Genomic DNA, 461,373 nt, shown 5'->3' on the forward strand with positions numbered 1-461,373 from the left:
GCAAAAATTAGTTATAACAATTAATGATTTCTGTTAGTACTTATATTTATCAGCTAATGATAGAAGTTAAACAAATACTAGAGTAATACTTGTCAAATTGATAATAACTCCTCAGCTGTGGGTACCATCAAAATCAAAAATATACTCTTGCACACAAATCACTCCTATGTTAGTTAGTAAAAAAATAAGCTTAATACTATTTTTTATAATATAAATATAACATTATTCTTATTGACTAAATATGAAAATATTTTTTAACTAAGAAGATGCAAATTTTATTTGATATACAAAAAGCTAGATCAAAATTTAAGTTTTGTTTTCTTTCTTTGTACTTTTCACATGTTAAAATAAAATAGTATAGCAAGTTATGTATAAATAGAAATGGTGGGATTAGAGTGAACCTTAATTCTTTAAAATACTTTGTTGATGTCATCAAACTTGGAAATTTTACAGCTGCAGGTAAGGAAAACTTAGTAGCACAGGCAAGTATTTCACAGCAAATACAACAGTTAGAGAATCACTTTGATTGTTTGCTAATTGATCGTTCTAAAAATCCCGTGGTCCCTACAGAGAAAGGAAGGGTGCTATTTGAGGAATCAGAGAAAGTATTGAAACAATTTACATTGCTAGAAAAAGCGATGCAAGAAAATGTTTCAAAAAAAATAAGAATTCAATATTCATCAATTATGGATATTCAGATATTGGCTGAAATATTGGATGAGATAACCCCGATAGATGATTTTAATATTGAAATTGAAAAAGTAAGTTTAAGTAATATTGCAAGGTGTTTGAATCAAAAAAAATATGATTTTGCAGTGACTTTTGATTCCGAATTTTATGAAGAAATTGATATTGAGACACTAGTTCTTTATCAAGGAGAGTATTTAGCTGGTGTTGGAACACATCATCCATTATATAAAAGTAAATCACTAACTATGAAACAAGTCTATGAATCAGAGTTGATAATGTTAAGTCCAGAAAAAATTGGTAAATCATATCAATTAATGCTCAATAGGTCACTAAATAAACAATTAGAACCCCAAATCTCAAGTTTTGCTGATGATGTAGAGAGTGAGTTACTACTAATTCAGCAAAAAAAATTATTAGGTTTTTTCCCTGAACATTACCCACTAAATCTCAATAATAATTTGATAAATCTCATACCAATTATCGATAATCCTCATAAATATAAGATAGTTTTAGCATATAAAGAAAAAAATTTGGATAAAAGAAGTCGCATTTTTTTAAATACAGTAAAGAAATTCAAACAAGATAGGAAAAACCAATGATAGCATTTAATTTTCATATTAGACTTTGTGATTATTTTCACCTATTATTAAGATAATATCAAAGGAGGATTTAAATATGGCGAAAATTATACTTACAGGTGTTGATGGTAATCTTGGTTCGGTTGCTGCTGCAGAATTAATGAAACTTACTGAAAAAGAGAATTTGCTTTTTTGTGGATATAATACTGACGTATTGGCATCTTATGCAAGAGAGGGAGTTGAGACTCAACAAACTGATTTTAACAATCTAGAAGGATTAGCAGATAAATTCATTGGCGCTGATGTACTCGCTTTAATATCTATGCCATTTGTTGGCGAAAAAAGGCAAAGGGCTCACAAAAATGTAGTTGATGCAGCAAAAGAAGCTGGGGTAAAGAAAATTATCTATACTTCCTTGGTTAATGCTGCTGATGTAACAAATCCAAGCATTGAAAAGATTGATCATGCCTTCACTGAGAATTATATCAAAAAGAGTAACTTAGATTATATCTTTTTACGTAATTCACAATATGCAGAAGCGATGATTACGAATTACTTTACCTTTGTAAACCAAGGATCGAATTTACAGAATAATCAAGGTGAAGGTAAAATGGCTTATATTTCAAGAAAAGATTGTGCTAAAGCAGTTGCTTATGCCTTATTAGCTGATAATCTGCATCATAAAATTCTGAATATTAATGGCAAACAATTGCTGACTATTTCTGAGTTCATTGAAATTGGTAATGAAAAAACCGGAAATCATGTTAAATATCAATTTGTTTCTGATGAAGAAAACTACGCTATTTTTGATTCGATGGGTGTTCCCCGCACAACAGAAGGACAATTCAAAAAGGATTCTGAAGCTCCGTTTTCTTCAGATGGCATGGTAACATTCGGGCAAGCAATTCGAGAAAATAAAATGTCTAATTTTACTAAAGATTTTGAATATCTAACTGGTGATGAACCAATAAGTGTCCAATTTATGTTTGAACATTCAGAAAAATTTCAAATAGGGCAACGTCATTCGCTGGATAAGTAAATATCTACTATACCTATCAATGAAGGGAAGTATGTGACTTATGTATAAAACAGATGTGGTTGTTGTAGGAGCTGGCGCTGCAGGAATTGGAGCTGCACTCACTCTGGTAGATGCAGGCCAAAAAGTTATCTTATTAGAAAAAGGTAACAAATTTGGTGGTGCTGGAATGTTTGGGGCACAAGGATTATTTGCAGTTGAAAGTAGGTTACAAAAAGAAGCAGGTGTTAGTTATTCAGTAAAAGACGCATATCATGACTTGGTAGATTATGCTCATTACCGTGTTGATTTAAAAACTGTAAAAAAAATTGTGGAATATTCTGCAAGCACTATTGATTGGTTGCAAAAGCATGGATTGAAAACAGAGTTGGTAAATAATACACAGGAAGTGCATCAAAAAAATCTGCAGACTTATCATCAATATATTGATAAATTTACAGGCTTTTCACATTTAATTGAGCATTTAGAAAAAGAGCATGGCATCTTACTAACTGAGACTTCAGGAGAAAAAATTTTGCTGGATACTGATGGACAGGTTAGTGGTGTGCAAGTTCTCCATCAAGGAAAAACAGAAGAAATTTTGTGTAAAGCAGTTATTATTGCTGATGGCGGTTTTATTGGTGATCAACAACTAGTAAAAGAGTATTTAGAGATTAATTACGAAAATCTGTATAGCATGGGAGAACGTAAGGCAACTGGTGATGGACTAAAAATGTTAGAGAACATTGGCGCGGACACTAAGCAACCTCATCTGTTTGAAAATCATGCTGCTTCAGTTATATCTAAAGATAATTTAAAGTGGCATAATAACTCAATTTTTTCACTGACAAATATTCCATTATTATGGATTAATTCAAGAGGTCAAAGATTTGTTAATGAAGATATTTGTTATGATTTTGCATTATGGGGTAATGTCACTTATAAGGCGGGCGGTTTCTATTATTATTTATTGGATGAGAAACTTGTATCGTTTCTTACCAAGAATAGCTTGGATTGGACAGATTCTTTTGAGAGAACCTTTAAAACCTTAGCACATGAGCCAATGACTTATAAAATTGGTCCCTTTAATAACTTGAAAGCTGATCTCAATGAAGCAATTGAACAAAAAACGGGTTGGATTGGTAATTCAATTGCAGATTTGGCAGAGAAAATTAATGTTTCTAGTACAGTGCTAGAAAATACAATTAAATCTTATAATAATTTAGTAAAAGCAGGTAAAGATTCAGAGTTTTATAAAGCTGATCAGTTTATGAAGTTTTCTTTAAAAAAAGAACCTTTTTATGCAATTAAGGCTTGTTCGACCACTTTGGGAACACTAGGCGGAGTACAGGTAGATGATAATTTTAATGTATTGGATAAAAATGGTGAGGTTATGCAGAGTGTTTTTGCTGTTGGAAATACTGCAGCCACAAATATGTTTGCAGACTCCTATCCCACAATTGAAGGTTTAAGTTGTGCTTTTGCATGGAATTCTGGGAGGATCGCTGGTGAAACAGCAGTTAATCTTGTTCATAAAAATTAATCTTTGAACTATAAGGTGTTTTATTTAATAAAATTTATTACGCCGTGTAACGTAACATCGTTTATGAAGGCTACTATATCAGATTTTTCATAGGTATTATAGTTACCAATCCAAAACTTAATTACTCCTAGAACAGCTGAGATAGTATAGTTTGTTAATATATCAGTTTGTTTTGTTAATTTCTTGTTATTTGTTAGCTGTTTAAATGTCATAATGTTTTGTTCAATTAAAAACTCTCTTAATTTTTCTTGAAAAGAAATATTTCCAGTTTTATTTAAAAGTGCATTTACCATATGAATGTTTTCCTCAATAGTTGTTAGAATTTGTTCAATAAAGCTTATCAACATGTTTTTGAAGTTTCTTCAAAAAAGGTGTCAGCATTACTTTGAATAATGCCAAAATTGCTTTAGCCGGAATACGTGAACACATTGGTAAAATAAAAATACTTGCGATCAATAATGGGTTGCACATTGCAGTTCAGCAACATCCAAATGTACTTCAAAAAATTATACTAAATATGGCAATCAAATATTTGGAGAAAAAGCAGCATAGAGTATAAAAAAATCGTTCTAACTGTTCAAGGTAATAATAAATATGCAAAAAAAAAAGCGTTTCGATAAAAAGAAACGCTTTTTTGTATTAAAACGGGGCACTTCAAAGTTAAATTTTGATTCAGTTCCTCTATTTATTCCGTATAAACGTGTTTCATAAGTCAAAATTCTCCGTCTAACTTCGAATTACTCATAGCAAAGTACTTGCTATGTTCGTAATTTCAAGTTAGTACTCAAATTTTCCCGACTTTGTACTGCCTTAAAAAAGTTGGACATGTTTGTTTTAATTATTAGTTAGATACTGTTTACGATATTCGACTGGAGTTAATCCGTGACGCTTAAGTGAAATTCGCTGGTTATTATACCAAGCAACATAATGTTCCACTAATGTACTTAGTTCACTGAGCGAAGTAACCTTAATGCGCCTTAAACATTCACGTTTAAGCATACTGAAAAAGCTCTCAACTGGGGCATTGTCTAAACAATTTCCCTTACGAGACATGCTTTGAATGAAATGATGATGTCTTAGTTTAGCTTGATAATTGGTCATTTGATATTGCCACCCTTGATCAGAGTGTAGAATTGGTTTAGTGGTTGCGGGAATTTTTTTAATGACTGTTTCAAGGGTTTGATCGATCAAAACACGATTGGGTGTTGAACTAACTTTAGCGGCTAAAACTTCATTACTAGCCTCATCAATAACTGTCGAAATATAACCCCATTTTCCACACGTAAGTTTAAAGGGGCTGTGCCATAAGTCCTTCAAAATAGAAGAGATTAGTGAAAATCGTTCTTTGATTTTCACTAATCTCTTCTTTTTGTTTATAAAACAGTTATAATTGGTGCCTTTCGCCACCAATTTTCTAATATTCATTGCCATCAAGGCAATTCCAGCTTCCCTTTTTACCTTCTCAAGACCTCTAACCGAAAATTTTTTAAAACCCAAACAAGCCTTCAATCCACCAAAAACTGATTCAACATCTATTTTACGTTGTCCGTAAATTGAACCAGTTTGGTGATTTGAAAGCAACTTGCGTTCCTTAGCTTTGAAATACTCCCATGCGCTATTAATACTTATTTTACGAGGATTTCCGTTTTTAGTGAATGCTCGGTGATCAATTTTAAAATCGTTATCGTATTTGTTTGCCTGATACTCTTTAAATTCACGTACAAATCCGTACTTATCTTTGCGCTTACGGTAAGCATAAAAACTAAATCTAACTCCCTGCAGATCAATAAAATAATCGTCTTTAGGATGATACGCCCAATTCATGACCTTACGGTCATCACTTTTCCATTTGCGACTATTTTCTTTTAACATTGTCCCATATGGAATTAACGCTGTATGTTCAGGTAATTCATCTTCGAGATATCGATAATTTGATTCTGAACCGTATCCTGCATCAGCCACAATATACTTACCTAAAGTTCCAGCTGCTTTTTGTTGCTGTAAAAAAGGAATTAATGTTTTGGTATCTCCTGGATTTTGAAAAATGCCGAAGGCAGTTACAAATTGTTTACTTGTGGCGATTTGTAGATTATAAGCCGGTTTTAGCTGTCCGTTGAGCATTGGATCTTCCTTAACACGCATGAAAGTTGCATCATGATCTGTTTTTGAATAACTATTTCTTTTACCATAAATTCTGGTTTGTATTTTATGAGCTAATAATTTAGTTTGCCGTAACTTAAGTTTTCGTTTTAAAGATTTTAGTTTTCGACGCCTTGACTTGTCTGGGTTTGGAGAGATATGTTCTTTTTCAATCTTTTTATTCAAATCTTTCAAGTCATTTTCTAACCGCAAGGTAATTTCATCAAGCATTTCTAAAGTAAGATCTGTCTCTGCTGGGAGCTGACACTTAAACTTAGCGTCATTTAATTCTTCCAGAAGGGTTATAATCGCAGAGCGATTAAGCTTGTCAAAACGAATCGTATTCTTACGCCAAACAAAACTATATTTATTGGCATCAGCTAAAATTTTAGTCCCGTCAATAAAAGTAACTTCATCAATAAAATTGTTTTGTTTCAGATATTTGGTTAGTTTTAGAATACATTGATTAATCAAGCTCTCAACTTCATCTGAAATTCTAAAACGACAAATTGTTCGGTAGGCTGGAACCTGTTCTTGTGTCAGCCAACGGGCTGCCAAATTCTCTTCTGCCAACGTATTAATACGGCGACTACTAAAGATACCTTTTGTGTACGCAAACAAAATTAATTTTAAAAGTACACGCAGATCATACTTACGCGGTCGTCCAAAGATGTAAGGATCATTAATTTTAAGGTCTTCAACTATTTGATTAATCATCCGTGCAGGATGATTTTCTTTTGGCTCCCAGTCAGTTTTAATACTAAGTACAGTCTGATTTATGTTATAATTATTGTACATTTTGATTATCCTTTCTATAGGGGTATTGTTTTTGAAAGTACTGGCTCCAACCAGTGCTTTTTTATTTTTAATTATACCAAAAGAGCTTCACCAGAAAAATCATTACTTTCTCTGGTGAAGCTCTTTCACTTAGGGACTTATGGCACAGCCCCTATGCAAAACAGTATATGGTTTATGGGCCTTGAATTGTTGCTTGAGCAAGTTAGGTACCACCTGTCCAACATGACCATGATATGAGTTGTACCGACCAGAATGTTTTGAAAAAAGAGTAACTTTCAGACCCATAGAAAACATAATTTTACGAACAGTTTCTAGACAAAGTTTAACATGATGCTGTTTTAAAACAAATCTCATGCGACGATAACCATAAGTTTGATGAGAGCGGGCAAATTCTTGCCGAATAATTTGTTTAACCTGACGATATTTATCAGGCCGGTTTAGACAAGCTAAATGATAGTAATACGTCGAACGCGCAAGTCCCGCAACTTTTAAGAGCGTAATAAAGGGATAATCACGCCGTAATTCGTTAATTGTTTTAACTTTTAGTGCTATTTTTTGTTTCGAATTACGGCATCCAATTTTTTTAGATAAACATTCTCAATTTTAGTATAGGAAAGTTCCTGTTCTAAATGTCTGATTTGTTTTTGTTGTCTCTCTATTAACTGTTGTTCGGTCTTTTTCTTGGATGTTTCTTTCTTTTTCTTAACCATCTTGGGTCGTCCTATCTTAGATGAAATTACGGCTTTAATTCCAAATTGCCGCATTAATTTAAGCCAATTATAAACGACTGTGTGGCTGATATCAAAGTGGATGGCTGTTTTTTGAATACTGGTAGAATGGTTCAAGTAATAGGTAATAACCGCTACCTTGAAATCATTAGAATAGTGTCGGCGTTTAAGCTGTTTAAGTCCGGTAGGACCAAAAGCTTTATAACGCGACACCCAAATTACTAATGGAGTATCACTCGGCATCTTATATTTCAGACACAGTGTGTGGAGTGAATTTTCACCATTTAAATATTCTTTAACTACTTTCAACTTAAAGCTGTAGGTATAATTACGTGTCAAAAAAGCACCTCCAAAACTTGATTTACATGTCCAAGTTTTGTAAGGCACTTCACTTATGGCACACTCCCGTGAATCTTAGAACTATTCTTCATGACCAAAGCGTTTAAGATATTCGCGAAATGATTCGTTATCGTTTATACTCCCATGTAATTTTTTTTCATACCAATTAATTTTATCTGTAAGAATTTCTAGATGTTTTTGTGTTTGTACTATCGAAGATTCTAGCTTAATTTGAGTTGATTTTAAAAGCGCAAGTCGTTTCTTTATTGTTGTGTCACCCTCTGCACGCCATGTAACATATTGTTTTAAGTCATCAATAGACATACCAGTGCCTTTTAGATGCTGAATGAACTTAAGCCATTCAATATCTTCTTTGAGAAAGTATCTTTGGCCATTTAAATTTCTAGGTATCTGTAATATACCTTCTTTTTCATAGTACCTAATTGTTGAATCAGGAATATGAAGTAGTTTTGCAGTTGTACCGATAGAATATTTAAATATTTGCTCTTTCATAAATATTTGATTCCTTCCACTTGACTTAAAGCTAACTTTAAGTAATAGAATAACACAAAAGTGTTCTTAAAGTATTAACTGAAGAAAGGAAGATATAGATGAATGAGAATAAAAATATAAAAAAAGGAATTGTTTTCCCTCTTGGCTTAAAAAACGATGCTTATGCAAAATATTTTATGGGACAGAGTTATTTAAATGAGCTAGTCAATGATTCAGATTTGAATGTAAGTGTTGGAGTGGTAACATTTGAGCCTCAATGCCGTAATAATTGGCACATCCATCATAATGGATATCAAATTTTATTAGTCACAGGCGGTGAAGGCTGGTATCAAGAAGAGGGGGAAATAGCTAAAAAATTAGTAGCAGGTGATGTAGTTGTTACACACGATGATATCAAGCATTGGCACGGGGCTACTAAGAATAGCTGGTTTTCGCATATTGCCATCACAGCAGGAAGGCCCGAATGGCTCGAAGCAGTTTCTGATAAAGAATATAATAAGTTGGAGGAGTAATTTTTTATGAAGAAAAAACAAACAGCTGGACATGATATTTTAGGAAGCTTTGCTCCAAAATTTGCAGAGTTAAATGATGATGTTTTATTTGATCAGATTTGGTCACGTGAAGAGCAGCTAGCGCTACATCAAAGAAGTTTAATTACTATTGCTGCATTGATTTCAACGGGGAATTTTGAACAACTTGATGCCCATCTTAAAATCGGAAAAGAAAATGGAATAACCAAAGCTGAAATTTCAGAAGTAATTACTCACTTAGCTTTTTATGTAGGCTGGCCGAAAGCGTGGTCGGCGTTTAATAGAGCTAAGTCTATATTTTAATTATTAATCTGAATCGGTTTTGAACACCTAGTTTTAAATTTAAAAAGACAAAATAATTATCTTGCATTGAAGTGGACTTTAAGGCTTAAAATATATTCAACAAAGGAAAAAAGAGGTTACTAATTATAGTCGATTTGTAAAGTAGGAAAGTGGGTTAATCAGTGATAGGGAGGATAATGAATGAATGTTAAAGAAACGAGTGAAATAACGGGTGTTTCAACTGCGGCAATTAGATATTATGAAAAAGAAAAATTGCTGCCAGAAATTGATAGAGATATTAATGGGAATCGCGAAATTGATGAGTGAATCATTAAACGAATTACATTTATTCTTAAGATGAGAGCAGCTGGAATGAGTGTAGATAATCTTAGAAAGTATATGCAGTTAGTTGATGCTCCAGGAGATAATGCACAGAAACAGATTGCTTTATTGAAAGAGCAATTAATACAGATGGAAGAAAAAAGAAATAATATTCAGGCTGCCGTTGAACTTTTACATTATAAATTAGACCATTATTATGATCACGTTAATTTAGCGGAAAAAGAATTAAAGCGGTTGGATCAGCAACATGATATAAGCAAGAAAATAAGAAATAACTAGTTAAGTTAATAGGAGGAATTTTAATGAAAGCAACAGTATTTATTAGACCTGGGGAGGTCAGCATAAAGGATGTACCTAAACCAAAGATTCAAAAATCATCAGATGCGATTATCCATGTAGTCAGAGCGAGCGTATGTGGTTCGGATTTATGGTGGTTTCGTGGAATTAGCAAAAGAGAAAGTAATACGTTTGTTGGTCACGAAGCAATTGGAATTGTCACTGAAACTGGTTCTGATGTTCAAAACGTTAAAATAGGAGATTTTGTGATTGCTCCATTCACTCACGGATGCGGGTATTGTGTCGCTTGTATGGCTGGTTTTGATGGTAATTGTCTAAATCAGGGAGAAAAAGATGGTTCAGGCTATCAAGCGGAGTATCTTCGCTTTCAAAACGCTGACTGGGCATTAATTAAGATTCCTGGAAAACCCGCTGATTACAGTGAGGAACAATTAAATTCGTTCGTGACTCTTTCGGATGTTATGGCAACCGGTTATCATGCAGCTGTAACTGCAGAAGTTGCTAAAGATGATACTGTTGTCGTAATTGGTGATGGTGCTGTTGGTTTGTGTGGAATAATTTCTGCCAAATTACGTGGAGCGAAAAGAATTATTGCCATGAGTAGACATGAGGATCGACAAAAACTAGCAATTGAATTTGGTGCAACGGATATAATCGCAAAACGCGGTGCAGAAGCTGTCGCAGAAGTGCTTGATTTAACAAATGGTGGGGCAGATGCCATTCTTGAATGTGTGGGGACCGAACTATCAACTGAAACTGCCGTAAAAGTAGGACACCCTGGAGCAATTGTTGGACGTGTTGGTGTTCCCCAAAACTCTCAAATGAATACCGACAGTCTCTTTTGGAGAAATATTGGTCTGCGAGGTGGAATAGCATCAGTAACCACATATGATAAGAAGTTATTATTACAAGCTGTTTTAAATGGAGAAATTAATCCCGGTAAGGTATTCACAAAAAAATTTGAGCTTGATGATGTGAAAAGTGCATATGAAGCAATGGATCAGCGTAAGGCAATTAAGTCTCTACTAATAATTGATAAATAATATTCTTTTAAATAGTTGCAATTGCAACTATTTTTTTGTTATTATTTTCCTATCCATTAATGAAACGAGATGTGTCTTTTATGAACGAAGATATTTTACGTAATATTGGGACAATTGCGAGAGCTCTTGATTCTATTAGCAATATCGAATTTAAAAAAATTCAACTTGAAAAAGGACAATATCTTTATTTAAGTAGAATTTTTGAAAATCCTGGAATTACCCAAAGAGAAATCTCAGAATTATTATGTGTTGATAAAACGACTACAAATCGTGCTATTACCCGTTTAATCGAAAAAAAATTGGTAATAAAGAAGGATGATCCTAGTAATCAAAAAAATAAACTCTTGTTTGCTACTTTGACTGGGGAAAAATTATATACAACTCTTAGAAAAGAGAGTGACTATTCAACCAAAATAGCTTTAACAGGACTTAGTGTTACAGAGGCGGAAGAATTAAATTATTTACTTCTAAAAATGACAAAAAATGTTGTTAACAATTGGAATGAAGTAAAAAAAGGATATAAGAGAGTATATTAAGGAGGTCATTTTAATGGTAACTAATTTAATAACAGTAACCAACAATGACATTGATACATTAAGACAAATTAGTATTGAAACTTTTTCAGACACTTTCGGAGCTGAGAATTCAAAAGAAGACTTAGAAAAATATTTAGAGTCTGCTTATGATTCACAGAAGCTAGAAAAAGAAGTTGAGAACCATGAAAGTAATTTTCAGTTCATTTACTATCAAAATCAGCTAGCGGGTTATCTCAAATTAAATATTGGTAGTGCACAATCGGAATTACAAAGCGATGACGCGTTAGAGGTCGAGCGAATTTATATTAAAAAAGAATTCAAGCGCTTAGGATTAGGAAAACAATTAATCTCATATGCCATTGATGAAGCTAAAAAAGCGCATAAGAAATACATCTGGTTAGGCGTTTGGGAACACAATGAGGGTGCGATTGTATTCTATCAGAAACAAGGTTTTGTTGAGTTTAGTGAACATATTTTTGATTTAGGCGGCGATGAACAACGTGATATTTTAATGAAAAAATCACTAATATAATAATTAAATCTGATGAAGAATAGAGGGGCTAGATCAAAAGCTGATTTTTGATTTAGTCTTTTTATTCTTTTATTATGTAAACGTATTTTATAAGGTAAAACTTTTCGTCTAACCTCAAATTATTCGTTTCAAAGTACTTAAATTTTATCATTTTGAGTTATACCTCAATAAAAATACTATTTAGAATTCTTCCCATTTCAGCCGGTGTTTCTTTCATTCCTTCACTTAGCCACTGAATCTGAATGGAAATTACTGCACCAGCTATAAATGAAGCAAAATACTGATTTCGTTGCCTCTTAGTTGAAGGGTTGATGATTTTTTGTTCTAGCAAAAAGAGTTACACGGTTCGAAAGGTCTTGATTAAAGTATTTGTTAAACCAGCATTAATGAGTAACGTGGTTTCAGTTGATTGTCGCTGCATTAATTGGAAGTATGCAGTCATAAATTGTGCAAAATCCATATGTGCAGCATGTGGCAAAATCCGCAAGTAGGATTTAATAGCCATTTCCTGATGGCGCGCTATGATTTCTTGCATAGACTTATAGTTTCGATAATAATAAGTACGCGAGACTCCTGCATTACGACACAAAGTTGAAACTGTAATGTCGCTGAGAGGGTAATCAGCTAGAAGAGATAAGAGTGCTTTGTGTATTCGATTGAGTTTTAGTTTTTTTGTTTCCTGAGGTGACATAGTTTACAAGTTTCCGCCTTTCTGTAACCTAATTATTTACTTCTAATATATCATTAATTACACTTACTGCATAACTTTAGTAAGGGGTAATTATTTTGAAGAAAAAACAAATTATTATTTTAGTAACGATGGCTTTAGGGATTTTCCTTTGCATGCTTGACACAACAGTAATGAATATTGCATTACCAGCAATTCAGACCGGACTTCACACAGATCTTAGGACACTTCAGTGGGCACTAAATGTCTATACAATCACTTTTGCAGCACTTACTATCCCATTAGGTAGAATTGCCGATCAGATAGGTCGTCATAAAGTCTATGTTGTAGGCCTAATTTTATTTTTTATTGGATCATTGTTATCTGCCACGAGTTCAACGGTCGCCTTGCTAATTGCTGGGCGCGAGGTTCAAAGTATTGGTGCTGCTATTGTTTTTCCAGCCAGTATGACAATTGGTATTAATACAGTTGAGTTGGATAAAAGAAATCAGGCAGTTGTGGTTTTAGGAATTACGCAGGGACTCGCTGCAGCTTTTGGGCCAACAATAGGAGGTCTGATTACCCAGTTATGGGGATGGAGAGGTATTTTTTACGTTAATATTCCCTTGGTATTATCAGCGATTGTTATGTGTGTGTATCTGCTGCCAATGCGCAAGGAAAAAGTTGTGCGAGCTAAAATCGATGTTATAGGAATGTTGTTGGCAATCGCTACATTGTTTTCGTTGACGCTTGCACTTGTCCAAGGAAGTGACTGGGGATGGACAAATAGTAAAATAATCTTTTTGTTTATCAGCTTTGCAGTGTCATTAGGATTATTCATCTGGCGTGAATCTAGTACTTCGGACCCTATGATTCGATTGGACTTATTTAAATACCGTCATTTTACAGGTGCTATAGTTGTAACAGTTCTTTCTGGAATATTTTTTGTTGGAATGATGGTATTGATGCCAAGTTTCTTCACCAAAGTTCAGGGCTATACCGAATTGGAAGCTGCTTTAATGATTACTCCAGCTTCAGTAATGGTTTTCTTGCTATCTCCAATTAGTGGATTACTTTTAAAAAAAGTAGGAAGCCGTTTATTAATTGCAATAGGCCTTTTTTTCCTAGCAGTTGGTTATGTAGTAATTTCGGTCATGAACCCGAATCTTTATTGGCAATTTGCTGTCGCATGTATTTTGATTGGTGCTGGCTATGGTATAATCATCGGCCCAATTACAGTTTTAAGTGCAGGTGATTTTACGGGTGAACTACTTACGGCATCACAAAGTGTAACAGGTGTTTTTAGACAGATTGGGACTGTGCTTGCCGTCGCAATTTTTGTTTCGGCACTCTCAACTAATCTAGGAATTGCAAAAGCTCAAGTATGGTCAACAGCACAAAATGAAATTAAAAAAGTATCCGTTAGTCATGTGAAAAAACAACAAATCTTGCAGACAACGCATAAAAATCTGTATGGTGAAAAAACCACAGCTGCGGTAAATCATCCTGCTGTTAGTTCCCGTGCAGAATCCAAAATAATTGAATCTGAAACAAAACATTATCTAGTAAATCACAATGGAACTCAGTGGCCAGATGCTATTAAGAAAAAGATCCGAAAAGAAATTACTGCAATTGTAAAAATAAAGGTTAAAAATGTTAACCGACAAGTTGCTAATTATCATGAAAACATCACAAAAATTGTTAAACAGAAGATGACACAGGCATTTATCAAACCATACCAAGTGGCAATGCCATTTGCATGGCTAATGCTAGTCACAGTTTTTATATTTGAAAAAACTAAGCGAAAGTCTAAGAATATTTAGGCAGCAATACTGAAATTAAATATTGTGATATACTTCGTTAAAAAAGCTTTGGTTGTATAAAGTAAAAGGAGCATAAAATGAGTAATATTCTACTTTCTTCACGGGCATTTATAAATAAAAAAATTACACGAAGTTTTATTAATTTACTAGGAAATGTAGATTTTGAGGCTGATCAGATAGTAATTATTGTTAACTCAGTCAAGGAAGGAAAGAATCATCCTAAAATGATTGAATTACAGAAAACTGTCCAAGCATTAGGGTTCAAAAATGTTATTTTATTTGATGTTTTAGCAGATAATCCCATTATTCTAGAAAATGCTAAGGCAGTTATTTTAAATGGTGGCTATGAATTTTTATTATTGGATAATTTAAAAAAAGCTGGCATCATTGATTTCTTGCAAAGTTTGGTTATAAAAGGAAAACCAATCTATGGAATAAGTGCTGGTGCAATTGTTTTGGGACCAGATCTTGATTTATATGATGAGCTTTACCCAGAAGATAATATTAATAATGATATAGATATGACTTCCATTAATGCAACTAGTTTTAGAATTTATCCGCATTATGATGTGCATTTGAAGTTAGACAGTCATTTACAAGAAGCTATAAAAAATTTTGAAAAAAAGACTGGAAAGTTAATTACTAGATTAACCAATGAACAGGGAATTTTAATCAAAAATGATGAAGGCGTCTTAATAGGTCCAGATAAATAATGTAACAACTTAACGCTCATATATTAAAAAGTTGTTATAAATAGAAATCGGAGGTTGATGATACATTATATATTATCAAATGATAAGTTCTTTTAGTTATGTTATAAGATAAAGTTTAAGCTGCCGAACCTTTATATAATTTTTAGTGAGAAATTCAGATGGGGGCTTAATTATTTTGAAGACAAAAATTATATACGGTTCTGCGCCATATTATTTGGCAAGCTTGGGACTACACTTAATAGGAATTACATTATTATTCATGGCAGCAGCAAAGCACCCCAGCTTTTGGGGATTAGGATTATTAGCATATTCATTGGGATTAAGGCATGCTTTCGATGCAGATCATATTGCCGCGATTGATAATACAGTGCGCAAGTTGATTCAACAAGACAAAAAATCTTACGGAGTAGGTTTTTATTTTTCTTTGGGACATTCGACAGTTGTTTTCCTAATGGCAATCTTGGTAAGTATCTCAGTTAAATGGGCTAAATTAAAATTACCCTTTTTAGAAATTGTAGGTGGAAGAATTGGTTCACTCGTTTCAGGCAGTTTCTTAATTGCAATAGCAGCCTTTAACTTTTTAGTACTTATCAGTCTCTATCGTTCATTGAAATCTATGAAGGACGGCTCAGTTGACGAAGATATTTTGAATAACATTCTGATGTCACGTGGCTTTTTGGCTAGAATTCTTAAACCATTTTTTAAATGCATAAATCGTTCATGGCAAATGTACCCAGTTGGATTTTTATTTGGACTAGGATTTGATACAGCAACCGAAATTGCATTGATTGCTCTTTCTGCAAGTACGGCTCAGTCAGGAATACCTACACTTGGCATCATTGCATTACCAGTTTTATTTGCGGCCGGAATGAATTTAATGGATACAACAGATTCTGTAATGATGTCAGGAGCCTATACATGGGCCTTTGACACACCAGTCAGAAAAGCATACTATAATTTAACTGTAACCACAATCTCTGTAATCGCAGCATTTCTAATTGGAGCAATTGAGTTGATCCAAGTCGCTACAAGTATGGCACATGCTCAAGGTGGAATTTGGACATGGATACAAAATATAGATTTTGGCTGGTTAGGATATGGACTAGTTCTTATGTTCTTAGCGATGTGGTTAATTGCTTATGGCATCTGGAGGCTTTTCATCAAGAAAAGAGAGACAACACTTTAAGTGAACCTATTAAGTAATCAGAAATGGTTGCTTTTTTTTCGTTCATTTTAATTACTGTATAAAATCAAAGATATAGTGAAAAGCTAAATTAATATTGAAAACACGTATCTATCTAGCAATAAAATTTATTATATAAGGCCTTGTTATTTCTCACACATCTATTTTCAAAAATCTTTGATAACAAGTTTAGTGGCCTTCTTCTAGGTGAAGCAACTATCTAGTGGGAAAAGTAAAAATGAATTAGTACCTTTTACTTCTATATTCAACGGTAAAACAGATAGCGATAATTTTAAAATATTAGATATGTGAAACATTAAGTCTTGTATATTTGAATAAAGTTTTTAAATTGAATAGATTATTCTTCTTTCTCAAGTTGGTTGATGGACTTACCATATATATCCTTCCATTCTTTTCTTCCATTTACTGACGATCCTGTAACAAACGAGGCAGCTGCCGATGGGCTAGTGAAGAGTATATCTTCTAAAAGAATAAAATTTTCATCATATTTGTGTTTAGCAAGTTCTCTATTTTTTAGTGTTGCTTTGCTAGCTGACTTTTCAACTTGGGTTTTTAACTTACTTCCTTTGAATACTACAAAGCCTTCACTTGTTTGTTTTCCCTTGGCAATAATTTTCTGACCTTTATGTGGTGTAATAGTTAAAGTGAGGATTGGTTCATCATCAACTAGCAGTCGAATGTTAACAGGTGTTACTTTGGTAATTACGGGTTCGAAGATGTTGTATCCTAATGCACCAATTACCAATTTTGTATAACTTATAAATTCTTCTAGCTCGGATTCTTTTTCTTCCGTTACATTACCAAGATTTGGTTCGTTTGAGTTTTTTACGATATATCTCTTGCCTTCAATTGCCATTTTTGTATACTTATTTTCAAGATAACTAATTTCAGTTGAACCAAAAGTGTTATTTGACGTAGTGAAAGCAACAGCTTCAGTCCAATAATCTTTGTTTGGATTTCTTTTGTGCTCCTGAAGTCTATATAAAATTCCTTCACCATTTTTTCTTACACCCGCCTGACCTATGTACACAATATTTTCTTGTGTTTCATCAGAAGTACTAAATAAGAAATACACGCCGGTTTGCTTTAGTGCTTTAATTTTTTTTGCTTGTTCTAATCCAGTTCTTGGAATTTTATATGCCACACCTGTCCAGTTTGCTAAGGTACATTTAATTCTTCCCTTTGGTGTCCCGTCCATTAAATACAACTGAATTGTTTTACCTCTTGTCATTTGTCGACGACCTTCCCCAACTATACCTGATATTTTCAATATTAATTATATCAGTTTGTGTACATTCATGTGTATTTTTCATTCACAATAAATTTTGTAGTTATTCGATATCAGCAGTAGAAATGAATATAATAAATGCGAAGATTGTAAAATTATTTGAAGTACAGGAAAATTGGTTGAGTACAAAAACTTTTTTTGATTTATTTTATCCAGTGATATAATAAAATAAATGTGTGGACAGTTTACTTGATAAAAAAGATAGAATAATATCTCAAATAAAAAATTGAGCATGACTTTAAATGCTCCTAAGTCAATATTTGGCACATGTTTTTCTAGACACTTGTTCTGATTCTTTCAGTGTTGAACCAATTAATATAATTTGAGATTCTGAGAATTAAGTCCTCAAAGCTTGAGAAGTGCGTTTGAAAAACGAATTCTCGTTTTAATAATGAATGAAAACCTTCTATTTGGCTATTATCGTAAGGATATCCTTGCTTAGAATACGAATGGAAGATTTGATGTCGTCTAAGCAAGTTTTCAACATCACAGCTCGTATATTGTGAACCCATATCTGAATGAAAATATGCTGGCCTTTTATGATGTTCAAGTGCTTGGTTAACTGTATCTACTACTAGTTTGGCATTCATCTGTCGTCCTATCTTATATGCGAGTATCTTATGAACTTTTGGCTCATATACTGAACTAAGATATACCCAAGTTCCAGGTCGTAGCTCAAGATAAGTAATATCAGCTCGCCAAGTACTAGCTTTTGGCTTGTTTTTGATCAGATTGGGACGTTGTAAATAATCAACATGAGTATTAGGCTTTTTAAAACGCCGATGCATGAGAGAGTGAATCTTCATTTCTTGCATTAGCCGAAAAATCCGTTTGACACCAACTATAATTCCCAGTCTATTTAATGCTAGTTTGATTCTTGGATAACCATAAGCGCGATAGTTTTCTTCCCAAATTTTTCGAATGCTTGCTTTTAAATGACGGTCAACACAATCGTGTTGACTAGGTTGATAGTTCAACCAATGGTAATAGGTGCTACGAGCTAATCTTAAAGTTGAGAGTATTAAGGATAGGCGGTGATAGGGTAACTGAATCTTAATGAAAGCAAGAGTTTTAACTCGCCCTAACGCTTTCCCAGTAACACCGCCGCAGCTTTTAAAATCTCCAATTCCTCCTTGAGACGTTGGTTCTCTTTTTGTAATTTTTTAAATTCTTTAGAAGTAACTTCAGTTCCATCATCAAGTTCAACTGATTTTGCATCTTTAATCCAGTTATGAATTGATGCAGGAGACACTGCATATTCTTCTGAGAGAGAACGAACTGATCTCTTTTCCTCGGTGTGCATTTTAATAATGCTTGCTTTAAAATCATCAGTATATCGTTTCATACAAAAACTCCTATCCTAGTTATTTTATTATGGCACAACTGTCTAAAGATTTGTGTACCAAATACTAGGATAAGAGCAAAACAACGTTTATTTAAATTATAAACAATTTGTTTAACTGGAGAAGTTGTGTTAATGGGTTAGTAATAAATTAAATAAGATTAAAAACAACCATAACCAAATACTGGAGGAGAATAATCAGCATGAGGGAAAAAAAATACAGTGCAGGATTAGTTTCACAAAGATTCTGGTTTTATGAAACTAAGCAATACATTGAGATGCTTAATGACAATAAAATTGATAAAGAGATTAAACAGCTTAGTGATGAAGTAAATATTTTTGGGGCTGTTAGTACCAGTCGTGCAAAAGAAATCTGCAATGCAGCAAGACGTCGCGCTAATATTTTAGGAAAAGATATGCAAGAATTTTTTCCAAGTTTAAATATTGATAATCAGAAAATTGTCATATTGATTTCAGTGCTTTTGTTGAATGATTTAATGTTAGAGTTCATGATGGAAGTTTACCAGTTTCAACTTCAAAGGGGTGTTTTGCAACTGACACCAACTGATTACAAGGCTTTTTTTTCTGAAAAGCAAAGAACCAATAAGGTGGTAGCTAGTTGGAAACCTTACACTTACAATCGTTTAGCAAGCAGTTATAAAAACTATTTACTTGAATCAGGTTTGATTCGCGAGACTAAGGGTGTTGATACTATAACACCCAAGATTTTAGATTCACGTGTTTTAAAATGGTTGAAATCTATTAATCGCTTGGACATTATAGAAGCAATAACTGGGGGAATATAGTAAATGAAAAAAACTATAGAAGATCGTTTTAGTGTTCTTGACAATACAATTAAATCAGATGATTTTCTAGCAAATCGAGGATTGGGAAATGAAGTTGGTTACTATATTTTTGATTACGATCCCAAAGATGAATTGTTAGTTCGTGAACACATCCATTATTTAGAAAACCAAAACTCATTAATAGTCGATGGCTTCAAACTTCAAGTATTTAATCTTTACGAAATTATGATGGAACTTCTTGAGTCAAAAAACTATCTGAATATTATCTCTCAATGGGAGAAAAAACACGATATTATGTTTGTAGCTACCCGCATTAATCGTCTGTTGAAGATGGAAGAGTTTAATGATAGTGAGATGTACTTTACAGATTACATCAGACACCGTGTGGGAAATAACTCCGTTGTAATTTTAACTGGTATTGGTGAAATTTATCCGTTAGTTCGTGCACATTCAATATTGAACAAAATGCATTTAGTTTACACAAAACGACCTGTTATTATGATGTATCCAGGAGAATATGATCGTTTGAGATTAACCATATTAAACACGAATCGTGATGCTAACTACTATAGGGCATTCAGAATTGATTAGGAGGGTAAGAAAATGAAAATTAACGATATGTTTTTAAAAGATATTCATCGAAATATTGAGGGCGTTATTACTGCTTCGAAAGCAACTGATGAACAAGTTTATCAGGAATTAGACGAATATGTTGTTACGAAGGAGCTTCAAGGGCATTTTAGGACATTTTTTGATGCCTATAAAAAGGGGATCACTGGAAATACAAACAAAATGGGTGTTTGGATTCAGGGATTCTTTGGTTCCGGTAAGTCTCACTTTTTAAAAATTCTTTCCTATATTCTTGAGAATAAAGAAATCAGTGGGAGAACGGCTTTTGATTTTCTTACTGAAGGTAATGAACAAACACGAAGAATTAAAGATCCGATGACTATCGCTAATATGGATTTGGCCGTTAAGACTCCAACAAATGTCATTCTCTTTAATGTAGAATCAAAGCATCAGACCGGGATTGAAGAAAAGAATAGCTTGGTAAATGTATTCCTGAAGGTTTTCAATGATAGCTTAGGATATTCGACTAATCCTAAAGTTGCTGATTTAGAACGACGTCTAGATAAAGCAGGAAAATATGGTGAATTTAAGGAAGTTTTCCAAAATAACAATGGAGTTGAATGGACTAAAGAACGGCATGAGGTTGATTTTATTCAGGACCCAGTAGTGGACACTTTGGTTAGTATCGGATATATGTCTGAAGATGCCGCAAAAACTTGGTTTAACAAATTGGAAGCTGACTATATTATCAGTATTGAAGAATTTGCTATGATGGTTGAGGAGTACCTTCAGTCAAAAGGTAATAATGAACATATTGTGTTTTTGGTGGATGAAATTGGACAATACATTGGTGGAAATAGTGATTTAACACTGCAGTTACAAACTATTGTTGAAGAACTTGGTGACAAATCTCATGGCAAGGCATGGGTAATTGTAACTAGTCAACAAGCTATTGATAAGATTACTGATATAGCTGGTGCTGCGGCCTTAGATTTTTCAAAAATTAAAGGGCGTTTCGAAACTACATTATCACTTTCATCTGCCAATGCAGACGAAGTTATTCAGAAACGTATACTTGCTAAAAATATAGCTGGTCAAGATTATTTAGAAGCCGTCTACCCAATTTATGAAAGTGATATTAAGCAAACCTTAATTTTTGAAGACAGTCCAGAGTTGAAGCTTTATAGTGGCTCTGAGAATTATGCGGATGTCTATCCGTTTATTCCTTACCAATTTAACCTATTAGCGAACATCCTAACACAAATCTCAAAACATTCCATTCAAGGAGCAAATCTCTCTCGGGGAGAACGTTCGTTACTCGCTTTTTTCAAAGAAACTGCTGAGCGAAATGCTGATAACGATAGTTCTGTTTTGGTCTCTTTAGATCAATTCTATCCGTCGCTTGAAAAATGGTTAAACGAAACTGACAATGCAAAGGTAATTAAACAAGCAGAAGAAAATACAAGAGTTGTACCGGATAAAAACGATCATTTCAACGTAGCAGTTTTGAAGGTTTTGTTTATGATTAAGTATGTGGATCAAAGTATCAAACCTACACTTAATAATATTACAAATCTGATGATTCGGCACGTAAATGAAGATAAATTAGTTCTTCGTAAAAAAGTTGAAGCCGCTTTGAAGATCCTAATCAGTGAGAATTTGATTCGCCAAAACTTGAAAAATTATGTATTTCAAACAGATGAAGAACAAGAAGTGACGCGTTTGATTAATAATATCGAATTGAATGAGACTGATGTTGAAGATAGGCTTGCTCGAGATATTTTGGATGATAAAATTGGGCGAAATCAATTTTCATATAAGAACTCTCATGTAGTGGGGCGCATGTTTGAAAATCGTTACAACTTTACGTATAACTTTTATGTAGATGATTACGCATATCGCAAAAATAGTAATCCTAATCTGGAAGTTAAGATTATTACACCTGACTGTCCCTTATGGAATAATGAAACACAACTTATCTTAGCAAGTACAAAAAATCAAATGTTGATTAAGTTGCCTGTAGATCAAGATTTTATGGCTCACATTAGAACATACTTAAAAGTTGAAAAGTACATTACCACTGCTAATACATCAAGTGCTATTAGGAACTTTGTAGCTGTTAAGGCTGAAAAAACATCTGAAAATCAAGAACTGAGTGATTCAATTAATGTTCAATTAAATGATTTTCTAAAGCAAGCGACATTCTACTTTAATAACAATAAGTTAGAAGTTTCGGGTTCTGATTTTAAATCACTTCTCAATGATGCTTTGCAACAAATGGCTAACCTTGTTTATTACAAGAATGATTTGATAGATTCAGCTGTTTCTGAATCAGATATTAATAGGCTATTAAAATGTAGTGAGGATGAGTTACTTGCACATTCAGAAAATCAAAATGTAGTTAATGATGTTAAACAATATATTTTATTACAGGAAAATAAGAACCTTACTGTGACGATGAAAACATTACGAGACAACTATCTTGATAAAGCACCATACGGATTTGTTAATGAAGATTTGGAGTGGGCAATTGCTCGCCTGTTTATGGAAGGAAGTATTAGTCTCTTTAAAAATGCAATACCACTAAATACTAACTCAGATATAAATGAAATTTCAAAGGCTATATCTGATCGCAAATCTCCAGAAAAAATTCGTGTGAAAATGCGTCAAAAGGCAAATGATGTCCAGAAAAAAATGGTTCATAATTTAGGTGAGGAATTATTTAAAAGTCGTAATATTGTAGACGAAAATAATGATGACACAACGCGCGTGCGATTCAATGAAAAAGCTCAAAGAATGATTTCTGAGCTGAATAGTTTCAAAGACACACCAGGTCATTATTATCCTCAATCAAGTGAAATTGGTAAAGCACTTGATGTCTTGCAACAAATCGTAAATGCTCGTGATACGAAATCATTCTTTGAGGTTTTAAAAAATAATGAAGAAGAGTTACTTGACTGGGCTGAAGACTACGAAGATATTCATAACTTCCATGCTAGTAATCAAAAATCAATCTGGGATAAGGCAAGAGATTATATTAGCCGCATAGAAGATAGTACTATTCAAGAACCCACCGATGAAATTAATTCAATCCTTGCAAGTATGAGAAATATCATGAAACAAACAATCCCATATCGTGATATTCCAAAACTAAGCGAATTGAATGGTCAGTATGAGACAGAATACATGAATTTCATGGAATCCAAGTCTAATGTTGCTGCTGATAAAATAAATACAATTAAGCAGGGTGTTCTAGAGGACTTGGACAGCCGCAATATTGGTGATAATTTTAAGACTGAAGTAGTTCAAAAATTTGATAATTTAATTCATACTTTAGCAAACGCGCAAACTCTTGACCAAATTGTGCTGCTCAAAGCTCAAGCTGATACATTGCGACATACTTTTACAAAAAAGTTCACTATAGAGGAAAATCGCAGACGTGAGGAAGCAGCTGAAAAAGCTGTACAAGGTGGTCAAGCTTATCTGACACCCACTAAATCAAGAGTTGTCCCAATTTCAGTTAAATCAGTTAAAAAGGTGAAAAATGTATATATGAAAGACCTGATTAAACCTCGCCAACGGATTAATTCTGAAGCAGATGTTGATATTTTCGTAAATAACTTGAAACAAGAGTTACTTTCAAAATTAAATGATGATAATGAATTAGATATTCTACTGTAATGGATAGGAGTGTTTTAAATGGATAAAAAAGCAATTAAAACTTTTGCTATGGAGTCTCGGATGAAACTCCGTGACAGTGTTATCAATAAATTGGCTAAGTTGGGTATTACAGATAGTGGTATTGAAGAAGTTACCAAGATTGGGAACGACATTATCGAAATTCCCTCAAATGGTGAACGTTTTACAGGTAAAGATGTTATTAATCGTACTAAGTTAGTTGAAGTGTTAAATTCACGTGAAAAGCAGATTGATCCAAAAGAAAAGACACGTGTAACAATCGCTTTTGACAACTTAGTTGAAGAAGTATCATACACTTGGTTTAATCGGTTAATCGCTATTCGCTTTATGGAAATAAATGGCTATTTACCAGGTCATCAACGTGTTCTTTCAAGTGAAGTTGTTGGGAAAAAAGAACCTGATATCATCACAAGTCTATTAGATTCGGAGTTGTATCAGGAAATGGATGCAGCAACTCAAGGCAAAGCAATGAAATTAATATCAGTTAACTCCGCTGATGCAGTAGATGAACTTTATCAACTTGTTTTTATCAAACAATGTAATAGTTTGAACCAACTGTTACCCGATTTATTTGAACATATTGATGACTACACGGAACTATTATTTACAATCTCGTACATAGATGATAATGGAGTGCTTGCAAACTTGTTGACGATCCCAGAAGAAGATTTCAACGTGGAAAAGGGCGGTCAAGTAGAAATTATTGGATGGATGTACCAATATTACAATACTGAGCCCAAAGATAAGGTATTTGCTCGTGGTCATCGTAAGATTCGTGCGGATGAAATCCCCGCTGCAACACAATTATTTACACCAGACTGGATTGTACGTTATATGGTACAAAATTCACTTGGTCGTTACTATATTGACCAAAAGATGGCTAATCCTGCGGAAACACGTACTGAGAAAGAAATTGCAGCTGAATTTGGGTGGAAATATTATTTACCAACTGCTGAACAACCTGAAGATGTACAGTTAAAAATTGCAGATGAACGTAAGAACAGAAGTGTTATTGCTTTACAAGAACTAAAACTGATTGATCTTTCAATGGGAAGTGGTCACATCCTTGTGTATGCTTTTGATGTTCTAATTCAGTTATACATCGCCGAAGGATATAGAAAACGGGATGCTGCAGAGTTAATTCTGATGAATAACCTTTACGGACTAGATATTGATAAGCGTGCCTTTCAATTGTCCTACTTTGCCTTAATGATGAAAGGACGTCAATATTCAAGACGGATTTTATTTAAGGATATCAAGCTAAATGTTTATGCTGTACCAGATAATTTAGGAATTGGTGAAACTGAACTTCAATTATTGAACATGGAATTTCCTAATCAACAAACTGCTCATCAAGATTTGTTGCGGTTAGTTGATGGATTCAAGGATGGCGCAGATTTAGGATCGTTGATTGAGTTTAAGGGAATCAATTTTGATAATCTAAAAGCTGGATTCGATAAAGGTACTGTGTCATTTTTGAATCATGCAATCAGTAAGATGGTACATGTTGGGGAGCTGTTACAACAAAAGTATGATATTGGAATTACGAATCCACCTTACATGAGTAGCTCAAGTATGAATAAAGAATTATCAAATTTTGTGAAGAAAAACTATCCAGATAGCAAAAGTGATTTATTTGGTGTATTTATTGAGCGGATTGAAAAGATGGTTAAATCATCAGGTTATTATGCAATGATTACGCAACATGCCTGGATGTTTTTATCTAGTTTTGAGAAACTACGTGGCAAAATTAATAGACAAACTATAATCAATATGACTCATTTAGGTACTCATGCTTTTGAAGAAATTGGTGGTGAAGTTGTTCAAACTACAGCTTTCGTAATGTCACCACTAAAATATAAAAACTATGTTGGTAGTTACTTAAGGCTTGTTGATTTCACAAATCACAAACTTAAAGAAACAAAAGTACTTGAAGCTATTGAAGCTGGAAATGCAGATTATTTTTATTCTACTATTCAGAATAATTTTACTAAAATTCCAGGACAGCCAATTTCGTATTGGGTAAGTGAAAACCTAATTCATGATTTTATTGTAGGAAAACAATTGGGTAATATGGCAGATGTAAAAAAAGGAATGTTTACTGGTCAAAATGATTTGTTCTTCAGGCAATGGACCGAACCTTCATTTAATAAAATCCAATTTGATGTCTGTAATAATGCAGAGATACAAAAAGAAGGTTACATTCCAATAAACAAAGGTGGAGATTTTAGACGATGGTATGGAAATGATGAGTTTGTAATGAAATTTGATTCCATTCATTATAGAATGATTGAAAGTAACAAAGGACACCGTTCTCCGTATTTTTATTTTAAACCTTGTGTCGAATGGACCAAAATTACTAGCGGAAAATTGGCACTTCGTTATTCTGAAAGTGGATTTGTAAATAACGATGCAAGTATGGCAATATATTCGGATGATGATAGCCTATTGAAGAAAATTCTTGGGATTACAAATACAAAAGTTAGTCAGTTATGTGTATCTGCACTTAATGAAAGTATGAATTATACGGCTGGTGACATAGCTAGGATTCCTATAATATTTACTAACCAAGATAATGCGATATCCGCAATAGCTAACAAGTGCATTGAACTGTCCCAACTTGATTGGAATTCATATGAAATTTCTTGGAATTTTAACAGGCACCCGCTAATATAGTAACCATCCACCAGCATAGCTGGTGGCTTTTTTAGGGGCTGTGCCATAAGTCCCTAAGTGAAAGAGCTTCACCAGAGAAAGTAATGATTTTTCTGGTGAAGCTCTTTTGGTATAATTAAAAATAAAAAAGCACTGGTTGGAGCCAGTACTTTCAAAAACAATACCCCTATAGAAAGGATAATCAAAATGTACAATAATTATAACATAAATCAGACTGTACTTAGTATTAAAACTGACTGGGAGCCAAAAGAAAATCATCCTGCACGGATGATTAATCAAATAGTTGAAGACCTTAAAATTAATGATCCTTACATCTTTGGACGACCGCGTAAGTATGATCTGCGTGTACTTTTAAAATTAATTTTGTTTGCGTACACAAAAGGTATCTTTAGTAGTCGCCGTATTAATACCTTGGCAGAGGAGAATTTGGCAGCCCGTTGGCTGACACAAGAACAGGTTCCAGCCTACCGAACAATTTGTCGTTTTAGAATTTCAGATGAAGTTGAGAGCTTGATTAATCAATGTATTCTAAAACTAACCAAATATCTGAAACAAAACAATTTTATTGATGAAGTTACTTTTATTGACGGGACTAAAATTTTAGCTGATGCCAATAAATATAGTTTTGTTTGGCGTAAGAATACGATTCGTTTTGACAAGCTTAATCGCTCTGCGATTATAACCCTTCTGGAAGAATTAAATGACGCTAAGTTTAAGTGTCAGCTCCCAGCAGAGACAGATCTTACTTTAGAAATGCTTGATGAAATTACCTTGCGGTTAGAAAATGACTTGAAAGATTTGAATAAAAAGATTGAAAAAGAACATATCTCTCCAAACCCAGACAAGTCAAGGCGTCGAAAACTAAAATCTTTAAAACGAAAACTTAAGTTACGGCAAACTAAATTATTAGCTCATAAAATACAAACCAGAATTTATGGTAAAAGAAATAGTTATTCAAAAACAGATCATGATGCAACTTTCATGCGTGTTAAGGAAGATCCAATGCTCAACGGACAGCTAAAACCGGCTTATAATCTACAAATCGCCACAAGTAAACAATTTGTAACTGCCTTCGGCATTTTTCAAAATCCAGGAGATACCAAAACATTAATTCCTTTTTTACAGCAACAAAAAGCAGCTGGAACTTTAGGTAAGTATATTGTGGCTGATGCAGGATACGGTTCAGAATCAAATTATCGATATCTCGAAGATGAATTACCTGAACATACAGCGTTAATTCCATATGGGACAATGTTAAAAGAAAATAGTCGCAAATGGAAAAGTGATGACCGTAAGGTCATGAATTGGGCGTATCATCCTAAAGACGATTATTTTATTGATCTGCAGGGAGTTAGATTTAGTTTTTATGCTTACCGTAAGCGCAAAGATAAGTACGGATTTGTACGTGAATTTAAAGAGTATCAGGCAAACAAATACGATAACGATTTTAAAATTGATCACCGAGCATTCACTAAAAACGGAAATCCTCGTAAAATAAGTATTAATAGCGCATGGGAGTATTTCAAAGCTAAGGAACGCAAGTTGCTTTCAAATCACCAAACTGGTTCAATTTACGGACAACGTAAAATAGATGTTGAATCAGTTTTTGGTGGATTGAAGGCTTGTTTGGGTTTTAAAAAATTTTCGGTTAGAGGTCTTGAGAAGGTAAAAAGGGAAGCTGGAATTGCCTTGATGGCAATGAATATTAGAAAATTGGTGGCGAAAGGCACCAATTATAACTGTTTTATAAACCAAAAGAAGAGATTAGTGAAAATCAAAGAACGATTTTCACTAATCTCTTCTATTTTGAAGGACTTATGGCACAGCCCCTTGCCTCAACGCAAAAAGTCCCCTTAATGCGCCCAACAAAACACTACCAACCGCTACCGCATTATTTTAATCTCATTTTGACTTTTTAAATGGATCAATATATTCCCGTTTACTAATTCTATCATTGACCTGATCCTCTGCTTCTTGTTCTTGAATGTATTTCTGGATAATTCTTTGATTTAACCCAACCATGCTAACATAATATCCGCGTGCCCAAAAACTTCTATTGCCGTAATTATATTTTAAATTGGCATGTCTTTCATGAATTATAACGGCGCTCCTCCCTTTCAAATATCCCATAAATCTAGAAATATTCATCTAAAGTAAAAACTCCCTTTCGATTTTAGTCTTGGTTGGTAGCCAAAAACTATTATATCGAAAGGGAGTTTTTCACCCCCACAAGTAAAACTTGTGGTTTATTCGCAAATATAAATAAAAAAGAAGCAAATATTTTATTTAAGTGCTTGCTTCTTTTTATTCAAATTAAAGGGTGTCGAGAAAAGTCCCATGATTGTTCAAAGGAATCCCACTCTGCTTTAGAAATGTTTATATTGGTTTTCGCAAATTCTTCAATTATACAATTTGTAGTTTTTACCAAAGGTAATGCGTTTATATTTCCCTTTTGGAAGTTCAATGTTGGATTTAATAAATTTAAATAGTATTTTACTACCTTGCTGTTAAGATAAGATAATACATATTTTTTTTTGCACTCTGGGACAATTGCAAAAGATCCACTAGCATCAAATAAAAATCCCTCAACACAATATCGAGCAGCAAAATTTCTACTCGAAAGTGATGACCAAGTGATTTGGGAATGAAATATATAATCTAGATTAAACGCATGTGCTGGAATTTTCCCATTTTTATTTTTCAGATTTCTTATACAGCTCCCATCATTTTCCCAGTTAATAACAAATTCATTATTTCCATACCATCTTTTGAATTCACCGCCTTTACTATAAGGAAACCACTTTTTCTCTGATGCTGATGCTGTTTGTCTGTTTGGTACTAACAAGCCTATTTTATCTCTTCCAATTTCATGCCACATTCTTATGAAATGTTTATTATTACCAGTAATCATACCTGCCCTAGTGTGGTAAATATCTTCAAAACTGGCATTACTTGCAAAAATATTAAAGGTATTTTCGCTTACCCAAAACGATATCGGACTACCCGGAATTTTTGTAAAACTCTCCTGGTTTGTTTGGTAAACATAACTCACAGTTGGATTCTTAACTCCCTCAAGAACCTTCGCTTTTTGAACTTCCATACCACCACGAAAATCAGACAGTTTGAAATAATTTCCAACAGGTTCATTTTTGGTATTTTTAATTGTAAAACAACAAACTGGAACAGTGGCCTCTTCAAATGCCGAGTATTCCATTTGAACTAGGTTTGAGAGACTTTTATCGGTAATTAAAAAAGTGCGTAGTTCTTCGTAAGACTTAATGAACATCCATACAAATGGTGTCATAAATCCTGCATATCCATCCTTAACAAGCATTTGGCTGTTCATTTTGATAAATACAGAGAACAAGTCTGTTTTAACTTCTGGATAATTATTTTTGACGTATTTATCAAGTATATTACTCATTTTATTTAAGTACGGAGGATTAGTTACCACGGTTGTATATTTTGAGACAATGACTTCAACAATGTCGAGAAGTTTTGCTATTTTTTCATGAGCTTCAGGTAATTGATAAAGAATATCCATATCAGAAAAATTATCAAATACATTTACAAACTCACGCAATTCAGCAATTTTTTTCTTTTTTACACTGTTAAAGTGCAAGACTGATCCAATTTCTGTTGCATGAGCAAACTGTTCAAGAATAGATTTAAGTTGATTGAGTTTTTTTGTGAATTCAGTCCGTGGAAGAGTTGAGAGTTCATCTAAACGCTCAAAATATTCAGTTGGAATATCTTCAGAGTCGATAAATTGATATAAATTCAACTTTACATTTTTATTTAGAATTTTCCGATTGTATTCCCGACCTTTCATCATGATAGCAAAATAAGCCAATTGATAGGCACGTTTATCAATTTCTAAACCGTATAAATTATTAGTCATAATGAATTCAGCTGCATCACGCTCACGATAGCCTTCAGCAACGTAAAGCTGCATGAATACGTCAAAAGCATAAACTAAAATATGCCCAGATCCCATAGCATTATCCAAAAGTTTTAGTTCTTGTAAAGCAAAATCATTCTGATAGTGCTTTCATCATAATTCTCATGATCAGTTTTGTTTCTCGTTCCTCCATTTCTTTAATGATATGAAGATACACACTCTGAGTTGTGGTTACATCTTTATGTCCAAGTCTTCGACTAACACTTAAAATATTGACATCTTTAAACAAAAGAATAGAAGCATGAGTGTGTCGTAAACCATGAAACGAAATAGGGGAGATATTGAGTTTAGTACAAAGCTTTTCGAGATGACGGTTAATGGTAGCACTAACAGGCAATCTACCATCTTCATTTTCACAAATTTTTTGCTGTGGTTTTTTAAATTTTCTGATACGCATCATATTTTTGATTACGTGGAGTGTTTTTGTATCTACGTCAATGGTTCGAACAGAACTTGAGTTTTTTGTCGGTTTGAAACCAGTATGATATTTGTAATCCCAAGTCTTATTTACAATGATAAGTTTATTTTTAAAACTAATATCTTCAACAGTCAATCCGAGGACTTCTGCGAACCTAAGTCCAGTCATCGCCGAGAGATAAATAATAAAATCATAAGAGTTAGTCGAAATTTTAGTTGCTCGAATTAAGGCTTGCCATTCTGAATAAGAGTGGAACATTACTTTTTCTTTAACTTTTTCACGACCAGTTATAATCGCTTTACGCGTAAAATCCGTGTCAATAATTCCTTCTTCAAGTGCGTCAATGACTGCTGCCCGAATTTGTTTATGAAATCCTGAAGTGGTGCGTTTAGCATGAGTTTTTGCAAATCTATTCAAAACAGTTTGGTAGTTTTGTCGAGTTACCTTGTTGAATTTGATATCACCAAAGTATTTTTTAATATGTTGATGTGTGTTTTGGTACTTTACGTAAGTAACTGAAGAAATTGCTGGTTTTTTGAATGTTTCCATCCATTCAAAAAAATAGTTATCGAGTGTCAAGTTTGTAGTCATTTGAATGTTTCTCCTCCTAATTATTCATACATAATAAGAATATGACTTTACAGCAAAAAAATTAACAACTAATAATACAAATGTTATAAAAACACAGTATAATGTAAAATAGAGATAAATGGGGGGGTTGTAAAGTGGCTATATTAATCAAAGATAAATTCGAGGCATGGAAGAAGGAATCGCAAGATCGCTTTAACCAGTTGAAATCAAATGAAGAGGAATTAAACAAAATTTTTATTAAACTTTATGGGTTACAAGATGAGCTTGATTATCATGTAGATGATAGAGAAATATCTGTTTCTTTAGCGGATCGTAAACGTGATATTAAATCGTTGATTAGTTATGCAGTTGGATGCATGTTCGGGAGATACTCATTAGATGAAGAAGGACTTATCTTTGCTGGTGGAGACTTCGATATATCCCGTTACCATAAATTTAAGCCAGATGTAGATAACATTTTATTAATTACGGATGATGAATATTTCCAAGATGATCAAAGTGATATTGTAATAAAATTCATAGAATTCATCTCTACTGTCTATGGAAAAGAAACATTAGAAGAGAATTTAGACTATATTTCAGATGTTCTACCCGGTAATGGAACAAGTCGTGCAAAGATTCGAAAGTATTTTGTATCTAAATTCTATACTGACCATATGACAACTTATAAAAAACGTCCAATCTATTGGCAATTTGATTCTGGAAAAGCAAATGGTGTGAAAGCATTAATGTATTTACATCGATATGATGAGAACTTGCTTGGACATTTACGCATTGATTATGTTACAAAATTGAGTCAAGCTTACAATTCTCGAATTGAATTACGTGAAAGTCAAAAATTAGCAACATCAAATGCTGGGCAATCAGCTCAATACGATAAAGAAATTAGCAAAATTAAAAAACAATTAAAAGAGCTGTATGAGTTTGATGAGAAGCTTGGACACCTTGCTTTAAAGAAAATTTCTCTTGATTTGGATGATGGAGTAATTGTGAACTATGATAAACTACAACGTGATCCAGATAGCGGAGAGAGATTTTTGATTTTGACTAAAGGTGTAAAAGAACCTTAAGGAGAAAAAAGATGGCAGATTTAAATTTAAGTCAAATTCAAACTCGTTTGAATGAGCTTTTCGTAACTTATGGAGAACGTAAACTCATTTTTTGGTTTGATCCAGAAAAAGAATTTGAGGAAGATATTGATAAAGCACGTATTCAACTAAGGGATGCCAAAATCTACAAACTTGAGCCACATACTCAGCTTATGACTAAACGATTCTTTGAAATCGAAGATACAAAAAATAACTATCTAGTCTATGCTCCGTTTAAAAAAATGGATGATGATGATGAAAATAATCATCTATTGAGCATATTAAAATATTCAAGTCAATTTAGTGCAGATCGGATTTCGCTTATAATGACACAACTTAATATTCCATCGGATTTACACGATATAATGAAAAGTCATGCCAAGTTCTTCAAAGCAAAATCCCGTATATCTGCTTTTGAAAAACTCATGACTACTGAAATCAAATCTAAACAGGAACTTGAAATAACATTAATAGCTGTTGTGGCAAAAGCAAACATGGCTCAAATTTATAGTATTATTCAAGCTTTGTTGGTTGATTATGCCAATGATTCAAGCAACTTGTATGATCAACTAGCGAGTTTTGATTTACAAGAGGTGCTCTGGAAATATATCTCTAAATACTATGGGTATACTTCTGAGAAACCAACAATTCAAAAATTAGCCATCTCATTTTTTGCAAATGCTTTCTATGGCCAGCTAGGACATCAAGAATTACCACCTAGCTTAAAAGAATATGAAGTTCTTAATCAAACAACTGCAATTGTTTCGTTTATGGATGGTGTGATGAACGATTCCCGTTACATGGTAATATTTGATAAGTTAAGCAGAGATATCTACTGCCTGATTGGAGGAGACAAACTTCTTTCTAAAGTGCCTATCGAAGAATTATTGGCAGCGGATATATTTGAGCCGATTCACGATCTGGTAATTCAATATTATATTCGTCAATTAATGAGCGGAGACTTAACACCAACAATTAGTGGAATAACATTGTCAGATGCATTGATACTTAAAGAACGGTCACATTTTGGTCTTAAATATGTGCATCAATATGAAGCAATTTTGAATGCTCAGAAGATACTAAAATATGTCTTAAATACTAATTATAACCAGTTTACATCTGTTGTTAAGGATTATGAAACATCATCTTATTTGGTAGATCGATATTATCGTAAGTTTATTTGGCATCTAGATAAATTTGCTAGACAAGATCAGTTTACTAAACTACAAATGCTGGTTGAAAAACAATATAGGTCATTTTTGGATGAGATTGGTCGCTTGTGGAATGACTTATTACAATTAGATGAAAGAACATCAATGCTTGACTTCTACGATAAATTTGCAAAAAATAAAATAAAAACTGTTGTAATCATTTCAGACGCGTTACGTTATGAAATAGCGAAGGAAATTCAACAATTTCTTGAACAAGAAAAAAAATACTCGGCAAAGATGAATACAATTTTCACAGTATTGCCTTCAGTAACGGAATTCGGTAAGGCTGCTTCATTACGTGGAAGTCATGGATCTTATGAATATATTAAAGATACGGATATTCGAGTAAATGGTCTGAAAACACAAGGTACAGCTGCAAGAGACAAAATTCTTAAAGAAAAAAATTCAAATTCATTAGCAACTACTTATGAAAAAGTTATGGAGAAGTCAAGTGCAAAAGAACTCCGTGACGTGTTTAACGGTCAGGATGTGATTTATCTTTATCATGATAAAATAGATGCCACTGGGGATAAAATTGGAACAGAGCCTCAAGTATTTGATGCAGTAGAAAAGACGATTAATGAACTGATAACACTTATTCAATTTATTTCAAATGGTGCAAATGTTTATCGCTTTATTATCACAAGCGATCATGGATTTATTTACACAAGATCTAGGGTGGAGGAACATGAAAAAATTGAGAATCCATCTAGTTCTGATTTAGATCATATTGAGCGACGGTTCATTATTAGTAAAAACCATTATGATGAAATTGGTATTGGTTCTGTAAAACTAGGAGATGTATTGCATAATGAAGATGAACGTTATGTTCATTTTCCAGAAACTTCAGCTATTTTCAAAAAGGCTGGTGGTGGTCAGAACTATGTTCATGGTGGTTCATCCCCTCAGGAGATGATAGTTCCTGTATTGGAAATAGGTGTAGCTCGTGGCTCAGCACAAAAAGAAACAGTTACAATTCAATTAATGACTGCTAAACGAAAGATTATTGGCTTATCTGTTGCTTTGGAGTTTTATCAAACAGAAGCGATTAGTGATTCCGTGACAAAAGCTCAATATTCGCTTTATTTTGAAAATAAGAATGGAAATCTAATTACCAACCAAAACACTTATTATGCTGACTCAACTTCTAGTCAATCGAGTGAACGATTCACGAATTTTACCTTTGATTTCGTAAATCGTAATTACGATACAAACGAAAAAGTTTATTTAGTAGTAAAAAATGAAGAAACAAAAGTTGAAACTGAGAGAGTTGAATTTACCATTGATAATCCATTTGCTGGTGGATTTGGATTCGATATTTAGGAGGAAGTTAGTGGATCAAGTCATTTTAGATAAACTGGTAGCAAATTTTCCCGGAAAGATTGTTCGGAAAGATTTAACCAAAAAAATTAAAGAAGGCGCGAATGTTCCTGTTTATGTGTTGGAATATTTATTGGGAATGTACGCTTCATCTTTGGATGAACAACTCGTTGAAAAGGGAGTAGAAAATGTTAAAAATATTTTAGCCCGCAATTATGTTCGCCCAGATGAAGCTGAGAAAGTGAAAGCAAAGATTCGTGAAAATGGTGGTTACACGGTTATTGATAAAGTCAGTGTTTCCTTGAATGAGAGAAAAGATCAATATGAAGCCGAATTTTCAAACCTAGGTCTGTCGGCTGTTCGTATTAGTGAGGAATACCCTAAAAAATATGATCGACTACTGGGTGGCGGTATTTGGTGTATCGTTCAAATGGAATACTGGTTTGATGAAAATGATCAGCAAAATTCACCATTTATTGCAAGAAAAGTAGATCCAATTCAAATGCCGGGTCTTGACATTGAAGAGTTTAAAAGAGGAAGAGCTGCCTTTACTGAAAAAGAGTGGATTGATGTTGTTCTCAGATCTGTTGGAATGGAACCAACTCAATTTGATGAACGAGTTAAATGGTTGCACTTAGCACGTTTAGTTCCTTTAATTGAAAATAATTTCAATTTGTGTGAACTTGGTCCACGTGGTACTGGAAAGTCGCATATTTATAAAGAAATTTCACCAAATTCAATATTAGTATCTGGTGGTCAAACTACGGTAGCTAATTTATTTTATAACATGGCTCGCCGTACGATGGGGTTAGTCGGTATGTGGGATACGGTTGCATTTGACGAAGTAGCAGGAATTAATGTAAAAAATGGTGATTTGATTCAGATTATGAAAGATTACATGGCATCTGGATCATTTGCTCGTGGTAAAGAAGAGAAGAATGCCTCAGCTTCAATGGTGTTTGTCGGAAATATTAATCAAAGTGTAGATGTAATATTAAAGACATCGAACCTATTTGAACCATTCCCTGAAAAAATGGGCACAGATTCTGCTTTTCTCGACCGAATACATTGTTATCTTCCAGGGTGGGAAATTCCAAAATACCGGCCTGATTTTTTTACGAATGACTATGGCTTCATTACAGATTACTATGCGGAAGTAATGCGAGAATTACGCAAAACAACTTACAGTGATGCTATTGATAAGTATTTTAAACTTGGTTCTCAGTTGAACCAACGCGATACGGTTGCAGTAAAGAAAATGGTGTCAGGGTTGATTAAGTTAGTTTATCCGCACGGTAAATTTGGTAAAAAAGAAGTTGAAAAAGTTCTTAAATTTGCAATTGAAATGCGGCGACGTGTTAAGGAGCAACTTAAGAAAATTGGTGGTATGGAATTCTTCGATGTTAATTTATCATATATTGATTTAGAAGAAAATCATGAAGAGTATGTGTCAGTTCCTGAGCAAGGTAGTGGGAAACTAATTCCTGAAGGTAGTGGGAAACCAGGTCATATCTACTCAGCATCAATTGGTACAAGTGGACGTATTGGAGCATTTAAGTTTGAAACACAGATGGTGGCTGGAAATGGTAAATTTAAGGCCACAGGACTGGGGAGTGATTCAGGAGCTAAAGAAAAGGCCGATTCAGCTTACAAATACTTAAATGCCAATGCAGTGACAATCAATTCATCTATTTCGATGATTACCCATGATTTTGTATTTAACACGCAGGATCTGAATGGTGTTGGGAATCCTATATTTTTGTCATTGCCAACAATGATTGCTTTATGTTCTGTCTCCTTGAATAAGCCTGTTGTTGCAAGTATGGCTGTCTTAGGTGACATAACAATTGGTGGTACTTTAATTCGCGTGACAAACCTTGCCGATATGATGCAAGTGGCACGCGATTCAGGGGCCAAGAAAATCTTAGTACCAATGGCGAATGCAGCAGATTTAGCAACGGTACCACCCGAATTGATGTCAACGTTCAATATCATCTTTTACAGTACACCTGAAGATGCAGTATTTAAAGCTTTAGGTGTTGAATAATTAATATACCATCTTTAAATCTAGTCGATTCATTCGTACAAGAAAACATTCACTACATGAGTAGAAAGTAGAAAAGCTGAAATAACATTAAATTTAAGATATGATTGCTCAACAGGAAACATGATTATCTTAAAATAATGTATAGTATTAGTAACTCATTATATTTAGTAAATTCGGATGCTATATTTTTGCAAAACTACTTGCTAAATATCCAGAAGCTTTGCACTGACTTTGATTATCACAAAAAGAAGTTGAACCGCAATAATAATTACGGCACAACTTCTTTTTTATACTTAAATAAAATTATTTTTTCCCAAACCTATTTGTAAGCAACATTGCTGGTAGCGCAGTTAATAGTGCAGCGATAGAAATAATCAGAAATCCATACTGAAATGAGTGAACTTTGATTAGTTCTAAATGATGCTGCAAAAATATTTTCACATAAGCTGGATTGCCATGAAACTTATTGACTGCAAGATTGTGTTTAAAAGATACAATATTTGAGTTTACATAAGCAGTAACTAAAGTTGAAATCAATGCGGATCCGAATGCACTACCGATGTTTTGAACAATTCGAGAACCAATAGAAGCAGCAGGAATTTCAGCTTTTTCCATCCCAGTATACGTGTCAGTCATTAATGGCATTAGGATTCCTCCAGCGCCAATTCCACGAATGAATAAAATGGCAGCGATAATCCAATAAGATGTTGTAGCATCAATCCAATAAAATGGAAGGGTTCCTATAAATGTAATCAAAAGGCTGCCAAAGACAACATATTTTGCACCAATACGGTCAGTTAATTTACCTGTAAGAGGGCGCGATATCAACATACCGATACCTTGAGGAATTAGTGCAAGTCCGGCTGCCATGACACTCATATTGTGAACATCTTGAAAAAATAGTGGCAACAATAGCATTGCACCATTTAGAACTGTACCGGCAATAAAAAGACCAATGATAGAGCCATTAAAGGAATTATGGCTAAATAATTTCAATGGTAAGACAACTGTTTCTTTCATTTTCAAAGCCCAAATAATATATAAGAATATTAATGCTAAACCTATACCAACAAACAACAATGTTTTCTGGTTCAAAAAATTAGCTGCACTAGAGGCCTTAACAATTCCGTAGATAATTGCGGTGGTTGCAGTTGCAAGCAATATTATTCCTGTAAGATCCATCTTAGCTGTTTTATTTTGTGCAGGGTAATGCGGCATTTTCCAAATAATTAATATAATTGAGATAATACCTACCGGAATATTTACCCAAAAAATCCAATGCCAGGAGAGATATTTTATGATGACTCCGCCAAAAATTGGACCAAGCAGAGGCCCAAGAATCATGGGTAAACCAACTGTTGCCATCATTTGTCCCGTCACCTTTTGGCCAGCTGTTTGTACCAATAAGGTTGTCAAGATTGGGATAATCAGTCCACCAGCAAACCCTTGTATCAATCTCGCACCTATAAGAAAATTAATATTGGGTGAAATTGCAGATAAAACTGATCCAATTGCGAAGAGGATTTCCCCCATTAAAAAAACGTGCTTACCATCAAATTTATTTAATAGCCAACTAGAGAATGGAACTGCAATACCCGTTGCTAATACATATCCTGTAATAGTCCATTGAACAATTTCAACAGAACTGTTTAAATCTTTAACTAATGTATGAATAGCGATGTTTACCATTGTTGAATCAAGTAATGGAGCCATTGCACCAAGCACCAGAATCCAAGCAGTAACCATCACTGATTTTGGAATATCAGAATTTTTTCCAGACATAAATTTATCCTCCTAATAAGAAACTTATAGTATCCTAAAGCTACACATGTTATATTACTCTATGAAGCATAAAAGTCAATAAGAAACTGAAAGTATCTTAAAGAGGTGTTATTTATGGGGAATATTAGACGCAGGGGAGCCGAACTAGAAAGTGCTATTTATGAGGTTGTACGTAAAATTGTGGATAAAGAAGGGGTAGAAGGACTTACATTTCAGAAAGTTGCAGAGTTAGCAGGAACCAGTAAATCTGTAATTTATCGTCGGTGGGAAACACCACTTGAACTTGCTATTTCAGCATTTCAAGCAAGGATTAAACTTGAAAATAACGGTAGTGTTGATAAGCTTGTTTTAACTGGTAAGAATTTACAGGATGATCTTTTTCAATTAATGGACCGTTTTCTTATCAGTATTGACGCATTAGGAGAACCTTTTTTAAGAAGTGTCTTAGTTGAGATTGGTACACAACCAAATGCAACTGTACTCCAACTAATGGAAAGAAATTCAGAAATTGATTTACGGGCTATAAATCGAATACTGGATCGAGCAAGAGCTCGTGGAGAGCAGGTAAAAGCGGATATCTCGAATGATGTGAAATTACTACCCTTTGAGTGGCTTCGCTATAAAATGTTTTTACGAAAAAACATCAGTACTGATATGATAGAGACTTTGATTAATGAAATTTTGTTACCAGTTTATTTAGAAAGTCAATAACTGAATAGATACAAATTGCTGGGAAAAAGTAAGATTAGTCGATTAAATATGAATTGGGGTATTTTTATGCGTAAATTAAATATTTTTATAATTATTTTATTAATGGTGGTTGTTTCAGGGTGTAGTCTTCAAAAAAAGGAAAAAGCAGTTGATGATAACGTTAAAGCAACGACAAATAAAACACTGCAGGCTGAATCAAAGACTTGGACTTTCAATCAAGGTATCAGTTCAAAGCAGACTAAGGACCAAGGTGTTTCAAAACAGATAACTAGTTCAGTGGTTTCGAAAACTGATGCACTTTCTAGCTGGACTACCTCTAAAGGACAATTTATTTCTAGTTCAGTTAATTATAAAAGAGTTTCGTTAAAAAAGTGGAAACAAAATATGCTTAAAAACTATATAAAAAGTGCACAAAAAAGTATCCATTTAATGAGTGTTGCACAAGTAAATGATTCATTAAAAAAGCTAGGTTCAGACATTAGAGTCCGTAAATTATCTGATTTAGTTTTCCTAGAAACAAAAACAAATGGTATGACACTTCCTGAAGCTTTTGTTGCCAAAGGACATCATCTATATTCGATTAATATCCAATATGTTGATACTAAGCAAACGATAACAATTGCACGAGGTCAATCATTTACTGATACAAGTACAAAAAAGGCAACTAGCCAAATTTCATTAAATAAATTAAATGGTACATGGATTGCACCAGAAACTACGACCAGTTCAAGTGATACTGGTAAAATTATGATTGAAGATGGTTATATGTATCAACATCGATACAATAGTTATGAGCGTTCCGCAATTCAGAAATTGAGTTCATATTCATTAATATCACTAAACCAGAATATAACTTATGCTGCGCAAAAAGTTAATGCAGCTAATGCTGGCTATCAATTAACGCAAAAAGCTGTTGCTAGTGGGGATAGTTTAGGTTATTTGTATCTCTTTGTTAATGAAAATCAGTTAGTACGGATAGGGCAAGGGACAACTACTACGTACAAAAAAACAAGTACACTTGTAGCTGCAAGTGATTTGCCACAAGACGATATTACTACTTTTGAGGAAATGGATCAGAAACATCCTGGTGAAACAGCTTCAACTATTACGGTTGATGCTAGTGCACCTGTTGTAGGTATGAGTAATAGCATTAAATATTTAACCGCTACAGATGCTGGTCAAATTATTGACAACATAGTGATTAACTAATGATCAGATTTCGGTTATAACATGGATATTTATTTTTATGCTACTAGTTGGTATTATCGGTATAAAAGTAACTTCTGGTCATTAAAAAGAGAGTGGTTGGATTGAAAAAAAGGTAATTGATCAGTTTACCCAGTAATGATTCTTCCTTTTCAAAAATAATGGAGGTTGGCAATGCTACAATATAACAATCAAGCTGAATTAGTTGAAAAAATTAAATTTTCGTACTCTAGATTTATTAATGAATTTAATGATATTTCGGAGGATCAAAGAAATGTATTACTTGTTTCAGTTGATAGAACTCCGTCACAGATGTTGTCTTATCAATTAGGCTGGGGAACGCTTTTATTATCTTGGGAGCAACAAGAAAAAACAGGTAAAACTGTGATCACACCAACTCCTGACTTCAAGTGGAATAATCTTGGTGGACTGTATCAACAGTTTTATAATGATTTTGGCGAGCAATCACTAATTGCACAACGTGAACAATTGAATTATTTGGTTCAACAAGTGTGCGATTGGATACTCACTTTATCAACTGATGAGTTGTTTGGACTTCATCAACGAAATTGGGCTAACAACAAAGCTCAATGGCCATTATGGAAATGGATTCATATCAATACAGTTGCTCCATTTACTAATTTTCGTCCTAAAATAAGAAAATGGAAAAAATTATATAATAATACACAATATTGATTGATATCAAAGAATAATTTTTATTTACTAAAAAGATGGGATGGCTTGATGGTTCTCAATTTAACGATGACTATCAAAAGGTCACTAAATTAAATTTGACAGTATTCTCCACTAAATGAGCGGGGGAGCTGTGTTAAAGTTAAAAGCTGCTAAGAATTGAGTAGCTTTTTTTTGCAGTTCAAAAAAATTTTTCTTTATAGTCAAAAAGCAAAGCTCCCTCACTGAGTAGGGAACTTTGCTTTCATTTTGAAATAAAAACCAATTATTCAACATTTAGATATTTATTTTCACAATAATATCCTCTGCCACCAACATAAACTTTTTCAACTTCATCATTATTATTAGTTACTAATTTAACTAATATTTCAGACGGTAGTTTTAGAGAATGTCCCTGTTCAAATATATATGTGTCTTTATGCAGATGAAGATTTTCATAAAGGTGGCAAGCTAGTGCACCATTTGAAGTTCCAGTCGCCGATTCTTCATCAATATCATACAGAGGTGCAAAATTTCTACATATAATTCGATCATCTTTAAAAGTATATAAATGCATTCCGACTACATCATAGTACTCACTGATTTCCTTAATTTTTTCAAAATTAGGTTGTAATGTATTTAGATTTCTTTCTTTTTTTATGGGAATTAAAATATCTTTTAAACCAGTTGAAGCAATTTGAATTGGATATTTATTATCCAAATGCTCAATATTAAAGCATTTAACAAATTTTTCTGGTGTAACGACATCATAATATATCGGTTTAGCTTGCTCCATAAAGGTAAGATCATCTTCGATATTAATAGCGAGAATGCCACTTTTAGTTTCAATTGTGTACTGAGTCTTGGAAAGTTTCTTTAAATAACCTAATGCAGTAAACGCACCAATTGTAGCGTGACCACATAGAGCAACTTCATCTTTTGGTGTAAAATACTCAAATTTATAATCAGCTCTTTCTGATTTGATATAAACACAGTCTCTGCATAACCTAATTGTTTAGCAATTGATTTTTTCTGAGTAGTAGTCAATGATTGTTCAAATAGTACTATTCCTGCTTTATTTCCACCCTTATTATCTTTGCTAAATGCACTTGCAACATGGACTTTTACTTTCATAAGACACCTGCTTTCTACACATAAAATTGGATTATAGCATAGAAAATATTATCTTTCTAGTTCCTCATTGACTTAAGAAACATGTTTATAGCAAATCTTTATTTCAATCATCAAACGCTTATAAATAATTAAGAACAATTATTTCTTTGAACGAAAATAGTTTTTATACTTGCTAAAAATGATAAAATTCTCTCGAGGTGAAAATAATATGAATCAAGCAAGTAGGCTTTTAATAATAAAACAGATGCTAAATGAAAAAGATGAATTGACCACAAAAGATTTAGCGGAATATTTTAAAGTTTCATTTGACACTGTGCGCAGATATGTTTTGAGATTGGCCTCAACTGGTCAAGCAGTTCGTTTTCATGGTGGAATAATGAATAATAATCTGAATGATGTTCCTGGATATCGTATACGATCACATGTCCGTTCCTCAGTCAAAGCAAGTATGGCAGCTGCTGCAGAGAAGATGGTAATATCTAAACGACTATATTTTATTGGAACGTCAACAACGCTTGTGTTATTATGCCAACTTCTAAATAAGAAGAACATAACAGTAATTACAAATTCTATAGATAATGCACTGAATTTATCTCAAAACACACTTCCTCGAGTTGAGTTACTTGGTGGCCAATTAGATAAAGGCAATCGTTATACTTATTCACTAGAAACTCTGACACAATTAGATTCTTTCACATTTGATACCATGTTTGTTGGCACATCAAGGGTATGTGAAGAAGGAATTTATGTAGTTGATAAAGATGACGCAGTTATTTTAAAAAAAGCTATTGTGCGTTCCAAAAGAATTGTCGTCATTGCCGAACAGTATAAATTTAACTCAGAACAATCATCACCTTACAAATTAGCTGACTGTTCTGAAATTGATGTACTTATTACAGATAATAAATTGTCCGAAGCATATAAAAAATGGTTTAAAAAAACTATTGAAGTAAAATATATCAAAGTTAAGGAGGGAGAATAATGATTAAGCATATTTTTCTTGATATGGATAATACTTTGTTAAATTCTCAAGGAAGAATCAGTTATCAAACTACTAAGTTTCTGAGAGAAATAAAAATCCCAATTACATTGGTTTCTGCCAGAGCTCCAATGGAAATGGACTTCGCTATTAGAAACTTAGCTTTAAGAAATGCCCAAGTATCATTTAACGGAGGTCTAATTTTTGAAAAAAAACAAAGTGAAAAGGCGAAAATTTTTTCATTACCGCTTGAGTATGCAGATACTTATAAACTACTAAATTTAATTACTGATCATCCAGATGTATCAATTAGCTGGTATACAAAGAATATGTGGTATACTCGCAAAATTGATAACGGAATTCTTTATGAATCTAACCTAACAGGACTTCAACCAGAACTCTTAAACAATATTAACCAGGAAAGTTTAAAAAACAATCCGGTTTATAAGATAATGATTATTTGCTTTGATAATGGTAAATTAAAACAGATTGCGCAGAAAATCAATGGACTTTCTTTGAATATAGCAGCTAAATTTTCTGGCCAAAATTATTTAGAGATAACCAGTTCTAACGCAACTAAAAATAATGCAATTGCTTATATCCAATCAAGCGAGGATTTAAAAAAATCAGAATTAGCTGCTTTTGGCGATGGTCAAAATGATATCGAAATGTTCAAGTCGGTTGGAACTCCGATTGCAATGAAAAATGCATCGTCAGAGGTTAAAGAATATGCAAGGTTTATTACATTGTCCAATGATGAAGATGGAATTATACACGGAATTAAAAATTACATTCTATAAATTTATAAAAAAAGGTGGCACATGCAAAGCTCATTAGTTCTAATAATGACTATGTATGTGTTTTTTATGATAAGAAAAGTTATAAGTTTTTCTTTTCTATAACTTAAAAACATATAAAACTTAATTATACAAATTACCAATTTTTTTATCCTTGTTATAGGCAATACCTATATATAATAATTAAAAAAGCCAATTATTATTTTAACTTTTTCTATGTTAGAGTTAACCACAATAAATAGTATATGAAGGAGTTATTTAATATGACAACAACAATTGTGGGTTTTCCACGCATTGGAGCACAACGTGAATTGAAATTTGCGACTGAAAAATATTTCCGTAACCAAATAACTGCAAAAGACTTAAGAAAAGTCGGCAAAGAATTACGAAAAAGACATTGGCTGGAATTACAACATGCTGGAATAGAGCAAATTCCTAGTAACGATTTTTCCTTTTATGACAATCTCTTGGACACCACTTTTTTATTCAATGCAATTCCAGTAGAGATTAAAAACTCATCTTTATCCAATCTTGATAAATACTTCGCATTAGCTCGAGGCTATCAAGGAGAAGAAGGGGACTTCAAAGCATGGCCCATGAAGAAATGGTTTAACACCAATTATCATTACCTTGTACCGCAATTAACTAATGACAATAGTTTTCAATATCATGGTGGGAAAATTATTAATGAATTTCTTGAGGCAAAAGAACTTGGAATAATCACTCGCCCAACTATTATTGGACCATTTACACTACTAAAACTCTCCGAATTTGGTATAGGTGTAACAGCTGAAGATTTTACTCAGAACTTGCTTACTGCATATGGTGACTTAATTGCGGATTTATCTGCAAACGGTGCAAAATGGATTCAGATTGATGAACCATCTCTTGTCTATGACCTAACTAGTTCTGAAATTCAATGGGTTTATGATTTCTACCAGCGACTACTTACTAAGAAGGACAAAACCAAAATATTGTTGCAAACTTACTTCGGTGATATTCGGGATATCTATCATCAATTACTAACTCTTGATTTCGATGGTATTGGACTTGACTTTATTGAAGGAAAAGAAACCAAAAAGCTTGTTGAATCAGGATTTCCTGAAGATAAAGTTTTGTTTGCAGGAATTGTCAACGGTAAAAATATTTGGCGCAATAATTATCAAACAACTTTGAACTTATTAGATAGTTTACCTATTAAAAAAGTAATTTTGTCAACTTCCTGTTCACTATTACACGTTCCGTATACTGTTTCTGCAGAACCATTTGCGCCAAATATTAAAAAGCACTTTGCATTTGCAAGTGAAAAATTAACTGAATTAAAAGAGTTAGATCTACTGCAACAAAATCAACAATTAGGTTTACTCCAGACAAATCAAAAATTATTTGCGGCTTCAAGAGTTGAAGAAAACTTAGAACTTCACCAACAGATTGAAAAATTAACTGAAACAGATTTTATACGCAAACCCGACTTTGAAGAGCGTCGTTTAAAACAAGAAGACGCATTGCATTTGCCACTCTTGCCAACAACGACAATTGGTTCTTTCCCACAGACCAGAGAAGTTAAACATGCCCGTGTTGCATTACGCAAAGACGAACTTAGCCAAGCCGAGTATGATAAATTTATTAAACAACATATTCAAGAATGTATTAAATGGCAAGAAGATGTCGGTTTTGATGTTTTGGTCCATGGAGAATTTGAACGCAATGATATGGTCGAATATTTTGGGCAACGTTTATCCGGTTATCTTTTCACTAAAAATGGTTGGGTACAGTCTTATGGAACAAGAGCAGTCAAGCCACCAATTATTTGGGGAGATGTTAGTCGTAAAGAGCCAATTACAGTTAAGTGGTCAGCTTACGCACAAAGTCTTACTAACAAACCTGTTAAAGGTATGTTGACTGGACCCGTAACTATTTTAAATTGGTCGTTTCCTCGTGAAGATATCTCTTTAGAGGAGTCAACTCTACAGATCGCACTGGCAATCCAGGCTGAAGTTCTTGATTTGGAAAAAAATGGAATTAATATTATTCAAATTGATGAAGCTGCATTACGTGAAAAACTTCCGTTACGTAAGAGTGACTGGAATAGTGAATATCTTGACTGGGCTATTCCTGCTTTTCGACTAGTACACAGCAAAGTTAAGGCAACAACTCAGATTCATACACATATGTGCTACAGTGAATTCGGTGATATTATTCAAGCAATTGATCAAATGGATGCAGATGTTATTTCATTCGAAGCATCCCGTTCTAACTTAGAAATTTTGCAGCAATTGCAAGATAAACACTTCAAAACCCTTGTTGGTCCAGGAGTATATGATATTCATTCTCCAAGAATACCTACGAAAACAGAAATTATTAATGAATTACACCAAATATTGGCAAAAGTTCCACAGCAAAATATTTGGGTAAATCCTGATTGTGGTTTAAAGACGCGAGGTGAGCGTGAAGCCAAAGCTAGCCTAGTTAATTTAACTGAGGCAACAAGAATAATTCGAAGGGAGTTAACAGATGGACAAGATACTAACTAAACCACATCTATCCTTCGAGGTTTTTCCTCCGTCAGCTAGTATTAAAAACCCTAAGATCTATCAAACAGTTCAAGCACTTGGTGACCTGCATCCTGAATTTATTAGTGTTACCTGCAATAATAAGCAACTTGATTTCGAAGACTCGACTTTGAAAGTAGCTTCATATATTGAAAATGAATTGCAAGTACCAGGGGTTGTTCACTTAACTGCACGGTATTTTGACAAAAAACAAATTGATTATATTCTAGCGGAACTTAAAAAACGTGGAATTAGCAATATTTTGGTACTACGTGGTGATTTAGTACCTGGAAAAGTACCTAAAAGTGATTTCAAGTATGCAAGTGATCTAATTGACTATATTAAGCAAAGGGACAGTACTTTCAAGATTTTTGGAGCTTGTTACCCCGAGGGTCATCCAGAATCACCTAACAAAGTGACTGATATTAGGCAGTTACAAACTAAGGTAGCTGCTGGGTATGATTGCTTAATAACACAGATGTTTTTTTCTAATGAAACTTTTTACCAATTTGAAGAAGATTGTGCTTTAGCCAATATTGATGTTCCTATTCTTGCGGGAATTATGCCAATTGTTAATCGCTCTCAAGCACTTCATGTAGTTCAAAATAGTGCTAGTTTTTTACCTAAGAAGTTCGTAGCGATGCTTGATAGATACCAAACTAATCCAGCTGCACTTAAAGCTGCCGGGCTTGCTTATGCAATTAACCAGATTGTTGATTTGGTAACACAGAATGTAGATGGTATACATTTATATACAATGAACCATCCTGATGTTGCACGTCATATTTATCAGGAAACGCAAACATTATTTGCAATGTAATGCAATACAGAACCTCACAAATTAAAATGGATTGTATATTTTGATGTCGTTTATTAAAAACGCAACATAATAATAAAATTTATTTTCAAATAAAAAACCGTCATACTATATGTACTAAATGATGTGAACTCTTAAAGTTGGATTTAGTGTCCAATTTTAGGAGGAAACACATCACAACGTGGCATACTATGATGGTTTTTTAATTCACTTAAAAATTGAGAAGGGTAATATTACTCAAACTTTTAATGATTATTATCTTTAACATTTTTTTTAAAGCTTTTTTCTCCAAATAATGAAATTCCCCAACCACTCAAAAGACCAACCAGCATAAATGGTAAGAAATCCAATCCAATGCTGTAAAGTGGAATATTAGCTGTTGCCCACGAATTAATATTTGCAATAAATGATAGCTTTGCAAAAATAGGTGGCAGGTTATGAATGAGATCAAGAATTGCAGGAATCATTGTTAAAATAATAGTTGAGCGATAAATAAACGAATTTCGTCCAATAAATGGTTTTAATATTCCCAGAATAATTAATGCAATCGCTAATGGATATAAGAAACTAAGGATTGGTGATGAATAAAGAATAATCTGTTCCAAGCCGAAGTTTGCAATACAAAAAGAAACAAGCGTTGACATGAGTAAAAAGCGATGATAACCAATTTTAGGGAAGCGGTGTCCCCAATCTTCTGAAAGAGAAGTAATTAATCCGATTGCTGTTGTCAGACATGCTAACAGTGTCAAAGCTGCCAAAATAGCTGCACCGGCTAAACCTGTATAATGTTCCATAATAGTTGTAAAAGCACTACCACCATCGGCACTCATTTTAGTATAAGCCAAACTGGAGGCACCTAAAGCGATCAGAAAAATATATATTAAAGCTTCGAATCCCATGGTTAAAATACCGATTTTTGCAACTGAACGTGAACGTGCTTTTTCTTTATGTTGACCAAAAAGCTTTAAAGCTGCGACAATTGTTACCCCAAAACCAAGACCAGCAAGTGCATCCATTGTATTGTATCCTTGGAGGAAACCATTAATAAATGAACCTGTTCCTTTTCCAGTAGCTGGTAGTAATGCGACACTTCGTAAATCAGTTCCTTTCAGAAAGAAGGCAATAAAGAAAAGAATTGCTAGAAGTAAGACAAAAAGCGGATTAAGAATTTTTCCAACATTACGGGTGATTTTACCTTCATTAAAAGAAAGAATACAAACAGTGCCGAAAAAAAGGAAGGAAAAAATCAGCAATCCTATGTGAGTCCATGCTTTCGGGATGAACGGTTGAACTCCAATTGAGAATGTAACTGTGGCGGTTCTTGGAGTTGCAATTAGCAATCCTAATGAAGCATGAGTCAGAATCAAGAAGGCAAGTGAGAATTTTTTCCCAGCTGGAAGTGCTAAATCATACATACTGTTACTCTCAGTCATACTGATTGCCAAAATAGATAGAAGCGGTAAGCAGATTGCAGAGAGCAAAAAGCCGATTGCAGCAGGTTCCCAATTTTGACCTGACATCTGACCTAGATGAATTGGAAATATTAAATTGCCGGCACCAAAGAACATCCCGAATAATAATGATGCTAAAATAATATATTGCTTGTTTGATAATTTTTCTGAATTATCCATGTGTATTCCTCCTTAGAAACTATGTACTATGTGATTTTCTGATAGAAAAAAAGGGGCTGTGCCATAAGTCCCTAAGTGAAAGAGCTTCACCAGAGAAAGTAATGATTTTTCTGGTGAAGCTCTTTTGGTATAATTAAAAATAAAAAAGCACTGATTGCAGCCAGTGCCTTTAAAAACAATCCCCTCATAGAAAGGATAATCAAAATGTACAATAATTATAACATAAATCAGACTGTACTTAGTATTAAAACTGACTGGGAGCCAAAAGAAAATCATCCTGCACGGATGATTAATCAAATAGTTGAAGACCTTAAAATTAATGATCCTTACATCTTTGGACGACCACGTAAGTATGATCTGCGTGTACTTTTAAAATTAATTTTGTTTGCGTACACAAAAGGTATCTTTAGTAGTCGCCGTATTAATACGTTGGCAGAGGAGAATTTGGCAGCCCGTTGGCTGACACAAGAACAGGTTCCAGCCTACCGAACAATTTGTCGTTTTAGAATTTCAGATGAAGTTGAGAGCTTGATTAATCAATGTATTCTAAAACTAACCAAATATCTGAAACAAAACAATTTTATTGATGAAGTTACTTTTATTGACGGGACTAAAATTTTAGCTGATGCCAATAAATATAGTTTTGTTTGGCGTAAGAATACGATTCGTTTTGACAAGCTTAATCGCTCTGCGATTATAACCCTTCTGGAAGAATTAAATGATGCTAAGTTTAAGTGTCAACTCCCAGCAGAGACAGATCTTACTTTAGAAATGCTTGATGAAATTACCTTGCGGTTAGAAAATGACTTGAAAGATTTGAATAAAAAGATTGAAAAAGAACATATCTCTCCAAACCCAGACAAGTCAAGGCGTCGAAAACTAAAATCTTTAAAACGAAAACTTAAGTTACGGCAAACTAAATTATTAGCTCATAAAATACAAACCAGAATTTATGGTAAAAGAAATAGTTATTCAAAAACAGATCATGATGCAACTTTCATGCGTGTTAAGGAAGATCCAATGCTCAACGGACAGCTAAAACCGGCTTATAATCTACAAATCGCCACAAGTAAACAATTTGTAACTGCCTTCGGCATTTTTCAAAATCCAGGAGATACCAAAACATTAATTCCTTTTTTACAGCAACAAAAAGCAGCTGGAACTTTAGGTAAGTATATTGTGGCTGATGCAGGATACGGTTCAGAATCAAATTATCGATATCTCGAAGATGAATTACCTGAACATACAGCGTTAATTCCATATGGGACAATGTTAAAAGAAAATAGTCGCAAATGGAAAAGTGATGACCGTAAGGTCATGAATTGGGCGTATCATCCTAAAGACGATTATTTTATTGATCTGCAGGGAGTTAGATTTAGTTTTTATGCTTACCGTAAGCGCAAAGATAAGTACGGATTTGTACGTGAATTTAAAGAGTATCAGGCAAACAAATACGATAACGATTTTAAAATTGATCACCGAGCATTCACTAAAAACGGAAATCCTCGTAAAATAAGTATTAATAGCGCATGGGAGTATTTCAAAGCTAAGGAACGCAAGTTGCTTTCAAATCACCAAACTGGTTCAATTTACGGACAACGTAAAATAGATGTTGAATCAGTTTTTGGTGGATTGAAGGCTTGTTTGGGTTTTAAAAAATTTTCGGTTAGAGGTCTTGAGAAGGTAAAAAGGGAAGCTGGAATTGCCTTGATGGCAATGAATATTAGAAAATTGGTGGCGAAAGGCACCAATTATAACTGTTTTATAAACCAAAAGAAGAGATTAGTGAAAATCAAAGAACGATTTTCACTAATCTCTTCTATTTTGAAGGACTTATGGCACAGCCCCGTCTTCACGTGTTACCACCTTTATTTTCACTCATTTCGCAATGATTGACTCAAAAAGTACGGCTCGATTTTATTCAAGCGATACTCCATTGCTGTAATGGGCGCAATCCCAGTAACTACTACAATTAAAAATCATAGTTACAACTTGTAGCTTACTTTCATTTTCGTTCCAACTGCCTCGTTGCACCAGTAGGAGGCTCTCTTAAAATTATCCCGAAAATTACTCTTCTACGCATCGTCTTTCGTGTATTCCGTTATCATTAGCTAGAAGTTTATAAAAATAATGCGAAGTTGTCAAGTCTAGTTTTGTATTTTTTTAATTGTTAGCGCCTTTATTAAAAATGATATTGCTTCCAATTTATTTAAAAGAAAACAAGTATTTATCAAGTTGATAAATGCCATAAATAATACTGTGCTATAATTTTAACTGTATTTTATAACTAAATTGTTAAAAAAGGATAGGTTGAAATGAGAAAGATATTTTTATTTTTAGTATCAATTTTTATTTTTGGGGGTATAAACTTTTCTACTGTAGTTTATGCAAAAAACGTTCACAGAATCAATAATCAACAACTAAAAGAAGTTATTAGTAAAATGACGCTCTCACAAAAAATTGCACAAATGTATATTATAACTACAAAAGGCACTCAATCAGAATCAGCTATAGCTATTAAACAATATCAACCGGGAGGCATAATTTTATTTGGAAATGATTTTAAAAATCAAACAAAGCAAAACTTCATTGCTAACATGCAAAACTATAAAAATCAGGCAAATTTATCCTTAATAATTGGTACAGATCAAGAAGGAGGGACAGTTTCACGGTTATCATCAAATCCTTCTTTGACTAATAACAAAACTTTTGCTTCACCACAACAACTTTATCAAGCAGGCGGTAGAAAAGGTGTAGTCAAAGCTGCTGGAGATACGGCAAAAATTTTGAATTCTTTACAAATTAATCTTAACTTTGCACCCGTAGCTGATGTTTCAACTGACCCAAATAGTTTTATTTATGAAAGATCTTTGGGGCTAGATTATAAACAAACAGCGCACATTATTAAAGAGGAAGTTGCACAAATTCAAAAAAATAAAGTTGCAGCTAGTTTAAAACATTTTCCTGGATATGGTACAGCTGGGGATACTCATACAGGATTTGCAACAACAACTCGCACACTTACCAATTTTGAGAATAGTGATTTTTTACCGTTTAAAGCTGGTATTAAGGCAGGAGCACAAACTGTTTTAGTTTCACATATTTTTGTTACTTCGATTGATTCTGAATATCCAGCTTCATTGTCACCGAAAATCCATCAACTTTTACGAAAGAAATTAAAATTTAAAAAAGTAATTATAACTGATGATTTGAGTATGGGAGCAATTACTAAATTTGCGGCTGACAAACATATTTCACCTGACTTACTCGCAGTAGAAGCTGGAAACGATATGTTACTCAGCAATAATATTGTTGATGGTACTTCAAGTATTGTACAAGCTGTCAAAAATAAGCAAATTAAAGAGAGCCAAATTAATAAATCTGTTTATCGTATTTTAAAATTAAAGAGGGACTTAGGAATTTTAAACCAAAAAAGTATTAAGAATCAGCAAAGAAATTAAAGAATTTCTTTAATTTTCGTTGATGTTAGTTTTTTTACGTTGTATCATATATGTATAAATATTTATTTTGGGGGAATACATAATGAAACTTTGTTCAAATTGTCATTCAGAAATGGAAGACAGTACTAAATTTTGTACCAATTGTGGTGCAAAAATGATTATCGAAGGGGACCAAAAAGAAGCAACTACAGCTTCTCAATCTCCAGAAACTAGTGATAGTTCAAAAAACAGGGGAAACTCCTCAATAGACACACAGGCTTTACAAAATGCGCTTCAAGGTTATTGGGGTTGGTTACTTGCATCATGGAAAAAACCTTTTGAGGCACAAAAAACTACTAAATATGCAGGTTTGTTAACTCTATTTTTAGAAAGTTTATTTTTTACTTTAGGTATTGGACATTGGGTTCAAAAGGCAACTTCAGCGGCAACAAATACAGCTAACAACATATTAGGAGCATTTTCAAATACTTCATCTAGTTATAATAATTCATATTCAATTGGTATTGGGTTTTATCTTACTATTATCCTAACAATTTGGCTTGCAGCTGTAGCTATGATTGGGGTTGCATTTTTAATTCATCATGCAGTCGGTAAAAATTTAGGTGAAGAAAAATTCATTGATTATCTAAATAAATTGTCCCATTATAGTAGTTCAATTCTTTTGTTAACAATACTTTTTTTCTTAATCTCTTTATCTGGAATAAGTACTGTTTCAATGTTAGTCATCATTCTAATAATAACTTTGATTTCTACTATTTGGGAAATAGCTATTATTTGTGGGGTTGTTGAACTTAAAGAAGCAAATCAACTGGATCGGATTTATGGAGCAACAATTACAGTTGCAATCTGTATTGTGATTGAATTAATTGCTCTTTCAATAGTTATGTCTCAATTAGGAGATACACTTGGTTCGTTCTTTACTTCATTACTTAACGGGGGAGGTTTGTAAAAATGGCCTCAGAAATATTTTGTCCGGAATGTGGTAGTAAAATTAAGGCGGGTCTTGCTTTTTGCCCAAATTGTGGTCATAAATTGAGTCAAATAAATGCTTCTACAAAAAAAGATGACTCTACCACCACAGAATCTTCTTTGCAACGTAGTGGGAATGCTACTGCGGTGCAACAGCCTAAAAAACCGCTTGATAAGCGCTTAATTGGTGCTTTTTTCGTTATTATTGTAATAATAGTTGGGGGTTATTTTGGATTAAAAGATTATTACCAACCACAAAAACAGTTCAATCGAATAATTACAGCAATGGGAAATCCTGATAAGAGCTTGGCTAAATATATAAAAACCAATGATCCAACTTTACAGAATAAGATTTCTGATAAGAATCTAAAACCAATTCAAAAATATTTTGAAAAAAACAAACAAGCATTGGCCGAGTTAAAAACAACTCTTCAGCAAGGCTCAACATATAACAATACCTACTCAATTGAACAAAGTGGAAAGGCTTGGCTCTTCTTTCCTCGCTATAAGGTCAATGTTGCCGCAGCTTATGTAACGCTTTCGACTAATCATTCTGGAGTCACTTTTTATCAAGATGGTAAGAAATTGACAACAACTACAAATGCAAATTATAGCAAAAAAGTTGGACCAGTATTCCCTGGGTTGTACACTTTTAAATCTGGAGGAACAATATCTGGAAAAAAACTTGTTAATACTTCGAGTAGCACACTGGTTTCAGGATCACAGAATTTGTCTTTGAATTTAAGAATTGCAACTTTCACAATTAGTGGTAGCAAAGGTTCAACTGTCTACCTGAACAATAAAAAAGTTGGTGTATTAAATAATAGCGGAAAGCTCAAGTTTAAAGATTACCCAATTAGTAACAATTTAAGTGCATATCTTACACTTAAAGTTTCTGGTAAGACTGTTAAATCCAAAACAGTCAACGTCAGCAATAAATTAGCCTATGGCTATCAAACTATTTCACCGTCATTTGAAGGTGTTGTTTCTAAAAGTGATGCGGAAGAACTGTTGGGAAATGCTTTTTCTGGTACAGAATACGGAACAGAGGATTCAGCAACAGCGGAACTTTTTGTTGGTCAAGAGAGTAATTCAAGTTACAACGATTTATTGAAATTCTTTGATTCTTTCAAAACGAATGATAATATTGAAACCTATAACTCAGAAATTTCAAAAATTAATTCAGTGACTCCATCAGGGAAGAACAAGGCTATTGTTTCTTATTCAGTAAAATATACCTTTACTACTAGTGGAGATTCAGGGGATTCAACCAAAGTTCAGCAATTCACCTATCCTAATGCAGAAATTGTTAAACAAAATGGTGAATATAAAATTCAAACAATTGGTGTCACTCAATCAGCTGATTGGGAAAAGGATTACTCTGACTAGGGTTGTTAAGTAACTGGATTAGAAGCAAAAAATAGTTCCTGTACAACTATTTTAAAACTTTATATCTATGAGAAATGAGTGTACATATACATGTAGCTCATTTTTTTAATTTGGAAATTTTCATTCCGCGACTTTATATATAAAGTAAATAGCCTTATTTCATTGAGAATTCTTTGATTAGTAAAATAAAAAATGATAACATAGCAATGGTTCTGTTAGACTAAGAGAAAGAGGGTAATAAAGTGGACAACGAATGGATTGAAATTTCAAATGCATATCAAAATAATTTAAAAAATATTTCTGTTAAGGTGCCAAAACATCAATTAACAGTGTTTACAGGTGTTTCGGGTTCTGGTAAATCGACTTTGGTTTTTGACACGTTAGTCGCACAATCAAGACGCGAATTAAATGACACATTTTCAAGTTACATCCAGCATATGTTGCCTAAATATGGGAGACCAGAAGTTAACGATATTATCAATCTTCCGATAGCCATTCCAATTGAACAAAGAAAAATGTCTGGCAATATTAGATCAACTGTTGGTACATATACTGAAATATATACTTTTTTAAGACTACTTTTTTCAAGGATAGGTAAACCCTTTGTTGGTTATTCTGACGTTTTTTCTTTCAATCATCCCCAAGGAAAGTGTGAGGTTTGTGATGGCTTGGGGTTTACAAAAGAAATTAATTTGCATTATCTAGTCGACTTCAACCAATCTTTGAATGAGGATCCAATTAATTTCCCAACTTTTGGTAATGGTGCATGGCGCTGGAAACGCTATGCTTATAGCGGTTTGTTTGATTTAAATAAAAAAATCAAGGACTATTCACCAGAAGAACTCAACTTATTTCTTTATGTCCCTCAACAAAAGTTAACATCACCTCCTGAAAAATGGCCTAAAACTGCATTATACGAAGGGTTATTACCTAGAATCAAAAGAAGTATCATAAATACCTCTGAAGGGAAACGTCACAAAAAGCAACTTGAGAATTTTGTCGTAACTGAAGTATGTTCCGCTTGCAATGGTTCAAGGCTTAATGAAAAGTCACTTAGTTGCAAGATTGAAAAGCAAAGTATTAGTGACTTAGTTTCCATGCCGATTGACGAATTAATACTTTTCATAAAAAGTATTAATAGTACATTGGTTGAAGATGTGATTGCACAAATTATTAAGCGTTTAGAAGCATTAATTACAATTGGTTTAGGTTATCTGAACTTGGCAAGAAGTACTGACACATTGTCAGGTGGTGAAGCACAAAGAATTAGAATTGCTAAACATATTACAAGTTCCTTGAACGATGTCATGTATGTTTTAGATGAACCAAGTTCGGGACTACACCCTAAAGACATTGAACGAATCTATAATTGTTTAAATATTTTAAAAAAACAAGGTAATACGATTATTTTAGTTGAACATAATCCCTTACTAATTGAAAAAGCTGATTATATTATTGATGTTGGCCCCGGACCCGGTGAGGCTGGCGGCCAAATTCAATTTGCCGGAACATATGATGATTTTAAACATGCAGATACCATTACAAGTTCTGCGTTGCGTGAAAAGCAAAATGAACAAATTGAACCCCAGACATTTAACAACTGGTTTTCGGTACAAAACCAAAACATGAATACATTAACAAACATCTCTGTGAAGTTCCCTTTAAATTCATTAACTGTACTTTGCGGTGTAGCTGGTTCTGGAAAGACCTCACTTGCAAAGATTATTAGGTTAGAGCTTGAAAAAGAAAACGTTGACGTTATTAATATTTCACAAAAAAATATTGGTATCAGTCTTAGGTCAACACCCATGACATATTTAGATATTTTTAATGATATTAGAAAATTATTTGCTAAAGCAAACAAAGTCAGCGCAGCGCTATTCAGCTATAATTCAAAAGGGGCCTGCCCAAACTGCAATGGTAAAGGTGTTATAGTAAATGATATGTACTTTATGGATGACGTTGTATCAGAATGTGAATTATGTCACGGTACTCGCTATGCCAGTGAGATTCTACAGTATAAATACAATAAAAAAACAATAGTTGATGTGTTATCGATGACAGTTAGCCAAGCACTGAGCTTTTTTGATGGAGAGCCTAAAATCTCCGTTGGTTTACAGGCTATTTATGATGTTGGTCTTGGATATTTGAAATTGAATCAATCTCTGAAAACATTATCTGGCGGAGAATTACAGCGGATCAAACTCTCAAGCTTTTTACAAAAAAAGGGCAGTGTCTATATGATTGATGAACCTACGAATGGATTGCATTTAAGAGATATTGATCGGCTATTACAGCTTTTTGCTAAATTAATTGAAAACGGAAATACTGTTGTTATTATTGAACACAGTCTTAAAGTCATTCGCAGGGCTGACTGGTTAATTGAGATGGGACCTGAGGGAGGAAAGAACGGAGGTAAGGTCATGTTCTCTGGTACTTATAAGGAATTAAAAAATTCAAAAGATTCAATTACAAGACCTTATTTATAAAAAAGCTTATATTAAAGTGAGAAAGAATTTGCTGATTAGTTAAAAATATGGGGCTGAGTCAAAGAGTTAAAAATTTGATTCAGTCCCTTTATTTATTAAGATATTCGTAGACTAGAAGATAAAATGTAACTAGAAGTAATTTGGTTATATTAAAATAAAATTACTTATCTGTCCCTCTCTTTAAATATTCCTTTTGTTTATTTTCCCAATAAATTTTATCCTCATTAGTAATCCTGCGAATTGTTCTTGCAGGATTTCCCGCAGCAACAGTATTATCAGGAATGTCTTTTGTCACAATTGAACCCGCACCAATGACAACATTATTACCAATTTTAACACCTGGACAAACTACTGTATTTCCACCAATCCAGACATTATTACCAATCGTAATTTGATGTCCATATTCAAGTTGTTTGTTTCGTACATCTGCATCTATTGGATGACCAGCAGTATAGAGTGAAACCCTCGGGCTTAGCATAACCTGATTACCAATCCTAATTGGTGCAACATCCAAAAATATGCAATCATAGTTTGCATAAAAGTGGCTTCCAATATGCAAATTTGAAGCATAGTCCATTCTTACCGGTACCTCAATGTAAGCATCTTGTGTTGGACAATCAATCATTGAATTAAGTAACTTGCTACGCTCTGGACCTTGATCGACTGGTATAACTTCATTATATAGATAAGTCCATTGTTTTGCTTTCATCCTCATCTGCACCAATTCCGCGTCGCTTGAATTATATAATTCTCCTGCGATCATTAACTCTCGTTCGTTCAATATAAAAACCTCCTTATAAAAAATAAATTACAAGATATAAATTAACATATTTAGAATAGTCTTAAAGGACAACTTTAAAAGTACCTAGTATCATTTTTATGGTATTGAGCATATTTTCTACGATAAGCACTAGGTGTTACTCCTTTCCATGCTTTAAAATTTCGATAAAATGTTTTATCACTTGCAAAGCCACATTCGCCAGCAATATAACCAACTGCTTTATTTGTTTCCAGAAGTAAACGTCTGGCATTTAACAACCTAACTAAGCGAATATATTTATTTACAGACATTTGTACAGTATAGCCAAATTGTTGATTAAGTGTTGTCAATGAAACATGAAATTGTGAAGCAATCATAGTTCCCGTTATTTGTCGTGAATAGTCCTCATTAATTACATTCATAACTGTATCAACCAACAAAGAATTTGGATTAATATCTTGTTCAATCATAGGAGTTGTAAAAGATTCAGCTAATATTGCCAATACCATGAAAAAATGACTTAAAATTTTCATTCTTATAACGTCATTTGTCTGGCAATGGATAAGATCATGAATTGCTATAAAATGCTTTTTCAAGGCTTCATATGCAGCAGTAGTTGATTTTGACAAATTTTCATTTTGCAAATTAATCTGCCAATTGGGACTACTTAATAATGATGATTGCAGGACACTATCATCCACGATTAAGCCAAATTCTAACCAATCTACCTTTGAAGGACCACTTATACTATGAATAACACGATGATTGATCGCCTATATATCACCTGGATGATATTCTTTTGTAACCCCATCTGTTACAAACTTTAATGCAGTGCCAGTCACCAAATAGTTTATTTCAATTCCATGATGCCAGTGAGGAGGAACATTAACACCTTTTGTTGCATCATGTTCATAGTATTTAAATGGCAGTCTAGGTGTAAATTGAACGTTCTCATATTGAATAGTCAAGTTTAATCATCTCGCTTAAAAAGTCCAGATTTTTGAAATGTCAAAATAATATATGATGTCGAAATTATAGCATACTCAATCTTCGCGAACAAAGATGCGTACGTTTTTCAGTAGCTAAGTCAATAAAATGACACTAACTGGTTTCAATAATGTCCCTTTAAGAACCAGGTATTATGATAGGGTATTGATAAGATAATCTTGAAACACATTTCTAATTAATTAATAATCATTTTCAAGCTGTCAGATTACTATAAGTGAAAGGAATGAGGAACATGTCTATCAAATTAGTCGCCATTGATATAGATGATACATTACTAAATTCAAAGGGAGAATTGCTATCTAGTACAATCAATGCTGTTAAGAGTGTAATGGAACATAACATCAAAGTGGTTCTGTGTACAGGAAGACCATTAGCAGGAGTTAAGAATTATCTTAACGATTTGGGGATTGAAGGTAATGAGCAATATGTTATCACATATAATGGGGCGGTAATCGAGTCAGTAGCCGGTCATATCATTAATACTAGACTTGTTGACAATGCCCATTACCGTTCATTAACTGATTTTGGTCAAAAACACGATATTCCTTTTAATGTTCTTGATAATATGAGTACAATCTATACAGCCAATCAAAATGTAAATAGGATGACAGTTATACAAGCGTGGGAAAATAATGCAGGAATCCTTATACGAACTCCCACAGAAATGCCAGCGGATTTTGAAATTGCTAAAGGGCTTTTTGTCGGCGAAAAAGATTTATTAGATAAAGTTGAACCATTAATTGTACAAACTTTCGCTAAAGAACTTTATATCGTGCGTTCAAGCATAAATTTTCTTGAAGTAATGAATCTCTCTGTCAACAAAGGGCAAGCTTTAAAAGATATTTCGTCAATTCTAAATATAAATGCAGATGAAGTAATGGCTATTGGGGATGAAAAAAATGATATTCCCATGTTTAACTTTGCTGGATTAGCTGTTGCAATGAAAAATGGTTCTGAGTTAGCTAAAAAACATGCAGACTATATTACTGATACAAATGACTCTGATGGTTTAGCAAAGGCTCTTCAAAAGTCTATCTTAAATAAGATCAAATAACCAAATTATTCTTATATATAATTCCTATAGATACCTTTTCTTTGTCTCTGCAAAACTGTATCATTACTCCTATGAGGGAGGAGATTCTTTGAAAAAAATTTTGTTATTGTTAGCCGATGGTTTTGAATCTTATGAAGCAAGTGTTTTTACTGATGTTTTTGGATGGAACTTATATGAAGGAAATCGTCAGACCGAATTATTCTCTGTTGGGTTACATGACACCTTAAAGTGTACTTGGGGTTATTCTTGCGTACCAAATTATCAATTATCTGAAATTAACTTAGATGATTACGATGCACTTGCAATTCCAGGGGGCTTTGAAGAAGCTGACTTTTATGCTGATGCCTTTGATGAACAATTTTTAAATGTAATTCGCTACTTTGACTCTAGGAATAAGCCGATTGCAGCAATTTGTGTTGCAGCTCTTTCGCTTGGAAAAAGTGGTGTTTTGAAGGGAAGAAGTGCTACAACATATTATTATCCAAATAATCCTAGACAAAAACAGCTTGAGGACTTTGGAGCAATAGTACTTAAGAAAAAAAGTATTGTAGTTGATAGAAATATTATAACTTCTTCTTCTCCTGCAACTGCTTTAGATGTAGCTTTCTGGCTATTAGAGCAACTTACCACCACACAGAACTTAATTAATATAAAAACAAGAATGGGGTTTCTAGCCCCAGACTCTGATGAGTAGTCACCACAGAGAAATATAAATATTAAAATAATAAATACTTGCTCTAGCTTACTCTTTTCGAATTAAGTGAGTAAGCTTTTTTTGTTTTCAAAAATTTGATGGTCATAATTATCTTCAGTAACTTAGCAAAATGATGGATAAGCATTATAAATTTCTCCACAATATAATTTTTTAGCGTTTCCTCATTAAAAATATGTTAGACTTATCATCATGAAACTATAATAATAATTAGAAATGAGGAATTTAAATGGCAACTAAAACTTTCTTTAACTTTAATCTATTTGATGGCTTACACAATCTAACCCAAAAATCTGCCTGGTTTAAAGTAGATACTCTCACTGGAAAAATTATATCTTTAGGAACTTCTAATCCTGAAAAAAGCAATATCATGGTTGATCTGAAACAAAAATATGTTATGCCAGGCTTAATTAATGTACATACACATATTAGTGGTGATCCAGACAGTTTCGATGGAAATTTTAACCGATCTGAGGCAGAAATTGCAGTTGAAGCCTACCAAAATCTACAAATATTATTGAAGTCAGGGGTTACTTATATCAGAGAATGTGGCTGCGCTTATGATATTGATATAAAGTTGAAAAAATCGCAAAAAGAGGGGCGAATAAGCAAAATTCCAAGCATGATTACATCTGGACGTGCGCTAAGTATGACAGGTGGTCATGGAGATGGTCCAAACGTGTCTTATTTAACAGATTCGCCAGATGAAGTTAGAAAAGCAACCAGAACAGCTTTTCGTAATGGAGCAGATTGTATAAAAGTTATGGCTACCGGTGGTGTTATGTCACCAGGTGACTTTATGAACGATCCTCAATTGTCAATTGAAGAAATGCGTGCTGCGGTTGTTGAAGCCCATCATAAAAGAAAGACTGTCGCCGCTCATGCTGAAGGAAATCCTGGAATTAAGTATGCTATTTTGGCAGGAGTTGACTCAATCGAACATGGTTTTTATGTTAATGATGAAGATATAAAGTTAATGTTAGAGAGAGGAACGTACTTAACACCAACTCTTTTGGCAGAGACATTAATTCCAAAATTTGGTAAGAATGTATTACCTGATTGGGAATTAAAGAAGGCAGCGGATGCACTAGATGACACTTTTGTGAATCTTAGTGCGGCATTTGAAAAAGGAATTAAATTCACTTGTGGTACAGATGCAGGTAGCCCATTCAATGGTTATGATAAAACTCCATTTGAATTCGAACTATTAACCAAATTAGGTATGACTCCATTTGAAGCCTATCAATGTTCAACAATTAACTCTGCTAAGTTATGCCAGATAGATGATGAATATGGTACGTTGGAAGCGGGAAAGATTGCAGATTTTATTGTCTTAGATTCAAATCCATTAGAAGACGTTAAAGCTGTACAGCAACTAGATAAGCAAGTATTTCAAAAAGCAATTAGACAGTATTAAAAAATAAAGTGAGGTGGGGCCGGAAGTTAAATTTTGACCCAGCCTCACTATTTATTTCGTATAAACTTGTTATCAGTACTTAACTTTAGGATTTCTTTTTAGATTTCTGAAAAGGTAAAGCCTCACATGTCACAGTTGTAAGATGATAAAGAAATTCTTTGTCATCAAGTTCTGAAATTAAAAACCAGGGCTTGGCACCCTCATATGGAGGTGCTTTTTTTAGACTCGCCGATACTGTTTGCCCCTCTTTAGTAACTTTGATAAAAAGTTGGTTGTCACAGACAAGCGCAAAAAATTTTCCATTGCAGTAAAGTCCATACTCCCCAAACATTTTTCTATAAGTGATTGTGCCCGCACTATTAAGCTGATCCACAACATACTGCATAAATTCTTCACTTGAAGCCATATTATTTTCTCCTTTCAAGCAAAACATGATTAGATTCGTAATTGAATAACCTGTTGCAGTAGCAAACTTATTTCGTTTTTGAACTATTCGGATATAAGATACTGTCCTTAAAAATTCCATTACCCCATATTTCGCGCTCAGTTAAGGTAGTTTCAATCAACTCAATTGGTTGGTTATTCACCAATATTATTGCGCAGGTATAGTCCTTAAAAGGAGTATACTTGGGCATGATAATTTCATTTTCTTTTAAAGCATGGTTAAGGTCATTGACCGTAAAAGCAACATGTGGCATAGTTTGGATTCTTTTATCCAAACTAGATTTAGGTCCAAAAGCATGAAGTTCTATTGGTAAACTCAGATTGTTTTCCATATCCAGAGAATACATGTCATAAAGTTCACTATATTTTGTATCAATGTTATCTTTGATTGTTTCCAGAGCTACAGGTTTTCCAATGTGATGAAATTTCATTTTAATTTCCAAGATATCTGCCTCGTATATAATAATAATAGTTAATATTATTATATCAAATATGCAGAATATAAAATAGAATGGAAAGACTCGGGGCAACTTATTAAGGTACTATTTATTCCAGTGATGAACTCTATTCATATTAATATGACAAAAATGAATTTTACTAATCATTTCTTTTGGGATATCATTAATTTGGTTGCAATTAAATTAATAGAAAATCTTTCTATTAATAAATCTAGAGGGGGTTACCCATGAATTATCATTTTTCAAGTCGTGTACCAAAAACAGATATTGACCCAGTTGGAAACATTTTAAAAGTCGTTGAAAGTCCAGACATTATTTCATTTGCCGGTGGACTGCCTGCCCCAGAATTATTTCCAGTGAAACAGATTGCTCAAGCAACAGCTAAGGTTTTAAATGAATGTGGGCAAGTTGCACTTCAATATGGTTCTTCACAGGGAATCCCAGAACTCAGAAAAATTATTGCAGAGCGAGTGAAATTAGAGGGTATTGATACAAGCCCTGACCATATCATGGTAGCCACTGGTTCACAACAAACACTTGATTTAACCGGAAAGATATTTATAGATCCTGGTGATACAGTTATTGTTGAAAGTCCAACATATTTGTGTGCCGTAGATGTTTTTAAATCTTATGGTGCTAATTTTGTCGGTATTGACATGGATGATGATGGCATGCGAATGGATCATCTGGAACAGGCATTAAGTGAACATCCTGAAACTAAATTAATTTATACAATTCCAAATTTTCAAAATCCAACTGGACGTACAATGTCTCTAGATCGTCGAAAAAAATTATCAGTATTAGCTGATAAATACGATGTTATGGTACTTGAAGATAATCCATACGGAGCAGTTCGCTTTGCGGGTGAAAACGTCCCATCAGTTAAATCACTAGATTCAACTGGTCATGTAATTTACATGGGAACCTTTTCTAAAATTTTGGCCCCGGGTATGCGCTTAGGCTGGATTGTTGCTGATGAATCACTGATAAATAAATACAAGATGATGAAGCAATCAGCGGATTTACATACAGATAGTTTATCACAGTACATTATTGCTAAATATTGTGAGTTATTTGATATCGACGAGCACATTAAATTAATTTCTAGTCTTTATCAAAAACGAGAACAATTGATGATGGCAGCCATTCAAAAATACTTTCCTAAGAATGCAAAATGCAGCTATCCAGAAGGAGGGATGTTTATCTGGGTAGAAATTCCAGAAATTAAAGACACTCAAGCTCTATTTGATTTAGCAATTAAACAACGAGTGGCCTTTGTTCCAGGAGAGCCTTTCTACAGTGAACATCCAAAACCAGGAACTTTTCGTTTAAATTATTCCAATATGTCGGAAGATAAAATTGAAGAGGGTATCAAGCGATTGGGCAAGGTAATCCAAACGGCCTTGTTAGCTCAAGAAGTTTATTAATTAATAAATAAAGTTAAATTAAACCTACTGTTAGAATTATTGAACAGTGGGTTTTTGTTTAGCGGAATATAATTTAAGGGGTTGGGGGTAAAACAAATATTTATTTCTTCTTTACTTCACTACTTAGGTAATATATATATTACCTAAGAAGGTGCTAGCATCTATGTTTAAAAATAAGGTAAAAGTATTCAGAGTTGAAGCAGGTTTGTCTCAAAAAGAGCTTTCTTCTTCTGTAGGCGTTACGCGTCAGACAATGAGTCTGATTGAAAAAGGTGAGTACAATCCATCAATCAGTCTTTGTCTAAGAATTTGTTACAAACTTGATAAAAAACTGAATGAAGTTTTTTGGGTAAATAAGGAGGAATTTGAACGTGAAGAAGGTTAAAGATGAAAGGCTCAAAGGACAGTTAATAAAGAATTGCAAAATAGCATTCATAATTGAAATTTCCTTTATTCTTATAGTTTTAGTGTACGAATCTTTTAAGAATTACGGAGAAATAATCAATTTTCAGAATCCTTTGTGGGTTAGTTTCATGATTGGTGTAATTTCTCTTTCAATCCTGTCCCAAAAGGTGACCGCTGCAGTTGAAGACAAACCAAAGATCTCGAAAAAAAGATTGTTAATTTATTTTCTCCTAGAGTTTCTAGCATTCAGTCTGCTATTTATATTAATAATTCCTAAATATATTTGGCTTTCTGTCATTTGTGGTGGGATAGTCGCATTAATTACTTCAAGGATTTTTATTTATAATAACCACTATAGATATTAAGTCGAATAATTTTTAGTTATGGAGTATATGGAATAACAATACAAAAAATTAATTTATTTGACTATATAACTTGTAAATCAATTAATATTCAAATACAATAGTTGTATGATTATTGAACTGAACCAAAAACAAATGGATGAAATGCGAATTAAAATTTTTAAAGCTTTAGCTGATCCAACTAGAATTGAAATACTTAGGTATTTAAAAAAAGTAAATCGTGAAATTACTTGTGGCGAAATAGGAAAGGTTGTAAAAATGAGCAAATCTGCGGGATCTTATCATTTTAAATTATTAAGAGAAGCAGGTTTGATAAACTCTCGCAAGGAATCAAGAGAGAAATATGTTTCGTTAAACGAGAATACCTTTGTCAAATATATCAATAACTTTTTAGAATCTTTATAATACAATCATTTTACCAAATACCAACTGTTATCAATAAAATATTATTGATAACAGTTTTTTTGTCTAATTAAAAAAGCGACTTGACATTAATTAAATAATATATTAAGTTGTATTAATAGTTCAAAAGTATTTGTACTATTAAACTTTACTGCTAAGAAAATTGTATTAAAGATTACTCTATTCTTAGGCGTAAATCGATTATTTAAATTAATAAAATAGCTAAAATTAAGGAGATGTATCAAAATGAACAAAACAAATTCAACTTGGGTACTAGTATTAACATCTTTAGGATTTTTTATGTCAATGATGGACTCAATGATTGTTACAACGGCTTCAACTGCTATTAGAAACGACTTTAATATTACGGTTAATCAATTACAGTGGGCACTGAATGCATATAATGTCACAATAGCAGCAGTATTACTTCTAGGTGTTTCTTTTGGTGATTACTTTGGACACCGAAGAGTATATAATTTTGGTATTTTAGTATTTGTGATTGGCTCTATACTATGTGCATTATCTACTAATATTAATTTTCTGATTTTTTCAAGAATTATCGAAGGAATAGGAGCTTCAGTTATAACACCAATGTCTATGGCGATTCTAACATCAGCTTTAGCACCTGAAGAAAGAGGTAAGGCATTAGGAATTTGGAGTGGTATTGGTGGTCTTGCATTGATTATCGGTCCTGCACTAGGTGGGTTTATTGTTGCTAAGCTAGTATGGCAATGGATTTTTTGGATAAATGTCCCAATCGGATTAGTTGCTATCTATTTGTCACAAAAGAAATTGCCTGAATCTAAGAAAGATACAGTATTTGTCAGTATTGCTGATGCAATCTTAATTATTCTCTCATCAGCTGGCATTATCTGGACTCTGTCTGAAAGTAAAACCTTACATGTGCAGATACAGGTATTATTCATAGGCATTATAAGCATCATCATGGGTATTATCTTTATCTTACATCAAAAAAATGAAGCGGAACCAATGGTCCCATTGAAATTTTTTAAATCAAATTCCTTCAATGGCGGAAACATTTCGACATTTTTGTTATATGCTTCAATGTATGGTTTTGTTTTTTTCTTACCGCAATATTTTCAATTTGTTAATCATTCAAGTGCACTTGTATCAGGTCTAAAACTACTACCATGGACTGGGACATTGGTCTTGGTCGCACCATTTGCAGGAAATGCAGTTGATAAATTTGGAGAACGTATCATTTCAATTATTGGTCTATTATTACAGGGCATTGGTTATATTTGGATTGCAATCTATTTCAGGGTAGGTACTTCTTATTTATTAATTATTATTCCGTTAGTCTTAGCAGGTACTGGACTTTCAATGGCAGGGCCAGCCTTGCAAAAATCTGTTGTTGGGTCCGTTAAAAGGGACGAGATTGGTAAAGCATCTGGAATTTATAATATGTTTAGATTATTTGGTGGAGCAGTGGGAGTGATGGTGGCCGTAATGATTTTTAATGCTGTGGGCAATTCATTATCTGTTGTTGGCTTCTCAAAGGGATTTGAGGCAGCAATGCTAGGTTCCGGACTTCTTTCCCTATTAGGAATTATCTTCTCATTGTTGATACCAAATAAAGTTGGATAAGTATATTCTCTAATTAAAATAAGCTTTTAATTATGTAGATTAATTTTTAGAAGATAAATAAGTTGCCTGTAATGTAGTTAAGTTTAAATAAAAAGATCACTTCCATGTATATTTAAGAAGTGATTTTTTCAGTTTATGAATTAGCTAATTCTCATATTTTATTAATTAGTTGTTCGAACGTATTATTAAACTTTGTTGGTTGAAATTCAATAACATCATAATTAGCTATTCCATTTTTATAAAAGGGGTCATTATAATAAATATTTTTAGCTTCCTCTAAATTATCCGCATTACAGAGAATAACACCTCCTGTGCGCGGATTTTTTCTTCCAGAAAAAATAAACTTTCCTTCCTTGTAAAACTTGTCAAGGTACTCATTATGATTATCCAAAAATTTTTCAACTTCTGTCAAAGGTTTTTTATAAGTTAGAATAAAGAAAAACAAAGCACTCACTCCTAGGATTATTATATTTTAGATGAACTTGTTCACTGAACTCGTTCAGTGTATAATATAAATAAAATAATGTCAAAAGAGGATTCGTATGAAACGAGCTCAGCAAAAAATTCAAACCCGAAAAAATTTATTTCAAGCCGCAATTGAATTATTTAATTGCACTGGTGTCGAAAAAACAAAAATTTCAGATATTGCTAAGAAAGCAGATGTATCCACTGGAACTTTTTATGTTCATTTCAAATCAAAAGAAGAAATTATTAGTGCTATTTATTATGAAGATTTCAATAATTATATGTGTAATAAAATTCAGGAAGTTATACAACTTAATTTGGATTGGAAAAAAACACTTTTAAAAATTGGAATTTTTGAATTGGATTTTACAAAAAAAGTTGGCCTTGAAGTAACCACAATTGCTTTTGTAGCAAATCTTCAAGCAAACATGAGTACGCCTGGGAATCATTCAAAAAAAAGAATATTTTCAAATGAAATTAAAAAAATCACGGATAGGTTTAGTAATAATAATCTTGCTTATCAAGAATTTGAATCTATCATTCGTGGAGTTATGCTTACTTGGTGTTTTAGCAATGGGAAAATTGACATTATTAAATTGGGGAATAGTTTATTGGAAAAATATATGAACAATCTATAAAAAAGTAGATAAAAGGCGTGGTAACTCCCTGTAATCTAATCTTATTTCTCGAAATACAGAAACTTGAGGAAATACCCATATTTATTAACAAATTTTGATGTACAATAAAATTATATTTTATAAAATTCATTGCCGTATTGAGGGTTTGTTAGATGACAAGACTTATCGCAGTAAAAAGAGGTTTACTTGTTGGGTTGTTTGTTGGCATTATAATAAGTTTCTTTCGTTTTACAATTAACAATCTTTTAGTTATATGGAAACAACTATATCATTTTGCTGGAACTAGCATTTCAGGACTGATTTTAATCATTATATTTTTTATAATATTAACTTTTATAATCGGTCAGTTTATTAAGTTCAATCCACATATAATGGGTTCTGGTATTCCTGAGGTTGAACTGCAATTAATTGATAGATTGAAGTTGAATCCTATTTCAATTCTGGTATCAAAATTCATTGCAGGTTCTTTATCTATAGGTACCGGCGGTTTTCTGGGGCGTGAAGGTCCATCTGTTCAATTAGGTGCAGCTGTCGGACAAATTTATGCTGAAAAATTTAGACTAACTGACAATGATTGGCGCTTACTTGTTGCAACTGGAGCTGCTTCTGGTTTGTCAGCCGCTTTTGGGGCTCCTTTAGCTGGCACAATGTTTGTTCTTGAAGAAATATCACATAGCTTTTCTTCCATACTCTGGATAGAAGCCCTAAGCGGAAGCCTAATTTCAGATATGGTCGCTGATCAATTCTTTGGATTAAAACCTGTACTGTATATTCATTATGAGAATAGTTTCCCATTAAGGTATTACTGGCTTCTTTTAATTTTAGGATTAATTCTAGGTATCTTAGGGTATTTCTATCAAAAAGCAACTCTAAATATAAATTTTCTTTATAATTTTCTTGGACGAATTCCGAGAGAGAATCAAATTATCGTTATGTTAATGTCAATTCTTCCTATAGGAATTTTTTACCCTCAATTATTGGGAGGCGGGGAAAACTTAATTAAAGTTTTGTCTACAACTAAAATCAGTTTATCAGTTGGGATAGCTTTTCTTTTAATTCGCTTCATTTTTTCTGCAATTTCCTTTGGTTCTGGGGCACCTGGTGGAATATTTATGCCAATATTGACTTTAGGTGCATTAATTGGTTTAATTGCCGGAAAATTAATGATTATGTGTAATCTAATTTCAGCATTATATTTGCCAAATATTATAATTTTTTCATTAGCTGGATATTTTGCTTGTATCAGTAAGGCACCCTTTACAGCAGTGATTTTAATAACAGAAATGGTTGGTTCACTATCTCATCTTTTACCATTAGCCTTCGTTTCATTAGTTGCCTATTTAATGGTCGATATTTTGGGAGGGGCACCAATTTATGAATCACTTTCCAAGAGAATTGATTTAAAACATGAATTAAAACATATCGATTCAAGACTTGTAAGTTTTGAATTTCTTGTATCTCCACTTGGTGAGTTAAATAATAAAGAAGTCAGAGAAATTATATGGCCACAAAACGTGATTTTGATTAAAGTATTACGCAATAATTCTGAACTTCTTGCGAAGGGTGATTTAATACTAAAGCCAAAAGATAGGTTAATTTTGTTAGCTCCTGTGGAAGATATAGCAGAAATAAAACATGAGCTTTCAGTTTTAAACTAGTAAGACTATCTGTATAATAATTTGTTAGAGAGGCTATTAGATTGGAGTGCATTGTATGTCATTTATTGGTTCCCTAGTTATTATTTTATTATTTACTACTCTTGCTGGACATTTAACCGCAAGAGTCGGAATTCCTGCGGTTTTAGGCCAACTGTTGATTGGTATAATAATTGGTCCTGGTGTTTTAAACATTATTCATCCAACAGATCTCATTGAACAATTTGCTGAAATAGGTGTAATCTTACTTATGTTTATGGCTGGTATAGAAAGCGACATGCAGCAACTTAAAAAATATTTTAAACCTGCTCTAGCGGTCGCGTTGTCGGGTGTTTTACTGCCTGTAATTGTAATGGGTACAGCTAGTTTTTGCTTTGGGTATCATTTTCAAGAAGCATTATTCATTGGCGTTGTTTTCTCCGCTACTTCTGTCAGCATTTCTGTAGTTGTACTACGAGAGTTTAAAGCATTAAACAGTAAAGAAGGGGCAACTGTTCTAGGAGCAGCAGTTGCTGATGATATTCTAGGTGTTTTATTATTAAGTTTAATGATAGCTATTGTGGGCAGTAATAGTGGAACTGGTGGCCAAGAAAGTCCCAATAATATTTTATTACAGTTAGTTTTGCAAGGTCTATTTTTTGCAGGCGTTTTCCTTCTTGTTCGTTGGATTGCCCCAAGTATCATGTATTTAAGTACTAAATTACTAATTCCAACCAGTCGAACTATTTCAGCAATGATTATCTGCTTGTCAATGGCTTACATAGCTGAAGTAGTTGGTCTATCTGGTGCAATTGGAGCTTTTTTTGCAGGGATTGCTGTCGGGCAAACACCTACTAAAAAAATTGTTAATACTAATATCGAACCAATTAGTAATGCAATTTTTGTACCTGTATTCTTTGTTAGCATTGGGTTAAGTGTTTCATTTAATAATTTTCTTGTTTCACTGCCTTTCATTGTTATTATGACTATTCTTGCTATCCTAACTAAGTGGTTAGGTGGTGAAATGGGTTCGCTAATAGCAGGTTTTGATAGAGATAGTGGTCGGGTGATTGGAACAGGCATGATTGCCCGTGGTGAAATGGCCTTAATCACGGCTCAAATTGGCTTCAATGCACATTTACTTGATAAGAATCTGTATATTGATATTATTTTTGTAATAGTGATTGCAACATTATTAGCACCTTTACTGTTACGCTGGTCATTGAGAAAGTTAGCTAAGATATAGTGTGTAGATTATGAAAAGTTTTTAAAAGTTCCCACAAAGTGAACGAGAATACTTTGATTTTGGGAGCTATTTTAATTTAAGAAGGGAACTATGAAATTGAAAAAATGGCAAGCTAATTTAATTTTACTTTTAACTGCAATTATTTGGGGAAGTAGCTATATTTTGATTAAAATGGCTCTTAAGGGGAATATGCCTTCAGGTGTAATCAACACCTTGCGAGGAGCAATATTTGCGAGGTTAATTTATATATTTTTTAGAAAAAGATTACATAAATTAACAAAGAAGGATCTAAGAATAGGTGTTTTAGCTTCTTTCGAGGGACAAACATTACAAGTAATTGGTCAAAAGTATACTGATGCTACTTCATCAGGGATTATTTTAATGACTGAATCATTATTTGGCAAGTTTATTTTCAGTTACCCTTGGTTTCGAAGAATTAAGCTACAATTTGTTAATTGGAGGAACCTTAATAATTGTCTCTATATTGGTCATGGAAATTAATATCAGGCAACTCGTCTTTCAAAAAAATGGCGTAACTTTAGGAAAGACTAATGCTCACTTTAGTCTCATCGTCTAAAAGATGGTTGCGGGTAATAATAATGTAAAATTATTCTGAAAAGTTGTCAAAATTAATTCATTATTAGACGGTCAGATACTCATAAAATATTAGCCCAACCGTAAGAACTTTTTTCGATTGTTACTTTTCACGTAACTCATTAATTTCCTTTAACATTTCTGCAAATCTTGCAAGTTCTTTATTACTAAATCTTGTGCCTATTTTATTTAGTTTCTGATTCTCTGTTTTATGATACTGCACATGTAAAATAGTCAAAGTTTGACCAGATTCAGTTAATTTTAAATACACATCTTTTTTATTATCGGTGTGGTGATATTTTTTTACCAATCTCTTTTTTACTAACCGATTAACTATTTTTGAAACTGTTCCTTGAGGGAAGTAGACAGTTTCAACTAGCTCTTTTATTCTAATTTCTGAATGAGCTGCTATCAGATTTAAAATGTCTAAATCAGTCACAGAAACATCAGAGATTACTTCACTTAAGGCTATTTCAGTAGCATGTTTTAATAAATGTTCATGAACTTTCTTTGTATTATCAAATGCTAAATATCGATGTAATTCATTATCAATCTGCTTTAATAGTGGGTTTAATTCCGACATATATATTCCTCCGAATATAAATTGATAGTTTTTTCTTTTACTGTTATTATCATTATATTCCAAGGAATATAAAAATGTAAAGAAGGAATTAATATGCATGTAGTAATTGTACTTGACCATCCGTATACTTTGAAATCAAGTGAAAATATCCCACATAAAAGATCATACTCAGCAGCGCTTACCAAAAATTCCGTTGATATCTTAAAAGCACATAATCATACTGTTGATCTTATAGATTTACAAGCAGACCATTTTAATCCTGTTATAGATAAGCAGGGGTTAACAAATTGGCGTACTAAAGAATATGTAGATGAACAAAGTCAAAATTATCTATTACGATTGAAAAAAGTGGATGAAATAATTTTTACCTTTCCTGTTTGGTGGGAAGTAATGCCTGCCATGTTAAAAGGCTTTATTGATAAAGTCTTTTGTAAGGGTCAGATAATAAAAATTGATGGACAACGCCAAATTTTAAGTTTAGATACAAAAATTAGAATTTTAACAGTTATGGGTACGCCTCGTTTTATTTATAAACTACATTATCGAAATCCACTTGAAAACATGCTTAAAAGGGGAGTATTCGGAAAAATGGGTCTAAAAAATTTTAAAATAGCTTACTTCAACGCTGAAGATCAATCTGAAGTAAAAAGAGCTAACAACCTAAAAAATATTGGCAAATATATTCTTTAGGTTGTTAGCTTACTATTTTAAGGCCAGTCATTGTAGTGGTTAAGTGTTAGAATTGGTGAACAACGGTACTTTAAAAATTGTACTAAAGTCACGTAAAAAAGAATTTTTGGTCTTGGTCAAACATTCGCATGTTTTGATGTGTTAGACTGATTATTGGGAGATACTATTCAATGACTTATGCATACAATTTATCGGTTTGGTAATCAGCAAAATTGAAGTTCGTTACCTTCAGCAGGTAATGTAGAAAATTATACAGGATATATTGATGATGGGATAAAATTATTAGAAAAGTTAGGTTATACACTAAATATTTTTGATATATCCACTGAGAGTCAAAAGAAATGTTATCAGGAAATAGCAAATGCAAAAATTATATGTATTTCAGGTGGAAATACTTTTTATTTACTTCAAGAAATTAAAAAGAAAAATCTTGTTCCATTACTAAAAGAAAAACTTAATAATGATTGCCTATATATTGGTGAATCTGCTGGAGGAATAATTCTAGCGGAAGACATTGAATATAATAAAATCATGGATAGCACTTCTTTAGCACCTGAATTAAAAGACTACAGTGGTTAATGATATTGTTCGTGGTACTTATTTCCTATGTATTTTTCAAGGTAACTAGTAAAATTGAGAATTAACCCAGCTATAATTTCAAAAAAATGGTGAGTATTTATAAAAGTCAAAGATGGTTAAAAGTTGCTTAAAATGATAAAAATAGAGAAAAAAGTAATTTTTCTTTTTTAAAAGAAAACGCTTGCATTTTTTCAGATATATGGTATATTATTGGTGTAGGGGATTATGGCGGATGCTGTAATCAAAGTTTCATCAAAAGAAACAAGTACTCTGATGAAGCAAAAATAGCTGCCGCAAGGTGGTTAGAAAAGAGGCCAGAGTTTGAAAATCCCTTATAATAGGCAGTCCAGTAGTTAATTGATAAAGTTGCTGATGATTTTAAAGTGATTTAAAGTTGTTGCTACGGAATTGGTTAAATTAAAAGAAAAAGTGATGTGTCAGAAGCAGAAACTTTATCTTACTGGGCTGTTTTAATTTGCTTATTAATAATTTACATGGAGCCAAGTCAAAAGTTGAGTTTTGACTTGGCTTTTTTTGGCTCTTTGTCAACCGCTGTTGATGAGAAATTTTTATTGCGGATCATCAAGGATTAGATAATGTTACTTTAAAAAATATCACGAGTGAACTACATGTTAAATCTCCATCGTTGTATAATCATATTAAAAACTTTGATGATATACTCTTACGAGCAGCGGATAAATCGTTAAATAACCTATATGATATGAGTCTCTTATAAAATCTATTATTGGATTGGAAAAAGACCAAGCATTATTGGCCTTGTGAAATGAATATAGGAAATTTTTTAAATCATATTCTGGACAATATTCATTAATACAGAGAGTAAATTTTTGGAATAAAAATAAGTTTTCTACATCTAAATCAGACAAAATTCTTAAATTATTAGAAAAAATTTTATCTAGATATGATATTAAAAACACAGAGGTTATAGACTTCATTAGGGTTTGGAGAAGCTATATGCATGGATTTCTACTTTTAGAAACTAACAATGGTTTTGGTCTAGAATTAGACGTTGATGAGTCTTTTATATATGGATTAGAAATTCTTATTACATTACAAAATTAAGATATTAAAAATTCAGTCAATGTCTGCGACTTAGTTTTCATCTATATGGGTATGTCGCTTTTTTTCGCCTGATAAAAAAAGCCAAGAAAAAAGTGGAAAATTTATCCTGCCTGATCATTTTTTCTAGGAGATGTCTCAACTTTAAAGTTTGTCACTGATCCGAAAAAATTATCCTTTGAAAGAACTAAAACTCCTTTGAAAGAACTAAAACGTAGTTACAAAATCAGGTTATGCCAACTTTAAAAGCTTTCAAGATAATTGATGGCACCTTAGAAACAAGAGGAGAGCGAAACAATGATGGTACAAGCAAGTTTAGGTGAACGACATAAAAAATGATTTCAAATGTACTTCAACTAGAAACTATAGATTAATCAGTAAAAAGATTTAAAATATGAATTAATAACACTAAATGATGAGGTAAAATTAATATGAAGGTTTTTGGAAGCAAAAATATTGGTGTAAATTATTTTGTTCGCAAGGGGGCCTACGCGGTAATTTTTAAAAACCAAAATGAAATAGGTTTAATTAGAACACATGAACAGCAATATTTTCTTCCTGGAGGTGGTATTGAAAAAGGTGAAACTGCTGAAGATGCTTTAATTAGAGAAATGTTAGAAGAAACTGGTTACTCTATAAAAAATAATTATCCTTTTTGTCATGCTCAAAGATACTTTATGTCTACATTGCCCGTTAAACGACCAATGTTAAGTGATGGCTATTTCTTTATCTCACAACTTGATCAAAAAATTCAAAAACCAACGGAAAAGGACAACTATTTTGAATGGATCAATATCAAAGAGTGTGAGAAACTTCTATTTCATGTTCATCAATTTAATTCTGTAACAGATGCAATAGCCCATTTTGTTGAAACTCCAACATGTATCGATGTTTTTTTAGATGATGGAGATAAATTACAACTTATTGAACCTTTTGGAACAGAGGACTTGGTAAAATTGAATGTTCGGCCGATACCTCTTTTTAAACAAGATGGTGAACATTTGAATGTTTACAAAAAACGAATAAAAAGTAAAAACTGGAAAGCAAAATGGTCAAAACTGAGCATATTCCTTGAATAAACAGAAAGGTAGTATTTTCAGTTTCACAATAAACTAACAAACATATCCATCATTTAGCATGATTTACTTGCCTTTTTATTTGGGCGCTAGAAAAGCGGAAATCTCATTGAGTTGATAAAATTCTAAGCATATCATCGAATGCGATTCCTGGTATTTCTGAATCTAATACATAAATATCAGTGGGGGAGTGTTAAATAAAAAAGGGCTGATGAATTAAAAACTGAGAAGAAAAAGGGGAAAAAAGACAACTTTTCCGTCCTCTCATCATTTCATTCGCTTAAGTACTCAATTTGAGGGACGAACGGAAAGCAATACGGACTGTGTTCTTACCAAAAAAGGTTTATAAGCAAGTCTTTGTGATGCTTCGTAAACGGATAATTCATCATTATATTGTTTTAAAAGTCGAATCACAAACTGAAAAAAATATTTGCAGGTCTTATATCAATTTAAATAATGACATTAACATGCTGAGAGATGTATTAAGAATAAAAATTGCACGAAATTGATCGAGCATTTGGCTATAAACGAAATTTAAGATAGTTTAAAAAGACTAACAAATACTGATTTAAAGCTCATTTAAACAGAAATAATTAATCAAATCGCAGCAAGTTTTATACACGTAAACCAGTTAAATTCATTGAATAAATCGCTAAATTAATGGTTTTAGGTATGAAAATCAAAAATAAGTCGTCAAAATTCACTCAATAAAACTGGTTATTTTTGCTGATTATAATTTTCAACAACTATTTTTTTCAAATCTTTGCACCCTTTTTTGATTTTTATTTTCTTTTTCAAATTTATTTTTACTTCTTTTTATACTCTAAAACATTGTTTTAACAGCCTTTTAAGACATGTATAAAAAGAAGAGGGGGTCTAGACTAAAATTTGCTCTTAACAATTTCAAATTTTAGTCTAGTTTACATAATATATATTATCGAAAGTAGTTTGCGTAAGTTTTGTTACCGTCTCTGTTAAATTCTATAATTTGTAGTGAAAATGAAATTATTAAAAAACAATATTATTTAGAAACCATATACTTTACAAATCATTTCATTTCGTATGTTGTTATTATGGCATACAAAAAACTTTCAACTAGTCAAACGTTGCTTAATCTATATCATCAATATCAACCTTGACATCTTTATTCGCATCAATCTCTATTAGGCTAACATCTTTTAAAGCATTGCTTTTTTCGACTAACTTTTGCTCCATACTTTTTGATTTTCTACTTGCTGTAACTTCCTTATTAAGTTTTATTGTTTATCATTGTTAAACAAATTTAATGCGTTGAGAGTTTGCTTTAACTTGATGATATCCCAAGGTAAAAATTCAGCGACTGTAACACCAACAATTTCACTCACTTTCTGGATACTTGCAAAATAGTCTGTTACTTGAGCCAATGTCAATTTACCATGACTTGATGGAAAGACTGTTTGGTGTGGTTCAGCAAAATATTGTAAACGAAAATCATCTGGACTCAAAGAATCTAAATCAAAATGAATTGCTATTTTTGAAAAATTATTATCAATTATCCATTTTTCAACTTATACTAATTATTTTATTTCAATTTCTCCAAAAATCCTTTCAAAACTTCAATATAGTTATTTTGTTGATTGAACTTTGAAAGTACCTCTAAATCATGCGTATGAGTAATTCCTGTCTCAAGTAATTCTTGATATAATTCATAATATGGCAAATTATTATTCTTAGCGAATGTTAATTCTTTTTCTGTATCATACGCAACATGTCTGAATTCTAAATTTACAAAACCTATTTCATCTATCTCTAAAATAGCATATTGTGCTCTTCTATCTTGTAAAAACTTATTATGTGTTGAAAAGGGTTGTCCAATTGTTCCTGGATTAATTATTAATTGGCTTTTTTCGCTATACCGTAATAATTGTGAATGAATATGACCGTAGACTGCAATATCAACATCTTCCGAAGAAAATAACTCGTTAAAGTTTTCTTGCTTAGCATTCATCATAAGTGCAGCACCATAGTTTTTGGTAGGTAAATTATGCGAAATACTAATTAAAAGATTAGCTACTTTTTTCTGACTATGTAATTTGAACTCCTTAATTCTTTTTATATAGTCGTGATTGATATTATCATAAATATACTTACTTAAAATTCCAACATACACATCTGATGGATCATTTAAATCAACATTTGTTTCTGGATCAAGAACTTCTAACAAACAATCGTCCCAATTGCCACGAATATAAAGCGTTGTATTATTTTCATCAAGCATTTCAAATAATTTTTCACATCCTGAGCCTGGCATGATCAAGTCACCTAAAAACCAACATTCATCTACATTATTCTTTTTTGCATCCGCTAAAACAGCCGCTAACGCCGTTTGATTTCCATGAACATCTGAAAGAAGAGCTATTTTATGTGTCATTTTTCCTCCATAATAATAATCTTAGTTTTAATAACTTACATACAGATAAAAAAGGCTGAACCAAAAAATAAGATTCAGCCTTTTTATCTGTATAACACTGGATTTCAAAAAATTAATTATTTGAGTATGAATTCACCAAGGCTTTTTTCGAATTCCAGAAAGGCACTTTTACAACACCATCAATTTTACCCTTAGGAACGAATCCATAATAACGACTATCATTAGAATCTTTACGATTATCTCCCAAAACGAAGTATTTACCTTTAGGTACTGTGAAAGAATTCCCCGTCCCTAGCTTAACCCCTGTTGCCTCTTTCAAAATAAGCGTCAATGTACCAGCAGTTCTTTGTGACTTTGTAATATAACTTTGTGACATTTTCTTACCATTCACATATAGTTGGCCATTGTTTCTATACTCGATGGTATCCCCAGGTATACCAATTACGCGCTTAACATACTTAGTTGATTTTGTTATAGCTTGATTGTTTTTATCAACTCCATATGCATTGAAAACAATAACTGTATTATGCTTGATTTTAGATTGTTTGAGCAACATTACACGTTCATCATTTTGCAATGTTGGATACATCGAAGTCCCATCAACCTTCACAATTCCAAACCAAAACTGTTTCACAATAAGTGCAATCAACAAACCGATAGCAATTGGTAATATCCAACTAAATATTTCCTTGACAATCTTCAACTTTTTAATCTCCTTAAAGTTATTAGTTTAAAAATATTCAATTAATTATTTGATGCCATGATTTTGTGACAACAAATGCCTACCATTAGTCAGCGTATTTCTTTTTAAAGACCAAATATAATAGACAAAAATACCACAGAAAAATAACTCATAGAGACTAAACCAGATATTTCTTACATAAAGAAATGGCATGAACATCGCAACACAATTCAAAAATAACTTGAAAATAAAGTTGCCTTTCATAAAATAAACCATATTACTGATCGCAGCTAGTACCCCAAATATTACTAGCAAGATTGTCAAAATAATTATAATTGAAAAAATGTTAGTACTGTTAGCTACCTTTTCTGCATTTACAGAAGAGTATCCTTTGTGAAGATAGAATTTAACTAGTAGTCTAAAGTAAGCATCATTTAGAACATACAAAAAGCCAAGTCCCCCAACAGTTACATTCAAAAACTTATTCAAATACTCATCCTCCCTCAAACGAATAAATTAAATATTAGCCAGTATATTGCTTACCATCTAAAATTATATACGTTGAGTAAGTAAATGAAAGAAAAGTATTCTTTTTTAAATCAATTTTAAGCTCTTTTATTAAGTTCATTGTAAATGTCTACTAAATAGCGGTAACTTTCAATTTGTTCCTTCGCATCATTCTCATCAGATAATTTAATTTCAAATATATTTGAAGCTTTCTCATTCAAGAGTGGCACAACAGTTTTCCAATCAATTTTACCTTTACCAAGTTGTAAACTATCATGTGTCACCCCCATTGAATCCACTAAATGGTAGTGTACTACATTGTGTTTAAGTCGCTTTAAACTAGCACACAACTCATTGTTATTCGCTTTAACCTTGATAAAACAATGACTAATGTCAAAAGCCAGACGATAATTTCGATCTAAAATGAACTGATCTTCATCTTCAAAACCATAATAAAACAAGCGCGATATTGAGTTTTCAAACATGATATGTGCTTGCCCCAATTTCGAGAATTTATCAAGTTTTTGATAAACGATATTTCTTGCTTCTGAAAATGAAGGATATAAACTAATCATCTGTTCAGTGTGTCTTGAATATGAACCGTGTAAAAGAGTCTGAAGATCATAATCAAAGGATAGCTGCAACAACTGACTTGTACTGAATTCAATAAAATAATTCAGTTCCTTAAAATGGCTTTTTGGTGCAACTAACTCTGTAAATTCGCCCTTATATCTCATAGGGTGATGCAAGATTATATGTGCAACACCTTGGTCTTTTACCTGTAATATAGCATCTGTCAGCCTTTTCATACCTTCTGTTGTAAAATCATTTTCATCAGTAAAGAATTCAAAAACATTTGGTTGATAACTTAATCGATTTTCAAATTGTTCGCGTTGAGAACTAGCCTTAAGACCTAAATCAATTTTTTTCATAAACAACACCTCCTTGATGAAAAATTTTTCAGAAAAAAAAGCTGATAAACTAAAAGTTTCAGCTAATTTCTCAATTATAATAGCATTATCCAATTATTTATCAATATCTTTCATCCATGCTAAGGCAATTGCTTTTTCTCCGAGATGAGTTCCAATTACAGGACCGAAATAACTTAAATCAATCTGACAATCGGGATACTTTTGCACGAGTTCTTGTTTCCAAGCCTCTGCAGCCTCTAGATCATTTGCATGAATAACAATTAACCTGAGAGGATAAGCAACTTTTTCTTTATCCTCTTCAAAAATATTCTCGGCTCGTTTGAGTGCTTTTTTCATGGAACGAACTTTGTCAAAAGCGACAATTTTATGTGAGTCGTCATCAAAGGTCAGTAACGGTTTGATCTTCAGTACACTTCCAATAAATGCAGAAGCATTTGACAGACGCCCTCCACGTACTAAGTTCTGTAAATCATCAACAATAAAACATTCGTTCATTGTTCCTCTAAGATTCTCTAATTCAGCAAAGATATTTTCAACATTAGCACCAGCTTCTGCCATTCTAGCCGCCTTCAGAACCAGATTTCCCATCAGCATGACAGTAATTTGTGAATCGAAAGGATAGACCTTGACTCCCTTAATCTCATTTGCTAAGTTTTTCAGAGTCTGATAAAAACCAGAAATTGTTGAGGCTAAGTGTATGCTGATAACAGTGTCATAACCTTGCGTTCCTAAATTCTCATAGAATGTAATCAATTCACCAATAGCAGGTTGAGAGGTACTAGGAAATGTTTCAGATTTCTTAAGTTTTTCATAGAATTCTTCTGTGGAAATATCTACCCCTTCCTTATACACTTCATTATCAATAATGACCGGAAGTGGAATTATATGAATGTTATTATCCGCAATTTGTTTATCTGTTAAATATGCGGTACTGTCAGTTACAACAGCGATTTTCATAGATGTACACCTACTTCTTTGCTTTTTGTTATACCATGCTATCATAACACATAAAAAAAAACGCGACTACTAATTACCTGAAACAAGAAAATCAGTTCAGCTACATTCGCTCCATACTCTTACTTAGTCTGTTAAGAAGAATTTGTAATAGATTTTGTTCCTCCTCAGACCAATGCGAGAAAAGTTGGTACCTGTACTGAGCAATATCTTTTTTCATATCAGTTACAGCAGTCAACCCATTCTTTGTACTTGTATACGCGAAGAAACGCCGTCCTTGCTGATTTTCTTTTGATTCTTTGGTAATAAACTCCTTTGAAAGCAACTTAGCCAATTGCCTACTTAATGTGGAAACATTAAGTTGCGTTAATTTTGCTAATCTTTCCTGTGTTGAGATTCCATCGACAATTTTTAGAAGTAATTGCCACTCTGCAAGTGTAAGTCCATTTTTTTGTGATAAGGCAACAAGCTTCTCTCTATATTGACGTTGAAGATCAATGAGACTGTCCAAACAGCTTTTCAAAAGAATCCCTCCCAGTAAAAATTTAATATGCATTATGCAAATTACAATAATCATTATGAATTAGTCGGCTAATAATAGCAAGCACAAACCACTAATCCTCCCAGTTGATAATAAAAAAACAATTTTTGCGCTTTATGTAGTTAAACGGTACAATTAAGTACAATAAAAACTAGTTATGAAAGCGAGTTGTCAGCATGCCTTTTGATGGATTATTCACCCATGCGATGATTGCCGAATTAAAAAATAAAATTTTAGGTGGACGTGTAACAAAAATATCGCAGCCTTTCCCTAATGAAGTTATCTTAACTGTTAGGTCGCAACGCCAAAACCAACCACTTTTATTATCGGCACATCCTAATTACGCACGTATTCAAATTACGCAAATTCCCTATAACAATCCCCCTGTCCCAACTAACTTTACAATGACACTTAGAAAGTATCTTGAGAATGCAAAGTTAACTAACATCAGCCAACTAGACAATGATCGTGTTGCTTACTTTAGTTTTGCTACGCGCAATGAGTTAGGTGATGAACTACCTTTGTTATTAAGCATTGAGATTATGGGTCGTTATAGTAATGTGCTTTTGATTAATCAAAATGAAAATAAAATTATCGACACTATCAAACATATTGGACCAAGCCAAAATCGATTTAGAACCTTACTTCCAGGTGCAACGTATATTCAACCACCAAAACAAGATTTATTAAATCCTTTTGGAAGTGATTCCCAAAAATATTTAGAGCTTGTACAGCAATTCCCCAATCGTGAAATTCTTGCTAATCAATTGCAAAAAAACTATCAGGGAATCGCAACTGAGCATGCCTTATATATAGCTGATCGATTACATGATACTGGTGAAATATCTGATAATTGGAAGAATGTTTTGAAACAAGCCGATCGGCCCACCCCATCGATTGTTACGGGAAGTAAACCTTTCTTTACTTTCTTTAAGTATGATGACTTAAAGTCAGAAAATACTGAATCTTTAAGTATTTTGTTAGATACATTCTATCAAAAAAAAGCAACTAGTGATCGTGTCCAGCAACAAGGGTCGCAGTTATTTCATGTTATCAAAGTCAATCTGCAGAAAAATCGTAAAAAATTAAAGAAACTACAACAAACAATGAATTCAACGCAAAAAGCTGATACTTTTAGAGTCAAAGGTGAATTACTAACCACCTATCTTTATCAAGTAAAGCGTGGAATGAAAGAAATCGAATTACCCAACTACTATGATAACGAAAAAATTGTTAAAATAAGTCTTTCAAATCAACTTTCTCCTTCTCAAAATGCACAAAAGTATTTTAAGAAATATCAAAAATTGAAAAATGCGGTTGATTATGTAACAAATCAGATAAAAATAACAAAAGCTGAAATAAATTATCTGGAAGAAATTGAAACTCAACTTGAGTTAGCTGATCCGCAAGATTTACCTGACATTAAAGTAGAACTGCAACAAGAAGGATACTTACACGCACAGAAACAAAATAAAAGTGGTAAGGTTAGGAAAAATAAACTTGGTCAACCAGATACCTTTTATTCTAGTGAAAATGTAAAAATATCAGTCGGTAAAAATAATTTGCAAAATGATCGTTTAACTTTGAAGATGGCCCAGAAAAAAGATATTTGGCTTCACGCGAAGAATATTCATGGATCCCACGTGATAATTCATGATAGTCAACCAAGTGAACAAACGCTCCTTGAAGCAGCTGAATTAGCAGCCTACTATTCCAAAGCACGTTCATCTGGAAATGTTCCCGTTGATTTTGTTACAGTCAAGAATATTCGCAAACCTAATGGTGCAAAACCGGGATTTGTAATTTACGAAGGTCAACAAACGCTTTATGTCACTCCTGATGAAGAGAAAATTAAAAAAATGAAAAAAGGATAATTAGCTAAACTTCAAAGAGAGAATGTAATTATGTAATACTGATGCGCGTTTATACGAAATAAATAGAGAGTCTAGATCAAAAGTTAAAATTTTGATTTAGACTCTCTATTATTTTTTATCGCAATTAAATGTATGCACTCAGTCAAAACACTTAATCTAATATTTCAGTCAGAATTTCTTCTGAGATCTCAACTTCTTTTTCCTTATCATCAATACTTTCTTTACCGCGATATGGATTTTCAACAATTCGCCAAATAGTTCCATTTTTAATTACAGCAATTCGATCTGCCATTCTTACAGCTTCATTAATGTCATGAGTCACTAGAAAAGTTGTAATCGCTTTTTCCTGACAAACCTTTCTAATTAAATCTTGCATTTTAGTTCTAGTTAATGCATCCAGTGCTCCTAATGGTTCATCCAAAAGAAGAAGACGTGGGTGCGACATCAAGGCACGTGCTAAAGCCACACGCTGTCTTTGTCCTCCAGATAATTGGGTAGGAAACTGTTTAGCATATTGGCCTAATTCTACTTGTTCCAATAATTGGTTAGCTTCACCAATTGCCTGCTTACCCTTCTTATCCAACAAAACATTGTCCATAACATTCATCCATGGAAGTAAACGGTCTTCTTGAAACATTACTCGCGCTTCTTTATTTAAACCGTGAATCTCATTACCATCTTGAATAATAGAACCAGCAGAAGTTTCTTCTAAACCTGCTAGCATCCGCAGTAGCGTACTTTTACCGCCACCACTCATCCCGACTAATGCAATAAATTCACCTTCATTAATGATTAAGTTAGCATTACTCAAAATAGTACTATCACCATATATTTTACCAACTTTATTTATCTCTAGAAGTTTCTGAGGCATCTGCACTCCTCCTTTCAATTGTGCGCCATTCTAAGAAGATGTCTTCCAAGTTTTTAGCAATAAAATCCGATAATTTGCCTAATAAAGCGTAGATTAAAATACATAGGACAATTGTTTTCATATCCATAAACTGCTCTGCGTTTGTCGACATATACCCAATTCCTGAGCTTGCCGAAATTGTCTCAGAAACAATCAGTGTCGTCCACATTACACCAAGCGCATATCTCACACCCATTAAAATAGTTGGAAGTGCTCCAGGAAAGATCACTTTGATGAATAAATCCTTTTTACTTAATTCATAAGACTTACCCATCTGAATCAACTTCGGATCAACGGATGTAATTCCATGATAAGTATTGATATACATTGGAAAAAGACAACCTAGTGCAACCAACGATATTTTGGCAGACTCGCCAATTCCTAACCATAAAATGATTAATGGAATTAATGCCAAATGAGGAATATTACGTAACATTTGAATAGTACTATCAAAAAGCAACCGTGCTGTATGTGAAACCCCGTTGATAAAGCCTAATACAAATCCTAATCCGCCACCAATCAGTAAACCAGCTGTTGCACGATAAAGACTGATACTCATATTTTCTTGGAGTTCGCCCTTTTTAAAAAGCTTAATACCATTCGTTACAACATCAATTGGAGATGGTAACAAAGTTTCATTAACCCATGAAAGATTACAAGCAATTTGCCAAAAAACGACTAAAAATACTGGAATTAACCACGGTAACGATTTTTTGAACTTTATTGAAAAATGATAATTTACATTTGTTTCAATATTTTCCATAATTATTCTCCTTATTAGTTACTTAAGATACTGCACATACTTAGAAATATTAACTTTCTTCGTAATAATATTGTTATCATAAAATACATTAGCAATTTCTTGTTCTTCTTTTACAACGCTCTTTGTCATTACATGCATTGAGAAAGTTCTGCGGTTAACCGTTCTGCTGACAACCTTCTTTGAAAGTTTCAAATCTGCACTCATTTTCTTAATCAACTTAGAATGATTTTTGTTAGCCCACTTCATATCCTGTTCAGTATATTTAATAATTAACTTGCTTAGTGTTTTGTTCTTGCTTGCATACGTTGTTGGTGAAACAATAAAACTTCGGTTAAGAGCCTTTGTGGTCGTACCATCAACAAGCAATTTCGAATTTTCAGTTATTTCAACTTGTGCTACGCTTGGATCCCAGTTGGCCCAAGCATCAACCTTACCTTTAGAATATGCGACACTGGCAGCATCCGAATCTAAGTTGACCCACGTGATGTCATCATTGCTTAAACCAGCCACCTTAAGTGCCCTTAAAAGCATATACTGTGAACTCGTTCCTTTAGTGTACGCAACTTTTTTACCTTTTAAATCTGCCAAAGATTTTATTGTAGAGTTTTTATGAACCAAAATCCCACTACCCTTGGCCTTTGTACCACCAGCTGCTACATAAGTTAACTTAGTACCGGATGCCAGCGCTGATACTGGGGGGGTATCCCCTACACGGGCATAATCAACATTACCTGAAGCGAGTGCCTGCATCATTGCAGCGCCGTTTTGGAATTCCTTAAATTTAACATTATATCCCTTGGCCTTCATTTTTTTAACAAATTTGCCTCTGATTTTAGAGATATAAAATTCATCTCCTGCTTGATAACCAACTACAACATTTTTTAAACTAGAACTTCCTGCATCTTCTCTTGTCAGATGCCACCCATAAACGGCAACGCCACACCAAAATAATAAAAGCACTACTATAAAACTTTTTTTAAGATTTTTCATACTATTTCACGGACCTCTTTTCTTGTAATATCTCTGCCAATTTTGGTCTTAGTATCTTGCGTGTTGCATTCAATGGAAATTCATTTAAAAAGAAAATCTCAGTTGGTCTACGATACTTAGCAAGATGGGTTGCCGCATAATCAATAATTCGTTGCCGATGTTCTGCTTGATTTTCAGAATCCTTTGTATCATCAATTACTGCTGCTGCAACAACTTCACCATATAAATCATCGGGTAATCCTACAACTGCTACTTGTTTAATAAAATCAAGATTTCCTAAAACATCTTCAACAACTGAGGGACTTACCTTTTCACCACCATGATTAATAACATCCTTGCTGCGCCCCTCTAACCATAAGTAACCTTCTTCATCAAAATAACCTAAGTCACCTGTTAAGAACCAACCGTCTTTAAAAGAATCCGGATGTGGATCAAGATAAGTTGTAATTACATGATCACCACGAATTGCAATTTCACCATGAACTCCTGGTGCATCAGTAAAGTCATCTCCACTTATAATTGCCACGTCTGTATGATAAGGCATACCAACAGACCCAATCTTGATATTATCTAGTGGATTTAAAGTACACTGACTGCAAGATTCCGTCATCCCATAACCTTCAAGTAATGGTACACCAAATTTTTTTACAAACTTTTTATGCCGACTAACTGGGAGCATTGCAGAAGCACATCTAACAAAACGTAATTTGTGATTTGGAACAAATTGAGCTAATGCTTTCTCATTTTTCAACAAAATAGAAACAATTGTTGGAACAACTGATGACCACGTAACGTCATTTTCCATAACTTGTTGCCAGAAATGACTGGCACTGAACTTTGGTGCAATTACAAGCCTGCCGTCTGATAAAAGTGTTGAGACAACAATTAGTTCTTGTGCATTAATATGAAACATTGGCATTATGATTAAGACAGTGTCATCCTCATTTAAGCGATGACTTTCTAAATCATAGTGTGCTGCTTTTAACATAATTTCGTGAGTCAAACCCACTTTTTTTGGTTTTCCAGTAGTTCCAGATGTATTTAGTATCCAACCATAAGATTGTTCATTAGGTACCATTTCTTTATCACAGATACTCAAATCATTTCTTGTTAAAATAACTAAGTTATCAAAAGTATGCAATTGAACTGTATTTTTATCTAACTCGGTAAAATTACTGAAAACTTCTGCACGGCTGGCATTGAAAATAATGGCTGCATAGTGATTCTCACGAAAGTCTTTAACAAGTTCTACATCAGAAGTGCTTTCTGAAACAGGATGAGCTGTAACACCAAGGCGCCATAATGCTTGATTGATTGGAATATAAGCGGCTGAATTTTCAAGACACATGAATGCAATATCTCCACTTCCCATATTTGCAGCTGAAAAAATTTTTTGAAGCTTGGTTATATCTTCTTCAATCTGCTTTCCAGTAAACCACTTATTCATTCGTTCATCTTTTAAAAATTCACGATTACTATTCTTTTTTAAATGTTGCGCAAGTTCTGCCGTTAATTTTGTCATTATTTATTCCTCCTAAACTTTTGTGGGCGTCCAATCAATATTCCAAATGGTGGTACTTTATAAAGAATGAATGACACCAGCCAAGAAGTTGCTAAAACAATCAGGTAACCTACTGGTAAAAGCAAGAACAATACCCATTCATTTAAGTACCCCTTGATATTTAGCAAAATATATGCCAGCAGTGTTAATCCAATTGTTTGAGTTAGATAGACTCCAAAAGATAATTTTGAAGATAAAGAAACAAATTTTGCGAATTTATCCCATTTTGGTTCTGTTCTGTGACTTGCATATGAGAGGCTTAGGCACCAAACCGTGCAAATCATAAGTGAAGCATAAATCATCAAGTAAGGTTGATGTACTAATTCTGTATAGTGTTGATCGAGCTTGAGAATATACCAGTTAACATAAAAGAGTACAAGTGTTCCTAATGCCAGTAAGGCAGTTAGGCTATATACTATCTTGCGATACTTTAAAATAAACGTCTTAGCTTCCTCGTAATGAATCGAAACAACACCACCTGCGATGAAATAGAACTGATAAGATAAAACAAAATTCCCATAATATTTCAGTAAGTATGGCCAATTATCATGATTCATCTCCGGATAGATATATTTTGTCCAGATTAAGAAGAATAATTGAATTAATGCACTGATTGAGAAGATCAAAAGATGATAGCAACTTAATTTTTTAAATAACTTAATTAATAACGGAAAAATCAGATAAAGCTGAAATGTAACTAGAATATAGTACATGTAAAATTGATTACCATGAATCAAGGCAGAGTACCAATCAGTTAACCAACTATGAAAATTCAAAACATCTCCTGCCTCAACAGCAACAAATATCAAGAAAAAACCATTCCAAAACAGATATGGAACTCCGCCACCCTTGTACCGTTTGTACCAAAATGTCAGATAATTCACTTGATCTTTTTTATAATACTGTAGGAATAATACTAAACCAGTGACAAACATGAATCCCATTCTTGTGAAATGCAGCATCAGATGCGTCATTAATAACACTAACTGAGGGACTGAGTTGGTCGATAAACTAGCAATAAATGATGATGTTACATGATTTGCCAGTACCCCAAAAATGAAAATACATCTCATTAAATCAACCTCATATAAATACTTCTTCTTCATCCAAAAACCCCTATACTATATTTTTACAACAAATTTATTACCTTTCTTATTTTTAAAATAAGTAAAAAATAAATTCTCTATTGCCCATGTAATTAATTTAAAATATTATTTTGACAGCCCTATGCCTAATATATGAATAATTTGTGAAAAAAGAATAATAAAATAACTTAACCTCTATTATTTGTGAATTATAAAAAAAATCCTGCTAAAAGTTGGAGTACCTCAACTTTTAACAGGATCAATAATTATTTTTCTTTATTCTCTTTAATTGCTACAAATCTGGTAGGGTTACCTTGAGTAGCTGTATCAATTACAAACGAACCATTGGAATAGCGATCGCCTGTAGGATGTTCAAATGGATTGAGCATTATTGTTTCTTGTTGATCTGTGGTTATAAGCAGATTTTGCGGATCCTCATCCAGCAATAATGAAACAAATTCTACCCGATGTGGATTTCTTTTCAACTCGCGCAGAATTTGGACACCGCGTCTTGCCCTTGTCGTCGGCGATACCTCGGCTACAAGCATTCGTTTAAATGCACCTCTTTGCGTCAGAATTCCAATCTGTTCAGAACCTGTCACCAATAGAACTGCGGTAATGAAATCATCTCGTAAATCCATTGCTTTAACTCCTGCAGCTTTGGCACCTGATACTGGAACTTCTGAGAGTAAGTATCTCAACCCATATCCACCATGAGTAATTGCAAAAACATACTTCTTATTAATTTGACTAGTTTCTACAAAATTAACCATAATTAATCTATCGGTTTCAGATTTCAACTTCATACCTTGACTTGCTCTAGACTTATAAGTTCTGCCGGGCTTTAAATCTACAAAAGCAGTTTGTTTGATGTTTCCTTCCTTTGTGGCAAATACAAAATTACCAGCTTGCTCTAAATCCTTAAAAGCATAGGCTGCTATGACCTTTTCTTCAGACTTAAGACCGATTGATTGAGAAAGATGCAATCCCGTATCCTTCCATTTATAATCAGGAATCTCATGTACAGGTCGATAGATTACATTTCCGCTATCAGTAAAGATAAAGAAATGATCTAAGGTGTTTATAGTTTCTTGATATATAACCGAGTCTTCCGGTTTTAATCCATTTTCCGTCACATCCGATGCGTTGAATGAGCGTAGTGAACTCCGCTTCAGATAACCATCTTTGCTAACCATAACAACAACATCTTCAGGAGCGATAAGAACTTCGGTTTCAATTTTTAGTTGCTCAACTTTATCTTGAATAACAGTTTTGCGCTCAGATGTATATTTTTTATCAATTGCAGTAATTTCTTTTTTGATAACCCGATCAAGTTCTTTTGAATCTGAAAGAATCAACTCAAATTGTTTAATTTTAGCAGCTAACTCTTTTGCCTCTGCCTGGAGAGCAGTCACATCAGTATTAGTTAAACGATAGAGTTGCAATGACACAATAGCTTCTGCCTGTGCTTCAGTAAAGCTATATTCATCAACCAAGTTATCCTTGGCATCCTTCTTGTTCTTACTTGCACGAATTGTTTTAATTACATCGTCCAAAATTGATAAAGCTTTGATTAAACCAGCAACAATATGCTCACGTTCACGAGCTTTCTTAAGTTCAAATTGAGTTCTTCTTGTTGTTACTGTTCTTTGATGTTCCAAGTAAGCAGTCAATATTTGTTTTAAGCCAACATTTTCGGGGCGCATATTATTAATTGCAACCATATTGAAATTGTACGATATCTGTAAGTCAGTATTCTTAAATAAATAATTTAGGATACCTTCTTGATTGGCATTTCGCTTTAACTCAATCACAACACGTAATCCTTCGCGATCACTCTCGTCTCGAACCTCAGCAATTCCCTCGATTTTCTTCAGTAAACGGATTTCATCGATTTTCTTCACAAGAATTGCTTTATTCACTTCATAAGGAATCTCGGTTACAACTATTTGCTCTTTATTGCCCTTTAAAGATTCAACTGCTGTCTTTGCCCGCAACATAACTCGGCCACGTCCAGTTGTATAAGCTTTGATGATACCATCTACACCTTGTAAAATTCCTCCCGTTGGAAAATCAGGGCCTTTTACAAATTCCATAAGATCAGCAAGTGTAGCTTTAGGATTTTTCATTAAATAAAGTAACGCTTGAACTGTCTCATGAAGATTGTGTGGTGGAATTTCAGTAGCATATCCAGCAGATATTCCTGTGGCACCATTGACTAATAAATTTGGAAAGCGTGCTGGTAAAACAGTAGGCTCCATATCAGTGTCATCAAAATTAGGAACAAAATCAACTGTATTTTTTTCAATATCGCGGAGCATTTCACTTGATATTTGACTTAAACGAGCTTCCGTATAACGCATCGCTGCTGGTGGGTCACCATCCATTGAGCCGTTGTTTCCATGCATTTCAATAAGTGGATCACGTAGTTTCCATGACTGGCTCAAACGAACCATCGCCTCATAGATTGAACTATCTCCATGAGGATGAAAGTTACCCATCACATTACCTACAGATTTAGCGGATTTTCTGAATGCTTTTTCATAAGTGTTACCATCTTGATTCATCGCATATAAAATACGACGCTGAACCGGTTTTAAACCATCTCTAATATCAGGTAAGGCACGTTCTTGGATAATATACTTCGAATAACGGCCAAACCTTTCACCCATAACAGCTTCGAGTGAGAGTTCTTGAATGTTACTACCTTGGCTTTCAACCATTATTCAACACTCCCTTCCTGCTTCTCGTTAATATGGTGTGCTCCTGCAGCAACTGTATTATCCAATAAGCTGCCATCTTCCTCCAATGTGAACTGAACATTATTTTCAATCCATTTGCGCCTTGGCTCTACTTTATCACCCATTAGTGTTGTAACGCGCTTTTCCGCTAATGTATCATCTTCAATCTTAACGCGAACGAGTGTCCTTGTTTCTGGGTTCATTGTTGTTTCCCACAGTTGATCGGCATTCATTTCACCCAAGCCTTTAAATCTTTGCAGTGTGTAACCTTGTTTCATTTCTTTAGTTGCATAATGCAATTCATCATCGGTCCAAGCATATCTAATTATATCTTTATTTTTAATCTTTTTTTGAATTTTATATAAGGGAGGTAAAGCTATATATATTTTACCCGCATCTATCATCGGTCTCATATATTTATAGAAGAACGTTAAGAGTAAAGTTTGGATGTGTGCTCCATCCGTATCAGCATCAGTCATGATGATAATCTTATCATAATTAGCATCATCTATAACAAAATCAGTGCCCACTCCTGCACCAATAGTATAGATCATTGTATTAATCTCTTCATTTTTGAGAATCTCCGACAACTTAGCCTTTTCAGTGTTCAAAACTTTCCCACGTAATGGTAATATTGCTTGAAATTTACGATCCCGTCCTTGTTTCGCAGAACCTCCAGCAGAATCTCCTTCGACTAAGAATAATTCATTTTTCTTAGCATTCTTGGATTGAGCGGGTGTCAACTTACCAGATAACAGGCGTTCTTTTTTCTTCTTCTTGCCTGTTCGACTTTCATCTCTCGCCTTTCGGGCAGCTTCTCTAGCTTCTCTAGCTTTCAATGATTTTCTGACAAGATCTTGCGCAAACTCGCCGTTCTCCATTAGATAAAAACCAAGTTGTTCTGAAACAACACTATCAACTATTGAACGTGCTTCAGGTGTTCCAAGTTTTCCTTTTGTCTGTCCCTCGAATTGTAATAACTCTTCTGGCACACGAATTGAAATAACAGCAGCAAGGCCCTCGCGAACATCACTACCTTCAAGATTTTTGTCTTTTTCTTTTAACAAAGATACCTGACGAGCGTAATCATTGAAGGCTTTTGTCCAAGCGGCCTTCATTCCTGCCTCATGTGTTCCACCGTCCTTAGTTCGAACGTTATTTACAAATGATAGAATACTCTCAGAATAACCGTCATTGTATTGTGCAGCAACCTCAACTTCAATGCCTTCTTTGATACCATCAAAGTACATTACGTTTCCAAGCGTGTCTTTATCTTCATTTAGATAGGTAACAAATTCTTTGATTCCTTCTTCAAAATGAAAAATATCTTCTTGTTCAGTTCGTTCGTCATTAATTGTAATTCTAACCCCTTTTAATAAAAAGGCAGATTCACGAAGGCGTTCAGCAAGGGTATCATAATTATACTTGGTAGTTGTAAAAATCGTCTCATCTGGTTTAAAAGTAACTGTGGTCCCGTTTGATTTCTTTGTTTTTCCAAGTTTGCGCAGTGTTCCAATCGGTTTTCCACCATCTTCAAAATCTTCTTCATATTCAACACCATCTCTAATAGTATTAACAGTTAATTTTGAAGAAAGAGCATTTACAACACTGGCACCAACGCCATGCAAACCACCAGAAGTCTTATAGCCACCTTGACCAAACTTTCCACCCGCGTGAAGAACCGTAAAAATAACCTCAACGGTTGGAATCCCTAATGAATGCATCCCAACAGGTAGCCCACGACCATGGTCTACAACTGAGACACTATTGTCCTTATGTAAAACTACATTTATTTCCTTACCATACCCAGACAAAGCTTCATCAACGGCGTTATCAACTATTTCGTATACCAAATGATGTAAACCACGACTATCAGTTGAGCCAATATACATTCCTGGCCTTTTTCTGACAGCCTCCAGTCCTTTTAACACTTGAATCGAATCGTCATTATAATTTGTTTTTTCCATATATTAAACCCCTTCTACTTCCTGGAGTATTGAATTAATGCTCGTTCATACGTTCCAACTTGAATATCATACCCTATGAAATTACAAATTGTAAAGTAATCACTTGTTTTTTAACAATCATTAAACTTGTGTACCAAATAAAATTAAATTTGTAGATAGTATTAAAAAAATGATAGAATAGGGCGTATCAAGCTAAAGGAGGTCAATCTGTAATGGATTCGACTATTGTATTAATGTTAGTAATTGGATACCTTCTTGGATCAATTCCATCAGGTATTTGGATTGGTAAAATATTCTATAATAAGGATATTCGACAATTTGGTAGTGGTAATATGGGAACAACAAATACTTTCAGAGTACTTGGCAAAAAAGCTGGAGCAATTGTTTTAATAGTTGATATGTTAAAGGGAACACTTGCTGCATGTCAGCCTTACCTCTTCGGAGTACATATTAATGTTTTAATAATTGGATGTGCCGCCGTTATTGGTCATGTTTTTCCAATTTTCGCTAAGTTCAAGGGAGGTAAAGCAGTTGCAACGAGTGCAGGTATTTTGCTTGCATACAGCCCCGGGTTCTTTATCGTTGCCTGGGTTATCTTTTTAACCACACTCTACCTTTCAAGCATGGTTAGTATTGCAAGTATGGTGGGGATGACTCTGATTACAATTTTATCCTTATTCTTTCACGATCCAATCTTGACGATTATTGCAATTATTTTAACGATTTTTGTTTTCTATCGACATAAGGGAAATTTATCAAGAATCAAAAATGGTAACGAGAATCTAGTGCCTTTTGGTTTGGTTTACAAAAGAAAAAATAATAAGTAAATATGCCCTTTATTTAAGGTAAGATAAAAAGGGGGCTGTGCCATAAGTCCTAAGTAAAAGAGCTACATTAGAAAAAATAATAATTTTTCTAGTGTAGCTCTTTTGGTATAATTAAAAATAAAAAAGCACTGGTTGCAGCCAGCACCTTCAAAAACAATACCCTTACATAGAAAGGATATCCAATATGTATAATAATTATAACATAAATCAGACTGTACTTAGTATCAAAACTGACTGGGAACCAAAAGAAAATCATCCTGCACGGATGATTAATCAAATAGTTGAAGACCTTAAAATTAAAGATCCCTACATCTTTGGACGTCCGCGTAAGTATGATCTGCGTGTACTTTTAAAATTAATTTTGTTTGCGTACACAAAAGGTATCTTCAGTAGTCGTCGTATTAATACCTTGGCAGAAGAGAACTTGGCAGCCCGCTGGCTGACGCAAGAACAAGTTCCAGCCTACCGAACAATTTGTCGTTTTAGAATTTCAGATGAAGTTGAGAACTTGATCAATCAATGCATTCAAAAACTAACCAAATATCTAAAGCAAAATAACTTTATTGATGAGGTTACTTTTATTGATGGAACTAAAATTTTGGCTGATGCCAATAAGTATAGTTTTGTTTGGCGTAAGAATACTGTTCGTTTTGACAAGCTTAATCGCTCTGCGATTATATCCCTTCTGAAAGAATTAAATGAAGCTAAGTTTAAATGCCAGCTCCCAGTAGAGACAGATCTTACTTTAGAAATGCTTGATGAAATTATCTTGCGGTTAGAGAATAACTTGAAAGATCTGAATAAAAAGATTGAAAAGGAGCACACCTCTCCAAACCCAGACAAGTCCAGACGTCGAAAACTGAAATCGTTAAAACGAAAACTTAAGTTACGCCAAACTAAGTTATTGGAATATAAAATACAAACTGGAATTTATGGTAAACGAAATAGTTATTCGAAAACAGACCATGATGCGACTTTTATGCGTGTTAAAGAAGATTCAATGCTCAACGGACAGCTAAAACCGGCTTATAATCTACAAATCGCCACGAGTAAACAATTTGTAACTGCCTTTGGCATTTTTCAAAATCCAGGAGATACCAAAACATTAATTCCCTTTTTACAGCAGCAACAAGCAGCTGGAACTTTAGGTAAGTATATTGTGGCCGATGCAGGATACGGTTCAGAATCAAATTATCGATACTTTGAAGATGAATTACCCGAACATACAGCGTTGATTCCGTATGGGGCAATGTTGAAAGAAAATAGTCGCAAATGGCAAAGCGATGACCGTAAGGTCATGAATTGGACATATCACCCTAAAGATGATTATTTTATTGATCCGCAAGGAGTTAGATTTAGTTTTTATACTTACCGTAAGCGCAAAGACAAGTACGGGTTTGTACGTGAATTTAAAGAGTATAAGGCAAACAAATATGATAATGATTTTCAAATTGACCACCGAGCGTTCACTAAAAGCGGAAAACCTCGTAAAATAAGTATTAATGGCGCGTGGGAATATTTCAAAGCTAAGGAACGCAAGTTACTTTCAAATCACCAAACTGGTTCAATTTACGGACGACGTAAAATAGATGTCGAATCAGTTTTTGGTGGATTGAAGGCTTGTTTGGGTTTTAAAAGATTTTCTGTTAGAGGTCTTGAGAAGGTAAAAAGAGAAGCTGGAATTGCCTTGATGGCAATGAATATTAGAAAATTGGTAGCGAAGAACACCAATTTTAACTGTTTTATAAACCCAAAGAAGAGATTAGTGAAAATCAAGGAACGATTTTCACTAATCTCTTCTATTTTGAAGGACTTATGGCACAGCCCCCTTTTATTAATTATACGTAAAATTTAAATTACTCAAGACCAAAACGGCAAGCTAAAGTTTTTTAGAAAACCTGAATCTTATAAAAACCACTAAAGCTTTTATTAGCCTCTAATACATGTACGCCAACCTTTTCAGTTAATTTACCACTTGTATTGATGTCATCAGCTAATCCCCACCAAGGTTCTATGCAAACGAATGGTGCGTCATCTGGATACTTCGACCAAACTCCAACATACTGTGCATTACCTGTACTAAATCGAATGCCATTCTTTTCTTGCTGGGTCGTTAATGTTAATACTGTACCTTCTTCATTCAGTTTTAAAATGACCGCATCATCTTTAAAGGTTTCTCGATTTACATCAATTGAATTAGCAGTAAATGGTTGTGGATGCCTAGAATCACTGTAATTACCTTGTAGATGAATTTGTTGATACGTCTTATCAGGCGAAACTACAACTTGATAATCAGAAAACTCTTCTGTAGTAGACAAAGGGACATTGAAGGCTGGATGTCCACCAACAGAAAATAATAGTTGACTTGTACTGGGATTATCAACTAAGTACTCAACATTCAAAGTATCCAAATCCAATTCATACTTGATACGTAACACGAATTCAAATGGGTATTTTTCTAAAGTTATTTTATTCGATTTCAAACGAAAAATTAACTGTTTATCAGTTCTAGCTTCAATTTCAAAATCCATATCACGCGCAAATCCATGTTGTTTCATTAGATATTTATGTTGTTCATACAGATATTCATCATCTTTTAACCGGCCAACAATCGGAAATAAAACTGGAGCATGCCGCCCCCAATATTTAGAATCAGCTTGCCAAAGATACTCAAGTTTATTTTTCTTGTTAAATAAACTTACCAGTTCACCACCATGTTCACTAAAAAAAACCCTTAAGAATTCATTTTCTAAGCTAACCGTCATCTTTTTTTCCTTTCGTTTATTCCGATTTATAAAATATATTGACTTAAATCTTTATCAGCCGCAATATTACCAATCTTATCTTGAACATAGGCTTCAGTAATTGTAATATCGCCCATTTGCATATCTGGCCCCTCGAACAATAGATCTTCTAATAGTTTCTCCAGAATCGTATGCAGTCTACGAGCTCCAATATTTTCATTCTCATGATTAACATGATAGGCTATCTCTGAGATTTTTCGAATTGCCTCAATTGTAAATGTAACTTTCACATTGTCCGTTCCAATCAAAGCGATATACTGCTTAACTAAAGCATTGTTTGGCTCTGTTAATATTTTAACAAAGTCTTCTGCCTTAAGTTCATCTAGTTCTACTCTGATAGGGAAACGGCCCTGTAATTCGGCAATTAAATCACTAGGCTTACTCTCATGAAAAGCACCTGATGCAATAAATAGAATATGATCTGTGTTAACTAAACCATACTTAGTTTCAATTTGTGAACCTTCGACGATTGGTAAGATATCTCTTTGAACACCTTCACGTGAAATTTCACCGTTATTTCTCTGTGACTTAGATGTAATTTTATCAATCTCATCAATGAAAATAATCCCAGTGTTTTCCGCACGTTTAATCGCTGAACTCGCGATATCTGCCTTATTTGTAAGTTTTTCTGCTTCCTCTTGAATAAGATGTTCACGCGCTTGCGACACAGTCATCGTACGTTTAACCCTTTTCGTTGGAGTTAATGAGTTTAATGTATCTCCTAAGTCAATTCCCAGCTTGTTAAATATTGCTGATGGTCCCTTTGCATTCTGTGAAGAATCATTAACTTCCAAAGTAACTTCCTGATTTTCAAGTAACCCTTTATTTAATTTTTCTTTTACAGATAGACGTTCCTTCTTAATTTCCTCTGTAACTACTTCTTTTTGAACAGTTTCAAGGCTAGGAGTTTGACCCCTTTGAATTTCTTGGAACATTTGTCCAATATTTATTTCCTCCACGCCTTCTTTTTTGTTCTTCTTAATAGCTGGAACAAGTAATTTTACTAAACGTTTATTAGCATTTCTTCCAGCCTTTGAGCGTACTTGTTCAAATTGAAACTCGACTTCCATCTTATATGCAACTTCGACTAAATCACGGACCATTGACTCAACATCCCGACCAACATAACCGACTTCAGTAAACTTAGTTGCTTCAACCTTCATAAAAGGAGCTTGGACGATTTTCGCTAATCTCCTTGCGATTTCAGTTTTACCAACACCAGTCGGCCCAATCATCAAGACATTTTTAGGTGTAATTTCTTCTTGCATATCTTCTGCAAGTTGCATTCTACGATAGCGGTTACGTAAAGCAATTGCAATTGCTCTTTTAGCTTTATCTTGCCCAATTATATAAGCATTGAGTTCTTTAACAATTTGTTTTGGTGTTTTGTCAATAGGGTTCATTTAGATGATCCTTTCTCTTATTAGAATTCTTCTACTATTACGTTATGGTTGGTGAAAATATCAATATCACCTGCTATATTAATTGCTGCTCTAGCAATGTCTCCTGCAGTCATTGTTGAAGCATGGTCTTTCATTGCCTTAGCGGCTGCCAGTGCAAAGTTACCACCAGAACCAATTGCTAAAATATCATCATCTGGTGCGATTACTTCACCACTGCCAGATACCATTAATAATTCATTTTTATTCATAACAATTAAGAGAGCTTCTAATTTTTGCAATGCCTGATCACTACGCCATTCTTGTGCTAGTTCAACAGCAGCACGCTGTAAATTGCCACTATATTCATTTAACTTTTTCTCAAACCGTTCTTCCAAATTAAAAGCATCTGCGACACTTCCAGCAAATCCAACAACAACCTGATTGTTGTAGATTCTTCTAACTTTTCGCGCAGTACCTTTCATGATAACTTTTTCACCCATTGTGACCTGTCCATCACCAGCCATTGCAGTATGACCATCATGACGAACTGCACAGATTGTTGTTGCATGAAATGAAACTCCAGCCATGTTATATTCCTCCTAAATTTTAAATCAAGCTCGCGGAAAAAACTTACGATAGTCTCTTTGTAAGTGTTCCTTTGTAACATGTGTGTATATTTGTGTAGTAGATAAACTACTATGTCCCAAAAGTTCTTGAACTGCTCGCAAATCAGCTCCGTTATTCATCATATGTGTTGCAAAAGTGTGTCGCAGTTCATGTGGATGGATCTGTGTCGTCAAACTACTCCGACTAACGATTTTTTTTAAGATATACGTAATTCCAGCAGCTGTCACTGGGTCCCCATAATGATTTACAAACACAAAATTATGTTCTTTTTTATATTTTGTCATCAAAGGTGTTCTAACTTTAACATAGTAGTTTTCTAGGGCTTTTTGACAATATCTGCCAAAAGGAACATAACGATCTTTGTTTCCCTTACCATGTAACAACATAGCACGCATTTCCATGTCTATCGCTTGTAAAGTTAAACCTGTGCACTCACTGACACGCATTCCTGTCGCGTAAAGAGTTTCTAACAATGCCTTGTCTCTAATTAAAATAGGTTCATCCCCGTCAGTTGCTTCAAAAAGAGCAGTCATTTCCTTTTCATAGAAAAAACGTGGTAAAGAACGCGGATGCCTCTTCAATTGAACATAGGCAAAAGGATTACTTTCAATATACGTATTTTTTTCCATAAATCGATAAAAAGAACGTAAACTCGAAATAATTCTCGCAATTGATGATGATTGATAGTGTTTATCATATAAGAAACTCATAAAAACATGTACATCAAAACGATTAACTTGTGTAAAGGATGAGGATCCTCCATTCTCAAAGAGAAAATCACTAAAAAGTCTTAAATCATCTGTATACGCTTTGACTGTATCTTCTGAATATCTTCTCTCAATTGCCAAATACTGTTTAAATTCTTTTATCCATTTCTGTTCCATAAAAAAACCTCCACCTCATGCTATAACTTTAGCATAAAAGACGGAGATGCGCCCTACGAATTATTCAAAAATTATAAATTATTAGTACTTTTTTATTTTTGAATTTCTTCCGTATAATCGCAATTGCTGCATTTAACCTGCATTCCCTTTTTAGTTTTCTTTTCAATCAGGTAATGTTGGCATTTAGGACAATCACGACCAACTGGCTTATCCCAAGAAACAAATTCACAATCAGGATAACGATCACATCCATAAAAAATACGATTCTTCTTGGATTTTCGTTCAATAATCTGTCCCTTATGACACTCTGGACAAACCACCCCGATTTCTTTTGTGATGGGTTTTGTATTGCGACAATCTGGAAAACGACTGCATGCATAAAACTTACCGTAACGTCCGAGTTTGATTACTAAAGGTGCCCCACAAATATCACAATTTATTCCCGCTGGTTCATCTTTAATTTTAACTTTAGCCATTTTTTCTTCAGCAGCATCAACTTCTTTTGCGAAAGGTTGGTAGAAACTATCAATGACTTTAATCCACTCTTGTTTTCCCTCTTCAATCTCATCTAGTTGGTCCTCCAAATGAGCTGTGAAATCGACATTTAAGATGTCTGGGAAACACTTAACAATCATATTATTTACGATCTCACCTAGCTCTGTAGGCTCAAATTTGCGTGCAACAAGTTTTACATAATATCGTTTTTGGATTGTATTAAGTGTTGGTGCATAGGTCGAAGGACGGCCGACACCATTTTCTTCAAGTGTTTTAATCAATGTAGCTTCAGTATATCTTGCAGGTGGTAAAGTAAAATGCTGATTAGGTTGATTAGTTACCAACTTGACTTCTTGTCCAACTTCTAAATCAGGTAAAATATTATCCTTGCGTTTGCTTTCAGCGTAAACTTTTGTAAATCCAGGGAACTTCATCTTTGAACCCTTTGCTCGATACATCACTGTATTTTGCTCAAGATCAACACTCATTGTATCAACAACTGCTGGAGTCATCTGACTTGCCACAAAACGTGACCAAATTAATGAATATAGTTTCATCTGATCTTTATTCAAATATGCTGTGAGTGACTCTGGAGTTCGTAAAACCGATGAAGGTCGGATAGCTTCATGTGCATCCTGTGCTCCCTCAGCTAACTTCCCTTTACGCGGTTTAACTGCCGCATATTCTTCACCATAAGTCTCATGGATGAAAGTTGATGCCTCATGCTTAGCAATATTGGAAATTCTAGTTGAGTCTGTACGCATATAGGTGATTAATCCCACTGAACCACCTTTTCCAATATTAATACCTTCGTATAACTGTTGTGCAACCATCATCGTTTTTTGGGTTCTAAAATTAAGTGCATTATTGGCTGTTTGTTGCATTGTACTTGTTGTAAAAGGAAGTGAAGGAAATCTTTTACGTTCTTTTGGAGTAACCCTTGTTACACTAAATGGTTTATTCTTATCAATTTTTTGCATAATTTCTTGAACTTCATCATTATTATGCAATTCTTGCTTCTTCCCGTTTACTCCATAGTAATCAGCATTAAATTTGGTTCTGTTAGCTTGAAATTGAGCATCAATTGTCCAATACTCCTCGGGAATAAATTCACGAATTTCTTGTTCACGCTTAATAATCAGATTCAAAGCAATTGACTGTACACGTCCTGCACTCAATCCTTTTTTTATTTTTGCCCAAAGTATTGGGCTGATTGAATAACCTACTAAGCGATCTAGTACACGCCTTGCTTGCTGAGCATCAACCAGATTCATGTCAATTGTACGTGGACTCTTAAATGAATTCTTAACAGCATCTTTTGTAATCTCGTTAAAAACAACCCGATTCTTATCTTCTGGATTCAAACCCAATAGATAAGAGAGATGCCATGCAATTGCTTCTCCTTCTCTATCCGGATCGGCTGCGAGATAGACATGTGCGGCTTTTTTAGCTTCTCTACGTAATTCTTTAATAACATCGCCCTTACCACGTATTGAAATATAATGAGGTTCATAATTATGCTCCACATCAACACCCATCGTACTTTTCGGTAAGTCTCTAATATGACCTAGGCTGGCCATAACCTTATAACGAGATCCTAAATATTTTTCAATTGTCTTGGCCTTCGACGGAGACTCGACAATCACAAGATTTTTCTTTATTTTTCGTTTTGTTGTTGTTTTTTTCTGGGTCTTAGGCATCGACCAGACTCCTTTTTAAATATCTTTTTTTTAACGTATAAAAATCGCTAATAATTTTAGGCCCTAACCGTAGCCTTTGTCAAGCATTTCGAAATTCTTCAATAATGTCTTGTGCAATTAAAGTAGGTTTAGCACCTGCTTTTATCAATTCATTTGTCCCAATAGATAAGGGCGAATTAATCGGACCTGGAACAGCAAGAACATTACGATTCTCTTGTAGCGCTAAGTTTGCAGTAATCAAACTACCACTATGGTGACGAGCTTCAATAACTAACAATGTTTGGACCAGCCCTGCAATAATTCTGTTTCTTGCAGGAAAATGAAATTTCCTCGGTCCAACACCAAGGCCGTATTCACTAAGAACCAAACCTTCATGTACAATTTTTTGTTGAAGTGCACGATTTTGGCTAGGATAAAAAATGTCCAAGCCAGTTCCGATAACAGCAATTGTTTTACCATAGTCCGCAAATGTCTGTGAATGTACTAAACTATCCACACCTTGTGCTAAACCACTCACAGTTATAATACCGGCCGCAATAGTGTCGGGCAATAGTTGTCTAAGGACAGCTGAGGAATAAGCACTATTTTGGCGAGCACCAACTACCCCTAACAATTTTTGTCTATCTGCAATCAAACTTATGTCTCCGCGATAAAAAAGTACATTCGGTGGATTATAGCTTTCCAGCAAACATTGTGGATACATGGAATCAAGTATCGTAATAGCTTTACTATGATACAAATTACGATCAACTGCAAGTTCTAATTCAATTGAATTAAATTTTTTCCAGAAAGAAATGCATTCAAATGTTTTAAGTCCAGCCAACTCTTCTAATTTTTTAACATCCGGAATAGCTTGATGTTTCCCAATCCAATCACAAATTGTTCTAACTTTAGATACACTAATAAGATTACTCAAATGTAATTTTATTATAAATTCTCTTATCTTCATAGAATCACCCTTTAAAGTATTTTCTATAAAAATACGCAATTAGCTAAAAGTTAGACTTAATTGGTTCAAAGCTTCTACGATGAAGTGGTGTTACCCCATATATATTCAAAGCATCAAGATGTTTCCTTGTTCCATACCCATCATTTGATTTAAAATCATATTGTGGATACAAGCGATCATAAAAATTCATCAAGTGGTCTCGCCAAACTTTGGCAACAATACTTGCTGCAGCGACACTCACACTTTTTGAATCAGCCTTTATCAACTTTAATTGTTCAATCGGTGAATCAATTTCCATTGCATCAATGATTAATTGCTGCGGTTTTAACGAGAGACCCATAACTGCTCTTAACATTGCAATTCGTGCAGCTTGATAAATATTGACAGTATCTATCTCATAATTATCAGAAATGCCAATAGAAAAGCTAAGTGACTGGTTAATAATCTGACTATAAAGTCTCTCTCTAGTCTTACCTGTCAATTGCTTTGAATCATTAACTTCGATAAGACCAAAGTCATGTGGTAAAATAACTGCTGCAGCCACCACAGGGCCAGCTAACGGTCCGCGGCCCACCTCGTCAACTCCACAAACCAACTGCTTTCCTTCTTGCCAAAAAGCTTGTTCATAATTAAAACGTTGCTTGAATTTCTTGAGTTCAACTTGTTTTTTATCTTCGCGTTTTTGATATTGAATTAATAAATTTTGGACACCCTTGCGAGTATCATTGACTAATTCTTGCAACAATTCTTGACTAGGAGAGTTAGCTATTAATGTTTTTATTTCACTAATTGACTTGCGCTTATCCATTATGACTTTGAACACTTTCTGGTACTATGTCAAGCGTATATCTCCCCAACTTACCTTTACGGCATTCGAGTATCATTCTTTCACTTGCCTTATCATAATCATCTCTAAATCCACTTTTTTGGGTAATTAAAAGTAATAGATCTACCTGCGAGAGAGATAATTCATTATCTGTCAACTTATAACGTTCTTTCAGGCTCTTGGCAGCATATTGACAAAAATGTTCGAGTAAATACAACGCAATATCGTCCTTAGCGTACAATGTTTCTTTAATTGCACCAGTCAACGCTAACTTTTTCCCAATCATTGGGTCTTCAAATTTTGGCCATAAAATTCCGGGTGTGTCTAATAAAAGCATATCTTTCCCGGCTTTAAGCCACTGCTGTGATTTCGTAACACCTGGTCGATTACCAACTTGTGCCACATTTTTTTTAACTAAATGATTAAGTAAAGTGGACTTTCCAACATTTGGAATACCGATACACATTACCTTAATGCGTTTATGCATGATTCCTTTCTGTGCCTGTAATGCTAGCTTGTTAGCAAGAACTTGTTTAATTTTTTCTTCAATAATTTTTAAACTCCCCGCTGTACTATTAACTGCAATCGCTGGTTGTTCCAATGCTTCGTAATAATTAACCCACTTTGCTGTAGCTTGGGGATCTGCTAAATCCTTTTTTGTTAACACTAAAATACTTGGCTTGTTTTGAAGAATCTCAGCCAATTGTGGATTACGCGACGACTCTGGTAATCGTGCATCAACAAGTTCAAGTACAATATCAACTTGTTTTATATTTTCTTTGACTTGACGCAAGGCTTTGGCCATGTGTCCTGGAAACCATTGAATAACTGCCATAATTTTAATCCTTTCAAGATAAACTATTAAATCTAGTTATATCCAATCCATTTAATCTTATTTAACGGCCAATAAACAATGATTGCTCGTCCTTTAATCCAACTATCCTTAACTGAACCAAAGGTACGAGAGTCCTTACTTATTCGTCGATTATCTCCAAGTACAAAATATTCATTTTGTGGTATTTTAGATTTTCCAGTTAATTCCTCTAATGTAAAATCTGATGTGTATGGCTGATGTCTAGTCGCAAGAATTTTCTTTAGAAAGTTTTCTTTGACTTGCTTACCATTTATGCGAAGAATATCATTTTTGTATGATAAATGTTCTCCTGGCATTCCGATAACCCTTTTGATATATGTCTCTCCATTGGGCATTTTGATAATAACTACGTCAAATCGACGTATTTTTCCAAAATTCATTACAAGTGCTTCTTCTTTTGACTTAATCGTTGGCTCCATTGAATTGCCGTCAATCTGAAGCGGAGTAATCAAGAAAGATCTGATAAAAAGTGCAATAAGAACTGCAATTGATACAAGTAAAATCCAATAGCTCCAATGAAATCTTTTTATAAAGCGTTGCAAAATTTTCCCTCCAACAACTCAACTATTTTTTACTTGAACTCTATTAAAATTATTCCTATCAGGACTCTTCTCTTCTTAACTTTAACAAAAAAATTGAAATTGTGCGAGTATTCTTTAAAGGCAAATAAGAAAATATAATCAAAATTAAAAGTTCCTGAGCAATAAATAAAAAATACTATTAAACATCATTATTAATTTATTCATACTAAAAAATGACCTACTCTAAAAGAAGAGAGGTCACTTTTCTTGTATCTAAAAGACACAAAATGTTCATTCAACATATACTAATGTTATTCTTGAAATCAATTACAATTAGTTACCACTAAGTTCGGAAGTTGCTGCCTTAAGTGCATTATCACTGTCAGCTACTTTTTTTGCAGCTAATTCTTCAAGTTTATTAACTGTTTCTTTATTCAATTTACCATCGACAGTCAGCTTATTATCAGTCTGGAATTTCTTCACAGCAGTCACTGTTGAATCACCATAATAACCATTTGCCGAGCCTACGCTATAATTCAAAGCATTCAAGATGACTTGAGCTTTCTTGATCTGACCAGAAACTTCACCTTGAGTGTATGTTTTCTTTGTATTAATTGCTGTTTGGTAAGCATAACTTGGATAATCGGCCTTAATAGTAGGTTGTATTCCCTTATGATTAATCCAAGAGCCATTTGGCGTCAACCACTTAGCAATTGTCATCTTAAGTTCAGTTTTGTCAGTAAACGGCAACGTTGTTTGTACTGTCCCTTTACCATATGACTTAGTACCGATTAATTTAATATTAGCCGATTGGTTTAATGCTGCAGAGAAGATTTCTGCGGCACTAGCACTCCCACTATTGATTAATACAACCGCTTTTTCAGTAACTTTGAACCCTTTATCATATTTTTTACCAGCCTTATAGACTTGGGCTGCCTGACCACGTTGTTGAACCTGTAAGATTGTCTTACCATTTTTCACAAACATTGAAGACATAGCGAGAGCTTGGTCCATCAATCCACCAGGATTATCCCGCATATCAATCATAAAGGACTTAGCTCCTTGCTTGCGCAAACTCTTAATCTCTGCCTTAAATTCAGACGCAGTCTTTTCAGAGAAAGTTGAAACCTGCATGTATCCAATCGCCTTATTGTTCTTAAGCAAGTGGCCTGTTACTGTTTCGACCGGAATCGTTGCCCTTGTTAATTTCTTTGTAAAGGTTGAATCTCCACGCTTAATTGTTAATGTAACGCTTGTTCCTTTTTTACCTCTAATTAATGAAATTGCTTTACTTAATGAATATCCCTTAATTGACTTGCCATCAATCTTCAAAATAATATCATCTGCTTGCAAACCAGCTTTTTTAGCAGGTGTTCCTTTAATTGGAGCAATTATTTGAACATAGTCACCCTTCTTTTGAACCTCGGCACCAATCCCAGTAAAACTACTTGAAATAGTATTGTTCAGTGATTCAGTTTCATCTTTTGACATATAATCTGTAAATGGATCACCGAGGGCATTTACCATTCCAGATAGTGCTCCATTCTCTAGTTTTTGCTTGCTAACAGTTTTATAGTAGCCACTATAAAGTGACGAAAAAACTGTTTCAATCTTACTCATTGCCTGACTAGTTTCAGTTGCCGCCACTAGCTTTTGATTCATGTAATAAAAAACAGTTCCACCACCAATTAACAGGGTGACTAAACTAGTTATAATCAAGGTTAGCAGACTATATTTACGCCTATTCTTCTTTTGTTTTTGCTGCTTTGTTGAATTCTCTTTCTTTTCCACTTCTATTACCTCAACTTTACATATATTTAATTCATCTTATCAAGATACGATTCCCATGCCTCATCAAAAATAGTCATTGACGGTAGATAACTGCCATTTAATTCAAGATACTGTGATAATTCATCATAAATCTGTGACTGCTTCGGAAAAGATTGATCATAAAAGGCATTATTAGCAAATTGTGCAACTTCTTTATGACTATCTGGATCTCTTTCAGTCATCAAATATTGATAAAAGCTCAAACGATGCATAAAAGGCCTCCTTATTTTAAAGGTATTGAGAGGGTGAAACGAAAACTATTGTTCTTTAAATCTAGTTTCTTAGCTTTGATACTAATTCCTTTGGCCGTTGCAAACTTATTAAGATTAAGACCAATTCTATCATTTTTAGTATCAATTGTAATTCCTTTATTAAGCTTATAATTTTTTTTCACATAGTTAAGTATAAATGAAGGTGGAGCATTTAAAGAGCCTATCCCAACACCCTTCGCAAGCAATACAATATTGCCATCTTCAGTAACTTTAGGAGTTGTATATAGTGAAAATGAAACACTTTGGCCCAATATTTGAGTTGTTCCCATCATAATGGCAGCCGATTTGCTAACAAAAAAACGGTATTTAATATTATTTTGTTGTTGTTTTTTCAAATAATAATTAATTGTTCCATTTAGTTGTTTTCTATTCATCTGTACATTAATTGTTGTATATTTTCCTGTCTTCGCTGTTTTTTTAACAACCTCTTTTTGCTGTACAGATTGTGTAGTTACCTGCTTGTAAACAAACAGTGATGTCCCCAAAATAATAGCAGCCAAAACAACGAATGCCCATTTCCAGTAATTTATCTTAACTTTATTTTTTATTTTTTTGGGCCTTTCCAACCTACTCACTAATTACTCACCTCATTCAGCCATACTCTCTTGTGTTTCATCATTGAAGCATATAGTTGTTCTGTCATATAATTATACCCTTTTAAATTCGGATGAAAATGGTCATCAGCTGATAAATAATTATTTTTTTCTTTTTTATTAGATACAACCTGCGTAAGTTCATTCTCGTTTAGTGTATCCAAATTTGTTACAGTCGTAGTTTTCAACTGTGTCGTTTTACCTAAATATTGCCCCTCTGACAGCTGTTTGTTAATTTGAACCATATACATCATATTTTTCTTTGCAATTACCTGTAAAATTTTTGTGTTCCACTCATCAGTATATTTTTGCAACTGTGTCAGTCTTGGGAAATATACGTAAAAAGGATTATAGACACTGTAAATAAATACTGGTGCTTTCGAATTATAATTTCTAACTGATTTCAATAACATATTCAATTTATTAGTATAAACTTTTTCGGCACTTGCCATAACCTTAATGAATTCCTTAGAAGATAATGACGTAAAGTTTTTCTGTAATGTTTGCATTAAATCATTCCCACCAACAGTTAATACAATCACATCAGCTCTCTTCAATTGTTGTTGCATGTTTTTGCTCTCTTTTAAACGCGCCAATATCTGATCACTACGGTCACCGGCTTTACCGAAATTCTCAGTTGAAACACTTACATTCTTATTCTTTTTTAGTTTTTCTTTTATTAGATGAACATAGCCACCTTTACTAGTAGGGTCACCTACTCCTTGTGTTAACGAGTCTCCTAATGCAACTAATTTTATATTTTTCTTCTGCTTAACTCGCTGACTTATAGCTTGCTTCGCATCAGAATCCCCTGATTTATTAACTTTTGTATCATTTGCGCCAAAAGCAATGGAGAGTAATAAATAAAAAATAAGCCCTAGGATACAACACACAATAACAGGAATAAGACTTTTTATTAATTTATTCAAAAAACCATCCTTTCTAATCAATTAGCGAAACTCAAACGAATTAATTGTACCAAAACTCTTTCAAATTTTCATAAGATTATTTATTACTTAATATACTTTTACTATTTTTTTGTTAGAATTTGCCACTTTTAGTTTAACAAAAAAGAGCTTTCAATAATTAAATGTATAAAGGGATCAAGTCAAAAGTTAACTTTTGCCCTAATCCCTTCGCTGATCACATATAAATGCGTCTTATAAGTAAAGAATGTATAAATTTACATTAGTTTCAAAGCTTTAAATCCTCACTGTGAAATTCTTTTTCCTATGATTTCTTTTGATAAACTTCAAAAACATGTGGAAACTTATTTTTCTCATCAACAATTCCATCTACTTTTTTAATTAGTTTGAATGTGTCCATGGGAAGCTCAGGCATAATTGTATCACCAGAAAATTCGCCCTTAATGCGGGTCACATACAAAAGATCTACCTTGTTTGCAAATTCTGCAAATAAGGATGCTCCTCCAATTATGAAAATATCTTCATCCTCTTGTGCAATAATTTTCACTAAAGCTTCAACATTATTTACAACCGTTATTCGACTGTCATCTTTATATTCATCACTGAAATCGGTTGATCTAGTTAAAACATAATGGTGTCTTTTTGGTAAAAAACCTGGGAAACTATCGAATGTTTTACGTCCCATAATAATTGGATGGTTTTTTGTTACAGACTTAAAATATGCTAAATCAGCAGGTAGTGTCCACGGTAAGTGACCATCTATTCCAATGTGATGTTGCTCATCTTCTGCCCAAATATATGCTAACATTTTATTCTCCTCATCAATAGCTACACTGCAACTGGTGCTTTAATTGCAGGTGCGGGATCGTAATCTTTTACTTTGATATCCGACATTTCAAAATCAAAGACACTATTTTTGTCAGGATTCAGCCAGAGTGTTGGTGAGTCCTTAGGCGTTCGTGCTAACTGCTCTTTTATTTGCTCAATATGATTATTGTAAATATGTGCATCCCCCAAAGTATGCACAAATTCTCCAACTTCAAGCCCAGTCTCGCGTGCAATCAAATGTGTTAACAATGCATAACTTGCGATATTAAAAGGAACTCCTAAAAAAACATCTGCGCTACGTTGATAGAGCTGACAACTTAGTTTTCCATCAACAACATAAAATTGAAACAAAGTATGACATGGTGGAAGCGCGCTCGTTGGTACATCTTCTGGGTTCCATGCAGACACAATCAATCTGCGTGAATCCGGTGTATTTCTAATACCATCAATCACATCTTGAATCTGATCAATAATTTTTCCATCTCTGGTTTTCCAATGACGCCACTGAGCTCCATAAACATCTCCCAAATTACCATATTTTATAGAAAATTCGTCATCAACTAAAATTCGATCACAAAAAAGTTTTTTTTGTTCCTCATACTTGGATGCGAACTCTGTATCAATAAGAGATTTTCTCCCAAAATCAGTCATGTCTGGTCCAGTATATTCATCACTTTCAATCCACTTCTTAAATGCCCATTCATCCCAAATATGGTTCTTATGCTGTAATAAGAATCGAATATTAGTATCTCCACGAAGAAACCATAATAATTCACTCTTTATAAGGCCAAATGCAATTTTCTTGGTTGTCAGGAGAGGGAAACCCTGACTTAAATCAAAACGCATTTGATACCCAAAAAGACTTTTTGTTCCTGTACCGGTCCGATCCATTTTTTGATGTCCTTTTTCTAGGATATCATTTATAAGTTGTAAATATGGAGCTTCAAGAATTGCCATAAATAATCCCTCCGTTATTCAAATTGACTTAGGTATTCCCAACGCGTCATTTTTTCATCAATCAACTGATCATGCTCATCAATTTTTCTCTGTAAGTCAGCCAACTCACCATAATTAGTTCCATCTGTATTGTTCATTGTTTCTAATAATTCTTCTTTTTCAGTTTCTAAATTATCAATTAGACTTTCAATTTTTCCAAATTCAATTTTTTCAGCATATGTTAATTTTTGTTTCTCTTTTTTTGTGGTATTTTCTTCTATCTCATCAGCTTGAGCTTTTGCCTTACGATTGGTATTTTGCTGTTTTTCAAAATCACTATGTTGACTTAAATAATCTGTAAATTCACCCGTAAAACGTTCAATTACACCATTACCCTTGAAAATTAATAGATTTTCAGCAACTTTATCAAGAAAATAACGATCATGCGAGACAGTGATCACTGTCCCATTAAAGTTACTTATATAGTCTTCCAAAACTGTCAAAGTAGCAATGTCTAAATCATTAGTCGGTTCATCTAATATCAAAACATTTGGCTCGCTCATCAAAAGTTTCAATAAGTACAGTCTACGTTTTTCACCACCTGAAAGTTTTCTAATCAATGTTCCATGCATAAATCTAGGAAATAAGAACTGTTCTAACAATTGGGTCGTACTCAACTGTAATCCATGTTTATCGGTTACACTCTGAGCAACCTCATTTAAATAACTAATCAAGCGTTTATCTTCTGGAATTGTCTCAGTCTGTTGCCGATAATATGCAATCTTAACTGTCTCTCCAACTTCTAGAACACCTTCATCAAGCGGTAAATCTCCTGCCAAAGTATTTAAAAAACTCGACTTCCCTGCACCATTGGCTCCTGTAATTCCAATTCGATCTCCTGCCTGTACCAACAAACTAAAGTCATTGATAATCATGTGATCAGCAAGCGATAATGTTGCATTCTTCAACTCAATAACCTTCTTACCAAGTCGTTGCTGACCTAAAGAGATATCAACAGCACCCTCGTCTTGAGTTACTTTCAGATTTTCTTCAAGTTCATTAAAACTATTAATTCGGGCTTGCTGTTTAGTTGTTCGAGCTTTTGCACCCGTTCTCATCCATGCTAGTTCTTTTTTATACAATTGCTGTTGTTTATGTTCGAAATCTGCTTCCTTTTGAACACGCTGGGCCTTTTGTGCAACATAGTCTTGGTAATTACCCTGATATGGATAAAGACTCCCAAAAGATAATTCTAAAATCTGTGTAGCAATTTGATCTAAAAAATACCGATCATGAGTAACTACAAGTAATGCCCCTTTATATCCCACCAGGTAATCTTGTAACCAATTAATTGAATCAAAATCAAGATGGTTAGTTGGTTCATCTAGTATAAGCAAGTCAGGAGCTTGTATTAGAACTTGGGCCAATCCAACACGTTTTTTTTGTCCACCGGAAAGAGTCTTAATTGCAACATCCAATTGATTCAAATGAAGTTGGTTGAGAATTGTCTTTACATCACTCTCTGCACTCCATGCATCTTCACGATTCATCGCTGCTTCAGCATTATCATACCGTCGTTGCGTTTGAGAATCATTCGGATTTTGACCATAAGAAGTAACTGCATTTTCATATTCGCGAATGGTTTTAAAAATTGGGGCGGCTCCTTCAAAGATAGCATCCATAACTGTTGCGTTTTCATCAAGTTCTGGTACTTGTTTCAAATAACTAATTCGATAATTATTAGGTGCAATCAATTCTCCACTGTCTGCCCCATCTTCTCCGGTCAAAACATTCAAAAGAGATGTTTTGCCAGAACCATTAGTCCCAATCAAACCAATTCTGTCATGTTCATTGATTAGAAAATTAAGGTTTTCAAATAGTGTTTTCTCGCCATAAGTTTTACTCAAGTTTTCAATACGTAATGTCTGCATTTTTTCACTCTTTCACTATCAATCATTCTGAATTTTTCTCGCCGCTATTTCTAATAAGCTCAATTCATTCCTTAGCTCACCAGACACAACTTTTTTTTCAATTGTATTTAAAGTTTTTCCTAATAGCGGACCTGGGGTAAACTGAAGATCTTTAATTAAATTACCACCATTAATAGCCAACTCTTTTTTATTTTTAATTGGTAACGCTTTGTAACTGTCCTGAATAGTTGTCATATCTCTAGGAAAACCTAACATATCTGCAACATAATTGGCCATTTCAAAGGATGGTAAACCAATTGTATATAAATTCCATGCATCAATTTGACCAATCTTAAGCAATGCAAGTGCTGAAAAACAATTTTGAACGTTTGCTATCAACTCATTGGAACACTTCCATGCTTTCAATAATTTACTTACCTGCTTATGGTTATCCAGTGATAAATAACAGACAAGTGTCCAAGCAGTAACCTCGTTATTGAAATGCAATTGTTCAAGAGAAGGTATCTTTTTAAAAACTTGGTCCATCGTCTTAAACATTGGACAATATGCAAAAAGTTGAGTCTCAATAAATCCGGTAATACCCTTTTTAGGGTTCTTTCCCAAAAGTAGTTTTGTCCACTCAACATTAATTCTCTCGACGGCAATTTTTTCAAGTAGATATGCATTTTCAGCAACTGCCTTCAAAGTAGTTGCTTCAATTTCGAAATCCAGTTGACTTGCGAAACGAACAGTTCGCATCATTCGCAAAGCATCTTCATGGTATCTCTCATTAGGATTTCCAACAGCTTTTATCAATCCTTTTTTCAGATCCTCAAGTCCACCAAATAAATCAATAACCTCACCATCAAGGCTCAGAGCCAAGGCATTGATAGTTAAGTCTCTACGTTTGAGATCATCTTCAAGTGAACGAACAAATTCAACACTATCAGGTCTTCTGTAATCCTGATAAGTTGATTCTGTTCTGAAAGTAGTTACTTCATACCCGTCACCATGATCAAGGACCGTAACAGTTCCATGTTCTATTCCGGTATCAACTGTTTTTTTAAATATTTGCTTAACTTCTGCTGGATAAGCACTTGTGGCAATATCAACATCATGCAAGGGTAACCCTAGCAAAGTGTCACGAACACTGCCCCCAACAAAATAAGCTTCAAAGCCTGCATTGCGAATCTTTTCAAGAATAATTCTGGCTTTTTGGAATTCAAGAGGTAACTTAATTAATTTCATAGGAGATTCTCAAGTCCTATCAATAACTCATCGTAATCTCTAATCTTCTTGACAGCCACTTCAACGCCAGACATAAATGAAATTCGATCAAATGAATCTTGTCTGATTGTTAAAGCTTCACCTTGTCCACCAAATAAAACTTGTTCATGAGCAACGTAACCTGGTAAACGAACACTATGAATCCGCATTCCTTCATAATCGGCACCTCGTGCGCCGATCAAACTTTCTTTTTCTTCTGGATTTCCTTGAATTTTTTGTTTACGAACTTCAGAAATTAATTTTGCAGTATTTAGTGCTGTTCCACTTGGTGCATCCAATTTTTTATCATGATGCATCTCAATAATTTCTACATCTGGTAAATATTTAGCAGCTTGTTGCGCAAATTGCATCAAGAGTACTGCGGAAATCCCAAAATTAGGTGCAATTAACCCTCCAACCTTGTTTTTCTTCGCAATTTTTTTTAATTCATCAACCTGATCATTTGTTAATCCGGTTGTTCCAATGACTGGTGAGATACTATGTGAAAGGGCAAACTTAACATTTTCATACACTGAAACAGGTGAGGTGAAATCAATCCAAACATCAATTGTGCTTCCATCAATGTCTACTGCTTTAGTATATACTGGTACATCTTCGTTCTCAAAATCAGGTAATTCACTGAGATTACTTTCAGATGCACTTGGATCGTATACTCCAGCTAATTCAAAATCCGTATTCTCTAAGACCATCTTTGTCGTTGTATTTCCCATACGACCTTTAAACCCAGCTACCAAAACCTTAATCATAACCATCATCCTCTTCACTTTTGTTTATTACTATATATTCTAACAGATTGTTGCTTTGCCTGCATCTGCAAGAATGATGAAATTCTGCTTAGCAAGCACTCAAAGAAGAGCTATTTTAATAAAACTTGTGGTATGCTCTTAAAAGACACTAAGTTCTTGGAGGTAAGAAAGATGTATTCAACTGATTCAAAGGTTCGTCTAATTGACTTTATTATGATTGCTTTTGGCTGTGGGATGTATACTTTTGGTTTTGTAATGATTAATATCAGTAATAATCTAGCTGAGGGTGGCGTGACAGGTATCTCACTCATTACGCGCTACTGGCTGCATATTGATCCAGCTTTTACAACACTTGCAATTAATATTCCTTTAATAGTCATTGGTTATAAATATCTAGGGAAAAAAGCTCTTATTTATACTGTCTATGGCACAGTCTCACTTTCAATCTTTATTTGGTTATGGCAAAGATTGCCATTTGCAATCGATATTCATCACGATTTATTTATTGCCGGAATATTGGCAGGTGTGCTCGGCGGGATTGGCTCTGGAATCGTTTACCGGTTCGGCGGTACAACAGGTGGTGCTGATATTGTTGCCCGAATTTTAGAAAAAAAACAAGGCATTGCCATGGGGCGAACCTTGTTAGTCCTCGACTGTATCGTTTTAACTGCTTCATTGAGTTACGTTGATATTAGGCGAATGATGTATACCCTGCTAGCATCTTATGTATTCTCAAAAATTGTCAACTTCACTCTCGAAGGTGCATATACTGCACGTGGTGTCATTATAATGAGTAATGAATATGAGAAAATTACAAAAGATATTATGGACATTTTGGAACGTGGTGTGAGTCACTTACAGGCAACAGGTGCATATTCAAATGAACCAAGGCAAGCAATTTATTGCGTTGTCAGCCCAAGTGAATTGATGGCTTTGAAACATATTGTTGCTAAATATGATGAAAAAGCCTTTGTTTCTGTTTTAACAGTAAACGAAGTCTTCGGTGAAGGTTTTAGTTATTCAATCCCTAGAAAAGGAATTTTCAAATTAAAAAAATAATCATCTTAGTACTATTATCATTTGGTTTTCAATCAAAAAATGACTTTAAAGAAGCTAGGTCAAAAGGTATTTTTTTTTGACCTAGCTTCTTTTTACTTCGTATGAACGTATGTCATAAAGTCAAAATTTTGCGCTTAACTTTAAATTACGCGTAACAATAATAGCCAATCTGCCATTACAACAAAAAAGAAATAACTTAATGAGATAATCATAGCTTTACCTTCAATAATCAGTTAATCCTTCTAATCCTAAAAATCTTCAAGTAATTCGTCTTCGAAATCCTGCATTTCCAAATCATCAGGTATAAGTTCAAGATAAAGAGCAACATTTTCACGAGCCTCTTCAAGATTACCAACACGTCTATTCAAAATAGCAAATTCTCTAATAAATATTGGATTGTCATCATATACACGGCTAGCTGCTTGATAGTACTTAAGAGCTTGTTCATCATTATCAAGAGCACTGTATGACTTACCCAAGTTCCAATAGATTTGTGGATCAATCTCATCATTTTGAACAAAGGAACTCAAGAAATCAATTGTTTCCTGATATTTTTGCCGACTAACTAATAAATTACTGAGTTCAATTACTAATGTCAAACTATCTGGTTCTAACTCAAGAGCTTTTTCTAAGTACATTTGTGCTTCTTGTGGCTGTTGCAACTTTAAAGAAACTGAACTAGCTTTTTCGTATAATTTGATATTATATTGATCTACTCTCAGTCCTTCCTGCAGCGCCTGAAGGGCATCTTGCAAAAGTCCCATTTGTTCGTAGGCAGTTGCTAGAAATGGATAAAGTGTTGTGTAGTCTTTGTTATCTTTTTTTAGTTTCTTAAAATTGTCAATCGCATCTTCATAGTTCTTAACTTGAAGTTGTGTAAAAGCAATCTGAAAACGTGTATCGGGACTCATTTGCTCATCATCAAGCTGCTCGAAATAGCCTAGTGCTTGCTCAAATTTCCCTACTTCTGCATATGATTGCCCAAGGCGTTGTACCATTGAAACACCCGCTAATTGAGTAAAACCCATCTTTACTAACGTCAAATATAATTCAATTGCTTTTCCATACTTCTTAGTATTAAAGTAAAATTCAGCCAAACCAAAAATAACCGCTTCTTCATCTGGTGCAATTTTCAGTGCCTCAAGTAGCTTATGCTCACTTACTTCTAAAAGCCCTTGCGTCTGATATAAGTCAGCAGCAACTAAAAGTGAATTCACATACGCATCAGAATCAGGCCTAATTGTAGATAGATACTCAAGTGCCTCATCGTCATGTCCATCACTAACGGCCAAATCCGCTAATTGCGCACGTAAAATATCCTCATCAGGAAATTTTGCTAGTAATGACTTATATGCCTTTGCCGCAAAATCGGAAAAACCAAGCATATATAAATTTTCTGCTAAACTATAAATATCATCTGGATCTGAATTCTTCAAAACTAGTTCAAAAACCTGTGAAGCCTTTTCGATGTTTCCCTTTTCAATCAAATCAATTACATCTTTAGAACGATTCATAAATTCACCCTTTCTAATCTATGTGCTTTATGAGAATAATATTCAAAACTATAAAATAAACCTGTGAAACCATGACAATCAATAGGCATTATAATAACACAGCACAACATCGATTACTGCATTTCAACAAAAAAAGAACTGCAACAAAACGTTAAGTTTTGATACAGCTCCTGACAAATAAGTATTAATACTCAATGCTTATTTAACAGCATCTTTTAAAGCTTTACCTGGCTTAAATGCAGGTACTTTGCTTGCAGGAATTTGAATTTCTTTACCAGTTTGTGGATTGCGACCTTTACGAGCTGCACGTTCACGCACTTCGAAGTTACCAAATCCGATTAATTGAACCTTTTCGCCTTCTGCTAAAGTAGCTTGAATTGTTTCAAAAACTGCATCAACAGCAGTAGTTGCATCTTTTTTTGTTAAACCTGTTTTTGTTGCAACTGTTTCGATTAATTGTGCTTTGTTTGCCATGTGTTTCACCTCCTCATACGAAGAAATAGGCACAGATAATAAATATCTGTTGGCGTAATTTCGCCCTTATCATAATGACGAAACAATGACTAACAAATCATTATCTCTTTAAATAAGATAGCATATAAAGCCTAACATAACAAGGTTTTTCACCTTTTTTTTAGAAGTTTCACCTTTTCGATAACCAGAAAAAGCAAATGAAAAATTAAGTCTAACATATTGAGCAGTTAATTAAAACTATTTACGCTTGCGTTCAATTAAATGAACAGGTGTTCCGGTAAAATCAAATGAATCACGAATTTGATTCTCTAGGAATCTCTGATATGAAAAATGCATTAATTCAGGATCATTCACAAAAACAACAAAAGTAGGCGGCTTAATTGCAACTTGAGTCGTATAGTAGACTCTCAGACGTTTTCCATGGTCGGTTGGGGTAGGATTTCGTGCAATTGCATCCATTATTACATCATTTAACACTGCAGATGGAATTCTGCGTTGATGATTATCATTAATCTGCTTAATCAAATCAGGTAGCTTATCCAATCTTTGCTTTGTCACAGCTGAAACAAAAATAATCGGTGCATAACTAAGATATTGAAATTCCTGACGAATTTTCTCTTCAAATTCGGTCATGGTTCGATTATTCTTTTTTAGTGTGTCCCACTTATTAACAAGAATTATAATTCCTCGTCCAGCTTCGTGAGCATAACCTGCAACTTTTTTATCTTGTTCTCGAATTCCTTCTTCGGCATTTAATACAACTAATACTACGTCTGAACGATCAATTGCTCTCATCGCACGCAAAACTGAGTATTTTTCCGTATTCTCATAAACTTTCCCGCGTTTTCTGATACCTGCCGTATCAATAACCGTGAATTCATCACCTTGATTTGAAATAAAAGGTGTATCAATCGCATCTCTAGTTGTCCCTTCGATATTTGAAACAATCACTCGATTTTCACCTAAAATAGCATTTACAAGTGATGACTTTCCGACATTAGGACGGCCAATTAAACTAAATTTAATTGTCTTGTCTTCTTCTTCAGACTGTTTTTCTGGAAAAGAATTACAAATTTTATCAAGTAAATCTCCTATACCTATTCCATGGGTACTAGAAATCGCTAATGGTTCACCAAAACCAAGTGAATAAAAGTCAAAGATATCTCCGCGTAACTCTGGATTATCAACTTTATTAACTGCTAAAATAACTGGTTTCTCCGATTTATAAAGGATTCGGGCAACTTTTTCATCTGCATCAGTTATTCCTTCACGAACACTCACAACAAAAACAATTACATCAGCTTCATCAATTGCAATTTCAGCTTGCTCTGTAATTTGGGTCAAAAAAGGTTCATCACCAATATCAATTCCCCCAGTATCAATTAAATTGAATTTTTGACCAAGCCACTCACTATGTGCATAAATTCGATCTCTTGTTACGCCAGGAACATCTTCGACAATAGAAATTCTTTCTCCTGCAATTCTATTAAAAACAGTAGATTTGCCAACATTAGGCCGGCCAACAATTGCTACAACTGGATTTGCCATTTTTGCATCCCTCTTTTCTTTATTTAAAATTAAAATATACTTATATCAGCAAAAAAACGATAGATTTAATCAACAATCTACCGTTTTCATGCTAAAGAATAACTACTAGATTTAACATACCAAAAGATATGCAACCAAGTGCTTAATCTTGGTCTTTGTCTTTCAAGTCTCCGACAAGATCTCCAAGCGTAAATCCTGTACTCTCGTCTGGAAGTTCAACCTTTTCCTCTGAAGCTGCTTGTTTCTTCTCTTCACCAGCAACACTTGGCTTTTCCTCAAGTGCTTTAATTGAAAGTGCTAATCTGTGCTCATCAGCATGAACATTTAAAACTTTCACTTTAATTGTCTCACCTGAAGTTAAAACTTCATTTGGTGTAGCAATATGTTTGTGTGAAATTTGAGAAATGTGTACAAGACCTTCAACACCTGGAAATACTTCTACAAAGGCACCAAAACTTGTAAGACGTTTAACTGTACCTTCAAGTACATCACCTTCAGCAACCTTTTCTGTAATATTATCCCATGGCTGTGGTAATGTTTGCTTGATTGAAAGCGAAATACGATCTTTCTCAGTATCTACTGAAAGAACTTTAACCTTCACCGTCTCTCCAACTTTGAGTACGTCAGAAGGTTTATTAACACGTTCAAATGAGATTTCTGAAACGTGAACTAATCCATCTACACCACCTAAATCAACAAAGGCACCGAAACTTGTTAAACGGGCAACTTTGCCTTCAATAACGTCACCTACAACTAATTTTGCTAATGTTTCAGCTTTCTTAGCTTCACGAGCTACCTTAACAATTTCCTTATGTGAAAGAATTAAGCGGTTTTCACTTGGTTCGATTTCAATAATCTTAAGTTCCAGTTCTTGATTCTTATACTGGTTTAAGTCCTCAACAAAACGGTCATCCACCATTGATGCTGGAATAAAGCCACGAACACCTGCATCAACTACCAATCCACCTTTAACAACTTGTGTTACAGGTGCAGTAATCGTCTCACCAGCTTCAAACTTCTTTTCAATATCATCCCAAACCTTACGTGCTTCAAGGCGACGTTGTGATAATAAGTAGCTACCGCCCTCTTTGTCAGAACCAATACGTGAAATAACTACCAAATCAATTACATCACCAATAGCCACATCATCTGATACTTCTTGATCAGGTTTCAAGCTTAGTTCTTTAAATGGAACTACGCCTTCAACGCCTGCTCCTTCAATTCCAACAATAACCTGCTTAGCATCATCAACAGCTAAAACTTCACCTTTAACGACGTCACCAATTTTTACTTCATTTACGCTATCTAAAGCTTCTAATAAATCCTTGTTTGCATCTGTTTCACTCATGCACTATGTCCTCCTTAACGACTCGACTCTAATCTCTATTTTAGCCGAACTCAATCAAAAATTCCAGTTAAAATACGCTTTTAGTGAGATTTCAAGCTTTTTTTTCAATTATTTTCATTATTTTGTCTACAACTTGCTCAATTGTTAGACTAGTTGTATCTAATTGAACAGCATCAACGGCCTTTACGAGGGGTGAAATTGTTCTAGTAGAATCTTTACGGTCCCGCTCTTCTATTTCTCGTTCAAGAATTTCAAGCGGTGTCTGGATTCCTTTTTCAATATTTTCTTTATACCTTCTTAGCGCTCTTTCTTTCACACTTGCTACCATAAAAATTTTAACATCAGCACTCGGTAAGACAGTCGTACCAATATCTCTTCCATCCATTACAATTCCACCAGTGCGTGCAATTTTTTGCTGCAAATCTGTAAGATACTTCCTAACTGAAACTTGTGCGGCAACCGTTGATACATTATTACTGATTTCAGGCATTCTAATCTCTGTTGTTACTTCTGTCTCATTTACAAAAACCCTCTGTCCCTCTGTCGATGGCACGAACTTAATGTTAATATTGCTTAAAATCATTTCTATTGATTCATCATCATCAAGTTGGATTCCATCATGAATTGCTGCCCAAGTAACTGCACGATACATTGCACCTGTATCACAATATATGTAATTTAATTTGTGTGCAACAAGTTTTGCAACTGTACTTTTTCCAGCTGAAGCCGGGCCGTCAATTGCAACTTGTAATAACTTTCCCATCTTACCTAAACCTTCCCATCAAAATACTATTTTTTCTATTATAAGTGTTATAAAAACCACTATTTGACGCGAACTGACTCACCTGGAGTAAGTGTTGAACTTGAACTCAATGTTGGATTTAGTTCAAGTAATTCTTGAACCGTCAAGCCATTATTAACTGCAACACGATAGATTCCTTGACCAGCAACAACTGTTACATACTGTGAACTGCTTGACGAAGAACTCGATGTTGAACTATATGTACTCGAAGATGCAGCGGTTTCGCTCGAACTCGAAGCAGTCACCGTTGATGCCTTACTTGAACTGCTTGAAGACTCGGCCTCCGTAGATTCATTAGTAGAGCTAGCCGAAGAAGATACAGCGACTGAGCTTGATGAACTTTTCTTGGTTGACGATGCTTTTTTTGAGCTGCTCTTTTTACTAGAAGTTGATTCAACAACCCCTACATTACCACTACCTCCAGAAGAAGATTGCGAAGTCTTCTGCGAAATAAAATAAAGTGCAACAGTTCCCAAAATAATTGCAATGAATACAACTAACAAAGATGTAGTTAGTACACTATTAGCTCGATTACTCTTTCGACTTGCCGTTCTTGAATAATTACCACTATTATCTCGAGCATTATCAAAAGATTTATCCCAAGGTTGTTGTTCTTTTTGGTCTTTGCGACTCATAAAAATTCCCCCTCAAATAATCATCTATTATTTTACCATACGTTACCACATCAAGTCATAATTCTTTACTTAAGAATTACGTTTAATCATGAAGTTTTAAAGAAAGATTCAAGAATTGTTTTATAATTAAGTAGTGAATCATTTTGAGATACTTTTTTTTCAAATTTAAATTCGTTAAAATTCAAAGGATCTGTTTTTAACTGACAACAGCTGTTATTATGCTCAGGTATGCTTTTTTCCCCAAAATATTTTAGAAGGTATTCTCTTTTGCAGCCGTCATTTATAATATACCCCAAAAGTATCTTTAATTTCTCAAATTTTACTTTACGTCTTTTGAGAAACAGTTCCTTAATTCTACTAATTTCCATATTCTGGTTAAAATAATATTGCAATATTCTTTCTTTGTTAGACAAATTGTCCTGTTCACCTGTATCCTTAAAATGTTCTATATCAAATTCATCAGGTAAACTATCCACGCTGAGCTGTTGTTGCAATCCTATATCTGATTTTGAATACAATAAAACTGCGAGGCTCTTCTTCCCATCCCTACCTGCTCGTCCAATCTCTTGAACATAACTTTCTATGTCACTTGGAAGATGATAATGGATAACATACCGCACATCTTGTTTATTTATCCCCATTCCAAAAGCACTGGTGGCACAGACAATATCTAGTTGATTTTCCATAAACTGATGCTGGATTGTATAACGGTTCATTACACTTAAATCGGCATGATATGGAGCTGCCCGTAAATTCGTTTTTAATCCTATCATTTCACTAATTTTATTTGCTTGTTTTTTGCTTGAAAAATAAATTATTCCTGGTCCAGCGAGCTGCGCAATTAACTCTGTCAAATACATATTTTTTTCCGCGGTGGAAGGTGATTCGTGGACAGCCAAAAAAATATTTGGTCGATCAACTGAATAACGGATTACCCGTATGTCTTCATTATTGTCGAACAAATTATCTTGGATATCATGGGAAACTTCACTTGTTGCTGTTGCAGTTAAAGCAAGCGTTAGTGGATTATGTAATAACTTTCTAAAATTCTTTATTCGTAAATAATCTGGACGAAAGTCTGGACCCCATTGAGAAATACAATGTGCTTCATCCACAACTACAAGGCCAATTTCAATTTTTAGTAACTCCTCCATGACCTTATCATTTCTTAACATTTCTGGAGATACATAAATAAATGCGTACCACGCAATATTGGCTAAAATAAAATTTTTTTCACTATATGATAACTCAGATGTCAATGCAACAACCCTTTTTTCACCAGCATATTTTAACTGCTCTACCTGATCATTCATCAAAGATAGTAACGGTGATATTATTAGTACGGTCTTCTTAATAATCTTACCGGTTAGCTGGTAGCATAAAGACTTGCCTGTACCCGTTGGTAGAATACCCAAGGTTGAATTATTTGAAAGTAAGTTTTTGATAATTTCGGCTTGACCAGTCTTAAATTCAGTATATCCAAAGTATTGCTTCAGCAATTGTTTTAACTCTAGATCATCCAATTTTCTTACTCCTTTCAATCTGAAATAACCTATATTTAAAGAACTCAATTCGATTGCTCAATTGATTATAGTCCCAATTAGTTACATCACCAGTAAAAGTCTTCGTCATAATTTCGTATTCTTCAACTGTTATAAGGCTGTCGTAGGGGAATTTATCGCACAAAATTGCACTCTCTAGTAGATGTTCTTTAATTGTACTTATTCTTAATCTACGCCTTTTGGCTATTCGTTCAATATTTTGCCTTTCATTAAATAATTGATAAGTAATTGAAGCACTTTTAGATAATCGCTCCTCTGTATTTATGGGAACGACCAACTTTTTAAAAACAGAATCTCCTCTTAAAAGAAATAATGCAAATTGCATACCTAAATCTCGCCACAATGTGGTAACATCTTCGTACGAAAAATCTGGAAGTACCATCGCAACCTGTTGAAACGTTTTTCCAATCGTTTTATGCCCGCTAAAGAGGGACATAAAAATATCTGCCTGTTCCTTAGGAAAACGCTCCAAAAAGGCTTCAAGCAAGTGCTTTAGACTCGTAACGAGTTTCTCTTTATTATTTACTGTTTGATACCATGCCCTAAAAAATAACTGTGTTCTAATTGAAGAACCAATCACATAGTAATGACGATTATGATATGACAACTCTGACACTACCTGTATCAATAGTGGCAGAAGGTCAAGCCACTGTTTCTCATTTATATGTTGAAAAAGTTTTGGTTCAGTTATTATATAATTGCTTTTTTGATAATTATTTTTCTGAATAATTCCATTAGGAGACAAGACTAAACCGGTTGGGGTTACTTCAAGATAATTTTCGTTGCGCAGTTTAGTTATTTGTAGATCAAATTCCTGCTCGTTCAAATTAGGTTCAACATTTAACCAATCTAAAATATGATACTGCATTCCCCAGAACAAACTTGACACAGTCCGCTTATTACATAAGACTTGCCTAATTACTGTATGCCTTCTTGGCTGAACGTCAGAGAAAAAAAGTAGCCATTTTTTTTCATTCAAATATATCACCCCTATTTGTCTCTATAATTATTCTACATTATTAATACGTATTTAGTCAGAAATATTAATATTACCTACAAAAAAATTACAAAAAAGGCAGTCAAAAATCAGAAAAAATTGCGTACTATCTTATAGTATTAACCTTATCACAAATAATTCGAAGTTTGACTTAACTTTGAATCTAGTATTATATTTGGTCATAGAAAATGCCCTATGATAATTAGCATTTCTACTAACTATCATAGGACACTTCATCTTAACCCAGTCTTTTAAAAAATTATTTTACAAATTACTTCAGTACTACTGATTGTTTAACAATCCAATCCTTCATTTTGACAAACAGAATCCAAAATGCTGTTCCTACTAAAAGCCCCTTAATGAGATTAAATGGAACAACGCCAATTAAGATAAATTTAGCGAGTGGCATAGACAGATTCATTCCTAACACCTTCATGTAAAGTGGCATGATTACTAAATAATTAGCTAATGATAAGATAACTGTCAAACTAATTGTTCCAAATAAAATAGAACGAAGAATATTCCAAATATTTACATCATATTTCTTACGCAAAGTGTAAAATATCGGTAAAGTCAGTGTCATTGATGCAAAAAAATTAGTTGTCACACCAATTAAACTATCAATCGATGGACCAGAAATTATAAAGTATAAGATTGAACGAATCAAAGCAATCTCGATTCCTCCCAGTGGCCCAAGAATAAACATTCCAAAAAGAATTGGTAAGTCCGAAAAATCAACTTTCATGTAAGGAACTAAGGGGACTACCACAAAGGATAAAAACATTAACAAGTACGACACCCCTGCCAGACTAGCAGAAATAACGTAGCGACGTGTAGCTGTATAGACCATCAAAAAAACCTCCTGATGTTCATCTTCATGGATCTTATTTGGAATACAAAAAATCCCTGCTGATCAGAGACCAACAGGGTTCGATTGACTTTCATAATCAAATAAGCCCTATCTTCTTTATCCAGACTTTACTGTCGGTATTGGATTTACACCAAATCAACTGCACGCATGCAGGTCGCGGACTATCACCGCCGGTCGGGAGTTTCACCCTGCCCCTGAAGATAAACTATATTATTTTTTAGTACTCTTTGAGTCTATCATTATTCTAGTAATAATGCAACTAGTTATTTACTTACTTTTTAGACGCATAATTTCATCATGTGTTAGTTCTCTAAAATTTCCTGAAGTCAAACCATCTAGTGTCAAAAAACCATATGTTTCACGTTTTAATTTTTCTACTGGATGACCTATTGCATCAAACATTTTTTTTACTTGGTGATAACGACCTTCATGGATTGTCAATGAAACAAGTGACTTATTCTTTTTCTGATCCATTGATAATAATTTTGCTTTTGCGGGTGCAGTCTTTTTCCCTTCTATCGTCACCCCTAGACGTAACTTTTTAAAATCTTCATTTTCAGGAACACCTGCGACTTTAGCAACATAAGTTTTATCAACTTTATTGCTGGGATGCATCATTTTATTGGCTAATTCACCATCATTAGTCATTAAAAGCAAACCAGAAGTATCATAATCAAGTCTTCCTACAGGATAAATTCGCTGCTCAATATTCTTAAAATAATCAGTTACAACTTTGCGCCCTTTATCATCACTTGCCGCAGTGATAACACCACGTGGTTTATAGAAGATGAAGTACACTTTTTTTTCTGTATCCAGCGTTTTACCAGCAACAACAACTACATCATTACTTGATACTTTTGTACCAAGCTCTCTAACAACCTTGCCGTTTACAGATACTTTTCCCTCCAAAATCATTTTTTCAGATGCTCTTCTGGAAGCTACGCCCGCATTTGCCATAACTTTTTGTAAACGTTCATTTGATTCCATATTTACTTCTCCTATTTTTTCATTCACCGTCTTCAAGTGTTTCATTGAATAAGTCTAGTAGATTCTGTTCTCCATCATTCAGAACACCTTCCTCAGATATTTCTGGTAAAGATGGTAATTCATCCAATGAATGCAATCCAAAGTAATTTAAAAAGTTCTCCGTTGTTTTATATAAAATGGGCCGCCCTGGTGCTTCAAGCCTCCCGGCTTCTTCAATTAATTCAAATGCTAATAATTTTTGGATTGATCCGTGGGATTTAACTCCCCGAATCTCATCAATTCGAACACGCGTAACAGGTTGCTGATATGCAATAATTGCAAGTGTCTCTAATGCTGCACGAGAAAGAGCAGACATATTAGGAGCCTCAAAATAATTTTTTAAGAGTTCTGCAAATTTGCTCTTGGTCGCCAACCGATAAAATTCATTAGTTACAATTATTTCCAGACAACAATCTTCATCAGCTACATATTTTTTATTTAATACCCCGATTTGCTCTATTACAGCTGGTTTCATTAATCCAGTTAATTGTGAAAGTTGTGCTAAAGAAATTCCCTCATTTCCCGCAACAAAAAGAAGAGCTTCAATCTCTGCTTGAATTGTCGATTGCATTAACTACACTCCTCAAAATAATGGTATCTAAACTCTGTTTTTGAATTATCTCGATTGTTCCTCTTTTTACCAGCTCTAACATAGCTAAAAAAGAAGTTACAATCTTTTCAACTTGGATCTCCTGACCTAAAAGCAAAGAGTCGAAAGAAACAGAAACCTTCTTCGACAAGCAATACAAAATATTTGTCATCTCACCTGCTATCGTAAAGTGTTCTTTTCTAATACTTCCCTTCTTTGCTATAACAGTTCTTTTACTAGTCAAAAGGCGCACAAAAGCCTGTTGTAAAAGCATTGCAGACTGTCCTTCACTCAACAAAATTTTGCGTGTATTGTCTGGTTCATCTGCCTGCTCCCTAGTATAATGCAACGCTCTTGATTCGAAAAGTTCATCCAGATTTTCAGCAGCCATTTGGTAACATTGATGCTCCAAAAGCTGTTGTACGAGTTCGAGTCTTGGATCCTCAACGATCTCATTATCTTCAAATTCATCATGATTGGGTAGGAGCATTTTGCTTTTTATATTTAGTAATGTAGAAGCCATAACCAAATACTCCCCAGCTATATCAAGTTCCATCGTCTGCATTTGATGCAACTGTTCGATATACTGCGCAGTAATCTCTGCCATTGGGATATCATAAATATCCATTTGATTTTGTTTTATAAGATGCAATAACAAATCCAAAGGTCCCTCAAAGCTCTTTAGTTTGAAAGTCAATTTTTGGTTCTCAAAACTAGTTACCATCGTTACGGTGCTCCCATTTCGTAATTAACCTTGCTGTTTCAAGACTCCCCATCATTTTTCTGCCTGGATATAGTTCACATAATCCACTAAGCATGCTAAAACTAACACCTTCATTTCTCTCGGCAGGTGTTATTGCAATATGTCGTACCATTAAAATTTCATCTGAAATTTCAACGCCAATCACACCAATAAAATCACCATTATCATTTTTCCAAAGATAAAGACATCTTTCATCTGCACCACTATACCAATTTAACTCTGTTTTCAGATGTGAGTACTCCTTTAAATCTGGAATAAATGAAAGCAATCCCATTGTAATTTTTTCATAATCATTTTTATACTTATAAAGCATGATGACCTCCTGTGGTCGCAAAAAAAGTATTAATAAGTAAAGTTGCATCAACTTTATCATAATTTTATTCTATAAACAATTCATTCTAAGCTCGCGGATGATATTTCCCATAGATTTCTGCTAATCTTCTCTTAGATAAATGAGTATAAATCTGAGTTGTTGAAATATCTGCATGTCCTAAAAGTTCCTGAACAATTCTTAAATCTGCTCCATTTTCTAAGATATGTGTTGCAAATGAATGTCTAAGCGTATGTGGGGTAACATTTTTTTCAATTCCGGCATGCAAAACATCCACTTTCAAGTTTTTCCAAATTCCCTGCCTTGTTAGCTTTTTGCCATGATGATTTAGAAACAAAAAATTACTTTGTTGTTTTCCCAATAGCTTAGGACGAACATCATTCAAATATTGCTCAACCCATGAAATAGCTTTATCTCCAATTGGAACAATCCTCTCCTTTTGCCCTTTACCAATTGTTTGAATTAATCCTAAACTCAAATGTAAGTCTGCAAGCCGTATATTTATTACCTCACTAACACGTAATCCTGTAGCATACATCAATTCCAAGATTGCTCGATTTCTAACGCCAAGAGGTTTCGCGGTATCAGGTGAATTCAAAAGTTTCTCAACTTCTGTTGTCGAAAGTACTTCTGGAAGATGTTCACTTTTTTTGGGAGCATCAATCAACTCCATCGGATCGTTTTGAATACGACCTTCTTCGACCAAATATTGAAAAAATTTTCTTAAACTGGTCACAGAGCGTACAATCGAACTCGTTGCTTTTTTCTGATTAGCTTCTAACTCTAAAAAATCAACAATGACCTGTCTTGTAATAATCGCGAAATCATCAATTTTCTTTGTTTCAAGAAATGCAATGAACTGTACTAGATCATTTTGATAGCTATTAACCGTGTTTTCAGAAAGTCCGCGTTCTACTTTTAAATAATGTATATAATCTAAAATAGTATTTTTGATATGCTCACCCTCATTAATACAACTTAGCCAATTTCTACTCTTTTTTTGCCAAACAATCCGCACAGATACCTTGAAAAATCAGTCGATGATCTGTTACTTCGAAACCAAACTGATTTTTGATTTTCTCTTCAACACCTAGAAGCAAATCTTCATGGACCTCTTGGACTTTACCACAATTCTTGCAAAGTAAATGATGATGAAAATGACCTTGATCCGATAATCTTAGATCATAGCGTGACATACCATCCTCAAAATTAATTTTATTCACTATTCCTAATTCAAATAAAATTTCAAGAGTTCTATAAACAGTTGCCAAACCAATATCTGTTTCTTCTTCTCTGACTAGCGTGAATAACTCCTCAGCAGAAAGGTGTTTTTCATAGTTATGTAAAAGTGTACTGACCGTAGCACGTCTTTGTGGTGTTAACTTTAAACCAGCTTGATGTAGTTGGGATTCAATGTCAGTTATTTGTGTTTCCAAAAATTCCATTACATTAACTCCTTCTTTCTTACATCAAATGATTATTTTTCGTTAAGATACATCTTTCCATCAGTTTGCTTTACTAAACCAGCCTTCATCAGATGGCCAACAGCCCTTTTAAACTGTCCCTTACTAATTCCAAAATAATCTTTGATGTCCTCGGGGGTAGACTTATCAGTATAATTCAGAACACCCTCAGAATGTTGCAATGCCGCTAAAATCATTTGTGCATCATCACTGATTGCTTCATATGCTCTTCTACGCAACGAGAGATTGAGTGTGCCATCTGGCCTAACTCCAATTACACGTGCATTGAGATGCTCTCCTAAGCGAGGTTCACGATCTCTCTCACTTGGATGAATAAATCCTAATTCAAAATCTGAAGTTATTACATGTGTCCCTGCCATTTTTAAGCGGTATGCAATTGCTTCAACGTTTTTATTCTTCATACTAGTATCTGCTTTACCAGAAATCCCCTTAAAGATTTCTTCACTCGCAATGGTTCCCCAAAGACGTCCTTTAGCATCAACTCTCAAAGCAATCATTAAACTATCACCTTTTTTCGGCCAAAGATTTGTCAACTCAGGAAGTTCATCAAGTGAAACTGCAACATCTTTGTTTGGCAAACCAATGTCCACGAAAACACCCAAATCACGTCTACTAGCAACAACCTCTCCAAACGCATAACGGCCAATTTGAGTAGTTGGTATTTTCTTAGTTATCTGCATCTCATGATCTTCATTTTCATATGCAAATCCAGAAACCAAAGCCCCTTTAACTAATTCTGCTTCGACTTCTTTTTTGTCTAACCTAAAAGTCGTCCCTTCATATTGCAAAAAATACAAATCATCATTTTGATCAGTTACACGTGCTTCTATAATGTGGCCAATCACTTTATCTTTTTCCATTATTTTCCTCCATTAGTTAAGACTCACATGTAATAAACTCATTATACAATAGGCAATTCCGGAAGCAATTACAGGGCCAGCAGCAACTCCTCGCAAAAAAACAACACCAATTATTGTTCCAATCACCAAGGCAACTGTTACTTGTGGGGAACTTGCCAATAAAGAAACTCCTTGACGAGATAAAACTGCAACTAAAATCCCACAAGCAATCGAAATAATTCCTACAGGTGTTTTAAAAATCTGAATTAAGTCACTAAAAGTTATTTGTCCAGTAGCAATTGGGATAAGTATAGCAACCGAAATCACTGTTACACCCCAATTGATACCCTTTGTCTGTATTGTCGGCATCCATTCATTCGTAAACGGAACTGCTTTTAATAACAAAACAACCACTGCAGCAATTGTAAGTGACGTGTTCTTCGCAAAAAGAGCAACTAAAAAAATAATTCCCAAAAAAAGCCAACTTTCCATTTTTCCACCCCAATGTATATATTCGTTACCTATTTTAACCGAAACCGGTATAAATTGCTAATTAATATCTAAATTATCCAATAAAGCCTTCAGTAAACATTAATTATTCTCATAAAGAAGCCCTACATTTAACTCTGACAAAAAATGAGTGTGTTAAAAATCAATAAACTCAAAATTAAATCGAAAAATTTTGCTTATGAAACCTTGTTATTATCGGATACTGACAGCAAATAAAATTTAGCCTTCGCTTCATTACTTTCCTATTCAGGATAAAAAACTCCTTGTGTCAACATCTTCATATGCCTACAAAATAAAAAAGCTATACCAACAAAATATCTTGGTACAACTTTCCTATTAAATATTTAAGGCACAACAGAACTAGAAAATATCTATTTACTATAGAAACCTTAATTCAAATGATTTTTAATTTCTTATTAAAGTGCGCTTGAAGCACCACGATAAACAATTCCACGGCGTGAATCAACAGTTACAACTTCGCCATCTGAAATCAATGATGTTGCACCCTCAGCACCAACAATTACAGGAATTCCCATAGAAATACCCACAACAGCAGCATGTGATGTTAAACCACCATTTTCAACAATTAAAGCACTAGATTTTTCAATAGCAGGAAGGTATTCTTTGTCAGTTGTCTTTGTAACTAAGATTCCACCTTCAACAGCATTCTTGTTTGCTTCTGCAGCTGAGCTAGCAACAACAGCCTTACCAATAACTGTTTCATCACCAACACCTTGGCCTGCAACAAGTTTTGATCCGATTAATTGGATCTTCATAACATTTGTTGTTCCCTTTTCACCAACTGGAACACCAGCAGTAATCAAAATCAAATCGCCTTCTTTAGCAAATCCAGCTTCTTTAGCCTTTTCTGTTGCTAAAGCAAACATATCATCAGTTGAAGCAGGTGTTTCTGCAAGAACAGGATGAACACCCCAGTTGATTGATAAGCCACGACGTGTACGTTCGTCAAATGTCACGGCTAAAATATCAGCATCAGGACGGTATTTTGAAATCATACGTGCCGTATGACCAGATTTTGTAGCAGCAACAATTGTCTTGATTCCAAGATTATTAGCAGCTTCAGCAACAGCGCGACCAACAGCTTCTGTTACATCTGTCTTATCAAAATCATTGATTGAGAATGTATGATGTTCACGTAATGTATCTTCAGCCTTAACATCGATACGTGCCATTGTTGCAACAGCTTCAACAGGATAATCACCATTAGCACTTTCACCTGAAAGCATTGTTGCATCTGTGCCATCAAAAACAGCATTAGCAACATCTGAAGCTTCGGCACGTGTAGGACGAGGATTCTCTTGCATCGAATCAAGCATTTGAGTTGCAGTAATAACTGGCTTGCCAATAGCGTTACATTTCTTAATTAATGTTTTTTGTACCAATGGAACATTTTCTACAGGAATCTCAACACCCATATCACCACGAGCAACCATCAAGCCGTCTGAAACTTTAAGAATTTCATCAAAGTTATCAATACCTTCTTGTGATTCGATCTTAGGGAAGATTTGTACATGTTCCATATGTTTTTCTTCAAGTAATTCGCGAATATCCAAAACATCTGCTGGTTTACGAACAAAACTAGCTGCAATAAAGTTAATTTCATTGTCTAAACCAAAGCGAATATCGTCTGAATCTTTTTCAGTGATACCTGGTAAATTGATAGAAACACCAGGAGCATTAACACCCTTACGTGAACCCAACACACCAGCATTCAAAACTTTACATACTAATTCTTTTTTGTCTTGATCGATTTCTTCAATTTGCATATCAATCAAACCATCATCAAATAATACATGGCCACCTACATGGACATCATCAATCAGTCCAGGATAAGTAACTGCGATCTTCTCACGAGTTCCTTCGATAGAGCTATCCATTGAAATACGAACTTCATCACCGATTTCGTATTGGATCTTGCCTTCTTTTTGAACAGTTGTCCGAATCTCAGCACCCTTGGTATCAAGCATGATACCAACCATTTTTCCTGTAATTTTCTCTGCTTCATGAACAAGCTTCATACGTCCTAAATGTTCTTCATGATCACCGTGAGAAAAGTTAAAGCGGAATACGTTGGCACCTGCTTCGATTAACTTAACAATTGTTTCCAAGCTATTACTAGCTGGACCAAGTGTACTTACGATCTTGGTTTTCTTCATGAGTAAAATCTCCCCTTTGAATAATTTTTAAAGACGACTTTTATGTCGATTCTTTACAAGGTTATTAGTGCAACTAGAAACGAAGACGATCATTTAAGTCTAATAATGAAACGTCAGTAATATGTTTGTGATTTTCTAAAGTATCGATAATATCCGTTGCAACTAATTTATTATCCCTGATACCAATTGCTAAGCCACCTTTTCCTTCTAGTAAAAGGCGAACTGCATAATCACCGAACATACTTGCAAGAACACGGTCTTTTGCTGTTGGACGACCGCCACGCTGAACATGACCCAAAGTAATTGCACGACTATCAAAATCACCGTATTGATCAAGTTGCTCTTTAAAATCAGCTGCAGACATTACACCCTCAGCTAAAACAATTAGACCATGATCTTTACCATTCTCATAGTTGCGTTTTAGGTGTTCAGCGATTTCTTTGATATCATATTCACGTTCAGGAATAACAATTGCATCTGCATCTGCAGCATTTCCTGCCCACAAAGCAATATCACCAGCACCTCGTCCCATGACCTCAACAACGAAAGTTCTCTGATGGGAAGTTGCTGTATCATTAATACGATCAAGTGCATCAAGTGCAACATTGACTGCTGTATCAAAACCAACGGTAAAGTCAGTACCGGGAATATCGTTATCAATTGTCCCTGGTACCCCGATTGAATTGAAACCATGTTGTGTAAGGCGTTCAGCACCATGGTAAGAACCATCTCCACCGATTACAACTAAAGCATCAATTCCAAATTTCTTGAGTTGCTCAATCCCTTTAAGCTGCGTCTTTTCTTCAGCAAATTCAGGAAAACGAGCAGAATATAAAATTGTACCACCACGGTCAATAATGCCATCCATATCCTTCGATTCCAATTGACGAATATTTCCAGCAACTAAGCCCGCAAAACCATAATTAATACCATAAGCTTCCAAGCCTGCTGAAATTGCTGAACGTGCAATCGAACGAATTGCAGCGTTCATTCCAGAAGCATCTCCACCACTTGTTAAAATACCTATGCGTTTCATTTTTTTCACCTCAAGTAAATATAATGGAACAACACATTCTCCAAGGGTTATAGTATCACTTTTAGGAGTGAATGTCTTGTAAAATTACAAATTAAATTCAATTTATCACATGATATTTTCATTTGCTTTCATTTTGAAAGACGACATTATTTCTACCAAGCAATTTTATCAACTGCTCCTCTAGTTCTGAAGAGCTATTTATCCAATATTTTTCATCTAGAACCCATTTCAAAGCTTTCTTTTCTTCATACAAAACAACAGGTACTCTGCCAGTATGTACTTTTAATATTTTTAAGAGTTGCTTTTTTATGTTACTTGAATCATCCTCTGTTAACCTTAAAAATAATCTCCTTTTCATTTCAGTTTTCAAGCTTTCGGCTGAAACAATCTCTGAAACAATTATTTGGATTTTTTGATTACGTTTTTCACTTTTTCCAGTAATAAGATAAACTTGATTTATTTTCAAATTATTACCAATTTTTTCAAAAACTTTCGGAAAAAGTGTTAATTCAATTTCACCGGTTTGATCTTCAACTGTTAAAAAAGACATTTGTTGTCCATTCTTTGTTCGAATTATTTTTATCTTTTTAATCAGGCATAAAATTTGTTGGTTCATATTTTCTTGAACGTTGGTTATCACTTGTGTCTTAAGCATTTGTGCAATTTCAGCAAACTGTTCTACTGGATGAGCGGAGAGAAAGATCCCAAGATATTTCTGTTCTCCAGCCAAAATTTGTTCTAACGAAAGTTCATCATATTTCTCTTGTTTTGGTGCTAATAATGACAATAATTCACTACTACCACCACTAAGTTCAACATTGCTCAACTTTTTACTAAGATTACCTAGCAATGTTGCCCGGTTTTCAGAAAAAGAGTCAAAAGCACCAGAATATATTAAAGCCTTGAGAGGTTCTTCTTTTGAATATTTATGATTAATCCTTCCTATAAAATCATCAAATGACTTATAGCGGCCTGCATTCTTACGTTCTTCAATTATTTCCTTAATAAAATCTCTCCGCAAAGTTTTGATATTGCCCAAACCGATAATTAAATTTTTCTTACCAGATAAAGTATAGTAACTACTTCTATTTATATCTGGAGTTTCAATCTGCAATTGATGCTGCTTAGCTTCAATAATAAAATCTCTTGTTTTTACCCTATCTCCAATAACAGAATTTAAGATAGCTGCAAAAAAGGGAGCTGCATAATGAACTTTTAAAAAAGCAAGTTGAAATGCTATTTTTGAATATGCAATAGCATGGGAACGGTTAAAACCGTAATTAGCAAAACGTTCAATATAATCATAGACTCTTTCTGCATTTTCTTGTGAATAACCTAGCTTTGTGGCACCATTAACAAACTTAGATTTCAGCTTTTCAATTACATCTGCCTTCTTTTTACTCATTGCCCTTCGCAATATATCGGCTTGGCCTAATGTAAAACCACCCATTATAGAAGCAACTTGCATAACTTGTTCTTGGTAAACTAAAATACCATATGTGTTTTTCAAGATTGGTATTAAAGAATTATCTGGATAGACGATCTTTTCTTTACCATGTTTACGTGCTATAAAATGTACGATGTTCTCCATGGGACCAGGTCTAAACAAAGCATTTACAGCCGCAATATCTTCAAAAGAAGTTGGATAAAGATTACGCAAAACATTGCGAATTCCAGGTGATTCGAATTGAAATACACCACTAGTATCAGCTTTTTGAAAAAGTTTGAGCGTTGCTTCATCATTCAATGAGATTTTATTAATATCAATAGACCGATTAAAATTTCTCTTTATGGCAGTCAAAGTATTGTTTAAAATTGTTAGATTCCTTAGACCTAAAAAATCGATTTTAAGTAACCCCATACGCTCAACATCGTCTTTAGTGTATTGCGTTAATAAGACGTCATCATTACCCATTTGTAGTGGTACAACTTCTTTTAAATCTATATCACTTAAAATCACCCCCGCGGCATGAATCGAATAGTGTCTGGGTAGACCCTCCAAACGTATTGCAGTCTCAAACAAAAGGTGATTCCGTTCGCTCTTACTAATTAAGTCTCGTAGTTGAACAGACTTCTTTTTTGCATCTGCCAAAGTAATTCCGAGTTGACTTGGAATTACACGACTCCAGTTATTACTCTCTACTTGTGAAACTCCCATCACTCTAGCAACATCGCGCAGGGCTTGTTTTGCTCCAAAGGTTCCGAATGTGATGATTTGTGCTACATGATTCTCACCATATTTTCTATTAACATACTCAATTATTTCCTGCCGTCGATTATCAGGAATATCCAAATCAATATCTGGCATTTGTGCACGTTCTTCATTCAAAAAACGTTCAAAAAGCAAATTATATTTGATTGGATCAACATCTGTAATTCCTAAAAGATATGAAACAAGTGAACCAGCAGCAGAGCCTCGACCTGGACCAACTAAAATACCATGCCTATGAGCATAATTCGTAACATCCCAAACTATCAAAAAATAGTCTGCAAACCCCATTTTTTTAATAACACTTAGTTCATTATTCATTCTTTCCAAATATTTATTTTTCTTTTCATCTTTTTGAAGATGCACTTTTTCTTGCATTCCTCGTTCACATAAATTTTCCAAATAACTATCGGTACTTATTTCCTGTGGTTTATTATATCTGGGAAGGGTCACTCTTCTAGGTTTAAAATCAAAATTAATCAATTCAATCAAATCCAGCATATTTTCAAAAGGCTTCAACCGATTCTTTTCAACCGATTTTTGCTTAATCTCATTCAAAGGCTTTAACCATGATGTTCCTATTTTTTCATTTGCATAACGCAATTCACTGTTATCTAAAGACTTACCATATTTAATTGCATTCATAACCTCGCAAACAAATAAATCCTTTTTTTCTAAATATCTAACAGTTTCAGCATTAATAAGGTCGACATTTAATTGATTTGCATATTGCAATAGCTTATCGTATAAAGCATCTTTTGTTAGTACACTTACTCCAATGTACAAACTGCTTTGTAATACCTCTGCAACTTTTTTCAGATAGTTGCCTGCAATCTCACTTTGTCCATTTAATAATTTATTAATGAAAAAGCTGTTCTCAGATGGAATTATCGTTATTATGTCTTCAAAAAGATCCAGATTTTCCTTAATTTTAAACTCTGAATTTCCTTGTGCAAGTAATAACTGTTTTTGCGTAGAGATTTGAATTAAATTGCGATATCCATTTTCATTCTTAGCAATTAAAATCAATGTCTCATTTTCTGTTGTGGATGTCTCTAACGTCATTCCTATAAGTGGTTTTATTCCTTCAGTTCGACATGTATCATAGAATGAAAGCGCTCCATACATAACGTTAATGTCAGTTAAGGCTAGTGCTGTATATCCTTTTGACTTTGCATTTATAACGACATCTTTTATTCGAATTGAACTTTGCAATAAACTATAACTGCTAATCACTTGAAGTGCTGCACCACTCATATTATCCACCCCTTATCACCTCGTCTAATATTATAGCAATACTTGTTCAAAAAAACAGCTTGGACTTTTTTTAGAGTGTCAAATTACAAAAATTGTGCTAAACTACAGTTATATTGTGAGGTGTTGATTAGATGGCTAAACAGTTAACAATTTTATTTTGGGGCTTCATTTATGGTGAGGTTATTGGATATATTAGTTCTGCCCTTTCAGGTACTAAATTTTCTTCACCACTATTTTGTGGGCTTTTTGCGATGATTGTCGGAATAGTTTTAGTAAACAGCTTAAACTATTTTGTAAAATCTCCAACGAAGTAGTAACTAAAATAAATAAAAGGACTATTCCAAGAAGTAATATACATTTTGGAATAGTCCTTTTATTTTTGTAAACTATGCTGTTATTTCTGTGGCCTCAAAAATCAAATTTTGTTCCGCTCCCAACGTGATTGTAACTGCCGAGTGTGGCATAATTTTTCCTGCAATTATTTCCTTAGCAAGTGGTGTCTCTACATTGTTTGTAATAAATCTTTGGAGTGGTCTTGCTCCATACGCAGGATCATATCCTTCTTTTGCAATCCATTGCTTTGCCTCTTCACTAATCTTAAGCTCAATTTCTTGTTCACTAAGACGATTTGATAATAAAGCGATGAACTTAGCCACAATCTCTTCAATTGCCGCAAAACTCAATGGAGTGAACATAATAATATCGTCAATTCTATTCAGAAATTCTGGTTTAAAATGCTGTTGTGCCAATTTCATTACCAACTGTTTAGTTTCATCAGTAATTTTGCCGTCACTTGCATTATCTAGTAAAACATCTGATCCCAGATTCGAAGTCATAATGATAATAGTATTCTTGAAATCAACAGTTCTTCCCTGTCCATCTGTTAAACGCCCATCATCAAATACCTGTAATAAGATGTTAAACACATCAGGGTGTGCCTTCTCAACTTCATCTAGTAAAACAATTGTATATGGGTTTCTTCTAACAGCTTCTGTGAGCTGCCCGCCTTCTTCGTATCCAATATATCCTGGAGCCGCTCCGACCAAACGTGAAACTGATTGTTTCTCCATATACTCACTCATATCAATTCTAACCATGTGTTTCTCAGAGTCAAATAAATTTTCAGCCAATGCTTTTGCTAACTCCGTTTTACCAACACCCGTTGGCCCTAAAAACATAAAGGTTCCAAGTGGTTGATTAGGGTCTTGCAATCCAGCACGCGCGCGAATAACTGCATTGGCTACTGCATCGACAGCCTCATCTTGACCAATTACCCGTTTATGCAAAACAGTTGGTAAATTTAAGAGTTTTTCTCTTTCTCCTTGCACTAGTTTTGCAACTGGAATACCCGTTGTTCTGCTAACAACTTGTGCAATTTCATTTTCAGTCACCGATTCTTCAACTAACCAATTATCAGGACGTTCAACTTGTTCCAAATCCTTTAACTCTTTTTCAATTTGTGGGATTGTTGCATGCTGCAATTTAGCCGCTAATTCCAAATCATAATTATTTTCAGCTTCTTCCAGATCATGTTTTGCCTTGTCTAATTCAGCTTTTTTATTGCTGACTTTTTGAATATCTTCTTTTTCATTTTCCCAACGCATCTTTAAAGTATTAGCTTTTTCACGTGTCTCCGCCAACTCACTTTGTAATTCTGTCAGTCTTTTTTGAGATGCCGCATCTGATTCTTTCTTTAGTGCAGCTTCCTCAACTTCTTGTCTCATTAATTGACGAGTTACTTGATCGAGTTCGGTTGGCATTGAATTCATTTCAACCCTGATTGTTGCACAAGCTTCATCGACCAAATCAATTGCCTTATCAGGCAAGTAACGATCTGTCACATATCGATTCGATAATGTAGCAGCTGCTACAAGTGCATTATCATGAATCCTAACACCATGATGAATCTCAAAACGTTCACGCAACCCACGTAGAATTGAAATCGTGTCTTCGACTGATGGTTCTTGAACTAAAACCTTCTGGAATCGTCGCTCAAGAGCTTTGTCTTTCTCCATGTATTCTCGATACTCATCCAATGTGGTTGCTCCAATTAAATGCAATTCACCACGTGCAAGCATTGGTTTCAACAAATTGCCGGCATCCATACTTCCTTCAGTTTTACCTGCTCCAACAATATTGTGAATTTCATCAATAAAGAGAATAATCTGTCCTTCACTCTTTGTAACCTCTTTTAAAACTGCTTTAAGACGTTCTTCAAATTCGCCACGGTATTTTGCACCAGCAATCAATGCTCCCATATCCAACGAGAAAATCTTTTTATTCTTTAAGTTATCTGGAATATCCTTACGTACAATTCGTTGTGCTAAACCTTCGATAATTGCTGTCTTACCAACACCAGGTTCACCAATTAACACAGGATTATTCTTCGTTTTACGTGACAAGATTCTAACGACATCTCTAATCTCTTCATCACGTCCAATAACTGGATCTTGTTTGCCACTTCTAACTTGTTTTACAAGATCAACACCGTACTTTTCAAGTGCTTTATAATTTTCTTCTTGATTCTTTGATGTCACTTTTTCTCCTCCCCGCAAATCATCGACAATTTCTTTTAACTTTTTTTCTGTTAATCCTTGCTTTTCAAGATAGACTTTCAATGGGTGATTTTTTAGTTTCATAAGAGCCAGAATTACTGTATCTAAGGCAATATACTCGTCACCTTGCTTTTGTCTTAATTGTTCTGCTTCCTGTAGTAATCTTGCTAAGTTTTGGCTAAAGCTTTGTCCATACGAAACTTGTCCCTCAACAACTGAGACTCTATCCAGTTGCACATCAATTTCTTTTTCTAATAACTGCACATCAATCCCTGCTCGTTGAAAAAGATCAGCTCCAAATTCACTCGGTTGTATAATTACTTTGAAGAGTTCTGGAATATCGATTTCTTGATGATGCCTAGTCATCGCTACTTGTTGTGCCTCTGCAATTGCTGACTGTACAGCACTTGTTAGTCGTTCTTCTGGCATAAACCTCACTCCATTTCTTTTTATTCACATAATAAAACCGATTGAATAAGCACTTCAATCGGCGTTTGTTTTTTGGGTGTCATCATACAACACGCCTTTGTTCTACTATTATTATAATATGAACATAATTTTGTGTTAACTATTTTGCTTATTAGTTAATTTAATAATTTCAAGAATTACATCAGTTGCTTTTTCCATAACTTGCACCGAAACATACTCAAAACGGGAATGCATATTTTCTCCACCTGCAAACAAATTTGGCGTTGGCAATCCCATAAATGAAATTTTAGACCCATCCGTTCCACCACGAACAGGATAAATTACAGGAGTTATCTCTAAATCATTCATTGCTAACTTTGCAAGTTCGACTACAGTCATATCTTTTTCAATTACTTCACGCATATTATAATACTGATCATTTAAATCTAAGATAAGTCTTGGTTCAGTAAATTGTGCATTCATTTTGTCAATTATTTCTTTAAATAATTCTTTTCTAGCTTCGAATTTTGCACGATCATGATCTCTTATAATATATGCCATTTGAGCCTCATCAACTGTCCCATCTAATTGTAATAGATGGAAAAAGCCTTGACGTCCTTCCGTTTTTTCAGGAACCTCATCTTGGGGTAACTGGTTTTGAAAATCAATTGCCAGTTGTAATGCGTTAATCATTATACCCTTGGCTGTTGCTGGATGAACATTTTTCCCAATAACTCTTATTTTTGCCGCAGCCGCATTGAATGTTTCATACTCAAGTTCTCCCAATGGACCACCATCAACTGTATAGGCAATATCCGCACCAAAACCGGCAACATCAAAATGATCAGCACCCGTTCCAATTTCCTCATCTGGTCCTATACCTACTTCAATCTCACCATGTTTTATTTCTGGATGATTTACTAGATATTCAACAGCTGTAATAATCTCTGCAACCCCTGCCTTGTCATCAGCACCTAATAATGTTCTACCATCAGTCGTAATTAAGTCATGACCCTTATATTTTGTTAAACTTGGAAAGTCTTGCGGATTAAGTGTCAGTGTTCCCGCTTCATCTAACTTGATTACAGATTTGCCATCATAATTTTTTTGAAGTTGTGGTGAAACATTCTCTGCATTGAAGTCAGCAGTATCCATATGTGCAATAAAACCCAATTTTTTAACATTCTTATTACTCGTATTAGCAGGTAATGTTGCAAAAACATACCCGTCCTTAGCAGAAATTCTAATATTCACTAAACCTATTTCTTTTAACTCTTTTGCAATATTCTTAGCGAATTCTACTTGCGTGTGCGTAGACGGAATAGTCGTCGAATTTTCATCAGAACGAGTCTCTTTTTTTACATAGTCTACAAATCTTGGAACCAATTTTTCGTACTTTGTCATTATTAATTTCTCCTTTTATATAAAAATGAATGGATCTGTATTTATTTCAGATTGAATAACTTCAATTTGCCATTTATTTTCATTATTCCATTGTTCAAACAAGTTTTGCAAGTGTGGTTTGCAGATTTGCTCAATATGATGACCTGGATCAATTGCTGTTAAACCACTTGCAATTATATCATGACCCGTATGATAAGAAATATCACCTGTTACATATACATCCGCTTTCTTTTTCAAAACATCTTTGTAAAATTGACTTCCACTTCCACCAAGAATCGCTATTCGCGAAACCTTTCTTGTTATATCACCCGTCACTACTCGTAAATGTGGAATTTCAAACTTTGTCTTGCAATATTCAGCAAATGAACTGATTGTCACAGACTTTTTCAGATTACCAACTCTACCCATTCCATATCTGGACCCATTTCCTTGTACCTCAAACAAATCAAAAGCTGGTTCTTCATAAGGATGAACTGTTCTCATAACCTTTAATATCCTAGAACAAATTTTCTTTGGAAAAACGACTTCAATTTTATCTTCAGCAACTTCTGTTGGTTCTAATAAATTACCAATAGTTGGGTTGGCTGCAGGTTGCGGTGTAAATCTGCCCACCCCACTAATTGTATATGAGCAATCTTGATATTCTCCTATTCTTCCAGCTCCAGCAGCTGTTAGTGCATTTCTAACAGTTTCGGCTGCAGCTTGCGGTACAAAAACTGCCAGTCTAAATAGCTTATCTTCATGTTGCGGCAAAAGGGGTTCAATATCTTGCAAATCAAGTAAGCTAGCAAGCCAATCATTCATTCCCTGATTCGCATTATCAAGATTAGTATGCGCGGCATAAACTGTAATATCATGTTTAATTAATTCTGCGTACATTTTATTTTGTGGATTTTCTAGGTCAAATTTTCTTATTGGTCGAAAAAGTGCTGGATGATGGGCAAAAATAAAATCAACATTATTTTTGACTGCCTCGGCAACAACTTCTGGTCGTACATCCAATGTTATCATCATTTTATGGACAGTTTGTTGCATACTACCAATTTGAAGACCGACAGGGTCACCTTCTTCTGCCCAACTTTGTGGTGCAAATTGTTCAAACCGTGCAACTATTTCACCAACATTAGTCATCTAATACCCCTTCTATCCGTTTAATTTTTGTTAACATTTTATGTTCTTGCTCAATTGGAAATTCCTTTGCCTTTTTCATTTCTTCGAGGACATATTTGATTTTTTGAAGTTCAGCCTGCCATTTTGCAACAAAAACCTTATTTTTTTGTTTTCTTAAAAATGGACCAAATTCTAAATCTGTCGCTGTTAATTCAAACAAGCTTTCATTATATCTAGCCACAATTATTTCGTAGATATGATTATCTTCTGTTAATATCTCTTCAGCAATAATTCTATAATTATTGGCTACAATCCAATTACGAACCTGTTTTTCACCAACATTTGGCTGCAAAATCAATAATGGATGATTAACCAATTTTAAATTACCTTTTTCCAAAATTTCTCTAATCAATGGACCACCCATGCCACAAATCGTGATTACATCAATATCGTCATCATCGTTAATAGCTGCTAACCCATCAGCTTGTCGAACTTTGACCAGCTCGTTTAATCCCTCTTTTTTTATTTCACTAACAGCATTTTGGTATGGTCCTTCAACAACTTCACCAGCAATTCCAAAAGCAAGCTTATTATTTAATCCCAGATACGCTGGTAAATAAGCATGATCAGAACCAATATCTGCCAGCCTTGCATTATTTGGAACATATGAAGCAACTCGTAAAAGTCGCTGTGATAAATGTCTTGCATCCATTAAAAAACACTCCTTCTTATTACTAAAGTATAGCGAAGATTTAACAATAAAAAAAGACATGTTTTCACACAAAAAAAGACCGTTCCAAGCCTAAAACTTGTCACAGCCTTTTATATAGGAGTTTACAGCATGAATTTAGTTAATTCACTTTTTTAACTGCATTTATAACCATCTTATAGCTAACCTAACTTACTTCCAATTGTGAGAGCTAACTCAAAAAAATCATAGACTGATCTTCCCTGCATCCGCTCCTCTCTTCTCTTGTTCCACTCACCTGTCTCAGTATTCAAATGATCTGCGGTATAAAAGAACTGATAAACATTTTTTTGCCTATAGTGTGCCCAAGCAGCAACAGCTGAAGCTTCCATATCAACAACTGAACATCCCATTGCAATTCTTTCTCTTGTTTTTTCTAGTGTTTCACGAAAAAAAGCATCTGTTGTCCAGGTTTTAGCAGTCGTATAGCCAATCTTCAATTCATCGAGAATTGCTGCCAATGCTTTAACAGACTTTGGATTCATCTGAATTTCATCACTTGCTGGGACATAATGAAAGCTAGTTCCTTCGTCTCGAACAGCACTAGTAGGAATAATTATTTGATGTGCAGCAAGATTTTTATCCAAAACACCACAGGTTCCAAATAAAATTACATTTTCAATTCCTCCAGACATCAACTCCTCTAATCTACCAATCAAAGCAGGAGCACCCAAGTCGGCTGCTGCAACAGTAAATTTCTGTGCACCATATGAGTAACTTCCAATTACTGCATCTTGTACAATGCTATGTTGAATTCCTATCTTTTGATAGTTGGAATCTTGAAGTATCCGTTGATTTATATCCTTATCAAATGGCATTATTAATGTTTTGGGCAAAAACTCAACTGTTTTTTCTAAATCACTTTCCCAAGGAGTAATTATTCCTTCATTAGCATCAAAATGTTCCAATAACATGGGTAACCCCTCCACAACCAGACTAATTATTTAGTCGATACTAACATAGATCATTACTTCTAACAATATCAAAAATTGTTTATTTTGTTGCAGCATCCAAACCTTGTTTTAGATCCGCTAACAAATCTTCAGCTTGTTCGATACCCACAGATAAACGAATTAACTCATTTGAAATTCCATTTTTTAAACGAATTGCTTCAGGAATAGATCCATGAGTCATAATTGCTGGAACCTCAACCAAACTCTCAACAGATCCTAGACTTTCAGCGAGTGTAATTAACTGTAGTGACTCAATAAAATGCTTAACAGAAAGTCCTTTTTCTAATTCAAAAGAAAGCATTCCACCAAAACCATCCATTTGATTCTTAACTACAGTAAAATCTGCAGATGTTTCATCTCCTGGATAATAAATTTTAGTAACGCGCTGATCTTCTTTTAAGAATTGATAAATTTCTGCTGCGTTACATTGGTGAGCATCCATTCTAACCGCAAGTGTTTTAATTCCTCGTTGCAGTAACCAACTATCCTGCGGTCCCAAAATTCCTCCAATTGCGTTTTGCAAGTATCCAATTTGAGAAGCTAATTCTGGTTTATTAACAACCACTAACCCAGCAATCAGATCACTATGTCCCCCTAAATATTTTGACGCACTATGCACAACAATATCTGCACCTAAGTCTAGAGGGCGCTGAATATATGGCGTCGCAAATGTATTGTCAACGATCGTTAATAAATCATTTTCCTTTGCTACCTGTGACACTTTCTTAATGTCGGTAATTCGCATCAAAGGATTTGTAGGTGTTTCAAGGTAAATAGCCTTTGTATTTTCTTTAATAGCCTCTTTAACCTCTGTGATATTGCGTGTATCAACCGTTGTGAATGTTAATCCAAGCCTTGTCAAAACAGTATTAATCAATCTAAAAGTCCCGCCATACACATCATTACCTACAATAATATGGTCACCTGCTGAAAAAAGTGTGAAAACAGTATGGATTGCAGCTGAACCTGATGCAAAAGCAAAACCAGCAGTTCCGTTTTCCAGATCACGAATTAAGTCTTCAACTGCCTTTCTTGTAGGATTACCTGTTCTTGAATATTCATATTCAGGTGTCCCCGCAAGTTCTTTTTGTGCATAGGTTGATGTTTGATAAATGGGTACTGTAACTGCACCAGTTGCTTTATCTTGACTGATTCCACCATGGATTAACTTTGTATTAAATTTCATTTTATTAACTCCTCTAATCATATATTTTTTGGCTTAAATAACGTTCACTGCTGTCTGGAAAAACTGTCACAATATTGCTGCCCGCTGGCAACTTCTCGGCTAATTTTAAGCTAGCTGCTAAGGCGGCCCCACTTGAACTTCCCGCAAAAATACCATAATCTTTTGCAAGCAGTTTCACTAGCTCAAATGCTTCTGCATCACTAATCGTATAAATATAATCAAGATTTTCTTTTTTAAGAAAAGGTGGAATAAACTCAACTCCGATTCCTTCTGTTCGATGACCATGTTTTGGCCCACCGTTTAAAATTGATCCTTCAGGTTCAACAATAGCTGTTTTTATATTTTTATCTTTTTCTTTAAAATATCTTGCCATTCCAACAAAAGTTCCTCCGCTACCCGCACCAGCTACAAAGGCATCTATCTGTAAATGATTATTTTGCATTTCAGTATAAATTTCAGGAGAAATACTGTGATAATAGGCATTCGGATTATCTAAATTTTCGAACTGCATAGGTACAAAACTATCTGAGACACTTGTTTCAAGTTCTCTTGCTTTTTTGATTGCTCCGACAATTCCATCCTCACTGGGCGTATGTACAATTTTTGCACCCAATGCCTGCATCAATGTTTGCTTTTCTTGGCTAAATTTCTCTGGCACAACCAAGATTGTCTTCATCCCATAATGAGAGGCTGCCATTGCAACCCCAATACCAGTATTACCTGCAGTTGGTTCAATGACCGTCATTCCCTTTTTAAGCTTATTTTCTTTGATTGCCTGTTCAATCATATAAAAACCAAGCCGATCCTTAATACTGCCTCCTGGATTACTTGATTCAATTTTTGCAAAAATATGAGAACCATTGGCAACATTAATACTTAGTTCTAAAAGTGGTGTATTTCCTACCAATTCCTCAACAGTATGATATATCATTGTAAATCCTCCTTATCTTTGAAAAAGAAAAAGGGCACGAATCTTTTATAAAGATTCGCGCCCTAGCCTGGAAAGTTCTTCAAATGGAATTCTTGCTTAACTTACTTACAAAAAAGATTCCAACCCAAAGTAACCGTTTCATCCACACTAACACGCGGAATGAGACAGCAACATGCGTTATTTACTTTTTTAAAGTTAAGTACAACCATTTGTTAAACCTCTTTTCTTAATAATTTGAATAGTAAACTATTTTTTTATAAAAAGCAAGCTAAATTTATTCTAAAAAGTCCTTTAGTTGTTTTGAACGGGATGGGTGCCGTAATTTACGCAATGCTTTTGCTTCAATTTGGCGAATACGCTCACGAGTCACACCAAAGACTTTCCCCACTTCTTCAAGAGTACGAGTGCGACCATCATCAAGGCCAAATCGAAGACGTAAAACATTTTCTTCACGGTCCGTCAAAGTATCAAGGACACTTTCCAATTGTTCCTTCAATAATTCGTAAGCAGCATGATCAGCTGGACTTGTAGCATCACGATCCTCAATAAAGTCACCTAAATGTGAATCATCCTCTTCACCAATTGGCGTCTCCAAAGATACAGGTTCTTGAGCGATTTTTAAAATCTCACGAACTTTATCTGTTGGCATATCCATTTCCGCACCAATTTCTTCTGGGACAGGTTCACGCCCAAGATCTTGTAACATCTGTCTTTGAATTCTGATTAATTTATTAATTGTTTCAACCATGTGAACAGGAATACGAATTGTACGAGCTTGATCAGCAATTGCACGTGTAATTGCTTGTCTAATCCACCATGTAGCATATGTTGAAAATTTAAACCCTTTACGATAATCGAACTTCTCAACAGCCTTCATTAATCCCATATTACCTTCTTGAATAAGATCAAGGAAAGACATTCCACGACCCACATAACGTTTAGCAATTGAAACAACTAAACGCAGATTAGCCTCAGCTAAACGCTGTTTTGATTCTTCATTACCTTCTTCAATCTTCAACGCCAAAGCAACTTCTTCATCCGCAGTTAACAAGTTTACTCGTCCAATTTCCTTGAGATACATCCGAACTGGATCATTAATTTTAACTCCTGCAGGAGCTGATACATTCTTATCTTTTGATGCTTTTTCAGCAACATCTGAAGCTGCTTTTAGGCTATGTTCACTTGGTTCACCTTTTTCATCAACAACTGAAATTCCAGAATCTTCAAGTTTTTGAATAAGTTCATCCATCTGACCTGAATCTAGACTAAAAGGTGTAACTATTTTTTCACTCAAGTCATCATAGTTAATTTCTTTTTGCGCTTTATATTCTTTAATTAACTCATTCAAGGCTTTGCTGTATGCTGCACTTTCAGTTCCGTTATTCATATTTTCTGCCATGTTGGGCCTCCTTATAATGATGCCGATTTATTCGTTTGCTGTTGCTGGAGTAATGTTACCAACTTTATTGTTAAACTAGTAACAAGTTCATTATTGTTGACCTTTTTTGCATCTACTAACTTCTGCTTTAATTCAGTAATTTCCTGTTCAAGTGGTGATTGGTTGCTGATAACATCAATACAATCAACAAACTCCTCATCACTTGACTCCAAAGCATAATTATCCAATTCAAGACTTACAACCAGCTGTCTAGCTCGCTCATTATCTAAAAAATCTAAAAATCTAGCAGTCTCATACTCAGGATATACATTAAAATATCCTTCTGAAATAATATAAATCAATTGATAATCATCGTGAACAAACGAAAAATTAGTATACCTTTTCATCCTTATTCTTGTATTTTGTTCATGCAAGATTCGATATATCAGCAATCTCTCAGCCCGTTCAATTTTTGAATATTTCTGTGAATTTGTAGTATGCCTACCACTCAAATACTTCAAACTGTTATCCTTAGCGGATTTAAGCTGCTTTTGCGGTTTGAACTTCTTCACAAATTCACGTAACTGAAGTTTCAAACTATCTTTTTCAAGTGCAAATCGGTTTGCCAACTGATTAAGATATAAATCCTGCTCAACCGGCGATTCAACCACTGCCAGTTTTTCCATTACATCTGCAATATAAGCAAGTTGATCATTCTCATTTGCCAAGTTTCGATTTTGTTGATAATAACGCATATAAAATGCAATTTTTGTCTCATGAGCATCGGCGATTAGTTGTACAAAAGCCTTCTCTCCGTACTTTTGTACATATTCATCAGGATCCATTTTTTCAGGAATTCTGATTACTCCCAGTTTTAATTTCGTAACGGGTTCAAGTAATTCTAATGCACGTGCTATTGCATTTTGCCCAGCACTATCACCATCATAACACAGAAATAATTCATTAGTGGTTCTTTCAAGCAGATAAATTTGCTCATTCGTCAGACTTGTTCCCATAGAAGCAATTCCATTTTTTATCCCTGAACGATAAGCAGCTAAAACATCCATGAATCCTTCAAATAAAATAGCGAATTTTTTTTGTCTAATTTCACTTTTGGCTTTATCAAAATTAAAAAGAATTTTTCGCTTATTAAAAAGCTCCGTCTCTGGACTATTTAGATACTTCGGTTGTTTATCATCTTTATGCAATAGACGACCCGAAAATGCAATTGTCGACCCTTGTGCATCTCTGATTGGAAATAACACGCGATCCCGGAAACGATCATTCAAAGTACCGTCATCGTACTCAACAAATAATCCTGATTTTTTTAATACCTCACTAGCAACTTTTCGTTCTGTAAAGAAAGCCCCAAGTATTGCTTTTTCAGGAGCATATCCTAAATTAAACTCGTTAATAATATCATCGTTTAAACCACGTTCATGCAAGTAATCCAGTGCTTCTTCACCTATCTGAGTATTAACTAAGATATGATGGTAAAGCTGAGTTGCATCTGCATGAACCTTCTTCAATTTTCTCGAATTAGATGACTCTGTATCTGAGGAATCAAAATCATGCATGATTTTTTCATCAATCTCAACATTACCTAATTCAGCAACTTTAAGAACTGCCTCAGGAAAACTAATATTTTCAATTTCCATAATAAACTTAAAAACATTTCCACCTCTATGGCAGGAAAAACAATGAAAAATTTGTTTTTCCTCTGTAACTGAAAATGATGGTGTTTTCTCTTCATGAAAAGGACAAAGGCCAAACAAATTTCTGCCCGATTTACTCAACTGAACATATTGTCCCACAATATCAACAATATTAACATTGTTTCTGACATTCTCAATTACTTGTTCAGGTATTCGTTGGCTCACAAAATCACCTCGTTTCATTCACTCTCACAGTCCGTCGAAACATTAATTGTCTAAAATAGATTTAAAGAAATAACACCGATTGATTTCATTAATCAACCGGCTATTTTTCATATAAAAAGTTCTAAAAACAATCATTTACAATTATACAATAATAAGAATAAAAATCAAAGAATAAAGACAACATGATTAAACAAAATTACTTTTCATTGATAGTCTTTAGGCTTATCCAATCTGGAACTAATCTCCCAAAATAGTTATTTAACATTTAATTTAGTCAAATCTCCTAATTTATAGGCAAATTCAGCATACAAGCTTAACTGCTGCAAACGATTATTACGAATATTCTCGTCTTTTGCCATCACCATTGTTTCATCAAAATAAGCGCTGATAACACTACGCATCGTGCGCAACTGCTGGAATATTTCTTCAGCATTATAAAAACTCTTTCTTTCAATCTCGGCCACTTTACTTGAAAAGACCTTTTCAGCATTATTCTCAAATAATTCGGAATTTAATTTAAAATCTGCAGGTAAATCAGCTTTTTTAGCAAGACGTAACACACGTGTAGTAGCTTCAACAGTTTCTTTGAAGTCCTCATCTCCACTATGATTTTTAAGAATCTCAGCTGCATCAATCATTTCTTTAAAACCATTTTTTCTTTCAGCTGTCACAGTTTCAATCACATCGAAATTATAATTTTGTGCTTCAAGGATTTTCTTGATACGTTCAACAATAAAACTTGTAACTTCAGTTTCTGTTTCATTAGGCATAATTTTTTGATATAATTCTGGATTTTTTGTTGCATTTTTCTCCACAATTTCAAATAACTGTACTGCAGATAATGACCATCCCTGCGCCATTACTATTCGAGCTATACCAGCAGCTTGCCTTCTAAGTGCATATGGGTCATTTGAACCCGTTGGGATCATCTCAGCTGCAAAAAAGGCTGAGATGCTATCAAGTTTATCTGCAACTGCCAATAGAGCTCCTACGGCTGTTTTTGGGAGTTCACCTTCTGCAGAAATTGGCATATAGTGCTCTTTGATTGCTGTTGCTACTTCTGCTTTTTCACCCATTAGCAATGCATACTTTTCACCCATTACACCTTGTAATTCCGAAAATTCACCAACCATTCCGGTTACCAGATCAAACTTATAGATTTGTGCTGCACGCTTCAAATCAGACTTATGTTCTTCGTCAAATTCTAAATAATTTGCAAGAAGTTCACTGAGCAATTGTACCCGCTGCATTTTTTCAAAAGTTGTCCCAATCTTATCATGGAACATAACTTTTTTTAGATGTTCTACATAATCTGCAATCGAATTTTTTTGATCTTCATGGAAGAAGAAAGCAGCATCTTCTAGACGTGCAGTCAAAACTTTCTCATTTCCAGCAATTACGGTATCAATGTTGTCTGCTACACCATTTCTAACAGAGACAAAATTGGGCAATAACTTACCGGCTTTATCTTGCACGTAAAAGAAGCGCTGATGATCTTTCATAGAAGTAATTAAAACCTCGTCAGGAATTTCTAAATACTTATAATCGAAGTTACCGGCAAAAACGGTTGGATACTCAACCAAGTTGTTAACTTCTTCAAGCAAGTCGTCATCAACGATAATTTGCCAGTCGTTTTTAGTTGCCATATCTTTAATTTGTTGAACAATTAGGTTCTTTCTTACTTGGCTATCAGCAATCACATACTCAGGTAACAAGGCTTCAGGGTAATCAGCCGCATTCTTAAGGGTAACACTCTTACCTAGAAAACGATGTCCCTGTGAAATATTGGCTGTCTTCACATCCAAAATATTGAATGGTATAACTTCATCATCCAATAAAGCAACAATCCATTTGAGTGGACGAACAAATTTAAAATCATTACTTCCCCAACGCATCATTGTTGGAAAGACCATCGAGGTAATTGCTGTTTTGATATCACTAAGAACTTCAAATGCTTTTTTACCAGCGATAAACTTATTCACATAGGCGTATTCAACACCCTTTAACTCCTTAAAGAAAATATCATCGGGTGTCATTCCTTGACCACGGGAAAAACCAATTGCTGCCTTAGACCAATTTCCTTCGGCATCTTGTGCAATTTTTTTTGCAGGCCCCTTTGCTTCTTCTTCGATGTTTGCTTGTTGATCTGCCAAATTCAAAACTTTAACTGCAAGACGGCGAGGTGTTGAAAATGTTTCAATATTCTCAAAAGACAAACGTTTTTCTCTCAGAAATGAACTGACACGTTCTGTTAGTTGTTGTGCACTTGGAGTCACAACATGTGCAGGAATTTCTTCCAGACCAATCTCTACTAGAAATGTATGGGTCATCTTATTTGTCCTCCTTCAATAAACTTTGGCGCAATTTTTCATCTTTAATCAACGGAAATCCCAATTTTTTTCGCTCCGCCACAAATGCTTTAGCAACATCTTTTGCCATATTTCGAATTCGAGCTAAATAACCCGCACGTTCTGTAACTGAAACAGCCCCTCTAGCATCTAACAAGTTAAAAGTATGACTACACTTCAAAACATAATCATACGCAGGGTGAACTAATCCGTTCTTTATTTGTTTCTTGGCCTCTTTTTCATATGTATCGAAAAAGTTAAAGAGCATCTCTTGATTACTTTCCTCAAATGAATATTTTGAATGCTCATATTCGGGCTCACCAAAGATATCACCATACTTAACACCATCTGACCACTCTAATTCAAAAACAGAATTTACGTCCTGAATATATGAAGATAACCGTTCTAGCCCATAAGTAACCTCAGAAGCAACCGGACGAACTTCAAGCCCACCAACTTGCTGAAAATAAGTAAACTGTGTAATTTCCATTCCATCTAGCCAAACTTCCCAACCAACACCGGCACAACCCATAGAAGGATTTTCCCAATTATCTTCCACAAAACGAATATCATGCTCTTTAGGATCAATCCCCAGTGCACGCAAACTATCAAGATATAGCTCTTGTATATTATCAGGTGAGGGCTTCATGATCACCTGAAATTGATGATGTTGATATAATCTGTTAGGATTTTCACCATAGCGACCATCTGCTGGTCTTCTAGAAGGCTCAACATAAGCTGCATTCCAAGGTTCAGGTCCAATTGCACGCAAAAATGTGTAGGGACTCATCGTACCTGCTCCTTTCTCAGTATCGTAAGCTTGCATCAACATACACCCTTGTTTTGACCAGAATTGCTGTAAAGTCAAGATAATATCTTGTAAGGCTAACTTCTTTGACATATTCTTCCTCCTAATTTCTCTGTTTATCTATTAAAAATGGTTTGAACACAAAAAAACCTACGCAACCACAATCAGCGGTTACATAGGGACGATTTCTATTAATCGCGGTTCCACCCTACTTCTAGCATAGCTAGCAGCTTCATTCATGTTATGAAGATTCCAAAAACGCCAATATCAAAATTTGTTTGTCCGCTCACACTGTCCGAACTCGCTGCTAAAACAAAAGATAGATACCCTTTTTCATCATTACCTTCACATTTATCTACCAAGTAAGAATAGTCGCTTATAAGCATTTTGTCAATCCTTAGTTTGCGTATCTTGCGAATTACGAAGTATTTCTTTTGGCCACGTCTTCATCTCATCAATAAAGTGTTTAGCTTTGATATTGACACCAACCTCATTATTATATATCTGATCAAGTGCTGCACGTAAATCCTTCTTAGTATCATCCTTAATCTTAATATTACCAATTTTTAAAATATCAACTGCACTGAACTTTCTTAAAAAGAAAATCGTTCTTCTGTTCAGATGCATTCTAAGTGGATCCACATGCCAATGCTTCTGGCAGAGCAATCCGCCCAAGCTCTGTGAGAAGTCAAAGGTACCCTGACTCTCAGCACATACTACACAATTGACTAAATTTGGTTTAACACCAAAAAAACCAAGCATTTGTATCTCAACTATATTAGTAAGAATAGCTGCGTCAATCCCATTATCAATTGCTTTTAATACATGTACTAGCTTCGCATACCACGAATTCAATGGTACTGCATCCCCAAAAGCAGCCTCTCCAAGCCCAAGAACATATGAAGCATAGGCATTTAACACAATATCATTGCAGATGGCTTGAAATTGATTAACTTCCTTTACTGCAGAAATAAAAGAAAGTCCACTATCATTGATAGTTCCAATAAATGTTGCCGAAGTAAACGGTAGAATCGCAGCAGCTAACTTAAAGCCACGTTTTCTTGCACCTCTTACAAAAAACATTTTAAATCCATAGTGATCTGTCAGAATCTTAACCAGCATATCCCGCTCGCGATAATCCCTACGATAAACAACAACTCCGGAAAATTCAGCCATTTTAGTCGTTCCCACAGATTTTATTCACCTCAGTATCCCTAAAACTATTTTTTAGTAATCATCCTGTTTGTAGCCAAGTGCTTGCAAATCTGCTTTCTTATCCTTCCAATTTGGCTGGACCTTCACCCAAAGTTCAAGATAGACTTTATCACCAAGCATTTTTTCAATTCCCTTGCGTGCTCTTGTCCCAATTGTCTTAAGCATTTTACCGCCTTTACCAATCAAAATACCTTTTTGTGATGAACGTTCGACAATGATAGTAGCTTGAACCAAAACTTTCTCTTCATTTTCACGTCTGATTCGCTCCACAATTACTGCCACAGAATGCGGAACTTCTTCATGTGTCAGATCTAAGACTTGTTCTCGAATTAATTCGCCTGCAATGAAACGTTCTGGGTGATCAGTTACTTGGTCATCTGGGTAAAATTGCGGACCTTCTGGAAGTAAATTACTAATCGCTCCAACTAATTCTGGACAATTAATACCTTGTAAGGCAGAAATAGGATATACTTCAGCAAAATCCAATTCGTTACGATAGCTCTCAACAATTCCCAAGAGTGCATCTGGATGAATTTTGTCAATTTTGTTAATTACCAAAAAGATTGGTTGCTTAACTTGCTTCAAACGCTTAATGATAAATTCATCACCGCGTCCTTTTTTTTCGGTCGCATTAACCATAAAAATTACAGCATCTACTTCATTTAAAGTCGATAAAGCAGATTCTACCATGAAATCTCCTAAACGACTATGTGGTTTGTGAATCCCTGGAGTATCAATAAATACAATCTGAGTATCAGTAGTTGTATAAATTCCCTGGATTTTGTTTCGTGTTGTTTGTGCTTTATCGCTCATAATAGCGACTTTTTCTCCAATTACCTGATTTAAAAAAGTCGACTTGCCAACATTTGGCCTCCCAATTATCGCAATAAATCCTGAATGTTTTTTTGTTTGCATTTAATATCCCTTCTAAGAAAAAAATACATGCCATAAATAAGGCAAGAAAATTGTAAGTCCAACAACTAAAGAAAATAACGAAGCAATCAATACAGCTCCTGAAGCAATATCCTTTGCTTTTTTTGCCAATTTGTTACTTTGTGTTCCAACAACTAGATCAACAACATTTTCAATTGCAGTATTAATTAATTCACACACTAAGACCAGTGCGATACTCAATCCAAGCCATAACCATTCAATTACTGTAACTTTAAAAATTAAGGCAGCAAGAATAACTAAGGCTGTCATAGCAGAATGAAAGCGCAAATTGCGTTCTTCTTTCCATGCAGTCTTCAAGCCTTGGCACGCATGACAAAAAGATACCCAAAAATGATGATGTTTCCATTTGGCAGCACGTTTATTTTTTAAGTCCATAGGCATCCAATATCTCACGTTGTAATCCAAACATAACTTCTTCATCTTCCTTGCGCATATGATCATAACCATTCAAATGTAAAAAACCATGGACAACTAAAAATCCGAGTTCACGTTCTTCAGAATGTTCCAGGTATTCTGCTTGTTCCTTGACCTTATCCATTGAAACCATGATATCACCAATATTTTTAGGAACATCAAATTCTTCATCATCGGGAAGAATAATCGGTAAGTCATCATCGCTAGTTTCTTCAATTGCAAAACTAATCACATCAGTTGGCTTATCAACACCACGATATTGCTTATTTATTTCATGTATCCGTTTATTATCCATTAGCGTAACTGACATTTCTGTATCATCAGGCAACTTAATGTATCTTCCTGCGTAATCCAATACTTTTCTCACCAGTTCAATTTTTTCTTCAGAAACCTGATTAGTTTCGTCAAAAATTTCTAAATCCATTAATTTAACCCTCTTCTTCATCTTGTTTTGAGTATGCATCAATTATTTCTGCGACTACAGGATGACGTACAATATCAGCAGCATCAAAATTGACAAAACTAATGTGTGATCTTCCTACCAATATTTTCTCTGCATCCACAAGCCCACTTTGATTATGTCCCTTTGGCAAATCAATTTGTGTCTTATCACCGTTAACAACCATCTTAGAACCGAAACCAAGTCTTGTAAGAAACATTTTCATCTGTGCACGAGTCGTATTTTGAGCCTCATCCAAAATTACAAAGGCATTCTCAAGAGTACGACCACGCATATAAGCAAGAGGCGCAATTTCAATAATTCCGCGATCTAACAAGCGCTCAGTGTGCTCTTTGCCTAAAATACTATATAAAGCATCATAAACTGGGCGCAAATAAGGATCAACTTTTTCCTTTAAGTCCCCAGGAAGAAAACCAAGAGATTCACCAGCTTCAACTGCTGGCCTTGTTAAGATAATCCGTTCAACTTGATTCTTTTTTAATGCAGCCACAGCCATGACAACAGCTAAGAATGTTTTACCCGTTCCGGCAGGCCCAATTCCAAATACTAAGTCATTGTTAGTAATAGCCTGTACGTACTGGCGCTGACCGTAGTTCTTAACCCTAATTGGTTTTTTCTTTTGATCTCGCAAAAGAATATCAGTATATAAATCCTGAAAGTATGTCAATGTGCCGCGATTTGCCATCTTAATAGCTGACAAAACATCTGCACTACTAATCGCAACTCCTTGACCAAGCAACTCACTCAATTGTTTCAAAATAGCAATGACTTTATCAACTGCCTGTGATGATCCACTAATCTTGATAACTTCACTAAGGGGTTTAACAACAACCTCTTCGCTTTCTTCAAGTAACTTGAGGTACTTATCATGAGTACCCAATAAAGTAACACTTTGTTGGGGATCTTCTAATCTGAATTCTTTTTCAACTAACTGTTCTTCCGTCAATCCGCATGGGCTCCTTCAAATAACCATATTATGCTTAAATCATAGCATAAATCTATTATCTAATAAAGTCTACTATCAATGTATCTATGCAAGAGATTGACTAGCCAAAAGAATAATTACCCCTTGAAAAAATGCTCATAATTGTACTACAAATATAAAATAGAGAAATTGAGTCAAAAATCAAATTTTTACCCAACTCTCAAAAAATAATATTACAAAAAGGATTGCACTGAAACCACAGTTTCAATACAATCCTTTTTGTTATCTATCTTAACTTAATAATGATTTTACAACTGAATTAACAATCTTCCCATCAGCTTGGCCCTTGAGTTTAGGCATTACTGCCCCCATTACCTTACCGAAATCAGCCTTAGATGTCGCTCCAACTTGTCGAATCGTTTCTTCAACAATAGACTTTACATCATCCTCACTAAGCTGCTCCGGCAAATAACGTTCGACAATCTCGATTTCCTTCTCAAGTGCAGGAACTAAATCGGTTCGGTCAGCAGATGTGAATTCATCAACTGAATCCTTACGTTGCTTTAGTTCACGAGACAAGACACTAACTTCTTCATCAGAGGTCAAAGTATGACCAACCTTAATCTGTTCATTAGTAACTGCAGCTTTTAACATGCGCACAGTGCTTAAGGTTTCCTTATCGTGAGCCTTCATCGCAGTTTTCAAATCATTATTCAATGAATCAAGTAAGCTCATCAGTTCTACCCCTCCTTAGGAATTAGAAACGACGCTTGTTCTTACGCTTTCTTGCTGCTTCTGACTTTTTCTTACGTTTCACACTTGGCTTCTCGTAGAATTCACGCTTACGGTATTCTTGTAAAGTACCTGTTTTTGAAACGGTGCGTTTGAAGCGACGAAGAGCATCATCAAGAGATTCGTTTTTACGAACGACTGTCTTTGACATATTGTTTCCCTCCCTCCGAGCTTTAAAGTAACCGTCTAATCTTGCATAAATACACAAATTTAATAACAGTTCCTAACTATTATACATAAACGTTAACAAACCGTCAATACACCAAGTAGAACATCTTAAAAAAATAATGAAATCGTTTCCTTTACGCATGTCATATCAGTAATGTATAATTGATCATAGATAACATCTATTAATTTTAAGGGGAATTTATGATGACACAAGAGAAAAAAATGGCTATTTTTGTAATTTCAGACTCGCTTGGTGAAACGGGAAATAACTTAGCTGAGGCTGCTACTGTACAGTTCCCAAACGTAGAATTTGAGTATCATCGGTTTCCATTGATAAAGACCACTTCACTTTTAGCAGGAATCCTTGAACAAGCAAAAAGAGCAGATGCTTTCGTGGTGCACACGCTTGTTGGAGAAGGGTTAGCGGACTATGTTAATAATTATTGCTCCAAAAATGGACTATGTGTGTTGGATGGTATGTCCAAAATTATTAATACGATTGAAGAAAAAACGGGTGAGATTCCTTTATATCAATCTGGAAGAAACCACAAATTAAACAAAAATTACTTTAACCGCATTGAGGCTTTAGAATTTGCTGTTACTTATGATGATGGTAAAGACCCAGCTGGTTTTGAAAAAGCTGATATTGTCCTTTTAGGTGTTTCCAGAACTTCAAAAACGCCACTTTCACTTTATTTAGCAAATAAAAATTATCGCGTTGCTAATCTTCCGCTTGTCCCTAAAGCAGGTATCCCTGATGAGATTTGGAAGGTTGATCCTAAGAAAATATTTGGCTTAACAAATGATCCAGATGTTCTTAACAACATTCGTCGTGAGCGGATGATTACGTATGGTCTAAATCCCGATACAAATTATTCTAATATGAAAAATATTGAAGCTGAGCTATCATATGCAAATGAACTCTATAAAAAAATTGGTTGTCTTATTATCAATGTTTCAAACAAATCAATTGAAGAAACTGCTACTTTGATTATAGAAAGTCTTCCTCAATAACTTATATGTTTCTATATAATAAGCTAAATCTAATTAAAAGGGTTGTGCCAAATTATTTCTCACCATTGGCGCAGCCCTTTTAATTTGCTAAACTATAAAATACATACCATTATATACGTTTTACCATTTTCCTTTTTGTGCAAAGACTTTTTCTTGCATCTGCGGGTCAAAAGTTTGTTCTTCAAACATTTTAATCTCAAAACCATAAGGTGCATATTGATTCTTCTTATCAGGTCCAACATATGGGGTTTCCATAATCTTTGGAACATCAACCAATGCTTCATGATGAACGATGTAATTCAGTGCATCAAAGCCAATTGTACCAAAACCAATATTTTCATGGCGATCCTTATGCGCGCCCATTTCATTCTTTGAGTCATTCACATGAACAACTTTTAGCCGATCAAGGCCTATTATTTTATCAAATTGATTCAAGACACCATCGAAATCTTCCCTGACATTGTATCCTGCATCATTCGTATGACAAGTATCAAATGTAACCGACAACTTTTCATTATATGTTACGCCAGAAATCATCTGCGCAATCTCTTCAAAAGTTTTACCTACTTCAGTTCCTTTTCCTGACATTGTCTCAATTGCTATTTGAAGTTTTTGGTCAGGTGTAATGACCTCATTAAGTCCTTTTATGATATTTGCAATAGCAGCCTCTGCACCCGCACCAACATGCGCGCCTGGATGAAATGTCATTTGTCTTGCACCTAATGCCTCTGCACGTTCAACCTCAGCTCTAAGAAAATCAACTGCAAAGACAAAGTTTTCGGGTTTCTTAGTATTACCTAAATTAATAATATAAGGAGCATGGACCACGATATTACTTAAATTATGATTCCTCATAAACTCATGTCCAGCTTCAATATTCATTTCTGAAATAGATTTTCTTCTGGTATTTTGTGGTGCACCCGTATAAATCATAAAAGTCGATGCCCCATATGATGCAGCCTCTTCGGCTGAACCAAGAAGCATGTCCTTCCCCTTCATTCCAACATGTGATCCAATTAACATCTTAATCCTCCTCTTAACTCTAAGGTTCGGGTTCATAAAAATGACCCATTATTTGTACATTTTCAGAGATACTTACAAATGCATATGGATCTGACTCCTCCATTGCAGCTTTTAACTCTGCTTGCTCATACCTTGAAATAACGGTAAACAGAATTGACTTTTCATCATGTCGATATGCTCCTTCAGCACCATGTACAATGGTAATTCCTCGTCTCATATGACTCTGGATGCAATCAACAACACTCTTTGGTTTGTTAGTGACAATCATAACTTGCATCTTCTGTTGACGAGTATAGACCATATCCATGACACGTGCATTGATTACGATTCCCAATGCTGAATAAAATGCATACGGCCATCCATAGACTGCCCCAGCTGCTAAAACTATAAATGCATTGAATGTCATGTTAATTGTCCCGATACTTTTGCCGGTCTTCTTGCGTAAGGTCAGACCAATAATATCCAGCCCACCTGTTGAGATCCCGTTCTTAAGCGCCAATCCTGTACCAAAACCATTAATCGCAGCTCCAAAAATTGCACAGATTATCGGATCTGTTGTTAATGTGATTGGCTTCAAAGATTTAATCATGATACTTGAACAAATAACTGCTAGAAAAGTAAAAAAAGTAAAACGATGACCAATGTTTTTCCAAGCAATTAAGAACAATGGTAAGTTCAATAACAACAATAGTGCAGCTGTTGATAAATGAATTGGTCCATATTGCCGTGTAAGAGTTTCAATTAACTGCGCTAAGCCTGTGACACCAGACGAATAAATTTTGCCAGGTGTCCAAAAAAAGTTCATAGCGATTGAAACCAAGATTCCATAAATAAATGCAGTAGAAGCTCGCGCAACATACTGATGTCTTTTCCATATTCGCTGAAATTCATCCATTTATTCTTCTCTATTCCCCTCTTAATTAAGTTCTTATGAAAAATGACTCTTGTATTCCATCCTACCAATTTCTTCCATTGCAAAACGTTCAGGATTTTTCTTATAGAAATCTTGGTGATACTCTTCAGCCTTGTAGAATGGTTTGGCATCTTCAATTGAAGTAACTATTGGTTTATCATATTTTCCACTTTTGGCAAGTTTTTCCCGCGAAGCAAGTGCAATTTTCTTTTGTTCATCATTTTTGGTAAAAATTACTGGTCGATAACTGTCTCCACGATCCTGAAATTGACCCATTGCATCTGTCGGATCTGTCTGTTGCCAATAAATCTCTACTAACTTTTCATACGAAACGATAGTTGGATCAAAGCTTATTTCAACTGCTTCTGTATGGCCCGTTGTGTGTGAGCAAACCTGCTCATAGGTGGGATTTGGAACGTGTCCCCCCGTATATCCTGAGATTACCTTAATAATTCCTGGATATTCATCAAATGGTTTTACCATACACCAGAAACAGCCACCCGCGAAAATTGCTGTATCAATTTTTTCACCCATCGAAATCCCTCCTAGTAAATACGTCAAATATAAAATAACCTATCTTTTTTTATACTTCAAGTCTTAGTATCCTTAATTATGCTTTTAAAAAGATAATTTGTAAAATAATTTACTGACAAAAAAGGGGCCGCCTCAAAAATTAATTTTGACATAGCCTCTTCTTTGATTCTAATAATATCTAATCTTCCGTTGTTTCCAAATGTAATTCATCTAATTGCTTTGATGCAACCGTACTTGGTGCGTTCGTAAGCGGCTCAGAGGCCTTCGAATTCTTTGGAAATGCAATAACTTCACGAATGTTATCTCGTTTAGCTAATAACATGGCAAAACGGTCTAATCCAATTGCTAATCCGCCATGAGGTGGGAATCCATAATCAAGTGCATCAATGAAGAAACCAAATTGTTCTTCTGCACGCTCCTTCGTAAATCCAAGTGCCTTAAACATTTTTTCTTGGACATCTCTCTGATGAATACGAATAGAACCCCCACCTAATTCATAACCATTCAGCACAATATCATAACTTTGTGCATGTGCCTTATGTGGATCAGTATCTAATAAAGCAACATCTTCTTCATTAGGCATTGTGAATGGATGATGAGCAGCAATATATCTATGGAAGTCCTCACTGTATTCAAAGAGCGGCCAGTCAACAACCCATAAGAATGCAAATTTACTCTCATCAATCATGTTTAATTCCTTAGCGATACTTGTACGCAAATATCCCAATGAAGCAGCCACAACATCTTTAGTATCTGCAACAAATAGAATTAAATCACCAATTTTTGCTTCTGCCGCTTCACAAAGAACCGCCACATTTTCATTAAAGAACTTAGCGATTGGTCCAGAAAAACCATCTTCTGTGACTTTTAACCAAGCCATCCCCTTAGCGCCAAACCGTTTGATGTAATCTTGCTTTGCGTCAATTTCTTTACGAGAATATTTATCTGCTCCACCTGGTACAGTAATCGCTTTAACTTGACCACCATTTTCGAGTGTATTTTGGAATACTTTGAAATCAACATCCTTAACTGCATCAGCCATGTTCCTTAATTCCATTCCAAAACGGACATCTGGTTTATCCGATCCAAAACGGTCCATCGACTCGTTCCAAGTAATTCGTTTAAGTGGAAGCTCAATGTCAATACCCAGAGTATCTTTCATAACACGTTTCAATAAACCTTCCGTTAAATCCTGAATTTCTTCTGCAGTCATAAAGGAGGTTTCTAGATCAATTTGTGTAAATTCTGGCTGACGATCCCCGCGTAAATCTTCATCACGGAAACAACGTGCAATTTGATAATAACGATCAAATCCAGCACCCATCAATAGTTGTTTAAACAACTGGGGAGATTGTGGTAACGCATAAAAATGACCTGGGTAAACACGAGAAGGTACAAGATAGTCACGTGCTCCTTCAGGTGTTGACTTTGTCAAATAAGGGGTCTCAATATCAATAAACTTATTTTCATCCAAATAGCGATGAATTGATTGTGTAATTTTGCTACGAAGTATTAAGCCTTGCTGCATCTCAGGACGACGTAAATCAAGATAACGATACTTTAGTCGTAAATCGTCTGCAACATTGATTCCATTCTCAATATAAAATGGCGGTGTTTTTGCCTTGTTTAACAAATTAATTTCATGAACTTCAACTTCAAATTCGCCAGTCGCCATTTTAGGGTTAATTGCATCTTCTCCACGATTGACTACTTTGCCAGAAACCTCGATTACATATTCACTACGCAGTTCATCAGCTACTTTAAGAGCTGCTTCATCAAAGGCTTGACTAAACACTAATTGAACAATTCCTTCGCGATCTCTCAAATCAATAAAAATTAAATTACCAAGATCACGCCGTTTTTGAACCCATCCTTTTAAAACAACTTCTTTTCCTAAAAATGATTCATCTACTAGCCCACAATAAACTGTTCTTTCCATAATTATTCACTATTCTCCTTTTGTAGAATTGAAGTTTTGTATAACTTTAGCAAAATTTGTTTGAATTTCTGAAAGACTCACTGCCACTTCTTGACCACTGGACATTTCTTTCAAATTTGCTTTACCTGCTGCAAGTTCTTCTTCACCAACCGTAAGTGTATACTTAGCGTTTAAACGACTAGCATTCTTAAATTGTCCTTTAGGTTTTCGTTCCAAGTAATCGCGTTCAGCACTTAAACCTGCTTTGCGAATTGCATGAACGAGTTTCATTGTTCCAGAAAGAGTCTTATCTCCGATACCAACTACATATACATCCAAACCATTGTCATTATTCAGCTTGATTCCTTCAGCATCTAGAACCAAAAGTAATCGTTCAACTCCAAGACCAAAACCAATTCCTGGTGTCTCTGGTCCACCTAGTTGCTCGACTAAACCATTATAACGTCCGCCAGCACAAACCGTTGTCCACTTGCCACCAAAAGCTTTAGAATCACTCATAATTTCAAAAATTGTATGATTATAATAATCTAGTCCTCGAACCATATTCGAATCAATCTCATATGGTATTTCAAGCGTGTCTAGAAGCATCTTAACCTTATCAAAATGCTCTTGTGCGTCAGGAGTTAAATAATCAAGAATATCCGGTGCATCGGCAACAATTTTTTGGTCATTCAAATCTTTACTGTCAAGAACACGCAATGGATTTTTATGAAGTCGTTCTTTTGAATCAGCACTTAGTTGACTCTCGAAGGGCTCAAGATAAGCAACCAGAGCATTACGATAATTAGTACGTGATTCAACGTCACCTAGTGTATTAATTGCAAGTTTGAGATTTTTCAAACCAAAGCTACGTAAAAGTTCAACTGCCATTGACATCACTTCAACATCCAATGCTGGATTATCAACACCAAAAGCCTCAACACCAATTTGATGAAACTCTCTTAATCTCCCAGCTTGTGGTCTCTCATAGCGAAACATTGGCCCCATATAAAATGTCTTAAAAGGCTTTTGAATCTCTGGACCGTAAAGCTTATTTTCAACATATGCACGTACAACTCCGGCAGTCCCTTCAGGACGTAGAGTAATATGGCGCTCTCCTTTGTCAAAAAAATCATACATTTCTTTTGTAACAATATCTGAAGTTTCACCCGATGTGCGTGAAAAAACTTCAAAACTTTCAAATATTGGTGTACGAATCTCATTATATCGATACTTATTAAATAACTTACGTGCTCTTTCTTCAACACTTTGCCATTTTTCTGATTCTCCAGGGATAATATCTGTTGTACCCTTTGGACGTTGATATTTCATTATTTACTCCTCCTCAATCTTTTTACATTTTAACGAAAAAAAACCTTGCCGAAGAAATTCGACAAGGGTGCAAACAGCACGGTACCACCTTAATAAGCTACTCATTGGATAACGTTCCACAACGGTATGCATTATGCATACACCTAAGAAGTGTCTTTCGTTTGGACCATCCCAGTGAGACTTTCACCAATCACTCACTCTCTATTTGGGAACTTCCAACTACTCCTCTTCTATCCGGCTCTAATATACAACTATAAACATACTTTACTTTTACCACAAAGTCAAGATTTGCAAAGAAGATAACTAGTTCTCAAAATATTTTGTTAAACCTGTTACAACATCTGAAGAAATCGTATTTTGATAAGAATTAGATTTAATTTGTAGAAAATCCCGATCGCTATTAATATATCCCATTTCTAATAATATCGCCGGAAATTTATTATCTCTGATAACTAAGAAATCACCCAAGTCAACACCGCGATTATCTAAATTCAAAGTATTAAACTCTGAATTTATAGTTTTAGCTAAACGATAAGATCTTTTTTTATGATAATAATATGTGGTAACTCCAGACGCATCATTAGCAACTGGTGAAGAATCAAAATGAAAACTAATAAAAACATCAGCATGAACACGATTAGAAAGAGCAGACCTATCTGATAATCCTACATATTTATTTGAATTTCTTGTCATATAAACCTTTGTGCCCTTAGCACGCAACTTTGCAACCACTTTGCGTGCAACCTTCAGAGTATAGGTTTTTTCCATCTTACCAGTTGTAGACAGTGCACCTGAATCAGCACCGCCATGTCCTGGATCAATTACAATTGTAGCATTGGCAACATTGTTTATCTTATTACGATAATTTTTCGCTAAGCTCCAATCAGCAATCCAGCCAAAATTGTTAGTTGCATCCTTAACATAAATCCAGTGATATTTCCTTCGAATTATTGTAACTCGCTGATCTTTTTTTAGCGTACTCTTCCTTGAATATTCAGTACCAGGTCCATTTCGAAGACTAGTTCTCGGTGTCATAATCAGTACTTGCTGCAAATATCCAAATGTTTTAGCAGCTAAAATTATAACAAGAATAATTACAATTGCTATTAGAAATAAATTTCTCCTATTTTTGTATATAAAATACTTGTTTTGGTTTTTCATTAGTCGTCTCCATCAATCATGATTCATCATCTAATCATAAGCTGTACGCAACAAAAACGTTAACTTATTGAATCCATGATAGTACCTAAAAAAATATAAAATTGTATTTTCGATTCATAAAATCTCACTAATCTTCGTTACTTGCTTGTCACAAATGACGGAATTATCAATCAAGTTATCTGGATCAAATAAATACCCAGACATCCCCGCATTATGACCTGCTTTTACATCAAGTACTCGATCGCCTATCATGACCGCTTTTTTTGGATTAATTGAATAACGATTACACAAATACTGTAGTGACTCTGGATTAGGTTTCCTAGGAAAATTGTCCTCAGAAGTCACAAAGCCACTAAAAAACGTCAATAAATCATCTTTTTTTAATAATTCTATTGCTTTTTTATCCCTATGTGTCAGCAAAAAGTTTCGTCCACCTGAAAAAGTTATTTTTTGACACACTTCTTTAACATCAACAAAAGGTCTTGCATTTTTAGAGGCCCTTTTTTCAAGTATCTGATATTTCTCCCTAATCTTTACTTGAAGATCATTTGAAATGTCCAACAAAAAGTCGTCAAAGGTTCTTCCTACTGAATATTGGCGCATTTTTCGGTAAACAGCTTTTCGATTAACTGTAATTCCATATTCTTTAAAAGCAGATACAAAAGAAGACACCATTCCTGGATAAGTATCATAAAGCGTTCCATCAAAATCCCATATAAAATCTTCCAAAAAGGTTCATTCTCCTTATCTTCTTCTAATCCAATCAACTGCAGTATTCATTGCTAAGCGGCATGTATTTGTTTTATCCAATGCATTATGTACCATAAAATTATGAATAGTTCCTTGAAATCTAATTTGTGTTACATCTCCTCCAGCATCACGCATCTTACGTGCAAACGACTCAGCTTCATCACGCACAACATCTGCTTCAGCAGTGATTATCAAAGTTTCAGGTAATGCACCAATTGTTTCTAAATCTGCTTGTAATGGAGAAATCTTGCTACTTAGTGGATCAACATTGAGAGTTAAATATTGTTCCCATGACCACTTCATTTGTTCGCGCGTCAAATCATAGCCTCCAGCAAATTGATGATATGAGTTTGTATCAAAAGCTGCATTCATTATTGGACAAAACAACAGAATTTTGTAAATTTTATGAACAGCAATTTGCTGTACATGGTACGCTAAACTAGTCACTAAAGTTCCACCTGAATCATCCCCAGATAACATTATCCGCGATAAGTCTAGAGGAAATTGCTCTGCTAACTTTGGCAAGCTTTGGTATACCTGTTCTAATTGACTAAGTGCTTCGGGTGCCTTAGATTCAGGTGCTAAAGAATATTCTGGGAAAACGACTGCAACATGCGCTCGATGAACTAATTCTCGTATTAATTTATCATGTGTTGTAATTCCACCAGAAATAAATTGTCCTCCATGGACATAAAAAAGTACTGGAACTTTTTCATGCCCAATATCAGGAGGTAAAATTACATGAACTACATTATCAGAGCCATTGATTTTCAAAGTTTTACTCTCAGAAATTACTTCATGCAAATAAACTTTGGTTCTTTGCTCTAATTCAAAACGTTCTCGAATTACTTTAACCCCAAAAGTAGTTGGCACAAAAACATTTTCTCTTTTGTGACTGAACTCTTGAGCTTCTTTTTCCAACGAAATTAAGCGCAATAGACTCCCCCCTATTTAAGATTATCTGTATCATAGATAATCGTTACTGGTCCGTCGTTCACTAAAGCTATTTGCATATCTGCACCAAAAATTCCCTCTTTGACAACTATTTTCTCTTGGCCTAAAGCTTTATTGAACATTATATAGTTATCCTTTGCTGCTTGTGGATTTTGCGCTGCAGTAAAACTCGGTCGGTTTCCCTTCCTTAAAGCCGCGTACAATGTAAACTGTGAAATTGATAAAATTTCCCCTTTAACTTGTGAAATACTGAGATTCATCTTACCTTCCGAATCAGAAAAAATTCGTAGCTGGCTGATTTTGTGAACTAAATACTTAATTTCAGTAATTCCATCGCCCTCTTCAAAGCCGACAAATAACAAAAAGCCATTGGAGATTTCATTATATATTTTACCATTAATTGCAACGCTGGCCTTGCTAACTCTTTGTAATACAACTCTCACTTGTTAAACTTCTCCTTAATGAATTGTTCTCTTAACTACGTAAACATCTGGAACTCGCTTAATATTATCAATAACCCTTTGCAGATGAATACCATCTCGAATTCCAACTGTGACGTCCATTGTTGCAAGCTTGTTATTGTCTACTCGACCGTTAACCGATTTCAATTGACGTGTACTATTATTGAGTGCCTGCAAAACATCATTTAACAATCCTGAACGATTATAACCCTGAATTTGTAAATCAGCATCATAAAAGGTCTTAGCATCAGAAACAATATTCCAAGTAACATCAATAAAACGACTTCCAGCTTGCTCGGCATTCTTAACATTAGGGCAGTCTACGCGATGTACGGAGACACCTCGGCCCTTAGTAATATAGCCTACTATCTTATCCCCTGGAATTGGATTGCAGCAATGACTCAATCTAACTAATAGATTGTCAACACCCGCAATTACAACGCTCTCTCCACTCTTAGCTTTTTGCGTATTATTTTGTCCATTTTCCTTAGTGAGTTCTTGATGATCCTCTAACAACGCTTTTTCTTCTTGCCGTTTGCGATTTGTCTCTTGTTCGGCTCTAATCTTCTCAGTAAGAGTATTAATAACCCCAAGTGGTGCAACTTCGCCAAATCCAATCGCTGCAAATAAGTCATCTGCACTCGAAAATTTACGTTTTTTCAAAACTTTCGCAATATTGTCGGTTGTCAAAACAACTTTGGGCTCAAAACCCATTTCAAGTAAGTTTTCATCAATGATTTCTTTACCCTTATCAATATTTTCAACTCGATCTTGTTGCTTAAAAAAACGTCTTATTTTATTGCGGGCTTTGTTTGTATGTACCAGTTTTAGCCAATCTTGGCTAGGTCCTGCAGAATTAGATGATGTTAAGATATCAACAATATCACCATTTTTAACCTGATAATCAAGTGGCACAATCTTACCGTTAACTTTTGTTCCGACAGTCTTATTCCCGATTTCAGTATGGATCGAATAAGCCATATCCAGCGGTCCCGCACCCTTTGGTAACTCAAACACATCACCTTTGGGAGTAAATACATAAACCCGATCCCCAAATAAATCGCCTTTTACACTTTCAACAAATTCTGCAGCGTCAATACTATCATCTTGTAATTCGATAATTTCTTTGAACCAGTTGAGCTTTGTTCCAGTATCATTACTAGCAACAGCTTCAGTCTTACCTTCTTTGTATGCCCAGTGAGCAGCAATCCCATACTCGGCAACTCGGTGCATCTCAGAAGTTCTAATCTGCACTTCAAAGGGTTGACCTTTTGGGCCAATCACTGTTGTGTGAAGGGATTGATACATATTCGCTTTTGGCATTGCAATATAGTCTTTAAAACGTCCCGGCATGGGTTTCCACTGAGTATGAATTGCTCCTAAAACCGCATAACAGTCCTTGATAGAATGCACAATCACTCTAACTGCCAATAAATCATAAATCTGGCTAAATTGCTTGTGCTGGTCTTTCATTTTGCGATAGATTGAATAGATATGCTTGGGGCGCCCATAAATTTCACAGTCAACATTCAAATCTGCAATTGATTTCTTGATTTCAATAATTGCTTTATCAATATATTGGACTCTTTCTGTTCTTTTCGAATTCATTAGATGAACAATTCGGTAGTACTGCTGTGGATTTAGGTACCGCAAAGAGACGTCCTCTAACTCCCACTTAATCGTGCTGATACCTAAGCGATCTGCCAAAGGGGCATATATCTCAATTGTTTCATTAGCAATCCTACGTTGTTTGTCAGGGCGTAAATGGGACAGAGTTCGCATATTATGCAACCGATCAGCAAGTTTAACAATAATTACCCGCAAGTCTTTTGACATTGCCAAAAGTAACTTGCGATGATTCTCAGCTAACTGTTGTTGATGTGACTTGTATTGTATTTTACTAAGTTTTGTGACGCCATCAACTATTATTTCAACGTCTTTACCAAATAATTCGTCCAAGTCACCTAAAGTAACTGGTGTATCTTCAACCACATCGTGAAGGAATCCAGCGCAAACTGTTGCTGGATCCATCTTCAAATCAACCAGTATGCCTGCAACCTGTATTGGGTGAATAATATATGGTTCACCAGACTGCCGATGTTGGTCTTTATGCACATAATTAGCAAAGTCATAAGCTTTTTTAACCAATGCTACATGTTTTTCATTCATATATTGCTGGACACCTCTGATTATATCATCCGCACTCCAGTTAGTTTCTTTTTCCATAATGTCCACTCCCAAAATCAGCTGCTCTTATTCTTTTTTCTTTAACTCAGCCAAAACTTTGCCGATATAAAAAGAAATGTGACAAAAGTTTTTTCTTTCATACACATTTTCTCAAAAGCAAAATTGTCATAATACACGTAAGCTAATCCTTAACCGCACCATATGTTAAAAAACCAATTAAGAGATAAACAATTGCAATATAATATGCAAAGCTCTCAAAAAAAAGGTTAACCCCAATAAGATATATAGCTGGGAAAAACAGTAGGTAAATAATTGGTTGTTTCTTAATTCCTACAATCAACCCAGATAAAATTGTGAATATTACATTGATTCCAAAAAATGCAAAAGTATATTTTTGAACATCTGTTAAATTAATAACATTAAAGATAATCGGAACGACAATTGCGATAGCAGTTGCAAATGCTAAATACCATAAAGTTGTTAATGAAAATATTTTTTTTGAAGTCATCTTAAATCCTCACTTAATTATAATTGTCTATATTCTACCCTAATTCTAACGCGAATGAAAGTGCTGAGAGAAGATACAACGGAGCTGTCTCAGCACGCATAATTCTCGGTCCTAAGCCCGCAAAAACAAAAGCATTCTCATTCATATATGCTACTTCTCTAGCAGAGATTCCGCCTTCAGGCCCAAAAACAGCAAGAATTTCAGAACTCAACGAGGCTTCAACTTGCTTTTTTAACGAAGTAGTCAATTTAAATAAATTACTTTTTTCGCCCTCTTTTGCTGACTCTTCATAAGCAACCAGTCTATAATCAAAACGTGGTAATTCTATCGCATCCAAGCTCGAACAGTAATGAACATTCGGTATCTTGGTTCGATGTGATTGTTGAGCAGCATTAAGAGCAACTTTAGCCAAGCGATCCACTTTTTTTGTGACTTTTTTTGAATCCCATTTTGTAACAGAGAATTCACCTGCAAAAAAAATAAACTCTTTAGCACCTAATTCTGTTCCCTTTTGCACTATCCACTCAGCTTTTTCGCCTTTCGATAGCGCACAAGCAATTGTCACAGAAGCTGGTAGTTCAACGTTGGCTTCAACCCATTTAATTAGCTCCGCTTTCGCCTCATCTTTTTTTACTTGTGTTATCCTCATTAATGCAATCTTCTGAGTTTCTAAAACAAGCTCAAAATAACTACCTACATGCATTCTCATAACTCTAATTGCATGATGATAGATGTCAGTTGGTAGAATTAATTCATTGGTTATTTTAGATTTATCAATGAAGTATCGTTGCATCTATTAGTCCCCCTAATCTTTTTGGGCAATAATTGCAACCCATTTTTCATCATTAAGGATTTCAACAATCCTTAAACCAATCGACTGAACTCGAGCAACCATCTCTTCTTTTTTTTCATTAATAATTCCCGCCATAATGAATTTGCCTTGTGGTTTTAAGTGTTCTATTACATGTGGCAATAACAACAGCTGCACCTCTGGTAATATATTAGCTAAGATAATATCAGCTTGACCTTTTGCTCCATCTAATAAACTGCTTAATTCTAATTCAACATTCGTAACTGTCTTATTTAATTCCAAGTTTCTTTTTGCAGATGCAATTGCATCAACCTCAACATCACATGCATAAACTCTTTTAACACCTAATCTGCTTGCTGCAATGCTTAATATTCCTGTGCCAGTTCCAACATCAAAAACCACTTCATTTCCTCGCACATAAGTCTCTAATGCCTGTAAAGCCAAGACTGTAGTCGGATGTGTGCCAGTTCCAAAAGCTTGTTGCGGATCTAACCTAATAACAATTTCTGAGTCTTGTTGCTTATGATATTCTTCCCAAAAAGGAACAATTGATAGAAAATGGGTAATTCTTTGAGCATGATAATATTTTTCCCACTCATTTTTCCAAGATTGATCATCTATAACACTACTCTTAATAAAAGTATTACTAGTGTCAAATCCATATTTTTTAAGATCGTCAACACGTTTTTTAATAAAATCAATCTTACTACTAATCTTTTGATTCAACTCAAAGAAGCCACTGATACTAATAGATTGACTTCGACCTTCTAAAAAATCGTTATCATCATTTTCAATTCCTTGTGCTCCTAGGTCTAACAGAATATTCTCAAGTGGTGCTTGCAATTCATTACCAGCTATAATTGTTAATTTGTCCCAACGCAAATGAAATCCTCCAAACTACTTTTTCTCCTATACCTCATATGGTAATATACCTGATACACTTTTTTCCTTTTCTCTAACTAATTCTTCAAAATCTTCTTCTGACCATTTCAGTTCAAAATTCAATAAAAAATCTAGCTGTTCACTATTACTTAAAAAGTGCTGTAAATTTTTGCGCCCAGATAGCAATATTACTTTTAGATACTCTAAAAAGGCAACCCCGCGGGCTTTCTTCCACCCGGACTCACCATCATACGCTATGCAAGCCAAAAAGTCATCACTCCAAGCTGGTTTAAATTTTTGATTTGTACTGTCATATATAAGGATTGAATCTACAAATTCTATCGGATTTTCTTTAGAACTATCACCAGTCATATCCAATAGGAAATGTTGGCCCTTTTTTTCGATACTAAAAGTGATGTCAACTGTAAAAGTATGATCATCTTTGTCCCAAAGTAAGTCTAAACCCCCATCGAATCCTAGATTAGCCAAACCAGTAGTCAAAAACTCATTTAGACTTTGTCTCATCACTTCACCATCCTCATCAAGTCGCGAGTGAAACGTAAATCAATAAAATGTGCGTATCATTAAGAATTTTATAGAAGTAATCTGCTTTTTCGTTACTCATAATCCATAATTGACTACAAATTGTTGATTTATATCCCAAACCGATAAATAGTTGAAATATTACTATATTAATAGTAATATTTCAACTTGCCCGTGACAACATATTTATTCATATATTTCTTCAATTAACACTATTTAACTCTTTTTTAACTTAATTCTGCATCGACCATACTAGATAGCAGCTGATAACTATTTTGCAATATCAGCTTACTTTCTTCAGAATTGTGCAACATACTCTGCGCTGCACCTAAAATAAAGCGCCACAATAACCTACTCTTTATATTAACTGAACTATTTTCCATTGACAAAAGTTCTACTAAATTATCAATCAATTCTTTTTTCAGTTGCTGATACTCTACTAATTTATAACCCTCTTGTATTTGGTCTTCACTGACTTCAAAAAAAATGATCGCACTTAAATAGCCTTTATAATTAACTGAAAAATCCTCAAATGCTGCCCAGAAAGCAGTAAATTGTTGCTTAGAGTTGAGTGGATGACTTTCTTGATATTGCGATTGTATGAGCTTCAACAATTTTTTATATCCACGTAACATTATTTCAAAATATATCTGATTTTTGCTCTCAAAGTAAGTGTATAATGTTTTTTTACTAAATTCTGCTTCACTTGCAATTTCGTCAATACTAGTTGCCGCAAACCCTTTTTTAAAAAATTTACTTTCTGCCGCATTTAATACATCCTGCTTTTTTATTTCACGAATCTCAAATCTACGTTCAATCTGGCCCATTATTCTCACACCTATACTTAAAATTTATAAAAGGAAACTTGGAGTATACTATACAATACTCACAGTGTATTACTTTAACCTAAGAGTTTCAAGTTAACTAAAACGCTTAGTTAGTAACAGATAATCTAGTCACTTCTACCATTATTTGATAAGATATACGTAGACACATAATAGAATTCTTGGAGGCAACAAATGGCTAAATATAAAATGATATTAGACTTAGATACTGGAATTGACGATGCACTAGCATTAGCGTACGCAATAGCAGATCAAGACTGCGATTTAATCGGAATCATTGGATCTTATGGAAATGTACTTATCGAACAAGGTACACAAAATAGTCGCGATCTACTTTCATTGCTTGGAGCAAGTAACGTTCCTGTTTATGAGGGCCTATCACACTCGTCCACTACCTCAAACTTCACTGTCCAACCTGTCAGTGCCCGAATTCATGGAGATAATGGTGTGGCAAATTTGAATCTTACTCATGCCTCGACAAAAATCGAAAAACAATCTGGTGTTGACTTTCTAATTGATGCAGCCCACAAATATAAAAAAAACTTACTGTTGGTTCCAACTGGACCTCTTACAAATCTAGCAGCTGCTATTAAGAAGGATCCAGCAATCACAAAATTGATCGGTCATGTAACTTTGATGGGTGGTGCACTAACAGTTCCCGGAAACGTTAGTCCCGTTTCAGAGGCAAATATTCACCAAGATCCAGAAGCAGCAAATGCAGTTTTTCAGTCTGATATTGAGCTGACCATGGTTGGCCTAGATGTTACCACGCGAACATTATTAACTAAACAAGAAACTAGAATTTGGCGTAATCTTAAAACTAAATCTGGAAGCATCTATGCAGACTTGGTTGATTACTATATTGAAGCGTATAAAGAGACAAACCCTCATTTAAATGGTTGTGCACTTCATGATCCGCTTGCTGTTGCAGCTGCGCTTGAACCAAAACTCCTTGATACAATTTACTTAAATATGAAGGTAGATACAAATGAACCTTATGAAGGACGCACAATTGGTGACGAGACTCGTTTAAACTTACCTGCAATAACAACACAAGTAGCTACCAATGTTGATGTAAAACGTTTCACTACAAAATTTATGGAGCGCCTTACAACATTATTTCAAAAGTATTAATTGAGGTGATAAAATGGCAAAAATTTCTTTAGGCTTATATATTTTCTGGTTAATTTTATTAATACTCAAATATTTCTCACTAGAAAAAAATTCATCTTTTTCTTATTTTCGTACCTTTTTTGGAAGAATTTCGTGGTATCGAAATTCAAGAGTCCTTATATTATTAATAAGTTTATTTTTGATTGAAATTTTTCTTCCCCTTAACCAAGTATATCTTCTTTTTTTCATCACAGGAGGTATAACCATTCTTATGTCTTTAGCTAATTTTAAATTCAAAGCAGGTAAAGTATGGACAAACTTATTTGTATTGTTGATTGGAATCTGCATAACAGGTTTTTCAAGTTTATTCATTTTCTAAATTTGATACATAAAAAGATAGCAGCAGTACGCTAGGTCAAAGGTTAATACTTGACTCAGCGTACTGCTGCTATACTTATTTTATAAAATATTATTATTCTTCATTTGTCTTCAAAACTGCCATAAAGGCTTCTTGTGGTACTTCAACTGTTCCGACCGATTTCATCCGTTTTTTTCCACGTTTTTGCTTGTCTAGTAATTTAGCACGACGATCTGGATCGCCTGTATGAATTTTAGCCGTAACATCTTTGCGATATGCTTTAATGTTTGTTCTAGCTATAATTTTTGCTCCAATTGCAGCTTGAATTGGAATTTCAAAGTTCTGACGCGGAATTATTTCTTTTAACTTGCTTGTGATTACGCGAGCTCTTTGTGGTGCAAATTCCCGGTGAGCAATAAAACTAAGTGCATCGACCTTGTCGCCATTCATCAAAATATCAATCTTTACCAAATCTCCTGTGCGGGTACCATCCAAATCATAGTCAAGCGATGCATATCCTTTTGTACTAGATTTCAGTTTATCAAAGAAATCAAAAATTATTTCTGACAGTGGCATCACATAAATAACATTTACACGATAATCATCAAGATACTCCATTGTAACAAATTTACCGCGTTTTGCCTGACAAAGTTCCATAACAGCTCCTACATAGTCATTAGGTACCATGATTGTAGCCTTTACAAACGGTTCGTTAATTGCTTTTATTGCAGTTGATTCCGGCATTTCTGCAGGATTAGAAACAACTTTATGATTTCCATCAGTTAGCTCAACATCATAAGTTACTGATGGAGCAGTTGTAATCAAATCCATGTTAAATTCTCGTTCAAGTCTTTCTTGAACCACATCCATATGCAAAAGTCCTAAAAAGCCACAGCGAAACCCAAAACCAAGCGCAGTCGAGGTCTCAGGTTCAAATTCCAATGCTGCATCATTCAACTGTAGCTTTTCAAGTGCTTCTCTTAAATCATTATACTTAGCATTGTCAGTCGGATACAACCCTGAATAAACCATGGGATTCATTTCGCGATAGCCTTCTAATGCTTTTTCAGCTGGGTTAGCCGAACTGGTTACCGTATCACCCACACGAGTGTCTTGAATGTCTTTAATACTTGCAGTTAGATACCCAACATCTCCTGCCATCAATAAGTCTCGTTTAATCGGCTTAGGTGAGTTAACACCCACTTCAACAACCTCATACTCCGTTTGGCCGTTCATTAAACGTATTCGGTCACCAGACTTAACAGTTCCTTCAAAAACACGAACACTTAAAACAACACCACGATAGTCGTCATAGACAGAATCAAAGATTAGTGCCTTCAGTGAACCTTCCAGATTACCTTCTGGGGCAGGAATATCATGAACAATTTTTTCAAGCATCTCTTCAATTCCAATTCCTTGTTTCGCACTCGCTAAAACTGCTTCTGATGCATCAAGTCCGATCACGTCTTCAATTTCTTGCCGAACAACTTCAGGTTGCGCAGAAGGCAAGTCTACTTTGTTAATTACAGGAACAATTTCCAAATCATCATCTAGAGCTAAATAAACATTAGCTAACGTTTGTGCTTCAACCCCCTGTGCCGCATCAACAACCAAAACTGCACCTTCACATGCAGCTAAACTTCTCGAAACTTCATAGGAGAAGTCCACGTGGCCCGGTGTATCAATCAGATGAAAAATATAAGTTTTACCATCTTTAGCGTGATAGTTAAGCTCTACAGCATTCAACTTAATGGTAATTCCGCGTTCACGCTCTAATTCCATGGAATCAAGAAGCTGAGCTTGCATTTCTCTTTTTGATACTGTCTCAGTTAATTCTAAGATTCGATCTGCGAGAGTTGATTTTCCGTGATCGATATGAGCTACAATTGAGAAATTACGAATTCTTTTTTGGCGCTCCTTTAATAATTCAACATCCATGCATTAATTCCTACTTTCTTACTCGAAATGTTCTTAAACTTAATTATAGCAAGCCATCAAGCTAAATACAACGCACCAAAAAATAACACACAAATAAAGCCTAGCTTAAATTTAGTAAGACTAAAAATTAAGCTAGACCCTAATCTATCATTTTTTGTGTTTCTTTAATCTATCAAAAATTGACTCATTCTGAATTTTTTCTCCACTGGCTTCTGCAAAATTACGTAAAGCTTCTTTTTGCTTCTGATTTAATCCCTTAGGAGTTTGGATCTTAACAGTAACCTGTTGATCTCCATTGCCATTGCCACGAAGATAAGGGGCACCTTTGCCACGCAATCTAAAGACGGTTCCTGATTGCGTCCCAGCTGGAATCTTCATCTGTACATCTCCGTGAACAGTTTTAACAGTGACTTCATCTCCTAATGTCGCCTGTACAAAACTAATTGGCATTTCGAAGAAAATATTGGCCCCATCTCGTTTAAAAATCTTACTTGGAGCAACATTGAAGATAACGTACAAGTCTCCATAAGGTCCACCATTTTCACCGGCTTCACCTTGACCTTGCAGACGCATTTGATTTCCATCTTCAACTCCAGCCGGAATTGAGACTTCAACTTCATGTTTTTCATGAACGTGGCCATCACCATGACAAGTTTCACATTTCTCCTTGATAATCTTGCCTGTACCGTGACACACATCACATTCTTGTTGCGTAACTACCTGACCTAGCGGTGTTGATCTCTTAACACGGATTACACCACTACCGCCACAACGTGAACAATTCTCTGGAGTCGTGCCACGTTTAGCTCCACTACCATCACAAGTCTTACACAAAGCTTCCCTTGTATATTGGATACTTGTTTTCTTGCCAAAGATTGCCTCTTCAAAAGTCAAATCCATTTCATATTGTAAATCTCTACCTTGTCTAGGTGCATTAGGATTTCGTGATGCAGAACCGCCACCACCAAAAAATGAACTGAAAATATCTTCAAATCCACCGCCACCGAAGTCGCTGAATCCACCACCAAAACCACCATTTTGACCAGAGAATCCACCAAAACCTTGTTGTCCACCAGTCGACCCATATTGGTCAAACTGTGCTTTCTTTTGGGGATCACTAAGAATCTCATATGCTTCGTTAATTTCTTTGAACTTTTCTTCTGCACCTGGTTCTTTATTTAAATCTGGATGATACTTCTTAGAGAGCTTACGATAAGCTTTCTTAATATCAGCGGCAGAGGCATCTTTGGATACACCCAAAACCTCATACGGATTTCTGATTTCTGCCATTTTTACCCTCCATCATAATAAGATGTTTGTTTAGCTTAGCGTAACATAATAATAGCTAAATAAAAAGCCAAAGTCCAAAACCTGGTCTTTGACTTTTTATCAGTTAACGACTATTTTTTGTCATCAGGATCAACTTCTTTGAAGTCTCCTTCAACTGTATCGTCATTAGTCTTATCCTCTGTACCAGCTGCTGCAGAATCTCCGCCATCTTTGGCCTGAGCTTCTTGAGCTTGTTGATATAATTTAACTGATAAGTCTTGAACAATCTTCGTCAAATCATCCTTTTTAGTCTTCATTTCTTCGACATTATTTTCATCTTGAGCCTTCTTTAAAGCATCACGCGCTTCTTCAGCCTTCTTGATTTCATCTTCAGAAACCTTGTCCTTTATTTCTGATAATGTCTTGTCAGTCGTGAAGAGTAATTGATCAACTTCATTCTTTAAGTCAACTTCATCTTTACGCTTCTTATCTGCTTCTTCGTTTTCCTGAGCTTCCTTAACCATTCGATCAATTTCATCGTCTGAAAGACCAGTTGAACTCTTAATAGTAATCTTTTGTTCTTTATTTGTTCCTAAGTCCTTAGCAGATACATTTACAATCCCATTTTTATCAATATCAAACTTAACTTCGATTTGTGGGATTCCACGAGGAGCTGCTGGAATATCCGTTAACTGGAAGCGACCAAGTGTCTTATTGTCTGCAGCCATTGGACGTTCACCCTGCAAAACATGAATATCAACGGCTGGCTGGTTATCTGCAGCAGTTGAAAATACTTGGGACTTGCTTGTTGGAATTGTTGTGTTACGATCAATTAATTTTGTAAACACACCACCCATTGTTTCAATACCAAGGGATAATGGTGTTACATCAAGCAAAACAACATCCTTAACATCACCAGTAATAACCCCACCTTGAATAGCAGCACCAAGAGCAACTGCTTCATCTGGGTTAACTGATTGGTTAGGTTTCTTACCTGTTTCAGCTTCAACTGCAGCTTGAACTGCTGGTATACGTGTAGAACCACCAACCAAAATAACTTCATCAATTTCACTCATTGAAAGTCCAGCATCCTTCAAAGCGTTACGCACTGGAATTTTTGTTCTTTCAACTAAATCAGCTGTTAAGTTATCAAATTGTGCTCGTGTTAATGTCTTTTCCAAATGAAGTGGACCATTTTCACCAGCTGTAATAAATGGTAAGCTGATTTGTGCACTTGTAATACCAGAAAGGTCCTTTTTAGCCTTTTCAGCTGCATCCTTTAGACGTTGCATAGCCATTTTATCTTTTGAAAGATCAATACCATTTTCCTTCTTAAACTCTGCAACTAACCATTCCATGATTTTGTTATCAAAATCATCTCCACCAAGGAATGTATCACCATTAGTTGAAAGTACTTCGAACACCCCGTCGCCAAGCTCAAGGATAGAAACATCGAATGTTCCACCACCAAGGTCAAACACTAGGATTTTTTCATCATGATCAGTCTTATCAAGACCATATGCCAAAGCGGCAGCCGTTGGTTCATTGACAATTCTTTCAACTTTTAAACCAGCAATTTTTCCAGCATCCTTTGTTGCTTGACGCTGACTGTCATTAAAGTATGCAGGAACAGTGATAACTGCTTGTGTAACATCCTCACCAAGATATGATTCTGCATAATCTTTGATATACTGTAAGATCATTGCAGAAATTTCTTGTGGTGTATATTCTTTATCTTGAATTTTTACTTTATAACCAGCTTCACCCATATGGCGCTTAATTGATGCGATTGTATCTGGATTTGTAATTGCTTGTCTTTTTGCAACTTCACCAACTTGTGTTTCACCATTTTTAAATGACACAACTGATGGAGTCGTACGATTTCCTTCAGGGTTAGCAATAATCTTAGCTTCTTTTCCTTCAAGAACAGCAACTGCTGAGTTAGTTGTTCCTAAATCAATACCAATAATCTTTGACATTAATTTCAACCTCTTTCAAAAAATTTTAATTTATTGTGCAACGACTACCATTGCAGGCCGCAATACGCGGTCTTTTAACATATAGCCATCCTGGAATACTTCAATTACTGTTTCATTTTTCTGGCCCTTTTCAGCTGGCACAGATTTAACAGCTTGATGAAGCGCTGGATCAAAAACCTGTCCAAGTGCTTCAATCTTTGTCACATTATTTGCCTTCAATGCTTTCTCCATATCGTTAAAAACAAGTTCAATACCTCTTTTTAATTGCTTGGAAGCATCATCAGTGACTTCAATTTGTAAGGCACGATTCAAATTGTCAATAACTGGGAGAACATCTTTAGCAAGGCTTTGACCATCGTAACGTAACAACTTCTCTTGTTCTTTCTTAAACCTTGTATGCATATTAGCCATTTCAGCTTCTGCTCTCAAGTATTTATCTTCGAAGTCATCACATTTTTTTTGAAGTTCTGCTACTTTTAGTTTCAACTCTTCTTGTTCAGAATCTTCATTATCAACAGCTGATTTCTCCGAAGTTGCTTTATTTTCACCGACTTGCGCAGCTGTCTCATCCTTAACAGACTCATCCACAGCTTTTTTTTCATCAGTCTTCAAAATTTCTTCTTCGCTTCCATTTTGCTCTGACAAACCGACACCCCTTTTCTAATCATCATAAAAACTGTAGTAATCTAATAATTTACGTGCCAACTCTTCTTGGAACGTCTGGACAAGCCCAATCATTTTTGAATAAGGCATATTTGTTGGGCCTAGTAGAGCTATTAGACCTTGTCCATGTTGTGCCACGTCGTAAGTAGTTGAAATCAAGCTATAATTACTCAATGAGCTATTAGTCAACTCATCACCAATCTTCACTTGAATAGTACCTGATGAATTACCAATTAGATTGCTGATATCTTCAGAGCGTTCAATTAAGGAATAGAGATCTTTAATTTGATTAACATCCGCTTCACCCACAAAATTTAGTAAATTCAACTTACCACTCACAAAGAATTGCTCACGTGCTGACCGTTCTAAGATATTCCCGAAAATATCAAGAAATCCTACAGGTCTTCGAACATAATGCAATAATAGAGGAATCGTCTCATGCAGTCTTTCAATCACCTGATCAAGGGGAAGGCCAACAATTCTGTCATTAATCACACGAATAACTGCCTCAATCTCATCGCCACCCAATCCTCTAGGAACATTAAAAAGTTGACTTTCAATGTTTCCATCACTGGTAACCAGCATCATCATTAATTGCTGATTGCCAACTGGAAGAACCTTAAAGCCTTGAAACTTAATGTTTTTTGTCTCGGGTTTAAAAGCAATCGCAGTATAGTTGGTCATATCAGAAAGTATTCTCGCAGACTCAGCAACAATTTCATCAATCTTGTAGAAATTGTTACCAAATGAAGAACGGATATCCTCCAGCTGTTCTTGATTAACAACATCAGGCTTAACGAGATTATCAATATAATAACGATAACCCTTCAAAGTGGGAACTCTGCCTGAAGAAGAATGTTCCTTGTTGATAAATCCCAAATGTTCCAGAGCAACCATCTCATTTCGGATAGTTGCCGAACTCACTTGCATTGGGAGCTGTTCACCCAAGGATTTCGAACCGACAGGTTTCCCAACAGTTGTGTACTCCTGAATTATTGCTTCAAGAATTAACAATTGTCTCTCAGTAAGCATTTCAATCACCTCAATTAGCACTTAATGTCCTAGAGTGCTAAGTCAATTATTAATATACAAGAACTACTCAAATAAGTCAAGAATTGACCACCAATTATCTTATCTTTTTAAAATAATTTCGTGTATTTTCCTCATCTTTTTCTAGTTGAGCTATTAATCCAGCTGGACCAGTATATTTGACTTGGCCTCTCAATTTATAGTACCAGTTAACTACTACATTTTCTCCATATACCATTTGCGAGAAATCAAGCAAATTAATCTCAAGCGTCACTTTTCTGCCTTCTCCAAAAGTCTCATTTCGTCCAATTGACGCCATTCCCAAAACGTTTTTGCCGATAATTTCAACCTTAACAACATATATTCCTTCTGCAGGCAACATTTCTTGTGTATTAACCGCAACGTTAATTGTTGGAAATCCAAGTTTGCGTCCTCTTTGTTCACCATGAACAACTTTGCCATTGTTTTGATAATGATAGCCCAAAAGTTCGTTTGCACACTTAATATCTCCACATAAAAGTGCCTTACGGATTCGTGTCGAACTAATTTTTTGCTCCTTATCATTCAAATGTTTTACTTTAATGATTTCAAATCGATTCTTTGCATACTTAGGAAGAATTTGCATATTTGCAATATTTTTTTTACCATATGTGTAGTCTGAACCAGCGACAATTGCCCGTGCATTCAATCCTACCATATATTTATCAACAAATTCTTGTGGTCCCATTTTAACCAGTAAGTCATTCAAAGAAACTACATACATAATATCAGCACCTAATGACTCAAACAATTTATTTTTTTGCCCTAAAGTCGTCAAATACTTGATGTCTTGCGGTTTTACCCCCTTGAATGGAATGGAAGGATGCATGTCTAATGTCATTACAGCCAGTTTGACATTATGCTTTTTTGCTTCGCTTTTTGCTCGCTGTATAACGGCCTGATGTCCACGATGTACACCATCGAAAAATCCTAGTGCCAAAACAACATCTCCTGTTGGCAGGATCGACTTATTAAAAGGTTCTGCTAAATTGATTACTTGCACTTTTTACTCTCCTCTAAGTTAAATCAATCATTTGTTCAGGTTGATATCTTTTTTCATCTTCATTATAGCGATAGATACATCGAGCTTCATCTCGGTACATCAAAACTATTTGTTTAACTATTTTTGTATCACTAATTTCACTCGGCAATAAAAAACCGCCATTTTTCACAATTTTCCATTGTTGCTCGTCTAACTCAACATGAAAGTACTTTTGTAAAGCATAATCGACTGGATAAAGACGACTTTCAAGACTGCCGTCTTCTGCAGCCTGAGCTAACTCACTGATTTTAATAGTTTGTCCAACTGTGAAACCTCCACTGAATAAACGAGATAAATCAGACATAACGGCCGGAACACCTAACTTTTTGCCTAAGTCAACAGCTAAGGTTCTGATGTACGTCCCTTTTCCACACCCAACCTCAAAGTAGATCTTTTGATAACCACTTTCTTGATTAAAAATTGTTGTCTTAGTTTGTTTGAAATATTCAATATGAATATTTCTTTTAGGGCGTTCTACCGGATCACCGGCTCGAGCATAATCATAGAGTCTGCGACCCTTGACCTTAATTGCAGAATACATTGGCGGAATTTGAACCAAGTCGCCAGTTAACTCTCTCATTTTATCATTAATTTCCTCACTAGTGAACGGTTTAAGCAATGCTCTTTTTTCAACAGTTTCACCATCCAAATCTTCAGTTGTTGTTGAAAATCCGAGTGTGATTTCACCAATATATACTTTACCTGAATCCATCAAATAATTAACGACTTTTGTTGCCTTACCCACACAAATGGGTAATACTCCATCAACATTCGGGTCAAGTGTGCCACTATGGCCAATTCGTCTCATTTTAAAAATCTTTCTACATTTGAAAACACAGTCCGTACTCGTCATCCCACGCTCTTTATATATTGGAATAATTCCGTTCATTTTCATCCTCCAAGTACTTTAAGTTTACTAAAAAGAAAAAAGCTGTAACAAAACAAACGCTTTGTGGCAGCCTCTTTCTTTTAAATACATTTCAAAAGTCACTTTAGATATTTTTAACTATTAAAAATACTGTAACTATACTCGTAGTTACATGATAACGTATATTTTTTTGACTTTTGATATGCTTTTTTCATAGCCATCAATGCTCAAAAACCTTAGTCCTCGGAATGGTTTAACTTATTCAAAAGCTCGTCAATATGGTCACCATATTGAACTGAGCGATCGCGTTCAAAAATCAACTCAGGAGTTACATAAATGCTTAATCTTGCGCCTAACTCCCTACGAATCAATCCTTTAGCTTTCTCTAAACCTATCTGTGTCTTTTCTCCATCAGATGCAAGCTCAGACAAGATACTGTAATAGATAGTTGCTTGCTGTAAATCACCCGTAACCTCAACTCCTGTAATTGTAATTCCTTGGACTCGTGGATCACGGACTCTTTTCATCAAAATATCTGTTACTTCTCGTTGGATTTCTTGAGATAAACGACCAACACGATAATTTTGTGCCATTGCGTCTCCTCCGTTTAATTCATATTTAATTATTCGACTGGAACCTCTTCCATAACAAATGCTTCAATCTGGTCTCCAATCTTGATATCATTGTATTTTTCAATCATGATACCACATTCAAATCCTTGTTTGACTTGCTTTACATCATCCTTGAAACGCTTCAAGGATGCAAGTTTACCTTCATAAATAACAATTCCATCACGAATCACACGAACACCACTGTCACGTTGGATATAACCGTCAGTTACATAACCACCACCGATTGTTCCAACCTTAGAAACTTTGTATGTCTCACGAATTTCAACCTGACCAATAATCTTTTCTTCAAAGACTGGTTCAAGCATTCCCTTCATAGCTGTTTCGATTTCATCAATTGCCTGATAAATAACACGATGCAAACGAATATCAACACTGTCACTTTCAGCTTGTGACTTAGCCTGTGGCGTTGGACGAACATTGAATCCTACGATAATAGCATTTGATGCCTCAGCAAGAGTTACATCACTTTCATTGATAGCACCAGCTGCCTGGTGAATGATATTAACTCGAACTCCTTCAACTTCAATCTTCTGCAAACTACCAGCAAGTGCCTCAACAGAACCCTGAACATCAGCTTTAATAATAACATTAACCTCTTTCAATTCACCTTCCTTAAGTGAATCAAATAAGTTATCCAATGTAACATGCTGAATATTACTGTGCTCTTTCAATAATGCACGCTTGGCACGTTCTTCACCCGCAGCACGTGCAGTTTTCTCATCACTAAAGACAATGAAGCGGTCACCTGAATCTGGAACTTCATTTAACCCTGTAATTTCAACTGGAGTAGCTGGTAAAGCTTTTGCAATCTGTTGTCCCTTGTCGTTAATCATTGTACGAACACGGCCAAAAGTATTTCCAACAACAATTGGATCACCAACATGCAACGTTCCTTGTTGAACCAATAATGAAGCAACCGTTCCTTTTCCCTTATCCAAACGAGCTTCAATAACAGAACCAGCCCCATGTTGCTTAGGATTTGCACGCAACTCAAGAACTTCAGCTTGCAATAAAATCATATCCAATAATTCATCAAGATTCTTACCAAATTTTGCTGATAATTCAACAAAAATTGTTTCCCCACCCCAATCTTCAGGGATAAGTTCATATTCAGTTAATTGTTCCATTACATGATTTGGATTTGCACCTGGCTTATCAATCTTATTAACGGCAACAATAATTGGAACTTCTGCAGCTTTAGCATGGTTAATCGCCTCAATTGTTTGTGGCATTACACCATCATCTGCAGCAACAACAAGTACCGTAATATCAGTAATATCTGCTCCACGTGCGCGCATGTTAGTAAACGCTGCATGTCCCGGAGTATCTAAGAACGTAATTGTCTTGCCATCATGTTTGACCTGGTAAGCACCAATATGCTGTGTAATCCCGCCAGCTTCACCATCAGTAACATGCGTGTGGCGCAATTTATCAAGCAATGTTGTCTTACCATGGTCAACATGACCCATAATTGTTACAACAGGAGGACGCGCTTCAAGATGCTTTGTGTTTCCTTGCTCATCTTCAAAGAACTTATCAATATCAGCAACATCAACTTCAACTTTTTCTTCTGCTTTCATACCGTAATCATCAGCCAAGACTTCAATTGTATCCTTGTCCAAAGATTGATTCTGATTAACCATTACACCCATCATGAACAATTTCTTGATAATTTCTGCTGGTTCACGGTGAATCTTCTTAGCTATATCGGCGACATTCATCCCTACTGTATACACAAGGGTTTCTGGTAACGGCCTGTCCTTACGTGGTGGAACAGCTGGTTTCTTACTCTCTTGATAGCGACTATTCTTTCTATTTCTACGTTTTTTCTTATTACTAAATTTATTTTGCGAATTAGAATTTTGGTTGAATCTATTTTGTCCAAAATTATTAGAACGCGTATTATTATTAGATTTATTTTCAAAACGTGGGTTGCTTTTTCTAGCAGAACTGTTTGCGTTTGAGCTTTGCTGGTTACTTGTTGTTTGGTTCCTATTATTTTGAGTACTATTTCCTTGTGGTCTGTTACTTTGTTGAGCTTTATTATTACTATGCTGAACTTTATTATTGTGGTTAGTTGTTTTATTTTGAATTGGTCCGGCCTCTTTACTATTATTATTTCTTTGAGAACGTTTTGGTTCATTTGAAATTTTCGAATTTTTCGATTCATTTACTGCAGGTTTTTTTGCAGTACTTACCTTGTCTGTAGTTTGTTTAAGTGCCTCTTTCACCTGACGTTCTTCATTGTCTCCAATGGTCGACATGTGATTATTAACGGCAAAGCCTTTTTTCCTAGCCGTTTCAATTACAACTTTGCTACTGACATTCAATTCCTTTGCTAACTCATAAATTCGCTTTTTTCCCATGTATTCACGCTCCAATCTCAACTATACAATTTATATCACTACAGACTGTATAGTCCAAACCTTTATGGTAAAAGTATCAACTCAACAGCATCATAATTTTCTTACTAAAACCTAAATCATCAATTGCAAGCACAGTTCTATTTGCTCCAATTGCTAAACTAAGTTCTTGATGCGTAAAATCACAATTAATATCAACTTGATAGCTTTTACACTTGTCTACAAACTTCTTTTTAGTTCTTTCTGAACCATCGCTGGCAACAAAAACAATTTGTGTATTTTGTGTCCTAATTTTCTTAAGAACACCCTCTTCACCAGTAGTTAACTTACCAGCTCTTCTAGCAAGTCCAAGCATCTGTAGGACCCTTTGTTTTTTATCGAGCATCGCCAAAAAGCTCCCTGCGTGCTGCTTGATGATCAACAAACGCGACTAATTCATCATAAAACTCGTCGGGAACTTTTACCCCGAAAGCCTTATTAAATGTATGTTCTTCCTTTGCTTTTTTGGCTACCGCAACCTCTAGTGAGATATATGCTCCACGTCCTGGTTTCTTACCAGTGGGATCAATACTAACCTCGCCCTCCTTATTTTTCACAATTCGTACGAGTTCTTTTTTGGGTTTCATTTCCCCCAGAACAATATCCTTACGCATAGGTATTTTGCGTTGCTTTACCATCTAATCATCTCCTTTGTTCAAAAAATTGTAATTAATCTTCGTCAGTATTAGTGATTGTATTATCTGAAGCATCAGAAATTTTTGCAAATTCTGATTCAGATTTGATATCTATTTTGAAGCCTGTTAATTTAGCTGCTAAACGTGCATTCTGTCCTCTTTTACCAATTGCAAGAGACAACTGATTATCCGGCACAATCACAGTACAAGCACGTTCGTTCTCAGGATTGAACTGCACATCAATAACTTCAGCAGGGTTAAGTGCATTACTAATAAACTCAGCAGGATTATCACGCCACTCAACAACATCCATATTTTCACCTTTAAGTTCATTAACAATTGTTTGAATTCTCTCACCGCGTGGACCAACACATGTACCAACCGGATCAACGCCATCAGTATGTGAACGTACAGCAACCTTAGCACGATCTCCAGCTTCACGTGCAATCGAAATAATTTCAACAGTTCCATCAAAAATCTCAGGAATCTCCTGTTCAAACAATCTCTTTAACAAATCTGGATGGGAACGGCTCACAAAAACTTGAGGTCCCTTTGAAGTATTCTCAACTTTATAAATATATACTTTAATACGATCGTGTGACTTATATTCTTCACCAGGAATCTGATCTTGATGAGATAATACGGCTTCGACTTTACCAAGGTTCACATAGACATAGCGATGATCATGGCGCTCAACTTCACCGGTTACGATCTCATTTTCATACTGAATATATTCGTCGTAAACAATTCCGCGTTCTGCTTCTCGTACACGCTGCATAATAACCTGTTTAGCAGTTTGTGCAGCAATTCGTCCGAAATTTTTAGGTGTTACTTCAAATCTAATTGTATCGCCAATTTCATATGCACGATTAATTTGAGTTGCTTCCTCAAGACTCACCTCAAGTCGTGAATCAAAGACCTCAGAAACAACTTCTTTAACTGCAAAAATGTGAATATCGCCACGTGTTTTGTTGAACTCAACTTCAACATTTTGTGCTTGTCCATAGTTACGCTTATAAGCCGAAACAAGAGCTGCTTCAAGTGCTTCTAAAACAACATCTTTCTTGATTCCCTTCTCGACTTCCAATGCATCTAATGCATTTAGTAATTCCTTACTCATCTGAATTTTCTCCTTAACAAATCTAAAATTTAACAGCTAATCTTGCTTTTGCAATTTTATCACGCGGTATCTGAATCTCTCTTCGTCGCGCTTTATCCATATATTCGAGTTTCAAATAACTCTCTGTCAGCTCAGTCAGTACACCTTCAAAGATCTTTGACCCTGCGAGTTGCTGATAAAGCGAAACATGGATATATTTATCTAATGCCCGCTCATAATCGCTTTCCTTTTTTAACGGTCTTTCCGCACCTGGTGAAGAAACTTCAAGATAATAAGCCTGTTCAATAGGATCTGGATCACATTCATCCAATTTTTCACTTAACTTATCACTTATCAATGCACATTCTTCGATATTAATACCTTTATCTTTATCAACAAAGACTCTTAGATACCAATTTTTTCCCTCTTTAACAAATTCAATATCTACCAATTCGAAATTGCCAGCATCCAAAATTGGTGTGACCAATTCAGTCACTGTTTCAACTACAGTACTCACAAGTCAACCTCCTTTTTATTAATTCAAAGTACAGCCTCAGTGGTTGCAATAAAAAGAGCGAGCATCACTGCTCACTCCTAACGAGTTACTTAATTACACAAGTATTATACCATGAAAAATATACTTTGACAAATAAACACTTAATGTCAAAATAATGATTCAAATAAGCTCAATTGATTTTCATCGGGTAACTCATCAAGTACATGATTTTCTGTCATAAACTCGATTAAAGTCTTAGAAACCTTACCTCGTTTTGCTAAATCTTCTTTTGAAAGAAATTCCTTTTCTTCACGGGCTGCTACAATCTGCTTAGCAACATTCGTCCCTAAACCTGGCATCGCATTAAAAGGCGCAATCAGTGTCTTACCATCAATTAGCCAGTCAGAAACAGCAGAATGATGCAAATCAACCATCTTGAATTGATAACCGCGCTCAATCATCTCATTAGCAATCTCAAGTACTGTTAATAAATTTTTTTCCTTAGTTGAGGCATCCATTCCCTTATCATTTATTTCTTTCATTGCTGCTTTAACTGTCTCACTGCCACGAGACATTGCAACAAGATCGAAATCATCTGCCCTCACACTAAAATATGCAGAATAATATACTAATGGGAAATATACCTTAAAGTAAGCAATTCGCAAAGCCATCAAAACATATGCAGCAGCATGTGCTTTAGGAAACATGTACTTTATTTTAAGACAAGCATCAATATACCATTCTGGTACTTTTGCTTCACGCATCTCCGCTTGCCAATCATCGGGAATTCCTTTTCCTTTACGCACACTCTCCATAATTTTAAAGGCACGATCGGCTTCAACTCCCATATGAATCAAATCCATCATAATATCGTCACGACAACCAATAACTTCAGGCATCGTAACAGTACCATTCTTTATTAATTCTTCTGCATTGCCAAGCCAGACATCTGTTCCATGTGAAAGCCCTGAAATCTTAAGTAGTTCTGCAAATGTCTTAGGTTTAGTTTCTTCAAGCATTCCTCTAACAAATCTTGTCCCAAACTCCGGAATTCCAAGTGTTCCTGTGTTTGAGCCAATCTGATCAGAAGTTACACCTAAAATATCAGTTCCTGAAAAAAGCTTCATCACACCTGGGTCATCTGTTGGAATTGATTGGGGATTAATTCCTGATAAATCTTGTAACATTCTGATCATCGTTGGATCATCATGACCAAGAATATCGAGTTTTAGAATATTATCATGAATTGAATGAAAATCAAAATGCGTTGTTTTCCAAGTTGCTGACAAATCATCAGCTGGATATTGAATAGGCGTAAAATCATAAATATCCATGTAATCAGGTACAACCAAAATACCAGCTGGATGTTGCCCAGTTGTACGCTTTACGCCCGTTGCTCCTTTGGCTAGGCGATCAACTTCTGCCCCACGAAATATTTGCTCAGTATCACGTTCGTAGGCTTTAACATAACCGTAAGCTGTCTTATCGGCAACTGTACCAATTGTTCCGGCTCGAAAAACATTATTTTCACCAAAAAGTACCTTCGTGTAGTTATGTGCAATTGGTTGATAATCACCAGAAAAATTTAAATCTATATCTGGTACCTTATTTCCATAAAATCCTAAGAAGGTCTCAAAAGGAATATCTTGTCCATCCTTAATCAGCTTGGTTTTACAGTTTGGACAATCCATATCGGGTAAATCAAACCCTGATCCATACTCACCTTTTTCGTAAAATTTGCTCCATCTACACTTTGGGCAACGATAATGTGGTGGTAAAGGATTGACCTCGGTTATTCCTGTCATAGTAGCCGTCAAGCTGGAACCAACAGAGCCACGGGAACCTACTAAATAGCCATCTTTGTTAGATTTAAAAACTAATTTCTGTGAAATCAGATAAATTACCGAGAAGCCATTCCCTATGATACTCTTAAGCTCCTTATCTAATCGTGCCTGAACAACAGCTGGAAGGTCATCCCCATAAAGTTCATGTGCTTTATTAAGTGCGAGACTTCGAATTTCATCTTCAGCACCTTCCATTTTTGGTGTGTATAACTTGTCTTTAACAGGTGAAATATCATCAACCATCTCAACTATTTTTTGCGGATCATTCACTACTACTTTTTGTGCTCTTTTTTCACCCAAAAAACTCAAATCTTCAAGCATTTCATCTGTTGTTCTAAAGTGTGCATCTGGCAATTCTTTCAAACGGTTAAGTGGATTAGCTCCAGCTTGAGAATGAATTAAAATCTTACGGTAAATTGCATCTTCTTTGTTTAGAAAATGAACATCACCAGTCGCAGCAACTGGCATCTTTAGCTCTTCACCCAAATCAACCATATTCTTAATGATTGTCTCCAAGTTCTGATTATCTTTAATCATTTCTTGCTCAATCAATGGTTCATACAACGGTTTTGGCTGAATTTCTAAGTAATCGTAAAAACGTGCTTTTTTCTTGGCCTCATCAAAACCTTTTTGCATCATTGCCACAAAAACTTCCCCACTCGAACAAGCGGAACCGACTAGAAGTCCTTCACGATACTTCGTAAGTTCTGACCTTGGAATTCGTGGTACACGGTAATAATATTTAACCATTGATAACGAGGCCAATTTAAATAAGTTCTTTAACCCTGCTTGGGTTTGGGCAATAATCGTAGCATGGAATGGAAATCCATGCTTGTATGCATCAACCTCGCCCGCATGCTTATTAAAGTCATCATGAAACTCAATTTTAAATTGTTCTCCTGCTTCTTTAAGCATTGCAAAATAGATATATCCGGTTGCTTCCGCATCAAAAATTGCACGATGATGATGTTCTAGATCAACATTAAGCATCTTAGCCAGACGATTTAGACGAAAACTTTTGAGTTCTGGGTACAATAGACGTGCTAATGGCAGCGTATCAACCCATGGGTTTTCAATCTTCGGCAGGTCATGACGTGCATAACCAATATTCATAAAATCGACATCAAAAGTTGCATTATGTCCTACGATAATACTATTTTCACAAAAAGCTTGAAATAATTTAAAAACTTCTTTTTCAGGCTTAGCATTCTCTCTAATCATGTCATCAGTAATACTGGTCAAATTAATGGTTGTTTGTGATAAGGGATGACCTGGATCAATAAACATATCAAAACTTTCTAAAACATTTCCTTGTTTCATCTTAACAGCTGCAAGTTCAATGACTTTATCAAAACGCGCAGATAAACCTGTTGTCTCAGTATCAAAGACCACATATGTGGCATCCTTCAAATTAACATGTTTTTCATTATAGGCAATAGGAATACCATCATCTACAACATTAGCTTCCACACCATAAAGAATCTTAACACCATTTTTCTTTCCAGCGGCATGGGCTTCAGGAAAGGCTTGAAGCGTACTGTGGTCTGTCACGGCAATTGCCTTTTGCCCCCATTTTGCAGCTTGTTCAATATAATCAGTAATATTATTAGTTGCATCCATCATACTCATGTTTGTATGGACATGAAGTTCTGAGCGTTTTTGATCCTCAGGCGCTGTGTCTTTGCGAACTTCATGAGAAATCTGATTAATATCATAGGCATTAATTGCAAGATCGCGCATAAAACTATCTTCTTGAACGCTTCCTCGAATTCTCGCCCATTGACCTTCAGCAATTGCATCAAAACAAGCCTCATCTTCTTCATTTCGCGAAAACTTTTTCACGATGATTGAGGAACTATAGTCAGTTATTTTTAAAATTAATAATTTTCGTGAAGAACGCAATGTTCGAATCTCTTTATCAAAAATATATCCTTGAACAATAACCGAACGTTCTTCTTCAGTAATATTAGCCATCTGAGTGATTTCGTTTTTATCGTCAATCTTTTTTCCCATAACGACTAATCCTTCAATTTTAGGTAGGACCTTTTCTTGCTTTTGCTGATTTTGCTGTTGAATTGCTTGAATTGCTTTTTGCGCTAGTTGCTCATCATCTTTTGCCTTTTGAGCCTTGAATTCAGCAATTTTCTTTTGTGATTTTGATTCATCAATTATTGTGTGAATTGCAAATTTTGGGAAACCAACTTGGCGATAAGTTTCTTCAATTGGTCCCAACGCCTGGTTGACAAGAAATTGTTTTAAAATCTCATTTTCAGCTTCAAGAATCACTCTTTGGTCATCCAAATAGGGTACTTTGCCAAAAGTCAGTTCTTGCACAAATGGTGATGTAACCCCACAGTGTTTGAGTACCCAATTCCAATATTCGCCAAGCTTTCTTTTATTCATTTGCGGTTTTTCAACATCAAAAGAAATTTGAACATGAGCAATATTTCTAAAGCTTTCTTCTAATCTCTGTGAAAATTCTTCAAATAGCGGCAATGGCCAAATATCATCTGTTTTAAATGTAAAGTCCCATCTTTGTGAAAGATGATGTAGTTCCACATTCTCAATTTGAGTGCTATCAAAAATTATTTTTTCTTCATCTTTTATATTCCAATTCAATTGCAGAAGTAATTTTTGAAATAATGTTTTCTTATCAATTCCCAAATTGACCTTCCTTTCTTTTCACAATTACGCTAAAAGTTATAATATCTAGATTTTAGCACCAAAAGTAACTATCTGTAAAAAATCATAATACGAGTTACTAAAAATTAAAATACAAAAGACGAAAGCGATAAAAAGAAATCACCTCCGTCTTCTATTCAAACAAAGCAACCCTCATTTAAATTAAACTTCTTTTTCTGATAGTAAGATACTAATTGCATTTTGCAATTCTTCTTGACGAACTTCAACCGTTTCGCCATTACGCCGCAGCTTGACCTCAACTATGCCTTCTTCAGCTTTCTTACCAATTGTTACTCTAACAGGTAATCCCATCAAATCTGAATCAGCAAATTTAACACCAGCACGCTCTTTGCGATCATCCACTAAAACACTGTATCCTGCATGTTGCAAATCAGACGTAACCTCATCTGCTAATTTAGCTTGTACTTCATTTTTAGAATTAATTGGGACAACATGGATGTCAAAAGGAGCAATTGCCCGTGGCCAAATTATTCCATTCTCATCACTATTTTGCTCAATAATAGCTGACAAAAGCCGCGACACCCCGATACCATAACAACCCATAATTACTGGGATTTGACGCCCATTTTTGTCAAGTATATTTGCTTTTAAAGAATCAGAGTAGCGTGTTCCCAACTTGAAAATATGACCAATTTCAATTCCCCTAGTAAACTTTAAAGATCCTTGTCCATCTGGAGATGGTTCACCTTCATGAACCGTCCGCAAATCAACATAATCATCAACTTCATAATCTCTGGGTGCATTCACGTTGATAAAATGATATCCATCTTCATTAGCTCCGCAAATTCCATTACTCATTTTTTCAACATCAATATCTGCGACAACTCGCAAATTCTTCGAAATTCCAACTGGTCCGACTGAACCAAAATCAGCTCCAAGAATCTTTATCGTTTCTTCTTCAGTTGCCATTCTAAGTTCTTTTGCACCTAAAAAATTTTTTAATTTAACTTCATTAAGTTCATCAATACCCCTGAGTAAAACAATCGTAGGTTCCTCGTCAACATATAACAAAAGTGTTTTCAAAATATTTTCAACTGTTGTGTCAAGAAACTTAGCTACTTCTTCGACAGTTTTTGCATTTGGGGTTGCCGTTTTCTTCAAGTCTCGTTTACTTTCATGTGATGTCTTAGCAACTCTTAAATTCTTTGCCATTTCCAAATTTGCAGCATAATCACTTCCATCGGAGTATACAATTGTATCCTCTCCGATATCAGCAATTGCCATATATTCCTTAGAATCATTTCCTCCCATGGCACCGGCATCACCAATTATTGAACGAAAATTTAAACCACAACGCTCAAAAATTTTTTGATAAGCACCTTCCATTTGATTATAGACAGTATCTAAACTATCTTGTGTTGCATGGAATGAGTAGCCATCAAACATTAAAAATTCGCGACCGCGCAACAATCCAAAACGAGGACGATTTTCATCACGATATTTCATTTGAATTTGATATAAATTTAACGGCAATTTTTTGTATGACTTAATTGAATCCCTAATTACTGAAGTAAAGGTTTCTTCATGTGTTGGTCCCAAAATAAAGTCACGCTCATGTCTATCCTTGAGTTTAAACATTGCTGGTCCATATGTTTCATATCTACCAGACTCTTGCCAAAGTTCAGCTGGGATAACAGCAGGTACAAGCATTTCTACTGCATCAATTGCATCCATTTCTTCACGAATGATTTGTTGTATCTTCGTTAAAACTTTATGTGCAAGTGGTAGGTATGCATACATGCCTGCCGTTATTTGTTTAACATAACCAGCGCGAAGCATCAATTTATGGCTGAGTGCTTCTGCATCACTTGGTACTTCTTTAATAGTAGGTACCAAAATTTTTGATTGTTTCATAACTAATCCCCTTTTTAAACAAACTCCGTACATCACTAAGTACTACTAATATATTCTTAGTTAAAAAAATAACGATGAATATCATTCCAAGTTACCAACACCATTAACAGCATTAAAAAGCCAAAACCAATTAAAGTAATAATTCCCTCTTTTTCAGGTGATAATGGTTTTCTTCTGATTGCTTCTATGATGTTCAAAATTATCTTCCCACCATCTAATGCTGGGATAGGAAAAAGATTTACAATTCCTAAATTAATCGAAAGAAATGCTAGCAGACTGATCACACTCGTCAAACCATATTGTGCTGCTTCAGAGGTATAGGAGTATATTGCAACCGGTCCACCAAAATCATTTAAACTAAACCCATGTGTAAAAATACCGCCAATTGCTGCGAACAAAGCCAACATTGTCGTCCAAGTCTTTGTAAATCCATAGGTTGCAATTGCCATAAATGAAGAATCAGTATGCGTTTTGGCTGTGATTCCAATTAGTCCAATTTTTTTACCATTTTGATTCTGAACTTTAGGTGTCAACGCAACAGTTTTTTCTTGATTATCACGACTATAAGTCACATTAATTTTTTTATTGGGAGAAGCATTTACGTAAGATGAAAGTTTCACCCAACTAGTAGTTTTATGTCCATTAACAGCAACAATTTCATCGCCAACCTTCAATCCTGCTTTTTTGGCCACAGAACTTGTAGCAAATCCACCGATCTTTGTAGAATTTTCTGAAGTTATCACTCCGCCCTGGATAACTGCAACAAGAGTAAAAGCAATAATTGTCAAAATGAAATTATTAAGCGGACCTGCAAAATTTGTAAGCATTCTTTGCCAAAGTTTTGCTGATTGAAATTGAACATCGATTGGAGCAATTCTAACCTTTGTTCCATCTTCTTCAATAATTGAAGCATCATGCGAAACCGAAAAACGACGATACTTATCTTCCTCGCCATTTTCATATCCTTCGATCCAAAGCTCTTTTTCAAGATCCCATTTCACAATTTCAACCGGTATCCCAGAAATTAAAGTCTTCTTTTTGCTCGCATTAATTGTTTCAACTACATTATCTTGGTTCAAAAGCAAACTAACTGTAGTACCTGGTTTCAGTGAATCATCATCGTCCTCAAGTCCTGCCATTCGAACATATCCACCTAAAGGAAGAATTCGCACTGTATAGGTCGTACCATTTTTTTGATGTGCAAAAATTTTTGGCCCCATGCCAATTGAAAATTCGCGTACTAAAATACCGGCACGCTTTGCAAAATAGAAATGTCCAAATTCATGAACAACTACCAGAATCCCAAAAACAATAATAAACGTCACAATTGTAATTAGCATGTTAGCTTCCTTTCAGTATAAAACGATTTTCAAATTAAGCCGATAAAATGTGCAACCGGTAAAACAAACAGTAAAGAGTCAAAGCGATCTAAAATTCCTCCATGACCAGGTAAAATACGTCCAGAGTCTTTGACCCCATAAAAGCGTTTCAATGCTGACTCAACTAGATCACCAACTTGACCAACAATTGATAAAACTAATGTTATCAGTAATATTGATAAAAAGCTCACCCCTTGTGGATAAAGTAGTGTGAACCCACCAGCAATTACCATTGCAATTATCACACCACCAACTGAGCCTTCCCATGTTTTGTTGGGACTAATATGTGGTGCCAGCTTATTTTTACCTAATTTTCGTCCGACCATATATGCGCCACTATCAGTAGACCAAACTATTAACAATAAATAAAAAACAGTTGAAATCCCCACAGTTCTAGCTTGCATCAAATAATGAAATCCCACAGATGCATAAATTGTTCCTAGAATCAACATCCCTGCATCGTCAAAAGAAAAGCGATTTTTTGTAAATACAGTGTATGTCAATAGCATCAATACAAAGAAATAAAAAATAGTAAATTGTGTTGTATCACTAGGTAAAAACGTCAGCCAGTTTTGAGGAATAAGTACCGCCAAAGCTGCCAACATTGAAATAACAGCTTCTGGAGATACTAATAACTTTTTACGCATTATTAGAATTTCAGACAATGCAACTAGACCAAGTAGGATAGCTAATATATCAAATGCTACTCCACCTATCCATACTAGAGGAACAAAAACGATTAGAGCAACTACTGCCGTAATTACACGTTGTTTCATGATTGATTACCCTTTCTTCAGACCGCCAAAACGACGATCACGTTTCTGATATTCTATAATATTCTCGCACAAATCTTCAGGTGTATAATCAGGCCATAAAACATCACTGAAAATGAACTCACTATACGCAAGTTGCCAAAGTAAAAAATTAGAGATTCTTTGTTCACCACTCGTGCGAATCAACAAATCAGGATTTGCCAATTTTTTTAAATTACTCGTCATTAATGTATCTGAAATCAAGCTCTCATCAATTGAATCAGCTACTAATTCCTTTTTTTGAACCTTCATTGCTAAAGTTCTAACCGCAGCCACTATCTCATCTCGGCCTCCATAATTAATGGCAAAATTCAGAATCATTCCTGTACAATGGCTTGTTTGAGCAATTGCTCGATTAACTGCAGCTAAAGTCTCAGCTGGAAGTTCGTTTAATTCTCCCATTGCATTGACCTGAATATTATTCTCAATTAATTCAGGAACGAAAGTATCAAAGAAAGTAATTGGTAGGCTCATTAAAAATTCAACTTCTTTTTTTGGTCGTTTCCAATTTTCTGTCGAAAAGGTATACAGTGTTAAAACCTTAACACCAAAGTTACTTGCCGCCTTAGTAATCTCTTTAACAGTCGTCAAAGCACTCTTATGCCCTGCAATTCTTGGTAAGTGTTTTTTTTGGGCCCAGCGTCCATTACCATCCATAATAATAGCAATATGCTGAGGAATGCGGGTCTCATCGATTTTCTGAACTGTTTCCCTCAGAACATTATTATTTTTAATAAATTTTGAGAACAAGAGTTCACCTCCACTAAAGTTCAAAACTTATTTTAACAAAAAAGTAACAACGGAGCAAAAAGCACTGCTACCTTGGAAATTGATTAATGAAAAAATAAATATCAATCATAAATTTCCAGCATGCAACTCCGTTGTACCTTGTGACTACCTACACTGTCGGTTAAACATCAAGAATTTCTTTTTCCTTTTCAGCTTGAATTCCATCAATGCTCTTTACTGAAGAATCCGTAAGCTTCTGTGCTTGCTCTTCCAGATTATGTAAATCATCTTCAGTTAAATCACCATTTTTTTGTGCTTTTTTAAGTTCATCAATTGCATCTCGACGAATGTTTCGAATTGCTATTTTTGCCTTTTCAGCTTCAGCTTTAACTTCTTTTGCAATTTCTTTGCGTCGTTCTTCAGTTAATTGTGGGATTACCAAGCGAATTGCTGAACCATCATTAGCAGGTGAAATCCCTAAATCAGAAGCTAAAATTGCATGTTCAATATCCTTAAGTGAAGATTTATCATAAGGTGTTACAAGTAAAACACGGGCCTCCGGAATTGAAATTTGAGCAATCTGATTTAACGGTGTTGGTGCACCATAATACACTACCGTGATTCTATTTAAGAGACTAGCATTTGCTCGGCCGGCACGAATATTTCCAAGCTCTCTTTGTAAAGCTTCTTGTGCCTTTGTCATTTTTTCCTGCGCTTTTTTTAAAACTGGATCGTTTATTTTCATTGCTTATTTTCCTTTCACTGTTGTCCCAATTGATTCACCTTTAACCACTCTTTGAATATTACCGCGTTCGTTCATATTAAATACCACCAAAGGAATATCGTTATCCATGGACAGAGACGAAGCAGTTGTATCCATAACCTGTAACCCTTTATTAATAATATCGAGGTGTGTTAGTTCTGAAAATTTAACAGCTGATTGATCTTTTAGTGGATCGGCAGAATAGATGCCATCTACTCCATTTTTAGCCATTAAAATAACGTCTGCATTAATCTCTGAAGCACGTAAAGCAGCTGTCGTATCTGTTGAAAAATATGGGGATCCTGTTCCTGCAGCAAATATAACTATTCTATCCTTTTCAAGATGTCGAATTGCTTTCCGTCTAATATAAGGTTCCGCGATTTGACGCATCTCAATTGAGGTCTGCACACGAGTTGGTACATCTAATGACTCCAAATTATCTTGAAGTGCAAGAGCGTTCATTACAGTGCCTAACATACCAATGTAATCTGCTTGTGATCTTTCCATCCCCATCTGAGCTCCGGCTTCACCACGCCACATATTACCACCACCAACAACGATAGCAATCTGAACACCTAAAGCATAAACTTCCTTAATTTCTTCAGCAACTTTCCGAATTTCTAAAGGGTTAATTCCTGTTTTTTGATTGCCTGCAAGAGCCTCTCCACTTAATTTCAATATCACACGTTTGTACTTTACCTCTGTCATGATGGTCCTCCTATAGTTATCATTTATATGTCATACTTGGGTACACTCATAGATTATTTTATCATACTTGAGCAGTATTGAATATCTCAAAAAAGTCATTCATTGTATATAAATAGGGGTATCAAAACTAATTAGCTTCAATCCCCCTACTTGACAACAGGCGTAGAAAAACTGAGTAGCATGCTGTCTAATATAATATTAGTCTTTAACTTGACTCATAACTTCTTCTACAAAGTTATCTTCTTTTTTCTCAATACCCTCGCCAACCTCATAACGAGTGAATGAAACAACCTTTCCACCCTTTGAAGTAACATATTTTGCAACAGTTTGATCTGGATCCTTAACAAATTCTTGATCTGTCAAACTAATTTCAGCTAAGAATTTGTTCAAACGGCCTTCAACCATTTTTTCAACAATTTTCTCAGGTTTACCTTCATTCAAAGCTTCTTGTGTTAGAACTTCTTTTTCATGTGCAAGTTCTTGCGCAGGTACTTCAGTACGATCAACATACTTAGGATTGATAGCTGCAACATGCATTGCAACATCCTTAGCAGTTGCTTCATCAGCGCCCTCAACAAGCACTAATGAAGCAATTTTGCCCCCCATATGAAGATATGAACCAAAATTTTGTGTTTCTGTTTTCTCAACTAATGTAAAACGGCGTAGTGTAATTTTTTCGCCAATAACTTGAGTTGCTTCAATAATCTCATCATTAACTGTACCTTTATCGGTAGAAATTTTGAGAGCCTCTTCAACATTCGCTGGTTTAGCCTCAGCAATTTTGCTAGCTATAGTCTTAACTAATTCTTTAAATTGTGCATTTTGTGCAACAAAGTCAGTTTCAGCATTGACCTCAACAACAGCTGCAACATTACCAAAAACCTCAACATCAGCTAACCCTTCAGCTGCAACACGATCACTTTTCTTAGCAGCCTTTGCAATCCCTTTTTCACGAAGAAAATCAATAGCCTTTTCCATGTCACCTTCAACAGCGACCAACGCTTTTTTAGCCTCCATCATACCTACGCCTGTTTTATCACGTAATTCTTTAACTTGAGAAGCAGAAATTTTTGCCATTCCTATGGCCTCCTTATTTCTAATTTATAAAAAAGCTGTCCCTAACCTTAAGGCCATTAATGTGCCCAACGTTGGAGACAGCCTAAGATTTAACTATTCAGCATCTTTGGTATTATTTTTACCTTCAACAGCTTCAACAATATCTTCGATTGAATCTACTGCATCTGCATCCTTGAATGATTCTTCAACAGCTTCAATATCATCTTCACCTTGGTTGGCTTCGATAATTGCATCGGCCATTTTAGCAGTAATTAAACGAACTGCACGGATAGCATCATCATTAGAAGGAATCTTAACATCGATTTCATCTGGATCAGCATTTGTATCTACCATAGCAATGATAGGAATATTTAACTTACGAGCTTCTTTAATAGCAATTCTTTCTTTACGTGGGTCAACAACGAATAATGCATCTGGAATACGAGGCATATCTTCAATACCACCCAAGAATTTTTCAAGACGTTCTTTTTGTTTAAGCAAAAGAGCAACTTCCTTCTTAGGAAGAACATCAAAAGTTCCATCTTCAGCCATTGCCTTGATTTCCTTAAGACGTTTGATACGTTTTTGAATTGTATCCCAGTTTGTGAGCGTTCCACCCAACCAACGATGGTTTACAAAATATTGACCAGCGCGTTTTGCTTCTTCTTCAACTGCATCTTGAGCTTGTTTTTTTGTACCAACAAAAAGAATAACACCATTATCTTCTGCTGATTTTTTCATGAAGTCATACGCATCATCAATTAACTTAACCGTTTTTTGTAAGTCAATGATATAGATACCATTACGTTCCGTAAAGATATACTTCTTCATTTTAGGGTTCCAACGACGTGTTTGATGTCCAAAATGAACACCAGCTTCAAGCAATTGTTTCATGCTGATTACTGCCATAATATAAAATACCTCCGAATTGTTTTGTTTTCCTCCCTCGTATTCAACTGAAGCCAGACTCATTTGAGCACTCTGACCACTATCGTACGAAGTGTGAATTAGCGCTTACCATAAAGCACCTGAAATATTATATCGTACTTCGAATTAAAACGCAATAATTATTTATTTTACAATTGTACTTGCTGTTCCATCTTCACAAACACTTTTTGCACTGTTCAAAGAAATCAGCACCATATTTTCAACTGCTGTCTCAGTGTAAAAAGCAATATGAGGTGTTACCAATACATTATCAAGTGCCAATAATTCTTTAAAAATTGGATCATCTATCTTCTTACCACTTAAATCATGATTAAAGATATCACTTTCATTCTCATAAGTATCTAGTGCAGCCCCTGCAAGTTTTCCTGATTTTAAAGCTGAAATTAATGCTTTTGTATCCACTAATGCACCACGAGCTGTGTTAATAATATAAGATCCATCTTTCATCTTATTAAGAATTTCAGAGTTTACTAAATGATGATCATTAGGCGTTGCTGGCATATGCAAAGTAATTACATCTGCTTGTGAAAATAGCTCATCATAACTATCAACATAAATTCCCTGTTCCTTTAATTCTGGATTAGGATATAAGTCATATGCGATAACTTTAGCACCAAATCCACGATAAATATTAATTGCTGCTCGTCCAATCCGACCTGTACCTATGACACCAACAGTAAGCGAGCGTAACTCTCTTCCGACATACGGAGCCCAACGAAAGTCTTGTTTTGCAACCTTATTTCTGAATATTGTCGTGTTACGCAGAAGTTGCATTAATTGAGTTACTGAAAATTCAGCAATTGCATTTGGTGAATATGCAGGGACGTTTGTCACCACTATTCCATTTTCTTTTGCTGCATCTAAATCAACATTATCAACACCGACATTTCGGATAGAAAAAACCTTAACTCCAAACTTCTTGAACTCCGCAAACATCTCACTTGGATAAGTACCTGTTTGAAGTGCCAAAACTCCATCAAAACCCTTAGTTTTTTCAACGGAAGTCATATCCAACATCTCTGGTAAACGCAAAACCTCATTACCAGTCTCTTTCTCCCATTGAGCAAAATACTTTTCCTCATCTTCACGTACATTAAAAGCTATAAACTTCATCATGAACCTCCAAAATTAAATGTTTCTATTCTACGGTGGAATACAAAAAAATCAATAAATAAACTAACTTTCTTGCGAACAAAGAATCCTCGTCCACTCAATATTGTAGCATGAAAGGTATCTCAAAGCTCCTATTTAGCAATGACTTTTATTTTATTAATCTCTGAATGTCTAATCCATGTTCTTCAAGATATTTCAATTTCTGAGTCCGTGTTTGATGTTTGAATGCATATTCAGCTTTTAATGCATCAGATTTATTGTTGAATTTCTCATAGTATAAAAGTTCAACTGGTCTTCTACTTTTTAAACGAGTATATTTTGCACCTTTACCAGCATTATGAACAGCAATCCGATGCTCCAAGTCATTAGTGAATCCACCATATAATGTACGATCAGCACATAACAAAACATAAGAAAAATACGTTTCATTCATTTTTTCCATACAAAATCTCCTTCAACAAAGGTGTATATTCGTTGGAACGATCATACACCACAATGGCTGGCATAAATCTTATACCATTTAGTCTGCCATCTTTGATTGCCTCAATCAAAATCATATTTGCTTCTTTTTCTTTTTTTGGATGAACTAACTGCACTTTTTTAGGTGCAAGTCTGTGTTTTCTCATTAATTCGAAAATCTCGGCAGCTCTTTCAGGACGATGTACAAAATACGCTTTACCGTTCATTTTAAGTAAATCACTTGTGACTTCAATAATTCGTTCAAGGTTCACCGAAATTTCATGGCGAGCAATTGCTAAGTAAGGATTATCATTTTTCTTACTAGTAGGTAAGTCTGAGAAATATGGAGGATTGCAAGTTACAATATCTACAGAGTCTTTTTTTATGAATTCAGTTGCTGTATTCAAATCAATATTTAACATTTTTACTCTGTTTTCTAAGTTGTTAAGTTCTATACTTCGCCTTGCCATATCAGAAAGTCTGTCTTGAACTTCAACCTCAATAATCTGACCGGTTACTTTTTCTGTTAAAAATAATCCAACTGCTCCATTGCCAGCACATAAATCAACTAATTTTCCATTTTCTTTACGTAAGGCACTGGTAAAATGTGCCAATAAAACCGCATCCAAGGAAAAAGAAAAAACTTCTGCACTTTGAATAATCTGAACCTCATTTGAATAAAGTCTGTCAATTCGTTCGTTTTCATAAAGTTCCATTTTAATATCACCTTCATTTTAACTTGCATATCATCACAAAATTAGGCATACTTATCATTGAAATAATTTGTAGGAAAGGAATGTCCTGTGATGTTCTATTCGTTTATTCGTATTGTAGCACGTGTGATAGTCTTCGTAATTAACGGGAATGCACACTATCTTAATAAGGAAAAGCTTCCTGAGGGCAATTATATACTTGTTGGTCCTCATCGTGCTTGGTTCGATATGATTTATTTTGCACTAGGTGCGGCTCCCAAGAAGTTCTCATTTATGGCAAAGGAAGAATTATTCAAAAATTCAATTTTGCGATATATTCTACTCCACGCCAATGCTTTCCCTGTTGACCGTAAGAATCCTGGTCCTTCTGTAATTAAGACGCCTGTTAACTGGCTAAAAAAACGTGACCTTTCATTAATTATGTTTCCTTCTGGAACCAGGCATTCGCAAAGCTTAAAAGGGGGGGTTTTGTTAATCGCACGTCTTGCAGGTGTACCAATTGTTCCTGCTGTATATCAAGGACCTACAACTATGAAGGATTTACTTAAAAGAAAAAAAGTTACAGTTGCTTTTGGTGATCCAATTACAATCAACTCGCGTAAAAAGCTAACAGATGAACAACAACAAATGATTCTTCAGGAAATAACTTCATCATTTAAAAAACTAGATACACAAATCAACCCTAATTATGTCTATATTGATAAAAGTAAATCCTAAAACTTAAAAAAGAAGTTCTGACCGAGTGATAGTTTCGGCAGAACTTCTTTTTTATTGAGTCATTTTAACTCTGGCTCATGCCACACATTTTATTTCTTGATGTTTTGTGACTTCATTGCGTTCATCATTTGATGAAGCTTTTTCTCAGAGGGTTTTTGGCCCATCTGGAGCATCATAGTCTTCAACATAGTTTCATTAATTGGCGGATTTTTCTTCAAATAGCTTTCCATATACTTACGGGCAGCGAAGAATCCACCAACAAAGCCTAAGACAAGCGCAAGGATAACGATTAATACCCAAATTGTGGTTGACATCACGAATTGCTCCTTTCATGTCGTTTCAAATAACAATTTTACACAATTATTAAGTAAAAATAAAGCTCAATCTTGTTCAATCGTCACGTAACCCTTTTTTTCTTTGAATTTCTTTGACCTTTTCAGGTGTCACTTCATTTCCTTCTTTATTAAACACCTGTAACATTTCGACATTACTGCGAAATGTTGCTCGAAATGCTGCCAAGTAATCCTCTCTTAAACTCTTTTGTTCAATCAATTCTTCTTTTGTAAGACCAATACTTTTTTTCTTCTTTGAAAGTTCATTAATGCGATTAATGAGTTTCTGTGGAATTTTACCAGCCATTTTATTACCTCACTGTCAATTATTATTCAATAAATTAATCATACATTAACAGATAATAATTTTCAAATAACTAAAGCGAACGCTTGTTTGTAATATATATATATTTGTGTTAAAGTTATCGTATTAATAATGTGATTGAGGTGCCGCAAATGACAAAAGCTTCCGAAAAAAGACAAATGGCTGTTCTACGTTTCATATATGAACGAGTCAATGAAAAAGGTTATCCACCCACGGTTCGTGAAATTTGCCAAGCTGTTGATTTATCGTCCACTTCTACGGTTCACGGTCATCTGGCACGGCTTGAAAAGAAAGGCTATCTCCAAAAAGATCCTACAAAACCAAGAGCAATTGAACTAACAGCTATCGGTTTAGAAGCATTGGGAATTGAAGAACATTCAGACTCGATTCCTATGCTTGGAACAGTTACAGCAGGTATGCCAATTCTTGCAGTCGAAGAAGCCTCAGAATACTTCCCATTACCACCAAACTTCAACTCCGCTGATAATCTCTTTATTCTAACCATTCGTGGTGAGAGTATGATTAATGCAGGAATATTGAACGGAGATCAAGTTATTGTTCGTAAACAGGAAAGTGCTGACAACGGCGAAATTGTAATCGCGATGAACGATGATGATGAAGCAACTTGCAAACGCTTCTTCAAAGAAGATACTTACTATCGCCTACAACCTGAAAACGATACAATGGCGCCAATCATTTTAGACTCGGTCGTAATCCTTGGAAAAGTTGTAGGTTTGTACCGAAACTTCATCTCGTAGATGGTAAGATTTATTATGTAACTGTACTACACAAATTGTCTCTCAAAAGCTTGTATTACAAATTAGCTTTTGAGAACTTTTTTGTATTATTGAAATTTATATCCTAACTTATTCATATTGAAAAAAACAAAGCAAATAGCTATAATGTCTTAAGATGATTCACACTAAACAAGTTAGTTACTACAATTGCAAGAAAACATAAATTATGTTTTCGCTACAAAATTATATAATGGAGATTTATTATGCCAACCTCACCTTTAATAAGCGTTATCGTTCCTGTATACAATGTTGCTCCCTTTCTTAGACGATGCCTTGATTCTATTATCAATCAAATTTATAAAAATATTGAAATAGTATTAGTCAATGATGGTTCAACTGATAATTCAGCAGAAATTTTGAATGAATATAAATTAAAAGATCCTAGAATAAAAATAATTCAGCAACGAAATGGTGGATTATCAAATGCAAGAAATACTGGAATTTCAAATTCCAAGGGAACATACATAACTTTTATCGATTCAGACGATTATGTTTCAAAAGACTACGTTTCTTATCTTTTGAGTCTTCTTCAAAAAAACAATTTCCAATCAAAATTAGCAATATGTTCATTAATGAATATATTCACGAAAACAAAAACTCAAAAGGATAATGGAAATGGACAAGAAGTTGTGCTTACAGGTAAGGAGTGCATTGAAAAAATGTGCTACCAAGATCTAGTTGATACTTGTGCTTATGCCAAGTTGGGGGCTCGGGAATTGTACGATAGTGTTAAATTTCCTGAAGGAATGCTCTTTGAAGATATTGCAACAACTTATAAATTATTTGACTTGTGTGATACTGTTTGTTGTGGTTTTCAGGCTAAATATTTTTATGTTATTCGTGAAGGCTCAATAGTTACGTCCAACTTTAGTACTAAGAAATTAGAGTTACTACCCATGACCGACAAAATGGCTAGCTATGTAAGTTCGAAATATCCTGAATTAGCACCGGCAACCCTTCGCCGGCAAGTTTATTCACGTTTCAGTACTTTAAATCAGATTTTAGCAGATTCAAGCGCTAACGTTCCAAGTCAAAAAAAGGCAATTCTAAATTATTTAAAACTTCATAAAAAGGATGTTTTAAGTAATCCCAAAACACCTCAAAGAGATCGAGTTGCCTACTTCTTTTTGAGTTTTGGAATATTAGTCTATAAGTATGCATGGAAATTTTATGAATTTTTAAAAACAACCAAAATATTAAATAAAGAAAGTTAAAAAAATGAAAATTTCAATTGTAATGTCAACCTATAATGGTGAAAAATTCGTAATAGAGCAGTTAGACTCGTTAAGAAATCAAACAGTCTCTGCTAATGAAGTAATTATTGCAGATGATTGTTCCACGGATAATACTGTTTCACTAATTAGTAATTATATCGCTAAATATAAACTAACTAATTGGTCTGTCCTTGTTAATCAAGAGAATCTAGGCTGGCGTAAAAATTTTATGGAAGCCCTCTGGAAAAGTAATGGGGAGATTGTCTTCACTTGTGATCAAGATGATATTTGGCGGCAAGATAAACTCGAAATTATGACAAACTTAATGAATGAACACAAGGAAATAAGCTTGCTGACATCTAACTACAAAGAATTTTACGATGATGGTCATACCACTATTGGCCCATGGAAAAATGATAAAAAGTTTAAACAAATTACACTGAACAATAACTATTTTCTGGTGAAAAGCCCAGGCTGCACTCACTGTGTAAGGCGTGACTTAGTTGAATTAAGTAAAAAATACTGGGAGCCCGAGTATCCGCACGATGCATTATTATGGCGCCTAGCAATTTTCTCTAATGGTCTATATTCTTATACAGATACACTCATCAATTGGCGCAAACACACTACAAGTGCATTTGCTAAGGAGAGTTTTAACCTCAAAACAATAAGTGAGAAGAAGAAATGGATTAAAATTTCTCAAAATTTTCAAAATACGCTGAAAACATTCATTAAGAATGACGTTTCTAGTGATGTAAATCACCAAAAATCTGTTCTTAAACGTAATGATAAGTGGTTATCGACTAGATACGACTTTTACGATTATAAAAGTATTTTGACAGGAATTAAATTGAGTTTCTATTGGGATTGTTTTCCACGTTATAGACAATATTTAGGTGATTGGTATCTAATTTTCATTAAAAGAAAGTAATTCAGATAAAATTTATTGTTTACCAAAAAATAAGCTGGGCAAGAAATTAATTTCTTCCTCAGCTTATTTATATCCCTATCTTCTACCATTGACAGCACATATTATTTCTTACTGTTCAAAATTCAATTCCGAATTTTTTCTGCCATTTCAAGTAATTCCTTTGCATGCTCTAAGGACAACTTTGTAATCTCTGTTCCTGCTAACATTCTAGCAATTTCACTTATTCTTTGTTCTTTATCTAATTTTGCAACTGTTGTTTCCGTTCTTCCTTTTATAACCTTTTTAGTAACAAGATAATGATGATCGCTAATAGCTGCAACTTGTGGTAAATGTGTAATACACAGCACTTGAGATAATTTTGCAATCTGACTAATTTTTTCTGCCATTGCTTGAGCCACTCTTCCACTGACCCCCGTATCAACCTCATCAAAAATAATACTTGTCAAGTTCTTATCTTGTGAAAAAATTGTCTTCAATGCCAACATAATCCGTGAAAGTTCACCACCAGATGCAATCTTCGCCAAAGGACCACTAGCTTCTCCTTGGTTAGTTTGAATATAAAATTCCACATTATCGAGACCATTATTGGATAATATTTCTTTATCTGTTGTAAAACGGACCTCAAATCTAGCCTTATCCATATAAAGAGATCTTAACTGCACTTCAATTTCTTTGGATAATTGTTTTGCAACCCTAACTCTTTCATGACTCAATGACTTTGCAATTTGTAATGCATCTTGATACGCACTATCAACGGCTTTTTGCTGGTTCTCACTATCTTCTTCTGTACTTTGCATTTGTGCTAGTTCTTTTTCAATTCTATTATAATAATCCATCACTTTCTCGATTGAATTACCATACTTGTGTTCAAGTTGTTTGATTACATCTAACCTTTGATTAGCCTGATTTAACTCATCTTCATTCCATTCCATCACATCTAATTCATTTGAAATATCATGAGCAGCATCTTGCATCATGTAAAAAGCATTCGACAAGTTATCTGAAATATTATGCAAGTCTTCGGATAAATCACCTATTTTTTGTATAGCCTCAACGGCATCGCCCAAATGACCTAGAAAATCAACTTCATCACCTGAAAGAAGTTCATAACTTTGTGATAATGCCTCACGAATATTTTGGAAATTTTCTAATCTTTGCTTTTTAATTTCCAGTTCTTCTTCTTCTCCTTGAATCAAATTCGCATCAGTAATTTCTTGGACTTGAAACCGCAACATATCCAATCTTTGAGCCCATTTTTGTTCATCCGATTGCCTTTTTTTGAGAATTTTCAGCTTATCCCGATAAATCGAAAATAACTTGTCGTATTTAAGCTTTAAATCCATAGTTTTATTGCTATATTTATCCAAAAGCACGATGTGATTCTCAGGACTCATCAACATTTGATGTTCATTTTGACCATGGATATCGATAAGTTGATTTCCAATCTTTTTTAATGCGGTCAGTGTTACTAATGTATTATTGATGCGACAAACACTTCTACCATTGCGATAAAGTTCACGCTGAATAATTAGCGCATCTTCATCCACTGTAATTCCAAGTTCTTCTGCATCATGTCTTATTTTTACACTCTGTGGCAAACTAAACAAACCTTGCAAAACTGCTTTATTTGCTCCCTTACGAATAAATTCTTGTGAACCTCTACCACCTGCTAAGAGCCCTAATGCATCAATTACGATTGACTTACCAGCCCCTGTTTCCCCCGTTAAAACTGTCATTTTAGATTCAAAATTTATATCAAGTTTTTCAATGATGGCAAAATCTCTAATCATTAATTCGCGTAACATTTCATCATTCCTTTATTAGTTGGTCATCTCAAGGATTAATTCCTGTGTTGCTTTAGCTTCACTAACAGATTTAGAAATTACCAAAACAGTATCATCGTCCCCTAGCGTACCAAAAACCGATTCATAACGCATCTGATCTATTAAGCTCGCTATCACAGGACCGTTCCCTGGCGAAACTTTGATTAGCAAGAATTCATTTTGAATGCGAGAGGATAAATATGCACTTTTTAATGTATTTCGTAATTTTTTTTCTGAATTTAGTTTTTTCTCCGTGGGAAGACTATATTGGTACTCACCAGTTGAAGTTGGTAATTTTATCAGCTGCATCTCTTTCACATCACGTGAAATTGTTGCTTGTGTGACATCAATCCCTTGTTCATTCAAAAGCTCAACGATGTCTTCTTGCCTATCAATACTATACTGTAACAATAAATCTTTTATCGCTTTTTGTCGCTCTTTTTTACGCATAACAATCACCAGTCCCCCACATTTATTCATAATTTATTATTATAATAGCTTATTTTGAATAAATATTAAAGAAAAAGCTTATAAAAATTAATGATTATTTGCCAAAAACTGTATATGCGGACTCAACTAGTTCCTGATTATTGATTTTAGTTCTATTAACACCTTTGGTAGAAACTTTTCTCAAATGACAAATAAATTCAATGTTGCCTTCGCCTCCTGTGATTGGAGAAAAATCAACTCCACAAACATCAAAATTAGACTGTAAAGCAAAATTGATAATTTTATCCAACACTGCCAAATGAACTTTCTTATCTCTTACAATCCCTTTTTTCCCTACATTAGACTTTCCAGCTTCAAATTGAGGTTTAATTAAAGCAATTACATCCCCTGAACTTTGTAAAATCGAGTGTAACGGAGGTAAAATCAATTCAAGCGAAATAAAAGAAACATCTATTGTGGCAAAATTAGGTATTCCATGGGTAAAATCCGTTGGTTTGCTGTATCTAAAATTCGTATTCTCCATGACAATCACCCGTGGATCCTGCCTAATTTTCCATGCTAATTGATTTGTTCCGACATCCAATGCATAGCTCATTTTTGCGCCATTTTGCAGCGCAACATCTGTAAATCCACCAGTGGATGAACCAATATCAAGTACCGTTTTATCCTTGATTTCTGCATCAAAAACTCTGAGTGCCTTCTCGAGCTTATATCCGCCTCGACTCACATAGGGCATCTTCTTGCCCTTGAAATGTAATTCAGTTTCACTATCAATCTTCATTCCTGGCTTATCTAAGCGTTCTTCATTTTCACCTAATATTTCTCCAGCCATTACAGCTCGCTTAGCTTGTTCACGTGTGTCAAAAAGACCTTGTTGAACAAGTAATACGTCAACTCGTTCTTTTTTCATTTACTATCCTTCCCCTTAAAATATTCCAAAAAGTCAGCTAAGATACTCTCGTCAGCATTTAACTTTACCAATATCTTGTGAGCTTCTTCAATTGATTGCTCCAAACTTTGATAGGCACCATCAAGACCTAATATTCCCGGGTATGTGTTTTTATTTTCAATTTCATCTTTATGAACCGCTTTTCCCATCTCTTTCGTTGTAGAGACCACATCTAAGATGTCATCATATATTTGAAAAGCTAGACCGAAAGAGGCACCAAAATTCACTAATAAATCCAATTCATTATCCTTTGCTTCACTAAGTATGCCTCCCGCTTGGCAAGCATACTTTAATAAGGCACCAGTTTTTCTTTCATGAACTTTCTTCAACTGCTCAAGATTTAATGTCTTGCGTTCACCTTCTATATCTGCAACCTGTCCACTAACCATTCCCTCTGGACCAGCTGCCTCAGCTAATACTGCTATTAAGTCTATTTTGCTTTTTGAATTTAAACCCGTTCTTGTAATCCAATCGAATGCAAGGGTCAATAAACCATCACCGGCTAAAACTGCCTCAGCTTGTCCAAAGACTTTATGATTTGTTGCCTTGCCTCTTCTAAGATCATCATTATCCATCTCGGGTAAATCATCATGGATCAATGAGTATGTATGTAATAGCTCAAGACTACCTGCAACAGCTAATACATCATTATCAATTGGTCTGTTATAAAATGAACAAATCGCCATAATTATCAAGGGCCTGATCCTTTTTCCACCAATTTCAACAGAATAGGCCATTGCATCTTTCAAAGTTTTTTCCGCTGATAAATTATTCAAAAAAGCTGCAGTGTTTTGTTCGAATTTAGGCAACATATTATTTTGAAAATCCTGCATTCTATTATTCATCTGCTGAGTCTCTTTCAAATTCCATTTCATTTCCATCTTTATCCATTACTTTTGCAAGTGTTTTTTCAGCATTTTCAAGTGTTTTTTGTAATTCATTGCTGAGAGAAACACCTTTTTGAAATTGCTCTAAAGCTTGTTCTAATGGCACATCACCTTGCTCAAGTTTTTGTACGATTTCTTCCAAATTTTTCAGATTATCTTCAAAACTAGTTTTTTCAGTCATTATTATTCATCCTCCTCAATTCCAATACTTTTGTTTTAATACTCCCATTGTACAAATGGATATCGATTACATCATTCTTATTGAGTTGTTCAACAGATTTTATAATTTTTTGATTACTGTCAGATACATAGCTATATCCACGACCCATAATTTTTAATGGACTTAGCATATCTAAATCAGAAATTGCTTTGGTCAATCTTTGCTCATTTTTTTTAAAACAATCGTTAATCGCACGGTTAAGTTGTCGTGTTACATATTCAACTTTTGAATTATATAAATGAACCATTTCAAAAGGTGCTTGTTCTTGTAATTTTTGTATCAAAAATCGAGCTATTTTTTCATTCTTAGTTAAGTTTTGTTGAAGTACTTGCTGAGAACGACTTTTTAGATAATCAATCTTTTGCAAATAACCTTCATAAAGCCTGCCAGGTTGTTGAAAAACATACGACTTAGTCAATTTATCAACTAATTGTTTTTTAAGCTTGATTCTAGATTGCATATTTTGCAATAATCTGATTCGTAATTGTTCGATTTTCAAAAGTTCATCACTTAAGACCGGTACAGCTAATTCAGCAGCAGCAGTTGGAGTAGCTGCTCTAACATCTGCAACCAAATCTGCAATTGTCGTATCAGTTTCATGACCTACAGAAGATATTATTGGAATCTGACATTCAAAAATAGCCCTCGCAACAATTTCTTCATTAAATGGCCATAAATCTTCAATTGATCCACCACCACGTCCAATTATTAATGTATCAAATTCACCAATTTCTTGAACTTGATGAATTCGTGCAACAATATCAACCGCAGCATTATCACCTTGAACAAGCGCTGGAAACAAGACAATCTGAGCAATCGGATAACGTCGTCTAACTGTAGTCATTATATCCTTAATAACGGCTCCAGAAGGACTCGTGATTACCGCAATTTTACGTGGAAATCTTGGAAGAAATTTCTTTTCAACTCCAAACAAGCCCTCTTGTGAGAGCTTCTTCTTTAATTGCTCATACGCTTGATACAAAGCACCGATTCCGTCCGGCTCCATCTTTTCAATATATATCTGGTATCCTCCACTTGCTTCATAAAGTGAAATTCGGCCAACTACGAGGACCTTCATTCCCTCTTCTGGTTTGAATTTAACTTTATCGAAAGCTGATCTAAACATAATTGCATTTATTTTCGCATGTTCATCTTTAAGACTAAAATATTGATGTGCATTAGGACGAGGACGATAATTTGAAATTTCTCCAGTTAAGTACACTTTGCCTAGGTATGGATCAGCATCAAATTTTCGCTTCAAATATTTTGTCAGTGAGCTCACTGTTAAGTACGTCTTTTCTGACACTATTTACCCTCCAATTTTTCTTTCAGCAAACCTAACTGTCTGTTCCAACAACATCGCAATGGTCATCGGTCCTACACCTCCAGGAACTGGTGTAATCGCCGTGGCTATCGGCTCAACTTCTGTAAAATCAACGTCACCAACTAATTTTCCTGCTGCATTACGATTCATTCCAACATCAACTACAACCACTCCAGGTTTAACATCCGCTTTTTTAATAAATTCTGCCCGTCCAATTGCAACAATCAAAATATCTGCCTGCTGTGTCAATTCACGTAAATTTGAAGTTTTACTATGAGTAATTGTAACAGTTGCATCTGCATTCAATAATAATGCTGCCATTGGTCGACCAACAATATTACTGCGACCAACAATAACAACATGTTTCCCTGCAACATTAATCTGGTGTTCAGCCAATAATCTCATAATACCATGTGGTGTACATGGTAACGATTGAGGATCATTAAGGAAGAGTTGCCCCACATTTAATGGATGAAATCCGTCAACATCCTTTATCGGATTAATTGCTGCAGTTATTTTCGCAGCATTAATTTGTGGAGGTAATGGCAATTGAACTAAAATTCCATGCACCTTTGGATCAACATTCAACTTAGTAATCAGTTCCAACAACTCTTCTTCGGTTGTTGTATCTGGAAATTTGAAATCTTGTGTAGCAAGTCCGATTTCTGCCGCTGCACGATGCTTGTTGCGTACATATATTTGGCTTGCGTTATCAGAACCTACCAAGATAACTGCCAGTGCAGGAATTATCCCCCGTGCCCGTAATAGAACTGTTCGTTGTTTTAATTGTTGCCTGATTTTATGTGAAAGCGCTCGTCCGTCTATAATCTCTGTCATTATTATTCATCCTACCTTATGTAAAAATTATTAAGCACCTTCATGCCTATATCTGCATTCCATTTTAGCATATCTCGCCAGTATTTTTTCAGATTGATTTAATTATTAATTAACTGAAATTTCCACTCTAATCGATACATAACAGAAAAACACCTAGACCTATAATAGTCCAGATGTTTTAAAATTTAACTATTGATACTGTCGCACGCAGTTACGTTTGACTATCTAAATAACTTGATTGAAAATGTATTATTGAATCAAGTTTGAAAGCACACCATTAACAAAGCGACGCGACTTCTCATCACTAAATTCCTTTGTTAACTCTAAGGCCTCATTTATCGCAACCCTATTCGGAATATCTTCGATGTTCTGAATCTCAAAAATTGCTAAACGTAAAACAATTATATCTATCTTATTGAGACGTGCAAGCGTCCAACCCTTACCCAAAAATCTTTGAATAGTTCCATCAAGATCCGATTTTTTCTCGTTAACACCAGTAACTAAAGTATGAACATAACCTGGAACTTGTTCGGTTTCTTTCTCTTCATCTTTAACCTGATAATATAACTCATCAATAGCAATATCTTGATTACTCTCCAACGCAAATAACATTTGAAAAGCTATCTTGCGCATCTCATGTCTACTCATAGTCACTTTTCGCCACCATTTTCCCCATCAAATAAATTGTTAGGATCAACGGTCGAAACTTGCTTCTCAGGAACAACACCTTGAACATAAACATCCACTGTTGCTAATTCTAATCCAGTCATAAATAATAATTGTTGCTTGACCTTTTCTTGAATTTCAGATGCAACTTTTGGAACCGAAACACCATAGTTCAAAAAAACATAAATCTCAACAGTCAGCGTTTCCATTGATTGACCAAGCTTGACTCCCTTACCACGGCTTTTACGACCAAAGAGTTCATTTACACTATTTGCAAGTGATCCTCGCATTGAATAAACACCATCAACTTGGCTCGCAGCAATCCCAACAATTACCTCGATTACCTCAGGTGCAATTCCAATTTGTCCTAATGTTGCTTCTTTACTTTCTATAAAAATGTTATTATTTTCTGCCATCATCGAGACCTCCTTTGATTTAGGCGCGAGAAATATAACTGCCATCTTGTGTGTTGATTGTTAGTACGTCTCCCTCATTAATGAAAAATGGAACTTGCACAACCAATCCAGTCTCAAGGGTAGCAGGTTTCGAACCACCAGAAGCAGTATCTCCCTTAATTCCTGGTTCTGTAGCAGTAACTTCAAGGTCAACCGTGTTTGGCAAATCCACCCCAAGTGTTTCAGAACCAAACATAATAATATTTATTACCATATTTTCTTTCAAATAATTTAATTCTTCTTTTACACGTTCTTCTGGCAACTCAAGTTGTTCATATGTCTCCATATCCATAAATACAAGACTTGCGCCATCAGCATAAAGGTACTGCATTTTCTTGTTATCAATTTGTGCTCTCTCTACTTTTTCACCCGCACGAAATGTTTTTTCTTGGACAGCACCACTACGCAAATTTTTAAGTTTTGAACGCACAAAAGCTGAACCTTTTCCAGGTTTAACATGTTGAAATTCAACAACACGCCAAATTTCCCCATCAACTAAAATTGTTAAACCATTCTTAAAATCATTTACTGAAATCATTGTAATCCTCCTACGAATTATATCTCTGGGCAGTTGCTTTTAAAATTATTTTACCATAATCATCACATAAAACTTCCCCAGAATAATAGAATACATTTTATAATAGCAACACTTAGTGTAAAAAAGCAAGTTTATCCTATAGTTCCTGATAATCTTTTGGAAAATCAGTTAAAATCTCAAAGCCTTTTTCTGTTACCAAAATATCATCTTCAATTCGAATACCAGCTATTCCAGGAATATATATTCCCGGTTCAATCGTTACAATATGACCTGACTCCATAATATCTGCAAAACGCGCACCTACATTTGGCAATTCATGAATATCTAGACCTATGCCATGACCCATCCCATGATTGAAGTACTTACCATATCCTTTTCTTTCAATAAAACCGCGACCAATTTCATCCAGTTCTCGCCCGCTTATTCCAGGTTTTATCGCTTCGATCGTTCTATGTTCAGCCTCTAAAACAATTTGATATATATCTTTGACCTCTTGTGACTGTTTGCCCAACGAAAATGTCCTAGTTACATCTGAAGTATAGTGATGATAATAATAACCAAAGTCGACTGTAATCAAATCACCATCCGCTAATAGCTTTCTAGTTGCAGTTCCATGTGGCCAAGTTGTCCGCCCACCGCTTGCAACAATAGTTTCAAAAGACTTTTCTTCTGTCCCATTTTTCTTCATAAAGTAATCAATTTCATTGGATAATTCTAATTCACTTTGGCCTGCACAAGCTGTTTGCAACATAAATTCATAACCTTTTCCCGCAATTTTGCAGGAATCGCGAATTTCATCAATCTCACTTTGATCTTTAACTGCACGTAATTTCTCAATAATGGCAGAAACAGGAACAATATCAGTAGTTGCATTCTCATCTATAAAATCATACTCTTGATATGCGATTGTATCCTCGAAAGCCATAACAGACAGCTTCTCTTTTTCAACAAGTTCACATGCTGTTTTTAAGTAATTACGGGTGTTACAAAATATCCAATCAGAATGATTCGCCTTGACTTGTTGTTCAAAACGTCCATCGGTAATCAAATAGTTATTGTTCTCCGTAACTAACAGTAATCCATCATCCCCGGTGAATCCACTCAAGTAAAAAATATTAAGTGGATTTGTCACCAAAAAACTGTCGATACTCATTTTTACCATCAATTTACGTAAATTCTCAACTCTTTTTGAACTCATTAAAAAATCCTCCCATCATTGAAAAAATAATAAAAAAAGACCAACACAAAACATAACGTTCCGTATTGATCTTATATCAAAAGCTTTATTTAATCTATTCAGCCTCAGGGTAAACAGATACTTGCTTCTTGTCGCGACCTTTACGCTCGAAACGAACAACACCTTCAACTTTAGCAAATAATGTGTTGTCGCCTCCCATACCAACATTAACACCTGGATAAATACGTGTGCCACGTTGACGATAAAGGATTGAACCGCCAGAAACAAATTGTCCATCAGCACGCTTAGCGCCTAAACGTTTTGATTCAGAGTCGCGTCCGTTAGAAGTCGAACCACCACCCTTTTTATGAGCAAAAAACTGTAAATTCATTAACATAATTAGTGCACCTCCCTAGCTTTTATCTTCTATAATCTCAATATAATCAGAATAATTTTTTGTTACATCGCCAATTCCTAACCTGAAATTGGCTAGCAACAACTGTGCAGCTTCATCATTAATAGCCGAATCTGCAAGGCGTGCTTGCAAAAAACCACCATTTTGCTCATTAGCATCAACATACAATTGAACTTTAGCTAGTTGCTCAAGTCCGTTTATTGTACTAATCGCTAAAGCAGAAACTGCCGCACACACAATATCTTGGCCATATTCTCCTGAATCAGCATGTCCTTTAAGTTCAAAACCATTTAACTGGCCTTCACTATAAAAAAAAGAAGCCTTTATCATTCAAATTCACCTCAATGATTATGCATTAATAGCATCAATAACAACCTTTGTATATGGTTGACGATGACCTTGTTTTGTATGTGAATGCTTCTTAGGCTTGTACTTGAAAGTAACGACTTTCTTAGCACGGCCTTGCTTTTCAACAGTACCTGTAACAGTTGCTCCATCAATAAATGGTTTACCAACAGTCGTGTTTTCTCCACCTACCAAAACAACTTGATCAAATGTGACTTTTTCACCTGCTTCTGCAGTCAACTTTTCAACATAGATTGCTTGTCCAACTTCTACTTTAAGTTGCTTGCCACCTGTTTTAATAATTGCGTACATATGTGCACCTCCTTAATATTTTACTTAGACTCGCCGTGACTGAGTGGTCGAATGACACTTGTGAACTGGTCACGCGCGGTTGCAGTTGTGACATGCACAAATACAACATTAGAATCATAGCAGATTTTCAATCTTGCGTCAAATATCTTGACAGATAAAAGGACCTGCACCATAAAATGTCCAAGTCCCTATCCTAACACACAAGAATGGCGCGGGAGAGATTCGAACTCTCGACCGTCCGCTTAGAAGGCGGATGCTCTATCCAGCTGAGCTACCGAGCCATAAACAACACCAATCATTATATGATAGTCTAAATAAACTGTCAATTACTTTTGCAATATAAATAGCAAAAAGGGATTGTTTTATTCCTAATTACTTCATCTTTAAAAAAGCATCCTCACTCAAAGAGCTTTTTCTTTGAAATATTTTTGTAACAATGTAATAATAGTGTTACATTTACGTGGGAAGGTGTGAAATGTATGACAACATTCATAGCTATTATCGGAATCCTTATTTTTGCAATCTTAATTCAGTACTTGGGAAACATCCAGCAAAAAAGAAATGACTATAAGCATTTCAAAAATGATAAAGTTCAACAAAATTCAAAAAGTTTCGAAAACTAAATAAATGTAACTCACCTGTACGAGTAGCACTACGTAAAATACTATTTTTTGAGAAGACACTAAACAAAATCACGAAAACTTTTCAAACTCATCTATTGATAGTCACCAAAATTCTGGCTATCAGTATTTTTCTGCAAAAAATTAGTCGCCAATATATTAAGTTCTATAATTCCAAAACCGCATTTCCATCTTTAATTGTGGCTATCATATTACTTGCCATATCTCCAAATTTACCGCCTGAATGAGTAACATTATATTGACTGATGTCAAGGGCACATAAAAATAATAAACAGCGCTGTAAATCATTACTAGGAATTTCAAATGGATGTTCTTTTTCATACCCTCTTAGAAATTCATTACGTAATTTGACATCCCGAACTTCGTTATAAAAGAACTTTATAAAATCTTGGTAACTTGTGCCAACATGGGAACGTTCAAAGTCGATCAAGATGTCTTTGCCTTCAAATTCCATGATATTACGCACGCTAAAATCACCATGTAATACAACTTTGGGCAACTGTTCATATTCAAGATTTGTTTTTACAAAATTAAAACTTAAAAGCTGGAGAACCTTCTGTGCATTCTCATAATAGATACTTCCTTGCAGTTGCTCTACTCTTTGTATTAAGATTTGCGATAAAAGTTGTTTATTTTCTTCAACCGAGACATTACCAGTAACTTTCTCATGAAAACTACCTAATAGTCTCCCGTAGTTATAAGCCATCTCAGATGTCACTTTATGTTGATCAACATCTTTTAGTTCACGATCACGTAAGGTTACAACATATTTATCTTCAAAAATAACACTGTCCAAATAAATATCTGGATAATAGAACTGATTAACATGTTGTTCAGCGTAAAACATCGCCTTTTCCCTAAATATCTTAACGAAAAGCGGTCCATGAAAAACCTTACTATTTCCGACAAGATGTTGATTGCCAGCCACATCGTGAATACTTTTTAAATTTGCTTGATAATAATCGTTTAAAAAATCAACGAGCATCCCTTCATCCTCCTGAATCAAAATAAAAAATCAGATATCCATCTTTAAAAATTTCTTTACTTTTATAATATTCAAAAACATACAATTAATTGTTAGCTCAACAAATTCAGTATATCATAGTATTATGCTTGAATTACTGACTTTTACTTTTCGGAGGAAATTATGCAAAAAATAAAAATATTAAGCTCTCTTTCTTACCTTTCTATTGTTTTTGCCCCATTTATCTTTCCACTTATTATTTGGTTTGTCTGCGCAGATGAACCAATTATTCGCAATCACGCAAAAAAAAGTTTTTTATTGCATCTTCTGCCTATTTTTCTCACCCTTGTAGGAATTATCTTCGTGGGAACAACAGGCATAATAACAGAACATGCACAGTTAACTAGTTGGACAGCGGTTTTAACTATTGGAATAATTTTACTAGTTGATTTAATTGTATTTATCTACAACATATACAAGGGAATTAAAATTCTTGTGCAAGATTAAAAAATAAAAATTTAATTTTCCTTGACATTTTATGTGAGCATTACTAAAATACGGTTAATAAGTTTATACGAATATTAAACGTTGATTAGAAAAAGTAACTTTTTTGAATAATTTAGAGAGTCGTCGGTTGGTGTAAGATGATTAAGTCAAAATTAGTGAAAATCCTCTATGAGTTGTAGGTCGAACTTTAATTAGATTCTACTGGGTACTCCCATTACAGAGACAATAAATTGTTTTAACAGTTTATTTAAGATATCTGTATCAAGTTTCAGATATAAAAAAAGGTGGTACCACGTTTTTGACGTCCTTTAGCAGAGTTTCTCTGTTAAGGGACTTTTTTATTAGTATAAATTGCCAAAGGAGGTGAGAAATCATGGATGATCCAAGCGGTATTATTAAAAATGATGAAAAAGCACAGATTAAGTCAATCGCGATTTCTCATTTAATCATGATGAGAAATCCTTAAATAAAGGAGATTATCAAAATGGAAAAACAACAAAATAAAGTAGCTACTTTAACAGAAACCGAAGAAAAACTAGCAAATACCCTATATCAAGCCTATACAACGAATAAACCACTCGATGTTAAAGATTGGTCCAAGCAAATATTCGATGAAGAAAGTGCCTATCGTGTACAAAATCAATTAATGAAACTAAAAAATGAAGCCGTTGGTGGCTACAAGATCTCACTTACCAGTGAAGAAACCCAGAAAATGTTTGCTTCTGACTCGCCTCTTTATGGAGCACAAGTCAAAAGCCGATTTCTACATGCGCCCGCTAACTTTGCGCTTAGTGACATGCTAGAACCTCTAGTTGAAGTTGAATTGGTATTTCGTGTTGACAAAACTCTCAGTCCAGATGACAGTTTTGCACAATTGATGCAAAAAACAAGTGTTGCAGGTGCACTCGAAGTTCCCGATTGTAGATTCAAAGACTGGTTTCCAAGCCTTGAAAAAAATCTAGTCGTTTCAGATGCAGCTGTTGGAGGACTAGTTGTTGTAGGCGATTTATTCTCAACAGCCGTTGCTTTTGAAAACGTCAAAGATTTAGCAGACGTTCATTGCAATCTTAAGTTCAATAATGAATCACTAAAAAAAGGAACCTCTTCCGAAGTACTTGGCAATCCATTAAAATCATTACGCTGGTTAGTTGCTAAATTACAGCAACACGGTAAAAACCTAAGTGTTGGTCAATATGTTTCAACAGGAACCTTTGTATTACCTCCTAAGTTGCAGGAAGGCACTTGGTCAGCTCATTTTGATAACGGTTTAGGTAATATCAGTCTAACTGTAACCAAATGAGTTAAATATTTTTGACTTAAACACGCTCACTTGAAATAAGTTTGTCTTCAAGTCATAAGGATAAAATACAGAGAGGACGTTACTTCTTATGACTAACAAAAAAATTATATGTAGCTACTTGTTATTAGCTGTGTTAGTAATTACTGTTTTTATATATTTCTATTCCGGATCTTACATTCCACAAAGACTTGACAGTCAAATAAATGAAATTATTAAAAACCATGACGTCAAAACAATGAAAAAAATTGCTTCAAATAACGAAACTTTTCATCTCCTTGAAAATACAACTCGTAATGAACGCGTTAAAAATACTTCTGATTCGGAAGGTGGAAATTCAAGCTCTCTTTACTACACAACTCGATTGGGTAATCATAATATTAACGTTGTCATGTCTAAGATCGGCGTCCCAACTTGGCAAGTTGTCGAGATTTCAAAATAAAAGTTAATTAAGGTATTGACAAAATATCAGATTACATGTAATGTCATCTTCAAACTTAAAAAGGTTTTGGATAAGTAGGAAATAAACTAGGTGCTCAGAAAGTCGATGGTTGCTGTGAATCGATCAGGTTTATTGTCTGAATTACACCAAGATGTAGAATATCAATTCAATAATTAAGAGAAAAACAATTTGTTTTTAATTAAGGTGGTACCGCGGAGAAATTCGTCCTTAGCAAAATATAGCTATGGACGAATTTTTTTTGAGTTCAGAAAGGATAAGACTATGAACTGTGGGGGAATAATTCGATATTAATTCAACAATCACTGACACCGAAAAAAATTGATTGTGAGGAAATCGAAAATGAAAAAAGAAAATAAACCTAGTTTAATCGAAGCTAGCATTATGCTAGTAATTATTATTGCTACTATTGCTATTGGGGTAATTGCTCTTAAAATCGCACCTGCGATTGCAATTTTGTCTGCAATTGGAATAGTGATGATCTACACTGCTGTTAAACGCCTTTCATTTGAAACGATCCATGAGAGAATTGTTTCAGGTATTACACCTGGAATTGTGCCAATTTTCATCTTTATTCTAGTTGGATCACTGATTGCAGTCTGGATTCAGGCAGGAATTATCCCAACGTTAATGGTAGTTGGTTTCAAAATAATTAGTGTTAAATGGTTTGTTCCATCAGTTTTTGTAGTCTGTGCTCTTGTAGGAAGTGCCGTAAAGTGCATTCACTGTAATGTCAACCATTGGGATTGCATTCTTTGGAATTGGAACAACGATTGGACTCAATCCAGCCTTAGTAGTTGGTGCAATTGTATCAGGTGCGGTTTTCGGTGATAAGATGTCTCCATTGTCTGAATCAACGAATCTCACAGCTGCAGTTGTTGACGCTGACTTATTTAAACACATTAAGAACTTAATGCTTTCAACTGTGCCTGCATTTATTATCTCCTTCATATTGTTTGCAATTCTTGGAAACAATCACGCAGGTACAAGTTTAAACAAAATTACAAAGGTTGAATCCATCCTACAACAAAATTTTTCAATAAGCTTTTGGGCAATTATTCCTATTGCGTTAATGTTCATTTGTGCATGGCGCAAAATTCCAGCGATTGTCACAATCTTGCTTAATATTGGTGTTGCTATTGTTATGATATTTATTCAAGACCCAAGTACAAAAGCTGTTACGGTTGGTAATGTAATCAATTCTGGCTTTGTATCACATACTGGTAATCGTGAAATCGATCAATTGTTATCACGAGGTGGGATTGAAAGTATGATGCCTACAGTTGCATTAATTATTCTTGCACTTTCACTTGGTGGTCTATTATTAAAAACTGGTTTAATTTCAACTGTGATGACTGCTTTGACTTCAAAAATCAATTCTAACGGTTCCCTGATTTTAAGTACCTTATTATCTTGTATTGGGGTTAACATTTTCATTGGTGAGCAATTCCTATCAGTCATTCTTCCAGCTAATGCATTTAAAGATGTCTTTAGAAAAGCCAAACTTGATCCCGTTGTGTTAGGTCGAACTTTGGAAGATGGAGGAACTGTTATTAATTACCTCATTCCATGGGGAGTTGCAGGAAGTTTTGTTACTAGTACATTTGGTATTCCGACAATTACTTACCTACCATTCGTCTTTTTCAGTTTATTCTCCCCTGTGTTCTCAATAATTAGTGGTTTCACAGGAATTGGTATAAAACACTTAGATACCTCATTTGATAAAAAAAGTAAGCATATCTAACTTTCTAAGACACTACAAAATCGCGAAAGCTTGAATAATTCGAAGCTGGACGAAGAATTCTAATGTATGAAACGCATTTATTCTTGACAACCAAATAGAGGGACCGAATCAAAAGTTAAATTTTGATTCGGCCCTTTTTGCACTTACAAATATTTATTCCATAAATCAGAATTCTTTATTTAATAACTTTACATTTTCTTCGAATAGCTAATTCTTCATCTCAAAATTATTATTGCTAGGTTGGCTTGAACAAATACTATTCTTATCATCCCTCTCACTAGATTATTCCTTTTAAGTTAGATAAATTATGTAACAGATAATAAAAATATTTCTAACATTTACATTACTTTTAAGTTAGATTAATAGACTTCTTTATTTAGCAATATTTTTGTCGCTATATTTCTTTTTTGAAAATAAAAAAATTCTGTCCAATGTTTAAATTCTAAGCTACTTTAATGAATATTATTTACTATTGTTTAGTGTGTATATTAAATAAATTCAACTTACCTAATTCAAACAGGAAAAACAATATCCCCTTGCGAATCCATTAGATATCTTCTATTTTTTAAAAATGTAAAATTAGTATACAATACTTCATGTTTTTCCCATTCACGTACAATTTTCCCTCTACCTTGATTATTCAAAGTATACACTTTATTAATTTTATATCTCGTTCCAGTCTTGGGGGAAGCTTGTTGTTTATCATCGCAAAAGGTGTTTTTAATGGGTACATATGCTGCCCAATTTTTACCAACTGATGTTTCTTTTGAGATTATAACATTTCCAATTTGACCATTTTTTTCAAGTGTATTAATGCCCAACTCAACAATTTCAACACTTTCAAATACTGCTAAATCTTCGCGCCTTCCCAAATTAGGAAATTCTCTTGGGAACTTTAAAGCATTGTAGATAATTTCTATCTCATCTTGGTTTTCAGGAACTATATGCAAAACCAGATTCACATCTATCAGTAACTGGATATTTGCCACTCCATAACTTATCCCCATACCTTCAGCGTTAAGTTGATGTCTCCTTGTATCAAATTTTGTACCATTATTAAATTCATAACGAGTATACAAATCATTTGTTGTTGAAATGTGGGAACCCTGCACACTAACTTTCATTGGATGGTAGCTATCAAAGTCGCATAAATAATGAATCATACCTATCACCGTCGAAAATGGCGGTAACGGGTAACTTTCTCTAAATTCGTAACTAATTGGAATTCTGTAATTAGCAGTTTGTTGATAAACTTTCAACTTAATTGCTTTCATAGTAATCAACAACTTTCGTTTTTAAACTTTCTATTACTTGTTCAACAGATTGTGCCTTCAATTTTTCTTTAATCTCATCACCATTCGAAAAATAATCTTCAACATACCCAACAAGTGTTCCTCTTGTTAGTTCAGAAGTCAATAATCTTATAAGAGCATCAACTTTAACAGTGTTATTTTCAACTCTAACAATATTCTCAAACAATGGATTTTTAACACTGTACACTCCACCAACTATAAAGAGTGGTTGTAAGTTCTCACGGCGACCACGAATGTCCCTGTACAAATAAGCAATTGTGTCAAGTAGTTTGGAGACACGCCGACTTCTTTCATCATTTTCAAGTCTCGTTCCATCATTCACATCAATTCCAATTTGATCTAAATCAATAGTAATTGTGTAACAGTAATATGATAAATGAATTTCAGAAGTTACCAAACTATTTTTAACACTATCATCCCATGTCGTCTGTCGCATTCGACTAGCAAGCCCCGTATTTGTCAAAAAATCAACATCTCCTGCAAATGGTTCCTGACTAATTGCATTAGACAAACGAACTTTTGCAGAACGCACATTAGTATTATTTCCTTTTTCTGTCTTCATATAACCAAAAAAGTCAATTTCAGGATAATCTTTTATGGATACAGTTTTGCTAAATTGGATTACCTTTCTATTACCAGAACCCTCTACACTTAAATCTGTTTCTGGTTCCCCGAGTTGTTGCACAATATTATATCTAAGAGCTTGACGTGAAATATAAGTGTACTGATAACCAGTATCTCGCGTTATTTTTTTTAAAGAAGCTATATTTCCTAGACTTTCGCCATAATTAGCACTACTTGCTTCAAAAATAATTGTTGCTGTTAGACCTTTACTTTTCATCTACTTTCCCCTCTTTTTTTCCAGAAATCAAACCTGTTATGAATGCATAAACTAACTGCTTGAATTCTTCTTTATTTTCCATTTTTTGCATAAATTCATTAGGTATACTTTCCTGCTGTCTTAAGTAGCAACTTAACAATAGATTCATAGTTTTTTTCTGATTTTGTATTTTCAATGCTTGCAAGAGTTGATAAATCAAAATTTTCTCCTTATCTGGATTTAACTTGTATTTTTGTGCAAACTTCTTACCATCACCATAAACTTTCGACAATATTTTGATATCTAACTTCGTTACATCCATTTCGTTAAATAGTATTGTATTTAGTTCAACAATATCCAAAATTTGCATTGGTGTAATATAGACTCCTCGTCTATTTAAGATTTTTAAAAACAATAACTTATTAACTAGGTTATTCATATTAGTTTGGTTCAAAATTCGCATAATAACCTCATCGAAAATCATGAAAGATTCTACGCCCTGATATTCAAAAATAAATGCATTGTTAAGCACATCCAAAATAGTTATCTTTTCTTGTCCATCACTTCTTTGTTTTTCTGCTTTTCTTAAAACATTTGCAGCAACCTCAGAAATAATGTTGAAATGATACTGTTCATTTTTGCGATTAACTATTTGTACATTTACAAACATATTTTGTTTAGATTTATTAAATTCTTTCTTAAACACCTCATAAAATCCATACCATGGTGAAACCTTATTTGCTCCCTCAAATGATTCAGTAAGAACTTCTAAAAAATTGTTATTTGCATTATACAAATTATTTAAATTATATCCTGTTTGATTTACAAAAAAACCATGGTTCCCCTTCAAATTGTATGTAAAACCAGCTGGAACTGCGGAATACATTAGACGACAAATAGGACACAAAAATTGATCAGAATTAAACTTATAACCATTACTATTTCTTTTCCTATAATCATACCCCATCCCGTTTAAAAATGAGTATCCTATTTTCTCATTTGATCTCATTTTTCTTCCACAAGTTGTACATTTAATTTTTGCTTTTTCATGATTCTCCGATAAAAAATCAATTACAGGCTGTACAAAATATTCTTGATAGTCTTGATAAAGATTAACAATTTTACTTTGATTATTTAGAAAGGAAATACCATTCCAACCCTTATTGATGTATCGATATCCCAAACTTTTAGCTAGAAAGTATCTCTTATTAGTATCATTAGCAAAATATTGGACAATTTTCTTTAATTCACCAAAAAGAACAGTAAGTTCTTTCTTTAGGTTAACGTTCTTATCTTGCCACTTGTTTTTGCTTAGTTTCTTGAATAAATTTGTCGCATTTTCTAGATATTCTTCAATTGGAATTTCTGAATGTGCAAGTGGTCGCATTTGCTTATAGCTACTTGTTTTTATAAAATATCTGACATTATTATTAAACCATTTAACACATGCTTGATAGTCTTGAAAAGTATATTTGTCAAACCCCAATTTTTCTATTGCAATAATTTTAGGTAACCAACTAATTATTTTGTAATAATGTGTATATTGTCCATACGTATTAATAAAATATTGAAAGAAACTATTATTAATCGTTTTGAATACCGTTGTTTTTACAATTAATTGATCATCGTTAATCTCATAATCTTCTACATCCAAAATTCTTGTTAAACCAATTATTCCAGCGTTTTCCAGCCAACTATCCATGTAAAAATTAATTGTTTTGGGTAAAACTGCCATATCATTAAATACTCCTTTCTCTTCATCAATTAGCAATCATCCCAAAACCAGATCCGCACTTAACACCTAGTCCTATTTGATTTATTAGATTTAGTAATACAGGATTTCCCTTAAGCACAAACGATCCTTTAGTAGCCTCAACAAATAAACCAAAATTTCGGGAAACTACTTTCTTAACTTTAATTGGCTGAAATTCTAATGTATCAACCATTTGTAAAAATTCAGCACTATACTCTTCTTGTAAACGACTTTTCATATTTATTCGTAACGTTTCATTAAAAAGTTTCGCGTTATTTTCACTATAAGATAAAAATATTTTTTGATCTTGGCGAACAACAATAGGTGATAATGTTCTGAAAATAACCATATCAGCTACAATAAGCGTCTCCCTAACCAATTCAACTTTTCCAAATTTTACAGTATTTTCCCTATCAAATCGCAAATTGTTTTGTTGCTGCAACCATATGAAGGAATTATAGAAATAAAGTGCTCTTGCACCATCATCAATACTAAAATTCAGTACGCATATTTTGCTTGATCCTAATTCAATGTATTCCTTTTTGAAAAGTACATTATCTTTAAAATAAATGCTAAAGGTAAAGTTTTTGGCTGTGTTTTTATTGTAAAGTTCTTCAAAAAGTTTTACATTCACATTTGACAATCCTAGTTTAATTAATGAGAGAATTCCAGGAGCGTAATCCATTGCAATTGTTGGATGCTCACTTTCTGAATTAAATTTCAATTCTATACTTAATCTCAAACATTTCGTCCCCATTCATACCACTATATTTCGAATAGTTTTTTACTTCCATATGTAACTATATCGACTAATCTTCCAATTATATTTACTTCATTAATTTTACACAACATTTTTTAGAAAAAAAAGAAACCTTAATCAAGAATGACTAAAGTTCTTATAAAAACAATACCTTTATGAATATATTAAATAAATTAATATATTTATTATTTTTAAACTCTTTTCCAATAATAATTAAATAAGTCAAGCATCGTTTTACCTGTAAATTCGGTTACTTCTTGACCAGCTACCGTTACTTTATAAACTTCATAACCATCTTGCAATTCAGGATCGTCTACTAAAAGACTCCCTACAAAATCGCTAGGTTTTTCAAATTCAACTTCTTTTTTGTCATAATCCGCTTTGTAGTAGATTTTCATCATTATGTTTTAGCTCCCTTTCACTATCATATTTATATATTATATAACATTTAGCTTACTCCATAAAATATTCATTTTTTCATACTTTATTTACGAAAAAAGCAAAGTATCTTCCCCTAAAAGAAAACTTCTTGCTATATCATCATTGCTATAAGTTATCAAGGAGGAATAATCTATGTATGCTAAAGATCGTGGTACCAAAAAAATATTAATTATCGGAATAATTATACTATTGATTGCAAGTGCTAGTGGTGGAATCGGTTATTACTTTGGTACTCAAAAAGCACAATCTAATACTCAAATTGGTAGTACACCCAATGGGAAGAAAATGAAAGGTATGCCAAACGGGAAGAAACCTTCTGCGAAGAGTTTCAAAAATTAGTATAATATGCATTTAACAATAAATTTGTGATAAATAAAATAAGAGAAGCAAGGGCAAAAATAATTTTGTCACTGCTTCTCTTATTTATTTTTGATAGATGTATCTACAAATTAAAACTTTGTAAGTTTTATATCAACTTTTGGCATACCTGCACCCATGTAATCACTACTTATTAATCAACAATTGACTTTGTATCTTCTCTTATAACCTTGGTTTTTTCATTAACTGTCTTATTCTTCCAATTAACGGCCAAGACAGAACCTGATATATTATGCCAGATACTAAAGACAGTAGAAGGAATTGCTGCAGCTGGAACAAAATACTTCATGGCTAATGTTGCTCCCAAACTTGAATCTTGCATCCCAACTTCAAAAGTAATTGCTTTTCTCTGCGGTGTCCTTAATCTGATTAGTTTAGAGAAGACATATCCAAGTCCATAACCTGACAAATTATGCAACATTACAACTGGAATAACAAGTAATGTTTGTGTCGTCATTAAATCAGCATGATTAGCAGAAATTACTGCTCCAATTATCAAAAGAATTGCTAATTGTGATACTAATGGCAAAAACCTTGTTACCCATTCAATCCTATTCTTAAATAAATGATGTACCAATAAACCTAACAAAATTGGAACTAAAACAATTTTTACTGTACTTAAAAATAATGAAAATGTTGGAATATCAACGTATTTTCCCGCAAAAAGTAATAACAAACCGGGAAGTGCGATTGGTGCAAGTAACGTGGATAAGGTTTCAATTGACACATCAAGAGCGACATCTCCACCAGCAAGATATGCCATTACACTTGACGATGTTCCACTTGGACATGAACCAACTAAAATCACACCAGCTGCAGTAGCACCTTTTAATTGAAAAATAAGACATAAAATCCAAGCAATTGTTGGCATAATTAAATAATGTGCAAAAGTTCCTGCAATAACGGGGAAAGGTTTCTTGGCAATCCTTTCAAAATCTTGTAATTTCAAGGTTAGCCCCATTCCAAAAAAAATTATTCCCAACAAATATGAGACATTTGGAACTACCCATTCGCTCGTTTTTGGCAAAAAATAATTAAAAACTACCCAAAAAATAATTGCCGCTGTAAAGTATTTACCTACCAATTTACTTATCTTTTCGACTTTATTCATATTCAAAAACCTCCTAATTTATTTAAATGCTTTCCTTCTCTCTTTGCAGGCATGATTAAAATATATAAATTTTTAATTTTCCTCATTCGTGCAAATAAAAAACCACCATGCTTTTTAACTCGCACGGTGGTTTACTGATCTTAGAAATCTTAGCCAAACCAAAACTTTCTAGTCATAAGATCACGCGTACGCCTGATAATAATAACTAGAATAATGACAACAACATTTACATTTTGATTATTCGTGTAAGACATAAGATTTCCTCTTTCTAAAATTAACATATAATAAAATGATTAAAAAAAATTATTTTTGACATCAAAAATTAATTATCGATATCCCTATACTAAATCTCACTAACAATACAGTCAAGATTTATTTTAAAAAAGCATTAAATTTTTTTACAGTCTTTTCTCATTGTTTTTTGCATAACTTATAAAAAAGGCCAAATCAAATTTTTTATGATCTAGCCTCTTCTATATATTTACTTTTAATTAAAATGGTCGACCTCCAGCTAAAATAAAGCCTAATAAGCCAACAAGTATAGTTGTCACTAGTAACAAAGCTTTGGTCCTGCTCCTCCAATTATGTCCTTGACTAAAATATATCTCACAAAAACCAATTAATCCTATTGCTAACAATATCTTAACCACTGCCAAAACTGGAGATGCTTCCCAAGCATAACCGAGAAGCATTATACCACTGACAAGTGCAACCACGTAACAAATTCTCGCAATCATTTTTGCTGCTACACTTACATCTTTTTTACTGAAAACTACTGAAAAAACAACAATCAGCAACACAATCCATGTAACTAAGTGCATCCATAGCCAAATCATTTACTCACTTCCTACTTCGAATTATTTACAATTCTATTGTAGTTTATAAAATTTAAAAATTCATCCTTAAATTGCTTTTTCTACACCAAAAAATTGTACATTTTTCTATTTCCAATAAGATCTTGTGTAATCAGCAAAACCAGCTGTATGATAAATTACACCTGTTAAACCATCCTGAACTAAATGATCTTCTTTGACATAGTAAAGTGGAATAATTCCCGTTGTCGCTTGCAATCGCTTCTCTGCTTTGCGTAGATTCGACCAATAAACAGTTCTTGTCTTTGCAACTTGAGCATTTGCAATATATGAATCAAACACACTATCTGAATATTTTCCTGTGTTCATTGAGTTCCCTGTTGTCAAAATTCCTAGATAGTTAATAGGATCCGCATAATCAGCCAACCAGTACCATAAACTTAAATCAAATTCTCCTGCAGTTTTTTTATTTGATAATCCTTTCGCAGGTAAGTTTTGAACTTTGACAGAAACGTTATTTAATTTACTCTGCACTGCACTTTGAATATATTCAGCAACCTTTTTTTGAGTTTCAGTATCTTCAGCAATCAAATTAAGTGTTATCGAAGTCTTACCACTCTCTGCCAATCCCTCTTGCCATAATTTCTTTGCTTTCTTAACATTAGACTGTGTGGTGTTTGCTGTTTCTGTACTAAAGTCCTTACCTGTGGTTGGATCTGTAGCAGTTTCAGGACTGACAAAACTGCTTGCAGCAGTCGAACCGTCTCCTAAGACTTTTTTTGTTAGTTCATTACGATTTACTACTAATGAGATTGCCTTTCGTAACTTAGCATTAGCTAGTGGTGAGCCTGCACTCTGATTTACCTGCAAATAATATGTCCAGGCTCGATTTACTTTTTTCAAGTTTTTATTATTTTGTAATCCCTGTGCAACTACACCTGAAACCGTCGCATCATCTAATTTATTAGTCTTAAAAAGATTGTATGCAGTATTATCATCTTTTACAGTTGCATAGTTAATTTTATTTAATTTAACCTGCTTTTTGGCATAGTAATACTTATTTTTAACCAACGAATAAGAATCATTGATACCTGTCCACTTAGTAATTTTAAACGCACCATTAGACACAGTATATTTTGCATTTGTACCGTATTTCTTAGTTCCAATCTTTTGTACAAAAGACTTATCTTGTGGTAAAAAAACTGGCATTGTTACCAACTTATTAAATGATTGCATTGGATGTTCCAATGTAATTTTCAATTTATACTTACCAACTGCTTCAATTCCCAATTGACTTGAAGGAAGTTTACCTGCAACAACTGCATCCGCATTTTTAATACCACTAAAAACATAAGTATAAACTGGCTTATTTGCAGGATCGACTGATCGACGCCACGAATAAACAAAATCTTGTGCTGTAACCTTGTCTCCGTTAGACCAGCGTGCATCCTGGCGTAATTGAATTGTATATGTCTTTCCACCATTTGTTGGCTTAACAACTGACTTCGCAATTGCAGGTACGACTTTATTTTTCGAATTAAGCTTGTACAATCCTTCATCTATATTCGTTAAGGTTGAAAATTCTGACATTGTAGCCTGATTAGTGTTATCCAATGTTGTTAATTCCGATGTCTGCATTAAATTCAACGTTGTTTTTTGCTTTGAAGCATCTTTTTTTGCTGCGCAAGCACTTAAAAAAGACATTCCAATTATTAGCGGAACTACAATCTTAATTATCTTTCTCTTTTCCATAACTATCCCCATTTTCCATTATTCTTGTTCGAAATTAAAGGTGAATTTAACACCTGGTTCTAATGTTTTATGGACTGTACATTTGGCAAGGGTTTCTTCAAGAAAACTATTTTTATCTGCGCCTTCTATATCAGCCTTAAATATAATATTAACTACTATTTCATCAACTTTTGACGTTCCATCTGTATACTTAACAACGTTCCCTACTGAACGAACATCAAATCTTTCAAGCTTAATCTTATATTTTCTCGCAACAGATTGAGCAGTAATTGTTAGACATCCATTCACGGCCCCAATTAAATACTGTACAGGATTAGGACCAGCATCTGTTCCGCGAACAGTTGTTGGTTCATCCATCAAATAACGATGTACCCCTGCCTGTGTTCCGACTTGATAACCTATATTTCTGATACTTGAATTAACTACATATTTTCCCATGAGAATCCTCCTTTGTTTGATTAAATAAAAAAAACCCTTGAAAATATTATTTTCAAGGACGAATTATCTTCGCGGTACCACCTAGATTCACATCTTAACTTGCACTAAGATGCCTCAAGAGATATTCATTCAGAACGAATACCTGGATTTTTAATGGAATCCATCCAATATTACTTTACATAAATTGCTCAGCAATATATTACTCCAAGACCATTTTCTTGATATTCATAACACCTGTTTTCAGCATATACAAGTTCTCTTTAGATAATTCTATCAATACTCATCTCATCATTGTAATTACAAATTGTAAGTATGTTAATACTATATTTTTTTAAAACCAATGTCAACTAAAGTTGTTCGTAAATCATCTACATTCGGATCTCTAATCGTTTGTAATAATTTACTTTTACCAGACTAAATTACTTTTGAAAAAATTTGAGATTTTCCATGACACATTAATAAAAAAATAAAGCTAGATCAAAAATCAAAATTTGACCTAGCCTTTCAATTTATTACAAACAGTCAAGCTTCATAAGTTAAACCTTTTCGTCTAACATTATCAGTTTTAAACTGTTTATAAAAATTTTGCTGTTTTTACAGTTAATTAAGAGCTTTTACTTGTGCTATTCTTTAGTAATTCGCGAACTATACTGCCCTTTGTCTTCCTGACAGAAACTCTTGAATTTGAGCTTTTTCAATATTAGTTAATTTTGCTTGAAATGAGTCACTCATTAATTTTGCTTGAAAATCTGTTGTTATTTCCCAAAAACCATTAATTCGTTCAAATTCAACTTGATCACACTTTTTAAAAATTGGATACATATCAAGAAATTCATCCCACTCAAGGTTAGGCTCTTCTGTGATACTCTCAACATACCCTTGACTCAAGGCGTATGCTGTTGGAAATCCAAACTCATCAATAATTTTGTCTTTGATCAATGCTTGATAAACCTGTACTTTGTAATCTAATGTAATTTTTTCACCTTCAGCGAGTTCTTCAACTGCCTGCTCAACGAGAATTGGATAAATCACTCTCATGACAAACACCTCATTTTTTACGGTTTTTTATTTCCTCTATTGAATAATGATGACTACGATGATATTCACCTGTAGAAGTATTTAAGGAGAATGATGGTACAGTTAATTTTTTATTTCCTCTGCGTTTATTTTTCTTACTTTTGGATGTTTTTCTTGCTGGAACAGCCATAATTATTCCTCCTTTTTCTATTTACCAACTAGCTTTTCTGACGCCAGGTATCTGACCTTTCAGTGCTAGTTCTCTAAACCTAATTCTCGACATCCCAAATTTCCGCATATAAGCATGTGGTCTTCCATCTAGAAAGTCTCGATTATGTAAACGTGTAGGAGAGGCATTCCTTGGTAATTTGCTCAAACTCTCGTAATCATGTTTAGCAATTAGTTCTTTTCTATTTTCTGCATATTTAGCAACTTGAAATTCTAACTTCTTTTGTTTCGCTATTTTAGATTTCTTAGCCAAAATAATTCCTTCTTTCTTTTTAAATAGTAACAATTACTATTTAAATAATAATACACCTTTTATCATTTTTTGTAAATGTTATTAATACTCAAATCCTTCAATACAAATACGAATTCTCAAGTTTATAAATTAAGTTGCACATTCTAAAATGGCTTTATTTTAAAAAAAGTGAACGAAGTCCAAAATATAGAAATTTTAAAAGCTGACTTTATTTTGCAGAAAAATTCGCAAAATTTATGGATAAATAAACCAAATGTAGCATGTTGTCGTTAATTTTGTCGTTAATTTTCTAAAAATAAAAAAATAAAAAGCCACAAACGTTAATATAACAACGTTTGTGGCTAGTCATACTTATTTAACCAACAGACCCTTCCATTTGATACTCAATTAACCTGTTAAGTTCAACTGCATATTCCATTGGTAATTCCTTCGTAAATGGTTCTACAAATCCCATAATAATCATTTCTGTTGCTTTCTCTTCAGTAATTCCACGACTCATTAAATAATAGAGTTGCTCTTCTGAAATTTTAGAAACTTTTGCCTCATGCTCCATTGAAACATTTCCATTTTTGATCTCATTAAATGGAATCGTATCACTTGCACTCTTGTCATCAAGAATAATAGTATCACATTCAACATGTGAAAATGATCCATCACTCGTGCGACCAAAGCGAACCTTCCCACGGTAGTCAACTCGTCCACCATCTTTACACAGAGACTTAGAAACAATTGAACTAGATGTATTTTTGGCATTGTGAATCATTCGTGCACCTGTATCGGAAACTATATCTTTGCCTGCAAAAGCAATTGAAAGCATTGTCCCTCTTGCACCTTCACCGTTTAAATAAACGCTAGGGTATTTCATTGTAACTTTAGAACCTAAATTACCATCGACCCATTCCATTGTCCCATTTTCAAGCGCCTGAGCACGTTTGGTTTCCAAACTGTATACATTATCCGACCAATTTTGAATTGTGGTATACCGACAGTAAGCATCCTTCAACACATTGACTTCAACAACAGCTGCATGCAGACTATCTTCAGAATAATTAGGTGCTGTACAGCCCTCAACATAGTTAACACTTGCACCTTCATCAACAATAATCAGTGTTCGCTCAAACTGACCACTATTTCCCGCATTAATACGGAAATAACTCTGAATAGGCACTTCTGTTCTGACACCTTTTGGTACATAAATGAATGTTCCGCCTGACCAAACTGCAGAATTTAGTGCTGCAAATTTGTTATCAGAAGGAGGAATCAACTTACCAAAATATTTCTTTACTAATTCTGGATATTGCTGTACGGCTGAATCCGTGTCCATAAAAACAATTCCTAATTTTTCAAAATCCTCACGCATATTATGATAAACAACTTCAGACTCATACTGAGCAGAAGAACCAGCTAAATACTTACGCTCAGCTTCAGGTACACCCAAACGATCAAACGTCTTCTTGATATCTTCAGGAACATCCTCCCAATTACGAGCAATTCCTTCACTATCACGCCTGAAATAATTAATATGATTCAAATCAAGAGTTGATAAATCTGGACCAAAATCAGGCATTTCCATTTGTTCATAACGTTTGAATGATTTTAAACGAAAATCAAGCATCCAATCTGGCTCATTTTTTGCTGCTGAAATCTGTCTTACAATCTCTTCATTAAGGCCTTCGCCAGTTGTTAAAATGGGTTGAATATCATCTTTAAACCCATATTTATACTCTCCGCCTAGACCGAGCATACTTGCATCTGCCATATAAACTCCCTCCTATAACTCATCGTGTCGCATCAGTCCAACAGTCGATTCCTTATCGTTATTCTCAATGGCTTGATAGATTGCCTTCCAAGCTAATGTTGCACACTTAATCCTTGCAGGAAATTGTGCAACTCCTTCAAGAATCGCAGCATCACCTAAAATATCATCAACATCATCCGTTGAATCTCCAGTAACCATTTTTGAAAATGTCACTACCATCTGTTCAACTTGTGTAGGTGTCTTCCCGATTACCTCATCAGTCATCATGCTTGCGGAGGCTTGGCTTATTGTACACCCAGATCCCGAAAATGCCACGTCATAAACCTTATCTGCTTTCATTACAACCTGTACAGTCAAAACATCTCCACAAGTTGGATTACGCAACTCAAGTTGATGATCTGCATTTTTTATTGTTCCATGATGATGAGGATGTGCTGCATGTTCTAAAATCATCTGACGATACAAATTATCCAATCTAGACAATCCCATTTCTAAAGAACTCCTTCGTTGCCTTTATTGCTTCTACCAACCGATGTCCATCTTCAATCGTATTATAGAGATAAAAGCTGGCACGAGCTGTTGCAGCAACATTCAAATATTCCATCAGTGGCTGCGCGCAATGATGTCCTGCTCTAACTGCAATTCCCTCCATATCTAAGGCGGTTGCAACATCATGTGGATGCAAACCCTTAAGGTTGAAAGAAATAATTCCTGTACGTTTTGCTGGATCCAATGGTCCATATATCTCTAATCCGTCAATTTTAACTAACTCTGGTAAAACACTTGCTATCAGTGATTTCTCATAACTTTCAATTTGTTTCATCCCAATATTTTCAAGATAATCGATTGCAGCTCCTAGTCCAACAACACCAGCAATATTTTGAGTACCACCTTCAAATTTCCATGGTGACTGTTTAAAAGTTGTCTCTTGCAACTGTACCCAATCAATCATTTCACCACCAAATTCAAGTGGTGGCATCTGCTCTAACAATTCGCTCTTACCCCAAAGAATCCCTATTCCTGTCGGGGCCATGAGTTTATGCCCAGAGAAAGCAAAGAAATCAATTCCTAATGCTTGTACATCAATTTTCATATGCGGCGTAGATTGGGCACCATCAACAACCATGATTGCTCCATGCTTATGTGCAATTTCTGCTATTTTTGCAATAGGATTAACAACTCCAAGTACATTGGAAGCATGAGCAAGTGAGACAATTGCAGTTTTATCTGTAATCTTCTTCTCAGCACTTGCAACATCTAGTTGTCCATCAGGAAGTAAGTCAATATATTTAAGAGTTGCTCCATTCTTCTTAGCGAGGACTTGCCATGGCACTAAATTACTATGATGTTCCATATAAGAAATCACAATTTCATCGCCAGGTTTCACAAAGCTTCTGCCATAACTTGCAGCTACCCAATTTAACGCTTCTGTCGTTCCTTTTGTGTAAATAATTTCTTGCTCACTAGGGGCATTAATAAAGTGTGCAACTTTTTTTCGAACACCTTCAAACTTTGCTGTTGCGCGTTCTGCAAGTGTATGCACACCACGATGAACATTAGCATTATCATGATAATAATAGTTGGTTACTGCATCAACTACAGCTCGTGGTTTTTGCGTAGTCGCCGCATTGTCAAGATACACTAACTGTTCATCATTTACTTTCTGATTAAGTATTGGAAAATCCTTAATAAGATCATTCATCTGTTTGACCATCGACAAGCTTCCTTTCGATAGTTGCCTTTAATTGTTCTTCAATCATTTTTGATGGAATAGCCGCTAATACGGGTCCTAAAAAGCCTCTAATAACAAGACGTTCTGCAACCTTTTTAGGAAGGCCACGACTCATTAAGTAATATAATTGCTCTTGGTTAACTCGTCCCACACTAGCCGCATGCCCAGCAGTTACATCATTATCATCAATCAATAGAATTGGATTTGCATCACCTTTTGCTTTGGTAGATAACATCAAAACTCTGCTTTCTTGTTGTGCATCTGAACCCTTAGCACCCTTGATAATATGTCCAATGCCATTAAATGTTAATGTTGAACGCGATAAAATCACGCCGTGCTGCAAAATATGTCCAATTGTATGGCGTCCCATATTAGTAACTCGGGTATCAATTCCTTGTACCTGCTTACCAGTTGAAATTGCAACGACTTTAACCTCTGAATGAGATCCATTTCCGACAAGATCTGAATCGAAATCGCCAACTATATTTCCATCATTCATCATTCCCATCGACCAATCAATCTTGGCATTATCTTCAAGATGACCTCTACGATTAAGATAAGTAGTTGTATTAGCACCTAAACGGTCAACGCTTGCAAACTTCACATGACTATCTGCTTCAGCAATAACTTCAACAATAATATTTGCAGTAGTTTTTTCACTCCCAATAGTTGTTAAGTTCTCAAGATACGAAAATTCGCTGTTTTTGTCAGTAACAATTATTACATGATGTACATAGTCACTTTTTATGGTTGCGTCTTGCACAAAATATGTGGTCAATGGCTCCTTTATAGTTGTATTCTTAGGAACATAGATAAATAACCCACTTGTCAGATTCGCAACATGTTGCGCGGTTAATAAATCTTCATCGTATTTTACAGCTTTTCGCATAAAATACTTCTGAACTAAATCACTGTGTTGTTCTAACGCAGTCTGCCAATCACAAATAATTACTCCTTGTTCTACCAATTCAGATAGACCATCAGCTCGAACAGTGTCTTGCCCAAGCTGTACAACTAAATGTTTTGCTTCTTCAATTTCCAATTCTTCCAATGACTTTCTATCTGAAGAATATTTTTTTAATGGCCTTTTCAACTGAATTGGCCAACGTTGATATCTTATTTTTTCAAAATTCGGTAATTTCAACTCTGGTTGTGCTTTAAGTGCTTTTATTCTCATTTCAGTAAACCATTTTGGTTCAGCTACACTCTCAGCATAACTTTTGATTTCAGGATAACTCTCAAATTCAACCGTCATAATTCACCTCATTCTACGCATCTTCATCAACAAGCTTAATATCTAAACCAAGCTCGTCTCTTATTCCCGCGTACCCTTCGTCTTCCAATCTCTTAGCAAGTTCTGGACCACCTTGCATTACAATTTTGCCCCCCATCATTACATGAACAACATCAGGAACAATATAATTCAAGAGGCGTTGATAATGCGTAATAATCAATGATCCAAATTCAGGGCCTCTCATTTCGTTAACACCACGTGAAACAACTTTTAATGCATCAATATCTAAACCGGAATCAATTTCATCTAGAATTGCAAATTTTGGTTTAATCATCATCAATTGTAGAATTTCATTACGTTTTTTTTCACCGCCTGAAAACCCCTCATTAAGATAGCGATCCGCCATTTCTTCTGTCATGTCTAGTACCGACATTGTCTCATCCAATTGTTTCAAAAATTTTCTGATTGAAATTGCATCATTTTCAGGCCTTCTAGCATTAATTGCACCACGAATAAATTCTGCGTTTGTCACACCAGGAATCTCAGCGGGATACTGCATTGCCAGAAATAGACCAGCACGTGCACGTTCATCAACAGGCAAATCAAGAATATTTTCCCCATTGAGCAATACTTCTCCTTGCGTTACCTTGTAGGCAGGATGACCCATAATTGCTTCTGACAAAGTTGATTTACCAGTTCCATTCGGTCCCATGATTGCATGAATTTCACCGGTTTTCATTGTTAAATTAACACCTTTTAATATATTTTTACCTTCAATTGACACATGTAAATCTTTTATTTCAAGTGTTGACATCATCAATTCCTCCAATTTAGAACACGCTCTAATTTTAGCTTAGTTGCGAATCGTTTTCAATTAGAAAATTCATTAATTTTTAATTTTTACTAATAACTAAAGATAGTAAACCAGTTATCCATTTACTTGTTTAGAGCCATTCCGTTTCATACACATCGGGTTTAAAACCACAAGTAAAATGATTACCTTCAATCATCAAAGGTCGCTTGATCAATTTACCATCACTAGCTAAAAGTTCACTTGCTTCTTCGTCACTCATTGAAGGAACTTTATCCTTCAACTTCAGTTCACGATACTTAATACCACTGGTATTAAAGAAATATCTGATTGGATGATTACCTTGTTTAATCAATGTTAATAATTCTTCCTTGGTTGGAGGTGTCTTGACAATGTCAACTTCGTTATAAGATACATTTTTTTCATCTAACCATTTTCGTGCCTTAGCACAAGTACTACAACGATTGTAACAATACATTTTTTTCAATTAAGTCCACTCCTTTTTATACTTAGATTAATTATAGTACAGGTCCCAATTTGTGACAAAGAAGTGTGTTGTAATACAGTTACTATAACACTGACTATTAATCATTAAATTTGAGTACAGTTTTAGGCATATCTTATATATTTTTTAGCTAAACTAAAAAGGTCAAATCAAAAATTAATTTGACCTGACCTCTTAAAAACAAAAGATATTAATGGAAATCTTTACTATTGCTGAACATATAACTCTTATTATGATACCTCATCGACATTATCAGCCCAATACCGATCATATTACCAATTAATGAGGACCCACCTTGACTTATAAATGGTAATGGAATACCGGTTAATGGTAACAATCCAATACTCATCCCAATATTTTCAAACACATGGAAAAGTACCATCATAATTACGCCAGTAGATATATATGCATAAAATTCATTTTTAGTGTCAAAAGTAACCTGAATCATCTGAAAAATTAATAACAGATATAAAAATATTAAGACACAACCACCAATAAAACCATAATTTTCCCCGATAACTGAGAAAATCATATCAGATTCGCGTACAGGTACATATACATTCGAAACATTAAAACCTTTACCAAGCAATTTACCAGAACCAATTGCTTTCATACTTTGCCACAATTGATAACTAGTTGATGATGTATTAGCCGAGGGATTCAACCAAGCCTCAATCCGATTGAACTGATAGGTTTTGAACCCAATTTGTTCAAGAATACTTCTTCCGTATATTACCAAACTAATTGCAGTTGTACCCAAGACACCACCGGCAACCACAATTGGAGCGATAATTTTCCAAGTTATTCCTGATACAATTACAACCCCTCCAAAGATTGCAAAGAAAACAAGCATCGTTCCAAAATCATTTTGTAGCTTAAGTAAAACAGCTATTGGTAAGGTCCAACCAAACATCCTAAACAGAAGTTTCCAATCATCACTTACCGTATGCACAATATGCTCACTATTATGCTGTGCAACAACACGCCCCAGCATCATAATATACGCAGGTTTCATAACTTCGGACGGTTGAAAAGTTAAACTTCCAATTGCAAACCAGCTTTTAGCACCCGTCTTAGCAAAGTAATATCTACTATACAAAAACAAAACCATTACTAAAAGAAATATTCCAACACCATACGCAATTGGAGCCAACTTCCACAGCTGTTCTGCATCAAACTGCATAATAATTACGATTGCAACAGTTCCGATTGCATACCATGCTGCTTGCGTCAATATCATCTTAGTAATACTTGAAGTACTTGTATCATGGTTAGCAGCGACATAAATTGATGCTATTCCAATCACGGCTAGTACAAGAACTGAAAAGATAATACCATAATCAATCCGAACATCCTTATTATCCGCCCTCGTCAATTGTTTTTCAGCCAATATAGCTCCTCCTTATAATACCTGCGAACTTAAACAGATATCCTCAAATAATAAAACCGCTAGTATGAGTATCCATATCTACCGGATTTACAAAAAATATCTAATTCGCATGATGAAGATGGTAGTCACGTATCAACAAGTTAATAGCCTCATCATGGGAACTAGTCTTAAAAGTTTCACCATTTGGAAGCAACGCTACAAAACCCCTTGTTGAAACTCTGACACTGCCTAAAGCTACTGATCCAATCGTCAACACGATTTCAGTCTCACCATTTACAACCTTTTCTTCTTCTTTAATCTCAATGTTTTTCTCTTTACGTGACACTATTTTCCTCCCATATGAGAATCCTCTGATACCCTATTAATTCATAAAGATTTAATTTAGCTTATTTTGGATTACTATTTCGCCTTAAATTAAATTTTGACGGTACTGGATCATATCCGCCCTTCACGAGGGGATGACACCTTAAAATCCTAGAGATACCCATCAAACTTCCCTTAATAGCACCATGTTTCTCTATAGCCTGAATCATATAATTAGAACAAGTTGGATAATATCGACAACTTGGTGGAAAAAAGGGGGAAATTCCTTTTTGATATCCACGTACAAATAAAATCAATAGTCGTTTCATCGAAAATTATCCCCCTTATTGTATAATTATTTCTTATTTTTTTCTATATGTTCTAATAAGAATCCCGTTCCCAATGCAACATCATCCAAAGGTGAATCAGCAATCATTACAGGAACCTTTAAATGCTCTGAAAATAACTGATCAATTCCGTTAAGCAGTGCACCTCCGCCCGTCAAAACAATTCCTCGATCAATAATGTCAGCAGCTAATTCTGGCGGTGTCTGCTCTAAGACATCCTTTGCTGCATCAATAACTGACATCATTGTTTCATGCAAAGCACTTTCGATTTGATTAGAAGATAATGTAATTGTTCGTGGTAATCCGTTCACAATATCACGTCCGCGGACTTCCATCTGTTCGTTACGATAATCTGCCAAAACTGTCCCAATTTCAATCTTAATCTTTTCGGCAGTTCGTTCTCCGATTTGTAATCCTTGAGTTTTACGTGTGTACGTCATGATATCAGAATTCAAACGATCTCCTGCTATTCTTAACGAACGGCTAACAACAATATCACCCAGTGAGAGAACTGCAACATCACTAGTACCACCACCAATATCAATTACCATACTACCGTGAGGCTGAAAAATATCTAATCCTGCTCCAATAGCAGCTACTTTAGGTTCCTCTTCAAGAAAGACCTCGCCACCACCTGATTTTTCAGCAGCCTGCCTAATTGCTTTTCGTTCTATGGAAGTCGTATTGGTTGGACAACAGATTAAAATATTGGGTTTAGACATGAACCCCTTAACATTAAGCTTCTTAATAAAATATGAAAGCATCTGCTCTGTTATATCAAAATCAGCGATTACCCCATCCTTTAGTGGACGAATTGCCCTAATATTATTAGGAGTCCTTCCAACCATCTTATAGGCTTCCGAACCAACGGCTAACACTCTTCCTGTGCGAGTATCGATTGCAACTACTGATGGCTCATTTAAGACAATACCCTTGCCTTTTAAATTAATTAAAACATTAGCAGTTCCCAAATCAATACCAATATCTTTAGCCATAGCCATTCTCCTTTAATAAATTTATATGTAGTCTTTCTAAAAGTAAATTCACTTTTAATTAATCCACAAAAAACCTATTATATTATACCACAAACATTCTTTTACAAAAATACAGAATTATAATAAATATCAAAATAAGCTATGGGTTTAAAAGATATTTAATTATTGAGCTTAGAAGCTATTATGCTTTTAGTCTCACTCAAACTTTCATCGTCAACACGTGTAATCTCCGCACCCAAAGATGCAAGCTTTTGATGAAAATGATAGTATCCACGATCGAGGTACTTAAGATGTGTAACTTGTGTATATCCCTCTGCTACAAGTCCAGCCAAAACTAATGCTGCAGCTGCTCTCAAGTCAGTTGCTGCAACCTCGGCACCATGTAATTTTGTTGGACCATGAAGAATTGCAGAACGACCCTCAATTCTAACATTAGCGTTCATTCTTCTTAGTTCATCAAAATGCATAAAACGATTTTCAAAGACTGTTTCCGTTACAATGCTCTCCCCATCTGCTAACAGTTGCAAAACGGACAACTGTGGCTGCATGTCTGTTGGAAAACCTGGATGAGGTAACGTCTTAACTGTTGCAGGTTTCAATTTTTTTGTACCAACTACCCTAATACCTTCATCTTCTTCAGTTACAGATGCTCCCATTTCTTCTAACTTAGAAATTAATGGGCGATTATGTTCAGCAATTGCATTTTTCACTAAGATATTTCCATTAGTAACCGCGGCCGCAACGATAAATGTGCCGGCTTCTATTCTATCTTGGACAATTACATGCTCAGTACCATGCAATTCATCTACACCAATAATTCTCAATCTTTCAGTTCCTGCACCACTAACATTGGCTCCCATTTTGTTTAAAACATTCGCTAAATCCACAATTTCAGGTTCGCGTGCAACATTTTCAATAATAGTTGTACCTTTTGCTAGAGTAGCCGCCATCATAATATTTTCTGTAGCCCCAACACTTGGAAAATCCAAGTAAATATCTGCGCCTATTAAACCATCGGTTGTGGCTTCAATGTAACCGTCATGATGTTCGACTACTGCTCCCATCGCTTCAAGCCCTTTCAAGTGTAGGTCAATCGGTCTTGAACCAATTGCACATCCACCTGGCATAGCCACTTTTGCATGTCCTAAACGCGCCAATAATGGCCCAAAAACAACTATTGATGCACGCATTTTAGAAACATACTTAAAAGGTGCTTCGTATGACAACTTAGAGGTAGCGTCTAGTGACACAGTTTTATCAGTTTCATTCATTTCGACTTTGACGTTTAGAAAGCGTAATACATTATTCATCATGTAAACGTCAGATAAAACTGGCACACTCTCTAACTTCATTGTTCCCTCTTTGGCTAGCAGACTAGCTGCTAAAATTGGCAATACTGCATTTTTTGCGCCTTCAATTTCAACACTACCGGCGAGTCGATTCCCACCATGAACAATTATTTTTTCCAAAATGATTCCTCCAAGTTATCATAATAAGTTTTTTATTTTTGAAATAAATAAGACAAATTGCGTACATTATTGATGAAGTCCAAAAAAAATGAACTACACAAATATCCAACTGCAATCGATACCAATATAATCAGTATTTTAAACATACCTTGTTTTTGTGCGGATATGTACCGGTCCAAACGTAAAGCTTGTACACAATAAAAAGCAAGAAAAACAAATATAAAGTTACATACAATGTTAAGTAATGCAGTTATCCCATAGTAATTCATTATCCACACTCCTCTTAGCGATACAGCCTAATATTATCATAAAAAAAAATACAAGTCTTTAAATATGTAATAAGTTTGTAATAATTTAATTATTTTTTTTAATAATTTACCAAAAAAGCACCTTCAAAACTTGATTTACATGTCCATGTTTTGTAAGGCACTTCACTTATATCACACCCCATACTATTTAAATCACTTTAGCAATTGAAGAACAAAAAAAATCATTCGTTTCATAAAAAGAAACGAATGATTCAAATACTTTATTAATGCCCTGAAACATTTATTCGATTAACTGCTTTTCTCAATGAGATCTCAGCACGTTTGGCAGTATCAACATCATTATTTTGCTTTGCAGTTTCTAAACGGCGTTCAGCACGCTCACGAGCTTTAGTAGCTCGACTCGTATCGATGTTCTCTTTCTTCTCTGCACTATTTGCAACAACCGTTGCAACATTATTAGAGAATTCAACAAAACCACCACTAACTGCAATTTCATCAAATTTATCATCTGTACCCTGTACTTTGACTCTCACTTCATCTATTTCCAGAGATGCAATCAATGGAATGTGATTTGGTAAAATACCAATTTCACCTACAGTAGTTTTAAAAACTGCTAATCTTGTCTGACTCTCATAAACATTACCATCAGGAGTAACTACACTAACTGTCAATAAATCCTGTTCAGCCATCTAAGTTACCTCCTTTATTTACTAGTCATTTTCTTAGCTTTTTCAACTACCTCTTCGATACGTCCAACTGAGCGGAATGCATCTTCAGGAAGATCGTCATATTTACCTTCCAAAATATCCTTGAAGCCAGCAACAGTTTCCTTAACTGGAACATACGAACCTGGGACACCTGTAAACTGCTCCGCAACGTGGAAGTTTTGTGATAAGAAAAATTGAATACGACGAGCACGAGCAACAATTACCTTTTCATCATCAGAAAGTTCATCCATCCCAAGAATTGAAATGATATCTTGTAACTCACGATAACGTTGCAAAACATGCTGAACTTCAGTAGCAACAGCATAATGTTCTTCACCAACTATCTCGGGTGCTAATGCACTAGAAGTAGAAGCTAGTGGATCAACAGCTGGATAGATACCTTGTTGTGTCAAACTACGTTCAAGGTTAGTTGTAGCATCCAAGTGAGCAAAAGTTGTTGCTGGTGCAGGATCAGTATAATCATCAGCTGGGACATAAACAGCTTGGATAGATGTTACAGAACCTTTCTTTGTAGACGTGATACGTTCTTGCAATTGACCCATTTCTGTAGCAAGTGTTGGCTGATATCCAACCGCTGACGGAATACGTCCAAGCAAAGCTGAAACTTCTGACCCAGCCTGTGTGAAACGAAAAATATTATCGATGAACAATAACACGTCTTGTCCTTCTGTATCACGGAAATATTCCGCAATTGTTAGTCCTGTCAGGGCAACACGCATACGTGCTCCAGGTGGCTCATTCATCTGACCAAACACCATGGCTGTTTTTTCCAAAACACCTGATTCTTTCATTTCAAAATAAAGGTCATTACCTTCACGAGTTCGTTCACCAACACCTGTAAATACAGAAATACCATTGTGTTCTTGTGCAATATTGTGAATAAGTTCCTGAATCAAAACAGTTTTCCCAACACCGGCACCACCGAACAATCCGATTTTTCCACCTTTGATATAAGGTGCAAGTAAATCAATAACCTTAATACCTGTTTCTAAGATTTCAATTTTTGTATTCAATTGATCATATGCTGGTACGTCACGATGGATTGGATGACGTTCAGCATCATCTGCGAACTTCTCTCCACCATCAATAGACTCACCAAGAACATTGAATACACGTCCTAACGTTTCCTTACCAACTGGTACACTAATTGACGCACCAGTATCTTCAACTTTTGCACTTCTTTGAACACCATCTGTTGAATCCATTGCTATTGTGCGCATTACTCCATCACCCAGTTCAAGAGCAACCTCAACAACGAGGTTTGAGCCATCTGCGCGCTCAACATTAAGTGCGTTGTTAATATCAGGTAATTTTTCGCTAAGAGGAAATTGAACATCAATAACAGGTCCGATAACTTGAACTACTTTACCAGAACTCATTTAAACATTCCTCCAATCATCTTATTAATCAAGAGCAGCTTGTGCACCTGTAATTTCCGTAATTTCAGTGGTAATCGCACTTTGACGAGCACGATTATACTGTAATTCCAATGAAGAAATAATATCTTTTGCATTATCAGTTGCAGATTTCATTGCCATTGAACTAGAACCATGTTCAGAAGTCTTTGCATCAAGAATTGCTCCATAAATCAAGCTCTCAGCATACTGAGGCAAAACTACCTCTAAAATTGCATCTTCTGAAGGTTCCATTTCATACTCAGCCGAAATATTTTGCTCATCATCATCTGCTAAATCATCCTCACCCACATTGCCTACATTCATTGCAGAAATTGGCAACATTGGTTCTGCACGAAACTCTGAAGTTAGCGAATTGACGAAATGATTATAGCAAACAAATAATTCATCAAAGGTTTCATCATCATACATGTCAATAATCTTTTTTACTAATTGATGAGTTTCTCTGAATTTTGGAATATCCTTAACTCCACGAAATTCGAAAGGAACTTTATAGCCTCTCTTCTTAAAGAAGTCAGCCCCAGTACCACCGATTGCAATAATTACTACATCTTCTGTAGAATGGTTGCCACCACTGATTAACTCCAGCGTTTGCTTAATAACATTGCTGTTATAACTTCCTACCAATCCACGATCAGAAGTGATTACGATAATCCCTGTACGTTTTACTGGTCTTTTAATGAGCATACTCAACCCATCAATTTGATCATCATTTTTCTTATTAGATTCCTTTGAGCGTGGTGTAATAGATGCACCACCATCAAGAAAATGTGATTTGGCAAGATGCGTGATAACACTACGGATTTTCTTAGCATAAACTTGATAGCTGGTCGTATGACGTTGAATCTGACTCAATTTAGCAGTCGAAACCATCTGCATCGCACCAGTGATTTGCTCTGTCTTCTTAGTTGAAGAGATTCTTCGCTTAATTTCTTGTAGAGAAGCCCCCACTAGCCTTCACCGACCTTTCTATTTTGCAGTAGTTGCTTGAAAACCGTTAGCAAAATCCTTAATTGCTTCATCAAGTTTATCTGTCTCTGGAAGTACACCAGTTTCTTTGATGACATCCAATAAGTCCTTATGATTATTATCAAAGAAAGCAAATAGTTCACCTTGAAAACGCATAATATCATCAACTGGAACAGCATCTAAGAACCCATGTGTTAAAGCATACAAAATCAAAACTTGCTTCTCAACTACTAAGGGCTCATGTAATGGTTGTTTCAAAACTTCAACAGTTCTGCGACCACGACTCAACTTAGCTTGTGTAGCAGCATCTAGATCAGAACCAAATTGAGCAAATGATTCCAATTCACGATAAGATGCTAGGTCAAGACGCAAAGTACCAGATACTTTCTTCATAGCCTTAATCTGTGCAGCACCACCAACACGAGAAACAGAAGTCCCAGCATCAATAGCTGGACGAATACCTGAATAGAAATTATTACTATCCAAGAATATTTGACCATCAGTAATAGAGATAACATTTGTAGGAATATATGCGGAAACATCTCCAGCTTTTGTTTCAATGAATGGTAAAGCAGTCATTGAACCGCCACCTAATTCATCACTCAACTTAGCCGCACGTTCAAGCAAACGTGAATGCAAATAGAAGACATCCCCAGGGTATGCTTCACGACCAGGTGGCCGTCTCAAAATCAAAGAAAGTTCACGATAAGCATCTGCTTGTTTTGTTAAATCATCATAAATGATTAAAACATGTTTGCTATTATACATAAATTCTTCACCCATAGCAGCGCCTGCATATGGAGCAAGCCACAATAAAGGTGCTGGAGATGAAGGCCCTGCAGAAACAACAATTGTATATTCCATAGCACCATAGCTACGAAGTGTCTCTACCTGACTTCTAACTGTCGATTCTTTTTGACCAATCGCAACATAGACACAAATCATGTTTTGATCTTTCTGATTAATAATCGTATCAATCGCAACAGATGTTTTACCTGTCTTACGATCCCCGATTACTAACTCACGTTGACCACGTCCAATCGGTACTAACGCATCAATCGCTTTAATACCGGTTTGCAGTGGTTCACTAACTGATTTACGCTGCATAACACCTGGAGCTTTTTTCTCAACTGGACGAGTCTTATCAACTTTAATCTCTCCTAAACCGTCAATTGCTTGACCCAAAGGATTAACTACACGTCCAATTAGTTGTTCTCCCACTGGAACTTCCATAATTCTTCCAGTTCTTTTAACACTGTCACCTTCACGAATTCCTTGATAAGAACCAAGAATAACGATACCAACATCATTTGACTCTAGGTTTTGAGCCATTCCCAAAGTTCCATCGTCAAATTCAAGCAATTCACCTGCTAAGGCATTATCAAGTCCAGTTGCACGGGCAATCCCATCACCGACATATGTAACTGTTCCGACTTCATCAACTTTGAGTTCGTCGTGATAATTTGCTAGCTGCTGTTTAATCAGAGCACTTATTTCCTCAGCCTTAATGCTCATAGAAGTTTCACCTCTTTATATAATCATTTCAAAAGCATTCTTTTGATTTGTGCAAACCTTAATTTTAAAGAACCATCATAGATATAATTATTTGATCTAAGAATGACTCCTCCAATAATGTCAGAATCAACTTTTTCTTCAAGTAAAACTTTGTTTGCACCGACTATCCTAGCAAAAGAATTTGCCAATTTTGATTTTTGATCACTATCTAAAGGAATAGCCGTTGTAACCGTTGCTTTAACTGTTTTCTCGTACTCATCATTCAATCTAATATATTCATCAATAATGACATCTAAATCGACAATACGATCATAGTCAAACAACATATCCAATAAGTTTTTTAAAGTTTCAGAAGCTGAATCACCCAAAATTTTGATAAATTTTTGTTTGTCAGCTTTAGTAATTTGCTTACTAGTCAAAAGTAACATCATGTTAGGTTCATTAACTAGCACTTGCTTCAATTCTACCAATTCTTTTTTTAAATCTTGGCGTTCACTTTTTTCAAGTGCCAATTCAAACAGTGCACTCCCATATCGATGAGCTATCATTGTTTTATTTAACTTCATTTTGCTTCCCCAACCCTTCGATATAAGAATCAATTAAGGCCTTTTGATCATCAAACTGCAAGTTCTTAGAGATAACCTTTGAAGCAATTTCAAGTGACAATTCAGCTACATCATTCTTGACACCCTCTAAAGCATCTTGGCGTTCACGTGCAATATCTTGCTTTGCAGTTTCTTTGAATGATTGAGCTTCACTATGAGCATTTTCAACAATTATATTTTTTTGCTGTTCACCATTTTTCTTTGCACGCTCGATAATTTGCGATGCCTCGACATGGGAAGCCTTTAAAGCATCTTGCCTCTTTACAGCAAGTTCTTCAGCTTTTTGTCGAGCATCTTCTGCAGAATCAATATCATTTGCAATTTTATTTGCACGCTTATCCATCATCTCATTGACAGGGCCCCATGCAAAATGTTTCAACAGTGCAAGTAACACGATAAACAAGACTAGATAAAATAACATATCTCCCCATTTAACAGATGTTGCAACAGCACCAAGTATAAAATCTGTACCCATTTAATTGACACCTCCTCTGTTTTGACAGTTTAAACAGTTAATTTGTTTAAGCTTTTGCCAACAAAAGAAATGAGATAACAATTGCAATAATTGGAACAGCTTCAACCAAACCAACACCAATGAACATATTAGTACGCAACTTACCTTCTAATTCAGGTTGGCGTGCCATACCTTCAATCATTTTAGAAATTACAAGACCGTTACCAATCGCACCACCAATCGCAGCACCTGCAGCAGCTAACCCTGCACCTATTAAAGATAATGAAATCATAGTTAAATCCTCCTTGTTTACTCTTTTTCAATTTTTTGAGATATATAAACCACCGTCAAAGTTACAAACACATAGGCTTGAATACTCCCAATAAATACAGAAAAGCCTTGCCAGATAAGTTCTAGCGGGATAGCTGCAATAAATGATGCTGCCCCAAACGATTTACCAAACTCATAAATCAATTTTAATAGAACCTCTCCAGAATAGATATTACCGTATAATCGAAGAGCCAGTGTAAGAAAGTTTGTAAATTCTTCAATTATGCTTATGGGAAGCAAAAAAGGAACTGGACTTAAATAGGTGTTTTTGATGTAACCCTTCAAGCCAAATTTTTTTACTCCCAAGAAATGTGCAAAAAGCAAAACCATAAAAGCAAGTGTCATTGTTGTCATAGCATCAGCTGTTGGGCTTCTAATGTAATCTATATTATTTACATTAACCTGCAGCATCAACCCTAACTGGTTCGACACAAATATGAAAGAAAACAATGTAAAAATCAGGAGTCCAAATTGGCTTCCTTCTTTGCTTGGCATTGTACTCTTAATAATCCCATTGGTAAAATCGATTATCCATTCAAGAACATTTTGTCTTCCCGTGGGCTTCAGTTGGATCTTTCGTGACAACCAAAACATAGTAAAAAACACGATTATTGCCGCAAGCAAACCTGGCAGATCATTGCTAATATTGAAAGGAATTCCAAAGATTTCTTGAACATATGCTCCCTCATTCACCAAGTCTCACCTCTCTTCCTCTTGATGGTATGACTCATCAAATTTAGAAAAACATGTGCAAAAGCCTAATAACAAGCACTTTTTAATACACAAGAAATGATACCACCATTTGGATAAAAAAACAAAATATTTTTAAACGGTTGGAAAGCGTTTTCCTATGTGATATAATATTCTTTTATATCTAAATAAGTATTAAACTTGATCTTTTCTTTGTTAATTCTCAATATATTTATGTACCATTTGGCAATTAATTTTTTGTGTTCTAAGGTCTTTAAAAAGCATAATACATTGATCAAGTTCATACAATTTCATGCATCTTTCTTTGTACACAATATAAATATATTTTTTATTGCCTTAAATTTACTAATATTGAGATTTCTCTTATTCAGCAAAAAAAGAGAAGAGCTCAGGGAAAATTATTTCTTGTTTCTTGCTAATCTCCTTTTTTATAGAACAGTTATCATCGATCTACTGCATCACAATCTTCTAATATTAATTGCTATTAAAGTAATTAATATCTTCCTTTTTTAGCTTCTCAAGATCCTCAAACTAAAATCTTTTATCATTTACATAAGCAATCCACCAAATAAAATTAATTTTAACAGCACACGCAGATCATATGTATATTCAGATACTCAAAGATATAGAGTTTAATTTTAAGACTTTCAACTATTTTGTTAATCATTTTCCTAGGCTGATTTTATTTTTCAATCAGTTTTGATACTAAATCTGGTCTGATTTACGCTATAAATATTATATATTTTGAATATTCTTTCTATGAATATAGGGTATTTTTTTGAAGATAATAGCTGCAATCAGTGCTTTATTTTTAATTATCCAAAAAGAACTACACCAGAAAAATCGTTAATTTTTCTGATATAGTTCTTTTTTTACTTAGGTACTTTTGATCCAGTACTTTTATTTCGAGTAAAAGTACTCCATTTTATCGCAGAATCAATTTACTATTACTTCGTACCAAATAAACGATCTCCTGCATCACCTAACCCTGGAACAATGTATCCATTTTCATTCAACTTGTCATCTAGAGCAGCGGCAAAAATATCGATATCAGGATGTGCTGCACGTAGAGCTTTAACTCCTTCGGGTGCCGCAACAAGACAGACAAACTTAATCGCGACCGCTCCTCGTTTCTTTAGTGCATCAACAGCCATAATTGCAGATCCACCAGTTGCCAACATTGGATCTACCACAAAAATTTCGCGACTCTCCATGTTTTCAGGCATTTTGACAAAATACTCAACAGGCTTTAATGTCTCCTCATCACGATACATTCCCACATGACCAACTTTTGCAGCTGGAATTAGCTCCAAAATACCGTCAACCATTCCTAAGCCTGCACGCAAAATGGGCACGATCACAACTTTCTTGCCCGCAAGACTTTTTTTAGTTGTAACTGTTATTGGTGTTTCAACCTGCACATCTTCAAGTGGCATGTCTCTTGATACTTCATAAGCCATCAATTCGGCAATTTCGTTAACGACTTCACGAAATTCACGTGTTCCACAATTTTTATCGCGAATAATCGTCAATTTATGTTGGATCAGCGGATGATCAAGTACTTCAAATTTTCCCAAACTAGACACTCCTTTTTTATTCTTAATTATTTTAGCGGAAAAAACGAATTTTGGCTAGCTTCTTTCATCTTAAATTAATCTATAAAAAATTGGTCTCCTGCTGATTTTTTCAGACGATTCATATAAGCAATTCCTAAGCCCTGTTCTGCAAAACCCGCAGCCAAAATCCATTTAACATCTTTTTTATCATCAAAATATCTTAAACCTGCAAAAAGGTTATGACTTGCTTGCTCAACATTATTACCTAAATCAAAAAAAACAAAATTTTTTGACAACGTTTTTTCTTCTATCCCTGGAGCCATTATACCAACTAAGTAAGGTTGTTTTTTAGCCCAATTCAAAGCAGCCTCCCACTTACCCTCTTCAACTATTAACACTTGTGCATCAGGTGCATAATGCTTGTATTTCATTCCTGGAGCTTTGGGGGTTTCATCTTTACCTACCTCATGATGGTCTGTATCTAACTTTTTTTGCAAAACCTCTTCTATTTCTTCACGGGTTACTGCACCTGGGCGCAAAATAACTAATTTGTTAGTTGACATATCAATAATTGTCGATTCAACTCCAACTTGAGTCGGACCATCATCAACAATTCCCGCAATTCTACCTTCAAGATCATGATAAACATGTGCTGCCGTAGTTGGACTTGGTTTCCCAGAAGAATTAGCAGAGGGTCCCACTATTGGAACTTGCGCTAATTCTATTAACTTTCTAGTAACTTCATTTTCAGGCATTCTAAAAGCGGCTGTTTTTAACCCGCCAGTCACTGTTTTCGAAAGAGTTCCGGGTTTAATCTTGAATACAAATGTTAACGATCCAGGCCAGAAATGTTTGATTAACTTCCTAGCATCATCACTAATATCTGTTGCAAATTTTTCCATCATTTCAATAGAAGAAACTGTAACTATCAAAGGGTTATCTGATGGACGACCCTTTGCTAAATAAACTCGTTTAACTGCTAATTCATTCGTAGCATCAGCACCAAGCCCATAAACTGTCTCAGTAGGAAATGCAATCAATTCACCTTTGCGTAATTCATCTGCAGCTTTTTCTACTTCGGCTGGCTTATAGATTTTTGTAATCAGCATTTTTTCTTCTCCTTATTTATTGTTACTCTTATCATTCGATCATTTCCATAAAAGTCCTGTCTGATTTCAACTTTACCCACATTCTCAAATAGCTTTTCAATTTTTTTCCCTTGCTTAAATCCAATTTCTAAATAAAGTTTTCCACCTGGTTTAAGGTAATCTGATATTTCTTCAGCAAATTTTCGATAAAAAAACAAACCATTTTCTTGTGCGAATAATGCATTCTCAGGTTCATGCTTCAACACCGATTTATCCATCAAATCTACCTCAGAAATTGCAATATAGGGTGGATTAGAGACTATCAAATCATATTTACCTCTTAAAACCGATAATAAATCCCCAGTTTCAAAATTAACACTTGCTCCCAGACTAGATGCGTTTTTCTCAGCCACCGCGATTGCTTTTTTCGAAATATCTGACAAAGTTACATCCCAGTTAGGTCGTTCTAATTGCAAAGATATTCCAATTGCACCTGTTCCAGTCCCAATATCTGCTATTTCTCTCATAGATTCAACTACTGGATTATCTGCTAATATCCATTCAACTAGTTCCTCTGTCTCAGGTCGAGGAATCAGCGTGTCTTTTGTTACCTGAAAAGTATGTCCAAAAAATCTCGTATATCCCAAAATATATTGCACTGGCCAATCTACCTGATACATATGGATTCTTTTTTTAAATTGTTCAAATTCACTATCAGTTAAATTTGACCGCAAATTCTGCAATAATTGTAACTCATTCCATCCTCTAATATCCATTAAAAGTAACTTGATTGCATTTTTTGTTTCTTCATCCTTTTTATCCATAAAAGAAAAAGCCCACTTCTGGGCCTCTAAAAAATTCACACTAATCATTTTGCAGATTCTCCAGTGCTTTAGTTTGATCAAATAAAATCAATGCATCAATCACGTCTTCTAGTTCACCATTCATAATGCGATCTAACTTGTTAAGCGTCAAACCAATGCGATGATCCGTAACACGATTTTGTGGATAATTGTAAGTCCTGATTCGTTCGGAGCGATCACCTGTTCCGATAGCTGACTTTCGATTTTGATCATATTCACTTTGCTCTTTTGAAGAATAATAATCGTATACACGTGCCTTTAAGATTTTCATTGCTTTTTCACGATTTTGCTGTTGTGACCGTTGATCTTGCATTGCCACAACAATTCCAGTGGGTAAATGCGTCATTCGAACAGCAGAAGAAGTTTTATTAATATGCTGTCCACCAGCACCGGAAGAACGATAAACGTCCACACGAATGTCTTTGGGATCCAAATCAATCTCAACATCTTCTTCTTCAGGCATAACGACTACTGTTGCAGTAGAAGTATGTACACGTCCTGCAGATTCAGTTACAGGAACTCGTTGAACACGATGTGCCCCACTTTCATACTTTAGCTTTGAATAGACACTATCACCATTAATTAACAAAGCAATTTCCTTGAATCCACCAACTTCTGTAACATTCTTATCAAGTACTTCAATTGTCCAGCCTTCTTTTTCTACAAATTTGGAATACATTCCAAACAAATCAGCAGCAAAAAGACTGGCTTCATCTCCACCAGCAGCACCACGAATTTCCATAATAATATTTTTATCATCATTAGGATCTTTAGGAAGCAACAGAATTTTAATCTCGGCTTCCAATGATTCTTTGTCATTTTTTGCAGTTGCGAGCTCTTCTTTAACCATTGAAGCCATTTCATCATCGAGCTTTTCACCTAACATCTCTTCATCATCTTTAATTGTTTGAACAGCTTCTTTGTACTGATTGTACTTTTCTACAGTCTCTCTTAAGTCAGCCATTTCTTTTGAAAGGCTAGTAAACTTTCTAGTATCGCTAATAATATCCGGATCAGACAATAACTCACCTAGCTCTTCATAGCGATCCTCAAGAGATTGTAAACGATCAAATAGGTCATTCATTTAAAAATATTCCTCCATCTTTTGTTCTAGTTAAATTATATATTTTAGAAATTCAAAGGCGGTTTTAAATAATGTTTACGACATACGGGATAATATGCCTCATTCCCACCAATTAAAATTTGTTTACCGTCATATACTGGTTGCCCTTCGTGAACTCTAAGATTCATAATTGCTTTCTTGGCACAAAACCAGCAAATCGTCTTCATTTCTTCAATTTTATCAGCGTATAATAACAAATATTTTGAGCCCACAAATAACTCATTACGAAAATCATTTTTTAATCCAAAGGCCATAACTGGAATATTCATTTCATCAACAATCTTTGCAAGTTCCTTTATATGATGATGTTGCAAAAATTGAGCCTCGTCTATTAATACACATGCTATTTTTTTATTCATCTTAGCAATTAACTCATAAACATTTGTATCTTCATAGATAGGGGTAGCCTTTCTCTTTAAGCCAATCCGACTTGTAATGACTCCAATTTCATCCCTGTCGTCAACTGCGCTAGTCATAATTACAACTGCCTTATTTTGCTCTTCATAATTATGTGCAACTTTCAATATTTCAATACTCTTGCCACTGTTCATTGCACCATAACGGAAAAACAACTGTGCCATGACTACCAACTCCAAATTTAGACTTTCCTATTAAGTATATATGATTTTCTTATAAATTTCACTATTCAGATGATATATGTTTCAGTAATTATATTAAGAATGGCTTTTTATCTGTCAATACACTAAGATTTTCTGCAGAATTTGTGATATTATTTTCTTTGTAATTATAAAAAATAACGTGATATAAGTTGGGAAGTTTACCTAATATTTTGGGAGTGTATCATAAGTCGATAAAATTTAACTTTTGATACCTTCCCACATGATACTTTGAATTTATCTTAAAAATCCTAGTTTCTAAAGTACGTTTATATATAATTAACAGATAAACCGCCATAAACTACTAGTTTCAGACAGTTTATTTTGAAATGGAGGAAATCTAATGTCACTTAGAAGTTCGGTGGCAATTGCGGCAGGACATACATCCTACTGGTTTTTGCACAACTTTTTACATGGTGGTACCGCGTTACCAGGAAAAATAACGTTAGCAGTTGATCCAGATGTTCTGCAAACTCTGGCAAAAAATTACGAAACAGTCATCATAACCGGAACAAATGGCAAAACCTTAACAACCGCACTAACGGTTAAAGTACTGAAAGCAAAATATCCACAAGTACTAACTAATCCTAGTGGTTCTAATATGAAGCAAGGAATAGTCACTGCATTTTTAACATCGCAAAAAACTAAATCTGGCAAAAAATTAGCTGTCCTTGAAACAGATGAAGCTAATGTAGAGCTTGTAACAAAATACGTAAAACCAAAAGTTTTCGTATTAACTAATATTTTTCGTGATCAAATGGATCGTTATGGAGAAATCTATACAACTTACGCCAAGATTTTAGCGGGAATTAAATTAGAACCTTCTGCAACTATCATTGCAAATGGCGATGCACCGATTTTTAATAGCGTGCAACTACCCAATCCGATTATCTATTACGGAATTGATGCACAAGAAGATAAGGAACAACAAGCATTACCAAACACTGATGGATTATTGTGTCCTAAATGTCAACACATTTTGCATTACAAGAAAATATCATACGCAAATTTGGGAAAATATTATTGTCCAAATTGTACCTTCAAGCGTCCACCATTAAATTTCTCGGTATCTAACATTATTCAACAAACACCTCAGAGCTCTAAATTCATTGTCGACGGTACTACAATCAACTTGCATATTGGTGGAACTTATAACATTTATAATGCTCTAGCCGCATACAGTATTGCTAGATTTTTTGAAATTGATAGTTCCCTAATCGCAGCAGCATTGAATGACAATGACGAAAAAATATTTGGTCGGCAAGAAGTTATTAATGTTGATAACAAGAAAATAACCTTAATATTAGTAAAAAATCCGGTTGGTTTAGATCAGGTACTTGAAATGATTAAAACTGATTCAGAGCTCTTCTCCCTTGCTGTCTTATTAAATGCAAACTATGCTGACGGAATTGATACCAGTTGGATTTGGGATGGTCGCTTTGAAAATCTGCCATTCGCCAATATTCCTAGTGTCCTTGCTGGGGGCGAACGATATCGCGATATCTCATTTCGTTTAAAAGTGGCTGGCGTTTCTGATAAACAATTTATAGAACGTGAGAATCTGACCGAAGTTTTAGAAGCACTTAAGAAAATGCCTACCAATAAAATCTATGTCCTAGCAACCTATACTGCTGTACTTCAATTACGTAAATTACTAGCAAGCCAAGGTTATATCAAGGAGGGAATGGAATAATGAGTCTTAAACTAAATATTGCCCATCTCTATGGTGATCTCCTTAATACCTATGGTGATATTGGAAATATTCTTGTTCTCGACTACTATGCTAAAAAGATGGACGTCGAATTGACTTCTGAAATCGTCAGCTTGAACCAGCGGTTTGAAGAATCAAAATTTGATCTTGCCTTCTTTGGTGGTGGTCAAGATTATGAACAGATGATTGTTTCAAAAGATATTCAAAATAAGAAAGAAGCTTTAATTTCTTTTATTGCCAGCGAAGGACCGATGCTCGCAATTTGTGGTGGTTACCAGCTACTCGGTGAATACTATATCTCAGCCAAAGGAGAAAAAATAGCAGGCATCAATGCTCTGCCCCACTATACCAAAAGTCAAGACAATAACCGTTTTATCGGTGATATTATTATTAAGAATTCAGAAACGGGTCAAGAATATCATGGATTTGAAAATCACAATGGCATGACATTCTTAGGTAATGGTGAAAGACCCCTTGGAATAGTTATTAGCGGTCATGGAAACAATGGTGCAGATAAGACAGAAGGAGCCATTTATAAAAATGTCTTTTGTTCTTATTTTCATGGGCCTATTCTCGCCCGAAATGGTGAATTAGCAAAACGAATACTATTATTGGCGCTAAAACGTAAGTATCCCGATGCTGATTTTACAAAACAAGAACAACTAGAAATCAAATCAACATATTGATAACAGCTACTTGAAATAAACATGTTCAGCTTTTTAAGACACTACAAAATCGGAAAAATTTGATTTGTGAAATATATTTATCCGGAATAAATAGAGAGGGTGAGTCAAAATTTAATTTTGGCTACCCTCTCTATTTTTTTAGATAAATCTGGCACTCTTTTATGATCATTCAAAATTAATAATTCAAAAAGTTGTTTACTAAATCAAATTTTAATTTTTGTTACAACCAAATCCTCATGCCTTTTCACCAGGTTCGGAAATAATTAATGTTAAGTTTCCTCTGAACTGCCATTTTTTAACATCAAACGGTAGAATAAAATGGACACCTTTTTTAAGTGGATACTTATCGTCCTCAATTACCAATTCTCCTTGACCATCAAGTACCGAAAATAACGTATATGGTGCTTTTATTCGCATTCCTGTACTTTGTCCGCCCGCTAGTTCCAATTTATAAACACTGAAAAAGTCAGTCTGAACAAAAGTCGTAAGTGTTCCATCACCTACTTTATCAACCTCAATATTAAGTTCTGGATCTTTATGAGGAACATTTGTGACATCAATTGATTGCTGAATATGCAGTTCTCTTTTTTGACCTGTCTTTTCATCAACTCGATCAAAATCATATACACGGTATGTTGTATCACTGCTTTGTTGCGTTTCAAGCACCATTACACCTTTACCAATTGCATGAATAGTCCCACTTGGCACATATAAAAAATCACCTGCTTTAACAGGAACATGCCGCAACAATTTGTCCCATTGTTCTGTTTCAATCAAGTTTGCCAGTTCTTCACGTGACTTAGCGTGATGTCCGTAAATCATTTCTGAATCTTCATCTGCTGAAATCACATACCAACATTCTGTCTTTCCTAACTCTTTTTCATGCTCCCATGCATACTTATCATCAGGGTGAACCTGAACTGAAAGTGCGGTTTGAGCGTCTAAAATTTTTGTTAATAATGGAAAAACATCTCCCTTGGCATTCCCAAACACTTCACGATGAGAATCCCAAAGTTCATTTAATTTAATTCCTTTGAATTTTCCATTACTAATAGTTGCAGGTCCATGAAGATGAGCAGAAATTGCCCAGCATTCACCAGTGTGTTCACTAGGAATCTCATACCCGAACTCACTAGCTAACTTATTCCCACCCCATATTTTTTCTTGAAAAGCAGGCTCTAAAAATAGCGGTTCTTTTGTCATAAATGTTCCCCTCTCATTTTGGCTTCGCTTACATTATATCTCTTTTTCACTCAAATATTCAGTAATTATTTGATCTCTTCGTAATAAAAATTCATTATTGGGTGCATGCGGATGTATTCTATTGGTAAGAACAATCAATGCATCTTGTTTTTTCTTGTCTATTAAAATAAATGTTCCTGTGTAACCCGTATGATAGATACAAGGATCATTTGACTGATTATATCTCAAATCCCATCCATACGTCCTACCTAAGTTATGAGTTGGTGTCTGATCTTTGAACAATTTATTCACCATATCAGTTTTAAAGAATTTTTTTCTGCTACCTTCGCTTAATAACCATCTACTGAATTTCACCAAGTCCTCCATTGACATAAAAAGGCCTGCTGAACCACAATGTTCCCTTAAAATGTTGGCTTTAGGATCATGAACTATCCCTTGGATCAAACCACGTTTTTTGGTTAATTCTGTTGGTACACACTCACTTTGAAGTGGCGTAAATGTACTATTTTCTAGCTTTAATGGTTCCAACACGATTTCGGTAATAACTCTTTGAACTGGTTTTGCATAAAGCTTTTCAATAATCAATCCTAAAAAAATCATCCCAATATCAGTATACACAACCTCATTTTCAAAAGTTGGCCCAACATGTAACGTATAAAGTGCCTCCAATAATTGCTTTGCATTCAATTCATTTCGATTCTTAATGTATCCAGTAATACCCGAAGTATGGGTCAATAAATGGCGAATAGTTACTCGTGCATCAAAAAAGCCAGGGAGATACTTGATGACTTTATCATCAAATGCCAATCTTCCTTCATCAACTAATTTTAAAATTACTGTTGTAGTTCCTACGACTTTAGTTAGTGATGCCACATCATATTTCAATTCAGGGATCAATTTCTTCACAACAGGTTCCAATTGGCGATTTCCAAAAATTTCTTTCTGTTCTTCTTCATTATGGAGCATCGTATATGATACACCCGGAACAATCCCATCTGAGACCAACTCATGAAGTAATTTTGTTGTTCTTTCATTCATTATTTTATCGACTTCTTTTTATTAATATTAACAATTTCAAATTTGCCTTTAGCATAATCAACTTGACTAACGCGCGCATTCTTCAATAAAAACAGTGGAACATCCCCGCTTAAATTTTCAATGAACAATGAAAGTATCAGTGCATGGGCCACAATTAAAATGTTTACATTTTGTTCTTCGTATTGTTTTCCAATATTAGATAAGGTTCTCGTAATTCTCGCATTTAATTGCTTTGCATCTTCGATTTGAGCCCCTTCATCCATTTTTCCAAATAAATTAGTCACAGCTGCTACCCTTTTTTTTGAAATAGCTGCACTAAAAATCTGACCTATTCCCAACTTTTTGATTGCATTTGGAACCATATGTCGATTTTTCATTTCTTCAAAATTTCCAAAGCTAATTTCCCTTAGACCAGGATTACGAATTATTTTCGGTAATTCTTTCTGATTTTCACTTAAGATAATCCGTGCCGTTTCTTGCGTTCTTTTTAAATCACTAGTATAGACCTCGGTAAATCCGATATTTTGGAGTTGAATTCCCAACCTTCTAGCTCTCCGAATACCTTTTTTTGTAAGCGGGGAATCCGTAATTCCTTGAAGTCGGTGATACCTATTCAATTGTGTCTGACCATGCCGAACTAAATAGAAATGTACTGTCATAACTTCACCTCATCCAAAGAATTTCTTCATCTTGTTCAATTATACCAAAAATCCTGCTACAATTGAGACAAATAACTGGAGGTTTGCTAAAAATGGCAAGTAATTCTGATTCAATCTTTAATCTTTTATCATATCTAAAACGACATGAAGCTAACTATCAATTAATAAAAAACCCTTATAATAATATAATTAGATTAGTAATTTCAAATGAAACACCTATTTCTGATACCGATATTTATTTTCCTTCTAATCAATTAATGGTCAATCGTCTATCCGATGACTTCTTAGCACAACATGGAGAACTTTTAAATTATTATCTTGATTTGGGGCAAATAAATAACCCACACTTTTTAGAAGTCTGGGTTACTACTACTTATATTAAAGATGTCAAAAAATATTTATTAGAATTATCTTTTGAATAACTCTCCTTATCTATGAATCTTCAAAGGAACAAACTTTAGTACTATAAAAAAGTTCACTAACACTAAGGCAGCTGTAACTAAAAATACACCTTGATAGTCAAAAACACTCGAAACTAGTGACCCAATTAATGGTCCTACAACCCCACCAGTCGCTTGAAAAGATTGATTGTAGCTGAAGATTCTTCCAAAGGCTTCGCTTGGAACATCAACAGTCAGGATTGTTTGAACTGCCGGCAACATTGCTGCACTTGAAAGACCTAATATAAATCTCAAAATACCTAATTGCAGTGGACTAGTTACAAAGAACATTGGTATAAATACAATTGCCGTAACTATAAGTCCAAACAATAGGACTCTTTCTGGTTTTGTCTTGTCCATTAGTCGACCTATTCTGGAGGCAACAAGTAAGGTTCCAAAACCTGGCATCGCGGCTACAATTCCACTAACAAGAGAAATATTTCCATGCCCATGCATCAGCTCTCGAACAAGCAAACTAATAATCGGCGAAATTGACATCAATGAGGATTGTACAAGTAAGGTTGTCAAAAACATTGTGACAATCAACCCTTTATTTTCTAACTCACCAAAAATTTTCTTAATAGATTTCATTTTCTTTGCGGGAATCGGAATAAAATGTTCCTTAACGTATATGTTAGTCAATATAAAAACCAACCCCATTAGTATTCCAGTAATAAAAAATGTAATACGATACCCAAGACTCCCCGCAATCAATCCACCAAATAATGGGCCTAGTAGTGTTCCGGTAACATTTGCAGTCATCAAATTACCCATTACTTGTCCACTTTGTTCATGTGGTGTTTCCCCTGCCATCAGGGCAGTCGCGTTATTTATATACCCTGAAAAGGCACCTTGTAAGAACCTCAAAAGTATTACGATCCAAACACTTTGCGCTGTTCCAACCAAAAATATTGTACATGCCATGACACCCGAAGCACGTAAACACATTAATTTACGTCCCTTTTGGTCTGCCAAGCTTCCCCAAAAAGGAGAGACAATAGCTTGTGAGAAATATGTAATTGAAAAAGCTACACCAGAATATATATTCAACTGCCATGTTGAAAAATTACCCAGCGTATCTATGTAAAGTGAAATAAACGGCATTGTCATTGAATAGCCCAGCGCCGTTATAAAGCATCCCAACCATAATGTTAGAAAACTTCTTCTCCAAACTCGACTACCGTCTGTAGTGGTTTTTCCCATCCAAATTTCAGCTCCCTTATAAATTAAACAATTACCATGGTAACACTCCATCCAGCTTTAGCATATAAAATTATAATGAATACTATTAAAAACTAATTATCGAAAGTATATAATCAACTGATCTTGATTGCTGCCAAAGCCCATATTAACAATATAAGGGCTAGGAAAATATAAATATCACCCTGGCCCTCTAGCTAATCTATTCATCTCTAATAATAACTACACAACAACATTATAACTGTCAGCGTGCATTAATCATCTAGGTCTCTTTCAATATCAAGACCATAAATATCACTGACTGGTTCATTTTTATCAACTGGATGAACAACTAAAATTGTCGTTGCCCCTTTTTCACTCACATACCCCGCAAAGCTTGCAACTTCTTCGACGCGATATGCTAGGCCGTCAGAATTATAAATATACTGACCAGCAACTGGCATATTTTCAAAATAAACCTTATTCATCCGATAATATTCATTTTCTCCATCATGCATTACTAGAACAACCTTAAACATCTACTTCACCTCTCAAAGTTTGCAAATAAAAAATTATTATCACCATCTGAGAATGTGCCAAAAGTTAAATTTTGACCCAGTCTCGCTAATTATTTCGTGTAAAAGTATTTCATAAGTCAAAATTCTCCGTTTGACTTCGAGTTACTCACAGCAAAACAATCGCTATGCTCGTAATTCCGAGTTAGTACTCAAATTTTCCCTATTTCTGTCACACGCCCTATCTAATATCATTAAGTAAGTTAATTATATCATTTTTGCCCTAAGATATACGTTACAAAACCTTTAATTAATCATTTAGTTTTCACATTAAATGCTTATCTAATATATCAATTATTAAGTTGTCTTTTTATCTCTGAAAGACTGTGCACCGTATAATTAGGCATGTACTTTGTAAGATTTTTCTTATATCTTGGGTTAAACCACATCGTATCAATTCCAGCATTAATACCACCTGCAATATCTGATGTTAATGAATCTCCAATAATTAAAGATTTATCATTCTCAAAGTCACTAATGTTATTAAAAACATAATTGAAGAATTCTTTTTTAGGTTTCTGATATCCCGTATGTTCAGATATAAATACATTTGTAAAATAGGTATCAAAATGTGAATCTGCCAATCTCTTAGTCTGTACGCTTTCAATACCATTTGTTACAATAAACAATTCAAAAGATTGTTTATGTAACTCCTCCAACAAGTCACGAGCTCCACTTATTTCCTGATGTCCCTGTGCTAAATACAACAAATATTTCTTGCTCATTTTGTCATTATCAACATTCATTCCGAATTCATGCTTGAAAAATTCTGTAAACCTAGTAGACAATAACCTTTCTCGCGATAATTTACCTTGTTCCATCATTTTCCAAAGAGATTGATTAAATTCTTTATAGTCTTGCTTAACAGTATCTGTCAGTTCAATTCCTTCCATTGTGCTAAACAGCTTTTCTAACGCTGCATCCTCTGCCATGCCAAAGTCCAGTAACGTATCGTCAATATCAAAAAGCAAAGTTCGGTATTTTTTCTTCAAAATGATTTCCTCCATGATTAAGTATCATTATAGCAAGAAAAAAGAGTTTATGGATTCTATAAACTGATTTACAATTGATAAAAAAGATAAGGACTTAACACATGACTACTTTTAATTACTCACTTGAATTACTTCAAAATAGCTCAATTTCAGAACTAGCAACTCTCCAAAAACTAGATCCTGAATTTATAAGTATCACATATACAAATCATGCACTTTCTTTTTTCGAAACGACTTTCACAACCGCATTAACACTTAGAAAGACAACCCATATTAAGACAGTTATCCATCTGCCTGCAACGTCATTTACCAAAAAAGAATTAACCACTTTATTAGCAGAACTAGATTGCAGTCCAATCGACTCAGTATTAGTTCTATCTGGCGATCAAAAAATAAATAAGAAAAGCATTTATACCTCTGCACTCGAATTAACGCGTTTCTTAAGTAATGAACTTCCACATCTCAACATTTTATGCAGTTGTCATCCCGAGACAATTACTTCAAAAGTTGATTTACAAAAAGAAATAGATCTAATGAAAGCTAAAGAAAGTGCTGGATGTAAAATTTTTATTTCTCAAATTTTTTTCGATAACACTAGTTTTGTTAAATTTGTAAAATATTGCCGCGCTGCTGGAATCAAAGCACAAATTAGAGCTGGAATTATGCCTATCATTAATAAAAACCAAGTTAGTTTTGTAGAAAAAGTACTGAAAATACATTTACCACATTCTTTTAAAAATATTGAAAATAATACAGATTTACGAAAAGTTGGAATTCAATTTGCACTTAGTCAAATCAAAATATTAAAAGACAAAGGAATAGCTAACTTTCATTTTTTTACGATGAATGATCTAGAAACTATTAAAATATTAACTGACGGAGTATTATGAGAAGGGTTAATTGATTACATTATGTTTTGGAGGATGAAAAATGAACAATTCAATTGAAAATATACCAATCCTTTCTTCTCAATTAAGAGCCGATATTGTCGAAACACCAGCAATTATTCAACAAGCTTCGGGACTAAAGTTATTTGGTAAGAAGATTAAGAGTATTATCTATACAACCGATGTTGCTGTAATCGCAAACTGTAATGCAGATGCTGTTCTTGTTGTTTATCCATGGACTCCCAACACACGTATACTAGAGGCTGTTTCTACAGTTTCCAATATTCCTATTCTCGCGGGTATAGGTGGCGGACTAACAAGTGGTGTAAAGTCGACTGTCGTTGGACTTTTTGCCGAAGAAAACGGTGCCCAAGCCGTAGTACTGAATGCCCCAACCTCCATAGAGACAATAAAAAATGTTAAAAAAGCTGTTGATGTCCCAATTATTTATACTGTTGTAAGTTCAAATCTTGATATAAAAGAACGCATAGATGCTGGGGTAAAAGCTTTTAATGTCGCTGGAGGCAAAGATACTCCAGAATTAGTCGTTTGGGTGAGAAATGAACTAAAAAAACTCGGTCTAGATGAAAGCTTCCCCATTATCGCATCTGGAGGTAAGACAGATGAACAAATTCATAAGACAATCCAAGCAGGAGCAAATGCTATTTCATTCACTGCCTATGGTGTCACAGAGGCAACATTTCAAAAAAAGATGGAAAAATATCGTCGTGAAAATTAATATTCGCAAGCATAGTTAGAAAAGTGTGGACCAAATATTAAACGTTGTCAACCACTAAGAATTTAACCCATTAACTATTTTTTCTCTGAATAGACAGAAGTGGGAGCTAGGTCAAAATTAATCTTAACCTAGCTCCCACTTTTATTTATTTTACATTTTTAAACTTAGCATCACATTTTTTGTGGAAAATATTTTTTAAGGTTGCAGCCCCCTTTAAAAGGTACAAAGGCAAGTTACCCACTTGCTAGGAGATATAAGGATCACTTCCTTTCAGTTATTAAAACAACACACTGTTGGAAATGTACTCAATATCTCACCTCCTTAACAAAAGAAGTTTATTCCACACCCATATTTTAATACTATTAGATTGTTAAATGCTAGTTGAATAGTCTTTTAAAATAATTAATTTTCTTGTTCAATAATATCTTGACTAATATCATCGTACATTATATTATCAATTCGATATGAATTCCTAACATCTATTTTGGATACTTTCATATCAGGTCCCAACAAGAAACTCTTTCCATTTGAGTGTTTAATCGAACTGTTTTGAGGATTATAATTTGTGACTACGACAATATGTCCTTTTCCTTTAGCACCTTCGCCATCAGAAACCTTCTCATTGGTTGTCCCAACATAGACGCACGGATTTGTTTCATTCCCTATCATTAGTCCTAAATCTTTCAATACTCTTTCCATCATAATCCTTCTTCCCACTTAAATTGACGAAGGCGTCATACCTCTGTACGACGCCTTCTAACTAAGCTAATTATATTAAATTGTTCCGAAAATTTTATTACATGAACTAAAATTAAATTCTAACTTTCAAAGTGCTATCCCAACCTCTATAACACATTTACAACTCTATAGTTGCGCCATTAACATGAAAGATCAACAAACTTAAAACCAATCTATAAATTAAATAACGCTTAATGTATCTGTATTGTACCACATATTCTCTATTATTGATAGTCTACCACTTCATCCACTATTATCAATCATCAATTAAAAAGTTATAGATGTTACTTTACAATAGTAATTCTTCCCAAAAAGATAGGCCAGTTAATCAAATAATTATTATAGTTACCATAATCTAGAAATTTAACTAAGAAAACTAAACCTCGTCATAACTCAATGGTACTTCTAAATAACTTTCTTTTCCAATGTAGATCATTTGTTCACTCGTTTTCTTTATGCTTTCACTAAATTTATCCTTATATCTAAGTTGCACTGTATCTGCTAGAAAATTACTTGCCGCTATTAGTACAACAAGTCTTGATCCTTTTTTCATCTGCCAAGCAACATTTCCAAGAGAAATATTTAATTCTACTTTTTCCCTTGCAGAGTGGGTTTGAGTAGAATTATCATTGCAAGCTGACACAGAAACAATTCCATCTTTTATATTTATATAATCCGAATCTTTTGTGTATTCACATATTTTCACCAAAAAAGTCGTATTTTCTTTAATTGGTAAAATTGCTAAATACAATTTTAACTTACCAATAACCCTTGTTCTACCATTGAAGTAAGCCGATCGGAAAGCAACCATATCTCGTCTTTTTGAATATATATTTGTATTCACAAATCCATGGGGTTTATCAATAAATTCTGGACTAATCCAAGCAAACACATCTTCTTTTGTTGGCCAATTTATATTTTTCAATGAACTACGTGTAAACTTAATCTGCTCATTTTTCTTAGACTTCATTATCGATAGTCTACCATGATCTTGTAAGTACAATTTCAATATCTTATTGTAGTTCACTTCTGTCCTAATACTTTTCTCTATTTTCATCATATTATTCATCTCCAAATACTCCCATCATTCTTTTAAGAATTCAAAAAAATGTTAAGTTTCGTAGTAATACTAAATTTATATAATTTACCATATGCTCCTAAGTCAATATTTGGCACATGCTTTTCTAGACACTTGTTCTGATTCTTTCAGTGTTGAACCAATTAATATAATTTGAGATTCTGAGAATTAAGTCCTCAAAGCTTGAGAAGTGCGTTTGAAAAACGAATTCTCGTTTTAATAATGAATGAAAAGCTTCTATTTGGCTATTATCGTAAGGATATCCTTGCTTAGAATACGAATGGAGGATTTGATGTCGTCTAAGCAAGTTTTCAACATCACTGCTCGTATATTGTGAACCCATATCTGAATGAAAATATGCTGGTCTTTTATGATGTTCAAGTGCTTGGTTAACTGTATCTACTACTAGTTTGGCATTCATCTGTCGTCCTATCTTATATGCGAGTATCTTATGAACCTTTGGCTCATACACTGAACTAAGATATACCCAAGTTCCAGGTCGTAGCTCAAGATAAGTAATATCAGCTCGCCAAGTTCTAGCTTTTGGCTTGTTTTTGATTAGATTGGGACGTTGTAAATAATCAACATGAGTACTAGGCTTTTTAAAACGCCGATGCATGAGAGAGTGAATCTTCATTTCTTGCATTAGCCGAAAAATCCGTTTGACACCAACTATAATTCCCAGTCTATTTAATGCTAGTTTGATTCTTGGATAACCATAAGCGCGATAGTTTTCTTCCCAAATTTTTCGAATACTTGCTTTTAAGTGACGGTCAACACAATCGTGTTGACTAGTTTGATAGTTCAACCAATGGTAATAGGTGCTACGAGCTAATCTTAAAGTTGAGAGTATTAAGGATAGGCGGTGATAGGGTAATTGAATCTTAATGAAAGCAAGAGTTTTAACTCGCCCTAACGCTTTCCCAGTAACACCGCCGCAGCTTTTAAAATCTCCAATTCCTCCTTGAGACGTTGGTTCTCTTTTTGTAATTTTTTAAATTCTTTAGAAGTAACTTCAGTTCCATCATCAAGTTCAACTGATTTTGCATCTTTAATCCAGTTATGAATTGATGCAGGAGACACTGCATATTCTTCTGAGAGAGAACGAGCTGATCTCTTTTCCTCGGTGTGCATTTTAATAATGCTTGCTTTAAAATCATCAGTATATCGTTTCATATAAAAACTCCTATCCTAGTTATTTTATTATGGCACAACTGTCTAAATATTTGTGTACCAAATACTAGGATAAGAGCAATATACTTACTACTAATTATTACAAACATTTTTTTCATAGATTATTATTATACTATTTAATTTTAAATGTTTTTAATTGTATAATATTAATATATTAGGAGTTATATTAACTAAATAAGGAAAAGGCTTACAAATAAAATGCAAATAACAGACTTATTAAATGAATTTTACCTAGCTTCGAAGATTTCTATTTTTACCTATGACATTAATGGTAAATTAATTTCTTCTTTTAAACATCCTCTCATCCCAGACTTCCCTAATAATTTACTTGCAAAAATTGATTTTCAAATTCAAGCTGGAAAAGTTAATCTTTTTAACACTAACCAAGATGAATGTTTCAGCACACTATATCTTCCACAAAAACAGCATCATCTAATTATTTTATGGTGCAGCACTCAAACAATTGAATCTTTGGGAAATTTTCGTGATAATTTTCCTAGTGTTAGCCTTGAAAGATTGACTCACTATACAAAGATACTATATTTCATTTTCTTTAAAAAACTTCCTGATATTAATGCGCCGAAATTGATTAACGATAAAAACTTAACTAACACCAACAACAAAGGTAAGCTAAATGACATCATTTCAGAAAAACAATATCATAATAACTATCAAAAAGAAAAATTGATGTTACAATCACTTTCTGAGGGAAACTTGCCTGCATTTCAATTTTGGCTAACCTCCTTTATCAAAAGCGGTTCCTTTGGTCAAATGGCTCTCGGAAATAAACTGAGAAATAGTAAGAATCTTTTGATTGCTGCAACAACCGTCTTCACTCGCGCTGCAATTAGAGGCGGAATGCATCCTGAGGCAGCATTTGTATTAAGTGACAAATGTATTCAGCGAATTGAAAAATTAGGTAAAATAGATAACATTTTGGAATTAATACAAGAAATTGGTGAATTATTTGTAAAGCGTGTTCGAATGGCTCAAAATTTTTCAAACTCAACAATTATTTTTTTAATTCAAGATTATATTTTCAAACATTTAAATGAAACGCTTCGGTTGGAAAACATAGCAGATAGTTTAGGTTATTCCAAGCAATATCTTTGCCGTGTGTTTAAACAAGATACAGGAGAAACAATTATTTATTATGCTAATGAACAAAAGATACGTGAAGTTTGCAACCAATTGATTTTTTCTAATAATAACGTTACAGAAATTGCAACTAAATTAGGTTTTTGTGATCAAAGTTATCTAACAAAATTGTTTGTTAAACACACTAGCATGACACCAATTGCATTTAGAAAGAAATACCATATGTAATTCTACTGTGTGCTAAGCACAAAAAAAGGTCTCCGCAGAGAACCTTTCTGGTAATTCTATAATATTACTAATCAATACAATCCTGAAATCTTGCCCTCATCACTTAAGTCCATCCCATTTGCAGCTGGTATCTTCGGTAAACCTGGCATTGTCAAAACATTACCCGTAAGTGCAACAATAAATTGTGCTCCTAATTTCGGAACAAATTCACGAACATGGATTGTAAAGTCTGTTGGTGCTCCTAATTTTTTTGCATCGTCAGATAATGAATATTGGGTTTTCGCCATACATACTGGAAGATGGTTCCATCCTAATTCTGCAAATTGCTTAAGCTGTCTTTTAGCCTTGGTACCATATTCTACTTTGGTACCACCATAGATCTTAGTAACAATTTTCTCAACCTTTACCTTGATTTCGTCTTCTGCTGAATAAAGAGGTGCAAACTCACTAACTTGTTCACAGGAATTGACCACTTCTTTTGCCAATTCTAGTGCACCTGCTCCACCTTTCGCCCAGACATTAGCAACAATCGCTTTCGTGCCTTCATCAGCACACAGTTTCTGTAAACATTGAAGCTCTGTTTCAGTATCAGAAACAAATTGATTAATTGCAACTACAACTGGTACGTTGTACTGTTTCATGTTATTAATGTGTCTGCTTAGGTTAACATAGCCGTTCTTTAATGCTTCTACATTTTCTTGTTTTAAATCTTCCTTTTTAACGCCGCCATGCATCTTTAAAGCTCGTACTGTTGCAACAATTACAATTGTATCTGGTGACTTCCCGAGTACAGGCGTTTTGATATCCAAAAACTTCTCGGCACCCAAATCAGCACCAAACCCTGCCTCAGTGATTGTATAATCAGCTAATTTTAAAGCAGTCTGTGTTGCTAAAACACTGTTACAACCATGAGCAATATTAGCAAATGGTCCACCATGAATAATTGCAGGCGTATGTGCCAATGTTTGAACTAAATTTGGTTTAATTGCATCCTTTAATAATAATGCAATTGCACCAGTCACACCTAGTTGATCAACTGTCACTGGTTTTCTTTTTGTTGTATAACCAATTACAATATTTCCAATTCTACGCTTCAAATCGGCAACATTCTGTGCAAGACATAAAACAGCCATTAATTCGCTAGCAACAGTAATATCAAAGCCATCCTCACGTGGTATTCCTTGAGAAATTCCACCTAGTCCAATCACAACATGTCTCAAAGCTCGATCATTGATATCCAATACTCTTTTCCAAATAATCCGTCTCTGATCAATATCTAATGAATTACCTTGATATATATGATTATCTATCAAAGCAGCTAATGTGTTATTTGCAGTTGTCAGGGCATGCATGTCACCAGTAAAATGAAGATTTATATCTTCCATTGGAACAACTTGTGAATATCCACCTCCTGTAGCTCCGCCTTTCATTCCCATAACTGGGCCAAGTGAAGGTTCACGCAAGGCAATCATTACCTTTTTGTCTAATAGACTGAAGGCATCTCCTAACCCTACTGTTACAGTTGATTTTCCCTCTCCCGCTGGAGTTGGATTAATGGCTGTCACCAAAATTAACTTTTCTTTAGTTTTAGTACTCTTTTTAATTGGTAATTTAATCTTCGCCTTAAAATCCCCATACTGTTCAATATCAGATGGCTTTAGCCCAACCTTCTCAGCAACTTCCTTAATATTCCTCATTTCAGCCTGTTGTGCAATTTCAATATCTTTCAACGAAAACATCCTCCTAACAATTATAATTGAATTATAATTCATTGTTCGTTAAATGTCATTATAATATCCCTAGATATCATAAAATAAAAACATAATATATATTGTTTAATGATATTTACGAACTTTTTCATTGTGAAACTATTATATTGTATAGTATTTTACAATTGCTTTTACTCATAATAAAATGATATTTCTGCCTTTTTACAGTAATAATAATTCCATATTTTGAGATTCTCACATTTTCAATATTCGTTAACGTAATTTTTTTAGTATTTTGCGGAATTATCGTGTGAACTATCATTTGTTCATCATCAACTTCAATCCATCTTAAAAGAAGCTGAATAATAGTAATAGCACAAAAAATTAAAAAAACAATGACTGTCCATATTTGAAAAACGGTTATTTCAAGCCACAATAAAACACTTAAAAGTAGTATCATAAATGTAAATGACCAACAAATAACGCTAGTTGCAAAATCTGGTTGATACCAGAACTTCTTATTCATATTCATAAAAAAACACCTTCCTAGGAGTGATTACTCTGATTAAACTTTTTACTGATGCAGCTACAAAAGGAAATCCTGGCCCAAGTACTGCAGGTATTCTTATCATTAAGGATGGTCAACAGTTCCAATATGCGATTGCCTTACCAGACTCATCCAATCATACTGCCGAATTTTTAGCAGCATTAACAGGTCTTCAATATGTAGAAAAATTATTTGGAAATGCCGAAACTTTGATGTTCTTTAGTGACAGCCGTATTGTGATTGAAAGTATTGCTAAAAATTACTCAAAAAAATATAATAATTTTCTTGTACAAATAATTACACTTCAGGCAAAATTCCCACTAGTCGTTAACCAATGGATACCAGAAAAAAAGAATCATGGGGCACACACCTTGGCAACACAAAAACTCCACAGTATTTTAAAAGAATAGTTTCTCATTTTGATTATACTAAATATCTGAGTAAATAACGAAATTATCGTATAATTAATCCTTTTTTAAGGCAATTTAATTTTCATAAATTCTAATCGCTGCTAACCATCTTTACTCAATTCAAAAAGTAGCCGAATTAAAATAAGTAATACCCTATGATATGAAAAAACTAGGGTACCTCTTATTTTGATTCAGCCTCTCTTCTATATACAACTTCACTTCATAAGTTTTTTCACCAAATTATGAAATACGAATGTTCTTTTTTATAGAAAACTTATTTAGTTATTACGTTCCTTTTTCCCCCAATATTGGAAGTAATCCGTCCGTAATGAGCCATTGTATAACTTACGCTTTTTCGTCGCTCTTTGACCATAATATTTATCAAATTCAAGATCACTTGTAAGAATGTACTTACTCCAAGTAGTTAACTCTTTATAAGTTTGACCCATTTGCTTGTATAATTCCCTAACAGCCGTTTGATCGCTCAAACGCTCACCATATGGCGGATTAGCAACAATTACACCATTTTTCTTCTCAGTTCTGAAATCTTTTAACGCTAATTGTTTAAACTTAATACTATGAAGTAGTCCAGCTTCACTCGCATTAAGCTTCGCAATGTCAATCATTTTTCCATCGATATCATAGCCAGCTATATCAAGTTCTATATCATAATCAGCCTTGGCATCAGCCTCATCTCTAAGTTGTTGAACCAACTCTTTTGGATGCCATCCCCATGTTTCGCAGATAAAGTCTCGGTTGAAACCCGGTGCAATATTGTGACCAATCATTGCAGCTTCAATCGGAATTGTACCTGAACCACACACTGGATCAACAAAAGGCATTTCAGGATACCAATGTGCCAATAATACCAGCGCTGCAGCCATATTTTCCTTTAAGGGAGCAGGTCCCTTTTCAATCCTATATCCCCGCTTAAAAAGACTGGATCCAGTTGTATCTAAAGTCAATAACACCTTATCCTTATTAATTGCAACCTCTAAAGGAAATTTTGCACCTGTTTCAGCAAGCCGTGTTCTTCTATGATAAATGGTACTCATCTTGTCAACAATTGCTTTTTTCACAATAGATTGTACATCAGGAACACTATATAGTTTTGATTTCTGTGACTTACCAGCAACTGGAAATTCAGCATCTAGTGGCAAGTATTTATCCCATGGCAAAGCTTTTGTCTTTTCAAATAATTCATCAAAAGAAGTAGCAGTAAACTCAGCGATTACAATTTTTATACGATCAGCAGTTCTCAGCCATAAATTTGTCTTGATAATATCAGTAAAATCTCCACTGAATCTAACTCGACTATTCTCAACCTCAACATGGTAGCCTAAATGCTTAAGTTCATTTCCAACAAGAGACTCAATGCCAGCAGCAGCAGTCGCAATTAAATTATATTCTTCCATGTTCACTCATTCTCCTATATTTTATCAAAATAAAAAGGTTAGGAATAAACCTAACCCTTCCCTGAAATGTAGTCCTCTATAAGCCACGTTCCGTACGTCATTCAACACAGGATGTTGAAATCGGTGGTAATCATCTATCTCCAGATAGTCTTTTAACTATCTGCCCCCATGATTTGTTCATTTCCGTCATGAAGCGCCCCTACCAAAGTTTGGGTTACCTGCTCGTGGGGTTTACCGCGTTCCATCAATACCGTTTCCAATATTGCTTCGTCACTGTGGCACTTTCAAGACTACTCGGACATAGCACTAAACCTTAGTCCTTTTATCTGCCGTTACCCATAAGAGTACCTTGCCTTATTTTTTCAGCAAGCACGATCACTACAAGCATCTCAGCCTGTGCAAGCTTGGACTTTCCTCAGCCTACTTAAAGTAGACCGCGATTACCAGAGAACTACACCAAATTCTTAAGATAGTCTGCTAAAAACGACTATCTCTATTTGCATCATCATTCAATTGTGCACCAAAGACATGACGCTCTAAATTAGATAAACGTTTCAAAATGTCCATGTTCGTGACATTAGAAGTTGGACGACTAGCTTGACCACTTTTTCCAACAGCCAATTGCTTTGTTAATTCATCCACTTTACTAACAAGACGATCATTTTCCATTTGCAAGCGTTGTGTTTCTTTAGAATACGTCTCATAGTCCTTAATAACATCATCAAGAAATTCGTCTACATCTGCTGGATCATAGCCACGCATCTTAGGCTTGAAATTTTTATTTACAATATCTTTTGGCGTGAAATTTATCTTCTCCACAGCAATGCACCTCATATTCTTTAGAAAACTAAGTCTATAACTCTGTTAATTATACCAAATATTATAATTATTGCAAATCATTTTCATTCTTTCTTTCAAAAAATTCTTGAGCTCCGTTTTCAAGCCAATCCATATCAATATTTATAATATTATATTCATGCTCATTTGCATATTTTTTTGCAGCTAAGATATCGTATTTAGGTTTGCCCTCATATTCTGGATCATACACAATCATTGCCATTTCCGTATGTTCAAGCATAAAGTTTTGCCAGTTTCGTAATTGTTGTGGTGAGGTATATTCCTTATCACTCACTGTCGCACAAAAATCAACTTGATCTTTTAAAAGTGAGAATGCTACTTTTCGTTCTGGTTTCCACCTTGTCTCAAATTCATTATATGGCAACATCATTGCAACTTTAAGCTCCGGAAATTCTTTTTTCATTGAACACACTACTTCGACCGTCATCTGTTCAATTCCAGATTGTCCTCCAACTAGAACCCACTCAAGACCGTCTTCTATTTTTTGACTGATTGCATCTTTTAGAATACTTTTCAAGACCTCAACTTTTGGATCAGAATCTTTATAAATATTTAATTCATAACTACGATATCCTGTAACCCACATTCGCATTACTTACTTCACCCCTGTCATAACTTGACTAATCATAAAACAAGAATATTATAAATAGCAATATTATAACCATCTAAGATATGCTTTTTTGCCAACTGTTTGTGTTGTTGGTATAATAAGTCGAATGGAGGCATGATACGACATGGTTCTTAGATATCCCAATGGCAAAACTTATCAACCAATAGTAAAAGAAAAAATATGCAATAATAAAAATTCAAATATCATATTTGGTAATCGTGGAATGTCGTTGGAAGAAGAGATTAATCAAAGTAACCAATACTATTTGCAACAAGGGATCGCTGTTATTCACAAGAAACCCATACCAATTCAAATTGTCCAAGTTGACTATCCGCAAAGAAGTGCTGCCGTAATCAAAGAAGCATATTTCAAGCAAGCATCAACTACCGATTATAATGGCGTATATCGCGGTTACTATCTTGACTTTGAAGCAAAAGAAACTCACAACAAGACTTCTTTTCCACTCAGCAATTTTCATGAACACCAAATTGCTCACATGAAAGCGTGTGTTGATCAAAAAGGAATTTGCTTTACCCTTATTAAGTTTACCGCAACACAAGAAATTTTTTTATTACCTGCCGCAATTCTCTTCGATTACTGGGATAATCAAGAAAACGGGCGTAAATCAATTCCAAAGAAAGTTATTGTTAATGGTGGATTTCAAATCAAGTACCATGTAACACCACTTATTCCGTACCTAAAAAGTATAGATAAGATTATTGAAAATCTATGTAATGCATAAAGGAGTAAATCATGAGTAGCAATCAGGATCCTAATAATTCAAGAGTAATGCGGAGAAAGCAACGAGTTATAAAGAAAAAGAAACCTGTGGGTAAATTCAAGAAGTTCCTAAAACGATTTCTACTAACAGCATTAGTATTCGTTGAGATAGTTATTGCAATTGGAGCTACAATCTTTTTTGTCTATGCGAAAAATGCCCCTTCTTTAAGCGAAGCTCAGCTTACAAGCGCGGGCTCAACCACCATCTATGATTCTAATGGTAAAATCATTACCCGCATAGGAACTCAAAACCGCATCTATGTTAATAGTAATAAAATCCCTCAGACTTTAAAAGATGCTGTCGTATCAATTGAAGACCGTCGTTTTTATAAACATCACGGAGTTGATCCGCTGCGAATCGCTGGTGCAGCACTCTCTAATCTATCAGCTTCTTCTGGTTTACAGGGTGGTAGTACACTGGATCAACAATTAATTAAATTAGCTTATTTTTCAACCAGCACTACTGATCAAACATTTAAGCGCAAAGCTCAAGAAGCTTGGCTGGCTCTCAAGTTAGATAATACTTACAGCAAGCAACAAATATTAACATTCTATATTAATAAAGTTTACATGGGAAATGGTGTCAAAGGCATGCAAACTGCTGCAAAGTATTACTTTAACAAATCCCTAAGTCAACTAGACTTAGCTCAAACTGCTTTAATTGCTGGTATCCCAAATGCACCGACAGATTATAATCCTTATGCTAATCAGAAGTTAGCAAAAAGTCGTCGGGATGAAGTTATCAACGCAATGTTAGCAAACAAAAAAATTACAGCTGCACAAGCAAAACAGGCAAAGAGTGAGAGCATTACTCAAGGTCTTGTACAGACTCATGAAAGCTCAACAAACACTACCGAAAAATCGAAAATTGCGGATGCTTACCTTAAACAAGTAATTCAAGAAGCAGAATCTAAGGGTTATAATCCATATAAAGGTAACTTGAAAATTTATACAAACCTAGATATGAATGCACAGGAGTACTTATATAATCTTGCAAATACAAATGACGAAATCACATATCCTGATGATAAACTTCAGGTTGCTTCAACAGTAGTTAACCCAAATAATGGCAAAATTGTTGCAATGATTGGCGGACGAAAAAATGGAGATGTCACTTATGGATTAAATCGCGCAGTTCAAACAGACCGTACAAATGGTTCTACTGCAAAACCTCTGATGGATTATGGTCCTGCAATTGAATACCTTAGTTGGGCAACATATCATGAACTCGACGATAGTGAGTATGTGTATCCTGGAACAAGCATCAATCTTTATGATTTTGATGATGAATACCAAGGTGCGATTACGATGAGAAGCGCATTAACCCAATCACGTAATATTCCTGCCATTCGTTCATTGCAGGCGGTTGGTATCACTAAGGCACAAAATTTTATTAGCAAACTTGGTTTTAACTATAAAAAAACACTTGAATTTCAAAATGGAATTGGTCTACCTTCTTCAACACTCCAAAATGCGGCTGCATATGCAGCATTTGCGAATGGTGGAACTTACTATAAGCCACGTTATATCAACAAAATTACTTCTTCAGATGGCAATTCCAAAAATTACTCTAGTTCTGGGAAGCAAGTTATGCAGTCATCAACTGCATATATGATTACAGATATGCTCAAAGATGTCATTTCCAGCTCTAAAGGTACAGGGAAGTACGCAAAGATAAGCGGCTTATATCAGGCAGGTAAAACTGGGACGAATTCTTATCCATCAGATGTTGCTTCTAAATTCCCTAGTTCAGCTGATATGGACTCATGGTTCAATGGCTATACACAAAACTATTCAGTTTCAGTTTGGATTGGCTATGATCATCAATACGAATCAGGTAATTACTTGTCTCAATCTTCTGCAAGAATTGCTTCTTACTTCTATAAATACGCAATGACATACCTTTCACAAGGAAAAACAAATAAAAATTGGAAGAGACCTAGCAATGTCTATACAAAAACCGTTAACGGTGTTCGTGAACTCTATCTAGCTGGTTCATCCGATACAGTGTCATCTGATATCGAAAGTTCTAGCATTGCAAGTAGCGTTTTCAGCAGTACTAGCTCATCAAGTTCTAGCTCGAGCTCAAGCACGAGTTCGTCTTCTAGTTCCAGTTCGAGTTCAAGTTCAAGTTTGAGTTCATCTTCTAGTAGTTCTGCTGTTTCTTCTAGTTCAAGCTCTGAGAATAGTCAGACATCAAGTGTCTCAGAAACCACAACTAGTGCAAATGAATCTAACACACAACAATCTAATTAATAAAATCAATTTTTCTCTAATCTTAATAGTAGTTTAGTAAATAAAAAGACCTACTTTATTTTCGAAGTAGATCTTTTTATTCACCCTGATTTAATTGTTTAACAACTTTAAACTCTTATCATTTTTTTATCTAGTCATAACCAAGATTGGAATAAGCGCAATCAAATTATTTGTAGCATGAATTGCTATATTTAACTTGATGTTGTCATACTTCACATAAATAGTCCCTAAAATAAGGCCCATCGTAATATACATAAGTGCACTAATAATTGTATCACTTGAATGTAATACACCAAACAAAACCCCAGCTATCAAGATAGCTACCCAATTGATATTCCAAAATTTTAATTTAATTGTCTTGATTAGGAGCGCTCTAAAAAATAACTCTTCGCAAATTGGAGCAAAAATTATTACCATCAATATCATTGTCAACCTTATCGAATTTTGTTGAAAAAATAATTTGGTAATTTCTGTATTGTTTGCTGTCTGATTCTCTCCACTAACTAGAAGGTTTAGCATCCCTAAAACATACTCACTAAATAATAATATCCCTATTCCAGCTAAATATCTCTTACTAAAAATATCAGAATTTTTCTTAAAAGCTGTCGTTCCTGTAATTTTCTTAAATAACTTCAAGAGTAACCAAATAGCTAAAATATATATACTTATCGTTAATAAACAACCGAGATATTGAAAAACTCTATTTTCTAACCTTAGTTGTATAACTAAGCCTACCTGAGGAACCATGGTTAATCCAAAACTCAGCAATAAAATCAGAATATAACCCGCTTTTTGTACAACTTTTTTCATCAGACTTCCCTCCTATATTTCTCACTGTACTGTTGCTTTACCCGTTGCGTAGTCAATTTTTATTCCATCCTGTACATTTGGTATAAAGACATTAAATTCAATTGTTCCATCTGCTGATTTTGCTTCAATTTGTGCACCCGAGGGTACAAGATTATTTTCACTATAAATATCTATAACACGATAACGAATATTTTTATTTTGATCCAATCCCTTTCTAACAATTGTTTCGTAATAATTTTGCCCAGTAGAGTAACGTGCTGCAGCCTCGTTTGCCCATGCAGTTTGTGTAGCAATATTACGTTTGTTAGCCTCAGAAGCATCAAAACTAGTAATCCCTCCTACTAAAGCATATCCCAGTAAATGTCCACGATCATAAGCGTGTTTATATCTACCTTGTAAGTTTAAAAGCTGATTAAATCCAGCCGGTTTCCAAGAAGTTGCGCCTTCATTCGTTTCACTTCTATTACGGTACTGACGCGTTGTCTTATTCAACCATGCATCCCCAACAGCTGGTCTTCCACTGCTATCAACTTTATTTATTGCATAGGGTGCACTCCTAATATTCGCATTTAACGTTGTTTTATTATTATTAATAATAAAAGCTCCTGCATTATTCCAAACTATATTATTTCCTAATTTTTTTCTTACATCTTGTACTAATACGGATTCTGCAAGCTCTTGACTTGGGACAGAACTTGAATAATACGATGAACTAATTTCTGAAGAGCTATTATTTTTTGTGGTATCTGTACCACTACTGGAATAGTTTCCAGCAGCGCTCATATTCGCACTATTTTCGACTTCAGAGTGTCCTTTATTACTATTACTTTGAGTTCCATATCCAATTAATAACGCCACTAAGACAGTAAAAATACTCACTAAAGAAATAGGTCTACTCTTTATTTTTCTTTTCCTCACTTGTTTATATCCTCAACTCATTAAATTTAAACTATGTCACTATTATATGCTAAATCTATCCATATAAATCAATTTTATACAAAAAGCAAGAGGACTACGACAAAATAATTATTCTGCGTATTTCCCTCTTGCTTTTCTTCAGCATTGATACTAAAGAATCGTAATTAGTTTGTTGACTCTTTTGGAACCCAAACTTTTGTTTCACTATAATCAGGATAATAATACCCATTCGGAATCGTCTGTATCTCAATCAACATTCCCCATGGAGTTTTAACATAGACACTTCCATTTTGAGGTGTATCCTCATATTTTGAATTTTCATGCACACTTGACAATGCAATGGCTCCAGCAGCAACAGCATTCTTTAGTGCTTTTTCAATATCTGATACAAAGATTGAAAAATGATTGATTCCAAGATCCTCTAATCCCAGTGGCTTTTGTTGTTTTGTAGACTCTATCTCAAATAACTCAATCCCGGGACCATTTCCTATTACAACCATCTCTTGTCCAATAATCTTTGCTCCTTGAGAAAGTCCAAGTTGATGCTCCACTTTTGCGCCTTCTCTTGGTTCATCTTCCTTTTCTATTCCTAAATAAGCAACTTTTGCACCAAATGCCTCCTTAAAAAAGTTAGTTGCTTGTTTAATACTAGGCACTGTTATCCCTAAATGATTAATACCAAGAATTTCTCCGAACTTTTGCATAATAGTCTCTCCATTCCCTTATTCAAAAACTTTTACATTACTTTTTGTTACATTTTCAACTTTTTGCAAACTACCCTGCAGTAAAATTCTGAGTGGAGTATGTGCAACTCCCTTAATTGGATCACAAGTAATCAGCGTTATCATTACTTTTCCAGCTACATCATCTACCACTTGAACTTGATATTTATTAATCGTTTTACGCACATCAATTTTGTATATATAAACCTTCTTGCCATCTGTCAAATATACTTTGTTTCCAACCTTCACCTTAGCTAAGGGTGAAAACAAAATATTGGGATTATTCATATGGTGCCCCGCTAAAGCATAATTACCGGTACCCATTTTCTGCTGAGCTTTCATCGTCCCAGCCCCGCGTAATAAATTATTATTGCTAATTCCATAAAATATAGGTAATTTCAAATTAACCGCTGGGATGGCAATTTTTCCTATCATTCCAGTATTTGATGAAGTAAGGCTGGCTTTTGCGATTCGTGAAGCACTTGCAGACTTAACCTTATTAAAGTCAAATGAACCTTTTTTTTCATGCTTTTGACTAATACTTTGTTTTAAATCAGTTGCCGTCATCCTCCCAACTAGCAAATCCGAAATTTGTTGATTAAAGATTAGAGCAACTCCTATTATTATCAGTAAAATCTCGACAAACCACACTATTTTTTTTTTCATTTTCATAAACCCCAGCCATCACATTGTTTAACATTTAAAATATAGCATAATAATTCATTAAATACATTTTTTATGTACCCAGTTATTAAAAAAAACATAAACCATCATTCCCTAAAAGCTTCTCTAACAGCAGCATTATTAGTGGTATGAAAGTCTATGAATTAAAAATTTTCAATATTCTATATATTATATATCTTATTCCTCACTACTATCGTTTTTCTTTACAACATCTTCTTGAACAACAGGTAATGACACTCTAAAAACAGACCCTCTTCCAATTACACTCTCTGCTGTAATTTGTCCATGGTATCCCTCAATCAGTCTCTGTGCTATTGAAAGTCCTAAGCCATTTCCACCTTTTCCACGACTACGAGCTTTATCAACACGATAAAAGCGATCAAAAACTTTTTGAATATTTTCTTTGGAAATTCCTTCTCCAAAATCTTGAATAGCAATATTCACATATCTCTGATCCCGTGAGACTGATAAGTGCACTTCTTTTCGCTTTTCAGAATATTTTACCGCATTATCCATTAAAATAATTAACACTTGCTCCAAATGATTACGGTATATTCTAACTGGAGTTTTACCTTTTAAATCATCATCTAGTAAAAAAACAAAATCAGGCTTAATCATTTTAAAGTTGTTATAAACTTGCAAAACAATTTCACGAACATCTGCAACCTCTTTACCATATTGAATCTCAACTTGTTCAGCACGTGATAAATCCAACATTTCCTGTACAAGGCTCTTCATTCGATTAATCTCCTGAAGTGAGGCTGAAATTGACTCAGCTAAAACCTCTGGGTCATCTTTTCCCCAACGATTCAGTAGTTCCATATGTCCTTGAACAATTGTCACCGGTGTCCTCAACTCATGAGAGACATCTTCGACAAATTGCTGTTGTTGTTCAATATAGCGCTGCATCCGGTCTAACATATCATTAAAAAGTTGGCTTAAATCCGACAATTCATCATTGCGCTTGATTGCTTCAATTGGTACTCTAATATCTGCAATTGGATCATCTTCATCTTCTTGATTAATCTTATCAATCGTATCATTTATCAAATCAATTGGCCTTAATAACCAAGCCGACAAGGCATATTCAAGCATTGCACTTGCTATGGCCGCCGTAATCCCAAATATAAAAAATATCAGTCCTAACTTTTCCCGTGCCTTATCATAATCAGTCAGCCGATTTGTAACTTGGATGTAGCCAATTACTTTTTGTGTGCTCTTTGCAACTACTGGTTTTCGAATTATAAGAACATTAACATCTTTAACTTTTTGGACTTGCGTAGTATTAGTACTATTATTAATATTAAACTCAACCGGTAAGGACCTTGAAGCAAAAACTTCTTCACCATTCAAATTATAAATTCCTACTCCTATATTTTTGCGTGATAACGTAACAAAAACTGAATCTGAATACAAACTTGCTGGTCGATTTTTTTCTTGATTAACTGCAGAAATATTTGACCCAAGCTCACGCTTAGCACTATCATTTGTTAATTCATTTTCTAAGGAAGATAATCGGCTTTGTGCCACAGCTACAGCATCAATAGCATACTGCTTTTCTTGTTGTAACATTAAATTAGAAAAACTTTGGAATAATAAAACTGCAAAAATTGCAAAAATGACCAACACACCTATACTGGTGCCAATTGCCCATTTTAATTTAATTGAGAAACCTTTTTTAGTTTTTTTTCTGGTTCTAAATAAACTTTTTTTCTTTTTTTTCACGAACGCATCACATACCCTGTGCCTCGAACAGTTTGAATATAACTTTCCTCATCTGGTCGATCAATTTTATTACGAAGATAACGAATGTAAACATCAACAACATTAGTTTCGATTTGTGACTCGTATCCCCAAACTTTTTTCAGCAAGACATCACGAGCAAGAACAACATTGATGTTCTCCATCAAAGCCAGAAGCAATTCATATTCTCTCTTAGTAAGCTCAATAATTTCATCACCGCGACGAACTATTCGATTTTCCTTTTCAACTGTCAAATCACGATATGTTACCTTAGTTTGTTTAGAGGCATTTTGTTCACTTTCAATATCAATTCTACGGAGCAAAGCGCGTAAACGTGCTAATAATTCTTCAATTGCAAATGGTTTAACAATATAATCATCGGCTCCATGATCAAGTCCTGATACCCTATCAATCACTGAGTCTCTAGCAGTCATCATAATTATTGGTGTATTTTTTGTTTGTCTAACACGACGACAAACTTCAAGTCCATTTAATTCAGGCAACATTAAATCAAGTAAAATGGCATCCCAATCACTTTCTAATGCCGCATCTAACCCTGTCCGTCCATTATAGTGAACCTCTGTTTCATAGCCTTCATGTTGTAACTCTAGTTCCACAAACCTAGCAAGATTTTTTTCATCTTCAATAATTAGTATTCGATTCATATTCCACTCTCCTAGAAAATTAAATAATAATATTATTATTTTTCATTTAACATTAATCTAACACAAAAGCAATAATTTAGCACTTCTTTGATAAAATTATTTTTTAGTAATGCACAAAAAATCGATAGATTTATTTAGAAATCTATCGTTTTTTGACATTGTTGGCGAACATTCCTGTTTATATTATTAGGTTGTCCGTTTTATTCTTCGTGATACCATTCATAGTGGTACATACCTTCTCTATCAGTTCTTTCATAAGTATGTGCTCCAAAATAGTCACGTTGTGCTTGAACGATATTTGCTGGTAAATTAGCTGATCTGTATTGATCAAAGTAAGTAATTGCGGCAGTAAATGCTGGAACAGCAACACCGGCTTGAATTGCCAATGCTACAATTTCGCGGACCGCTGCTTGATACTTATCAGTAATTTCCTTAAAATAAGGATCCAACATCAAATTACTTAACTTATCATTCTTATTAAATGCATCTGTAATCTTTTGTAAGAATTGTGCACGAATGATACAACCTTCACGCCAAATCATTGCTAATTCACCATATTTAAGATCCCAATCGTAGTGTTCTGAGGCAACACGCATCTGCTCGAATCCTTGGGCATAACTCATAATTTTACTAAAATATAGTGCCTCTCTGATTTTTTCAACTAATACTTTCTTGTCAAGCTTACTTGAATCGAAATCAGGCCCTTTTAAAACATCGCTGGCTGCTACGCGTTCATCTTTCAAGGCAGAAATATATCTTGCATATACTGATTCAGTAATCAACGATTGTGGCACACCAAGTTCAAGTGCACTCTGAGAACTCCATTTACCTGTGCCCTTATTACCTGCACGATCAAGAATAACATCAACAATTGGTTTGCCCGTTCCCATATCATCTTTACGTGTCAAAATTTCTGCAGTAATAGACATCAAATAACTATCAAGTTCTCCTTGGTTCCAGTCGTTAAAAATCTCAGCAATATCATTAACCTCAAGTCCTAGAACATTTCTTAGAAGATTATAGCTTTCTGAAATTAATTCCATATCGCCATATTCAATTCCATTATGAACCATCTTTACATAATGACCTGCACCATTAGGGCCGATGTAAGTTACACATGGTGTTCCATCCTCAGCCTTAGCAGCAATCTTATTTAGTATTGGTTCAACAAGCTTGTATGCTTCAACCTGTCCACCTGGCATTAGTGAAGGACCCTCAAGTGCACCTTTCTCACCACCAGAAACGCCCATACCGATGAAGTTAATCCCGGATTCATCCAATACTGCATTTCTGCGTACTGTATCTTCGAAGAATGTATTTCCACCGTCAATTAATACATCTCCCTGACTCAAATGAGGTAAAAGCTGTTTAATTAGCCCATCTGTCGGTGCACCAGCCTTAACCATCATAATAATTCGTCTAGGGGTTTCAAGAGAAGCAACAAAGTCTTCAATATTATAACTAGGAACGAGTTTTAACTCTGGATGATCAGCAACTACCTTTTCAGTCTTTGACCCAGTTCTATTATAAATTGCAACATTATAACCACGGCTTTCAATATTCAAAGCCAAATTTTTTCCCATTACAGCCATTCCAACTACACCAATTTGTGGTTTACCCATTATTAAACCTCCTACAAGTAATATTCATCTCTAATGTTACCAAAAACAACTTAAAAGATAAAGACGTTGTCACATTTTAAATCTATTAATATTTTAAAAATTTTCCTGGTAGCTTAATATTTTTTTAATTTAAAGCTACAAACACAATATTATGAAAGACAGAGTTTGATATGAGTTTGCAAGGTTCCAAAGCTAATTCAAAATTACGAACATCGTGTGTACTTTGATATAAGCAATTCAAAGTTAGTTGAAACTTTTGATTTATGAAACACATTTATTCGTAATAAATAGAGGGGTCAAGGTCAGAATTAACTTTTGGCCCAGCCCCCTCTCCAATTTATTTTATGAAGCTTGTTTGTCATCTAAAATAAGTTTTGGCATTTCATTACCATCTACACTTTTTTGATTAATAACTACTTGTGAAACATCAGTACGACTAGGTATTTCGAACATTACATCACGCATCGTATTCTCAACAATTGAGCGTAAACCACGAGCTCCTGTATTACGTTCGATAGCCAAAGAAGCTATTTTTTTGAGCGCATCTTTATCGAACTTGAGTTTTACATTATCAAGTTCAAGTAATCTGCTATACTGTTTAACTAGTGCATTTTTTGGTTCTGTCAAAATTCTTACCAGATCTTCTTCTGTCAATTTCTCCAAAGCAGATAAGATTGGTAGACGTCCGATAAATTCAGGAATCAATCCAAATTTTAACAAATCTTCAGGAATAATTCGTTGCATTAAACTTATTTTATCGTTGTAATCATCCTTTGAATCAACACCAAATCCAATTGTTTTATCTCCTAGACGATTTTTCACCATTGTCTCAATTCCATCGAATGCTCCACCAACAATAAACAAAATATTTGTGGTATCAATTTGGATAAACTCCTGTTGTGGGTGCTTACGTCCGCCCTGAGGTGGTACATTAGCAATAGTACCCTCCAATATTTTAAGTAGAGCCTGTTGAACACCTTCACCTGAAACATCACGTGTGATTGATACATTTTCGCTTTTTTTAGCAATCTTATCGATTTCATCAATATAAATAATTCCACGTTCTGCCCGTTCAACATCAAAATCGGCACTTTGAAGTAACTTTAACAAAATGTTTTCAACATCTTCTCCAACATAACCGGCTTCTGTTAATGTTGTAGCATCCGCAATAGCAAATGGAACTTGTAATATTTTCGCTAAACTTTGTGCTAAAAATGTTTTACCAGAACCAGTTGGACCTACTAGACAAATGTTACTTTTTTGTAACTCAGTTTCACTATCATCATCTTCAAGCGAAGCATTAACTCTTTTATAGTGATTATACACTGCAACTGCTAAAGTCTTTTTTGCTTGTTCTTGCCCAATAACATACTGGTTCAAAATATCAACAATTTCGCGTGGCTTAGGTACATCTGTCAATTCCTCTGTCACTTGGTCTCTGAATTCTTCATCTATAATATCTTTGCATAAATCTATACATTCATTACAGATATAAACACCAGGTCCCGCAACAATTTTTTTTACCTGATCCTGTGACTTACCACAAAAAGAACACATTACAGGTTCATTACTATCTGTATTCTCAAACATATTTAGCCCCCTAAAATTGTAACTCAAGTCTCGCTAGGTCTCTAATCATTCAATCATTATATACGTGCTATTGACTTTTGTCGATGACTTTACCTTATCAACAATTATCTTCCTCTTGAAAGAGTTGCACTTATCCGTTAGACACAAAAGAGCTGTGCCAAAACTATTGTTTTGGGGCAGCCCCTTGCTAATCATGTATAATTCGTAAAAAGTTACTTATCTTCTTTCTTTTCACGAGTTTGTTTAGCAGAATCAGCGATTTCTTCAACCACTTTACGTACTGCAATATCATGTTTTAACATTTCATCATTCAATGCTGAACGTACAGCAGTTTCTTCCATTCCGTATTGTTCTGCCAAGCTTTTAACTTCTTTAGCAACTTCTTCGTCACTAATCTTAATATCTTCTTTAGCCACGATAGCTTCCAAAACTAAATTAGTCTTTACACGTTTTTCAGAATCCTTTTCAAATTGCTTATGCAAGTCATCTTCTGAAGAACCTGTAATTTGATAATACATCTCCGGAGTGATCCCTTGTTGTTGCATGCCCGCCATATATTGATCAATTTGACGATGTACGTCATCTTCAATCATTTCTGCAGGAATATCACCAATTTTTGAATTGTTAACAGCAATATCAATAGCTTCATCTTGGATCTTTGCCTTTGCATCGGCAACTTTTTGTTCTTTCAATTCATCTTTAATCTTAGCTTTTAATTCTTCCAAAGTGTCGACTTCTTCATCAACATCCTTAGCAAAATCATCATCTAATTCAGGCAGTTGTTTAGCCTTAACTTCGTGAATTTTAACATCAAAAACTGCTTCTTTACCTTGTAAATCTTCAGCTTGATAGTCTTTAGGGAAAGTAACAGTAACAGTAACTTCCTCACCAGACTTATGACCAACTAATTGATCTTCAAATCCTGGAATGAATGAATTTGATCCTAACTCAAGAGAATGATTTTCTGCTTTACCACCATCAAAAGCAACGCCGTCAACCTTACCTTCAAAATCGATAATAACAGTATCACCATTTTCAGCAGCTTCATCTTCTTTGAGAACAAGTTCAGCTTGTTGTTGACGTAATTCTTCTAACTTGGCATCAATATCTCCAACAAGAACACGTGTAGAATGTGGTGTGACTTCAAGTCCTTTATAATCTCCCACTTCAACTTCTGGTTCTACAGAAACTTCAGCTGTTAGTACCCATGGTTGGCCCTTCTCTAAACTCTCAACATCAACATTAGGTTGTCCAACTGGCTTAATAGCTGTTTCATCAACAGCAGCTGAATATGCATCTTGCAATAAAACATTCAAAGCATCTTGATAAAGTGCTTCTTCACCATACATTCTGTTAAAAATTTGACGAGGAACCTTTCCTTTACGGAATCCTGGTACATTTAAATCCTTTTTAACACGAGCAAAGGCTACATCTAAGCCCTCTTTAATTTTATCTTGTGAAATTTCGAAAGTTAACTTTCCCTTATTTTCACTTTGTTTTTCCCATTTTGCAGACATTATTTTCCCTCCGCACGATAATTTTGTACAACCAATTTACTAATTGCATACTAAATTAGTGTACCTTAGTTATATCGAATTGTAAACAATTACACCAAAAAAAGCTTTATATAACAGTTTCTTTTTTTCTAAATTATTTTTCTAAAAAAAAAACTCGGAAAAATCCGAGTTTTCTTTGTAAAAATTAATCGTCAATTTCTGAAACAACACCAGCACCAACAGTACGTCCACCTTCACGAACCGTGAATTTAAGACCTTTTTCAATAGCAACTGGAGCGATCAATTCAACTGTAAATGTAACATTATCACCAGGCATAACCATTTCTACACCTTCTGGCAATTCAATAACACCTGTAACATCAGTTGTATGGAAGTAGAATTGAGGACGATAATTTGAGAAGAATGGAGTATGACGTCCGCCTTCTTCTTTGCTCAAGACATAAACTTCACCCTTAAACTTCTTGTGAGTCTCGATAGAACCAGGAGCTGCAAGAACTTGACCACGTTCGATTTGATCGCGGTTAACACCACGAAGCAATGCACCAACGTTATCTCCAGCTTCACCTTCATCAAGAGTCTTACGGAACATTTCAAGACCAGTAACAGTTGTCTTCAAAGGTGCGTCTCTCAATCCAACGATTTCGATTTCATCACCAACTTTAACAACCCCACGGTCAATACGACCAGAAGCAACAGTACCACGTCCTGTAATTGTAAATACATCTTCAACAGGCATCAAGAATGGTTTGTCTGTAGGACGAACTGGAGTTGGAATATATTCATCAACCGTATTCATCAATTCTTCAATCTTAGCAACTGCATCTGCATCGCCTTCAAGAGCTTTAAGAGCTGAACCACGGATAACAGGAATATCATCACCAGGGAAATCATATTCGCTTAATAATTCACGAACTTCCATTTCAACTAAGTCTAACAATTCTTCATCGTCAACCAAGTCACACTTGTTTAAGAAGACAACAAGATATTCAACACCAACCTGGCGTGCAAGTAAGATATGTTCACGTGTTTGTGGCATAGGACCATCTGTTGCAGCAACAACAAGGATAGCACCATCCATTTGAGCAGCACCAGTAATCATGTTTTTAACGTAATCAGCATGTCCTGGAGCATCAATATGAGCATAGTGACGCTTTTCTGTCTCGTACTCGATGTGAGCAGTATTGATTGTAATACCACGTTCACGCTCTTCTGGAGCTGCATCGATTGTTGCAAAGTCTTGTTGTTCAGCCAAACCTTTGTCAGCTAAAACTTTTGAAATTGCAGCAGTTAAAGTTGTTTTCCCATGATCAACGTGTCCAATTGTACCGATGTTTACATGGGGTTTTGTTCTTTCGTAATGTTCTTTTGCCATTAATACGAACCTCCTGTAGTTTTGCAAGAAAAATCCGCAACAAATATTAGTTTGCCGATAATCCTTTAAGTTTTATTATACTACTTCCAAGCAAAAATACCAACATTTTTAGTACCCTGCAAAGAAGAATTCTTAAGCTATTATATAGATACCCGCCTAATTTGTAAATAGCTATTCAAAAATAAGATTATTTCATTTCCATTTTATTTACTATTGGCTCCATTCAACTAATACTTTTTCAAGTTTTAGTGCTAACTTTTGTTCTTCATTTTCATAAGAATGAATATTCTCCAACATCAATAATTCTTTCCATTTTTTCGAATTATCAATAATTCTTTCTTCGAATGGGTACAGTAAACTTAATTTTAGTTTAATCTCATTCCATCTCAACAAATCATTATTATCATTTTGCTCAGAGATTACTTGCTGTTTTAGATCACTGAATAAATTTGTTTCCTCAAATATATGAAGCTCAACAGGTCTGATACTGTATGTCTTACCATCAATAAAAAGAAATTTTTCCTCACGCTTATCCTGTAGTTGCCTCAAATCATCCAAAATACTGACTTTAATAAGTTGATGTACGTTTTCATCGCATAATATTTTTGGTGCTGCCTCCTTGAAATCATCTAAAGGCAGACTATAACTGTCCTGTAATGCCTTTCGCTGATGTCTACCTGAAAATAATCCACAATAAATTAATGCCTTTTTTATCTCTCTAGACTTTTTCTCATCGATTTTATCTTCTTCTTTTTTTATCAAATCAAAAAAATATTTTTTTTCATTAGCGTTCATATAACTACTAACTTGCAAATATAACTTATACGTTCCAATCACATCTTCGGCCATCATCCGAGCACGAATTAAAAGCTCAAACTTTTTATTATCGGTTAAATATTCTATTAAATATTCACCAGCCAGTCTGCTAGCCTCTTTAAAATCATTTTGTCCATAACATGCTTGAAATAAAAAGAAATTAGTTCTGAAGTTTTTTCTCTTTAAATAACATTCCGCAAATAGCATCTGTGCCTTTTTGTAATTTTTATTCTCTAAGGATTCTACTCCATCAAAGAAAATCATTTGGTATTCTTTATCATCCATACTAATTACCTCCTAAAAAGGAAGAATAAAAGAGATTCACTTGTTAACTTAAGGTTTAACCACATAAAAAGACTGTACCAATCTTTCGTCATGGTCCAGCCTTCTAGTCAATGTCTTACAACAGTTTTTATTTCTTTTTTGAAAAATGCTTATGCTGATTTATTTCCATGATAACTGGTAAAATCACAGGATGCCTCTTCGTATGTTCATATAAGAAATGATTGAGCTGATCACGCACATCTTGTTTTAAATGTCCCCAGTCAAATTCCTTGTTGTCTAGATTTTTTTGGACGGCTTCTGTTACAATAGTTGCACTCTCTGCAATCAAATCACGACTTGTCTTAACATAAACAAAACCACGAGATGTAATTTGAGGACTATCAACAATTTTTTTCTTTCTTCTATCAATTGTTACTACAGCAACAAAGACACCGTCTTCTGAAAGAATTTTACGGTCTCGCAAAACAATATTTCCTATATCTCCCACACCACTACCATCAATCAGAGTATTACCAACTTCAACCGAACTAGCTAATAATAACTTATCGTGATCATATTCAATAATGTCACCTTTAGACGTAATGAAGATATTATCTTTAGAAATGCCAATTTCTTGTGCACATCTACTGTTAGCAGCCAACAGACGATATTCGCCTTGCACAGGAATAACGTACTTTGGCTTAAGTAAATTCATCATCAGTTGCAAATCATTACGGCTTGCATGACCAGAAGAATTTAACTCATCTGAGATAGCCTTAACATCTGCTCCTGCTCGATAAATCATATTTCTAGTTTTAGCAACCGCAGTTTCCATAGCATGTGAAGGAGTTGTCGTAATAAAGACTAAATCTCCTTTTTTCAATGAAACATTTTTGTGCTTACCCAAGGCCATTTTTTGCAATGATTTTAAAGGTTCACCTGAACGACCAGTTTCAAGTATAATCAAATTTTCATCAGGGATTTTTTCAATATCGGAAAGTGGTACCAACAATTCATCATTTGAAAGATGCAACTTTTCTAGCCTCAAAGCAGTATTGATTATTTCTTCAGCATCATGACCAGTTAAAATAATTTTACGATTGTTCTGTGCAGCTGCATCAAAGACTTGTTGTACACGCATTATATTTGAAGCAACACAGGCAACTACAATTCTGCCCTTCCGATACTCAAAATTCTCGTTAATAAATTCATAGATTTCATGCTCAGCAACTGGTGTATTCGGATTTTCCGCATTTGCAGAATCACTTAATAAAGCTAAAACCCTGTTCTTCCCAATTTCAGCAAGTCTTCCAAAATCCGTACGATATCCGTTAGTTGCAGTTTGATCAAACTTAAAGTCACCAGTATATACGATACTTCCCTTGTCTGTTTTGACAACTATTCCACATGATTCAGGTATAGAATGTGTCGTCTTGAAAAAGGAAACAGTTGCATTTTCAAAGTCAATTTCAGTTTGATCATTAACAACGTGAAAATCAGTAAACTTCTTTGTTTTTTCCTCATCATGTACTGTGATTTTCGCCAATTCAATTGTCAATTCAGTTCCAAAAACAGGAACATCGAACTCACTCAAGAAATATGGCAAAGCTCCAATTGCATCAGCATGTCCATGTGTTAAAAATACTCCAACAATTTTACTTGCGTTTTCTCTTAAAAAGCTAAAGTCTGGAATAACAGTATCTATTCCAAGTAATCCATTTTCAGGATACTTCAGCCCACAGTCTAAAATAAATATCTCATCACTCACCACAACAGCGTACATGTTCTTTGCATTTTCACGCACACCACCAAGTGGAATGATTTTTATATCACTCATACTTTCACCTCTCTTTTAAATATTTAATATGTTTACTAGTTGTTTAAATTGACTACTAGATAATCCCAAAATTGGCAACCTACAACCACCTACTTCAATCCCTTTATAGTTAAGAATAGCCTTCACAGGGCTGGGAGATGGTGCACTAAAGATAGCTGCCATCTTAGGTGTTAATTCACGCATTATAGAACCTGCTTCTTTGTATTTTCCTTGCTCTACAAAATTATACATTTTCTCAATTTTATCGCCATAAAGATGTGCTGCAACAGAAATAACGCCTTTAGCACCGACAGTTTTAGCAGCTAAAGCATCTGCATCCTCACCCGTATATGTCAAGAAATTGTCCGGTGTTGCCGCTACAATTCGGCTTAAATTAACATTTCCAGTACAGTCTTTAATTCCAATAATATTTTTATTTTTTGCTAAAGTAGCAATTGTTGATACTTCCATAGTAACACCTGTTCTGCCAGGAATATTATAGATAATTATTGGTAACGAACATGCATCAGCAACTGCTGTAAAATGAGCAATCATTCCTCTTTGGTCAGGTTTATTATAATAAGGTACCACGACTAATGCTGCATCAACACCGTTGATTTCTGCAACTTCATTGGTAAATTCTATCGTCTGTGCAGTGTTGTTAGACCCTGTACCTGCAATTACAGGCACTCTACCGTTAACAAACTCTACGGTCTTTTTAATCAATTCAATTTTTTCAGATTTAGTCAAAGTAGGTGCCTCGCCCGTTGTCCCTGAAACAAGCAGACCCTTTGTCCCTGAATTCAGTAAATGATCAATTAATTTTTCAAGTCTTTCGTAGCTTACCTTACCCTCCTCATCGAAAGGTGTAACCATCGCTGTAATAATTTCAGCATTATCAAATTTCATTATTTCAACCCCTACTTAGTCTGGAACTCGCATTAAATTAAGTGCATGAAGTCTTTCTGCAATTTGTACAGAATTCCATGCAGCACCTTTTAATAAATTATCAGAAACACAATATAAATGGAAAGAATTAGCTTGCTCATTATCTGCTCTAATTCTTCCAACGAATGTGTCCTTCTTGCCCTCAGCATTAACAGCTTGTGGATAAATCTGATTTTTAGGATCATCTTCCAATACAACCCCAGGTGCTTCCTTTAAGATAGATTGTAACTTTGCTACATCAGCTCCGGATTTTTCTAATTCAAACCACACTGTTTCAGAGTGCGCAACAGCAACTGGAACACGTACACATGTTGCAGTAACTTGTAAATCTTGATCTGACATAATTTTTTTCGTTTCATGAATCATTTTCCATTCTTCATGAGAGTAACCGTCGTCTTCAAAAACATCAATTTGCGCAAGTGGATTAAACGCAATTTGGTAATGCTTCTTATCACCTGAAACTGGTAAGATTTGTGGCTTATACTCTTCACCATTGAGAATTGCTTTTGTTTCATCATGTAATTCTTGAATCGCACGATTACCTGCTCCAGAAACAGCTTGCATAGTTGTAACAATTACTTTCTTTAGTCCATAAACTTTACGTAGTGGCTCCAGAGCTACAACCATCTGAATTGTTGAACAATTGGGATTTGCAATTAATCCTTTATGTTCATAAAGGGCCTTTTCGTTAACTTCCGGCACAACTAATGGAACTCCCTCTTCCATCCGAAAAGCACTTGTATTATCAACTACAACTGCTCCACGCTTTATAGCTTCGGGAGCAAACTTCTTCGACACACCACCACCTGCAGAAAAAAGTGCTAAGTTTACATCATTAAAAGAATCGGGGACAAGTTCTTCAACAACTACATCTTCGTTCTTAAATTTCAAAACTTTTCCTGCTGATCTTTTTGAGGCTAAATACTTAACACTAGCAATTGGTAACACTGATTCTTCTAGCATTTGAATCATTCGAGTGCCCACAGCACCTGTTGCACCCACAATAGCAACATTATATCCGTCCATATGAAAAACCTTCTTTTTTTCTTATTGAAACATAATTATAACATATTTAATGTAATAATTGCGCTTTTATAAAACATACTCATATTTTATTTTTCATTATTTTATCATCAAATTAATATTTTCTACTAATTATTTTTTATATAAAAAAAGAAAGTTCCCCAAAATCTTCTGCAAAGTGCAAAGATAGAGGAAACTTTCTTTTGAACAAGAACTAAATTCTTCTTATTATGAATTAACGACGCAAGCCTAAGCTCTTAATCAATTCACGATAACGTTGTACATCGTTAGCACGTAAATATGCTAATAAGTTACGACGGTGACCGATTTTCTTCATCAATCCACGTTGTGAAGCATAATCTTTCTTATGTGAACGAATATGCTCATTAAGTTCATTAATATCAAATGTCAAAACTGCAATTTGAACTTCTGCAGAACCTGTATCACCTTCGTGACGAGCATATTTCTGCATAATCTCTGTTTTCTTTTCCTTTGAGATTGCCATATTGTTTCCCCACCTTTCATAATTTAAGACACCTCTACCCCGGAATAACGTTGGTGAGCATCGTCACTCTGAGACTAGGGTCTGTGTTAAACACTAGTAAACAGTATACACATTTTAGAAATCAATTTCAACTACAAGATTAAGAAAATGAGTCAAGGAAATTTGCTTGACACTTTTTCACTTTTTTATTGCAATGTGAACAAAGCTCTTGTATAATAGCCTATGTTGAATATTTTATGATACCTGTATGGAATCATGTTATGTGGAGGTGAAATTTTTGCCAATTATCAAATCAGCTATTAAACGTGTAACTACTAATGAAAAAGCTAGCGCTCGTAATTCTTCTCAATTAAGTTCAATGCGTACTGCTGTTAAAAAGTTCGAAAGTGCTAAGACAGCAGGTGCCGAAAATGTAGAAGATTTATACAAAGCAGCTGTTAAGGCTGTCGATCAAGCTAAATCAAAAGGTTTAATCAAAGCAAATAAAGCTGCTCGAGATAAGTCACGTCTCGCAGCTCGTTTAGCGAAATAATAAAAAAGTAACATGAATAAAAACCTCGATATTGGTTTAATACCAGTATTGGGGTTTTTTCGTGACCAAATTTTCTAACATTTAAAAACTGACATTGTAAAAAATATCTACCCTATACTTTTCAAAAAGACATAAGATATTGGAAAAGTATGGCATTAAATTTATGCATTGGTTTTTAAATAGATCCGTCCATAGTACAAAAAAAGGCATTTTTATTACCTTTTTTCTGAAAAATATCCTAACATAAATAATTGGAATAATTGTTCCGCGCCCTTTTGTGAAGATTTCATCTGTTCCTCTAGTCTTACTAGTCCCGCATACTTTTCACTTAATATTTTCTTTGAATACTTCCTATTATTTTGTAAAGCCAACTTAATTCTATAGGGATGTACTTTCAATGCACTTGCAATATTTCCTTGTGCATATCCATGTTGTTGTAATATTTGTACTTGCAACAATAATCTAACTTGACCAATTAGAATTGCATTGATTTTTAACGGTTCCTCATGTTGTTCAATCAAATCAGCATACATTTCAATTGCCAATTCTACTTTATCGTTTAATACTAGTTCTCCTAAATCAAAAATATTTTGTTCTAATGTTCGAGCAACCATTCTATTTATCATTTCTTCATTAATAATCTTTGTTTTATAGGCTAACAAAAAAAGTTTAGGAAGTTCATTCATAATTAGTGATAGCTTACCTTCCGTTCTTATCTTCAATAATTCATATGCTTTAGCCTCAATAGTATAACCATTCTTACTAATTATTTTGCTTACTTCTTTTAAAGTATCTTGTTCAGAAGAATACCCACTTTCAACCAAAGTTACACTTTTTAATAATTGTTTTGTTATCTTTTTTCGTTCATCAAGTTTTTCATATGGAGCAACAAGTAATAATATTGTTCTAGGTTCAGGATTTTTAATATACTTTAAAAGTTCATCCGTATTTTGCTCTAGTTTTGCTTTTTTATTATCAGCTGTTAAGAAGAGTGGACGTTTGATAATTATTAATTTTTTTTCCCCGAAAAAAGGAGCTGAAAGTGCATCATTTAATGCATCCGTAAGCAAATTAACTTCCATGTCGTATTGTCCAATATTCATAGCTCTTTCTTCCTCAGGAATGCATTTTACAAACGTTTTTATAACTTTTTCTTGGATATACTCTTCTTTTCCAAGTATTAAATAAATATTATCAAAAGTATTTTTCTCTATCTTTGTAAATAACTCACTGATCTTCATCTAATCTCACCGTTTCCTTTTAAAAAAGTTTCAACTATTGCTCTATGATTTTCTGTTGGAATTACTTTAATCATCCCTACATCTGCAGTATTAACATAAGGTACTCCAAATTTATCCAATGTTTTTAAAGTTTCTTTATTAGGATGTCCATAATGATTATTTCGCCCTGCAGAAATTACTGCAAATTTTGGTCTTAATTTATCTACATATTCTCTTGCTGTAGATGTCTTACTACCATGATGCCCCGTCTTCAAAATATCAACTTGAAGTGTTGTAAAGAGATCAATTACTTTTTTTTCACCCTTCTGGTCTAAATCCCCACTTATAACAAACGTAGTATTCCTTAATTTGAAATTCAAAGCCACTGAATCCTCATTACTACCTACTCCTTTAGTAAAAGGATGAAGAATTTTAAAAATTCCAATTTTAGCGACCTTTGCAGTAGAGATTGGATATACCTTATTTGTATCAATTGTCGATTTCGCTAAACGAGTTCGAAATGAGTCAATATTTTCCATACCATCAGGCACAAATAACCGGTTAATTTTTATTTTTTTAGCAAGAGACGGAAAGTTTCCAACATGGTCAGTATCCTGATGCGTCAAAAAGAGATTATCAATTTTACTGATTCCTTTACTAAGCAGGTAGTTTGCAATAATGGTCTCTCCTGTTGTTTTAGCTTCCCGTTTCTTCCATTTTTCATTATTATTGAATATAACTTTACCACCAGTATCTACCAATGTGATACTCCTGTTAAATTGCTCAGTAATTAATGTACTATCGCCTTGACCAATATCAAAATAAATTACTTGGCTTTGTAAAGGAAATTTTACTATTACTGCACAAAGAATAAAAGATACAGTTAAACACGAATAGATTTTCCATGAATTTCTATTTTTTTCTAAAAGTAGTAATAAAATAATCCAAAACACTACAAAAAAAAGCGGTGGTTTCCCATAATTCCATGTAAGTGGCCAGGAACTAAGAAAAGACAATATCTTGGTAAATATTATAAGCACTTGATTACATAAAATATTTAACACAGGAACAGTTGCACCAATAATAACTGCAGGCATTATTATCCATTCAAAAAAAGGTACTATTGCGACCGATAAAAAAGTAGTCAACCAATTCCATTCATATGTATTCCACAACACAATAGGGATACTATACGCCGTTAATTTAAGACCTAAACGAATTGGACCACTTTTTCGATTAATAATTAAAATAAATGTCAATAAATAACTCAATTGAGCACCCATTGAGAACACAGTCATGGGACACCAATATAAATTTATTATTAGAACAAGTGACTCAACCGTAATTCCTGAAATTGGTGTCTTGAAAAAAAATTGAACAAACAAAATTATCCAACTCATCATTACTGAACGTAAGAGACTAGCAGAAAGGCCACCCAAAATTGCATATAATGGTAATATTATTAATAAAAACCAGGAACAAAACTCATCTGTTAGATATAGTTTGGCAAAAAGCCATTTGAATACTGAAGTAATATAAAAAACATGCATTCCCGACAAGCTGAAAAGATACAATAATCCCAACTTATTAATAATTTCGACTGGATTACTAAAATCAGAATCATAATAACCGAGTAGCAGTAATTGACTGTATCCCGCAAGTGGTTGTGGCGAATGTCCAAGAAAATTCAACAAATACTTACGTAAATCATGAATATGGGCTAAAAAAGTAGGCGTCCAAATAACTTTAGCCGCTTCTTTGTCTAATTCATTAAATCTTGTTATATTTACCACATTCGCTATATTTTTTGTTTTCAAAAACACTTGGTAATTAAACTGATTTTCATTTGTCGGTTCATCAGACAGCTTAATTGTTCCTGTAAATGAAAATACAGTAGTTTTTTCGTAGTTAAGAAATTTTCTTTTTTCATTTTTCGATTTAAGAATATAAAAGGATTGAACCTTTTGTTTTCCTTCAAGCCAAAAAGCTGAAAATTTAAGCAAATCACCATCAACTTGTAATTCATCAGGATAAAGAAAAAGATGCTGTTCTTTTATCTCAGTTTCATTAATTATAGAACGCGATATCATCTCTTTTTGCCACACAAAGAGAACGCATAATGTAAGCACCACGAAGACTAACCAAGACATGAAAATCGGTATATTTCTTAGTGCAATCATTCTAAATAAGAGAAAAATTAAGAGAGCCAAGACAATCCAATTAAATGAAAATTTTAAAAAGCAGAGAATCAGTGCAGTCATTGCAAAAAGAAAAATATTATTTTTTATGAATTAATTTCCTTAATATTTTCAAAAAGCGAATCTGTCGCTACTTTTTGCAAATATGCGGCATCAAGTTTAACTTGCTCAACTTCAACATTTTTTAATTTCATCAACTTTAATGCATATTCATCGTTATGATAGTTTCTCAAATAACATATTTTTTTAATTCCAGATTGTAACAGCATTTTTGTACACTGCAAACAAGGAAAATCGGTAACATAAACCTCGGCTCCATCAGTTGCAACACCAAATTTAGCGCATTGTAATACTGCATTCATTTCAGCATGAATTGTTCGAACACAATGTCCATCAACCAAATAGCAGCCATGTTCAATACAATGTTCATCTCCAGAAACTGAACCATTATATCCACCTGCAATAACCCTCTTATCCCGTACAAGTATTGCTCCAACTGAAAGTCTTTCACAAGTACTCCGTAAAGATAATAAGACAGCCTGCATCATAAAATATTGATTCCATGGAATTCTTTTATCTTTCATACTCTCACCTCTCACCAATCAATTATTTTAATAGTATATCAGAATTAATTTTTCAGCAATACTTGTTACATTATGGGGATACTTCAAGGTACATCTGAAATTTTTCAAATGTCTTATCACCAACACCCGAGATCTCCTTTAATTCATCAAGTTGATTAATTCTTCCATGTTCTGTTCTGTAAGCAAGTATCTGCTCTGCTTTCTTATCTCCTATTCCTGGGATTGTCTCTAGTTCTTCTTTAGTAACCTCATTAATATCATATTTATGTGTTTCAGATTCACTAACGGACTGTCCATTACTTGTTGCTGTCGTGTCAGTAACATTTTTACTACTGCTTTGTACTGTTGTTGTTAGTGAATTAGAAAATTCTCCCTCAAACGGAATATAAACGACATTTTGATCTTGTAAAATTAGTGCCAGATTTACTTGATTATTATCTGCATTTTCAAGCATTCCACCAGCTTTTTTTACGATTTCATTTACACGGGCTCCATTTTTCAAAACATAAACACCTGGATACTTTACGGCTCCTTTAATATCTATAGAAATTTCCTGTGATTTTTTTGATTTTACTTTATCTGCAGTATTTGTATCAGATTTTATTACAGTTTCACTGCTACTCTTTGAAAAGTTGAGCGAATCTTTATTTTCTGTTGACTCTTTTTTCAATATAAATACTATAAAAATACTACTTAATCCTAAAAAAATGATTATTACCGTAATGCATAATTTTTTATTATCAATCCATAATTCATAAAGTTTGTCCACAAGTCCTCCCTCCTTATTAAATAATTACGCAAAAAAATTCTTTTTGTAAAATATAATACAAAGCGGGCAGCCGACTTAACTTCGTGAATTCTTGAGTTGTAAACTACATTTGTCCAAAGTAAGTATGATATAAATGAGGATTTTACAAAAATTTGACTTATATCATATTTTTATATGAAATAAATAAATAAGTGAGGTCAAAATTTAACTTTTGACCTCACTTCTCTTGTCACTTTGATTACGTGTAAAATTATTTATTTCAGCAGAAAACCTTTACAGCAATAAAGATTATTATTTTTATTAAGTAAACAATAATGACAAAACAGCCAAAATTGCAAGTAAACCTTGTGAAAAAATAACTTTAGGATTTACTGTTAATGAACCATATATTGCCGCAATGACAACAAAGCCGACAAAAAGCAATGCTCCATAAAAAACTGCGTTACTAGGGAAAACAAATAATACTACAAGAATTCCCACTCCCACAAATCCATTATATAGTCCTTGGTTAGCCATAGCAATTTTTGCTTCTTTCTGACTTAAATATTCGGGTGATAAGCCAAAAGCTTTCTGTGACATTTTGCTTTCTACCGCAAACATTTCTAGTAACATTATAAAAATTGCTTCAAGAGCTACTAAAACAACTAAAATATAACTTAAAATGCTCATTAAACACTCCCCTTTTGAATTATTTATTTTTACTCAAATAAGTAACTGCATCTGTAATAACTTTAACAGGAATAATTTTAATCTTCAAATTAGATTTTTTAACAGTATTTTTAGCTTCTTGATAATTTGATATTGCCTGGGGATCAACTTTTTTTTCATCTTTAGAAACTGGATTGTTTGGTGCAAAGAATACCTTAGCTCCTGCACGATCAGCTGCAATCACCTTTTTATCAATTCCTCCAATATCACCAATCTTACCATCACTTGAAATTGTACCAGTTCCAGCAATATTACGACCTAGTTTTAGATTAGTTCCAGATAACTGTGAATACATCTGAAGTGCTAACATCAATCCCGCAGAGGGGCCACCAATTCCATCCATATTAGTTTTTATTTTTGTAGAACTAATTATGCGTGATCTTTCAGCGAGAGAAATACCAATCCCGCTCCTATTTGTTCCAGGTAGCTTAACAGTTTTACCAACTACCTTTTTTTGCTTTCCTTTTCTTAAATAGGTTACCTCAAGTGACGTTCCTCTTTTTTGTGCACGCACATAATTCATAAAATCAGCTGTACTTTTAAAATGTTTATTATTTACAGCTGTGATTGTGTCACCAATTTCAAGTTTGCCCTTAAAAGTTGAATTTTTAAGAATAGACATTACATATATTCCCAAGTATTCTTGTCGATACTTCTTATGTGCTAAACGTAAAGATACTGCTTTAGCTTGATTTACCGCATCGTTCATATAATACGTTTGAACTCTATCAAACTCCGAGTCCGACTCATTTCCAGATATTTCTTCTTCAGGAACACGAGATGTATACTTATCCAGATAACTAGTCAAATAAAGCAATGGTGTAGCTCTTCCTAAACTGACATAGGTTAACATCAACTTACCTTTTGTTTTATCGGTTTTCCCACTAACTTTAACATAATCAGCTACATTAACCGCTTTTCCAACTGTTTCCAAATAAACCGGCAAGGGTAAGAAACACAGGATGGCTAAAATAATAATTCCAACGCATGTTAATACATAAACTTTTATTTTTTTCATATAAGTTTATCCTTCAATGCCGCCTCAACATTTAACGGTACCAATCCATCTAAGTTTCCACCAAACTTCGCTACTTCTTTTATCAAACTGGACGAAATATGACCATAGTCCTTATCAGTAGGAATGAAAAGTGTTTCTAACCCCGGACTCAATTTTTTATTAATTGCTGCTATATCTGTCTCATATAAAAAATCGCGACTACTTCTGAGTCCTCTTAGGATTACTTGTGCCTGTAAATCTTTAGCTGCCTGAACAGTCAAAACATTTTCACGCGACTCTACTGCAACATTTTCGATATTCCGAACCTCATTTTCGATCAGTGCTACTCTTTCTACATTTGAAAAAAGCCCAGATTTATTGGTATTGGTCATCACTAATACAACGATCTCATCAAAAATTAAAGAAGCTCGCTTAATTAAATCAAGATGTCCACATGTAATTGGATCAAAACTCCCTGGGAAAACTGCCTTCATAATTATTCACCCCTGTATCGGTAAATTACCACTTCTGTAATTCCATAATCAGCACGCCTAGTTAACTCAAAGTTCGGAATAATATCTGGCAACTGGGCAATCTGGTCAGTCTCACAAATAATAACTGCATTTTTATTAAGTAATTGTAATTCAACAATTTTAGTTAATAACAGTAGGATTTTTTGCTGTTTATATGGTGGATCTAAAAAAAGGTAGTCCACAGATATTTTCTCGGAATGTAATTTATTCAGTATCTTTTCTGCATCACTCTTAAAAACTGTAAATTTTTCTGGTTCTTTGGTAACCGCAATATTCTCATTAATTGTTTTAATTGCTTGATATTGACGATCTACCAAATATGCATGTGCAAGTCCTCGAGAAACAGCTTCAATACTCAACCCACCACTTCCTGCAAACAAATCAAGTCCCGTTCCACCCTCAAAGTATGGACCAATTATATTGAACATGGATTCTTTGACTTTATCAGTTGTTGGCCTCGTCTTCATACCTGGAACTGCCTTTAATCTTCTCCCACCATAACTACCGGCTATAATTCTCATAATTTCACTCTTTATTATTTTTATATTTTTCTCGATCTTCATCAGTCAGCTTATACATCTTGCCAACTGTATCTGCAAAACTTATTTCAACATCAGGCAAAGGAGAAACCATTACCTTTCTCACGTAGCGCATCCCCGAAAGCCTAGTAACAGTCTCAGGGACCTTTATTCTATCAGTATACAAGATTACATATTTCATCTTTCTTGAAACATAATGAATAGTGCCAAATCTGCGTAACTGTCTACTATTCTTCAAATGATACAAGTAAACAATGACCCCTTGTCTCTCATTCAATTCTAAACTCATTAGTTTCCACCTTTGTTAATGATTATCACAAGCAAACCTTGATCATAAGCAATTCCTATTTTTTTGGTTTTATTATCAATCAAATTATACCAGACATTTTTTTGTAATTCTGTATTCTCAAAAAAAGTTGTTGCGTTGTAAAAAGGAAAAATAATATACACCTCAGTATTTTTATTATCTAACCCACTATCCTGATACAATTTCTTCGAAAAGTTACTTGGATTTAAACTCAAGAAATTATTTCGCCCAACATTCCCACTCGTAATATCTTTTAATAAATTAGCATAACTTTTCTTTAGATAATGTTTTGGATTCTTTTCTAATAGATTAATTATACTTTGGGCATTTTGTGTCAGCGAATCACCTATTGGTAATGTTGGATTTTCCACTACTATTCTTTTAGCATTAATCATCTGCATCAAATCATATGGAACCATAATATCTAATTGATCCCAATTTGTTTCCCCCTGGTATTGTGAAGGAATTGGCGTTTGTGAAACAATCTGATAAATATTTTTTTTAAGAAGCATACCAGTATCTAAAAATTCCAGAGCTATTACTTTTTTAGAATCAGGTTGTAAGTAAGGTATTACATAACTTCCATTTTCAAAACCAATTAGGGGATGATTATTCAAATCATTTTCTGATAATTCAAACTGAAAATTCTCTTCACGATACGAAACTTCAAAATTTGCATATAAAGTTGACAATTTCAAGAGTTGTCTAATAGTCATGCCCACTTTTATTTTTGAATTGCTATCTGACATATCTCCAGCTAAAACTATCGAACATACCTTTTGTGTATATTGATCAATTCCAACCTTCAAATAATTAGATGAATCAAGATTATAGAGTAACCATTTCACATTTATTGCACTATCCATAGTTTCTTGTGGTTGGCCAAACTTTTCTTCAAATTTATTAATGTCCATCCCAATATAACTTGCAAACCCTTGTGTTTTAATACGCATTATTTTTGGTGTAGTCAACCTCGAACTTACTTTTTGTACTCTTTCAGTATTTCTTTGATGTTTATCCTTAGCATTTTTGTCACTATAAACAGCACTGCTGTACATGATAAACAACAAGAAGAGTAATACCAATATAAAATTTCGTATCGTTCTCAAGATAAATTTTATTTTCATTTTTAGCCTTTTATGGGTTCTATTTCAACCAACAAATCTTGTGTTTCTAAAATATCTCCAGCCTTAACATAAATATGCGTTATTTTGCCATCTGTTGGTGCTTTGATCGTTGTCTCCATCTTCATCGCTTCGGTTACAATCAAAGGAACACCTTTCTTTACAACTTGCCCCTTTGAAACTAGTACACTTAAGACAGAGCCACTAAGAGTTGCCCCAATATGCTTTGGATTAGTTGGTTCAGCCTTCAAAATTTTCTTAATTTTGCCTTTTTTACTTTTGTCTTGTATCACAATTTGCTGATCCTGACCATTTACCACAAAGTATAGAATTCGCTTACCATCTTCATCCGCTTCACCAATTGAAGCTAGCTTAACAATCAAGGTTTGCCCTTTTCCTCGTTCAATGTGAACAGTTTCTTCCGTTCGCATTCCTTGATAGAACGTTGTCGTATCCAAAGGCGATAAATCTCCAAAGTTTTCTACCGCTTTTGTATAATCAACAAACACATCTGGGTATAACAAATAACTCAATAATTCTTCTTCCGTAGGCAAATGCTTTAATTTTTCTCTTAATTCATTATTCTTCTTTGCGAAATCAATTGGCTCAGCTAAACTGCCAGGTCGGACTGTAATCGGTTTACGATCCTTTAGAACAACTTTTTGTAATTCTTTTGGAAATCCACCAACTGGTTGACCTAAGTCACCCGCAAAAAAGTTGACAACAGATTCTGGAAAATCCAAAGTCTTTCCACGTTCAAAAATATTCTCTGAATCTAATTTGTTTTGAATCATAAATATTGCAAAATCTCCAACAACCTTTGAACTCGGTGTTACTTTTACAATATCACCTAACAACGCATTAACTTCTTTATAAGTTTTCTTAACTTCTTCAAAGTCTTTAATTCCTAAAGCTTTTGCCTGCTGTTGTAGATTTGAATATTGCCCACCTGGCATTTCTGTTTCATAAATATCTGTTTGTGGTGCTGTGATTCCGTTCATGAAATCTTGATAAAAAGGCTTAACGCCTAACCAGTAGCGATTAATCTTCTCAACATTTTCAATATTAAGCTCAGGCTGTCGCTTATTTCCCGCCAACGCATAATACAAACTGCTCATACTTGGCTGACTTGTCGTTCCTGAAAGCGCACTTGCAGCAACATCTACAATATCAACTCCGGCTTTTGTAGCCTGCAAGTATGTTGCTATCCCATTTCCAGTTGTATCATGCGTGTGCAAATGGATTGGAACATCTAAGTCTTCCTTCAATGTTGAAATCAATTCATAGGCTGCCTGTGGTTTAAGTAACCCAGCCATATCTTTAATTCCGATTATCTGTGAGCCCGCAGATACTAAATCTTTTGCCAATGTCCGATAATACTGTAAATCATATTTATGTTCTGCTGGATTTAAGACATCACCTGTATAACACATTGTTCCTTCGGCAATTTTGCCAGTGTCTCGAACAAACTGAATACTCTTTTCCATCTGTGTTACCCAATTTAAACTATCAAAAATACGAAAAACATCGATTCCGTCTGTAGCACTCTTTTTAATAAAACGTTGCAACACATTATCTGGATAGTTTTTGTACCCAACGGCATTAGAACCCCTAAACAACATTTGTAATAAAGTATTTGGCATCACCTTACGAATTTTTTTAAGTCTTTCCCATGGGTCTTCATCCAAGAAACGATAAGCAACATCAAAGGTCGCTCCGCCCCAGACTTCTGCAGAAAATACATTAGGTAGTGCATTATCAAATGCTCTTGCAACTGGCATCATATCTTTTGTCCGCATTCTCGTTGCAAAAAGGCTTTGATGTGCATCACGCATCGAGGTATCCGTCAACAATAATTTATTCTGTTGTCTTACCCAACTCATTGCTTCAGTTGCACCTTCATTGTCCAACACAGTTTTTGCATTTTTATGTTTGCTAGCAGCATCAAAATCATCTGTGATTTGAATTTTAGGAACAAAAATCTTTTCATGTCTTTCAGTACCTGGAAAACCATTGACCGTAATATCCGCAATATACTTTAATAATTGATTTGGTGTATTTTTAGGATGCGTCAAATGGAACAACTCGGGAGTTGAATCAATAAATGTTGTATGTGCTTTTCCAGAAATGAAATCTGGATGATTAATCACATTGCGCATAAAAGGAATATTAGTTTTAATACCTCTGATCCTAAATTCATCTAAGACACGATTCATCTTCAAAACTGCACCGTTAAAGGTTCGCGCCTGAACACAAGCCTTAACTAACAATGAGTCAAAGTAAGGACTAATTACAGCGCCGGCATAGGCATTGCCACCATCCAAGCGCACTCCAAAACCACCTGGAGAACGGTAAGTTTCGATCTTACCTGTATCAGGCATAAAGTTATTCTCGGGATCTTCAGTCGTTACTCTGCACTGAATAGCGTGTCCGTGAAAATTTAATTTATCTTGTCTTGGAATTTCCAAATCGTTAAACAGATCTGCACCTGCAGCAATTAAAATTTGTGACTGAACGATATCAATACCTGTTATCATCTCAGTGATTGTATGTTCAACTTGGACACGTGGATTGACCTCAATAAAATAAAAGTCTGTAGCAGTAACTAAAAACTCAACAGTCCCTGCATTTTGATAATGCACGCTCTTCATCAAAGAAACAGCTGCTTCACAAATTTCTAATCTACGTTCATTACTTAACGAACTTGGTGCTACTTCAATGACTTTTTGATGCCTTCTTTGGACCGAGCAATCACGTTCAAACAAGTGAACAACATTTCCGTGCTGATCAGCCAAAACTTGAACCTCAATATGTTTAGGATTCTTTAAATATTTTTCAATATATAACTCTTCATCCCCAAATGATTGCTTTGCTTCACTCTGTGCTCTGCTAAAACTTTCCTTAATTTCTGATTCATCATTTATAATTCTCATTCCACGTCCACCGCCGCCTAAAGCAGCTTTAACCATAATAGGATATCCGTGCTTCTTGGTGAACTCTTGAACTTCTTCTAAACTATAAACTGGTCCATCACTACCTGGAATTGTCTGTAACCCAGCATCGTGTGCAGCCTTTTTGGCTTTAACCTTGTCTCCAAAAATTGCCAATTGCTCCTTAGTAGGACCAATGAATATTATGCCTGCCTCTTCACATTTTTGTGCAAAAGTCTCATTCTCAGCCAAAAAACCATACCCAGGATGAACTGCATCCGCACCTGTTTCTTTTGCAACTCTGATAATATCATCTATATCTAAATAAGCTTCAATTGGTTTTTTACCCGCACCAATTTGGTAAGCTTCATCTGCCTTAAATCGATGAACAGAAAACTCATCTTCTTTAGCATATACAGCAACAGTTTTCATCTTAAGTTCTTGACATGCACGAATTATCCGAATTGCAATTTCGCCACGGTTTGCAATTAATATTTTTTTCATTAGAATCCCACTTTCTTGAATTGAATAATGAATCTCTGAGATCACAAAAAATGCTATTAATAAATTAGACCTTTTATTTTCGATTTTTCTTTTGATTAATCGAAATATTTATTACTATTCCTAATGCAAGTGATAAAACAATCATACTTGAACCACCATAAGATACGAATGGAAAAGTAACCCCTGTAATTGGCAATAATCCATTAACTGCACCAATATTAAACAAGGTTTCAACTCCCATGAAGGTTCCAATTCCATAACAAATCATCGTTTCATATGAACTATTTGCCCTAATTCCAATTAGGAAAATCCGCAAAATAATCCAAGTAATCAAAAGTAAAACAACCATAACACCTATTGCTCCAAGCTCTTCACTAATAATTGCTATAATAAAATCTGTATATGGTTCAGGTAGGTAACCCCTTTTTTGAACACTATTACCAAGCCCTACTCCAAATAAGCCTCCATTACTTATTGCATAATAAGAATTAATTAATTGCTGTCCACTCGTTGAGGAAACCTTAAAGGGATTATAAAATGCGGTTAATCTAGCATACATATACTCGATTTTTGTTCCTTTTAAGGGAGCTGGATCCCAAAAACGTAAAAGTTGAACCACAACTATTATTGAGCCCAAAATTCCTGACAAGTAAAGTAATGACTTGCGATAATCTCTGCCACTTGCAAAATACATTAACAAAACAATAAAGGCATTGATTGAAAAGCCACCCAAATCAGGTTCTATCAAAACGAGACACAGCAAGATGACAACTAAAACAGCTGGCTTTCGACTAGGCTTGATATTCAGAGTACTTACTGAGTACTCACGATTAGACACAAGTTGTGCCATAAATAATACTAAATATAATTTACAAAGCTCTGCTGGTTGAAAACTAAACAATTTTAAGTTAATCCAGCCATTAGCGCCATTAACTGCAGTTGTAAAAAATTTGGCATACAGCAGCAAGATTACCAGCGCAAAAAAACCAATCATTATAAAGTTACGGTGAGCTAACTTCTTAGTTGGAATCATTATTGAAAAGAAAATGCAACCTAAACCCATCACCACATAAATTAGTTGTTTCATTAGGTACGTATTAGTAGACGCACCAGCATACGAGAGATTTATTGAACTGGCAGAATACACCATAACTGCACCAATACAACACAAAACTATGTAAGGTACAAATAAATAAAAATCAAAATACCTCATCTTATCTCTAAATTTTCTCATGACATTCAGATCCTATTCATCCTCTCCCACTGAAACATAAATGCTTGAAAGTAGATGTTCTAAATCCTGAATCATTTGTTGAGCTTCATTCAGAGTGATCAAGCCACAGCGTTCAGCTAAATGAACTTCTTTTGAAAATCCAAAAAGTTGTGTATCTGCGACTTCTTCAAAAGCAGGGCACTGAGACAAGCACAACAAATTTCGTTGTTTATCTAGTAACACCCGAATTTTCTCAGAATCAGCTTGCAGAATTTTCAGCATTTCCTGTCTCGTTACAATTTCCTGCAATATTGCTGCCCCCTTCCTAAATATAGGGTAATTATAGCATACTAGTTTTTTTCTTGAAATATACTGGCAGAACTAAGTGTTAAATTGGACTCTGCCTCTGTGTTTTATTATGTAACCAAAATTCGTATTTTTCAATTAATTTATATCAAAAACATCATTATTTGCTTTGTTTTACGAACTCTATTATTTTATTAGAGACATTTATGAAATAAAAAGAAACATTCTTCATTATTTATTTTGCTAAAGGTCCAACATATCAACCCATAATAAATAGCGAGGCTAAATCAAAATTAACTTTTGATCCAGCCTCGCTATTTATTACGAATGAATGTATTTTATAAATCAAAATTCTCTGTCTAACTTTGAATTACTCATAGCAAAACAATCACTATGTTCGTAATTTTAAGTTGATACTCAAAATTCTAACCCTGATTACATTCTCATCCGTTATTTAATTAATCTTTGCGTGTAGCAATTTTCTTTTGTTTTGCAGCCTTTTCACGGGCATTGGTTTCAAGAATTCTTTTACGCAAACGAATATTTTCAGGAGTAATCTCTAATAATTCATCTTCATTCAAGAATTCAAGTGATTCTTCTAACGTAAAATGAGTTGGTTTCTTAATCGACGCAGTTTGATCTTTATTAGAAGAACGAACATTAGTCATATTCTTACCCTTTGTAACGTTAACAGAAATATCGCGTTCACGTGAACTAGCACCAACAATCATGCCTTCATAGATTTCAGTTCCTGGATCAACGAAAATCGTTCCACGATCTTCAACACCCATGACAGCATATGTTGTAACTTTGCCACGGTTAATTGATACCAAAGCACCATTACGACGACCAGGTTCCCAGTTACGGATAACAGGCTTGTATTCTGAGAAAGTATGGTTAAAAATACCATAACCACGTGTCATGGAAAGAAATTGTGAATCGTAACCAATTAATCCACGGGTAGGAGCAGAGAATGTTAAACGTGTCTGTCCATTTGCATTTGTTTCCATATTAACCATTTCGCCCTTACGTTGAGCCAATGAATCAATAACCGCACCAGAATATTCATCAGGTGTATCAATAATAACATTTTCGTATGGTTCACATGTTTGACCATCAAAATCACGATAAATAACTTGTGGTCTTGAAACCGCGAGTTCAAACCCTTCACGACGCAATGTCTCAATTAAAATTGAGAGATGAAGTTCCCCACGTCCCGAAACAACCCAAGCATCTGGTGAATCAGTATCCTCAACGCGTAAAGAAACATCCGTATGCAATTGCATTTTGAGACGATCTTCTAACTTACGAGCAGTAACTGAATCTCCTTCATTACCAACAAATGGAGAATCGTTAGTTCTGAAAGTCATCTGCAAAGTAGGAGGATCAATACGTAAAACAGGTAATGCTTCTGGTGCATCTACTGGGCAAACTGTTTCACCAACGAAAATATCTTCCATTCCAGAAATTGCTATTAAGTCCCCTGCTTGCGCATTTTCAATCTCTAAACGTTTTAACCCGAAGAAACCAAAGAGCTTAGTAACACGGAAGTTCTTCTTTGAGCCATCAAGTTTCAAAACAGTAACTTGATCTCCGACCTTAATTTTCCCACGAAATACACGTCCAATTCCGATACGTCCAACAAATTCATTATAGTCAAGCATTGAAACTTGGAATTGTAATGGTTCATCAGAATTATCAACTGGAGCAGGAATTGTTTCGATAATTGAATTGAAAATTGGGTCCATCGTATGTTCTTGTGTTGCCACATCTGAATCCAATGACGATGTTCCGTTAACAGCAGAAGCATAGATAACAGGAAATTCTAGTTGATCTTCTTCAGCACCCAATTCAATAAATAAATCTAAGACTTCATCCACAACTTCTTCGGGACGAGCACCAGGGCGATCGATTTTATTAATAACAACAATTGGTGTTAAATGCTGTTCCAATGCTTTTTTCAAAACGAAACGTGTCTGAGGCATTGTACCTTCAAACGCATCAACAATCAGCAACACACCATCAACCATTTTCATGATACGTTCAACTTCACCACCAAAATCGGCATGTCCTGGTGTATCTAAAATGTTAATTTGTTTGCCATTATATTTAACAGCTGTGTTCTTAGAGAGGATTGTGATTCCACGTTCCTTTTCAATTGCATTTGAATCAAGAGCACGATCATCAATTTCAGTATGTTCATCTAAAGTATCCGATTGTTTCAATAACTCATTAACCAAAGTTGTTTTACCATGGTCAACATGGGCAATAATAGCAACGTTACGGATATCATCACGTGTTTTCAAATTTTTTTCTTCCCTTCAAATTTATATCTCTGTTTACAAATTACTTACTCATTACTTACTAGCATCTTTAGGTCAAGGCAAATGAAAATAAGTAAAAACAAATTTTCATTGTTTAGCATAAAAAAACTGTGACCTCAGTCACAGCCCATGACCAGCTAACTTTTTTTGGTAAGTTTTGCTATGTCCTTTTGAGCATTCTTTGTAGCTACTAGTACATCACTAGATACTAGCATATTTAAGGGGGTTCCGTCAATCTTTTTCATACTTAATCCAAGAGTCTCTGCTAAAACTCTCCCAGCTGCAAAATCCCATGGTCTTAAATAAGATACATACCCAACACATTTTCCCTCAATCACATGTATAATCTGAATTCCTGCACTCCCATACATTCGTGTACCGCTACTTGCTAAAGCAACTGCTTGTAAGTTGCAAAAGTTATGAATAAGGTATGGTGCTCCAATTCCAATTAGTCCATCCCTTAAAACAGTATTACTGGGGTCCTTCATTTTCTCGTTATTGCAAAATACACCCACGTCAGGGCCACCCCAATATAATTTATCCCCAACAACATCGTAAATATACCCTCTTACGCCCTTGCCATTTTCATAAATTGCTAACATACTAGCAAAATGACAATGTTGCTTGACAAAATTCATTGTTCCATCAATTGGGTCAATAAACCATGTCATTCCATTCATATTCAGATCACCTTGTGTAAAAGATTCTTCACCGATGATATTAGCTTCAGGAAACAACAAGCGGATGTTTTTGCTATAAATTTTTTCAATTTCTTTGTCGATATTTGTAACTAAATCATTTCTTCCACTTTTAGTCCACACGTCTAAATCCTTATTAAAAGCTGCTAGTATTTTGTTTCGAGCATCATGCATCCAGCCCCTAACAACTATATCCAGATATTCAAGTGATTCCATCACCTCAAAACCTCCTACCTAGCAACAACATCAAGATGTAAAAATTTTTTATTATTACTTAGGACAAACTTAGTTGCTTGATATATACTCATTCCAGTTTCATCACAAAAAGCGCGATCAATTTTTTTTTGATTCATTTTCATAGGAACAGCTTTTTGATAAGCTTGATATTTTTTCAAAAAATCTTCACGTTCAACCTTAGCAGTATATAGCTTTTCAACTATTTGATAAAAATCTGTTACTGCAACAATTTCATTTGTACTCCACTCAGGTAATAAAGGGTATTCAAAATTATTTGGTATTTGCATAATAAATGTATCCTTCCATTAGTCTATATCCTCTTTACATTATACACATACATCGAACTTAAAAATATATATACACAACTTTTAGCAAAAGTGTTTCATTATCAGTTTCAAATAAGCTATAATAGAAGGCGATTAGAAAAAACGGAGGCTTTTATTTTGATAACCATGGAAAATATTATTCGCGAAGGTAACCCAACGTTGCGTGCTCGTGCAAAAGCAGTAACTTTCCCGATGAATGCTGAAAACAAAGAACTTGCAGGAAAAATGATGGAATTTCTTGAAAATAGCCAAGATCCTGAAATTGCTGAAAAATACAAATTGCGTGCTGGAGTTGGTTTAGCTGCTCCACAAGTGGATGTTTCACTTCGAATGACAGCAGTCCTTGTTCCTGATGAGAATGGTGCCCCTCTTTTCAAACATGTTTTAGTTAATCCGACCATCTTAAGTGAATCAGTCAGAATGGCTGCACTCTCAGAAGGAGAAGGCTGTCTCTCAGTTGACCGTGAAGTTCCTGGATATGTTCCTAGACATGATCGTATCACTTTACGCTGGTACGATTTAGATGGAAATAAACATGTCGAAAAACTACGTGATTATGTTGCTATTGTATGTCAACATGAGATCGATCATCTCAATGGAATACTTTTTTACGATCATATCAATAAGAAAAATCCATTTGAAACAGATCCTTCAACTATTTTAATTGGCTAATTAGAAACCTTTACTTGCAACATAACAAAATTATTAAAAACCACCATAAATGCAAAACTGTCTACTGCTTATAACAGCATAGACGACAAGTATTTGTGGTGGTTTTGTTTTGTAATTTGTTTTTTCTTAATCTACCCTACGAATATCTCTTAAATAATTAACTGTCCTCGCATTTATAGCATACGTAATATCAACTCTCAAAAGGTTACCTTCTTGCCATAAATCTGATACTACAAACACAGGAAAATTATCATATCTCTCTAAGTCTTTTTTTTGAGCATACTCCTGCATATATTGTGTGAGCTCTGCTCGAAACTCATCATCAATTAACTTATGACTAACATCAACCTCATATTCATAAGCCATTACACCACTACCCCAGACATCTGAAAGCCTAGAAGTGCTAATTTCCAATTTAATTTCATTTTTCATAAGTCCCAGACGTTCAAGACTTGCAGCAAAGGCAGCATCTGTTATATCTTTATTTTTCTTTTGTAATTTAGCATTTGTTTTTGTCTTAATATTACGCATAATCGCTAATATACTAAACAAAATAACTAAAACCACTATCATCCAAGTTGTAATGTGTAACACTTGTCTCACCCCGACTTTCGAAACAATTATAACACGTGTATTTAGAAAACATTATTAACTAACTGTTAATTTCAAAAGTTAAAGCCTACTTTATATACTTCTAGATAAGTCTATGCTAAAATAGATACAATTATTGTGTATACAATCCATGTTCGGAATTGCAGATAGAAGTTACAACCTATTGTGTTCTACTAAAGGTAGAAGCAACAGAATTTAATATATTTAAGGAGTTATTATTTTATGATTTACAAAGTATTTTATCAACCAACTACAAAATTTAATCCACGTCGTGAAAACACTCAATCACTTTACATTGAGTCGGTTTCCGAAGTCATTGCGAGAAGTACAGTTGAAGAACAAACTGACTATAATATTGAATACCTTGAAGAGCTAAGCCCCAAAGCTCTTGAATATGAGCAACAAAACCCTGATTTTAAAATAACGGAGTTCAATAATGAAGAAGCCTAGTGTCAAAAACAACGAGACTGCGGTTTTTGCTGTTGGTGGCTTAGGGGAAATTGGGAAGAACACTTATGGTGTTCAATTTCAAGATGAGATTATTGTTGTCGATGCTGGAATAAAATTTCCAGAAGATGAATTATTAGGTATAGACTATGTTATACCCGACTACCAATATCTTGTTGCCAATCAGCAAAAAATCAAAGCTCTTGTTATTACGCATGGTCATGAAGACCATATTGGCGGTATCCCTTATTTACTAAAACAAGTTAATGTACCTATTTATGCCGGTCCTTTAGCACTTGCACTCATCAAAGGAAAACTTGAAGAACATGGATTGTTAAGAACTACTGAGCTACATGAAATTGATGAAGATACAGTGCTAAAATTCCGGAAGACAAGTGTTTCATTTTTTAGAACTACTCATTCAATTCCTGATACATTAGGTGTGGCTGTTAAAACACCTAGTGGGACAGTTGTAGTTACTGGTGACTATAAATTCGACTTAACACCTGTGACGAATCAGCCACCTAATTTACAAAGGATGGCCAAATTAGGTAGCGATGGTGTCTTGTGTCTTTTATCTGATAGCACAAATGCTGAAATTCCTAATTTTACCAAGTCTGAACGCTGGGTAGGTAAGTCTATTAGACATATCTTTGAAAAGGTTGAAGGACGTATTATCTTTGCAACCTTTGCCTCCAACATTTCGCGTGTTCAACAGGCTGCTGAAGCTGCACTAGCAAAAGGACGTAAAATTGCTGTTTTTGGAAGAAGTATGGAGGCAGCAATTGTCAATGGACGAGAACTAGGCTACCTTAATATTCCTGATGATGCACTCGTTGATGCACGAGAAATTAATAGTCTTCCTGCAAATAAGGTCATGATTCTTTGTACTGGTTCCCAAGGTGAACCTATGGCAGCGTTAAGCCGAATTGCTAATGGAACGCACAGACAAGTTGCAATCCAGCCCGGTGATACTGTTATTTTCTCAAGTTCACCTATTCCAGGAAACACCTTGAGTGTTAATCATGTTATCAATGAATTAGAGGAAGCAGGAGCTGAAGTTATTCATGGTAAAGTAAATAATATTCATGCTTCTGGTCATGGTGGTCAAGAAGAGCAAAAATTAATGCTACGTTTGATGAAACCAAAATATTTTGTACCTGTTCATGGTGAGTATCGAATGTTAAAAATTCACACGGAACTTGCTGAAAAATGTGATGTCCCTCTCGACAATTCATTTATTATGGAAAACGGGGATGTTTTAGCACTCACAAAAGATTCTGCTCGCATGGCTGGACACTTCAATGCAAATGATGTTTACGTTGATGGCTCAGGCGTTGGTGATATCGGTAATGTTGTATTACGTGATCGTAAGGTCCTCTCTGAGGAAGGTTTAGTAATTGTTGTTGCAACACTTGATCTTTCGAAAAAAGAAATCTTAGCTGGTCCTGATTTATTATCTCGTGGATTCATTTATATGCGTGAATCTGGTGAATTAATAGAACGTGGCCGAAAACGTCTTTTTCATGTAATTCGCAAAAATTTAGGGAAACCAAATTTGAGTGAGTTAATGTTGAAAGATGCAATCATTGAGGACTTAAGGGCATTCTTATTTGAACAAACTGAACGTTATCCAATGATTATACCAATGCTTGTAATTGTGTAGTTGTTATTTTATCAACTAAAGGGGCTGTAACAAAACAATTGTTTTGTGGCAGCCTCTTTGCTAGTTATAAATATTGTTTTGTTCTAACATTCATGAATAATTATTATTTTTATAAAAAATAATAATTATTACACAGAATACTCTCTAGACGGTTATAATATCTTGGGTGAACAAAAATAGGAAGGAGGATTACTTTGAAGAACTTTCTTTTCTTCATTGACAATCACTTTCTAAAAAGTGATTCCAACAGTGTTTGGGGCACCTTGGAAAGCGAATTACAACGTCAAGCAATTAATTATAAAGCTGTATTTATCAGTGATAACCGTCACATTGGGAATCTTTTGAAAAAAGCACTAAATAATACCGAGGACAAAGATAATATCGTCGTAGTTTCAGTTGGACCTTCGACTCTCTTTCTGGATATCCTTGCAAAATTACGTAAGAATAATAAAAAACAGGTCCCAATCGCATTTATCTTGATTAATGAAAAAAATAACTTTGCTACTAAAATTGGAGTTTCATCTAATCCAGTAACTGCATTAAAACAAATCTTAAATTCTGTGCACCCTACTTCTTATAATTTAGGGTTAGTCGAAAACGCACAGGGCACAAATGAACAAATTTTTACTGATGAACTTATTGTTGGTTTTAGTGCTTATGTGACAAGTCTTATCAAAAGTTCAAAATTCTATAGTCTACTTGTCAAATATCATTTGACATTTATTGCAGAATTTTGTGCAATGACAGATGCATTCATTAATCAAGAAGCTTTTTCTGTTACCACAAGACTCTCGCAAAAGTATAACTTCTTTAAAAGCTCTTTTTCAATTCATGTTAAAAATCAGCCTTTTTTGGATGACGAAAATTCAGCAGAGCCAAATAATCTTCAGCTTGAAATAATAACTAATTTAAATCCATTTTCTTATTGGTTTGTCATTCTTGCTAGGAAATTTAAATTAACGTCAAAAGTTCCTTTCGTTCATTCTTTTGAGCAAAAAAAGATTCATCTCGTAATAAATTCACTTGAATTTAGCCAAATTGATAATCGACAACTTATTAATAAATTTTATGATGCATATCTTAAATCTTTTTCTTACCCATTCTGGTTTGATGTCGACAGTGTTTCTATCTCAGAAAAAAGTAATTCATAATAAAAAAAATAAGAAGAAGCAGCTTCAATCTTGAAGTTACTCTTCTTATTTTTTAAATTATTCAAAAAGAGGCTGGTGTAATTTCACCCATTCCAATCATTGGGTCAATCTTCCCGCTATTTATTAAATCCACTGTTAAAATGGTATTAGTTACATAATCTTCTCTTTTTTCTGAAACACTTTCTTCTGCTTTACTATCGTTATTGCCTTCTGATGGACTAAAAACAGCTGTTAACCGTTTAACAAGTGTCGTTTCTCGATTAATTGCAACTTGTTTAACACTACTCATATACGCAGCTGGCTCACCCAATAGAATCAAAAAATCTTTGGCTCGTGTGACTGCAGTATATAAAAGATTACGATTAAGCATCCTAGTATATTGCTGGACCATTGGCAAAATAACCATTTTAAACTCACTGCCCTGTGCTTTATGAATTGATATACAATAGGCTAAACGGATTTTTATCCAATCTTTACGCTTAAATTCAACCTCATTATCATCAAAATCAATTATCAAAGACTCCTGATGATCCTTGCTTTCCTTAGCAGTAACAATCCCCACAATTTCACCAATGTCTCCATTAAATATATTATTTTCAGGTGAATTTACGAGATGCAACACCTTATCACCAATTCTAAAATGCAGTTTGTTAAACTCAACTTGTTTCTTTCCTGTAACATGGGGATTTAAGATTTCTTGTAACATCTCATTTAACTTGTCAATTCCAGCAGGTCCTCGATACATAGGAGCCAGTATTTGAAAATCTCGTGTTTTGAATCCCTTAGACTTGGCCTTTTCAACCACTTGGCGGACTACATTCTCAATCTGATAAGCATTGCATTCAATGAACGAGCGATCACTCTTACCTTGTTTGATATCAGTCGGCAAAGTTCCATTCTTAATTGCATGTGCCAAAGTAATAACTGAAGATTCATTTTCTTGACGATAGATTGCTTTCAATTCAATCTTAGGCAAATCTGGACTTGCCAACAAATCGGCAAATACTTGCCCTGGTCCCACTGAAGGTAATTGGTCTTTATCACCAACAAAGATAACCTGCATATTTGTTGGAATGGCATCCATTAAGGTATCGAATAATCCTGTATCCACCATAGACATTTCATCAACAATCAATAAACTTCCTTCCAATTGATTGTGCTCACGTTCGTCTTCATCACCACTGCTCAATCCTAATAAACGATGAATCGTGCTAGCAGGCAGTCCTGTTGTTTCATTCATTCTTTTAGATGCTCTACCTGTTGGTGCAGCTAAAAGAATTGGAAATTGTTCATTCTTATATTCATTGATGTCTAACGAAATGTCTTTCAATGCAGCATAAATCGCTACAATACCATTAATAATAGTTGTCTTTCCTGTTCCAGGCCCGCCCGTCAGCAAATAGATTTTGGATTGGAGTGCTTCTTTGATTGCCTTAATCTGATCAATCCCATATTTTATCCCAAGCTGTTCTTCAACTTTTTCTATCAATTGTGCAAATTCATTTTCAAAACCACTGTCAATTTTAATTTTTGTTTCCTTAATCTCTTTAATTCTCTCAGCAATTCGCCACTCGGACTCATAATATTTTCTCAAGTATATTCTATTTTCTTCTGCAACTACAATCCCATCATTTGCTAATTCCAAAAGTTGATCGGCAAGTAAATCTGGTGAGAGTTGAACTCTTCGGCTATTACTCAATAGAACCATTGTTTGATTCAATAATTGCTCTGCATTTGTATATGTATCGCCCTTTTCCTGACAAATATCATATATTCCCTGAAGAAGTCCTGCCTTAATTCTTTGTGGTGTATCAGCCGCTAAACCAATTTTTTCCGCAATTTGATCAGCACGTTTGAACCCGATCCCTGGAATTTCTCGTGCTAATTTATATGGATCTTCATGAATAACTTCAATTGTTTTTTCACGATAGCGATTATAAATCGATGATGCCATTTGGCTACCAAATCCGAAACCATTGAGCTCGATAATGATTTGCTGTGTTCCGTTATTAGCCTTTAAATTTTCAATTAAAGTTGCTTGTTGTTTTTGACTGAGTCCCAATTTTTTTACTTTTTTTTCGTCAGCAATAATCTGTTCAATTGCGTCCATGCCCAATATTTCAACGATTTTTGCAGCTGACTTCTCACCAATTCCAACAAAAGCATCGCTTGACAAATAAGTAATTAATCCTGCTTTACTAGAAGGCATTTCATTTTGGTAGTTAAAAACTTGAAACTGTTGTCCATATCGTGGATGAGTTACTAATTTACCTACAAATCGATATTCGATTCCTTCATTAATATCAGCAAAGCTACCTGTTGCAACAATCTCTTTTTCATCCCAATTAAAATTAGCTTGTGCAATTTTAACTTGTACTACTTTATAGAAAGTCTCTGGGCTCTCAAAGAAAATGGCATCTACACTACCAACCATATACTTTTCAGTCTCATCATTCGTATTTAGCAAATCCAATTGACTCACCCTTCTGTTTCTTATTTCTTCTGTTTTGCAATTATTGTCTTTTGAATATCTATTATCTGCCCTTTCATTTTAATAAAGGATTTATAATCTATTTTTTGCGCTATTTCAAAATAACTATCGGCTTGTTCTTTTCCATCAAGAATTAAGGCAATTATCCCTCTTTGAAAGATTGCATCAAAATTACGTGGTTCATTTGCTAAAACCTCATCGAAATATTTTCTTGCATTTTGAAAATCACCTAAAGCCAAAAAGTTGCTGGCAATTAGTTGCTTTGCCCCCACATTTCTAGTTGTAAGTGCATAAGCTAACGATCTTTTGTAATCTCCTAAAGCATATTCGCACTGGGCAATCATCAAAATTGCATTATCATTGAGTTTTGTTCCTTTGACTACTCTAAAATAGTTAATTGCCTTTTGAAAGTCCCCTGCGCTATATAAAACATTACCTAAGCCATAATTCAACAAATCAAGTTCAGTTTTTCCACTAAATAATCCTGAGGTTTTTAATAATAATTGTTTTGCCTGTTCATAATCTTTTAGTTCAGTTAGTAATACACTCAATTCATAATATGATCTAACTTCATTTGGATTATCATCAATCTTTTCAACCGCTTTTTGAACTAATTTTTGTGCCTCAGCGTTCATTTGCTTTCTATTCATTCACTCACTTCCTTGTACTATACTGTATCACTTTGATCAAGCTTTCTATTCAGATAATCCGTCTTATTCCATTCTAAACAATCAAAGTTCACTGCGTCATTTGTCTTAAGTATTGTAGTACTAGTATTGGATAAACCACCCGCTTTTCGCAGATCCTCAAGTGAATACCCTAATAAATGTCTGATTTCTGCACAAAGAGCTGCTCCATGACTGACAATGATTACATTTCCATTTGGATGTTCTTTACATATCCTTTGAATAATTGGTGTCATTCTTGAAAAAAGCTCTTGAAAACTCTCACCCGAAATATTTTTTGCATTATATAAATCTGGATGATTTCGAAAAGCATCTAATTCTCTGGGAAACTTCTTGGCAACATCTGTAAACAACATTCCCTCCATTTCACCGAGATTAAACTCACTTAAACCTATATTTTTTTCTACAGCTAATTCTTGTGGCAAGGCCCTGGCTAACTCAGAAGCCGTTACAAAAGCACGTTTAATCGGACTACAATATATTTTTTCAAATTTTTCATTTTTGAGATAATTCGCCAACATCTTTATTTCAGTATGACTCTCTGGTAATAACTCTGAGTCACCCTTTGCACCTTGATATCTACCTTCTAAATTCCAAATAGTTTTCCCATGCCTAATAAAAAATAATCTAGTCATGCTCAACCTCCTTTTATGTCACCTTTAATTATGCCATTCTTTTTGGTTATTATCATTATTTTTTCATTACTTTGTTTCAATTAGTTATGAAAATTACATCTCAAATGTATCAAAAAAGTTGTGAGACATCAGCATTTCTATTTAATGGGTAAAAATGTACAGAACTTAAAAAGGCTGAAGCAAAATTTAACTTTTGCTTCAACCTCGTTAATTATTCCGTATAAACATGTTTTGTAAGTTAAGGAAGAACTGATAATTTTTATCATCCATTGATTTTACATTCAATTTCTAAACATACTGCAAAATTTTCTCTTTTTGATAAGCACGATCTATCGTTGCACTTCCTAAACATTCGTCACCATCATAAAAAACAACTTCTTGTCCTGGTGTAATTGCGCGTACAGGTTCGTCAAATTCAACTCTGACTTGTGAATAATCCTCATTCAAGAAAACTGTCACACCAGTGTCTTTTTGTCGATATCTAAACTTAGCTGTACAGTGGAATTCTAAACCACGATCTTCAATTGGAGCTATAAAACTAATATTACTGCCGTCTAGACTATCAGCATAAAGATGCTCATTATGATAACCCTGCCCAACATATAATGTATTAGTAGATAGATCCTTTCCAACTACAAACCATGGATCATTACTCTGACCATCGCCACCAATTCCTAAGCCTTTTCTCTGGCCAATCGTATAGTTCATTAAACCATAATGTTCGCCCTTTATTTCACCATCAAATGTCTTCATTTTTCCTGGCTTTGCAGGTAAAAATTCATTTAAAAATTTGCTAAAGTTACGTTCTCCAATAAAGCATACACCGGTTGAGTCTTTCTTTTTTGCTGTAGCAAGTCCAGCTTCCTCAGCAATTTTTCTAACCTCACTTTTTTCTAAATTTCCAATTGGAAACAAAGCCTTGTCTAATTGTGCTTGAGCTAATTGGCTTAGAAAATATGTTTGATCTTTATTTGAATCTGCTCCACGCAACAAATGAACATACCCATTTTCATCACGTCTTATTTGAGCATAGTGCCCCATCGCAATAAAATCTGCATCAAGTTTCATTGCATAATCTAAGAAAGCTTTAAATTTAACTTCTTTATTACACATCACATCTGGATTAGGTGTTCTACCATGCTTATACTCATCCAGAAAATATGTGAAAACCCCATCCCAATATTCCTTTTCAAAGTTCACAGAGTAATATGGAATCCCAATCTTGTTTGCAACCTTTGCAACATCTTCGTAATCTTCCGTTGCCGTACAGACGCCACTATCATTAGTGTCATCCCAATTCTTCATGAAGACGCCAACTACGTCATAACCTTGTTGCTTCAACAAATAAGCAACAACAGACGAGTCAACTCCACCACTCATGCCTACAACGACACGAGTTTGGCTATTATCCTTCATAATATTCTCACCATCATTTCAATATAGATTCTGAATCTCTACGAGTTGAAGGTCGTATTATTTCAGTAAGATTCATTATAGCTAGTTCATTAATCTTTGACAAGTCAAGTTGACTATTTCTCACTTAATATAGAACGTTCTTTTAAATTATCGATTACAAAATTGAGTTGTTCGATATGTTTTTCGATATCTGTTCCTTTAAAAATATTAATTTCTTTTAAGCCATTGGCACTTGTCACACCTATTTTAAAGGTTTGTAAATCACTGCTAATTGTAACTTTTAATTTTATACTTGCATTGTATGGAGAAGATGGATCTAAAGGTCTTTCAAGTATAAACTTACCTCCTTTGCTCTCCATAAAACCTACGTCGCGCAAGGTATATTTCTTAATTTCATCACTTAATACAAAAGTGCGCTTATCGCCCAAAATCTTAGCTTCTTTAGTATATGCCATTAGTTATATTCCCCTGTTCTTTTTTATTATTTTGGTCAGCTGTGCAATCAAGTAATCAATGTCCTCAGATGTATTTTCAACTCCAAAGCTAAATCTTAGAGACTCTTCAATTCGTGGGCTGTCTTCACCATACATTGCAGTTAAAACATGAGAAGGCTCAACGCTACCAGCAGTACAAGCAGATCCCGCAGAAGCTGAAATGCCATTTAAATCTAAATTGGTTAATAATGCATCTCTTTTACAGCCCTTAAACCATATATTGATTACATGCTGTAGATTATTTTTTGTAATCTCGCCATTTACTTCAAATTCAATTTCAGCTTTTTGCAGCCCTTTAATTATTTGCTGCTTAAATCCATAATATTTTTCTTGGCGTATCTTCTTTTCGTTTGCATTAACTATTTCAACAGCCTCAGCAAAGCCTGCAATTGCTGGAATATTCTCAGTACCCGCACGTCGTTTTAATTCTTGATCTCCACCCTTTAATAATGATGGAATTTTAACTTCTTCAGAACGATATAAGAATCCTAAAAACTTTGGCCCATTAAGCTTGTGTGCTGAAGTTGATAGCAAATCAATTTTATCTGCCTGGACATCAATATCAATTAGTCCATATGCTTGAACTGCATCCGTGTGAAACCAAGCATTAGTTGGCTCTACTAATTCACCAATTTCATGAATTGGCAGATGACTGCCAACTTCATTATTTCCAGTCATAATAGATACTAAAATCGTATCTGGTCTGAGTGCGTCTTTCAAGTCATTCAGGTCGATTAAACCACGTTGATCTACTGGCAAATACGTAATTTCAAAACCTAGTGTTTCAAGGTACTCCATTGACTTCAAAACAGCCTCATGCTCGATTGCCGTCGTAATTAAGTGTTTTCCTTCTGATTTTCTAGCCAAAGCAGTTTCAATAATTGCAGTATTGTCACTTTCCGTACCACCACTTGTAAAAACAATCTCATCATCTTTTTTCGCATTAATCGACTGAGCAATCACATGTCTGCTGTTATCCAAAATAGCTCGTGCTTGTCGGCCGTGGAAATGTGTACTAGACGCATTCCCAAAAACATTACTCATTGCCTCGGTCATGGTCTCAATAACCGGCTTAACCATAGGCGTTGTTGCTGCGTTATCTAAATAAATGTGTCTCACTTTTATCGCTCCTATTTTGCTAAAACATTTAAAATCATCTGTGCGGACTTCTTACCTGCCTCAATGATAAATTCATCAAATGAAACTCCTGCTTCCTCATCCCCAGTATCTGACATTGCGCGCACAATTACAAATGGCACTTTAAACTGTGCTGCGACTTGCGCAATTGCTGCCCCTTCCATTTCACAACATAAAACATCAGGATAAATGGCTTTAATTGTATTTATTTTCTCAGAAGATGCAACAAACTGATCACCAGTCACTATCAAACCTGTTTCAACATGTTGCTGATTTTGTTCCGCAGCCTTCTTCAATGTCTCAATAAGTTGTAAATCAGCTTCAAATTTTTGTGGTTGCTGTGGTAACTGACCTGGAAGGTAACCAAAGACAGTCGCATCGACATCATGGTAAGCAGCAGCTGTCGACAAAACAACATCGCCAACATGTAACCCTTCTCCGATTCCACCTGCCGAGCCCGAATTTATAACAGCTTCAACTTCAAATTGTGCAATTAGTAATCCAGTCGTCATTCCAGCTTGAACTTTACCAATTCCAGATTGTACAAGCACAACCTCATTGTTATTAATTTTTCCTTCAAAAAAAGTAATCCCAGCTATCTCAGTTTGTCTTGCTTTCTTTAATTCTGTTTTCAGGGCCTTTATTTCCTCGTCCATTGCACACAAAATTCCATATTTCATTTTTTATTTACCATTCCTTTTAATTAAAAATTTACAAAAATCATAAAACAATAAACACAAATAATCGCCACAAACAAACCTGCAATTATCCAATTTAATTTTTTTATTAGCTTTCGTTTTTTTTCAGCTGCAATTTCATTTTTTTCATTTTGACGTTGTTGTGTTCGGCTGGGACTCTCTTCTTGTGTATCCTTTTCAGTATACCTAGCTCTTTTATTGTTCTCTTCTACTTCCTGTTGCTGGGAATGACGCCCAACATTACCGAAAACTTTATCTTTTAATCTCAAATTAACTTCTCCTTAATTCAAGCAGCTCCCATTTCCAGACAGCCATAATTGTCTTACTATCACAAATTAGGCCTGCATCAATCTGCTTTTTTGCCTCCGTCAGTGTCAATTCAACTGTATTTAGAAATTCATCTGCATCTTGTGGTAACTCTTTTGATACAGGCTGCAGATTATGAGCAAAATACATTAACATCCTTTCATCCGCAAAACCTGGTGACGTATAAAAATCCGCAATCAAATCCAGACTCTCAGGTTGTAGCCTAACTTCTTCATTAAGTTCACGAATTGCAGTCTTTTTGGGATTTTTTTCATTTGCTTCTATCTTACCCGCAGGAATCTCTAAGGTTATACGTTGCAGTGGTTCACGCCATTGTTTGACAAATATCATTTTATCATCATCTGTTACACACATAATAGCTACCGCACCATGATGTCTTACAATTTCTCTCTTTGCTTTTTCACCATTTGGTAGCCTAACTTCTTCTTCTTCAACCCTGATGATTTTACCTTGGTATATTTTTTTAGTACTGATTAACTCTTCTTCATACTTCATTTTACAAACTCCCTACAAAATCTTCATATGCACTTTGCTCTGCTGTCGCAATCCATTTGGCATCAGTAAAATCACCCGTAAGTGCCTTTTCTTGTTCCAATTCAACTTCTGCAACAAATGTCGCATTTCCAATTAAGGACATCCAGTATGACTTGTTCTCTCTTTGATGAACTTTTGTATTAACCATTCCACCTGGATTATGCACCGCTATTAAATCTTCTAAATTTGTGTGTCTTGCATAAAGTAACGAATAAATTAAAGACGAGGCTGACATTGCCGTTCCACAGGCATTTGTGAAACCCACACCTCTCTCAAAGGTCCTAACAAAAATATTGTTGTTTGCAAGAACTTCAACAAAACTGACATTAACGCCATCAGGAAAAATTGGATTTTTTCCGTTGTTCAAATAAGTCGCAATTCTTCCTAATTCAGGACCAATCAGTTCTTCATGATTGACAAAAGTAATCATATGCGGGTTAGGTACAGCCACTGCCGAAAACTTCAAAGTTTTGGATAATTCAGGGACTACTTCGTCAAATAATTTTGTTTTGCCATCAATATGCATTTTTAAATCATTAGCAGCAAAACTAACTGGTGATATTTCTGCATCAAATGCTACTACATTTGGTGCAAAGTCCTTTGCTTTTTTCACCTCAAGGTCAGCATACATTGTCTCAATCTTAAAATCTGTTAAATTATTTTGTTCACTCAAATATCTTGCAACTGTCCGAATTCCATTCCCACACATACTAGCTTCACTACCATCAGCGTTAATAACACGCATTTTACCGACCACAGAATCATCATGTCCTTTTGTAACATACAATATTCCATCAGATCCACCATGCAATCCATTTCTTCGATCACATACATGTCTAGCCAATTGCTTTAACTCTTCTTCAGATAAACTCTTATCTAATTGTTTCTCATCTAAAATAAAAAAATCATTTCCCGAACCGTGAACTTTAATCATCTTCATCAGAGTGACCCCCTATTAGTCTAACAATATCTTACAACTATAATAGCAGAATTTATTCCATTTAGTTCCTTATCCTGTCATTATTCAAACTTTATTTATTTTTTAAATCTTACTTTTCCGTAAACAAATAATTTCACCAAAAAAAAACCAGATCAAATTTTCTTTCAATCTAGTTCTTTATTAGTCAGGAGATGAGTCAAAAGTTAAATCTTGATCCCATCTTCTTCTATTTATTCTGCATAAGCATGTTCCATAAGCCAAAATTATCCGGCTAATTTCTCATCACCCTTAGCAAAGTACTCGCAATGTTCAATGTTCATAGCTTTGAATTAGCACTCAAATTTTTCGACTTATATCACTTTTTCAAAAACAACTTGTTCTCTCTGTGTTACACTTCTTATTCTTCTAATCCAACAGATGCTGCTTCTGGATAATCCGCCTTGACGATTGCTGCACAATTTACACAAAGTGTTGGAAAATCCTTATCTACCCCAACATCTTCTTTAATCATCCGGCAACGTGGACAAACAACCCCTTTAGCATGTCCAACAGCAATTGCTAATTCATCAGTATATTTCTCTGCCTCTGTTGGCGCATTTTCCAATGGCTTAACTTCCAAAGCGGAAACAATCAATGCTTGACGGACGTCAATATGAAGTTTTTCCAATAACTGCACAACATTATCTGAAGCATACAACACAATCCGTGCTTCAAATGACTTACCAATTAACTTCTCATTACGTGCTTTTTCTAATGCTTTGAATACTTCTGAACGAATTTCCATAAATTCTGCGAAGTTCTTACTTGTTTCAAGCTCATTATTATAATGGTTTACTGAAGGCATTTCAGATAACTGTACAAATTCCTCAGGTTCTTTCAAGTATTCCCAGATTTCTTCAGTTGTATGTGGTAAGACAGGAGTTAAAAGTTTAGTCAAACGGACGGCTACATCATACAAAACAGTTTGCATTGAACGACGTTTGTGACTATTTTCTCCCTCAATATAAACAACATCTTTTGCAATATCCAGATAAAAGGCTGAAAGATCAACGGTAACAAAATTAATTAGTTTCTTGTAAATATCCATAAAGTTATAGGTCGCATATGCATCCAAAACATCTTTGGTAAACTTATTAATTCTGATTTCCATATATTGATCTAAAGCTTCCATTTCATCGAATGTAACTGTATTTTCAGCTGGATCAAAATCAGTTGTATTAGCAAGCAAGAAACGGACAGTGTTTCTAATTTTACGATATGATTCAGAAATCTGTTTAAAACTATCCATTGAAACACGTACATCAGCAGATGTATCCACACTTAAAACCCATAAACGAATAATTTCGGCACCCATTTGTTTAATTACCTTTTCAGGAACAATCGTGTTACCGAGAGATTTACTCATCTTGCGTCCTTCACCATCAAGCGTAAACCCTTGTGAAAGAACTTGTTTATATGGTGCTTTACCTGATACAGCAACACTTGTGATCAAACTAGAATTAAACCAACCACGGTATTGATCTGAACCTTCAAGATACATGTCACTTGGATAATTTAAGTTTTCACGGGCTGCCAAAACGCCCTGATGTGAAGATCCTGAATCAAACCAAACATCCATAATATCAGTTTCTTTGGTAAATGTACCATTTGGTGAATGCTCACTTGTAAATCCTTCAGGTAGTAATTCTTTTGCTTCTTTTTGGAACCAAATGTTAGAACCATTCTTTTCAAATAAATCTGCCACATGCTCAACTGTTTCTTTAGTGATAATTGCTTCCCCATCTTCACCATAGAAAATTGGCAATGGAACACCCCAGACACGTTGTCTTGAAATTACCCAATCACCACGATCACGAATCATATTATGCAGACGTTTTTGTCCCCAATCAGGGAAGAACTTAACGTCATCAATTGCGCTCAGAATTTCAGAACGAATTTTATCTACTGAGGCAAACCACTGTGGCGTAGCTCTAAAGATAATTGGCTTTTTAGTACGCCAATCAAATGGATAACTATGTTCAAGTGGCATGTACTTGAGAAGAAGATTGGCAGCCTTTAATTTATCCAATGAAATTTGATTAGCATCTTCATAAAAGACACCCTCAAAATCACTGCCCGCCTCTGCTGTTAAATACCCTTTGTCATCAACAGGCACAAGAATATCAAGATCATATTGCATACCAACGTTAAAATCATCTTCACCAAAGCCTGGTGCCGTGTGAACAAGCCCTGTACCTGAATCTAATGTTACAAAATCACCAATCATTGTAACTAATTTACGATCTGGATAGAAAGGATGTTCTGTTAATACATACTCTAGATCTGAACCCTTGACAGTTTTTACTATCTCATATTTTTCCCAGCCAAAACGTTCCGCATTAACTTCAACAAGTTCCGTGGCAATCACAAATTTACGTTGCTCACCTTCTGGCTGTACAACTGAATAATCGAAATCCTTATCAACTGTAATTCCTTCAGAACCAGGAATTGTCCATGGTGTTGTTGTCCAGACAACCATATATGTATCTTCATCCAAAACACCTTTACCATCAACAACATGTTCACCATAAAAAGCAGAAGGCGATGTCACATCATGATACTCAACTTCTGCCTCTGCCAAAGCAGATTCAGATGACCATGACCAAAATACTGGTTTCTTACCTTTATAAATTAACCCGCGTTCCGCCATTTTACCAAAGACTCGAACTTCTTGTGCTTCAAATGTTGGATCAAGTGTAACATATGGATTATCCCATTCTCCGGCAACTCCAAGCCTCTTAAAGTCCTTACGCTGTTTATCTACCTGTTCTAATGCATATTTTCGACATTCTTCACGAAACTCAGCAATAGACAATGCTTTACGATCAACCCCAGCCTTTTTTAATTGCTGCTCAATTGGTAGACCATGAGTATCCCATCCTGGAACATAAGGTGAGCGAAAACCCATCATTGATTTAGAACGTACAATAAAATCTTTTGAAATTTTATTCATTGCATGTCCCATATGAATATTTCCATTTGCATATGGAGGACCATCATGTAACACAAAGGAAGGTTTACCTTCATTTAATTTTTGTCTTTTTTCATAAACCTTATTTTCTTCCCAAACATTTTGTCGCTCTAATTCACGAACTGGCAAATTTCCTCGCATTGGAAACTTAGTTTTACCTAAATTTAATGTTTCTTTGATTCTCATTACCATCTCTCCTTACCAAATATTATTTTAAACAAAAAAAAGACCTCATCCCAAGGGACGAAAATCTTTCGCGGTACCACCCAATTTAGAAAAATATAAATTATTTTTCTCTCTCAAATAGCTAATTAACGATTGCCAACCGGATAAACTTACTACTAAGTTCAGTCTATCTGCAAAAAGATGATAAACATCAAAGAATTGAATGTCAAACTTTCACCACACATTGACTCGCTATCTCAGGAACTTCGATGTTCGTATTCTTTTTATTACTTAAGGTTTTCGGAAGATGAATTCTCATCGAAATGCTGACCTTCGTCATCTTCAGGAAAAATAACCACAGCCTTTTTCTCACTAACTGTTTCTTCAACCTTATCATCTTCAACCTCAATATTTGAAAATGATTGTACTTCTTTAGCAGCAGCTTTGTCAAGTTCAGAATCTCTCCTGATTGCTTCTTGAATCTCTTCATAACTACTTGTATCACCTTGACGTAAAATTTCGTCCCACTCGCTGCCTTTAACAACTTCGAGTTGTGACTCCATCATAACTTGCAACTTTTGTCTGAAAATTCGTGCTTGTTTTTTCAAATCATCAGTCTCAAATATTAACCTTTTAGCTTTTTGCGAAGCATCTTCAACAATTCTTCTCGCCTTCTCATTTGCTTCATCAACAATATCCTTAGCTTGTTTTTGAGCTTCATGATTAATAATTTCAGCTTCACGTTGAGAATTTGCCTTAACTTTGTCAGCTGCTTCTTGTGCCACAATAATCGACTGATTAAGAGAATCCTTTAAATCATTAAAATACTTCAGTTTCTCTTCGTTTTGCTTTAGTCCATCAGCTAATTTTTCATTTTCTTTAAGATTCAGTTCATAATCTTTAATGATTTGATCCAGAAAATCATTTACCTCATCTTGATCGTAACCACGCAATTTAACACGAAACTCTTTGTTATGAATATCTAATGGGGTCAAAGTCATATCCCCAACACCTCCATGTATGTATTATTTTTTTAAAACATCCGTTTTCACTCGTATCTTTCCTTTTTTTGAAACACCTTGAAGCTCATTTAATCTAAATCTTCCATAGCCTCGCACAGAAACAATATCATGCTCAGCAACTTCTACATCAGGTTTTTCAATATTCATCCAATTAAGAACCACTTTACCTGATCCCAATAGATCCTTAACGTGCTTCCTAGATAGATTATAAACCCCCGCAATCAGAGTATCCAATCTTAACGAACTAACTGTTAGTTGATAATTTTGCCACCCATCAATTGGTGCTATAATTTCAGCTTTATCTACCTCTTCAAGATGAACTTTTACCTTCCCAATACTTTCAACTTGAAGCTTTAAGAAATTAACCATATTAGTGGCCGTAACAAATTGCCACCGTTCACTGTCAGTGACAATATCACCAATTAAGCTACGCCTAATTCCAATATTAGTTAGCGCTCCTAAAACTTGACTATGCTTTAAAGTTGCAAACTTAGTCGGATATTTTACCAAAATGAGTGAAAATTCAAAATCAGCATCATTAGGTTCATAGTATCTTGGATAAAAAAGAGCTCTACGCCTCTCTGCCTTATGAAATAGACCAGATGTTTTCATTCTTAAATCAGGTTCAGTGTTCAAGAGTGTTTGTGCAATGTAAACTTCGCGCGGATTTAGAAAATCTGTTAATATTGGTCGATATTCGGTTGCTGCTTGTGTCATTAAACTACTGAGTTCATCAATAATTGGTGATTCTTCACTTCTAAAATGTTGATATATTGTTTGCTTATCCATAGCTACATAATCACACTAAAATTGTTAAAAAACCAAAAGCCAAACTAAATACAAAATTAAAACCACTCTGAATAAAGCGCAGGGCAATCAATGCAACGATTGGAGCAAAACTTATTCCACCAATTAGGGGTACAAATCTATCAAAAAAGGATAAATATGGTTCACATATTCTGCCCAAAATCTCAGATAATTTTGAACCTTGAGCCATTGGGAACCAGCTCATTAATACATAAACTATAATTGCAAATGAGTAAAGTTCAAAAAGGCGATTAACAATTGTTAAAATCATATATATACATAACTCCTTGAATTAATTGAAATCCGAATCTGTAAATTCTGTTGTAACATTTCCTTCAACAACAAAACCAGCCGGTGTGCAAAGAAAAATTTGATCACCAATTCTTTGAATCTCACCATTGATTGCAAAAATGGTACCCGTCAAGAAATCAACAATCCGTTTGGACTGCTGTTCCTCCATACGTTGAAAATTCACAACAGCAGCCTGATCACTCAGTAACCGAGTGGCTATAGCTTTGACATCAGAATAAACTCTTGGTTCAAAAAGTGCAATTTTCTTTTCAGACATTGCTCGCCTCTTTCCATCAAGTGAAACTACTTTTTTATTAGTATCAACTTGCGGACTTTCCTGATCCTCATATTGATAGTTTTCATCATCAAACTGATCTTCAGATATTCCAAAAAATTTGCCAAATTTTGCTCCTAAGGCCATCCCTATCACCTCCTAATCCCAACAGTACTGTTTTTATTTACGACGATGACGGAAAAACGGAGGTGTATTTAAACCATCCTCATCGTTATCATCTTTTTCCTTTTCTGTATCCATCTTGAATATATCAAATTTTTTCTTTTCAACATTTCTAAACTCATCAGTTTTTACATCGTCAACTGGTCGTTCCTCAGTAGTTTCACGACGTAAATCCCAATCTTTTAACGGGTCATTATTCTCAGTTTCTCTTACCGTTTCAACATTATCATTTTTTCTAAGATTGTTATAATTATCTTGAGTAAGTCTAGTAGATCTTTTATTGTCCAAATTTTTCTTATCAATTCCAGTTGCAATAACAGTTACAACTACAGTGTCTTCAAGATCTTCGTTAATTGACGTACCAAAAATAATATTGACATCGCTCGTTGCAGCTTGAGCAACAATATCTGAGGCATCTTGTGCTTCAAAAAGACTCAAATCAGGTCCACCAGTAATATTAAGCAATACCTGTTCAGCTCCATCAATCGAAACTTCCAACAAAGGTGAAGAAATTGCCTTCTTTGTTGCGTCAGCAGTTCTATTTTCACCATTTGCTGAACCAATTCCCATTAAAGCAGAACCTTGATTTTCCATAACCGTTTTTACATCAGCAAAATCCAAATTAACATATCCAGGAGAAGTAATTAAATCTGAGATTCCTTGAACACCTTGTCTTAAAACATTATCGGCTTCTTTAAAAGCCTCCATCATTGGTGTCTTCTTATCTACAATCTCAAGTAACCTGTTATTTGCAATAATTACTAACGTATCAACATGTTCTTTCATTTGAGCGACGCCTTCTGCCGCAAAACGAGCACGTTTTGGCCCTTCAAAACTAAAAGGTCTTGTGACCACGCCGACTGTCAAAGCGCCTTGTTCTTTAGCGACTTTGGCAATAATAGGAGCAGCACCGGTTCCTGTTCCACCACCCATTCCAGCAGTAACAAAAATCATATCTGCTCCTTTAAGTGCTTCAGCCAAAGCTTCTTCACTCTCTTGAGCTGCCTTATCACCGACTTCAGGATTTGAACCTGCCCCTAATCCTCGAGTTAATTTTGGCCCAAGTTGAATTTTTGTTTCAGCTTTTGAGCTAGCTAGGGCTTGTACATCTGTATTAGCAACAATAAATTCAACACCTTTTACATCATCAGCAATCATGCGATTTACAGCATTCCCGCCAGCACCACCAACACCAATAACTTTGATTGTTGCTCCTTTGTTTTCATTTGCATCCAGTGAAAATTCCATTGCATTCCCTCCAAATTATTTTCAGTCAAAAAAGGTATTGAAAAAGTTCTTAATTCCCTCAAAAGAACTGTTCTTTTTTACTTTTTGCTTTTTCTGTTCCGTATTTTTGTTATAATCTACCTGCTGTTCATGTGTATCATCTTCAACATTATCCTCGATTACTGAAATATCACCTTCCAGTGAGGCCTTCACAACTTTTTCAATCTCACTTTGCTTAGTCATATATGCTACCAAGCCGATTGACTGTGTGAACGAGGGATGTCTCAACCCCATTTGTTGTGGAATAAATAATTTAATATTTGTCTCAAAAATATCTTCTGCTAACTCTTTAATACCGGGGAGAGCAGAAACACCACCTGTAATAATAATCCCCCCAGGAAGTTGCAATGCGTCAATCTCTTCTAAAACAGTTTTTAATTTCGTGAATATTTGTGTCAAACGCGCTTCAATAATTTCACTTAGATATTCACCACTAATTTGCACCGTATCAGCCTTTCCAACCACTTCTACAGGAAAAACGTCATCTTTAGATGCTAGATAACTAGCAGCGTATCCAAAATTACGCTTAATTTTTTCAGCATTCTCGAGTGAAGTATTTAGAACAACGGAAATATCTTTAGTAACAAATTTTCCGCCTTCTTGATCAACATATGTATATTTTAACTTATGATCATGTACGACAGCTGCTGTTGTCTGACCGCCGCCTAAATCAATTAAAACCGCTCCAAAATCCTGTTCCCCATCACTAAGCGCTTGTGTTGCAAGTGCTAGGGGTGCAACAATCGTATCTTTCACTACAAGACCTGCACGTTCAACACACTTAACTGTATTATGCAGAACAGTCCTGGGACCAGTATACAAGACACCATTCATTTCAAGACGTACACCAACCATTCCACGCGGATCTTTAATACCATCAAACCCATCAACTGTAAATTCGTTGGGAATAACATCAATAATATCTCGTTCTGGTGGTAATTTCTGTACAAGCGCTGCCTTTGTCACATGATAAACATCAGTACTATCAATTTCTTTTGACTTTCCACTGCCATCACCAACCGCTATCATTCCATTACATGGAACAATTTCTAAAAAATTAGCTGGGATGCCTACTGTTACTTCCGAAATTTGAATATTTGCTTTTTGCTCTGCCTGATCAACGGCAGCCTTAATTGCATCAACAGCTCTGTCGATATCAACAATGACTCCGCGGCTCAATCCATCGGAGCGCTCACTTCCTACCCCAATAATATTAAGCTGTCCCTTGACAAATTCCGCTACGATTACTTTAATCGAAGTAGTCCCAATATCAAGTCCAACATAAATTCCTGAATTATCCATTGGTTGAGCTCCCTTCTAAAAAATAAATTAAAAAAACATTACTAATTTTTTATTCAAACTAACAACTAGAATTTTACCACAACACGTGGCATTTATACACTTTTCAAGAATTTTTATTGTACAAATTATTAAATTTTTATTTTAATTCTGTTGAATAGGCGCCAACTTCAAAATCTATTCTAATTTTACCAGAAGCCTTAGCTTTAATCTGTGAATAATATTGCATTTTTCTTGCAAAAGTAGATAAAGTTGCAATAATTTCATTGCCATCATTCATATAAACCTTAATTCGTTCGGGATTAACAGAATCCGGCGTTGCATGAATCTCTGAAATACCCGTTAATACACTTGATGACAGTTTGTTCATTTGCTTTGCTAATAACTTAGTTTCAGTAGAATTCTTGAAATTTGAAAAGACAGGCAAGTTCCCCTCGGGTGATGTATGCTTTACTGTTGATACATTGCCTGCACTATTCAAAGCATAGTAATTATCACTTTTTAACAAGTATCCCACAATCGTTTCCTTAGAAATCCGTATATTAACCGTTCTGTTACTCAAAATGAACCGTGCATTTCTAACCTCACTAATATTTTTTTTAATCAAGTTAGATGACTCTTTTTTTCTCAGATATACCTGCATCATATAATCATTTGTTCTAATACCACTAACATTCTTAATTGCTTCTTGGGTGACTTGATCTACGCCTGTAACTTTTATCTCTTTAACCTTACTAATTGGCAAGATAAAATAAAGTGAAATCAGAGTGATACATCCAAAAAATAATAAATTAATTAGCATTCTTCTACGCAGAAATAAGTTTCTTTGTTTCGATAGTTTGGGTAGTTTATTACCCATTCTATTTTTAGCAAGTTTATTTTTTTTCAGAATTTTTTTATGCCTTTTTTTTTGAGCTTGTTCCCATGGTGTGAGAGGTTGGTTACTATTTTTTTCTCTACCAAAAAAATTACTGAATTTAAATTTCATACCAACCTCAATCACTTTCTAATTATTTATTAATTAACTCTGTCAAAACCTTTTCAATGCGTTTGGAAGAATCTGGAATACCTGCCTTCTTAGCTTCTTTTGCAATTTTACTTCTTCTTTCATCATCTTTCATCAGTTTATTGACTTCAGCTGATAGTGTTTTACCACTTAATGAATCTTCTTTAATCATAATTGCTGCATCTATATCAGCTAGACTACGAGCATTATAAGTCTGATGATCATGTGTCACATTAGGACTTGGAATCAATATTGAAGGAATTCCTAGGACCGTTATTTCAGCTAAACTTGTTGCACCAGAGCGACCAACAATTAAATCAATTTCAGGTAAGATTGCTGGCATATCTTGAATATACGGCTTAATTACAATATTTTTTAATTCTTTTTCTCCAAGTTCATTTTTTATTTTCTCATAATAAATACTACCTGTCACAAATAATACCTGGAATTCATCTGTGTTAAACAAAGAGAATGCTTCTATTGTTGCTTCATTAATTCGTCTTGCGCCTCTTGATCCGCCAAATACCAAAACCGTCTTTTTGTTCTCTGATAAACCTAACTCTGCCAATCTCCCTGTTGGTTTAATATTAGCTACTTGTTGGGCTCTGGGATTTCCGGTAAAAACAACTTTTTGGCTGGGAAATTCCTTCCTAGCTGCCTCAAAACATATACCAATTTTATCCACAAAATGACTTAAGAATTTATTTGTAACTCCTGCAATGCTATTTTGTTCATGAATAAATGTTGGAATATGCATCTGTGACGCAGCGTAAACAACAGCACCGCAAACATATCCACCTGTGCCAACTACAACATCAGGTTTGAATTCTTTGATTATTTTTTTTGCCTCATGAACACTTTTTAGAAATAAATAAATAGTCTTAAAATTTTGCAATGACAAGGAACGCTTAAATCCCTGAATCTCAATTGTTTTAAAATCAATTCCCGCATTTGGAACAATTTTACTTTCAAGTCCCCTATTTGTTCCAACATACAAAAAAGTACTGCTATCATCATCTTTTTTTAAAGTATCAATTAATGCCAGTGCTGGGTAGATATGTCCACCTGTACCACCGCCAGATATTAGCAAACGCAATATACTACATCTCCAATTCTTTTTTTAAATCTTCGACTGCTTCAATAAACAGGTCTCCACGAACTTCGAAAGTTGGATACTGATCCCAGCTTGCACAAGCTGGCGATAGTAAAACTACATCATTTTCCTCGCTTATCTCATATGCAATCGGAACTGCTGTCTTAACATTTTCAGTTTTTATTATTTGTTTTACTCCTGCCTGCTTAGCTGCTTGTGCTACTAGGTCGCCAGTTTCACCAAATACAATTATTCCTCTAAGGTTCTTAAAATATGGAATTAATCGCTCAAACGTAAAACCACGATCAAGTCCACCAGCTAATAACACTACCGGATTATTAAAACCAGCTAACGCTTTTTCTGTTGCCTCCATATTAGTTGCCTTTGAATCATTGTAGAATTTACGCTTTTTAACTGTAGTAACATATTGTGTACGATGTCTAACACCTGAGAAGGTTTTTAAAACCTCCACAATATTTTTACTTTCTTGACCCAATAGTTTTACAACCGAAATTGCTGCCAAAGCATTTTCCACGTTATGTTCCCCAGGAATTTTAATTTCAGAAGCAAGCATAATTTTTTCTTCTCTAAAATAAAGCCAGCCATCTTTTTCATAAGCACCTGCTGTACTATTTCCTTTTCGGGAAAAAGGAACAATTGTTGCCTTTGATTGTTCACTTAGTTTGCGCCATTCTTCTGAATCCCAATTAACCACAAAATAATCTTCTTTTGTCTGATTCTTTGTAATATTCATCTTTGCTTTAATGTAATTTTCACGCGTGCCATGATAATCTGTATGGGCCTCATAAATATTAGTTAATACTGCTATATGTGGGCGTAGTTTTGTCGTGCCCATCAATTGAAAACTCGACAATTCAGTAACCATCACATCATCTTTAGTCGCCTCTTGTGCAACTAAAGATGCAGGTATACCAATATTACCTGCAACATATGCCTCACCATTTTGTCTTCCTTGATTAAGCATTAATGAAATAAGTGTGGTAGTTGTTGTTTTACCATTTGTTCCTGTTACACCAATCATCTGCGCATCTAAAATTTCATATGCTAATTCAGGTTCAGTGATAATTGTTAGTCCGCGTCTTAGCGCCTCAGCAATTAATACATTGCTATAAGGAATTCCAGGATTCTTAACAAGCAAATCTGTTTCGTCTAAGAGTGAAAGCGGATGCCCTCCTGTCACTACCTTGATTCCTTCAGCATGTAACTTATCTAGTATTTTTTGTGGAGCCTCCTTCAAATCGTTCACCGTCACTGTTGAACCTAATTTACGGAGAAGTTTCGCAGAATTAACCCCACTTTTTCCCAAACCAACAACCAGTACATTTTTGCCCCTGTAAGTTGTTATTTTTTTCATAATGGACATCTCTTTTCAAATAAATATTTAAAGTATCACTATCAGGCTCAAAATACTTGCAACAAGACCTATTAACCAAAAAGTTATATCTATGCGCCATTCACTCCAACCACACATTTCAAAATGATGATGAATCGGACTCATTTTAAAAATGCGTTTACCAGTTAACTTAAATGAGGCAACTTGCAACATTACACTTGCAGTCTCAACCACGAATATAATTCCAATTACAAGCAATGACAATTCATGATGTAGTAACAATGAAACAGCAGCTAAAGCCCCACCTAAAGCCAATGATCCCATATCTCCCATAAAAATTTTAGCAGGTTTATGATTAAATATTAGGAAAGCAATGAGCGCTCCAATGACGGCAAGGCAAAAAAGTAACACATCTCCCTGTCTTTGAGCAGCCGCAATCACAGCATATGTTCCGAACGCTATAATAGCCTGCCCAGCTACAAGCCCATCAATTCCATCTGTAAGATTTACTGCATTTGAAAATCCAACGAGCCAAAAAATTACAAAAAACACAAAAAGAAACCCGATATTGATCTCGTTTCCAAAGAAATGCAGAGCAAGAGGGAATCTCTCATTCCAGTAGACAAACGTAAAAATCAGGCCACCTGCTATCTGTCCAAGTAGTTTCTGCCAAGCTTTCAATCCTTCATTTTGTTTTTTCCATAGTTTTATAGAATCATCCCAGAACCCTAATATTCCATAAAGTAATAAAATAAATTCCAATACTAATAACCTAGCACTTAATTGTCTATAGATTACGGGAATAATAATCGCTGTCACCAATATTGCAATATTAAAAACAAATCCACCCATTGTCGGTGTTCCAGACTTCTTTTCGTGCCATTTTGGGCCTTCTTCACGAATCATCTGTCCTTGTTTTTTCTTATGTGCATAATTAATAAAGACTGGTAAAAAAGACAACGTTAATAAAAAACTAACTACTATGGTAAGAATCATTTCTATTGAATTCATCTAATCTCCTTGCTCCTTCAAGTCGAGTGCTTTTTTTGCTTCTTCAACATCATCAAAATGGTGTTTTGTATCCCCAATTATTTGATAATCTTCGTGTCCTTTTCCTGCAATTAAAACAATATCTGTTGGCTTTGCCATTGCAACGGCAAAATTAATTGCTTCTCTTCTATCGACAAATGTCGGAATTTCTAACATTTCAGGTACGCCTACAAGCATTTCATCAATTATTGTCTGTGGATTCTCTGATCGTGGATTATCGGATGTAAAAATAGGATAATCACTGTGTTCCACAGCAATTTTAGCCATCTTAGGCCTTTTTAATTTATCTCGATCGCCACCACAACCAACTACACAGAAAACTTTTCCTTGGGCAAAATCATTTATTGTTTCTAAAGCATTCAATAAACCATCAGGCGTATGTGAGTAATCTACGATTGCAGACACTTTACTTGCAGAGGTAACTAACTGCAATCTACCTCTAACACCAGGAAATTGTTCAAGAGCAGCAATTATGTCCGCAGGATCAACTCCACATGCATAAGCAGCTGAAAATGCAGCTAAGATATTATATACGTTAAACAAACCAACCATTTTAACATCTAGATGGAAAATTTCACCAAAAACAACTAAATCAAAGCTTGTTCCCTCACCGTGAATTTCAATATTCGCTGCCTTAATCATTGCCTCTTTTTTAATTCCATAAGTAAGAATCTCAGCAGCAGTATCAGCCTCAAACTGTTCCCCAATTGGATCATCAATATTCAAAACAGCTACTTTGGGATCTCCAGAATGTGTATATCTATTTCCGAGTTGTGAAAATAACAGACTTTTTGCGTGCGCATAATTTGCCATCGTTTTATGGTAATCTAGATGATCTTGCGTCAAATTAGTAAAGACCGCAACATCAAAATCAACTCCCCACACTCTTCCTTGAATCAGCGCGATTGATGAAACTTCCATCGCAACCGTACTTACACCTTTTTCTACCATTTTGTTTAATGTCCGTTGTAAAGTGATAATATCTGGAGTTGTATTTTTAGTTTTCAAAACTTCAGTATCAATCTTACGGTACATCGTACCAATTAATCCGGTTTTTTCACCTAAATTGCGAAAAATTGCTTCAATAATGTGCGTAACTGTAGTTTTCCCATTGGTTCCCGTTACTCCAATCACACGAAGTGCTTGACTTGATGTTTCATAAAAAAAGCTACTTAAAATTGCCATTGCTTTATTTGTATTTTGTACATATACAACAGGCACTGCAATTGCTGGCAATTCTTCTTGAGCAATAATCATTGCTGCCCCTTTTTCTATCGCCTCATGTACTAATTTATGACCGTCAACCTTTGCTCCCTTAATTGCTATAAAAATACTTCCAAGGGTAACTTCACGGGTATCTTGCGTTACCAGTGAGACTGAAAAATCTTCGAAATTCTTGGGTACTATTTTTTTAAACCTTAAACTTTTAATTAATTTACTTGCTTGCATAAATTCACCATACTATTCCTATTTAAGCTTTACTGTAATATCAGTAATTCCATCTAACGATTTATTAGCAGCCAGACTTTGCTCGCTGACATAACCGGATCCCTCAATATTAAAAGTGATTCCCAGCAGTTTACCGAGTTTGACAACATCACCTCTAGACCATCCAGTTAAATCTGGCATAACTTTTTCTCCGTTTGTTATCAAAATTATCCGTTCCCCGGATAAAGAAGTACTTCCAGTTGTTTCTGATTGTGCCATAATTTTATTTCCACTGCCAATTGCCGTAACTAACAATCCATTATTTCTTAATTTAGTCTTTACACTCGTTGCATTTTTACCTACATAATTTTTTATCGCAACTTGTGTATTGCTTGCCGTTTGTCCAGAGTTTTCATCTAGTGCTCGTTTTAGGAGCGGATTAAATACACTGGCCAACATCTGACCCGAAGTCCCACCTGCAAAAGTTGTTGGCTGCTTCATAGTGATGTATAAAATATATTTTGGATTATTTGCAGGTGCCACCCCCGCAACAGAGAAAATATAATTCATTTCGCCTTTGAGATATCCTGTTCCCGTGCTATTACTAATCTGCGCAGTCCCAGTTTTCACCCCTATCCGGTATCCATCTATTTTAAAGGCACTCCCTGTACCATTTTGATTATAGACAACATCTTGCATCATACTCAATACCTTTTTAGCAGTTGAAGACTTAATAGGATGTCCTACAACCTTTTTATTAAATTTATAGACTGTTTTTCCATTATTAGGATTTACAATTTTTCGAACTAACTGTGGCTTTACCATTTTACCATTATTAGTAACCGCTGAAAATGCCTGAAGCATTTGAAATACAGTTACGGTTATTCCTTGACCATATGCTGTATTTGCTTGTTCAATTGGGTATTTGTATTCTATGCTTCCTTTCACTTCATTTGAAAGTCCAGAATTTGTTGATTTCAACAACCCAAAACGTTTAATGTAGTTCAACCATTTTTTAGCTCCCATTGTCTGCTCTAAGTGAGCCATTCCAACATTAGAAGAACGAATAAAGGCATCTCGATACGTAATATCTCCCCATCCACTTGGATACCAATCGCTTACTGTTTGTCCATTAATTTTGTATGTTCCAGACTTATAAGTTGCATTTGCATTATAATTGCCACTATTAATTGCTGCGGCCATCGTCAAAATTTTCATAGTAGACCCTGGTTCAAAACTATCTTCAACTAATGTATTCCGCCACATATCACTCAATCCAACCTTAGTTTGTGCATTAAAAGTCGGACGTTGTGTTGCAGCAACAATTGCACCCGTTTTTGCATTCATCAAAACTGCATTCATTTCTTTTACATGGTACGTACTTTGAGCTTGTGACATCAAAGTTTCGAGATAAGTCTGTAACCTTGAATCAAGGGTGGTATAAACATTGTCTCCATTTTTCGCTTTTCTAGACTTTATTTTAGAACCAGGAATAGGCGTTCCTTTGATATCCTTCTCAAATTTTTTCACACCATTTACACCAGTTAATAGTTTATTATACTGGCTTTCAAGGCCCATAACTCCAACCATCTTACCATTGTTATTTTCAGCAATCCCAATTAATTGAGAAGCAAAAGTTCCATTAGGATAGAGTCTCGCCTGTGATTCTGTAAAGTTGATTCCCTTTATGTTTGCAGCTTCTATTTTATTCTTAGTTTCGAGTGAAATATTTTTGCCAGCTGTTCCTAATTCAACTTGATAAGTATCTTGATTCTCTGGATTCAAGACTTTCTTAACCTGATCATATGAAATTGATAAGTTTTTACTCAAAACTTTTGCTGCTTTATCCTTATCCTTATCAGCCAAATATTCTCTTTTTCCAAATGCTACAGCTGTCTTTGATAAAACTATGTAAATTGTATAAGTTGACGTATCTTCTGCAATTGGTTGGTTATCAGCATCATAAATTGTTCCGCGCTGTGCCTTTATTTCTGTCTTACTAGCATATAATTTTGCAACGCTTTTTTTCAAATTAACATGATCCACAGATTGGAAAACTGCAATATAAAAAAAACGACCGATAAACATTGCGAAAATGATTGCAACGCTAAAGAAAATCCATCGACCGAATCGTTTTCTATTTTGCTGTCTTCGCTTCTTTGTTTCTCGTCCATTTTTTTTAATCATTTTGAAACATTCCTTATTGAATTATCATTCATACTTAAACCGGCATCTTGAGCAAACTTCATTAGTCTGCTTTTATTTGAAAGTTCACTAACTTCCTGTTTTGTATTAACGTTATCATTTTGAATCTCAACAATTTTTTGATTGATATTTTGTAATTTGTACTGTGTACTTGAAAGATTGACTTTAGAAGATATCACAAGAATCATCATTCCCATAAATAACAAGCTTAACAATGTGACACTCATAATTTCAAATCCTGAAAATGGTACACGAGTATTTTTTACTTTTGGTGATGCTTTATGTATTGGAGCCGTTTTCTCTTGTCTCTTTGGAACTGCTTCTAATTGCCTTGCAGTATTTTGTGCCATTTCCTTCACATCCTTCTGTTATTTTTTTATTCTTTCAATCACTCTCAATTTTGCCGAATGCGCACGATGATTATTAAGCAATTCCTCTTCACTTGGTAAAATAGGCTTTCTTGAAACTAACTTAAATTTTGGTTGAAATTCATCAGGTATTATAGGAAGCCCTTGTGGCAGATCTTGTATTTCACTCTTTTCTTTGAACAGTGACTTGACCAATCGATCTTCAAGTGATTGGAAGGTAATAACACTTATTCTTCCACCAACGTTAATTAACTCTAAGGCTTCCTCCAATGATTGCTCCAATGCTCCGAGCTCATCATTGACAGCTATCCTAATTGCTTGAAAAACCTTTTTGGCAGGATGACCACCTGTTCGTCTTGCCCTAGCAGGAATCACCTCCTTAATCAACTCGACCAGTTGTCCTGTCGTTTCAATCCGTACACTTTGTCGCTCTTTCTCAATTCTCCTAGCAATCGACTTAGCATACTTTTCTTCACCATATCTAAAGAAAATTCGCACTAATTTTTCATAGGGCCATTCATTAACAACTTTTTCGGCATTTAATTCCTGTGTTTGGTCCATCCGCATGTCAAGTTTAGAATCATAGCGATAACTAAAGCCGCGTTCTGCATTATCGAACTGTGGTGATGAAACCCCTAAATCATATAGAACTCCATCTACACCAGTAATGTCTTTTTCTGTTAATTTTTCTTCTAAAAATCTAAAATTTGATTTTATAAAAGTAATTTTCCCAGATTCCAGCTCATTTTTAAATCTATCACTATTGTATGTAATCGCCGTTTGGTCTTGATCAAAGGACAAAAGATGGCCTTTCTCAGATAGCTTAGAAATAATTAATCCACTATGTCCGCCGCCACCTAAAGTGCAATCAACATATGTCCCATCTTTTTTAATTGCTAACCCTTCCACCGCTTCATTCAACAAAACGGTTGTATGTTCAAAATCTGCCACATTTATCCTCCATTATTAAAGACCAAAATCAATCATATTTTCAGCAATTTCATCAAAGTTGGTTTCCGCTTCTGTTGAAAAATCATCCCAACGTTCTTCAGACCAAATTTCAAATCTGTTAGAAACACCAACAACAACACATTTTTTTTCAAGTGCAGCATGTGTACGTAATGATTTTGGAATACTCACTCTTCCTTGTTTATCAAATTCACATTCAGTAGCAGCCGAGTAAAAAAATCTTACAAATGAACGGGCATCTTTTTTGGTGAGTGGAAGTTTTTGCAATTTTTCTTGTAAAATATTCCATTCAGACTCAGGGTATCCAAATAAACATCCATCCATTCCACGAGTTATTACAAATAATTCACCTAAATCTTCACGGAATTTAGAAGGGATGATTAATCTTCCTTTTTCATCAATCGCATGTCTATATTCGCCCATAAACATGTAAGACACCCCCTGACACTGCTATATTTTGATACTACCACATTTCCCCACTTCACACCACTTTTTCACCATTAATTTACCACTTATTTATTAAATTTAATTTTTTCTCTTCAAGCATTCTTTTACAATTAATAAATAATCCATACTCAAACCGCTTTCAACCGGTTATACTACTAAAAAAGGTAGGACCAAAATTTAAATTTTGGCTCTACCTTTTTATTTATTTCATATAAATGTGTTTCACAAGTCAAAATTCTCCATCTAACTTCGAATTACTCATAGCAAAACACTCGCTATGTTTGCAATTCGAGTTAATACTCAAAATTTCTCGACTTATGTCACGCTATCCTTTTAAAACATATCCTCAGATGCTAAAGATAAATAGTGGTATAAATAAAACATATATTACAAGTTCACAAAAATGAAAATACGATCTAAAAAAGGTACGATAAATTATTTCACCTTCAATGAACGCATATACTAAGGTCATCATAATCCCTAACAATCCTAATCCAAAAAATAAAAAAGGAATAACTGATAATTCCAACTGTGTCAATGAAGTCATAAAAATGCAATACAACACGGGAATAACCATTAACTCAGATATTCTAAATTTTCTTCGTATTCTTATCGGGAGAAACTTCTTCAAGACCATTAAAAATAAGAATACACCTAAAGTCAGCAGTATCTGGTAATACCAAGACATCATAATCACCTATATCCTTAATTTTGTAACAAAAAAGTGTCGTGCAAAGCATTTACTGCTACTTCTAAATCAGTGACTTTAACTAGCACCCAGATTGTAGTATAACTATCCGTTGTTTGCAAAATCTCAATACTGTGTTTGGCAAGTGCGGTTACAATTTTTGCAGTTATTCCAGGTGTCCCCATAATACCAGCGCCTACAATCGACACCTTTGCACATTCTTCTACTAAAGTATATGTAATATTTTTGCTTTTAAGAAGTTCCTTAGCAACTGCAGATTCCTCATGATTTAAATTGAAGACCACTTTTTCAGGCAAAATATTAATAAAATCAACACTCAAATGATTATCAGCTAACAAATTAAATACTTGATCAGCAGAGAGATTCTTTGTTAAAACACTGAATTGTGTCAATCCAACTTGATGAGCAATTCCCGTAACACCACGATAATGTTGGAGCGCAAGATTCTTGTCAGAGATTAGTGTTCCTAATTCATCCACTCCATCCCAAGTTGAGCGAATTCTTAACGGAACATGGGCTTGCTGTGCAATTTCAACAGCACGTGGATGGATAACCTTTGCACCTTCATGAGCCATATTCGCAACTTCTTCATAACTAACATTCTTTAAAAACTTGGCTTTCTTAACAAGTCTTGGATCACCCGTCATCATTCCAGAAACATCAGTAAAGATATCGACTCTTTTGGCTGATAAGGCTGCTCCCAAAAGTGCAGCTGAGGTATCACTTCCACCTCTTCCCAGTGTTGACATATGGCCTTCTCTTGAAAGTCCCTGGAAACCAGCAACAACCACAACATCATTTTCAGAAAAAGCTTTATTAATACTATCAGTTTTTACATCTAGAACCTTAGCATTTTGATAGTCATTATTAGTTCTAAAGCCTGCATCTGGACCAGTCATTGCAACTGCAGAAATACCTTCTTTTTTTAGTAACTGAGTGAATACAGCCGTTGAAATAATTTCGCCCACGGAAACAATCATATCCAATTCACGCGCTGATAAAGCTGTATGATCCGCGTCTACAAGCTTCAAGAGTGAATCAGTTGCATAAGGTGCCCCTTTTCGACCGATTGCAGAAACAACCACAACAACTTTATATCCTTGATCTAAAGCATAACGAACATGATCAAGTGCCTTATGTCTCGCCTTATCATCTTGAACTGATGTTCCACCAAATTTTTGTACCATAATTTCCATTAATATTTACCCCTTTTCACTTCAGTCTATTTCGCTATTAAAATTATAAATAAATGAAATTTCATTGCTAGATTTACTCATTCAATTATAATTGTTAGTTTATATAAATTCAATTTGTTTTGAAAAGACTTTGTATACAAAGTTTCATTAAATGAGTTTGACACAAATCACTGTAAAAAGTATAGTATATCGTAAAGCTTATATGAAAGGTGAATTTTGTTGTGGCAAAAAAGAAAAAAACACGTTTTCAAAAAATTACAATGGTAGTTGTTTGGCTGATGATTATTGTTACCCTAGGTACCGTAGTACTGAGTGCTGTCTTCTCAGCAATGGGATATTAATTCTCTATTTTTTCACCACGGTGATATGTTAGTACACACAAAAAAGCGCGCGTAATGCGCGCTTTTTTGTGTGTAAATAAAATCAAATTAATTAGCTCTTCAACTGATTTTAAGAATTTATTTTTGTAATTTTAAGAACCAATTCCCACGTACAAACAGATCTTTTTAATCCACTCATCTGTATTTTCTGTCGGCGCTACCCTTCCGTTAATCAACTGGTTCACATAAGGTTTAGAAAGGCCAAAATGATCAGCTATATCAGATTGTGAACTTGGTTTTAACTTCATCCGTTTATTTCTTTTTAGACCTAATAATATTGCGTCCGTAAGATCATACTCCACTTTAAACCACCCCAATTTGCTAATAAATTACCTAACTTATTTGACGACTACTGAATCTTATTATAGAATCAATCCAGTAATACCAAAATAATTTTCCTTAACCAATGCAATGTATTACTTTTTTACATTATGTTAATAGGTAAATTATACTAACTTATACGTTAGATTTCAATCTTTTATTCTAACTTTTTAGTTAGAATAACTCTAGTAGGAGTCTTAAAATGAATACATTAGAAGTAATCAAACAACTTGCTAAAGAAAGAAACATGTCTGTTTATGAACTTGAAGAAACCTTAGGCTTTGGTAAAAATACTATCTACCAGTGGTCTCATCGCACACCTTCTATTGAACGCGTTAAAAAAGTAGCTGATTATTTTGGCGTTTCATTAGATTATTTAACTGGTCGAACTTCCAGAAAAAATATAAGTAAAATTGATTTAGCAAATGTTCCCGATGGCGTACTTACATTTGAAGGAAAAACAATCCCTGAAGACGAACTTGAAATAATTCGCCATCTATTACGGAATAAACCATCAAACAAATGAGGTGCTCGTCTTAATGGAGAGGTTATTAAAACTGGCAGAAAAAGAACATATTGAAATTATTTGGAGCCAAGAACTTTCTCCCACTACACCACCCATAGCTGCTTATAATTTAAGATGCATCATTATGAATTCAAATTGGTATAATCCTAATCAATTTATTTTCCAATTAGCTCATGAGCTGTCACATCTGATTTATGGTGATCCACTTGATCTTTATTTATACAATCAGACTCCTGCCCAAAAATTCAAAATTGAAGCTCAAACCAATGACTATGCAATTCAAATCATACTCCACTTATATAATGAGAGTCCTTATAATAGGATAAACATTGTATCTTTTATGCAAGAATATGCAATTCCAACTCATTTAGAAAGTCGTGTTCGTTTTCTAATTAACACACTCTAATATTAAAAAAATCATAAATCCACTGATACATGCATAAGCTACAAAAAAATTAATTCTGCCTTAGCTTAACTCTTTTTTTGTTTTTACCCTAAGTTAAACTCAATTTGCCCCTTTTGTACCCCTTAAAAATAAAAGTACAGTTTTTTGCAAAGCTAATTTATTCTTGTAAAACAAAAAAAGCCCTGATAAACAAGGCTTTTTGAACGTTATATTAACGACGTCTTTCAGGAATACGAGCTGCTTTACCATGTAATGCACGCAAGTAGTATAACTTAGCACGACGTACACGTCCTTGACGAATTACTTCAATCTTTTCAACACGTGGTGTGTGGATTGGGAATGTACGTTCAACACCAATACCACTACTAATCTTACGAACTGTGTAAGTTTCGCTGACACCTTCACCACGACGTTTAATAACTACACCTTCGAAAATCTGGATACGTTCACGAGTACCTTCAACGATACGAGCATGAACACGAACAGTATCTCCAGGGCGGAAATCTGGAATATCACTACGTAATTGAGATTCCGTAATTTTTTTGATTAATGGGTTCATTTTGTTTCTTCCTTTCGCCGATATTCTTGTCCCTCAACAGCGGAATATCGTTAATATGGCACAAAGCCTTTAATAAGGTTATCATACTGTAAAAATATAATCAAGCTCTTATTTTTCGAATTTATTTTTTATATCTTGTAATATTTGTTTCTGCTGCTCTGTCAATTCTAGACCAACAAGCAAATCTGGTCTTCTTAAATAGGTTCGTTTCAAAGACTCATATTCTCTCCACTGATCAATTTTCTGATGATTACCACTAATAAGCACATCTGGAACATCCATTCCTCTATAAGAAGCAGGTCTTGTATACTGCGGATACTCCAATAGTCCACTCGAAAAGGAATCCCCAGACGCAGATTCCTCATTCCCCAAAGTCCCCTGTAATAGTCTAGCAGTGGCATCAATAATCACCATAGCACCAAGTTCGCCACCAGTCAGAATATAATCTCCTAGGGAAATCTCATCAGTAACTCTCTCTCTGATCCTTTCATCATAGCCCTCATAATGACCGCAAATAAATGTTAAATGTTCCTTTGTAGATAGCTCTTGTGCAACTTTTTGGTTAAACTGTCTGCCTGCTGGGTCAAGTAAAATGACATTACCCAAACCACCATTTTTTGTTTCAACATAGTCTAAAGCATCAAAAATTGGCTGTGCTTGCAATAACATTCCCGCGCCACCACCATAAGGATAATCATCAACGTGACGCTGCTTATTATTTGTGAAATCACGATAATTTGTAATATCTACATCAATAATCTTACTCTCAATCGCTTTCCCAACGATAGATGCTTCTAAAGGACCCTTAAACATTTCCGGAAATAGACTTAAAATATCAATCTTCATTTAATCATCCAACCCATCCAACAAATCAACAATTATACTTCCACTTGCAATATCAACTTTTTTTATAACATCATGGATAGCTGGCAACAGAAGTTCTTTCTTACCAGCCCTTTTAATAATCCAAACATCATTAGCACCTGGACTGAGTATTTCACTAACTATTCCAATTTCATTTTGATTTTCATCGAATACCTTTAAACCGATAATTTGATGATGATAAAAATTGTTACCTTCAAGCTTTTGCTGCTGCTCTTCTTTAATTGCTAATTTAAGTCCCTTAAATTTCTCAACTAAATTAATATCTTGATAATTCTCAAAAGACAATAAGTAAAACTGTTTCACTTTGCGAACAGTAATTATTTTTAATGCTAATTCTTTGTCAGGCATTAATAAATACAACGTTTTTCCCTTTTTAAAACGTTGATCTGCAAAATCAGTAATTATTTTAATTTTTACTTCGCCACGTATCCCATGGGTATTAATAATTTGTCCTACTTCATAAAAGTTCATTTGTTCACCTCTTTAAAAAAAGAAAATCCCCCAAATAAAACATCACTGCTTCATCTAAAGGGATTCACTAATTATATACAATTCTTAATCAAACACACACAATAGTTCAATTATTGTAAATCAATCAACTATTTAGAGCACATAAGTTAAGATTACAATTAAGGGTCTTTTTATATGCAATAAGTCTTATTATTTACTGAACTTTGCGTCATGGAACTTCTTCATGACACCATTCTTTGAAAGAATATTACGTACTGTATCTGAAGGTTGTGCACCATTGCTCAACCAATTCAAAATATTTTCTTCCTTAAGTGTGACACTTTCAGGTTCTGTTAATGGATTGTATGTTCCAACTGTTTCGATGAAACGACCATCACGTGGTGAACGTGAATCTGCAACAACGATACGATAAAATGGACGCTTCTTAGAACCCATACGTTTTAAACGAATTTTAACTGACATTAACTACACCTCCTATTAACTTTCTTAACGTTAATAATATAACAGTAATTTTGCTTGGTGTAAAGGATTATTTCTTGACAGACATAAAAAAATTTATTTCTTACGTTTTTTATTCTTTAAACGCTTAAGTTTGCGCTTTTTATTCTTTCGTGCCATTGAATTCATTGACATTTTTGCAAGTTTTCCTGATAATCCGTTGCCAAACATTCCTTCCATTCCTTCAAAGTTACCCTTAGAGACCTTTCCCATCATCTTCTTCATCTCATTGAATTGTTTGAGCATTCTATTAACTTCATGAATTGGACGACCTGATCCAGCGGCAATTCTTCTTCTTCGACTGGGATTAAACAAATTTGGATTTTCACGTTCTTCACTAGTCATTGAGTACACTACAGCTTTAAGATGTTCGATATCTTTGGGATCAACTTTTAAATTCTTGACTGCTGGATTATTTGCCATCCCTGGAATCATCTTTAGGATATCTTCCATTGGCCCCATTTTTTGAACTTGTTCCATTTGGTCAATAAAGTCATTAAAATCAAAGCTGTTTTCACGCATTTTTTCTTGCATCTGCTGAGCTTTTTTCTCATCGAAGTCTTGCTGTGCCTTCTCAATCAAGGTCAGCATATCGCCCATTCCTAAAATTCGTGAAGACATTCTATCTGGATAAAAGACATCCAAATCTGTCATCTTTTCACCTTGACCGATAAACTTAATAGGTTTCCCAGTAACTGCACGAATCGATAAGGCTGCACCACCACGAGTATCACCATCTAACTTGGTTAATACAACACCAGTGACGTCTAATTGTTCATTAAATCCTTTGGCAACCTCAACCGCATTTTGTCCTGTCATAGCATCAACTGTCAGTAAAATTTCATTAGGTTGAGCTAATTTCTTAATCTGGGCAAGTTCATCCATCAATAGTTCATCAATTTGCAAACGACCAGCTGTATCAATCAGAACATAATCATTTTTCTTTTCAGCAGCTAATTCCAATCCCTTTTTAACAATTTCAACTGGTGAAACATCCGTCCCCATCGAAAAAACAGGTACTTCAATACTCTTACCTAATATTTCCAACTGATCAATCGCAGCAGGTCTATAAATATCCCCAGCAATCATCAAAGGGCGAGCATTCTTTTCATTCTTTAACTTTAAAGCTAATTTACCTAATGTAGTTGTCTTACCAGCACCTTGCAACCCGACCATCATGATAATGGTTGGAATTTTCTCGGATTTATTCAGTCCAACAGCTTCTTCACCCATAACTTTGGTTAATTCATCATTAACAATTTTTACAATTTGTTGCGCAGGTGTCAGGCTCTCTAGCACCTCTGCACCAATTGCCCGAGTTCTTACTGTTTTAACAAAATCTTTTACCACTTGGAAATTTACATCGGCCTCAAGTAATGCAAGCCTAATCTCACGCATGACCTCTCTTACATCAGTCTCACTAATCTTTCCTTTTTTCTTAATTTACCAATTGCATTTTGGAGTCGCTCTGTTAATCCTTCAAATGCCACTTAATCCACCAACTTTCATTCTTCTAGTTCCTCTAATTGTTCAACTAATTTTTCTAAAGTTTCATCATTTGGATAATTTTTCTGTACATAATGCTGAAGTTCGTCGGTTTTTTGACTTTGTTCTTGAAAATTTTGCAATAAATGAAGTTTCTTTTCATATGATTCAAGAATCGTTTCCGTTCTCCTTATATTATCATAAACAGCTTGTCGTGAAATCTGATAATTTTCAGCAATTTCACCAAGGGAATAGTCATCGCGATAGTATAAAGCAATATACTCCATCTGTTTACTAGTCAAAAGCGGTTCATAAAATTCAAATAAAGCATTGATTCTATTTGTCTTTTCAATTGCCATCGCCATCACTCATTTCACAGATTAATTTTCTTCTTTGGGAGCTTCCACCAACCCATTAAAGAGACCATAGACAAACTCAACTGGTTCAAAATCACGCAAGTCATCCATTTTTTCCCCAAGTCCAACAAGTTTAACTGGTAGGTGTAATTCATTACGAATCGCCAAAACAATTCCACCTTTAGCAGTCCCATCCAACTTCGTCAAAACAATTCCGGTCACATTCGTAACGTCTTTAAACTGTTTTGCTTGTGTTAAAGCATTTTGACCAGTAGTCGCATCTAAAGCCAACAAAACTTCTTGCGGTGCATTTGGAAGTTCACGAGTAATTACCCGTGCAATCTTACCCAGCTCATTCATTAGATTAACTTTATTTTGTAATCTTCCTGCAGTGTCAACTAATAAAATATCATAGTTTTTATTCTTGGCCTTTTGTACAGCATCAAAAACAACTGCTGCTGGATCACTTCTTTCTGGCTTTCGGACAACTTCAACATTTACTCGCCTGCCCCATTCAACAAGTTGCTCAATTGCACCGGCTCTAAAGGTATCTGCAGCAGCGAGCAAAACCTTCTTACCCTCTTTCTGATATCTATGAGCGAGCTTACCAATTGTCGTTGTCTTACCAACTCCATTAACACCCACAAAAAGAAAAACAGTTGTACCTTCCTGTGAAAAATGGAGTGAGTTATCTTCTGTTGTTCCCTCTGCTTCATATAGTGAAACAAGTTTCTCAATAATCGCATTTGAAACATCTTTTTTATCTTTTACATTTCGTAATTTCACTTCTTCTTGAAGTTCTTCACTGATCTTAACGGCTGTTTCAAATCCAACATCAGCTTCAATTAATTTTTCCTCTAATTCCTCAAAAAATTCCTCATCGACACTACGGAAATTTGCAAAAAGCTCATTAAGTTTATCTCCAAAAGTTTTACGTGATTTTTCTAACCCTTTTTCATACTTTTTTTCCTCAACCGTTTGTACTTCTTCTTGACCGCTAAAAACATGTTTTATTTTATCAAAAAAACCCATTTTTATCCTCCTTCAGTGACGCTTTCCTCGAGTATGTTTTCCAAAGAAACTGAAACCGTTCTTGACACACCTGATTCTTGCATCGTTATTCCGTATAAGATATCAGCCCTGCTCATAGTTCCTTTTCTATGCGTGATGATAATAAATTGCGTCTGGTCATGAAATCGCTGTAGGTAGGTCGAGTAGCGATCGACATTTGCGTCATCTAAGGCTGCTTCTGCCTCATCTAAAATTACAAAAGGAACTGGCTTGACCTTCAAAATAGCAAACAAAAGAGTCAACGCAGTTAAAGCCTTCTCTCCACCAGATAGTAATGATAACTTTTGTAACTTTTTACCTGGAGGTTGCGACATGATTTCTATTCCTGTGGTCAGCAGATCACTTGAATCAGTTAACTTCAAGGATGCTTTTCCGCCACCAAACATCTGAGGGAAAACTTCAGCAAATGCATCAGCAACCGCCTTAAATGTGTTTCCAAAACGAACTTTGACTTCATTATCCATTTCTTGCATACTTTTTTGCAGTTGGCTTTTTGCTTCTAACAAATCATTTTGCTGCATTGACAAGAATTCAAAGCGCTCATTTACACGTTCATATTCGTCAATTGATCCAATATTAATTTGCCCAAGCTCTTCAATACCCAAACGAAGCAGTTTTAACTTCTGTAATACATGACTCAAATCTCGTTCTTCATTTTTATCTTTTGCTGCCTCATATGTTAACTCATATGTCTGAGATAATTCAGAAAGACTCTGATCAAGTATAGCATTCACCTTGCTTAATTTAACACTTTGTTCACGCTGTTCATTAAAGGTTAACTCTTGCAAATTATTGACCCTTGTTAACTCGGCTTCGTTTAGCTGTAACTGCTCATGAATAGTACTTCTTTCTTCTTTACCCTTGTTAAGCTTAGTAGCAATTGTCTTTTGCTTTTTATTAATCTCTTGTAGTCGTTGTACTATTTCTTCTGATTTTAAAGAATCTATTTTTTGTTTATTATCAATCTCAGCCAATATTTTCTGTGCATCTTGAAGCGCAATTTTATATTCTTTATTTTGCTCTTGATTGATAATAGTCTTATCATGCAATGAATTCAATCTCTCAGTTACAATTGCCAAACGCTGTTTCAATGCACTATTTTTCTGAATATTTTGTTCTTTAGTTTTATTTAGCTCTACAAGCATTTTTTTCTTATTATCAAAATCAGTTCTGAGTGTAGTTAATTGCTGTTCCAAAATAAGTTGCTGCCCATCAAGAGAATTCTTATCATTAACCACAACAACAGTTTTCATTTCCTGTTCAAATTCTCTTTGTTGAAGCTCAAGTGCTTCTTTTGCATGCCTGACTTGATTCTCCAAAAGTATGAGTTGTGAGTCAATCTCATGTATTTCTTCTTTTTTTGCAGTTAAATTTTGTTCTACAGCTTGCATAGCTAATTTTTTTTGTTCAAGTTCTTTTTTTGCGTTATTTCCTTGAACTTCAATTTGTTTCATTTTTTGTTTCATTTCTGAAAGATTATTTTCCAAAATCTTGATTTGCTTCTTCTGTTCGATTAAGCCGCTATTTTTTTGCTTGTTTGCACCACCAGTCATTGCACCGCCAGGATTGACAACATCTCCCGTCAATGAAACGACTTTTAGTCCATGGTTAAGCCGCTTAGCAACATCCACTGCAGTATCAATATCCTTCACAATGATAGTTGAACCTAATAAATAATTTAAGACCGGCTGATTTTCTTTAGCACACTTCACTAACTGATTTCCCATGCCAAGCACCCCAGAAACTTTTGCTAAAATTTCAGATTGGTACTTACTAATTTGTTTTTGTCTAACTGTAGTTCTAGGCAAAAAGGTTACTCGTCCAAGACGATTTTTTACTAAATAATTTATAGCTTCTTTTGCTGCCTGCTCATTCTCAACCACAACGTTTTGGACTTGACTACCGAGTGCGATCTCAATTGCGTATGCAATATTTGTTGGAACGTCTAGCAACTCTGCAACTGCTCCAACAATTCCAGTAAATTGTGCTCTGCTTTGCAAAATTTCCTTGACTCCTCGATAATAACCAGCAAAGTTGTCATCGATATTCTTTAGACTATCATGCTGTGCTTGGGCACGCTGAACTATCTCTAATGCTTTATACCAATTATCTTTTTGCTGTTGTAATTTCAGCTGTAAATCTTTTGTCTCAGCTTGTTCAGCTTCAAAGCGCTTACCTTCATTTGCCAGTTGTTGCTTCTTTTCTTCATAATTTAACTGTAAATCAGCTGCTTCTTTCTGAAGTTTTTCAATGTTATCCTGTTGCTTTTTTGTTTTCTTGATAAAAATATCTTTGCTTGCTTTAGTACGTTGTTCTTCTTTTGTAAGATATAATACTTGATTTTTTAAGGATGCTTGTTCCTGCATCTTTGTGATTATCTGCTGCCTTAATTCTTCAATCTCAGCTGTAATTTGATTTTCATCATATTCATGGATCTTCGTTAAAACTGTAATTTCTTTTTGCAACTCTACTTGTTCTTTTGTGAGATCTTCAATTTTTTTTGTTAATTCCTTAAATTCATGCTCTGCTTGTTTAAGTTTTTCTTGATTTATATTCCTCTGAGTCTTAACTTCTGTAACCTTTTGCAATTGATAATCTTTTTCTTTTTGTGTAACTTCCCTTTTTCCACTATAACGTTCCTTTTGACCCGTCAAAAGTGCCGATTCTTCCTGCAAATGATCAAGATTTTGATTCAGAGTAGCTTGCTTTTTATGCAATGCACTTACAGATGCTTCATATTCCGCAATCTTTTTTTTATTTTTAGACTTAACTGCATTTAATTGAGTCATTTCATTTTCAAGTGCAATTTTTTTCTGCTTATTTTCATCAATTTCCAGAACTAACTTACTCAAATTATAATAATCAAAGTCTTTTTTTTGTTCTAAATAATCTTTTGCAATACTACTTTGTTCTTTTAAAGGCTCTCTTTGTTTTTGCAACTCGTCAACAATATCCGCAACTCTGTCCAAGTGATCTGTAGTTTCAGCTAATTCCTGTTGTGCTTTTTGCTTTTCCTTTTTATACTTTAAGACACCAGCGACTTCTTCGATAATTACGCGACGTTCTTCTGGTTTACTATTAAAAATTGATTCAACTCGTCCTTGAGAAATAATTGAAAAAGATTCTCTTCCAAGTCCGGTATCCAACATTAGCCCTGTGATATCTTTCAAACGTACTTGTTTCCCATTCAACAAAAATTCACTATCACTATTACGATAAATCCTACGCGAAATTGCAACTTCATCTTCATCTAGTGGCAAATAGTGATCCCTATTGTCAAAGATAATCTCGACTTCTGCACGGTTGAGTGGTGCACGAGTATCTGTACCAGCAAAAATTACATCAGGCATTTTCTCTCCACGAAGATTCTTAGCAGACTGTTCACCCAAGACCCAGCGAATTGCTTCAATTACATTACTCTTTCCGCTTCCATTTGGACCAACAATTGCAGTCATTCCATCTTGAAAATCGATTTGAGTTTTATCTGCAAAAGACTTGAAGCCATTGATTACCAGTGACTTTAACTTCATCTTGTACTGCTCCTTTATTACCTTGCTATTAACTTTTTTACTTTAAAGACTTTAATGCGACATTAGCTGCTGCTTGCTCAGCTTCTTTTTTTGAATGTCCACTGCCTGTTCCTAAAACATTACCGTTGGCACTGACTGTCATTGTGTACATCTTATCATGTTCCGGTCCAAGATCAGCAATTTCATCATAGGTGATTGTTACCTCACCTTTTTCTTGCAGTAATTCTTGTAACTCGGTCTTATGATCCAATAAATGGTCAAACCAACCTAAATCTAATTTTGGAAAAACGACTTTTGCAATAAAAATCTCCACAGCTTTTTTTCCTTGATCTTCGTAAAGTGCTCCTATAAACGACTCAAAAATGTCACATAGTAAAGCTGGTCTCTGCCTTGCATTAGCTTTTTCTTCACCTTTTCCGAGTCTAATAAATTCGTCAAAGTTACATTCTTTCGCAAATTTACTGAAACTGTCTTCACAAACCATTGCTGCACGTAAACGTGAAAGCTTCCCTTCTGGCATTCTGGGATAACGTCGAAACAAATATTCCGAAACACACAGCTGCATTACAGCATCTCCCAAAAATTCAATTCGTTCATAATACTTCAACTGTTCCCTAGGATGTTCATTAACATATGACGCATGAGTAAAGGCCTCATCAAGTAGCTCAGGTCTTTTAAAATTTATTCCAAAATCTTTCTTTAGTTTTTGCATCAATCCGATTATCACTTGTTGTCTTCTCCTTTTTATGACTTAATATTCTATATTATACCCTTACATATCTATCTGAACAAAGTCTGATAACTATTACCTTAAAAAAAGATAGATTACTGTTCAGGTTCTTGCCTGCTGCAATCTATCTTCCAGAATCTTAAATGTCAGTAACTATCCTTGGTGATCAGAAATGTATTTAACTGCATCTGCAACAGTGAATAATTTTTCTGCATCTTCATCAGGTATCTCAGCTGAAAACGTATCTTCTAGTTCTAGTACAAATTCAACAATATCTATTGAATCAGCGTTCAAATCCGTTGAAAAGTTCAATTCAGGAGTTACTTTACCTTCTTCAACTTCAAAACGTTCATTAATAATTTTCACAATTTTGTCATAAATTTCTTTTTCTGTCATCTTCTATTCCTCCACACTATCCGCTTTTTTTGCTGCTTCTTCGAAATACGCAACTAAATCAGGAATCATCTTTTCTTCTAACATTTTATGAATCTGTTTCAATGTGTAATATACAGCAGCACTATCGCTTGAACCATGAGCTTTGACAACAGGTGCCTTAACACCAAGTAATACAGCTCCACCATACTGCGATTGATTCATCTTGTTTTTCAACTCACTAAAAGTAGATTTCAGTAGTAGTGCACCTAATTTACCCGTTACGCCACTGTTAAGAATTGAATCCTTCAGTAAATGCATTGTAGCTGAAGCAGTTCCTTCAATTGCCTTTAAAACAGCATTACCGGTAAATCCATCCGCAACAACCACATCTGCAACATCTTTTAAAATCGCATTAGATTCAACATTACCGACAAAATTCAAATCTGAATCTGCCTTTAATAATTGATATGCTTCCTGCGTAGTCTTATTTCCCTTATGTTCTTCAGTCCCATTATTCAACAAACCGATTCGAGGATTAGTAATTCCTCTAACTTTTTGTGCATAATACTTACCAAGAATTGCATACTTGTACAGATGCTCAGGCTTATTTTCAGCATTTGCCCCGCTATCTAACAAATTAAATGCTCCTTCTGACTTTGAAATCATTGGAAGAGTTGAAAGTAACCCAGGTCGACTGATCCCCTTTATTCTCCCGACAATCAATAAACCTGCAGTAAGAAGAGCGCCTGTATTTCCACATGAAAAGAATGCATCAGCTTCGCCATCTTTTACTGCCTTTGCAGCCAAAACCATGGATGAATCTTTTTTTCGTCGAATTGCACGCACAGGTTCATCGTTCATATCAATTTCACTATCCGTATGAATAATTTGAATACGTGATTCATCTTTTAAATACTTCTTAATTTCACTTTCTTTACCGTAAAGATTGAACTCAAGATCCGCATATTTATCTCTTGCTCGCTCAACTCCTTCAACAACTGTTTGAGGTGCATTATCCCCACCCATAGCGTCAACTGCAATTTTCATTAAATTCATCCCTCTTTAATCAAATGATGTTCCTAATAAGGTTCGATTCAAATACTTTATTAGTTCTTCATTTTCTTTTTTTTGTTTAAACCGTTCATCACCAATTATTTGTTGTGCTTCTTCTTTAGCTATCTGTAATATCCGTAAATCATTTATCGGATCGCCTAATTTAAACTCAGGCATCCCTGACTGCTTGTTTCCTAGGATGTCTCCTTGCCCACGAAGTTCTAAATCTTTTTGTGCTATTACAAATCCATTATTTGTTTCTGTCATAATCTGCATTCGAGCAATACCATATTCATTCTTGGGGTCAGAAATAAGTAGACAATAGGACTGTTTGTCTCCACGACCGACCCTACCACGTAACTGATGTAATTGTGCTAATCCAAATCTATCAGCATCAAGAATCATCATAACAGTTGCATTCGCTACATCAACTCCAACCTCGATCACTGTAGTTGCTACCAAGACATCTATTTTATGATCTTTAAAAGCAGTCATCACGTTCTCTTTTTTATCACTACTCATTTTACCATGAAGTAGTCCAACATGATATCTCGACCCAAAACGTTCAGTTGTTTTATCGAATATTTCCTCAGCATTTTTTAAATCCATTGCCTCAGACTCTTCAATTAGCGGACTAACTATATATGCTTGAGAACTATTATTTAACTTACGTTCAATAAACTCATAAGCACTCGCTAATTGCTTATTTTTTAACCACTGTGTTTTAATAATTTTGCGTCCTTTGGGTAACTCATTAATTGTTGAAACATCCATTTCTCCATAAGTTGTCAGCGCCAACGTTCGTGGAATTGGGGTTGCAGTCATCATTAATACATCTGGTGACTTACCCTTTTCCCTTAAAATTTGTCGCTGTCCAACGCCAAAACGATGTTGTTCATCTGTTACCACTAAACCAAGATTTGCGAATTCGATATCTGGTTGAAGTAACGCGTGAGTACCCACCACAAGATTAATTGTTCCTTTTTTTAAATTAGATAATAATTCACGCTTTTGTTTCACTCTCGTTACAGTAGAACTTGTTAACAACGCTACATTAACGCCAATAGGTTCGAATAACTGCGCTAGCTTTATAGCATGCTGTTGCGCTAATATTTCGGTTGGGACCATCAATGCAGCCTGAAAACCAGCCGTAATAGCAGCATACATAATTATTGCGGCCACAATTGTTTTTCCCGAACCAACATCACCTTGCAATAACCTATTCATATGTCTTTGTAAATGCATATCATGACAAATTTCATTCACAACTTTTTTTTGTGAATTTGTTAGTTCAAAAGGAAGGTTTGCTATAAATTGCTTGAGTTTTTCAAGTTCATAATCGATTTTCAGTCCATTATTAATATTCTCATTTTCCTTAATATACTGCATTCGCGCTTGAAAAAGGAAAAATTCCTCAAATATTCCACTACGTCGAGCAAGTTTCGCAGACTTTTGGTCCTCTGGAAAATGAATCCCATGCATAATTTCTTTTCGTGAAAGCAACCGATACTTTTTTATTAGACAATCTGGAATAATATCAACAATTACATCTTCATATTCGCTGTATGCTTGCTCAATTATTTTTTTTACCTGTGACTGTTTAATCTCTTTCGAAGAACGGTACACTCCGCCCAGTTCATTACTATTTTCATCTGCTAATATTTTCATTCCTGCTAAACTTTGTCGCTTGTGGTTCCATTTACCATAAATTGTTAATTCCTTGCCTAATTCAATCTTGGATCGCAGGTAACCTTGATTAAAAAAAGTCACCATGATAACATCATGCTCCACCAACAGTTTAAAATTTAGACGATTTTTTTGGCGACCAAAATGACTCAATACTGGTTCTGTAGCAACGGTTCCCTTTAAAGCTACCTTTTCTTGATCCCCAATTTCCGTAATCTTACGTGCCGCATAGTCATCATATCTGAACGGATAAGCCGTTAAAAGATCTTCAATAGTATTTATACCAAGTTTATTAAGTGCTTGAACTTTTTTGGGACCAACACCTGCAAGAACTGCAACTGAATCACTAAGTTCTTTTGCCAAACATTATCACCTCTACTTTAACTGAACTAAAAATCTGACTAATCCCAGATGTAAAGGAACTAATCAGACTAATATAAAAGTTATTATTCGACAGAAATTAAATATGGATACACCGGTTGATCACCTTGGTGAATTTCGATTTCTAGATCTTCATCAATTTTCAAGATTGCATTTTTGATATTTTCAGCTTCAGCAGAAGTACCTTCTTGACCAATAATTATTGTAACAATTTCACTATCATCATCAAGCATCTTCTCTGTCATTTGAATAGCTGTGTCAACCTTATCTGGATTTGTCAACTCAATTTTCCCGTCAATAATTCCCATATAATCATCTTTTTTGATTACATTTCCTTCGATAGTTGTATCCCGAACTGCAATTGTAATCTGACCTGACTTAACCGAGCCCAACTCATCACTCATATTTGCTGAATTTTCATCTAGACTTTCTGCAGGATTAAATGCAATTAAGGCCGTCATTCCTTGAGCAATTGTCTTACTTGCAACAACTTTTGTTGGTATATCTGCAACTTTTGCAGCTTGTTCTGCAGCCAAAAGAATATTTTTGTTATTAGGCAAAATAATAACTTTTTGTGCCTTAACCTTCTTAATTGCATCAACAATATCTTGCGTACTTGGATTCATTGTTTGACCACCATTTAAAACGTAGGTAGCACCTAAACTTTTAAATAAATTAGAAATGCCGTTTCCAGAAGCAATTGCAATAATACCATATCCTGCATTATCTGTACTTTCTACCGCATCTTCTTTTAATTCCTCTTGCTGGTCATGTTCCAAAATTGTCTCATGCTGTAAACGCATATTATCAACTTTAACCTTGATTAAAGAGCCAAAATGTTGTCCATAAGACATAACACTTCCTGGTTGTTCTGTGTGAACATGTACCTTGACAATCTCCTCATCAGCAACCACTAATAACGAATCACCAATCTCACTTAAATGATTACGAAACTCATCATAATCGAATTTTGAATCAACTAGACGTCCTGCACCTAGCTTAACCATTATTTCAGTACAGTAACCGTACTTGATATCCTCTGTGCTGAGTTGACTTTGAACACTCTTATGATGCTCAGCATTAATCATTTCTTCCATTTCTTCAACACTTGGTTGATGTGCATCATCTTCAGCGCGTTGATTGCCAGCGAGAGCATCAAAAAAGCCTTCATACACAAAAGTAAGGCCCTGTCCACCAGAATCGACTACCCCGACTTCTTTTAGAACTGGCAATAAATCAGGTGTAGTTGCCAAAGCCTTTTTAGCAGCTTCATATGCAGCTTGCATTACTACAACAGTATCATCGCTCTTGTTAGCTGCTTTGTTAGCTGCCTTAGCTGCTTCACGAGCAACAGTTAAAATTGTTCCTTCAGTAGGTTTCATTACAGCCTTATATGCAGTCTCTACCCCTGCAGTCAAAGCTGCTGCCAAATCAGTAGCATTCAAAGTAGCTTTCTTTTCAGCACTCTTATAAAAGCCTCGGAATATCTGTGATAGTATCACTCCTGAATTTCCGCGAGCACCCATTAAAAGTCCCTTAGCTAAGGCAACAGTTAAAGAACCTACATTGTCAGTCGTGGACTCAGATACATATTTTGCACCACTAACAAATGAAAGGCTCATATTTGTTCCAGTATCCCCATCGGGAACAGGAAACACGTTTAAAGAATTAATAAACTCCGCATTATTACTTAATCTTTTTGAACTGACCGCAACCATCTTTCTAAAATGCGTCTCAGTTATTTCAGTGACTTTCAAATTCATTTATCCTCCTTGGCTCCCATAATAATCAGTTATTCTTCAATGACCCGCACACCTTGTACAAAAACATTAACAGAATTAGCTGTTATTCCTAACATGGTTTCCAAATTATATTTAACTTTATCCTGGACATTACGGCAAATTTCCGAAATTTTTGTGCCATAACCTACAATTATGTACACATCAACTGCAACTCCATCATCTTCTTGACGCACAATAACACCCTTAGAGTAATTATCGCGTTTCAAAATTTCATTAAGGTTATCCCTAATCTGATTTTTGCTTGCCATTCCGATAATTCCAAATATTTCAGTCGCAGCACCACCAACAACTGTCGCAATAACATCATTATTGATATCAATATTTCCAAATTGCGTTTTGATTTTCACAGCCATTAGATACAGCCTCCTTAATTTAACACACTATTACTAGTAACATTCTAGCATAAAATACGATAAATCACTATACCGCATGATTATGACGAATTCAAGCAAAGAACAATAATTTGACTGCCAAGTTATTTTACTTTACAGAAAATTCTTGCAATCATTCGTTAATTATGATAACTTATTCTAGTGAGTAAGCAATATGTATGCTTTGAATCCTATCATCAAAGGAGGAATTAATAATGGCAAAAGACTTTATTACTGGCCGTAAAACAACTTTCGGAAAGAAACGTTCACATGCTTTAAACCAAACAAACCGTTCATGGAAACCAAATTTGCAAAAAGTTCGCATCTTGGTTGATGGTAAACCTAAGAAGGTTTGGGTTTCAGCTCGTGCATTGAAATCCGGTAAAGTTACACGTGTTTAATCATTGCAGACTCGTTTTTTACGGGTCTTTTTTTGTACAATCATTTATTTTGAAACTTAACTATGGCCTATGCTTGGAGCTGTGCCAAATGTTAAATTTTGGCTCAACCTCGCTAATTATTTCGTATAAGCGTGTTCCATAAGTCAAAATCTTCCGTCTAACTTCAAATTACTCGCTATATTCATAAATTTGAGTCAGTACTCAAATTTTTTCAACTTATGTCACACTCCCCTGTATTAAAAGTATTATTAATTAAAAAAACACCTCCAAAACTTGACTTGCACGTCCAAGTTTTGTGAGGCACCTCACTTAAATCACACTACTAAACATTAACAATCAAACCGGACATAACACAACTTTTGACCAGCCAACTTATCACTTTCCTACTTAAATTCTTAATCTTTACTCTGAATTACACACACTACTCCGGTCGTGAAACTAAAATGGCCCTTTTCACCAATAAATTCATTACTCGCCAAAGAAACTGGAATTTTAAAACTTTTTTCATCCAAACGATATTTTTCATCTACCAAACTCAATTTTTCAACACCAGACATAGGAACAAAAGCCAAGTACTTTTTATCTTTTTCTTTTTGAATTGCGTAGCTTCCAGGTTTATAGAAATTGATAGTATTAAAGCGGTCAAAAATATAAATCTTATCTGCATATTCATAAAATGGTTTTCTTAATACAAAAAATAAATTAGCCAAAAGATGGTCTATCCTACCACCAGTTGCTCCAAATATATTTATTCTACTAATATTTTGAAAGCTCTCAAATATGATTTTTAATGACAGTTCTGTATCCGTATCGTCTTTTTCAGGTTTTGCAGTATAAACTTTTTTACTATTTTCCCTGATTAGATCTTGTTCCTCTTTTGTTGAAGAATCAAAATCACCAATCGCAATCGCTGGTTGAATCCCTTTTTTCACTAGCCGTAAAGCACCACGATCTGCACCAACCCAGATTTTATCAGTATTTCTTTCCAGTAACTCGTCTGGCCACTCACTAACGGGTCCACCAACTAACAAATTTATTTCCATCCTAATCACCTGTCACTTCATGTAGTAATTGAATTGTTGCAGACGGATTAGCAGAATTAAAAACAAATGATCCCGCTACTGCAACTGTCGCACCGGCTTGTTGACATTCTATAATTGTCTTATCATTGATTCCTCCATCAACCTCGATTTCAAAACCAAGCTTCCTATCCTTCTTAATCCGATTTAATTCTTTAATTTTTGACAGCATTCCCGGCAAAAATTTTTGACCCCCAAACCCTGGATTGACAGTCATAATTAATACTGCATCTACTACTTCTAATAAGTCTGTAAGTACAGTCACTGGCGTCCCCGGATTAATTACAACTTCTGCTTTACATCCAGTTTCTTTAATTTGTTGTAAAACACGGTAAATATGCGGAGTCGCTTCATAATGAACTCCAATTACATCAGCACCAGCCTCTGCAAGAATAGCAATATAATCTTCAGGATTATCAACCATTAAGTGACAATCAAAAATTTGTTTTGAATGCGGCCGAAGTGCTTTTAGAATTGGCTCACCAAATGAAAGGTTTGGCACAAAATGACCATCCATTATGTCAATATGCAGATATTCAGCGCCAGCTTGAGCCGTTATCTCTACATCTTTTTGTAAATTTGCAAAATCTGCACTTAAAATTGAAGGAGCAATCTTCATCCCCGACACCTCATTTTCGATATTTTATTTTTTGTTTACTAATCTCTTCTTGAAATTGTTGATAATTCTCATACCTACTTGTTTGAATTTCTCCATTCATAACAGCCTCTTTAACTTTACAATCTGGTTCGTTCAAGTGAATGCAACTTCTGAATTTGCAACCTATCGCAAAATTTTGAAATTCTGGGAAATATCTTGCTAACTCTTCTTTTTTTATCTCCAATAAGTCAAAGGAAGAAAAACCTGGAGTATCAGCAATCAAATTGTTTTTAATAGGTAGAAGCGTTACTTTTCGTGTCGTATGCTTTCCTCGACTCAAAGCTTTCGAGACTTCACCCGTCTCTAATGCAAGTTCTGGTTTGAGATTATTCAACAATGTTGACTTTCCCGCACCTGTTTGTCCCATTACAACAATTACCTTTTGTTGAACTTTTTCAGTCAATACTACATCAGAATCGAGGGCTCCTAATTGACAATCATATATTTTTTGGTATGCTGCAATCACTTGCTCCATTCTCATGGTTTCCTCAGCGGTTAAGAGATCAGCCTTTGAAAAAAATAGCAGTGGTTTAATCCCATTTTTTTCAAGCATTACTAATTGCCGATCCAACAAATTTGAAGAAAATTTAGGCTCCTTACAAGCAGTTACGACAATTGCATAATCAATGTTAGCTACTGGTGGTCTTACCAATTCGTTTTTTCTTTGCTCTATTTTTAAAATGTATCCTTCATTTTGATTTTCAGCCTTAAATTCTACCCAATCACCTACAAGTGGGGCTTCACCTTTTTTCCGAAAGTTTCCACGTGCACGCGTTCGATAAGTAACACCTTCTATCGCAACATCATAATACCCACTCAACGATTGTCGAATTTGACCTCTTAACAATAAATCACCCTGCCTTTCAATTTTCATCTATTTAACTTGTTATATTCGTCTTTTCAGCAATGACTTGACCATCTCTGACAATTTTATACTTTCCAGTATTCGAACCACTGAGAGTAAATGGCAAGGTCACACTTGTATCTGCTGAAATGGTAAATTGTTGATAAACACTGCTATAGCTATGAGTATCGTCTTGTAAATAAATTTGAACTGTATTTGTATTCATCGAACTTGAGCCAGCTGTAGAACTTGTAGAACTAGATGTACTGCTCGAAGAAGACTGATAAGGAATGTTGACATTTACAGAAAAGGTATTAGCAGAACTACTTGCACTACTAGAAGAACTGCTGCTTTGTTCGGATTCACTATCTGAAGAACTACTAGAAGTTGAACCTAACACAATATTTAAAGTATCTCCCGCTTTAACACTAGTATTTGCAGCTGGTTCTTGTGAAATCACTAATCCCGTACTAGTATCACTTACGGAACTATTTTCAATATTTAATACAAGTCCTAACTCATCAGCATAGTCTTCAACACTTTTTTCCGTATAGCCTGTCAAATCGCGAAGAACAGTTGCTTTTGCTCCTGTACTAACAGTAAATTTAACAGTTGTTTGTTCCCAGATTACCTTCTTTTTACCTGAAATATTCTGGCTAATAATTTCTCCTTTAGCTACTGAACTAGAAGTCTTGGTTTCCTTAACAACTGTTACACCTTTATTTTCAAGTTTCTTCTTCACCTTTGTATATGCTTGCCCCTCATAATTACCAAATTTACCTCTTTCAGGACCTCTCGAAATTATTAAGTCAATCTTTGAATTTTCACGTACACTTGAGTTCTCAGCAGGATTAGAAGAAATAACTTGCCCTTTATCATATTTTGTACTATTTCGCCTAATAATTTTTCCAATTGATAACTCTTTAGTCTCGAGTGCAGTTTTAGCTTCTGTTTCAGTCATTCCTTGCAAAGCCGGAACTGCCACATTTTTTGGAGTCATTGCCAATGCAGAAATAAATATTATTATTATTATTATTGCAGCAGCAATCAATGACCAAACAAGCCATTTTTTCTTTTTACTCCATTTTTTCTTTGGTTTTTTATCTTTCTTAGAAACAGATTTGTCATTATCTGATTCAATATTTTTTTTAATTTGTTGTACGTTTAAAGGTTCTAAGACCTTGGTTTCATCTTCAACTGAACTGGCTGGTTTCCATCTTGCTTCATTATTTCTAGTATATGAAAGTGCAGTTTCAATGTCATCTTTCATCTCTGAAACATTCTGATACCGCTCTGCCAGATTCTTTGCAGTTGCTTTTAATACAACATTTTCAAGGGCTTGCGGAATTTGATCGTCGAATGCTCTAACAGAGGGCATATCATTTTGAAAATGTTTCAAAGCTATTGATACAGCCGTGTCTCCTTCATATGGAACCCTGCTTGTCAATAATTCAAATAGGATTATTCCCAGTGAATAGATGTCTGACTGTTTAGTAACTATACTTCCTCTAGCCTGTTCTGGAGAAAGATAATGCACTGAACCCATTAAAGTATTAGTCTGTGTCAATGAATATTCCGAAGTTGCTAGTGCTATTCCAAAGTCAGTAATTTTTACTTGCTCATCAGCATTAATTAAAATGTTTTGCGGTTTTAAATCTCGATGAATGATATCATGTGCATGTGCCTCTTCAACTGCTGACAGCACCTGGTCCATAATATTAACCACCTGGTCATAACTTATAGGATAGTTTTGTGCTATATAACTCTTCAGATCCATACCTTCAACATATTCCATTACAAGAAATTGTGTTCCGTTGTCCTCGCCAATATCGTAAATACTGACAATATTTGAATGGACAAGTTCAGTCAATGAAATTGCTTCACGTCTAAACCGCCTGATTGCCGCTTCATTATCACGTAAATCAAGACGCATCAATTTAACTGCAACATCTCTCTTTAAAAATAAATCATACGCTAAATAGACATTCGCCATTCCGCCTTCGCCTAGCGTTTTTACAATCTGATATCGCCCGCTCAGTACATATCCTGGCTTCAATGCTCATCCCTCCTCTCTAGAGGAGAAGCGAGTAAAAGTGTTACATTATCATTTCCACCAGCCTCATTTGCCAAATTTATCAACTTGTCACATTTATCAGCAAAAGGCTCATTATCTAACAATACTTCTTGTATTAATTGATCATCCACCATATTAGTAAGTCCATCTGAACAAAGCAATAAAATATCATTATCTTCCATCTGGATAATCTTCTCATCGATATTCGCATTTTCTGAAATTCCGAGTGTTCTAGTAACAATATTCTTTTGAGGATGATTTCTTGCCTCTTCTGAACTAATCTGACCACTTTTTAATAACTCATTCACCAAGGAGTGATCTTCCGTTATTTGCATCAACTCGTTGTCACGCAATAAATATCCTCTGCTATCGCCGATATTAGCCAAAAGTACTTCATTACCAAAAAAAATGGCACAAACAATCGTAGTCCCCATACCATTTAAATCTTCATATTGATTAGAGCGTTCTAAAATTAATTTATTTTCTCGTTGAACTTCATCGATCAACCACTTTGCAGCAATATCAATCGTATCAATTACAGTTTCTTCAAAACGAAAACCCAAATGAGAAACTGCCATTTCCGAAGCAACATCGCCACCGTTATGTCCCCCTAGACCATCTGCAACAATTGCAAAACTTACCCCAACAGCATTTTTAAAAACACCCACATAGTCTTCGTTGTTGGGCCTTACCTCACCTACGTCACTCTTATACGCAAAATTCATTAGGTACTCACCTCATTTATCTTACTCTCTTTAATCGGGCAATGAAAAAACCATCAGATTCATAATCATCTGGATAGATCGTCAAGCTGTTATTTGGATTGACTAAATTTAATTTTGTCCTTACTTCCACTTGCTCAAATTCATGGTGCGCTTCCAAAAACTCTTTAATAACTTGGCCATTTTCAGTCTCCAATATCGTACACGTGCTATAAGTTAAATATCCACCAACTTTAATATAATTTGCAACCTTATCTAATATTCCTACTTGGATTTTATGCAGATTTAGCGAATCTTGCAGAGATTTTTCATATCTAATTTCTGGTTTTCTTCTCATCAATCCAATTCCAGAACACGGTGCGTCAACTAATATATGATTGAAACTTTCAAGTTCAAATTTCTCATTGACTTTCCTAGCATCAAGCTGCAATGAATTAACTTTTTTCTCAAAGCCACACTTAATAGCATTTTCCCTAATCAATTTTACCTTGTGTTCATGGATATCCAATGCAGTAACCATTCCCGTGGTCAGATGATCAGCAATCTGCATCGTTTTTCCCCCTGGAGCAGCGCAAGCATCTAAAACTAATTCATCTCCACTTAATTCCATAGATTCAACCACAAGGCTCGCACTTTCATCTTGCAACATAACTTTTCCTTCTTTAAAAAGCTGAGTTAAACTTATGTGCCCCTTTTCTATAATTAAGCTTCCTGCTGCTACTCGGCTGTTTTCGACTTTAAAGCCTTCAACAATCAACTCATTTTTAACATCTTCAATTGATATTTTTGATTCATTCACTCTAATTGCTTGTTTAGGCGCCTTATTCAAAGAACTTAGAATTGAAACTGTTTTTTCTAACCCAACTTGTTTTTTCAACTCTTCAACTATCCATACAGGTACACTGTAGTTAATACTTAAACGCGTGATTTCGTCTTCAATTTTAGCAGTATCATAAACACCTTTACGTAGAATTGCATGTAAAACACCTGTCACAAATTTTCTTGTGCCATCGTGTCCTTTGCCTTTCGCAATCTTAATTGCCTCATTTAGAACTGCATGATCTGGAACCTTATCTAGAAACTTCAACTGGTACAAAGACATTAATAATAACTGTTTCACCCATTCATCCATCTTTTTTCCCTTGACAAAAGGTTCTAACCAAAACTCAAGTAACAACAGATTTTGAAGTACACCATACACAATAATTGTTAGTAAATTAGCATCAACTCTTGATAACTGATCTTTTTTTAGAACTTGATTGATTGCTAAATTTGAATAAGCACCATTTTTGGCAATCTTTGTTAGTATCTCAACCGCTATCAACCTAGAAGTTTTCTTTTCTTCATTCATCTATTATAATCCTCTGTCCTGCTTTTATTCCTTGACCTTGCCCATTTAGAAAATTACCAATTGTCATTTTAGGTTTGCCGGCCGGTTGAATTTCATTTATTTCGTAAACACTTCCCTGAGCAGCAGCTACTTTCAACTTATTCTTTCCAACAAAGATTGCCACTCCTGCTTCATACTCCGTTTTTTCATTAAGTGGGTTTATATCCCATAACTTTGTTCTTTTGTTCAGAAAATTCTCAAAATAAGCCCCTGGTTGTGGTCTAAGTGCTCTAATCATATAATCAAGCCGCTGTGCGGTCAAATCCAATGATAACTTCTCCTGTTCTGGTGAAATAACTGGGGCAAAAGTGACCGCTGTTTCATCTTGCTTTATTCCTGTGACTTCACCACTAATAATTTTAGGAAGTGTCTCTATCAAAACATCCCTTCCTAAAAGGCTCATTTTAGAAAAAATAGTTCCATTATCATCGTTTGGTAAAATTGGTAACTCAGCTTGTGCTAACATCTCACCCGCATCCATCTTCTTAATCATATAGATTAGCGTGACCCCTGTCTTATCCTCACCATTCATGATTGCATATTGGACAGGTGCGCCTCCTCGATACTTAGGCAACAATGATCCATGGACATTTACTGCCGCAATTTTTGCAGAATTTATTAATGACATTGGTAAGAATTGCCCAAATGCAGCTGTAATTATTACATCCGGTTTAATTTCTACTAATTCTGCAAGTTCTGTGCTTTTTCCCAGTTTCTGTGGCTGATAGACTGGAATCGTGTGATTCACTGCTACTTGTTTCACAGGTGATGCTGTTAAAATTCGTTTTCTTCCTACATATCGATCTGGTTGCGTCACAACTGCCTTAACGTCATAACCAGCTTCGATTATTCCTTCAAGAATTGTGGCCGCGAATTGGGGAGTTCCCATAAAAATTACTGATGTCATTCAAATACCTCATTTCATTTTAAATAAAATTAAGTGGTTCTTTATCAATCGAAATTAAAATCCCTTGTCGTTCATCTTTTTGACTCTTTTGTAAAATTGCATCTAAGACCGTGCTTAAGTTAGACTCTTGTTTATATTTAATAATCAACTGGTAATAAAATTGATTGTTAATACGTACAATTGCTTTTGGAGTAGGTCCTAAAATAATTGCTTTAGTACTCAAAGAATCTTTTAATTCTGCATAAATTTGGTAGATTTTTTTTGCCGCTAGGCCCTCTTCCTTAGCACTTGCTGTAATTTGAATTGTATAAAAATATGGTGGATAACCATTTTGATGCCGAATATTCATCTCTCTAACAAAAAAACTTTCATAATCTTGTTTTTTTGCTAATTGCAAAGCATAGTGTTCTGGATTGAAAGTCTGAATAATTACTTTACCTTCCTTATCAGCTCTTCCAGCTCTTCCACTTACTTGTGTCAGTAATTGGAATGTTCGTTCACTTGCTCTAAAGTCAGCTAATCCAAGTGCCGTATCAGCATTTAATACACCAACGAGTGTTACATCAGGATAATCAAGACCTTTAGCAATCATTTGTGTCCCTAATAAAATATCTGCTTTTTTCTCACCAAATTGCTTTAATAATTTTGCATGCATTCCTTTTCTTCTCGTAGTGTCAACATCCATCCTCAAAACACGTGCTTTTGGAAATAAGTTTTGTAATTCCTGCTCCACTTTTTGAGTTCCTGTTCCATAATATCGAATTTTATTACTACCGCAACTTGGACATTTTTGTGGAATTCGCTCCTCATGTCCGCAATAATGGCATTTCATCGAATGACTATCCAAATGCAATGTCAACGAAATATCACAATTTGGACATTGCAAGACTTCTCCACAATCACGACACATCATAAAAGATGAATATCCTCGCCGATTAAGCATCAAAATAATCTGTTCTTTGCGCTCTAGTCGCAAGAAAATTGCATTACGTAATTCAGCTGAGAAATCAACGTTATCATCAATCTTTTTTGTTGCCAATCGCATGTCAATCAATTCAACTTTTGGTAGTGGCATTTTGTTAATTCGCTCATTAAGATGCAGCCAAACATAAACACCCTTTTGTGCACGGGCTCTAGATTCAAGCGAGGGTGTTGCACTGCCTAAAATTAAAGAACACTTATGATACTGTGCACGTTGCTTTGCAATTTCAATAGCGTGGTATCTTGGCATGTTTTCTTGCTTATAACTTGACTCATGTTCCTCATCAATAACAATTATCCCAATATTCTTCAGAGGTGCAAAAACTGCTGATCTTGCGCCAACAACCACCGTTGCATCACCCGTTTGAATTCTGTGCCATTCATCTAGACGTTCCCCTTCTGATAAGCCACTGTGTAATAATGCAACTTTTGAGCCAAATCTTCCAACTACATTTTTTACCATTTGAGGTGTTAAGGCTATTTCAGGGACTAGCATTAAAGCCGATTTACCTTTCTCTAGTGCTTTAGCCATCGCTTGAAGATAAATTTCTGTTTTCCCACTTCCAGTTACACCTTCAAGTAAGAAAGTTTTATTATTGCCTTCATTCATGGCGTTGCTAATCGTAGCAAAGACTGTTTCTTGAGTGCTTGTAAGTTTCTTGGATTCTGTTCTTGTAAAATCACTTTGTTTGTAAGTCGTTCTTCTTTTCACAATTGATTTACGTACTAGCCAATTTTTTGACTCTGCTTTTTTTATTACAGCACTTGTAATTCCTAACTTTTTTTCAACAACTGTTTGTTCAACTTCTCGATTTTCCAGTTTAATTAAATAATCAAGCAACCTCTTCAAATTCAAGGCATTAGCACGTAATTTTGCTTTTTCATTTCTGTAATTTTCAACTGTTAAGTTATTCAAAATGACCTGAACTTTTTTTTCCACCAAATTATCTTTCATCAAGTATTCTAAATTAATTTTTCCAGAAGCTCTTGCTGCTATCAACTTTTTTAATAAAGATGGATCGATTTTATCCTCACTCAGAATTTGTTTTTTATTAGAGGAAAAAAAATTCTTAACAGCTACGTCAACCTCCTCATCAAGCAGTTCGACTTGCTTATAATATTTAGCACGCATTGCACTTGGAAGCATTACTTGAAAACAACTTATTAAGAATGAATAAGTCTCATGCGCCATCCATTTTGCCAACGCAATGGATTCCTCAGTTAATACTGGTTCGACGTCAACTAAAGACTTGATTTCTTTTATTTTCCCGGAAAAATTATTGCCATTTTTTAACCCTATTACAAATCCCTGAATTAACCGATTCCCATTTCCAAACGGCACTCCTACTCTCATTCCTACTTTAATCACGTTTTTAAAGTTTGTAGGGATTTGATATATAAAAGGCCTATCAGTCTGCATCGCTGGTACATCAACAATTATTTCAGCAAAAGATACGATTGTGAATTCCTCCTATTCTTCTGTAATAAGATCAAAAATCATTTTGGCAATTTCATCCTTATTAGTTTTCGGACTATTGATATTTTCCTTATTTGGTCGCATAAAAATCACCTGATTCTCATCACTACCAAATCCAATATCAGAGCGTGATACATCATTTACAACCATTAAATCAAGATTTTTTTTAAGTAATTTTTGTTGACCATTTTCCAACAAGTTTTGAGTTTCCGCCGCAAATCCAACTAATTTTTGCATTCCTTTTTCTTGACCTAGTTGTTTTAAAATATCAATATTTTTTTCCAATTCAATGGTTAACTTACTTCCTGTTTTCTTAATTTTTTGTTTTGCAGGTCGTATTACGTGGTAGTCAGATACTGCAGCCGACATAACAACAATATCAGCATCCACATAACTCTTTTTTACGGCTTCATACATCTGTTCAGTCGTTTTGACAGTTACCAGCTTTGCACCAGTGTCATTTTTCAAGTGAGTTGGTCCACTAATTAGAATTACATCTGCTCCTCTTTGTACCGCATTTCGAGCAACTGCAAATCCCATCTTGCCTGATGAATGATTAGTAATGTATCTGACAGGATCAATTGTTTCAATCGTGTGTCCTGCCGTAACTACTATCTTTTTGCCTTTCAAATCTTGCTTATCTGTTATAAAAGAACTTATCCAGTTAAAAACTGTTTCTGGTTCAGGCATTCGACCTTTGGCGTCGTAACCTTCAGCAAGAAATCCGGTATCAGGTTCCAACACTTGATACCCATCAATAACGAGTTGCTTTAAATTTCGCTGTACTGCTTTATTATCATACATTTTGTCATTCATTGCAGGTATTATAAACTTTCGACAATCCATAGCGATTAAAAAAGTTGTTGTAAAATTATCAGCAATTCCATTAGCTAACTTTCCAATCGTATTAGCGGTCGCTGGAATAACCACTGTAATATCTGCCCATTTCGCAAGTTCAACGTGATCAACAATTCCCTGTTGCTCGCTATCTTCGTAGTAAACCTTATTACGACTAATTGTTTTAAAGGTTAATGGAGTCACAAAAGTTGCTGCCGTTTTAGTCATTACAACTCTAACCTCCGCTTTTGCCTTGATTAATTCCCTAATAAAAATAACTGACTTATAAGCCGCGATTCCACCAGTTACACAGACAACAACATGCATATTCTCCAATTGCATAACCCTCCTTAGTAGTAACTATATTGTATCAATAATACAGCCAAAAAAGAACATCAAAAAAGACCACTGTGACTATTTTCTGATACTATCAGATCAGTAGTCCCAAGGCCTTCTTTTGAAACCAAAAATTACACTTCTTCTCTTTGGTCTGGATCAATAATTAAGTCATTTGCAACAACTTCCTCAAGCGCCTTACCAACATTCTTAACAGACTTGTATTCACTAAGCATTGGAATTGCACCTGCATCCAATTCATGAGCTCTTTTGCTAGCTAACATTACTAGAGAATAACGTGAATCAACACGTTCCAACAAATCATCAACTGATGGATATAAAATCATTTTAAAACATCTCCCAATTGTTTTTTATAATCCGGTAAAAATCTCTTTACTCGCCATCTTTCAGCTCTTATGATAGTTTTTACCTTTTCAACTGCACTCGCTACTTCATCATTAACAACCGCATAATCATAATTCTGCATCATTTCAATCTCATCAACTGCTTTTGCCATACGCTTATCAATAGTTGCCAAATCATCTGTTCCACGCCCACTTATTCTATGACGTAACTCCATTAAATCTGGAGGGGTCAGAAAGATAAATAACCCATCTGGACACTTTTCGCGAACTTGCATAGCACCATTTACCTCAATCTCAAGGAAAACATCTTTTCCCTGATCAAGCATCTCATTTACATATTTTAGCGGTGTTCCGTAATAATTGTCAACATACTGAGCATATTCAAGCATGCCACCATTCTCAATTTCATTCTCAAACTCAGCTTTTGAAACAAAATAATAATCCTTTCCGTCAACCTCTCCTTTTCGCATCGCTCTCGTAGTCATAGAGATTGAATAGTGAAACTTATTATCATCTTGTTCAAAAATAGCTTTTCTGACTGTTCCCTTGCCAACTCCTGAAGGTCCAGACAATACTATCAACATTCCCCGTTTAGACATGTTTACAAAACTCTCCTCTAAAATATTGTATTAAGATTATCATGTACTTTTTCGCGACACATTTCAAGTTATTCTTAATTAGAATTTCTTAATAAAAAACAAAGTTATCACTTGCTTTTTCGAACAAACGTTCTATAATATGAATATCGAACAAACGTTCTGGAAAAGGAGAGTGCTTATATTTATGCTAGAATTAAAGAAAACGACATTGCAGCAAATCACTCAGAGTATTCAAAAACAATTTTCTTCGTATAGAGAATTAGACTTCAGTAATTGCATCCAAATGCCTATTTTTCAACTTAACTACTTCATTAGCCAAGCAATTGAAAAACACAAAGTTATCAGCATTAATTATAAAGACGTTTATAACAATGAGTTTGTAGCCACTGGATTCATTTCAAGAAACAAAAATAATAAAAATATTTTTAAGATTGATAGTCTTGGTAGTAATTTATCACATCTCCTGAACATTAACCAAATAAAATACATCAAGTTAGCAAAAAACTAGATTATAAAAACCATTAGCAAGTTACTACCTCTGAACCTCAGGTAATACTTCACTAATGGTTTTTATTTTGTTGCTTAATACAACTCTAGATATTGATCGCGTTCCCATTGTGAAACTTCTTGACGATAAGCACCCCATTCGAGTTTCTTACCTTCGATAAAGTTTTGATACAAATGAGGTCCCATTGCTTTAGCAATTACTTCATCTTTTTCAAGTTCCTTAATTGCATTATGCAATGTTGATGGAAGATCAGAAATTCCATTTGCCTTACGTTCTTCTGCATCCATCACATAGATATTACGATCAATCGGCTTTGGAGCTTCAATCTTTTTACGTAATCCATCCAAACCAGCTTCAAGAATTGAAGCAATTGCCAAGTATGGGTTCGCACTTGGATCAACACTACGTAATTCAAGACGTGTTGACATTCCACGAGCAATTGGAACACGTACAAGTGGTGAACGGTTGCGACCGGACCAAGCTACATAAACGGGAGCTTCATATCCTGGCACTAATCGTTTGTAGGAATTAACAGTTGGGTTCGTTACCGCAGTAAAGTTACGTGCATGCGTTAATAAACCACCCAAGAAATAACGTGCCTCTTTTGATAATTGCATATCAGCATTTTCATCAAAGAATGCATTTCCTTCACTATTGAACAATGACATATTAATATGCATACCTGAACCATTAATACGATCAAGTGGTTTTGGCATAAATGTTGCGTGCAATCCATGTTTCCTTGCAACAGTTTTCACAACCAATTTAAATGTTTGAATGTTGTCACATGCTTGAAGTGCATCAGCATACTTAAAGTCGATTTCATGTTGTCCAGGAGCAACTTCATGATGAGAAGCTTCTATATCAAATCCCATATTTTCAAGTTCTAAGACAATATCACGACGGCAGTTTTCGCCTAAATCAACAGGAGCTAAATCGAAATAACTGCCCTTATCATTAAGATTCAGCGTTGGTTTGCCAGTTTCTGGATCAAGTTTGAATAAGAAAAATTCAGGTTCTGGTCCAATATTAAACTCTGTAAAGCCTAATTCTTTCATTTCATCAAGAACACGAATTAAGTTATTACGTGGATCACCAATGAATGGTGTACGATCAGCGTTGTAGACTTCACAAATGACACGAGCTACTTTGCCATGTTCACTTCCCCATGGGAAAATCATCCATGTTGATAAATCTGGATACAACCACATATCACTCTCTTCAATTCTAACAAAACCGTCAATTGAAGAACCATCAAACATTAATTTATCATCCAATAATTTCTCAAGTTGGCTAATCGGAACCTCAACATTTTTGATAACACCATATAAATCAGTGAACATTAAGCGTAAAAACTTAACATTTTCATCTTTAGCTATCTTACGGATATCGTCCTTTGTATAATTAGGCTTTACCATCATTAAATCGCTCCTTATTAAATTTTTAGAAGTTATTGTTATGTTTAAAAGAAGACTCATCTTGCTTGCTAAGTCCACTTACTGAAATAAATTCATCACGTAAAATTCGTCGCACATCAGTATCCGTCAGCGGTTTCTCAAGTTTCGCCTGTTTCTCAGCAAGTTTTCGTTCCTTCTCATCGTATATATGCTTAATACCAGCCATATTAATGCCTTCATCTAAGAAATCCTTAATCTCAAGTAAACGATCAATGTCATTCAAAGAATACATCCTACGATTACCCTCACTACGCTTAGGCATAACCAACTGTTGTTCTTCATAATAACGAATTTGACGCGCTGACAAATTTGTAAGTTTCATCACCGTGCCTATAGGTAACACGGCAAGCGACCGTCTGAGCTCCTTTTCTTTCATAACAACCCTCCTCTAAGTTACGCCCTTATGATAGCAAGGGGCTTCATTAATGTCAACGCCAAATGTTACATTTTCTTACATCTTTTTGTTTTCAAAGAAAGTTTCACTGACTGCATTACTAATCGCAATTTTTACATGCGAATAAGTTAATCCTCCTTGAATATACAAAGTAAATGGTGGTCTCAAAGGTCCATCGGATGACAGTTCAATTGTTGAACCTTCTGTAAAACTACCTGATGCCATTATTTCTTCATCCTCATATCCATCCATATAGCTAGGTACAGGATCTACAAAAGAATTTACGGGTGAATAATGCTGAATTGCCGCACAAAAAGAAATCATTGCCTCAGGATTTCCAAAATTAATTGTTTGTACTAAGTCTGTCCGTGGTTCGTTCCATTTAGGTGAAACATCAAGTTCCATTTTTTCCAGCAATGCACTTGCAAATATTGCACCTTTAATTGCATTAGCTGTCACATTTGGTGCCAAAAAAAAGCCCTGGAACATATCACGCATATGTCCAATAGTTGCTCCTTCATTTTTACCTGCCCCTGGAACATTCAACCTATTTCCAGCTTTTTTAATCAAGTCTTTTCTACCGACTATATAGGCCCCTGTCTTAGCAATTCCAGCCCCAGCATTTTTGAATAATGATCCTGCCATTAAGTCAGCTCCATATTCCGTTGGTTCATGTACTTCTGAAAATTCACCATAGCAGTTATCAACAAATATAATCATATCTGGTCTGATTCGTTTTACAAATTTAATCATTTTTTTTATTTTTGCAACAGTAAAACTTGCTCGATCTGAGTAACCACGTGAACGTTGAATAGCAACTACTTTAATATTTTCGTCGGCCTTCAATTTTTTTTCAACATCTTCATAGTCAACCTCACCGTTTTCAAGTAATGCTGAATAATTGAAATTAATACCAAAATCCTTCATTGTTCCTGGTTCATTCCCAACGATACCTACCACATGCTGAATTGTGTCATATGGCATTCCAGTCATATAAAATAACGTATCTGCTGGTCTAAGTACTCCAAAAAGTGCTGTTGTAATTGCATGTGTTCCAGAGATTAGCTGTGGTCTAACCATTGCATCTTCAGTGTTAAAGTAATCTGCATAAATTGCATCAAGCTTATCTCTGCCAACATCATCATAGCCATAACCTGTAGAACCAGCAAAATCTTCTTCTGCCACATGATGACTTTTAAAACTCTCGAGTACTCTCATCTGATTGTAGGTTGCTTGGTCATCAACTTCTTGTATCTTATGACTTATCTGCAGTTCAACCTCTTCAATTGTTTTTTGTAACTTTAATGGTAATTTAGACATCCATGCGCTCAAGTTCCATCTATCCTCTCTCTTTAAGCCACTCTATAACTGTTTTTTTTATTTTTACAACATCCGTTTCATTAGAAACCAAATCAAACCATGTCACATTCATTTTATTTCTAAACCATGTTAACTGTCTTTTAGCGTAGTGTCTTGAATTTTTCTTAATCTCCGCCACTCCATCTTCCAAAGAACCTTTACCATCAATAAAAGGGAACAGCTCCTTATAACCAATTCCTTTTCCTGCTTGGAATTTGGCTCCTCCTTCATAAAAAAGCCATCGTGCCTCATCTAATAATCCATCTTGCATCATCTGATCGACTCTTTGTTCAATTCTTTTGTACAAGACATTGCGTTCTGTATTTAAACCAATTACTAATGCATCAATTTCTTCATTTGGGCGATCAACTTGTTCTGAAAACTTATGTCCAGTCATTTCATAAACTTCAATAGCACGAATAATTCTTCTAACATTATTAAGAGGAATTTGTTTTGCTGCAAGTTCGTCAATACTATTTAGATACGCCCATAGAGCATTGTTCCCATTTTCTAGAGCAAATTTTTGATACTTAGCACGAATCTTACCATCACCTTTTACCTCATTTCCACCTAAATGATAACCATCAAGTAATGCCTGGAGGTAAAATCCTGTTCCACCTACTATTAATGGCAATTTATTTCTGTCATTAATTTCTTTAATTTTTCTTTGAGCATCACACACAAAGTCTGCAACCGTAAAATGCTGCTGAATTTCTCTAATATCTATTAAATGATGTGGAATTAACTTTCTTTCTTCCTCAGTAGCCTTAGCAGTACCAATGTCTAGGCCACGATAAACCTGCATAGAATCCCCCGAAATTATTTCAGCATCAAACATCTGAGCTAATTCCAAAGATAGCGCGGTTTTCCCAACGGCAGTAGGCCCAACTATAACTATAACTTTATAAGCCAAAGAAAATACTCCCTTCATTTTTTATTTTAAAGCAAATTAATCAATAAACTGGAATTTGAAGCAAAAATACTTCATAATAAACCTGTAACGATATTGAGGAGGTTTTTTTATTGAAGCAATTTAATACAGGATTTTTATTAGGGGTTGTCACAACAATTAGTGCCGCTGCAGGTTGTTTTTATGCTTTCAAGAAAAATGTTGTTGAACCAATTGAATTAAAAGAAGAACTTAATGATAAACATCGTCGTCGCACAATCCGTAAAATGCATTCTGCACATCAAGGATAATCTTTTAACTCTTCACGATAGTTTACTGTAAGTTTCTTAGAAATAATTAATTGCATTTGAGAAAAGGGCTGTGCCAAAACAGATGTTTTGTAGCAGCCCTTTTTCTTTTATCTATACCTGTCATTTTTTCAAGACAAATTCAAAAACTATTTTCTTTTTTTAATCTTGCCATCCCAGTGTTCAAAACCATTTTTTAATATAAAGATATCTTTATAACCATCCTTATGTAACTTGACAGCTATCCTTGTACTCAAGGACTTTCCTTGGTCATATAAGTAAACAGGCATATCCTTACGAATTGATTCCTTCATAATTTTGAATTGAGTATAAGGAACATTACGTGCCCCCATTACATGCCCTGCATCAAAATTGTCTTTATCGCGCAGATCAATAATTTGTCCAACATGCATTCCTTGCCTAAAATCCTTATTCTCAAGCAGAGTAGCTACCCGTCTTCCTTGATACCATAAATACAATTGATTTCCGATAATGTAAAGTAGAATTGCAATGGCGATAATATCAATTACAACCCATATTGAAACATTTAATAGCATAAACTATCATCCCCTTTTTTAATTCTCATCTTTTATTTGAAGCGCAGAGCAAGCGATGCAGCACCGATAACGCCAGCTTCATTCCCTAGCTGAGCTAATTTAAGTTGTGTAGTCTTTCTAACAGTTGGGAAGGCAAATTCTAAGAAATACTTCTCCACACGACTTAACAAAAATACACCTGCTGCTGAAACGCCACCACCAATAACAATAGATGAAGGATTCAGTAAATTGCCAATATTACCACAAGCTAGCCCAAGATAATAACTGACACGATCAACAACCATCTTTCCAAGTAGATCGTCTTCCTTGGCTAAATCAAATACAATCTTAGATGTGATTTCCTGACCATCGTCTAAAGCACGTTTTAATTTAGAATCTCCTGCAAATTCCTCAGCGAGATCACGTGCAACACGAACAACCCCGGTTGCAGAAGCATATGTCTCTAAACAACCATGATTACCACAAGTGCACAAATAACCATTTGGTTGGACAACCATATGTCCAATTTCGCCTGCTGCTCCAAGCCCATGGAGTAACTTTCCATTAGAAACTAAACCGCCACCAACTCCAGTTCCTAATGTAACAAAAGCAACTTCCTGATCATTTTCACCAGCACCCTTCCACTGCTCACCAAGGGCAGCTACATTAGCATCGTTGTCAATTGCAAATGGAATTTTCGTCTCTTCTTCAATAACTTTTTTTACTTCTTGCAAGTTTTTCCAATTAAGATTATAGGCACCTGTAACCGTACCAGCTTCTAAATCGACAGTTCCTGGTGAACCCATGCCAATACCAAGAAATTGCTCCGTCTCCATCCCATACAACTTTATATGATGATTGATAGATTCAACTATATCTGGAACGATGTGTGCTCCATCATCAAGAATATTAGTCTCAAAACTCCATTTTTGTTGAATTTCACCTTTTTCAGTCAAAATTGCAAATTTGATTGTTGTGCCACCTAAATCAATACCAATCAATTTTTTATCCATTAAAATTTCCTCCCAAAAATGACATCTAGTTATTTTCTTCAACCTTATGTTCGCGCGTTAAAACAAGCTTAGCACTTAAAAAAGTTTGTTTATCAATAACTCCAGCTCGATAGAGGTTATCAAGTTCAAGTGCCATTAACTCAATATCCCATAGTCGCTTACCCACATAAACAAAAACTCCAAATTTTTTTAATAATTGTTGTACGTCGTAAAGTGTTTTCAAAAAAACATCTCCAATTGATTATAATAGAAAACTTTAATTTTTAAAACCCAAAGTAAACATCATAATACCAAGAAATATCAATGCTAAAATACTGACTATTTTTTTAGGAAGTGGTACACTGCCGACATATGGCACACCCACAGAATACCCCATTAAAAAACCACCAATAAGTCCACCAATGTGACCTGCTAAATCAACACCACCGTAAAATCCAAAACCGATATTCAATACAACCAATAATAAAAACTGTTTTGCCATTACACGAATATATGGATTACTACCGAAGGATTCTCCCATCATTAAAAATACCCCAAAAAGCCCAAACAATGCAGTACTTGCACCTGCCGATACAGCATTGGGGTTAAATGCAAAGCTCGCAAGATTTCCAATAAGCCCACTTACTAGATAGACAGCCAAAAATCTGATTCGACCTAAAATATTCTCAAGTTGAATTCCGACAAAATACAAAGTTATCATATTCACAATAATATGTTCAAATCCAATATGCAGAAACATTGGTGCAATTAAACGCCACCACTGTCCTTCCACAATAAGTGCGTTAACTTTTGCACCAAATTCAACTAGTACTCCTAAATTCTCACTACCACCCGCTAAAGTCATTAATATAAAGACAATTACGTTCATTCCCAAAAGTGTATAGGTAACCACTGGTTTCTTTACCACCATAAATCATCCTCACAATGTCAATATTTTTTTTATCAAAACATCAGTTTCTTCAAGCGGCCAAACAGCTTTCTCAAAGAACCGATTTTTTTCAGCAAGACTAATAGTTTCCCCCTCATAATCTGCTAAAAATCGATCAAAATATCCACCACCAAATCCAAGACGTTCTCCCCTTGAAGAAAAAGCTAGACCTGGGACAATAATTAAGTCAATTTTATTTTTGTTGACTTCTTTACTTGATTTTTCAGGTTCTAATATTCCAAAACTATTCTTAATAATTCTCGTTGTTGGCGTCAACAACTTAAAATTCATCTTTCTTTGCGGCAAGGTGAGTGGAATACAAATCTTTTTACCTTGCAACCATGCTTGCGAGATAATTGGCTTAGTATCAATTTCAGGTGGCAACCCAAGAGTTATCCCAATTACATTAGCTTCATTCCACTCAAATGAATTAAAAAGCTTTTTATAAAGAAGCAATTCATCTAGTTCTTTGCTCCATTCGTTCTTCTCTTTTTCGAATACTGCTAGTTGTTTTTTTCGAAAGATCTTTTTTTCTCTGCTCATTTCTAACTAGGCACCCCCCAATAGATTCTATGCTAAGAATTTCAAAGAGCGTAGCATAACAAAAAACAACAGGAAAAAGTTCCTGTTGTTATTTTGTTTCGCGATGTAATGTTACCTTATTGTCACGTGGACAGAACTTATTCAATTCCAAGCGATCTGGGTTATTACGCTTATTCTTACTTGATAGATATGTCCTCTCATGACATTCAGTACATTCCATTGTAATGTGTACACGCATATTCTAAACCTCCAAACTACGACTTCATTTCAAAAAAGGCAATCGAGCCTCTAACGTAAATATGATACCATCTTTTGTACAAACACGCTAGTATTTTTTCGAAAAATGTTAAGGAAATTACCTTGACAGTCTAATCTGTGGTATAGCCATCACTAGATTGTACATCTTTCCAATAAGCTTCATAGATTTCATGCATTGATAGCATATTGATTGAATCTTCTTCAGACATTCCAGGAAAGGCAATCGCTATCACAACCTGTGGGTTTTTAGCAGGTGCATATGAAACACCACTCAAAGTAGTTGTTTCATTTGTTCCATAAAATGTTTGCGCAGTCCCGGTTTTAGCAACAACCTGTGGATTCAAATCTGCGAGTTTTGTACCAGTTCGCATTGAGTTAGAACCATGAACTACATCCCAAAAACCAGTCTTTACAATATTCCATTCAGAACTCGTCGCACTTACAACATTTAAGATATTCGGAGTAAATTGGTACTTAGTCTTCCCTAAAGTTCCATCTTTGTTTGTACCTCGGATAGCTTGTAAAATGTGTGGCTGCAAACGATATCCTCCATTTGCAACAGTCGACATGTATTGTGCTAACTGAATTGTAGTGTATGAATCATAGTTACCAAATGACAAGTCAAGAGCTTTACCTATATCACTCTGGGTTGAAGGTCCTTCATATCCAGAGGCTTCCCCTGGAATATCAACACCAGTCTTCACTCCTAATCCAAATTGATTAAAATACCCTCTAAGTTTGCTGAATATTGAAGTCGACATATTCAATGAAGCATTCTCCTGATAGTTGAAGCCAGCTTCACGCATTGCCACCTGCATCATATACGAGTTTGAAGAAATTTCCAATGCTTCAGAGGCTGTTAATTGCATATTGTTACTTCCTGAAGAATTAAACCATGAAGATTTGCTAGGTGTATCTTTTAACTTAATTGGCTGATCAGTAAAGGTATTGCTCGTAGGTGTAATTGCACCTGACATTAAGCCACCCATTACTGTTGCCCCTTTAACAACTGACCCCATAACAAACGACTGATTAATTGTCCCAAGTGCATTCTCAGAAACCTTACCAGTTTTAATATTGCGATTTACACCAGCTAGACCATAGATTGCCCCTGTATTAGGATTCATTATTACAGCGTAAGCTCCAGCAAGATAAGGATTACTTTCTTCAACACTCTTAACAGCACTTTCCATAATATCTTGAACATCTTGCTGGAATTTTTCATTAATTGTTAAAACAACATTATCACCTTTTTTACCACCATAGGTCTTAATTTCTTTAGTAATTTTATTATTTTGTGTTTCAAGTGTTGTAACAGAATTAGTTCCCTTCAATACATTCTCATACTGAGATTCAATATAACTTGAGCCAACACTATCATCTCTTGCATATCCTTCTGCTAAAAGTTCACTTAATTGATCGCTTGGAAGACCTTGCTTTTTGCTAGTAACAGTTCCAATAACACTTTTAACAGAGCTTCCATTAGGATAACTTCTAGACCAACTTGTACCAATCTTTACACCTGGCATTTGGGAAAGATTTTCTCCAACTTCTGCCATTTCGCTATCACTAACATCCTCATACTTTAAATATACAGTTGAAAGTGAATAAGCTCCGCTCATCTTTGAATAGACAATTGCAGCCTGTTTTTGTTTGCTAGTGAGGTTAGCAGTTAATTTATGCTTCTTTACATAAGCAACCTCTGCTTTATAGGTCGCTGTCCCGCTTAAACTTGAAAATTTGGTTATTTGTTTTTTTAATTTATTATTAACTGCTTTAAGATTTTGTTCATTGCCAAGATAATAATCTGATTTCATTGATGATGTTAACGTTGAAGTATCTATCTTGACATATTTAACAAGTGCATTAGCGATCTGATACATCTGCTTTGAAGTAACAGATAATGGTTTAGTATATGTAATCGCTCGTGAGGAACTATTTGATACCAATACTTTCCCCGTTGAATCATAAATCATTCCACGTTGAACACTTCCTGTTTCAGTTTGTGTATCAGTACTGCTGATTTCAGATTCAAATTTGTTTCCATTAACAATTTGAAGATATGCTAATTGCCAAATTAGAGCAGCAAATAGCAAAAAAACAATTACAAAAAGAAAATTCAGCCTAAAAGGTGTCTGTGATTTCTTTGCTTGCTTTTTTTTACTTGTTTTTCTAAGAAACTTCAATTTTTTTCCCTCACAATAAATAATTAATTAGCCCTTTTCAAATGCCGGACCGCCCTATAATAGCTTACTCAATAATGTTACCATAAATTAACCCTGATACTTTATTAATTGTCTAAACTTTAATAAAAACTACATGCTTTTTTCAACTTTGACTTTAACTCTGTATTATAATTAGAGATGTTACATAAATTATTATTAGGAGTCTAGCATGAAAATAAGATTAGCACATTTCGCTCGAAGTCACTATCCTTTATTACTTAGCTTTTTTTTACCTATTTTTTTAATGGGTGGTTACTTTATCTCACAGGAAATGTTTCCTTTTGGTAAAAGCAGCCTTTTAACCGTTGACTTAGGACAACAATACATTGATTTCTTCTCATACTTCAGAAGGACACTTTTATCCAATCCAAGTGGATTCTTTTATTCATTCTCAAAAGAAGTCGGCGGTAACATGATTGGTGAATGGGCATATTACCTTATGAGTCCATTCAATTTGTTTTTATTGTTATTTCCAGAAAAAAATCTGGCAGCTGGTGTCATGTTGATCACGCTTTTAAAATACGGCTGTGCAGGTTTATCATTTGGCTATTTTCTTAAAAAAATGCGCACACAATCGGGATTAACGATCGTCGCTTTTGCAACATCTTATGCAATGATGGGATGGTTTGTTGCTAATCAATTAAATTTGTTATGGTTAGATGCAACAATTTTTCTACCCCTAATCGTTTTGCAACTTCACAGATTTTTATCTGGTAAACGAAGTTGGCCATATATTGTTTTATTAGCCATTATGCTAATTGACAATTACTATATGGCTTATATGATTTGCTTATTTCTAATCTTATATTTCATTTGGTTTGTATTCTCAACCAAGCGAAATTTAAAGCAGATTTTCTCATTAAGTATTCACTTCGTTGTTAACTCACTTGTTGCCGTCGCACTCTCAATGATTGTTCTATTACCCACGATTTCTTCTCTACTATCAAGTAAAGGACAATACACTCAAAATTCTGTAAGTTTTAAATTTGAATATAATGCTCTAAAAATGCTTTCTAAATTTATTATTGGTTCTTTTAACTTCCAACAAATGCCTTCAGGCTACCCAAATCTCTTTATTGGTTCAATTTTCGTGATAGGCTTTATTCTATATTTTATTGACTCCAAAATCAGTCTACGAGAACGAATTTTAGCATTTTTGATTAGCATTTTCTTGGTATTATCTTTATGTTTCGAACCTCTTGATTTGTTATGGCATGGTTGGCAATTCCCAGTCTGGTATCCATATCGTTTTTCTTATATTATCAGCTTCTGGATGTTTCTTTTAGCAAGCAGGACTCTCAAAAACTTTGTAGCAATCCGTCCTTGGAAAATCTGGCTTAGTTTTCTTCTTTATGCCGGTATAATTGCATATTCCTTTATAGATGCAAAGAAGTTCTCATATGTGACTAATGAAACTTTGATTTTTACAAGTGTTTTTGCAGCTCTTTCTCTTATAGTTCTAGCTACAGCTCTAAATTCCAAATATAATAAAATAAAAATTTTCTTACTATTTTTAATTAGTGTTGTTGAAATATCAATGAATGCTTATATCTCACTAGGTAATTTGAGTTACCTCACACAAAAAGACTATGCGACACCCACAAAGGCACTTATAAAAGATAGTAATTATTTAAATAATCTCAAAGATAGTGCTTTTCGTACCGGTCAAACATACAGTCGTACAAAAAATGATGGCCTTGCCAATAACCTAAATACCGGTTCATACTTTAGCTCAGCTCTTGAAAAAAGTATTCCAGATTTTTATGGTATGATTGGTAATCCCGATGGTGACAATTACGTTACTTACTCAAACGGAACAATTATTAGTGATGCGTTCTTGAATATGAAATATTTCATTACACCAATTGACAGCTCATTGCTAAAAAATGGACAACCTCTTTCATCTTTAGCTGAAAAGCCAGATTTGTCTCGCTACAAAGCAGTTAAACAAAATAAATTAACACAGATTTATAAAAATAATAATGCTTTAGGATATGCTTATCTTGCTAGTAATCAATTAAAAAACTTGCAAGTATTCTATGACAATCCAATTGAATATCAAACTGAGTGGTTAAATAAGACACTTGGCAATAAAAATACCAAGTACTTTGAATCACAAAACTTCAATGAAGTTGTCTTTCAAAATATTGAACAATCAACTAAATTGACGAATACTGTTTTTAAGAAGAAAGACTTTGCAAAATCTGCCCAAATAGTCTTCAAATTTACGCCTACAACAAATGATTCTTATTACCTGACACTTGGCTCAGCTTTTGATTCAGACAATGTATCATTATACTTGAATAATCAACAGCTAAAACAATACGGAACTTTCAGGCACACCGTTGTAGTTAATATTGCCAATCATTCAAAAGGTCAAGAAATTGTCTTAACCGCTCATTTTAAAAAGTCGTCATTGTGGCTCAATAACTTTGTTCTTTACAGAATGAATAATAGTTTGGTTCAAAATAAGATTACAAGCATCAAAAAACACTCTGTTAATTTAAAACAAGTTTCATCACGGAAACTATCCGGAACATATAATGCTACCTCTAATCATCTTTTAGCTACTACGATACCGTATAGCTCTGGGTGGACAGTTCGTGTAGATGGCAAAAAAGTTCCTACTTTTAAAATTCAAAACACATTTCTAGCAGCAAATGTGGCTAAAGGAAAGCACTCAATCACACTAACCTTCACGCCTCCTTTATTCTTGGTAGGTACCGTAATTACATTAATTGGAATAATTATGCTATCATTCATAATTATTTTGGAACGCAGAAAAAAGAGGTGAACATGGCACTAGACATGCACTAGACAGAAATCAATAAAATTTAAATCGGTTAACGTTAAATAAAGAGTTTTGATCTATGAGAAACAAATGTAACTAGAATAAATGTGTTTCATAAGTCAAAACTTTCCGCTTAACTTCTCGTTATTCGTAGAAGAGCACTCGCGATATTCGTAATTTCGTGTTAGTACTCAAACTTTTCACGACTTTGTACTGCCTTAAAAAAGTTGGACATGTTTGTTTTAATTATTAGTTAGATACTGTTTACGATATTCGACTGGAGTTAATCCGTGACGCTTAAGTGAAATTCGCTGGTTATTATACCAAGCAACATAATGTTCCACTAATGTACTTAGTTCACTGAGCGAAGTAACCTTAATGCGCCTTAAACATTCACGTTTAAGCATACTGAAAAAGCTCTCAACTGGGGCATTGTCTAAACAATTTCCCTTACGAGACATGCTTTGAATGAAATGATGATGTCTTAGTTTAGCTTGATAATTGGTCATTTGATATTGCCACCCTTGATCAGAGTGTAGAATTGGTTTAGTGGTTGCGGGAATTTTTTTAATGACTGTTTCAAGGGTTTGATCGATCAAAACACGATTGGGTGTTGAACTAACTTTAGCGGCTAAAACTTCATTACTAGCCTCATCAATAACTGTCGAAATATAACCCCATTTTCCACACGTAAGTTTAAACTGACTGACGTCAGTATGCAAAACAGTATATGGTTTATGGGCCTTGAATTGTTGCTTGAGCAAGTTAGGTACCACCTGTCCAACATGACCATGATATGAGTTGTACCGACCAGAATGTTTTGAAAAAAGAGTAACTTTCAGACCCATAGAAAACATAATTTTACGAACAGTTTCTAGACAAAGTTTAACATGATGCTGTTTTAAAACAAATCTCATGCGACGATAACCATAAGTTTGATGAGAGCGGGCAAATTCTTGCCGAATAATTTGTTTAACCTGACGATATTTATCAGGCCGGTTTAGACAAGCTAAATGATAGTAATACGTCGAACGCGCAAGTCCCGCAACTTTTAAGAGCGTAATAAAGGGATAATCACGCCGCAATTCGTTAATTGTTTTAACTTTTAGTGCTGTTTTTTGTTTCGAATTACGGCATCCAATTTTTTTAGATAAACATTCTCAATTTTAGTATAGGAAAGTTCCTGTTCTAAATGTCTGATTTGTTTTTGTTGTCTCTCTATTAACTGTTGTTCGGTCTTTTTCTTGGATGTTTCTTTCTTTTTCTTAACCATCTTGGGTCGTCCTATCTTAGATGAAATTACGGCTTTAATTCCAAATTGCCGCATTAATTTAAGCCAATTATAAACGACTGTGTGGCTGATATTAAAGTGGATGGCTGTTTTTTGAATACTGGTAGAATGGTTCAAGTAATATGTAATAACCGCTACCTTGAAATCATTAGAATAGTGCCGGCGTTTAAGCTGTTTAAGTCCGGTAGGACCAAAAGCTTTATAACGCGACACCCAAATTACTAATGGAGTATCACTCGGCATCTTATATTTCAGACACAGTGTGTGGAGTGAATTTTCACCATTTAAATATTCTTTAACTACTTTCAACTTAAAGCTGTAGGTATAATTACGTGTCAAAAAAGCACCTCCAAAACTTGATTTACATGTCCAAGTTTTGTAAGGCACTTCACTTATGTCATTCTCCCAATTTTTCATCTATTCAATAAAGACTATTGATCCATTAAACTGTTGAAATAATCAACATCTTTTTGATAACCAACAACTAGTAGACTATCTCCTAGAATCAGTGCATCACTTGGTGCGGGGGAAATGTCTATTTTTTTGTCGTGTCTGATTGCAATTACGTTAAGTGCGTATTTCTTTCTAAATTCAAGTGAAGCTAAAGATGCCCCAACAAAAGAATTTTTTGTAATCTTAATCTCAGCAACTTTGATATCAGAAGATAGGTCAAGGTAATCTAACATATTTCTTGAAAGAAGATTCTTACCAATTCTTGTTCCCATATCTCTTTCAGGATGAACAACTTTATCTGCTCCCAACTTTACCAAAACACGTGCATGATACTCGTTTTGCGCCTTGGCAGTAATATACTTAACACCCAATTCTTTAACCATCAATGTGACCAGAATACTTGCTTGGATGTCTTCACCAATCGCTATTACGACATGATCAAAGTTTCGAATACCAATTGATTTGAGCGTACTTTCATCTTGTGCATCCGCAATAATTGCTTGAGTTGCAATATCTTTAAAAGCATTTATTCGTGCCTCGTCTTTGTCAATCACCAATACTTCAGCACCAGCGTTTATCAAAGTCTGACAAACACTTGAACCAAATCTTCCTAGCCCAATCACCGCAAAAGTTTGTTTAATCATTCTGTTGAAGTCCCTCCTTAACAAAAAAGAGCTACGACACAAAAGTAATTTGTCAGAGCTCCTTTTCAACATTAATTTCATCATACCTGCTAAATGTTAAATCAATTAAATTAATAATTCATCAAACTTAAAATATCATAATCCTTAATTTTGTCACGTCCATTTAAAGCGTCTAGTTCAATAATGAACGCACAGCCAACAACAATCCCACCTAGTTGTTCAACTAAATCAATTGTCGCTCCAATTGTTCCACCAGTTGCCAATAAGTCATCAGTAACCAACACCCGTTGTCCTGGTCTAACCGCATCTTTATGCATGTACAGAGCAGATGTCCCATATTCAAGCGCATATTTTGCTTCAACCGTTTCACGAGGCAACTTTCCCTTTTTACGTGCGGGCGCAAAACCAACCCCTAGTTCATAGGCTACAGGGCATCCAACAATAAAGCCTCGTGCTTCAGGGCCAACAATCATCTCAACCTTCTTATCATGGGCAAATTGAACTATTCGTGCCGTAGCTTGCTTATAAGCTTCTCCATCTGCCATCAGAGGTGAGATATCCCGAAAAACAATTCCCTTTTCAGGATAATCAGGGATGCTTGCGATATACTTCGTCAAATCTAGTGCCATTCTATAAACGCTCCTTTAATTAAACTGTTATGAACTGGGAAATAATTTTCTCAAATTCTACAGTTTTACTCGTCAATAAGACATTTTCTGCTTCAAGCAATCGTTGTCTTGCACGATAACTAGGAGCATCCTTCAAATTAATTCTTCTGCTTGAAGATGATCCAGCCATTAATCCATTGTCTATTTTAACAAATCCAACTTCAAAAAACACCTGTAACATAAAAATCAGCAAATCTTTTTTTATTTTCAAATAATCTGCTAGTTTGTTCAAATCATTTTTTAAATCAATATTTTTGTGTGAAACTGCAAAACGATAAACTTTTCCAAGTTCTTCTTTGGTTGGCATCCCCGTGAGAAGTATCGGCTTGTACGGATAAAGAATAGTTGTTATCTCTTCAAATTCAACTTTATTTAATAAAGTACTAAAGCTTTCCAAATTTGGTGGACAATCCACAATAATTAAATTGTTGACCTTTGCTTGTTCAGGCAACTTATCCAGCCCTACAATTATTCTTGCATCGCGCTTAAAATAATTTGCCAACTTCCGATAGACCGTTGCATCAAAGAAAAAGAATTCACCATCTGTTCGTAGCAAATTTGGAGTTAACTTACTGTGTCTTAAGTCATTAACTCTAATCTTAGTTGTTTCCGCAATATCTAGGCAAAAGTCCTTAATCATTATTTGCAGTTTTGTTTGTCCTCTCCACACATTAGTGCTCAGCTCTCCAACAAATTCTATTTCATCTGCATTATTAACAAGTTGTTGCCCATTCTCACCAATTGAAAATGCAATTGCATCAATTGCTTCCTGTCTACCTTTTAAAGTCATTTTAAAATGATTCTTATCTTGCCCCATCAAAATTGACTTTTGAACTTTATAATTTGAAAAGGAAAAAATGGGCTTAGGGTTAGCCACTCCAAATGGTGCTAATTGTTTTATTTCTTCAAAAAAATCAAGACTGAGATCATCTATCTCAATAGTTTGCTCAACTTCTAATGGTGTTTTCTTATCTAAATCCAGCTGCTGGTTTTTTGCTTCAACATCTAGTACTCTTTGTAATTCAACCACTTTTGATTTTTCCAAAGCCAAACCACATGCCATATGATGTCCGCCAAAACTAATTAAAAGATCACGATGAACATTAATTGCATCAAAAAGTTGGAAAGATTCAATCGATCTCCCCGAACCTTTCACCGTTTCCCCATCTTCACTAACACTTAACACAAGTGATGGTTTTCCCGTTCTTTCAACTAAGTGACTAGCAACAATCCCTAAGACACCTTCATGCCAATTTTCACCAGCAACAACATTGATTAAATGCTTATTGGGATTTTCTTCAGCTAACTTCTGAAGTGCCTGTTCTGTAATAGTCGTCACTAATTCTTTGCGTTTAGCATTCAACTCTTCAACTTTATCTGCCAGTTGCTTTGCCCTGTCATCATCAAGTGTAGTTAATAATTCTACCCCAGTATTTCCATTTTGAATTCTTCCTAGTGAATTTAAGCGTGGAGCAAGTGCAAAGCCGATCGTTTCTTCACTAATATCAGCAACGTTGATTTTTGCATTATCTAACAAAGTTAACAATCCCAAACGTTGTGTGTTTCTAAGCGCAATAATTCCAAACTTAACAAGTGCGCGGTTTTCACCAAGTAACGGCATTAAATCAGCAACTGTCCCAATTGCAACTAAATCAAGTAGCTCTTGTGGAATATCTTCCAACAATGCTGAAGCAACTTTAAAAGCAACCCCAACACCTGCTAAATCTGGACAAGGATATTTTTTATTAGGATGTCGTGGATGAACAATTGCAGCTGCTTCAGGTAACTTGTCAGGCAATTCATGATGGTCGGTTATCACAACATCGACACCTTTACTTTGTGCGTATGCAACCTCCTCATATCCACTAACTCCGTTATCGACCGTAATAATTAGTTCTGTTCCAGCACTAATCAACTTTTTATACACATCTATATTTGGTCCATATCCATCAACGAAACGATCAGGTATGTAATAGTTTACACTGGCACCCAGTTGTTCAAGTGTTTCGTACATCACTGCTGTACTTGTTAAACCATCTGCATCATAGTCACCATAAACTGTAATCATTTGATTATTCATTACAGCATTTTGGATTCGTTCTACAGCTTTATCCATATCATGCAAAAGATAGGGGTCACAAATATTATCTTCACTTGGATTTAGAAATTTGTTAGCCGCATCAGAGTTTGAGATATTTCTCTTAACTAACAACCGTGCTAGCAGTTTTGAAATTCCCATTTGTTTTTGCAATTTTAATTCTTTTTCTTCCAATGCCGTAGACTCGAACTTCCATTCGTAGTGCTTGTCGAACAAAAAAATCAACTCCTACTAAGTTTTACTTCAAATTCAAATCATTAGTTCGATTATTATTGATTTTGCGCTGATATTTCGCCCTGACTTCAGTCAACTTTTTCTGGTAATCATCTTCAAGTTGCTTCTTAATTTGTTCTTCATTATCATTTTTCTTTTTCAATTCTCGTCTTAAACTAACAATTGTTACTGTTGACACTAAAACAGCCACTAAAGCACCTAACAACAATGAAACTACTAAAATTAAGACTAATGGCAAACTAAACTTACCAAACAGAAAATTCAGTTCAACTTTTTGTGTATTCAGCAACGCAAAAATCACTACGACTAATGCTATCAAAAGTGCCACAATCATTCTCCACTGATTTTTCATACTCAACGCTCCCTTTTATTAATCCTATTTCTTGTTAAACAAATCCCCCGCTAAATAATCCCCAATTCTTGGAAATAATTCATAAAAGCGATGAGCTATTTCAAAAGAAAAAGGTACCGTAAGCTCCCTTTTGCTGGTTCCAATTGTACTAACTACTTTTTGCGCAATGTCTTCTGGTTGTTGAACTAAAAAACCAACTCTACTTAGATAGCTTCCCGTTTTATCAGCTATCTCAAAAAACTCAGTATCAATTGGTCCTGGATTAACAGTCAACACAGAAATTCCCAGAGGCTTTAATTCGAGCCTTAGTGCATTTGAATACCCCAGCACTGCAAATTTAGTTGCTGAATACACGGCCGATTTTGGTGTTGCAATCTTACCGGCTACAGAGGCCACATTAATAATGGCACCTCTTTTACGTTTTGCCATCTTAAGCGCAGTATACTTTGATAGGTACATCAATCCCAATACATTAACTCTGAACATCTTTTCAGCCGTCTTCATTTCAAAATTAAGAACATCTTCCATTAATCCAAAACCTGCATTATTTACAAGGACATCAATCGGCCCCAGTTCGTCTTCGATATTTTTGACTAAATGCTCAATTTGCAGTGGATCTTCAACATCTAGCTGTTTTGCAACCGATATTCGTCCTGATAATTTCTGACATTCTCTCGTGACTACCTCAAGTCTGTCTAATCTTCGGGCACAAGCTACTACAATCGCACCCTTTCTCGCTAATTCATATGCTATCTGTTCCCCTAGTCCAGAAGATGCTCCTGTTACAACAACAATCCGATTATGCAGATCCTTTAGTTGTTTATAATTCTTCATTCTTTCCCTCCTATTTATGAGAAAATGGAACCATGTAGGTATCAAAATCATTAGCCAATTTTGTATTTTCAAAAACTTTATGTGCATCTTTTTCAAGTTGTAATGCCTTTACACCGACATATCTAGCAGATATATGCGTGAGAAAAAGTTGTTTTACTTCAGCTTGCTTAGCAATTTTAGCAGCTTGCATATTAGTTGAATGATGATAGTTAAATGCGAGTTGAGCTTCATCTCTACCGAAAGTACTTTCATGAATAAGTACGTCTGCATTTTGTGCTAACCCCAAAATTGATGGTGCCTGCCTTGTATCGCCAAGAATAGTAACGATTCTTCCTCTTTTTTTCTCTCCAAGGTAGTCCTGCCCATCAATAACTCTACCATCAGGCAACTCTACTTTTTCACCCGCTTTTAACCTTCCATAAATTGGTCCTGCAGGTATATGTTCCTCTTTCAGCCGCTCAACCTGTAATTCTCCTGCATAGTCATTTTCAACAACTCGGTAACCAAAACACTCTATTCGATGATCCAAGCGATCTACATATACTCTAAACTGTGCTTCGTTTACAAGTAATCCTGTTTTTTCAATCTCAATATACTTTATTTTGTAAGTTAACTTAGTTTGCGAAACACGTAGACTAAGCTGTACGAAATCTTTAACTCCTTTTGGCCCATAAATAATCAAAGTTCCCATTTGTTGGGCACCTTGGAAAGAACGACTACTTAAAAAGCCTGGTAATCCAAAGAGATGATCTCCATGAAGATGTGTGATAAAAATTCTAGTCACCTTTCGAGGTCTAATTGAGGTTTTCAATATTTGATGCTGTGTTCCTTCACCGACATCAAACAACCAAACTTCATTTATCTCTTCCAACAATTTTAGCGCTATACTAGTTACATTACGTGACTTTGCGGGTGAACCCGCACCAGTTCCTAAAAATTCAATTTCCATATATAATTCCAATCTATCAAGCACATATAAACGGCTTAAAGTATAATAATATCTTACATCATTTTAACATCAAAATAAAAGCTGTCACTATATTTAATTACAAAATATAATTAAACAGATGTCTTAAAAAACAAAATTCATTTCATGAAAAGAGGAAGAATATGTATTTAAAAGACTTTTCAACCCTAGTATTTGGACTCAATCCTAGTTATCAGCTATATTTTCAAAACAACAATTCTTTAATTCCAATTACACAGTTTTTAAAGAATGATCAGGCTACAATTTTGCTAACAAATTCTGCTTCAGGTACTGCAATGAGCTTACAATCCTTTTTCAAATTGTCAAATCAATTTGCTTCACCAAACACAGAAATCTTAATTAACTATAATTCCCAAGACTTCAAAGTTTTTGGATATCGTATATCAGAAAACAGATTGTTAATAAATGGTAAATTACGTCTTGTAGAATAAAAAAACGAGGCTGTCACAAATTATTAATTTGTTGGCATTCCTCATAATTAATTATCTTTCTAACCAAAAAAGGCTACATTAATATCTTTTTTAAGCATTTTATTTTTCTTCTAATACTTCTTTTGCAATAAAATTACTATAATAATTCAGACCGTATTCGTTCGGATGAACATTATCGTCATAGAACCAGTTAGTGTGATTATTACTATAATCATACCAATCTATTACATGCAAATTAGAATATGTTTTAGTTGCAGCATTCAGTGAGTCATTAACTTGACCTTGCCATCTTCTAGTCGGAACATGCGTATTTATCCAATAAACTCTGCGATTGCCGATTGCACCCATGATTTGATAGAGTTCTTCATCGTTAAATGGTCCATTAGTTCCCAAACTCAACAAAACAGTATTATCTAATTGACCTTTTTGTGCAAGTTCATTCAAGATTCCAATTGCATCTCTTGGCTGTCTTCCGACTTTTGCATCAATATACATTTGCTGAAAAATAGACTTTAACTTAACCGACCCATCAGCCAATACTGAATCACCAATTGCTGTAATTCTCATAGTTGCAGCTTGCTGTTGTTGCTGTGGTGTCAATTCAACTGGTTGTGAACTTGATTTTGCCTGCGAAGAGCTCGTTGAATTGCTTGCACTTTCTTGTGAAGAAGATGTAGAGCCTGAATTTTGTGCTCCCTTGTCTTGTAATTTTTTATTGCTCTTTGTAACTTCTTTTTGATTCTTCTTTATCACGTTCTCCAATTGCTTATCTTCCTGATTACTTTGTAACTTAGGTTGGAAAACTGCGCCTGTCATCGTTAATGCAATTAAGATAATTGCACCTACAATCCATAATCTACGCCAACCATAACGAGACTTTCTTTTAAGAAGTTCTGCTATTACCTCCCTTGTCCTTGAATAATCAAAGTGTTGGAGTGGTAATTCAATATAACAATAAGATAAGTGACTGATTATCAAAATCAAACAAATCTCAATAAAAAAATGAATCCACGGATGTGCTGCCATATTTGAAATATGCGACTCATAAAAAATCATTACCGGATATTGATAAAGATATATTCCATAACTTCTCTTGCCTAACCAAGTAAAAATCGGATTAGTTAATAATTTATTCATATCAGCACCTGGGTGAGCAACAGTTGCTATCAGAAGCATTGAAATTAAGGAAAAGAAGAACATCCCCCCATGGTATGTCAAATCACTTTCACCAGACATTGAGAAGAACATCAAAATAATTATAATTAAACTAGCTATTCCTATACAATCTAAAATTATTCTTGATTTTTTCTGAAGATTATTTTTCAATCCTTTACTTGGCCAGATAACTGCCAAACTAGTTCCCAATAAGATCGAAAACATCCTTGTATCAGTTCCAAAGTATATTCTTGAGGAATCTTGACCATCTTTATACAATAATGCCATCGCTAATGCTGAAAAGAATGCCACTATAAAAATAACATCAAAAATAGGTTGTTTTTTTCGCAAAATTACCCATAAAACTGTTAGTATAATTGGCCAAAAAAGATAAAATTGACCTTCAATCGACAATGACCAGAGATGTGTAAAAGGTGACTGTACTGCTCCAAAACGATCAAAGTACGATTGTCCCTGTTTAACTTGCACCCAGTTATAAACATAAATCAAGTTGCCAATTATTACATTTCGGATGCCAGTCAACAAACTTCTTTGAAATAAAGTTATATATGCACTCGTAGCAACAATCATTGTCACCAATCCTGGATATAGTCGCTTCATTCTTTTCTTATAGAAGGAAAACAGATTAACTTTTCCATTTTTTTGAATCTCTTCATTCAAAATATCTGTAATAAGATATCCAGATAACACAAAAAAAATTGGGACCCCCAAAAAGCCACCCTGAACATCATATGGTACAAGGTGATATAAAATAACTCCGATAACTGCAATTGCTCTGATGCCATCAAAGCCTGTAATATAACGTCTTTTTTTACTACTCGTATTCATTTTTCCAACCCCAAAATACAAAAAACTTCTACCGTTTATTCAACAAATTCAAATGTAAACTTATCAATCCTAACCAAATCACCTTGTTTAGCACCTTTTGCTCTCAGTGCATCATCAACACCCATTCCCCTTAATTGACGGGCAAAGCGCATAATACTTTCATCATGTTCAAAATCAGTCATTTTAAATAACTTATCTAATTCGACACCGCTTAATACCCATGTTGCATCTGGATCTCTTGTGATTTCAAAAGGATATTTTTCTGACTCTTCAAACTTATAAACAACTCCATTTTCAAGCTGCTCTTGGCGTTTTCTATCTGCCAATGTTGGAAATACAGGTGTCTTTTCAAGTAAATCAGCGGCTTTTGCCATCAACTCCTTAACACCCGTATGTGTTACTGCAGAGATTTCAACAACCTCTGGGACAGTTTTGAGCATTGTATCCTTCTTAATCTTTGCAATGAATTCTGGCAAATTTTCCTTTGAATCTGGTAAATCCATCTTACTTGCTACTACAATTTGTGGTCGCTCAAGTAGCGTTTCATCGTATGACACCAATTCTTGATTGATTTTAACAAAATCATCATATGGATCTCGCCCATCTGTACCACTTAAATCAACCAAATGCAGGATTACTCTTGTCCGTTCAATATGTCTCAAAAATTGAATTCCAAGTCCGACTCCTTGCGAAGCACCCTCAATTAATCCTGGCAAATCAGCCATGACGAAGTCTCTGCCATCATCTAATCTGACCATTCCTAAGTTAGGTACAAGTGTTGTAAAATGATAAGCAGCTATCTTAGGTTTAGCACTCGTAACGGTTGCTAACAATGTTGATTTTCCAACTGAAGGGAAACCAACCAGTCCAATATCTGCTAGAACTTTTAATTCTAGTCGCAAGATTCGTTCAACACCTGGTTCACCATTTTCCGAAATTTCTGGTGCTGGGTTCTTTGCACTCGCAAAATGAATATTTCCACGACCACCACGACCACCTTTTGCAACAACTAGCTCATCGCCATTGTGCAGTAAATCACCTAAAATTTCACCTGTTTCATCATCAGTTACTGTAGTCCCTTCAGGTACAAAAACATAAGAATCGCTTGCTCCACGACCATACATTCCTTTATTCATACCTTTTTCACCATTTTTAGCCTTAAAATGGCGATGGTAACGGAAATCCATCAATGTCCGTAATCCTTCATCGACTTTTAAAACTATACTTCCACCTTTACCACCGTCGCCGCCAGCGGGCCCCCCGTTAGGAACAAACTTTTCACGACGAAATGCGACTATCCCATCTCCGCCATTTCCAGCTTTTACGTTAATCTTGACTTGATCGACAAACATTATTTGTTCACCCTTCTTTCCATATTGATTATTTACATTTGTGCTAATATGTGAGCTAATAAAGAAAAAATGAACTTGTTCATCGTTACCCTAAAAACTACCACCGCCAACTATAACAGTTTTTAGAATTAAGGTCAAAAATACGCTCGTTGTCTTTTTACGTATTTATACTATAAAGTTTAACAATTTCATTTCATCAAAAAAAATCATATAATTTACGTATCTAAAACTAATCAAGGAGTGATCTAAAATGCAACAAAGGTATAAAAATCTAAAAATAGCACAAAAAGGTGTCTTAATCAGCCTTTGCGCTTATATTATACTCTCCTTGCTAAAAGTTATCATTGGTCAGTTAAGTCACTCCGAAACATTACTTGCGGACGGATTCAACAACTCAACCGATATTTTCTCATCATGTGCTGTCATGGTTGGGCTAAGATTAGCTACCTGTCCACCGGATGAACATCACCAATATGGCCATTGGAAGGCTGAAACAATTGCTACCTTCTTAACTTCATTAATTATGCTACTGGTGGGTCTCAGTGTCCTTTACACTTCAATTAGAAATATTCTGGCAGGCAATCACGAATCACCTGATATTTATGCCTTATTTGTTGGGATCTTCAGTGGGTCATTAATGTATGGTGTCTACTTCCATAACGCTCATCAAGCAAAAAAAATCAACTCACAATCGTTACTTGCAATTGCCAAGGATTGTAGAAGCGATGCCTGGACTAGTTTTGGAACATCCGTTACAATCTTTGCTGCAAACTTTAACATGGCTTGGCTTGATGGAGTCGTTGCCTTTTTAATTGGCCTCCTAATTCTCAAAACAGCCTATGATATTTTCTCAGCAAGTGCTTTCTCATTATCTGATGGTTTTGACGATGATCTACTTGAAAAATATGTTGCTGATGTTGAAAAAATCCCTGGAGTTGAGCTCGTACATAATATTCAAGGCCGTTCATATGGTGCGAATGTTTTTATCGATATTATTATCTGGGTAGATCCGCAGATGACGGTGCGAAAAAGCCATCATATTACTGAAAAGATTGAAAGCCTCTTACAAAGAGACTATGGCGTCTTTGATACTGATGTTCATGTCGAACCTTGGGACGTTGACTACGAACCTCAACAACCCAATGAGTTAAACAGTCATTAGTTATTTAAGACTTAATTTAATTGTCTGTGCAACCTTTTTAGGAATTCCCAAAGCTTGAATTTCTTCTAGCGAAGCATCTGCAATTTTCTTCATAGATCCAAATTTCCTCAACAATTTAATCCGTGACTTTGGCCCAATGCCAGGAATTAAATCAAGTCGCGAAGATAAAGAGTTTTTAGAATGCGTTTGTCGATGAAAAGTTATCGCAAACCTATGAACTTCATCTTGAATGCGTTGAATCAAATAAAAAGCTTCACTCTTAGGATTCAATGACACCTTCTGATACTGCATATTCATTAAATCTGCGGTCTTATGGTGATTATCTTTAACCATTCCTGCCACAGGGATATCCAAACCAAGCTCGTTTTGCAACACATCTTGTGCGGCTTCAATTTGAATTTCTGCTCCATCCATTAAGATTAGATCTGGTAGATCATGATGTTCCTTCAATAATCTGGTATACCTTCTTCTGATGACTTCTCTTGTACTTGCACTTTCATCAGCGTGCGTAACAGTTCGTAACTTGTACTTACGATACTGACTTTTTTGTGGCCTTCCATCTAAAAATGACACCATTGCTGAAACAACATCAGAACCTTGAATATGCGAATGGTCAAATGACTCAATTCGATGTCCAATTGGTAAATTTAAGGCACTCATCAGTTCATCCATCGCACCTGTTGTCTTACGATCATCTAATTCCAATAGACGAAACTTCTCTTCAAGTACAAGCCGTGCATTTTTTTCTCCAAGTTCCATTAAATTTTTCTTTGTTCCCCTAATTGGTGTTTTGACAGGAATCTGCAGTATTTCACCAAGCACATCATGACTTACTCCCTTTGGAACAAGTATCTCCTTAGGAAGTATCCTATTTTTTTGGTTATAAAACTGTAAAATAAATGATTCTAGCTCTGCCTCAGGGGTATCTATACAAGGAAAAAGTCTTTTCTCACGCTTGATTAGACGGGCTTGGCGAATAAAGAAAATTTGCATTGAAATCCAGCCTTTATCCATGTAAAAATTAAATAAATCTCTTGGTGTATTATCATTTGAAATTATTTTTTGCTTTTCAACTGTTACTTCAATGTAATGCATTTGATCACGAAGTTCAGCTGCTCTTTCAAACTCAAGTTTTTGTGCAGCAAGATTCATCTTACTCTCTAATGTTTTCTTAATTGCACCAACATTGCCATTTAGAAACGTTTTTATTTTTTTTATCTGTTTGTCATATTCTTCCGCCTTAACTTCTTTAAAACAAGCCCCTAAACACTGTCCCATATGGTAATACAGACACGGGCGCTTCTGATAACCATTACACCTTCTTAGCGGATAAACACGTTGAAGCAGATGCATCGTCTCACTTGCAGCATAAACATTCGGATAAGGACCGAAATAGTAAGCTCCATCCTTCTTTACCTGACTAACAATTTTTAATGTTGGATCCTTTTCATTCGTAATTTTTATATAGGGATACCCTGTACCCCTTTTTAATTTTATATTGTAATATGGTTTATGTTTCTGGATTAGTGTGATTTCTAATAAAAATGCCTCTTTATCGGTTGAGGTAATAATTGTTTCAAAATCTCTTATTTCCGAAACTAATTTAGCGGTCTTACCTTCATGCATGCTTTTAAAATAAGAACGCACTCTATTCTTCAAATTTTTAGCTTTACCAACATAAATAATTTTACTATTGAGATCTTTCATCAAATAGCATCCTGGTAAATCGGGTAACAATTTCAATTTATTTTCAATGTGTTGTGTTGCCAACTTAATTCTTACACCTCCGTCTGCCGAACAAATTCTTATAATATTATATTACAGCATTAAACAAGTTTGTAGTGAAAGACTTTGAATTCTCCATCTTCGCTTTAAGATCTGAGTTAACGGTGAGTTAACAAAAAAGAAATGGATGTAACAAAAGTCAGAAAATTTTGAGTACTAACTCGAAATTACAAATATCGCGAGTGTTTTAATATGAATAATTCGAAGTGAAACAGAGAGGTTTGACTTATGAAATACGTTTAAACGGAATAATTAGCACGGCTGGAGCAAACTTTAGCTTTTGGCGTATCCCCAGACAAAGAGGATGGGTCAAAAGTTAACTTTTGACTCATCCTCTTTCATATCACCATATCTAAAATCCAAATATTTAAACTCTATTACTACAATATTTTTGACAAAAATTCTTTAGCTCGACTCGTTTTCGGATTTGCAAAAAATTCACTGGGTGTGCCCTTTTCTTGAATATAACCCTCATCCATAAACCATATCTGATCTGCAACTTCTTTTGCAAATCCCATCTCGTGTGTTACAACAATCATTGTCATCCCAGATTCAGCAAGATCTTGCATTACTTTTAAAACTTCACCAACCATCTCTGGATCTAAAGCTGATGTTGGTTCATCAAAAAGCATCATCTCAGGATCCATCGCAAGTGCTCTTGCAATTGCCACACGTTGTTGTTGTCCCCCTGAAAGACTTTGTGGAAATTGTTCAGCTTTATCTGCCAGACCAACTTGCTCTAATAATTGCGCTGCTTTTTGGGCCACTTGTGTTTCTGGACTTTTTTTAACTTTTGAAGGTGCAAGCTGAACATTATTTATTACGTTCATGTTAGGGAAAAGATTAAAGCTTTGAAAAACCATTCCCATTCGTTCTCTGAGTTTATTTAATTCAACTTCAGAAATATTTGTTAAATCTTGTCCTTCAAATATTATTTGGCCGGCGGAAGGTTGCTCTAAAACATTCAAACATCTTAAAAAAGTGCTTTTACCTGAACCAGAAGGACCTATTACACAGATAACTTGTCCTTTTTGCACAACTTCCGTAATATTTTTTAAAACTTGATTATCACCAAATGATTTCTCAAGATTTTTAATTTCAATCATATTAGGCATGTTTCATTCTCCCTTCAAAATAACCTAAGACCTTAGAAAGACCAAATGTCATTACAAAATAAATGACCATTGTAATAAAGATTGGGATTACTCCTTTGTATGTTGCTGATTGTACTAATTGCATTTGATACATCAAATCACCAACGCCAATAATAGAAACAATTGAACTCTCTTTGATAAGAGTAATGAACTCATTACCAAGTGCTGGCCAAATATTCTTCAATGCTTGTGGAATAATAACATATCTATAAGTTAATGTTTGTGACATTCCCAAACTTCTAGCCGCTTCTGTTTGACCTGATGGGATTGACTCAATACCTGAACGAATGACCTCAGCAACATAAGCCGCAGAGTTTAGTGAAACAGCAATTATCCCCGCGAGCAAAGCTGGCAATGATTGAACAATCGCACCTATTCCAAAATAAACAAACATTACCTGAACCATCAAGGGAGTTCCTCTGACAAATTCAATATATGCAACTGCAATTGCTTTGCCCAATTTATTTTTAGACAATCGCAGGAGTGCCAATAATATTCCTAATATGAATCCAAAAAACACTGAAACAACAGTTATTATGAGGGTATACTCAATTCCCTTTGCAAAATAAGTCCAATAATCCCACATTGAATTTTTCTTTGAATTATTACTCATATATTTTCCTGCTAAAGGAATGTATTGCTTGTTTATCAAGTCTTTTTTCTGAATTTCAGCAATTGTCTTATTAGCTGCATTAACTAGGCTCGTTGCACCCTTAGGGAATGCCATCGCTGAACCTGTTTGGCTAGAATCAACATTAAATTCCGGATTAATAACCTTTAATGAGCTGTTGTTTTGTGCAAATGCCTTAGCCGTTGCCTCTTCCATTGCAACCGCATTGACTTTGCCTGACTGAAGAGCAATGACCAAATCATTCAATTTGGCTAATCCCTTTATTTGATTATTCTTCATCTGCTTCTTAACGAGATCATATTGTAATGAACCTGTCTGAGCACCAATCGTCTTGTTCTTAAAACTATGAATATTTTTATAGAGTGCTGCATCTTTTTTATTAATCAGCATATACTGTTTCCCTCTATAATAAATATTTGAGAAATCCACACTTTTTTGGCGTTCAGGAGTTGGATTCATTCCCGAAATAACAGCATCAACTTTATGAGTCTCAAGAGCAACAAGTAATGAATCGAAATTCATATTTTTTATTTCTAGTTTCACACCTAAATTCTTGGCAAATTTCTTGGCAATCTCAATATCCAAACCTACGTAGTTCGTTTTTCCACTTTGCTTTACCGTAAATTCATAAGGTGGATAATCGGCACTTGTCCCAACTACAAGTGTTCCTTTATCTTTAACTTTCTGTAAATAATTATCATTTGAGGCACTTACTTTCCCCAGTGGTACTAGCAACATCATAATTAAAACTACCAAAGTAATCCAAATCTTTTTACTTTTCATTAAATTTCTCCCTTACGTTTTCTTACTCAACGATGTAAAGTATACATCAAAAAGAATTATTATTCAATAAAATTGCAAAATAAACATTTTTATTCGTTAATTAGGTGTATAAACCATAAAATATACATTTTACTTTATAATTGAATTTTTACTTACAAACTGATACTCTATTACTAATAATACGTAAGGGAGACTTAATTATGGGACTTACAGTAAATAGTCAGGCACGACTAGATGAACTTTTCGATAAATTTGCAGTTGATCCAAAGCAACCTAAAACAACGCAAAAACCTAAAGACGAAAAGAAAAAAAAGGACGAAAAAGATAAGAAAAATTAATACTTTAGTTTTAATTGACGGAGAATTTTAACTTACGAAACACATTTATTAATAATAAAACGAGGGATAGGGTCAGAAATTTAACTTTTGAAGTGCCATAAAAAAGTTAGACAAATTTGAATTGAATTATGCAATGACGGTCTGATTCCTGTATTCAACAGGCGTTAGGCCATTTTTGTTCATGGAAATCCGTTCATTGTTATACCAATCAGTGTATTCTGCTACAACTTTGACTAATTCATCAATGTTGTTAATGCGAATACGATTCAGACATTCTCGTTTCATTAGGTTAAAGAAACTTTCAATTGGCGCGTTGTCATGACAATTACCTTTACGTGACATACTTTGGGTAATGTTCATTCTGTTTAAGGCTTTACGATAAGCTTTTTGCTGATATTGCCAGCCTTGATCAGAATGTAAGATTGCTGCTGATCCGGGCGTAATCCATGATTCTAATTCATCTAATGTATCTTGTATCAAGGCCATATTGGGTGATGTACTAGCTTTGGCGACAAGGATTTCACCACTTGCTTCATCAGTGACACATGATAAATAACCCCATTTACCATCAACTAGCCTAATTTGTGTTATATCGGTATGGAACACGGTTAATGGTGTGGTTTGATTGAAATTTTGTTTAATAATATTAGGTGCAATGCGTCCAACTTGCCCTTTGTATGACGAATACTGGGAAGTGTGCTTCGAATACACACCAACTTTAAGCCCTAAAAGACTCATAAGACTTCTAATTGTTTCGCGGCATAACGTATAACCAGCTTTTAACGCCATCGCATATACTCGTCGATATCCATACGTCTCATGGCTTTCGTGGTAAACATGTTCAATGAACAATTTTATATTTTTATACTTGTCAGGTCTCTTCATCCGTTTTCGTTGATCGTAGTAAGTAGCTCGTGGTAATTTGAATTGTTCTAATAATATTTGTAGTTTGTATTGCGACCTTAAGGAGTCCACGATAACTGTTTTTTCGCGACTTGTTAATGCTTGCGTTGATTGTGCCTCATGGCCGCTAATGCTTTTAAAATATCACGTTCCATTTCAGTTTCCTGAAGTTGTGCTTTGAGTTTGAGAATTTCCTCTTTATACTTTTCCTCGGCCGACGGGTTAAGTTTCTTGTTTGTTGATTTAGTCATACTTGCAGGCCTCCCTCGAGGCCTTTTACGTAAACCAGCAGCACCCATTTTTTGGAATGTATTCACCCATGAATTTACCCGGCTGAATGTAATACCAAAATGGGCAGCGACTGCCATTTGGCTGACCTCATGTGTTTTTACATAGTTTACCACAAAAAGCTTGAAATCTTGTGAGTAAACTTTTTTGGTATGTTGCGCTTTGAGAGATGACAATCCATGCACGCTTGCTTGCAGAACCCATTTTCGAATAGTTATCATACTTGGGATATTGTATTTACGCATTAAATCAGAGTAAGAAACGTCTCCATTCCAGTACTCTTGAACCAATTTAACTTTGAATTCAAATGTATATTTAGTCATAAAAAAGCGCTCCATAATAATTAGATTTTTGTCTAACTATTATGGGGCACTTCATTTTGACCCCGTCCCTCGTTTTATTTGTACCAATTAATTACTCTTGAAATAATGACTCAGTAATCTCAAATTCCTTCTTATCAAAATCAATTTTTGCCGTACAACCATAAGGTATTACAGTTCTAGGATACGCATGTCCAAAATTAACATTCGTTAGAATTGGTAAATCATATTTTTCTGCTATAGTTTTTAATTTTTCTCGATAATCTTGATAATATACATTGTTTTGTGGCTTACCCGCGATTATTGCATTAATCACTTTGAATATTCCTTTTTTTTCTAAATTACCAAGCATTACTTCATATTCCTCTGGAGTAGGGCGTTCTTCACTAGTTTCAATAAAGAGAATTTTATCTTGCCATTGCTTTATCTCAGGAAAGATTCCATATTTAAAACAAATCTCACGCTCATCAGAATACCTGGTATTTGTCAAAATATCATTTAAACTGTCGATACATCCTCCAAGTAACTTTCCAGTTATTACAACACCACTCCCATTTAATGTCTCGTATCCTAGCTTTTCTGTATGGCTAACTCGAGCAGTTCCAACAACGTCAGGTGAAAAGTCAGTTCTCTCCTCATACCATGTATTGCTGGAAATAATTTTTAAGCTGGTAGTCAATTTAAAATAATTACTAATTGTATTTGCAGTATATGGTAGTAAATCTTTATCTAATTCCGCCAAATCGTTTAAGAAATTAGGACCATAAAATGTTTGTAAGCCCAATTTATAAAACATTAAGTGATTAATTGTTGTATCAGAAAAACCTGAAAATAGTTTTGGATGATTGTGTACCGCAGTAATAAATTCTGGATCATCCATCAGGTAAGGCAGTAATCTATATGTATCATCCCCACCAATAACACAGAATATACCTTGAATGTCATCTCGCAAAAACGCTGCTTTCAAATCTGCAGCACGTGCTTCTGGATGCTTATTCAAATATTCTATTCCCATTAAGGTGTTAGCCATATAGACAGGTTCTACACCATAATTGCGAAGTCTTTTTTCTCCTAATTTTTTCTGATGCTGTGCGAAATTTTCACCTAATATACCACCAGACAGACTTACAATCGCAACCTTGTCACCCTTTTTCAATTTATGTGGTTTCACTAAACTCACTCCTTTTGGCTTTAGTTCTGCTAAAATTTTACTTTTTAACTATCTTGTGAAAAGCCGTGTGGATATCGTTTATTAAGCGTCTCAATGTTATCCTTTGCAATTTCATCAAACGGAATATCTGCCCACGCAGCAATCTGTGATAAGTACCACAATACATCTCCCATCTCATGTATCATTTCTTCTCGGTTCAGTTCTTTTCCTTTAAAGGTGTAATTCTTAATAAGATCTATTACCTGTCCACTCTCGCCTGCAAGTCCAAGTGCACAATTTGTAAGGACTTGTTCATTGCCATAAAGTGTCCTAGTCGCCGCTTCTTGATATTCATTAAATTCCATTAAACTCCAATCCCTTCTAGTTATTTATTTTTTCTTCTATCCAATTCCATACCGCATCTTCACCAATTTTTTCAGTGGCAGAAAAAAGTACTAATCTATCTTTATCATTTAATTTTATCTTTTTCCTGATATCTTTTTCAACTTTATTCCACTTACCTCTTGGCATTTTATCAATTTTTGTTGCCACTAATAAAACTGGTAAGTTATAATATTGAAGAAATTCTACCATTTGTACATCTAATTCTGTTGGCTCATGGCGTCCATCAATCAAGGAGACAACTCCTCTTAGCGGTTCACGCTGAACTAAATATGTTTCAATCATTCTACCCCATTTTTCCCGCTCAGCTTTGGAAACCTTCGCATAACCATACCCAGGTACATCAACTAAATAAAGCAATGATTCTACATCATAAAAATTCAGTGTCTGTGTTTTCCCCGGTTGACTTGATGTTCGTGCATAACTCTTTCTATTAATTAAACGATTAATTAACGAAGACTTACCAACATTAGATCTGCCAACCAATGCAACTTCTGGGTATCCTTCTTCTGGATATTGTTCTGGCCTAACAGCACTTATTTTGAGATTTACATTATGAACTTTCATCAGCTTACTGTCCTTTCTTACACTGCTAAATTCTACCATATCTTATCTTTATGACTCTAGAGATAAAACATATTTTACAAAAAAAAAAACACCCCTCGCTCAATTAGCTTGGGATGCAACATTCATCAAAAAATAAAATAAGGGCCATGGTCCCTCATCTTAATTATTAATCAACTTTTACAACTTCCTTATCACCGTAGAACCCACAGCTTGGGCATACATGATGAGACTTTCTTAATTCACCACAGTTAGGGCATGCACTCATACCTGGTACTTGCAATTTGTAGTGTGTACGACGTAATCTCTTACGAGTTTTTGATGTTTTACGTGCTGGTACTGCCATCTTAACAGCCACCTCCTTCAAATTAATAAAATTAATCAACAAAAAGAATTGTACTTTTAATTCAACAATTTTGCAACTGCTAAAGTTTTAATTTTACTCATTAAAAAAATCCTTTAGCTTCACTAATCGCGGATCGATTGCATCTTTATCTTTTTGCTTTTGATTATTACGACTATCTTCAGAAACTTCCCAATCCTTACCTTGAGGTAAGTTTGCACTAGCTTCTTCCTCAGTTGTCAAAACTCTTGTTGGAATCTGCAACAATATATTATCCTCAACAGCTCGGTCAAGGTCAAAAATATCATCCTCCAAAATAATCACGACATCGTTAGCATCAAATCTAGACAAATCATGTGTTCTGTGACTTACATAATATTCACTCACTTCAAAATTAAGCGGAACCTCTACCACTTTAAGAGATCTGGTAGAAGGTAATGTCACTTTAACACTAACGCTAAACGACCCAAGGAGACCTAGACTGTCTACTACGAAAAAGCCGCTTACATGTGCTGGAGAAATAGCAGTGATCTCACTATTTCGTTTGATAATTGAATTAGACACGTTGATTACTTCCTCAAATTGAAAAGGCATTGAACCAATCTGTCCTAGCTCATTTAAAGACCACTTCATTCAAAACTTCCTCCTAATGCAACAAACTTGATTATACCTGTCAAAAAATACATTGTCAATGTTTTTTCCTTGACAGCACTACTGTTGGAATGGACTTCGCCCAAAATCCTGTCTCTGACCACTGAACTGGCTATATACCAGTCCTGCTCTATAGTCTAGTTTAAGCAGGTTAGCAGCTACTTTTTGCGAAACTCTCGAAACGACCGGAAATAATAGCTTCTTCTTCACACTATTCAGATGGTTTTGACCCTTAATATCAAAACCAAGTATTCTAATATAGGGTTTTTGTTCAACCTCTTCAATATCTTCGTTTTTTGCCTGAAGTAGAATCATCGTTGCTATTCTTGTCATATGGGTATATGTGAATCGCTTTGACTTGACTTCACTTATCCAATCATTAAATGTAACTGCCGGCCCCATTCTCTCTAACTTATCCTTAATACGAAACTCAAGTCCTTCTGTCATTCCATATATTTCTCTTAACTCTTGTACATTGCTTGTCAAGATTTGATATTTAAGTAGTGGCCAAAAATCTACCCAGCTTAATGTCTTCCCTTGTTGAAGATCTACTGCTGTCAAATGAGGCACGTGATTAGCAACAGATTCTTGTCTATTTAGTGCAGCATCTCTGATTGCTGAAGCACTTGCAATTCGAGAAGTAATCGGCAATTGTTGATCATGATGTGCTGCTGCTCTCCTTTGAATTGGTACTAACTCCAAAAATGATCCCAATTTTAGATTTGCTCTTGCATATGCTAACCCTAAAAGATTATTCGGTTTAGAGACATCTACACCTGTTTTTTCCGTAATAGCTCGTTGATAAGCCTTTGCATAAGATTCATTATAAGTAGAAAAATTTCCATGAACCCTTTTCGTTATTTCTGCCATTTCAGCAAAATTATATTCTTCATTTTCAGCACCGAAAACTAACTTTTGGACGCCTAATTCTTTAAGAATTCTTAATGCTCCAAAAGCAAAAAAATCAGCTGGTTGAACACAAAAAGCTACTGGTAGTTCAACTACTAGATTGACCCCATTTAAGATTGCTTCCCTTGCTCTGGTCCATTTATCAAGAATAGCCGGTTCTCCACGTTCCAGAAAATTCCCACTCATCACGACAATTATGACCGCATCTGGAAATCTTTTTTTCACTTCATTAACTTGATATAAATGTCCGTTGTGAAACGGATTATACTCTGTCACTATTCCCACAACATCCATTCAAAGTCCTCCTCATCTCTTGTGACAAACAAAGAAAAAGCGAGTTGTTTCTTTATCAATTTTCCCATTACCATAATCCGCAGTAGCTTCGATCTTATCAAATCCTGCTTGGCTGAGAAGCTTTAAATATACATCTAATTCATAAGTTCGCTCATAATGAGTTTCTTCATAACGTTGATAACTTGCCTTATTTTTATCAGCAATAAAAAAAGTCAAATCATGGATAACACTATGCAAAGTTTCACCAGCAAAACTCTCCCACAAGAAAGCTTGCTCTTTTGTCGTATAATTATACATGTAACCTGGGTAGACTATGTCAGTCTGATAAGGAGAGATTACATCAAAAACAAATATACCTTTTTCGTTTAAATGCTCGCTGACTTCTTGAAAAGTTCTCAATACCTCTTCTTCATCAGCAAGATAACATAATGAATCTAATCCACAAGTCACAATATCAAAGTTCTCTAATTCACTTAAATCTGTCATATTTGCTTGTACGAGACTCAAATCTGCTTCTTCTTTTCGAGTCCGAGCTTCTGCAAGTGCCAACATTTCTTCAGACAGATCAGCACCAGTTACTTGATAACCACTCTGAGCAAGCATTACCGCCAATCTACCTGCACCACATGCCAGATCTAACAATTTGTTTTTTTGTTTATCTACGACTTTATTAACTAGATTTAACCAATTATCATAAATCTCTGGGTCCATCAATTCATCATAGACTTGCGCAAATGTCGAGTAAATCATTATTCCGTAATCCAATCATTGACTTCAACTAGTGGTGCATCAGCCCAAAGTTTCTCAAGGTTATAAAAACCTCTCGTCTCTGATTTGAATACATGAACAACAACATCTCTTAAATCAATTAAAATCCAATTGCCGCTGCTTTTTCCTTCAATTTGCTTGATATCAATCCCAGCTTTTTCAACTTCTTCTTCGATGTTGTCAACAATTGCTTTGACCTGACGTTCAGAATCCGCCTGCATTATCACAAAATAATCAGCTAAATAACTTATTTTACTAACATCTAATGCAACTATATCTTCAGCACGCTTACTATCAGCAGCTTCTACAACAACTTTTAATATCTCTTTACTATCCATTAAATTCTCCTTTACTTAACTACCCATTTATTATAAGTCAAGATTGCCGCAGGGTACACTACTCCATTAGTCGAAATCAAATATTCCAATGTGTGTTTAATTTCAAATGCAACAGCATCATTCAGATTGCTATAGGCTAATGTCCGTGCAATATTGACATCTGGAAATACTCTTCCATCTTCAACATAGTCGGCAACATAAATGATTTTATCGAGGACCATCATCTTCTCAGCACCAATAGTATGTTTCCTCACTGCATCCAAAATTTCCCCGTCTTTAATATTCAATTCATCCTTAATAATTTCAGCACCAACAACTCCATGCCAGATAAAGTTATTCCAGTTTAGTAAGTCTGGGTCAAGTTGCTTACTGATTACAACTTGTTTAAATTCTTCATCATTTCGTTCTTTAGCATAGTCGTGTACTAAAGCAGCGATGCTTGCTTTTTCAACATTATAATTATTATTCTTTGCAAGCTTAATTGCTGCTTTTTCAACACCCAATATATGTTGGTACCTTTTATCACTAACACTTTTTCTTACTTTATTTAACAATTCATCTCTTGTACCTGGAAAATATTTCTGGCTATACTCCTCATTCAAGATAGAGCCCCTCTTCCTTAATATAATTCTCTACATTCTCAGGAACCAAATACTTTATTGAACACTTATGCTGGATATTCCATCGGATTTGTGTTGAACTGATTTCAATCAGTGGTACATCGACCCACATCACTGGGTATTGACTTTCCTTTGGAAATCCTGCTCTAGCCACCCCTACAAAATGAACCAATTTTACTAATTCGTCAATCCGATACCATTTTGGAAGGTAGTCTACCATGTCTCCACCAATAATAAAATAGTATTCATAGTCAGGATGCCTTCTCTTCAATTCAATTATTGTATCAAAGGTATAACTTACTCCGCCACGTTCCAACTCAGCAGTTTCCAAATTAAAAAGGGGATTTCCTGAAATGCTTAACTCAACCATCATTCTTCTCTTATCAGCCGCTATTGCATCTTTATAATCGATGTGTGGTGGCAAAGAATCCGGCATAAAAAACATCTTATCCAAATCCAGTTGATTTGCAACTTGATCCGCGATTATTAGATGACCCATATGGGGTGGATTGAAGGTACCTCCCAAAATACCTACTCGTTTTTTCTTACTATTCTCATTTGGCTCAACTACAGGATTAGTCTGAGCAACTGATTTCACGAGTGTACTAACATTCATCTATTAACACTCCCCATATCCTCCATATTAAATATTGCGTAATTCAGTTGAAACTTTACGATTTTCTTCTTTAGCTGATTGGCGATATAAAACAAGTACATGACCGATAACTTGAACTACAATAACGTCAGTGTTTTCTGCTAAATATTCAGCCACATCACTCGCTTCAAAATCTGAGCCTTGCAATACATTAACCTTTATTAACTCACGTTTATCCAAAGCAAATTTAATTTGTTCAATCCACTTATCTGAAATTCCTTCTTTACCAACTTGAAAAATTGGTCTCAAATTATGTGCTTTAGCTTTTAGAAACTTTTTTTGTTTTCCGCTTAATAAATTCATTTAATTCTCCTTAAATCATTGCGCGTCTAATTGTCACAGATACACCTTTTGGTGCCCATCCAGCAACTACAGCACCTGTTGGGATAGTTATCCAGCCTAAACCTGAAAAGACTAAATCGCTTTTTTGAGCAGTTTTGAATTCAAATCTCACTAACTCGGGTATTTTTTTCAATGTTTCCTCAGAAGGAGGCTGCAACAATTCACCAACATGTTTAGCATACAATGTATCCGCATTTTCTAATTTTGTTCGGTGCAACATCAAATTATTATCTGTGTAAACAACAATTCCATCTTTTTCACCAGAAATGTAATCAAACCGTGCTAACCCACCAAGAAAGAGCGTTTGTCCTGCATTCAATTGATATACACGCGGTTTTATTTCTTTTTGCGGTGAAGCAATATTAAGTTCCTTACCGCTAAGAAAATGTGCCATTTGATGTTGATGTATTATCCCCGGAGTATCAATTAACAAGTGCTCATCATCTAGCGGTATCTCTATCTTATCAAGCGTTGTTCCTGGAAAACGCGATGTCGTAATCAATTCACTTATTCCTGTTTGTTGCTTAATAATCTGATTAATCAAAGTTGACTTTCCAACATTGGTCACACCTACAACGTACACATCACGCCCTTCGCGATACTTCTCGATCAAAGAAAGGAGCGTCGCTATTCCATGATTTTTCCCTGCACTTACCAAAGCCACATCTACTGGTCTCAATCCAACTATATTAGCACTTTGCCTAATCCAGTCCTTCAACTTTGTCCGTTTAAGTGACTTAGGTAACAAGTCCTCTTTATTTCCAACCATCAAAATTGGATTCTTACCAACATAACGTTGAATACCAGGAATAATCGAACCACTAAAGTCAAAGATATCAATCACATTTACAATCAATGCGTCTGCATCACCGATTTGTGTCAAAATTTTCAAGAAATCATCATCTGTCAAGCTGACATCTGAGACTTCATTATAGTGACGCAACCTAAAACATCTTTTACAATATAATTCTTTAGTTTCAACTTGTTTTTTCAAAGCGGAAGTAGGTACATAACCTAATCCATCTGGATTATCACTTTGAATTAATGAGCCACATCCAATACAATATAGTGCCTCAGTTTCATCAGTCATTCAATGAATGCCCCCAAACTTCTTTTATAATATTTTTCTTTTGCAATCTTTTTTTTATTATTTTTTCTAAAAAACGATTTAATTTTGTATTCCAGGCATCTGTTTCAACAAGCGGTTTAACCCAGATACTCTTTATTTTAGCAGCATTAGCCGCCGCAACATCTGTAAGTAATTGATCACCAACCAAGACAATTTGACTGTCTTCTAAATTTAATTTTTTCTTAGCCTCATTGATTCCCTTCGTTAGCGGCTTCATAGCTCGTGAAATAAAAGGTAATCCTAAAGGTTCAACAGCTTTTTCAACGCGTTTCTTATTATTATTCGAAACAACAATTACGGGAATCTTTTCAGCATTCATGACCTCAAGCCACTTTCGCAACTCAGGAGTGCCATCCGGATTATTCCATGCAATTAATGTATTGTCTAAGTCAGTTAAAACTACTTTAATGCCCATCTTCTTAATCTCATCTGGTGTTATCTCATATATTGAGCTAATCATCCAAGTTGGTTTGAAACAAGTCAGCATTTGGTTCACTCCTAAATTAATCCTTTTGCTTGTTAATTATATGCTATGAACCCTACTTAAAGCAAAAAAATTACGTTTATTAATAAATTTTTCAATGTAAAATAAAAGGGCTGGGTCAAAAGTTATGACCAGCAGCCCTTTAGCGATAAAGTATAACCGTGTTTCATAAGATAAGATTCCTAGACTAGTTTCAAATCACACAGCAAAACAAACACACTGCTTGTAATTTGAGTCAATACTCTAGCTTAACAACCTATGTTCCACACTCATACTTATCTGCAAAATTATTTTGCTAATGCTTGCTTTGCTTCTTCAACAAGTGCTGTAAATGCTGCACTATCACTAATTGCAAGATCTGCTAACATCTTACGGTTAACTTCAACTTCAGCAAGCTTCAATCCATGCATTAATTTGCTGTAGCTGATATCGTTCATACGAGCAGCTGCATTGATACGAGCTATCCATAATTTGCGAAAATTTGTCTTCGTCTTACGACGATCACGGAAAGCATACAAGTATGATTTCATAACTTGTTGCTTAGCTACCTTGAATTGGATGTGCTTTGAACCGCGGTACCCTTTTGCTAATTTAATCATTCTTTTACGACGTTGACGCGTAACTGTTCCACCTTTAACACGTGGCATGATAATTCCTCCCTTATATATTCGAGGTGTTTATCTTTAATACACCTTCGAAACGGTCTTTTCTTCAAGACCTCATCATCAATTTTATTTTAATTAGTTCATTTGTGAAAGCATCTGCTTGATACGTTTCATATCCGAGCTAGATACCATTGATGCCTTGCGTAATTGACGACGTTGTTTCTTTGTCTTTCCGTGGAATCGATGACTTGTAAAAGCGTTTGAACGCTTTAATCCGCCATCTCCTGTACGCTTGAAACGTTTTGCTGATGCGCGATGTGTTTTTTGTTTTGGCATAGTACTTTCTTCCTCCTATATTAAAACCTATTTTTCGGCTTTAGGTGCCAGCATCATGAACATGCTGCGTCCATCCATTTTTGCTCTCGATTCAACAGTTGCAACTTCTTCAACTGCTTTTGCAAATCGATTCAAAACATCATAACCGATTTCTTTATGAGTAATTGCGCGTCCTTTGAAACGGATTGATACTTTTACCTTATCTCCCTTACCAAGGAATTTAAGCGCATTATTCAATTTTGTATTAAAGTCGTTTGTGTCAATCGTAGGACTCAAGCGAACCTCTTTAACATTGATAACTTTTTGATTCTTTCTAGCCTCACGTTGTTTCTTTTGCAGCTCAAACCGATATTTACCATAATCCATAATTCTGGCAACAGGTGGTTTCGCCTTTGGAGCAACTAAAACGAGATCAAGACTAGATTGTTCAGCTAGCTTCAATGCTTCTTGTTTGGTTTTAACCCCAAGTTGGGAACCATCACTGGCAATTAAGCGCAATTCACTTGCACGTATGCCTTCATTTACCATCTTATCTACTGCTATGATGCTTCACCTCCGTTTAATATCAGAGAAAATGCAGAAAAAAACCGGGTAGCTTAACCTAAGCTACCCGGACTAATCTTCACTTCATCAATTCGAAATAAATATCATCTGCCCGTGAACTAACTGTTCGCTAGGCGAGAAGCGGGTTGCTTCTGCTTTTTCTCAACTCTCTTACTATACATTGCTAACAAACTAAAGTCAAGTATTATTTTGTACGACTATAGCTTGCAATATCAGCTAGAATTTCATTAACAAATTTATCTTTTGAGACATTCACTGTATTTTTTTCACTATAGCGACGAACTGCAACTTCATTTGAGGCAACTTCTTGATCACCTACAACCAAAATATAAGGAATCTTTGTAACCTGTGCCTGACGAACTTTGTAACCCATTTTTTCATTTCTGTCATCAATTGATACACGTACATTAGCTGCTGCCAAACGATCACGCAATTCTTCACAATATTCCAAGTGCAAATCATTTTTAACAGGAATAATCGTAACTTGTTTTGGTGATAACCATGTTGGGAATGCACCCTTATACATTTCTGTTAAGTAAGCTGTAAATCGTTCCATAGTTGAAACAATTCCGCGATGAATCATAACTGGGCGGTGCTCCTCACCATCTGCGCCAATGTAATGTAGGTCAAACTTTTCAGGTAATAAGAAATCTAATTGAATAGTGGACAATGTCTCTTCTCCACCCAGAGCCGTCTTTGTTTGAACATCAAGTTTAGGGCCATAGAAAGCTGCTTCACCTTCTGCTTCAAAATACTCTAATCCTAGATCGTCCATCGCAGCCTTAAGCATTTTTTGTGATTTTTCCCACATCTCATCGTCATCAAAATACTTATGTGTGTTTTTAGGATCACGATAGCTTAAGCGGAAGCGATAGTCAGTGATATCAAAATCAGCATATACCGAAACCATTAATTGTAACGTACTCTTGAATTCTGCCTCGATTTGATCAGGTGTAACAAATGTATGACCATCATTCAATGTCATCTCGCGCACACGTGATAATCCTGTAAGTGCACCTGACTTTTCATAACGATGCATCATTCCTAATTCGGCAATTCTTAGAGGAAGATCACGGTATGAACGAATATGATGATTGTAAATTTGGATATGTGATGGACAGTTCATTGGACGTAATTCCAATAATTCGCCATCTCCCATGTCCATTGGTGGAAACATATCTTCACGATAATGATCCCAGTGACCTGATTGTTTATACAAATCTAAATTAGCAAGAATTGGAGTATAAACATGCTCATAACCACGTGAGACTTCTTTATCAATAATATAACGTTCAATCGTTCGACGAATTGTAGCACCATTAGGCATCCAATATGGTAATCCCGCACCTGCTTTAGGATCAACGAAGAACAAATCCAAATCGTTTCCAATTACACGATGGTCACGTTCACGTGCTTCTTGTCTTCTTTGTAACTCAGCATCTAATTCCTTTTGCTTGTAGAAGGCCGTCCCGTAAACACGTTGAAGCATAGGATTACTTGAAGCTCCCTTCCAATATGCTCCAGCAACTGAAAGTAATTTAAAAATTTTAATTGAACTAACTTTTTCTAAATAAGCACCTGCGGAAACATCTACAAAACTATTTAATTTGTGTAGAACAACTTTGCCAGAAACAGCAGCTTCTTTGACAAGTTCCATCCGATAAGCATCACCATCTACTAATGCTAACGCTTCTTTTTCATCGACTACTATGCGTTCAACTTTTGCACCTGAATTCACGATTTCTTGCATTTTTTTCGAAATTTTCTCAAATTCAGTTTCAGCAATCTGACCAGTTACATTATCCGTATCAATAAAGAAGCCATGCTCGCTAACACTACCTTCGCCAAACTTCATCTCTGGATATAGTTCTGACAATGATGCTCCTACCAACAAAGAAGCCGTCTGCCATAAAACTTTCAGTCCATCTTCAGAATTTTTTGTGACAATTTCAATTTCACCGTCACTCACTAAAGGCGCATTAAAATCAATTAACTCGCCATTATATCGTCCAGCGACAGCTTTTTTTGCAAGGCTCATACTAATTGATTGAGCAACCGTTGCAACCGTCGCCCCATCTTCAAATTCTTTAACAGCACCATCAGGAAACTTAACTTTAACCATAATTTCATCTCTCCTTTGAATAATTAACAAAATAAAAATCCCTAGCACACTTTAAAAAAGTATGCTAGGGACGCCATTAGCGTGGTTCCACCCAAATTTAGATATCAAAAATCTCTCAAATCGTTTTTAACAGGTCCGACCCGTTCCAATTATTAATTGGAATAATTTCTTCATAGAGGTGGTAAATTATATCATACTGAGTAGCTTGCAGTTAATGCCACTCATCCCTAATTCGTATAACCTTTTGTCCCCTAACATTTTACTCAATCATTATTAAACCACTATTATAGAAATCATTCAAGACTTAATTACAATTTATGAGCGACGTCTATTTCGACCAATCATTGTATATTCTTTACTTAAAAATACGATTCTTTCCATTATTCTGCGTGCCTTAAGTGGTTCAGCTTCTCCACGATTATTGACTGTTAAGTATTGCGTCAATAGATCTTGTAATGAAAGATTTGAACTAAAGAAAGTTGGTAACTCTTCTTGCATACGATATTGTAAAATGATTCCTAAAACATCGTCTCTTAACCAACTTGATAACTGATCGGCTCCAATATCATCTAACATCAAAATTGGCGCCTTTTTTATATTATCAATTTTTTCCATCACATTGTTCGACCCAATTGCACTTTTAACCTCAACTGCAAAAGATGGAAAGTGAAGCATGGTTGAGCGAAAACCCTCTTCTGCCAGCCCGTTTGCAATCGCCCCCAGCAAGTAGGTCTTCCCAACACCGAAACTTCCTTGTAGATACATTCCCTTAATAAATTTCCGCGGATTAGCTGTGTACGCATCAATAAAATCTGACGCAGCCTGCGCAATTTCTTCACGACCAGATATGTCAAAATCAGCCAATTGGGCATTTCTGATTGCCTTTGGCATATTAAGAGTCCTAACTCGCGCTCTGATCTCTGCTTTTTTCTGACTCCTTATTAACTCGTCACTGGGAACATATGCAACATCTATTAAGTGGTTACTTAAAACTAGTTGTGGTTGATATCCAGGTGCCGGAGTAACCTCACCGTTTTTAATTTGTCTTTTTATACTGACAAATTCGTAAACTTTACTAGCACTGCGCGCTAATTCTGCCTGCGTCAACTGATTTTCAGCCATGAAAGTTCTGACCTCTTCATCGGCAAAAGCTTCATCAATCAGTTCTTTATAATTTTTTATCCAATTCCTATTACGGAGTTGTTGGGCCATCTCTTCACCGACATCCTTCATTTTCTCACCACCTTTACTAGTCAATTTTTTTCTTAAATCTACTTAATCTTTTTTTCAGTTGTTCTTGTTTTTCTTTGCTCCATGTAGATTCATTTTCTGATACATGCTCAGTTTTTGCCCATTCTGGCAATTTTTCCTTTTGCACAATCTTCTTGCCTACATAGCCTTTTGTCTGTACATACTTTGTATTTTTTTTAGGTGCATTAAAAGTCCGCACCTGAATCATTGCCTCCTCAGGTGTGCTAATCTTTTTTTGACTCCAATCAGCAATTACCGCCTCAAAAAAGGCTCGATTCAAAGTTGCCATTCCACGATCAACTATCATGTAATGAATTAGAATATTTATTATGTCCGCTTGAAATAGATTTTTTTGGACAATCCACTCAATAACATTTCTTTCAGAACTTGTTACAAACGAACCCTGTTCACGTTTCAATTCTTGCAAAAACTCCGCGGGTGCATAGGCCTTGCTTGCATCTAGCAGTTCTTGATCTTCGCTTTTCATTATTTTTTGCTTTTTATTTACAGTATTCTCAGTTTTTTTATCGGTATTCGTAGCTAACACAGGTTTAGAATCCTGTTTTGAAAATTTATCATGAACCAGCTTCCAAAATAAGTCGAAGTCTACCTGATTTGTTGCGATATTTGCAGCCTCCTCCAGTAAATTCAACAACACGAGTTCATCAAGCCCATACACAGCATTTGCAGCTGTTAATCGTTGATAATTATCAAAAACTTGTTTGCTATCGATGAAGGAATGATCAATAAGCTGTTTCAAGAACTCCTCATCTAAGTTAGAACTTTGTTTTATTTTGGACTTATACATTGGTGCTTGCTTAGCATCTATCAGATTTCTACCCTCATTCAATGTTTGGGGCTGTACCGTAAAAACTTCTAAAAAATGTTTAGTGGTTTCAACGGCCTTCGTCTTATTAATTGGTGAAAAAAAGAAATACGTTTGTAGTTCTTTAAAAATTCGCTCTCCAACAGTCTCCAACAATAAGCTCCGCAACAAATCATCTGTGAAAAAATTTTCAGGTTCTTGTGGTTCTTGAATCTCATAGATTATTAATTTACCAAGTTCATCATTTTGTTCAAATGTCCTAAGCAATCCAATTGCTTCTAATTTACACCTGGCCTCATAAAAGGATTGTAACCCAATATCAAGTAAATCAAACAACTCACTATGCATCTTTCGCCTTGAGAGCTGTAAATCAGGTTGTATCATTGTACGCAAAAGGGCATACAGACTAAAACTTGCTGTCCCAATCAATGGTTGATAAAGTTTTAACACTACTTCTAGTTGGCTCTCATACAGTTTTTTCCTTGTATACACTACGAAACCATCCTTAGGTGTAAAATCTTTTTCTTCAACAACCATCTCACTCACACCCTTCTTTATTCACTCTGCTTATCATCGTCACTTGAAAGGTTCTTTTTATCTCGTGCCATCATTTCTTGTAATTCTTTTAAGAATACTCTCATATCCTTAAACTGCCGATAAACACTTGCAAAACGAATATACGATATTTCATCGACATCTGCCAACATTCCCATCACATATTCTCCAATTAGTTGACTAGAAACTTCACTTTCTCCAAGTGATCTCACTTTATTTTCAACATCATCTACAATTTGTGTAATTTGGTCCATTCCAACTGGTCTCTTTTCGGCAGCTCTAATAATTCCACGCAATATTTTCTCACGATTAAATTCATCACGCGTCCCATCTTTCTTGATTACCAAAAGCGGAGTAACCTCAATTCGTTCAAATGTCGTAAACCTAAAACCACAAGCTTCACACTCGCGACGCCGTCTAATTACATGACCATCATCTGCTGGGCGACTATCAACTACTCGTGAACCATTATGATGGCACTTGGGACATCTCATATTTTTCACCTCATCATTTTATACCTTTAGTATAATATATAATACCTCTGTAGTTACACTAAATTCATTGTCACTAGCCATTTTAGCACTTGCTTAAGTGTTTCTTCAACTTGTTTAGAGTTATCTATTAAAACATCAGCTAATGCACAACGTTCTTCATTTGACATTTGGCTCAAAACTCGTTGTCTTGCTTGTGTTTTGTCATATCCATCTCGTGACATCAAACGCTTTACTTGCAATTCTTGTGGTACACACACACACATGACGCTATCACAATACTTCTCATAGTTACCTTCAAAAAGTAGTGGATTATCCAATACCAACAATCTACACTTTATCACTTTTGCTTCATCAATTAGTTCTTCAATTCGCTTGTGAATTAAGGGACTTGTAATATCAGTTAGCTGGTTTAACATTTCTTTATTATTAAACACAAGATTACCTAATTTTTTGCGATTCAGTTCACCAGAATTCGTCAAATAGTCTTCACCAAAGATACTCACTATTTGCTTTAAACCAACACTCTTCTTCTGGACAACTTCGCGTGCGACAAGGTCCCCATCAATAATCCTTGCACCATACTTTTTTAAAAAATGACTGACTGTTGATTTGCCGGACGCAATTCCTCCAGTTAGTCCAAGAATATATGTCACTTACTCCACCTTCTGACAATTTGGGCAATAATGCGTGCCTCGTTGAGCAACAACGATCTTTTTAATTAATGTGCCACATCTACTACAAGGTTCACCTGTTTTCCCGTAGGCGTTTAACTCAAATTGGAACTCTCCTGAGTTTTCAAATGCATTTGTATAACTTCTAATAGTCGTTCCACCAGCTTTTACAGCTTTTGCTAGCTCAGCTATAATTGCGTTACGCAAAATGCTGATTTCCTTTTTCTCAAGATGTCTTGCTGGCGTCTCTGGATTTATCTTACTCATCCATAAAACTTCATCAGCATAAATATTTCCTAAACCCGCAACTAAAGTTTGATCAAGCAATGCAGGCTTAATCATCTTATTTTTGTTTTTCAATTTATTTGTGAAATTTTCTAAATCAAAATCAGTTTCCGTTGGTTCTGGTCCCAACTTTTTTATACCTTTTAGGTCGTTAACCTTGTCAGTTCTAACTAACTCCATTCGACCAAACTTGCGGACATCATTATATCTAAGCTGTTTCCCGTCGGTAAATTCAAAAATAATGTGAGTATGTTTCTCGATTTCATCCCCTGTTTGTCTCACAAAATACTTTCCTTCCATTCGCAAATGGGAAACTAATGAAGTTCCCTCGTTGAAATTAAAAATTAAATATTTCCCACGACGGCCAATTTCTTTGATTGTCAATCCTTCAACCGTTTCAATAAAAATATCGGTATCGCCATTTATAATCTTAGGGTAAAGTACCCTAACATTGCGAATTTTTTTGTTCAATACTAATTGACGCAATCCTTGGCGGACAGTTTCAACTTCTGGTAATTCAGGCATCTTTATCTCCTTTTTAAACTCTTATTTTGCATCAAACCAGGTTTTCCCATGGGCACTTTCAACTTTAAGCGGAACTTCCAAGGAAACTGCTTGGTCCATTACTTTTGGTACAAATTTCTCCAACATGGCAATCTCTTTACTTGGTACTTCAAAAATTAATTCATCATGAACCTGCAGTAACATTTTGGCTTCAAGTCGTTCTTCTTTGAGCATTTTTTGCATATTTATCATGGCGACTTTAATGATGTCTGCGGCACTTCCCTGAATCGGCGTGTTCATAGCTGTTCTTTCCGCAAAAGAACGTAAATTAAAGTTTTTGCTCTTAATTTCAGGTAAATATCTGCGACGTTTAAATAAAGTTTCAACATATCCTTGTTCATGAGCCTTTGCCACAATCTCATCCATGTACTGTTTTACTCCAGGAAAAATTTCAAAATACCGACCTATAAATTCTTTTGCTTGTTTACGTGTAATTCCAATATTTTGTGCCAATCCGTAATCGCTTATCCCATACACAATTCCAAAATTAACAGCTTTTGCCTGTCTACGCATATTGCTTGTAACTTCAGAGGCTGAATCTAGCCCAAATATTTGCATTGCGGTATTTGCATGAATATCTGCCCCTTCATTGAAAGCAGCCTGCATGTTTTTATCATGCGAAATATGCGCTAAAACACGCAATTCAATTTGTGAATAATCCGATGAAAAAATTTCCCAATCAGCACTCTCAGGAACAAACGCTTTCCTGATTTGCCTACCTTCTTCTAGTCTCACAGGAATATTCTGTAAATTAGGATCAACAGATGATAATCTTCCAGTAGCTGTGAGTGTTTGTGTATATCTTGTATGAACTTTTCCATCTTTTTGTGAGACTACTTTTAGCAAACCTTCAACATAGGTTGACTGAATTTTGGCAACCTGACGATATTTTAAAATATTATCAATAATTGGTGCCATGCCTCTCAATTCTTCCAGCACTCCTACTGCAGTTGAATAACCTGTTTTAGTTTTCTTAATCACTGGCAACTTCAACTTTTCAAAGAGTATAACTCCTAATTGTTTGGGGGAGTTAATATTAAAATCTTCACCAGCTTCAGTATGAATTGCTTGTTCCAGTTCTGTTAACCGTTCTTTTAACTTACTGCTCATCTCTTCTAGTTTATCTTTATCTAATCTAATCCCAGCAACTTCCATTTCCCCTAGAACCAAAGAGAGTGGACGTTCGATTTCAAAATAGAGCTCGTCTTGCTTATTATCAGAAAGTTTTTTCATTAAACTTTCCTTTAACTCTTCAATTGCCTGAACTTTACCAGCTAGATGTTCAAAAAAAACTGCATCTTCTGCAGGAATTTGATATTTTGCACCTTTACCATATACTTCTTCATCACTTGCAACCTTAAAATAATCATGCTGTTGTGCTAATTTACCAAAATCATTATTATTATCACTTGAGTCTAATAAATAAGATACAAGCAACATATCAAAATCAACATTTGCGAGGTTAATCCCTAATCTTTTAAGTCCAACAAAAGTTCGCTTACCATCAAATAAATCAATCTTTATGTCCTTATTTTCAAGTATTTCTTTGAGTTTTTTCTCTTTCAAAAGTTCGACGTCGCGGCTAACATATATTGTTTCTCCATTTTTAAAAGCAAATCCCGCAAACTGTGCTTGATGATAATTCTCACCACTCATTTCCAAATAAAAAGATACAGTCGTTTTTCTTTCAATGACTGTCTTATTAAGGCCTTCCTTATCTAACACTTGGTAGTCTAACTTAGATAATTTATTTTCCTTTAGTGTGGTTTTCTCGTTGCCAGGTACATTCATTTTTGCAAGGAAACTCTTGAAGTCCATCTCTTCATAAAATGCTCTTAATTTTTCTTCTATCGGTCCAGGCCATTTTGCATCATCAACTGTAACTTCAATCGGAGCATCTCTTAGAATTTTTGCCAAATCTTTGCACATGAAAGCCAGTTCACGATCTTCAACTAAATGTTCTTTCATTTTAGAAGCTTTAATATTATCTAAATTTTCATAAATTCCTTCAATTGTCTCAAATTGTTGCAATAATTTAATTGCCGTTTTCTCACCAACTTTTGTTACTCCAGGATAATTATCTGAATTATCTCCAACTAAACCTTTCATATCAACAATTTGTTCAGACTTAATTCCATATTTTTCAAACACATGGTCTGGTGTATATTCCTCAACTTCACTAACGCCTTTTTGTGTAACTGCCACAGTTGTCTCATTAGTCGTAAGCTGAGTCAAGTCACGGTCTCCCGTCACAATTGTTACTTTAAAGCCCTGTTTTTCAGCCTTATCTGCCAAAGTTCCAATAATATCATCAGCTTCAAAATTCTCCAATTCATAGCTTTTTATGCCATAAGCCAGTAGTAACTTCTTTATATATGGGAATTGTTCTGAAAGCTCACTAGGTGTTTTGGAACGTCCACCTTTGTATTCCTCAAATTTTTCGGTTCTAAATGTTTTTTTGCCCGCATCAAAAGCAACTAAAATATGACTAGGTTGAACTTTTTCAATAATTTTATCCAACATATTTTTGAAACCATAAATTGCAGTCGTATGTAGTCCGTTATGATTAACAAATCTTTCAAGTGATTGATGGAGTGCAAAGAAAGCACGGAAAGCCACACTATTGCCATCAATGAGCAGTAATTTATTTTGTTTATTCATTTATTTAGCTCCTTTGATATATTATCCTCTCTTATTTTAACAAACTATCGTGGTCATTAATAGAAATCAAAGACTTCATTCTAAAAAAAAACCTCGCCGGGCAGTTTGCCTAAGCGAAGTTCTTTAAAATTATTGTCTTATTTATTATTAAATCCTGTAAAAATGTTCAAAAGACTGATGAAGATGTTAACAAAATCAAGATAAAGTTGTAAAGCACCCATCAAGGCTAAGTTAGTTCCAGAAACCTGGCCTCTTGTTTGTAAGTATAATGTTCTAAATTTCTGAGCATCCCACGCTGTTAAGGCTGTAAAGATAATCACCCCAACAAATGAGAAGACGAAAGTAATCATTGTACTTTGCAAAAAGATATTAATGAATGAAACAATAATCAAAGCGATTAAAGCTGCTAAAGCATGTGTCCCAATTCTCGACAAGTCCTTCTTAGTAGTTGTTCCAATCACCGCCATTGAGACAAATACTGCTGCAGCACCCACAAAAGCCATCGTAACATCACTTGCAGCATATAACGATACTATTGTACCAAAGAATATTCCCTCAATTACCGCAAAAGACACAAGTCCCAAGCCCGAAGCAACTGGTGATCTGTCAGCTTTGAAAGACATTCCAAATACTATCAACAGCTGAATCCCAAATAGGACAAACATCATAAACTGATGCTCAGCCATGTAACTAGCAACTTCATTGTAAAAAACGTTTGAAACTAGATATGCTACCACTGCAGAAATTGCAACTGCACCAGCCATAAAGCCATACATTTTTGTCAAAAATCCGTTGACACCGGTATTACTTACTAATTTTCTTCCATTCTCCATTAAACACTCACCTCTGCACTTTCATTTTCATCGTTTCCCGCTAACATTGCCTTAATGGGCGGTTTAACCATCACAACTGCATCAACAATTCTGCAATCGTCATCGTTAACACCTGTTACGGATAGTGTAACTACTTCCTTCATGTCGTCTACTTTTATGACCTCAAAAGTAAAGGTCACGTCTTCTTCGTGATACACCGGCAAAATAAAATTGACTGACAAATTGACTACCTGACTTCCAGGACCTGGAAGCAACTTTGATACTGATCTTGTAATAATTCCTGTCAGTAAAACTGGCGGAACTATCGCTGCTTTATAATCCATGTTTTTAGCATATTCATCCTGAATATACAATGGATTATTATCGTTAGTCATTCCTAAATACAACAAAACATCTCGATCCGAAACACTTTCATTAACTGTCAACGAATCTCCTTCACTCAACTCATCAATCGTTTTCCCTTGCCTATGAGTATCTTCTGACATTAATATTGACACCTCCATATAATCTTAAATGTATTTTAGCATATACTTTAGCTCGTCTCAATCCATCTGATGCGAAAATAAGAAAGGAACGAAAAACATGATATTGCTAGAAACTTCGAATTAAAAATAAGAATATTCAGAATAAAATAAAGAGGCCGCGTCAAAAGTTAATTTTGACCCAGCCTCACTCATTATTCCAGATAAACGTGTTCCATAACTTAATTATTTTTGAGACTCAAACTACTCAATAATTTTTCATAAGCATATTCATACTTTTGAATGTCACCAGCACCCATGAATACTACAACAGCATCATGAAAATCAAGTAATGGCGACATATTATCAACTTTTAATACTTCTCCACCCTTTGTAATTCTATCACCCAAATCAGTACTTGAAACATTGCCTCCATGTTCACGAATCGAACTAAAAATGTCGGTCAAATAAACTTTATCTGCAAGATTAAGACTGGTTGCAAAATCATCCATCAAGGCAATCGTTCTACTAAACGTATGCGGTTGGAAAACTGCAATAATTTTCTTACTAGGATACTTCTGACGTGCAGCATCAATCGTTGCTTTAATCTCAGAAGGATGATGTGCATAATCATCAATAATTGTTATATCTGCAACATATTTCTCTGTAAATCGTCTCTTCACACCTTGATAAGTCAACAATTCACGTTTGACTTCATCCTGAGAAACTTTTTCAAAATACGACACTGCAATTACAGCTAAGCTATTTAGTACGTTATGTTCCCCAAAAATTGGAATTTCATACGTGCCTAAGTATTCATCATAATGATATACATCGAAAGTCGAACCCGTTGTTGCTCGCTTGATATTTGTTGCTCTAAACTCATTTTCATCGGATGTTCCATAATAATGAACCGGAACATCAGCCTTCAAGTTTCTCAGATACTTGTCTTCTCCCCAAGCAAAAATTCCTTTTTTTGTCTGCTTGGCTAAAGTCTCAAATGCATCAAATACATCTTCAATTCCAGTAAAGTAGTCAGGATGGTCAAAGTCCACGTTAGTCATAACCACATAATCAGGATGATATGCAACAAAATGACGTCGGTATTCATCCGCCTCAAACACAAAGAAACGTGCATCAGGTACACCTTTACCAGATCCATCCCCAATTAAATAACTAGTTGGTGCAACCCCACCTAAAACATGAGCCAATAATCCTGTAGTGCTTGTTTTTCCGTGTGCTCCTGCAATTCCAATGCTTGTCGTATCTTCGACAATTTTTTCCAAAAAATCGGGATATGTAATAATTTTAATTCCAATTTCCTTGGCCTTTTTTATTTCTGGGTGATCATCACCAAATGCATTTCCTTGGATTATCGTCAAACCTTTACGAATATTTTTTTCATCGAAAGGTAATATTTTTATTCCTGCTAATTCTAATCCTCGTTGTGTAAAAGTATATTTTTCAATATCGGAACCAATAACTTTTAATCCTTTATCATGTAAAAGTAAGGCCAATGAACTCATTCCAGTTCCCTTAATTCCTACAAAATAATAGGTGGTTTCTGTATCCATAGTATTGCCCTCTCTTTTCTTTAATTAAATAAAACCACCGTTTAATCTTACCACAAAACAAATGAGATTTCTTTTCAATCATTAACATTTGCCCTAAGCTTCTCCAATCCCTCTTGTGTAAGATAAACTTCCCGTGGTTTAGACCCTCTTGTCGGTGAAATGTATCTTCGGTCCTCTAAAGTGTCAATAATGTTAGCAGCCCTATTATAACCAATTGCAAATATTCGTTGTAATTTCGATGTTGAAATACTGTCCTCATTTACAATACAATCTAAAACTTCTGGTAAAATTTCATCTTCTTGTTTATTTTGAATATTTTTCTTTTTCAATCCATCTGGATCAAAAGCGTAATTTGGTCGTCCCTGAGCACGTACAAAATCAGTAATTTTTTCTACCTCATTTTGTACAAATGTTCCTTGTAATCGCATTGGCTGACTTGCACCATTTCCCAGATATAGCATGTCTCCTCTTCCAAGGAGACGTTCTGCACCTGCTGTATCAATAATAGTTCTTGAATCAACTTGACTAGCGACCATAAAAGCAACTCTTGTAGGAATATTATTTTTAATTGTCCCGGTTATCACATCTACACTCGGTCGTTGTGTCGCGATTAACAAATGAATTCCTGCTGCACGTGCTTTTTGGGTAATTCTAGCAATATAATCTTGCACCTCTGATGATGCAACCATCATTAAATCAGCCAATTCGTCTATAATTATCACAATATATGGTATCTGTAATCCATAATCTTCATGTTGAATTGCTTTTTCATTAAATTCTTCAATGTTTCTAACACCTGCTGCAGCAAGTTTTTGATATCTTTCTTCCATTTCTTCAACTACCCATTTCAATGCAGCTGAAGCAGCAACTGGGTCAGAAACAACAGGTGCTAACAAATGGGGAATATCATGATATGGTGCCATTTCAACGGCCTTAGGATCAATTAATAACAATTTTACTTGTTGTGGTGTAGCCTTGTACAACAAGGAAATTAATATACTATTTATAAAAACTGACTTTCCTGAACCAGTTGCACCAGCTATCAATCCGTGAGGCATTTTTCTTAAATCAGTCACAATTGATTCACCAGAAAGATTAACTCCAAGTGCAACCGTTAACGGTGATTTCTTATTTACAAAAGCTGCAGAATTCAAAACTTCTGCTAGCATGACTGGCCGTGCTTTTAAATTTGGAATTTCAATTCCAACACTACTTCTTCCAGGAATAGGTGCTTCAATCCGAATATCCTTAGCGGCTAATGCTAACTTTAAATCATCAATCAAATTGGTGATTTTATTGACTTTAACACCTCTTCCAATTGATAATTCAAATTGTGTAACAGCAGGACCTATCGTCCAATCCTTGACAGTTGCTTCAACATGAAATGCTTCTAAAGTCTCATTAAGTGTATCTATTTGCTCTAGCACCCATTCATCTTGGGTATCATCGTTAATTCGAACCGGTTTTGGTAATAAGTCCATGACAGGAAATTTATATTCGCCAACAACATTTATTCTTTGTGATTCTTCTCCGGGACTTTTCACCGGTTTTACTGTTGTATTTGCACTATTTTCTTCTTCATTTTCAGTCAAATCAAGATCTTTTATTCTTGGTTCATAACTACTTGTTTGGGTCATCAACTTAGCAGCTGGGATCGCTGAACTAATTTTTGTTTCTTGTTCTAAAATACTTTCAGGTTTTTCAGGTTCACTCAATCTAACTTCTTCACTTGATCGCATTAAATTGGAATGCCCTTGTTTTTCCTGCTCGAAAAATTTTTTATCGTTTACTTGAACAGATTTATTTTCAGATGGTTGCTGATTAATATTGGTTACTGCAATGTCTTTGGCATTATCCCTTGACTCAGCAGTCTCTATTGTTTCATCAATTACTTTCTTATCTACTACATCAGCTTTGTTAATCTCTTTTTCCCGAGGTAATCCGGTAACACCCGTCTCCGTTATATTCTTTATTTCACTTTTTTCACTATCCGCTGTTTCGTCAAATAAAAAATAGTCTTTCTCTTCTTTTTGTAAGCTTTCAAATAACATTTGATATTTTTGCTTTCTTTTTTGAAGAGAATACTTTCGACTGGCTAAAGAAGGTGGCACGTAAGAGGGATGAAACGTTTGGCCTTTTTTAATGACTACTTTAGCTAGCGGTTCTGATATCTCATTATTTGTAATCTGTTTTGCTTTTTTATTTTGTCTTCTATAAAAGGCTGGTCCATCATAATGTCGCATTAGTATTCTTCCTTACTTTTTATAATACTTTATTCAAAAAAATAGTTATCTTTAGTTCACATGAGCTAAAGACAACCATTATATTGTACCTTCAAACATGCCAATATACTCATGAGAGCATATTACCATATAATTATTTCAATCAGCAAAATATTTAGCCAATTGAGAAGGATTGCCCTTGATGGTAAGTGTCTGCTGACAAAACTAAAATACCTCGTTTCTGTGGTGCATTCGGTAAATGCAATTCGCGTGCTGAACAAATCATCCCATCACTCTCAACTCCCCGAAGCTTTCCAGGCCAAATTACTTCACCATTTGGCATCATTGCACCAACCTTAGCAACTACTACCAGCTGTCCCTGTGCAATATTAGGAGCACCACAGACAATTTGCAATGTTTCCTTGCCAATATTGGTTTTCGTAATATGCAAATGATCTGAATCTGGATGTTTCGCTATATCTTCGACCAAGCCAACTACAAATGAAGGTGCCTTATCAACCTCAAGACTTGTTTTAAAACCTGCTTTATGAAGCTTGTTATTCAAAAACTTTACCTGTTCTTCATTAAGGTTAATTTGACCAGTTGTAGTAAGGCCAAGTTCCTTACCAACTCCAAAAAAATTATAACCTAATGCATTTCCATTGCTTAGATCACTTATTTCCACGACTTCATTTTTTTTCTGTATCGTCTGAGCTTGAACATCCTCGTGAAGCATTACTACGAGAACATCCCCCATTTGAGGCCTATTATAACTAGCGATTAGCATATTTCTTCTCCTTTACACAAAAAAAGACTGCGTATTTACACAGTCCCATTATCAATTAAAATTATGCGACTTCATTTAAAAATGTTTCAATTTCTTCTTTTGTTTTACGATCCTTATTAACAAAACGTGCAACTTCTTCACCATTCTTATAAACAATAAAGCTTGGAATTCCCATAACCATTAATTCCCGACAAAGATCAATATTTTCGTCACGATCAATGTGAATAAATTTATAATCTGGATATTCTGCTTCAATTGCAGGAAGAGCTGGTTTAATAAAATTACAATCTGAACACCAATCAGCAGAGAAAAATAGGACATAAGCACCCTTTCCAAGCTTTTTCGTTAATGTTTCCAAATTCATTTTTCCAAATTGTTCCATTTTCCATTCCTCCTCAACATACTTCAATTTTTTCAAGATAACACCATTATAGACTATTTATTTCCAAAAAAAAGTGATTTGTTTTGATTTTATTAAGCAATTAGTGGTCTAAATATTATTATTGGTGCTATAATTACATATCATAAGAAATTTGGTAAGGAGTTTAGCTATGACAAATACTTTTAATAAGTTTCTCCCATTAACACTTGGTGTAGTAACTGGTTTTGTTGGTGGCATCCAAGCCAGCAACATTCTCAAAAAGGCGGAACGACTCACTCCCCAACAGATTTTAAACAACATCAAAAACTCGTTTCAAAATGAAACACCTGTTCAAGATTCTTGGATATCTGTTAAACCCACGAGGATTCGTAAATTCGCACTAACCACAGACATTTATCAAGGAGGAATTTCACGTTTTGAAGACAATCAGCTTGTTCGTTATGAATTTCAAGCTGATGCTAAAACCGGGAGCATTCTTAATCTAAATAGGATCGATCTGTAATTCTTATTTTTCACTTACCTTAGCTTAGGATAATCAGTTGTTTTCTGTTAGCTTTTAAAACTAGCAGAAATCTTATAAATTGGTTGTCCTTTTTTACTGAATTTATCTTCGTACTCAGTCATTACATTCTCAATCATCGCTTCTTCATCTTTATGTAAATCTAAAAAAACTTGATTGAAATTCATTCCATAGTTATTGAAACTAACTAAAGTGTATTCAAACAGTCCTCGATTATCAGTCTTAAACTCCAAGCAACCTTTATTACTTAAGACATACTGATACTGCTTTAAAAATGTTTTATAAGTTAACCTTCTTTTTTCTTGCCTTGTCTTAGGCCATGGATCAGAAAAATTCAAATAAATTCCAGCTACTTCATTTTCTTCAAAATATTCACTTAAGCCACTCCCATTAGCACAAATAAGCTGTAAATTTGGTAACCTTGTTTCTATTTGTTTCCTTAAAACGATTGCAGCCACCGTTGTTTGAATCTCAATTCCAATATAATTATTTTCTGGATGTCTGCTTGCCATCTCCATTATGAAGCCACCCTTACCCATTCCAATCTCAATAAATAATGGTGCTTCTTTTTCAAATCTTGTTTTCCATTTACCACAATATTCGCTTGGCTTTGTTACTATCAAATCTGGGTTGTTCTCAATAAGTGGTTTTGCCCATGGCTTATTCCTTAAACGCATTATGTCAATCCTTTCAAATATAAATAAAGTGTGTTGTCGTATCTCGGAAAGCCCTGAATATTAACTCTAAATTAGGCGGAGAAATTTGACTTAGTCACACTTTCATCTGTGATAAATAAAGGCCGGAATCAAAATTTAATTTTTGATCCAGCCTCTTTGCAAACATGTTCACCATCTAATTATGCTTTTTCTTTATTTCAATTTAAATAAAATCTTGGTTCTCAAAGAAGTCTGCCAATCGTAATATGTCTCGGTTCATTTCGAAAAAATGACCACGCTGATGCTCATTCTTGATAGAAAGAAGCAAATTAACCATGTAGTACCAACTAATTCTTTGTCTCAATCCTATTGTAATTGAGACTCCATACTTCTCGGTTAACCATTGTTTCCACTCCGCGCGTGGGACATATTGACACATTAACATGCTAATATCCAGTGCACTATCCGCTAACCTTGCCGATTCCCAATCAACTAAATATAGCCTATTGTTATCCGACAATAACCAATTCTTATGATTCAAATCACCATGTGAAACCTTAAATTCTCTATGATCTAGCTTTGGCTGATGCGTCCGCAATCGGTTTGCAACCTTTTTTAGTAAGGGGTGAGCTCGTAACTCTAAGCTCAATCCCCGAAAATAGTTGCTGAGTATTTCTTCAGGGAAAACATATCTTCCACCTACTTGACGTAACATCTTTCTAAGAATTTTAGACCTATGAATTCTAGCTAACAAGCGTGCTACGTTTTCCTGTCCCATTTCTTCTTTAGAAAGACATCTACCATTTAACCACTCTTGTGCTGTTAAAGTATCACCTGTTGAAATATGTTTTGTCCATACCAACCTTGGTGTAATTTCCTCCAACGACAATGCGGCAAGAAAAGGTGAAGTATTCCTCTTTATAAATAACTTTTCCTGCTCTTTAAATCCCATATAAGCAGTCCCTGTGTTACCCCCAAGCGGATGAATCTGCCAACCATCATCCAAACTGAAATCCATATTGGCAAGTCTCCTCTACAAGTCCATAATCCTTAACCAAGGATACAAATTCACAACACAAGTGTCAAGTATTTTTTTTGAGGTAGTTTCCCAAAAAAAGGTTCGTTATCAAGTATACTTCAGCTAAAGAAATAACTGGCAACAATAAATAATTTATCTCAAAACGTGGTGTCGCCACTGCAATTACATTCGTTACTAACCATGCGCTTAACAATATTTTTTGCAGTAAGTTTTTAAATGCAAGTTTTTTTTGACTTTCATCGACAGGATAAATATGGACAAAAACATTGTCTTCAAATATCGAATAAAGCCCAAACAATTGAATTCCAATTAAATAAAGACATACACAAATTATAAATAGACTAAATAGATAATTAGGTGAGAAAAAAACAATAATACTTGCTAAAAATAACAGTCGAAGAAAAAGTCCGCTAAAACCACTTTGTCTAACAAAACTTCTACTATACAAGAAAAGATAAACATTCTTGGAAGTTCTCCGTAATAGAAAATCAAAAAATTTACGCCGCTTAGTTTGTCCAACTATTTGTGGGACATCAGTAAACATATTTATAAAACGATACAAAGTCATTAAGCGTTCTTTCTCAGATTTAATCGCATCATTCCATTTGAAAACATGTTGCTGTGAGACTTTACCAACGTAATATCTAATTATCCCTGCTAAAACTATTGCTAAGATTACACCCAATATTACATTTAGATATAAACTAAGCACTAAAATAAGCATCACAGCTGCATGGAATAAAAACTGCTGAGAAAATGATTTCGCCGCGAGATTGTAAGTTCCTATCACCAAAAAGGACAGGTAACTAAATTTCAACAAACACTGTACTATTAAAAGAACAATCCACATCCAAAACTGCCATTTCAAACCTTGTATAATGAATGGTGCCAATATAGCCATAAATACTAATTGCGTAAAAAAAGATACTAATGCTGAATGTTTTAAAACCAATTTAAAATAATCTTTCATTTGATAATCCTTAGGCAAAAGAAAAACCTTATCCGCTTCCTCCAGCAAACTTGCTAATTTGCCAATTTGGACTATTAAAAACAGAATTATAATCAGTGTAGGTTGCTCCCACCAAAAAGGTTTTTGCGGCAAGCTTTTCACAAAATTCGAATATGAAAGCCCCAACCCACCAACAAAAAATAATAATGCTAAAACAAAGTGATCATTAAATACATACTTTGAATAACGTAGTAACATTTTTTGATATTTTTTTAGTCTTCCATTCCAAATTTCATTCATTAGTATTTCCACCCTGTGTCATCCCAAGATAAATATCCGTTAACGATGCCTGCTTATCTTTAAAAAGACTTCTTAATTCTGTAAGGCTTCCTTGTGCTCTAATTTTTCCCTGATGAAGCAAGACAAAATAATCACAATGCTCTTGTGCTGTACTGAGTACATGTGTCGACATTAAGATAGCGGCACCCCTTTTCTTTTCATTATCAACCAAGTTCAATAAGTCTCTGGTTGCCAACGGGTCTAGTCCTAAGAAAGGTTCATCAATTACATAAACTTGTGCTTCCGTCATAAATGCGCATACAATCATTACCTTTTGTCGCATTCCTTTTGAAAAATTTGCAGGAAACCAATCCAACTTATTATCTAAACGAAAAATTTTTAGAAGTTCATTTGCCCTTTTCCAAGCATTTGCTGCGTCCAAATTATATGCCATAACAGTTAATTCCAAATGTTCTTTTAAGGTTAACTCTTGATATAAGACTGGCATTTCTGGCATATATGCTAATTTTCCTTTATATGTCTTGGGATCATCTTTTAACTTAACATCATCAATTGTAATATTACCCTTTTGCGGTTCAAGCAATCCAATAATATGATTAATTGTCGTTGATTTACCAGCCCCATTCAATCCTATTAATCCAACCAATTGACCGGAGTTAACTTCAAATGAGATATCTTTCAAAACTGGTATTCGTGAATATCCACCCACTAATCCATTTATTTTTAAGGCCATAGATTTATAATTCCTTTCACTTCAATTATTGAAAATTATAACATAAAGTTCTCTCTTCAATTTATTTTTAAATTTCCATCATTGAGATGTGTTATTGTATACTAAAATAAACATATTGAAAGAAGGTTCTTTTAAATGAACGATTGCATTTTTTGTAAAATTATTGATGGTACAATTCCAAGTGTTTCCGTGTATGAGGACGATGATATTAAGGTATTTCTAGATATTTCGCAAACAACTCCTGGGCATACGCTCATGATACCCAAAAAACATGTTGCTAATATTTTTGACTATGATGATTCTTTGGCTAGGCATGTTCTACCCAAAATACCGGTGATTGCTCGTGCTATAAAAAAAAGCAACCCTCAAATTTTAGGCCTTAATATTGTTAACAATAATGGTGAAATTGCATACCAGTCTGTCTTCCACTCACATTTTCATTTTATCCCACGATTTGCAGCTAGTGATGACTTTGCAATGACTTTTAAAGACAATTCTTCCAACTATTCTTCTGAAGAATTAGAAGAAATTGCTAGTCGCATCCATAAAAACATGGAGGATTAATTATATGAGCGTTAAAAAAACATTGCTTTCTTTAGGAGCACTTGGGGTTATTTCGGCTGTCGCATATCTATCTCTTCGTAAAATTACACCTGCTAATAAAGAAAAGAGCGAAGAACTGATAGAAGCCGCCAATAACGTTAAAAGGGCATATACGAGATTGACAGAAAATATTGAAACGTTAAAAAATGAACTACCTAATTCACAGCAAACAATTGATGACCTAACTGAGCTTGTATCTGAGTATCAATTCAAAATTCAAAATAACCTGGATAATATTTCAAAGATTCAAGATAAAAATAAAAAATAACACTTAAACTGAACACAAGTTGAATAAAAGATGAATTTTTTTGTAAATTTTATCTTTTCTTTCAACATCATTAACTATTGTGTTATAGTTAGTAACGTTGATTTGTATCTTAAATACAAGCAAAATAAACGAATGGATGTGTATTTTATAATGAAAAAATGGCTTCTTGCACTAGCAGGTATTCTCATGACTGTCAGCTTGGCTGCTTGTTCTAAGACAGTTGCAACTACTTCTGGTGGTAAAATTACTGAGAGTGCCTACTACGATAGTATGAAAAAAACATCATCTGGCAAGCAGATCTTACAACAGATGATTCTTGATAAGGTTCTTGAGAAACAATATGGTAGCAAGGTTACAACTAAACAAGTTAATGCACAATATAACACATATGCAAGTCAATATGGTTCTTCATTTTCTTCAGTACTTTCACAAAATAGTTTGACAAAGTCTAGTTTCAAAAAACAACTTCGTTCAAATTTATTGCTTCGTGAAGCTGTAAAGGATCATACAACTATTACTCAGAAACAATTAAAAACACAATGGAAGAGTTATCAACCTAAGACTACAGTTGCTCATATTTTAGTATCTAAGAAAGCTACTGCTGAAGAGATTATTCAAAAATTACAAGCTGGCGAAAGCTTTACAAAACTTGCTAAAAAGTACTCAACAGATACAGCTACAAAGAGCAGTGGTGGTAAATTAACTGCTTTTGATAATACTGATACTTCACTTGCATCAGCATTTAAAAAGGCTGCATTTGCTTTGAAGCAAGGTGAATATACAACCACACCTGTTAAGACAAGCTACGGATACCACGTTATCAAATCAATTAAGAGACCTGCTAAGGGTAAGATGAGCTCACACACTAGTGAACTTAAGAAACAAATTATTGATAGCGATATGAATAACTCAACATTGCTACAAAAAGTTATTGGTAAAGTTCTTAAAAAAGGAAATGTTTCCATTAAAGATAATGATTTAAAGGATATCCTTTCAAGTTACCTATCAAGTAGCTCAAGTTCTAGCTCAAGTAACTAAAAGTAAAAGACGATTATACAAACATAAAAAAGAGTTTAGGTTTTTGCCTAAGCTCTTTTTTTATGTTTCAAGATAGTAATTAATTCTTGAATTAATTTTTTAGAAAACGTACTTTCTTAATTCTTAATACCCTAATCTAATCCAATAATATCAACAATTTGCTCATAAGCTCTTTTTGATTCCGGCAATCGGAAAAATGGGAATACATGAAACATTCCTTCATATGTGATCAGTCTGACATCTTGTTTTGCCTTTTTTGTAAACAACTTCATATCTGGATATAAAATATCATTTGTCCCTCCAAAAATAGTAATTGGCGGTAAATCAACAAGATCACCATAAATAGGACTCACAATTGGGCTTTTCAAATTTTCACTACCAGCATAGTATTTACCTTCAAAACGTAATTCTTCTAATTTTAAGATTGGATCTTTAGTTACAAGTTTTGCAATTTCTGGATTTTCCAGAGAAAGATCTAGCCATGGGGAAAGTAAGATAACTTGCTTCGGAAGATCAATCTGTGCATTTCTTAATTGTTCTATCAATGAAACCGCAAGTCCACCTCCCGCTGAGTCACCAAGCAATATAATATTTTCAGCGGTAACGCCACTCGTAGCGAGTAAATCTTGGTAGCTCTTCATAACCATGGATAAAGCGTCATTAACATCATATACAGGTGCTTTGGGATATATAGGCATGATAACACTCGCACCAACACGATCGGCTAATTTGGCTATAAAATGATACTGTAAGCCAAATGGTTGATACCAGTATGATCCCCCATGTAAATAAAAAATAATCTTCTTCTCTGGAGTAACAATACTATCTCTTTTTAAAATTTGCATATCAATATCTAACCATTTAAAATCAAGTTGCTTCTGGACTTGTTCAGGAATACGATAGTTTTCCGAATTAACATGGTTGAATTTTTCAAAATCCGAAGCTTTTCTGGGATCCGTTTCATGTAAAAAGTGTCTTAATCCTTGTTCAACAAGAATACTTTGCACACTGCGCTTTTGTCTCACACTCTGATACTTCAAATATGCAGCTGACGCCACTAAAGTTGTAAGTAACATTTTTTTCATAGCCACAAGCTCATCTCCTAAAAAAATTTCACTGCTTTATATGCTTAGGCTAGCACAATTATTATTATTTAGTCCACCTTTTAAGTATAATTAATGGACAAGTACTCAATGAATATACTAGAATGTAATTTGTTGATGCTTTTATTTCAGATGTTTAAACCATGTTTTTTTAATTTTTATTAACTAATATTCAGTATAGTTTGTTTTGATTGTAGCATACTTAACTTTGGGGTGGATAAATTGTTAAACTATAGTTTCATAAGTGACCTGTTAATCTTTTTCTTGGACTATTCTTCAGGGGGGAATGGTAGTCCAACTGAACGTGCAGTTATTTCCTACGCAGCCAAAAAAAATATTACTAAGCAAGAACTTGGTAATATTGAACTACTTCTATTTCAGGCAAAATTTATCACCCGTTGTCCAAGTAGAGTTGAAGATAGATTTGTTAACTTCAATCCTGGAGCGCTCACAACTGAAGGAATTAAACTTGCACGTAAACTCGCTAACGATGGTTGTTCGTCACTAATCATTGCATTATAGATTACCCATATTTATCCATGAGACTAAAAAATAAGAGGTAAGACCAAAAGTTAACTTTGGTCTTGCCTCTTTCTTTATTTGTTCTGTATACACATGTTCCATAAATCAAAATTATCTGTCTAACTTCAACTTACTCTTAGTAAAGTATTCATTATTTTCGTAATTTTGAGTTAGTGCTCAAATTTTTCGACTTTATGCTGCTTTTTATTTATTATAAAAAGGCTTTAGTCTTGTCCCTTATCTTCAAGTTCTTCTTTTGTTTTCACATCATTAACATGCATTTCAAATTCGATAACTTTTAAACCAGTCATTTCCAAAATAGCTTGCTTAACCTTCGTAGTTACCTCGGTAAAAATTTGAGTTGCGTTCTTCCCATATTCGATTGTTGCATCCAACTTAAGCTTTACTTGTTTTTCCCCTATATCAGCATCGATGCCTTTAGTTGGATCTTCGCCAGAAGTAAAACGATTTGTTAGTTCACTGAATACATTTCCATCAAGTGATACAATTCCCTCAACTTTTGACGCGGTGATTCCTGCAATCTTTTTGATAACCTGATCATCAAATGTAAGCTTAGACTTCAAAGTGTCGCTACCCGTGTTTGCCATTATATACGCTCCTCCTAGTCAGTTAACTTATTTAAAAAACTAACAATCAACTTCTTTAATGTAACTCCCTTTACTTCCAACCACCCCCCAAAAATGCCACCAATAACTGTAAACAACAATATGATTAACATACTTCCAAAACCTAATAATATCCACAACAGTGGTATCAAAAATCCTGCTAGTACCCCTAATAAAGATAATCTCATCTAACTTTCCTCCCTACACAATTGAAAGTTTGTCACCTTTTTTGTATGGCATTAAGTGTACAAAAACTTTTTTAGTGCCTATATTCAACATACAACTAAGATTTTCTTTTAACTTATCTGCAATTTGCCTTTCAAGTTGATCAATATCATTTTCTTCAAGATAAATTCCAGTTAACTTAATTTTCGCACTTTTGCTTTTTTTGAATAATTTTACACTTACTTCAATATTTGAAACATCATAATTACTTACAATGGCTTTCTCTAAGCTCTTTTCAACCGCAGACCTTGATACAGAAAGATGATTTGTTTTGCTTTCATATATCACTAACTGATTTACCGTTGCTTTTTTGAATAAACTTCTTAAAAAAATACCCAATCCAACCAAAGTTACATACCCTAATGCAATGATAAGCAATTTTCGAATTTCAACTGCACCAATTTTGTCCATAATTTCCATAGTGATGGGTTCATTTGGTGACAATACAATCCATAAACCCAAAATTCCTATAAATAATTGCACCAAGGAAATTATAAGCAATATTAACTTCTTCAATTTTCCCACTCCCCACACCTCTTTTTTATTACTCATTTTTATCAACTTACAATCATAATTATTACATATTTACGTTTAAAGTTGCAAAAATAGTGCTTACATTACGTAATAACGAATTTATTTATATTTTAAAGTTCAGCTTTCTTACTGCCATAATTATGATATGCTTATATTCAATATTATGTACGAGGAAGTGCTTCTTTATGTCTAATAACTATCAACGAATTTTATGTCCTATTTCATGGAGTGATAACTCAATGAATGCACTTAAAGAAACTGTCAATTATACACGGAATCATAATATTCAACTTGATATTCTCTATGTTATTGATAGTACACTACTTGCTTTTGGCAGTTTTCAGCCTGTGATGTCGCCCCAACAACAAAAAGAATTAGCAGAAATTTATGAAAAAAAAATGACGAACCTTATCCAAAAAATCTTGGATGAAGGTTCGTCCATGTATCAGGTCCACTCACATATCCGTTTTGGTGATCCACGCAAAGTAATTTGCGAAAACTTTCTTGAGGAATACCGTAATGATTTAATTGTTCTCGGTCAACCTCATCTCAATCATTTACATAGGGCACTGACAGGCTCTGTGTATACTTATGTTAGCAAATATGCAAGTTGTGATATTTTGACAATTCATTAATCTTGATTTGCCGCAATTATTTTTTAGGAAAGCTAATTGCAGTCCCATATCCATGTAAGATTATATATTTTGGCCCCACACCTACACTAACTATTTCTGGGACAAAATGAACAGCCACAATTCCATCACCATCTCTGGCAACTGTACGCTCAATTAATTTTGTCTTAACTTTTTCATATAAGTCATCAAAATTGTCAACATCATCAATTTCATCTGGTGTTAATGTCCGTTTAACCGTTGCATTAACAATTCCGACTATCATATGTGCTCGATTTATTTCTCCAGTTGTCAAAAACATCAAATATCCTCCTTCCCACAAACTATATTAACTTTAGTTGAATCATAGTGATTCTGAGGTATAAATCATGGTAACTATAACATTATTAAAGAAAAATTCGATAATTACGTTTTGTTATATTTACTACCTCTTTTTTTGTGTTTTTTGAACTCATCTTAAGCAAATTTTTTAACATTCTCTCAAATTTCAAGTCATTTTCCAACTTAGAAAGGACTTCTTTATCTACTTTGATTACTAAATTTTCTCTTTTGCTAGGTACAGAAAAAGTCTTTGTTGTATCATCTTCGTCCAAAATGTTCGATTCAATTTCATGCATAAATTCTTTTTGCATGCCAAATCCCCCTTTTTATACTCTAAGTTTACCCCTTATCTAGTAGTAATTCAAAAAACATGAAAACTAAGTGTTAACTCCAACCAATCTTTTATTTTATTAATTCATAGATTGCCTCAGCATATATTGCAGCTGCTTTCAGAATATCTTCAACTACCATATATTCATTTGCTTGATGCATCGTATCTGGGGTTCCTGGGAACATAGCTCCAAAAGCGACTCCTCGTTCCATCAAACGGCCATAAGTTCCACCTCCAACAACCATTCCATATCCCTTATTGCCTGTTTGACGTTCGTAGACACTCAACAAGGTTTTAACTAATGGATCTTCTGGCGAAACATAGTGTGGTTCTTGCATTTTACCTGTTGCATTAATTTGTGCACCCAGCTTATCAGCCACCTTGATTAATGCCTCTTCAATCTGACTTGCACCGATACCTTTTGGAAAACGGAAATTTAAGGTTACTCGACCACCTTGAGCAGCTGCAAAGTTAAAAATTCCTGCATTCATAGTTAGATCACCCATAATTTCATCAGTAAAGTGTAAGTCGAAATTATCCATCCGCGAATCTTCATGCAGATAATCAGCTGCAAAATCAATAAACTGTTTAGCACCTGCCCCTAATTCGATTTGTTTTAAAAACAATGCAAGATATGTTCCTGCATTTTCACCATTTTTTGGCTCTTGAGCATGGGCTGCTTTTCCTATAACGGATATTGCGATTCTTTCATCTTCTTCTACAGCCTCAACCTCAATTGGTTTATCATCTGCAAATTTATTAAGCAGCTCCTTAACTTTCTTTAGCTCAATTCCACTGATATGAGCAGTTGCATCACGTGGAACCATATTTTCACGTAAGCCTGCAGAGAAGTCCAGTAGTTTTGCATTTGCGCCGTTTCCACCTTGAAAATCAACATTAAAACTGACATTTCCTTTTTCACCATTGATCAAAGGGAAGAATGCATCTGGTGAAAATCCAAAATCAGGTAGTGGCATTTTCTCAAAATAATGTGTCATACATCTCCAGCCACTTTCTTCATCTGTTCCGATAATCATACGAACTTTTTTTCTAATTGGTAAGTTAAGCTCCTTGATAAGTTTTAAGCCATAGTATGCAGCCATCCCTGGACCCTTATCATCCGAAGAACCTCTTGCAAATAATTTACCGCCCTTAATGACTGGGCTAAAAGGATCAGTATCCCACCCTTTTCCAGCTGGCATTACATCAACATGAGCTAAAATCCCCATTGTTTCAGCACCAGTTCCATATTCAAGATGGCCTACAATTCCATCCAAATTAAGTACTTCAAATCCATCACGATTCCCAATTTCTAAAAACTTATCCAATGCTTCCCTTGGTCCAGGACCAAACGGTGCATTTTTTGATCCTCTTTTTTCATCTCGCACACTCTCGATTTTTAACATTTCAGTTAAGTCAGTTAATAATGCTTCTTTTCTTTTATCAATTTCTTTTTGCCAATCTACTTGCATTGCTTCTCCTCCTTGTAATCTATACTATAGACTAATTTTATCATAGGATATCCAGATATCATTATTAAATAATACAAACAAAAAAATGATTTGCTGTATAATGATATTAATATTTCTTTTCAGAGGAGAATTCGATTATGCATGTGCTTAATAAAAATATCTTAAGTCAAATCATTACTGCTAGACCAGCTGAAAGCCATAAAGGCAGTTATGGACGAGTATTGACCGTCGGCGGTAACACTCAATTTGGCGGTGCAATAATCATGGCAACTTCAGCAATTATTCATAGTGGTGCAGGATTATCAACTTGTGCTACTTCATTAGACAACTTAACCGCACTTCACACTATTGTTCCCGAGGCAATGTTTATTCCTTTTGATTCTGAATACAAGTTAATTGATGCAATCAGCAGTGCAGATATTATTCTTGTTGGACCAGGCCTTGGAGTTGATGAAAACGCCATAAGAATTTTACAAACTATTTTGCAACACGCCATTCCACAACAACAACTAATTATCGATGGCTCTGCAATTACAATAATTGCAGACCATCATGAATTTTTTCCTCTTCTCAAAAAGTTACATCCAATTTTCACACCTCATCAAATGGAATGGCAGCGACTAAGTGGCCTTAAAATTTCTGAACAAGATGATATAAAAAACACACTATATCAGCAACAACTCCAGGCCACAGTTGTTTTGAAAAAAAATCATACCACCATTTATCATCGAGATGGCTCAATTTCTCAGTTAGCAATTGGGGGGCCATACATGGCAACTGGAGGTATGGGTGATACACTTGCTGGCATTATTGCAGGGTTTCTTGCCCAGTTTAAACTAAAAAATTATGAGTATGTAGTCGATGCAGCAGTTTATGCTCATAGTGCAATTGCGGATGAAATTAGTAAAGAGAAATACGTCGTTTTGCCTACTGATATCATTGCAGACATTCAAGTGTTTATGAAACGTTGGGTTGCACCTCATAATAAATAACAATTCAAAAAAGAAACAGCAAGTATACATTAACTTCTGTTTCTTTTTCTCTCAATATTAGTTCAAATATACACTCATTGTAGAATATCTCTGTAGATCAGATTTAGAGCAATCACCAAAACTAACGAATTGCTTCTTTTAAACATCGCAACTCATCCAAGGTCAATTCACGATACTTTCCAGCTTTAATCTTATCATCAAGCTTCAAGTTTCCCATTTGAATTCTTTTTAGTTCCAAAACCTTCATTGAAACTGCCCCAAACATTCGCTTAATCTGATGATATTTTCCTTCAGTAATAGTTATTTCTATCTCTGCTTCGTTTTTTTCACTGTCAACAGTCAGTATTTTTAACAATGCCGGCTTTGTCGTTTCACCATTTTTCAATGTAATCCCAGTTGCAAAGATTTGAATCGTATCAGCTGTGATCTCCCCTGCCACCAGTGCTCGATAGATTTTTGAAACATGTTTTTTGGGTGCCAAGAGCTTGTGTGCAAACTCACCGTCATTCGTCAAAATTAATAATCCTGTTGTATCTTTATCTAGTCTTCCTACCGGAAATAAACCTTTTTGATTTATTTTTGCAACCAAATCTATAACTGTTTTTTGAGAATTATCCCTAGTAGCTGAAACTACATCTTTGGGCTTATTCATCATATAATACCTGTACTCTTGGTATGCTATCGACATCTTATTTACTTGTACATTGTCCAAATTTACATCGATTTGAAATTTTGTTTGTTTAATAATTTTCTGATTTACAGAAATCAGCCCATCTTTAATTAGTTTTTTTGCCTGTGATCGTGTTATTCCATTTGAATCAGCAACAAATTTATCAAGTCTCATTTTATTCTCAACTTCGATCTTAGTACTGCAGCTCGACTCCCCACTATTTTATCAGCAACTCTTGTTTTTAAAGTTAAATATACATAGGTTAATCCACCAGCAAATACCGCACACATTAATATTATAAATGCTGTTATCCGGTACTGGAGATTCAAGAATAGATCACTTAACTGAATTACACCAAGTGCTACAACGAACACAATTAGTGAAAATAGTAGTAATTGATTAAATCTTCCGATAATTTTACGCATATCAACTTGTAAACTGTAATAAAAATATCTGAGCATCAAGCAACTTGAGATTGTCATTCCCACACCAGTCGCCATCAGTGGTCCAAATGGACGAAAAAGCAAGATCAGTGGAACTTGCAATACAACCTTAATTAGCAATCCAATTAAGAAAAATTTAATTGCCTTCATATTCTGATAAACGCCTTGTAGTAAAGAAGCTAAAACCATAAATAATCCTATTGGTAGGGCTATATAGGCAGAGAAGCTCAATACATATACCCCTGTAAAATTATACTGATAGAAGACAACATACAATGGTTTAGCTACTGCAGCCATTCCTAAAGAACAAGGTAACATCACAAAGAAGAACAATTCAACAGCATCAGCTAATTGAACTGCAGTCTGCTCGTTATTGTGCTTTGAATATGCCTGCGCAAGCAGCGGAATTGCCGTAGCAGCCATTGCTGAAGCTAAGGAAATAATAATCATTATCAACTTATTTGAGTTACCAGCAAAAATTGTATACAGATCATTGATTGCAGTTACCCCATAATTAGTAAAATGCAACATAGTTTGCTTAAAAGTAAATTGATCAATTAAATTGTATACGGTGGTTGAAATACTGATAACAACAAAAGGAATTGCTTCCATCAACAGAGTCTTTATCACTTGTGCATCTGAAATATCCAGCTTATTTGCACTCTGCTCTGCTAATATAGCAAATTCATCTTTTTTCTTAAAATAAAACCATGCCAGAAATAACAGCCCTGCAATTGCACCTATAAAAGCGGCAAATGTCGATTGAACCACCCCAGAAACATAACTTCCGTGGATAATCTTCATAATTATAAATGTAGTTCCCAGCATATATATAATTCTTGCAATTTGTTCAACCAACTGTGACATCGCAGATGGAAACATGTCCTGATACCCCTGAAAGAAACCTCTAGTTAAACTCATTGTTGGGATAATCGTTAAGGCAATTGCAAGCGAACGATATACAGGAATAACGTTCTTATCGTTCTGTGATAAAAATGGTGCAACAAACCACATTATAATTGCTGAGATAATACCTAATCCTAGCATTATTAACAATAATTTTTTGTATAGTCTTTGGCCTAATGCATATTCATTTTGACCATTATAATTGGATATTTGCTTAGAAACAGCAGATGGAATTCCAGCAATGGAAATCATTAAAAAGACACTATATACAGTATATCCCTGTGTATATAAGTTATTAGCTGCTAAGTTATCTTTACCAAACCACGCATACCATGGAATAATATAAAGTGCACCTAATATTCTGGAGAAAATACTTCCCATTGTCATCCAAGCTGAACCGCGTAGCATTTTTGCTTTTGCAGTTTCATTTTTCTTCTTTAGAATTTTCTCACTCTCAGCCTTAAAATAATCTGATTCGTTAAGTGACCTATTTGCCATTTACTTGCCTACCTTTTCCTAAATCACTCTGTTATTTTATACTGATTTCATTACAGTTGCAACGTTAGTTATAATAATTTAATCAATGATAACTAATTCACTTAACATAACAAAAAAAGCTGTGACATAATTACGCCCTGCCACAACTTTTTTCTATTATTTCACAACAATATTTACTAATTTTCCTGGAACTACAATAACTCTCACAATATCTTTTTCAGTAATTTCTTTTTTTATTTTCTCGTCTTCTAATGCTATTTTCTTCAAATCATCTTTTGAAACTTGTTTTGATACATTTAAATGCTGCCGAACCTTACCATTTACCTGTAAAACAACTTCAACAGTATCTTCAACTAATTTGCTTTCATCAAAAGTTGGCCATTTTTCATATGTGATCGAGCCTACATGTCCAAGTTTTGTCCATAATTCTTCTGCGATATGTGGCACAATTGGTGAAATCATTTTTACAAAACCTTCAATATAGTCTAGTGGTAATGCATCAACTTTATATGCTTCATTAACGAAAACCATTAACTGTGAAATTGCAGTATTAAAATGAAGTGCAGCATAGTCTTCAGTAACTTTTTTTACTGTTTGATTATAGATAAAATCAAGTTTATTGTCATTTAAAGTCGTAATACGATCTCTTAAATGATTATTTTCATCAACGATTAAACGCCAAATTCTATTAATAAACTTATTTGCACCATTCAATCCTTCGGTACTCCATGCAATTGATGCATCTAGTGGTCCCATAAACATCTCGTAAAGTCTGAGAGTATCTGCACCATATTCGACAACGATATCATCAGGATTTACAACGTTACCCTTTGATTTTGACATTTTCTCATGATTGTCGCCCAAAATCATCCCTTGGTTAACTAATTTTTGGAATGGTTCTTTGGTTGGAACTACACCAATATCATACAAGAATTTATGCCAGAACCGTGCATAAAGTAAATGTAAAACGGCATGTTCAGCTCCACCCACATATAAATCGACTGGCATCCATTTTTCTAATTTAGCAGGATCGGCAACTCTTCCTTGATTATGTGGATCCACATAACGCAAGAAATACCATGAACTCCCTGCCCATTGTGGCATTGTATTTGTTTCACGATGACCTTTTCTTCCATTTTTATCAACTACATTTACCCAGTCATCTAGATTAGCCAAAGGACTTTCACCTGTCCCAGATGGTTTAATATCAGTTGCCTTAGGTAAACGTAAAGGAAGCTCGTCTTCAGGTACCAGCGTTGTTTCACCATCTTCCCAGTGAATAACAGGAATTGGCTCTCCCCAATAACGTTGTCTTGAGAATAACCAATCACGCAGACGATAGTTTACTTTCTTATCTCCAACTTTTTTTTCACGCATCCAGTCAGTAATCTTATCAATGGCTTGCTTTTTATCTAACCCATTCAGAAAATCTGAGTTTATATGAACTCCATCGCCCGTATATGCTTCTTTTGAAATATCTCCACCTTCAATTACTGGGATAATCGGTAATCCAAATTTAGAAGCAAATTCATAATCTCGATCATCATGTGCTGGAACAACCATAACTGCTCCAGTTCCATATGAAGCTAAAACATAATCCGCAATCCAGACCTGAACTTTTTTGCCGTTTACCGGATTAATTACATAGGCACCAGTAAAGACACCAGTCTTCCCTTTGGCTAAATCAGTTCTCTCTAAATCAGATTTATGTGCAACCTCTTCGATATACGCGTCAACAGCGTCTTTATATTCTGGTGTCGTTATCTCTTTAACTAGTTCTAGCTCTGGCGCAAGAACCATTGCAGAAGCACCAAAAATAGTATCTGGTCTAGTTGAGAAAACTTCAATTTGCTGATTATCAAATCCTGCAACTTTAAATTTGATGCTCGCACCAATTGAGCGACCAATCCAATTGCGTTGTTGTTCTTTAATATTCTCTGGCCAATCAAGATCATCTAAGTCTTCAATTAAACGGTCTGCATATGCTGTAATTTTTAAAACCCATTGTCTCATAGGTTTGCGAATTACTGGAAATCCGCCACGTTCTGTTTTGCCATCAATCACTTCTTCGTTAGCAACTACAGTTCCTAGATCAGGACTCCAATTAACTGCAACCTCATCTTCATAGGCTAGACCTTTTTCATAAAGTTTTTCAAAAATCCATTGTGTCCATTTATAGTATGAAGGATCTGTAGTATTAATTTCTCGTTCCCAATCATAAGACAATCCTAATGATTTAATTTGTCTTCTAAAATTGTTAATATTCTCTTTTGTAAATTCCTTTGGTGAATGGCCTGTATTTAACGCATATTGTTCTGCTGGTAATCCAAATGCATCCCAACCCATTGGATGGAGAACATTAAACCCTTGCATCCTTTTCATTCTGGCAATAATATCTGTTGCTGTATATCCCTCAGGGTGTCCAACATGCAGTCCTTGACCAGAAGGATAAGGGAACATATCCAAAGCATAATAATTAGCCTTAGACTCATCCTCTGTTGTTTTAAAGGTTTTATGTTCTTCCCAATAATGTTGCCATTTTTTTTCAATTTCTTTATGATTATATGCCAATTTGAAAACCATCCTTTTTTATTTTTTAAAACAAAAAGTCCTACACAAACTCAAACAGAGTTCTGTATAGGACGAATGCAATCGCGGTACCACCTAATTTCCGGCAATTGAGAATGCCGACACTTAATCTCATAACGGGAAGTACCGTTCTTGCCTACTAAAAAATCATTCATTCAACAAGAAATTCAAAGGTGAGTTCACTATCTCCCTAGTATGCGTTAACACCAACCACGCACTCTCTTGAACAAGAAAAATAACTACTAATCCTTCTCAACACAATAATATTTAGTCAATTCTATCAAACAAAATATTAAAAATCAAGACAGATTCACATTAGATATTTAGTTTAGCTTTTAGTGCTTCTACCTTATCTGTTTTTTCCCAAGGTAGGTCAATATCAGTACGACCAAAGTGACCATATGCAGCTGTTTGTTCATAAATTGGTCGCTTTAAATCCAACATTTCAATAATACCCGCAGGACGCAAATCAAAAACATCTCTAATCGCCTTAACAAGCAAACTATCTTCTACCTTTGAAGTTCCATAAGTATTTACAGAAACTGAAACTGGTTGAGCGACACCAATAGCATAAGCTAACTGAACTTCAACCTGTGAAGCTATCTTAGCAGCTACAATGTTCTTAGCAATATAACGTGCCGCATAACTAGCGGATCGATCAACCTTAGTAGCGTCTTTACCAGAAAAAGCACCACCACCATGATGAGCATAACCACCATATGTGTCTACGATAATCTTACGCCCAGTCAAACCTGCATCACCTTGTGGTCCACCAATCACAAAACGTCCAGTAGGATTAACAAAATATTTTGTTTCATCATCAAGTAATTCACTTGGAATAACAGTTTTTATTACTTTTTCAATTACATCTGTTCTAATAGTTTCTAGACTTACATTGTCAGTATGCTGAGTTGAAACGACAACGGTATCAACTCTGACAGGCACATTTTCTTCATCGTATTCCACTGTGACTTGTGCTTTTGCATCAGGGCCCAAATAATCCAAAATTCTATCTTTACGAATTTCTGCAATTTTTCGCATTAGGCGATGACTTAGTGAAATAGGAAGTGGCATTAGTTCTGGTGTTTCATCAATGGCATAACCAAACATCATGCCTTGATCACCTGCTCCAATTTGATCTAATGGGTCAACATCACCATTCCTTGTTTCCAATGATGCATCGACTCCTTGTGCGATATCAGGTGACTGTTCATCAATAGCAGTCATAACTGCACAATTATCACCATCAAAGCCATACTTACCACCAGTGTATCCAATTTTCTTGATAGTTTCACGAACAACTTTTTGAATATCAATATAAGCTGTTGTTGATACCTCTCCTACAACTACTACCAAGCCTGTTGTAACTGTCGTTTCGCAGGCAACACGCGAATTTGGATCCTTTTCAAGCAAAGCATCTAAAATAGCATCACTTATTTGATCGGCTATCTTATCAGGATGGCCTTCTGAAACTGATTCTGAAGTAAACAAATGTCTTTCTGACACAATAATTCCCCCATTACAATATTTTTGGTTACAAGGCAGCTTCACATTACTGAATCCTTTCGGGAATATGCTGTAACATTTATCATTCTATCACAATTATTATTTTAATGGCTATTTTCTTTCAACCATCATCAAAAAAAGCCTTCTCTTTAGAGAAGACTTCTACATTAATAAATATTATTCACGGTCCTAGACGGATTCGAACCGACGATCTCCTGCGTGACAGGCAGGCGTGATAAACCCCTACACCATAGGACCAATTGCGGGAGCAGGATTTGAACCTACGACCTTCGGGTTATGAGCCCGACGAGCTACCAGACTGCTCCATCCCGCGATATTAAAATGACCCGTACGGGATTTGAACCCATGATACCGCCGTGAAAGGGCGGTGTCTTAACCACTTGACCAACGGGTCAAAAAAACGGAGAAGGAGGGATTTGAACCCTCGCGCCGCTTTCGCGACCTACACCCTTAGCAGGGGCGCCTCTTCAGCCACTTGAGTACTTCTCCATGAAAATATAATAAGCGGGTGACGAGAATCGAACTCGCGACAACAGCTTGGAAGGCTGTGGTTTTACCACTAAACTACACCCGCATAAATCTTATGGCGCGGGACAGAATCGAACTGCCGACACATGGAGCTTCAATCCATTGCTCTACCAACTGAGCTACCGAGCCATAAACTATTCTATTTAATAATAATTGTATCACGGTCCTAGACGGATTTGAACCGACGATCTCCTGCGTGACAGGCAGGCGTGATAGACCCCTACACTATAGGACCAATTGCGGGAGCAGGATTTGAACCTACGACCTTCGGGTTATGAGCCCGACGAGCTACCAGACTGCTCCATCCCGCGATATTAAAAAAGGAGGATAAGAGATTCGAACTCTTGCGTGGTTTTACCCACCTGACGGTTTTCAAGACCGTTCCCTTCAGCCAGACTTGGGTAATCCTCCATAATAAAAACAAAAATCCAATATACAAACACTTTAGCACAATGGACCTTGTAGGACTCGAACCTACGACCGGACGGTTATGAGCCGTCTGCTCTAACCAACTGAGCTAAAGGTCCAAGTTCTATAAAAATGCATATCGCGGTGAAGGGGATCGAACCCCTGACCTCCCGGGTATGAACCGGACGCTCTAGCCAGCTGAGCTACGCCGCGATTAAGACAAACAAAATATCTATCTTATCGGGAAGACAGGATTCGAACCTGCGACCCCCTGGTCCCAAACCAGGTGCTCTACCAAGCTGAGCTACTTCCCGATTAATGCACCCAGTAGGAGTCGAACCTACAACCTTCTGATTCGTAGTCAGACACTCTATCCAATTGCGCTATGGGTGCATAATAATAAAACTTAATGCCGAGGACCGGAATCGAACCGGTACGGTAATCACTTACCGCAGGATTTTAAGTCCTGTGCGTCTGCCAGTTCCGCCACCCCGGCAAGAACTATGACAAGCGGAAGACGGGATTCGAACCCGCGACCCCCACCTTGGCAAGGTGATGTTCTACCACTGAACTACTTCCGCATAAAAATGGTGCCGACTAGACGATTCGAACGCCCGACCCTCTGATTACAAATCAGATGCTCTACCAACTGAGCTAAGTCGGCAAACTAAACATTTTCATGTTACAACGACCATATTATATTACCATTTTTTGGTCATAATGTCAACAATTAAATTAACATTATGAGTCGTGACAGGCTCGAACTGTCGACCCTCTGATTAAAAGTCAGATGCTCTACCGACTGAGCTAACGACTCAAGATGGAGGATACAGGGCTCGAACCTGTGACCCTCTGCTTGTAAGGCAGACGCTCTCCCAACTGAGCTAATCCTCCATATTTGCACGGCAACGACCTATCCTCGCAGGGGGCGATCCCCCAACTACTATCGGCGCTAAGAAGCTTAACTTCTGTGTTCGACATGGGAACAGGTGTATCCTTCTTGCCATCATCACCGCACTCTTTTACTTGAGAAAACTTTGTTCTCTCAAAACTAGCTAATATTTCTCTTCCTTAATCAACTACCGTCCGCATTTCTTTCTTTGGTTAAGTCCTCGACCGATTAGTTTTGGTCCGCTCCATACATCACTGTACTTCCACTTCCAACCTATCTACCTGATCTTCTCTCAGGGGTCTTACTTCCCGAAGGAATGGGAAATCTTATCTCGAGGTGAGTTTCGCACTTAGATGCTTTCAGCGTTTATCTCATCCACACATAGCTACCCAGCGATGCTCCTGGCGGAACAACTGGTACACCAGCGGTGTGTCCATCCCGGTCCTCTCGTACTAAGGACAGATCCTCTCAAATTTCCTACGCCCGCGACGGATAGGGACCGAACTGTCTCACGACGTTCTGAACCCAGCTCG

General features: G+C 34.8%; 448 protein-coding genes, 19 tRNA genes, 2 rRNA genes, 1 other RNA gene, 7 pseudogenes, 2 riboswitches and 7 other annotated features (1 of these 486 only partly in view). Of the genes and pseudogenes, 98 read left to right on the top strand and 379 right to left on the bottom strand.

Features of this window, described 5'->3' with window-relative positions:
• Nucleotides 1–395: 395 nt before the first annotated feature.
• The 3 genes from G6O70_RS07915 (at nt 396) to G6O70_RS07925 (ending at nt 3,826) form a co-directional block, all read left to right on the top strand.
• On the top strand, nt 396–1,289 hold the full coding sequence (locus G6O70_RS07915; protein WP_057870106.1) for a LysR family transcriptional regulator: 894 nt from the start codon (nt 396–398) through the stop codon (nt 1,287–1,289).
• Nucleotides 1,290–1,365: 76 nt separating this feature from the next.
• Nucleotides 1,366–2,307, top strand: a complete 942-nt coding sequence (locus G6O70_RS07920; protein ID WP_057870105.1) for an NmrA family NAD(P)-binding protein — start codon at nt 1,366–1,368, stop codon at nt 2,305–2,307.
• Between the two features lie 40 nt (nt 2,308–2,347).
• Entirely contained in the window at nt 2,348–3,826 is a 1,479-nt protein-coding gene (locus G6O70_RS07925) for an FAD-dependent oxidoreductase (RefSeq protein ID WP_057870104.1), read from the top strand.
• Nucleotides 3,827–3,846: 20 nt separating this feature from the next.
• On the opposite strand, the gene G6O70_RS07930 is transcribed toward G6O70_RS07925, so the two are convergent.
• Entirely contained in the window at nt 3,847–4,173 is a 327-nt protein-coding gene (locus tag G6O70_RS07930; RefSeq protein WP_057870103.1) for a TetR-like C-terminal domain-containing protein, read from the bottom strand.
• 38 nt (nt 4,174–4,211) lie between these two features.
• Between G6O70_RS07930 and G6O70_RS07935 the strand changes: the two genes are divergently transcribed.
• Nucleotides 4,212–4,385 carry a hypothetical protein gene (locus G6O70_RS07935; protein WP_157047972.1) on the top strand — a complete coding sequence of 58 codons (174 nt, stop codon included), beginning with the start codon at nt 4,212–4,214 and terminating at the stop codon, nt 4,383–4,385.
• Between the two features lie 275 nt (nt 4,386–4,660).
• On the opposite strand, the gene G6O70_RS12475 is transcribed toward G6O70_RS07935, so the two are convergent.
• From G6O70_RS12475 to G6O70_RS07955, 5 genes and pseudogenes are all read right to left on the bottom strand, one after another.
• Nucleotides 4,661–5,233 carry a transposase gene (locus tag G6O70_RS12475; RefSeq protein WP_463139864.1) on the bottom strand — a complete coding sequence of 191 codons (573 nt, stop codon included), beginning with the start codon at nt 5,231–5,233 and terminating at the stop codon, nt 4,661–4,663.
• A pseudogene (locus G6O70_RS07940) lies at nt 5,213–6,763 on the bottom strand (IS1182 family transposase); the annotation flags it as partial. The gene G6O70_RS12475 and the pseudogene G6O70_RS07940, both read right to left, overlap by 21 nt.
• 129 nt (nt 6,764–6,892) lie before the next feature.
• Nucleotides 6,893–7,342, bottom strand: coding sequence for an IS3 family transposase (locus tag G6O70_RS12360; protein ID WP_219934312.1), 450 nt, complete (start codon nt 7,340–7,342; stop codon nt 6,893–6,895).
• Entirely contained in the window at nt 7,312–7,830 is a 519-nt protein-coding gene (locus G6O70_RS07950; RefSeq protein ID WP_219934263.1) for a helix-turn-helix domain-containing protein, read from the bottom strand. Before G6O70_RS07950 ends, G6O70_RS12360 begins: the two co-directional genes overlap by 31 nt.
• A gap of 81 nt (nt 7,831–7,911) precedes the next feature.
• On the bottom strand, nt 7,912–8,343 hold the full coding sequence (locus tag G6O70_RS07955) for a MerR family transcriptional regulator (protein ID WP_057870327.1): 432 nt from the start codon (nt 8,341–8,343) through the stop codon (nt 7,912–7,914).
• Nucleotides 8,344–8,441: 98 nt separating this feature from the next.
• Between G6O70_RS07955 and G6O70_RS07960 the strand changes: the two genes are divergently transcribed.
• From G6O70_RS07960 to G6O70_RS07985, 7 genes are all read left to right on the top strand, one after another.
• A complete protein-coding gene (locus G6O70_RS07960) occupies nt 8,442–8,855 on the top strand; it encodes a cupin domain-containing protein (protein WP_057870326.1) in 414 nt (137 codons plus the stop codon).
• Between the two features lie 6 nt (nt 8,856–8,861).
• Entirely contained in the window at nt 8,862–9,176 is a 315-nt protein-coding gene (locus G6O70_RS07965; protein ID WP_057870325.1) for a carboxymuconolactone decarboxylase family protein, read from the top strand.
• Nucleotides 9,177–9,356: 180 nt separating this feature from the next.
• The gene (locus G6O70_RS12365) at nt 9,357–9,482 is read left to right on the top strand and encodes a MerR family DNA-binding transcriptional regulator (protein WP_309137213.1); all 126 of its coding nucleotides are present in this window, start codon (nt 9,357–9,359) and stop codon (nt 9,480–9,482) included.
• 12 nt (nt 9,483–9,494) lie between these two features.
• Complete coding sequence (locus G6O70_RS07970; RefSeq protein ID WP_309137223.1) at nt 9,495–9,776, top strand: MerR family DNA-binding protein; 282 nt, start codon at nt 9,495–9,497, stop codon at nt 9,774–9,776.
• 23 nt (nt 9,777–9,799) lie between these two features.
• Nucleotides 9,800–10,837, top strand: a complete 1,038-nt coding sequence (locus tag G6O70_RS07975) for a zinc-dependent alcohol dehydrogenase family protein (RefSeq protein WP_057870324.1) — start codon at nt 9,800–9,802, stop codon at nt 10,835–10,837.
• An 80-nt stretch (nt 10,838–10,917) separates the two neighbouring features.
• On the top strand, nt 10,918–11,373 hold the full coding sequence (locus G6O70_RS07980) for a MarR family winged helix-turn-helix transcriptional regulator (protein ID WP_057870323.1): 456 nt from the start codon (nt 10,918–10,920) through the stop codon (nt 11,371–11,373).
• 13 nt (nt 11,374–11,386) lie between these two features.
• The gene (locus tag G6O70_RS07985; protein WP_057870322.1) at nt 11,387–11,905 is read left to right on the top strand and encodes a GNAT family N-acetyltransferase; all 519 of its coding nucleotides are present in this window, start codon (nt 11,387–11,389) and stop codon (nt 11,903–11,905) included.
• A gap of 157 nt (nt 11,906–12,062) precedes the next feature.
• Here the strand turns inward: G6O70_RS07985 and G6O70_RS12240 are convergent, their stop codons facing one another.
• Both G6O70_RS12240 and G6O70_RS07990 read right to left on the bottom strand, forming a co-directional pair.
• A complete protein-coding gene (locus G6O70_RS12240; protein WP_233419193.1) occupies nt 12,063–12,236 on the bottom strand; it encodes a TetR-like C-terminal domain-containing protein in 174 nt (57 codons plus the stop codon).
• A gap of 6 nt (nt 12,237–12,242) precedes the next feature.
• Nucleotides 12,243–12,596, bottom strand: a complete 354-nt coding sequence (locus G6O70_RS07990; protein WP_233419192.1) for a TetR/AcrR family transcriptional regulator — start codon at nt 12,594–12,596, stop codon at nt 12,243–12,245.
• Nucleotides 12,597–12,691: 95 nt separating this feature from the next.
• On the opposite strand from G6O70_RS07990, the gene G6O70_RS07995 reads away from it, so the two are divergent.
• The 3 genes from G6O70_RS07995 to G6O70_RS08005 all read left to right on the top strand — a co-directional run bounded on the left by G6O70_RS07995 (nt 12,692) and on the right by G6O70_RS08005 (nt 16,294).
• A complete protein-coding gene (locus G6O70_RS07995) occupies nt 12,692–14,395 on the top strand; it encodes an MFS transporter (RefSeq protein WP_057870321.1) in 1,704 nt (567 codons plus the stop codon).
• 77 nt (nt 14,396–14,472) lie between these two features.
• On the top strand, nt 14,473–15,108 hold the full coding sequence (locus G6O70_RS08000) for a Type 1 glutamine amidotransferase-like domain-containing protein (protein WP_057870320.1): 636 nt from the start codon (nt 14,473–14,475) through the stop codon (nt 15,106–15,108).
• Nucleotides 15,109–15,283: 175 nt separating this feature from the next.
• Entirely contained in the window at nt 15,284–16,294 is a 1,011-nt protein-coding gene (locus G6O70_RS08005; protein ID WP_057870319.1) for a HoxN/HupN/NixA family nickel/cobalt transporter, read from the top strand.
• Between the two features lie 355 nt (nt 16,295–16,649).
• Here G6O70_RS08005 and G6O70_RS08010 read toward each other — a convergent pair whose 3' ends face one another.
• Both G6O70_RS08010 and G6O70_RS08015 read right to left on the bottom strand, forming a co-directional pair.
• Nucleotides 16,650–17,543 carry a GIY-YIG nuclease family protein gene (locus tag G6O70_RS08010; RefSeq protein ID WP_057870318.1) on the bottom strand — a complete coding sequence of 298 codons (894 nt, stop codon included), beginning with the start codon at nt 17,541–17,543 and terminating at the stop codon, nt 16,650–16,652.
• A 332-nt stretch (nt 17,544–17,875) separates the two neighbouring features.
• Nucleotides 17,876–18,945 (bottom strand): IS3 family transposase gene (locus G6O70_RS08015; protein ID WP_219934268.1). Its coding sequence is split into 2 segments (ribosomal slippage): nt 17,876–18,717 and nt 18,717–18,945, totalling 1,071 coding nucleotides; the frame shifts between segments, so codons are not numbered across the junction.
• A gap of 200 nt (nt 18,946–19,145) precedes the next feature.
• On the opposite strand from G6O70_RS08015, the gene G6O70_RS08020 reads away from it, so the two are divergent.
• The 5 genes from G6O70_RS08020 to G6O70_RS08040 all read left to right on the top strand — a co-directional run bounded on the left by G6O70_RS08020 (nt 19,146) and on the right by G6O70_RS08040 (nt 28,550).
• A complete protein-coding gene (locus tag G6O70_RS08020; protein WP_057870365.1) occupies nt 19,146–19,748 on the top strand; it encodes a DUF1819 family protein in 603 nt (200 codons plus the stop codon).
• 3 nt (nt 19,749–19,751) lie between these two features.
• Nucleotides 19,752–20,339 (top strand): BREX protein BrxB domain-containing protein, encoded by a 588-nt coding sequence (locus G6O70_RS08025; protein WP_057870364.1) that lies wholly within the window; start codon nt 19,752–19,754, stop codon nt 20,337–20,339.
• Nucleotides 20,340–20,351: 12 nt separating this feature from the next.
• Nucleotides 20,352–23,999, top strand: a complete 3,648-nt coding sequence (gene brxC, locus G6O70_RS08030) for a BREX system P-loop protein BrxC (RefSeq protein WP_057870363.1) — start codon at nt 20,352–20,354, stop codon at nt 23,997–23,999.
• Between the two features lie 18 nt (nt 24,000–24,017).
• Complete coding sequence (gene pglX, locus G6O70_RS08035) at nt 24,018–26,693, top strand: BREX-1 system adenine-specific DNA-methyltransferase PglX (protein WP_057870362.1); 2,676 nt, start codon at nt 24,018–24,020, stop codon at nt 26,691–26,693.
• A 186-nt stretch (nt 26,694–26,879) separates the two neighbouring features.
• The gene (locus G6O70_RS08040; RefSeq protein ID WP_258236131.1) at nt 26,880–28,550 is read left to right on the top strand and encodes an IS1182 family transposase; all 1,671 of its coding nucleotides are present in this window, start codon (nt 26,880–26,882) and stop codon (nt 28,548–28,550) included.
• A gap of 45 nt (nt 28,551–28,595) precedes the next feature.
• On the opposite strand, the pseudogene G6O70_RS08045 reads toward G6O70_RS08040, so the two are convergent.
• From G6O70_RS08045 to G6O70_RS08055, 3 genes and pseudogenes are all read right to left on the bottom strand, one after another.
• Nucleotides 28,596–28,841, bottom strand: a pseudogene (locus G6O70_RS08045) (transposase); the annotation flags it as partial.
• 160 nt (nt 28,842–29,001) lie between these two features.
• Complete coding sequence (gene pglX, locus G6O70_RS08050; RefSeq protein ID WP_057869989.1) at nt 29,002–30,702, bottom strand: BREX-1 system adenine-specific DNA-methyltransferase PglX; 1,701 nt, start codon at nt 30,700–30,702, stop codon at nt 29,002–29,004.
• A 25-nt stretch (nt 30,703–30,727) separates the two neighbouring features.
• The gene (locus tag G6O70_RS08055) at nt 30,728–31,663 is read right to left on the bottom strand and encodes a site-specific integrase (RefSeq protein WP_057869988.1); all 936 of its coding nucleotides are present in this window, start codon (nt 31,661–31,663) and stop codon (nt 30,728–30,730) included.
• A 134-nt stretch (nt 31,664–31,797) separates the two neighbouring features.
• Here G6O70_RS08055 and G6O70_RS08060 point away from each other — a divergent pair, with 134 nt between their 5' ends.
• Genes G6O70_RS08060 through brxL form a run of 3 tightly spaced genes read left to right on the top strand, consistent with a single transcriptional unit; the run spans nt 31,798 to nt 37,329 of the window.
• Complete coding sequence (locus tag G6O70_RS08060) at nt 31,798–32,733, top strand: BREX-1 system adenine-specific DNA-methyltransferase PglX (protein WP_057869987.1); 936 nt, start codon at nt 31,798–31,800, stop codon at nt 32,731–32,733.
• An 11-nt stretch (nt 32,734–32,744) separates the two neighbouring features.
• Nucleotides 32,745–35,285: a BREX-1 system phosphatase PglZ type A gene (gene pglZ, locus G6O70_RS08065; RefSeq protein ID WP_057869986.1), complete on the top strand. Its 2,541-nt coding sequence runs from the start codon at nt 32,745–32,747 to the stop codon at nt 35,283–35,285.
• Between the two features lie 10 nt (nt 35,286–35,295).
• Entirely contained in the window at nt 35,296–37,329 is a 2,034-nt protein-coding gene (brxL, locus tag G6O70_RS08070) for a protease Lon-related BREX system protein BrxL (RefSeq protein WP_057869985.1), read from the top strand.
• Nucleotides 37,330–37,632: 303 nt separating this feature from the next.
• On the opposite strand, the gene G6O70_RS08075 is transcribed toward brxL, so the two are convergent.
• On the bottom strand, nt 37,633–39,111 hold the full coding sequence (locus G6O70_RS08075) for an MDR family MFS transporter (RefSeq protein WP_057869984.1): 1,479 nt from the start codon (nt 39,109–39,111) through the stop codon (nt 37,633–37,635).
• A 114-nt stretch (nt 39,112–39,225) separates the two neighbouring features.
• Here G6O70_RS08075 and G6O70_RS08080 point away from each other — a divergent pair, with 114 nt between their 5' ends.
• The 3 genes from G6O70_RS08080 (at nt 39,226) to G6O70_RS08090 (ending at nt 41,724) form a co-directional block, all read left to right on the top strand.
• Entirely contained in the window at nt 39,226–39,822 is a 597-nt protein-coding gene (locus G6O70_RS08080) for a TetR/AcrR family transcriptional regulator (protein WP_057869983.1), read from the top strand.
• A gap of 66 nt (nt 39,823–39,888) precedes the next feature.
• Entirely contained in the window at nt 39,889–41,031 is a 1,143-nt protein-coding gene (locus tag G6O70_RS08085) for a hypothetical protein (protein ID WP_057869982.1), read from the top strand.
• A 171-nt stretch (nt 41,032–41,202) separates the two neighbouring features.
• Nucleotides 41,203–41,724 carry a ClbS/DfsB family four-helix bundle protein gene (locus tag G6O70_RS08090; RefSeq protein WP_057869981.1) on the top strand — a complete coding sequence of 174 codons (522 nt, stop codon included), beginning with the start codon at nt 41,203–41,205 and terminating at the stop codon, nt 41,722–41,724.
• 262 nt (nt 41,725–41,986) lie between these two features.
• Here the strand turns inward: G6O70_RS08090 and G6O70_RS08095 are convergent.
• Nucleotides 41,987–42,834: pseudogene (locus G6O70_RS08095) on the bottom strand (PhzF family phenazine biosynthesis protein).
• A 208-nt stretch (nt 42,835–43,042) separates the two neighbouring features.
• Here G6O70_RS08095 and G6O70_RS08100 point away from each other — a divergent pair.
• The 4 genes from G6O70_RS08100 to metF all read left to right on the top strand — a co-directional run bounded on the left by G6O70_RS08100 (nt 43,043) and on the right by metF (nt 47,982).
• A complete protein-coding gene (locus G6O70_RS08100; protein WP_057869980.1) occupies nt 43,043–43,816 on the top strand; it encodes a DeoR/GlpR family DNA-binding transcription regulator in 774 nt (257 codons plus the stop codon).
• Nucleotides 43,816–44,613, top strand: coding sequence for a Cof-type HAD-IIB family hydrolase (locus G6O70_RS08105; protein ID WP_083481934.1), 798 nt, complete (start codon nt 43,816–43,818; stop codon nt 44,611–44,613). Before G6O70_RS08100 ends, G6O70_RS08105 begins: the two co-directional genes overlap by 1 nt.
• Before the next feature lie 260 nt (nt 44,614–44,873).
• A complete protein-coding gene (metE, locus tag G6O70_RS08110) occupies nt 44,874–47,144 on the top strand; it encodes a 5-methyltetrahydropteroyltriglutamate--homocysteine S-methyltransferase (protein ID WP_057869978.1) in 2,271 nt (756 codons plus the stop codon).
• Complete coding sequence (metF, locus tag G6O70_RS08115; RefSeq protein ID WP_057869977.1) at nt 47,125–47,982, top strand: methylenetetrahydrofolate reductase [NAD(P)H]; 858 nt, start codon at nt 47,125–47,127, stop codon at nt 47,980–47,982. Before metE ends, metF begins: the two co-directional genes overlap by 20 nt.
• 242 nt (nt 47,983–48,224) lie before the next feature.
• On the opposite strand, the gene brnQ is transcribed toward metF, so the two are convergent.
• Complete coding sequence (gene brnQ, locus G6O70_RS08120; protein ID WP_057869976.1) at nt 48,225–49,610, bottom strand: branched-chain amino acid transport system II carrier protein; 1,386 nt, start codon at nt 49,608–49,610, stop codon at nt 48,225–48,227.
• Nucleotides 49,611–49,814: 204 nt separating this feature from the next.
• On the opposite strand from brnQ, the gene G6O70_RS08125 reads away from it, so the two are divergent.
• From G6O70_RS08125 to G6O70_RS08145, 5 genes are all read left to right on the top strand, one after another.
• The gene (locus G6O70_RS08125) at nt 49,815–51,506 is read left to right on the top strand and encodes an IS1182 family transposase (protein WP_219934269.1); all 1,692 of its coding nucleotides are present in this window, start codon (nt 49,815–49,817) and stop codon (nt 51,504–51,506) included.
• 419 nt (nt 51,507–51,925) lie between these two features.
• Nucleotides 51,926–53,071 (top strand): glycoside hydrolase family 3 N-terminal domain-containing protein, encoded by a 1,146-nt coding sequence (locus G6O70_RS08130; protein ID WP_057869576.1) that lies wholly within the window; start codon nt 51,926–51,928, stop codon nt 53,069–53,071.
• Between the two features lie 82 nt (nt 53,072–53,153).
• Entirely contained in the window at nt 53,154–54,020 is an 867-nt protein-coding gene (locus G6O70_RS08135) for a zinc ribbon domain-containing protein (RefSeq protein ID WP_057869577.1), read from the top strand.
• Nucleotides 54,021–54,022: 2 nt separating this feature from the next.
• Nucleotides 54,023–55,429, top strand: coding sequence for a zinc ribbon domain-containing protein (locus G6O70_RS08140; RefSeq protein ID WP_057869578.1), 1,407 nt, complete (start codon nt 54,023–54,025; stop codon nt 55,427–55,429).
• Nucleotides 55,430–55,671: 242 nt separating this feature from the next.
• Nucleotides 55,672–57,918, top strand: coding sequence for an ATP-binding cassette domain-containing protein (locus G6O70_RS08145; RefSeq protein ID WP_057869579.1), 2,247 nt, complete (start codon nt 55,672–55,674; stop codon nt 57,916–57,918).
• Nucleotides 57,919–58,078: 160 nt separating this feature from the next.
• Here G6O70_RS08145 and G6O70_RS08150 read toward each other — a convergent pair whose 3' ends face one another.
• The 3 genes from G6O70_RS08150 to G6O70_RS12245 form a co-directional block, all read right to left on the bottom strand.
• Nucleotides 58,079–58,699, bottom strand: coding sequence for a sugar O-acetyltransferase (locus G6O70_RS08150; protein WP_233419146.1), 621 nt, complete (start codon nt 58,697–58,699; stop codon nt 58,079–58,081).
• A 74-nt stretch (nt 58,700–58,773) separates the two neighbouring features.
• Complete coding sequence (locus G6O70_RS08155; protein WP_233419147.1) at nt 58,774–59,379, bottom strand: helix-turn-helix domain-containing protein; 606 nt, start codon at nt 59,377–59,379, stop codon at nt 58,774–58,776.
• Between the two features lie 72 nt (nt 59,380–59,451).
• On the bottom strand, nt 59,452–59,646 hold the full coding sequence (locus tag G6O70_RS12245; RefSeq protein WP_233419148.1) for a cupin domain-containing protein: 195 nt from the start codon (nt 59,644–59,646) through the stop codon (nt 59,452–59,454).
• Between the two features lie 272 nt (nt 59,647–59,918).
• Between G6O70_RS12245 and G6O70_RS08160 the strand changes: the two genes are divergently transcribed.
• The 3 genes from G6O70_RS08160 (at nt 59,919) to G6O70_RS08170 (ending at nt 62,869) form a co-directional block, all read left to right on the top strand.
• Nucleotides 59,919–60,740: a Cof-type HAD-IIB family hydrolase gene (locus G6O70_RS08160; protein ID WP_057869580.1), complete on the top strand. Its 822-nt coding sequence runs from the start codon at nt 59,919–59,921 to the stop codon at nt 60,738–60,740.
• Between the two features lie 88 nt (nt 60,741–60,828).
• Nucleotides 60,829–61,434 carry a DJ-1/PfpI family protein gene (locus G6O70_RS08165; protein WP_057869581.1) on the top strand — a complete coding sequence of 202 codons (606 nt, stop codon included), beginning with the start codon at nt 60,829–60,831 and terminating at the stop codon, nt 61,432–61,434.
• A gap of 247 nt (nt 61,435–61,681) precedes the next feature.
• Nucleotides 61,682–62,869 (top strand): metal-dependent hydrolase family protein, encoded by a 1,188-nt coding sequence (locus G6O70_RS08170; protein WP_057869582.1) that lies wholly within the window; start codon nt 61,682–61,684, stop codon nt 62,867–62,869.
• Between the two features lie 85 nt (nt 62,870–62,954).
• Here the strand turns inward: G6O70_RS08170 and G6O70_RS08175 are convergent, their stop codons facing one another.
• Nucleotides 62,955–63,275 carry a TfoX/Sxy family protein gene (locus G6O70_RS08175; protein ID WP_057869583.1) on the bottom strand — a complete coding sequence of 107 codons (321 nt, stop codon included), beginning with the start codon at nt 63,273–63,275 and terminating at the stop codon, nt 62,955–62,957.
• 67 nt (nt 63,276–63,342) lie between these two features.
• Nucleotides 63,343–63,756, bottom strand: a complete 414-nt coding sequence (locus tag G6O70_RS08180) for a hypothetical protein (protein ID WP_233419149.1) — start codon at nt 63,754–63,756, stop codon at nt 63,343–63,345.
• A 242-nt stretch (nt 63,757–63,998) separates the two neighbouring features.
• Here G6O70_RS08180 and G6O70_RS08185 point away from each other — a divergent pair, with 242 nt between their 5' ends.
• The 5 genes from G6O70_RS08185 (at nt 63,999) to G6O70_RS08205 (ending at nt 67,975) form a co-directional block, all read left to right on the top strand.
• A complete protein-coding gene (locus G6O70_RS08185; protein ID WP_057869584.1) occupies nt 63,999–65,198 on the top strand; it encodes an aminotransferase-like domain-containing protein in 1,200 nt (399 codons plus the stop codon).
• A 163-nt stretch (nt 65,199–65,361) separates the two neighbouring features.
• Nucleotides 65,362–65,583 (top strand): helix-turn-helix transcriptional regulator, encoded by a 222-nt coding sequence (locus G6O70_RS08190; RefSeq protein WP_057869585.1) that lies wholly within the window; start codon nt 65,362–65,364, stop codon nt 65,581–65,583.
• Entirely contained in the window at nt 65,570–65,968 is a 399-nt protein-coding gene (locus tag G6O70_RS08195; protein WP_057869586.1) for a hypothetical protein, read from the top strand. Before G6O70_RS08190 ends, G6O70_RS08195 begins: the two co-directional genes overlap by 14 nt.
• Before the next feature lie 105 nt (nt 65,969–66,073).
• The gene (locus tag G6O70_RS08200) at nt 66,074–66,370 is read left to right on the top strand and encodes an ArsR/SmtB family transcription factor (RefSeq protein WP_057869587.1); all 297 of its coding nucleotides are present in this window, start codon (nt 66,074–66,076) and stop codon (nt 66,368–66,370) included.
• 243 nt (nt 66,371–66,613) lie between these two features.
• Complete coding sequence (locus G6O70_RS08205; RefSeq protein ID WP_057869588.1) at nt 66,614–67,975, top strand: MFS transporter; 1,362 nt, start codon at nt 66,614–66,616, stop codon at nt 67,973–67,975.
• 151 nt (nt 67,976–68,126) lie between these two features.
• Here G6O70_RS08205 and G6O70_RS08210 read toward each other — a convergent pair whose 3' ends face one another.
• Entirely contained in the window at nt 68,127–68,420 is a 294-nt protein-coding gene (locus tag G6O70_RS08210; protein WP_057869589.1) for a YciI family protein, read from the bottom strand.
• Between the two features lie 97 nt (nt 68,421–68,517).
• On the opposite strand from G6O70_RS08210, the gene G6O70_RS08215 reads away from it, so the two are divergent.
• The 4 genes from G6O70_RS08215 to G6O70_RS08230 all read left to right on the top strand — a co-directional run bounded on the left by G6O70_RS08215 (nt 68,518) and on the right by G6O70_RS08230 (nt 72,459).
• On the top strand, nt 68,518–69,078 hold the full coding sequence (locus G6O70_RS08215) for a TetR/AcrR family transcriptional regulator (protein WP_057869590.1): 561 nt from the start codon (nt 68,518–68,520) through the stop codon (nt 69,076–69,078).
• Nucleotides 69,079–69,230: 152 nt separating this feature from the next.
• Nucleotides 69,231–70,736 carry a ClC family H(+)/Cl(-) exchange transporter gene (locus tag G6O70_RS08220; protein ID WP_233419150.1) on the top strand — a complete coding sequence of 502 codons (1,506 nt, stop codon included), beginning with the start codon at nt 69,231–69,233 and terminating at the stop codon, nt 70,734–70,736.
• A gap of 55 nt (nt 70,737–70,791) precedes the next feature.
• Entirely contained in the window at nt 70,792–71,958 is a 1,167-nt protein-coding gene (locus tag G6O70_RS08225) for a cation:proton antiporter (protein WP_057869591.1), read from the top strand.
• A gap of 90 nt (nt 71,959–72,048) precedes the next feature.
• Nucleotides 72,049–72,459, top strand: a complete 411-nt coding sequence (locus tag G6O70_RS08230) for a DMT family transporter (RefSeq protein WP_057869592.1) — start codon at nt 72,049–72,051, stop codon at nt 72,457–72,459.
• A 196-nt stretch (nt 72,460–72,655) separates the two neighbouring features.
• Here the strand turns inward: G6O70_RS08230 and G6O70_RS08235 are convergent, their stop codons facing one another.
• Nucleotides 72,656–73,135 (bottom strand): MarR family winged helix-turn-helix transcriptional regulator, encoded by a 480-nt coding sequence (locus G6O70_RS08235; RefSeq protein WP_057869593.1) that lies wholly within the window; start codon nt 73,133–73,135, stop codon nt 72,656–72,658.
• Nucleotides 73,136–73,228: 93 nt separating this feature from the next.
• Between G6O70_RS08235 and G6O70_RS08240 the strand changes: the two genes are divergently transcribed.
• From G6O70_RS08240 to G6O70_RS12250, 5 genes and pseudogenes are all read left to right on the top strand, one after another.
• Nucleotides 73,229–73,825 carry an NAD(P)H-dependent oxidoreductase gene (locus G6O70_RS08240; protein ID WP_057869594.1) on the top strand — a complete coding sequence of 199 codons (597 nt, stop codon included), beginning with the start codon at nt 73,229–73,231 and terminating at the stop codon, nt 73,823–73,825.
• 234 nt (nt 73,826–74,059) lie between these two features.
• Nucleotides 74,060–74,404: pseudogene (locus G6O70_RS12455) on the top strand (Type 1 glutamine amidotransferase-like domain-containing protein); the annotation flags it as partial.
• Between the two features lie 434 nt (nt 74,405–74,838).
• Nucleotides 74,839–74,997, top strand: a complete 159-nt coding sequence (locus G6O70_RS08250; protein ID WP_157047955.1) for a hypothetical protein — start codon at nt 74,839–74,841, stop codon at nt 74,995–74,997.
• A gap of 205 nt (nt 74,998–75,202) precedes the next feature.
• Nucleotides 75,203–75,487 (top strand): annotated as a pseudogene (locus tag G6O70_RS08255) (TetR-like C-terminal domain-containing protein); the annotation flags it as partial.
• A 428-nt stretch (nt 75,488–75,915) separates the two neighbouring features.
• Nucleotides 75,916–76,563 (top strand): nucleotidyltransferase family protein, encoded by a 648-nt coding sequence (locus G6O70_RS12250; RefSeq protein ID WP_083481916.1) that lies wholly within the window; start codon nt 75,916–75,918, stop codon nt 76,561–76,563.
• A 1,253-nt stretch (nt 76,564–77,816) separates the two neighbouring features.
• On the opposite strand, the gene G6O70_RS08265 is transcribed toward G6O70_RS12250, so the two are convergent.
• The 7 genes from G6O70_RS08265 to G6O70_RS08295 all read right to left on the bottom strand — a co-directional run bounded on the left by G6O70_RS08265 (nt 77,817) and on the right by G6O70_RS08295 (nt 82,568).
• Entirely contained in the window at nt 77,817–78,044 is a 228-nt protein-coding gene (locus G6O70_RS08265; RefSeq protein ID WP_057869595.1) for an arginase family protein, read from the bottom strand.
• A 77-nt stretch (nt 78,045–78,121) separates the two neighbouring features.
• Nucleotides 78,122–78,970 carry a metallophosphoesterase family protein gene (locus G6O70_RS08270; protein WP_057869596.1) on the bottom strand — a complete coding sequence of 283 codons (849 nt, stop codon included), beginning with the start codon at nt 78,968–78,970 and terminating at the stop codon, nt 78,122–78,124.
• Nucleotides 78,971–79,082: 112 nt separating this feature from the next.
• Nucleotides 79,083–79,673: a signal peptidase I gene (gene lepB / locus G6O70_RS08275; protein WP_057869597.1), complete on the bottom strand. Its 591-nt coding sequence runs from the start codon at nt 79,671–79,673 to the stop codon at nt 79,083–79,085.
• Nucleotides 79,674–79,718: 45 nt separating this feature from the next.
• Nucleotides 79,719–80,141, bottom strand: a complete 423-nt coding sequence (locus tag G6O70_RS08280; protein WP_057869598.1) for a hypothetical protein — start codon at nt 80,139–80,141, stop codon at nt 79,719–79,721.
• Between the two features lie 116 nt (nt 80,142–80,257).
• Nucleotides 80,258–81,091 carry a TIM barrel protein gene (locus G6O70_RS08285; protein WP_057869599.1) on the bottom strand — a complete coding sequence of 278 codons (834 nt, stop codon included), beginning with the start codon at nt 81,089–81,091 and terminating at the stop codon, nt 80,258–80,260.
• A 93-nt stretch (nt 81,092–81,184) separates the two neighbouring features.
• A complete protein-coding gene (locus tag G6O70_RS08290) occupies nt 81,185–82,048 on the bottom strand; it encodes a DegV family protein (protein ID WP_057869600.1) in 864 nt (287 codons plus the stop codon).
• Between the two features lie 100 nt (nt 82,049–82,148).
• The gene (locus G6O70_RS08295; protein ID WP_057869601.1) at nt 82,149–82,568 is read right to left on the bottom strand and encodes a MarR family winged helix-turn-helix transcriptional regulator; all 420 of its coding nucleotides are present in this window, start codon (nt 82,566–82,568) and stop codon (nt 82,149–82,151) included.
• Between the two features lie 194 nt (nt 82,569–82,762).
• Here G6O70_RS08295 and G6O70_RS08300 point away from each other — a divergent pair, with 194 nt between their 5' ends.
• Entirely contained in the window at nt 82,763–84,460 is a 1,698-nt protein-coding gene (locus G6O70_RS08300) for an Rqc2 family fibronectin-binding protein (protein ID WP_057869602.1), read from the top strand.
• 151 nt (nt 84,461–84,611) lie between these two features.
• Here G6O70_RS08300 and G6O70_RS08305 read toward each other — a convergent pair whose 3' ends face one another.
• The 7 genes from G6O70_RS08305 to parE form a co-directional block, all read right to left on the bottom strand.
• Nucleotides 84,612–85,331, bottom strand: coding sequence for an ABC transporter ATP-binding protein (locus G6O70_RS08305; RefSeq protein ID WP_057869603.1), 720 nt, complete (start codon nt 85,329–85,331; stop codon nt 84,612–84,614).
• Nucleotides 85,303–86,133 (bottom strand): ABC transporter permease subunit, encoded by an 831-nt coding sequence (locus tag G6O70_RS08310; RefSeq protein ID WP_057869604.1) that lies wholly within the window; start codon nt 86,131–86,133, stop codon nt 85,303–85,305. Before G6O70_RS08310 ends, G6O70_RS08305 begins: the two co-directional genes overlap by 29 nt.
• Nucleotides 86,134–86,151: 18 nt before the next feature.
• The gene (locus tag G6O70_RS08315) at nt 86,152–87,123 is read right to left on the bottom strand and encodes an aliphatic sulfonate ABC transporter substrate-binding protein (protein WP_083481917.1); all 972 of its coding nucleotides are present in this window, start codon (nt 87,121–87,123) and stop codon (nt 86,152–86,154) included.
• Between the two features lies 1 nt (nt 87,124).
• Nucleotides 87,125–88,645, bottom strand: a complete 1,521-nt coding sequence (locus G6O70_RS08320) for an AMP-binding protein (protein ID WP_057869605.1) — start codon at nt 88,643–88,645, stop codon at nt 87,125–87,127.
• Complete coding sequence (locus G6O70_RS08325) at nt 88,645–89,790, bottom strand: acyltransferase (protein WP_057869606.1); 1,146 nt, start codon at nt 89,788–89,790, stop codon at nt 88,645–88,647. Before G6O70_RS08325 ends, G6O70_RS08320 begins: the two co-directional genes overlap by 1 nt.
• Nucleotides 89,791–90,035: 245 nt before the next feature.
• Nucleotides 90,036–92,492, bottom strand: coding sequence for a DNA topoisomerase IV subunit A (gene parC / locus G6O70_RS08330; RefSeq protein WP_057869607.1), 2,457 nt, complete (start codon nt 92,490–92,492; stop codon nt 90,036–90,038).
• The gene (gene parE / locus G6O70_RS08335; protein WP_057869608.1) at nt 92,492–94,477 is read right to left on the bottom strand and encodes a DNA topoisomerase IV subunit B; all 1,986 of its coding nucleotides are present in this window, start codon (nt 94,475–94,477) and stop codon (nt 92,492–92,494) included. Before parE ends, parC begins: the two co-directional genes overlap by 1 nt.
• 212 nt (nt 94,478–94,689) lie before the next feature.
• Between parE and plsY the strand changes: the two genes are divergently transcribed.
• On the top strand, nt 94,690–95,304 hold the full coding sequence (plsY, locus tag G6O70_RS08340) for a glycerol-3-phosphate 1-O-acyltransferase PlsY (RefSeq protein ID WP_057869609.1): 615 nt from the start codon (nt 94,690–94,692) through the stop codon (nt 95,302–95,304).
• 184 nt (nt 95,305–95,488) lie between these two features.
• Nucleotides 95,489–97,159 (top strand): IS1182 family transposase, encoded by a 1,671-nt coding sequence (locus G6O70_RS08345; protein WP_219934270.1) that lies wholly within the window; start codon nt 95,489–95,491, stop codon nt 97,157–97,159.
• A gap of 34 nt (nt 97,160–97,193) precedes the next feature.
• Here G6O70_RS08345 and G6O70_RS08350 read toward each other — a convergent pair whose 3' ends face one another.
• The 18 genes from G6O70_RS08350 to dapB form a co-directional block, all read right to left on the bottom strand.
• On the bottom strand, nt 97,194–98,069 hold the full coding sequence (locus G6O70_RS08350) for an aldose 1-epimerase family protein (RefSeq protein WP_057868414.1): 876 nt from the start codon (nt 98,067–98,069) through the stop codon (nt 97,194–97,196).
• Between the two features lie 26 nt (nt 98,070–98,095).
• Nucleotides 98,096–99,511 carry an ATP-dependent protease ATPase subunit HslU gene (gene hslU, locus G6O70_RS08355; RefSeq protein WP_057868415.1) on the bottom strand — a complete coding sequence of 472 codons (1,416 nt, stop codon included), beginning with the start codon at nt 99,509–99,511 and terminating at the stop codon, nt 98,096–98,098.
• A gap of 20 nt (nt 99,512–99,531) precedes the next feature.
• On the bottom strand, nt 99,532–100,077 hold the full coding sequence (gene hslV, locus G6O70_RS08360; RefSeq protein ID WP_057868416.1) for an ATP-dependent protease subunit HslV: 546 nt from the start codon (nt 100,075–100,077) through the stop codon (nt 99,532–99,534).
• Nucleotides 100,078–100,101: 24 nt separating this feature from the next.
• Nucleotides 100,102–101,001, bottom strand: a complete 900-nt coding sequence (gene xerC / locus G6O70_RS08365; RefSeq protein WP_057868417.1) for a tyrosine recombinase XerC — start codon at nt 100,999–101,001, stop codon at nt 100,102–100,104.
• 92 nt (nt 101,002–101,093) lie between these two features.
• The gene (gene topA / locus G6O70_RS08370; protein WP_057868418.1) at nt 101,094–103,196 is read right to left on the bottom strand and encodes a type I DNA topoisomerase; all 2,103 of its coding nucleotides are present in this window, start codon (nt 103,194–103,196) and stop codon (nt 101,094–101,096) included.
• A 79-nt stretch (nt 103,197–103,275) separates the two neighbouring features.
• Nucleotides 103,276–104,145, bottom strand: a complete 870-nt coding sequence (gene dprA, locus G6O70_RS08375) for a DNA-processing protein DprA (RefSeq protein WP_057868419.1) — start codon at nt 104,143–104,145, stop codon at nt 103,276–103,278.
• A 43-nt stretch (nt 104,146–104,188) separates the two neighbouring features.
• Nucleotides 104,189–104,953 carry a ribonuclease HII gene (locus G6O70_RS08380; RefSeq protein ID WP_057868420.1) on the bottom strand — a complete coding sequence of 255 codons (765 nt, stop codon included), beginning with the start codon at nt 104,951–104,953 and terminating at the stop codon, nt 104,189–104,191.
• Entirely contained in the window at nt 104,946–105,806 is an 861-nt protein-coding gene (gene ylqF, locus G6O70_RS08385; protein ID WP_057868421.1) for a ribosome biogenesis GTPase YlqF, read from the bottom strand. Before ylqF ends, G6O70_RS08380 begins: the two co-directional genes overlap by 8 nt.
• A 32-nt stretch (nt 105,807–105,838) precedes the next feature.
• On the bottom strand, nt 105,839–106,387 hold the full coding sequence (gene lepB, locus G6O70_RS08390; protein WP_057868422.1) for a signal peptidase I: 549 nt from the start codon (nt 106,385–106,387) through the stop codon (nt 105,839–105,841).
• A 312-nt stretch (nt 106,388–106,699) separates the two neighbouring features.
• Nucleotides 106,700–108,163 (bottom strand): S41 family peptidase, encoded by a 1,464-nt coding sequence (locus G6O70_RS08395; protein WP_373566421.1) that lies wholly within the window; start codon nt 108,161–108,163, stop codon nt 106,700–106,702.
• 20 nt (nt 108,164–108,183) lie between these two features.
• Nucleotides 108,184–108,408: a YozE family protein gene (locus G6O70_RS08400; RefSeq protein WP_057868424.1), complete on the bottom strand. Its 225-nt coding sequence runs from the start codon at nt 108,406–108,408 to the stop codon at nt 108,184–108,186.
• Nucleotides 108,409–108,419: 11 nt separating this feature from the next.
• Nucleotides 108,420–109,043 (bottom strand): YpmS family protein, encoded by a 624-nt coding sequence (locus tag G6O70_RS08405; protein ID WP_057868425.1) that lies wholly within the window; start codon nt 109,041–109,043, stop codon nt 108,420–108,422.
• The gene (locus tag G6O70_RS08410) at nt 109,043–109,990 is read right to left on the bottom strand and encodes an SGNH/GDSL hydrolase family protein (protein WP_057868580.1); all 948 of its coding nucleotides are present in this window, start codon (nt 109,988–109,990) and stop codon (nt 109,043–109,045) included. The genes G6O70_RS08405 and G6O70_RS08410 overlap by 1 nt, the downstream gene beginning before the upstream one ends.
• A gap of 301 nt (nt 109,991–110,291) precedes the next feature.
• Complete coding sequence (locus G6O70_RS08415; RefSeq protein WP_057868426.1) at nt 110,292–110,795, bottom strand: dihydrofolate reductase; 504 nt, start codon at nt 110,793–110,795, stop codon at nt 110,292–110,294.
• Between the two features lie 20 nt (nt 110,796–110,815).
• Nucleotides 110,816–111,772, bottom strand: coding sequence for a thymidylate synthase (locus tag G6O70_RS08420; protein ID WP_057868427.1), 957 nt, complete (start codon nt 111,770–111,772; stop codon nt 110,816–110,818).
• A 14-nt stretch (nt 111,773–111,786) separates the two neighbouring features.
• Entirely contained in the window at nt 111,787–113,682 is a 1,896-nt protein-coding gene (locus tag G6O70_RS08425; RefSeq protein WP_057868428.1) for an ABC-F family ATP-binding cassette domain-containing protein, read from the bottom strand.
• 18 nt (nt 113,683–113,700) lie between these two features.
• Nucleotides 113,701–114,909 carry a CCA tRNA nucleotidyltransferase gene (locus G6O70_RS08430; RefSeq protein WP_057868429.1) on the bottom strand — a complete coding sequence of 403 codons (1,209 nt, stop codon included), beginning with the start codon at nt 114,907–114,909 and terminating at the stop codon, nt 113,701–113,703.
• The gene (gene dapB, locus G6O70_RS08435; RefSeq protein ID WP_057868430.1) at nt 114,906–115,694 is read right to left on the bottom strand and encodes a 4-hydroxy-tetrahydrodipicolinate reductase; all 789 of its coding nucleotides are present in this window, start codon (nt 115,692–115,694) and stop codon (nt 114,906–114,908) included. The genes G6O70_RS08430 and dapB overlap by 4 nt, the downstream gene beginning before the upstream one ends.
• A 171-nt stretch (nt 115,695–115,865) precedes the next feature.
• Between dapB and G6O70_RS08440 the strand changes: the two genes are divergently transcribed.
• Nucleotides 115,866–116,753 carry a YitT family protein gene (locus G6O70_RS08440; RefSeq protein WP_057868431.1) on the top strand — a complete coding sequence of 296 codons (888 nt, stop codon included), beginning with the start codon at nt 115,866–115,868 and terminating at the stop codon, nt 116,751–116,753.
• A 248-nt stretch (nt 116,754–117,001) separates the two neighbouring features.
• Here the strand turns inward: G6O70_RS08440 and G6O70_RS08445 are convergent, their stop codons facing one another.
• From G6O70_RS08445 to dnaE, 20 genes are all read right to left on the bottom strand, one after another.
• Complete coding sequence (locus G6O70_RS08445; RefSeq protein WP_057868432.1) at nt 117,002–118,267, bottom strand: tetratricopeptide repeat protein; 1,266 nt, start codon at nt 118,265–118,267, stop codon at nt 117,002–117,004.
• A gap of 198 nt (nt 118,268–118,465) precedes the next feature.
• Nucleotides 118,466–118,741 (bottom strand): HU family DNA-binding protein, encoded by a 276-nt coding sequence (locus tag G6O70_RS08450; RefSeq protein WP_004563421.1) that lies wholly within the window; start codon nt 118,739–118,741, stop codon nt 118,466–118,468.
• A gap of 237 nt (nt 118,742–118,978) precedes the next feature.
• Complete coding sequence (gene der, locus G6O70_RS08455) at nt 118,979–120,289, bottom strand: ribosome biogenesis GTPase Der (RefSeq protein WP_057868433.1); 1,311 nt, start codon at nt 120,287–120,289, stop codon at nt 118,979–118,981.
• Between the two features lie 142 nt (nt 120,290–120,431).
• A complete protein-coding gene (gene rpsA, locus G6O70_RS08460; protein ID WP_057868434.1) occupies nt 120,432–121,637 on the bottom strand; it encodes a 30S ribosomal protein S1 in 1,206 nt (401 codons plus the stop codon).
• A 91-nt stretch (nt 121,638–121,728) separates the two neighbouring features.
• On the bottom strand, nt 121,729–122,400 hold the full coding sequence (gene cmk / locus G6O70_RS08465; RefSeq protein ID WP_057868435.1) for a (d)CMP kinase: 672 nt from the start codon (nt 122,398–122,400) through the stop codon (nt 121,729–121,731).
• A 59-nt stretch (nt 122,401–122,459) separates the two neighbouring features.
• Nucleotides 122,460–123,074 (bottom strand): LysM peptidoglycan-binding domain-containing protein, encoded by a 615-nt coding sequence (locus G6O70_RS08470; protein ID WP_057868436.1) that lies wholly within the window; start codon nt 123,072–123,074, stop codon nt 122,460–122,462.
• Between the two features lie 86 nt (nt 123,075–123,160).
• Nucleotides 123,161–124,597 carry a RecQ family ATP-dependent DNA helicase gene (locus G6O70_RS08475; RefSeq protein WP_057868437.1) on the bottom strand — a complete coding sequence of 479 codons (1,437 nt, stop codon included), beginning with the start codon at nt 124,595–124,597 and terminating at the stop codon, nt 123,161–123,163.
• Nucleotides 124,590–125,615 carry a helix-turn-helix domain-containing protein gene (locus tag G6O70_RS08480; protein ID WP_057868438.1) on the bottom strand — a complete coding sequence of 342 codons (1,026 nt, stop codon included), beginning with the start codon at nt 125,613–125,615 and terminating at the stop codon, nt 124,590–124,592. The genes G6O70_RS08475 and G6O70_RS08480 overlap by 8 nt, the downstream gene beginning before the upstream one ends.
• Nucleotides 125,616–125,904: 289 nt before the next feature.
• Nucleotides 125,905–126,483 carry an ECF transporter S component gene (locus G6O70_RS08485; protein WP_057868439.1) on the bottom strand — a complete coding sequence of 193 codons (579 nt, stop codon included), beginning with the start codon at nt 126,481–126,483 and terminating at the stop codon, nt 125,905–125,907.
• A 106-nt stretch (nt 126,484–126,589) separates the two neighbouring features.
• Nucleotides 126,590–126,710: riboswitch (FMN riboswitch) on the bottom strand.
• A gap of 61 nt (nt 126,711–126,771) precedes the next feature.
• On the bottom strand, nt 126,772–127,491 hold the full coding sequence (locus G6O70_RS08490) for a pseudouridine synthase (protein WP_057868440.1): 720 nt from the start codon (nt 127,489–127,491) through the stop codon (nt 126,772–126,774).
• Nucleotides 127,492–127,510: 19 nt separating this feature from the next.
• Nucleotides 127,511–128,101 carry an SMC-Scp complex subunit ScpB gene (gene scpB, locus G6O70_RS08495; protein WP_057868441.1) on the bottom strand — a complete coding sequence of 197 codons (591 nt, stop codon included), beginning with the start codon at nt 128,099–128,101 and terminating at the stop codon, nt 127,511–127,513.
• On the bottom strand, nt 128,073–128,843 hold the full coding sequence (locus G6O70_RS08500) for a segregation and condensation protein A (protein ID WP_057868442.1): 771 nt from the start codon (nt 128,841–128,843) through the stop codon (nt 128,073–128,075). Before G6O70_RS08500 ends, scpB begins: the two co-directional genes overlap by 29 nt.
• Nucleotides 128,833–129,195: a RibT protein gene (locus G6O70_RS08505; protein ID WP_057868443.1), complete on the bottom strand. Its 363-nt coding sequence runs from the start codon at nt 129,193–129,195 to the stop codon at nt 128,833–128,835. The genes G6O70_RS08500 and G6O70_RS08505 overlap by 11 nt, the downstream gene beginning before the upstream one ends.
• An 85-nt stretch (nt 129,196–129,280) precedes the next feature.
• Nucleotides 129,281–130,168, bottom strand: coding sequence for a site-specific tyrosine recombinase XerD (gene xerD / locus G6O70_RS08510; protein ID WP_057868581.1), 888 nt, complete (start codon nt 130,166–130,168; stop codon nt 129,281–129,283).
• A 34-nt stretch (nt 130,169–130,202) separates the two neighbouring features.
• The gene (fur, locus tag G6O70_RS08515) at nt 130,203–130,658 is read right to left on the bottom strand and encodes a ferric iron uptake transcriptional regulator (protein WP_057868444.1); all 456 of its coding nucleotides are present in this window, start codon (nt 130,656–130,658) and stop codon (nt 130,203–130,205) included.
• Between the two features lie 32 nt (nt 130,659–130,690).
• The gene (locus G6O70_RS08520; protein ID WP_057868445.1) at nt 130,691–131,557 is read right to left on the bottom strand and encodes a CvfB family protein; all 867 of its coding nucleotides are present in this window, start codon (nt 131,555–131,557) and stop codon (nt 130,691–130,693) included.
• A 12-nt stretch (nt 131,558–131,569) separates the two neighbouring features.
• Nucleotides 131,570–132,028 (bottom strand): DUF441 domain-containing protein, encoded by a 459-nt coding sequence (locus G6O70_RS08525; protein WP_057868446.1) that lies wholly within the window; start codon nt 132,026–132,028, stop codon nt 131,570–131,572.
• 434 nt (nt 132,029–132,462) lie between these two features.
• The gene (pyk, locus tag G6O70_RS08530; RefSeq protein ID WP_057868447.1) at nt 132,463–134,223 is read right to left on the bottom strand and encodes a pyruvate kinase; all 1,761 of its coding nucleotides are present in this window, start codon (nt 134,221–134,223) and stop codon (nt 132,463–132,465) included.
• 73 nt (nt 134,224–134,296) lie between these two features.
• Nucleotides 134,297–135,259: a 6-phosphofructokinase gene (pfkA, locus tag G6O70_RS08535; RefSeq protein WP_057868448.1), complete on the bottom strand. Its 963-nt coding sequence runs from the start codon at nt 135,257–135,259 to the stop codon at nt 134,297–134,299.
• Between the two features lie 118 nt (nt 135,260–135,377).
• Entirely contained in the window at nt 135,378–138,725 is a 3,348-nt protein-coding gene (dnaE, locus tag G6O70_RS08540; protein ID WP_057868449.1) for a DNA polymerase III subunit alpha, read from the bottom strand.
• Nucleotides 138,726–138,856: 131 nt separating this feature from the next.
• On the opposite strand from dnaE, the gene G6O70_RS08545 reads away from it, so the two are divergent.
• Entirely contained in the window at nt 138,857–139,039 is a 183-nt protein-coding gene (locus G6O70_RS08545; RefSeq protein WP_057868450.1) for a DUF2929 family protein, read from the top strand.
• Nucleotides 139,040–139,111: 72 nt separating this feature from the next.
• On the opposite strand, the gene clpB is transcribed toward G6O70_RS08545, so the two are convergent.
• From clpB to rpsU, 18 genes are all read right to left on the bottom strand, one after another.
• Entirely contained in the window at nt 139,112–141,709 is a 2,598-nt protein-coding gene (gene clpB, locus G6O70_RS08550) for an ATP-dependent chaperone ClpB (protein WP_057868451.1), read from the bottom strand.
• Nucleotides 141,710–141,844: 135 nt separating this feature from the next.
• Nucleotides 141,845–143,092: a peptidase T gene (pepT, locus tag G6O70_RS08555; protein WP_057868452.1), complete on the bottom strand. Its 1,248-nt coding sequence runs from the start codon at nt 143,090–143,092 to the stop codon at nt 141,845–141,847.
• A gap of 15 nt (nt 143,093–143,107) precedes the next feature.
• A complete protein-coding gene (locus tag G6O70_RS08560) occupies nt 143,108–144,223 on the bottom strand; it encodes a Nif3-like dinuclear metal center hexameric protein (RefSeq protein WP_057868453.1) in 1,116 nt (371 codons plus the stop codon).
• A complete protein-coding gene (locus G6O70_RS08565; protein ID WP_057868454.1) occupies nt 144,216–144,914 on the bottom strand; it encodes a tRNA (adenine(22)-N(1))-methyltransferase in 699 nt (232 codons plus the stop codon). Before G6O70_RS08565 ends, G6O70_RS08560 begins: the two co-directional genes overlap by 8 nt.
• 179 nt (nt 144,915–145,093) lie before the next feature.
• Nucleotides 145,094–145,864 (bottom strand): nucleoside phosphorylase, encoded by a 771-nt coding sequence (locus G6O70_RS08570; protein ID WP_233419091.1) that lies wholly within the window; start codon nt 145,862–145,864, stop codon nt 145,094–145,096.
• A 79-nt stretch (nt 145,865–145,943) separates the two neighbouring features.
• Nucleotides 145,944–147,089 carry a trans-sulfuration enzyme family protein gene (locus G6O70_RS08575; protein ID WP_057868455.1) on the bottom strand — a complete coding sequence of 382 codons (1,146 nt, stop codon included), beginning with the start codon at nt 147,087–147,089 and terminating at the stop codon, nt 145,944–145,946.
• A gap of 13 nt (nt 147,090–147,102) precedes the next feature.
• Entirely contained in the window at nt 147,103–148,020 is a 918-nt protein-coding gene (locus G6O70_RS08580; protein WP_057868456.1) for a PLP-dependent cysteine synthase family protein, read from the bottom strand.
• 274 nt (nt 148,021–148,294) lie between these two features.
• Nucleotides 148,295–149,407 carry an RNA polymerase sigma factor RpoD gene (rpoD, locus tag G6O70_RS08585; RefSeq protein WP_057868583.1) on the bottom strand — a complete coding sequence of 371 codons (1,113 nt, stop codon included), beginning with the start codon at nt 149,405–149,407 and terminating at the stop codon, nt 148,295–148,297.
• Nucleotides 149,408–149,430: 23 nt separating this feature from the next.
• Nucleotides 149,431–151,278 (bottom strand): DNA primase, encoded by a 1,848-nt coding sequence (dnaG, locus tag G6O70_RS08590; protein WP_057868457.1) that lies wholly within the window; start codon nt 151,276–151,278, stop codon nt 149,431–149,433.
• A gap of 254 nt (nt 151,279–151,532) precedes the next feature.
• Nucleotides 151,533–153,608, bottom strand: coding sequence for a glycine--tRNA ligase subunit beta (gene glyS, locus G6O70_RS08595; RefSeq protein ID WP_057868458.1), 2,076 nt, complete (start codon nt 153,606–153,608; stop codon nt 151,533–151,535).
• 1 nt (nt 153,609) lies between these two features.
• On the bottom strand, nt 153,610–154,527 hold the full coding sequence (gene glyQ / locus G6O70_RS08600) for a glycine--tRNA ligase subunit alpha (RefSeq protein WP_057868459.1): 918 nt from the start codon (nt 154,525–154,527) through the stop codon (nt 153,610–153,612).
• A gap of 297 nt (nt 154,528–154,824) precedes the next feature.
• Nucleotides 154,825–155,625: a DNA repair protein RecO gene (recO, locus tag G6O70_RS08605; protein ID WP_083481827.1), complete on the bottom strand. Its 801-nt coding sequence runs from the start codon at nt 155,623–155,625 to the stop codon at nt 154,825–154,827.
• 36 nt (nt 155,626–155,661) lie between these two features.
• Complete coding sequence (era, locus tag G6O70_RS08610) at nt 155,662–156,564, bottom strand: GTPase Era (RefSeq protein ID WP_057868460.1); 903 nt, start codon at nt 156,562–156,564, stop codon at nt 155,662–155,664.
• Between the two features lie 12 nt (nt 156,565–156,576).
• Nucleotides 156,577–156,984 (bottom strand): diacylglycerol kinase family protein, encoded by a 408-nt coding sequence (locus G6O70_RS08615; RefSeq protein WP_373566384.1) that lies wholly within the window; start codon nt 156,982–156,984, stop codon nt 156,577–156,579.
• Nucleotides 156,962–157,441, bottom strand: coding sequence for an rRNA maturation RNase YbeY (gene ybeY / locus G6O70_RS08620; RefSeq protein WP_057868462.1), 480 nt, complete (start codon nt 157,439–157,441; stop codon nt 156,962–156,964). The genes G6O70_RS08615 and ybeY overlap by 23 nt, the downstream gene beginning before the upstream one ends.
• Nucleotides 157,442–157,445: 4 nt before the next feature.
• Complete coding sequence (locus G6O70_RS08625; protein WP_057868463.1) at nt 157,446–158,423, bottom strand: PhoH family protein; 978 nt, start codon at nt 158,421–158,423, stop codon at nt 157,446–157,448.
• 270 nt (nt 158,424–158,693) lie between these two features.
• Nucleotides 158,694–159,137 (bottom strand): GatB/YqeY domain-containing protein, encoded by a 444-nt coding sequence (locus G6O70_RS08630; protein WP_057868464.1) that lies wholly within the window; start codon nt 159,135–159,137, stop codon nt 158,694–158,696.
• A gap of 22 nt (nt 159,138–159,159) precedes the next feature.
• Nucleotides 159,160–159,345, bottom strand: coding sequence for a 30S ribosomal protein S21 (gene rpsU / locus G6O70_RS08635; RefSeq protein WP_003690207.1), 186 nt, complete (start codon nt 159,343–159,345; stop codon nt 159,160–159,162).
• A 218-nt stretch (nt 159,346–159,563) separates the two neighbouring features.
• On the opposite strand from rpsU, the gene G6O70_RS08640 reads away from it, so the two are divergent.
• On the top strand, nt 159,564–160,376 hold the full coding sequence (locus G6O70_RS08640) for a pyruvate, water dikinase regulatory protein (protein WP_181387726.1): 813 nt from the start codon (nt 159,564–159,566) through the stop codon (nt 160,374–160,376).
• A 120-nt stretch (nt 160,377–160,496) separates the two neighbouring features.
• Here G6O70_RS08640 and G6O70_RS08645 read toward each other — a convergent pair whose 3' ends face one another.
• The 15 genes from G6O70_RS08645 to G6O70_RS08715 all read right to left on the bottom strand — a co-directional run bounded on the left by G6O70_RS08645 (nt 160,497) and on the right by G6O70_RS08715 (nt 175,180).
• Nucleotides 160,497–161,399 (bottom strand): deoxyribonuclease IV, encoded by a 903-nt coding sequence (locus tag G6O70_RS08645; RefSeq protein ID WP_057868466.1) that lies wholly within the window; start codon nt 161,397–161,399, stop codon nt 160,497–160,499.
• Nucleotides 161,400–161,418: 19 nt separating this feature from the next.
• Nucleotides 161,419–162,294, bottom strand: coding sequence for a YitT family protein (locus tag G6O70_RS08650; RefSeq protein ID WP_057868467.1), 876 nt, complete (start codon nt 162,292–162,294; stop codon nt 161,419–161,421).
• A gap of 33 nt (nt 162,295–162,327) precedes the next feature.
• Nucleotides 162,328–162,846: a peptide-methionine (S)-S-oxide reductase MsrA gene (gene msrA / locus G6O70_RS08655; protein ID WP_057868468.1), complete on the bottom strand. Its 519-nt coding sequence runs from the start codon at nt 162,844–162,846 to the stop codon at nt 162,328–162,330.
• 178 nt (nt 162,847–163,024) lie between these two features.
• A complete protein-coding gene (gene aspS / locus G6O70_RS08660) occupies nt 163,025–164,785 on the bottom strand; it encodes an aspartate--tRNA ligase (RefSeq protein WP_057868469.1) in 1,761 nt (586 codons plus the stop codon).
• Nucleotides 164,786–164,794: 9 nt separating this feature from the next.
• A complete protein-coding gene (gene hisS, locus G6O70_RS08665) occupies nt 164,795–166,096 on the bottom strand; it encodes a histidine--tRNA ligase (protein ID WP_057868470.1) in 1,302 nt (433 codons plus the stop codon).
• Nucleotides 166,097–166,399: 303 nt separating this feature from the next.
• A complete protein-coding gene (locus tag G6O70_RS08670; RefSeq protein ID WP_057868471.1) occupies nt 166,400–167,257 on the bottom strand; it encodes an N-acetylmuramoyl-L-alanine amidase in 858 nt (285 codons plus the stop codon).
• A 114-nt stretch (nt 167,258–167,371) separates the two neighbouring features.
• On the bottom strand, nt 167,372–167,986 hold the full coding sequence (locus G6O70_RS08675; RefSeq protein ID WP_057868472.1) for an HAD-IA family hydrolase: 615 nt from the start codon (nt 167,984–167,986) through the stop codon (nt 167,372–167,374).
• Nucleotides 167,987–168,001: 15 nt separating this feature from the next.
• On the bottom strand, nt 168,002–168,943 hold the full coding sequence (locus G6O70_RS08680; RefSeq protein WP_057868473.1) for an alpha/beta hydrolase: 942 nt from the start codon (nt 168,941–168,943) through the stop codon (nt 168,002–168,004).
• Between the two features lie 11 nt (nt 168,944–168,954).
• Nucleotides 168,955–169,404, bottom strand: coding sequence for a D-aminoacyl-tRNA deacylase (dtd, locus tag G6O70_RS08685; RefSeq protein ID WP_057868474.1), 450 nt, complete (start codon nt 169,402–169,404; stop codon nt 168,955–168,957).
• A 15-nt stretch (nt 169,405–169,419) separates the two neighbouring features.
• On the bottom strand, nt 169,420–171,648 hold the full coding sequence (locus tag G6O70_RS08690) for a RelA/SpoT family protein (RefSeq protein ID WP_057868475.1): 2,229 nt from the start codon (nt 171,646–171,648) through the stop codon (nt 169,420–169,422).
• A 142-nt stretch (nt 171,649–171,790) separates the two neighbouring features.
• Nucleotides 171,791–172,117, bottom strand: a complete 327-nt coding sequence (locus tag G6O70_RS08695) for a hypothetical protein (protein ID WP_057868476.1) — start codon at nt 172,115–172,117, stop codon at nt 171,791–171,793.
• Between the two features lie 34 nt (nt 172,118–172,151).
• Nucleotides 172,152–172,910: a 16S rRNA (uracil(1498)-N(3))-methyltransferase gene (locus G6O70_RS08700; protein WP_057868477.1), complete on the bottom strand. Its 759-nt coding sequence runs from the start codon at nt 172,908–172,910 to the stop codon at nt 172,152–172,154.
• Between the two features lie 12 nt (nt 172,911–172,922).
• A complete protein-coding gene (gene prmA, locus G6O70_RS08705) occupies nt 172,923–173,810 on the bottom strand; it encodes a 50S ribosomal protein L11 methyltransferase (protein WP_057868478.1) in 888 nt (295 codons plus the stop codon).
• Nucleotides 173,811–173,837: 27 nt separating this feature from the next.
• A complete protein-coding gene (locus G6O70_RS08710) occupies nt 173,838–174,335 on the bottom strand; it encodes a DUF3013 family protein (RefSeq protein WP_057868585.1) in 498 nt (165 codons plus the stop codon).
• A gap of 245 nt (nt 174,336–174,580) precedes the next feature.
• The gene (locus G6O70_RS08715) at nt 174,581–175,180 is read right to left on the bottom strand and encodes a TetR/AcrR family transcriptional regulator (RefSeq protein ID WP_057868479.1); all 600 of its coding nucleotides are present in this window, start codon (nt 175,178–175,180) and stop codon (nt 174,581–174,583) included.
• Between the two features lie 192 nt (nt 175,181–175,372).
• Between G6O70_RS08715 and G6O70_RS08720 the strand changes: the two genes are divergently transcribed.
• A complete protein-coding gene (locus G6O70_RS08720) occupies nt 175,373–176,332 on the top strand; it encodes a nucleoside hydrolase (RefSeq protein WP_057868480.1) in 960 nt (319 codons plus the stop codon).
• 451 nt (nt 176,333–176,783) lie between these two features.
• On the opposite strand, the gene lepA is transcribed toward G6O70_RS08720, so the two are convergent.
• The 25 genes from lepA to G6O70_RS08845 form a co-directional block, all read right to left on the bottom strand.
• Entirely contained in the window at nt 176,784–178,607 is a 1,824-nt protein-coding gene (lepA, locus tag G6O70_RS08725; RefSeq protein ID WP_057868482.1) for a translation elongation factor 4, read from the bottom strand.
• A 147-nt stretch (nt 178,608–178,754) separates the two neighbouring features.
• Complete coding sequence (gene dnaJ / locus G6O70_RS08730; RefSeq protein ID WP_057868483.1) at nt 178,755–179,897, bottom strand: molecular chaperone DnaJ; 1,143 nt, start codon at nt 179,895–179,897, stop codon at nt 178,755–178,757.
• Between the two features lie 110 nt (nt 179,898–180,007).
• Nucleotides 180,008–181,855 carry a molecular chaperone DnaK gene (dnaK, locus tag G6O70_RS08735; protein WP_057868484.1) on the bottom strand — a complete coding sequence of 616 codons (1,848 nt, stop codon included), beginning with the start codon at nt 181,853–181,855 and terminating at the stop codon, nt 180,008–180,010.
• Nucleotides 181,856–181,885: 30 nt separating this feature from the next.
• On the bottom strand, nt 181,886–182,500 hold the full coding sequence (gene grpE / locus G6O70_RS08740; RefSeq protein WP_057868485.1) for a nucleotide exchange factor GrpE: 615 nt from the start codon (nt 182,498–182,500) through the stop codon (nt 181,886–181,888).
• Nucleotides 182,501–182,515: 15 nt separating this feature from the next.
• Entirely contained in the window at nt 182,516–183,550 is a 1,035-nt protein-coding gene (gene hrcA / locus G6O70_RS08745) for a heat-inducible transcriptional repressor HrcA (RefSeq protein ID WP_057868486.1), read from the bottom strand.
• A gap of 94 nt (nt 183,551–183,644) precedes the next feature.
• The gene (gene ribF, locus G6O70_RS08750) at nt 183,645–184,589 is read right to left on the bottom strand and encodes a riboflavin biosynthesis protein RibF (RefSeq protein ID WP_057868487.1); all 945 of its coding nucleotides are present in this window, start codon (nt 184,587–184,589) and stop codon (nt 183,645–183,647) included.
• A 13-nt stretch (nt 184,590–184,602) separates the two neighbouring features.
• Nucleotides 184,603–185,517, bottom strand: a complete 915-nt coding sequence (gene truB, locus G6O70_RS08755) for a tRNA pseudouridine(55) synthase TruB (RefSeq protein WP_057868488.1) — start codon at nt 185,515–185,517, stop codon at nt 184,603–184,605.
• A gap of 215 nt (nt 185,518–185,732) precedes the next feature.
• The gene (rbfA, locus tag G6O70_RS08760; RefSeq protein WP_057868489.1) at nt 185,733–186,089 is read right to left on the bottom strand and encodes a 30S ribosome-binding factor RbfA; all 357 of its coding nucleotides are present in this window, start codon (nt 186,087–186,089) and stop codon (nt 185,733–185,735) included.
• 29 nt (nt 186,090–186,118) lie between these two features.
• Entirely contained in the window at nt 186,119–188,494 is a 2,376-nt protein-coding gene (gene infB, locus G6O70_RS08765; protein WP_057868490.1) for a translation initiation factor IF-2, read from the bottom strand.
• Nucleotides 188,495–188,570: 76 nt separating this feature from the next.
• A complete protein-coding gene (locus G6O70_RS08770) occupies nt 188,571–188,876 on the bottom strand; it encodes a L7Ae/L30e/S12e/Gadd45 family ribosomal protein (protein ID WP_057868491.1) in 306 nt (101 codons plus the stop codon).
• Nucleotides 188,866–189,168, bottom strand: coding sequence for an RNase P modulator RnpM (gene rnpM / locus G6O70_RS08775; protein WP_057868492.1), 303 nt, complete (start codon nt 189,166–189,168; stop codon nt 188,866–188,868). The genes G6O70_RS08770 and rnpM overlap by 11 nt, the downstream gene beginning before the upstream one ends.
• Before the next feature lie 31 nt (nt 189,169–189,199).
• Nucleotides 189,200–190,285 (bottom strand): transcription termination factor NusA, encoded by a 1,086-nt coding sequence (gene nusA / locus G6O70_RS08780; protein WP_057868493.1) that lies wholly within the window; start codon nt 190,283–190,285, stop codon nt 189,200–189,202.
• Between the two features lie 22 nt (nt 190,286–190,307).
• Nucleotides 190,308–190,781 (bottom strand): ribosome maturation factor RimP, encoded by a 474-nt coding sequence (gene rimP, locus G6O70_RS08785; protein WP_057868494.1) that lies wholly within the window; start codon nt 190,779–190,781, stop codon nt 190,308–190,310.
• 146 nt (nt 190,782–190,927) lie between these two features.
• Nucleotides 190,928–195,268, bottom strand: coding sequence for a PolC-type DNA polymerase III (locus tag G6O70_RS08790; RefSeq protein ID WP_057868495.1), 4,341 nt, complete (start codon nt 195,266–195,268; stop codon nt 190,928–190,930).
• A gap of 180 nt (nt 195,269–195,448) precedes the next feature.
• Entirely contained in the window at nt 195,449–197,161 is a 1,713-nt protein-coding gene (locus G6O70_RS08795) for a proline--tRNA ligase (protein ID WP_057868496.1), read from the bottom strand.
• A gap of 56 nt (nt 197,162–197,217) precedes the next feature.
• Complete coding sequence (rseP, locus tag G6O70_RS08800; protein ID WP_057868497.1) at nt 197,218–198,501, bottom strand: RIP metalloprotease RseP; 1,284 nt, start codon at nt 198,499–198,501, stop codon at nt 197,218–197,220.
• A 29-nt stretch (nt 198,502–198,530) separates the two neighbouring features.
• On the bottom strand, nt 198,531–199,316 hold the full coding sequence (locus G6O70_RS08805; protein ID WP_057868498.1) for a phosphatidate cytidylyltransferase: 786 nt from the start codon (nt 199,314–199,316) through the stop codon (nt 198,531–198,533).
• 6 nt (nt 199,317–199,322) lie between these two features.
• Nucleotides 199,323–200,102 (bottom strand): isoprenyl transferase, encoded by a 780-nt coding sequence (locus G6O70_RS08810; RefSeq protein WP_057868499.1) that lies wholly within the window; start codon nt 200,100–200,102, stop codon nt 199,323–199,325.
• 160 nt (nt 200,103–200,262) lie between these two features.
• Complete coding sequence (gene frr / locus G6O70_RS08815) at nt 200,263–200,826, bottom strand: ribosome recycling factor (protein ID WP_057868500.1); 564 nt, start codon at nt 200,824–200,826, stop codon at nt 200,263–200,265.
• Nucleotides 200,827–200,829: 3 nt separating this feature from the next.
• Nucleotides 200,830–201,552, bottom strand: a complete 723-nt coding sequence (gene pyrH, locus G6O70_RS08820; protein WP_057868501.1) for a UMP kinase — start codon at nt 201,550–201,552, stop codon at nt 200,830–200,832.
• A 198-nt stretch (nt 201,553–201,750) separates the two neighbouring features.
• Entirely contained in the window at nt 201,751–202,629 is an 879-nt protein-coding gene (gene tsf / locus G6O70_RS08825; RefSeq protein ID WP_057868502.1) for a translation elongation factor Ts, read from the bottom strand.
• Nucleotides 202,630–202,722: 93 nt separating this feature from the next.
• Nucleotides 202,723–203,517, bottom strand: coding sequence for a 30S ribosomal protein S2 (gene rpsB / locus G6O70_RS08830; protein WP_057868503.1), 795 nt, complete (start codon nt 203,515–203,517; stop codon nt 202,723–202,725).
• A gap of 162 nt (nt 203,518–203,679) precedes the next feature.
• On the bottom strand, nt 203,680–204,669 hold the full coding sequence (locus G6O70_RS08835) for a D-2-hydroxyacid dehydrogenase (protein ID WP_057868504.1): 990 nt from the start codon (nt 204,667–204,669) through the stop codon (nt 203,680–203,682).
• A gap of 148 nt (nt 204,670–204,817) precedes the next feature.
• Nucleotides 204,818–205,111: a GIY-YIG nuclease family protein gene (locus G6O70_RS08840; protein ID WP_083481829.1), complete on the bottom strand. Its 294-nt coding sequence runs from the start codon at nt 205,109–205,111 to the stop codon at nt 204,818–204,820.
• Nucleotides 205,095–205,844 carry a tRNA1(Val) (adenine(37)-N6)-methyltransferase gene (locus G6O70_RS08845; protein WP_057868505.1) on the bottom strand — a complete coding sequence of 250 codons (750 nt, stop codon included), beginning with the start codon at nt 205,842–205,844 and terminating at the stop codon, nt 205,095–205,097. The genes G6O70_RS08840 and G6O70_RS08845 overlap by 17 nt, the downstream gene beginning before the upstream one ends.
• 90 nt (nt 205,845–205,934) lie before the next feature.
• On the opposite strand from G6O70_RS08845, the gene G6O70_RS08850 reads away from it, so the two are divergent.
• A complete protein-coding gene (locus G6O70_RS08850; RefSeq protein WP_057868506.1) occupies nt 205,935–206,558 on the top strand; it encodes a lysophospholipid acyltransferase family protein in 624 nt (207 codons plus the stop codon).
• 89 nt (nt 206,559–206,647) lie between these two features.
• Here the strand turns inward: G6O70_RS08850 and G6O70_RS08855 are convergent, their stop codons facing one another.
• Nucleotides 206,648–206,872 (bottom strand): YneF family protein, encoded by a 225-nt coding sequence (locus G6O70_RS08855; RefSeq protein ID WP_057868507.1) that lies wholly within the window; start codon nt 206,870–206,872, stop codon nt 206,648–206,650.
• 76 nt (nt 206,873–206,948) lie between these two features.
• On the bottom strand, nt 206,949–207,197 hold the full coding sequence (locus G6O70_RS08860; protein ID WP_057868508.1) for a DUF896 domain-containing protein: 249 nt from the start codon (nt 207,195–207,197) through the stop codon (nt 206,949–206,951).
• Between the two features lie 149 nt (nt 207,198–207,346).
• On the opposite strand from G6O70_RS08860, the gene lexA reads away from it, so the two are divergent.
• The 3 genes from lexA to G6O70_RS08875 all read left to right on the top strand — a co-directional run bounded on the left by lexA (nt 207,347) and on the right by G6O70_RS08875 (nt 210,157).
• The gene (lexA, locus tag G6O70_RS08865) at nt 207,347–207,973 is read left to right on the top strand and encodes a transcriptional repressor LexA (RefSeq protein WP_057868509.1); all 627 of its coding nucleotides are present in this window, start codon (nt 207,347–207,349) and stop codon (nt 207,971–207,973) included.
• A 242-nt stretch (nt 207,974–208,215) separates the two neighbouring features.
• Nucleotides 208,216–209,226, top strand: coding sequence for a glycosyltransferase family 2 protein (locus tag G6O70_RS08870; RefSeq protein WP_057868510.1), 1,011 nt, complete (start codon nt 208,216–208,218; stop codon nt 209,224–209,226).
• Nucleotides 209,227–209,230: 4 nt separating this feature from the next.
• Complete coding sequence (locus tag G6O70_RS08875; RefSeq protein ID WP_057868511.1) at nt 209,231–210,157, top strand: glycosyltransferase; 927 nt, start codon at nt 209,231–209,233, stop codon at nt 210,155–210,157.
• Between the two features lie 122 nt (nt 210,158–210,279).
• Here G6O70_RS08875 and recN read toward each other — a convergent pair whose 3' ends face one another.
• From recN to G6O70_RS08955, 16 genes are all read right to left on the bottom strand, one after another.
• Entirely contained in the window at nt 210,280–211,962 is a 1,683-nt protein-coding gene (recN, locus tag G6O70_RS08880; RefSeq protein WP_057868512.1) for a DNA repair protein RecN, read from the bottom strand.
• A gap of 15 nt (nt 211,963–211,977) precedes the next feature.
• Nucleotides 211,978–212,430: an arginine repressor gene (locus tag G6O70_RS08885; protein WP_057868587.1), complete on the bottom strand. Its 453-nt coding sequence runs from the start codon at nt 212,428–212,430 to the stop codon at nt 211,978–211,980.
• 94 nt (nt 212,431–212,524) lie between these two features.
• Nucleotides 212,525–213,340, bottom strand: a complete 816-nt coding sequence (locus tag G6O70_RS08890; protein ID WP_057868513.1) for a TlyA family RNA methyltransferase — start codon at nt 213,338–213,340, stop codon at nt 212,525–212,527.
• Nucleotides 213,337–214,224, bottom strand: coding sequence for a polyprenyl synthetase family protein (locus tag G6O70_RS08895; protein ID WP_057868514.1), 888 nt, complete (start codon nt 214,222–214,224; stop codon nt 213,337–213,339). The genes G6O70_RS08890 and G6O70_RS08895 overlap by 4 nt, the downstream gene beginning before the upstream one ends.
• Nucleotides 214,217–214,447, bottom strand: a complete 231-nt coding sequence (locus tag G6O70_RS08900; RefSeq protein ID WP_057868515.1) for an exodeoxyribonuclease VII small subunit — start codon at nt 214,445–214,447, stop codon at nt 214,217–214,219. Before G6O70_RS08900 ends, G6O70_RS08895 begins: the two co-directional genes overlap by 8 nt.
• On the bottom strand, nt 214,440–215,792 hold the full coding sequence (gene xseA, locus G6O70_RS08905; protein WP_057868516.1) for an exodeoxyribonuclease VII large subunit: 1,353 nt from the start codon (nt 215,790–215,792) through the stop codon (nt 214,440–214,442). Before xseA ends, G6O70_RS08900 begins: the two co-directional genes overlap by 8 nt.
• A 3-nt stretch (nt 215,793–215,795) precedes the next feature.
• The gene (gene folD / locus G6O70_RS08910; RefSeq protein WP_057868517.1) at nt 215,796–216,647 is read right to left on the bottom strand and encodes a bifunctional methylenetetrahydrofolate dehydrogenase/methenyltetrahydrofolate cyclohydrolase FolD; all 852 of its coding nucleotides are present in this window, start codon (nt 216,645–216,647) and stop codon (nt 215,796–215,798) included.
• A 249-nt stretch (nt 216,648–216,896) separates the two neighbouring features.
• Nucleotides 216,897–217,295: a transcription antitermination factor NusB gene (gene nusB / locus G6O70_RS08915; protein WP_057868518.1), complete on the bottom strand. Its 399-nt coding sequence runs from the start codon at nt 217,293–217,295 to the stop codon at nt 216,897–216,899.
• Between the two features lie 2 nt (nt 217,296–217,297).
• Nucleotides 217,298–217,729: an Asp23/Gls24 family envelope stress response protein gene (locus tag G6O70_RS08920; RefSeq protein WP_057868519.1), complete on the bottom strand. Its 432-nt coding sequence runs from the start codon at nt 217,727–217,729 to the stop codon at nt 217,298–217,300.
• 19 nt (nt 217,730–217,748) lie between these two features.
• Nucleotides 217,749–218,306 carry an elongation factor P gene (gene efp, locus G6O70_RS08925; RefSeq protein WP_057868520.1) on the bottom strand — a complete coding sequence of 186 codons (558 nt, stop codon included), beginning with the start codon at nt 218,304–218,306 and terminating at the stop codon, nt 217,749–217,751.
• A 136-nt stretch (nt 218,307–218,442) separates the two neighbouring features.
• Nucleotides 218,443–219,504 (bottom strand): M24 family metallopeptidase, encoded by a 1,062-nt coding sequence (locus G6O70_RS08930; protein WP_057868521.1) that lies wholly within the window; start codon nt 219,502–219,504, stop codon nt 218,443–218,445.
• 94 nt (nt 219,505–219,598) lie between these two features.
• Entirely contained in the window at nt 219,599–219,880 is a 282-nt protein-coding gene (gene rpmA, locus G6O70_RS08935) for a 50S ribosomal protein L27 (protein ID WP_057868522.1), read from the bottom strand.
• Nucleotides 219,881–219,895: 15 nt separating this feature from the next.
• Nucleotides 219,896–220,228: a ribosomal-processing cysteine protease Prp gene (locus G6O70_RS08940; RefSeq protein ID WP_057868523.1), complete on the bottom strand. Its 333-nt coding sequence runs from the start codon at nt 220,226–220,228 to the stop codon at nt 219,896–219,898.
• An 18-nt stretch (nt 220,229–220,246) separates the two neighbouring features.
• Nucleotides 220,247–220,555, bottom strand: a complete 309-nt coding sequence (rplU, locus tag G6O70_RS08945; protein WP_057868524.1) for a 50S ribosomal protein L21 — start codon at nt 220,553–220,555, stop codon at nt 220,247–220,249.
• 16 nt (nt 220,556–220,571) lie between these two features.
• Nucleotides 220,572–220,646: a sequence feature (ribosomal protein L21 leader region), on the bottom strand.
• Nucleotides 220,647–220,762: 116 nt separating this feature from the next.
• A tRNA-Arg gene (locus tag G6O70_RS08950) sits at nt 220,763–220,836 on the bottom strand.
• A 505-nt stretch (nt 220,837–221,341) separates the two neighbouring features.
• Nucleotides 221,342–222,181 (bottom strand): phosphotransferase, encoded by an 840-nt coding sequence (locus G6O70_RS08955; protein ID WP_057868525.1) that lies wholly within the window; start codon nt 222,179–222,181, stop codon nt 221,342–221,344.
• A 162-nt stretch (nt 222,182–222,343) separates the two neighbouring features.
• On the opposite strand from G6O70_RS08955, the gene G6O70_RS08960 reads away from it, so the two are divergent.
• The 4 genes and pseudogenes from G6O70_RS08960 to nhaC all read left to right on the top strand — a co-directional run bounded on the left by G6O70_RS08960 (nt 222,344) and on the right by nhaC (nt 226,168).
• Complete coding sequence (locus tag G6O70_RS08960) at nt 222,344–222,667, top strand: magnetosome magnetite crystal formation protein family (RefSeq protein WP_057868526.1); 324 nt, start codon at nt 222,344–222,346, stop codon at nt 222,665–222,667.
• Between the two features lie 72 nt (nt 222,668–222,739).
• Nucleotides 222,740–222,979: a binding site (T-box leader), on the top strand.
• Nucleotides 222,980–223,151: 172 nt separating this feature from the next.
• Nucleotides 223,152–223,967 carry a 2-keto-4-pentenoate hydratase gene (locus G6O70_RS08965; protein WP_057868527.1) on the top strand — a complete coding sequence of 272 codons (816 nt, stop codon included), beginning with the start codon at nt 223,152–223,154 and terminating at the stop codon, nt 223,965–223,967.
• A gap of 88 nt (nt 223,968–224,055) precedes the next feature.
• A complete protein-coding gene (locus tag G6O70_RS08970) occupies nt 224,056–224,406 on the top strand; it encodes a hypothetical protein (protein WP_057868528.1) in 351 nt (116 codons plus the stop codon).
• A 58-nt stretch (nt 224,407–224,464) separates the two neighbouring features.
• Nucleotides 224,465–224,639: a binding site (T-box leader), on the top strand.
• Nucleotides 224,640–224,766: 127 nt separating this feature from the next.
• A pseudogene (gene nhaC, locus G6O70_RS08975) lies at nt 224,767–226,168 on the top strand (Na+/H+ antiporter NhaC).
• Nucleotides 226,169–226,680: 512 nt separating this feature from the next.
• On the opposite strand, the gene cas5b reads toward nhaC, so the two are convergent.
• The 5 genes from cas5b to G6O70_RS09000 form a co-directional block, all read right to left on the bottom strand.
• Nucleotides 226,681–227,442 (bottom strand): type I-B CRISPR-associated protein Cas5b, encoded by a 762-nt coding sequence (gene cas5b / locus G6O70_RS08980; RefSeq protein ID WP_057868529.1) that lies wholly within the window; start codon nt 227,440–227,442, stop codon nt 226,681–226,683.
• Nucleotides 227,429–228,322, bottom strand: coding sequence for a type I-B CRISPR-associated protein Cas7/Cst2/DevR (cas7i, locus tag G6O70_RS08985; RefSeq protein WP_057868530.1), 894 nt, complete (start codon nt 228,320–228,322; stop codon nt 227,429–227,431). The genes cas5b and cas7i overlap by 14 nt, the downstream gene beginning before the upstream one ends.
• A complete protein-coding gene (locus G6O70_RS08990; protein ID WP_057868531.1) occupies nt 228,312–230,036 on the bottom strand; it encodes a Cas8a1 family CRISPR/Cas system-associated protein in 1,725 nt (574 codons plus the stop codon). The genes cas7i and G6O70_RS08990 overlap by 11 nt, the downstream gene beginning before the upstream one ends.
• Before the next feature lie 25 nt (nt 230,037–230,061).
• Nucleotides 230,062–230,796: a CRISPR-associated endoribonuclease Cas6 gene (gene cas6, locus G6O70_RS08995; RefSeq protein ID WP_057868532.1), complete on the bottom strand. Its 735-nt coding sequence runs from the start codon at nt 230,794–230,796 to the stop codon at nt 230,062–230,064.
• A 209-nt stretch (nt 230,797–231,005) separates the two neighbouring features.
• The gene (locus G6O70_RS09000; protein WP_057868533.1) at nt 231,006–231,215 is read right to left on the bottom strand and encodes a hypothetical protein; all 210 of its coding nucleotides are present in this window, start codon (nt 231,213–231,215) and stop codon (nt 231,006–231,008) included.
• A gap of 172 nt (nt 231,216–231,387) precedes the next feature.
• On the opposite strand from G6O70_RS09000, the gene G6O70_RS09005 reads away from it, so the two are divergent.
• A complete protein-coding gene (locus G6O70_RS09005; RefSeq protein ID WP_057868534.1) occupies nt 231,388–231,594 on the top strand; it encodes a hypothetical protein in 207 nt (68 codons plus the stop codon).
• Nucleotides 231,595–231,766: 172 nt separating this feature from the next.
• Here the strand turns inward: G6O70_RS09005 and G6O70_RS09010 are convergent, their stop codons facing one another.
• The 32 genes from G6O70_RS09010 to G6O70_RS09165 form a co-directional block, all read right to left on the bottom strand.
• Nucleotides 231,767–232,744 carry a bile acid:sodium symporter family protein gene (locus tag G6O70_RS09010; protein ID WP_057868535.1) on the bottom strand — a complete coding sequence of 326 codons (978 nt, stop codon included), beginning with the start codon at nt 232,742–232,744 and terminating at the stop codon, nt 231,767–231,769.
• 491 nt (nt 232,745–233,235) lie between these two features.
• Nucleotides 233,236–233,580 (bottom strand): DUF1516 family protein, encoded by a 345-nt coding sequence (locus G6O70_RS09015; protein WP_057868536.1) that lies wholly within the window; start codon nt 233,578–233,580, stop codon nt 233,236–233,238.
• Between the two features lie 105 nt (nt 233,581–233,685).
• The gene (locus tag G6O70_RS09020; RefSeq protein WP_057868537.1) at nt 233,686–235,308 is read right to left on the bottom strand and encodes a peptide ABC transporter substrate-binding protein; all 1,623 of its coding nucleotides are present in this window, start codon (nt 235,306–235,308) and stop codon (nt 233,686–233,688) included.
• An 18-nt stretch (nt 235,309–235,326) separates the two neighbouring features.
• On the bottom strand, nt 235,327–235,746 hold the full coding sequence (locus tag G6O70_RS09025) for an OsmC family protein (protein ID WP_057868538.1): 420 nt from the start codon (nt 235,744–235,746) through the stop codon (nt 235,327–235,329).
• Between the two features lie 51 nt (nt 235,747–235,797).
• Nucleotides 235,798–236,047, bottom strand: a binding site (T-box leader).
• A gap of 344 nt (nt 236,048–236,391) precedes the next feature.
• On the bottom strand, nt 236,392–236,784 hold the full coding sequence (locus G6O70_RS09030; protein ID WP_057868539.1) for a hypothetical protein: 393 nt from the start codon (nt 236,782–236,784) through the stop codon (nt 236,392–236,394).
• Between the two features lie 10 nt (nt 236,785–236,794).
• Nucleotides 236,795–236,953, bottom strand: coding sequence for a 50S ribosomal protein L32 (rpmF, locus tag G6O70_RS09035; RefSeq protein ID WP_057868540.1), 159 nt, complete (start codon nt 236,951–236,953; stop codon nt 236,795–236,797).
• 21 nt (nt 236,954–236,974) lie between these two features.
• Nucleotides 236,975–237,244, bottom strand: coding sequence for a 30S ribosomal protein S14 (gene rpsN / locus G6O70_RS09040; protein ID WP_057868541.1), 270 nt, complete (start codon nt 237,242–237,244; stop codon nt 236,975–236,977).
• Nucleotides 237,245–237,599: 355 nt separating this feature from the next.
• Nucleotides 237,600–239,003, bottom strand: coding sequence for a Fe-S cluster assembly protein SufB (sufB, locus tag G6O70_RS09045; RefSeq protein ID WP_057868542.1), 1,404 nt, complete (start codon nt 239,001–239,003; stop codon nt 237,600–237,602).
• Between the two features lie 12 nt (nt 239,004–239,015).
• Complete coding sequence (sufU, locus tag G6O70_RS09050; protein ID WP_057868543.1) at nt 239,016–239,492, bottom strand: Fe-S cluster assembly sulfur transfer protein SufU; 477 nt, start codon at nt 239,490–239,492, stop codon at nt 239,016–239,018.
• The gene (locus tag G6O70_RS09055; protein ID WP_057868544.1) at nt 239,479–240,717 is read right to left on the bottom strand and encodes a cysteine desulfurase; all 1,239 of its coding nucleotides are present in this window, start codon (nt 240,715–240,717) and stop codon (nt 239,479–239,481) included. Before G6O70_RS09055 ends, sufU begins: the two co-directional genes overlap by 14 nt.
• Nucleotides 240,698–241,990 (bottom strand): Fe-S cluster assembly protein SufD, encoded by a 1,293-nt coding sequence (gene sufD, locus G6O70_RS09060; protein ID WP_057868545.1) that lies wholly within the window; start codon nt 241,988–241,990, stop codon nt 240,698–240,700. The genes G6O70_RS09055 and sufD overlap by 20 nt, the downstream gene beginning before the upstream one ends.
• Before the next feature lie 13 nt (nt 241,991–242,003).
• A complete protein-coding gene (gene sufC, locus G6O70_RS09065) occupies nt 242,004–242,783 on the bottom strand; it encodes a Fe-S cluster assembly ATPase SufC (protein WP_057868546.1) in 780 nt (259 codons plus the stop codon).
• A 130-nt stretch (nt 242,784–242,913) separates the two neighbouring features.
• Complete coding sequence (locus tag G6O70_RS09070; RefSeq protein ID WP_057868547.1) at nt 242,914–243,267, bottom strand: arsenate reductase family protein; 354 nt, start codon at nt 243,265–243,267, stop codon at nt 242,914–242,916.
• 208 nt (nt 243,268–243,475) lie between these two features.
• The gene (locus tag G6O70_RS09075; RefSeq protein WP_057868548.1) at nt 243,476–244,675 is read right to left on the bottom strand and encodes an FtsW/RodA/SpoVE family cell cycle protein; all 1,200 of its coding nucleotides are present in this window, start codon (nt 244,673–244,675) and stop codon (nt 243,476–243,478) included.
• Nucleotides 244,676–244,775: 100 nt separating this feature from the next.
• A complete protein-coding gene (locus G6O70_RS09080; RefSeq protein ID WP_057868549.1) occupies nt 244,776–245,000 on the bottom strand; it encodes a DUF2969 family protein in 225 nt (74 codons plus the stop codon).
• A 61-nt stretch (nt 245,001–245,061) separates the two neighbouring features.
• Complete coding sequence (gene yidD, locus G6O70_RS09085) at nt 245,062–245,307, bottom strand: membrane protein insertion efficiency factor YidD (protein WP_057868550.1); 246 nt, start codon at nt 245,305–245,307, stop codon at nt 245,062–245,064.
• Nucleotides 245,308–245,333: 26 nt separating this feature from the next.
• The gene (mreB, locus tag G6O70_RS09090) at nt 245,334–246,320 is read right to left on the bottom strand and encodes a rod shape-determining protein (protein WP_057868551.1); all 987 of its coding nucleotides are present in this window, start codon (nt 246,318–246,320) and stop codon (nt 245,334–245,336) included.
• A gap of 158 nt (nt 246,321–246,478) precedes the next feature.
• Nucleotides 246,479–247,789, bottom strand: a complete 1,311-nt coding sequence (murA, locus tag G6O70_RS09095; RefSeq protein WP_057868552.1) for a UDP-N-acetylglucosamine 1-carboxyvinyltransferase — start codon at nt 247,787–247,789, stop codon at nt 246,479–246,481.
• Nucleotides 247,790–247,821: 32 nt separating this feature from the next.
• Nucleotides 247,822–248,058: a DUF1146 family protein gene (locus G6O70_RS09100; RefSeq protein WP_057868553.1), complete on the bottom strand. Its 237-nt coding sequence runs from the start codon at nt 248,056–248,058 to the stop codon at nt 247,822–247,824.
• Nucleotides 248,059–248,321: 263 nt separating this feature from the next.
• Nucleotides 248,322–248,747, bottom strand: a complete 426-nt coding sequence (locus tag G6O70_RS09105) for a F0F1 ATP synthase subunit epsilon (RefSeq protein WP_057868554.1) — start codon at nt 248,745–248,747, stop codon at nt 248,322–248,324.
• Between the two features lie 14 nt (nt 248,748–248,761).
• Entirely contained in the window at nt 248,762–250,165 is a 1,404-nt protein-coding gene (gene atpD / locus G6O70_RS09110) for a F0F1 ATP synthase subunit beta (RefSeq protein WP_057868555.1), read from the bottom strand.
• A gap of 24 nt (nt 250,166–250,189) precedes the next feature.
• The gene (locus G6O70_RS09115; RefSeq protein ID WP_057868556.1) at nt 250,190–251,152 is read right to left on the bottom strand and encodes a F0F1 ATP synthase subunit gamma; all 963 of its coding nucleotides are present in this window, start codon (nt 251,150–251,152) and stop codon (nt 250,190–250,192) included.
• 18 nt (nt 251,153–251,170) lie between these two features.
• On the bottom strand, nt 251,171–252,685 hold the full coding sequence (gene atpA, locus G6O70_RS09120; protein ID WP_057868557.1) for a F0F1 ATP synthase subunit alpha: 1,515 nt from the start codon (nt 252,683–252,685) through the stop codon (nt 251,171–251,173).
• A 23-nt stretch (nt 252,686–252,708) separates the two neighbouring features.
• The gene (atpH, locus tag G6O70_RS09125) at nt 252,709–253,251 is read right to left on the bottom strand and encodes an ATP synthase F1 subunit delta (protein WP_057868558.1); all 543 of its coding nucleotides are present in this window, start codon (nt 253,249–253,251) and stop codon (nt 252,709–252,711) included.
• Entirely contained in the window at nt 253,238–253,765 is a 528-nt protein-coding gene (atpF, locus tag G6O70_RS09130) for a F0F1 ATP synthase subunit B (protein ID WP_057868559.1), read from the bottom strand. Before atpF ends, atpH begins: the two co-directional genes overlap by 14 nt.
• 46 nt (nt 253,766–253,811) lie before the next feature.
• The gene (gene atpE, locus G6O70_RS09135) at nt 253,812–254,036 is read right to left on the bottom strand and encodes a F0F1 ATP synthase subunit C (protein ID WP_057868560.1); all 225 of its coding nucleotides are present in this window, start codon (nt 254,034–254,036) and stop codon (nt 253,812–253,814) included.
• A 17-nt stretch (nt 254,037–254,053) separates the two neighbouring features.
• On the bottom strand, nt 254,054–254,767 hold the full coding sequence (atpB, locus tag G6O70_RS09140) for a F0F1 ATP synthase subunit A (RefSeq protein ID WP_057868561.1): 714 nt from the start codon (nt 254,765–254,767) through the stop codon (nt 254,054–254,056).
• 965 nt (nt 254,768–255,732) lie between these two features.
• Complete coding sequence (gene upp, locus G6O70_RS09145; protein ID WP_057868562.1) at nt 255,733–256,362, bottom strand: uracil phosphoribosyltransferase; 630 nt, start codon at nt 256,360–256,362, stop codon at nt 255,733–255,735.
• Between the two features lie 74 nt (nt 256,363–256,436).
• The gene (locus G6O70_RS09150; protein ID WP_057868563.1) at nt 256,437–257,450 is read right to left on the bottom strand and encodes an L-threonylcarbamoyladenylate synthase; all 1,014 of its coding nucleotides are present in this window, start codon (nt 257,448–257,450) and stop codon (nt 256,437–256,439) included.
• Entirely contained in the window at nt 257,444–258,301 is an 858-nt protein-coding gene (prmC, locus tag G6O70_RS09155; RefSeq protein WP_057868564.1) for a peptide chain release factor N(5)-glutamine methyltransferase, read from the bottom strand. The genes G6O70_RS09150 and prmC overlap by 7 nt, the downstream gene beginning before the upstream one ends.
• Entirely contained in the window at nt 258,294–259,376 is a 1,083-nt protein-coding gene (prfA, locus tag G6O70_RS09160; protein WP_057868565.1) for a peptide chain release factor 1, read from the bottom strand. Before prfA ends, prmC begins: the two co-directional genes overlap by 8 nt.
• A gap of 44 nt (nt 259,377–259,420) precedes the next feature.
• The gene (locus G6O70_RS09165; RefSeq protein WP_057868566.1) at nt 259,421–259,996 is read right to left on the bottom strand and encodes a thymidine kinase; all 576 of its coding nucleotides are present in this window, start codon (nt 259,994–259,996) and stop codon (nt 259,421–259,423) included.
• Nucleotides 259,997–260,375: 379 nt separating this feature from the next.
• Here G6O70_RS09165 and G6O70_RS09170 point away from each other — a divergent pair, with 379 nt between their 5' ends.
• Both G6O70_RS09170 and G6O70_RS09175 read left to right on the top strand, forming a co-directional pair.
• Nucleotides 260,376–261,725, top strand: coding sequence for a Mur ligase family protein (locus tag G6O70_RS09170; protein WP_057868567.1), 1,350 nt, complete (start codon nt 260,376–260,378; stop codon nt 261,723–261,725).
• On the top strand, nt 261,725–262,429 hold the full coding sequence (locus G6O70_RS09175) for a type 1 glutamine amidotransferase (protein ID WP_057868568.1): 705 nt from the start codon (nt 261,725–261,727) through the stop codon (nt 262,427–262,429). Before G6O70_RS09170 ends, G6O70_RS09175 begins: the two co-directional genes overlap by 1 nt.
• A gap of 234 nt (nt 262,430–262,663) precedes the next feature.
• Here G6O70_RS09175 and manA read toward each other — a convergent pair whose 3' ends face one another.
• Genes manA through G6O70_RS09190 form a run of 3 tightly spaced genes read right to left on the bottom strand, consistent with a single transcriptional unit; the run spans nt 262,664 to nt 265,329 of the window.
• Entirely contained in the window at nt 262,664–263,632 is a 969-nt protein-coding gene (gene manA / locus G6O70_RS09180; protein WP_057868569.1) for a mannose-6-phosphate isomerase, class I, read from the bottom strand.
• A gap of 33 nt (nt 263,633–263,665) precedes the next feature.
• Nucleotides 263,666–264,670, bottom strand: a complete 1,005-nt coding sequence (locus tag G6O70_RS09185; protein ID WP_057868570.1) for a serine hydrolase domain-containing protein — start codon at nt 264,668–264,670, stop codon at nt 263,666–263,668.
• Nucleotides 264,670–265,329, bottom strand: coding sequence for a histidine phosphatase family protein (locus G6O70_RS09190; RefSeq protein WP_057868571.1), 660 nt, complete (start codon nt 265,327–265,329; stop codon nt 264,670–264,672). Before G6O70_RS09190 ends, G6O70_RS09185 begins: the two co-directional genes overlap by 1 nt.
• Nucleotides 265,330–265,421: 92 nt before the next feature.
• Here G6O70_RS09190 and G6O70_RS09195 point away from each other — a divergent pair, with 92 nt between their 5' ends.
• The gene (locus G6O70_RS09195) at nt 265,422–265,751 is read left to right on the top strand and encodes a hypothetical protein (RefSeq protein WP_057868572.1); all 330 of its coding nucleotides are present in this window, start codon (nt 265,422–265,424) and stop codon (nt 265,749–265,751) included.
• 6 nt (nt 265,752–265,757) lie between these two features.
• Here G6O70_RS09195 and G6O70_RS09200 read toward each other — a convergent pair whose 3' ends face one another.
• From G6O70_RS09200 to G6O70_RS09210, 3 genes are all read right to left on the bottom strand, one after another.
• Nucleotides 265,758–266,972 (bottom strand): MFS transporter, encoded by a 1,215-nt coding sequence (locus tag G6O70_RS09200; RefSeq protein ID WP_057868573.1) that lies wholly within the window; start codon nt 266,970–266,972, stop codon nt 265,758–265,760.
• 251 nt (nt 266,973–267,223) lie between these two features.
• Nucleotides 267,224–267,487, bottom strand: coding sequence for a hypothetical protein (locus G6O70_RS09205; RefSeq protein WP_057868574.1), 264 nt, complete (start codon nt 267,485–267,487; stop codon nt 267,224–267,226).
• 326 nt (nt 267,488–267,813) lie between these two features.
• Nucleotides 267,814–268,515 (bottom strand): YjjG family noncanonical pyrimidine nucleotidase, encoded by a 702-nt coding sequence (locus G6O70_RS09210; protein WP_057868575.1) that lies wholly within the window; start codon nt 268,513–268,515, stop codon nt 267,814–267,816.
• A 101-nt stretch (nt 268,516–268,616) separates the two neighbouring features.
• Here G6O70_RS09210 and G6O70_RS09215 point away from each other — a divergent pair, with 101 nt between their 5' ends.
• Together G6O70_RS09215 and G6O70_RS09220 are read left to right on the top strand one after the other, a co-directional pair.
• Nucleotides 268,617–269,405 (top strand): methylenetetrahydrofolate reductase, encoded by a 789-nt coding sequence (locus tag G6O70_RS09215; RefSeq protein WP_057868576.1) that lies wholly within the window; start codon nt 268,617–268,619, stop codon nt 269,403–269,405.
• A gap of 40 nt (nt 269,406–269,445) precedes the next feature.
• A complete protein-coding gene (locus G6O70_RS09220; RefSeq protein ID WP_057868577.1) occupies nt 269,446–270,141 on the top strand; it encodes a beta/alpha barrel domain-containing protein in 696 nt (231 codons plus the stop codon).
• A gap of 402 nt (nt 270,142–270,543) precedes the next feature.
• Here the strand turns inward: G6O70_RS09220 and G6O70_RS09225 are convergent, their stop codons facing one another.
• From G6O70_RS09225 to G6O70_RS09235, 3 genes are all read right to left on the bottom strand, one after another.
• Complete coding sequence (locus G6O70_RS09225; protein WP_233419093.1) at nt 270,544–270,843, bottom strand: hypothetical protein; 300 nt, start codon at nt 270,841–270,843, stop codon at nt 270,544–270,546.
• A 412-nt stretch (nt 270,844–271,255) separates the two neighbouring features.
• On the bottom strand, nt 271,256–271,939 hold the full coding sequence (locus G6O70_RS09230; RefSeq protein ID WP_057868579.1) for a CocE/NonD family hydrolase C-terminal non-catalytic domain-containing protein: 684 nt from the start codon (nt 271,937–271,939) through the stop codon (nt 271,256–271,258).
• A 124-nt stretch (nt 271,940–272,063) separates the two neighbouring features.
• Nucleotides 272,064–273,133, bottom strand: a protein-coding gene (locus G6O70_RS09235; RefSeq protein ID WP_219934271.1) for an IS3 family transposase whose coding sequence is annotated in 2 segments (ribosomal slippage) — nt 272,064–272,905 and nt 272,905–273,133 — 1,071 coding nt in all. Because the reading frame shifts where the segments join, the coding sequence is not laid out codon by codon here.
• Between the two features lie 216 nt (nt 273,134–273,349).
• Between G6O70_RS09235 and G6O70_RS12255 the strand changes: the two genes are divergently transcribed.
• Nucleotides 273,350–274,477 (top strand): AraC family transcriptional regulator, encoded by a 1,128-nt coding sequence (locus tag G6O70_RS12255; protein ID WP_233419114.1) that lies wholly within the window; start codon nt 273,350–273,352, stop codon nt 274,475–274,477.
• Between the two features lie 71 nt (nt 274,478–274,548).
• On the opposite strand, the gene G6O70_RS09245 is transcribed toward G6O70_RS12255, so the two are convergent.
• Entirely contained in the window at nt 274,549–276,207 is a 1,659-nt protein-coding gene (locus G6O70_RS09245) for a formate--tetrahydrofolate ligase (RefSeq protein WP_057868963.1), read from the bottom strand.
• A 127-nt stretch (nt 276,208–276,334) separates the two neighbouring features.
• Nucleotides 276,335–276,718 carry an EbsA family protein gene (locus G6O70_RS09250; RefSeq protein ID WP_233419115.1) on the bottom strand — a complete coding sequence of 128 codons (384 nt, stop codon included), beginning with the start codon at nt 276,716–276,718 and terminating at the stop codon, nt 276,335–276,337.
• A 20-nt stretch (nt 276,719–276,738) separates the two neighbouring features.
• Between G6O70_RS09250 and G6O70_RS09255 the strand changes: the two genes are divergently transcribed.
• Complete coding sequence (locus G6O70_RS09255; protein ID WP_233419116.1) at nt 276,739–277,143, top strand: ribonuclease HI family protein; 405 nt, start codon at nt 276,739–276,741, stop codon at nt 277,141–277,143.
• A gap of 278 nt (nt 277,144–277,421) precedes the next feature.
• Here the strand turns inward: G6O70_RS09255 and G6O70_RS09260 are convergent, their stop codons facing one another.
• The 4 genes from G6O70_RS09260 to G6O70_RS09275 form a co-directional block, all read right to left on the bottom strand.
• A complete protein-coding gene (locus G6O70_RS09260; RefSeq protein ID WP_057868964.1) occupies nt 277,422–278,558 on the bottom strand; it encodes a THUMP domain-containing class I SAM-dependent RNA methyltransferase in 1,137 nt (378 codons plus the stop codon).
• A gap of 74 nt (nt 278,559–278,632) precedes the next feature.
• Nucleotides 278,633–279,010, bottom strand: an RNA gene (rnpB, locus tag G6O70_RS09265) — RNase P RNA component class B.
• A gap of 25 nt (nt 279,011–279,035) precedes the next feature.
• Nucleotides 279,036–279,377 (bottom strand): cell division regulator GpsB, encoded by a 342-nt coding sequence (gene gpsB / locus G6O70_RS09270; protein ID WP_057868965.1) that lies wholly within the window; start codon nt 279,375–279,377, stop codon nt 279,036–279,038.
• Between the two features lie 67 nt (nt 279,378–279,444).
• Nucleotides 279,445–280,008, bottom strand: a complete 564-nt coding sequence (locus tag G6O70_RS09275) for an SLOG family protein (protein WP_057868966.1) — start codon at nt 280,006–280,008, stop codon at nt 279,445–279,447.
• Between the two features lie 142 nt (nt 280,009–280,150).
• Between G6O70_RS09275 and recU the strand changes: the two genes are divergently transcribed.
• Together recU and G6O70_RS09285 are read left to right on the top strand one after the other, a co-directional pair.
• Nucleotides 280,151–280,768 (top strand): Holliday junction resolvase RecU, encoded by a 618-nt coding sequence (gene recU, locus G6O70_RS09280; RefSeq protein WP_057868967.1) that lies wholly within the window; start codon nt 280,151–280,153, stop codon nt 280,766–280,768.
• 11 nt (nt 280,769–280,779) lie between these two features.
• On the top strand, nt 280,780–283,062 hold the full coding sequence (locus G6O70_RS09285; protein ID WP_057868968.1) for a transglycosylase domain-containing protein: 2,283 nt from the start codon (nt 280,780–280,782) through the stop codon (nt 283,060–283,062).
• 126 nt (nt 283,063–283,188) lie between these two features.
• Here G6O70_RS09285 and G6O70_RS09290 read toward each other — a convergent pair whose 3' ends face one another.
• The 15 genes from G6O70_RS09290 to rpsO all read right to left on the bottom strand — a co-directional run bounded on the left by G6O70_RS09290 (nt 283,189) and on the right by rpsO (nt 300,077).
• Nucleotides 283,189–283,872, bottom strand: coding sequence for a CPBP family intramembrane glutamic endopeptidase (locus G6O70_RS09290; protein ID WP_233419117.1), 684 nt, complete (start codon nt 283,870–283,872; stop codon nt 283,189–283,191).
• A gap of 21 nt (nt 283,873–283,893) precedes the next feature.
• Nucleotides 283,894–284,790 (bottom strand): DNA/RNA non-specific endonuclease, encoded by an 897-nt coding sequence (locus G6O70_RS09295; RefSeq protein WP_057868970.1) that lies wholly within the window; start codon nt 284,788–284,790, stop codon nt 283,894–283,896.
• Between the two features lie 164 nt (nt 284,791–284,954).
• Entirely contained in the window at nt 284,955–285,494 is a 540-nt protein-coding gene (locus G6O70_RS09300) for a VOC family protein (RefSeq protein WP_057868971.1), read from the bottom strand.
• Nucleotides 285,495–285,512: 18 nt separating this feature from the next.
• Nucleotides 285,513–286,178, bottom strand: a complete 666-nt coding sequence (locus tag G6O70_RS09305; RefSeq protein WP_057868972.1) for a class A sortase — start codon at nt 286,176–286,178, stop codon at nt 285,513–285,515.
• A gap of 195 nt (nt 286,179–286,373) precedes the next feature.
• Nucleotides 286,374–287,921: a HAMP domain-containing sensor histidine kinase gene (locus G6O70_RS09310; protein ID WP_057868973.1), complete on the bottom strand. Its 1,548-nt coding sequence runs from the start codon at nt 287,919–287,921 to the stop codon at nt 286,374–286,376.
• On the bottom strand, nt 287,918–288,604 hold the full coding sequence (locus G6O70_RS09315) for a response regulator transcription factor (RefSeq protein WP_057868974.1): 687 nt from the start codon (nt 288,602–288,604) through the stop codon (nt 287,918–287,920). Before G6O70_RS09315 ends, G6O70_RS09310 begins: the two co-directional genes overlap by 4 nt.
• Nucleotides 288,605–288,804: 200 nt before the next feature.
• A complete protein-coding gene (gene gndA / locus G6O70_RS09320; RefSeq protein ID WP_057868975.1) occupies nt 288,805–290,226 on the bottom strand; it encodes an NADP-dependent phosphogluconate dehydrogenase in 1,422 nt (473 codons plus the stop codon).
• A 342-nt stretch (nt 290,227–290,568) separates the two neighbouring features.
• The gene (gene clpX / locus G6O70_RS09325; protein WP_057868976.1) at nt 290,569–291,816 is read right to left on the bottom strand and encodes an ATP-dependent Clp protease ATP-binding subunit ClpX; all 1,248 of its coding nucleotides are present in this window, start codon (nt 291,814–291,816) and stop codon (nt 290,569–290,571) included.
• Nucleotides 291,817–292,028: 212 nt separating this feature from the next.
• Nucleotides 292,029–293,333, bottom strand: coding sequence for a trigger factor (gene tig, locus G6O70_RS09330; protein ID WP_057868977.1), 1,305 nt, complete (start codon nt 293,331–293,333; stop codon nt 292,029–292,031).
• A gap of 184 nt (nt 293,334–293,517) precedes the next feature.
• Nucleotides 293,518–294,705: an elongation factor Tu gene (gene tuf / locus G6O70_RS09335; protein ID WP_057868978.1), complete on the bottom strand. Its 1,188-nt coding sequence runs from the start codon at nt 294,703–294,705 to the stop codon at nt 293,518–293,520.
• 210 nt (nt 294,706–294,915) lie between these two features.
• A complete protein-coding gene (locus G6O70_RS09340; protein ID WP_057868979.1) occupies nt 294,916–295,806 on the bottom strand; it encodes a hypothetical protein in 891 nt (296 codons plus the stop codon).
• A 127-nt stretch (nt 295,807–295,933) separates the two neighbouring features.
• Nucleotides 295,934–297,622 (bottom strand): ribonuclease J, encoded by a 1,689-nt coding sequence (locus G6O70_RS09345; RefSeq protein WP_057868980.1) that lies wholly within the window; start codon nt 297,620–297,622, stop codon nt 295,934–295,936.
• A 15-nt stretch (nt 297,623–297,637) separates the two neighbouring features.
• A complete protein-coding gene (gene dapA / locus G6O70_RS09350) occupies nt 297,638–298,510 on the bottom strand; it encodes a 4-hydroxy-tetrahydrodipicolinate synthase (protein WP_057868981.1) in 873 nt (290 codons plus the stop codon).
• 15 nt (nt 298,511–298,525) lie between these two features.
• Nucleotides 298,526–299,575 (bottom strand): aspartate-semialdehyde dehydrogenase, encoded by a 1,050-nt coding sequence (locus tag G6O70_RS09355; protein WP_057868982.1) that lies wholly within the window; start codon nt 299,573–299,575, stop codon nt 298,526–298,528.
• A 232-nt stretch (nt 299,576–299,807) separates the two neighbouring features.
• On the bottom strand, nt 299,808–300,077 hold the full coding sequence (gene rpsO, locus G6O70_RS09360; RefSeq protein ID WP_057868983.1) for a 30S ribosomal protein S15: 270 nt from the start codon (nt 300,075–300,077) through the stop codon (nt 299,808–299,810).
• A 277-nt stretch (nt 300,078–300,354) separates the two neighbouring features.
• Here rpsO and rpsT point away from each other — a divergent pair, with 277 nt between their 5' ends.
• Nucleotides 300,355–300,609 carry a 30S ribosomal protein S20 gene (rpsT, locus tag G6O70_RS09365; protein ID WP_057868984.1) on the top strand — a complete coding sequence of 85 codons (255 nt, stop codon included), beginning with the start codon at nt 300,355–300,357 and terminating at the stop codon, nt 300,607–300,609.
• A 215-nt stretch (nt 300,610–300,824) separates the two neighbouring features.
• Here the strand turns inward: rpsT and holA are convergent, their stop codons facing one another.
• The 16 genes from holA to G6O70_RS09445 form a co-directional block, all read right to left on the bottom strand.
• A complete protein-coding gene (gene holA, locus G6O70_RS09370; protein WP_057868985.1) occupies nt 300,825–301,850 on the bottom strand; it encodes a DNA polymerase III subunit delta in 1,026 nt (341 codons plus the stop codon).
• On the bottom strand, nt 301,847–303,919 hold the full coding sequence (locus tag G6O70_RS09375) for a DNA internalization-related competence protein ComEC/Rec2 (RefSeq protein ID WP_258236132.1): 2,073 nt from the start codon (nt 303,917–303,919) through the stop codon (nt 301,847–301,849). The genes holA and G6O70_RS09375 overlap by 4 nt, the downstream gene beginning before the upstream one ends.
• 194 nt (nt 303,920–304,113) lie before the next feature.
• The gene (locus G6O70_RS09380) at nt 304,114–304,611 is read right to left on the bottom strand and encodes a ComE operon protein 2 (protein ID WP_057868987.1); all 498 of its coding nucleotides are present in this window, start codon (nt 304,609–304,611) and stop codon (nt 304,114–304,116) included.
• A gap of 70 nt (nt 304,612–304,681) precedes the next feature.
• A complete protein-coding gene (locus G6O70_RS09385; RefSeq protein ID WP_057868988.1) occupies nt 304,682–305,380 on the bottom strand; it encodes a ComEA family DNA-binding protein in 699 nt (232 codons plus the stop codon).
• Nucleotides 305,381–305,680: 300 nt separating this feature from the next.
• The gene (locus G6O70_RS09390) at nt 305,681–306,049 is read right to left on the bottom strand and encodes a DUF1304 domain-containing protein (RefSeq protein WP_057868989.1); all 369 of its coding nucleotides are present in this window, start codon (nt 306,047–306,049) and stop codon (nt 305,681–305,683) included.
• A gap of 19 nt (nt 306,050–306,068) precedes the next feature.
• Nucleotides 306,069–307,106 (bottom strand): SepM family pheromone-processing serine protease, encoded by a 1,038-nt coding sequence (locus G6O70_RS09395; protein WP_057868990.1) that lies wholly within the window; start codon nt 307,104–307,106, stop codon nt 306,069–306,071.
• Complete coding sequence (gene coaD / locus G6O70_RS09400) at nt 307,103–307,579, bottom strand: pantetheine-phosphate adenylyltransferase (RefSeq protein ID WP_057868991.1); 477 nt, start codon at nt 307,577–307,579, stop codon at nt 307,103–307,105. The genes G6O70_RS09395 and coaD overlap by 4 nt, the downstream gene beginning before the upstream one ends.
• A gap of 2 nt (nt 307,580–307,581) precedes the next feature.
• Nucleotides 307,582–308,139, bottom strand: coding sequence for a 16S rRNA (guanine(966)-N(2))-methyltransferase RsmD (gene rsmD, locus G6O70_RS09405; RefSeq protein WP_057868992.1), 558 nt, complete (start codon nt 308,137–308,139; stop codon nt 307,582–307,584).
• Nucleotides 308,140–308,143: 4 nt separating this feature from the next.
• Entirely contained in the window at nt 308,144–308,446 is a 303-nt protein-coding gene (locus G6O70_RS09410; RefSeq protein WP_057868993.1) for a YlbG family protein, read from the bottom strand.
• Entirely contained in the window at nt 308,446–309,591 is a 1,146-nt protein-coding gene (locus G6O70_RS09415) for a CAP-associated domain-containing protein (protein WP_057868994.1), read from the bottom strand. The genes G6O70_RS09410 and G6O70_RS09415 overlap by 1 nt, the downstream gene beginning before the upstream one ends.
• A 2-nt stretch (nt 309,592–309,593) precedes the next feature.
• Nucleotides 309,594–313,022 (bottom strand): pyruvate carboxylase, encoded by a 3,429-nt coding sequence (locus G6O70_RS09420; protein WP_057868995.1) that lies wholly within the window; start codon nt 313,020–313,022, stop codon nt 309,594–309,596.
• Between the two features lie 73 nt (nt 313,023–313,095).
• Nucleotides 313,096–314,256, bottom strand: coding sequence for an FtsW/RodA/SpoVE family cell cycle protein (locus G6O70_RS09425; RefSeq protein WP_057868996.1), 1,161 nt, complete (start codon nt 314,254–314,256; stop codon nt 313,096–313,098).
• Nucleotides 314,257–314,268: 12 nt separating this feature from the next.
• Entirely contained in the window at nt 314,269–314,544 is a 276-nt protein-coding gene (locus G6O70_RS09430; RefSeq protein ID WP_057868997.1) for a DUF1507 family protein, read from the bottom strand.
• Between the two features lie 455 nt (nt 314,545–314,999).
• Nucleotides 315,000–316,847: a translational GTPase TypA gene (gene typA / locus G6O70_RS09435; RefSeq protein WP_057868998.1), complete on the bottom strand. Its 1,848-nt coding sequence runs from the start codon at nt 316,845–316,847 to the stop codon at nt 315,000–315,002.
• A 155-nt stretch (nt 316,848–317,002) separates the two neighbouring features.
• Nucleotides 317,003–317,779 (bottom strand): inositol monophosphatase family protein, encoded by a 777-nt coding sequence (locus G6O70_RS09440; RefSeq protein ID WP_181387816.1) that lies wholly within the window; start codon nt 317,777–317,779, stop codon nt 317,003–317,005.
• Between the two features lie 14 nt (nt 317,780–317,793).
• Complete coding sequence (locus G6O70_RS09445; protein WP_057869000.1) at nt 317,794–318,087, bottom strand: UPF0223 family protein; 294 nt, start codon at nt 318,085–318,087, stop codon at nt 317,794–317,796.
• Between the two features lie 156 nt (nt 318,088–318,243).
• Here G6O70_RS09445 and def point away from each other — a divergent pair, with 156 nt between their 5' ends.
• A complete protein-coding gene (gene def, locus G6O70_RS09450) occupies nt 318,244–318,798 on the top strand; it encodes a peptide deformylase (RefSeq protein ID WP_057869001.1) in 555 nt (184 codons plus the stop codon).
• Nucleotides 318,799–318,924: 126 nt separating this feature from the next.
• Here def and G6O70_RS09455 read toward each other — a convergent pair whose 3' ends face one another.
• Nucleotides 318,925–319,392: a hypothetical protein gene (locus tag G6O70_RS09455; protein WP_057869002.1), complete on the bottom strand. Its 468-nt coding sequence runs from the start codon at nt 319,390–319,392 to the stop codon at nt 318,925–318,927.
• A 240-nt stretch (nt 319,393–319,632) separates the two neighbouring features.
• On the opposite strand from G6O70_RS09455, the gene G6O70_RS09460 reads away from it, so the two are divergent.
• From G6O70_RS09460 to G6O70_RS09470, 3 genes are all read left to right on the top strand, one after another.
• Nucleotides 319,633–319,860, top strand: a complete 228-nt coding sequence (locus tag G6O70_RS09460; protein ID WP_057869003.1) for a DNA-directed RNA polymerase subunit epsilon — start codon at nt 319,633–319,635, stop codon at nt 319,858–319,860.
• The gene (gene rnjA / locus G6O70_RS09465) at nt 319,847–321,523 is read left to right on the top strand and encodes a ribonuclease J1 (RefSeq protein WP_057869004.1); all 1,677 of its coding nucleotides are present in this window, start codon (nt 319,847–319,849) and stop codon (nt 321,521–321,523) included. The genes G6O70_RS09460 and rnjA overlap by 14 nt, the downstream gene beginning before the upstream one ends.
• Before the next feature lie 194 nt (nt 321,524–321,717).
• A complete protein-coding gene (locus G6O70_RS09470) occupies nt 321,718–322,674 on the top strand; it encodes a hypothetical protein (RefSeq protein ID WP_057869005.1) in 957 nt (318 codons plus the stop codon).
• Nucleotides 322,675–322,735: 61 nt separating this feature from the next.
• Here G6O70_RS09470 and recD2 read toward each other — a convergent pair whose 3' ends face one another.
• The 28 genes from recD2 to dapG all read right to left on the bottom strand — a co-directional run bounded on the left by recD2 (nt 322,736) and on the right by dapG (nt 352,195).
• A complete protein-coding gene (gene recD2, locus G6O70_RS09475) occupies nt 322,736–325,108 on the bottom strand; it encodes an SF1B family DNA helicase RecD2 (RefSeq protein WP_187327468.1) in 2,373 nt (790 codons plus the stop codon).
• A gap of 59 nt (nt 325,109–325,167) precedes the next feature.
• Entirely contained in the window at nt 325,168–325,815 is a 648-nt protein-coding gene (locus tag G6O70_RS09480; RefSeq protein ID WP_057869007.1) for a tetratricopeptide repeat protein, read from the bottom strand.
• 17 nt (nt 325,816–325,832) lie between these two features.
• Complete coding sequence (locus tag G6O70_RS09485) at nt 325,833–326,486, bottom strand: histidine phosphatase family protein (protein WP_057869008.1); 654 nt, start codon at nt 326,484–326,486, stop codon at nt 325,833–325,835.
• Nucleotides 326,487–326,774: 288 nt separating this feature from the next.
• On the bottom strand, nt 326,775–327,902 hold the full coding sequence (mnmA, locus tag G6O70_RS09490) for a tRNA 2-thiouridine(34) synthase MnmA (protein ID WP_057869009.1): 1,128 nt from the start codon (nt 327,900–327,902) through the stop codon (nt 326,775–326,777).
• Nucleotides 327,903–328,015: 113 nt separating this feature from the next.
• Nucleotides 328,016–328,357, bottom strand: a complete 342-nt coding sequence (locus tag G6O70_RS09495) for a DUF1831 domain-containing protein (RefSeq protein WP_057869010.1) — start codon at nt 328,355–328,357, stop codon at nt 328,016–328,018.
• A gap of 3 nt (nt 328,358–328,360) precedes the next feature.
• Nucleotides 328,361–329,515 (bottom strand): cysteine desulfurase family protein, encoded by a 1,155-nt coding sequence (locus tag G6O70_RS09500; RefSeq protein ID WP_057869011.1) that lies wholly within the window; start codon nt 329,513–329,515, stop codon nt 328,361–328,363.
• An 11-nt stretch (nt 329,516–329,526) separates the two neighbouring features.
• The gene (locus G6O70_RS09505; RefSeq protein ID WP_057869012.1) at nt 329,527–330,213 is read right to left on the bottom strand and encodes a 5'-methylthioadenosine/adenosylhomocysteine nucleosidase; all 687 of its coding nucleotides are present in this window, start codon (nt 330,211–330,213) and stop codon (nt 329,527–329,529) included.
• A gap of 23 nt (nt 330,214–330,236) precedes the next feature.
• Nucleotides 330,237–330,500 carry a hypothetical protein gene (locus G6O70_RS09510; RefSeq protein ID WP_057869013.1) on the bottom strand — a complete coding sequence of 88 codons (264 nt, stop codon included), beginning with the start codon at nt 330,498–330,500 and terminating at the stop codon, nt 330,237–330,239.
• A 1-nt stretch (nt 330,501) separates the two neighbouring features.
• Nucleotides 330,502–331,053 carry an NUDIX hydrolase gene (locus tag G6O70_RS09515; protein ID WP_057869014.1) on the bottom strand — a complete coding sequence of 184 codons (552 nt, stop codon included), beginning with the start codon at nt 331,051–331,053 and terminating at the stop codon, nt 330,502–330,504.
• 1 nt (nt 331,054) lies between these two features.
• On the bottom strand, nt 331,055–332,032 hold the full coding sequence (gene dapF / locus G6O70_RS09520; RefSeq protein WP_057869015.1) for a diaminopimelate epimerase: 978 nt from the start codon (nt 332,030–332,032) through the stop codon (nt 331,055–331,057).
• 397 nt (nt 332,033–332,429) lie between these two features.
• Nucleotides 332,430–335,228 (bottom strand): isoleucine--tRNA ligase, encoded by a 2,799-nt coding sequence (gene ileS / locus G6O70_RS09525; RefSeq protein WP_057869016.1) that lies wholly within the window; start codon nt 335,226–335,228, stop codon nt 332,430–332,432.
• A gap of 50 nt (nt 335,229–335,278) precedes the next feature.
• Nucleotides 335,279–335,504 (bottom strand) — a binding site (T-box leader).
• Nucleotides 335,495–336,208, bottom strand: a complete 714-nt coding sequence (locus G6O70_RS09530; protein WP_057869017.1) for a DivIVA domain-containing protein — start codon at nt 336,206–336,208, stop codon at nt 335,495–335,497. Its footprint overlaps the feature before it by 10 nt.
• Before the next feature lie 24 nt (nt 336,209–336,232).
• A complete protein-coding gene (locus G6O70_RS09535; protein WP_057869018.1) occupies nt 336,233–337,018 on the bottom strand; it encodes a YlmH family RNA-binding protein in 786 nt (261 codons plus the stop codon).
• A gap of 10 nt (nt 337,019–337,028) precedes the next feature.
• Complete coding sequence (locus G6O70_RS09540) at nt 337,029–337,307, bottom strand: YggT family protein (protein WP_057869019.1); 279 nt, start codon at nt 337,305–337,307, stop codon at nt 337,029–337,031.
• Nucleotides 337,308–337,328: 21 nt separating this feature from the next.
• A complete protein-coding gene (locus G6O70_RS09545; RefSeq protein WP_057869020.1) occupies nt 337,329–337,748 on the bottom strand; it encodes a cell division protein SepF in 420 nt (139 codons plus the stop codon).
• Between the two features lie 33 nt (nt 337,749–337,781).
• Nucleotides 337,782–339,032, bottom strand: a complete 1,251-nt coding sequence (gene ftsZ / locus G6O70_RS09550) for a cell division protein FtsZ (RefSeq protein ID WP_057869021.1) — start codon at nt 339,030–339,032, stop codon at nt 337,782–337,784.
• A 21-nt stretch (nt 339,033–339,053) separates the two neighbouring features.
• Entirely contained in the window at nt 339,054–340,373 is a 1,320-nt protein-coding gene (gene ftsA / locus G6O70_RS09555; protein ID WP_057869022.1) for a cell division protein FtsA, read from the bottom strand.
• Nucleotides 340,374–340,509: 136 nt separating this feature from the next.
• Nucleotides 340,510–341,358, bottom strand: a complete 849-nt coding sequence (locus G6O70_RS09560; protein ID WP_083481879.1) for a cell division protein FtsQ/DivIB — start codon at nt 341,356–341,358, stop codon at nt 340,510–340,512.
• 22 nt (nt 341,359–341,380) lie between these two features.
• Nucleotides 341,381–342,472 carry an undecaprenyldiphospho-muramoylpentapeptide beta-N-acetylglucosaminyltransferase gene (gene murG / locus G6O70_RS09565; RefSeq protein ID WP_057869023.1) on the bottom strand — a complete coding sequence of 364 codons (1,092 nt, stop codon included), beginning with the start codon at nt 342,470–342,472 and terminating at the stop codon, nt 341,381–341,383.
• Nucleotides 342,473–342,476: 4 nt separating this feature from the next.
• Nucleotides 342,477–343,844, bottom strand: coding sequence for a UDP-N-acetylmuramoyl-L-alanine--D-glutamate ligase (murD, locus tag G6O70_RS09570; protein ID WP_057869024.1), 1,368 nt, complete (start codon nt 343,842–343,844; stop codon nt 342,477–342,479).
• Nucleotides 343,845–343,871: 27 nt separating this feature from the next.
• On the bottom strand, nt 343,872–344,834 hold the full coding sequence (gene mraY, locus G6O70_RS09575; protein ID WP_057869025.1) for a phospho-N-acetylmuramoyl-pentapeptide-transferase: 963 nt from the start codon (nt 344,832–344,834) through the stop codon (nt 343,872–343,874).
• Nucleotides 344,835–346,322, bottom strand: a complete 1,488-nt coding sequence (locus G6O70_RS09580; RefSeq protein WP_057869026.1) for a UDP-N-acetylmuramoyl-L-alanyl-D-glutamate--2,6-diaminopimelate ligase — start codon at nt 346,320–346,322, stop codon at nt 344,835–344,837.
• 18 nt (nt 346,323–346,340) lie between these two features.
• On the bottom strand, nt 346,341–348,488 hold the full coding sequence (locus tag G6O70_RS09585) for a penicillin-binding protein (RefSeq protein WP_057869027.1): 2,148 nt from the start codon (nt 348,486–348,488) through the stop codon (nt 346,341–346,343).
• Nucleotides 348,485–348,856: a cell division protein FtsL gene (gene ftsL, locus G6O70_RS09590; RefSeq protein ID WP_057869028.1), complete on the bottom strand. Its 372-nt coding sequence runs from the start codon at nt 348,854–348,856 to the stop codon at nt 348,485–348,487. Before ftsL ends, G6O70_RS09585 begins: the two co-directional genes overlap by 4 nt.
• A gap of 18 nt (nt 348,857–348,874) precedes the next feature.
• Nucleotides 348,875–349,825: a 16S rRNA (cytosine(1402)-N(4))-methyltransferase RsmH gene (rsmH, locus tag G6O70_RS09595; protein WP_057869029.1), complete on the bottom strand. Its 951-nt coding sequence runs from the start codon at nt 349,823–349,825 to the stop codon at nt 348,875–348,877.
• Between the two features lie 15 nt (nt 349,826–349,840).
• A complete protein-coding gene (gene mraZ, locus G6O70_RS09600; RefSeq protein ID WP_057869030.1) occupies nt 349,841–350,272 on the bottom strand; it encodes a division/cell wall cluster transcriptional repressor MraZ in 432 nt (143 codons plus the stop codon).
• Nucleotides 350,273–350,636: 364 nt separating this feature from the next.
• Nucleotides 350,637–350,981: a DUF3397 family protein gene (locus G6O70_RS09605; RefSeq protein ID WP_309137214.1), complete on the bottom strand. Its 345-nt coding sequence runs from the start codon at nt 350,979–350,981 to the stop codon at nt 350,637–350,639.
• A 14-nt stretch (nt 350,982–350,995) separates the two neighbouring features.
• The gene (gene dapG / locus G6O70_RS09610) at nt 350,996–352,195 is read right to left on the bottom strand and encodes an aspartate kinase (protein ID WP_057869031.1); all 1,200 of its coding nucleotides are present in this window, start codon (nt 352,193–352,195) and stop codon (nt 350,996–350,998) included.
• A 221-nt stretch (nt 352,196–352,416) separates the two neighbouring features.
• Between dapG and G6O70_RS09615 the strand changes: the two genes are divergently transcribed.
• Nucleotides 352,417–352,536 (top strand): DUF4044 domain-containing protein, encoded by a 120-nt coding sequence (locus G6O70_RS09615; RefSeq protein ID WP_083481881.1) that lies wholly within the window; start codon nt 352,417–352,419, stop codon nt 352,534–352,536.
• A gap of 131 nt (nt 352,537–352,667) precedes the next feature.
• On the opposite strand, the gene G6O70_RS09620 is transcribed toward G6O70_RS09615, so the two are convergent.
• Nucleotides 352,668–352,877, bottom strand: coding sequence for a helix-turn-helix domain-containing protein (locus tag G6O70_RS09620; RefSeq protein WP_057869032.1), 210 nt, complete (start codon nt 352,875–352,877; stop codon nt 352,668–352,670).
• A 221-nt stretch (nt 352,878–353,098) separates the two neighbouring features.
• On the opposite strand from G6O70_RS09620, the gene G6O70_RS09625 reads away from it, so the two are divergent.
• Nucleotides 353,099–353,422 (top strand): helix-turn-helix domain-containing protein, encoded by a 324-nt coding sequence (locus G6O70_RS09625; RefSeq protein ID WP_057869033.1) that lies wholly within the window; start codon nt 353,099–353,101, stop codon nt 353,420–353,422.
• A gap of 13 nt (nt 353,423–353,435) precedes the next feature.
• The gene (locus G6O70_RS09630; RefSeq protein WP_057869034.1) at nt 353,436–353,828 is read left to right on the top strand and encodes an ImmA/IrrE family metallo-endopeptidase; all 393 of its coding nucleotides are present in this window, start codon (nt 353,436–353,438) and stop codon (nt 353,826–353,828) included.
• 211 nt (nt 353,829–354,039) lie between these two features.
• Here G6O70_RS09630 and rplS read toward each other — a convergent pair whose 3' ends face one another.
• From rplS to G6O70_RS09700, 14 genes and pseudogenes are all read right to left on the bottom strand, one after another.
• Entirely contained in the window at nt 354,040–354,387 is a 348-nt protein-coding gene (gene rplS, locus G6O70_RS09635) for a 50S ribosomal protein L19 (RefSeq protein WP_057869035.1), read from the bottom strand.
• Nucleotides 354,388–354,495: 108 nt separating this feature from the next.
• Nucleotides 354,496–355,233 carry a tRNA (guanosine(37)-N1)-methyltransferase TrmD gene (trmD, locus tag G6O70_RS09640; protein WP_057869036.1) on the bottom strand — a complete coding sequence of 246 codons (738 nt, stop codon included), beginning with the start codon at nt 355,231–355,233 and terminating at the stop codon, nt 354,496–354,498.
• Nucleotides 355,234–355,743: a ribosome maturation factor RimM gene (rimM, locus tag G6O70_RS09645; protein ID WP_057869037.1), complete on the bottom strand. Its 510-nt coding sequence runs from the start codon at nt 355,741–355,743 to the stop codon at nt 355,234–355,236. It abuts the gene before it with no gap.
• Nucleotides 355,744–355,932: 189 nt separating this feature from the next.
• Nucleotides 355,933–356,205 carry a 30S ribosomal protein S16 gene (rpsP, locus tag G6O70_RS09650; protein WP_003690523.1) on the bottom strand — a complete coding sequence of 91 codons (273 nt, stop codon included), beginning with the start codon at nt 356,203–356,205 and terminating at the stop codon, nt 355,933–355,935.
• 93 nt (nt 356,206–356,298) lie between these two features.
• A pseudogene (gene ffh / locus G6O70_RS09655) lies at nt 356,299–357,731 on the bottom strand (signal recognition particle protein).
• 15 nt (nt 357,732–357,746) lie between these two features.
• Nucleotides 357,747–358,085: a putative DNA-binding protein gene (locus G6O70_RS09660; RefSeq protein WP_057869039.1), complete on the bottom strand. Its 339-nt coding sequence runs from the start codon at nt 358,083–358,085 to the stop codon at nt 357,747–357,749.
• Between the two features lie 21 nt (nt 358,086–358,106).
• Nucleotides 358,107–359,114, bottom strand: a complete 1,008-nt coding sequence (gene ftsY / locus G6O70_RS09665; protein WP_057869040.1) for a signal recognition particle-docking protein FtsY — start codon at nt 359,112–359,114, stop codon at nt 358,107–358,109.
• 2 nt (nt 359,115–359,116) lie between these two features.
• Nucleotides 359,117–362,683, bottom strand: coding sequence for a chromosome segregation protein SMC (gene smc / locus G6O70_RS09670; protein WP_057869041.1), 3,567 nt, complete (start codon nt 362,681–362,683; stop codon nt 359,117–359,119).
• A 37-nt stretch (nt 362,684–362,720) separates the two neighbouring features.
• The gene (rnc, locus tag G6O70_RS09675) at nt 362,721–363,410 is read right to left on the bottom strand and encodes a ribonuclease III (RefSeq protein WP_057869042.1); all 690 of its coding nucleotides are present in this window, start codon (nt 363,408–363,410) and stop codon (nt 362,721–362,723) included.
• 156 nt (nt 363,411–363,566) lie between these two features.
• A complete protein-coding gene (gene acpP / locus G6O70_RS09680) occupies nt 363,567–363,809 on the bottom strand; it encodes an acyl carrier protein (RefSeq protein ID WP_057869043.1) in 243 nt (80 codons plus the stop codon).
• 3 nt (nt 363,810–363,812) lie between these two features.
• Nucleotides 363,813–364,835, bottom strand: a complete 1,023-nt coding sequence (gene plsX, locus G6O70_RS09685; RefSeq protein ID WP_057869044.1) for a phosphate acyltransferase PlsX — start codon at nt 364,833–364,835, stop codon at nt 363,813–363,815.
• Nucleotides 364,836–364,850: 15 nt separating this feature from the next.
• Entirely contained in the window at nt 364,851–366,890 is a 2,040-nt protein-coding gene (recG, locus tag G6O70_RS09690) for an ATP-dependent DNA helicase RecG (RefSeq protein WP_057869045.1), read from the bottom strand.
• Nucleotides 366,891–366,973: 83 nt separating this feature from the next.
• The gene (locus G6O70_RS09695) at nt 366,974–368,665 is read right to left on the bottom strand and encodes a DAK2 domain-containing protein (protein WP_057869071.1); all 1,692 of its coding nucleotides are present in this window, start codon (nt 368,663–368,665) and stop codon (nt 366,974–366,976) included.
• A 35-nt stretch (nt 368,666–368,700) separates the two neighbouring features.
• Nucleotides 368,701–369,063, bottom strand: a complete 363-nt coding sequence (locus G6O70_RS09700; RefSeq protein WP_057869046.1) for an Asp23/Gls24 family envelope stress response protein — start codon at nt 369,061–369,063, stop codon at nt 368,701–368,703.
• Between the two features lie 233 nt (nt 369,064–369,296).
• Between G6O70_RS09700 and rpmB the strand changes: the two genes are divergently transcribed.
• A complete protein-coding gene (gene rpmB / locus G6O70_RS09705; RefSeq protein WP_003690663.1) occupies nt 369,297–369,482 on the top strand; it encodes a 50S ribosomal protein L28 in 186 nt (61 codons plus the stop codon).
• Nucleotides 369,483–369,877: 395 nt separating this feature from the next.
• Here the strand turns inward: rpmB and G6O70_RS09710 are convergent, their stop codons facing one another.
• The 11 genes from G6O70_RS09710 to gmk form a co-directional block, all read right to left on the bottom strand.
• A complete protein-coding gene (locus G6O70_RS09710) occupies nt 369,878–370,525 on the bottom strand; it encodes a thiamine diphosphokinase (RefSeq protein WP_057869047.1) in 648 nt (215 codons plus the stop codon).
• A 1-nt stretch (nt 370,526) separates the two neighbouring features.
• Nucleotides 370,527–371,180 (bottom strand): ribulose-phosphate 3-epimerase, encoded by a 654-nt coding sequence (gene rpe / locus G6O70_RS09715; RefSeq protein ID WP_057869048.1) that lies wholly within the window; start codon nt 371,178–371,180, stop codon nt 370,527–370,529.
• 10 nt (nt 371,181–371,190) lie between these two features.
• Complete coding sequence (gene rsgA / locus G6O70_RS09720; protein ID WP_057869072.1) at nt 371,191–372,066, bottom strand: ribosome small subunit-dependent GTPase A; 876 nt, start codon at nt 372,064–372,066, stop codon at nt 371,191–371,193.
• Between the two features lie 31 nt (nt 372,067–372,097).
• Nucleotides 372,098–374,119: a Stk1 family PASTA domain-containing Ser/Thr kinase gene (gene pknB, locus G6O70_RS09725; protein WP_057869049.1), complete on the bottom strand. Its 2,022-nt coding sequence runs from the start codon at nt 374,117–374,119 to the stop codon at nt 372,098–372,100.
• Entirely contained in the window at nt 374,116–374,862 is a 747-nt protein-coding gene (locus G6O70_RS09730) for a Stp1/IreP family PP2C-type Ser/Thr phosphatase (protein ID WP_057869050.1), read from the bottom strand. Before G6O70_RS09730 ends, pknB begins: the two co-directional genes overlap by 4 nt.
• A 16-nt stretch (nt 374,863–374,878) precedes the next feature.
• A complete protein-coding gene (gene rsmB / locus G6O70_RS09735) occupies nt 374,879–376,210 on the bottom strand; it encodes a 16S rRNA (cytosine(967)-C(5))-methyltransferase RsmB (protein WP_057869051.1) in 1,332 nt (443 codons plus the stop codon).
• The gene (gene fmt, locus G6O70_RS09740; RefSeq protein ID WP_057869052.1) at nt 376,203–377,156 is read right to left on the bottom strand and encodes a methionyl-tRNA formyltransferase; all 954 of its coding nucleotides are present in this window, start codon (nt 377,154–377,156) and stop codon (nt 376,203–376,205) included. The genes rsmB and fmt overlap by 8 nt, the downstream gene beginning before the upstream one ends.
• Nucleotides 377,157–377,175: 19 nt before the next feature.
• On the bottom strand, nt 377,176–379,596 hold the full coding sequence (gene priA, locus G6O70_RS09745) for a primosomal protein N' (RefSeq protein ID WP_157047940.1): 2,421 nt from the start codon (nt 379,594–379,596) through the stop codon (nt 377,176–377,178).
• Between the two features lie 12 nt (nt 379,597–379,608).
• On the bottom strand, nt 379,609–380,787 hold the full coding sequence (gene coaBC, locus G6O70_RS09750; protein ID WP_057869054.1) for a bifunctional phosphopantothenoylcysteine decarboxylase/phosphopantothenate--cysteine ligase CoaBC: 1,179 nt from the start codon (nt 380,785–380,787) through the stop codon (nt 379,609–379,611).
• Nucleotides 380,788–380,921: 134 nt separating this feature from the next.
• The gene (rpoZ, locus tag G6O70_RS09755) at nt 380,922–381,134 is read right to left on the bottom strand and encodes a DNA-directed RNA polymerase subunit omega (protein WP_057869055.1); all 213 of its coding nucleotides are present in this window, start codon (nt 381,132–381,134) and stop codon (nt 380,922–380,924) included.
• Nucleotides 381,131–381,751, bottom strand: coding sequence for a guanylate kinase (gmk, locus tag G6O70_RS09760; protein WP_057869056.1), 621 nt, complete (start codon nt 381,749–381,751; stop codon nt 381,131–381,133). The genes rpoZ and gmk overlap by 4 nt, the downstream gene beginning before the upstream one ends.
• Nucleotides 381,752–381,935: 184 nt before the next feature.
• Here gmk and G6O70_RS09765 point away from each other — a divergent pair, with 184 nt between their 5' ends.
• Nucleotides 381,936–382,259, top strand: coding sequence for a hypothetical protein (locus G6O70_RS09765; RefSeq protein ID WP_057869057.1), 324 nt, complete (start codon nt 381,936–381,938; stop codon nt 382,257–382,259).
• A 74-nt stretch (nt 382,260–382,333) separates the two neighbouring features.
• Here G6O70_RS09765 and glnA read toward each other — a convergent pair whose 3' ends face one another.
• The 4 genes from glnA to miaA form a co-directional block, all read right to left on the bottom strand.
• Nucleotides 382,334–383,677 (bottom strand): type I glutamate--ammonia ligase, encoded by a 1,344-nt coding sequence (gene glnA, locus G6O70_RS09770; protein WP_057869073.1) that lies wholly within the window; start codon nt 383,675–383,677, stop codon nt 382,334–382,336.
• Between the two features lie 25 nt (nt 383,678–383,702).
• Nucleotides 383,703–384,092 (bottom strand): MerR family transcriptional regulator, encoded by a 390-nt coding sequence (locus G6O70_RS09775; RefSeq protein ID WP_057869058.1) that lies wholly within the window; start codon nt 384,090–384,092, stop codon nt 383,703–383,705.
• Nucleotides 384,093–384,167: 75 nt separating this feature from the next.
• Nucleotides 384,168–385,430, bottom strand: coding sequence for a methionine gamma-lyase family protein (locus G6O70_RS09780; RefSeq protein ID WP_057869074.1), 1,263 nt, complete (start codon nt 385,428–385,430; stop codon nt 384,168–384,170).
• 19 nt (nt 385,431–385,449) lie between these two features.
• The gene (gene miaA / locus G6O70_RS09785; protein ID WP_083481882.1) at nt 385,450–386,382 is read right to left on the bottom strand and encodes a tRNA (adenosine(37)-N6)-dimethylallyltransferase MiaA; all 933 of its coding nucleotides are present in this window, start codon (nt 386,380–386,382) and stop codon (nt 385,450–385,452) included.
• Nucleotides 386,383–386,492: 110 nt separating this feature from the next.
• Here miaA and G6O70_RS09790 point away from each other — a divergent pair, with 110 nt between their 5' ends.
• A complete protein-coding gene (locus tag G6O70_RS09790) occupies nt 386,493–386,669 on the top strand; it encodes a DUF3042 family protein (RefSeq protein WP_083481883.1) in 177 nt (58 codons plus the stop codon).
• Between the two features lie 146 nt (nt 386,670–386,815).
• Here the strand turns inward: G6O70_RS09790 and G6O70_RS09795 are convergent, their stop codons facing one another.
• The 7 genes from G6O70_RS09795 to G6O70_RS09825 form a co-directional block, all read right to left on the bottom strand.
• Nucleotides 386,816–387,223, bottom strand: coding sequence for a rhodanese-like domain-containing protein (locus tag G6O70_RS09795; RefSeq protein ID WP_057869060.1), 408 nt, complete (start codon nt 387,221–387,223; stop codon nt 386,816–386,818).
• Nucleotides 387,224–387,255: 32 nt separating this feature from the next.
• Nucleotides 387,256–388,215: an ROK family glucokinase gene (locus tag G6O70_RS09800; protein WP_057869061.1), complete on the bottom strand. Its 960-nt coding sequence runs from the start codon at nt 388,213–388,215 to the stop codon at nt 387,256–387,258.
• A 25-nt stretch (nt 388,216–388,240) separates the two neighbouring features.
• Nucleotides 388,241–388,438 carry a YqgQ family protein gene (locus tag G6O70_RS09805; RefSeq protein WP_057869062.1) on the bottom strand — a complete coding sequence of 66 codons (198 nt, stop codon included), beginning with the start codon at nt 388,436–388,438 and terminating at the stop codon, nt 388,241–388,243.
• A 33-nt stretch (nt 388,439–388,471) separates the two neighbouring features.
• Complete coding sequence (locus G6O70_RS09810) at nt 388,472–389,125, bottom strand: rhomboid family intramembrane serine protease (protein ID WP_057869063.1); 654 nt, start codon at nt 389,123–389,125, stop codon at nt 388,472–388,474.
• 9 nt (nt 389,126–389,134) lie between these two features.
• Nucleotides 389,135–389,686, bottom strand: coding sequence for a 5-formyltetrahydrofolate cyclo-ligase (locus tag G6O70_RS09815; RefSeq protein WP_057869064.1), 552 nt, complete (start codon nt 389,684–389,686; stop codon nt 389,135–389,137).
• Between the two features lie 88 nt (nt 389,687–389,774).
• The gene (gene rpmG / locus G6O70_RS09820) at nt 389,775–389,924 is read right to left on the bottom strand and encodes a 50S ribosomal protein L33 (protein WP_003690623.1); all 150 of its coding nucleotides are present in this window, start codon (nt 389,922–389,924) and stop codon (nt 389,775–389,777) included.
• 130 nt (nt 389,925–390,054) lie between these two features.
• A complete protein-coding gene (locus tag G6O70_RS09825; protein ID WP_057869065.1) occupies nt 390,055–392,130 on the bottom strand; it encodes a peptidoglycan D,D-transpeptidase FtsI family protein in 2,076 nt (691 codons plus the stop codon).
• 208 nt (nt 392,131–392,338) lie between these two features.
• Between G6O70_RS09825 and G6O70_RS09830 the strand changes: the two genes are divergently transcribed.
• Nucleotides 392,339–394,963, top strand: a complete 2,625-nt coding sequence (locus tag G6O70_RS09830) for a YfhO family protein (RefSeq protein ID WP_057869066.1) — start codon at nt 392,339–392,341, stop codon at nt 394,961–394,963.
• Between the two features lie 239 nt (nt 394,964–395,202).
• Here G6O70_RS09830 and G6O70_RS09835 read toward each other — a convergent pair whose 3' ends face one another.
• The 8 genes from G6O70_RS09835 to rnz form a co-directional block, all read right to left on the bottom strand.
• On the bottom strand, nt 395,203–396,045 hold the full coding sequence (locus G6O70_RS09835) for an IS3 family transposase (protein WP_219934266.1): 843 nt from the start codon (nt 396,043–396,045) through the stop codon (nt 395,203–395,205).
• A 20-nt stretch (nt 396,046–396,065) separates the two neighbouring features.
• Entirely contained in the window at nt 396,066–396,590 is a 525-nt protein-coding gene (locus G6O70_RS09840) for a helix-turn-helix domain-containing protein (protein ID WP_219934272.1), read from the bottom strand.
• 92 nt (nt 396,591–396,682) lie between these two features.
• Entirely contained in the window at nt 396,683–397,345 is a 663-nt protein-coding gene (locus G6O70_RS09845) for a potassium channel family protein (RefSeq protein WP_181387818.1), read from the bottom strand.
• Between the two features lie 113 nt (nt 397,346–397,458).
• A complete protein-coding gene (locus G6O70_RS09850) occupies nt 397,459–397,977 on the bottom strand; it encodes an adenine phosphoribosyltransferase (protein ID WP_057870145.1) in 519 nt (172 codons plus the stop codon).
• A gap of 19 nt (nt 397,978–397,996) precedes the next feature.
• Entirely contained in the window at nt 397,997–400,330 is a 2,334-nt protein-coding gene (gene recJ / locus G6O70_RS09855; protein WP_057870144.1) for a single-stranded-DNA-specific exonuclease RecJ, read from the bottom strand.
• 22 nt (nt 400,331–400,352) lie between these two features.
• Complete coding sequence (locus G6O70_RS09860) at nt 400,353–400,700, bottom strand: lipopolysaccharide assembly protein LapA domain-containing protein (RefSeq protein WP_057870143.1); 348 nt, start codon at nt 400,698–400,700, stop codon at nt 400,353–400,355.
• A 24-nt stretch (nt 400,701–400,724) separates the two neighbouring features.
• On the bottom strand, nt 400,725–401,534 hold the full coding sequence (locus G6O70_RS09865) for an SDR family NAD(P)-dependent oxidoreductase (protein WP_057870142.1): 810 nt from the start codon (nt 401,532–401,534) through the stop codon (nt 400,725–400,727).
• Between the two features lie 10 nt (nt 401,535–401,544).
• Nucleotides 401,545–402,483 carry a ribonuclease Z gene (rnz, locus tag G6O70_RS09870; RefSeq protein WP_057870141.1) on the bottom strand — a complete coding sequence of 313 codons (939 nt, stop codon included), beginning with the start codon at nt 402,481–402,483 and terminating at the stop codon, nt 401,545–401,547.
• 161 nt (nt 402,484–402,644) lie between these two features.
• Between rnz and G6O70_RS09875 the strand changes: the two genes are divergently transcribed.
• Nucleotides 402,645–402,953 carry a hypothetical protein gene (locus G6O70_RS09875; protein WP_057870140.1) on the top strand — a complete coding sequence of 103 codons (309 nt, stop codon included), beginning with the start codon at nt 402,645–402,647 and terminating at the stop codon, nt 402,951–402,953.
• Between the two features lie 99 nt (nt 402,954–403,052).
• On the opposite strand, the gene G6O70_RS09880 is transcribed toward G6O70_RS09875, so the two are convergent.
• The gene (locus G6O70_RS09880) at nt 403,053–404,957 is read right to left on the bottom strand and encodes an acyltransferase family protein (protein WP_057870139.1); all 1,905 of its coding nucleotides are present in this window, start codon (nt 404,955–404,957) and stop codon (nt 403,053–403,055) included.
• Nucleotides 404,958–404,992: 35 nt separating this feature from the next.
• The gene (gene obgE, locus G6O70_RS09885; RefSeq protein WP_057870138.1) at nt 404,993–406,309 is read right to left on the bottom strand and encodes a GTPase ObgE; all 1,317 of its coding nucleotides are present in this window, start codon (nt 406,307–406,309) and stop codon (nt 404,993–404,995) included.
• Between the two features lie 250 nt (nt 406,310–406,559).
• On the opposite strand from obgE, the gene G6O70_RS09890 reads away from it, so the two are divergent.
• Nucleotides 406,560–407,471 carry a cation diffusion facilitator family transporter gene (locus G6O70_RS09890; RefSeq protein WP_057870137.1) on the top strand — a complete coding sequence of 304 codons (912 nt, stop codon included), beginning with the start codon at nt 406,560–406,562 and terminating at the stop codon, nt 407,469–407,471.
• Here the strand turns inward: G6O70_RS09890 and uvrC are convergent, their stop codons facing one another.
• The 3 genes from uvrC to G6O70_RS09905 form a co-directional block, all read right to left on the bottom strand.
• Entirely contained in the window at nt 407,472–409,241 is a 1,770-nt protein-coding gene (uvrC, locus tag G6O70_RS09895) for an excinuclease ABC subunit UvrC (RefSeq protein WP_057870136.1), read from the bottom strand.
• A gap of 395 nt (nt 409,242–409,636) precedes the next feature.
• Nucleotides 409,637–410,371, bottom strand: coding sequence for an amino acid ABC transporter ATP-binding protein (locus tag G6O70_RS09900; RefSeq protein WP_057870135.1), 735 nt, complete (start codon nt 410,369–410,371; stop codon nt 409,637–409,639).
• Nucleotides 410,364–411,782, bottom strand: coding sequence for an ABC transporter substrate-binding protein/permease (locus G6O70_RS09905; RefSeq protein WP_373566422.1), 1,419 nt, complete (start codon nt 411,780–411,782; stop codon nt 410,364–410,366). Before G6O70_RS09905 ends, G6O70_RS09900 begins: the two co-directional genes overlap by 8 nt.
• A 242-nt stretch (nt 411,783–412,024) precedes the next feature.
• Between G6O70_RS09905 and G6O70_RS09910 the strand changes: the two genes are divergently transcribed.
• On the top strand, nt 412,025–412,162 hold the full coding sequence (locus G6O70_RS09910; protein ID WP_164478090.1) for an SPJ_0845 family protein: 138 nt from the start codon (nt 412,025–412,027) through the stop codon (nt 412,160–412,162).
• Between the two features lie 126 nt (nt 412,163–412,288).
• Here G6O70_RS09910 and G6O70_RS09915 read toward each other — a convergent pair whose 3' ends face one another.
• The 31 genes from G6O70_RS09915 to G6O70_RS10065 form a co-directional block, all read right to left on the bottom strand.
• A complete protein-coding gene (locus tag G6O70_RS09915; RefSeq protein WP_219934273.1) occupies nt 412,289–413,137 on the bottom strand; it encodes an IS3 family transposase in 849 nt (282 codons plus the stop codon).
• 23 nt (nt 413,138–413,160) lie between these two features.
• The gene (locus tag G6O70_RS09920) at nt 413,161–413,676 is read right to left on the bottom strand and encodes a helix-turn-helix domain-containing protein (RefSeq protein WP_258236133.1); all 516 of its coding nucleotides are present in this window, start codon (nt 413,674–413,676) and stop codon (nt 413,161–413,163) included.
• 91 nt (nt 413,677–413,767) lie between these two features.
• A complete protein-coding gene (locus tag G6O70_RS09925) occupies nt 413,768–414,844 on the bottom strand; it encodes a S66 family peptidase (RefSeq protein WP_083481906.1) in 1,077 nt (358 codons plus the stop codon).
• Nucleotides 414,845–414,888: 44 nt separating this feature from the next.
• Nucleotides 414,889–415,188, bottom strand: coding sequence for a nucleoside triphosphate pyrophosphohydrolase family protein (locus tag G6O70_RS09930; protein ID WP_057869371.1), 300 nt, complete (start codon nt 415,186–415,188; stop codon nt 414,889–414,891).
• A gap of 16 nt (nt 415,189–415,204) precedes the next feature.
• Nucleotides 415,205–415,792, bottom strand: a complete 588-nt coding sequence (gene yihA, locus G6O70_RS09935; protein ID WP_057869372.1) for a ribosome biogenesis GTP-binding protein YihA/YsxC — start codon at nt 415,790–415,792, stop codon at nt 415,205–415,207.
• A 166-nt stretch (nt 415,793–415,958) separates the two neighbouring features.
• On the bottom strand, nt 415,959–416,135 hold the full coding sequence (rpmF, locus tag G6O70_RS09940; protein ID WP_057828860.1) for a 50S ribosomal protein L32: 177 nt from the start codon (nt 416,133–416,135) through the stop codon (nt 415,959–415,961).
• A gap of 93 nt (nt 416,136–416,228) precedes the next feature.
• The gene (locus G6O70_RS09945) at nt 416,229–416,765 is read right to left on the bottom strand and encodes a YceD family protein (protein ID WP_057869373.1); all 537 of its coding nucleotides are present in this window, start codon (nt 416,763–416,765) and stop codon (nt 416,229–416,231) included.
• Between the two features lie 78 nt (nt 416,766–416,843).
• Nucleotides 416,844–417,986 carry a nucleotidyltransferase gene (locus tag G6O70_RS09950; RefSeq protein ID WP_057869374.1) on the bottom strand — a complete coding sequence of 381 codons (1,143 nt, stop codon included), beginning with the start codon at nt 417,984–417,986 and terminating at the stop codon, nt 416,844–416,846.
• A 12-nt stretch (nt 417,987–417,998) separates the two neighbouring features.
• On the bottom strand, nt 417,999–418,736 hold the full coding sequence (locus G6O70_RS09955; RefSeq protein WP_057869375.1) for a class I SAM-dependent DNA methyltransferase: 738 nt from the start codon (nt 418,734–418,736) through the stop codon (nt 417,999–418,001).
• Complete coding sequence (gene rsfS, locus G6O70_RS09960; protein ID WP_057869376.1) at nt 418,736–419,092, bottom strand: ribosome silencing factor; 357 nt, start codon at nt 419,090–419,092, stop codon at nt 418,736–418,738. Before rsfS ends, G6O70_RS09955 begins: the two co-directional genes overlap by 1 nt.
• A gap of 11 nt (nt 419,093–419,103) precedes the next feature.
• Entirely contained in the window at nt 419,104–419,697 is a 594-nt protein-coding gene (gene yqeK / locus G6O70_RS09965) for a bis(5'-nucleosyl)-tetraphosphatase (symmetrical) YqeK (protein WP_157047951.1), read from the bottom strand.
• Nucleotides 419,687–420,328 (bottom strand): nicotinate-nucleotide adenylyltransferase, encoded by a 642-nt coding sequence (locus G6O70_RS09970; RefSeq protein ID WP_057869378.1) that lies wholly within the window; start codon nt 420,326–420,328, stop codon nt 419,687–419,689. Before G6O70_RS09970 ends, yqeK begins: the two co-directional genes overlap by 11 nt.
• Before the next feature lie 27 nt (nt 420,329–420,355).
• A complete protein-coding gene (gene yhbY, locus G6O70_RS09975; RefSeq protein WP_057869379.1) occupies nt 420,356–420,670 on the bottom strand; it encodes a ribosome assembly RNA-binding protein YhbY in 315 nt (104 codons plus the stop codon).
• A gap of 10 nt (nt 420,671–420,680) precedes the next feature.
• A complete protein-coding gene (gene yqeH / locus G6O70_RS09980) occupies nt 420,681–421,799 on the bottom strand; it encodes a ribosome biogenesis GTPase YqeH (protein ID WP_057869380.1) in 1,119 nt (372 codons plus the stop codon).
• The gene (locus G6O70_RS09985; protein ID WP_057869381.1) at nt 421,792–422,325 is read right to left on the bottom strand and encodes a YqeG family HAD IIIA-type phosphatase; all 534 of its coding nucleotides are present in this window, start codon (nt 422,323–422,325) and stop codon (nt 421,792–421,794) included. Before G6O70_RS09985 ends, yqeH begins: the two co-directional genes overlap by 8 nt.
• Before the next feature lie 284 nt (nt 422,326–422,609).
• Nucleotides 422,610–422,969, bottom strand: coding sequence for a 50S ribosomal protein L20 (rplT, locus tag G6O70_RS09990; RefSeq protein ID WP_057869382.1), 360 nt, complete (start codon nt 422,967–422,969; stop codon nt 422,610–422,612).
• 93 nt (nt 422,970–423,062) lie between these two features.
• Nucleotides 423,063–423,263, bottom strand: a complete 201-nt coding sequence (rpmI, locus tag G6O70_RS09995; protein ID WP_003690491.1) for a 50S ribosomal protein L35 — start codon at nt 423,261–423,263, stop codon at nt 423,063–423,065.
• Between the two features lie 27 nt (nt 423,264–423,290).
• The gene (infC, locus tag G6O70_RS10000) at nt 423,291–423,791 is read right to left on the bottom strand and encodes a translation initiation factor IF-3 (protein ID WP_057869383.1); all 501 of its coding nucleotides are present in this window, start codon (nt 423,789–423,791) and stop codon (nt 423,291–423,293) included.
• Between the two features lie 45 nt (nt 423,792–423,836).
• Nucleotides 423,837–423,970 (bottom strand) — a sequence feature (ribosomal protein L20 leader region).
• Nucleotides 423,971–424,011: 41 nt separating this feature from the next.
• Complete coding sequence (gene thrS / locus G6O70_RS10005) at nt 424,012–425,949, bottom strand: threonine--tRNA ligase (protein WP_057869384.1); 1,938 nt, start codon at nt 425,947–425,949, stop codon at nt 424,012–424,014.
• Between the two features lie 315 nt (nt 425,950–426,264).
• Nucleotides 426,265–427,182, bottom strand: coding sequence for a primosomal protein DnaI (gene dnaI / locus G6O70_RS10010; protein ID WP_057869385.1), 918 nt, complete (start codon nt 427,180–427,182; stop codon nt 426,265–426,267).
• 16 nt (nt 427,183–427,198) lie between these two features.
• Nucleotides 427,199–428,563 (bottom strand): DnaD domain protein, encoded by a 1,365-nt coding sequence (locus G6O70_RS10015; protein ID WP_057869386.1) that lies wholly within the window; start codon nt 428,561–428,563, stop codon nt 427,199–427,201.
• A gap of 17 nt (nt 428,564–428,580) precedes the next feature.
• Nucleotides 428,581–429,075: a transcriptional regulator NrdR gene (nrdR, locus tag G6O70_RS10020; protein WP_057869387.1), complete on the bottom strand. Its 495-nt coding sequence runs from the start codon at nt 429,073–429,075 to the stop codon at nt 428,581–428,583.
• A gap of 53 nt (nt 429,076–429,128) precedes the next feature.
• Nucleotides 429,129–429,728, bottom strand: a complete 600-nt coding sequence (coaE, locus tag G6O70_RS10025; RefSeq protein ID WP_057869388.1) for a dephospho-CoA kinase — start codon at nt 429,726–429,728, stop codon at nt 429,129–429,131.
• Nucleotides 429,729–430,556, bottom strand: a complete 828-nt coding sequence (mutM, locus tag G6O70_RS10030; RefSeq protein WP_057869389.1) for a DNA-formamidopyrimidine glycosylase — start codon at nt 430,554–430,556, stop codon at nt 429,729–429,731.
• Nucleotides 430,557–430,577: 21 nt separating this feature from the next.
• Nucleotides 430,578–433,256: a DNA polymerase I gene (gene polA / locus G6O70_RS10035; protein WP_057869390.1), complete on the bottom strand. Its 2,679-nt coding sequence runs from the start codon at nt 433,254–433,256 to the stop codon at nt 430,578–430,580.
• A gap of 137 nt (nt 433,257–433,393) precedes the next feature.
• On the bottom strand, nt 433,394–434,089 hold the full coding sequence (locus G6O70_RS10040) for a Bax inhibitor-1/YccA family protein (protein ID WP_057869391.1): 696 nt from the start codon (nt 434,087–434,089) through the stop codon (nt 433,394–433,396).
• On the bottom strand, nt 434,089–434,574 hold the full coding sequence (locus tag G6O70_RS10045) for a MaoC/PaaZ C-terminal domain-containing protein (RefSeq protein ID WP_057869392.1): 486 nt from the start codon (nt 434,572–434,574) through the stop codon (nt 434,089–434,091). The genes G6O70_RS10040 and G6O70_RS10045 overlap by 1 nt, the downstream gene beginning before the upstream one ends.
• A gap of 218 nt (nt 434,575–434,792) precedes the next feature.
• Nucleotides 434,793–436,124 (bottom strand): UDP-N-acetylmuramate--L-alanine ligase, encoded by a 1,332-nt coding sequence (gene murC, locus G6O70_RS10050; RefSeq protein WP_057869393.1) that lies wholly within the window; start codon nt 436,122–436,124, stop codon nt 434,793–434,795.
• Nucleotides 436,125–436,198: 74 nt separating this feature from the next.
• Complete coding sequence (locus G6O70_RS10055) at nt 436,199–438,367, bottom strand: DNA translocase FtsK (RefSeq protein ID WP_057869394.1); 2,169 nt, start codon at nt 438,365–438,367, stop codon at nt 436,199–436,201.
• Between the two features lie 154 nt (nt 438,368–438,521).
• On the bottom strand, nt 438,522–439,133 hold the full coding sequence (gene ytpR, locus G6O70_RS10060; RefSeq protein WP_057869395.1) for a YtpR family tRNA-binding protein: 612 nt from the start codon (nt 439,131–439,133) through the stop codon (nt 438,522–438,524).
• Between the two features lie 61 nt (nt 439,134–439,194).
• Nucleotides 439,195–439,515, bottom strand: coding sequence for a thioredoxin family protein (locus G6O70_RS10065; protein ID WP_057869396.1), 321 nt, complete (start codon nt 439,513–439,515; stop codon nt 439,195–439,197).
• 169 nt (nt 439,516–439,684) lie between these two features.
• Between G6O70_RS10065 and G6O70_RS10070 the strand changes: the two genes are divergently transcribed.
• The gene (locus G6O70_RS10070) at nt 439,685–440,017 is read left to right on the top strand and encodes a hypothetical protein (RefSeq protein WP_057869397.1); all 333 of its coding nucleotides are present in this window, start codon (nt 439,685–439,687) and stop codon (nt 440,015–440,017) included.
• A 47-nt stretch (nt 440,018–440,064) separates the two neighbouring features.
• Here G6O70_RS10070 and trmB read toward each other — a convergent pair whose 3' ends face one another.
• The 4 genes from trmB to G6O70_RS10090 all read right to left on the bottom strand — a co-directional run bounded on the left by trmB (nt 440,065) and on the right by G6O70_RS10090 (nt 443,712).
• Nucleotides 440,065–440,712: a tRNA (guanosine(46)-N7)-methyltransferase TrmB gene (gene trmB / locus G6O70_RS10075; protein ID WP_057869398.1), complete on the bottom strand. Its 648-nt coding sequence runs from the start codon at nt 440,710–440,712 to the stop codon at nt 440,065–440,067.
• Nucleotides 440,713–440,914: 202 nt separating this feature from the next.
• Nucleotides 440,915–441,709 carry a phosphotransferase family protein gene (locus tag G6O70_RS10080; RefSeq protein ID WP_057869399.1) on the bottom strand — a complete coding sequence of 265 codons (795 nt, stop codon included), beginning with the start codon at nt 441,707–441,709 and terminating at the stop codon, nt 440,915–440,917.
• A gap of 64 nt (nt 441,710–441,773) precedes the next feature.
• A complete protein-coding gene (locus tag G6O70_RS10085; RefSeq protein ID WP_057869400.1) occupies nt 441,774–442,979 on the bottom strand; it encodes an ABC transporter permease in 1,206 nt (401 codons plus the stop codon).
• Nucleotides 442,972–443,712, bottom strand: coding sequence for an ABC transporter ATP-binding protein (locus G6O70_RS10090; protein WP_057869401.1), 741 nt, complete (start codon nt 443,710–443,712; stop codon nt 442,972–442,974). The genes G6O70_RS10085 and G6O70_RS10090 overlap by 8 nt, the downstream gene beginning before the upstream one ends.
• Before the next feature lie 135 nt (nt 443,713–443,847).
• On the opposite strand from G6O70_RS10090, the gene G6O70_RS10095 reads away from it, so the two are divergent.
• The 3 genes from G6O70_RS10095 to G6O70_RS10105 all read left to right on the top strand — a co-directional run bounded on the left by G6O70_RS10095 (nt 443,848) and on the right by G6O70_RS10105 (nt 445,621).
• The gene (locus G6O70_RS10095; RefSeq protein ID WP_057869402.1) at nt 443,848–444,276 is read left to right on the top strand and encodes an HIT family protein; all 429 of its coding nucleotides are present in this window, start codon (nt 443,848–443,850) and stop codon (nt 444,274–444,276) included.
• Nucleotides 444,277–444,280: 4 nt separating this feature from the next.
• A complete protein-coding gene (locus G6O70_RS10100) occupies nt 444,281–444,583 on the top strand; it encodes a hypothetical protein (protein WP_057869403.1) in 303 nt (100 codons plus the stop codon).
• 150 nt (nt 444,584–444,733) lie between these two features.
• Nucleotides 444,734–445,621: a peptidylprolyl isomerase PrsA gene (locus G6O70_RS10105; protein WP_057869404.1), complete on the top strand. Its 888-nt coding sequence runs from the start codon at nt 444,734–444,736 to the stop codon at nt 445,619–445,621.
• Between the two features lie 131 nt (nt 445,622–445,752).
• Here the strand turns inward: G6O70_RS10105 and G6O70_RS10110 are convergent, their stop codons facing one another.
• Nucleotides 445,753–446,706, bottom strand: coding sequence for an alpha/beta hydrolase fold domain-containing protein (locus G6O70_RS10110; protein ID WP_057869417.1), 954 nt, complete (start codon nt 446,704–446,706; stop codon nt 445,753–445,755).
• A gap of 240 nt (nt 446,707–446,946) precedes the next feature.
• Between G6O70_RS10110 and G6O70_RS10115 the strand changes: the two genes are divergently transcribed.
• Complete coding sequence (locus G6O70_RS10115) at nt 446,947–447,246, top strand: hypothetical protein (protein ID WP_057869405.1); 300 nt, start codon at nt 446,947–446,949, stop codon at nt 447,244–447,246.
• A 224-nt stretch (nt 447,247–447,470) separates the two neighbouring features.
• Here the strand turns inward: G6O70_RS10115 and G6O70_RS10120 are convergent, their stop codons facing one another.
• From G6O70_RS10120 to amaP, 3 genes are read right to left on the bottom strand one after another with little or no spacing between them, the layout of a single operon-like run.
• Nucleotides 447,471–447,857 (bottom strand): Asp23/Gls24 family envelope stress response protein, encoded by a 387-nt coding sequence (locus G6O70_RS10120; RefSeq protein ID WP_373566423.1) that lies wholly within the window; start codon nt 447,855–447,857, stop codon nt 447,471–447,473.
• 11 nt (nt 447,858–447,868) lie between these two features.
• Entirely contained in the window at nt 447,869–448,060 is a 192-nt protein-coding gene (locus tag G6O70_RS10125; protein ID WP_057869407.1) for a hypothetical protein, read from the bottom strand.
• A gap of 13 nt (nt 448,061–448,073) precedes the next feature.
• The gene (gene amaP, locus G6O70_RS10130; RefSeq protein WP_157047952.1) at nt 448,074–448,649 is read right to left on the bottom strand and encodes an alkaline shock response membrane anchor protein AmaP; all 576 of its coding nucleotides are present in this window, start codon (nt 448,647–448,649) and stop codon (nt 448,074–448,076) included.
• A 167-nt stretch (nt 448,650–448,816) separates the two neighbouring features.
• Between amaP and G6O70_RS10135 the strand changes: the two genes are divergently transcribed.
• A complete protein-coding gene (locus G6O70_RS10135) occupies nt 448,817–449,266 on the top strand; it encodes a universal stress protein (RefSeq protein ID WP_083481907.1) in 450 nt (149 codons plus the stop codon).
• 16 nt (nt 449,267–449,282) lie between these two features.
• Here the strand turns inward: G6O70_RS10135 and G6O70_RS10140 are convergent, their stop codons facing one another.
• The 3 genes from G6O70_RS10140 to pepV all read right to left on the bottom strand — a co-directional run bounded on the left by G6O70_RS10140 (nt 449,283) and on the right by pepV (nt 451,387).
• On the bottom strand, nt 449,283–449,564 hold the full coding sequence (locus tag G6O70_RS10140; RefSeq protein ID WP_057869409.1) for a hypothetical protein: 282 nt from the start codon (nt 449,562–449,564) through the stop codon (nt 449,283–449,285).
• An 85-nt stretch (nt 449,565–449,649) separates the two neighbouring features.
• Nucleotides 449,650–449,895 carry a hypothetical protein gene (locus tag G6O70_RS10145; RefSeq protein WP_057869410.1) on the bottom strand — a complete coding sequence of 82 codons (246 nt, stop codon included), beginning with the start codon at nt 449,893–449,895 and terminating at the stop codon, nt 449,650–449,652.
• A 91-nt stretch (nt 449,896–449,986) separates the two neighbouring features.
• Complete coding sequence (pepV, locus tag G6O70_RS10150) at nt 449,987–451,387, bottom strand: dipeptidase PepV (protein WP_057869411.1); 1,401 nt, start codon at nt 451,385–451,387, stop codon at nt 449,987–449,989.
• A 137-nt stretch (nt 451,388–451,524) separates the two neighbouring features.
• Between pepV and G6O70_RS10155 the strand changes: the two genes are divergently transcribed.
• On the top strand, nt 451,525–452,379 hold the full coding sequence (locus tag G6O70_RS10155) for an NAD(P)H-hydrate dehydratase (protein ID WP_057869412.1): 855 nt from the start codon (nt 451,525–451,527) through the stop codon (nt 452,377–452,379).
• A 121-nt stretch (nt 452,380–452,500) separates the two neighbouring features.
• Here the strand turns inward: G6O70_RS10155 and G6O70_RS10160 are convergent, their stop codons facing one another.
• From G6O70_RS10160 to G6O70_RS10275, 24 genes are all read right to left on the bottom strand, one after another.
• Entirely contained in the window at nt 452,501–453,223 is a 723-nt protein-coding gene (locus tag G6O70_RS10160; protein WP_057869413.1) for a pseudouridine synthase, read from the bottom strand.
• Nucleotides 453,220–454,896 carry a putative polysaccharide biosynthesis protein gene (locus G6O70_RS10165; RefSeq protein ID WP_057869414.1) on the bottom strand — a complete coding sequence of 559 codons (1,677 nt, stop codon included), beginning with the start codon at nt 454,894–454,896 and terminating at the stop codon, nt 453,220–453,222. The genes G6O70_RS10160 and G6O70_RS10165 overlap by 4 nt, the downstream gene beginning before the upstream one ends.
• A gap of 156 nt (nt 454,897–455,052) precedes the next feature.
• The gene (gene leuS, locus G6O70_RS10170) at nt 455,053–457,467 is read right to left on the bottom strand and encodes a leucine--tRNA ligase (protein ID WP_057869415.1); all 2,415 of its coding nucleotides are present in this window, start codon (nt 457,465–457,467) and stop codon (nt 455,053–455,055) included.
• Nucleotides 457,468–457,531: 64 nt separating this feature from the next.
• Nucleotides 457,532–457,750, bottom strand: a binding site (T-box leader).
• A gap of 50 nt (nt 457,751–457,800) precedes the next feature.
• A complete protein-coding gene (gene metK, locus G6O70_RS10175) occupies nt 457,801–458,991 on the bottom strand; it encodes a methionine adenosyltransferase (protein WP_057869416.1) in 1,191 nt (396 codons plus the stop codon).
• Nucleotides 458,989–459,072, bottom strand: a riboswitch (SMK box riboswitch). Its footprint overlaps the gene before it by 3 nt.
• Nucleotides 459,073–459,175: 103 nt before the next feature.
• Nucleotides 459,176–459,249, bottom strand: a tRNA-Asp gene (locus G6O70_RS10180).
• 2 nt (nt 459,250–459,251) lie between these two features.
• A tRNA-Met gene (locus G6O70_RS10185) sits at nt 459,252–459,325 on the bottom strand.
• Nucleotides 459,326–459,334: 9 nt separating this feature from the next.
• A tRNA-Glu gene (locus G6O70_RS10190) sits at nt 459,335–459,406 on the bottom strand.
• Nucleotides 459,407–459,413: 7 nt separating this feature from the next.
• A tRNA-Ser gene (locus tag G6O70_RS10195) sits at nt 459,414–459,501 on the bottom strand.
• A gap of 14 nt (nt 459,502–459,515) precedes the next feature.
• Nucleotides 459,516–459,586, bottom strand: a tRNA-Gly gene (locus tag G6O70_RS10200).
• Between the two features lie 10 nt (nt 459,587–459,596).
• Nucleotides 459,597–459,669 (bottom strand) — tRNA-Phe (locus G6O70_RS10205).
• Between the two features lie 32 nt (nt 459,670–459,701).
• Nucleotides 459,702–459,775, bottom strand: a tRNA-Asp gene (locus G6O70_RS10210).
• A gap of 2 nt (nt 459,776–459,777) precedes the next feature.
• Nucleotides 459,778–459,851 (bottom strand) — tRNA-Met (locus G6O70_RS10215).
• Nucleotides 459,852–459,861: 10 nt separating this feature from the next.
• Nucleotides 459,862–459,951, bottom strand: a tRNA-Ser gene (locus G6O70_RS10220).
• A 42-nt stretch (nt 459,952–459,993) separates the two neighbouring features.
• Nucleotides 459,994–460,067, bottom strand: a tRNA-Ile gene (locus G6O70_RS10225).
• A gap of 20 nt (nt 460,068–460,087) precedes the next feature.
• Nucleotides 460,088–460,161, bottom strand: a tRNA-Met gene (locus G6O70_RS10230).
• Nucleotides 460,162–460,188: 27 nt separating this feature from the next.
• A tRNA-Pro gene (locus tag G6O70_RS10235) sits at nt 460,189–460,262 on the bottom strand.
• A 5-nt stretch (nt 460,263–460,267) separates the two neighbouring features.
• Nucleotides 460,268–460,341 (bottom strand) — tRNA-Arg (locus tag G6O70_RS10240).
• Between the two features lie 17 nt (nt 460,342–460,358).
• Nucleotides 460,359–460,444: transfer RNA gene (locus G6O70_RS10245), tRNA-Leu, on the bottom strand.
• Nucleotides 460,445–460,457: 13 nt separating this feature from the next.
• A tRNA-Gly gene (locus tag G6O70_RS10250) sits at nt 460,458–460,529 on the bottom strand.
• Nucleotides 460,530–460,536: 7 nt separating this feature from the next.
• Nucleotides 460,537–460,612 (bottom strand) — tRNA-Thr (locus G6O70_RS10255).
• Nucleotides 460,613–460,692: 80 nt separating this feature from the next.
• A tRNA-Lys gene (locus G6O70_RS10260) sits at nt 460,693–460,765 on the bottom strand.
• Nucleotides 460,766–460,769: 4 nt separating this feature from the next.
• Nucleotides 460,770–460,842, bottom strand: a tRNA-Val gene (locus G6O70_RS10265).
• A 6-nt stretch (nt 460,843–460,848) separates the two neighbouring features.
• Nucleotides 460,849–460,965: ribosomal RNA gene (rrf, locus tag G6O70_RS10270) — 5S ribosomal RNA — on the bottom strand.
• Between the two features lie 83 nt (nt 460,966–461,048).
• Nucleotides 461,049–461,373: ribosomal RNA gene (locus G6O70_RS10275) — 23S ribosomal RNA — on the bottom strand; it runs 2,594 nt beyond the window's last position.

It is taken from the genome of Liquorilactobacillus hordei DSM 19519 (assembly GCF_019443985.1).
GTDB classification, from domain to species: Bacteria; Bacillota; Bacilli; order Lactobacillales; family Lactobacillaceae; genus Liquorilactobacillus; species Liquorilactobacillus hordei.

Excerpts from the sequence above, each read along its gene's own strand:
- G6O70_RS08960 (WP_057868526.1), top strand. The coding sequence starts at position 222,344 with ATGCAAAAAATAAAAATATTAAGCTCTCTTTCTTACCTTTCTATTGTT.
- hisS (WP_057868470.1), bottom strand. The coding sequence starts at position 166,096 with ATGAAATATCAACGTCCAAAGGGTACAACAGATATTATCCCTGGAGAA.
- G6O70_RS09010 (WP_057868535.1), bottom strand. The coding sequence starts at position 232,744 with ATGAATAAAGTCGAAAAGATAAGTAAATTGGTAGGTAAATACTTTACA.
- G6O70_RS09700 (WP_057869046.1), bottom strand. The coding sequence starts at position 369,063 with ATGGCTGTGAAAATCAAAACGCAATTTGGAAATATTGATATCAATAAT.
- G6O70_RS09285 (WP_057868968.1), top strand. The coding sequence starts at position 280,780 with ATGAGTAGCAATCAGGATCCTAATAATTCAAGAGTAATGCGGAGAAAG.
- G6O70_RS09530 (WP_057869017.1), bottom strand. The coding sequence starts at position 336,208 with ATGACTTTGACCCCATTAGATATTCATAACAAAGAGTTTCGTGTTAAA.
- G6O70_RS09950 (WP_057869374.1), bottom strand. The coding sequence starts at position 417,986 with ATGGATGTTGTGGGAATAGTGACAGAGTATAATCCGTTTCACAACGGA.
- G6O70_RS09395 (WP_057868990.1), bottom strand. The coding sequence starts at position 307,106 with ATGAAAAAAATAAAAGTTTATGTATTAACATGCGTTGGAATTATTATT.
- G6O70_RS10045 (WP_057869392.1), bottom strand. The coding sequence starts at position 434,574 with ATGTCAGAAGATACTCATAGGCAAGGGAAAACGATTGATGAGTTGAGT.
- efp (WP_057868520.1), bottom strand. The coding sequence starts at position 218,306 with ATGATTTCAGTAAATGATTTTAAGAATGGTTTAACAATTTTAGTTGAT.
- G6O70_RS07920 (WP_057870105.1), top strand. The coding sequence starts at position 1,366 with ATGGCGAAAATTATACTTACAGGTGTTGATGGTAATCTTGGTTCGGTT.
- G6O70_RS08170 (WP_057869582.1), top strand. The coding sequence starts at position 61,682 with ATGGCAACTAAAACTTTCTTTAACTTTAATCTATTTGATGGCTTACAC.
- G6O70_RS09560 (WP_083481879.1), bottom strand. The coding sequence starts at position 341,358 with ATGAAATTTAAATTCAGTAATTTTTTTGGTAGAGAAAAAAATAGTAAC.
- tig (WP_057868977.1), bottom strand. The coding sequence starts at position 293,333 with ATGTCTGCAAAATGGGAAAAACAAAGTGAAAATAAGGGAAAGTTAACT.
- G6O70_RS08575 (WP_057868455.1), bottom strand. The coding sequence starts at position 147,089 with ATGAAATTTAATACAAAGTTAATCCATGGTGGAATCAGTCAAGATAAA.
- G6O70_RS09460 (WP_057869003.1), top strand. The coding sequence starts at position 319,633 with ATGATTTACAAAGTATTTTATCAACCAACTACAAAATTTAATCCACGT.
- G6O70_RS08040 (WP_258236131.1), top strand. The coding sequence starts at position 26,880 with ATGTACAATAATTATAACATAAATCAGACTGTACTTAGTATTAAAACT.
- G6O70_RS09355 (WP_057868982.1), bottom strand. The coding sequence starts at position 299,575 with ATGGACGGATATAATGTTGCTATTGTGGGTGCAACAGGTGCTGTGGGC.
- G6O70_RS08715 (WP_057868479.1), bottom strand. The coding sequence starts at position 175,180 with ATGGGCCAGATTGAACGTAGATTTGAGATTCGTGAAATAAAAAAGCAG.
- G6O70_RS09375 (WP_258236132.1), bottom strand. The coding sequence starts at position 303,919 with ATGATATCGCGTTCTATAATTAATGAAACTGAGATAAAAGAACAGCAT.
- polA (WP_057869390.1), bottom strand. The coding sequence starts at position 433,256 with ATGAATAAACAAAATAAATTACTGCTCATTGATGGCAATAGTGTGGCT.
- G6O70_RS09580 (WP_057869026.1), bottom strand. The coding sequence starts at position 346,322 with ATGCAAGCAAGTAAATTAATTAAAAGTTTAAGGTTTAAAAAAATAGTA.
- amaP (WP_157047952.1), bottom strand. The coding sequence starts at position 448,649 with ATGAGTAATAAAAAAGAGGTGTGGGGAGTGGGAAAATTGAAGAAGTTA.
- G6O70_RS08205 (WP_057869588.1), top strand. The coding sequence starts at position 66,614 with ATGAACAAAACAAATTCAACTTGGGTACTAGTATTAACATCTTTAGGA.
- G6O70_RS08875 (WP_057868511.1), top strand. The coding sequence starts at position 209,231 with ATGAAAATTTCAATTGTAATGTCAACCTATAATGGTGAAAAATTCGTA.
- brnQ (WP_057869976.1), bottom strand. The coding sequence starts at position 49,610 with ATGGATAATTCAGAAAAATTATCAAACAAGCAATATATTATTTTAGCA.
- ylqF (WP_057868421.1), bottom strand. The coding sequence starts at position 105,806 with ATGGCAGTTATTCAATGGTTTCCAGGACACATGGCCAAAGCCTTGCGT.
- frr (WP_057868500.1), bottom strand. The coding sequence starts at position 200,826 with ATGAAAATAAACGATCCAGTTTTAAAAAAAGCGCAGGAAAAAATGACA.
- G6O70_RS09660 (WP_057869039.1), bottom strand. The coding sequence starts at position 358,085 with ATGGCAATTGAAAAGACAAATAGAATCAATGCTTTATTTGAATTTTAT.
- G6O70_RS09810 (WP_057869063.1), bottom strand. The coding sequence starts at position 389,125 with ATGGTGGTAAAGAAACCAGTGGTTACCTATACACTTTTGGGAATGAAC.
- rplT (WP_057869382.1), bottom strand. The coding sequence starts at position 422,969 with ATGCCACGTGTTAAAGGTGGAACAGTTACGCGTCAACGTCGTAAAAGA.
- G6O70_RS08525 (WP_057868446.1), bottom strand. The coding sequence starts at position 132,028 with ATGGAAAGTTGGCTTTTTTTGGGAATTATTTTTTTAGTTGCTCTTTTT.
- dprA (WP_057868419.1), bottom strand. The coding sequence starts at position 104,145 with ATGAAGATAAGAGAATTTATAATAAAATTACATTTGAGTAATCTTATT.
- G6O70_RS09945 (WP_057869373.1), bottom strand. The coding sequence starts at position 416,765 with ATGAAGTGGTCTTTAAATGAGCTAGGACAGATTGGTTCAATGCCTTTT.
- G6O70_RS09225 (WP_233419093.1), bottom strand. The coding sequence starts at position 270,843 with ATGATGGAAAGAGTATTGAAAGATTTAGGACTAATGATAGGGAATGAA.
- G6O70_RS08485 (WP_057868439.1), bottom strand. The coding sequence starts at position 126,483 with ATGGTCTATACAGCTACACGTCGCTACGTTATTTCTGCTAGTCTGGCA.
- manA (WP_057868569.1), bottom strand. The coding sequence starts at position 263,632 with ATGACAAAAGAACCGCTATTTTTAGAGCCTGCTTTTCAAGAAAAAATA.
- G6O70_RS10055 (WP_057869394.1), bottom strand. The coding sequence starts at position 438,367 with ATGCGACATTATGATGGACCAGCCTTTTATAGAAGACAAAATAAAAAA.
- recN (WP_057868512.1), bottom strand. The coding sequence starts at position 211,962 with ATGTTACGCGAATTAATGATTAGAGATTTTGCCATCATTGAAAAACTT.
- G6O70_RS09415 (WP_057868994.1), bottom strand. The coding sequence starts at position 309,591 with ATGAAAATAAAATTTATCTTGAGAACGATACGAAATTTTATATTGGTA.
- yidD (WP_057868550.1), bottom strand. The coding sequence starts at position 245,307 with ATGAAACGACTATTGATTTTATTTGTACGTGGATATCAAAAAGGAATT.
- yhbY (WP_057869379.1), bottom strand. The coding sequence starts at position 420,670 with ATGAATTTATTAAGCGGAAAACAAAAAAAGTTTCTAAAAGCTAAAGCA.
- G6O70_RS08185 (WP_057869584.1), top strand. The coding sequence starts at position 63,999 with ATGAATTATCATTTTTCAAGTCGTGTACCAAAAACAGATATTGACCCA.
- rnjA (WP_057869004.1), top strand. The coding sequence starts at position 319,847 with ATGAAGAAGCCTAGTGTCAAAAACAACGAGACTGCGGTTTTTGCTGTT.
- G6O70_RS09545 (WP_057869020.1), bottom strand. The coding sequence starts at position 337,748 with ATGGCCTTAGGAGCAAAATTTGGCAAATTTTTTGGAATATCTGAAGAT.
- rpmG (WP_003690623.1), bottom strand. The coding sequence starts at position 389,924 with ATGCGTGTACACATTACAATGGAATGTACTGAATGTCATGAGAGGACA.
- G6O70_RS08885 (WP_057868587.1), bottom strand. The coding sequence starts at position 212,430 with ATGCGTAAAAAAGAGCGACAAAAAGCGATAAAAGATTTATTGTTACAG.
- G6O70_RS08850 (WP_057868506.1), top strand. The coding sequence starts at position 205,935 with ATGTTCTATTCGTTTATTCGTATTGTAGCACGTGTGATAGTCTTCGTA.
- G6O70_RS10110 (WP_057869417.1), bottom strand. The coding sequence starts at position 446,706 with ATGAAAAAAATGTTACTTACAACTTTAGTGGCGTCAGCTGCATATTTG.
- G6O70_RS08430 (WP_057868429.1), bottom strand. The coding sequence starts at position 114,909 with ATGAAATTAATTAAGTTACCTCTTGAATTCCAAAAAGCCAGAATTATT.
- G6O70_RS08445 (WP_057868432.1), bottom strand. The coding sequence starts at position 118,267 with ATGAATCGTTCTAAAGATGTAATTGATTTGATTGAAAAGGGAAACATC.
- G6O70_RS07985 (WP_057870322.1), top strand. The coding sequence starts at position 11,387 with ATGGTAACTAATTTAATAACAGTAACCAACAATGACATTGATACATTA.
- G6O70_RS08695 (WP_057868476.1), bottom strand. The coding sequence starts at position 172,117 with ATGACTTCAAAAAAAATATTTTCATTAACAACTTTATGGTATTTAGCA.
- G6O70_RS08615 (WP_373566384.1), bottom strand. The coding sequence starts at position 156,984 with ATGCCTATGGACTTAAAAAATAAACGTGCTGCCAAATGGAAACATCAT.
- G6O70_RS09480 (WP_057869007.1), bottom strand. The coding sequence starts at position 325,815 with ATGAATAGAAAGCAAATGAACGCTGAGGCACAAAAATTAGTTCAAAAA.
- dapG (WP_057869031.1), bottom strand. The coding sequence starts at position 352,195 with ATGGAAATTATGGTACAAAAATTTGGTGGAACATCAGTTCAAGATGAT.
- G6O70_RS09030 (WP_057868539.1), bottom strand. The coding sequence starts at position 236,784 with ATGAGAGTGATTTATCCAATTCTCGTTGAGCAGGCAGTTGAAGAACTC.
- rsmD (WP_057868992.1), bottom strand. The coding sequence starts at position 308,139 with ATGAGAATTATAGCCGGTAGTTATGGTGGGAGAAGATTAAAGGCAGTT.
- G6O70_RS09850 (WP_057870145.1), bottom strand. The coding sequence starts at position 397,977 with ATGGCACTAGATTTGACGAAGTATATCGCAAGCATCCCTGATTATCCT.
- G6O70_RS10165 (WP_057869414.1), bottom strand. The coding sequence starts at position 454,896 with ATGGCAAATAGGTCACTTAACGAATCAGATTATTTTAAGGCTGAGAGT.
- G6O70_RS09445 (WP_057869000.1), bottom strand. The coding sequence starts at position 318,087 with ATGCAAATACCAAATAATTTTGAATACCCTTTATTACCTGAGTGGAGT.
- G6O70_RS08520 (WP_057868445.1), bottom strand. The coding sequence starts at position 131,557 with ATGGAAAAAGATAAAGTGATTGGCCACATTATAGAAGCACGTGTAACT.
- G6O70_RS09025 (WP_057868538.1), bottom strand. The coding sequence starts at position 235,746 with ATGGGAAAATATGTAGTTAATTCAAGTATCAGAAATATAGGTTATCAA.
- aspS (WP_057868469.1), bottom strand. The coding sequence starts at position 164,785 with ATGGAAAGAACAGTTTATTGTGGGCTAGTAGATGAATCATTTTTAGGA.
- G6O70_RS10040 (WP_057869391.1), bottom strand. The coding sequence starts at position 434,089 with ATGGAGAATGGAAGAAAATTAGTAAGTAATACCGGTGTCAACGGATTT.
- cas5b (WP_057868529.1), bottom strand. The coding sequence starts at position 227,442 with ATGAAAGCAATTAAGTTGAAAGTTTATCAACAAACTGCTAATTACAGA.
- G6O70_RS09495 (WP_057869010.1), bottom strand. The coding sequence starts at position 328,357 with ATGGCATATACTAAAGAAGCTAAGATTTTGGGCGATAAGCGCACTTTT.
- G6O70_RS09315 (WP_057868974.1), bottom strand. The coding sequence starts at position 288,604 with ATGAATCGAATACTAATTATTGAAGATGAAAAAAATCTTGCTAGGTTT.
- G6O70_RS07955 (WP_057870327.1), bottom strand. The coding sequence starts at position 8,343 with ATGAAAGAGCAAATATTTAAATATTCTATCGGTACAACTGCAAAACTA.
- G6O70_RS08710 (WP_057868585.1), bottom strand. The coding sequence starts at position 174,335 with ATGAGACAAAGTCTAAATGAGTTTTTGACTACTGGTTTGGCTAATCTA.
- G6O70_RS12250 (WP_083481916.1), top strand. The coding sequence starts at position 75,916 with ATGAAGGTTTTTGGAAGCAAAAATATTGGTGTAAATTATTTTGTTCGC.
- G6O70_RS08920 (WP_057868519.1), bottom strand. The coding sequence starts at position 217,729 with ATGGCAGAAAATAATAACATTTTTATAGAAAGTAAAGAAGCAACATTA.
- obgE (WP_057870138.1), bottom strand. The coding sequence starts at position 406,309 with ATGTTTGTCGATCAAGTCAAGATTAACGTAAAAGCTGGAAATGGCGGA.
- G6O70_RS08350 (WP_057868414.1), bottom strand. The coding sequence starts at position 98,069 with ATGACGGTTAGCTTAGAAAATGAATTCTTAAGGGTTTTTTTTAGTGAA.
- G6O70_RS09985 (WP_057869381.1), bottom strand. The coding sequence starts at position 422,325 with ATGCTGACTTGTTTCAAACCAACTTGGATGATTAGCTCAATATATGAG.
- G6O70_RS10070 (WP_057869397.1), top strand. The coding sequence starts at position 439,685 with ATGACAAATACTTTTAATAAGTTTCTCCCATTAACACTTGGTGTAGTA.
- G6O70_RS09905 (WP_373566422.1), bottom strand. The coding sequence starts at position 411,782 with ATGATGTTGCTAGTACCACTGGGGAAAGTAAGTGCCTCAAATGATAAT.
- rnz (WP_057870141.1), bottom strand. The coding sequence starts at position 402,483 with ATGGAAATTGAATTTTTAGGAACTGGTGCGGGTTCACCCGCAAAGTCA.
- G6O70_RS08895 (WP_057868514.1), bottom strand. The coding sequence starts at position 214,224 with ATGAATAATAGAATGCAGGATTTTCAAAATAATATGTTGCCTAAATTC.
- G6O70_RS09955 (WP_057869375.1), bottom strand. The coding sequence starts at position 418,736 with ATGATTTACTCGACATTTGCGCAAGTCTATGATGAATTGATGGACCCA.
- sufU (WP_057868543.1), bottom strand. The coding sequence starts at position 239,492 with ATGGGATTGTCTAGATTGGATAATTTGTATCGTCAGATGATTTTAGAA.
- G6O70_RS08230 (WP_057869592.1), top strand. The coding sequence starts at position 72,049 with ATGAAATTGAAAAAATGGCAAGCTAATTTAATTTTACTTTTAACTGCA.
- G6O70_RS08940 (WP_057868523.1), bottom strand. The coding sequence starts at position 220,228 with ATGATAAAGGCTTCTTTTTTTTATAGTGAAGGCCAGTTAAATGGTTTT.
- G6O70_RS08220 (WP_233419150.1), top strand. The coding sequence starts at position 69,231 with ATGACAAGACTTATCGCAGTAAAAAGAGGTTTACTTGTTGGGTTGTTT.
- G6O70_RS08840 (WP_083481829.1), bottom strand. The coding sequence starts at position 205,111 with ATGGAAAAAATGAATGAAACGTATTTTTCTTATGTTTTGTTATGTGCT.
- holA (WP_057868985.1), bottom strand. The coding sequence starts at position 301,850 with ATGAAGATCAGTGAGTTATTTACAAAGATAGAGAAAAATACTTTTGAT.
- G6O70_RS07980 (WP_057870323.1), top strand. The coding sequence starts at position 10,918 with ATGAACGAAGATATTTTACGTAATATTGGGACAATTGCGAGAGCTCTT.
- dapB (WP_057868430.1), bottom strand. The coding sequence starts at position 115,694 with ATGATTAAGGTTTTGGTAGCTGGGTTTAAAGGTCGTATGGGAAATACA.
- G6O70_RS09005 (WP_057868534.1), top strand. The coding sequence starts at position 231,388 with ATGTATGCTAAAGATCGTGGTACCAAAAAAATATTAATTATCGGAATA.
- G6O70_RS08240 (WP_057869594.1), top strand. The coding sequence starts at position 73,229 with ATGCATGTAGTAATTGTACTTGACCATCCGTATACTTTGAAATCAAGT.
- G6O70_RS09585 (WP_057869027.1), bottom strand. The coding sequence starts at position 348,488 with ATGATTAAAAAAAATGGACGAGAAACAAAGAAGCGAAGACAGCAAAAT.
- G6O70_RS09300 (WP_057868971.1), bottom strand. The coding sequence starts at position 285,494 with ATGCAAAAGTTCGGAGAAATTCTTGGTATTAATCATTTAGGGATAACA.
- infB (WP_057868490.1), bottom strand. The coding sequence starts at position 188,494 with ATGGGAAAAAAGCGAATTTATGAGTTAGCAAAGGAATTGAATGTCAGT.
- G6O70_RS07990 (WP_233419192.1), bottom strand. The coding sequence starts at position 12,596 with ATGTCACCTCAGGAAACAAAAAAACTAAAACTCAATCGAATACACAAA.
- plsX (WP_057869044.1), bottom strand. The coding sequence starts at position 364,835 with ATGAAAATTGCAGTTGACGCTATGGGTGGGGATAATGCACCTCAAACA.
- G6O70_RS08190 (WP_057869585.1), top strand. The coding sequence starts at position 65,362 with ATGTTTAAAAATAAGGTAAAAGTATTCAGAGTTGAAGCAGGTTTGTCT.
- rbfA (WP_057868489.1), bottom strand. The coding sequence starts at position 186,089 with ATGGCACAAAATTATCGTGTTGGTCGTTTATCTCAAGAAATCCAACGA.
- G6O70_RS09340 (WP_057868979.1), bottom strand. The coding sequence starts at position 295,806 with ATGGATGATAAAGAATACCAAATGATTTTCTTTGATGGAGTAGAATCC.
- G6O70_RS09275 (WP_057868966.1), bottom strand. The coding sequence starts at position 280,008 with ATGCGAATGTGGGTTACAGGATATCGTAGTTATGAATTAAATATTTAT.
- G6O70_RS08085 (WP_057869982.1), top strand. The coding sequence starts at position 39,889 with ATGCGTAAATTAAATATTTTTATAATTATTTTATTAATGGTGGTTGTT.
- G6O70_RS08560 (WP_057868453.1), bottom strand. The coding sequence starts at position 144,223 with ATGACTAATGTTGGTGAAATAGTTGCACGGTTTGAACAATTTGCACCA.
- G6O70_RS09730 (WP_057869050.1), bottom strand. The coding sequence starts at position 374,862 with ATGAATTTTGCGTATAAGAGTGACGTAGGTGAGGTAAGGCCCAACAAC.
- G6O70_RS08215 (WP_057869590.1), top strand. The coding sequence starts at position 68,518 with ATGAAACGAGCTCAGCAAAAAATTCAAACCCGAAAAAATTTATTTCAA.
- dnaI (WP_057869385.1), bottom strand. The coding sequence starts at position 427,182 with ATGAAGGATGTCGGTGAAGAGATGGCCCAACAACTCCGTAATAGGAAT.
- rpmB (WP_003690663.1), top strand. The coding sequence starts at position 369,297 with ATGGCAAAAGACTTTATTACTGGCCGTAAAACAACTTTCGGAAAGAAA.
- G6O70_RS08345 (WP_219934270.1), top strand. The coding sequence starts at position 95,489 with ATGTATAATAATTATAACATAAATCAGACTGTACTTAGTATCAAAACT.
- G6O70_RS08000 (WP_057870320.1), top strand. The coding sequence starts at position 14,473 with ATGAGTAATATTCTACTTTCTTCACGGGCATTTATAAATAAAAAAATT.
- ytpR (WP_057869395.1), bottom strand. The coding sequence starts at position 439,133 with ATGCTAATCGCTAGTTATAATAGGCCTCAAATGGGGGATGTTCTCGTA.
- trmB (WP_057869398.1), bottom strand. The coding sequence starts at position 440,712 with ATGCGTTTAAGGAATAAGCCATGGGCAAAACCACTTATTGAGAACAAC.
- mreB (WP_057868551.1), bottom strand. The coding sequence starts at position 246,320 with ATGGCTAAAGATATTGGTATTGATTTGGGAACTGCTAATGTTTTAATT.
- G6O70_RS09440 (WP_181387816.1), bottom strand. The coding sequence starts at position 317,779 with ATGGAATCACTTGAATATCTGGATATAGTTGTTAGGGGCTGGATGCAT.
- G6O70_RS08420 (WP_057868427.1), bottom strand. The coding sequence starts at position 111,772 with ATGGCAATTCTTGAAGCTCCATATTTACAACTTATAAATGATATCCTA.
- nusA (WP_057868493.1), bottom strand. The coding sequence starts at position 190,285 with ATGAGTAAGGAATTACTAAATGCATTAGATGCATTGGAAGTCGAGAAG.
- G6O70_RS12255 (WP_233419114.1), top strand. The coding sequence starts at position 273,350 with ATGCAAATAACAGACTTATTAAATGAATTTTACCTAGCTTCGAAGATT.
- G6O70_RS08400 (WP_057868424.1), bottom strand. The coding sequence starts at position 108,408 with ATGCATCGTTTGAGCTTTTATCAATATTTGATGACTGAAAGAGATCCA.
- fmt (WP_057869052.1), bottom strand. The coding sequence starts at position 377,156 with ATGACATCAGTAATTTTTATGGGAACTCCCCAATTCGCGGCCACAATT.
- G6O70_RS09900 (WP_057870135.1), bottom strand. The coding sequence starts at position 410,371 with ATGCCTAATATGATTGAAATTAAAAATCTTGAGAAATCATTTGGTGAT.
- G6O70_RS08380 (WP_057868420.1), bottom strand. The coding sequence starts at position 104,953 with ATGGATAAGCGCAAGTCAATTAGTGAAATAAAAACATTAATAGCTAAC.
- sufD (WP_057868545.1), bottom strand. The coding sequence starts at position 241,990 with ATGACGGTTGAATTTGAGAGTTATCCTGAAATCAAAAGTTATGCTGAG.
- G6O70_RS10080 (WP_057869399.1), bottom strand. The coding sequence starts at position 441,709 with ATGGATTTCAGTTTGGATGATGGTTGGCAGATTCATCCGCTTGGGGGT.
- G6O70_RS09190 (WP_057868571.1), bottom strand. The coding sequence starts at position 265,329 with ATGACAGTACATTTCTATTTAGTTCGGCATGGTCAGACACAATTGAAT.
- G6O70_RS08225 (WP_057869591.1), top strand. The coding sequence starts at position 70,792 with ATGTCATTTATTGGTTCCCTAGTTATTATTTTATTATTTACTACTCTT.
- ftsL (WP_057869028.1), bottom strand. The coding sequence starts at position 348,856 with ATGGCACAAAATACTGCAAGGCAATTAGAAGCAGTTCCAAAGAGACAA.
- G6O70_RS08325 (WP_057869606.1), bottom strand. The coding sequence starts at position 89,790 with ATGAAGAAGAAGTATTTATATGAGGTTGATTTAATGAGATGTATTTTC.
- G6O70_RS08100 (WP_057869980.1), top strand. The coding sequence starts at position 43,043 with ATGAATCAAGCAAGTAGGCTTTTAATAATAAAACAGATGCTAAATGAA.
- yqeH (WP_057869380.1), bottom strand. The coding sequence starts at position 421,799 with ATGACTGATGAAACTGAGGCACTATATTGTATTGGATGTGGCTCATTA.
- G6O70_RS08450 (WP_004563421.1), bottom strand. The coding sequence starts at position 118,741 with ATGGCAAACAAAGCACAATTAATCGAAACAGTTGCAACAAAAACAGGT.
- G6O70_RS09390 (WP_057868989.1), bottom strand. The coding sequence starts at position 306,049 with ATGAGCATTTTAAGTTATATTTTAGTTGTTTTAGTAGCTCTTGAAGCA.
- rpoD (WP_057868583.1), bottom strand. The coding sequence starts at position 149,407 with ATGAATAACGGAACTGAAAGTGCAGCATACAGCAAAGCCTTGAATGAG.
- G6O70_RS08080 (WP_057869983.1), top strand. The coding sequence starts at position 39,226 with ATGGGGAATATTAGACGCAGGGGAGCCGAACTAGAAAGTGCTATTTAT.
- metE (WP_057869978.1), top strand. The coding sequence starts at position 44,874 with ATGACAACAACAATTGTGGGTTTTCCACGCATTGGAGCACAACGTGAA.
- G6O70_RS07930 (WP_057870103.1), bottom strand. The coding sequence starts at position 4,173 with ATGTTGATAAGCTTTATTGAACAAATTCTAACAACTATTGAGGAAAAC.
- mraZ (WP_057869030.1), bottom strand. The coding sequence starts at position 350,272 with ATGTTTATGGGCGAATATAGACATGCGATTGATGAAAAAGGAAGATTA.
- G6O70_RS09185 (WP_057868570.1), bottom strand. The coding sequence starts at position 264,670 with ATGAATGAAAGAACAACAAAATTACTTCATGAGTTGGTCTCAGATGGG.
- G6O70_RS08645 (WP_057868466.1), bottom strand. The coding sequence starts at position 161,399 with ATGTTAATTGGATCACATGTTGGAATGAAGGGGAAGGACATGCTTCTT.
- glnA (WP_057869073.1), bottom strand. The coding sequence starts at position 383,677 with ATGGTAAAGCCTAATTATACAAAGGACGATATCCGTAAGATAGCTAAA.
- G6O70_RS09000 (WP_057868533.1), bottom strand. The coding sequence starts at position 231,215 with ATGATGAAAATCTACTACAAAGCGGATTATGACAAAAAAGAAGTTGAA.
- G6O70_RS08855 (WP_057868507.1), bottom strand. The coding sequence starts at position 206,872 with ATGTCAACCACAATTTGGGTATTAATCGTTATCCTTGCGCTTGTCTTA.
- scpB (WP_057868441.1), bottom strand. The coding sequence starts at position 128,101 with ATGCAATCGACAATTCAAGCAGAGATTGAAGCTCTTCTTTTTGTTGCG.
- clpX (WP_057868976.1), bottom strand. The coding sequence starts at position 291,816 with ATGTTTGAGAATACAGATAGTAATGAACCTGTAATGTGTTCTTTTTGT.
- G6O70_RS09290 (WP_233419117.1), bottom strand. The coding sequence starts at position 283,872 with ATGAAAAAAGTTGTACAAAAAGCGGGTTATATTCTGATTTTATTGCTG.
- G6O70_RS08130 (WP_057869576.1), top strand. The coding sequence starts at position 51,926 with ATGAGAAAGATATTTTTATTTTTAGTATCAATTTTTATTTTTGGGGGT.
- G6O70_RS08490 (WP_057868440.1), bottom strand. The coding sequence starts at position 127,491 with ATGGAATCAAATGAACGTTTACAAAAAGTTATGGCAAATGCGGGCGTA.
- ybeY (WP_057868462.1), bottom strand. The coding sequence starts at position 157,441 with ATGGATTTAGAAATTTTTGACGAAACTAATCAGGTTTCTGAAGAAAAA.
- rpsP (WP_003690523.1), bottom strand. The coding sequence starts at position 356,205 with ATGTCAGTTAAAATTCGTTTAAAACGTATGGGTTCTAAGAAGCGTCCA.
- rseP (WP_057868497.1), bottom strand. The coding sequence starts at position 198,501 with ATGCTAATTACAATTGTGACGTTTATTATTGTTTTTGGGATTCTGGTA.
- G6O70_RS08670 (WP_057868471.1), bottom strand. The coding sequence starts at position 167,257 with ATGAAAAACCAAAACAAGTATTTTATATACAAAAATAGGAGAAATTTA.
- rplU (WP_057868524.1), bottom strand. The coding sequence starts at position 220,555 with ATGTACGCAATTATTAAAACAGGTGGCAAGCAACTTAAAGTAGAAGTT.
- pepT (WP_057868452.1), bottom strand. The coding sequence starts at position 143,092 with ATGACAAAGTACGAAAAATTGGTTCCAAGATTTGTAGACTATGTAAAA.
- G6O70_RS09015 (WP_057868536.1), bottom strand. The coding sequence starts at position 233,580 with ATGATTTGGCTATGGATGCACTTAGTTACATGGATTGTGTTGCTGATT.
- rpsU (WP_003690207.1), bottom strand. The coding sequence starts at position 159,345 with ATGTCAAAGACAGTCGTTCGTAAAAACGAATCTCTTGATGATGCTCTT.
- plsY (WP_057869609.1), top strand. The coding sequence starts at position 94,690 with ATGGATTCGACTATTGTATTAATGTTAGTAATTGGATACCTTCTTGGA.
- rpoZ (WP_057869055.1), bottom strand. The coding sequence starts at position 381,134 with ATGATTTTATATCCATCAGTTGATGATTTGTTGGAACGTGTTGATTCA.
- G6O70_RS08835 (WP_057868504.1), bottom strand. The coding sequence starts at position 204,669 with ATGAAGTTTATAGCTTTTAATGTACGTGAAGATGAGGAAAAGTATTTT.
- atpE (WP_057868560.1), bottom strand. The coding sequence starts at position 254,036 with ATGATTTCATTATCTTTAATAGGTGCAGGGTTAGCTGCTGCAGGTGCT.
- G6O70_RS07975 (WP_057870324.1), top strand. The coding sequence starts at position 9,800 with ATGAAAGCAACAGTATTTATTAGACCTGGGGAGGTCAGCATAAAGGAT.
- G6O70_RS07960 (WP_057870326.1), top strand. The coding sequence starts at position 8,442 with ATGAATGAGAATAAAAATATAAAAAAAGGAATTGTTTTCCCTCTTGGC.
- G6O70_RS09535 (WP_057869018.1), bottom strand. The coding sequence starts at position 337,018 with ATGGATAAGCAAACAATATATCAACATTTTAGAAGTGAAGAATCACCA.
- rsmB (WP_057869051.1), bottom strand. The coding sequence starts at position 376,210 with ATGAATGAAGAAAAGAAAACTTCTAGGTTGATAGCGGTTGAGATACTA.
- atpH (WP_057868558.1), bottom strand. The coding sequence starts at position 253,251 with ATGAAGTTAAATAAAACAATGATAGCTCATCGATATGGGAGTGCACTG.
- G6O70_RS10160 (WP_057869413.1), bottom strand. The coding sequence starts at position 453,223 with ATGAGACTTGATAAATTTGTTGCTGATTCAAATGGAATAACACGATCA.
- G6O70_RS08315 (WP_083481917.1), bottom strand. The coding sequence starts at position 87,123 with ATGAAAAATCTTAAAAAAAGTTTTATAGTAGTGCTTTTATTATTTTGG.
- G6O70_RS09250 (WP_233419115.1), bottom strand. The coding sequence starts at position 276,718 with ATGAATATGAATAAGAAGTTCTGGTATCAACCAGATTTTGCAACTAGC.
- G6O70_RS09625 (WP_057869033.1), top strand. The coding sequence starts at position 353,099 with ATGAATACATTAGAAGTAATCAAACAACTTGCTAAAGAAAGAAACATG.
- tsf (WP_057868502.1), bottom strand. The coding sequence starts at position 202,629 with ATGGCAAAAATTTCTGCTTCTCAAGTTAAAGAATTACGTGATAAAACA.
- G6O70_RS08010 (WP_057870318.1), bottom strand. The coding sequence starts at position 17,543 with ATGACAAGAGGTAAAACAATTCAGTTGTATTTAATGGACGGGACACCA.
- G6O70_RS08440 (WP_057868431.1), top strand. The coding sequence starts at position 115,866 with ATGTATTCAACTGATTCAAAGGTTCGTCTAATTGACTTTATTATGATT.
- G6O70_RS08870 (WP_057868510.1), top strand. The coding sequence starts at position 208,216 with ATGCCAACCTCACCTTTAATAAGCGTTATCGTTCCTGTATACAATGTT.
- G6O70_RS09910 (WP_164478090.1), top strand. The coding sequence starts at position 412,025 with ATGGGACTTACAGTAAATAGTCAGGCACGACTAGATGAACTTTTCGAT.
- G6O70_RS09425 (WP_057868996.1), bottom strand. The coding sequence starts at position 314,256 with ATGAGAAAATTTAGAGATAAGATGAGGTATTTTGATTTTTATTTATTT.
- rpe (WP_057869048.1), bottom strand. The coding sequence starts at position 371,180 with ATGAAGATTGCTCCTTCAATTTTAAGTGCAGATTTTGCAAATTTACAA.
- G6O70_RS08140 (WP_057869578.1), top strand. The coding sequence starts at position 54,023 with ATGGCCTCAGAAATATTTTGTCCGGAATGTGGTAGTAAAATTAAGGCG.
- G6O70_RS10140 (WP_057869409.1), bottom strand. The coding sequence starts at position 449,564 with ATGTTTTTGACAACTGGAGAAATAAATCGAGCACATATGATAGTCGGA.
- G6O70_RS09865 (WP_057870142.1), bottom strand. The coding sequence starts at position 401,534 with ATGAAGAATTATAAACAACTAAAGGATCTGCATAATCGGATTGTTGTT.
- msrA (WP_057868468.1), bottom strand. The coding sequence starts at position 162,846 with ATGGGTGAAAAAATTGATACAGCAATTTTCGCGGGTGGCTGTTTCTGG.
- G6O70_RS08160 (WP_057869580.1), top strand. The coding sequence starts at position 59,919 with ATGTCTATCAAATTAGTCGCCATTGATATAGATGATACATTACTAAAT.
- mutM (WP_057869389.1), bottom strand. The coding sequence starts at position 430,556 with ATGCCTGAATTACCAGAAGTTGAAACTGTCCGCCAAGGATTGCGTCAA.
- parC (WP_057869607.1), bottom strand. The coding sequence starts at position 92,492 with ATGGTTGAAAGCCAAGGTAGTAACATTCAAGAACTCTCACTCGAAGCT.
- G6O70_RS09630 (WP_057869034.1), top strand. The coding sequence starts at position 353,436 with ATGGAGAGGTTATTAAAACTGGCAGAAAAAGAACATATTGAAATTATT.
- G6O70_RS08025 (WP_057870364.1), top strand. The coding sequence starts at position 19,752 with ATGAAAAAAACTATAGAAGATCGTTTTAGTGTTCTTGACAATACAATT.
- ftsA (WP_057869022.1), bottom strand. The coding sequence starts at position 340,373 with ATGGATAATTCAGGAATTTATGTTGGACTTGATATTGGGACTACTTCG.
- der (WP_057868433.1), bottom strand. The coding sequence starts at position 120,289 with ATGGCAAATCCAGTTGTAGCAATTGTTGGCCGGCCTAATGTTGGCAAA.
- gmk (WP_057869056.1), bottom strand. The coding sequence starts at position 381,751 with ATGTCTAAACGGGGAATGTTGATAGTATTGTCTGGACCTTCAGGAGTT.
- G6O70_RS08845 (WP_057868505.1), bottom strand. The coding sequence starts at position 205,844 with ATGGAACTTTATGAAAACGAACGAATTGACAGACTTTATTCAAATGAG.
- rpmF (WP_057828860.1), bottom strand. The coding sequence starts at position 416,135 with ATGGCAGTACCAGCACGTAAAACATCAAAAACTCGTAAGAGATTACGT.
- topA (WP_057868418.1), bottom strand. The coding sequence starts at position 103,196 with ATGCCTAAGACCCAGAAAAAAACAACAACAAAACGAAAAATAAAGAAA.
- G6O70_RS09305 (WP_057868972.1), bottom strand. The coding sequence starts at position 286,178 with ATGAAAAAAAAAATAGTGTGGTTTGTCGAGATTTTACTGATAATAATA.
- recU (WP_057868967.1), top strand. The coding sequence starts at position 280,151 with ATGGTTCTTAGATATCCCAATGGCAAAACTTATCAACCAATAGTAAAA.
- G6O70_RS09230 (WP_057868579.1), bottom strand. The coding sequence starts at position 271,939 with ATGATGAAAATAGAGAAAAGTATTAGGACAGAAGTGAACTACAATAAG.
- G6O70_RS09410 (WP_057868993.1), bottom strand. The coding sequence starts at position 308,446 with ATGAGTTTAGAATTGAATGAGAGACAAGGGGTCATTGTTTACTTGTAT.
- G6O70_RS09540 (WP_057869019.1), bottom strand. The coding sequence starts at position 337,307 with ATGATTTTAACAATTGTTAATCGCCTTTTTGAACTTTACTCATTTGCA.
- G6O70_RS08470 (WP_057868436.1), bottom strand. The coding sequence starts at position 123,074 with ATGAGTCGCAAAGACCAAAAAGAACAACAACCTTGGGATAAATCTTTT.
- G6O70_RS08075 (WP_057869984.1), bottom strand. The coding sequence starts at position 39,111 with ATGTCTGGAAAAAATTCTGATATTCCAAAATCAGTGATGGTTACTGCT.
- pyrH (WP_057868501.1), bottom strand. The coding sequence starts at position 201,552 with ATGACAGAGGTAAAGTACAAACGTGTGATATTGAAATTAAGTGGAGAG.
- G6O70_RS09920 (WP_258236133.1), bottom strand. The coding sequence starts at position 413,676 with ATGACTAAATATACATTTGAATTCAAAGTTAAATTGGTTCAAGAGTAC.
- G6O70_RS09195 (WP_057868572.1), top strand. The coding sequence starts at position 265,422 with ATGGCAAGTAATTCTGATTCAATCTTTAATCTTTTATCATATCTAAAA.
- G6O70_RS09780 (WP_057869074.1), bottom strand. The coding sequence starts at position 385,430 with ATGTCTAAATTACCATTAAAGTTACAAAAAACAATTGAAGAGGTTGAA.
- G6O70_RS09205 (WP_057868574.1), bottom strand. The coding sequence starts at position 267,487 with ATGTTTAAGGTTGTTCTAGTAATGCATGATGGAGAAAATGAATATTAT.
- G6O70_RS08955 (WP_057868525.1), bottom strand. The coding sequence starts at position 222,181 with ATGCTCGTTGATTTTTTAAACGATTATTATCAAGCAAATTTAAAAAGT.
- G6O70_RS10135 (WP_083481907.1), top strand. The coding sequence starts at position 448,817 with ATGTCTAATAACTATCAACGAATTTTATGTCCTATTTCATGGAGTGAT.
- G6O70_RS09055 (WP_057868544.1), bottom strand. The coding sequence starts at position 240,717 with ATGGTCAAACAGATGAATGATCTTATTAAGGATTTTCCAATACTTAAT.
- trmD (WP_057869036.1), bottom strand. The coding sequence starts at position 355,233 with ATGAAGATTGATATTTTAAGTCTATTTCCGGAAATGTTTAAGGGTCCT.
- G6O70_RS09775 (WP_057869058.1), bottom strand. The coding sequence starts at position 384,092 with ATGAAAGAAAAGGAGCTCAGACGGTCGCTTGCCGTGTTACCTATAGGC.
- G6O70_RS08310 (WP_057869604.1), bottom strand. The coding sequence starts at position 86,133 with ATGGAAAATATTGAAACAAATGTAAATTATCATTTTTCAATAAAGTTC.
- G6O70_RS08930 (WP_057868521.1), bottom strand. The coding sequence starts at position 219,504 with ATGAGTTCAAAAAGAGTTGAGAATTTACGTAAATTGATGGTAAAAATG.
- G6O70_RS08305 (WP_057869603.1), bottom strand. The coding sequence starts at position 85,331 with ATGCCTCAGAAACTTCTAGAGATAAATAAAGTTGGTAAAATATATGGT.
- thrS (WP_057869384.1), bottom strand. The coding sequence starts at position 425,949 with ATGGTTAAAGTTAAGTTTCCTGATGGTGCTGTTAAAGAATTTGAAGAT.
- G6O70_RS09970 (WP_057869378.1), bottom strand. The coding sequence starts at position 420,328 with ATGAATGTTAGTACACTCGTGAAATCAGTTGCTCAGACTAATCCTGTA.
- G6O70_RS08990 (WP_057868531.1), bottom strand. The coding sequence starts at position 230,036 with ATGGCAGTTTTACCCAAAACAATTAATTTTTACATGGATAGTTGGCTG.
- G6O70_RS12365 (WP_309137213.1), top strand. The coding sequence starts at position 9,357 with ATGAATGTTAAAGAAACGAGTGAAATAACGGGTGTTTCAACTGCGGCA.
- G6O70_RS08900 (WP_057868515.1), bottom strand. The coding sequence starts at position 214,447 with ATGACTGAAAAAACTAGTTTTGAAGATAATCTGAAAAATTTGGAAGAA.
- G6O70_RS08500 (WP_057868442.1), bottom strand. The coding sequence starts at position 128,843 with ATGGTAACTAGTTTTGAGAACCAAAAATTGACTTTCAAACTAAAGAGC.
- G6O70_RS08290 (WP_057869600.1), bottom strand. The coding sequence starts at position 82,048 with ATGAAAATCGCTGTTGTAACTGACAGTACCGCATATTTAACAGATAAA.
- G6O70_RS08425 (WP_057868428.1), bottom strand. The coding sequence starts at position 113,682 with ATGCAGACATTACGTATTGAAAACTTGAGTAAAACTTATGGCGAGAAA.
- clpB (WP_057868451.1), bottom strand. The coding sequence starts at position 141,709 with ATGCCAGAAGAACGACTAACAAGTGCTGTACAGTCAGCAATTGCAGAG.
- metF (WP_057869977.1), top strand. The coding sequence starts at position 47,125 with ATGGACAAGATACTAACTAAACCACATCTATCCTTCGAGGTTTTTCCT.
- mnmA (WP_057869009.1), bottom strand. The coding sequence starts at position 327,902 with ATGAAGGATAATAGCCAAACTCGTGTCGTTGTAGGCATGAGTGGTGGA.
- recD2 (WP_187327468.1), bottom strand. The coding sequence starts at position 325,108 with ATGGTTGGTAGTGTAGATGCCATTTTCTTTGAGAGCCCAGAGACTTTC.
- G6O70_RS08055 (WP_057869988.1), bottom strand. The coding sequence starts at position 31,663 with ATGACTACAAACTTGACACTCGATAACTATTTTTTTGAATGGATGGAA.
- G6O70_RS08770 (WP_057868491.1), bottom strand. The coding sequence starts at position 188,876 with ATGCTCGATAAAAAACAAAGGGTCCTACAGATGCTTGGACTTGCTAGA.
- rpmA (WP_057868522.1), bottom strand. The coding sequence starts at position 219,880 with ATGTTAATGAATTTACAGTTTTTTGCTCATAAAAAGGGTGGTGGTTCG.
- dnaE (WP_057868449.1), bottom strand. The coding sequence starts at position 138,725 with ATGAGTGGTGCAGCACTTCAAGTGATTAGCAGTTATAGTTTATTGCAA.
- G6O70_RS08805 (WP_057868498.1), bottom strand. The coding sequence starts at position 199,316 with ATGAAACAACGTGTAATTACGGCAGTAGTTGCTCTAATCGTTTTTGTT.
- G6O70_RS08020 (WP_057870365.1), top strand. The coding sequence starts at position 19,146 with ATGAGGGAAAAAAAATACAGTGCAGGATTAGTTTCACAAAGATTCTGG.
- G6O70_RS08640 (WP_181387726.1), top strand. The coding sequence starts at position 159,564 with ATGATGACACAAGAGAAAAAAATGGCTATTTTTGTAATTTCAGACTCG.
- G6O70_RS09170 (WP_057868567.1), top strand. The coding sequence starts at position 260,376 with ATGTCACTTAGAAGTTCGGTGGCAATTGCGGCAGGACATACATCCTAC.
- pfkA (WP_057868448.1), bottom strand. The coding sequence starts at position 135,259 with ATGAAACGCATAGGTATTTTAACAAGTGGTGGAGATGCTTCTGGAATG.
- infC (WP_057869383.1), bottom strand. The coding sequence starts at position 423,791 with ATGGTAAATGAAGGCATACGTGCAAGTGAATTGCGCTTAATTGCCAGT.
- rsfS (WP_057869376.1), bottom strand. The coding sequence starts at position 419,092 with ATGGATAGTAAAGAGATATTAAAAGTTGTTGTAGAAGCTGCTGATAGT.
- xerC (WP_057868417.1), bottom strand. The coding sequence starts at position 101,001 with ATGGAACAGAAATGGATAAAAGAATTTAAACAGTATTTGGCAATTGAG.
- rpmF (WP_057868540.1), bottom strand. The coding sequence starts at position 236,953 with ATGGCTGTTCCAGCAAGAAAAACATCCAAAAGTAAGAAAAATAAACGC.
- G6O70_RS08285 (WP_057869599.1), bottom strand. The coding sequence starts at position 81,091 with ATGAAAAAAATTGATTTAGGTCTTAAGGCTAGTTCTCAACGCGAACAA.
- G6O70_RS08890 (WP_057868513.1), bottom strand. The coding sequence starts at position 213,340 with ATGAAAAAAGAACGAGTTGACGTATTACTTGTTCAACAAGGTCTTTTT.
- G6O70_RS08235 (WP_057869593.1), bottom strand. The coding sequence starts at position 73,135 with ATGTCGGAATTAAACCCACTATTAAAGCAGATTGATAATGAATTACAT.
- G6O70_RS08415 (WP_057868426.1), bottom strand. The coding sequence starts at position 110,795 with ATGTTAGCATATATTTGGGCAGAAGATGAGCAACATCACATTGGAATA.
- G6O70_RS09830 (WP_057869066.1), top strand. The coding sequence starts at position 392,339 with ATGAAAATAAGATTAGCACATTTCGCTCGAAGTCACTATCCTTTATTA.
- rnpM (WP_057868492.1), bottom strand. The coding sequence starts at position 189,168 with ATGGTAAAGCAACGCAAAATACCTATGCGTAAGGATATTGTTCTGGGG.
- rpsA (WP_057868434.1), bottom strand. The coding sequence starts at position 121,637 with ATGAGTGAAACAGATGCAAACAAGGATTTATTAGAAGCTTTAGATAGC.
- atpF (WP_057868559.1), bottom strand. The coding sequence starts at position 253,765 with ATGGGTACAGATTTTATACTTGGTGCTGTTGCAACATCTGTTAAATGG.
- G6O70_RS10095 (WP_057869402.1), top strand. The coding sequence starts at position 443,848 with ATGAACGATTGCATTTTTTGTAAAATTATTGATGGTACAATTCCAAGT.
- G6O70_RS08690 (WP_057868475.1), bottom strand. The coding sequence starts at position 171,648 with ATGGAAAAAGAAACTAACTGGAGTGCGGATGATATAATCAGAGGTGTC.
- G6O70_RS08505 (WP_057868443.1), bottom strand. The coding sequence starts at position 129,195 with ATGCTTTATAAGTATAAAAATGATTATGAAAAAATTACAATGGGATTG.
- hrcA (WP_057868486.1), bottom strand. The coding sequence starts at position 183,550 with ATGCTTACTGAGAGACAATTGTTAATTCTTGAAGCAATAATTCAGGAG.
- G6O70_RS08970 (WP_057868528.1), top strand. The coding sequence starts at position 224,056 with ATGACTAACAAAAAAATTATATGTAGCTACTTGTTATTAGCTGTGTTA.
- G6O70_RS08570 (WP_233419091.1), bottom strand. The coding sequence starts at position 145,864 with ATGTTATTGGAACATTTTGATGCTAATGAAGGAATAATTACTCCTTGG.
- G6O70_RS10105 (WP_057869404.1), top strand. The coding sequence starts at position 444,734 with ATGAAAAAATGGCTTCTTGCACTAGCAGGTATTCTCATGACTGTCAGC.
- G6O70_RS07965 (WP_057870325.1), top strand. The coding sequence starts at position 8,862 with ATGAAGAAAAAACAAACAGCTGGACATGATATTTTAGGAAGCTTTGCT.
- lexA (WP_057868509.1), top strand. The coding sequence starts at position 207,347 with ATGACAAAAGCTTCCGAAAAAAGACAAATGGCTGTTCTACGTTTCATA.
- glyS (WP_057868458.1), bottom strand. The coding sequence starts at position 153,608 with ATGACCCATACATTTCTAGTAGAGATTGGTCTGGAAGAAATTCCTGCA.
- nrdR (WP_057869387.1), bottom strand. The coding sequence starts at position 429,075 with ATGAGATGTCCCAAGTGCCATCATAATGGTTCACGAGTAGTTGATAGT.
- rpsB (WP_057868503.1), bottom strand. The coding sequence starts at position 203,517 with ATGGCAGTAATCAGCATGAAACAATTGCTTGAAGCTGGTGTTCATTTT.
- atpA (WP_057868557.1), bottom strand. The coding sequence starts at position 252,685 with ATGAGCATTAAGGCTGAGGAAATAAGTGCTCTGATTAAACAGCAGCTA.
- folD (WP_057868517.1), bottom strand. The coding sequence starts at position 216,647 with ATGACAGAGATTATAGACGGACGAGCGCTTTCACATAAAATCAGGCAA.
- G6O70_RS07925 (WP_057870104.1), top strand. The coding sequence starts at position 2,348 with ATGTATAAAACAGATGTGGTTGTTGTAGGAGCTGGCGCTGCAGGAATT.
- G6O70_RS08125 (WP_219934269.1), top strand. The coding sequence starts at position 49,815 with ATGTACAATAATTATAACATAAATCAGACTGTACTTAGTATTAAAACT.
- G6O70_RS10090 (WP_057869401.1), bottom strand. The coding sequence starts at position 443,712 with ATGGCCTTAAAAATAAATGGATTAGTGGGTGGATATTCACGAATACCA.
- G6O70_RS09505 (WP_057869012.1), bottom strand. The coding sequence starts at position 330,213 with ATGAAATATGGAATTTTGTGTGCAATGGACGAGGAAATAAAGGCCCTG.
- coaD (WP_057868991.1), bottom strand. The coding sequence starts at position 307,579 with ATGAAGGCAGTTTTCCCAGGGAGTTTTGATCCAATTACATGTGGACAT.
- G6O70_RS09515 (WP_057869014.1), bottom strand. The coding sequence starts at position 331,053 with ATGAAGTATGAAGAAGAGTTAATCAGTACTAAAAAAATATACCAAGGT.
- G6O70_RS09165 (WP_057868566.1), bottom strand. The coding sequence starts at position 259,996 with ATGGCACAGTTGTTTTTCCGTTATGGTGCAATGAACAGTGGCAAGAGT.
- yihA (WP_057869372.1), bottom strand. The coding sequence starts at position 415,792 with ATGAAAGTTCATAATGTAAATCTCAAAATAAGTGCTGTTAGGCCAGAA.
- parE (WP_057869608.1), bottom strand. The coding sequence starts at position 94,477 with ATGGAAAAAACAAATTATAATGACGATTCGATTCAAGTGTTAAAAGGA.
- rimM (WP_057869037.1), bottom strand. The coding sequence starts at position 355,743 with ATGAACTTTTATGAAGTAGGACAAATTATTAATACCCATGGGATACGT.
- G6O70_RS08320 (WP_057869605.1), bottom strand. The coding sequence starts at position 88,645 with ATGACAAAATTAACGGCAGAACTTGCGCAACATTTAAAAAAGAATAGT.
- pyk (WP_057868447.1), bottom strand. The coding sequence starts at position 134,223 with ATGAAGAAAACCAAGATCGTAAGTACACTTGGTCCAGCTAGTAATAGC.
- nusB (WP_057868518.1), bottom strand. The coding sequence starts at position 217,295 with ATGAGTAGACATGAGATGCGCAAGATAGCTTTTCAAATGTTATTTGCG.
- pglX (WP_057870362.1), top strand. The coding sequence starts at position 24,018 with ATGGATAAAAAAGCAATTAAAACTTTTGCTATGGAGTCTCGGATGAAA.
- fur (WP_057868444.1), bottom strand. The coding sequence starts at position 130,658 with ATGGAATTTTTGGAAACACAAATAACTGACATTGAATCCCAACTACAT.
- gndA (WP_057868975.1), bottom strand. The coding sequence starts at position 290,226 with ATGGGTAAACCACAAATTGGTGTAGTTGGAATGGCTGTAATGGGAAAA.
- G6O70_RS09220 (WP_057868577.1), top strand. The coding sequence starts at position 269,446 with ATGAACAATTCAATTGAAAATATACCAATCCTTTCTTCTCAATTAAGA.
- era (WP_057868460.1), bottom strand. The coding sequence starts at position 156,564 with ATGCAAACAAAAAAACATTCAGGATTTATTGCGATAATTGGGAGGCCA.
- G6O70_RS09890 (WP_057870137.1), top strand. The coding sequence starts at position 406,560 with ATGCAACAAAGGTATAAAAATCTAAAAATAGCACAAAAAGGTGTCTTA.
- G6O70_RS09485 (WP_057869008.1), bottom strand. The coding sequence starts at position 326,486 with ATGACTAGATTATTTTTTATTAGGCATGGGAAAACTATTTGGAATTTA.
- G6O70_RS09765 (WP_057869057.1), top strand. The coding sequence starts at position 381,936 with ATGCTAGAATTAAAGAAAACGACATTGCAGCAAATCACTCAGAGTATT.
- dnaK (WP_057868484.1), bottom strand. The coding sequence starts at position 181,855 with ATGTCAAAGATTATTGGTATTGATTTAGGAACAACTAACTCAGCAGTT.
- G6O70_RS10145 (WP_057869410.1), bottom strand. The coding sequence starts at position 449,895 with ATGCAAAAAGAATTTATGCATGAAATTGAATCGAACATTTTGGACGAA.
- G6O70_RS09020 (WP_057868537.1), bottom strand. The coding sequence starts at position 235,308 with ATGGAAAAGAGAAAGATAATTAAGATTGTAGTTCCGCTAATAATTGGA.
- smc (WP_057869041.1), bottom strand. The coding sequence starts at position 362,683 with ATGAAGTTAAAGTCACTGGTAATCAATGGCTTCAAGTCTTTTGCAGAT.
- ftsY (WP_057869040.1), bottom strand. The coding sequence starts at position 359,114 with ATGGGTTTTTTTGATAAAATAAAACATGTTTTTAGCGGTCAAGAAGAA.
- glyQ (WP_057868459.1), bottom strand. The coding sequence starts at position 154,527 with ATGTCAAAGAAGTTAGCCTTACAAGATATTATCTTGACTTTACAGCAA.
- G6O70_RS09930 (WP_057869371.1), bottom strand. The coding sequence starts at position 415,188 with ATGGAATTTAATGAATATCAAGAAGCGGCGACTAGGACACTTTATGGC.
- G6O70_RS10015 (WP_057869386.1), bottom strand. The coding sequence starts at position 428,563 with ATGGTTGTTGAAGAAAAAGATTTTACACCTAAGGATGGTTTCGTAGTG.
- acpP (WP_057869043.1), bottom strand. The coding sequence starts at position 363,809 with ATGACAGAAAAAGAAATTTATGACAAAATTGTGAAAATTATTAATGAA.
- G6O70_RS09800 (WP_057869061.1), bottom strand. The coding sequence starts at position 388,215 with ATGGATAAAAAATTGATTGGTATTGATTTAGGTGGCACAACAATCAAA.
- G6O70_RS09815 (WP_057869064.1), bottom strand. The coding sequence starts at position 389,686 with ATGAGCAGAGAAAAAAAGATCTTTCGAAAAAAACAACTAGCAGTATTC.
- rpsO (WP_057868983.1), bottom strand. The coding sequence starts at position 300,077 with ATGGCAATCTCAAAGGAAAAGAAAACAGAGATTATGCAGAAATATGCT.
- G6O70_RS08270 (WP_057869596.1), bottom strand. The coding sequence starts at position 78,970 with ATGACACATAAAATAGCTCTTCTTTCAGATGTTCATGGAAATCAAACG.
- murC (WP_057869393.1), bottom strand. The coding sequence starts at position 436,124 with ATGGATACAGAAACCACCTATTATTTTGTAGGAATTAAGGGAACTGGA.
- G6O70_RS08650 (WP_057868467.1), bottom strand. The coding sequence starts at position 162,294 with ATGGATGAATTTCAGCGAATATGGAAAAGACATCAGTATGTTGCGCGA.
- G6O70_RS10065 (WP_057869396.1), bottom strand. The coding sequence starts at position 439,515 with ATGGAACAATTTGGAAAAATGAATTTGGAAACATTAACGAAAAAGCTT.
- G6O70_RS09215 (WP_057868576.1), top strand. The coding sequence starts at position 268,617 with ATGACTACTTTTAATTACTCACTTGAATTACTTCAAAATAGCTCAATT.
- ileS (WP_057869016.1), bottom strand. The coding sequence starts at position 335,228 with ATGAGAATCAAAGAAACATTAAATTTAGGTAAAACTAAGTTTCCAATG.
- G6O70_RS09100 (WP_057868553.1), bottom strand. The coding sequence starts at position 248,058 with ATGAATTACTATGGGATAACTGCATTACTTAACATTGTATGTAACTTT.
- truB (WP_057868488.1), bottom strand. The coding sequence starts at position 185,517 with ATGAACGGAATTATTCCAATATATAAAGAGCGTGGGATGACGAGTACG.
- tuf (WP_057868978.1), bottom strand. The coding sequence starts at position 294,705 with ATGGCAAAAGAACATTACGAAAGAACAAAACCCCATGTAAACATCGGT.
- G6O70_RS10155 (WP_057869412.1), top strand. The coding sequence starts at position 451,525 with ATGCATGTGCTTAATAAAAATATCTTAAGTCAAATCATTACTGCTAGA.
- cmk (WP_057868435.1), bottom strand. The coding sequence starts at position 122,400 with ATGGGAAAGTTATTACAAGTTGCAATTGACGGCCCGGCTTCAGCTGGA.
- sufC (WP_057868546.1), bottom strand. The coding sequence starts at position 242,783 with ATGTCAACACTTGAAATAAAAGATTTACATGTGTCAATTGAAGGTAAA.
- pepV (WP_057869411.1), bottom strand. The coding sequence starts at position 451,387 with ATGCAAGTAGATTGGCAAAAAGAAATTGATAAAAGAAAAGAAGCATTA.
- rpmI (WP_003690491.1), bottom strand. The coding sequence starts at position 423,263 with ATGCCAAAACAAAAAACACATCGCGCATCAGCAAAACGTTTCAAGCGT.
- sufB (WP_057868542.1), bottom strand. The coding sequence starts at position 239,003 with ATGGCAGATGCAAGTATGCTCGGTCTAGGCGGAGAGTATAAATATGGG.
- G6O70_RS08565 (WP_057868454.1), bottom strand. The coding sequence starts at position 144,914 with ATGGATGCAAGACATTTATCACAGCGACTTTTACGAGTTGCTTCATAT.
- G6O70_RS09880 (WP_057870139.1), bottom strand. The coding sequence starts at position 404,957 with ATGAATACGAGTAGTAAAAAAAGACGTTATATTACAGGCTTTGATGGC.
- G6O70_RS08965 (WP_057868527.1), top strand. The coding sequence starts at position 223,152 with ATGGAAAAACAACAAAATAAAGTAGCTACTTTAACAGAAACCGAAGAA.
- G6O70_RS09260 (WP_057868964.1), bottom strand. The coding sequence starts at position 278,558 with ATGGAAGAATATAATTTAATTGCGACTGCTGCTGCTGGCATTGAGTCT.
- murD (WP_057869024.1), bottom strand. The coding sequence starts at position 343,844 with ATGAAAAAAATAACAACTTACAGGGGCAAAAATGTACTGGTTGTTGGT.
- G6O70_RS09105 (WP_057868554.1), bottom strand. The coding sequence starts at position 248,747 with ATGGCTGAACAGGATTTATTGACAGTTAGTGTAGTTACTCCTGATGGT.
- lepA (WP_057868482.1), bottom strand. The coding sequence starts at position 178,607 with ATGGATGTTGAATTATTAAAGGAGCGCCAAAAAAGAATTCGTAATTTC.
- G6O70_RS09420 (WP_057868995.1), bottom strand. The coding sequence starts at position 313,022 with ATGAAAAAAATATTAATTGCAAACCGTGGCGAAATTGCAATTCGGATA.
- G6O70_RS10085 (WP_057869400.1), bottom strand. The coding sequence starts at position 442,979 with ATGAATGAAATTTGGAATGGAAGACTAAAAAAATATCAAAAAATGTTA.
- dnaJ (WP_057868483.1), bottom strand. The coding sequence starts at position 179,897 with ATGGCAGAAATCAGAAATCCGTATGAGGTTTTGGGTGTATCCAAAGAT.
- G6O70_RS09345 (WP_057868980.1), bottom strand. The coding sequence starts at position 297,622 with ATGAGTGATATAAAAATCATTCCACTTGGTGGTGTGCGTGAAAATGCA.
- G6O70_RS08580 (WP_057868456.1), bottom strand. The coding sequence starts at position 148,020 with ATGATATATCATACTGTTGAGGAATTGGTAGGAAATACACCACTTTTA.
- dapF (WP_057869015.1), bottom strand. The coding sequence starts at position 332,032 with ATGAAGATGATTAAAGTTCACGGTTCGGGAAATGATTTTTTTATTTTA.
- G6O70_RS09860 (WP_057870143.1), bottom strand. The coding sequence starts at position 400,700 with ATGAAAAATCAGTGGAGAATGATTGTGGCACTTTTGATAGCATTAGTC.
- G6O70_RS09605 (WP_309137214.1), bottom strand. The coding sequence starts at position 350,981 with ATGATGTCTTGGTATTACCAGATACTGCTGACTTTAGGTGTATTCTTA.
- brxC (WP_057870363.1), top strand. The coding sequence starts at position 20,352 with ATGAAAATTAACGATATGTTTTTAAAAGATATTCATCGAAATATTGAG.
- G6O70_RS09175 (WP_057868568.1), top strand. The coding sequence starts at position 261,725 with ATGAGTCTTAAACTAAATATTGCCCATCTCTATGGTGATCTCCTTAAT.
- G6O70_RS08105 (WP_083481934.1), top strand. The coding sequence starts at position 43,816 with ATGATTAAGCATATTTTTCTTGATATGGATAATACTTTGTTAAATTCT.
- G6O70_RS09710 (WP_057869047.1), bottom strand. The coding sequence starts at position 370,525 with ATGGAAATAAATTTGTTAGTTGGTGGACCCGTTAGTGAGTGGCCAGAC.
- G6O70_RS08860 (WP_057868508.1), bottom strand. The coding sequence starts at position 207,197 with ATGGCTGGTAAAATTCCACAGAAACTCATTAATCGCATTAATGAACTT.
- prmC (WP_057868564.1), bottom strand. The coding sequence starts at position 258,301 with ATGATTAGTGTGAATTTTTTAGAGGCCCAGAAGTGGGCTTTTTCTTTT.
- G6O70_RS08720 (WP_057868480.1), top strand. The coding sequence starts at position 175,373 with ATGGCTAAATATAAAATGATATTAGACTTAGATACTGGAATTGACGAT.
- G6O70_RS09795 (WP_057869060.1), bottom strand. The coding sequence starts at position 387,223 with ATGCTATTAAATGTTTCAATATGGGTTGTAATTGATATTATCGCCATT.
- G6O70_RS08135 (WP_057869577.1), top strand. The coding sequence starts at position 53,154 with ATGAAACTTTGTTCAAATTGTCATTCAGAAATGGAAGACAGTACTAAA.
- G6O70_RS09200 (WP_057868573.1), bottom strand. The coding sequence starts at position 266,972 with ATGGGAAAAACCACTACAGACGGTAGTCGAGTTTGGAGAAGAAGTTTT.
- mraY (WP_057869025.1), bottom strand. The coding sequence starts at position 344,834 with ATGAATTCAATAGAAATGATTCTTACCATAGTAGTTAGTTTTTTATTA.
- G6O70_RS08795 (WP_057868496.1), bottom strand. The coding sequence starts at position 197,161 with ATGAAACAATCAAAAATTTTGGTACCTACTATTAAAGAAGTACCAAGT.
- G6O70_RS08200 (WP_057869587.1), top strand. The coding sequence starts at position 66,074 with ATGATTATTGAACTGAACCAAAAACAAATGGATGAAATGCGAATTAAA.
- G6O70_RS09380 (WP_057868987.1), bottom strand. The coding sequence starts at position 304,611 with ATGAAAGATAAAAGAATTCCATGGAATCAATATTTTATGATGCAGGCT.
- G6O70_RS09875 (WP_057870140.1), top strand. The coding sequence starts at position 402,645 with ATGTATTTAAAAGACTTTTCAACCCTAGTATTTGGACTCAATCCTAGT.
- ftsZ (WP_057869021.1), bottom strand. The coding sequence starts at position 339,032 with ATGGAATTTTCACTGGATGCAAATGAAAACAAAGGAGCAACAATCAAA.
- hslV (WP_057868416.1), bottom strand. The coding sequence starts at position 100,077 with ATGGCTGGAGTTTCATTTCATGCAACAACAATCTGTGCAGTTCGTCAT.
- G6O70_RS10125 (WP_057869407.1), bottom strand. The coding sequence starts at position 448,060 with ATGAGATTATCTTTATTAGGGGTACTAGCAGGATTTTTGATACCACTG.
- rplS (WP_057869035.1), bottom strand. The coding sequence starts at position 354,387 with ATGAACCCATTAATCAAAAAAATTACGGAATCTCAATTACGTAGTGAT.
- hslU (WP_057868415.1), bottom strand. The coding sequence starts at position 99,511 with ATGAACCCTATTGACAAAACACCAAAACAAATTGTTAAAGAACTCAAT.
- G6O70_RS10100 (WP_057869403.1), top strand. The coding sequence starts at position 444,281 with ATGAGCGTTAAAAAAACATTGCTTTCTTTAGGAGCACTTGGGGTTATT.
- G6O70_RS08630 (WP_057868464.1), bottom strand. The coding sequence starts at position 159,137 with ATGAGCTTACTTGATTCATTGAATAATGATTTGAAAACTGCGATGAAG.
- cas7i (WP_057868530.1), bottom strand. The coding sequence starts at position 228,322 with ATGAAAAGTAAAGGTCTAACAGCAACAATTATTTTTGAAGCAAGTAGT.
- G6O70_RS08175 (WP_057869583.1), bottom strand. The coding sequence starts at position 63,275 with ATGGCTTCAAGTGAAGAATTTATGCAGTATGTTGTGGATCAGCTTAAT.
- G6O70_RS08700 (WP_057868477.1), bottom strand. The coding sequence starts at position 172,910 with ATGCAACGATACTTCATTGATAAATCTAAAATAACCAATGAATTAATT.
- G6O70_RS09150 (WP_057868563.1), bottom strand. The coding sequence starts at position 257,450 with ATGCTGATTACAAAAATCTATAAGCCAGCCGAAGTAGAAAAAGCTGCA.
- G6O70_RS08545 (WP_057868450.1), top strand. The coding sequence starts at position 138,857 with ATGGCTAAACAGTTAACAATTTTATTTTGGGGCTTCATTTATGGTGAG.
- pglZ (WP_057869986.1), top strand. The coding sequence starts at position 32,745 with ATGGCAGATTTAAATTTAAGTCAAATTCAAACTCGTTTGAATGAGCTT.
- dapA (WP_057868981.1), bottom strand. The coding sequence starts at position 298,510 with ATGAAATTTGATAATGCTGAAATTATTACAGCGATGGTTACACCTTTC.
- G6O70_RS08300 (WP_057869602.1), top strand. The coding sequence starts at position 82,763 with ATGCCTTTTGATGGATTATTCACCCATGCGATGATTGCCGAATTAAAA.
- atpD (WP_057868555.1), bottom strand. The coding sequence starts at position 250,165 with ATGAGTTCTGGTAAAGTAGTTCAAGTTATCGGACCTGTTATTGATGTT.
- G6O70_RS08090 (WP_057869981.1), top strand. The coding sequence starts at position 41,203 with ATGCTACAATATAACAATCAAGCTGAATTAGTTGAAAAAATTAAATTT.
- prfA (WP_057868565.1), bottom strand. The coding sequence starts at position 259,376 with ATGAATGACCTATTTGATCGTTTACAATCTCTTGAGGATCGCTATGAA.